366 protein-coding genes, 1 tRNA gene and 2 pseudogenes (2 of these 369 running past the window's edge) are annotated in these 461373 nt (G+C 52.9%); 155 read left to right on the forward strand and 214 right to left on the reverse strand.

The annotated features are described in order from the left end of the window. The 27 genes and pseudogenes from H144_RS0118800 to H144_RS0118935 all read right to left on the reverse strand — a co-directional run. A protein-coding gene (locus H144_RS0118800) for a FecR family protein (protein ID WP_019943649.1) crosses the window boundary here: on the reverse strand, positions 1–693 show its 5' portion. Its footprint begins 318 nt before the window's first position; 693 of the gene's 1011 nt are visible here — the first part of the coding sequence; the start codon lies at positions 691–693; its stop codon lies off the left edge, out of view. Positions 694–704: 11 nt separating this feature from the next. Next, complete coding sequence (locus tag H144_RS0118805; protein WP_019943650.1) at positions 705–1394, reverse strand: RNA polymerase sigma-70 factor; 690 nt, start codon at positions 1392–1394, stop codon at positions 705–707. A gap of 375 nt (positions 1395–1769) precedes the next feature. Further along, the gene (locus H144_RS0118810) at positions 1770–2555 is read right to left on the reverse strand and encodes a ThuA domain-containing protein (protein WP_019943651.1); all 786 of its coding nucleotides are present in this window, start codon (positions 2553–2555) and stop codon (positions 1770–1772) included. Between the two features lie 85 nt (positions 2556–2640). After that, positions 2641–3393, reverse strand: a complete 753-nt coding sequence (locus tag H144_RS0118815) for a heparinase II/III domain-containing protein (protein WP_026350813.1) — start codon at positions 3391–3393, stop codon at positions 2641–2643. A gap of 8 nt (positions 3394–3401) precedes the next feature. Further along, positions 3402–4229 carry a hypothetical protein gene (locus H144_RS0118820; protein WP_157504971.1) on the reverse strand — a complete coding sequence of 276 codons (828 nt, stop codon included), beginning with the start codon at positions 4227–4229 and terminating at the stop codon, positions 3402–3404. 16 nt (positions 4230–4245) lie between these two features. Further along, positions 4246–4980, reverse strand: a complete 735-nt coding sequence (locus H144_RS0118825) for a DUF4861 family protein (protein ID WP_026350815.1) — start codon at positions 4978–4980, stop codon at positions 4246–4248. Then, positions 4935–6215 carry a glycoside hydrolase family 88 protein gene (locus H144_RS32195; protein ID WP_019943652.1) on the reverse strand — a complete coding sequence of 427 codons (1281 nt, stop codon included), beginning with the start codon at positions 6213–6215 and terminating at the stop codon, positions 4935–4937. The genes H144_RS0118825 and H144_RS32195 overlap by 46 nt, the downstream gene beginning before the upstream one ends. Positions 6216–6271: 56 nt before the next feature. Continuing rightward, positions 6272–8443, reverse strand: coding sequence for a formylglycine-generating enzyme family protein (locus H144_RS34885; protein WP_019943653.1), 2172 nt, complete (start codon positions 8441–8443; stop codon positions 6272–6274). A gap of 11 nt (positions 8444–8454) precedes the next feature. Continuing rightward, positions 8455–9504: a glycoside hydrolase family 28 protein gene (locus tag H144_RS0118840; RefSeq protein WP_019943654.1), complete on the reverse strand. Its 1050-nt coding sequence runs from the start codon at positions 9502–9504 to the stop codon at positions 8455–8457. A gap of 9 nt (positions 9505–9513) precedes the next feature. Further along, positions 9514–10851, reverse strand: coding sequence for a right-handed parallel beta-helix repeat-containing protein (locus H144_RS0118845; RefSeq protein ID WP_019943655.1), 1338 nt, complete (start codon positions 10849–10851; stop codon positions 9514–9516). 33 nt (positions 10852–10884) lie between these two features. Next, a complete protein-coding gene (locus H144_RS32200; protein WP_169409410.1) occupies positions 10885–11946 on the reverse strand; it encodes an endo-1,4-beta-xylanase in 1062 nt (353 codons plus the stop codon). Positions 11947–11978: 32 nt separating this feature from the next. Beyond that, entirely contained in the window at positions 11979–13709 is a 1731-nt protein-coding gene (locus H144_RS0118855; RefSeq protein WP_026350816.1) for a RagB/SusD family nutrient uptake outer membrane protein, read from the reverse strand. Between the two features lie 21 nt (positions 13710–13730). After that, a complete protein-coding gene (locus tag H144_RS0118860; protein WP_026350817.1) occupies positions 13731–16625 on the reverse strand; it encodes a SusC/RagA family TonB-linked outer membrane protein in 2895 nt (964 codons plus the stop codon). A gap of 42 nt (positions 16626–16667) precedes the next feature. Then, positions 16668–18503, reverse strand: a complete 1836-nt coding sequence (locus tag H144_RS0118865) for a RagB/SusD family nutrient uptake outer membrane protein (RefSeq protein WP_019943659.1) — start codon at positions 18501–18503, stop codon at positions 16668–16670. A gap of 1 nt (position 18504) precedes the next feature. After that, on the reverse strand, positions 18505–21999 hold the full coding sequence (locus H144_RS0118870; RefSeq protein ID WP_026350819.1) for a SusC/RagA family TonB-linked outer membrane protein: 3495 nt from the start codon (positions 21997–21999) through the stop codon (positions 18505–18507). 116 nt (positions 22000–22115) lie between these two features. Continuing rightward, positions 22116–22964 carry a FecR family protein gene (locus tag H144_RS0118875; RefSeq protein WP_019943661.1) on the reverse strand — a complete coding sequence of 283 codons (849 nt, stop codon included), beginning with the start codon at positions 22962–22964 and terminating at the stop codon, positions 22116–22118. A gap of 95 nt (positions 22965–23059) precedes the next feature. After that, complete coding sequence (locus H144_RS0118880; protein ID WP_019943662.1) at positions 23060–23689, reverse strand: RNA polymerase sigma factor; 630 nt, start codon at positions 23687–23689, stop codon at positions 23060–23062. A 134-nt stretch (positions 23690–23823) separates the two neighbouring features. Beyond that, a pseudogene (locus H144_RS33020) lies at positions 23824–26156 on the reverse strand (FAD-binding and (Fe-S)-binding domain-containing protein). An 18-nt stretch (positions 26157–26174) separates the two neighbouring features. After that, the gene (locus tag H144_RS0118890; RefSeq protein WP_026350820.1) at positions 26175–27152 is read right to left on the reverse strand and encodes a mannonate dehydratase; all 978 of its coding nucleotides are present in this window, start codon (positions 27150–27152) and stop codon (positions 26175–26177) included. A gap of 131 nt (positions 27153–27283) precedes the next feature. Beyond that, complete coding sequence (locus H144_RS0118895) at positions 27284–28060, reverse strand: RraA family protein (RefSeq protein WP_019943664.1); 777 nt, start codon at positions 28058–28060, stop codon at positions 27284–27286. 36 nt (positions 28061–28096) lie between these two features. Then, entirely contained in the window at positions 28097–28930 is an 834-nt protein-coding gene (locus tag H144_RS0118900) for an SDR family NAD(P)-dependent oxidoreductase (RefSeq protein ID WP_026350822.1), read from the reverse strand. Positions 28931–28934: 4 nt separating this feature from the next. Beyond that, positions 28935–30314: a glucuronate isomerase gene (gene uxaC / locus H144_RS0118905; protein ID WP_019943666.1), complete on the reverse strand. Its 1380-nt coding sequence runs from the start codon at positions 30312–30314 to the stop codon at positions 28935–28937. A 5-nt stretch (positions 30315–30319) separates the two neighbouring features. Further along, entirely contained in the window at positions 30320–31810 is a 1491-nt protein-coding gene (locus H144_RS0118910) for a GH39 family glycosyl hydrolase (protein ID WP_157504973.1), read from the reverse strand. 27 nt (positions 31811–31837) lie between these two features. Continuing rightward, positions 31838–33499 carry a sodium:solute symporter family protein gene (locus tag H144_RS0118915; protein ID WP_019943668.1) on the reverse strand — a complete coding sequence of 554 codons (1662 nt, stop codon included), beginning with the start codon at positions 33497–33499 and terminating at the stop codon, positions 31838–31840. A gap of 61 nt (positions 33500–33560) precedes the next feature. Beyond that, positions 33561–36212, reverse strand: a complete 2652-nt coding sequence (locus H144_RS34890) for a GH39 family glycosyl hydrolase (protein ID WP_229207940.1) — start codon at positions 36210–36212, stop codon at positions 33561–33563. Position 36213: 1 nt separating this feature from the next. Beyond that, on the reverse strand, positions 36214–37656 hold the full coding sequence (locus H144_RS0118930) for a RagB/SusD family nutrient uptake outer membrane protein (protein ID WP_019943670.1): 1443 nt from the start codon (positions 37654–37656) through the stop codon (positions 36214–36216). A gap of 12 nt (positions 37657–37668) precedes the next feature. Further along, positions 37669–40770, reverse strand: a complete 3102-nt coding sequence (locus tag H144_RS0118935) for a SusC/RagA family TonB-linked outer membrane protein (protein WP_019943671.1) — start codon at positions 40768–40770, stop codon at positions 37669–37671. Positions 40771–41059: 289 nt separating this feature from the next. Here H144_RS0118935 and H144_RS0118940 point away from each other — a divergent pair, with 289 nt between their 5' ends. From H144_RS0118940 to H144_RS0118950, 3 genes are read left to right on the forward strand one after another with little or no spacing between them, the layout of a single operon-like run. Continuing rightward, positions 41060–41797: an IclR family transcriptional regulator gene (locus H144_RS0118940; protein ID WP_019943672.1), complete on the forward strand. Its 738-nt coding sequence runs from the start codon at positions 41060–41062 to the stop codon at positions 41795–41797. Between the two features lies 1 nt (position 41798). Further along, positions 41799–42362 carry a Crp/Fnr family transcriptional regulator gene (locus H144_RS0118945; protein WP_019943673.1) on the forward strand — a complete coding sequence of 188 codons (564 nt, stop codon included), beginning with the start codon at positions 41799–41801 and terminating at the stop codon, positions 42360–42362. Positions 42363–42407: 45 nt separating this feature from the next. Further along, positions 42408–42986, forward strand: a complete 579-nt coding sequence (locus H144_RS0118950; protein WP_019943674.1) for an NAD(P)H-dependent oxidoreductase — start codon at positions 42408–42410, stop codon at positions 42984–42986. Here the strand turns inward: H144_RS0118950 and H144_RS0118955 are convergent. Next, complete coding sequence (locus H144_RS0118955) at positions 42983–43828, reverse strand: AraC family transcriptional regulator (protein ID WP_019943675.1); 846 nt, start codon at positions 43826–43828, stop codon at positions 42983–42985. The two genes, H144_RS0118950 and H144_RS0118955, sit on opposite strands and share 4 nt — an antisense overlap. Positions 43829–43993: 165 nt before the next feature. Between H144_RS0118955 and H144_RS0118960 the strand changes: the two genes are divergently transcribed. From H144_RS0118960 to H144_RS0118980, 5 genes are read left to right on the forward strand one after another with little or no spacing between them, the layout of a single operon-like run. Further along, entirely contained in the window at positions 43994–44827 is an 834-nt protein-coding gene (locus H144_RS0118960) for a phytanoyl-CoA dioxygenase family protein (protein ID WP_019943676.1), read from the forward strand. Further along, positions 44824–45933, forward strand: coding sequence for a Gfo/Idh/MocA family protein (locus H144_RS0118965; protein ID WP_019943677.1), 1110 nt, complete (start codon positions 44824–44826; stop codon positions 45931–45933). Before H144_RS0118960 ends, H144_RS0118965 begins: the two co-directional genes overlap by 4 nt. A 13-nt stretch (positions 45934–45946) precedes the next feature. Continuing rightward, positions 45947–48661, forward strand: a complete 2715-nt coding sequence (locus H144_RS32220) for a PQQ-dependent sugar dehydrogenase (protein ID WP_019943678.1) — start codon at positions 45947–45949, stop codon at positions 48659–48661. Between the two features lie 13 nt (positions 48662–48674). Further along, positions 48675–49580: a sugar phosphate isomerase/epimerase family protein gene (locus H144_RS0118975; protein WP_019943679.1), complete on the forward strand. Its 906-nt coding sequence runs from the start codon at positions 48675–48677 to the stop codon at positions 49578–49580. A 22-nt stretch (positions 49581–49602) separates the two neighbouring features. Next, positions 49603–50508 (forward strand): sugar phosphate isomerase/epimerase family protein, encoded by a 906-nt coding sequence (locus H144_RS0118980; protein ID WP_019943680.1) that lies wholly within the window; start codon positions 49603–49605, stop codon positions 50506–50508. Between the two features lie 608 nt (positions 50509–51116). Here H144_RS0118980 and H144_RS32225 read toward each other — a convergent pair. From H144_RS32225 to H144_RS35125, 9 genes are all read right to left on the reverse strand, one after another. Next, positions 51117–53438 (reverse strand): RICIN domain-containing protein, encoded by a 2322-nt coding sequence (locus tag H144_RS32225; protein WP_019943681.1) that lies wholly within the window; start codon positions 53436–53438, stop codon positions 51117–51119. Between the two features lie 246 nt (positions 53439–53684). Further along, positions 53685–54875, reverse strand: coding sequence for a hypothetical protein (locus H144_RS0118990; protein ID WP_019943682.1), 1191 nt, complete (start codon positions 54873–54875; stop codon positions 53685–53687). Between the two features lie 12 nt (positions 54876–54887). Then, positions 54888–56471 (reverse strand): RagB/SusD family nutrient uptake outer membrane protein, encoded by a 1584-nt coding sequence (locus H144_RS0118995; protein WP_019943683.1) that lies wholly within the window; start codon positions 56469–56471, stop codon positions 54888–54890. A 50-nt stretch (positions 56472–56521) separates the two neighbouring features. After that, positions 56522–59626, reverse strand: a complete 3105-nt coding sequence (locus tag H144_RS0119000; RefSeq protein ID WP_211220699.1) for a SusC/RagA family TonB-linked outer membrane protein — start codon at positions 59624–59626, stop codon at positions 56522–56524. A gap of 267 nt (positions 59627–59893) precedes the next feature. After that, positions 59894–64042 carry a hybrid sensor histidine kinase/response regulator transcription factor gene (locus tag H144_RS0119005; protein WP_157504975.1) on the reverse strand — a complete coding sequence of 1383 codons (4149 nt, stop codon included), beginning with the start codon at positions 64040–64042 and terminating at the stop codon, positions 59894–59896. 260 nt (positions 64043–64302) lie between these two features. Then, on the reverse strand, positions 64303–66459 hold the full coding sequence (locus H144_RS0119010) for a molybdopterin cofactor-binding domain-containing protein (RefSeq protein WP_026350826.1): 2157 nt from the start codon (positions 66457–66459) through the stop codon (positions 64303–64305). 18 nt (positions 66460–66477) lie between these two features. Next, entirely contained in the window at positions 66478–67122 is a 645-nt protein-coding gene (locus tag H144_RS0119015; RefSeq protein ID WP_019943687.1) for a hypothetical protein, read from the reverse strand. A gap of 23 nt (positions 67123–67145) precedes the next feature. Beyond that, on the reverse strand, positions 67146–67622 hold the full coding sequence (locus H144_RS0119020) for a (2Fe-2S)-binding protein (protein WP_019943688.1): 477 nt from the start codon (positions 67620–67622) through the stop codon (positions 67146–67148). A 79-nt stretch (positions 67623–67701) separates the two neighbouring features. Further along, positions 67702–67866 carry a hypothetical protein gene (locus H144_RS35125; protein ID WP_510185778.1) on the reverse strand — a complete coding sequence of 55 codons (165 nt, stop codon included), beginning with the start codon at positions 67864–67866 and terminating at the stop codon, positions 67702–67704. 35 nt (positions 67867–67901) lie between these two features. On the opposite strand from H144_RS35125, the gene H144_RS35020 reads away from it, so the two are divergent. Further along, complete coding sequence (locus H144_RS35020) at positions 67902–68126, forward strand: hypothetical protein (RefSeq protein WP_019943690.1); 225 nt, start codon at positions 67902–67904, stop codon at positions 68124–68126. Between the two features lie 68 nt (positions 68127–68194). Here the strand turns inward: H144_RS35020 and H144_RS34385 are convergent, their stop codons facing one another. From H144_RS34385 to H144_RS0119055, 5 genes and pseudogenes are all read right to left on the reverse strand, one after another. After that, positions 68195–68368, reverse strand: a complete 174-nt coding sequence (locus H144_RS34385) for a molybdopterin cofactor-binding domain-containing protein (RefSeq protein WP_019943691.1) — start codon at positions 68366–68368, stop codon at positions 68195–68197. Then, positions 68368–68652: pseudogene (locus H144_RS0119040) on the reverse strand (xanthine dehydrogenase family protein molybdopterin-binding subunit); the annotation flags it as partial. The gene H144_RS34385 and the pseudogene H144_RS0119040, both read right to left, overlap by 1 nt. A gap of 111 nt (positions 68653–68763) precedes the next feature. After that, the gene (locus H144_RS0119045) at positions 68764–69789 is read right to left on the reverse strand and encodes a T9SS type A sorting domain-containing protein (RefSeq protein WP_033402984.1); all 1026 of its coding nucleotides are present in this window, start codon (positions 69787–69789) and stop codon (positions 68764–68766) included. A gap of 29 nt (positions 69790–69818) precedes the next feature. Next, complete coding sequence (locus H144_RS0119050) at positions 69819–76208, reverse strand: N,N-dimethylformamidase beta subunit family domain-containing protein (RefSeq protein WP_026350827.1); 6390 nt, start codon at positions 76206–76208, stop codon at positions 69819–69821. Between the two features lie 630 nt (positions 76209–76838). After that, positions 76839–77495, reverse strand: a complete 657-nt coding sequence (locus tag H144_RS0119055) for a LuxR C-terminal-related transcriptional regulator (protein WP_084599986.1) — start codon at positions 77493–77495, stop codon at positions 76839–76841. 225 nt (positions 77496–77720) lie between these two features. On the opposite strand from H144_RS0119055, the gene H144_RS0119060 reads away from it, so the two are divergent. From H144_RS0119060 to H144_RS0119070, 3 genes are all read left to right on the forward strand, one after another. Then, positions 77721–78830 carry a fatty acid desaturase family protein gene (locus tag H144_RS0119060; protein ID WP_019943696.1) on the forward strand — a complete coding sequence of 370 codons (1110 nt, stop codon included), beginning with the start codon at positions 77721–77723 and terminating at the stop codon, positions 78828–78830. A gap of 168 nt (positions 78831–78998) precedes the next feature. After that, positions 78999–79454, forward strand: coding sequence for a PA2169 family four-helix-bundle protein (locus tag H144_RS0119065; RefSeq protein WP_019943697.1), 456 nt, complete (start codon positions 78999–79001; stop codon positions 79452–79454). Between the two features lie 69 nt (positions 79455–79523). After that, positions 79524–79994 carry an ankyrin repeat domain-containing protein gene (locus H144_RS0119070; protein ID WP_019943698.1) on the forward strand — a complete coding sequence of 157 codons (471 nt, stop codon included), beginning with the start codon at positions 79524–79526 and terminating at the stop codon, positions 79992–79994. 61 nt (positions 79995–80055) lie between these two features. On the opposite strand, the gene H144_RS0119075 is transcribed toward H144_RS0119070, so the two are convergent. Further along, positions 80056–82242, reverse strand: coding sequence for a catalase (locus H144_RS0119075; protein ID WP_019943699.1), 2187 nt, complete (start codon positions 82240–82242; stop codon positions 80056–80058). Between the two features lie 25 nt (positions 82243–82267). After that, positions 82268–82819: a YciE/YciF ferroxidase family protein gene (locus H144_RS0119080; protein WP_019943700.1), complete on the reverse strand. Its 552-nt coding sequence runs from the start codon at positions 82817–82819 to the stop codon at positions 82268–82270. Positions 82820–82898: 79 nt separating this feature from the next. On the opposite strand from H144_RS0119080, the gene H144_RS0119085 reads away from it, so the two are divergent. Continuing rightward, positions 82899–84341 carry a glycoside hydrolase 5 family protein gene (locus tag H144_RS0119085; RefSeq protein WP_019943701.1) on the forward strand — a complete coding sequence of 481 codons (1443 nt, stop codon included), beginning with the start codon at positions 82899–82901 and terminating at the stop codon, positions 84339–84341. Here H144_RS0119085 and H144_RS0119090 read toward each other — a convergent pair. After that, the gene (locus H144_RS0119090; RefSeq protein WP_019943702.1) at positions 84330–85493 is read right to left on the reverse strand and encodes an acyl-CoA dehydrogenase family protein; all 1164 of its coding nucleotides are present in this window, start codon (positions 85491–85493) and stop codon (positions 84330–84332) included. The two genes, H144_RS0119085 and H144_RS0119090, sit on opposite strands and share 12 nt — an antisense overlap. Positions 85494–85615: 122 nt before the next feature. Here H144_RS0119090 and H144_RS32235 point away from each other — a divergent pair, with 122 nt between their 5' ends. Next, the gene (locus H144_RS32235; protein WP_019943703.1) at positions 85616–86812 is read left to right on the forward strand and encodes a glycosyltransferase family 2 protein; all 1197 of its coding nucleotides are present in this window, start codon (positions 85616–85618) and stop codon (positions 86810–86812) included. On the opposite strand, the gene H144_RS0119100 is transcribed toward H144_RS32235, so the two are convergent. The 5 genes from H144_RS0119100 to H144_RS0119120 form a co-directional block, all read right to left on the reverse strand. Continuing rightward, positions 86787–87392 carry an SAM-dependent methyltransferase gene (locus H144_RS0119100; protein WP_019943704.1) on the reverse strand — a complete coding sequence of 202 codons (606 nt, stop codon included), beginning with the start codon at positions 87390–87392 and terminating at the stop codon, positions 86787–86789. The genes H144_RS32235 and H144_RS0119100 overlap by 26 nt on opposite strands. Further along, positions 87385–88146, reverse strand: a complete 762-nt coding sequence (locus H144_RS0119105; RefSeq protein ID WP_019943705.1) for a PIG-L deacetylase family protein — start codon at positions 88144–88146, stop codon at positions 87385–87387. The genes H144_RS0119100 and H144_RS0119105 overlap by 8 nt, the downstream gene beginning before the upstream one ends. Before the next feature lie 273 nt (positions 88147–88419). Further along, positions 88420–88884 carry a hypothetical protein gene (locus tag H144_RS0119110; protein WP_019943706.1) on the reverse strand — a complete coding sequence of 155 codons (465 nt, stop codon included), beginning with the start codon at positions 88882–88884 and terminating at the stop codon, positions 88420–88422. Between the two features lie 49 nt (positions 88885–88933). Beyond that, positions 88934–89611 carry a BON domain-containing protein gene (locus tag H144_RS0119115; protein WP_019943707.1) on the reverse strand — a complete coding sequence of 226 codons (678 nt, stop codon included), beginning with the start codon at positions 89609–89611 and terminating at the stop codon, positions 88934–88936. A 550-nt stretch (positions 89612–90161) separates the two neighbouring features. Continuing rightward, a complete protein-coding gene (locus H144_RS0119120; RefSeq protein WP_157504979.1) occupies positions 90162–90722 on the reverse strand; it encodes a helix-turn-helix domain-containing protein in 561 nt (186 codons plus the stop codon). 203 nt (positions 90723–90925) lie between these two features. Here H144_RS0119120 and H144_RS0119130 point away from each other — a divergent pair, with 203 nt between their 5' ends. Then, entirely contained in the window at positions 90926–92509 is a 1584-nt protein-coding gene (locus H144_RS0119130) for a Na+/H+ antiporter (protein WP_026350829.1), read from the forward strand. Positions 92510–92700: 191 nt separating this feature from the next. Here the strand turns inward: H144_RS0119130 and H144_RS0119135 are convergent, their stop codons facing one another. Further along, on the reverse strand, positions 92701–94971 hold the full coding sequence (locus H144_RS0119135; protein WP_019943710.1) for a GH92 family glycosyl hydrolase: 2271 nt from the start codon (positions 94969–94971) through the stop codon (positions 92701–92703). Between the two features lie 169 nt (positions 94972–95140). Between H144_RS0119135 and H144_RS0119140 the strand changes: the two genes are divergently transcribed. The 9 genes from H144_RS0119140 (at position 95141) to H144_RS0119180 (ending at position 112227) form a co-directional block, all read left to right on the forward strand. Next, entirely contained in the window at positions 95141–96433 is a 1293-nt protein-coding gene (locus H144_RS0119140) for an MFS transporter (RefSeq protein ID WP_019943711.1), read from the forward strand. Positions 96434–96534: 101 nt separating this feature from the next. Further along, positions 96535–98031, forward strand: coding sequence for an L-fucose/L-arabinose isomerase family protein (locus H144_RS0119145; RefSeq protein WP_019943712.1), 1497 nt, complete (start codon positions 96535–96537; stop codon positions 98029–98031). Between the two features lie 38 nt (positions 98032–98069). Further along, a complete protein-coding gene (locus H144_RS0119150; protein WP_019943713.1) occupies positions 98070–101207 on the forward strand; it encodes a SusC/RagA family TonB-linked outer membrane protein in 3138 nt (1045 codons plus the stop codon). A 12-nt stretch (positions 101208–101219) separates the two neighbouring features. Continuing rightward, a complete protein-coding gene (locus H144_RS0119155) occupies positions 101220–102875 on the forward strand; it encodes a RagB/SusD family nutrient uptake outer membrane protein (RefSeq protein WP_019943714.1) in 1656 nt (551 codons plus the stop codon). Between the two features lie 23 nt (positions 102876–102898). Further along, on the forward strand, positions 102899–105724 hold the full coding sequence (locus H144_RS0119160) for a SusC/RagA family TonB-linked outer membrane protein (RefSeq protein WP_019943715.1): 2826 nt from the start codon (positions 102899–102901) through the stop codon (positions 105722–105724). 21 nt (positions 105725–105745) lie between these two features. After that, positions 105746–107368, forward strand: coding sequence for a RagB/SusD family nutrient uptake outer membrane protein (locus H144_RS0119165; RefSeq protein WP_019943716.1), 1623 nt, complete (start codon positions 105746–105748; stop codon positions 107366–107368). 55 nt (positions 107369–107423) lie between these two features. Beyond that, positions 107424–108926 (forward strand): glycoside hydrolase, encoded by a 1503-nt coding sequence (locus tag H144_RS0119170; protein WP_157504981.1) that lies wholly within the window; start codon positions 107424–107426, stop codon positions 108924–108926. Between the two features lie 19 nt (positions 108927–108945). After that, the gene (locus tag H144_RS0119175; protein ID WP_019943718.1) at positions 108946–111492 is read left to right on the forward strand and encodes a hypothetical protein; all 2547 of its coding nucleotides are present in this window, start codon (positions 108946–108948) and stop codon (positions 111490–111492) included. A gap of 27 nt (positions 111493–111519) precedes the next feature. Beyond that, entirely contained in the window at positions 111520–112227 is a 708-nt protein-coding gene (locus H144_RS0119180; RefSeq protein WP_019943719.1) for an SGNH/GDSL hydrolase family protein, read from the forward strand. A 47-nt stretch (positions 112228–112274) separates the two neighbouring features. Here H144_RS0119180 and H144_RS0119185 read toward each other — a convergent pair whose 3' ends face one another. After that, positions 112275–113024 carry a GntR family transcriptional regulator gene (locus H144_RS0119185; RefSeq protein ID WP_051100159.1) on the reverse strand — a complete coding sequence of 250 codons (750 nt, stop codon included), beginning with the start codon at positions 113022–113024 and terminating at the stop codon, positions 112275–112277. Positions 113025–113213: 189 nt separating this feature from the next. On the opposite strand from H144_RS0119185, the gene H144_RS32240 reads away from it, so the two are divergent. Then, on the forward strand, positions 113214–114806 hold the full coding sequence (locus H144_RS32240; RefSeq protein ID WP_019943721.1) for a tannase/feruloyl esterase family alpha/beta hydrolase: 1593 nt from the start codon (positions 113214–113216) through the stop codon (positions 114804–114806). Between the two features lie 75 nt (positions 114807–114881). Here the strand turns inward: H144_RS32240 and H144_RS0119195 are convergent, their stop codons facing one another. Then, entirely contained in the window at positions 114882–115259 is a 378-nt protein-coding gene (locus H144_RS0119195) for a RidA family protein (RefSeq protein WP_019943722.1), read from the reverse strand. Positions 115260–115356: 97 nt separating this feature from the next. After that, positions 115357–117609: a sensor histidine kinase gene (locus H144_RS0119200; RefSeq protein ID WP_169409412.1), complete on the reverse strand. Its 2253-nt coding sequence runs from the start codon at positions 117607–117609 to the stop codon at positions 115357–115359. Between the two features lie 116 nt (positions 117610–117725). Between H144_RS0119200 and H144_RS0119205 the strand changes: the two genes are divergently transcribed. The 5 genes from H144_RS0119205 to H144_RS0119225 all read left to right on the forward strand — a co-directional run bounded on the left by H144_RS0119205 (position 117726) and on the right by H144_RS0119225 (position 121677). Then, positions 117726–118475, forward strand: coding sequence for a tetratricopeptide repeat protein (locus H144_RS0119205; protein WP_019943724.1), 750 nt, complete (start codon positions 117726–117728; stop codon positions 118473–118475). Between the two features lie 103 nt (positions 118476–118578). Then, positions 118579–118950 (forward strand): VOC family protein, encoded by a 372-nt coding sequence (locus tag H144_RS0119210; protein WP_026350832.1) that lies wholly within the window; start codon positions 118579–118581, stop codon positions 118948–118950. Between the two features lie 63 nt (positions 118951–119013). Then, complete coding sequence (locus tag H144_RS34390) at positions 119014–119172, forward strand: hypothetical protein (RefSeq protein WP_019943726.1); 159 nt, start codon at positions 119014–119016, stop codon at positions 119170–119172. A gap of 87 nt (positions 119173–119259) precedes the next feature. Beyond that, positions 119260–120999: a tetratricopeptide repeat protein gene (locus H144_RS0119220; RefSeq protein ID WP_019943727.1), complete on the forward strand. Its 1740-nt coding sequence runs from the start codon at positions 119260–119262 to the stop codon at positions 120997–120999. A 141-nt stretch (positions 121000–121140) separates the two neighbouring features. After that, a complete protein-coding gene (locus H144_RS0119225; protein WP_019943728.1) occupies positions 121141–121677 on the forward strand; it encodes a carboxymuconolactone decarboxylase family protein in 537 nt (178 codons plus the stop codon). Here the strand turns inward: H144_RS0119225 and H144_RS0119230 are convergent. The 15 genes from H144_RS0119230 to H144_RS0119300 form a co-directional block, all read right to left on the reverse strand. Beyond that, positions 121674–122408 (reverse strand): helix-turn-helix domain-containing protein, encoded by a 735-nt coding sequence (locus H144_RS0119230; protein WP_229207941.1) that lies wholly within the window; start codon positions 122406–122408, stop codon positions 121674–121676. The two genes, H144_RS0119225 and H144_RS0119230, sit on opposite strands and share 4 nt — an antisense overlap. A gap of 113 nt (positions 122409–122521) precedes the next feature. Continuing rightward, a complete protein-coding gene (locus H144_RS0119235; RefSeq protein ID WP_019943730.1) occupies positions 122522–123493 on the reverse strand; it encodes an aldo/keto reductase in 972 nt (323 codons plus the stop codon). 90 nt (positions 123494–123583) lie between these two features. Then, positions 123584–124831, reverse strand: a complete 1248-nt coding sequence (gene soxC, locus H144_RS0119240; protein ID WP_051100147.1) for a sulfite dehydrogenase — start codon at positions 124829–124831, stop codon at positions 123584–123586. A gap of 1 nt (position 124832) precedes the next feature. Continuing rightward, positions 124833–125429, reverse strand: a complete 597-nt coding sequence (locus tag H144_RS0119245) for a c-type cytochrome (protein ID WP_019943732.1) — start codon at positions 125427–125429, stop codon at positions 124833–124835. Continuing rightward, entirely contained in the window at positions 125410–127095 is a 1686-nt protein-coding gene (locus H144_RS0119250; protein WP_019943733.1) for a hypothetical protein, read from the reverse strand. Before H144_RS0119250 ends, H144_RS0119245 begins: the two co-directional genes overlap by 20 nt. 40 nt (positions 127096–127135) lie before the next feature. Next, positions 127136–128551, reverse strand: a complete 1416-nt coding sequence (locus H144_RS0119255; protein WP_019943734.1) for a hypothetical protein — start codon at positions 128549–128551, stop codon at positions 127136–127138. An 11-nt stretch (positions 128552–128562) separates the two neighbouring features. Then, the gene (locus H144_RS0119260; RefSeq protein WP_229207942.1) at positions 128563–129897 is read right to left on the reverse strand and encodes a RagB/SusD family nutrient uptake outer membrane protein; all 1335 of its coding nucleotides are present in this window, start codon (positions 129895–129897) and stop codon (positions 128563–128565) included. A gap of 11 nt (positions 129898–129908) precedes the next feature. After that, entirely contained in the window at positions 129909–132884 is a 2976-nt protein-coding gene (locus H144_RS0119265; RefSeq protein WP_229207943.1) for a SusC/RagA family TonB-linked outer membrane protein, read from the reverse strand. Between the two features lie 92 nt (positions 132885–132976). Further along, entirely contained in the window at positions 132977–133912 is a 936-nt protein-coding gene (locus H144_RS0119270; RefSeq protein ID WP_019943737.1) for a cyanophycinase, read from the reverse strand. Positions 133913–133937: 25 nt separating this feature from the next. After that, complete coding sequence (locus H144_RS0119275; protein ID WP_019943738.1) at positions 133938–135269, reverse strand: RagB/SusD family nutrient uptake outer membrane protein; 1332 nt, start codon at positions 135267–135269, stop codon at positions 133938–133940. Between the two features lie 11 nt (positions 135270–135280). Next, positions 135281–138643 carry a TonB-dependent receptor gene (locus H144_RS0119280; protein WP_019943739.1) on the reverse strand — a complete coding sequence of 1121 codons (3363 nt, stop codon included), beginning with the start codon at positions 138641–138643 and terminating at the stop codon, positions 135281–135283. Between the two features lie 17 nt (positions 138644–138660). Beyond that, on the reverse strand, positions 138661–139632 hold the full coding sequence (locus H144_RS0119285; protein ID WP_033403090.1) for a FecR family protein: 972 nt from the start codon (positions 139630–139632) through the stop codon (positions 138661–138663). A gap of 66 nt (positions 139633–139698) precedes the next feature. After that, the gene (locus H144_RS0119290) at positions 139699–140277 is read right to left on the reverse strand and encodes an RNA polymerase sigma factor (protein ID WP_033402986.1); all 579 of its coding nucleotides are present in this window, start codon (positions 140275–140277) and stop codon (positions 139699–139701) included. A gap of 266 nt (positions 140278–140543) precedes the next feature. Beyond that, positions 140544–141206: a hypothetical protein gene (locus H144_RS0119295; RefSeq protein WP_169409413.1), complete on the reverse strand. Its 663-nt coding sequence runs from the start codon at positions 141204–141206 to the stop codon at positions 140544–140546. Next, the gene (locus tag H144_RS0119300) at positions 141127–141771 is read right to left on the reverse strand and encodes a hypothetical protein (protein ID WP_157504983.1); all 645 of its coding nucleotides are present in this window, start codon (positions 141769–141771) and stop codon (positions 141127–141129) included. The genes H144_RS0119295 and H144_RS0119300 overlap by 80 nt, the downstream gene beginning before the upstream one ends. 139 nt (positions 141772–141910) lie before the next feature. On the opposite strand from H144_RS0119300, the gene metN reads away from it, so the two are divergent. Genes metN through metQ form a run of 3 tightly spaced genes read left to right on the forward strand, consistent with a single transcriptional unit; the run spans position 141911 to position 144466 of the window. After that, on the forward strand, positions 141911–142960 hold the full coding sequence (gene metN, locus H144_RS0119305) for a methionine ABC transporter ATP-binding protein MetN (protein ID WP_308425718.1): 1050 nt from the start codon (positions 141911–141913) through the stop codon (positions 142958–142960). Further along, the gene (metI, locus tag H144_RS0119310) at positions 142953–143606 is read left to right on the forward strand and encodes a methionine ABC transporter permease MetI (RefSeq protein WP_019943745.1); all 654 of its coding nucleotides are present in this window, start codon (positions 142953–142955) and stop codon (positions 143604–143606) included. Before metN ends, metI begins: the two co-directional genes overlap by 8 nt. A 41-nt stretch (positions 143607–143647) precedes the next feature. Beyond that, positions 143648–144466, forward strand: a complete 819-nt coding sequence (gene metQ / locus H144_RS0119315; protein WP_019943746.1) for a methionine ABC transporter substrate-binding lipoprotein MetQ — start codon at positions 143648–143650, stop codon at positions 144464–144466. 179 nt (positions 144467–144645) lie between these two features. Here the strand turns inward: metQ and H144_RS0119320 are convergent, their stop codons facing one another. The 4 genes from H144_RS0119320 to H144_RS0119335 all read right to left on the reverse strand — a co-directional run bounded on the left by H144_RS0119320 (position 144646) and on the right by H144_RS0119335 (position 147820). Beyond that, the gene (locus tag H144_RS0119320) at positions 144646–145059 is read right to left on the reverse strand and encodes a rhodanese-like domain-containing protein (RefSeq protein WP_019943747.1); all 414 of its coding nucleotides are present in this window, start codon (positions 145057–145059) and stop codon (positions 144646–144648) included. Between the two features lie 158 nt (positions 145060–145217). Beyond that, on the reverse strand, positions 145218–145829 hold the full coding sequence (locus H144_RS0119325) for a DUF6134 family protein (RefSeq protein WP_019943748.1): 612 nt from the start codon (positions 145827–145829) through the stop codon (positions 145218–145220). Then, on the reverse strand, positions 145826–146656 hold the full coding sequence (locus H144_RS32245; protein WP_019943749.1) for a sterol desaturase family protein: 831 nt from the start codon (positions 146654–146656) through the stop codon (positions 145826–145828). Before H144_RS32245 ends, H144_RS0119325 begins: the two co-directional genes overlap by 4 nt. 309 nt (positions 146657–146965) lie before the next feature. Beyond that, a complete protein-coding gene (locus H144_RS0119335; protein ID WP_019943750.1) occupies positions 146966–147820 on the reverse strand; it encodes an SDR family NAD(P)-dependent oxidoreductase in 855 nt (284 codons plus the stop codon). A gap of 266 nt (positions 147821–148086) precedes the next feature. Between H144_RS0119335 and H144_RS0119340 the strand changes: the two genes are divergently transcribed. Beyond that, positions 148087–148884 (forward strand): SDR family NAD(P)-dependent oxidoreductase, encoded by a 798-nt coding sequence (locus H144_RS0119340; RefSeq protein WP_019943751.1) that lies wholly within the window; start codon positions 148087–148089, stop codon positions 148882–148884. Here H144_RS0119340 and H144_RS0119345 read toward each other — a convergent pair. Both H144_RS0119345 and H144_RS0119350 read right to left on the reverse strand, forming a co-directional pair. Then, entirely contained in the window at positions 148871–151417 is a 2547-nt protein-coding gene (locus tag H144_RS0119345) for a phosphoenolpyruvate synthase (protein WP_019943752.1), read from the reverse strand. The genes H144_RS0119340 and H144_RS0119345 overlap by 14 nt on opposite strands. A gap of 2 nt (positions 151418–151419) precedes the next feature. Beyond that, a complete protein-coding gene (locus H144_RS0119350; protein ID WP_019943753.1) occupies positions 151420–151875 on the reverse strand; it encodes a MarR family winged helix-turn-helix transcriptional regulator in 456 nt (151 codons plus the stop codon). Positions 151876–152086: 211 nt separating this feature from the next. Here H144_RS0119350 and H144_RS0119355 point away from each other — a divergent pair, with 211 nt between their 5' ends. Then, positions 152087–153010: a DUF3078 domain-containing protein gene (locus H144_RS0119355; RefSeq protein WP_019943754.1), complete on the forward strand. Its 924-nt coding sequence runs from the start codon at positions 152087–152089 to the stop codon at positions 153008–153010. A gap of 14 nt (positions 153011–153024) precedes the next feature. Here H144_RS0119355 and H144_RS0119360 read toward each other — a convergent pair whose 3' ends face one another. Continuing rightward, positions 153025–154458 carry an MFS transporter gene (locus H144_RS0119360; RefSeq protein WP_063826410.1) on the reverse strand — a complete coding sequence of 478 codons (1434 nt, stop codon included), beginning with the start codon at positions 154456–154458 and terminating at the stop codon, positions 153025–153027. A 177-nt stretch (positions 154459–154635) separates the two neighbouring features. On the opposite strand from H144_RS0119360, the gene H144_RS0119365 reads away from it, so the two are divergent. After that, positions 154636–154935: a winged helix-turn-helix transcriptional regulator gene (locus H144_RS0119365; RefSeq protein WP_211220700.1), complete on the forward strand. Its 300-nt coding sequence runs from the start codon at positions 154636–154638 to the stop codon at positions 154933–154935. A gap of 68 nt (positions 154936–155003) precedes the next feature. Here H144_RS0119365 and H144_RS0119370 read toward each other — a convergent pair whose 3' ends face one another. From H144_RS0119370 to H144_RS0119425, 12 genes are all read right to left on the reverse strand, one after another. Further along, positions 155004–156674 (reverse strand): PepSY-associated TM helix domain-containing protein, encoded by a 1671-nt coding sequence (locus H144_RS0119370; RefSeq protein ID WP_019943757.1) that lies wholly within the window; start codon positions 156672–156674, stop codon positions 155004–155006. Beyond that, the gene (locus H144_RS0119375) at positions 156664–156984 is read right to left on the reverse strand and encodes a hypothetical protein (RefSeq protein WP_229207944.1); all 321 of its coding nucleotides are present in this window, start codon (positions 156982–156984) and stop codon (positions 156664–156666) included. The genes H144_RS0119370 and H144_RS0119375 overlap by 11 nt, the downstream gene beginning before the upstream one ends. After that, positions 156971–157303 carry a hypothetical protein gene (locus H144_RS0119380; protein WP_033402990.1) on the reverse strand — a complete coding sequence of 111 codons (333 nt, stop codon included), beginning with the start codon at positions 157301–157303 and terminating at the stop codon, positions 156971–156973. Before H144_RS0119380 ends, H144_RS0119375 begins: the two co-directional genes overlap by 14 nt. 236 nt (positions 157304–157539) lie before the next feature. Then, complete coding sequence (locus tag H144_RS0119385) at positions 157540–158106, reverse strand: DUF4256 domain-containing protein (protein ID WP_019943760.1); 567 nt, start codon at positions 158104–158106, stop codon at positions 157540–157542. Between the two features lie 53 nt (positions 158107–158159). Beyond that, positions 158160–158732: a YdeI/OmpD-associated family protein gene (locus H144_RS0119390; RefSeq protein ID WP_019943761.1), complete on the reverse strand. Its 573-nt coding sequence runs from the start codon at positions 158730–158732 to the stop codon at positions 158160–158162. An 11-nt stretch (positions 158733–158743) separates the two neighbouring features. After that, positions 158744–159127, reverse strand: coding sequence for a DoxX family protein (locus H144_RS0119395; protein ID WP_019943762.1), 384 nt, complete (start codon positions 159125–159127; stop codon positions 158744–158746). A gap of 6 nt (positions 159128–159133) precedes the next feature. Beyond that, complete coding sequence (locus H144_RS0119400; RefSeq protein WP_019943763.1) at positions 159134–159601, reverse strand: SRPBCC domain-containing protein; 468 nt, start codon at positions 159599–159601, stop codon at positions 159134–159136. A 1-nt stretch (position 159602) separates the two neighbouring features. Further along, complete coding sequence (locus H144_RS0119405) at positions 159603–159929, reverse strand: ArsR/SmtB family transcription factor (RefSeq protein ID WP_019943764.1); 327 nt, start codon at positions 159927–159929, stop codon at positions 159603–159605. Positions 159930–160069: 140 nt separating this feature from the next. Further along, positions 160070–161557: a sulfatase family protein gene (locus H144_RS0119410; RefSeq protein WP_157504985.1), complete on the reverse strand. Its 1488-nt coding sequence runs from the start codon at positions 161555–161557 to the stop codon at positions 160070–160072. Between the two features lie 87 nt (positions 161558–161644). Then, positions 161645–162793, reverse strand: coding sequence for a serine hydrolase domain-containing protein (locus H144_RS0119415; protein WP_019943766.1), 1149 nt, complete (start codon positions 162791–162793; stop codon positions 161645–161647). Next, the gene (locus tag H144_RS0119420; protein ID WP_019943767.1) at positions 162790–163998 is read right to left on the reverse strand and encodes an acyltransferase family protein; all 1209 of its coding nucleotides are present in this window, start codon (positions 163996–163998) and stop codon (positions 162790–162792) included. The genes H144_RS0119415 and H144_RS0119420 overlap by 4 nt, the downstream gene beginning before the upstream one ends. 257 nt (positions 163999–164255) lie before the next feature. After that, positions 164256–164927, reverse strand: a complete 672-nt coding sequence (locus H144_RS0119425; protein ID WP_019943768.1) for a CAP domain-containing protein — start codon at positions 164925–164927, stop codon at positions 164256–164258. 164 nt (positions 164928–165091) lie between these two features. Here H144_RS0119425 and H144_RS0119430 point away from each other — a divergent pair, with 164 nt between their 5' ends. After that, positions 165092–167026 carry a pectinesterase family protein gene (locus H144_RS0119430; protein ID WP_019943769.1) on the forward strand — a complete coding sequence of 645 codons (1935 nt, stop codon included), beginning with the start codon at positions 165092–165094 and terminating at the stop codon, positions 167024–167026. A 5-nt stretch (positions 167027–167031) separates the two neighbouring features. Here the strand turns inward: H144_RS0119430 and H144_RS0119435 are convergent, their stop codons facing one another. Further along, a complete protein-coding gene (locus H144_RS0119435; RefSeq protein WP_019943770.1) occupies positions 167032–168207 on the reverse strand; it encodes a PQQ-dependent sugar dehydrogenase in 1176 nt (391 codons plus the stop codon). 181 nt (positions 168208–168388) lie between these two features. On the opposite strand from H144_RS0119435, the gene H144_RS0119440 reads away from it, so the two are divergent. Further along, positions 168389–168994 (forward strand): hypothetical protein, encoded by a 606-nt coding sequence (locus H144_RS0119440; RefSeq protein WP_019943771.1) that lies wholly within the window; start codon positions 168389–168391, stop codon positions 168992–168994. 20 nt (positions 168995–169014) lie between these two features. On the opposite strand, the gene H144_RS0119445 is transcribed toward H144_RS0119440, so the two are convergent. Beyond that, positions 169015–170199, reverse strand: a complete 1185-nt coding sequence (locus H144_RS0119445) for a DUF3095 domain-containing protein (protein WP_211220701.1) — start codon at positions 170197–170199, stop codon at positions 169015–169017. 200 nt (positions 170200–170399) lie between these two features. On the opposite strand from H144_RS0119445, the gene H144_RS0119450 reads away from it, so the two are divergent. Beyond that, complete coding sequence (locus H144_RS0119450; protein ID WP_019943773.1) at positions 170400–171737, forward strand: WG repeat-containing protein; 1338 nt, start codon at positions 170400–170402, stop codon at positions 171735–171737. Between the two features lie 318 nt (positions 171738–172055). Here the strand turns inward: H144_RS0119450 and H144_RS34395 are convergent, their stop codons facing one another. Continuing rightward, a complete protein-coding gene (locus H144_RS34395; protein ID WP_019943774.1) occupies positions 172056–172316 on the reverse strand; it encodes a hypothetical protein in 261 nt (86 codons plus the stop codon). 489 nt (positions 172317–172805) lie between these two features. After that, positions 172806–174545 carry a T9SS type B sorting domain-containing protein gene (locus H144_RS0119465; protein WP_169409414.1) on the reverse strand — a complete coding sequence of 580 codons (1740 nt, stop codon included), beginning with the start codon at positions 174543–174545 and terminating at the stop codon, positions 172806–172808. Between the two features lie 326 nt (positions 174546–174871). Between H144_RS0119465 and H144_RS32250 the strand changes: the two genes are divergently transcribed. The 9 genes from H144_RS32250 to H144_RS0119520 all read left to right on the forward strand — a co-directional run bounded on the left by H144_RS32250 (position 174872) and on the right by H144_RS0119520 (position 186981). After that, positions 174872–175471: an RNA polymerase sigma factor gene (locus H144_RS32250; RefSeq protein ID WP_019943778.1), complete on the forward strand. Its 600-nt coding sequence runs from the start codon at positions 174872–174874 to the stop codon at positions 175469–175471. A 108-nt stretch (positions 175472–175579) separates the two neighbouring features. Beyond that, complete coding sequence (locus tag H144_RS0119480) at positions 175580–176809, forward strand: FecR family protein (protein ID WP_019943779.1); 1230 nt, start codon at positions 175580–175582, stop codon at positions 176807–176809. A gap of 359 nt (positions 176810–177168) precedes the next feature. Then, entirely contained in the window at positions 177169–180624 is a 3456-nt protein-coding gene (locus H144_RS0119485) for a SusC/RagA family TonB-linked outer membrane protein (RefSeq protein ID WP_019943780.1), read from the forward strand. Positions 180625–180642: 18 nt separating this feature from the next. After that, positions 180643–182217: a SusD/RagB family nutrient-binding outer membrane lipoprotein gene (locus tag H144_RS0119490; RefSeq protein WP_019943781.1), complete on the forward strand. Its 1575-nt coding sequence runs from the start codon at positions 180643–180645 to the stop codon at positions 182215–182217. A gap of 112 nt (positions 182218–182329) precedes the next feature. Further along, positions 182330–183667, forward strand: a complete 1338-nt coding sequence (locus H144_RS32255; protein WP_019943782.1) for an amidohydrolase/deacetylase family metallohydrolase — start codon at positions 182330–182332, stop codon at positions 183665–183667. A gap of 154 nt (positions 183668–183821) precedes the next feature. Then, entirely contained in the window at positions 183822–185498 is a 1677-nt protein-coding gene (locus H144_RS0119500) for a PLP-dependent transferase (RefSeq protein WP_019943783.1), read from the forward strand. A 295-nt stretch (positions 185499–185793) separates the two neighbouring features. After that, a tRNA-Leu gene (locus H144_RS0119510) sits at positions 185794–185877 on the forward strand. 231 nt (positions 185878–186108) lie between these two features. Further along, positions 186109–186414, forward strand: a complete 306-nt coding sequence (locus tag H144_RS0119515; protein WP_019943785.1) for a helix-turn-helix domain-containing protein — start codon at positions 186109–186111, stop codon at positions 186412–186414. Between the two features lie 102 nt (positions 186415–186516). After that, positions 186517–186981 (forward strand): hypothetical protein, encoded by a 465-nt coding sequence (locus tag H144_RS0119520; RefSeq protein WP_019943786.1) that lies wholly within the window; start codon positions 186517–186519, stop codon positions 186979–186981. 9 nt (positions 186982–186990) lie between these two features. Here H144_RS0119520 and H144_RS0119525 read toward each other — a convergent pair whose 3' ends face one another. Continuing rightward, complete coding sequence (locus H144_RS0119525) at positions 186991–187605, reverse strand: deoxynucleoside kinase (protein WP_019943787.1); 615 nt, start codon at positions 187603–187605, stop codon at positions 186991–186993. A 153-nt stretch (positions 187606–187758) separates the two neighbouring features. Here H144_RS0119525 and trhO point away from each other — a divergent pair, with 153 nt between their 5' ends. Next, complete coding sequence (gene trhO, locus H144_RS0119530; RefSeq protein ID WP_019943788.1) at positions 187759–188745, forward strand: oxygen-dependent tRNA uridine(34) hydroxylase TrhO; 987 nt, start codon at positions 187759–187761, stop codon at positions 188743–188745. Positions 188746–188750: 5 nt separating this feature from the next. Here the strand turns inward: trhO and H144_RS0119535 are convergent, their stop codons facing one another. After that, a complete protein-coding gene (locus H144_RS0119535) occupies positions 188751–189245 on the reverse strand; it encodes a GNAT family N-acetyltransferase (protein WP_019943789.1) in 495 nt (164 codons plus the stop codon). Positions 189246–189363: 118 nt separating this feature from the next. Here H144_RS0119535 and surE (H144_RS0119540) point away from each other — a divergent pair, with 118 nt between their 5' ends. Both surE (H144_RS0119540) and H144_RS0119545 read left to right on the forward strand, forming a co-directional pair. After that, positions 189364–190131, forward strand: coding sequence for a 5'/3'-nucleotidase SurE (gene surE / locus H144_RS0119540; RefSeq protein WP_026350840.1), 768 nt, complete (start codon positions 189364–189366; stop codon positions 190129–190131). A 13-nt stretch (positions 190132–190144) separates the two neighbouring features. After that, entirely contained in the window at positions 190145–191713 is a 1569-nt protein-coding gene (locus H144_RS0119545; RefSeq protein WP_019943791.1) for a GH3 family acyl-acid amido synthetase, read from the forward strand. A gap of 2 nt (positions 191714–191715) precedes the next feature. On the opposite strand, the gene H144_RS0119550 is transcribed toward H144_RS0119545, so the two are convergent. Beyond that, positions 191716–192330, reverse strand: a complete 615-nt coding sequence (locus tag H144_RS0119550; protein ID WP_019943792.1) for a LysE family translocator — start codon at positions 192328–192330, stop codon at positions 191716–191718. A gap of 1 nt (position 192331) precedes the next feature. Beyond that, a complete protein-coding gene (locus tag H144_RS0119555) occupies positions 192332–192886 on the reverse strand; it encodes an NUDIX domain-containing protein (protein ID WP_019943793.1) in 555 nt (184 codons plus the stop codon). A gap of 38 nt (positions 192887–192924) precedes the next feature. On the opposite strand from H144_RS0119555, the gene H144_RS0119560 reads away from it, so the two are divergent. Then, complete coding sequence (locus tag H144_RS0119560) at positions 192925–193941, forward strand: cation diffusion facilitator family transporter (RefSeq protein ID WP_019943794.1); 1017 nt, start codon at positions 192925–192927, stop codon at positions 193939–193941. A 23-nt stretch (positions 193942–193964) separates the two neighbouring features. Continuing rightward, positions 193965–194888: a sugar phosphate isomerase/epimerase family protein gene (locus tag H144_RS0119565; RefSeq protein ID WP_019943795.1), complete on the forward strand. Its 924-nt coding sequence runs from the start codon at positions 193965–193967 to the stop codon at positions 194886–194888. A gap of 109 nt (positions 194889–194997) precedes the next feature. Here H144_RS0119565 and folE read toward each other — a convergent pair whose 3' ends face one another. Beyond that, entirely contained in the window at positions 194998–195687 is a 690-nt protein-coding gene (gene folE, locus H144_RS0119570; protein WP_026350841.1) for a GTP cyclohydrolase I FolE, read from the reverse strand. Next, positions 195647–196063 (reverse strand): 6-pyruvoyl trahydropterin synthase family protein, encoded by a 417-nt coding sequence (locus H144_RS0119575; protein WP_019943797.1) that lies wholly within the window; start codon positions 196061–196063, stop codon positions 195647–195649. The genes folE and H144_RS0119575 overlap by 41 nt, the downstream gene beginning before the upstream one ends. A 454-nt stretch (positions 196064–196517) precedes the next feature. Here H144_RS0119575 and H144_RS0119580 point away from each other — a divergent pair, with 454 nt between their 5' ends. Beyond that, positions 196518–197744, forward strand: a complete 1227-nt coding sequence (locus H144_RS0119580) for a sugar MFS transporter (protein WP_019943798.1) — start codon at positions 196518–196520, stop codon at positions 197742–197744. A gap of 7 nt (positions 197745–197751) precedes the next feature. Next, complete coding sequence (locus H144_RS0119585; RefSeq protein WP_019943799.1) at positions 197752–198834, forward strand: GHMP family kinase ATP-binding protein; 1083 nt, start codon at positions 197752–197754, stop codon at positions 198832–198834. Between the two features lie 38 nt (positions 198835–198872). Here the strand turns inward: H144_RS0119585 and H144_RS0119590 are convergent, their stop codons facing one another. From H144_RS0119590 to H144_RS33405, 4 genes are all read right to left on the reverse strand, one after another. Next, positions 198873–199244: a hypothetical protein gene (locus tag H144_RS0119590; protein ID WP_019943800.1), complete on the reverse strand. Its 372-nt coding sequence runs from the start codon at positions 199242–199244 to the stop codon at positions 198873–198875. A gap of 83 nt (positions 199245–199327) precedes the next feature. Beyond that, on the reverse strand, positions 199328–200413 hold the full coding sequence (locus H144_RS0119595) for a T9SS type A sorting domain-containing protein (protein WP_019943801.1): 1086 nt from the start codon (positions 200411–200413) through the stop codon (positions 199328–199330). Positions 200414–200417: 4 nt separating this feature from the next. Further along, the gene (locus H144_RS0119600; RefSeq protein ID WP_019943802.1) at positions 200418–200822 is read right to left on the reverse strand and encodes a hypothetical protein; all 405 of its coding nucleotides are present in this window, start codon (positions 200820–200822) and stop codon (positions 200418–200420) included. Between the two features lie 22 nt (positions 200823–200844). Next, positions 200845–201573, reverse strand: a complete 729-nt coding sequence (locus H144_RS33405) for a hypothetical protein (RefSeq protein WP_019943803.1) — start codon at positions 201571–201573, stop codon at positions 200845–200847. A 317-nt stretch (positions 201574–201890) separates the two neighbouring features. Between H144_RS33405 and ispG the strand changes: the two genes are divergently transcribed. From ispG to H144_RS0119620, 3 genes are read left to right on the forward strand one after another with little or no spacing between them, the layout of a single operon-like run. Continuing rightward, entirely contained in the window at positions 201891–203894 is a 2004-nt protein-coding gene (gene ispG, locus H144_RS0119610; protein ID WP_019943804.1) for a (E)-4-hydroxy-3-methylbut-2-enyl-diphosphate synthase, read from the forward strand. 9 nt (positions 203895–203903) lie between these two features. Next, positions 203904–204083 carry a DUF6728 family protein gene (locus H144_RS0119615; RefSeq protein WP_019943805.1) on the forward strand — a complete coding sequence of 60 codons (180 nt, stop codon included), beginning with the start codon at positions 203904–203906 and terminating at the stop codon, positions 204081–204083. Continuing rightward, positions 204080–204436 (forward strand): MmcQ/YjbR family DNA-binding protein, encoded by a 357-nt coding sequence (locus tag H144_RS0119620; protein WP_019943806.1) that lies wholly within the window; start codon positions 204080–204082, stop codon positions 204434–204436. The genes H144_RS0119615 and H144_RS0119620 overlap by 4 nt, the downstream gene beginning before the upstream one ends. A 93-nt stretch (positions 204437–204529) precedes the next feature. On the opposite strand, the gene gldC is transcribed toward H144_RS0119620, so the two are convergent. Beyond that, positions 204530–204871 (reverse strand): gliding motility protein GldC, encoded by a 342-nt coding sequence (gene gldC, locus H144_RS0119625; protein ID WP_019943807.1) that lies wholly within the window; start codon positions 204869–204871, stop codon positions 204530–204532. Positions 204872–204907: 36 nt separating this feature from the next. Continuing rightward, positions 204908–205633, reverse strand: a complete 726-nt coding sequence (locus tag H144_RS0119630) for a DUF4197 domain-containing protein (protein WP_019943808.1) — start codon at positions 205631–205633, stop codon at positions 204908–204910. A gap of 107 nt (positions 205634–205740) precedes the next feature. Between H144_RS0119630 and H144_RS0119635 the strand changes: the two genes are divergently transcribed. The 5 genes from H144_RS0119635 to H144_RS0119655 all read left to right on the forward strand — a co-directional run bounded on the left by H144_RS0119635 (position 205741) and on the right by H144_RS0119655 (position 210970). Further along, entirely contained in the window at positions 205741–207012 is a 1272-nt protein-coding gene (locus H144_RS0119635) for a competence/damage-inducible protein A (RefSeq protein WP_019943809.1), read from the forward strand. Positions 207013–207075: 63 nt separating this feature from the next. Beyond that, positions 207076–208377 (forward strand): dihydrolipoamide acetyltransferase family protein, encoded by a 1302-nt coding sequence (locus H144_RS0119640; RefSeq protein WP_026350844.1) that lies wholly within the window; start codon positions 207076–207078, stop codon positions 208375–208377. Further along, positions 208377–208910, forward strand: coding sequence for a 5' nucleotidase, NT5C type (locus H144_RS0119645; protein WP_026350845.1), 534 nt, complete (start codon positions 208377–208379; stop codon positions 208908–208910). Before H144_RS0119640 ends, H144_RS0119645 begins: the two co-directional genes overlap by 1 nt. After that, a complete protein-coding gene (locus H144_RS0119650; RefSeq protein ID WP_019943812.1) occupies positions 208907–209584 on the forward strand; it encodes a response regulator in 678 nt (225 codons plus the stop codon). Before H144_RS0119645 ends, H144_RS0119650 begins: the two co-directional genes overlap by 4 nt. A gap of 3 nt (positions 209585–209587) precedes the next feature. Continuing rightward, complete coding sequence (locus H144_RS0119655; RefSeq protein ID WP_019943813.1) at positions 209588–210970, forward strand: sensor histidine kinase; 1383 nt, start codon at positions 209588–209590, stop codon at positions 210968–210970. Between the two features lie 346 nt (positions 210971–211316). On the opposite strand, the gene H144_RS0119660 is transcribed toward H144_RS0119655, so the two are convergent. The 3 genes from H144_RS0119660 to H144_RS0119670 form a co-directional block, all read right to left on the reverse strand. Next, positions 211317–212063, reverse strand: coding sequence for an acyl-CoA desaturase (locus H144_RS0119660; RefSeq protein WP_026350846.1), 747 nt, complete (start codon positions 212061–212063; stop codon positions 211317–211319). A gap of 130 nt (positions 212064–212193) precedes the next feature. Continuing rightward, positions 212194–212853, reverse strand: coding sequence for a DUF4159 domain-containing protein (locus H144_RS0119665; protein ID WP_019943815.1), 660 nt, complete (start codon positions 212851–212853; stop codon positions 212194–212196). A 127-nt stretch (positions 212854–212980) separates the two neighbouring features. Beyond that, a complete protein-coding gene (locus tag H144_RS0119670; protein ID WP_019943816.1) occupies positions 212981–213688 on the reverse strand; it encodes an RsmE family RNA methyltransferase in 708 nt (235 codons plus the stop codon). Positions 213689–214082: 394 nt separating this feature from the next. Between H144_RS0119670 and H144_RS0119675 the strand changes: the two genes are divergently transcribed. Next, positions 214083–215096: a glutamine synthetase beta-grasp domain-containing protein gene (locus tag H144_RS0119675; protein WP_019943817.1), complete on the forward strand. Its 1014-nt coding sequence runs from the start codon at positions 214083–214085 to the stop codon at positions 215094–215096. A 138-nt stretch (positions 215097–215234) separates the two neighbouring features. Here the strand turns inward: H144_RS0119675 and H144_RS0119680 are convergent, their stop codons facing one another. Together H144_RS0119680 and H144_RS0119685 are read right to left on the reverse strand one after the other, a co-directional pair. Next, positions 215235–215786 (reverse strand): hypothetical protein, encoded by a 552-nt coding sequence (locus H144_RS0119680; protein ID WP_019943818.1) that lies wholly within the window; start codon positions 215784–215786, stop codon positions 215235–215237. A gap of 29 nt (positions 215787–215815) precedes the next feature. Next, positions 215816–218002, reverse strand: coding sequence for a glutamine synthetase III family protein (locus H144_RS0119685; RefSeq protein WP_019943819.1), 2187 nt, complete (start codon positions 218000–218002; stop codon positions 215816–215818). Positions 218003–218150: 148 nt separating this feature from the next. Between H144_RS0119685 and H144_RS0119690 the strand changes: the two genes are divergently transcribed. Then, positions 218151–219986: an LTA synthase family protein gene (locus H144_RS0119690; RefSeq protein ID WP_051100149.1), complete on the forward strand. Its 1836-nt coding sequence runs from the start codon at positions 218151–218153 to the stop codon at positions 219984–219986. A gap of 36 nt (positions 219987–220022) precedes the next feature. Continuing rightward, positions 220023–221351: a tRNA (N(6)-L-threonylcarbamoyladenosine(37)-C(2))-methylthiotransferase MtaB gene (mtaB, locus tag H144_RS0119695; RefSeq protein WP_019943821.1), complete on the forward strand. Its 1329-nt coding sequence runs from the start codon at positions 220023–220025 to the stop codon at positions 221349–221351. 114 nt (positions 221352–221465) lie between these two features. Here the strand turns inward: mtaB and H144_RS0119700 are convergent, their stop codons facing one another. From H144_RS0119700 to H144_RS33975, 3 genes are all read right to left on the reverse strand, one after another. Next, positions 221466–222785: an ammonium transporter gene (locus H144_RS0119700; RefSeq protein WP_019943822.1), complete on the reverse strand. Its 1320-nt coding sequence runs from the start codon at positions 222783–222785 to the stop codon at positions 221466–221468. Between the two features lie 59 nt (positions 222786–222844). Continuing rightward, on the reverse strand, positions 222845–224041 hold the full coding sequence (locus tag H144_RS0119705; RefSeq protein ID WP_026350847.1) for a porin: 1197 nt from the start codon (positions 224039–224041) through the stop codon (positions 222845–222847). 346 nt (positions 224042–224387) lie between these two features. Then, positions 224388–224735, reverse strand: a complete 348-nt coding sequence (locus tag H144_RS33975) for a 4Fe-4S binding protein (protein WP_083769031.1) — start codon at positions 224733–224735, stop codon at positions 224388–224390. Between the two features lie 129 nt (positions 224736–224864). On the opposite strand from H144_RS33975, the gene H144_RS0119725 reads away from it, so the two are divergent. After that, entirely contained in the window at positions 224865–225890 is a 1026-nt protein-coding gene (locus H144_RS0119725) for an acyl-CoA reductase (protein ID WP_019943826.1), read from the forward strand. Here H144_RS0119725 and H144_RS0119730 read toward each other — a convergent pair. After that, positions 225887–226675 (reverse strand): alpha/beta hydrolase, encoded by a 789-nt coding sequence (locus tag H144_RS0119730; RefSeq protein ID WP_019943827.1) that lies wholly within the window; start codon positions 226673–226675, stop codon positions 225887–225889. The genes H144_RS0119725 and H144_RS0119730 overlap by 4 nt on opposite strands. Positions 226676–226807: 132 nt before the next feature. Between H144_RS0119730 and H144_RS0119735 the strand changes: the two genes are divergently transcribed. The 9 genes from H144_RS0119735 to H144_RS0119775 all read left to right on the forward strand — a co-directional run bounded on the left by H144_RS0119735 (position 226808) and on the right by H144_RS0119775 (position 235601). Further along, positions 226808–227521 carry an esterase family protein gene (locus H144_RS0119735; RefSeq protein WP_019943828.1) on the forward strand — a complete coding sequence of 238 codons (714 nt, stop codon included), beginning with the start codon at positions 226808–226810 and terminating at the stop codon, positions 227519–227521. A gap of 26 nt (positions 227522–227547) precedes the next feature. Further along, on the forward strand, positions 227548–228867 hold the full coding sequence (locus H144_RS32265; protein WP_019943829.1) for an ATP-grasp domain-containing protein: 1320 nt from the start codon (positions 227548–227550) through the stop codon (positions 228865–228867). Positions 228868–228899: 32 nt separating this feature from the next. Next, a complete protein-coding gene (locus H144_RS0119745) occupies positions 228900–229997 on the forward strand; it encodes a carboxylate-amine ligase (protein WP_019943830.1) in 1098 nt (365 codons plus the stop codon). A 125-nt stretch (positions 229998–230122) separates the two neighbouring features. Beyond that, a complete protein-coding gene (locus H144_RS0119750; RefSeq protein WP_019943831.1) occupies positions 230123–230965 on the forward strand; it encodes a type 1 glutamine amidotransferase in 843 nt (280 codons plus the stop codon). After that, positions 230958–232154 (forward strand): ATP-grasp domain-containing protein, encoded by a 1197-nt coding sequence (locus H144_RS0119755; RefSeq protein ID WP_019943832.1) that lies wholly within the window; start codon positions 230958–230960, stop codon positions 232152–232154. Before H144_RS0119750 ends, H144_RS0119755 begins: the two co-directional genes overlap by 8 nt. After that, complete coding sequence (locus H144_RS0119760) at positions 232154–233365, forward strand: aspartate aminotransferase family protein (protein ID WP_019943833.1); 1212 nt, start codon at positions 232154–232156, stop codon at positions 233363–233365. The genes H144_RS0119755 and H144_RS0119760 overlap by 1 nt, the downstream gene beginning before the upstream one ends. A gap of 5 nt (positions 233366–233370) precedes the next feature. Further along, complete coding sequence (locus H144_RS0119765) at positions 233371–234249, forward strand: aldose 1-epimerase family protein (RefSeq protein ID WP_019943834.1); 879 nt, start codon at positions 233371–233373, stop codon at positions 234247–234249. Then, positions 234242–234838: a Crp/Fnr family transcriptional regulator gene (locus tag H144_RS0119770; RefSeq protein ID WP_019943835.1), complete on the forward strand. Its 597-nt coding sequence runs from the start codon at positions 234242–234244 to the stop codon at positions 234836–234838. The genes H144_RS0119765 and H144_RS0119770 overlap by 8 nt, the downstream gene beginning before the upstream one ends. Positions 234839–235016: 178 nt before the next feature. Continuing rightward, a complete protein-coding gene (locus tag H144_RS0119775) occupies positions 235017–235601 on the forward strand; it encodes a DUF8737 domain-containing protein (protein ID WP_229207946.1) in 585 nt (194 codons plus the stop codon). Here the strand turns inward: H144_RS0119775 and H144_RS0119780 are convergent. From H144_RS0119780 to H144_RS0119795, 5 genes are all read right to left on the reverse strand, one after another. Continuing rightward, complete coding sequence (locus tag H144_RS0119780) at positions 235588–235983, reverse strand: hypothetical protein (RefSeq protein WP_019943837.1); 396 nt, start codon at positions 235981–235983, stop codon at positions 235588–235590. The genes H144_RS0119775 and H144_RS0119780 overlap by 14 nt on opposite strands. A 21-nt stretch (positions 235984–236004) precedes the next feature. Beyond that, positions 236005–236172 (reverse strand): type II toxin-antitoxin system HicA family toxin, encoded by a 168-nt coding sequence (locus H144_RS35130; RefSeq protein ID WP_188982588.1) that lies wholly within the window; start codon positions 236170–236172, stop codon positions 236005–236007. Positions 236173–236281: 109 nt separating this feature from the next. After that, the gene (gene trxA / locus H144_RS0119785) at positions 236282–236614 is read right to left on the reverse strand and encodes a thioredoxin (RefSeq protein ID WP_019943838.1); all 333 of its coding nucleotides are present in this window, start codon (positions 236612–236614) and stop codon (positions 236282–236284) included. 85 nt (positions 236615–236699) lie between these two features. Further along, on the reverse strand, positions 236700–240350 hold the full coding sequence (gene dnaE / locus H144_RS0119790) for a DNA polymerase III subunit alpha (protein ID WP_026350849.1): 3651 nt from the start codon (positions 240348–240350) through the stop codon (positions 236700–236702). Between the two features lie 50 nt (positions 240351–240400). Beyond that, positions 240401–241072, reverse strand: a complete 672-nt coding sequence (locus H144_RS0119795) for a DUF2461 domain-containing protein (RefSeq protein ID WP_019943840.1) — start codon at positions 241070–241072, stop codon at positions 240401–240403. Positions 241073–241167: 95 nt separating this feature from the next. On the opposite strand from H144_RS0119795, the gene trpS reads away from it, so the two are divergent. The 4 genes from trpS to H144_RS0119815 are packed head-to-tail and all read left to right on the forward strand — an operon-like array spanning position 241168 to position 244305. Next, positions 241168–242145 (forward strand): tryptophan--tRNA ligase, encoded by a 978-nt coding sequence (trpS, locus tag H144_RS0119800; RefSeq protein ID WP_019943841.1) that lies wholly within the window; start codon positions 241168–241170, stop codon positions 242143–242145. Continuing rightward, positions 242142–242720 (forward strand): phosphatase PAP2 family protein, encoded by a 579-nt coding sequence (locus H144_RS0119805; RefSeq protein ID WP_019943842.1) that lies wholly within the window; start codon positions 242142–242144, stop codon positions 242718–242720. Before trpS ends, H144_RS0119805 begins: the two co-directional genes overlap by 4 nt. A gap of 38 nt (positions 242721–242758) precedes the next feature. Then, positions 242759–243703 (forward strand): ribose-phosphate pyrophosphokinase, encoded by a 945-nt coding sequence (locus tag H144_RS0119810; RefSeq protein WP_019943843.1) that lies wholly within the window; start codon positions 242759–242761, stop codon positions 243701–243703. Between the two features lie 35 nt (positions 243704–243738). Next, the gene (locus H144_RS0119815) at positions 243739–244305 is read left to right on the forward strand and encodes a 50S ribosomal protein L25/general stress protein Ctc (RefSeq protein ID WP_019943844.1); all 567 of its coding nucleotides are present in this window, start codon (positions 243739–243741) and stop codon (positions 244303–244305) included. A 60-nt stretch (positions 244306–244365) separates the two neighbouring features. Here the strand turns inward: H144_RS0119815 and H144_RS0119820 are convergent, their stop codons facing one another. Next, entirely contained in the window at positions 244366–245379 is a 1014-nt protein-coding gene (locus H144_RS0119820) for a 2-hydroxyacid dehydrogenase (RefSeq protein ID WP_019943845.1), read from the reverse strand. A gap of 8 nt (positions 245380–245387) precedes the next feature. Here H144_RS0119820 and pdxA point away from each other — a divergent pair, with 8 nt between their 5' ends. From pdxA to H144_RS0119855, 7 genes are all read left to right on the forward strand, one after another. After that, complete coding sequence (pdxA, locus tag H144_RS0119825; protein WP_019943846.1) at positions 245388–246494, forward strand: 4-hydroxythreonine-4-phosphate dehydrogenase PdxA; 1107 nt, start codon at positions 245388–245390, stop codon at positions 246492–246494. 261 nt (positions 246495–246755) lie between these two features. Next, positions 246756–247643, forward strand: a complete 888-nt coding sequence (locus tag H144_RS0119830; protein ID WP_019943847.1) for a YicC/YloC family endoribonuclease — start codon at positions 246756–246758, stop codon at positions 247641–247643. Continuing rightward, complete coding sequence (locus H144_RS0119835) at positions 247643–248266, forward strand: DNA-3-methyladenine glycosylase (RefSeq protein WP_019943848.1); 624 nt, start codon at positions 247643–247645, stop codon at positions 248264–248266. The genes H144_RS0119830 and H144_RS0119835 overlap by 1 nt, the downstream gene beginning before the upstream one ends. A gap of 73 nt (positions 248267–248339) precedes the next feature. After that, complete coding sequence (locus tag H144_RS0119840) at positions 248340–250139, forward strand: tetratricopeptide repeat-containing sensor histidine kinase (protein WP_019943849.1); 1800 nt, start codon at positions 248340–248342, stop codon at positions 250137–250139. 71 nt (positions 250140–250210) lie between these two features. Then, complete coding sequence (locus H144_RS0119845) at positions 250211–251395, forward strand: class I SAM-dependent methyltransferase (protein ID WP_019943850.1); 1185 nt, start codon at positions 250211–250213, stop codon at positions 251393–251395. Positions 251396–251467: 72 nt separating this feature from the next. After that, positions 251468–253789, forward strand: a complete 2322-nt coding sequence (locus H144_RS0119850; RefSeq protein WP_019943851.1) for an efflux RND transporter permease subunit — start codon at positions 251468–251470, stop codon at positions 253787–253789. Between the two features lie 108 nt (positions 253790–253897). After that, positions 253898–255280: a M28 family peptidase gene (locus tag H144_RS0119855; protein WP_019943852.1), complete on the forward strand. Its 1383-nt coding sequence runs from the start codon at positions 253898–253900 to the stop codon at positions 255278–255280. 93 nt (positions 255281–255373) lie between these two features. Here the strand turns inward: H144_RS0119855 and H144_RS0119860 are convergent, their stop codons facing one another. Further along, positions 255374–256096, reverse strand: coding sequence for a proteasome-type protease (locus H144_RS0119860; RefSeq protein WP_019943853.1), 723 nt, complete (start codon positions 256094–256096; stop codon positions 255374–255376). Between the two features lie 107 nt (positions 256097–256203). On the opposite strand from H144_RS0119860, the gene H144_RS0119865 reads away from it, so the two are divergent. Both H144_RS0119865 and H144_RS0119870 read left to right on the forward strand, forming a co-directional pair. Then, on the forward strand, positions 256204–257025 hold the full coding sequence (locus H144_RS0119865) for a maleylpyruvate isomerase N-terminal domain-containing protein (protein WP_019943854.1): 822 nt from the start codon (positions 256204–256206) through the stop codon (positions 257023–257025). Between the two features lie 53 nt (positions 257026–257078). Further along, entirely contained in the window at positions 257079–257771 is a 693-nt protein-coding gene (locus H144_RS0119870; protein ID WP_033402996.1) for an SGNH/GDSL hydrolase family protein, read from the forward strand. A 71-nt stretch (positions 257772–257842) separates the two neighbouring features. Here H144_RS0119870 and H144_RS0119875 read toward each other — a convergent pair whose 3' ends face one another. From H144_RS0119875 to H144_RS0119885, 3 genes are all read right to left on the reverse strand, one after another. After that, on the reverse strand, positions 257843–258166 hold the full coding sequence (locus H144_RS0119875) for a 2Fe-2S iron-sulfur cluster-binding protein (protein WP_019943856.1): 324 nt from the start codon (positions 258164–258166) through the stop codon (positions 257843–257845). A gap of 2 nt (positions 258167–258168) precedes the next feature. Further along, positions 258169–259173, reverse strand: coding sequence for an NAD(P)/FAD-dependent oxidoreductase (locus H144_RS0119880; protein WP_019943857.1), 1005 nt, complete (start codon positions 259171–259173; stop codon positions 258169–258171). Positions 259174–259284: 111 nt separating this feature from the next. After that, positions 259285–260187: a diacylglycerol/lipid kinase family protein gene (locus tag H144_RS0119885; RefSeq protein ID WP_026350852.1), complete on the reverse strand. Its 903-nt coding sequence runs from the start codon at positions 260185–260187 to the stop codon at positions 259285–259287. A gap of 84 nt (positions 260188–260271) precedes the next feature. Between H144_RS0119885 and surE (H144_RS0119890) the strand changes: the two genes are divergently transcribed. From surE (H144_RS0119890) to H144_RS34400, 6 genes are all read left to right on the forward strand, one after another. After that, positions 260272–261006, forward strand: coding sequence for a 5'/3'-nucleotidase SurE (gene surE, locus H144_RS0119890; protein ID WP_019943859.1), 735 nt, complete (start codon positions 260272–260274; stop codon positions 261004–261006). A gap of 227 nt (positions 261007–261233) precedes the next feature. Next, complete coding sequence (locus H144_RS0119895; protein WP_019943860.1) at positions 261234–262532, forward strand: MFS transporter; 1299 nt, start codon at positions 261234–261236, stop codon at positions 262530–262532. 55 nt (positions 262533–262587) lie between these two features. Beyond that, complete coding sequence (locus tag H144_RS0119900) at positions 262588–264909, forward strand: DUF7133 domain-containing protein (protein WP_026350853.1); 2322 nt, start codon at positions 262588–262590, stop codon at positions 264907–264909. A gap of 160 nt (positions 264910–265069) precedes the next feature. Continuing rightward, positions 265070–265978 (forward strand): NAD(P)/FAD-dependent oxidoreductase, encoded by a 909-nt coding sequence (locus H144_RS0119910; protein WP_019943863.1) that lies wholly within the window; start codon positions 265070–265072, stop codon positions 265976–265978. A 100-nt stretch (positions 265979–266078) separates the two neighbouring features. Continuing rightward, positions 266079–267242, forward strand: coding sequence for a THUMP domain-containing class I SAM-dependent RNA methyltransferase (locus H144_RS0119915; protein WP_019943864.1), 1164 nt, complete (start codon positions 266079–266081; stop codon positions 267240–267242). A 103-nt stretch (positions 267243–267345) separates the two neighbouring features. Further along, on the forward strand, positions 267346–267513 hold the full coding sequence (locus H144_RS34400; protein WP_019943865.1) for a hypothetical protein: 168 nt from the start codon (positions 267346–267348) through the stop codon (positions 267511–267513). A 127-nt stretch (positions 267514–267640) separates the two neighbouring features. Here H144_RS34400 and H144_RS0119925 read toward each other — a convergent pair whose 3' ends face one another. Next, on the reverse strand, positions 267641–269080 hold the full coding sequence (locus H144_RS0119925) for an arabinose isomerase (protein ID WP_019943866.1): 1440 nt from the start codon (positions 269078–269080) through the stop codon (positions 267641–267643). Between the two features lie 219 nt (positions 269081–269299). Here H144_RS0119925 and H144_RS0119930 point away from each other — a divergent pair, with 219 nt between their 5' ends. Further along, positions 269300–269872: a hypothetical protein gene (locus H144_RS0119930; RefSeq protein WP_019943867.1), complete on the forward strand. Its 573-nt coding sequence runs from the start codon at positions 269300–269302 to the stop codon at positions 269870–269872. Here the strand turns inward: H144_RS0119930 and treZ are convergent. Both treZ and glgX read right to left on the reverse strand, forming a co-directional pair. Beyond that, positions 269859–271706 carry a malto-oligosyltrehalose trehalohydrolase gene (treZ, locus tag H144_RS0119935; protein WP_019943868.1) on the reverse strand — a complete coding sequence of 616 codons (1848 nt, stop codon included), beginning with the start codon at positions 271704–271706 and terminating at the stop codon, positions 269859–269861. The two genes, H144_RS0119930 and treZ, sit on opposite strands and share 14 nt — an antisense overlap. Further along, entirely contained in the window at positions 271703–273883 is a 2181-nt protein-coding gene (glgX, locus tag H144_RS0119940) for a glycogen debranching protein GlgX (protein WP_019943869.1), read from the reverse strand. The genes treZ and glgX overlap by 4 nt, the downstream gene beginning before the upstream one ends. Positions 273884–274079: 196 nt before the next feature. Between glgX and H144_RS0119945 the strand changes: the two genes are divergently transcribed. The 7 genes from H144_RS0119945 to H144_RS0119975 all read left to right on the forward strand — a co-directional run bounded on the left by H144_RS0119945 (position 274080) and on the right by H144_RS0119975 (position 281988). Continuing rightward, positions 274080–274340 carry a hypothetical protein gene (locus H144_RS0119945; protein ID WP_019943870.1) on the forward strand — a complete coding sequence of 87 codons (261 nt, stop codon included), beginning with the start codon at positions 274080–274082 and terminating at the stop codon, positions 274338–274340. A gap of 198 nt (positions 274341–274538) precedes the next feature. After that, complete coding sequence (locus H144_RS32270; protein WP_019943871.1) at positions 274539–276134, forward strand: hybrid sensor histidine kinase/response regulator; 1596 nt, start codon at positions 274539–274541, stop codon at positions 276132–276134. 12 nt (positions 276135–276146) lie between these two features. Then, positions 276147–279749 carry a response regulator gene (locus H144_RS0119955; RefSeq protein WP_019943872.1) on the forward strand — a complete coding sequence of 1201 codons (3603 nt, stop codon included), beginning with the start codon at positions 276147–276149 and terminating at the stop codon, positions 279747–279749. Positions 279750–279758: 9 nt separating this feature from the next. Beyond that, complete coding sequence (locus H144_RS0119960) at positions 279759–280124, forward strand: response regulator (protein WP_019943873.1); 366 nt, start codon at positions 279759–279761, stop codon at positions 280122–280124. A 4-nt stretch (positions 280125–280128) separates the two neighbouring features. Next, positions 280129–280938 carry a CheR family methyltransferase gene (locus tag H144_RS0119965; protein WP_019943874.1) on the forward strand — a complete coding sequence of 270 codons (810 nt, stop codon included), beginning with the start codon at positions 280129–280131 and terminating at the stop codon, positions 280936–280938. Then, entirely contained in the window at positions 280920–281501 is a 582-nt protein-coding gene (locus H144_RS0119970; protein ID WP_026350854.1) for a chemotaxis protein CheB, read from the forward strand. The genes H144_RS0119965 and H144_RS0119970 overlap by 19 nt, the downstream gene beginning before the upstream one ends. 103 nt (positions 281502–281604) lie before the next feature. Beyond that, complete coding sequence (locus tag H144_RS0119975) at positions 281605–281988, forward strand: DUF983 domain-containing protein (RefSeq protein WP_019943876.1); 384 nt, start codon at positions 281605–281607, stop codon at positions 281986–281988. Positions 281989–281995: 7 nt separating this feature from the next. Here the strand turns inward: H144_RS0119975 and H144_RS0119980 are convergent, their stop codons facing one another. Continuing rightward, on the reverse strand, positions 281996–282868 hold the full coding sequence (locus H144_RS0119980; protein WP_019943877.1) for an AraC family transcriptional regulator: 873 nt from the start codon (positions 282866–282868) through the stop codon (positions 281996–281998). A 114-nt stretch (positions 282869–282982) separates the two neighbouring features. On the opposite strand from H144_RS0119980, the gene H144_RS32275 reads away from it, so the two are divergent. Both H144_RS32275 and H144_RS32280 read left to right on the forward strand, forming a co-directional pair. Further along, a complete protein-coding gene (locus H144_RS32275; protein ID WP_229207947.1) occupies positions 282983–284767 on the forward strand; it encodes a cytochrome-c peroxidase in 1785 nt (594 codons plus the stop codon). Continuing rightward, complete coding sequence (locus tag H144_RS32280) at positions 284764–286869, forward strand: metallophosphoesterase (RefSeq protein ID WP_019943879.1); 2106 nt, start codon at positions 284764–284766, stop codon at positions 286867–286869. Before H144_RS32275 ends, H144_RS32280 begins: the two co-directional genes overlap by 4 nt. Positions 286870–286874: 5 nt before the next feature. Here H144_RS32280 and H144_RS0119995 read toward each other — a convergent pair whose 3' ends face one another. From H144_RS0119995 to H144_RS0120010, 4 genes are all read right to left on the reverse strand, one after another. Further along, entirely contained in the window at positions 286875–289238 is a 2364-nt protein-coding gene (locus tag H144_RS0119995) for a T9SS type A sorting domain-containing protein (RefSeq protein WP_019943880.1), read from the reverse strand. Between the two features lie 108 nt (positions 289239–289346). Continuing rightward, positions 289347–289880, reverse strand: a complete 534-nt coding sequence (locus tag H144_RS0120000; protein WP_019943881.1) for a DUF4199 domain-containing protein — start codon at positions 289878–289880, stop codon at positions 289347–289349. A gap of 196 nt (positions 289881–290076) precedes the next feature. Next, a complete protein-coding gene (locus H144_RS0120005) occupies positions 290077–290589 on the reverse strand; it encodes a response regulator transcription factor (RefSeq protein WP_229207948.1) in 513 nt (170 codons plus the stop codon). 52 nt (positions 290590–290641) lie between these two features. Continuing rightward, on the reverse strand, positions 290642–291007 hold the full coding sequence (locus H144_RS0120010; RefSeq protein ID WP_019943883.1) for a hypothetical protein: 366 nt from the start codon (positions 291005–291007) through the stop codon (positions 290642–290644). 164 nt (positions 291008–291171) lie between these two features. Between H144_RS0120010 and H144_RS0120015 the strand changes: the two genes are divergently transcribed. Beyond that, a complete protein-coding gene (locus tag H144_RS0120015; RefSeq protein WP_229207949.1) occupies positions 291172–293103 on the forward strand; it encodes a CocE/NonD family hydrolase in 1932 nt (643 codons plus the stop codon). A 3-nt stretch (positions 293104–293106) separates the two neighbouring features. Here H144_RS0120015 and H144_RS0120020 read toward each other — a convergent pair whose 3' ends face one another. From H144_RS0120020 to H144_RS0120035, 4 genes are all read right to left on the reverse strand, one after another. After that, positions 293107–294840 (reverse strand): HAMP domain-containing sensor histidine kinase, encoded by a 1734-nt coding sequence (locus tag H144_RS0120020; RefSeq protein WP_019943885.1) that lies wholly within the window; start codon positions 294838–294840, stop codon positions 293107–293109. A 102-nt stretch (positions 294841–294942) separates the two neighbouring features. Next, positions 294943–295308 (reverse strand): DUF7674 family protein, encoded by a 366-nt coding sequence (locus tag H144_RS0120025; protein WP_019943886.1) that lies wholly within the window; start codon positions 295306–295308, stop codon positions 294943–294945. Positions 295309–295487: 179 nt separating this feature from the next. Continuing rightward, positions 295488–296831 carry a sigma-54-dependent transcriptional regulator gene (locus H144_RS0120030; RefSeq protein ID WP_019943887.1) on the reverse strand — a complete coding sequence of 448 codons (1344 nt, stop codon included), beginning with the start codon at positions 296829–296831 and terminating at the stop codon, positions 295488–295490. Positions 296832–296944: 113 nt separating this feature from the next. Continuing rightward, a complete protein-coding gene (locus H144_RS0120035; protein WP_026350855.1) occupies positions 296945–297370 on the reverse strand; it encodes a response regulator in 426 nt (141 codons plus the stop codon). Between the two features lie 209 nt (positions 297371–297579). Here H144_RS0120035 and H144_RS0120040 point away from each other — a divergent pair, with 209 nt between their 5' ends. Continuing rightward, the gene (locus H144_RS0120040; protein WP_229207950.1) at positions 297580–298200 is read left to right on the forward strand and encodes a YceI family protein; all 621 of its coding nucleotides are present in this window, start codon (positions 297580–297582) and stop codon (positions 298198–298200) included. Between the two features lie 56 nt (positions 298201–298256). Here the strand turns inward: H144_RS0120040 and H144_RS0120045 are convergent, their stop codons facing one another. From H144_RS0120045 to H144_RS0120070, 6 genes are all read right to left on the reverse strand, one after another. Continuing rightward, complete coding sequence (locus tag H144_RS0120045) at positions 298257–299015, reverse strand: SDR family NAD(P)-dependent oxidoreductase (RefSeq protein ID WP_019943890.1); 759 nt, start codon at positions 299013–299015, stop codon at positions 298257–298259. Positions 299016–299108: 93 nt separating this feature from the next. Then, positions 299109–300017: a helix-turn-helix domain-containing protein gene (locus H144_RS0120050; protein WP_019943891.1), complete on the reverse strand. Its 909-nt coding sequence runs from the start codon at positions 300015–300017 to the stop codon at positions 299109–299111. A 22-nt stretch (positions 300018–300039) separates the two neighbouring features. Continuing rightward, the gene (locus tag H144_RS0120055) at positions 300040–300309 is read right to left on the reverse strand and encodes a UBP-type zinc finger domain-containing protein (RefSeq protein WP_019943892.1); all 270 of its coding nucleotides are present in this window, start codon (positions 300307–300309) and stop codon (positions 300040–300042) included. Continuing rightward, on the reverse strand, positions 300309–301970 hold the full coding sequence (locus H144_RS0120060; RefSeq protein WP_019943893.1) for a response regulator: 1662 nt from the start codon (positions 301968–301970) through the stop codon (positions 300309–300311). The genes H144_RS0120055 and H144_RS0120060 overlap by 1 nt, the downstream gene beginning before the upstream one ends. 30 nt (positions 301971–302000) lie before the next feature. After that, positions 302001–303401 carry an ATP-binding protein gene (locus H144_RS0120065; protein WP_019943894.1) on the reverse strand — a complete coding sequence of 467 codons (1401 nt, stop codon included), beginning with the start codon at positions 303399–303401 and terminating at the stop codon, positions 302001–302003. A 111-nt stretch (positions 303402–303512) separates the two neighbouring features. Then, positions 303513–303887, reverse strand: coding sequence for a hypothetical protein (locus tag H144_RS0120070; RefSeq protein ID WP_019943895.1), 375 nt, complete (start codon positions 303885–303887; stop codon positions 303513–303515). Between the two features lie 116 nt (positions 303888–304003). Here H144_RS0120070 and H144_RS0120075 point away from each other — a divergent pair, with 116 nt between their 5' ends. The 4 genes from H144_RS0120075 to H144_RS0120090 all read left to right on the forward strand — a co-directional run bounded on the left by H144_RS0120075 (position 304004) and on the right by H144_RS0120090 (position 312491). Beyond that, positions 304004–304765, forward strand: coding sequence for a DUF72 domain-containing protein (locus H144_RS0120075; RefSeq protein WP_033403109.1), 762 nt, complete (start codon positions 304004–304006; stop codon positions 304763–304765). A 74-nt stretch (positions 304766–304839) separates the two neighbouring features. Then, complete coding sequence (ligD, locus tag H144_RS0120080; protein ID WP_019943897.1) at positions 304840–307581, forward strand: DNA ligase D; 2742 nt, start codon at positions 304840–304842, stop codon at positions 307579–307581. A gap of 251 nt (positions 307582–307832) precedes the next feature. Next, on the forward strand, positions 307833–310943 hold the full coding sequence (locus H144_RS0120085) for a SusC/RagA family TonB-linked outer membrane protein (protein ID WP_033402999.1): 3111 nt from the start codon (positions 307833–307835) through the stop codon (positions 310941–310943). 18 nt (positions 310944–310961) lie between these two features. Further along, complete coding sequence (locus H144_RS0120090) at positions 310962–312491, forward strand: RagB/SusD family nutrient uptake outer membrane protein (RefSeq protein WP_019943899.1); 1530 nt, start codon at positions 310962–310964, stop codon at positions 312489–312491. Between the two features lie 40 nt (positions 312492–312531). On the opposite strand, the gene H144_RS32285 is transcribed toward H144_RS0120090, so the two are convergent. Further along, entirely contained in the window at positions 312532–315471 is a 2940-nt protein-coding gene (locus H144_RS32285; RefSeq protein ID WP_019943900.1) for a ligand-binding sensor domain-containing protein, read from the reverse strand. A 218-nt stretch (positions 315472–315689) separates the two neighbouring features. Here H144_RS32285 and H144_RS0120100 point away from each other — a divergent pair, with 218 nt between their 5' ends. Continuing rightward, positions 315690–317114: a glycoside hydrolase family 30 protein gene (locus H144_RS0120100; RefSeq protein ID WP_026350858.1), complete on the forward strand. Its 1425-nt coding sequence runs from the start codon at positions 315690–315692 to the stop codon at positions 317112–317114. Positions 317115–317154: 40 nt separating this feature from the next. Here H144_RS0120100 and H144_RS0120105 read toward each other — a convergent pair whose 3' ends face one another. The 7 genes from H144_RS0120105 to H144_RS0120140 all read right to left on the reverse strand — a co-directional run bounded on the left by H144_RS0120105 (position 317155) and on the right by H144_RS0120140 (position 328627). Then, positions 317155–320670, reverse strand: a complete 3516-nt coding sequence (locus tag H144_RS0120105) for a VCBS repeat-containing protein (protein WP_019943902.1) — start codon at positions 320668–320670, stop codon at positions 317155–317157. A gap of 13 nt (positions 320671–320683) precedes the next feature. Next, positions 320684–321100 carry a hypothetical protein gene (locus H144_RS0120110; protein ID WP_019943903.1) on the reverse strand — a complete coding sequence of 139 codons (417 nt, stop codon included), beginning with the start codon at positions 321098–321100 and terminating at the stop codon, positions 320684–320686. A gap of 13 nt (positions 321101–321113) precedes the next feature. Continuing rightward, complete coding sequence (locus H144_RS0120115) at positions 321114–322556, reverse strand: RagB/SusD family nutrient uptake outer membrane protein (protein WP_019943904.1); 1443 nt, start codon at positions 322554–322556, stop codon at positions 321114–321116. A 48-nt stretch (positions 322557–322604) separates the two neighbouring features. Further along, complete coding sequence (locus H144_RS0120120) at positions 322605–326042, reverse strand: TonB-dependent receptor (protein WP_019943905.1); 3438 nt, start codon at positions 326040–326042, stop codon at positions 322605–322607. 128 nt (positions 326043–326170) lie between these two features. After that, complete coding sequence (locus H144_RS32290) at positions 326171–327166, reverse strand: FecR family protein (protein WP_019943906.1); 996 nt, start codon at positions 327164–327166, stop codon at positions 326171–326173. Between the two features lie 21 nt (positions 327167–327187). Next, on the reverse strand, positions 327188–327742 hold the full coding sequence (locus H144_RS0120130) for an RNA polymerase sigma factor (protein WP_019943907.1): 555 nt from the start codon (positions 327740–327742) through the stop codon (positions 327188–327190). Positions 327743–328255: 513 nt separating this feature from the next. Further along, complete coding sequence (locus H144_RS0120140) at positions 328256–328627, reverse strand: hypothetical protein (RefSeq protein ID WP_019943909.1); 372 nt, start codon at positions 328625–328627, stop codon at positions 328256–328258. Between the two features lie 292 nt (positions 328628–328919). On the opposite strand from H144_RS0120140, the gene H144_RS0120150 reads away from it, so the two are divergent. Both H144_RS0120150 and H144_RS0120155 read left to right on the forward strand, forming a co-directional pair. Further along, entirely contained in the window at positions 328920–329318 is a 399-nt protein-coding gene (locus tag H144_RS0120150) for a cupin domain-containing protein (protein WP_229207951.1), read from the forward strand. 52 nt (positions 329319–329370) lie between these two features. Then, positions 329371–329874: a CinA family protein gene (locus H144_RS0120155; RefSeq protein WP_019943912.1), complete on the forward strand. Its 504-nt coding sequence runs from the start codon at positions 329371–329373 to the stop codon at positions 329872–329874. Positions 329875–330002: 128 nt separating this feature from the next. Here H144_RS0120155 and H144_RS0120160 read toward each other — a convergent pair whose 3' ends face one another. The 7 genes from H144_RS0120160 to H144_RS0120190 form a co-directional block, all read right to left on the reverse strand. After that, on the reverse strand, positions 330003–330467 hold the full coding sequence (locus tag H144_RS0120160; RefSeq protein WP_026350859.1) for a PA2169 family four-helix-bundle protein: 465 nt from the start codon (positions 330465–330467) through the stop codon (positions 330003–330005). A 145-nt stretch (positions 330468–330612) separates the two neighbouring features. After that, entirely contained in the window at positions 330613–331191 is a 579-nt protein-coding gene (locus tag H144_RS0120165) for a Crp/Fnr family transcriptional regulator (RefSeq protein WP_019943914.1), read from the reverse strand. A gap of 85 nt (positions 331192–331276) precedes the next feature. Next, positions 331277–331582, reverse strand: a complete 306-nt coding sequence (locus tag H144_RS0120170) for a response regulator (RefSeq protein ID WP_157504993.1) — start codon at positions 331580–331582, stop codon at positions 331277–331279. Positions 331583–331634: 52 nt separating this feature from the next. Then, positions 331635–332351, reverse strand: a complete 717-nt coding sequence (locus H144_RS0120175; RefSeq protein ID WP_019943916.1) for a pirin family protein — start codon at positions 332349–332351, stop codon at positions 331635–331637. Next, the gene (locus tag H144_RS0120180; protein WP_019943917.1) at positions 332348–332977 is read right to left on the reverse strand and encodes an alpha/beta hydrolase; all 630 of its coding nucleotides are present in this window, start codon (positions 332975–332977) and stop codon (positions 332348–332350) included. Before H144_RS0120180 ends, H144_RS0120175 begins: the two co-directional genes overlap by 4 nt. 78 nt (positions 332978–333055) lie before the next feature. After that, positions 333056–333994, reverse strand: coding sequence for a ring-cleaving dioxygenase (locus tag H144_RS0120185; RefSeq protein WP_019943918.1), 939 nt, complete (start codon positions 333992–333994; stop codon positions 333056–333058). A gap of 105 nt (positions 333995–334099) precedes the next feature. Continuing rightward, complete coding sequence (locus tag H144_RS0120190; RefSeq protein WP_019943919.1) at positions 334100–334486, reverse strand: DUF2958 domain-containing protein; 387 nt, start codon at positions 334484–334486, stop codon at positions 334100–334102. A gap of 225 nt (positions 334487–334711) precedes the next feature. On the opposite strand from H144_RS0120190, the gene H144_RS0120195 reads away from it, so the two are divergent. Both H144_RS0120195 and H144_RS0120200 read left to right on the forward strand, forming a co-directional pair. Beyond that, positions 334712–336706 (forward strand): T9SS type A sorting domain-containing protein, encoded by a 1995-nt coding sequence (locus tag H144_RS0120195; RefSeq protein ID WP_019943920.1) that lies wholly within the window; start codon positions 334712–334714, stop codon positions 336704–336706. 120 nt (positions 336707–336826) lie between these two features. Then, positions 336827–337750 carry a S1C family serine protease gene (locus H144_RS0120200; protein WP_157505071.1) on the forward strand — a complete coding sequence of 308 codons (924 nt, stop codon included), beginning with the start codon at positions 336827–336829 and terminating at the stop codon, positions 337748–337750. A 320-nt stretch (positions 337751–338070) separates the two neighbouring features. On the opposite strand, the gene H144_RS0120205 is transcribed toward H144_RS0120200, so the two are convergent. Continuing rightward, positions 338071–339261, reverse strand: a complete 1191-nt coding sequence (locus H144_RS0120205) for a pyridoxal phosphate-dependent aminotransferase (RefSeq protein WP_019943922.1) — start codon at positions 339259–339261, stop codon at positions 338071–338073. A gap of 349 nt (positions 339262–339610) precedes the next feature. Here H144_RS0120205 and ytxJ point away from each other — a divergent pair, with 349 nt between their 5' ends. Both ytxJ and H144_RS0120215 read left to right on the forward strand, forming a co-directional pair. Continuing rightward, entirely contained in the window at positions 339611–339943 is a 333-nt protein-coding gene (gene ytxJ / locus H144_RS0120210; RefSeq protein WP_026350861.1) for a bacillithiol system redox-active protein YtxJ, read from the forward strand. A gap of 119 nt (positions 339944–340062) precedes the next feature. Then, positions 340063–340260, forward strand: coding sequence for a hypothetical protein (locus tag H144_RS0120215; protein ID WP_019943924.1), 198 nt, complete (start codon positions 340063–340065; stop codon positions 340258–340260). A gap of 82 nt (positions 340261–340342) precedes the next feature. Here H144_RS0120215 and H144_RS0120220 read toward each other — a convergent pair whose 3' ends face one another. Both H144_RS0120220 and H144_RS33410 read right to left on the reverse strand, forming a co-directional pair. Beyond that, positions 340343–341950, reverse strand: a complete 1608-nt coding sequence (locus H144_RS0120220; RefSeq protein ID WP_019943925.1) for an aminotransferase class V-fold PLP-dependent enzyme — start codon at positions 341948–341950, stop codon at positions 340343–340345. Between the two features lie 153 nt (positions 341951–342103). Further along, positions 342104–345868, reverse strand: coding sequence for a hybrid sensor histidine kinase/response regulator (locus H144_RS33410; protein WP_019943926.1), 3765 nt, complete (start codon positions 345866–345868; stop codon positions 342104–342106). Positions 345869–345970: 102 nt separating this feature from the next. Here H144_RS33410 and H144_RS0120230 point away from each other — a divergent pair, with 102 nt between their 5' ends. Next, a complete protein-coding gene (locus tag H144_RS0120230) occupies positions 345971–348388 on the forward strand; it encodes a TonB-dependent receptor domain-containing protein (RefSeq protein ID WP_026350862.1) in 2418 nt (805 codons plus the stop codon). A 255-nt stretch (positions 348389–348643) separates the two neighbouring features. Further along, positions 348644–349843, forward strand: coding sequence for a sensor histidine kinase (locus H144_RS0120235; protein ID WP_229207952.1), 1200 nt, complete (start codon positions 348644–348646; stop codon positions 349841–349843). Here the strand turns inward: H144_RS0120235 and H144_RS0120240 are convergent, their stop codons facing one another. Further along, positions 349844–350209 carry an NUDIX hydrolase gene (locus H144_RS0120240; RefSeq protein ID WP_033403000.1) on the reverse strand — a complete coding sequence of 122 codons (366 nt, stop codon included), beginning with the start codon at positions 350207–350209 and terminating at the stop codon, positions 349844–349846. A gap of 120 nt (positions 350210–350329) precedes the next feature. On the opposite strand from H144_RS0120240, the gene H144_RS0120245 reads away from it, so the two are divergent. Continuing rightward, complete coding sequence (locus H144_RS0120245) at positions 350330–351082, forward strand: DeoR/GlpR family DNA-binding transcription regulator (protein ID WP_019943930.1); 753 nt, start codon at positions 350330–350332, stop codon at positions 351080–351082. 17 nt (positions 351083–351099) lie between these two features. Here the strand turns inward: H144_RS0120245 and H144_RS0120250 are convergent, their stop codons facing one another. Continuing rightward, the gene (locus H144_RS0120250) at positions 351100–351972 is read right to left on the reverse strand and encodes a hypothetical protein (protein WP_019943931.1); all 873 of its coding nucleotides are present in this window, start codon (positions 351970–351972) and stop codon (positions 351100–351102) included. A 405-nt stretch (positions 351973–352377) separates the two neighbouring features. Here H144_RS0120250 and H144_RS0120255 point away from each other — a divergent pair, with 405 nt between their 5' ends. Continuing rightward, positions 352378–353418: an NAD(P)-dependent alcohol dehydrogenase gene (locus H144_RS0120255; RefSeq protein ID WP_019943932.1), complete on the forward strand. Its 1041-nt coding sequence runs from the start codon at positions 352378–352380 to the stop codon at positions 353416–353418. Positions 353419–353565: 147 nt separating this feature from the next. Here the strand turns inward: H144_RS0120255 and H144_RS0120260 are convergent, their stop codons facing one another. The 5 genes from H144_RS0120260 to H144_RS0120280 form a co-directional block, all read right to left on the reverse strand. Then, a complete protein-coding gene (locus H144_RS0120260) occupies positions 353566–354516 on the reverse strand; it encodes an alpha/beta fold hydrolase (protein ID WP_019943933.1) in 951 nt (316 codons plus the stop codon). Positions 354517–354956: 440 nt separating this feature from the next. Beyond that, positions 354957–356201: a ComEC/Rec2 family competence protein gene (locus H144_RS0120265; protein ID WP_229207953.1), complete on the reverse strand. Its 1245-nt coding sequence runs from the start codon at positions 356199–356201 to the stop codon at positions 354957–354959. A gap of 36 nt (positions 356202–356237) precedes the next feature. Then, positions 356238–356540: a hypothetical protein gene (locus tag H144_RS0120270; RefSeq protein WP_019943935.1), complete on the reverse strand. Its 303-nt coding sequence runs from the start codon at positions 356538–356540 to the stop codon at positions 356238–356240. Between the two features lie 104 nt (positions 356541–356644). Then, positions 356645–357961: a sensor histidine kinase gene (locus tag H144_RS0120275; protein ID WP_019943936.1), complete on the reverse strand. Its 1317-nt coding sequence runs from the start codon at positions 357959–357961 to the stop codon at positions 356645–356647. A 46-nt stretch (positions 357962–358007) separates the two neighbouring features. Further along, entirely contained in the window at positions 358008–358388 is a 381-nt protein-coding gene (locus H144_RS0120280; RefSeq protein ID WP_019943937.1) for a response regulator, read from the reverse strand. Between the two features lie 133 nt (positions 358389–358521). On the opposite strand from H144_RS0120280, the gene H144_RS0120285 reads away from it, so the two are divergent. After that, on the forward strand, positions 358522–358752 hold the full coding sequence (locus H144_RS0120285) for a DUF4287 domain-containing protein (RefSeq protein WP_019943938.1): 231 nt from the start codon (positions 358522–358524) through the stop codon (positions 358750–358752). Between the two features lie 91 nt (positions 358753–358843). Here the strand turns inward: H144_RS0120285 and ypfJ are convergent, their stop codons facing one another. Further along, the gene (gene ypfJ, locus H144_RS0120290) at positions 358844–359689 is read right to left on the reverse strand and encodes a KPN_02809 family neutral zinc metallopeptidase (protein WP_026350863.1); all 846 of its coding nucleotides are present in this window, start codon (positions 359687–359689) and stop codon (positions 358844–358846) included. Between the two features lie 305 nt (positions 359690–359994). On the opposite strand from ypfJ, the gene H144_RS0120295 reads away from it, so the two are divergent. The 3 genes from H144_RS0120295 (at position 359995) to H144_RS0120305 (ending at position 365115) form a co-directional block, all read left to right on the forward strand. Beyond that, a complete protein-coding gene (locus tag H144_RS0120295) occupies positions 359995–360219 on the forward strand; it encodes a hypothetical protein (RefSeq protein ID WP_019943940.1) in 225 nt (74 codons plus the stop codon). Between the two features lie 151 nt (positions 360220–360370). Beyond that, a complete protein-coding gene (locus tag H144_RS0120300) occupies positions 360371–363595 on the forward strand; it encodes a DUF1553 domain-containing protein (protein ID WP_019943941.1) in 3225 nt (1074 codons plus the stop codon). Between the two features lie 2 nt (positions 363596–363597). Next, positions 363598–365115 carry a DUF1501 domain-containing protein gene (locus tag H144_RS0120305; protein ID WP_019943942.1) on the forward strand — a complete coding sequence of 506 codons (1518 nt, stop codon included), beginning with the start codon at positions 363598–363600 and terminating at the stop codon, positions 365113–365115. A gap of 6 nt (positions 365116–365121) precedes the next feature. Here H144_RS0120305 and H144_RS0120310 read toward each other — a convergent pair whose 3' ends face one another. Together H144_RS0120310 and H144_RS0120315 are read right to left on the reverse strand one after the other, a co-directional pair. Further along, positions 365122–366981, reverse strand: a complete 1860-nt coding sequence (locus H144_RS0120310) for an alpha/beta hydrolase (RefSeq protein ID WP_019943943.1) — start codon at positions 366979–366981, stop codon at positions 365122–365124. A 10-nt stretch (positions 366982–366991) separates the two neighbouring features. Then, the gene (locus H144_RS0120315) at positions 366992–369190 is read right to left on the reverse strand and encodes an alpha-amylase family protein (protein WP_019943944.1); all 2199 of its coding nucleotides are present in this window, start codon (positions 369188–369190) and stop codon (positions 366992–366994) included. Positions 369191–369326: 136 nt separating this feature from the next. Between H144_RS0120315 and H144_RS0120320 the strand changes: the two genes are divergently transcribed. Next, complete coding sequence (locus H144_RS0120320; protein ID WP_019943945.1) at positions 369327–370328, forward strand: LacI family DNA-binding transcriptional regulator; 1002 nt, start codon at positions 369327–369329, stop codon at positions 370326–370328. 2 nt (positions 370329–370330) lie between these two features. Here the strand turns inward: H144_RS0120320 and H144_RS0120325 are convergent, their stop codons facing one another. After that, the gene (locus H144_RS0120325; RefSeq protein WP_157504995.1) at positions 370331–371044 is read right to left on the reverse strand and encodes a hypothetical protein; all 714 of its coding nucleotides are present in this window, start codon (positions 371042–371044) and stop codon (positions 370331–370333) included. Positions 371045–371196: 152 nt separating this feature from the next. Continuing rightward, the gene (locus tag H144_RS0120335; RefSeq protein WP_019943948.1) at positions 371197–372216 is read right to left on the reverse strand and encodes a S8 family serine peptidase; all 1020 of its coding nucleotides are present in this window, start codon (positions 372214–372216) and stop codon (positions 371197–371199) included. A gap of 245 nt (positions 372217–372461) precedes the next feature. On the opposite strand from H144_RS0120335, the gene H144_RS0120340 reads away from it, so the two are divergent. Both H144_RS0120340 and H144_RS0120345 read left to right on the forward strand, forming a co-directional pair. Next, positions 372462–373643, forward strand: a complete 1182-nt coding sequence (locus H144_RS0120340; protein WP_033403123.1) for an alpha/beta hydrolase — start codon at positions 372462–372464, stop codon at positions 373641–373643. Positions 373644–373716: 73 nt separating this feature from the next. Further along, positions 373717–375429, forward strand: coding sequence for a GMC oxidoreductase (locus H144_RS0120345; RefSeq protein WP_019943950.1), 1713 nt, complete (start codon positions 373717–373719; stop codon positions 375427–375429). Positions 375430–375752: 323 nt separating this feature from the next. On the opposite strand, the gene H144_RS0120355 is transcribed toward H144_RS0120345, so the two are convergent. Together H144_RS0120355 and H144_RS0120360 are read right to left on the reverse strand one after the other, a co-directional pair. Next, entirely contained in the window at positions 375753–375953 is a 201-nt protein-coding gene (locus H144_RS0120355) for a KTSC domain-containing protein (RefSeq protein ID WP_019943952.1), read from the reverse strand. Positions 375954–375964: 11 nt separating this feature from the next. Continuing rightward, on the reverse strand, positions 375965–376642 hold the full coding sequence (locus H144_RS0120360) for a lipid-binding SYLF domain-containing protein (protein WP_019943953.1): 678 nt from the start codon (positions 376640–376642) through the stop codon (positions 375965–375967). A gap of 212 nt (positions 376643–376854) precedes the next feature. Here H144_RS0120360 and H144_RS0120365 point away from each other — a divergent pair, with 212 nt between their 5' ends. The 3 genes from H144_RS0120365 to H144_RS0120375 all read left to right on the forward strand — a co-directional run bounded on the left by H144_RS0120365 (position 376855) and on the right by H144_RS0120375 (position 380407). Continuing rightward, positions 376855–377334 carry a Dps family protein gene (locus tag H144_RS0120365; protein WP_026350864.1) on the forward strand — a complete coding sequence of 160 codons (480 nt, stop codon included), beginning with the start codon at positions 376855–376857 and terminating at the stop codon, positions 377332–377334. A 106-nt stretch (positions 377335–377440) separates the two neighbouring features. Further along, a complete protein-coding gene (locus H144_RS0120370; protein WP_019943955.1) occupies positions 377441–378766 on the forward strand; it encodes a cytochrome P450 in 1326 nt (441 codons plus the stop codon). A 27-nt stretch (positions 378767–378793) separates the two neighbouring features. Continuing rightward, complete coding sequence (locus tag H144_RS0120375; RefSeq protein ID WP_019943956.1) at positions 378794–380407, forward strand: Na+/H+ antiporter; 1614 nt, start codon at positions 378794–378796, stop codon at positions 380405–380407. A gap of 6 nt (positions 380408–380413) precedes the next feature. On the opposite strand, the gene H144_RS0120380 is transcribed toward H144_RS0120375, so the two are convergent. From H144_RS0120380 to H144_RS0120395, 4 genes are read right to left on the reverse strand one after another with little or no spacing between them, the layout of a single operon-like run. Beyond that, positions 380414–381355 carry a metallophosphoesterase gene (locus tag H144_RS0120380; protein WP_026350865.1) on the reverse strand — a complete coding sequence of 314 codons (942 nt, stop codon included), beginning with the start codon at positions 381353–381355 and terminating at the stop codon, positions 380414–380416. After that, positions 381330–382082, reverse strand: a complete 753-nt coding sequence (locus H144_RS0120385) for a 5'-nucleotidase C-terminal domain-containing protein (RefSeq protein WP_019943958.1) — start codon at positions 382080–382082, stop codon at positions 381330–381332. Before H144_RS0120385 ends, H144_RS0120380 begins: the two co-directional genes overlap by 26 nt. A gap of 49 nt (positions 382083–382131) precedes the next feature. Further along, positions 382132–383721 (reverse strand): RagB/SusD family nutrient uptake outer membrane protein, encoded by a 1590-nt coding sequence (locus H144_RS0120390; protein WP_019943959.1) that lies wholly within the window; start codon positions 383719–383721, stop codon positions 382132–382134. 21 nt (positions 383722–383742) lie between these two features. Further along, a complete protein-coding gene (locus H144_RS0120395; RefSeq protein ID WP_019943960.1) occupies positions 383743–387360 on the reverse strand; it encodes a SusC/RagA family TonB-linked outer membrane protein in 3618 nt (1205 codons plus the stop codon). Between the two features lie 365 nt (positions 387361–387725). Between H144_RS0120395 and H144_RS0120400 the strand changes: the two genes are divergently transcribed. After that, on the forward strand, positions 387726–388121 hold the full coding sequence (locus H144_RS0120400; RefSeq protein ID WP_019943961.1) for a hypothetical protein: 396 nt from the start codon (positions 387726–387728) through the stop codon (positions 388119–388121). A 272-nt stretch (positions 388122–388393) separates the two neighbouring features. On the opposite strand, the gene H144_RS0120405 is transcribed toward H144_RS0120400, so the two are convergent. Further along, a complete protein-coding gene (locus tag H144_RS0120405; RefSeq protein ID WP_033403004.1) occupies positions 388394–390535 on the reverse strand; it encodes a M43 family zinc metalloprotease in 2142 nt (713 codons plus the stop codon). Between the two features lie 169 nt (positions 390536–390704). Between H144_RS0120405 and dinB the strand changes: the two genes are divergently transcribed. Beyond that, the gene (gene dinB / locus H144_RS0120410; protein WP_019943963.1) at positions 390705–391823 is read left to right on the forward strand and encodes a DNA polymerase IV; all 1119 of its coding nucleotides are present in this window, start codon (positions 390705–390707) and stop codon (positions 391821–391823) included. Here the strand turns inward: dinB and H144_RS0120415 are convergent. Together H144_RS0120415 and H144_RS0120420 are read right to left on the reverse strand one after the other, a co-directional pair. Next, complete coding sequence (locus H144_RS0120415; RefSeq protein WP_019943964.1) at positions 391818–393002, reverse strand: putative sensor domain DACNV-containing protein; 1185 nt, start codon at positions 393000–393002, stop codon at positions 391818–391820. The genes dinB and H144_RS0120415 overlap by 6 nt on opposite strands. Then, positions 392999–393241 (reverse strand): hypothetical protein, encoded by a 243-nt coding sequence (locus tag H144_RS0120420; RefSeq protein WP_019943965.1) that lies wholly within the window; start codon positions 393239–393241, stop codon positions 392999–393001. Before H144_RS0120420 ends, H144_RS0120415 begins: the two co-directional genes overlap by 4 nt. Positions 393242–393266: 25 nt before the next feature. On the opposite strand from H144_RS0120420, the gene H144_RS0120425 reads away from it, so the two are divergent. Genes H144_RS0120425 through H144_RS0120435 form a run of 3 tightly spaced genes read left to right on the forward strand, consistent with a single transcriptional unit; the run spans position 393267 to position 397069 of the window. Then, positions 393267–395090 carry an ABC transporter ATP-binding protein gene (locus H144_RS0120425; protein ID WP_026350866.1) on the forward strand — a complete coding sequence of 608 codons (1824 nt, stop codon included), beginning with the start codon at positions 393267–393269 and terminating at the stop codon, positions 395088–395090. Then, positions 395091–396026 (forward strand): glycosyltransferase family 2 protein, encoded by a 936-nt coding sequence (locus H144_RS0120430; protein ID WP_019943967.1) that lies wholly within the window; start codon positions 395091–395093, stop codon positions 396024–396026. It abuts the gene before it with no gap. Beyond that, positions 396023–397069, forward strand: a complete 1047-nt coding sequence (locus H144_RS0120435) for a glycosyltransferase family 2 protein (RefSeq protein WP_019943968.1) — start codon at positions 396023–396025, stop codon at positions 397067–397069. The genes H144_RS0120430 and H144_RS0120435 overlap by 4 nt, the downstream gene beginning before the upstream one ends. On the opposite strand, the gene H144_RS0120440 is transcribed toward H144_RS0120435, so the two are convergent. Next, positions 396999–397913: a glycosyltransferase gene (locus H144_RS0120440; RefSeq protein WP_019943969.1), complete on the reverse strand. Its 915-nt coding sequence runs from the start codon at positions 397911–397913 to the stop codon at positions 396999–397001. The genes H144_RS0120435 and H144_RS0120440 overlap by 71 nt on opposite strands. A 124-nt stretch (positions 397914–398037) precedes the next feature. Between H144_RS0120440 and H144_RS0120445 the strand changes: the two genes are divergently transcribed. Both H144_RS0120445 and H144_RS0120450 read left to right on the forward strand, forming a co-directional pair. Then, entirely contained in the window at positions 398038–399993 is a 1956-nt protein-coding gene (locus H144_RS0120445) for a sialate O-acetylesterase (protein ID WP_019943970.1), read from the forward strand. A gap of 29 nt (positions 399994–400022) precedes the next feature. Then, positions 400023–402167, forward strand: coding sequence for an outer membrane protein assembly factor BamB family protein (locus tag H144_RS0120450; RefSeq protein ID WP_019943971.1), 2145 nt, complete (start codon positions 400023–400025; stop codon positions 402165–402167). 2 nt (positions 402168–402169) lie between these two features. Here H144_RS0120450 and H144_RS0120455 read toward each other — a convergent pair whose 3' ends face one another. Both H144_RS0120455 and H144_RS0120460 read right to left on the reverse strand, forming a co-directional pair. Next, positions 402170–403102, reverse strand: a complete 933-nt coding sequence (locus tag H144_RS0120455) for an aldo/keto reductase (RefSeq protein ID WP_019943972.1) — start codon at positions 403100–403102, stop codon at positions 402170–402172. A 137-nt stretch (positions 403103–403239) separates the two neighbouring features. Next, positions 403240–403665 carry a hypothetical protein gene (locus tag H144_RS0120460; RefSeq protein ID WP_019943973.1) on the reverse strand — a complete coding sequence of 142 codons (426 nt, stop codon included), beginning with the start codon at positions 403663–403665 and terminating at the stop codon, positions 403240–403242. A 232-nt stretch (positions 403666–403897) separates the two neighbouring features. On the opposite strand from H144_RS0120460, the gene H144_RS0120465 reads away from it, so the two are divergent. Both H144_RS0120465 and H144_RS0120470 read left to right on the forward strand, forming a co-directional pair. Continuing rightward, complete coding sequence (locus tag H144_RS0120465; RefSeq protein ID WP_026350867.1) at positions 403898–404515, forward strand: GDSL-type esterase/lipase family protein; 618 nt, start codon at positions 403898–403900, stop codon at positions 404513–404515. A gap of 16 nt (positions 404516–404531) precedes the next feature. Continuing rightward, positions 404532–405257 (forward strand): esterase family protein, encoded by a 726-nt coding sequence (locus H144_RS0120470; protein WP_026350868.1) that lies wholly within the window; start codon positions 404532–404534, stop codon positions 405255–405257. 3 nt (positions 405258–405260) lie between these two features. Here H144_RS0120470 and H144_RS0120475 read toward each other — a convergent pair whose 3' ends face one another. The 11 genes from H144_RS0120475 to H144_RS0120525 all read right to left on the reverse strand — a co-directional run bounded on the left by H144_RS0120475 (position 405261) and on the right by H144_RS0120525 (position 419191). Beyond that, positions 405261–406187 carry a lactonase family protein gene (locus H144_RS0120475; RefSeq protein WP_019943976.1) on the reverse strand — a complete coding sequence of 309 codons (927 nt, stop codon included), beginning with the start codon at positions 406185–406187 and terminating at the stop codon, positions 405261–405263. Positions 406188–406197: 10 nt separating this feature from the next. After that, entirely contained in the window at positions 406198–406902 is a 705-nt protein-coding gene (locus tag H144_RS0120480; protein WP_019943977.1) for a hypothetical protein, read from the reverse strand. A gap of 32 nt (positions 406903–406934) precedes the next feature. After that, positions 406935–407297: a hypothetical protein gene (locus tag H144_RS0120485; RefSeq protein WP_019943978.1), complete on the reverse strand. Its 363-nt coding sequence runs from the start codon at positions 407295–407297 to the stop codon at positions 406935–406937. 119 nt (positions 407298–407416) lie between these two features. Continuing rightward, a complete protein-coding gene (locus H144_RS0120490) occupies positions 407417–408043 on the reverse strand; it encodes a hypothetical protein (protein WP_019943979.1) in 627 nt (208 codons plus the stop codon). Positions 408044–408052: 9 nt separating this feature from the next. Next, on the reverse strand, positions 408053–409768 hold the full coding sequence (locus H144_RS0120495; RefSeq protein ID WP_019943980.1) for a PQQ-dependent sugar dehydrogenase: 1716 nt from the start codon (positions 409766–409768) through the stop codon (positions 408053–408055). A 116-nt stretch (positions 409769–409884) separates the two neighbouring features. Then, positions 409885–410217: a hypothetical protein gene (locus H144_RS0120500; RefSeq protein WP_019943981.1), complete on the reverse strand. Its 333-nt coding sequence runs from the start codon at positions 410215–410217 to the stop codon at positions 409885–409887. A gap of 247 nt (positions 410218–410464) precedes the next feature. Then, positions 410465–412345: a RagB/SusD family nutrient uptake outer membrane protein gene (locus H144_RS0120505; protein WP_019943982.1), complete on the reverse strand. Its 1881-nt coding sequence runs from the start codon at positions 412343–412345 to the stop codon at positions 410465–410467. A 10-nt stretch (positions 412346–412355) separates the two neighbouring features. Then, entirely contained in the window at positions 412356–415511 is a 3156-nt protein-coding gene (locus tag H144_RS0120510) for a SusC/RagA family TonB-linked outer membrane protein (RefSeq protein WP_019943983.1), read from the reverse strand. Between the two features lie 651 nt (positions 415512–416162). Further along, positions 416163–416948, reverse strand: a complete 786-nt coding sequence (locus H144_RS0120515; RefSeq protein ID WP_019943984.1) for an SDR family NAD(P)-dependent oxidoreductase — start codon at positions 416946–416948, stop codon at positions 416163–416165. A gap of 3 nt (positions 416949–416951) precedes the next feature. Beyond that, positions 416952–417812 carry an alpha/beta hydrolase gene (locus H144_RS0120520; protein ID WP_026350869.1) on the reverse strand — a complete coding sequence of 287 codons (861 nt, stop codon included), beginning with the start codon at positions 417810–417812 and terminating at the stop codon, positions 416952–416954. After that, positions 417812–419191: a Gfo/Idh/MocA family protein gene (locus tag H144_RS0120525; protein WP_019943986.1), complete on the reverse strand. Its 1380-nt coding sequence runs from the start codon at positions 419189–419191 to the stop codon at positions 417812–417814. The genes H144_RS0120520 and H144_RS0120525 overlap by 1 nt, the downstream gene beginning before the upstream one ends. Positions 419192–419321: 130 nt before the next feature. Between H144_RS0120525 and H144_RS0120530 the strand changes: the two genes are divergently transcribed. Further along, positions 419322–419804 carry a DinB family protein gene (locus tag H144_RS0120530; protein WP_019943987.1) on the forward strand — a complete coding sequence of 161 codons (483 nt, stop codon included), beginning with the start codon at positions 419322–419324 and terminating at the stop codon, positions 419802–419804. A gap of 62 nt (positions 419805–419866) precedes the next feature. Here H144_RS0120530 and H144_RS0120535 read toward each other — a convergent pair whose 3' ends face one another. Then, positions 419867–420508 carry a 3-keto-disaccharide hydrolase gene (locus H144_RS0120535; RefSeq protein ID WP_019943988.1) on the reverse strand — a complete coding sequence of 214 codons (642 nt, stop codon included), beginning with the start codon at positions 420506–420508 and terminating at the stop codon, positions 419867–419869. 226 nt (positions 420509–420734) lie between these two features. Between H144_RS0120535 and H144_RS0120540 the strand changes: the two genes are divergently transcribed. After that, on the forward strand, positions 420735–423134 hold the full coding sequence (locus H144_RS0120540; protein WP_019943989.1) for a PAS domain-containing sensor histidine kinase: 2400 nt from the start codon (positions 420735–420737) through the stop codon (positions 423132–423134). A gap of 10 nt (positions 423135–423144) precedes the next feature. On the opposite strand, the gene H144_RS0120545 is transcribed toward H144_RS0120540, so the two are convergent. Beyond that, on the reverse strand, positions 423145–423435 hold the full coding sequence (locus H144_RS0120545) for a GNAT family N-acetyltransferase (protein ID WP_019943990.1): 291 nt from the start codon (positions 423433–423435) through the stop codon (positions 423145–423147). 71 nt (positions 423436–423506) lie between these two features. On the opposite strand from H144_RS0120545, the gene H144_RS0120550 reads away from it, so the two are divergent. Continuing rightward, positions 423507–424508, forward strand: a complete 1002-nt coding sequence (locus H144_RS0120550) for a phosphotransferase (RefSeq protein WP_019943991.1) — start codon at positions 423507–423509, stop codon at positions 424506–424508. A 34-nt stretch (positions 424509–424542) separates the two neighbouring features. Here the strand turns inward: H144_RS0120550 and H144_RS0120555 are convergent, their stop codons facing one another. Then, positions 424543–425460, reverse strand: coding sequence for a sugar phosphate isomerase/epimerase family protein (locus H144_RS0120555; RefSeq protein ID WP_019943992.1), 918 nt, complete (start codon positions 425458–425460; stop codon positions 424543–424545). 113 nt (positions 425461–425573) lie between these two features. Here H144_RS0120555 and H144_RS0120560 point away from each other — a divergent pair, with 113 nt between their 5' ends. Further along, positions 425574–426071, forward strand: a complete 498-nt coding sequence (locus tag H144_RS0120560) for a VOC family protein (RefSeq protein WP_019943993.1) — start codon at positions 425574–425576, stop codon at positions 426069–426071. 1 nt (position 426072) lies between these two features. Here the strand turns inward: H144_RS0120560 and H144_RS0120565 are convergent, their stop codons facing one another. From H144_RS0120565 to H144_RS0120575, 3 genes are read right to left on the reverse strand one after another with little or no spacing between them, the layout of a single operon-like run. After that, entirely contained in the window at positions 426073–427254 is a 1182-nt protein-coding gene (locus H144_RS0120565; protein WP_019943994.1) for a glycoside hydrolase family 5 protein, read from the reverse strand. 60 nt (positions 427255–427314) lie between these two features. Beyond that, positions 427315–429345, reverse strand: a complete 2031-nt coding sequence (locus tag H144_RS0120570; RefSeq protein ID WP_019943995.1) for a M56 family metallopeptidase — start codon at positions 429343–429345, stop codon at positions 427315–427317. A gap of 26 nt (positions 429346–429371) precedes the next feature. Continuing rightward, the gene (locus H144_RS0120575; protein WP_157505001.1) at positions 429372–429737 is read right to left on the reverse strand and encodes a BlaI/MecI/CopY family transcriptional regulator; all 366 of its coding nucleotides are present in this window, start codon (positions 429735–429737) and stop codon (positions 429372–429374) included. A gap of 102 nt (positions 429738–429839) precedes the next feature. Between H144_RS0120575 and H144_RS0120580 the strand changes: the two genes are divergently transcribed. From H144_RS0120580 to H144_RS0120590, 3 genes are all read left to right on the forward strand, one after another. After that, positions 429840–430061 carry a hypothetical protein gene (locus tag H144_RS0120580; RefSeq protein WP_019943997.1) on the forward strand — a complete coding sequence of 74 codons (222 nt, stop codon included), beginning with the start codon at positions 429840–429842 and terminating at the stop codon, positions 430059–430061. Between the two features lie 231 nt (positions 430062–430292). Further along, complete coding sequence (locus H144_RS0120585) at positions 430293–431153, forward strand: oxidoreductase (RefSeq protein ID WP_019943998.1); 861 nt, start codon at positions 430293–430295, stop codon at positions 431151–431153. 76 nt (positions 431154–431229) lie between these two features. Continuing rightward, the gene (locus H144_RS0120590) at positions 431230–432174 is read left to right on the forward strand and encodes an AraC family transcriptional regulator (protein ID WP_019943999.1); all 945 of its coding nucleotides are present in this window, start codon (positions 431230–431232) and stop codon (positions 432172–432174) included. Between the two features lie 31 nt (positions 432175–432205). On the opposite strand, the gene H144_RS0120595 is transcribed toward H144_RS0120590, so the two are convergent. From H144_RS0120595 to H144_RS0120625, 6 genes are all read right to left on the reverse strand, one after another. Beyond that, on the reverse strand, positions 432206–433213 hold the full coding sequence (locus H144_RS0120595; RefSeq protein ID WP_019944000.1) for a sugar phosphate isomerase/epimerase family protein: 1008 nt from the start codon (positions 433211–433213) through the stop codon (positions 432206–432208). A 29-nt stretch (positions 433214–433242) separates the two neighbouring features. After that, complete coding sequence (locus tag H144_RS0120600) at positions 433243–434367, reverse strand: redoxin domain-containing protein (protein ID WP_019944001.1); 1125 nt, start codon at positions 434365–434367, stop codon at positions 433243–433245. 251 nt (positions 434368–434618) lie between these two features. Further along, positions 434619–436202 (reverse strand): SusD/RagB family nutrient-binding outer membrane lipoprotein, encoded by a 1584-nt coding sequence (locus H144_RS0120610; RefSeq protein ID WP_019944003.1) that lies wholly within the window; start codon positions 436200–436202, stop codon positions 434619–434621. Between the two features lie 46 nt (positions 436203–436248). After that, complete coding sequence (locus H144_RS0120615; protein ID WP_229207954.1) at positions 436249–439626, reverse strand: SusC/RagA family TonB-linked outer membrane protein; 3378 nt, start codon at positions 439624–439626, stop codon at positions 436249–436251. 336 nt (positions 439627–439962) lie between these two features. Further along, entirely contained in the window at positions 439963–440994 is a 1032-nt protein-coding gene (locus H144_RS33415; RefSeq protein WP_019944005.1) for a FecR family protein, read from the reverse strand. A gap of 18 nt (positions 440995–441012) precedes the next feature. After that, a complete protein-coding gene (locus H144_RS0120625) occupies positions 441013–441567 on the reverse strand; it encodes an RNA polymerase sigma-70 factor (protein ID WP_026350871.1) in 555 nt (184 codons plus the stop codon). A 283-nt stretch (positions 441568–441850) separates the two neighbouring features. On the opposite strand from H144_RS0120625, the gene H144_RS0120635 reads away from it, so the two are divergent. Together H144_RS0120635 and H144_RS0120640 are read left to right on the forward strand one after the other, a co-directional pair. Next, positions 441851–442189, forward strand: a complete 339-nt coding sequence (locus tag H144_RS0120635) for a hypothetical protein (RefSeq protein ID WP_229207955.1) — start codon at positions 441851–441853, stop codon at positions 442187–442189. Positions 442190–442338: 149 nt separating this feature from the next. After that, positions 442339–442722: a type II toxin-antitoxin system HicB family antitoxin gene (locus H144_RS0120640; protein ID WP_019944009.1), complete on the forward strand. Its 384-nt coding sequence runs from the start codon at positions 442339–442341 to the stop codon at positions 442720–442722. Here the strand turns inward: H144_RS0120640 and H144_RS0120645 are convergent, their stop codons facing one another. Further along, positions 442723–446565 carry a PVC-type heme-binding CxxCH protein gene (locus tag H144_RS0120645; RefSeq protein WP_019944010.1) on the reverse strand — a complete coding sequence of 1281 codons (3843 nt, stop codon included), beginning with the start codon at positions 446563–446565 and terminating at the stop codon, positions 442723–442725. Positions 446566–446746: 181 nt separating this feature from the next. Here H144_RS0120645 and H144_RS0120650 point away from each other — a divergent pair, with 181 nt between their 5' ends. Then, positions 446747–447631, forward strand: coding sequence for a hypothetical protein (locus tag H144_RS0120650; protein ID WP_157505003.1), 885 nt, complete (start codon positions 446747–446749; stop codon positions 447629–447631). A gap of 36 nt (positions 447632–447667) precedes the next feature. Here the strand turns inward: H144_RS0120650 and H144_RS0120655 are convergent, their stop codons facing one another. The 4 genes from H144_RS0120655 to H144_RS0120670 all read right to left on the reverse strand — a co-directional run bounded on the left by H144_RS0120655 (position 447668) and on the right by H144_RS0120670 (position 451280). Further along, positions 447668–448576, reverse strand: coding sequence for a bestrophin family protein (locus tag H144_RS0120655; protein ID WP_019944012.1), 909 nt, complete (start codon positions 448574–448576; stop codon positions 447668–447670). Positions 448577–448624: 48 nt separating this feature from the next. Beyond that, positions 448625–449086, reverse strand: a complete 462-nt coding sequence (locus H144_RS0120660) for a hypothetical protein (protein ID WP_019944013.1) — start codon at positions 449084–449086, stop codon at positions 448625–448627. 141 nt (positions 449087–449227) lie between these two features. Then, the gene (locus tag H144_RS0120665) at positions 449228–450598 is read right to left on the reverse strand and encodes a HAMP domain-containing sensor histidine kinase (protein WP_019944014.1); all 1371 of its coding nucleotides are present in this window, start codon (positions 450596–450598) and stop codon (positions 449228–449230) included. Next, the gene (locus H144_RS0120670) at positions 450582–451280 is read right to left on the reverse strand and encodes a response regulator transcription factor (protein ID WP_026350872.1); all 699 of its coding nucleotides are present in this window, start codon (positions 451278–451280) and stop codon (positions 450582–450584) included. Before H144_RS0120670 ends, H144_RS0120665 begins: the two co-directional genes overlap by 17 nt. A gap of 162 nt (positions 451281–451442) precedes the next feature. On the opposite strand from H144_RS0120670, the gene H144_RS0120675 reads away from it, so the two are divergent. Beyond that, complete coding sequence (locus H144_RS0120675; protein WP_229207956.1) at positions 451443–455126, forward strand: BamA/TamA family outer membrane protein; 3684 nt, start codon at positions 451443–451445, stop codon at positions 455124–455126. 122 nt (positions 455127–455248) lie between these two features. On the opposite strand, the gene H144_RS0120680 is transcribed toward H144_RS0120675, so the two are convergent. Continuing rightward, entirely contained in the window at positions 455249–455542 is a 294-nt protein-coding gene (locus H144_RS0120680; protein ID WP_019944017.1) for a hypothetical protein, read from the reverse strand. 559 nt (positions 455543–456101) lie between these two features. Between H144_RS0120680 and H144_RS0120695 the strand changes: the two genes are divergently transcribed. Beyond that, the gene (locus H144_RS0120695; RefSeq protein ID WP_026350873.1) at positions 456102–458228 is read left to right on the forward strand and encodes a type IA DNA topoisomerase; all 2127 of its coding nucleotides are present in this window, start codon (positions 456102–456104) and stop codon (positions 458226–458228) included. 2 nt (positions 458229–458230) lie between these two features. Here H144_RS0120695 and H144_RS0120700 read toward each other — a convergent pair whose 3' ends face one another. Then, a complete protein-coding gene (locus H144_RS0120700; protein WP_019944021.1) occupies positions 458231–458473 on the reverse strand; it encodes a transcriptional regulator in 243 nt (80 codons plus the stop codon). Between the two features lie 186 nt (positions 458474–458659). Between H144_RS0120700 and H144_RS0120705 the strand changes: the two genes are divergently transcribed. Next, complete coding sequence (locus H144_RS0120705; RefSeq protein ID WP_019944022.1) at positions 458660–459505, forward strand: aldo/keto reductase; 846 nt, start codon at positions 458660–458662, stop codon at positions 459503–459505. An 18-nt stretch (positions 459506–459523) separates the two neighbouring features. After that, positions 459524–460273: an SDR family NAD(P)-dependent oxidoreductase gene (locus tag H144_RS0120710; protein WP_019944023.1), complete on the forward strand. Its 750-nt coding sequence runs from the start codon at positions 459524–459526 to the stop codon at positions 460271–460273. On the opposite strand, the gene H144_RS0120715 is transcribed toward H144_RS0120710, so the two are convergent. After that, positions 460274–461373: the 3' portion of an amidohydrolase family protein gene (locus H144_RS0120715; protein WP_019944024.1), read on the reverse strand. 259 nt of this gene lie beyond the right edge of the window; the window shows 1100 of its 1359 coding nt (coding positions 260–1359); the start codon falls outside the window, past its right edge; it ends in the stop codon at positions 460274–460276. It abuts the gene before it with no gap.

Here is a 461373-nt window from a genome sequence, read left to right on the forward strand (position 1 = left end):
GGGCCGCATCGTGATGGTTTTTGGCGCGGGGCCCTGATCGTACCGTAGCTGCACTTTGCCGCGATTTAACACCACCCTCCCCGACTTGCCGCGGTTGTAGACGGAAAACTCCGTCCCGAGCACTTCAATGTCAAAATTTTGTCCGGTTCTGACGACAAACCGGCTGTGGTTTTGCGTGTGTTTTACCGAGAACAGGGCCTCGCCTTCCAACCCGATCGCTCTTTCCGAGTCACCAAAACCGAACCTGGGCACGGTAATAGCCGAGTTGGCATTCAGCGTGACCGTGCTGCCATCCGGCAGGTTAATCTGGCGGACTTCCCCGTAATGCGTCGTGTAGGTTCTGTTCAGGATCGGCTTTCGAAACTGCCAGCAAAGCAGCGCGGCAACTAAGATCGATGCGGCTACTTTAATAGCCCCCCGTTTGCGGATCCAGCCATCGAGAGGACGTGCCGGACGCATCCAATCGGGCCTTTTTACGGCTTTACTCACCATACGTGCCGTGTGCCCGGCCATCGCCTTGTCCAAGTCCACAATATATTGCGGATGTTGGCTTTCCCAGGCATGCAGGCTCTGGTAAAATAGCTCGCGATGATCCGCGTCTTTGGCCCACTCATCCACCAATTGCTTCTGGATCGGCGAGACCCGTCCCGAAAAGTAGTCGAACAGTAACTGCTGTGTAATTTGCGGCTTCATAATTTGTTGATTTAAAAGAAAATGGCAGCCCACACATGGCCGACCAGAAACAGGATCATCAGCAGCCATTTATCCTTCACCCACTCTCTTACGTGGTGTATGGCCCGGTACATATGCACTTCCACCGTCCGGGTCGACAGGTTCAGATTGGCGGCGATCTCCGCATACTTTTTCCCTTCAAAACGGTGCATCAGGTAAACCTGCCGACGTTTCACAGGCATCGCGTGAATGGCCCTTTCCACGTCCTGATAAAGCTCCTCGTATTGGGTAATGGTATCCGGTTGCTGGTCGGCCCGAACGGGCAGCCATTCCGCACGATCGAGCGAGGTAGTCCTTCTCATTTCCTGCCGGACGTAATCAAAGGCGCGGTTTCGGACCGCGGTATATAAAAAGGCGCGGTAGGAAACCTCGATCGAATGAAACAGCTCCCGAGAATGAAACTCGTAAAAAATGTCAGAGACGATGTCCTCCGCTATTTCGCGGGACGACACATACCTGACGGCATGGCTACAAAGCGGTTGGTAGTATTGTTGAAACAGGATGGACATCCCCACAGCGGGATCGCCGGCAAATGCCCGCCGGATGAACAGCTCGTTATCTGCGCCAACCTTTGAAGGTTCCCGGGGTACGCTCCCCTCCGGAGCCGGGTCCGAAAGCGACGCGCTATCTGCCTGGGAAAACAACCGTCTGACCTGCCCCATACATGTGTATCCAGTGAGAATGATTAACCAGTTTTACTGAGCCATTTAGACAGAGACGTTTGGCCAAAACAAAACACTTACGCTTTTTCAGCATTATTTTTCTGGCCCTGGCAAGCTGTCTCCGGTCTGGAATCCGCTCATTTTGTGGTAAACAGGATGGTGGGGCAAGTTTCCCGGTTGGCGGCGGATTTTTCTTGGGGGAAAAGTTTATTAGAACAAAATATTGAAGGTGCTTTTCACATGGAGTACTGCGTAAGTTGCAGTTGAGGTGCAGTAGAGGAGCAGTTAGGCAGGATTGCCAGCGTAATCCCGTCCTCGAGAAGGAGGAACCGGTACTGTTAAATCCATACACCTTGGCATCTCGTGAAATTGTTATTACAGTTTATCTTTCGCTGATGCAGGAGTTGTGAAAACAATCATATTCGTCACGATCCGGGCGTAGTTGGCGTTTTCAAAATCACTAACAGCGTGGCCGGGTTGGCTGTAAAAGACCCAACCTTTACCGGAGGGCATATACCAGGCCGACCGGCTTTGCATCCACTCCTTTCCGGCTTTGTCCCGCATTTTCATGCCCATTAATATCTTCCTGGATGGGTTGACGTGCAGGTTATGGTTCAAAAATGCTTCAGTATTTTTCAGCATGAATCCCTTTCTGTTTACCTGCTTGTTTTTGTTTTCCCGTGTAAATGCGAAACTGGTGTCATAATGCATTTTGTTGGTCATGATGAAATGTCGCGGGGCAAGGTTCAACACGCCCAAATCAATATTACCGACGAATTTGTAGCCACCAGCTTCCACGTCTCCCGGGGGCAAATCCAGGTCTAGAAATGTAAACCAGGACGCATTCTTTCTTTTCTTGGAGCTGATCGAGTGGTGCAGACAAATAAGCCGGCCGCCATTTCGGGTGTATTCAATAAATGCTTTCTCGGGATCGGGGTCAAGATCTTGATGAATGTAAACGACAACGGCTCGAAAATCAGTCAGAGAAGCCGGCATCTGGGATTGTGTTACAATTTTAGCGTCCAGGTTTTCATTTTTCTTCAGCGCATTGGCCAGGACCTGCATGGCGGGAATTTCGTCAGCAACAATCAATACCTCTTGACTGTATACGCGGGCGTAAAACATATTCACTACCAACAGAACAAAAAATATCTTTCTCATTGATCACCGATTTCTCAGGGCATCTCGCTCAAAAAGCGCTATTTACTTTAAAGCATGGCAACGGCGTCTTTTACCCGATACCGTTTTACTGAACAGGGATATCCGAAGCATCGAAAAACGTGGGCCATTTGAACACATTTAAAAAGGTAAAGTTGCCGGAGTTTACTTCTTTGTAACACTCCCCGGAATTGCTGTAAGTATGAGTTTTCCATTGCTGTTGGCTGGCGTGTTTGTCCTGATTAAAATCCGGCGCTTTGGTGAGCCACTGAAATGTAACTTGTGTAGCCTGCCCATTTGTCCGCCATTCGTCCTTGAACGTTACCGACCGGTCGGGATTTAGCAGCACTGTCCGGTAAACCTGGCTTGCAAAATTCGAATATAAAGTGCTTAAATCTGCACGATTACCCGTAATTCCATTGACTTCCGGCAGTTCTGTCACTTCGGCTTTCCCATTTATCAGTTGATACTGGCCGTTGAACCTTAAAATATTGTGTCCTTCCGGGCCAACTCTGAAGGTTGTCCACCTGTTGCTGCTTTGGGAGTAGTTCCACAAGTCAAGTTTAGCGGCTCGCATTTTGCCGTAGTTCTCGGTGCCCAGGTCAAGGGCCCATCTGACACCATCTGCTTCAAGTATAAAGCTTCCGGCGTCCATGTGCCCGTGGGAGTTATTGGGTGTTCCTCCTTTTATGGCAACATAGGTTGCCTTTGGGTCATTCCACGCACTGCGCATTACACCCATAGACAGCTGGCCCCTGGCCGACCAGTGTAACGGTGCCTTGCCAACGGATGCGTCGGCGAGCAACGAGGGGTCCCACCACAAAATTTCCAGTGTCGTCATTCTTCCGATTACAACACTGCGATCAGATAAAAGCTTGTTCCATAGGCCCAGTAACTAGGTCCTTCCGGGAATGCGCCATCTAAGGAATATGCCTCTGCTGCATACGGCAAGTTTTCAATGGCACGCTCCGTATTTTTTTTTGCCAATTCAGGTTGTGATTCTGCAATCGCAAGCGCGGCAACCATCACACCGCCGTTGCATACCGGATTCCAATTAAAGTTGCCCTTTACCCAACTGTCGCCACCTTCCTTTACCGCCAACGCTGGAAGGATAGCTAAATTCGTGATAGCCGTCGCGACCTGTTGCCGTTGCTCTGATGAAAGCCCGTCATAAAGCCAATCAAATCCCACGCCGGCAGCGAATGCCGCCTCTCCCACATCTAAAAAATGCCCTGTGCCCCAATTTTTTAACTCACAGAGCTCAATTAATTCAGCTCGCGCTCTTGCCAGGCTTTCAGAATTTCCTGTAAGCCGGTAATGCAATGCAAGAGACAAAATTCTCCCTTGTACATTTCTGGCAGTGACCATATTGTTAATACCATCCGGGTACACTATGGGTGCAGCCCGAAGATGTTGGGCTGCCTGATGCTGGAGAATGTACTTTAACTGTAATGATACGCTATCGTTTTGTTGTGTAATCTTATCGATTAATTGGTCGCTTACAAACAGTCGGGGGTGGGCCGGCAATTTATGCCAGTCTTCTGCACTGAGGCAAGAAGTTTGCTGAAGGGCCGCGTTTTGTGCAAAAGCGCAAATAAACCCTGGGTACAGAAATAACAGGAAGGCAGATAGCCGTGTAATCATCTTTTGAGCATTAACATGTGAACGAGAAGGCAATCGAACGCAGATTGGGCTAGAATCGCAAATTACCTATTTGATTATGGACGTAGTCGACCCATTCCTTTTGGCTTTTGAAATCAGGGCTCTTAGTCCAGCCTGCGCCGACAAAATAGGTTATTGGGGTCCCCGGCTGCACATTGATCAGCATGAACTCTTGCTTTTCAAAGGATTTGAATCCCGTGATATGGGAAGGTTTCGTCAGTACCACAGTTCCGAGCTCGCCATTATCCGGCAAATAGGATTCCCAAATAGCGAGCATCCCTCTCTTCTTATCAGCTGCTATTTGCGGCTTGCTGGCGTATGCAATCCCCAGCCCAACCGTCAAAGGGCGTTTTTTATCTGCATAAAACGTGCTTGTGACTTTAAAGAAATTGGAGCCCATCGCCATACTAATCACTTTCTTTTCAGATACCCAGTAACCATCAACGTTCCATGGCTCGAATAAAAGTTCGAATACGACCTCTGATTCCGTATTTTTTAAAATCCTGTAAGCTGCATAAGGCTGGGAAATGTATGGCTTTCCTTTGTCCCAAATCGCCGTTCCGCCCGCGCCTCTTGTAAATCCGACATGAAAAAAGTCGCAACCTTCACCACGGTCGGAATGATATGGTTGTCCTTGATTATTCAGATCATACCACTTGTCGACAACCGGATATTTGACTGATTTGGTCCAAATGTCGATGCCGCTGCTTACCCGGTCTTTTACCGGCGGGCCGTAGACTCTAAACCAATCCGGTCGTTTTCCCAATGGATATTGCCGTTGGCTTCGGGCATATACCGGACGTATGCCTGTGGCGGCATGGCTTTTCCATAATCACTCACGTAACAACCCATAGCCTTAGCAGGAAAAATTTCCTTAATCCCCATTTTAGCAGCCTGGGCAAACGCCAGGACGGCAGGCCCATAAGCGTGAATGTCATCTCGCCTCCAGGGGTGTTTGATGTAGTCTGCTTTCAATCCCAAACCCGGGCAGAGACAGCCGGTCGTCACGTTGCTAATTGACCCCTCCGGCGTAATGTAGGATGTGTAGCCGCTTAGTCCTTTGATAAAATGAGGTAAAAATGTCTTGTCAATGATATTTTTTTCAATGCAAACACCAATACCAAAAAGCATCAATCCACTTCCGGACGTTTCAACGTAGGAGGTGTGTTCAGTCATTTCCTGGTTCCAAAGCCCTTGTTGATTCTGATATTTAAGAATTGCCGTGAAAAATTGTCTTGCAAGCTCGTTAACCTCTCTCTTTCTCGGATGAGAATCGGGCAAATCCCGCACTAAAATTGCAAGGGCAAATGCGGCCCACCCATTTCCCCGGCTCCAATTATCTTCTGAAACGGAATGAAGCCCGGCAAAGCCCCTGCCCTGGTGAACCAGCCCGTTCGGGTCTTTGAGAACTTGAAAAAGCTGCAATGTTTCATAAATTGCCAGTTCTACATATTCAGGCTTACTCATCGCCAAACCACTATATAACATAAATGGAGTCACGGCAAAAGCGCAGTCAATCATAATCTGGTCAAGGCTGTCATTCAGCCACGGCGCAGTCATCATGCCGTCAGCGGTGCGCTTTTGATGTCGATACATTTTATCGGCGAATTCGGCCACCTGCGGACCAAGTTCGCCGGATTGTTTTAAATAATTCAGATAAGCAATCCCGCTCCCGCCTGCCTCGTAACTGATAAAGCTACCCCTGCCTCTGATTTCTTTTGTCTTGAACTTACCGAACAACTCAACTGCGTGGTCAAGCATTTTCGGGTCCTGTTGGATAACAGCCAACTCACTCATCGCATGCATTAGCAGGGTTCCGCCATAAATGCCTAAATCAATTTCTTTCAAACCCCTGTCCAGTGCAAGTTTGGCTATCGCTTTGGTACTTATTGGCTTGCTGTCATTATCCGCCTTTGCTACCTGGCCTTGATAGATATGATTAAACTGCGCATTCGCACCGAGATCTAACAAGAGAAGGAGTAAAATCAGCTGCTTTTTCATAGAATGTTCTTCAAGTAACCCCGCTCACTTTAACCCCGCGTATGTTATTTATAATGTCATTCTATATCGGCAACGCATCTGAAACCAACCGTCGCACAGCGATCCAAACCTGGCCAGGTCAGCAAATACTTCGCTCCGAAACCAGTTTTCTGGGCACCCTGATCCGCATACCATTCCGACGCCCGGTTGATATACCAGCCGCCCCCACGCAAAATGCAGTAGTTGTTATAGCCATCGGTGCGCTCGCTCTCGGTTAGTTGCCAGACGTTTCCACTCATATCAAACAATCCGGCTTTGGTCTTGCCGCCACTAAACTTTTCAACCGGTGTCGTCCCGGACCATTGCCCGGTATTGACTACCGTTGAATCCATTTGATTTCCCCAGGGGAAGGCGGTTGCAGCATCCCCGTTTTGCGCGGCCCATTGCCATTCGGCCTCCGTCGGCAGGCGCTTTCCGGCCCATTTCGCGTAAGCGCGCGCGTCGTTGAGATCAATGTACACGACGGGGTGATTTTCCAAACCCTTCGGCGGTTTTCCAGCTATCCAATGTTTGAGAAAATTGTTTTCATGGGCAGGCTGATAGCCTGAGGATTTTAGAAACACGGCGAATTGTTGATTGGTAACCAACGTCCGGTCCATTGCGAATGCATTCAGTTTGACGGCTATGTTTGCCTGGGTGATTTCATTCCGCGTTTGGCTAAATGAATAGTCCACGAAGTTGCCCACAGGGTAAAAGCCGCACTCACGCTGGCGGAACATAAAAACCATCCTGGCCGAGTCCGATGGAACGGCAATCGGCACCATGCCTTTGGGTAATATCCGGGAAGTATATTTCCGGGTCGGGATGACTGCCTTGAGCAAATGCTCGGGAAGGCGGACATCGGTCGTCCATTTAGCCTTTTCAAAAGCCTCAGCCTGCTTTTTGAGAAATGTATAAAATGCTGGCGTGCAATCGTCTTCGGGTACTGCGAGGATTCCTGAAATGGCTTTGGGCCCGTAATCTGCGTAAATGCTGACCTCTTTGTTTTTTACGTCGGTTTTCATCTCCCGGCCTGTTATCAGATCGAAATACCGCGTTCCCGCCCGATGGCTTTGCTCCAAAAGCTTTCCTACCGCCCGTTGGTCCTGCCTGTTGACAACCGTCCAGAGTGTCTTCTTTCCCAGTCGCCATTCCGACGCATAGACGCGGTTCAGTTTGACGGGAAAAAGGGGCGTCCACTCACCTTCTGTAAAAAAAGTACTGTACTCCCTCAAAACGGGCAGCATTGCACCGTAGTAATATCTGTCGCGCGGGTTCAACGGATTCACAGTCCCGAATACATTCTCCCAAATCACCAGGCCGCAACCATTCACCCAAGCATTTTGCAGCAGCGTCGATTGTTCATGGCTGAACCTGGACAGGCGGTAGATCAAATGCTTTTGTTGCAGCCACCGGTTCCGGACCAGATGGGGAACTTCGCCAAATTCGAGGTTTTTATACTTTTCATTCCACCCTACTTCCAGCCAGGATTGATGCACCAGGTTCAGCGCCCCGGCATTAATCGGTATTTCAGATTGCAGTATGGCACCTTTCCGGCTTTTTTGCAGTTCGTTGAAAAAGCCGTCTACATTCGAGATTGTATCCAGGTACACCCCGTCTGCCCCGATTTCAGACACCATTTTCAACAGTTCGTCTTCGTCGCGGGTCCCCTGCTTGCGGCCAATGTCATCCCATGGATTGTAGGCGATCATCAGCTTTTTGCCCATCGCATGCAGGTCGCTGGCGAGCTTTTTCAGCCCCGCCATTCCGCCGGGAAGATTCCGGTAAAAATCGAACTGTGTACGTTGGTCGAAGCCCAACTGAGGATAGGTAGGCCAAAGCACCACCACATCTACACCGCCGTACTCCTGCTCGTATTTTTGAATGCAGGCTGTGATGTCAAAGTTGCCCTGGTGATCGTAAAGCGATTTTTCGTTGGCCATCAAAAAGAAGGTCGAATAGGCAGCCGACGCCCATTTGAACTGCTCCTTCCGATAATTTTCTTCCGTATACCCGGCATGCCACCTCACCGAATCCCGCAGTTGACGCATCTGCTCCCGCCAGCGGTCCCATTTTTCAGGCGCTGATGGAGCTTCAATTAACTGGTAGTAGCTGTCGGCAGGGTTGGGCGTTTTCCTTTCCTGCGCCGTCAGACGCTCCCGTGTGACCAGCAGCGTTGCCAACGCCAGAATTGCTATTTTATAGTACATGTAAGACTTCGTTAATTTACCGATATATCCGTGCTGGCTATTTCTCTGATCATTCCCTTTTTATTTCTGCGCCTTTCGCCATTGAGTCTAATATCCTTTAAATCAATGCGCTCCGCATCATCCATTACAAATGCCGGACGGGCCTCTTCTACCGGGAAATTCAGGGAAATATCCGCCAATGTGACTCCTTTGGCATGCCGGATGTGGAATCCACTCGCCGGCAGCCTCGTACCAAAAGTGAGACGGTTTTCCGGATAGCCTTTTACATTTTCCGCCGGTGAAACAGGAAACGTCTTAGCCATTTCGACGCTGACACCGATCGGAACGGTGATATTCTCGCAGAGTTTGCCCAGGTATTCGCTTTTAAAACATAGCGCATCGTCTTCAGCGTCGATCATGCAGTTGGAAATCGTCGCATCCCGCGCATCCACGTCGATACCGTCGCAATTCCAGTTGGTCATACTTCTCAGGTAGATGCCATCGATATTCACCCGTTCGCAGCCAGAAATGGAGATGGTGATCTGCGCGGAGTTCAATACCTGGACACCTTTGAGCAAAACATCGGTACATCCGATGAAAAACAGGTTTTTAGGCCGCCCATCTTTGTTAATCCCTAGCTGGAAAGCCTTTCCGTCCCCTGCGCCACGTATGGTGCCCGCGCCCGTGATGCCTGTGCGGATCGCCTTATCTGCGATGACGAGCGCCTTCATGCTTTCCACATACAAGCCATTATGGGTAATGGTGCCAAACTTTTGCGCGTCCCGGATCGTGTAGTCGGCGTAATCCTCCGGAGCATAGCTCCCCTGCAAAACCGCGCCCGGCAGCAGGTTCAGGTATACGTTGGATTTAAGCAAAATGGTCCCAGTAAAATAGCGACCAGCCGGCACGATCACTTCCCCGCCGCCTTTGGCATGGCATTGATCGATCGCCGCCTGGATCGCCCTCGTATTCAGGAATGTAGTGTCGGTTTTAGCTCCAAAATCTAGGATATTGTATTGCTGCGCGCTTACATGGGCATACGCGAAAAGACATAAAACGCAAAAAAGAAAGAGGCTTCTCATATTGGTCCATTAAAGGCAGGTAGTACATTCATACGCGCCGCGATCAGGCGCGGCTCCCCTCGGCCTGGCAATTCCCAGGATGTCCTTTGCACTGAAACCGCCCGCTTTTTTGTTCCCCTGATTGACGGCCGGGCTAGTGCTTTTCAGTTGGAAGTCGGCCGACCCGCGATCCGTCGACGGTTTGATAAATTGAGGATCAGCCTCGATATCACCTTCGCCCATATAACCCACCTGTCCATTGAAATACACGTTAAAAGCGTAAGTCTCGGTCGGGTTTTTCGGCTTCGAATTGCACTGGCCGCCATCGCGGGCGTACATGATATTGTTGATGATACTCACATCGTTGCATTGGTTGGTAAAAATATCCGGGTAGTTCATCACCGTTCCGTTGTGGTAGGCGGTGTTATTAATGATATCGACGTGATCGGCCTTGAATGAATGGATACCCGAGCCGCCATTGTTAAAACTCACATTGTTTTCGACTAACGTGCGGCCGGTATACGCTTCATCCGCGCTGGGCGCGGCCGCATCCTGATGATGGTAGGCGTGCTGGTTTACGTCGATGATAATTCCGTTGCCGTCGCTAAGTCGTTTGAGCTGAATCCAGGGCACGGTCGTTTTGTTGCCGCTCACGACGTTGTTGCGAATGAAATTCTTGTAGCCGGTCTGCCGGTCACTGTTAAATGGCGTGAGAATGCTGATCCCGCTGCCCGCGTACATCATATACCACGCATTGTTATAGACAACATTGTCTTCGATAGTCACATAGTCGGCCTGGATTGCGTTGATGCCTCCACCGGGAAAATCATGCACGCGGCAATTGCGTACCGCTACATGATGCGGAAATTTCGACTCCGCTTTCGGCCCGCCGATGGTAATGGCATTGGTGTTGAATGCTGCATAACTGACATAATCCTTTCCCCCGGACAGATGATGGTTATAAGCTGCCATGGCACCTTCGTAGGTAAGGTTAGCATTGTTGCCGGCTAGCTCGATCCCATCCAGGACAACGTACGAGCCATTGATCGAAACGGCATTCCAGACATTCCCCGATGCGGTAAATCTGGGCTTGTGTCCCGGCAATGCCTTGATGGTAATATAGGCATCGGCGGTGCCCGAATTCTGAATATTCAGCAGCACGCCGGATTTGCTGTCATAAGTCCCGCTCAGTATAAAGACCGTATCTCCGGGTCCGGCTACGTCGGCCCCTTTCTGGACGGTTTTAAATGCTCTTGCTTCCGATTTGCCGTCGTTACTGTCCTTCCCTGCGGGTGACACATAGTATTTTTCCGCCCGCAATTCCCCCAAAGAGAGAATTGCGAGCAAGCTGAGTATGCTCAGTTTCATGATATGGATTGAATTAAAATCTGAAAAACTTCCTTACAGCCCCTCTACAAAGCCGGTCAATGCTTTTTTGGGTTGATAGCCCTGGTCGAAGAGCAGCGGGTAATCCTCGCAGCTACAAAATCCGGGAATCCAGCTGTCGGCGTCGGCTATGCCCCAAGTAGTGATACCAAACTGCTGCGCTTTGGGTACCAGCCGCTTATAAGCATCGGCCACAAATCGGTATTTACGGTACTGGGCTTCCAGTTGCTCGGCAGTAGGCTTAAACGGTTTAGTCTTGGCCGTGTTCATCGAAATGTCCAGCTCCGAAATGTGTACCATCAGGCCCGTCTCCGACGACTTTCTCAATGCGTGTTCAATTCCCGCGTCCGGCGTGTCGATATTGATATGCATTTGCAAGCCGAGACCATGAATGGGAATACCCCGCTTCTTAAAATCTGCTACCATACCGATGACCGCATCTAGCTTGGCTGGGTTGGTTTCCTGGCCATACTCGTTATAAAACAGCAGCGCGCCGGGATCGGCCTGATGAGCATACTGAAACATCCTGGCCACATAATCCTTTCCGAGAATGCGCCCCAGGTTCAGGTTCGTTTTCCCGTTATGGCCGATGCTGTCGGTTCGGATTGCGCCGGTCTTATTATCGAATGCTTCATTGACGACGTCCCACGAAGCTACTTTGCCTTTGAAATGTGAGCCTACTGTTCGAATATAGCCATTCAAGACATTTTCCAGCTGGGTCGAATCGCGGATCTGCTTCATCCACGCGGGGGCAGTATCGATATACCAAACCAGCGTATGGCCGTGGACGCGCTTGCCGTTCGCCTGCGCGAAAGCGATGAGCTCGTCGGCCTCCGCAAAGTCGAAGGTTCCTTTTTGCCTGCTGATACGGCTGGGCTTCATGCAGTTGGTGGCCGTGATCCCGTCGGCATGTTCCAGTACCGTGCGACGGAATAAGTCGTTGGTCCTCACGCGCACGGGGTCAATAGCGAATGCGACCGGGAAAGCAGCGGCATCTTTCAGTTTAGGCATAACCGTCTGCTGCGCGTTCACCTGAATAAATGCAGCCAAACCCGACAAAATGATTGTGTTTTTCAAAAACATATATTTGCTTTTAATAAGAGCCACTACTACCACATTGGGTTCTGTATCAATGCATTAGAAATACTGATTTCACCTTGCGGGATTGGATAGAGGTACATCCTGGAAGTAAAGACGCGGTCTTCCACTTTGACTGCCTTGTAGGTAAACGTGCTGTCGTTCACCCTGTTCACGGTGACGCCGCGCAGTGGCTGAGCCAACACATTTTCAGCAATCATCCAGCGGCGTACATCCCAGAAGCGGTGGTCTTCGAAGGCGAATTCTACGCGCCGTTCATTGCGGATACGCTCCCGCATTTCAGTTTGCGATAAACCGGCTGGAAGCGGCGGCATAGCCACGCCCGTTCTGGCACGCACCATATCGACATACTTTTTAATTTCGGCATTCCCCGGCTCCGATTCATTGAGCGCCTCGGCATAGTTCAGGTAAATTTCAGGATACCGGATGATGATCCAGCTGTGTACACCCGTGTTCCCGTTGAGCAGGTTCAGGCTTTCGATCTGGTATTTGCGTAAATAGTAACCCGTCCGGGAAGCGTTGACGATTGGTCTTGCATCGAGCCCGCCCGTCCATAGCTGGACTTTTCGTTGCGGGGTGCCGAATGTGCTGTTGTTGGTTACGATCGACATGCCCAGTCGAGGGTCGCGGTTGGCATAGGGGTTGGCTGCCATGGCCGGGTCGCTCCAGTTGAACTTCACGGCTGTGGCAGCATCTACTTTCACTTCATAAGCATCCACCAGGTCCTGCGACGGCGTATTCCCGCTAAGCCCGAGGTTAAACCCGATTGGCGAATTATTTTTCTCGAACTGGTTACTGGCCCCATTGCGGCGCGTAAAGATGATCTCGTTGTTATTAAAGGTATTGAAAAGCGACTTGTAGTTGCCTAGGTTTGGTAACGCGTCCGCATCGATAACCGCCTTCGCCGCATCGGCCGCCGCTTTCCAGCGGGCTTTACGATCTCCTGCCGGCAATGCGATCAATTCGGGTTTGGAATAACCACCCGCCCATCCCGGGGTATTGAACAAATCACTGGCAGCGTAGAGCAAAACCCTGCTTTTCAGGGCCAGCGCAGCAACTTTGGTAACCCTTCCCAAGTCCGTTCCGGCAACATATGGGGCTGTCGAACCATTCAATGGAAGCTGGCTGGCTGCCGAATCGCATTCCGAGGCGATAAAGCGGATACATTCGTCGAGCGAATTCCTGCTCACTTTCGTGTAGTCGTCCTCGAGCGTAAACACGTTGTTGATCAGCGGCACACCTCCATAGCGTTTGACGAGCTCGAAGTAAAAGAACGCGCGGAGAAAACGGGCTTCATATTTCCAGCGATTAATGGCCGCCAGGTTTGTTTTGTACACTGCCTGCGCGGAGGGTGAAGGGTCCAGTTTCCACGGGTCCAGGTTAATGTCGCCCGTCGATAGTAAAAACTGGTTCACCTTGCGGATACCGCGGTAATAGGTTCCCCAAACCGGGTCGGGGTTATTGATCGCATTCCAGCTTCCGCTGTTGAAAGCCTGCACGGCGTTATTTTCGGTAGTAAATTCTGATTCGTCCGAGGCTGAGGCCATCATGGCCGCGCCCCCGATGTACACCGTTCCGTCGGGAAGGTCAGCGTAAATGGAAGTGAGCATGGCCTGGACATTGGTAAACGATTGCTCGATCTCGTTTTTACCGATAGAGGTCACAAACTCCCTGTCAAGGTCCTGGCAGGCGGTGGTGATGACGAGCATAACGGCCGTTAGTATTTGAATATATCTTTTCATTCGCTGTCTGATTTGAAAAACTTACAACTGGATTCTGAAACCTGCCGTGATTGTGCGCGTGACCGGGTAGCCCGCCAAGGATTCGGGATCGCCGTAGGGCACCTTGTCCCATGAAAACAGGTTTGTCCCGTTCACAAAAAACCGGATGGTTTCCAGCCGCAGCTTATCCGAGACAGGAGTCGGCAGCGTGTAACCGATCTCCGCACTGCGCAGTTTCACAAAGCTGCCGTTACGCTGCCAAAACGAAGAGAACTGGTAGTTGTTCAGGTTATCCTTGGAAGATAATCGCGGATAGGTAGCCGACGAGGCCGTTTGCTCTGTCCAGCGTCCCTCAGCAATCGCAGCAACTTGCCCATTGGCCTGGAATGCGTGAAAGTAATTGCCACCCAGGTAAACCGTGTTACCGCTTACACCCTGAAACACCAGGTCCAGATCGAAACCTTTGTAGCGAAGCCCGCCATGAAGCCCGGCGGTAAAATTGGGCAGGCCTGGCTTTCCGATCGCGACTCTGTCGTTACCGTCGATAATGCCGTCAGGCTTACCGTCGGCGCCGCCCACATCCTCATATTTGATGTCGCCCGCGCGGATCACTTCGGTGAGCACACCGGGCACACTCTTCGGATCAGCAAGGCGCTTTTCAATGTCCTGCTGGCTGTAAAAACCGATGGCTTTCAGACCCAGCGGCTGGCCGATCTGCCTGCCGGTCGCGTACAACTCCTTATTGAACTGTAATGCCTCCGCATTAAATACGATCTTGTTTTTGAAGTAAGACACATTCCCTTCCAGAAAGTACCCGAGTGCGGCATCCTTCCTGCTGTTGAAGCGCAATGCAAGTTCAAAACCGGCCGAGCGGGTTTTACCCTGGTTGAGGTTCGGGGTGGGAATGCCGGTAAACTGCGGCATGGTAGCGTTGGAGGCTACCAGAATGTCGTAGCGGTCCCTTTTGAAATAATCGAACGCAATATCCAACCGCTTGAAAATTGTTGCATCCATGCCCAGGTTCAGCATTTTCTCCTTCTCCCAGGTCAGGTTCGGGTTGGCGATATTGATTTCGGCATATCCTCCCGCACCATTGTTTCCCGTTCCGAAAAAGTAGCCCGCACCGCCGTAGGTCGGCATATAAGCGTATCGTCCCGAAAGGCCGAGTCCGGCGATGAGGTCATTCCCGGTCAACCCATACGAGCCGCGGAGTTTCAGGAAGTCGATGGCTTTCACTTGCTTCATAAAACCTTCGTTTGAAGCGATCCAGCCCAATGAACCCGCCGGGAAAAACCCGTAGCGCTTGCCCTCAGGAAAGCTCTCGCTGCCCATATACGAGGCCGAGAAACCCGCGATGTACTTGTTGTTGTAAACGTAGGAAAGTCTTCCGGAAGCCGCATTGTGCTTATAGGGGTCGGTGGAGTTGGCCGAAGGCGTGCCCGGCTCGGCGCTCGATCCGAAGAGCGTGACGTTATCGGAGCTGAACAGCAACATACCAGACAGATCACTTTTTCCGAATGACCGCTTGTAGTCGAGCGAACCCTGGAAAATGAGGTTGCGGTACTGGTCAAGTGTTATTTCACTGCCTACCAGGGAGGTCAGCTGGCCGATCGCCGGACCGTAAACCGTTTCGCCCGCATCGTTTTTTGAAATAGCAAAACGGGGATATTGCTTGCTTTTCTGCGAGCCCGATTCGAAGTAATTGTTGATGGAAACCGCGGCAGAAACGCTCAAACCCGGCGTGAGCATATCGAGCTGCTCGGTGAGTTTCAACGAAGAAAGGATCGTGCGCGAGTTGTTCTTGTAAAAACCCGTCGCAAGCATATTGCCTACCGGGTTGGCATACAATGAACTCCCGCCAAAACTGCCGTCGGGATTGTAAACAGGGAATGCATTGGGGGGCAACGAGGCCAGCAGGCTGAATGTGCCCCCGGTCGTGTAATTATTCGGATTCATCGTCTGCTCCAAAGCCCCCGCGATCTTGAACTGCGCCGAAAGCCGGGTGGTCAGGTTGATATCCAGATTAGTGCGGAAATTGTAGCGGGAATATTTCGAGTTGGAACTCTCCTCGTTCTGATCACCGAATTTTTTGAACAACCCCTGACTGTTGAGCGCATTGAGCATCACATAATACCGCACATAATTATCCCCTCCACTGAAATTGAGATTGTAGGAAGATGCCGGGGCGATTTTTCGCAAAACCTGGTCGTACCAGTTCACATTCGGATGAAAGTAAGGGTCGGCGCCTGTCCGGTATGCGTCCAGGTCGGCCTGGCTATACCTTTCTGCAAGCCCGTCGTTGCGCAATGCTTCATTAAAGAGCGAAGCGTATTGGTAAGAATCCAGGAATTTGGGGAGATACTGCGCCTGGTTGAATCCTTGCTTGGTGGTAAAGGATACTTTCAAAGGGCCGCTCCGGCCTGCTTTGGTTGTGATCAGCACCACGCCATTGGCCGCTCGGGCACCGTAGATCGCCGTCGCGGACGCATCTTTCAGGACCGAAACGGATTCAATCTCCTCCGGCATCAGCTGCATTAGCGCATTGGAAGGGCCGCTACCGTTGCTGATAAAGCCGTCGATCACATACAGGGGCGCAGTAGCCGCTCCGCCGATCGTGTTGACCCCTCTCACAAAAAGTCCCGGCGTGGAAGCTCCCGGCTCAGACCCGCCCTGACTGACGGTCAGCCCGGGTAACCTGCCGTACAAGGTATTACCCAGGTTTAGGGTAAAATTCTTTTCCAGGCTCGTACCCTGCACCGTCGAGATGGCGCTGGTAATGTGTTGCGCGGGTTGTGTGCCGTAACCGATCTGAACGGCAGCAGATTCAGGATCAACGACCACCGTATCGGCTTTTTCCGCACGTTGCGCGAGCAGCGGCAGGCATAGCACCTGCGGCACGAGCACCAGGCACGTTTTAAATATAAAAGCTATTTTCATAAGTTGTTTGCTGTTTGTAGGGTAACTGATCATGCAGGTGGCTTACCAACCGGGATTCTGGGTGAGATTTCCTTTCATTACCTCAGCCTGCGGAAATGGATGCAGGTACATCTTTTTGTGAAAAGTGCGGGTTTCGAAAGTATAGGGCTTCCAGCCGAACTTGTAGTTGCCCGCTTCGCCCGACCGTGTGATCTGCAAACCCTGGAATGCGCCCGTCATCACCCCTTCCTGATCGGCGATCAGCCATCGTTTCACATCCCAAAAGCGGTGGTCGTCGTTCACCAGTTCCACTGCGATCTCGTTGCGTACGCGCTCTCGGAATTGCTCTTTGGTCAGCCCTGCCGGCAGGTCGGGCATGCCCGAGCGGTTTCGGATCGCATTGACCGCGGCATAGGCCTCCTTCACCGGACCGGAGGCTTCGTTTAATGCCTCGGCATAATTCAGATACAGCTCATTAACTCTGAAAAGAACATCGTTCATCACGAAATTGCCGCTTGTCGCATTTCTGGGGATGTACTTGCGCAGCCAAATCCCTCCCTTGCAATTCACATAGTCCTTCCCGCCACTGTAAATCTGTGCGATCGGATCCCTTGCCGTATAGTAGCCATTGGTGTAGGACATCGTCTGCTTGAAGCGCGGATCCAGCTGGGCGTATTTGGCAATCAGATCCGTTCCTCCGGCTGCATCCCAGGACTGGGGCGTCCCATCTATCTTTTCATATTTTTTGATAAAATTCAATGGTACCGAGATCCCGCTCCAAAACGATCCAAAACACGACGGGTTCCAGAACGTCATCGGGGCATTGCCTATGTTGGTGATTCCCCCGGCAGCCGCAGCACCTCCCTGGTACATCAGGATCAGCTCTTTGTTATTGGTCGTTTCCCAGGAGGCCCGGTAGTTACCAAGCGGCCCCGGTGTTCCGTTATCCTGTTCGGCGGGGTTACGGTTGGCCACCTCGTCGATCAGCCCGTACCCATTGGCCAGCGCCAGGTCCAATGCTTGTTTGGCAGCGTCTGCGGCGAGTTTCCAGCGACCAGCATCGAAATTACCGTAGCAGATCAACTTGTTATCTGCTGCATTGCCCATCGCCACTACGGGTGTTGCTGTGTTAAACTGCGGGCTGGCTGCATACAGCAGTACTTCTGATTTCAATGCCAATGCAGCCACCGAAGTTACCCGACCGGTCTGGGATGCCGAATAGCTGCCCGGCAGATTTGGGAACGCATCCTCAATATCCTTCAAAATAAATGTAACACAGGCTTCAAAAGTAGACCTGGGCACCTCGATCTTTTCGCCGGGCTGAAAAACCTGGTCGACAATGGGCACACCGCCATATCGTTTGAGCATTTCCATGTAATTCAGCGCCCTGATCAACTTTACTTCCGCAACGATCTGCTTTTTGTAAGTCTCATCCGCATCGGGCACCTCATTGATCCGCTTGATTACCAGGTTGATCTGCCGCAATGCGATCCAGCGGATGAAATACCGGTAGTCTTCCAGGTTAACAATGTTATTGGGCAACACCATTCCTTCATTCCATCGGTTCGAATGCACGAAAGAGGCTTCGGACGCGTCTCCTTCATCGCTGATGCTCGAACTCGGATGAATGACGTCTGTCGAATTTACCTGGGAAAATGGCGTGTACGCATTGGGCTGCCCTGAAACCACTGTTTCACCTTGCAACCGGTAGCGGAAATTGGAATGCATGCCATATCTGTAAATCGTAGCCATGAAAATTTCAAGACTGGCCTTATCGCGAAATGCATTGTCTTCCGTCAAATCGACGCCGGGCGCCTTGTCGAGAAATTCATGTTGGCAGGACGCCGCACAAATGCAGCACGCTATGGCAAAAAGCAGATATATCTTTTTCATCATCATGTCAGAAATTGAGGTTAAGGCCCGCATTGATCGTCCTGACCAATGGGTAGGGTTCCGTGTTGGTGTCGCCTGTGGCGGTATTTTCCGGGTCGATGCCCTGGTACATTTTCTTCCAGGTTAATAGGTTGTTCGCATTGACGTAGATCCGGCAGGAACTGATGCCCAGCTTTCTCAGAATGCCCTCTTCAAACCGGTAGCCGATTTCAGCATTTTTCAGGCGCATGTAACTCGCATCGGCCAACCAGTAGGACGAACCAACTTCGTTCGGGTTGGCATTCACAGAAAACCGGGGGAATTTGATGGGTAACCCGGCTGCATAGCGCTCGGCGGTCCAGCTTTCGTTCATATAGCTGGCCGATCCCTCAGGCGGCGCCTGGCCGTAGCCCGTACCGCGTTGAAAACGCGTGTAATAATGCGAGACATTACCTACGCCCTGGAAAAGCACCGATACGTCAAAACCCTTGTAATTCAATCCGAATGATGCACCGAAAGTCTTTTCAGGAAGGTTTGAGAATCCGATAGGCACTGCGTCGAAATCGTTGATCACACCATCCCCATTGTAATCTTTGTAGCGGATATCCCCTGGCTGTATTTTGTTGTTGGAATACGAGTATACCGGTCGGGATGGGTCATTAACCTCGTCCCAGGTATTGTAAAGCCCCTGGGCGATCAGACCGAAGTTCTGCCCCAGCCGCTGGCCCGTGCGGTTCTGGTAAGCATAGGCATTGGGTACTTCATCGCGGAAAAGCACCTTGTTGCGTGCAAAGCTGTAATTGGCCCCCACCCGGTAACCTAACTGACCGATATTGCCGGAATACGAGATATCTGCTTCGAAACCCTTGTTCTGCATTTTCCCAAGATTGCTTGCGGGCTGCGACAATCCGGATATGGATGATATCGACTGACGGGCGGCGAGAATGTCGCTCCGCTCTTCACTGAAAAGATCAGCCGTGAATTTGATCCTGTCTTTCCAGAAGAAAGCCTCGATACCGATGTTCTGCTTCACGGCACGCTCCCAGGTTACATCCGGATTGCCGGTCGCATCCTCGCGGATGCCCGTGTAGCCGGTATAGGTTGAACCCACATTTCCAAAATAGTAAATATTCTGAACACTGGAATAGCTTGTGGGACGGTAGAGAAAGCGGGTACCACCGATATTGTCATTCCCTACCTCGCCATAGGAACCCCTGATTTTCAGAAAAGTCACCACCTCGTTCTTCGGGAAGAACGACTCCTGGCTCGCTACCCATCCCAGCGAATAGGCCGGAAAAAAGCCGAATCGCTTTCCGGGCGCAAAGTTCTCGGTGCCGTTGTAGCCCACGTTCACTTCGGCCAGATACCTGCCTCCGTAGTCGTAAGTTATCCGGCCGACAAAGCTCTGATAGCCTTTGGGGACAAGAAATGCCAATGTCGGATCGAAGGTCTTTTGCTGATTGTAAAGCGCCAGCGCAGTAATGCTATGCTTTCCGAAGCTCTTCTTATAATCTATACCAAATTCAGCCGTGATTCTACGATTGTAACGTCCGGTTTGCGAAAAACCGAATTGCGCATCGGTCGTCGATGGTACATAGTTGATCGTACCGTCGGGCAGGCGTGTGGCCAGGTATGTAATGAGTGTCTTGGTATTGGTGATCTGTTGGTCGTTGTAGGTCTGGACCGCCACATTACCATGCGTTGATAGCCCATCCAGCAGAAAACCGAGATCGTAGTCAAGTCGGAAATTCCCGTTCAGGTAGTTTCGGTAAGACCGTTTCAAACCTCCTGCCGCGTTCGGATACAATAGCGAAACATATGGATTATTGCGAGAGCCAGTGAAAATATTGACCACCTTCCCGTCAACGATGCCCGGCGTCTCCAGTGGACTGGCCCGAAATACGTCACCTACCACTCGTTCAGTATTGGTACCGTTATTACCGCTGCGCGTTTCGGTCTGCGAGGAAAGGTCCAGCGACATTTTCAGCCGTTTAGTCAGGTCAAAATTGAAATTGGAGCGGATATTATATCTTCTGAAAACGGATTGAGGGGAGAACGCATCTGTAATTCCTTTGGTGTCCTTGAATAAACCTTCCTGATTAAAAAGTCCCGCAGAGACGAAATAGCGAACCTTTTGGGTCCCCCCACTGATACTTACATTGTGCTGGGATTGCAGGGAAGTCTTCTTAAACATGACATCCGGCCAGTTGACATTCGGGTGAAACACGGGGTCCTGGCCATTGCGGTAAAGTTCGATATCCTCGGAAGTATACTTAGGTGTATATACGTTACCCGTTACATACGAGTCCGCTTGCAAAGCCTCGTTGAAATGCGTGGCGTAATCCGCACTGTTCATCATCTCCCGCATACCGGTAAATGAGTTGAAACCCTGGTTGAAGGTATAGCTGATTTTTGGTGGTCCGACCTTTCCCCTTTTAGTCGTAATGATCAGCACACCATTTGCGCCACGGATACCATAAACAGCTGTCGAGGAAGCATCTTTTAGAATTGTTACTGATTCGATCTCGTTAGGATCAATGTTATTGTAGTTGTCGACCTGTATACCGTCCACGAGCGTCAGCGGGTCTGTATTGCCCGAAAACGTTCCCACGCCGCGGATGCGGATTTTGGAACCGTCGTTTCCGGGCTCACCGCCAGATTGCGTAGCGAAAAGCCCGGGCATGCGACCAACAAGCGAGTTACTGATATTAGCCACCGGTGATTGGACCAAGTCTTTGGTTCCGATTGTGGCGATAGCCCCGGTTGCATTGATCTTTTTCTGTGTACCAAATCCCACCACGATCACTTCGTCGAGCGACTTGTTGTCGGACACCATTGTAATTTTGATTTCAGACAGGTCCTTCAAAGCTACCTCCTGCTTTTCGTAACCTACAAAGCTGAAAATCAACACCGAACCCTCAACGGGCACCTGGATCGAAAACTTTCCGTCCACATCGGTGGTCGTTCCTTTCTGGGTTCCTTTCAACACGATATTCACCCCGGGCAGGCCTTCCCCGGTAATCTGGTCGGTCACCTTGCCGCGAACCGTCTCTTCCGTTAGTACACGCGGACTGGCTACCGGGCTCTGCGAGGTCGCCGGGCGCGGCAGCATCATCAGATTGCTGTTTTCACGAAAAGCCGATTTGCTATCAGAAACCTCTTCCGCGTTACTTCTCGGGTTTTTACTGCGCAGGATGGTGTAGCCTCCCCCTTTCAGTTTTTTGTATTTTAAATTCAGCGGCGGCAGGATGCGTTTAAGAATGTTCTCGACATCGCCATGCTCGTCGATGGGGAATGGCAAATTCTTACCTTCGATCAGCTCCCTTTGATAAACGAAATTTACGTTATGAATGGATTCAAGCTTATTCAGGAAAACGATCACGCTATTGGCGCCTTCCTCGTCCTGAACCGGCACGTCATACTCGAACACTGCCGCGATCGCCTGCCGGGGCGGCGCCCCGGCCAAATCCCCGATGCCAAGGGATAGTATGGATATAGAGAAGCACTGGAAAAGTCTTTTCATAGTCAAAAACAATGATTGGGTGATTTTGTATCGCATGCAACTGTCAAACAGGCGACCCTCCCGCTTTTCCCGCTTTTTCTATGACTTTTTTCTGATTTATTTTAATTTAAATCCTTTCACCTGAAAACGTAGTCTTTTCCGCGCTTTTCTATTTCCAGGTCAAGAATAGTCGCCAGGTTGGTAATGAAATCGTCGGTCGATTGCAGGCTCAGTTTTCCATCCAGCTTTTTGCTCAGAAAGTTCGTATCGGCGAACGTCACACTTATTCCGTAGTTGTCCAGCAGCATCTGTGTGATCTCCACTACCGGCTTACCGTCGAGTACGACCATCGATTCTTTCCAGGAATCGTACAGCTCCGGCCTCACCGACTGCAGCCGAATGGGCTCTTTGCGTTCGGTGACGGTTGCCATATCTCCGGGTTTCATCACGACAGCCGGTGCATTTGCCGCATGTAGTTTTACCTTGCCTTCGTGCAAGACCACTTTCGTGTTTTGCCTTCGGGCCATGACATTGAACTCGGTGCCGAGTACTTCCACCTGCGCTTCGGGCGTGTGTACGATGAACTTCGCACCGTTACGTTTGGCGATGTCGAAATAGGCTTCTCCTTCCAGCCACACCTCCCGCACGGCGCTTTCGGCCAGGTTGTTCGCTACCCGAATGTCTGAATTGGCATTCAGGGTCACCACAGATCCGTCTTCCAGCGTAATCTTGCGGATCTGGCCATATGCGGTATGAAAATGCGCTGGGCTCATCGCCCACCAGGCTATTGATGCCGATACTACCAGCAACGACAACGAGGCGGCGATCGCGTAATAGGGCCGGTTCCACCAGGATTTCGTGGGTGTGCTTTCCCGGATATCGTTCCAGATCCGCCCTCTGAGCCGGGCCAGATCCGCCTGCGAGGGTGAGGTTTCTTTGAAGTGAATGCCTTTGATGTAATCCTGTGGTTGATCCTGCTCTTCCATATCCTGGTTTTAGTTTTCAAATACGTGTAAATCAGTTACCTGAGTGTGAAACGTATCTGTCTGTCATTTTTCCTATTCAAAACAAAAATTTCGTGTCAGCTCGTCAGAAGACTGATCAGCACGGCGACAGTAACAACGATGGATATTCCTTCACGGGCCAGGCGCTGTGCAACAAAAGAGCGCAGCGTGGAGAGCGCCGTATTTACTGTGTTATAAACGGTGCTCATGGCGATGTTCATCACATCACCCGCCTCGGCATAGCTAAGCCCTTTCATGTATACCAGGTAGAGAATTTCGCGCTGACGCTTCGGCAACCGGTTTAATTCGGCAATAATTATTTGCTTCTGACGATCGAGCGTTTGCTCTTCCACGAGCTCGGTTTCATAGGATTCGACCAAAAATTCAGCCCCTTCAAAAATGTAATCGTCCGAATCGAACTTGTTCAACCTGGCAAGCGAGTCGGTAAGCCGGCGCCGGAGCGAGCGATACAGGTAGTATAGAATGTTGTCTGTTGGCCCGATCCGTTGACGGGTATTGTAAATGTGCACGAAAAGCTCGTGCAGGCAGTCTTCGACAAGTTGTTTATTGCGCACCAGATTGTACCCGTAACGGTACAGGTCAGCCGAAAACAATTCGTAAATACGAGAAAATGCGTCGGGATTACCGGCACGAAATTCGTCCCACAAAGATTGGTTCTCTTGTGAAGTCAGTCTGTCACGGATCATTGGGCGAAATGATTAGCCTTGGTAATTGACTCGTACTACTTTTATTTAGGAATATTTTACTAAGACTGGGTATTCAATCTTTTACCCTTAGCACTTTAAAATAATACTTGTCAATTTTACAGTTAAGGTCTAAATCACGCCAACGCGTCGTATAAAATCTCGACCGGGTGCATGGCTTTGCGCCCGGTACCATCCTTGATCTGATGGCGACAACTCGTCCCGGCGGCCGCGATGATCACATCCTCGGGTTGCTGCCGGACAGTTGGAAACAACACCAGCTCCCCGATCTGCATCGACACTTCGAAATGCTCCCACTCATACCCAAACGATCCCGCCATTCCGCAGCAACCCGACGGGATCAGCTGAACATGGTAATTCTCAGGCAATTGCAACGCCTTTTTAGAAGCCGTTAATGTCGAAAGCGCCTTTTGGTGGCAATGCCCATGTAGCTTGATCAATTGATTTCTACCGACAAATGTGCTTTTCTGAATGCGTTTTGCATCGATTTCACGCGCGATGAACTCCTCGAACAGCATTGCATTCTCGGCGATTTTCCGCGCATTAGGCCGGTCGCTTTCGCCTACCAAATCCACATACTCGTCGCGATTTCCTGGCTGGTATTAGCAGCAGTTTCCGGTGTGAGGTACTGCCGCAGAATGTTCGCTCGGGCCCGCGTGGTGTCGCGCTCGCTGCGCGTGGCCATGTAGCTGGGGCACATGGTGCCGCCTGTAAGTTCCGTTTTACGGCAATCGCCTGAGCCGCTGCACTTTTCGGCCAGGCGGAGAATGCCTTCCTGCCTCGAAAAGTCGAATACGGTGTCGATCTGCGGACTAGGTTTATCCTGTCCATAGCGCAGAAACTCGTTCATCGGCGGCGTATCCACGATTTTGTTGGCATTGAAAACGCCATCCGGGTCCCAGATGCGCTTCACCTGCCTGAACATTTCGTAGACTTCCTCTCCCATCATAAATGGAATGAATTCTCCACGGAGCCGGCCGTCGCCATGCTCGCCCGATAATGCGCCGTTGTATTTCTTCACCAAAACAGCCGTATCGGTCAGTACATCGCGGAATTGCTGTTTCCCCTCGCTCGTTTTGAGGTTGATCATCGGCTCCACGTGCAGCTCGCCCGCTCCCGCGTGCGCGTAGTAGGACGCGTGTAACCCATGTTTTTCCAATAAAACTTCCAATTCTTCAATATATGCGGGCAAATCCTCGACGGCCACGGCGCAATCTTCGATCAGGTTAACCGGCTGCGTGTCACCCGGAAGGTTACGGATCAACCCGAGACCTGCTTTACGAATATCCCAGGCCTTATTGGCATCATCCCCAAACAACAGCGGGTAGGCATATCCGAGGTTTTTAGCTTTTAGTTGTTCAATTAATGCAGCCGCTTTTTGCTCAACTTCCTCTTTGGCAATGCCCCAAAACTCCACCATCAGCATCGCCGCGGGGTCGCCCTGCATGAAAAACCGGTTTTGGGAATACACATTATGTTTTTTAGTGAAATCCATAATGTATTTGTCGACCAGCTCAGAAGCCTTAGGATCGTAGCCCATCGCCACGCGGTTGGCGTGCAGCGCCTCCGCGAGCGAGTTCGTATGCACGCACACGACGCCCACAGCCGCGGGCGGGCCATCTACCAATGCGATTTTAGCCTCGGTCACAAAGCATAATGTGCCCTCGGAACCGGCTATGAGATTACACAGGTTGATATTTCCTTTTTCAAAATTCCTCACCAATGCATCCAGTGCATAACCCGAGTTCCGGCGGGTGACGGTCGGTTTGGGAAACTGCTTTTTAATTAAATCCTGGTCAATAGGATTGGATATGAGCCCGAACATGCCCGCGAGAATGGATTGCAGGCGCTGGCCTTTGATCTGCTTTTCGCGGATTTCTTTCGTAAAATCAGCGATGGTCTGCTCGCTGAAAACGGCCTCCGAGCCATCGGAAAGCAGTACTTTCACTTCCAGCAAATGATCGCGCGTGGCGCCCCAGGTGATCGAATGCAGCCCGCACGAATTGTTCCCGATCATCCCGCCGATCATCGCGCGGCTGGCTGTCGAAGTTTCAGGGCCGAAAAGCAATCCGTAGGGAGCGAGATGTTTGTTCAGATCGTCGCGGATCACGCCCGGTTGCACGCGTACCCACTTCTGCTCTGCATTCACTTCGATGATTTTGCGGAAATGCTTCGAAATATCGACTACAATGCCCTTCCCTACCACCTGCCCGGCCAGCGACGTCCCCGCGGCGCGGGGGATCAATGTCACGCTGTTGGCTTTGGCAAAATCGATCAGGGCGCGGATATCCTCCACGGTTTTCGGCAATGCTACCGCGACGGGCATTTCCTGGTAAACGGATGCGTCGGTGGCGTAAACTGCCCGCTGAGCGGTATGGAGCGTAGAATCGTCGAAATACAACTCACCTTCGAACGCTGAACGTAATCTGGAAAAGTCTAGCAAGGCCATTTGCTTTTTAAAAAACCATCAAAAGTTCTCTATCGAAACCGCGGCGTCCATCAATCCCTTGATATACCCGATCCCAAACAGGTTTCCCTTCATTTCATAACCAAAATGCGCATTGCTTTCACCCGCCATCGTAGGAACGTGATCCGACCGTAGCGGACCGTTAAAACCAACTTGACGATATGCTCGGATCATCTTGAACATATCTGTCGGGCCGTTATCATGGAATGTCTCGCGAAAGTTTTCGGGTGTGCCGGTCACATCACGGATGTGTACGAAATGTATTTTTTGCTGCCTTCCAAATTCGTGGATAAGCTCATGAACGTTCTCATTCATGGTGGTGTAAGTACCCTGGCAAAACGTCAAGCCGTGTGAAGCGCTATCTGAAAACGACAATGCCTTCCTGATCGCATCGGCGGAGGTCAGGATCCGGCTAATCCCGTGCAATGGAGATACCGGCGGATCGTCAGGGTGCAAGGCCATTTTCACACCATTTGCCTGAGCGACCGGCATTACCTGCTCGATAAACCAGTGATAATTATCCCAAATCTGATCCTCGCTGAATGTCCCCAATTTTGAAACAGGCTCGGTCCTGGCCTTTTCAAGTGAAAAGCCGCTCACTACCGCACCGCCCCTTTCAGGCAGGTTAATATCGGTGCGGTACCAGCCAGTGGCCATGAAGTTGTAACATAGCAGTCCGACACCAAGCCTGCCCATGTTTTCCAGCATCCGTTGATATCGCTCGACGTCTCTTTCCCGCCCGGCAAGTCCGAGTTTGATCCGCGTCATGTCGAACTGGTCGCCTTCCAGCCCGATGAGCTTAAAGCCGTTGGATTCAAAGATTGCCTTCGAACGGGCGAAAGACTCGTAATCGTCGATCGCAGGATCGCCCGTGAGTTCAGGCGCCAGCTTCGCGATAGCATCGGTAATGCCCATTTGCCGGCAAAGCTGCCATTTCTCATCCGGCTTATTTCCAAAAAATAAAAACGAAAGGATCATAAGGCTGTCGGCTATTGGCTATCGGCTGTCGGCCGTTAGCTTTTAACCTTTGAAATTGTCAATTAGAAAACATCAAACAGAAAATAATCATGAAGCACGCCGATCGCCGACGGCCGAAAACCGACGGCCCCTCAAAAATATCCCCCGCGTTCGGTAATGGTGTGGATTGACTCGCCACTATGAACCCAGCCGAAAATCTGTTTCTCATTTTGCCGGATTTCCTCGGCCCGCAAAAGCACCTGGTAGGCGATATCGCGAGGCACGATCAGCACGCCGTCGATGTCGCCGAGCACCACATCCCCCGGTTTGATAGTAACGTCGTCGATCTGGATCACCGTTTGAAAATGGGTGATCAGGCAACGCCCCAGGCTTCCATTTGAAAGGCGGTATTTGTAAAAAACAGGAAAATCTGCTTCCAGGATCTGGTGGGTATCCCGTATGCCTCCGTCCAGACAGGCAGCTTTAATGCCCTTTCCCTTGGCAGTCGCGGTCATGACCCCTCCCCACATCGTCGCCTGCTCGTCCTTGCTGGAATCCCATATCACGAAAGCATTCTCGTGCATGGCATCCAGCATCTGGGTGCGGAATTCCATTTCACCGGTAATCTTCGCATTGGGGGCGCTTTTCACCGTGAATGCGAGGCCAGCGACAGTGCGGTACTCGCGTAGCGGCACAATCCTGTTGGGAAGCGCCTGATGCAGCAGGCAAAACTCCCGCAAAACATCATTGACAGCCCCTGTGTACAATTGCTCAAAGCGCGACAACAATTCGTTGTCAGGTATCGGAAAGGGCTTATCGGAGATTGTTTCCCGTTCGGCGATAAACCGTTCCAGGTTCATCATGCCCACCTCTTTGCGGTATTGGTCGGTACCGGATTGGCTTCCGTTTGTGTGTTTCTCAGTACTCATAATAGTTATCCTCGTTTAGATTTTTTAATTATTTTATCAAACACCGGCATTAGATAAAAAACCGCCGTCGACGGGCACGATAATACCCGTTACAAACCCGGCCGCCTCCTCATTAATCAGCCAGTTCATACAGCCCAGCAACTCGGCAGCTTCCCCGAAACGCCTCTGCGGCGTATGGCTCAGCACATTTTCTGCCCGCGCGGTCTTGGCTCCATCCTGGTCGAACATGATTTTCCTGCTTCGGTCGTTCAGGAAAAAACCCGGCGCAATCGCATTCACGCGGATCCCGGCCGGCGCCAGATAAGCCGCCAGCCATTGGGTAAAATTCGCAATCCCCGCCTTGGCGATTCCATAGGCCCCTACCTTGGTCAGCGGGCGGAAGCTGTTCATGGAGGCGATATTGATGATCACGCCTTGTTTTTGCCGGGCCATCCCACGTCCGAAAACAAAGCTGGGTATCACTGTTCCCATCGTGTTCACGTCGATCACGCTTTGGAATACAGCCATATTCAGGTTAAAAAACCCTTTGACAGAACCATCGTCGAGCAGCTCCCTTTCGTCGAATTCGGTGGTGTTAGTCAATGCGTCCATCTGGTTACCGCCCGCGCCGTTGATCAGCACCGAGCAAATGCCCAGCTCTCGCTCAACGACGTCCCCGGCGGCGCGGACAGATTCTTCATTGGAGACATCTGTGCTGACCGAAATTGCGATCCCGCCCGCATCAACGATCTGCTTTTCAACTATTTGAAGTTTATCCAGGCTTCGCCCCAGCAATGCAACCCGGTAACCGCTGCGCGCCAGGTCACGGGCCATTTCGGAGCAAAGCGTACCTCCCGCCCCGGTCACTACCGCTATTTTTTGACTTTCCATTTCGTTATTTTTTGATCCAGGTTTTGATGTTGTTATAGCTGATGTCGGCTGCCAGTTGCCCGAGAAATTCCAGGTCGTCGGGCAGCTTGCCGTCTTCTGCCCAAGTGCCAATCAGGTTACAGAGAATGCGCCGATAGTATTCATGCCGGCTGAATGAAAGAATGCTGCGCGAGTCGGTCGTAAAACCGATGCTGGTACTGAGCAAACCATAAGAGCTGAGCGTGACCAGTTGCTCCGCGATGCCTTCGTAATGATCGTTGTACCACCATGCCGGTCCAAATTGAACTTTCCCCCGCACACCATCTTCGGAAAACGAGCCGGTAAGCGAGGCAAAAACCGCATTATCGGCTGGATTCAGGGTATAAAGGATAGTTTTGGGCAAATTGTCTTGAATGTCCAGATCATCTAGCAACCGGCTAACCGAATGCACATCTACTGTGTTTCCAATGCTGGCATAGCCTCCTGCCGCGCCGAGCCTTCTGCGCAGGTTGCTACTTGTAAAACGGTTTGCACCAATATGGAGCTGCATTTTCCAGCGCCTGTTCGCATATTGCTGGCCGAGAAAATGGAGCAAATGCGATTGTAAGCTTATCAATTGCTCCGGGCCCAGGCTTTGACCACGCAGGACTTTGACAAAAAGCGCGCTGGCCTCCGGTTCCTGCGTGGTAACATATTTGAACCCGGAATCGAGCGAGTGATCCGAGAGCAGACAGCCAGCAAGATCAAAGAAATCAAGCCGCTTGATGATCGCATTTTTGTAAGATTCCAGGTTGGTTATTTCAACTTCGCAAATGGCTTGCAGCCTGGCAATCCAGTCCGGCTGGAACGTTAGGATGCTGTCGCCTCGCAGCGATGGCAGGCAGCTGACCTCCGATTGCTGATCTTTAAGCAGCGCATGGTGCGCCAGCTCATCCAGCAAATCATCCGAAGTGCAAAGCATTTCCACGTTGAACCGTTTCAGGATATCCAGTGCACCGAACCCGTCGGTGGCAAGTAGTGCGTTCGCCATTTCCCAGATCTGCCGTGCATTCGACGGTTTGAGCAGCGCGCTGATCCCGAATACCCGCTGCAACTCCATGCACGACCAGTGAAAAAGCGGGTTTCCCGCGGTATGCATCATACACTGCGCCCAGGCGGTAAATTTCTCGTAATCGGAAGTCTGAGTCCCGGTAATGAGCTCCTCAGGCAGGCCATAAATGCGCATAGCCCGGTGCTTGTAGGGATCATTCTGTACCCATAGCTGGTAGATATTCTCAAAGCGCATATTGACCGAAAGCGGTTTGGGATCAATATGATTATGAAAATCAATGATCGGAAGCGCAGCAACCCTTTCAAAAAGCGCCTTCGCGGTATCGTTGGTCAACAGAAAATCTGGCGTGATCATAGGAATTATTTCAAGTTTAAAAGCGACTTGTCCGCAATCAGAACAGGCGCATCATAAACAGGTACATCGTTAAAAATCATTTTATTACCAACCCTTTTCCACATCGCTTGCGGGATTTCGAAGACTCCCCCAGTGATTATATCCACCCATACGGGCTGATCCAATTGCGCATTCAGGAAGGTAAAATTCACGCTCCTGATCTCATTGGTATTAGCCGGGATAGCCTCGTCAGACCAGATCGCAAAAAGCTGCTTGCCCGTTTTGAAATGCCGGTAGCCATACACGGAAATGCTCCGATCGGTGCTTTTGGAAAATTTGATTTCTCCCGCTTCGGTTTTCGCATTGCTATTAAAAGTCGGCGTCAGGTTTTCGATCCGTACCAGGGAATTGTCGAATACAGACGTCACATGCTGCATCGTCGAATAGGCCAGCTTGGGCCTGATCGCCCTTTTGGACGAATCCGACTGAATGAGGCCTTTCACATTCAGCTTTTTGATCGGTCCTGCGGTTACGGCATAGTTCATGTCGATAATCCCGAGAATGCTGCTCATCATGTCGTGTCCCAGATCGCCAAGCATCCTGCGGGTATTCCATTTGGCCTGCGAAAGTTCGGTCCAATCGTAGTCGCCCAGCGCGCCGCGCCCTCCGCCTGAGAAGGATGGAGAGCCGTTTTCACCCTGGCGCAGCTTTACCTCCGGCGCGAAACGATCAAGCAGTTCGCGCAGTTTTCGCACATGATCATAGTTGGAATCGGGATTATAGACATAGTCATGGTAGGTCATATTATCGAACAGGCCCATCTTGCCTCTGTCATGAATGTATTTAAAAAAGGTCTCCGCATATTTCAGGTCAATATGGCCCATGGCCAGACCCGAAATCCGTGCGTCGGGCTGAATGCGCTTGATGATAGCGGCTGTCCGAATGTTCAGATCGGCCACTTGCTCGGCGGTGTTGATGTCGTTATCCCCGAAATTGGGCTCATTCCAAACCTCCCAATCCCGCACTTTGCCTTTATAACGTGTCACCAGGGCCGCCACCCATTTGTCCCAGGCTTCGAGCGCCTCTTTAGAGCTGGGAATGCCCGCACTCAGGTTCACACCGCCGCCGCCGGGGTAAATGGGATTGCCGTAGGAGGTTTCAAGCCATGGCTGAAAGCCGCGTGAAGTGGCATCGTCGATGATCTTGTCTAGCCATGCCCAGTCGTACCGGCCTTTTACTTTTTCAGTTTTGGCCCAGCCCGCCTGCATGCGGAGCATTTTAATACCGAGCGGTGCAATGTACTGTTTGTACTGCTCGTAGTCGGTCATATCCCTGTCCAGGGTTTCGCAACCCAGTATCCAGTTGGATGCGCTAATTTCATCGGTACTTTTGGGTTTGAGTTGACCGATCTTGTGCAGCGGGATAGCGGGCGTCGCGGGCGCGTCCTGCGCACACAATGGCAGTGCGTATGTACACGCGAAGGAAAAGAATGCGATATAGCATTTTAGCAATCTCATAAACAATACATTTTATAAACCGTTATCTCAAACCTCCCCGGCCCCCGTGCCCCTGCCACGCCAGTAAAATATCCCTGCTGCGAGAATGCATATGACTCCCGAGCCAATGGCAAGCTGCCCGCTCATGTTGGAAGCGGAAGGGAACCCCATTAAAATGAATAGGGTACCCGTTACCAGGAAAGCAAATGCATAGAGCATCATCAGGCCGGTTAACACACCGGAGTCGCCGCCATCGACCACTGCCGGCGCCGGGCTCGCCAGCTTTTTGAAGAAGCGTCCTACTCTTGCCAGGTACTCCTCGTCTTTCGACAAAAACAAACCTGACCCAAGGAAGACGGCGATGCACACGATGATTTCAATAAAGGTAGCCATCTCCCAGCTGATCTGCGGGTTGAGGTTCAATGCGATACCTGTTGCAATACCGATGACCAAAGTAGCGATGGCGCCCCACGGCTGCGGCCGCCAGAAAACGATGCCCATGATCACGGGAATAATCATTGGAATAGAGAAAATACCCGTCAAATACTGGTTGGCTTTAAATGCCCCGCCGAAGCGGCCTACATACAGCGCTCCGACTGTAACGACCAGCCCAACGGCCAGGGTCATAATGCGGGCCACCCAAAGTATTTCTTTCGGGCTGGAATCTGAGCGGAACAGGCGCTGATAAATGTCGCGCGTCAGCACGCTGGCGGTTACATTGTATTCGGCGCTGAGCACGGACATCGTAGCGGCAAACATCGCCGAGAGCATCAGCCCCATAATACCCTGCGGCAGCAGTTTCAGGCAAAGGGCCACGTAAGCCATTTCTGGGTTTTCCAGCTCGGGAAGGATCACCCGCGCGGCCACAGCCGGAAAGAGGAATATGACCGGGAATATCAAAAACAGCCCCGCAGAAAGCCAACCGATTTTCTTTCCGTCCTCTTCGGTTTTGGCGCTATAAAAACGCTGAATGAATGTCCAGTTACCGTTGTATTTGATGATAATCAAAATGTAGTAGACAAAAACAAAGAACGGCGTCCCCTTTTTACCATTCAGGAATTGCATATTATCGGGTATAACGTCTTGCATATGCGCTATCCCGCCCGCTGCGTGATACGCGAGCGGAACCAGAATCAATGTCGAGAAAAAAAGGATCACAAATTGCACTACGTCGGTCACGATCACAGCCCAAAAACCTCCTATCACCGTGTAAACGGCTACGACCAAACCGCAGAAAATCACCGCGGTTTCAAAAGGTATCCCCGAGGCTGCGGTCACAAATATGCCTATTGAATACAGTTTGAGCATATCATCCAGCACTTTCAGCAGCACCCCGCTCCATGAGAACAGCTGGCGAATCGGCGCGTTGAAACGTGTTTCCAGGTATTCGACCGGACTGATAATCCCGGCTCGCTTCCAGAGTTTGGCATAGACAAATACGGCCAGAACGGAGGGAAATATCGTGCTCCAAATCAGCGTAATCGCCACCAGGCCATCCGAATAGGCAATCCCGGCATAAGCGACGAAAACAAACGAGCTGAATTTGGTCATGAAATTGCTGATACCTCCGGCCAGCCACGAAATACCACTCCCGCCTTTGAAATAATCACCGATATTTTTGATGTACCGTCCCAGAAAAATGCCTATCCCCGACATTAAGACCATGTATACGATAATGGTGATGTAGTCCAGGGTATGGAGTTTGTTCATTTTCAATTTTCGTTTAAATGCGGGTTACTTTGATTAAAGCCGGTCCAAATCATCACTATACTTACTCCTTGATTTCAAGCAGGCTCCGGTCGGCGATAACGACCGGGTAATCAGGGACTGGAACGTTGCTAAAAATGGTTTCTTCTCCCCTTTTAACACCGTTCTCTTTGGGAATTGCGTAGACCGTTCCAGTCACCAAATCGACGAGAACCGGGTCACGAAAGTCGCCATCTGCCGTGATCGTGACAGGCCTGGAAACATAACTGTCTATCGGCTTGGCTTCTCCCGACCAAACTGTAAGCAACCTGCCTGCTTTGCGATGTTTGTAGCTGAATGCATAAAGATTTTGCTGACCGGCTTGCGGTATTTGTCTCAACACCAGCAGCTGATCATCAAACAGTGAGAAAACACGTTGGGCTGCGGAAAACGCCATTTTGGGGCGATCTACTGTTTTGTCGGGATTGGTTTTGAGAATGCCCTTCGTGTTGATCCCCACCATATGGTCGCCTGGTGCGTAATGAATGTCGCTGATGGTAAATAGATTGGTCGCAATACCCCGCCCGTGATCGCCGAGCATCCTGCGCAGGTCCCACTTGGCTTGTGTGAGCTCGGTCCAGTCCTGGTCCCGCAAAGCGCCGATGGTTACCTCCTTGGGTGTGGAGGGCGCTCCGTTCTCCCCCTGCATGAAAACAACCGAAGGTTTATAGCTCCACACCAGTTGCCGCAGCTTTTCTATTTTCGGGTAAGATTCGTCGGGATTATATGCGTAACCATGGTAGGTAAGCATATCTATGTAGGTAAGCCCATTGTTTTCCTTGAGATAGTCCATGAAATCTTTCACAAAGTCCAGGCGGGTAACGCTGGCCATTCCTAATGCGATCAGCCTTGCATTCGGCTGAACAGACTTGACGATTTTTGCCGTGCGAAGATAAAACTCGCCAATTTCGCGACCGGTATGCTTTGCGTTCAGGTCGGGCTCGTTCCAGATTTCCCATTCCGGCACCTGCGACTTGTAGCGCGTCACGATGGCCCTGACCCAATTGTCCCATGCCTGCAAAGCCTGAGGGGATGTCGGGATATGCCCGGCTAATTTTGCCTCGCCCCCACCCTCGTAGATCGGGTTACCGTAGGAAAGCTCTACCCACGGGGCTACGCCTCGTGACGCCGCATCGGGAATGACCGCATCCAGCCATTGGAAATCATACACTCCTTTCACTTTTTCGCATTTGGCCCAACCGCCTTGCAAACGCACGCGCTTGGCACCCAACGGGCCCAGGTATGTTTTGTAGGACTGATAGTCTGTATAATCGCGGTCAAGCGTTTCAGCCCCGATCGACCAGCTGCTTTGCGCTATGTCCCTGGCATCCCGGGTTTTCAGTTGTCCTAAAACCTTCCACGGAAACAGTGGCTGCGACCCACTTTCAGGCAGCGACACCATAAAAACACTTCGGGTACCATCCGACAAGCCGTTGAAGACGACATACCGCCCCGAATTGTCCCAGGCAGGATGCGCATCGATCCGGAATTCGCCTTCCGCTTTGGAAAGGAAAATGCTGGCCAGCCTTTGCTCGACGCCGGTCTGGGTATTCAATAGCCGGATCGGCACAGTCCCGTCGCCCGAGGTCACCATTTCGCCCGGGTAGGCGTCGGTGACGATCAGCGGCAGGGCTTTGGGATGATACGAAGGATGGCCGGAGCCTGGCTGGAACACCGTTTGCAAATCAGTACCGTCAAAGCGGGCCGTAATTAGCTCCAACCCCGGTTTTCCGCCCAGTTCGAGGTTCATCGAAATGTGTTCGCCGTCGGGCAGCCAGTTTACATGATGCCCGCCTTTGGCCCATTGCTCTGGCGTGATGGCCGTTTTTAGGTTCGAGCCATCTGCATTCATCGTAATCACCGCTCTTTTTCTTGCGCCACCACCTACCGGCGCCCATTGGACGGTCGTCAAAAGGCGTGTCCCTTGCGGGTTCCATTTTACCTGGAAACAATAATATTCAAAGTCGTGCGGATTGGGGACCGCAATGGATGGCAAAGATTTTTCATAGATATCCTTGATCGAAACAAGCAACTTGGACTTACCCGACCCGGTGTCGGTAATGAAAACACCGTCATCGTCCGGAACGCCCACATTGCGGATTGCCAGCTCTTTGGGAATAATAACGCCGTAGCCGATCTGCGCATACCTGGATTTGACCAGATTATGACTTGCCAGTTTTTTCCCATCCCTGGAAACCATAAACACGGTTCCACCCAACCGCCGGGACGCACCCGTGAGCGGATTCAGCTGAACCGCGAATGCCTGCCAGCTGCTCGTGTCGACATCATTGAAATACAATTCCCGGTCACTCGCGCCCCATTGCACCTGCGCACCCAGCTGCATTTCCCAGCCGCGCGACCGCGCGACAACACGCTCGGTGCGCGACGCAATGTCAACCAGCACGACCTCTCCCGCATCACCGGGCGCAGGGGTATGATCTTCATAAGGCATCCTGAACAAAGCCATGTACTTGCCGGATGGGCTAATGGGCGAAGTATCGAAAAAACGATGAATGACCCTGCCGGAAGCGACCTTAACCATTGCAGGGTCAACCGGAAGTGACTGAGCATTACTGTCACCGATTTTCGCCATACCCGATGTGATCGCCATGGTCAAAGCCAGGTTAGTAAGGAAACCGCGCATAGGGCGCGCCGAACGCTTTGTGAGTCTTTCCATTCTAATAGCCGGTGTTCTGGGTAAGGTTTTTGTTCAGTTCAATCTCCCGCAACGGGATCGGATACAGGTTTTGGAATGCTTTCGCCGGATAACCCTTGGCCGACATCACGGGTACGAAACGGTCGGTCCGTTTCAGATCGAACCAGCGCTGGCTTTCAAATGCAAACTCGACCCGGCGTTCCTTTTCCAACGCCAGTCTCACATCGGCCTGGGTGCTCACCGTCAGCTCGGACAATCCTGCGCGCTTACGAACCTGATTGATCAATGGCAAAGAGGCTGCCGGCTGGTTTTGTTCATTGAGTGCTTCCGCGTACATGAGCAGCACGTCTGCATACCGAAGAATCGGATAATCTACGTCGGATTCTCCCCGAATAATGCCTGTCTGGAGAAATTTGACAGGGTACGGTTCATTGATCACCATACCGCTGGCATTGGTGTAAGACGTCGCCACGGACGTGACTTTCCTCAAATCGCCAGCCTCATATGCTCCGATCAGATCGGCCGTAGGCTTATTGACGCCGTCGCCCGGTCCGCCCGAGATGCCGAAATCTGGTGAGATCGCCCCAAAGGGAGTCCAAAGGCTATAAAAGCCTCCTCCCTGCCCGATTTGCCCGCCTTTATTTTGTACTGCTAAAATAACCTCCTTATTGTTGGCAAACGAAGTCGATGCTGCAAATACATCCGAATAATTGGGCATGAGCTTGTATGCATTGGCATCGATCACTTCTTTCAGAACCACGGCCGCGGGCGCGTATTTTTTCTGTGCGAGGTAAACCTTGGCCAGCAAAGTCTTGGCGGCCCATTTGGAGGCCCGACCGGCATTGGCCGCGGTGATGGTCGCAGGTAGTTTCTCCGAGGCTGTCGCCAGATCGGCTTCTATTAAAGCATACACTTCCGACGCCGGTGAACGGAGAATGCCGGCGGTGGCGTACGGGTCGTTGATCTCGGTTTTAACCAACTGCACATCCCCAAAAAGCTGAACCAGATTGAAATAAAACATCGCGCGTAAAAACCGCGCTTCGCCTTCATACTGTGCTTTCAGGGCGGCGTCAATTTCCGCGCCTGCTATGCGGTCCAGAATCGCGTTTGCCCGGCCGATACCCTGGTAATGCCCCTGCCACGCGTCACGGAAATAGGTATTGGAAAGGGAGTAATTCAGGTCTTCGATTTCAAAACCAATAGCGCTAACCGGTGTGCGGGTGTATCCGTATTCGGTATTGTCGGTAGAAACTTCGCCGAGCCAGATCAGCGAACCGCCGCCGGTCCCGTACAGTCCGGCATGTTTAAAAGTAGCGTATGTGCCCACCACAGCCGTGTTGTAATCGGCGGCAGTTTTGTAAAAATTCTCCACGGTACGTTCAGTTTCAGGCAGTACCGAAAGAAAATCGCTGCACGCACTCACCGACAAGGCGAGGATGGCTAAACTAATATGTTTGAATTTCATGATGATCGATTGTCAGAATGAAAGGTTAATGCCGATTGTGAAAGACCTTGCAATTGGATAATTACCAAAGTCGGAGCGCGAAGCGAGCAAATTATCATTAGAAACACTCACCTCCGGATCATAGCCGCGATACCCGGTGAAGGTAAACAGGTTAGTGCCGGTAGCGTATATACGCACATTCTGCAGCCCCACGCGTTGGGTCAGGGTTTGCGGAAGTGAATAGGCAAGCGTCACGTTCCGGATGCGCAGGTAAGATCCATTGAACAGATACTGCGAGCTGTAAACCGTGTTGGTATTTTTCCCGCCACGGATCGTCCGGCCGAAGCGGCCATCTCCCGGCTGCTCGGGTGAAATCCATCGATGGTCGTATACGTACTTGGTATTGTTCTGCACACCTGCATTGTTGATCATGAATGTGCCGTCGTAAATCTGGTAGCCCACCATACCGTTCGTAGCGATGTCCAAACTCAGGTTTTTGTAGGAAAATGTATTGTTAAACCCGAAAAAATATTTGGCATGCGGGCTGCCGATCACCTCGCGGTCGTTATCATTGATCACCCCGTTTCCGTCGATATCTTTCCATTTCACATCGCCTGGCTTTGCCAGGGGCTGCGCTTTATATTCAGCGATTTCCTGCTCGGTTTGGAAAATACCCAGCTGACGGCGACCAAAGAACACTCCAATCGGGCTTCCTACCTGTGTAACGTGCGTATTGGCAACCTGCCCGTTGGCACTGCTGAAAATTCTTTCGGCATCCGTTGACATGGCTAACACCTTATTGCGGTTGAAAGTAATGTTTGCATTGGTTGTCCATTTAAAGACGCCGGTCGTATTGCGCGTCATTAAAGCCAATTCCAGGCCTTTGTTCTGCACCTCACCCAGGTTTACCACCGCATTCGAAAGCCCTGTTGCACCCGGCGTGGATATATTGAAGAGCATATCGGTATTTCGCTTCTCGTATAGATCCGCCGTCAGGTTCACCCTATTATCAAGCACCGACAGGTCCAAGCCCAAATCGAGCTGTTTCATGGATTCCCAACCTAGCTGTCCGTTCGAAAAAGAGCTGCGGGCAAGGCCGGGCGTGAGCGCATCGCCGATCACGTAATTAGCGTTTGTAAGCTGCCCGATAGCGCGGTAATTGCCGATCGCATTGTTACCGGTGAGCCCGTAACTCGCGCGGAGTTTAAGGTCGTTGATAAAATGCTGGGTTTTCATAAACGCTTCCTCTGAGACCCGCCAGCCTACGGATGCGGAAGGAAACGTTCCCCAACGGTTGTTCTCACCGAAACGTGACGAGCCGTCGCGGCGCAGCGTCGCAGTGATTAGATACCGGTCGTTGAATATATAGTTAGCCCTGGCCAATAACGAGAGAATCGTGTAATCCTGAATACCTTCCGTTCCGCTGTTAACGGTTCCACCATTGATGTTAGGGATCAGGTTATCGGGAAAGTTGACCGCATTCGCTGTGATCACATCGCCCCGCTCGCGTTGAGCCGTGAAGCCACCTACGAGGTCAACCGTATGTTTACCAAAGGTCTTTTTATAACTTAATGTGTTTTCATTGAGCCAGTTGATATTCTCGGACCTGGTAGCCGTAGCCGACGCGATACCTACCGGTGCCGAGGTACTCAGTGTGGACGGTATCCAGATCTGATTTTTAGCATAGTTCAAATCCGCTCCAAACGTTGTCCGAAATTTAAGGCTGCCAGAGATTGCGAACTCGGCATAAGTGTTACCCAGCAAGCGAAACTGCGACGAAGGGTTTTTATACTCGTTGGCAATTTTGACCGGGCTTTGAAAACCGGCAGAACCTTCGGGCGCAGGGATTTCATTGCCATAAGATCCGTCAGGCCGGTAAACCGGTACATGCGGCGAGATCCCCATGGCAGTCTGTATGATACCAAACCCACCGTAATGTCCCGAAAATGGTAAATTGTCCTGGGAGGTGAAGCTCGGCAGCAGGCTCACGCCCACAGTAAGGCGTTTTGAAACCTTCGCGTCGGCATTGGCGCGGAAGCTGTACCGTTTCAGCCCGGTGTTGATAATAATGCCCTGCTGATTGAAATATCCTGCTGATATCGCGTAACGCACGTTTTCATTTCCACCGGAAGCGGCCACCTGTATGTTGCGGATGGAGGCATTGCGGAAGATCGCGTCCTGCCAGTCGGTACCTTCGCCCAGTGCCGCAGGGTTCTGCAAATCGGCCGGAATACGAAATGTGGCTGGCCGCATGCTGTTGGGATCTGTGATCTTGCCGGTAGGAACATTGTCAAGGTACCCATTGTTGCGCCCGTCAATGGTGAACCGGGCAAATTCCTCGGCGTTCATCATCTGGATTTTGTGACCTATCTGCTGAATCCCCGCGTAGGCGTCCACCTGGATCTGCGCCTTACCCGATTTGCCGCGCTTGGTGGTCACGATAATTACCCCATTGGACCCGCGGGATCCGTAGATCGCCGTGGCCGAGGCGTCCTTCAACACATCTATGCTCTCGATATCATTCGGACTGATTGTGTTTAAAGGATTACCTACCCCTGCACCCGAAACAGGGAAACCGTCGATCACAAAAAGTGGCTCGTTACCACCCGAAATCGAGCCTATTCCACGGATCAGAATATTCGTATTTCCACCCGGAGCACCTGACGAGCTCGATATCTGTAATCCCGCAACTTGTCCCTGCAAAGCCTGATCGAAACCCGATACGGGTGTCTTGACAATGTCTTTTGCCGCAATCGAAGAGATCGCCCCGGTAAGATCCTTCTTTTCCTGGGTTCCGTAACCGACCACCACCACTTCGTGCAGTGATTTATTGTCCTCAGCCAGCGTCACATTAATTTCAGTGCGGTCGCCCACCTGAATTTCCTGGCTCACATACCCTACATAGGAAAATACGAGCGTAGAAGTCGGTCCGGATACAGCCAATGAATATGCGCCATCTGCATTCGAAGAAGTTCCTTTCTGCGTGCCTTTAAGCACCACACTAACTCCCGGTAGTTTCCCACCACCCGCGTCAGAAATGCTGCCCGTGATGGTTTGCGCGAAAACAGGGGTCGTCAGGAGCAGCATGCAAATACCAAGCCACCAAACCGGCTTGCCCGTAAAGAGTGTTTCCATAGGGTTATAAGATTATACTTCAACAATGATAAATAATACTTCAACAATTCAATATTAATAAACAAATAAGCTCGGTCAATATTTTTTGTATAATAAATTTATTTTGCTGAAAAATTTCAAGAGAACGAGGGAGTAAAAGATCTTAAAGAAATATCTTAAAATACTAATAATCAAATGATTAAATAGATACAAAAACTAGTGAATGGCACCTATACCGAAAAGAAAAACATTTTACATACTTTGGTTTAACTGGCGCAATCAGTTAGATTTACTATCATCATGTTAAAGTATGGTACAGGTAATCATTAAAGCGTTTGATATTCTCGAACTGGTCGCGCAGCGCGACGGTCAGGCCGTGACATTGACGGAAATATCCAATGAGCTGCAGCTCAACCAGGCCACCGCCTCGAACATCATCAATACCATGATCGGCAAGGGGTATCTCGAACACGTCGGTAAAAAAAAGGGCTACCGGCTGGGCCTGGCGGCCTACCGGCTTACCAATGAAGTGAACTACGAGCAGGATCTGGTAATGGCGGCGCGGGAACCGATGGCACAACTCACGACATTGCTCAACGAATCCTGCCTGCTGGGCGCATTGCGAAACCAGAAGCGGTATATCCTGCATGCGGTGCATTCAACCCAGGATATTCAGGTGCAAATCCGTTCGGAACGGAATGTGTACGAAACAGCCAGCGGACGGCTATTGCTCGCCTACCTTTCCGAGAAAGAACTGGAACGTTTCATACTGCACAATGGACTCCCCGATGCCGGGTTGTGGGAGGAGGCGGGTTCTCGGATGTCGCTCATGGAAGCTTTGATCCATATCCGCAATGAAGGCATTTGCATGACGCATCTGAAAAACACGCATGTACGCGGTTTTGCCGTACCGGTATGGGCCAAGGATAAAGTAGTTGCCGGACTGAGCATATTTCTGCCGGACTACCGGTGCTCGGCCTCGCGGCAAAAGGAAATTGTGACAGCATTGCGCGAAGCGGCCACGCAGATCAGCCAGAAACTGCAATGAGATGGAAGAGTATCTGAGATCATTCAATATCCTGACCGAGCAGGAAATCACGCTGGCCGTTGATGCAGGCAGTTACCGGACCGTTAAAAAGAACGAGTATTTTATCAGGGAAGGACAAGTATGCCGGCAGGTAGCGTTTGTGCGCTCTGGAATTTTCCGTTCATTTTATTACAACACGCAAGGGGAAGAGATCACCTATTGCTTCACTTTTGACGGCACCTTTGTCACAGCATATTCTTCCTTTATTACCCAGCAAGAAACTGTCGAAAATATCTGCGCGATAACTGATGCCGAGATATTTGTTATCCCAAAATCCGCCATCGAACAGTTTGAGAAAACCAGCATCAATTGGTTGCGACTGACTAAAATGATTGCCGAACAGGAGTTTTTAAAGATGGAGCAGCGCGTGTTTACCCTGCTGAAAGAAAGCGCCGAAAACCGATACGCCGAGCTGATGGAAAAACATCCGGACTATTTGATGCTCATCCCGCTAAATCAATTAGCGTCCTATTTGGGCATCACACAACGGCATCTGAGCAGGATTCGGCGCGCTTACGCTTTTTAGACAAATGTCCTTCCGGCTACCGGACACGTTGTGTTGCTTTGCAACATGAAAAAAATACTGATTATCAACGGGCACCCGGACCCGGCAAGCTACAACTACGCGCTCGCAAACGCCTATTACGAAGGCCTCGTTAAAACCGACGCAGAAATCCTGCGAATCAACATTGCTGAACTGCAATTCAATCCTAATCTTGAATTCGGTTATCGACGGCGGACTGAACTCGAACCCGACCTGTTGGATGCGATACAAAAGATCAAAGCTGCGGATCACCTGGTTTGGGTATTCCCAATGTGGTGGTACGGATACCCTGCCATCATGAAAGGGTTTATCGACCGGACCTTTCTCCCAGGCATCACATTTCAACCCGTAGAAGGCAGCGCCTTCCCAAAAAAACTGCTTAAAGGAAAAACCGCAAGGATCATTGTTACTTCCGACACGCCCCGGTGGTATGATTGGCTTTTCATGAAAAGCCCCACACTGAACCAATTCAAAAAAGGCACGCTCGAATTTTGCGGAATCAGCCCGGTAAAGATTACCTACCTGGCCGTCGTCAAAGACGCAAGCGAGTTGATTCGGCAACAATGGCTCCGCAAGGTAGAACGACTGGGTGAGCGGGGAATCTAGTCCTTGTGGCGTTGCCGGTATTTGAGCGGCGACAAGGTTACGTGCTTCACAAAGTGGGCGCTGAAATTGGACCAGTTTTGAAAACCGCTCTCGTAACATATCTCAGTCACCGACAGATCCGTGGACGCAAGCAGCTTGCATGCGTGCGCAATGCGTATCTCCGTAAGGAAGCCGATATAACTTTTTTTGGTGCTCTTTTTGAAATAGTGGCAAAACGCCGAAACGCTTTGGTTGGTCAGGGCCGCAACTTCCTCAATCCGGATTTTTCGCTGAAAATGCTGCATCGAATATTCGAAGACCTGGTGAATGCGGTCCTGATCCCGTTGAGAAAAGCTGGTGATTGGCGAATTGGTAAGCAGCCTTGTTTCCTCGGAAATGCTGATCTGGTGCAAACAGTCCAGCAATGCAGCCATTTGCGGAAAGCCTGCAAGTGTCTCGATGTCGCGCAGGCACCTGCCAATCCGCTGCCGCAAGCTCCCGGTCAGCAAAATCCCGTGTGAAGCGGTTTTAAGAAGCATTTGAATGCGCTGCATTTCCGGCAGGTTGAGAAAATTCCCCATAAAAATTTCCTCTCTGAACTGGGTCACAATGGCGCTGCTGATCATTTCCGCATCCTTCTTTCGAAACCAATGCGGCAGGTTTTTACCCAACAAGAATACATCTCCCTCCCCATATTCCCCTATATAATCACCCACGAACGCCGTGCCATGGCCAAGGTTTTCCAGCACGAGCTCGAATTCCACGTGCTGATGCCATGGCGTTTCGAAATGCGGCGAGGTGTAGGTCCGTGCCACAAATGACGAGCTACTATCGACGGGAAGCTTCTGAACTAGCGGTTTCATCCGGAATGTTTAACAGTTTTTCCTACGAATTGCGATAAGAATTCAAAATACCAGATAAATCTACGAAAATAGCGATAGAAACCCCGTTGAAGGCCGGCTTACTTTGCATTATACTTTTTAACGAAAGTTTTATCTAAAACTCAGTAACCTTAAACACAGGATGCTATGCAAACCGTAATTAACACTACCGAACAAGCCAATTTTTACGAAGACGGCTATATCATCAAACGTAACTTTTTCAGCCAGGAAGAGATCGATCTGCTTTACCGAATGGCCACCGACGAAAGTGTTACCAGCCATGCATTCGATCTGAAAGATACCCACGGAAACCGGACAAAACTGACGCTTTGGTTTACACCGGGAGATGATTCTTTCGGGTTGATGTCGCGTTCGGAGAGAATGGTGTCCGCCGTGGAATCGCTGCTCGGCAGTGAAGGTGAAGTTTGCCATTTCCATTCGAAAGTAATGCAAAAAGAACCGCAAAAAGGCGGAGCGTGGGAATGGCATCAGGATTACGGCTATTGGTATAAAAATGGCTTCCTCTACCCCGAAGCAATGATCTCTGTCATGGTGGCGCTTACCGACGCTACGATCGAAAACGGCTGTCTTCAGGTACTGAAAGGTACACATAAAATGCAGCGACTGGAACACAATTTCGTAGGCGAACAGCAGGGTGCCGACCCTGATTTTGTCGCTGAAGCTGAAAAATCCTGCGAACTGGTGTACGTGGAATTGAAAGCGGGCGACACGCTATTTTTTCACAGCAATATCCTTCACCGCTCCGATGCCAACCTGTCGGACAAGCCCCGCTGGTCGGTCATTTCTGCTTACAATTTATCGTACAACAAGCCTTTCAGGGAAAAACATATGTCTTGCATCGAGCCGGTAAAGGTGGTTCCCGACTCCGCATTGCTCGAAAGTGGAAAACAGGCGGTGGCCCACTCCGACTTTCTGAGCAAAGAAGCTGAAATCACTTTGCAGGACCTGAAACGCCCATGATAGCAGCCGACCTATCACTCGACTACCTGCCGGTACTACCCGATGACAAATCACCCGGGATCGGCTGCGTCGGCGCCGGCTTTATTATGAGCGACTGCCAGCTGGTTGCCTATCGGAATGCGGGCTTCAACCCCGTAGCGATCACCTCTCGAATCCGCGAAGTAAGCGAGAGTGTGGCCAAGCGGCACAGTATCGGCAAGGTTTATGATTCCTGCCAGGAAATGTTCGCCGACCCCGAGGTTACGGTGGCCGACATCGCCGTGCCGCCCGACCAGCAACTGGAAGTGATCCGCCAGGCGGTAAAACATCCCAACATCAAAGCCATACTAGCCCAAAAGCCGATGGGGATGAACTACGCCGAAGCACTCGAAATCGTGCGCCTGTGCGAAGATGCGGGCGTGATGCTGGGTGTTAATCAGAATATGCGGTATGATCAGTCTGTCAGGGCATGCAAAGACCTGCTCAACAAAGGCATTCTCGGCAAACCGGTGCTCGCCACGATCGATATGCGTGCCATCCCGCACTGGACTGCCTGGCAGTCGGACATGGGTTGGCTCACGCTCCGGGTGATGAGTATCCACCATCTGGACACGTTCCGTTACTGGTTGGGCGATCCCAGGCGGGTTTATTGCAGCGTAACCCAAGACCCCAGGACGATCTCCAAATTCCCGCATGAAGACGGGATAGCGATGTATATCCTCGAATATGAAAACGGCATGCGCGCTTCCGCATGGGACGACGTATGGACTGGACCGGTAAAACCGGGCGTAGCGCAGGACATTGGCATCAACTGGCGGGTGGAAGGCCTTGACGGACTGGCAAAAGGCACGATCGGCTGGCCTTCCTACCCCGAGCACGTGCCCAGTACGCTCATATATACGTCCACGCATACGCCCGGAGGCTGGCACCAACCGGAATGGACTGAGGCATGGTTTCCCGACGCATTCGCCGGTCCGATGGCCCAGCTACTGGTGGCATTGGAACGAAATACGGGACCCGAGATCAGCGGCCGCGACAACCTGAAAACGATGGCACTGGTAGATGCCTGCTACCTATCTGCCAGAGAGCATCGGGCTGTTGAGATTGAGGAGATTTTAAGATCATAATTTAACCCAACCCATGAACGCATTTACATTGACGCTCAAAGCCGGACTTCTGGCTGTGGGTACCACATTGTTTTTCCGTCCCGGATCTGGCGCGGAGAAACGGAATACACCGGAGGTTGCTGACAAACCTGATGAAAGCCGGTTTTCTAAGGTAGTACTGGCCGAAAACCTGAACGAGCCGATGGAGCTGGCTGTGCTTCCCGAAGGCGGCGTACTGATCGCCGAGCGGAACGGCGGGCTGCTACTGTACGATCCGGCAAGCTCCAAAACCGAGAAAATTGTGCAGATGCCGGTTTTCAGCAAAATAGAGGACGGGTTGCTGGGCATTGCGCTCGATCCGAAGTTCAAAGAAAACCGGTGGATTTACCTGTTTTATTCGCCCGTTGGCGGCACGCCTCAGCAATACGTTTCCCGGTTTGTATTCGATGGTAAAAAGCTGGATTTAGCCTCCGAAAAAATCCTGATCAAAATACCAACCCAACGCGACGAGTGCTGCCATTCGGGCGGCTCCATTGCATTCGGCAAGGGGGGCGACCTTTTCATAGCAACGGGCGATAATACCAGTCCCTTCGGCTCGAACTATTATGCGCCGCTCGACGAGCGCACTGGTAGGACCGCATGGGATGCCCAGCGAACAGCAGGCAATACCAACGACCTCCGGGGGAAAATCCTGCGCATTCATCCCGAGGCCGACGGTTCTTACAGCATTCCCAAAGGAAACCTGTTCCCGGAAGGCACCCCGCTCACGCGTCCCGAGATTTACGTGATGGGATGCCGTAACCCGATCCGCATTTCGGCCGATCTTAAAAGCGGCTATTTGTATTGGGGCGATGTGGGGCAAAACGGAGAGAAAGACAGCGAGCGCGGCCCCAGAAGCTGGGACGAGTGGAACCAGGCCAAGCAGGCGGGAAACTTTGGCTGGCCCTATTTCGCAGGCGACAACCGCCCCTATGCTGAATACGACTTCGCGCAGGAAAAAGCGGGAAAATTTTTCGATCCGCAAGCGCCGGTCAACAATTCGGTGAATAATACGGGATTGAAAAAGCTGCCGCCAGCCCAGCCTGCATTTATCTGGTACAATTACGTCGAGTCCGATTTGTTCCCGCATTTGGGTACGGGCGGTAAAAGCCCTATGACCGGCCCGGTATTTTATTCGGACGCGCATCAAAAATCGGAGAGGGCATTTCCGGATTACTACAACGGCAAGCTTTTCATTTTCGAATGGATGCGCGACTGGATCAATGTCGTGAGCTTGAAGCCGGACGGCCGCTACGACCATATCGAGCCTTTCATGCCCAAAACGCAGTTCGATCATCCGATCGACATGGAGTTCGGGCCGGATGGCACGATGTACCTGCTCGAATACGGCACCTACTGGTTTGCACAAAATGCCAACTCCCGGCTCGTCAGGATCGACTACGCGGAAGGCAACCGGCCTCCCGTGGCCAAAGTGAGCGCTGACCGTACCGTAGGGGCAGCCCCTCTAACCGTGCAATTCTCCGCGAAAGGCACAATGGATTTCGATGCGGGCGACCAGCTCTCCTATGAATGGACATCCAAATCTTCGCTCAATGCAATAGTACAACGCTCCAATTTACAACAGCCCGCATTTACCTTTACCAAGCCGGGTATTTACCAGGTTACGCTCACCGTTACCGACCAGGGCGGGAAGTCTTCTTCGAAAACCATGGAGATTAAAGTGGGTAACGAGCCGCCCAAAATTGCTATCGAATGGCAGTCTAACCAATACTTTTACTGGCCGGGACAAACCATTCAGTACCGTACCTCCGTTACCGACAAAGAGGACAAGCTCAAAGGCGGCATTAATCCTGCCAGGGCGGTGGTTACATTTGAGCACATTCCATTTGGCGAAGACATTACCCTTGCGGCACAGAACTATGAGTCGGCCGTGAGCACGAGCCGGTTGAGCGCGGGCGAGAAGCTGATCAGCCAGAGCGATTGCAAGGCCTGCCATGGGCTTGACAAGAAATCCATCGGGCCGGCTTATAAGGAAATTGCAAAACGTTACAAAAACGATCCCCAGGCCTTGAACAAACTGGCCGAGAAAGTGCTGCGTGGCGGGAATGGCAACTGGGGCGAAAATGCAATGTCCGCGCACCCGCAGCTAACATTGGCCCAAACCACTGAAATGGTCGGGTATATTCTTTCGCTGGCGCAGGACCCTGTGAAAGTCAAATCGCTCCCACTCTCGGGTATGGTCACGGCCAGCGCCGGTGATCCGAAAGAAAGTCTGGGCAAATACCTGTTCACGGTCTCCTATGCGGATAAGGGAGCAAATGGCTTGCCGCCGCTCACCACCCGGCGCGAAATACTGCTCCGTCCGCCTGTATTAGCCGCTATCTCATGCGACACCTCCTATAAAACCGCGCTGAATGGCGCCAGCCAAAACGAGCCGGGCAAAGTGCGGTTTACGGAAAACAAGGCATTCATCGCATTCCGGGCCCTCGATCTTACGGGCATTGGCAAAGTCGGCATTCAGGTGCTATCCTCGGGTGTCGAAGGCGTTGTGACCTTACGTTCGGGATCGCCGGACGGGCCGGTTTTAGGTCGGCTCAATATCAAAAGAGCCAATGCCGCCATGAAACTGGAAACGCCGCTGAGCAAAGTTTCCGGCACCCGAAATCTCTATTTTGTTTACAGTGATGCCAAAAATGAGACCGGCATGTTCAACGGCCCTTTGATTACCAATATTCTTTTCGAAAAATAATACCGAAACTCATATGATACAGGTGGGCATTTTCACCGGCTATTTCCCTTATTCCCTGGAAGATACGGCAAGGCGCATCAGGGCGCTGGATTTCAACACAGTCCAACTGGATGTGTCCTTCAAAGACATGGATTTGTCTGTAAAAGGCATTAATTCCCAGAACGCCAAGAAGATCAGGGACACTTTCCGCAGGCACAACTTACCCATATCTTGCGTGTCGGGTTACACCAACCTGGTACACCCCGACCGCGAGATCAGGAAGGCCAATCTCGAACGTTTGTTTCAAATCGTACGCTATGCCAATGAGTTGGGATCGCCCTACGTGATCAGCGAAACCGGCACCTATAACCCAGCAAGCGACTGGGTACATCATCCGAACAACAAGACCGAGGGGGGCTACAACGAATGCCGCGATATTATCGGTAACCTGGTGCAGTTCAGCAAGCAGTATGGCGTAACATTTTGTATTGAAACCTATGTCAACAACGTAATAGGTTCCGTAGAAGAGACTTTGAAGTTATTCGGCGACATTGATGATCGACATTTGGGCTTACTGATGGACCCGACCAACTATTTCGAAGAGCATAACATCGGCGCGATGGATCAGACCATCCACCACATTTTCGACAAGCTGGCAGGCAATATCAAAATCGCCCATGCGAAGGATGTGAAGCTGGCCGACGCCGCATTCGGGGTGGCCATGGCCGATATCGATGCCGACGAAGCCCACGCCTTAAGAGGCGTAGGAAGGATCGAGCTGCCCGCGCCCGGGCTGGGATCCCTCAACTACGATCTCTATCTGAAAAGGTTAAGCCAGCATTACCCCAACATCCCGATCATCATCGAACACCTCGACGAGCCGGACATCCCCCGCGCCAAGGAATTTATCGACGGCCGCCTGCTGGCCAACGGCCTTTAACCTTTATTCAAAAACGACCATCATGAACATCCGTCAAAATCGCCGCGATTTCCTGAAATCGGGGCTCATATTGGCCTGCGCGCCATTCACCGGCGCATTGGCGCACCCGAAGCCATTCCTAAAAGCGAAGCCTGTCCTCAGCGCGCATCTGTGGGTATATGCCAGCAAATACCCGCCCGATTGGAACTGTGCCCCGATTCTAGATCAGGTTTTTACCGAAATAAAAGCCGCGGGCTATGATGGCCTGGAACTGATGAACATCCTGCTCGAAGCGGACGATTCGGTAGACCGGATTTCTGCTCTGATCAAAAAGCACAAACTGCCGGTTACCGGCTGCTCATACAGCGCAGATATGTGGAAAAAAGACAAGCATGACCAAATCCTGGCCAACGCGACCAAAATTATCGACCGGCTGCATCAGCTCGGCGGAAAGAATTTCGGGGTTTCGGTCGGAGACGCCAGACGAATAAAAACCTCCGAAGAGCTTGATGCACAGGCCGCGTTGTTGAAAAAACTGATCCCCTATTGCGCTTCAAAAGGCATTTTGCTTAATATGCACAATCACACTTATGAGGTTGTCAATGAGCTGCACGACCTGAAAGGGACATTAGAGCGGGTACCCGAACTGAAACTGGGTCCGGATCTCAACTGGCTCATCCGCGGCGGTATCGATCCGGTAGGGTTTATCAAAACCTATCACAGGCAAATCGTTTACATGCATTTGCGGGACCAAAAAGCCAGCGGCAAGTGGGCCGAGGCCCTTGGCGAAGGGATTACCGACTTCAAGTCTATCGCCGCCACATTGAAACAGCTCGGCTACCGGGGCGACGCCGCAGTGGAACTCGCATTCGATGAACCAGCGACACGGCCGGTTGCGCAAAGCTGGAAGTTAAGTAGAACGTACGTAGCCAGGGTTTTTGGTTGGTAGATTTAATCATGTAATGAACGCGGAGGTAGAGGTCGCTGGTTATCTCGAAATCCAGGTGCGAACCCCGGCTGTTTAAGGTTCTAATCCCTTTCAAGGAGATGCACCTGACCGGTGCCTTCACAGCGTCCGATCGCCCTGGGGATGCGGCACCACGGTCGCCAGGGAAAACCCGACGGAAGGTTCGGTCTCAACCGCAGCCAGCTCGCATGGGAAATCTGCATGACGGGCTCTTATCAAACCACCGGTGAAACCGCGGAATTCGGTACGGGTGCAGGGGACGGACACAGGAGGCGGATGGATCAACGGTAGGGGCAACAACCGGATGACAATGCTGGCCTTGTCAGCTCTTTGACTACATCAGCAAAACCGAGTTTAGCCTCCGCGATTGCTTCGCCAGTCTTTCGGTTTGCAGTCCCATTTGTAACGTCAGCGGCAGACCGATTTACAGCGCCAAAAGAAATAGAGCCCCTGAACGAAATTGGCCGAAGTAAATCCTTCGGCCAAAGTTAACTACTACATCTAGAATGAACCTCGAATAAAATCGAGGCTTCCGGGTTAATGCGAGGCGACGAGTTTGTCGTGAAAGCTTTTTTCCTTCTGTGAACCATTTACTTCTTAAACACTTTGATCGATTTTGACCAGGTTGTGCCTTTTACCTGAACTACATATAAGCCCGGTTTAAGAGTAGCCCCCAGGGTCAATGTTTTGGTACTGCCCGACGGCTTAATTGTTTCGACGGCGTTACCTGCCGCGTCGAAAAATACAATTTCAACCGGCTCGCCCGAATGCGGCACATCGAGTTTGAAATTAGAGACGAATGGGTTGGGATAGGCATTCAATTTCACGGCGCCAGCTTCTCTCGCCGAGCTATTTTCATCGCCCAGGCCAAGGCGCGCGCCATTCTGGGTAACCGTTGCGATCGACCACTGCTGGTTGGAACTGCTGCTGGTCTGCCATTGGCCCAGGTCCGCGCCGTCCGTCGACTGCCCCATACCGTCGATATAGAGCCCTGTCGCCCGGTTCTTCAATTTGACATAGCTGCCTGCGGTTTCCTGCGACCATTGCTGGCTGAAATTGGTACTACCCGCTTTTTGAACGACTCCCGCGCCATTGACGGAGCTTCCGTTTCCATCCAGAAACAAGCCCGAAGCCCGGTTTTTGATCTTCACATAACTTCCTGCCGCTTCAACCATCCATTGCTGCGCCGTGCTGCCGCTGGATTGCCACTGCCCGGCGAGTGAACCATCTGCGAAACGATACATACCGTCCAAAAACATACCGGTAGCCCGGTTGACCAGGGTTACATAGGAAGCGGCAGGAGTTTTCAGGAGAATAGCCGTGGTAGATAGCGCCGGAACCGTGATCGTAAGCGAGTTTGCATTCACCGCGATGGTGCCTTGTTGCAAGGCATTTTGCGTATGCGAGACGAACGATTCCGTTGCCGGTAGGGAGGCCAGTCGCAGCGTTTGGTAATTTCCATTGGCAACATTGAAGTTGCTGAGATTGATCGTAACCGTCCGGGAGCCGCTCATGTCGCGGTTTACCAGCATCACGGTTAGCGAGTCGGCATTTTCGTTTACCGAGGAATAGGCTGAAACCGTATTTTCAAGCGAAGATGTGCTGGATACGCTGTATTTTTTTGCATTGCGGCTGAACAAGTGCAGCGTTTCCCACATGCCGACAGACCAGTTCCAGGGCGAAAACAGTTCGACCCCCTGGTTCGCGAATGTTCCCAAATGCGATGCATAAATCACCGATTCCAGGCTTGGGTTGCTGCTCGACATGGTGCCCCATTCGCTCAAACCGGCGGAGATACCGTGGTTCGCACCGAAATGCTCGGTTAGCCAGCCATCGATGCGCCTGAATATATATTGCTTTGTAAGGGAAGTGTCCCATCCGCCGGTACTGCTTTTGATACCGTTTGAACCCGGATAGTCGTAGGTTTCATCATAATAGATCCGGTGGCCCTGCAACGCCTCTGCGTCATTGTTATAAAATGGGTAGTTGTGAATGTCCAGCACATCTACCAGTTTAATGCCGGTCGCTTTATATTCATCGCCGAGACGTTTGATGAAATACTCGATCCAGGGATAATACCTGCCGTTGAGGTATATACTTTCATTAGACCATTTGTACCATTGCCATTCAGAAGTTGTGACCGGTCCGCAAAGTTTGATACCCGGATAAATTGCTTTCGCCTTTTTTGCCAGTTCAATATATCGGTCCACGAAGGCAGCGGCTGATAGCTGCGTAGGCATGGCCCAGTCGTGCGTGCCGTTCCATATGTCCACCTCATTATCCATATTCCAATACACAAACTTGTTACGGTTGAAACCTTTGCCATTAGTTCCAAACCAATGATTCAGGATGCCCACCGACGAATCGGCCGGCCAGGGCTTAGAGAATAAATCCTTGTTTCCATCTACCAGCGCGGCGCCGGAGGCATTGGGATTGGGTGTTCCTCCGCCCGCTAAATTTTGATGATAACCATTCCAACCGGGATGCGCCTGCATGTAATCCCAGTCGGGGAAATTATTCTGCCCGGAGGATGCCACTCTTCCCAGTAACTGAAAAGCAAACATGCCCTGAACGTTGGAAAAGTTGTTATTGATCTTCTGCGCAGCAGCATCCCAGTCGGCACCATACACGTTATTGAACCAGTCGGGATGAACCGCCAGCTTCGCGCGCCAGTTGTACGCGGATGCATTATTCCCCCCGTTCATGCGCGCGAAGCGCAGGCCAGCATCTTTGTAGAATTGCACCGACTGGTCCAGGAAATCATTCTTCCCGTAAATGTTGGGAGAAATCAGGCGTTTGTTCTGCGTTGCATTCACCGAAATGGTGACATTCTGCGCGGAGCCCGTGAGCGTTGCGCATAACAACGCCCATCCCAGGCACAATTGGGCCAGGTAAAGTACTCGTTTTTCCATCTTGAATTTCGTTTAATTGGTTTGCTTTCTCTTCCTCTTTGAATTTTGGGAGGGTATGCATTCACCAGGATTCCGCTGGCCGGAGGGGTGGCCAGCGGATGGAATTACGTTTTTAACTGCCAGCGTAACCTTAGCTGCTGGTTATTCTATTTTTACTTTAAATGGATAGGACCCGAGTGAGATCAGGTACAGCCCCGGCCAGGCATCTTTTTTGCCAGGCAAAGTAGTGAGTTTCTCATTTTGACATTACCTTCGGATGTAGTTGTAGATTGCCATTTCTGATTTGACCGGGTCCCGGAAGCCAAGCTGCATCCTGTCCTCTTTGAGGCTGATCACATATGCCTTGGAATAAACCTGGTCCCTTCCCATATTAAGCGGCACTACATTGATGAACGACATGGTTTTTGTCTTAACATCAAAAAAGTAGCTGCCTGAGAATGTCCCGCTTTTGCTTATTCCTTTCTGGCCCACCTTCACCACGGGCTCGGCTGTTTCGCTCTTTAAGCCCAGCGTCATGGTACCGTAATCCTGCGCCGCGCCCATCCAGCTTTCATAATTCGGATCGTACAGCCAGCAATCCCCTCCTGCTTTGCTGCATTGATTATCCCAGCCATAATCCACGCCCGAGAAGTACAACGGACCTTTGAATTTGGTTGAAACACCTTTCGCATCCAGGTCAAGTACCCAGGTTTTTTCTTTACCAATTCCACCGGTGAGCAGTTTGAACACGGGATCTTTGTAATATTCCAGAATGGCAGGATCGAAAATCCGGATGGAATATTCAGTGGTGTCGACTGCCGTGCCATAAGTGATTTTGTTCGCCAGCAAAGGATCGGCTCCGGTAAAACTGCCGGGGACTTTCACGATCACACTCGAATCGGTGTAGATAACTCCCGCCAAACTGGCGTCCACACCCTGGAATGCTATTTTGGTCGCTTTTTTGAGGTTATATCCAACAATATTGATCGTTTGGCCCGGAACAATGGTGTTGACCACCGTATCCTTCGGCGCGGCGGCGTAGTTCCTCACGCGCGAGATCATCGGCGCCCCCGTAATGTTGATGGTAAACGAAGCCGAGCCGCTGCCGTTTACCACTGTAACGATGTTGACCTTATCTCTGGCGACAGAATCGAACGGAATCGAGGGCACTTGCACCACAATGCTACCGTCAGTCAGCAGCGTATGGTTGATCGTCGCCGGAATGCTGCCGAAATAGACCTGTGAAACATCTCCCAGGTTTTGTCCAAGCACAACCACCCATTGCGCGGCCTGCAATGTTTGAACAAGGGTATCAGCCGGAGATGCCGCATAATTGCGTATTTCAGTGATAACAGGTGGAGACAGCTCATCCTTTTCACAAGCAGACAGCAGCAGCGAAACCGTCGCCATGCAGTAAAACAGCGTCAAACATATTTTCGTATATAAAGTCTTTTTCATTTCTCTAAGTTTTTAAAACGGGTAAGGCACCGGAGCTTCCAGCAGTTTGGGGTTAGCCGTCACTTCCGGCGAAGGGATCGGGAATTTGAATGTGGTCGTGTTGGCCGGTGTAATGGCTGCTAGCGCATCACCTTTCGTCACCACACCCTTGTCATCGTAGGTAAACAGGATCCGCTCCTGTTCGTTGAGCTTTTTGATGGCCTTGGGTTCGTTGTAATAGGAAAGCCTGACCAAGTCTTCCCAAAAATGCCCTTCGGCCGCTAATTCAACCCTTCTTTCTCTGAACAAGGTTTCTGCGTCAAGAGATGTCACCGGGGCAAGGCCTGCTCTTGTGCGCACTTTGTTGAAGTAAAGCAGCGCGTCGGCATTGGTCGTCGACGTATTGTTGCCCATCACGGCTTCCGCGTAAATCAGGTACACCTCCGCGAGTCTTAGCAATGCGTTATGCTCGGTAGACGAGGTCAACGACATCGTCGGGGCGCTATTATCTACCCTTGTGCCAATGATGTGTTTTTTCAAGCCGGTGTTGCCGTTAAATTTGTAACCCCCTCCTGCCGCATTCAGCTCGGGATAGTAGTCGCCTTTGAGCATAAAAGTGGCCTTCCGTCTCAGTGAGTCGCCTCCCTGGTATTGCTTATACAAATCGTAAGTGGGCGATATGGCAAACCAACCGGCCTGTCCCGCGGCTGAAATCTCAGCGCCTCCCGGTGAGTAGATTTGGAGCATATTTCCTTCCAGCCATCCGGCACCGGCGGCCCATTGCAAGGCAAATAAGGATTCCTGGTTATCATTGAACTGTGTTTTGAAAATGTCCGCATAGTTGGGCAGCAGCGATAGGCCGCTTTGCTTGCAGACATTGCCCGCGTGTAATTTGGCACTATCCAGCAGCGCCTGGTTTCGAGGGCCGTTGCCCTTTGCATCCAGCCCCGCCCAGGTCAGGTACACTTTGGCCAGCATGCCTTGTGCGGACCAGGTCGATACCCTTCCGGCATCTTTCGCAGGGAGATGTTTTGCAGCAAAAAGCAGATCATTTGCTGCAAACCGATAAACATCCTCCACATTATTGCGGTACACCAATGGAGAATTGATCAGCTTGGTATTGTCTTCTATAATGGGGACGTCCCTCCATTGCAGGGCCAGTTTGTAGTAGGCATATGCACGTAAAAATTTTGCCTCGGCAATGGCCGCATTCCGGTCTTTTTCAGGAATGGAAGCAGGTGCTTTTTCCTGAATGGCTTTGATGGTAACATTGCAATGTGCAATGATCTTGTACATCGATTTCCAGCTCGCAATCATAATTTCGTTGCTCCCGCTGACGGAAAAAGTATGTAATTGCACCGCATCCCCCCAGTAGTTGACGGCCATGTTGCCGCTCAAAACTTCGCCGATCGGCAGGTAGCAGGTATAATTCCACTCCGCCCATGGTTTACCTCCGTAAAGGGCAGCCGTCGCCAGCCGGAGGTCATTGGTTGTTTGATAAAAGTTATCGGCACTGATCTGCGACAAAGGCGGACGGTCCAGAAAGCTTTCACTGCATCCGGCCATGCAGGCGCCGGCGAAAAGCAACGCTGCCGCCAGTTTATTCTTTATTTTCATTGCTTCATTTTTTAAGATTCACGTCATTAAGAAGAATTGGCACAGAGGCACTATTTGGTCAGCTGTAAGCTTGCGCCTACGGTGAACACGCGCGGCTGGGGATAGAAACCACTGTCATATCCTGCATTGAGCGGGTTCCAGGAGCCAATTTCCGGGTCCATTCCCTTGTACTTGGTGATCAGGAAGGCATTCGACACGTTTACATAAACCCGCAGCGCGTGAATGTGCGCCTTTTCCAGCAGCCGGTCGGGAAGCGTATAACCCAGTGAGATCGTCTTGAACCTTATGAACGACCCGTCCTCGACGTATTTGTCGGAAGCCCTGTTGTTGCCGTTCGTATTGTCATTTCTAATGCCGGGAATGTCCGTATCTGGGTTACTCACGTAAACATTATTGATATCGGTCGCGGGTTTGTCGGGATCGATCAACGCAAGCCGGGCGTAATTGTTCAGCGCTTTGAGGTAGCCGAAACTGGTTCCGGGATATTCACCGGTCATGCGCATTTGGTTGAACACCTTGTTGCCATAGTTACCGGTCAGGAAGATGTTCAGGTCAAACTTCTTATAGGAGATCGAGTTGTTAAGTCCGAATTGCAGTTTCGGGATCGGCGATCCGAGGTAGGTCTGGTCGCGCTCATCGATCGCTCCGTCGCCATTAATGTCCTTGAATTTAAGGTCGCCATACCAGATACTACCTCCGGCCGAGCCGACGGGCAGGGGAGCTCCGTTCTTGGTGGGAAGCGCGTGAGTCTCGAAATCCTCCTTTTTGGCAAAAACGCCGTCTGCCTTGTACCCGTAGAACTCGCCAATCGAGTTGCCGACGATGGTCTGGCTGTACGGCCATCCCACGAGCGAGGCGCCATCGGTATTCAGTTTTAATACCTTATTGATGTTCCGCGATACGGTCAGGTCAGTTTTCCACGTAAGCTCCTTTCCCTGAATGTTGGTAGAGCTGATTTTAAAATCGAAACCCTTGTTACTGATCGTTCCTACGTTCACGTACGGCGCGTCGAGTGCCCCGGGCGACCATCCGACAGCGGTCCCGGAGTAGAACGGCAATGGAATTTGCATGAGCAGACCATCGGTTTTCCGGTTGTATAAATCGACGGAGAAGTTGAGCCGCCACGATAGCAATGCGGCGTCAAGACCGACATTGGCATATTTCGTTTTTTCCCATTCCACATATGGGTTCCCGATGTTCTCGGTGAGCTGGGATATTCCCGACAAACCGGTGGCGACAGTCGCTAACGTAGATGTATATGCGAAGTCTCTCACGTTCTGGTTATTGGTCAAACCATAGCCTACCCGGAGCTTCAATTCATTGATATCTTTGAAATTTTTCAAAAAGCCCTCGTTCTGTATTTTCCAGGCCAATGCACCCGAATACGTGGTTACCCAGCGGTTCCCGGCGGCAAATCTCGAAGAGCCGTCGGCACGAACGTTACCGGTGATCAGGTATTTGTCAAACAATCCGAAATTCAACCGGCCGAAATATGACTCCTGCGCATTCTGCGTTTTCGAACCCGAATTCGTGGCCGAAGTAGGGTCACCGCTGTTGATGACCTGCACATTGTTGGACGGAAAATTGTTACGGCCCGCGCCCACGTTTTCGCCTTTGCTCAACTGCGCCTCGTGTCCCACCATGATATTGGTATTATACCGATCGTCGAACGTATGCGAATAAGTGAGGTAGTTTCTGACAGTTGTATAAACGCTCTGGCTGTAATTGTAGGAAGCGCTGTTGCTGTTGTTCTTCACAAGCCCCATGGTGTAGCTTGGGTTAAATTTGTCCTCCGTTGCCATAGAGAAACTTCCCGTAACCTCGTTTCGCAGCGTAAGCGATTTGCTGAAAGCGATCTCAGCGTAGGCATTCCCAAACAGCTGGTTACGGTTTACCAGGTCTTTGTTGATGCTGGCGATGGCATAGGGGTTAATGGTGCTGTTCACCCAACCGTTAGGGTTATACGCACCACCCCAGCTGCCGTCGGCATTGGTGACGGGAATGTCGGGCGTTTGGCTTAGTGCCGAATTGATGACGTTCGAACTGGTCGTATTAACGTTCTCCTTGATATTGGCCAATTGCAGGCTTGTGCCTATTTTCAGCCAGTTGGTCGTCTTGTTGTCCAGATTCAATCTGACGGATATCCTTCTGAAATTCGATCCCAAAGCGATACCATCCTGCTTGAAATACGAGCCAGACAGCAGGTACTGTGTTTTAACATCGCCTCCGTTGACGGTAATGGTATGGTTGGTCATCGGCGCGTTCCGGAACAGCTCCTTTTGCCAGTCGGTACCATTGCCCAGGTATTGGGGATTGGCAAATTCGGGCCGGGTATCGAATCCCCAGCCCAAACCGGAATTTCGTTCGTTGATGAAGGTGGCGTATTCCCGCAAATTCATCGTTGGAATACGCCTGGGCAATTGTTGAAAACCTGTGTAGACATCGTACGAGATGCGTGGAGGTGCGACTACCCCTCGTTTTGTCGTGACGATCACCACCCCATTCGTCGCTTGCGAGCCATAGATTGCCGTAGCGGACGCATCTTTCAGTACGTCCACAGACTCGATTTCCGACGGATTGATCGCGGCCAGCGGATTGGTACCCGCGCCCATAGAAGCGGTAGAGCCTATAATTACGCCATCTATCACATACAACGGGCCTCCGGATCCGAACGATGATATACCCCTGATCTGCACCGAAACGCCTCCGCCGGGCTGGCCGGATGTTTGCTGTACGACCATTCCCGCCACTTTGCCCTGTAATGCCTGATCAAAGGTTACCGGGTTCGTTTTGCGGATTTCAGCCCCGGTGACAGAGGATATTGAGCCGGTAACATCTTTTCGTTTGGATTCACCGTAGCCGATCACCACTACTTCCGAAAGTGTGGCAATATCGGGTTGGATGGTAATGTCGAAATAGGTCTTGTTTCCCACAGGGATTTGCTCGGACAGGTAGCCGATAAAGGAAATTTTAAGCACGTCCTCCGGCATTGCCTGGATGGCAAACTTCCCGTCCGTATCTGTCGATACACCCATCGTCGTTCCTTTCAGCAACACCGTCACGCCCGGCATAGGGCTACCAGTTTCACTTTTTACGATTCCCGACACCTGCCTTCGCTGCGCCTGGGCCACCACACACGAGAACAAAATAAGCACAGTAATACATAAGCATCTGTAAATTTTCCCCATCATTCGATTAGCCTTAAGGAGTTACACCATATGATTTACAATAGACACCTACCGGCACAGTCCGAAGCGCCCGGGCACGCAACGCACAACTGTAACAATAGAATGAATTATTTGCACCAAAGGTAGAATACCGCCTAAGTACTAAAGGGTATCGATTAGTCCGAATAAAGGGTATAAAAAGTCCAGAATGCTATGAAAAGACCAAAAAACAGGGGAATAATTCAAATTTCCGGACTAGTTGCTGCCCGGTTCCCGTTTGCCGCACGAATACTCGGAAGGCAATACATGGTATACGTCCTTGAAATAACGGGCGAAATACTTGGGGTTGTTGAACCCGACCTGATAGGCAATTTCGGAAATGGAAAGCTGGCTCTTTTCCAGCAGCTGGGCAGCGTGTTGCAACCTGATCTCGCGGATTACTTCCAAAGGCGATTTGCCGGTAACCGTCTGCACTCTTTTAAACAATTGCGAACGGCTCACGCCCAGTTCCCGGGCAAGGTCGACCACCGTAAATTCCGGATTGGAAATATGTCGCTCGATTGCCTGGATCATTTCATGAAGAAATTGCTGGTCCGGCGGCGTTACCTTGATTTCGCTTGCCTTGATACCATTGCGGGTTACAAAAAGGCTGCGGAGTTTTTCCCGCGACGAAATCAGGTTCCGGATCCTTGATTCCAGCACCTGGAAATTGAATGGTTTGGCAATATAATCGTCCGCGCCGGCCTGGAACCCTTCAAGAAATTGTTCATCGTCTGACCGGGCCGTGAGCAGAATTACCGGAGTTTGCGAAACCTGCTCGTCGGATTTGACCATTCTGCAAAGGTCGAGCCCATTCAGGTCGGGCATCATAATATCCGAAACAATCAGGGCCGGGCGATATTCCAGCACTTTATCCCAACCTTCCCGGCCTGTGGAAGCCTCTATGACGGAATAAAATTGCTTTAAATTGTCTTTGAGATAAAAACGAAAATCTTCGTTGTCCTCCACGATCAGGATGCGCGGTTTACCCTCCGCATCCTGTTTTCCCAGGTCTCTTTCGGCGCGCACGGCAACCTCGCCCGGTGTGTCAGGCAACCCGGCTGCGATTACTTCGGTACGCCTCTTCAAAGGCAGTTTTACCACAAAACAACTCCCCTCTCCGACTTCGCTCTCCACCGCCACAGACCCGCCATGAATGCGGACGAACTCCCGCGTAATGGCCAGCCCGATACCGCTTCCCTGGTTGATGATCGAATTGGGTAAGTCGCTCTGAAAGTACCGTTCAAAAATCAGATCATGTTTTTCGCGTGGTATTCCTATGCCGGTGTCTTTCACTTTGATTTCCACGAAATAATCGCCATCCGCATCCCGGACATCGACGTTCACGGATACCTCACCGGGGCCCAAAGTAAATTTAATAGCGTTCGAGAGCAGGTTGAACAGAATCTTTTCGAGCTTATCATGATCGAACGACGTTTCCAGCCCGGAGACATTGGAAGAAAACAGGAGCCGGATGTCCTTTTTCTCCGAAAGATCGGAGAAGGAATAGACGGTGTTCTTGACAAACCTGATGATGTCCCCCTCGGTAGGGTGAAACCGGATTTCATTCACTTCCAGCTTTCTGAAATCCAGTAGCTGATTAACCATGTTCAGCAGTCGCCGTGCATTTCGCTGGATCAGGTCCAGCTGTTTGCGGTCCTGACTGTCCACGGCCCTCTCGGTGAGCTTTTCAGCCGGGGCAAGTATCAGCGAAAGCGGGGTACGCAGCTCGTGGCTTACATTGGTAAAGAACTTGGTCTTCAGCATATCCAGCTCCTGCGAGCGCCTTGCCTCCTCGCGCGTCTGCACGATCGCAAATTTCATGCGTTCCCTTTCCTGTATCAGCTTTAATGCTGCGAGCAGCAGTAAGGCAATCGCTATCGCATACAAGGCATAGGCAATCGGCGACCGCCAGAATGGAGGCAGCACTTTAATCGGGAGCGATATTCCCTCCTGATTCCAGAGCCCGTCGTTATTGGAAGCGATCACACGGAAAACGTAGTCGCCCGCGTCGAGGTTCGTGAAGGTAACTTTCCTGTTGCCGGCATCTGTAACGAGCCAGTTGTCGTTAAAACCTTCCAATTTATACTTGTATTGGCTCCCACCCGGCTGGATGAAGTTTAATGCGGCAAATTCGATAGAGAAAACATTGTCGCTCGCCTGCAATACAACAGAAGGATTTGTCGTGATCGAGGAAGATAGTACAGGCTTTCCCCCAGCCCGGGACCCGGGGCGGACACTGCGGTTGAACAGCTGAAAATCGGTAAACACCAACCTGGGCACCATCTTATTCTCCCGCAAATCGCCCGGCCTGAATATATTGAACCCGTTGGCTCCGCCGAAAATCAATTCTCCGGCACGCGTCCTGAGTGCAGCGTCTTCCGTAAATTGCCTCCCTTGCAGCCCGTCCAATTCCGAGTAGTTCCGGAAGCTTACCTGCAAACGCCCCCTACCGGAAGCAAAGGTCGCACACGACAGGCCACTGGGCGTACCCAGCCAGAGCCGGCCGTTTTCGTCCTCGGCCATCGACAGGATCGCATTATGCGGAAGTCCGTGCTTTTCGCCGTAGTTCACGAAAGTGTCGGAGCCCGGCACCCACATACTGAGCCCTCCCCGGGAGCCAACCCAAATCCGCCCTTTGGTATCTTCCAGTATCCCAAAGATATCGTTACTGGCAATAGAAGCCGGATCTCCCTTTTTTGTTTCAAAATGCACCAATGCACCCGACGTTTTTTTCAATACGTCGATCCCCGTCGAAGTCCCGAACCACATATTTCCTTTGGAATCCTCGAAAATGGTGGGAACGTAGGTAGAGTAAAGCGCACGTTGGTCTGGATGCCGATAGCGGGTAAAGTTTTTGCTTTCCTGGTCAAACAAGCACAGGCCGCCGTCGAGGGTGCCGACCCAAAGCCGTTGCTGTGAGTCTTCGAATATCTCCCATACGCTCCTCCCCGGAAGGCTCTCAGCCTTGGCGGGATCGTGCTGGAAGCGAGTAAATTGGCGCCCGTCAAAGCTGTTTAACCCACCCAGAAAAGTGCCTATCCACAGCTGATTTTTATGATCCAGGCACAAACTCACGATCGCGTCGCTGCTCAATGATCTCGGATTACCCGGATCATGACGGTAAGTCGTGAATTTCCCCGTTTTTCTTTCAAAATAGATCAATCCTCCACCATTGGTCCCCAACCAGAGATTGCCTTTACGATCTTCGACAAACGCATTGACATCCTCAAAAGGCAGGCCGTAAGGCTTTGTGCGCCGGTTGACGAGCGGAAACAGACGGATATTTTCATGAAAATAATCCACCCCGGCTTTATAGGTTCCCGCCCAGATCAGCCCGTCGGCATCTTTCAGCATCGTGGTAATTGCATTATGGCTTAGTCCATTCGCATTTTCCGATGCATACCGCATGTTGGTGATCGATCGCGTCTTTTTGTCCAGCACATCGATGCCGTTTTGTCCATTGGCGATCCAGATATTACCCCTGTCGTCCTCTACCACACCGGTAATCAAATCCGAACTCAGCCGGGGATTTCCGAAGGTCTTGCCCAGATAATTTACTTTTCCGAGGCGCTTGTCCAGATAGGCTATACCCAAATCGAAGTTGGTGGGAAAAACCCACACGTCCCCGTCGCGGTCCGTGGTGAGAAGGCAGTGCAACTTATCGCTTTTGTTTCTCCTGCGATCGTAAAAGAAATTATGCCTTTTGATAACCCGGACGGCCCGCTTTTCCAGGACGATATTTTCAACGATCCCATTCGAATGCGCCAGCCAGTAAGTGTTATCACTTTGCTGAGCAATGGCTGTGACATCGTTGCTGGCAATGGAATTGGTATCACGGCCTGAATGCTTGATCGAAAAGGCCTTTTTACTTTGCTCATTATAACAAATGAGTCCCTCATCCTGCATGAGAAACCAGTAATTACCCTTGTTGTCGGGCACGACGGTTTTCAGATTAGCTGGTTTGCGAACCGAATAAGGCTGAAAACCTTGCAGGGGCCGCGAAAAAGTTTCCGTTGCCGGGTCGTAGACGCAGGGCCCAAGGCTGGTGATAACGCCCATTTTGCCAGACGGCATTGCAAATAATGCCGCAATATCATCGTCAAATAGTGAAGCAGGGGCGGAAGCATCATTCCGAAAGACCTTGATCGCATATCCGTCGAACCGGTTAAGTCCTGATTCTGTGCCAATCCACAGGAAACCGCTTTTGTCACGGTAGATTGCCTTGACATGAGCATGGGAGAGCCCCTGGCGGGCATCGATATGAACAAACCGGCGCTGCTGCCCGAATAATTGAAATGAGGCATGAATAAGCAGAAGCGCCATCACCAACACGCTGATCTTCCATGTACGTTGTCGTTTCACCACCAAAATTCAGATTAAGGTTCGTCATTCAAGTCCCTGAGGCGGTTTCAGGTGTTTAATACCTAAATAAACGAAATTGGCCAAAGAGAATCCTTCGGTCAAAGTTAACTACCACATCTAAAAGAACCCAATGCATAATCGGGTTCCCGGGTTATCTTAACGCGCGGTCCAGCATATAGGTAAATCTTATTTGAACAAGAGCTGGGCGAACCCAAACAGATTGTGCCTCCATACCGGCCAGGTGTGTCCGCCGGGATTCATTAAACAGCCGCCAAACTAAATGGCAGCCTCCTGATCCTCTTCCCGGTCAGATCGAAAATTGCATTGGTCAATGCAGGCGCGAATGCCGGTAAGCCGGGTTCGCCTACGCCGCCTGCATCCGCGTCGTTTTCCATAATGTGTATTTCAATGGGCGGGATGTCGGTAATGCGGGGCATTTGGTAGGTGCTGAAATTGCTATCCACCGCCATGCCGTCCTTGAATTTCACTTCATGAATAGTGGCTGCGCCCAGTCCCATAACAACCGATCCTTCGACTTGGGCGCGTACCGTATCCGGATTGACATACCAGCCGCAATCCATCACCACCCATACCTGGTCAATTTTTACGCCGCCATTCGTTGCTTTTGACACTTTTACCACATGACCCACCGTGCTCGCGAAACATTCCGTAATCGCCGTACCAAAACCTTCGCCTTTCCTCCGTTCTCTCCATCCGGATACTTCTTCCATTTTGTCGATCAGCTTGTGCAACCGCTCGTCTTTTAAATGCGCCCGCCTGAATTCCAGCGGATCTTTGCCGGCTTCCAAAGCCAGTTCGTCGAGGAAACTCTCGTAAGCGAAACCATTCGTGGAGGCGTAAACCGATCGCCACCACATCGTCGGGATAGGCGTTTCAAATGGAATATCCATGATCGCCAGGTTCTTGATCGAATCCATATAGGGTTTCAAAAAACCTTCGGAGGTGCTGCGGTTGGGCGTATCTTTCTTCCCACCCCGCCAATGGTCGTTATTCTGCCCGGCCATTTTTACTTTCAATGCATCAATTGCCCCATTACTGACAACCCCCTCGCAGCGATAGGTGATGCCCGGACGAAATGGCCCCTGCGTCGCATCATCCTCCCGCGTCCATACTACCTGAACGGGCGCCTTAATTTCCTTCGAAATCACGGAAGCTTCGTGCGGATAGTCCATGAAAGCCTTCCGGCCAAAGCCGCCGCCCAGAAAGGTCATATTCACAATCACCTTTTCCTTGGGAATCGACATCTCCTTGCTGATGTAGTCCTGCACCCATTCCGGCGCCTGGATTGGCCCCCAGATTTCCAGCTTGTCGTCCTGGTAATGGGCAACGCAATTCAGCGGCTCCATCGCAGCGTGGTACTGGTAGGGCGTCTCGTAGGTAACATCTATTTTCTTAGCAGCTTTCGCAATGATCTCCGAGGGCTCGCCTTGCTTTTTAAATGCCAATCCCTCCTGCGTTTGCAGTGCTTCGCGCTGGCGTTTGTAAATTTCTTCGGTATCCAAATGCTCAAAGCCGGTATCGTCCCATTCTACTTTCAATGCTTTTTTACCTTGAATAGCTGCCCAGGTTGACTCCGCTACGACGGCCACCCCTTCCCGATAGGTATTAAAAACACCCATTTTTACTTTAAAGACATGCTTTACGCCCGGTATTTGTCTGGTTTTCGTGTCGTCGAAGCTTTTCACTTTTCCGCGTAGCCGGGGATTCCTTTCTACCGCGGCATACATCATACCCGGTATTTGTTTATCCAATCCAAAAACCGCGGAACCATTGGTTTTCAACGGCGTATCCAACCGGCGCAGCGGCTTGCCGATCAGCTTGTATTCGGAGCGTTTTTTCAGAACTACCTCTTTGGGCGCTTCCAGCCTGGACGCCGCTTCCACCAGCTCGCCATAATGAAACCGTTTACCGGATGGTTTGTGAATCACATGCCCACCCTCGGCATAGCATTCCGCCTTATCGACGCCCCATTTCGTAGCCGCTGCCTGGATCAGCATTTCACGGGCTGTGGCACTCAGTTTTAACAGGTTTTTATACGAACCCCGCACCGTGGAGCTGCCCCCTGTAACCTGGTTACCGTATTTCTTATTGTCGCCCGGCGCGAACACGACATTGATTTCGTTCAAATTCACTTCCAGTTCTTCCGCCACGATCTGCGGAACAGCCTGGTAGGAACCCTGGCCCATTTCTGCCCGGTGGTCGAAAATGGTCACTTTTCCTGACGTGTCGATATGCACCCAGGAATTCATTTCCACCCCAAAGTTTTTGGCTTCGGCGGCATGGACGATCTTCGCTGATTTGGCATTGCCTGGCCAGTAAAAACCCAGCGAGAGCACGGCGCCGGTCATACCGGATGTTTTCAGAAAATTTCTTCTGGATAATGTCTGGTTCTCCATGGTGGATTCAGTTTGAGATTATTTCTTCGGAGCATATGCACCTTTGTTGAGCCAGGTCAGCCAGGCCTTTTTAAATTCGGCATGACTTACCGGCGGCAGCGTCCGTCCTTCTCCCGGGTTCCAGCCAGCAAGCACCAATCCGTCGTCGGCGTGCTCGATCAGCTTTTTAATATCCTTATTCCCGTTCTTTTTCTTGTCGACCAGCTGTTTGGCAAGCTCATGGGCGCTTTTCCCCTGAAATACCATTTTCATATCCGCCGGCGGCAAATGCCAGTCGGGATTCCCCGGAGGCGTATGCAGGCCTGGCGTATTGGTTTCCTGATGACAGTTAGAACATTTCATCGCAAACACGCCCTTGCCATCATGGCCGCGTTTGGGAGCCATCGTGTGCAAATGACTGTCGTCACCCTGCAACGGCACGTCGCCCGCCGGATGGCAGTTCATACAGCGCGGGCTCATGAGTACTTTGTAAACCGTAGCAAACGCCTTGACAGACTCGATGCTGTCACGGTCGGCGGCGCTCCATTTAACTTCTTTCACCGGCGCATCGTCCTTGCGGAATGCCGATGCTCCTACGGCCATAATGAATACCAGTATCGACAGAATAGTGGCCGTCTTGACCGAAAAGAGATCCCCCTTCCCGTTTTTTGAATATCGTTTCATAGCGTGAGATTAAGGTGAGCGAATTATCCCTGTGAAGTCTTCTTCTGCATTTCGGCAGCCAGATGTATTGCTTTGCGAATGCGCAGGTAGGTCCCGCACCGGCAAATGTTTCCGGCCATGGCATCGTCGATATCCTGGTCGGTCGGATCCGGCTTCTCGCGCAGCAACACAGCAGCGGACATGATCTGCCCGGAATGACAATACCCACATTGGGGTACGTCGATTTCCTGCCATGCCTTTTGGACCGGATGGCTGTTTGTTTCGGACAAACCTTCGATGGTCACCACCTTCTTGCCGACTGCCCGGCTCACTTTGGTCACGCAGGAGCGCACAGCTTCCCCGTCCAAATGCACCACGCAAGCCCCGCACTGGGCCACGCCGCAACCATACTTGGTACCTTTCAGCCCGGCCAGATCGCGGATCGCCCATAAAAGCGGCATCTGCGGATCAGCTTCAAGGGGATAATCCTTTTTGTTGATGTTTAATGTGATTTTCGCCATGGTGAATGATTCAGTTGATGGTGAGATTATAGCTCAAGACTTGGCCTACAAAAATTTAGAATAAAACTGGGCCAGCGTGTCAACAGAGCTCGCGCGCGCTGCTGAATGTCAGCGCCAGCAGCTTCCAATCGCTGGCCTGTTTGGTATATACCTCCGTAACCGTGAATTCCGTATTGGCTTCGCTGCCGCGTACCATTGCATACAAAGTGATCCGGCTCCAAACAATCGCGGTGTTTCCAACGATTTCAACGGCAACATCATGCTCTGGGAAGCTATTTTATGTCGGAGAAACCCAAAACCGTCGGTCTGCCCACGGTGGCCTACTGCGCCGGTGAGCTTAACCTGACCCCCAAATACTTTGGCGACCTGATCAAAAAGGAAACCGGCGCTGCGAGCCTGGAACTGACGGCGCAAGATGTTGCCACGATTGCCGAAGCGGCCAATGACTTACAAGTAATGGGCGATCGGTATATTGAGCGCATGGAGAAGACCACGGGACTGTGATGGGTTTCACCGGGCGCCACTATCCAATCCCAGCTCAAACGGCTGATCATCCGGTATTGACTGAAATTTTACTTATCCGGCACGCCATTCTTGAATGTCATATTGCCGAAAAGCGCCGTTCCGATACCGTCGACGATGGCCCCTTCGGTCATGTTAATGGCTGCATCCGGGTTGATGACGATGCCGCAATCTACGGCGCACGTAACCTTGTTTACGACGGGTTTACCATTTTTGATCTCCAAAGCTTCATTCCGAATGCAGGCGGATGCACGATCATCGCAATCAGCATTCCCGGGGCCGACTGATCGATACCGAATAACGGGGCGCCTTTGATGATGTTGCCAAGCTCGACATTCTTCTGCGAATGGCCGATGATCTTAAAGTCCTTCACGTTTTTCAGGGAAACGTCTTTCGGAACAGGGGTCTTCGCCGCTGCCGAAGCCATTTCCCCATACTTAGCTGATTTACCGCTTTTTTTTTTGTGATATAAAACACCGGCCTCAGTGGTAATCTCCTCAACCGGCACTTTTCATTGATCGGCGGCGGCTGTCCGGAATTTTGTCGCCCTTATTTTTCATCCTATAAATATACCAAATGTTATAGCCGAATCGAGGGTGCCCTGCGCTGCACACTGATCCTATTGAATGACTGCGATTTTTAGCGCTTTGACCTTGCCGGATTGATCCAAAATCTCCACCACATATGAGCCGCTGCCGAACGCGCTGATGTCGATGGTTTTTGAAATACCTTTTCCATTGGCTGAATATACCGCTTTACCGCTGAGGTCATAAATCCGGACATAAGTCAGGGATCGAATATCCTTTACCCCGAGGTGGATCCTTTCGGATGCCGGGTTGGGGAATACGATATTCTGACCTTGAATCCCATCAAACGTCACACTTTGTATGCTGCTGTATGCAAAAGTTTTATCCTGGTCGACCATTTTCAGGCGATACAGGTTTTCGCCGTTGACCGGCCCGGTATGGACAAACGAATAGTGCAGCAATACAGCACTTTCGCCGTTCGCCTCCACGCTTCCTACGGCATTCCAATTCAGGCCATTCAGGCTGTGTTCGATCTGAAACTTTTCGCTGTTGGTTTCCTCCGTCGTCGTCCATTTCAGTAGAGCGGTAGTCCCCTCACGGGCTGCTGCAAAACTGGTGAGTGTTACGGGAAGCGCCACGTCATCGACGGTGATCGCCACGCGGGTGAGCGGTGCGGAGATCGTCCAGTCGCCGTCCAGTTGTTGTATCTGGCTGGTGACGGCCAGGCTTTGGTCGCTGCGCCCCCTTACTGACGTTACCGGAATATTCCATTCCGGGTTCTGCTCTGACGCATTTGTCCAATCCTCGGTTAGGGTAAAACGGATGTTCGTCGGCGTCGAATTGGAGGCTAGTGTCCAGCCGACAGGCGTGATGATCGGCCTGCCATCCCAGGGGACTTCGGGCACCATTGTAAATATCACCTGTGCAGTCCCGGCAGGTACCGTTCCGCTCGTCTTTCCGAATGTTGCCAGAAATGTGCCTTTCCGGGGATACCCGTCGAATGCTTCGGGGGTAAATTCTGCCAGCGCCGCATTCACTTCCTGCGCATGAAGCCGGCTCCCGAAAAGAAGTATCATAGCGATAAAGCATGACAATGTAATATTTGGTCTGATTTTCATAGGTCTGGTTTTTAATGCGTTGGAATATTTTATTGTTTCGACACCCCGATAATTACATTGTTGTTCGTGTAACCCGCCGGGACCTCCCCTCCCGAATTGTCCTTTATGAATGTCCGGAAATTGTAAGCGCCTTTACTCGGGCTTGCCGGTATGGTGAGCGAGGCAGTTATATTGTAACCTCCCGTCGATGAATACGGTATGTCCACATCGGTGTAGAATTCGTAGAAGCTGATGTTCACGCTCGACTGCACCCAGTCGGCAGCTGACTGTCCCGTCAGGGTTATGACCGATGCACTGGTGGGTTTAAAAATCTGCAAATAGATCCGGGCGGTCGCATTGGTATTGATCTTTGTATTTCTGATCCTGATAACCAGGGGATTTGTGGTCACGGCCGTTGTGAATTCCACATTATCCATCACCATATAAGGCCGCAGATCGCTCGGGCCGGAACAGTCGACTGACGTCGTGGTTACTACTGCCGAAGAATTGTCGGTATTGAAACAGGCATTGGCGCCGTCAAAATAGAAGGCGTAATACACCCCTGGAACGGGGGCAACCGATGGGTCGGCAACCAGTGTGCCCTCCTGGTGACCGGCCGTTGTGTAGAACACAACCGTCGTTCCCGCAGGCGCGGCGCTGGTTACCAGGGCGCCCAGGTTAACAGTCGTGACCGGGCACATATTGGACGCCGTAGCCTCAGAAAGAACTACCTGGTCGGTCCCCGCATTGCAGATTACGACCACATCGCCGCAGGCGATCGCCATTTTCTGCAACACCGGTGTTACGGCCGTATTCGAAGTGGCGAGGTCGGCGCGGTATTGGATGTAGCGCGACGAGCCCCCGACATCGCTACCGCTGCTCGGGATCGGTGCAAATGCAGTCCAGGAAGCATCCGGAACGGCTACATTACCCTGTCGCTGGAACAGTTGCAGACTTGCACCGTCCGGTACGCCCGCCGACCAGGTGGCGGCCCCCCAGGTTTTTGGCATACCACCGTCAAAAACCCTTGACGTAAATGTTCCCGACGGCTGATAGGGCGTGACACGCAGCCAGTCAACGCTCACGCCCGGAGCACTTTCCGAGAAATCACTGATTCCCACACGCATGGGCGTCGCCAGGGCCGTGTTGCTGGTATGGACCAATGCTCCGTCAATGTAAAACAGGATGTTGGCAGGATTCCAGTCGATTCGGTAAAGGTGCGGGGTTCCGTTAAAATTTCCGGGGAGGTTTACGTTTTCTGCCGCTCCATTCAGGTTCACGCGGGCTTGCAGCACGTTGGTACTGCTACCGGTGCTAAACATGATCCAGGTGGCTGTATTGTTGTACATATCCACATTATTACCGGCCCCGAACCCGATATGCTGGAACGATGAAGCGCCGAAAGTGCCCACAAATTCGAGAGAAGTGCCGGGCGACAAGGTAGCTCCTTCCGGCTGGGTGTTGAAGCGGGCACCATTCACTACCAACTGGCCGCTTGTGATAACCGAGCTCCCGCCCCCGCTCCATGGAAAGCTTTGCCACTGGTCTGTCGGAGGCAGGATCGAAAATTCTTCGCTCAGTGCCGGTTTCAGGGTAACACCCGCATTTGTAACGGCTGAGCCGCTTCCGGTTTCTCCGGAATTGAAATTTTCGAAGGTCAGATCTTCAAAACAGGCGGGTTCCGGCTCGGCGGCAGTCGCAAAGCTCAAAGGTGCATCCGGCGATGCAGGCGAAGTTGAACTGGCCGACAGGGCGTCAGCGGAACTCACCCGGAAATAATACGTGCTACCAGCAGCAAGGCCTGTAATCGTAACGGAATGGCTGGTAACCAACCCTCCCTCACCGGCAGCACTTTGGTTAAGCTGATCGGCACCAGTACCGTAATACACCAGTGTGCTGGCGGGCTCGTCGGTAGACCATGTGAACGTCGCCGATCCGGGCGCCGGTTGCGTCACAATCAGATTGGTGATCTGCGGCGCCTGGTTGGCTACGGCTTCGTAGGTAGCGATGTAGCTGCCATTATTCGCTGGGAAAAAGGCATAGGAAATGCCTTTGATCGTCTGGGTTGTGTAAGCCACTGCATTGCCGTTCGCTGTGATGCCTGTCAGCTGGCCGCTTTGGGCGGCCGACGGCACCATGGCCTGCATATTGTTGGAACCGGCGGCCGCAGCAATGTCGAATTGCAGGGCATTGGCCGTCCAGCTCACCGCACCGAACGAAGAGTTATTCCGTCCGTCGAGCCAGGTAAGCATTTGCCGGGCGGCAATGACGGGAATTTGTCGGGCCTGCGCCGCGCTGATGATCGCGTCGGATCCCGCCGAACTGGCGGCATCGGTATGCATATTGGCCGTGAAAACGCCATAGTAACCTTTGCTGCCCGTCGCATTGTCGAGCAGGTAGGCAATGTGCGCCGGATAATCTATCCCCGACTCGTCGGTGAGCTGCGTTGTGGCCTGGTAAACGTCGATCAGCGAGCCGTCCCGGTCTGCAAACCGCATGGGGATACCCGAGCCTGTGAACATTCCGGGGCGGTTGCCTACCCATTGTCCAGGCCAGTAGTAGTAGTTGACATCCAGCCGTATCCCGTTTTCCAGTTCCAGCTTGGGCATGGTGGCCCAGTCACTCCAGGCAATGCAATGCGTCCTGTGGGTGATGGTGGGCGAAAGGCCGGGAAATGCGGCCGACATCTGGGCCAGCTGATCGCTGAAAAACCCTCTCAGCGAATTCTCGTCAAAATTATTGCAGCCGGTAGACAAATGAAGCCCTATTTCGAAACCCTGCGCCTGGAATGCCGCTGCCTGAGCAGCGGTGATCGGTGTTCCGGGATAAATGTACGATGTTCCCCGCACGGCCGTCCAGTTGTCGACTGCCTGCTGGTCATTGGCCGTACTTTTGGTAACATACTCTTCGAATCTTGCGCTCGTACCACCATTTCCGTGGTCGTCCCCGGTCATGATCACAGCGGCTTTCAATCCGCGGGGCAGGTACCAGAAGCGCGGCAGCGGCTTTTTATGCAAGTTGCCTTGCAGGATGATGTTAGCCAAAAGGCGCTGTTGCTCGTCGGCCTGCGGGATGCCTACTTTGTTGAAGTCAATCCAATCCGGGTAAAACAGGTCATCCGAACGGATCGGTCCCTCCTGCCCGTCGCGCTTTTGTCCGCTCCACGCGGGGTTACCCTGGCGCGTGTAAACGACAGAACGGGCCAGATCATAAGTGAATGCGACTGCCTGGCCCCCGTTTGCCCCCACTTTGTTGAGCGTTACCGCCGGATGAAGCGTGGCTGTTCCGGCATCGGAAAAGAGGGTTGCGATGCTGGTAGCACCATTCAGTGTGTACAGATCGGCGGTTCCGTGAAATTGAATGCTTTCGTCGACAATGCCTGCCCCGGGACCGGTCGCTGTCTGAACTTTCAAATATTTGTCGGTGAGGGTCCCTCCCGCAGGCGTGATGCCGAACAGGGGCGCGAGGCCCGCCGCAGGTTTGAAGGCGATCAGCGTCCCACCGGCATTAACCCAGTTGGTGAGAACGGTAATATTGTCCCCCGATAACCCGATTTCTCCCAAAACAATCACATCGTAGCTGTTCAGCAGGCCCGGATCGGCGCTGATTTCGGCAATATCCTTTGCAGCAAATTCATTTAAACCCTCCGCTCTCAAAATCTCGACCGGGTAGCGGCTGAATGGATTTGACACCGAGCTGATCACCAGGATCGGCCCGCCCGGCCCGTCATTCGGCGAAGGTCCGGGTGCCGGCTGCGTCGTGAATGAGAAAGATAGATCGGCCGCCAGTGCGTTCCCCGCGATGTCTTTAATCCGGGCCGCCGCAGCACCGCCTTTTACCAACACATTGTAGGTAGTAGCATAGCCCAATGCCGTGGCGGGATCGATGGTGACCATCAGGTTTCCGGCGTCGTACGCAATACTTGCGGCAACCTCCTGGCCCGCATTGCTGAATACAATGCTGGCGTTTGAAACAGTGGCAGGGTCAATGGCTTCGCTGAATCTGACAGTAATATTGCTGCTGATATTGATGCCGGCAGCATTTGCACCGGGAACCGTGGCTATCACCGTTGGCGGAGTTACATCCGGGCGATCCTCAGTTTCAAATACCACATCCACGAAATAATTGCTCGACTGATAGTTGTCTGTCGGGAATGCAGGCGCCGGCGAATATTTATACACCCCATTTTTGCCGTCCTCGTCATTGGCGAGTCCTTTCAGCGGCCCATTGATCCTGGCTGCATCGAAATAAGGATTCGCGGCTGAGTAGAAGGCCGACCCGCTATGGTAGGAAATGATGTAAGTAGTGTTTGCCAAAATAGCAACAGGCTGGCTGAACATGACCTGCTGCCACCCGGAAGCCGTTTCGTTGATGAAAGTGGCCTGAGCGAGCAGGTCTCCCGCCCTGCTGTAAAGCTGTCCGATATGCGTGCCGATATTACCCGGGTGTTTGTAAAAACGTGCACCGGTCACAAAGCCGTCGATCGAGGAGCGGAACTTCATCCCCAGCTGGATCGCCTGGTTGCCATCCTGGTTCAGGGTTTGATCGGGCACATCGGTAGCCCGGAACACCGTACAGGGGCAAGGAAGTATGCCGGGCTCCGTCACATCCACGTTGGTGGCGGCGATCGTACTGATATTACCCGAATCGTCAAAAGAACGCGCCCGGACCGTCGCTGCGCCCTGGCTTGCCGGTACCCACGCATATGTCCAGCTGTTGGTGCCGGTGGCCCGGTGCCAGGTGATGCCGCCATTCACGGAGACCTCCACCCCAGCCACGATGTTCGCATCCGCCGCCGTGCCGCTAATGACCACCTCCGAGCCCGCCGCAACGCTCCCCGCCTCTGCCGGAGCCGTTATCTGGACCGTTGGCGCCTGCAAGTCGCCAGACTCGGTAGCAATCGTAAGTTCCTCCTGAATGGTCTGGGGCTGCACGCCCATGTCGGCAAAAAGGTTGATGGTTGCCTGTTGCATGGCCAAACTCACGGGATCGCTACCGCGGTCGTGCTGGTCGTCCAGCCCCCAGGCCCATTGCACCGTGCCTGCACCGAACACCAGTGCACCGCCCGAATGCCTGTAAAGGCTCAGGTGGTGTGTCTTTCCAGCCACGACGGTGCGCGAAAGGATGATCCGTCCCGCCGGGTACGAGCTGCGATAGCTTTCCTGCTCGGGATTCCATTCGTAACCCAGCGTGTTTTCCGCCAGCGTGGCGGAAGTGCCGTCGTTTATCGAAGCCACAGTGGTATTACGCCAGAAACGCAGGCTCTTGTAGTCGCTGGGGACTTGAATCGTACCGGTGGTGCCTTCCCAGCTGATCTGCCCGGTCAATTCATTTTCGGGGTTACAGCCATCGGCAGCCGCAAACTCGCAACCGCTCCGCCACAGGCCCGTCCATTCGTCGGTACTCGTGTCGCATTTGCCATTACACTGGTTTTCTCCGTCGGCACCTTCCTTGTAGCAGACCAGCGTACGGTAGGGCGTACCGGCCACATCCACGCTGTTTTCCCACCGTGTTTTCCAGTAAATTTCGTTGCCGCTGAAAAACGCCAGGTGGGTACGGCTGTCCCGGGCGGCGGTCACATGCTGCCGCATGCCTTTGGACCAATATTCATCATGTCCCACCGACATAAAAACCTGATGGTTCGCGATGAGTGCACCCCTTCTGTCGGTATCGACATTGGTGGTATAGGTTACATCAAATCCGTTCTTTTCAAGAAAGCGGATCATCGGATACTCTGAATTGAACAGAAAATCCTCATAAGCTCCCCCACCTCCGCCGCCGCTTCGCGTAAGAAAAGGCCGGTTGTAGCTTACCTTCGACGCCTTGCCTCCTGCACCCGTATACAGGCTCCTTCCGTTGCCGTTATCTCCATATACATTGTAGGCTTGCCAGGTGGCGTCCGAGGTCTGAAACATCAGCGCGGCACTACTCCCATCGTCGCGGACGACGAAGGTGATATGACTGGCCCCCTGGTTATCCCCGCGGACCAGTTTGGCAATGTAAATACCCGAAACGGCATCGCCGGGGATCTGCCACGAAGCCGACTGGGCCCAGTTACCGCAATCTACCAGACCAGTAGCAGGATCCGTGAGGCAGGTGGGCTGCGTTTGGGGCAATACCGCCGAAATCTGGGCCGTGCCCTTCAGACGCGCGCCAGTCCCACCGTAGTAACCCAGACGGTAGATCGTGACCGTATAGGCTGCTGCATCGGTCTTGATTTTAAAAACAGCGGTTTCTCCTTTATTGTAGCTGATGTCGGTAGCGAAGCCCTGGATCGTTAAGTCCCCGGCATCTCCCACATCCCACACCGACGGCAGGCTGCCCTCCAAACCGTTCTCAGTCACGATCTGGTTCTGGGCAGCTGTCTGTGTGCTGAGCAAACCGATCATGGAGACACATACGATGAAAGAGGAGATTGATTTAAGTAGTTTTCGTAGCATAAGTTTGTTGATTTTGAGGAAAACAAAAGGACATACTTCTCCCACCCTCACCATTGGTGAAGTTCTTGCCGATCCAGCACCGGCAGTCAGGATTTCTGGCAGCCGGAGATCGTAATATGGGCAGGTAATCGCGTTGGCCGCCAGTGCCGGTTACTGATCTGCAAACGAATGAAGATCAATGCTGCTTTTTAGCCGGACGCATGGGAACAGATTGGTGGGAGAATGTCTCTCATAGAAGGGTTAAATTGGGTTAACAAAATGAAAGGAATTGCTTCAAAAACGAAAGGCAGGAGGGCAAGGCAGTTTTTAATTTCAGTTATATTAAAACTCCTTTTCAATGCATAAAAATAGGATTGAACAAGATGTCTATAATATATTTTAAAACATAGCAAATTCTGAGATATTTCGCATTTAACTATCTAATTATAAAATAGTTACTATTCGAAATCAAATAAACATTTTGTCACTGCAAACTATCTGAGGAAGTCATTTGAAAAAGGAGAAATAAACTCGGTAACGGTCGAACAATACGTACGGAACGCGCATGATTGTTTATTCGACGACTGAGTTTCCTTTGTCTACGTGGGGTGTTATAATAGCGCGGCAATTGATTGAGAAAGTCCCGTTTATTCAGATTTCTTTCATTCCCAGAATTTCTTTTAGCGCAAGAACATTATCGATGCCCAGTTTCGCAAAAATGGCGGCTTTGAATGTGCTGATCGTAGAGAGGTGAAGTCCTGTTTTTTCAGCGATCGAAGAGGTCGACATTCCCTGTACGAGGTAGTCGGCCACTTCTTTTTGCCTTCGCGTGAGCAGGTCGGATCTTTTTTGCGGGGTATGGCTGGCGATCAGGTATTCGAATATGAATGCCATATGCTCAACGCTCAAATATCGCTTCCCGCCCATGACAGACCTGATGCAAATCAGCATTTCCGACATATCCGCATATTTGGATAAATAGCCGTTGACCCCCTTCTTAAAATAATCGATAATTACCTCGGGCTGCATTTCCGGCCCATAAACGATGACCCGCGAACCGGAATATTTCTGCCTGATTTCTGAAATGGATGGGTATCCCTCCTCTTCAAAATCGGCATGCAATACATAAATCACCAGATCAGGCTCCGGTCTCCCTGCATTCTGATCATAATCACGCATATCCTTTGATTCTACGACCTCTGCTTCCTCAAAATTTTCTCTGAGAAGAATTGCCAGGCCCGTGCGCATTACGGGGTGAGTATCAAAAATTGCAAACGTCGGACGGCTAAGTGCCAGGTGGATATTCATAGATAAAGGTAGCTGCAATAAGCATAGCAATCACCCTTTCATAAGCTTATTAAAATGTTTTTCAAATCTCCAAAACCATGGATATTATTCTCCAATTTCTTTGAGAATTTTCTACAACAAATATTGATTTTCAGCGTTTTATATCAAACGGCCTATGCCAGAGCAGATTTAGCATCCCTGTATCTTCCAAAGTCATTTTACTACACCGACTTAAACTGGAAGGCCATGAATGCAGAGAGCAAAATCAAGTTTGTCGCTATCGACAAAACCCTTTTTTTCCCCACGCTTAAAAAAAGGGTTGAACAATATTTCAAAGAAAATCACAAATCAAAGTATGCCGACAAGAGGATGGTTTTAAAAACGATCGTCTTGCTGACTTCCTATGCGCTGCCATTTCTGGCAATACTATTGCTGGCGCCTGATTTCTGGATCAGTATGGTACTGTGGCTGGTGATGGGTGCCGCCATTTCGGGAATCGGGATGAGTGTGATGCACGATGCCAATCATGGTGCTTTCTCCAAAAATCCAACGGTAAATAAATGGGTAGGTTTTACGATCTGCCTCGCCGGTGCAGGGGTATCGAACTGGAAATGGCAGCATAACATCTTGCACCATACCTACACCAACGTCGCCAACCTGGACGAGGACATCAAAGACCGGGGCGTGATCAAGCTGTCGCCTCACGAAACGGTAAAGCCCTTTCACCGTTTCCAGTGGGTGTATGCGTTCTTTTTTTACGGAATCCTGACCTTGTACTGGGTGTTGCTGAAAGATTTTATCCAGTATGCCCATTTCATCAAATCCGGGTTGAACCGCCAGACAAAACGCGAAAACCGGGGAATGCTTGCCGGGCTGATCGTGATGAAACTGGTCTATTTCGGCATATTTCTCGTACTGCCCACGGTCGTTTTTCACATTCCCTTCGGCTTTATCCTGGCCGGCTTTTTACTCATGCATTTCTTTGCGGGCCTGATGCTGACGGTAATCTTTCAACTCGCCCATTCGGTGGAAGGAACCCAGTACCCGTTGCCCAATCCGGAGGGTGTCATCGAGAAAGACTGGGCTGTGCACCAAATGGAAACCACGGTTAACTTTTCACCCGGGAACAAATGGCTGAGCTGGTACATCGGCGGATTGAACTTTCAGATCGAACACCACCTTTTTCCCAAAATATGTCATATCCATTATCCGGGAATTGCACCTATCGTCAGAAAAACGGCAAAGGAGTTCGGATTGAATTATATGGAACATCAAACTTTCGGCATGGCCTTCAGGTCTCATATCGCCGCGCTTAAAAAATTCGGCATGCCCGGTATGAATGATGGAATTGTTTAACACGGCTAAATCTCATATGGGGGTATTAGGTCTACAAAAGCATTACGTGTGTTTGTGTAAAATCAGTCCCTGGTCTATTCAGTTGAATGCTCTGCCCGTTTCGATACGCCGGCATTTGTCGTGGCATAACATTCGCTAGTGAGGGCTGAAAACAAACTAAAAATCAAAATGTCAACTAGCGAAAAAACAACCGGCATCATCGAAGATCTGATTGAAATCAATAACGACCGCGTAGCCGGTTTCGAAAAGGCAATTGAAGATATCAATGATGAGAATATTGATTTGAAAACATTATTTGAAGGTTACGCTCAGCAAAGCCGTAAAAATGTACAGGAATTGGCTGCGATTGCAGGATCGGCACCACATCTTGAAGATGACAAAAGTGTGAGCGGCGCATTGCACCGCGTGTGGATCGATGTCAAGTCACTTTTCGGCGGAAGCGACCGTGCCAGTATTTTGTCTGAGGCCGAACGCGGCGAGGATGCTATCAAAAAAGCGTATCATGACGCATTGGCGGACAATCAGCTTCCGTTCGATGCGGTTGAAATCGTAAATCGCCAGTCACAGGATATCAATGCGGCCCATGATCGCATCAAAGCGCTGCGAGACACTGCGAAAGCGTAATCAAAATTCATTCAATGATAAAGGCTGCCTGAAAAGGCGGCTTTTATTTTGCGCTCTCAATTAAATCTCATGGAAATAACGATCGACATTATAATACATGCGGCCCGTCTCGGCGAGGTGCCCGTTCTTGAGGAAATCATCCGTCAGGGCGCGGATATCAACATGCACGACGCAAAGGGCTTTACGCCACTGATCGTGGCCTGCTACAATAATCAGTTTGAAGCAGCCAGATTACTGCTTGCATCCGGCGCAGACGTCAATGCCGTCGACCTGGGTGGGAACACCGCCCTGATGGGCGTTTCGTTCAAAGGCTACCGGGATATTGCCGAGCTGTTGATTGCGCATGGCGCTGATCTGAACATGCAGCACGGTAACGGAGGAACGGCGCTGATGTTTGCGGCGATGTTTGGCCGCAACGACCTGGTCGAATTGCTGTTGGCAAATGGAGCGGATAAGTCGATTCTGGACAGCAGGGGATTTTCAGTGATCGATCATGCCACGCAGCAGGGAAACCAAAAGGCGCTGGAATTCCTTTCGTAGCTATTTTTGAATGCTGTATAAAATTAGAGCCGTAGTTTTGTAAACTACGGCTCTGCTATTTTTATGAAGGGACTTTCCGGGCTTTTTCCCTATCCCAAAACCTGTGCTGGGAAATCGCCAGGACAAATTTGTCGGCCAACTCTCCGGGATCGTCCGTGACGACAATTCCTTCTTTCACGACCGTCTCATCCGAGAAGTCCGTCGGGATTTTTTTAACAAAATATGTGGCTTCCAGAACCTGTATCGCCGAAGCGTCGGCGGCAACCGCCTTGCAATGCCTGAACGCTTCATTCAAAAAATGTATCGCATCGGCATCTGCCTCCACCGAAGCCACGCTATTCGTCCCGCCCGGCACGTAAACCGCGTCAAAAAGAACGGAAGCGGCGGTGAGGAAGCTGTGCTGAACGGGAATCTGCGTGTCGCCGTCCGATAGTATATAACTCTGGCGGGGCGCGATGATTTCCACTACCGCACCTTGCGATTCCAGGGCATCCTTAACCGTCATCAGCGATTTTTCGTCTACGCCGTCTGCTGCCAGAAAAGCGATCTTGCGCGTGGCAATGCTGTCTTTGGGCGTACCTGCCATGCTCAGTGCTGCCGATTTGCTCAGCGAACCCTCCACCATCAGCGAATCATAGTCGGCCGGATCGCCATCGGCGGGAATGCTGTGATTGACCGGCAATTCCGGGTCCTGCGGAACGGGCATACGCAGTGCAAATGCAACGCCCGCTGCCAGGTTCTGGTCGATGAGCGACAGAATGCCGAGCATCCGCTCGCGAATAGCCGCTTCTTTCACTTTACCCAGCTCAAAGCTCAGGGCGTCCACGATATGGTCTTTTTCAGGGTCCGACTGGCTGTTGAAAAACAGTTTGGCCTGACTGAAATGGTCGAAGAAACTTTTGCTCCGCGCCCGCACTTTACGGGCATCGATACGTTCGGGGTAGGATGTAAAGCCACCTTCGGATGCCTTGGCCTGCTGTGGAAAATTATCGCCTATTTTATTGGGACCGTAGCTTGCCTTCCCTTTGTTGATGGTCTGGCGCATATGGCCGTCGCGCTGGTTGTTAAATACCGGCACGATCGGCCTGTTGATCGGGATTTCCTGGAAATTGGGTCCGCCTAGTCTCGATAGCTGGGTATCTGTGTAGGAGAACAATCTTCCCTGCAACAGGGGGTCGTTTGAAAAATCGATCCCGGGCACAACATGTCCCAGGTGAAATGCGACCTGTTCTGTTTCTGCAAAAAAGTTATCAGGATTGCGGTTCAACGTCATTTTGCCGATTCGCTGAACCGGCACCAGCTCCTCGGGGATCAGCTTGGTCGGATCGAGCAAGTCAAATTCGAACTTGAACTCATCCTCCTCGGGCACGATCTGTACGCCCAGCTCCCATTCCGGGAAATTTCCGCTTTCTATCGCATCCCAAAGGTCGCGGCGGTGAAAATCCGGATCTTTTCCGGAAATCTTCTGTGCTTCATCCCAGGCAACCGAATGGACGCCCAGCAGCGGTTTCCAGTGGAATTTGACAAAACTGGAAACACCCTCCGCATTTACAAAACGGAATGTATGTACGCCAAAGCCTTCCATCATCCGGTAGCTACGAGGCAATGCCCGGTCGCTCATCGCCCACATAACCATATGGGCAGACTCAGGCATCAATGAAATAAAATCCCAGAAAGTATCGTGTGCCGAAGCAGCCTGCGGAATCTCATTATCGGGTTCCGGCTTCACGGCGTGGATGAGATCCGGGAACTTGATTGCATCCTGGATGAAAAATACGGGCATATTATTGCCCACCAGATCGAAATTGCCTTCCTGTGTGTAAAATTTCACGGCGAATCCCCGAACATCACGGGCAAGGTCCGAAGAACCCCGCGATCCTGCTACCGTCGAAAACCGGACGAAGACCGGCGTTTCCAGGGATGGGTCGTTTAAGAACCCGGCTTTTGTCAGCTCGGCCAGCGGCTTATAAACTTTGAAAACACCGTGCGCTCCCGAACCTCTCGCATGAACGATCCGCTCCGGAATGCGCTCATGGTCGAAATGGGTCATCTTTTCGCGGAAAATGAAGTCTTCCAGCAATGTAGCGCCACGCTCTCCCGCTTTCAGGGAATTCTGGTCGTCGTTGATGCGCAAACCCGTGTTTGTATTCATCAACTCGCCGGTTGCGTCGGCGGTGTGCGGTGCCAGGTTCTCCGTCTTATCGTTGGCGGGCTGTTCCTGAACTAATATATCTTTCTTTTTTGCCATGGTGATGTTTGTTGATAAATAATGCTTAGGCTTCTTCTGCTGCCTGATAGTTGACTTCGTTTTCCGCTACCTCTGTGAGCAGTTCGTCGGCGAGCTTCTCCTCCGCCAGCGTCTGGGCAAGAATCTCTGCCACCTCATCGAGTCCAAGCGTTTTGGCCAGTTGAGTAAGTCCGCCGTACGTAGCGATTTCGTAATGTTCTACCTTTTGCGATGCCAGTATGATACCCACGTCCCGGGTGGCGGTGCCCTCGTCGGTACCCTCGACGATCCCTTCGCCTTCTTTGGCCAGGCCTTCCATCGCGTCACATTTTTTGGCGACTGCCACTTGTCCAAGCATATCAAAAATCACTTCCAGACGACTGACGTGCTCTTTTGTCTCGGCAAGATGGTTTTCAAGGGCTTCCACCAGTTTCGCCGAGGTAGCGGCCTGGCTCATTTTTGGGAGCACTTTTACCAAATGGTTTTCTGCCCAGTAAATGTCGCGGAGGCTGTCGAGGAACAGTTCGTTTAATGCTGGCTCGGCTTTGGGAGATGTTTTGGTTTTAAATTTTGGCTCTGAGCCGGATTCGGTGTTCATAGTTGCAGATGATTAAGTTTGCCGTGCTACTACAAAAGGCGTTCCCTGCGCCGACACTTTTACCATATTGGTCTATAAAATGAATTTTCAATTTTCGAACAAAGACAGGCCGCCTGCCTCGGCTCCGCTCCCCTGGATCCTGGTCAACCAAAACAGCGCCTATTTTCAGGATGAAAATGGTGAAAACTGGCACCCGATCGGGCAGAACGATGCGATTACCTGGCCCGATTTCCAGGGCTTGTTCCAGCGCAGCAATGTGGGCGAAGTGGAAGGCCATATGGCCTGGCTCGCTTCGCACGGCGTCACGTGCATCCGGATGATGATGGAGTATTGCCAGACAGAGCACCGCTATCTCGAGAAACCCGTTGGCCGGTTCCAGCCTAATATGGTACAATTCTGGGACGACCTTTTTGCGCTTTGCGAAAAATACAAAATCCGGCTCCTGCTGACGCCATTCGATACTTTCTGGATGGCCAGGCGCTGGAAATTTCATCCTTATAGCCAGCTTTCCGGCGGCCCCTGCAAAAGCAAACGGCAGTGGCTGAGCTGCCCGGAAATGCTTAATGCGGTCAAGAAAAGGTTTACGTTTTTTATTGAGCGGTGGGGCGGGAGCGGCGCTTTGTTTGGCTGGGATCTGTGGAACGAGATCAGCCCGCTGCACGCGGGCGGGAACATGGAGGAACTAACGCGGTATATAGCAGAAATCAGCGCCCATATCCGGAAAAAAGAAGTGCAGCTCTACCGGAAATCCCATCCTCAAACCGTGTCTGTTTTTGCCCCCATATTAAACCGGCACGATATGAATGCGCTGGTATTCCAGCATCCGCTGCTTGACTTTGCATCTACGCATTTCTACCACGCCGGGACGATCGACTATCCAAAAAATACATCCTCAGCAGCTTTGATAACGGCACGGATGGTCCGGGAGGCGTTGGAACTAGTTCCGCCAGGCCGACCCTTTTTCGACAGCGAGCACGGCCCGATCGCCTATTTCCGAAGAAACAAAAGAGGGCTGCCCGAAGCTTTCGACGATGCGTACTTCCTGCATATGCAATGGGCGCATTTTGCGTCCGGGGCCGCGGGCGGCGGCATGCGGTGGCCCTACCGCTATCCGCATGTGCTTACGCACGGTATGCGACGGGCGCAACGAAACCTTTCAGAATTTACAGCGTTCATCGATTGGGGAAATTTTAAGAGAGTGAATTTAAATGAAGAGATTTTGTGCGACCCGCCCGCTGCGAACGTATTTGGCTGCGGCGATGCAAATCAGGCGATCGTCTGGATACTTTTAACAGAAAACAAAAAGGCCCGGAAGAAACCGCAGAAGCAGTACGTAAACATAGCTATACCACGGCTCGGAAACGGAATTTACCAGGCGCTCTTCTGGGATACGGAAACGGGCGCTTTACGCAGGGAAAATTTCGTAAAATCCGGTGATCACTTACATATTGAATGCGCGATGGCGAAAGGGAATATAGCCATCGCGGTGGGTCGTTGCCCGGCCGCAGAACTACTGCCATAGTGACGATACTGTCTGTTGTTCCAAAATATAGTTTCCGGCGGAAGTGAGTGCTGCGTCCGGGCCTGGCTGTTTGAGATACGTGGTAAGGTCGCGGTGGATCATTTCCAGCGGGTGTGGCTGCATCAGCGCACGTAGCCCCACGGAGCGCTCCGACAATGCCAGTGTTTTGAGACAGATTTCATTCATGACCGTTCGGGTGAGGTTCATGTAGGCTACCAATTTGTCGTTCTGCTCGGGCGACCATTTCCAGGTGTCGGTCATGGCGGCCGCGCGTTTGATCCAGAGGTTTCCGGTTTCTACCAGACAAGCTATTTCTGCGGTCCTCGCTTTTTGAAAAGGATCATCTGCCCTGTCATTTTCCCTTAAAAACTGATGCGTTTCTTCCTGCACCGCCTGGGCGGCACCCAGCTGTACGGCTGCAAAACGCACCGCTCCGGCCGAAAAATAAGGTTGCCGGTAGTAGGCATCCGGCGGGCCGATCAGGTCGGTTTGGTCAAGGACGATTCCCGAAAAATCCATTTTGTAGCTTACCGAGGCACGCATACCCAATGGCCGCCAAAGCGTACCGTCGGTGCGTACCGCTTTCATCTTTTCTGCGGGTACTACACACATCTGCCAGCCGGGCTTCCAACCGGGCTTCCAGCCGGACTTCCAGCCGGACTCCCTGTTTTCTGTACCTTTCTGCAATAACTCCCCCGTGATAATCGGACAAGCAACGGCCCCGGCGCCCGAACAAAAGTTCTTCGAACCTTCGAGCTGGTATTGTCCATTGCCCAGCTCTTTTATCTTCACCCCGTCCCGATCCTGGGTATTCCATACCCCGAATAGCGATTGGGATTCGAAAACCTGGCTGAAATAAAAATCTTTCTGGGCTTGGCTGGCAAACAGGTCGATCAGTTGTAATGCATTGACGTGACCTTCAAAAATACGTCCCGCCGGTAAACTGGCCGATCCTATCATTTTCAGCGTGTCGAGCAGCCCGGCGGTCTGCCCTGGCCTGAACCGCAGCGGGTGTTTTTCCAGGAACATGTGCAGCAGGCCTGCATTTCTTAAAAGCTTGAATTCCATTTCCGGAAACACTCCCTCCTGGTCGCTAATGGCAGCAAAGTGTTTAAGCTGATTCAGAATCGGCCGCAGAGCGTCATTGGTCATGGGTGGCGTGGATCGGTGAGTGCTCCTATCCTAACATTATCATACCTGCTACAAACGAATCCGCCCGATTTCCGGCATGGCATGGATTTTACTTGAATAAACGGTAAATGTAGATCATTGAAATGACAGACGACTGCCCTACAGACCCAGAAACCGGATTCGCATTCCTTCCGGAAGTTTTTAAAAATCAAGAAGTTAATCCAGCACTAAAGATTTCAGTCATACTGCCGGTCCGTAATGAAGAGGAAAACCTGGCCAGGACGCTGGAAGCGCTTCGCATGCAATCCGAGCAGGACGGACAGCGTGTAGCTGATAGTCATTATGAGGTATTATTGCTGGCTAATAATTGTACGGACGGTTCGGTCGGGATCGCGCGGGCTTACCAAACAAGTTACCCCGATTTTAACCTGCATATCGAAAACATAGAATTACCTGCCCCGGTAGCCCACATCGGCACGGTACGGCGGATGCTCATGGATGCGGCGTACGAAAGATTTATCAGCATCGGAAAACCGTCGGGTGTGATCGCGAGCACGGACAGCGACTCCGAGGTGGACCGGTACTGGATTTATCAGACCTTAAAAGAAATCGGCAATGGGAATGATGTGGTCGGTGGGCGCATTTTCACCAGACCGGCAAAAAGTATTTCCAGGCTGTATTATCTGCGGGATATAACGTATAAGCATCTGGTTTCGCGACTGGAAGATTTGGTTGACCCGATTGTCAACGATCGCTGGCCAAGGCATTTTCAGTGTTTCGGGGCGAGTTTTGCCGTGACCTGCGGCATTTACGACCGCTCCGGCCGACTGCCGGTGGTCCCATTTTTAGAAGACATGGCATTTCACAAATCCCTGATCCGTATCGACGCCAAAATCCGACTTAGTCCGTATGTGCAGGTTTTTACTTCCGACAGAATCGTGGGCCGGGTGGATTTTGGGTTGTCGATCCAGCTTAAACAATGGGGAGAAATGAACGCCAGCCAACACGCGCTGATGGTCGAGCCGGTGGGTTCGCTGCTGATTAAACTCAGGGCCAGAAAGTTACTTCGCGAAATCTGGAACAGTCAGGCGAATGCCGAAAAATTGCTGGAAAAAGTATCGACGCTGTTGGATTTCGACCCCGGCTGGATGCTGCACCAGTTGCAGAATGCAACCTATTTCGGCAGACTTTGGGAGGACTTTGAAGAGCAGCTCAGCCTAGCAGGCTGGTCGGCGAGATGGCCGCAGGTCGACATAGTAGAAGCTATTTCAGGTTTGAAAAAGGAAATTCACGGGATCAGCTGCGGGATTTCCGCTAAGCAGGAACCGGCTTTCTCTTGAACAGGTCCATCCGGTACTCGGGTTCCTTTCTATTTTTCAGGTGATCCAAAGGACCTGACTCATCCGATTCTTCGATAAAAAATTCATGCACCTGATCGCCCGTCAGCGGGAACTCCTCCACTACCGGCGTCCAGTGTACCATCAGTAAATGTCCGCCCGGCAGTAATGCCGCGATCAACTTATCGCGCAATGCAAGCAGTTCTTCCGCTACCATGAAGTACCCTACCTCCGACAGCAGGATCAGGTTAAATTTCAGCGCCGGAAATTCCCTCGGAACTTCCATCTCTACGACGATTACATGGTGATATTTTTCCAGTCTTTTTTTGGCATTTTCCACAGCCACTCTACTGGAATCTACCGCCAGGAGCCTCTGGCTTCGGTTTTGCAGCATTTCGGTGAGCACGCCATTCGAGCAGCCGATCTCGAAAACGCGTGCGTACACATCGTCCGGGATCATCAGCATTGTTTGCGCATATTTGTTTTTTTCATAGTCGCTTCCCTCAAAATTCCAGGGGTCCTGGTTGTTGCCGTAAAGCGCATTGAAATAAGATGCGTCGAGCGTTTTTTTATGGTTATTCATTGACCTGGTCATGTAGATTTTGAAAAAATATTTCCCTGCCGTGGTTGAAATGGGCGATCATCCGGTCCGACAACCGGAAGCCGCGAGGATCATCGTCGATCAGGTTTGTTACCTGCGATTCGTGCGCTTTCAACGCGGCGAGTTTAACGGGCAAAGTCGCGCTGATATCCACGGCGCAAACCTGCATTTTACCAATCATCGCGACGTCTTCCTGGTTTCCCATTTCCCAAAACCAGACCGGATACTGCATCAGGGAAGGTCGTGTTGTCAAGCTCGAAACTGCCGCAGTGACGATCTGAAAGGTGGCCCGATGGTCGGGATGCGGGTCATTCTCCCATGGAATGAATATGGTTTTGGGCTTCTTTATTGTCAAAATGCTGTACAGATAGCGTACAGCGGCTTCGAAATAAATGCTTTCACGCGCGGGCACATTCCGGTCGGGAAAGGCACAAAAAGTAGTATCGTCTTCGTTTCCGCCCAATATTTTTACCGCACGAAGGGCCTCCTGTTCACGTAACGCCCTCAGCCGGGCAGCCGGATATTTGATCGAGCCGGGATGCGATAATGTACCGTCGCTGACAAAGACAAAATCCACGTGTATACCGCATTTGAGCATGATAGCCGCAGTGCCGCCGCAACCCAATGTTTCATCATCAGGATGGGGCGCCACCACCATGCTATCGCCAAAAGACTGTGGATTCACAGTTTTGATCGCTGGGATATTTCGCTCGAAATCGCTTACAGAATTGCCCATTGTTTTCTTTAAGTAGTGCGTTGGTCGTTTCGAAACCGGGCATCCAGAACGACTTTAAATACTTTTTGATATTTCCCTTTCAAAAAAAGCGTATTCCTTATCTGAACCATCTACTGCCCGGCAATAGTAGATTCTCTTGTAATACCGCCTGATAATCAGCTTCTCGCCGGGGTTCACATTAGCATAGACACACTGTCCATCAAAATATTTGTTATCAACTATGGGCTCGTTCATCTTATTGGGTTGATGTAGGTTGTGCAACCTTCGGTTTCATTACATCGGTTCTGGATGTACGGCAGGCTGCATATCGGTCAGTTTCTTTTCATCCTCCTGAATACTCGCTTTCAGAGAGTTAATATCGTTGTCGAGTTTTTCCAGACTATACCCGGCCTTCCGGGCTTTCTTGGCATCCGACTTCGCTGAACCAGCGCTATTGTTCGCCCTGCGGGCCAGTTTGCGGTCCTGGGACTCCTCCCCGAGTTTGTCTGCGGCCTGCTTGTTAGCATCTGCCGCTTTCTGTGCGTTCTCGGATGTTTGCGACACCGCCGCTACCTTTCCTTCCCGCTCATTTTCGAGCTTGGCCAGCTCCGTCTTGTTTTCGTTTAACCTTTTGCCGATTTCCAGCATCTGCCTTTGCTCTTTCAGGGTTGCAAGGGAGTCTTTTGAGACTACCTGCGCGGTTAAGGGGAAGGCGAGCAGGATTAAGCTCAGGCCAGCTATTATTTTGTTGGTTTTCATGATTGTATCTCGTGTGAAATGGATATTTTCTACCGCTGGGAACAGACTGTCAGCTGTCCGCAGTCACAGGATGTTGTTCAACTATTAATTCATTATAAACGATTTCGACCCCGGGGGCTTTCCAGGCCTGCCGCGCAGCTTCATCTTTTTCGTAACAGGAGCTTACCGTGCCTGTGAGGATAACTTTACTTTTGACCACTCTTACACGAATGCCTTCCTGGGTGATGGAACTGCTTCGGGTAAAAGCGCTTTCTATCGCCGCCTTGTCAATTTCAGACGTCGGTTCGTATTTGATTCTGATATTGTTGGACATGCCCTTTACTCCTGGAAGCTCCCCGATCAACCGCTCCGCTGCATCGCGCTGATAGTTCCATTGCAGATCTCCTTCCAGGGTTATCCAGCCATTCTCCACTTTGACTGTAACTCGATCCGAAGGTATTTCCTGTGTCCATTGATAGGCGTTCAGTATTTCGTTGGCCAGATCGGTATCATCGCGGATAGTCGTTTCGTCTTTTGGTTTAACACTTAGCTGCCCTGTCACCATCTTAACGCCTTCCACGCGCCTGGCAGCCTCTTCCGCCTCCGATTTCTTGCCATAGGTATCCACAGTGCCAGTAAGGCTTATCACACCGTCTCTCGCGGTGACGCCAATATCTGTTTCTCGCAACAATGGCTCCCATCTGATTGCATCGCAAACATCCCTTTGCAAATCTTCATTCGTTTTCATGTTATTCCATTAAGTGTGATTATTTGAATGCTTGTCCTCTTGCCGGCTTTACGCCCGGGCTCTGCTTATATTACCACGTGGTTTTGCCGGAAGGTCTGCGACCATTTTATCGACTTGACGCTTGAAATTTGTCACTCTGTTCAGTGTATCCACTGCACCTCGGGGCACTCGCCTGTTCAGCCGAACGCTTTGCCATATACGACATCTTTTGCCGGACGTAAGCCACAGCCCCAAACACAGGCCCAGGGAAGTGATCAGCGCCAGTCTGAACGATGCTTTTTGCGTTTTCATAGTAATCAGTTTAGTAGGCAGCAGCGGGTGCAGCGCTTATGCGGGAACATGCTATGCTTTGACGGTGGGAATGACCCGGAACATGCTGCCCCGGATAGTGCCTGACAGACCAGCCACATATCGAACCCCTTTCGAATCATATGGTACAAAGGTCGGCACCGGCGAGCCAGTAACTGTTACACAACTGAATAGAAAACTTACATTGATCACTGATTATCGCTTACGGAAAATCTACTTTCTCCGCGACGACCAACCAGCCTCATATGTTCTCCAGGTTACTGTCGCGCTTTCTCCGAAGTTTTTTATAGTAGGTGGGAGAAAGGCCTGTAACCTTTTTGAATTGATTGGACAAGTGCGCTACGCTGCTGTAATGCATCTTGTAAGAAATTTCCGTGAGGTTCAAGTCCTCATAGAGCAACAGCTCTTTCACTTTCTCAATCTTGTGATGGATAATAAATTGCTGAATATTGATGCCCTTCACCTCTGAAAACATGTTGGAAAGATAAGTGTAGTCGTACCCCAGTTTTTCCGCGATGTAATCCGAATAGTTGGTTTTAGGAAGTTCATCCTGGTAATGTATCATTTCCACGATGACATTTTTGATTTTCTCAATCAGAATACTCCTTTTATCGTCCAGCAGTTCCAGGCCCGATTTGAGCAGATTCCTTTTGAGTGCTTCGCGCTGCCCGAACGTGATATCTTCGAGCACCTCGACACTTCCCAGGTCCACAACCACATAATGCAAGCCCAGATTTTTCAGTTCTTGCTCCACCATCATTTTACACCTCAGGCTAACCATGTATTTGATATACAATATCATAATCGATAAACTCAGTTACTACACCGGCAATGAATCCAAAGCCAACCTGTTACAATATAACTGATACCAACGGGTTTACAGCAGTCTTCGGGTCGATTTTGCGGGGAATGGGTGCCTGTTGATTTTCATCATTACTTCCCATTTTCAGCGTCCGCGATTTCATTGTGATGACCATGTTGATTTTGATATGTGTACCTTTAAAGATGGTCCATCAAAATCTGCTACTGGTACTGATCCTGTTCTTCTTTATAGCCCTGTTATATCTATGGAGCGAAAGGTTGAAAATTTCTTACCCTATCCTGCTCGTACTGGGAGGATTGATTATCTCCCTGATTCCCGCTGTCCCCAACATCAGCATAGACCCGGATATTATTTTCCTGATATTTCTGCCGCCGCTGCTTTTTGAAGCCGCGTGGACTACGTCATGGAAAGATTTCTGGGCAAGAAAAGAGTCGATTTTCTCGATGGGCTTCGGACTTGTTTTCTCCACGTCGCTGGTCATCGCCTATTTATCGGTAGCCATCATTCCCGGCTTTACGCTGGCCCTGGGCTTCTTGCTTGGAGGGATTATCTCACCACCCGATGCGGTTGCAGCAAGCTCCGTTCTGAAAGGCCTTGAGATGCCCCGGCGCGGAATGACGATTCTGGAAGGCGAGAGCCTCGTCAATGACGCTGCGTCATTAACCGTTTTCCGATTTGCCACTATTGCCGTGCTGACAGGCCATTTCACGCTCAAAGAGGCCGTCGTCGAGTTTGCAGTCCTGGCATTTATGGGAACGGCCATTGGCCTTGTCGTAGGCCATCTCATATACCTGGTACTTCGTTATTGGGCAAGATCATCGCGCATTACCGCCCCGATCATTCTGATGGCTCCCTATCTGATGTATGTCACTGCTGAAAAGTTTCATTGGTCGGGGGTGCTGGCGGTGGTGAGCGGAGGCCTTTACCTGTCTTTCCACGCAAAGGATTTTCTCAACTATCAGACAAGGCTACAAAACCGGGAAATATGGCTCATGCTCGTTTTCCTGCTGAATGCGTTTGTATTTATCCTGATCGGCCTGGAACTGCCGACGATCGTGGACGGCCTGGATACTTATTCACTCCGGGAAGCGATTGGCTACGGACTTGTTATTAGCATTACCGCCATTATGGTCAGGATTATTCTGGTATACCTGACAACCTTCCTTCCACGTATGCTGAGCCGGAATGTGAGAAACAGGGAAAATAGTCCGGGGTGGGGGCTCACTTTTGTGATGGGGTGGGCTGGAATGCGCGGGGTGGTGTCACTTGCGGCGGCACTGACCATCCCCCTAAGTACGCAGCAGGGCAGCGCTTTCCCGCACCGCAATCTGATCCTGTTCATTACCTTCATCGTAATACTGGTCACACTCGTTTTTCAGGGACTAACGTTACCCATTGTCCTCCGGCTTTTCCAGGTACGCGAAGTCGAAGAGGACCTGTCCGTTGAACAGCAAATGGAAATGATACGACTGCACCTGGCGAGGCGGTCGGTGGACTACATGAAAGAACACTACCACTCCGAAATCCGTAACTACGGATCGGTGAAACGCATGATGGAGCAACTTCAAAGAACGATCGCCTTCGCAGATCCGGCGCAGGATGACCGCGACTCGGCCAGAGCGCTAAAAAAGAAAATCATGATTGAACTCGTTGCCATGCAGAGAGCATGCCTGCATGCCATCGATGATGAAAACAAATTCGATGAAGATGTGATACGAGATGCTGAACATAATCTGGACCTGGAAGAATCCAGGCTTAAAAAGTAGCGCTCTACGCTAGCCCCTTTTTCCTAACCATCAGCAAAGGCGTCATCGGCCAGTGGACCTATATTACCACCAGTACCGATGCCAGGCATTTTGAAAAATAATCCAATCCGCTTTACCGCAACATAGAAAAAGCCTGCAATCTGATGATTTGCAGGCCCTTCGATTATTATTAGCTATACAAAAAACCAATTTCACGGCCGGCTTGCCGCACTCACGCCATACGTCTTTCCGGGCGTAGCACCCATATAAAACACCAGCTCCCCGCCCGCCATTACGTCGGAATGACGAATGTAGGTAAAAGGATAGGGCTTGCCGTTGAATTCGACCTTCTGGATGTACCTGTTCTGCGCGCTGTTATCCTTCGACCTGATCGTGAATGTCTTGCCGTTTTCCAGTTTAAGTGCAGCCGAGTCGAACAAGGGAGAGCCGAAAACGTATTTCCCTTCCATCGGGTTTACCGAATACATGCCCAATGCGCTGAACGCGTACCAGGCGCTCATCTGGCCCACATCCTCGTTGCCGCTGAGGCCGTTGGGCGTAGGCTTGTAGAACTTCTGCATTACCTCGCGCACCAGATCGGCCGTTTTCCACGGCTCTCCCAGGTAGTTGTAGAGGTAGGTAATATGATGGCTCGGCTCGTTGCCGTGCGCATACTGCCCGATCAGGCCCGAAATGTCCGGCGCGGTACCTTCGCGCAGCTCCGAAGAAACGGTAAAGAGGCTGTCGAGCCGCGATTTGAATGTTTTTTCGCCACCCAGCAATCCGATCAGCCCGTGCACGTCCTGGGGTACCAGGAACAGGTATTGCCACGCATTGCCCTCGGTATAGTCGGAAGTCACAGGCACCGAATAGAATGGATCGAACGGGCGGCGGGACTGGCCATTTTCGAAACGACCGTTGAAAAAGCCCGTCTGCTTGTCGTAATACAGCTTGTAGAGCTGGCTTCTTTTCGTGAAATAAGCCGCGTCGGCTTTCTTGCCCAATGTCGCGGCTACCTTCGCGATGCCGGCATCGGCGATGGCATATTCCATGGCCCAGGCTACGGATTCGTGCATTTTATCGGCCGGAATGTAGCTGAGCTTGTTCAGGTATTGCAGGCCCATCGAGTCGCGCTGCGCGGTGTGTTTCATCGCCTCGTAAACCTGCTCGCGCTGGCCGGCGGGAATGAGCCCCTTCCCGAACGCGTCCGCGAGGATGATAATCGCAGGACTGCCCACCATACAATCCGTTTCGCTGCCCACGAGCGGCCAAACGGGCAAGCGTCCCTGCTGCTGGTGAATGGCCAGCATCGATCCCGCAATGTCCTTCACCAGGCCCGGCTTCACGATCGACATGAATGGTCCCCAACCCCGGTAAATGTCCCAGAGCGACATCGTCGTGAGGTTTTTAAATGGCGCACTCTTGTAAACCTGCTTGTCCGTGCCGCGGTAGTCGTTGTTGGCGTCGTTGAAGAGCGTCGGGCCGAGAAACATATGATAAAGCGCCGTGTAAAACAGCTGCTTATCCGTATCGTTCCGGCCTTCTACCTGAATGGCGCCCAATGATTTCTCCCAAACCTGATCGGCCTTGATGCGATAGGCCTCGAAATTACCCGACGGCGCCTCGGCAGCCATATTGGCCAATGCATTCTCCTCGCTCACCGGCGATAATGCCACTTTCAGCGTCATGTCCGGGTTACGCCCGGCATCGAAAAACAGGGCGGCGCTGGCGCGTTTGCTTTCTACTTTCCGGCCGTTTTGCAAAACGCTGTCGCTGTAAAATTCGGCTTTCAGGATGGGCTGCGACGTACGGATAGCGAAGTACAAACGCTGATCTTTCGACCAACCGGTCGAAAAACGGTAACCCGTGAAAGTGGAGTCGTTCACCTGTTGGATAAATGTCCTCACCGGGCTGTCCCAGTTCATCGCAAAGCCCAGGTCCACGAGGATATGCGCATTGTCGGTCTTCTTGTAATGGTATTGGTGAATGCCCACGCGCTCGGTGGCCGTCAGCTTCGCATCCACATCGTATTTGTCGAGGTGTACCTGGTAAAAACCCGGGTGGCATTGCTCCGATTGCTTGGAAAAAAGCGATCCATAGCCCGTTTCGGGCTTTTCAAATTGCATTGGGCGCAGTTGCAACGGCCCGTTCGCAGGTACGATCATCAGGTCGTTGAGATCGCCGATACCCGTGCCGCTCAAATGTGTATGCGTAAAACCAAGGATTTCCCGGCTGATATAATTGTAACCCGAGCACCAGTCCCACCCCTTAAATTCATCCCAGCTCCGCCCGATCTGCGTCGGCCCCAGCTGCACCGCTCCAAAAGGCACATTAGCGCCCACAAAAACATGCCCGTGTTCCTCGGAGCCGATAAACGGGTTAACATAGCTGGTCAGAGCGTGGGTTTGCGCATCCGCGTGGCTAGCCGAAAGGGTCATAAAGCCCGCCGCCAGGCAATTCTTTACTATTTTCGATATATTCATAAAGTATTTAAAGAAATCACATCCATTTCGAATGATTTTTTAAAAATACGCCAAATCGCGGAGTTTGGCACTATCCTGAAAAGATTCCCACATTTTTTTCACTGCATATTGCTTTTTGTACTTTCCTATTTTATTTTTGACAGAAATTAAGTTAGTGCGTTAAGTTATCATGAAGAAAAACTACGTCCGCTGGTGGGTTGTTTTCCTCGTCTTCATCGCGACCGGTCTGAGCTTTCTCGACCGGCAGGTGTTGTCCATCGCAGTGATCCGCATTCAGCAGGAATTCGGGTTCAGCGATGTGGAGTATGGCTGGGTAAATACAAGTTTTCTAATGAGTTACGCATTGATGTTCACCGTTGGCGGATGGCTCATTGATCGCATCGGGGCGCGGAAAGGGCTGGGTATCGCGGTGGGGTTATGGTCGGTGGCGAATGCGCTGCACGGCCTGATGACGAGCCTGCCGCAGCTGCTCACCTTCCGCTTTTTCCTGGGCATGGGCGAAGGCGCGTGCTTTCCGGGCGCGGCGAAAACGGTGCATGAATGGTTTGATAAAAAAGAAAGGGCCTTTGCCAACGGCATCGCCATCGGCGGCTCGGCAATCGGGGCTGTGGTTGCACCGCCCCTGACAATCTGGCTTTCCAACAGTTACGGCTGGCGCTCGGGATTCGTCGTGCCGGGAATCATCGGGTGCATATGGGTGATTGTATGGCTGCTTTTGCCGTGGAAACGGTCTGCTCCGGGAACCAATGAAGACGGCATCATGCAGAACGATGCCAGTCCCAGAAATACATCTCAATTCAACCACAATCTGAAGGTACCCTTTTCAACGATTTTAAAACAACGCGAAACCTGGGTATTCATACTAATGCGTTTCCTGCTCGACCCGGTGATGTATTTCATGATGTTCTGGATTCCGAAATACCTGAGCGACGTGCGCCACGTGCCGTTCGACCGCATTGGACAGCTGTTTTGGATACCGTTCCTGTCGCTGGGCATTTCCAATATCCTCGGCGGATTTTTCTCGGACCAGTTAGTTAAAAATGAGATCGATACCGGTCGCGCTCGGAAGATCGTCATGGGTTGTGCGGCGGCGCTGACATTAGCAGTACCGCTTACGGAATTTACCTCGTCGGTCGGCATCGCGGTGGCTTGCATGGCGCTGTATATGTTCGCGCACGGCTGCTGGATCACCAATTACATCACGGCCATTTCGGACGTTTTCGGGCCGGGGGCGACGTCTACCGTCGTGGGTTTGTCGGGCACGGCGGGCGCATTATCCAGCCTCATTCTGAACCCGATGATCGGAAAAATCGTGGAGGACTATTCATACAAGCCGCTCTGGATCGCTTCGGGACTGCTGTACCCTATCGCGTTCATCGCATTTATCGTACTGATTCCCAGGCTCCGGCCACTTTTTGAACAGCCCGCGGCCATTGCAGCACCTGCGGAAATCACCGATTAGTATTTTTTATTTTTAAGCAAAACCCGAAAAGGGAAAAACTGTTGCCCGAATAACTTAGTGCGTTAAGATTAAAACTTTAAAAAACAATATTTCAGTCACTCATGGAAAATCCATTACCGAACGAAAATCACGTTGCCGAAGAAGCCATTATCCGGAAACGCCAGCCTACCAAACCGCGCATCGGCGTGTTTGGGGTCGGGTATTTCAAATATTGGAGCCAGTTCGATGGCCTGCTCGACGATATGCTCCGTAAACAGGCCGTTTTCATCGAAAAAATCGAAACCGTAGGTCACGCCGAGCTCGTCGATTTCGGGCTGATCGATACGGTACAGAAAGCTTACGAGCTCGTTCCGAAACTCAATGCGGCCAACCTCGACCTGATTTTCTGCGATATGCTTACCTACGCGACCTCCAACACGTTCGGTGCCATTATCCGCAACCTGAATGTCCCCATCGTACTCGTGGCCTTGCAGCCCGACCAGGCGATGGATTACAGCAGGGCGTCCACCTACATGCAGCTGTACAACGACGACATCTGCTCCCTGCCCGAGTTTGCGGGCGTGGCCGCGCGTATGGGCAAGCCCGTGCCCGAGATTATCATCGGCACGCTGTACGACGACCCGCAGGCCGACGCCGAGATCGAAGAATACTGCCGCATTGCCGCCGTCCTGCACGATTTGCGCACTTCCCGCATCGGCCACATCGGTCATCCCATCGAGGCCATGCTGGATATGCATTCGGATTCGACGATGTTTACCGCCCATTTCGGCGCGCACATCGTGCAATGCGAGGCGCACGAGATCGTGACGCAGTACCAGCAGACGGAGCGGGCCGACATTGAAAGCATGAAGGAGCGCATTCTCGACTTTTTCGATACGCCCGACCCCGTTTCGGATCCCATTTCCGAAAAACTCCGCGATACCGACCTCGAAACCGCCGCCCGCGTGACGGTCGCATTGGAAAAATTCGTGGAAGCCAAACAGCTCGATGGCCTCGCCTACTATTACGAAGGTCCCGAAAACAGCGAAACGCGGCTCGTGATGTCCAACCTCATCGTCGGCAACTCGCTGCTCACCGGCGCGGGCTTCCCGATGTGCGGGGAGTCGGATCTGAAAACCTGCTTCGCCATGCTCATCATGGAACGTTTAGGCATAGGCGGTAGCTTTGCGGAGTTTCACCCGGTGGATTTCAAAGAGGGTTTTGTACTCGTAGGCCACGACGGCCCCCATAATGTCGCGATTGCCAACGGAAAACCTGTTTTACGCAGCCTTACCAAGTACCACGGCAAGCCCGGTTTCGGCGCGGGCGTGGAGTTCAAGATCAAGGAAGGACCTATTACGATGCTGAGTATCAACTCTACCTTCGACGGCAAGTTCAAGTTCATTATCGCTGAGGGACAGTCGGTTGAGGGCCCCATCCCGCCCACCGGCAATACCAATACGCGTGGCTTTTTCAAGCCCGACGTGCGCACGTTTTTGAAAAAATGGATGAAAGAAGGCCCTACCCATCATTTCGCACTGGGCGTAGGGCACCACGCGGCCGCCATTGCCAAAATCGCCGGTTACCTTGGCCTGGAAGCCGTCGTGATCGACCAGTAAGCCATACCCTTTTAATCAAAAAGTAAATCCGAACCTTTATGAAACACTTTTTATGCAAAAAGCTGCCGCCTTGTGCGCGGTGGGCTGTGCTGTGTTTGCTCTTTTTGCCCTGCCGGCAGCTGTTCGCGCAGTCGGGCGGGCGGGTCACGGTCACGGGCCAGGTGCTTTCCGGCACCGACAATACGCCGCTCATCGGCGCGACCATCGCGGAAAAAGGCACGACCAACGGCACCAGCACGGACGGTAACGGTATGTACAAAATCACCATTTCGGCCACAAGCGACCTCGTGATCAGCTTCATCGGCTACATGGCCGAGGAGGTGAAGCCGGGCAGCCGCTCGGTGATCGACGTGACGCTCAAAGCGGATATGCAGCAACTGCAGGATGTGGTGGTCGTCGGCTATGGTACCCAAAAGAAATCGACGCTGACGGGCTCGGTGGCTTCGGTGAAGTCGGACGAGATCCTGAAAGCGCCTACCGCCAACGCTACCAACAGCCTCACCGGCCGGATGCCGGGGGTGTTCGTCGTGCAGCGCAGCGGCAAACCGGGTGATAACCAGGCCGATATATTCATCCGCGGCCGGGCCACAACCGGCGACAGCGCCCCGCTCATCATCGTGGACGGGGCCGAGCGCCAGAGTTTCGGCGACATCGACCCCAACGAGATTGAAACGGTGTCTGTCCTCAAAGACGCCTCGGCGACGGCCCTTTTCGGGATCAAGGGCGGTAACGGGGTCATTCTGGTGACGACCAAAGTGGGTAAGGAAGGCAAGCCGCGCATCAGCTATTCGGGCAACGTGGCATTACAAACCTATACGAGTTTACCCAAAACATTGAATGCATTCACGGCCGCCAGCCTGCTCAACGAAGCCAATGCAAACGTAGGCAAGGCCCCGGCATTCACCGACGTGGAATTGCAGAAATTCCAGGACCATTCGGATCCGTACAAATACCCGGATTTCAACTGGTTCGACTACATTACCCGCAAATTTTATCCCCAAACCCAGCATAACGTCAATGTATCGGGCGGGACCAGCGTGGCGCGGTATTTCGTTTCGGCAGGCTATCTGTTCGAGGATGGTTTTCTGAAAAAATTCGACAATCCCTACGGCTATTCCACCTCGCCGAATTACAGCCGCTACAATTTCCGCTCGAACCTGGACCTGACATTGAGCAAGGACCTGACTGTGTCCGTAAAACTCGGTGGCCGCCTCGAAGAGCGCTACGCCCCCGCCGGCGATCCTTTTTATGCCAATGCCGAGATTGAATACCTGCTTTCCCGTGTGAACGGTATCCCGGCCTATGCCTACCAGCCGTTCCTGCCCGACGGCCGCTTCATGGAAAATCCCAATGCGGGTGTGAACCTCACCAATCCGCTCGGCTGGATCTCGCGCCGCGGCTACTATATCCAGCAGAACAATTCCATCGAAAGCACGCTCGCATTGAACTACGACCTGCACAAGCTCGTGAAAGGCCTGTCGTTCCGCACACAGTATGCCTACGACGCCTATTTCATCGCCACACGCCGCCAGCAGGGTACTTTTACCTCCTATTATATTAACAAACAGACCGACCAGATCGTGAAAGGCAACAGCTCGTTCAGCGACGCGGATACGCCGTTGGGGGCGGTAGTGGCTACTTATGACGGTACCATTGCCTACAACCTGCAATCGAGCCTGAACTACAACAACACTTTCGGCAACCACACCGTAACAGGCCTCGCATTGTTCCAGCGGCAGGCGCGGCGGGTGATCGGCGCGCAGCCCGCATATGCCTCGCAGGGGCTCGTGGCGCGGGTGACGTACAGTTTTATGGATAAATATTTCGCGGAGTTCAACGGGGCTTACAATGGTTCGGAAAATTTCGCCTCAGGCAAGCGTTACGGCTTTTTCCCGGCGGTGTCGGCAGGCTGGACGGTAAGCAAGGAGGATTTTATGAAAAATGTTACCTGGCTCAGTTACCTGAAAATCAGGGGTAGCGCGGGCAAGATCGGCTTTGATAAAATCGGCGGCAACCGCTTTTTGTACCTCGACGAATATACCCGCAATTCCACGGTGTATGGCGGCGGCGCCAACCTCGGACTAGCCGTGAAGCCTAACACCGCGGCACAATTCGGCCTGCCAACAGCCATTAACACCTATCCGGTGATCACGCATTCGCGCATCGGCAACCCGAACATTACCTGGGAAACGTCTACCAAACGAAACATCGGTTTCGAGAGTAGCTTTTTCAACGATATGTTCTCCCTGAACTTCGATATTTTTAATGAAACGAGAAAAAACATCCTGCTCAACCGCCAATCCGGCCTCACGACCTATGGCGAGGCTTACCCGAGCCTGAACTACGGCGAGGTGCATAACCACGGCTACGAGATCGAGCTCCGGCATTTGCGGCGGGTGGGCAACATCGGCTATGGCATCACGGCACAGGCCAGTTTTGCCAGAAACAAGGTCATTAACCTCGACGAACCCGCCGGAAAACCGGCTTACCAGAAGTCCGCAGGCTACCAGATCGGCCAGTACCGGGGCTACGTGACCGACGGCTTTTACCAGTCGCAGGACGATATCAACAGCTACCTGCCCAACCTGCTCGGCAAGCCCATTCCCGGCGACCTCAAATACAGGGATATCAATGGCGACGGCGTCATCTCGACCGACGACATCACGCCCATCGGCTATTCCAACGTGCCGGAGTACACGTACAGCGTAGAACCGACATTCAGTTTCAAAGGCCTTTCCTTCTCCGTCATGCTGCAAGGCGTGGCCCACGTGAGTTCGGATATCCAGTTCGACCAGCGAAACCTGAGCAGCAACCAGATGTATGAAAACATGCTCGGACGGTGGACGCCCGCCACGGCCCAAACGGCCACCTGGCCCGCATTGCAGCCGGCTGTCGGCGGTAACTTCATGAGCTACGCCACGAACGATTTCCTGCTTACCAATGCCCGTTTTCTCAAAATCCGCAATGCGCAGCTCGCCTACCAGCTGCCTTCTGCAATGGTGAAAAAAGTAGGGGTAAAAGGGATTCGCGTCTCGGTATCGGGCCAAAACCTCTATACCTGGACAAAAGTACTCTACCGTGATCCCGAAAACTTCCAGCGCCGCGCGCCGCAGGGACCCTACAACGTGTACCCGACCTCCCGGCTTGTCAACCTGGGCCTCAACATCGAGTTCTGAACCATCTTTTTTATGATGATGAAAAAACATTTCCTTTCCCTGCTTGTCGCCGCGCTGGCCGTGCTGTCGGGCTGTGACGACAAGTTCCTGAACGTGGCCCCCGATGTGGCGCTGGACGAGGCGAAAGTCTTCGCCGACCCGGTGATGGCGGCCCAGTACGCCGACAACGCGTACAGCTTCCTGCCCGACGATTACCTTCGTTTCAATGAAGGCAACGGCGTGGCGCAGGCATCCGACGAAGCGGTGGGCATTGATGTGACCAACCCGATGCTCTACAGCCTTTCCAAGGGCCTCTACCACGACCACACGGCGTTCACCTCCCTGGCGATCAACGACATCGGCGGCCAATACGACCGCCTGTACGCCGGCATCCGCATTGTCAATAAAATGCTTTCCAAGATCGACGAGGTGAAATGGACGGCCGACCAGAACCCGCAGCGCATCAAGGGCGAAATGTACTACCTGCGCGCATTCATGTATTTCGAACTCATCAAACGCTTCGGCGGCGTGGTGCTCATCGACAAGGCTTATGCGGCCACCGAGGATATCGACCTGCCCCGGAACAGCTACGACGAATGCGTAAAATTCATCCAGGCAGACATTGCCCAGGCTGTTTCGCTGCTGCCCACCGAGCATGACGAGGCGAATTACGGTCGGCCGACGATCGGTGCAGCGCGGGCACTCAAAAGCCGCCTGCTGCTGTACGCGGCCAGCCCATTGCACAATGCTTCGGGCGACCCGGCCAAATGGCAGGCAGCGGCGGATGCGGCCAAGGAGGTGATGGATATGAACAAATACAAGCTGCACCCGCGCTACGAGGAGCTGCTTTCGCCAGCCGGCAATGGTACGACCGACGAGTACATTCTCATCAAAATCAAAAGACCGCGGACCTGGGACTGGGCCATCCTGTCGGTAGTGTCGCCGGGCTCGGGCGGGCGTATCGGCACTTACAATCCTACCCAAAACCATGTGGATCTGTATGAAATGAAAAATGGCTTGCCTATTACCGATCCGACCTCCGGCTACGATCCGAAGAACCCCTATGCCAACCGTGATCCGCGTTTTTATGCCAACATCCTCTACAACGACGCGCCCTGGCAGGAGCGGAAAATGCAAATGTGGGATGGCGGCGCGGATTACAGTTCCAGCAGTTCGTCGTACACCGCTACCCGGTATTATTCCAGAAAATTGTGGCCCGAAGTATACAAAACACCCGGCACGCAAACCGCTTTTGTAAACTTCATTTTCTTCCGCTACGGCGAGATCTTGCTCAACTATGCGGAGGCGAAAAACGAAGCCTCCGGCCCGGATGCGAGCGTGTACGGCGCCATTAACCAGCTCCGAAAGCGTGCAGGCATGCCCGATCTCCCCACCGGCCTCACCAAAGACCAGATGCGCGCCCGGATCTACAACGAACGCGCCGTGGAGCTGGCTTTCGAGGATAACCGCTGGTATGACATCATGCGATGGAAAAAAGGGAAAGAACTCGTGGCGCAGAAGATGTACGGGATGAATGTGGTGAAGAATGCCGACGGCACATTTACCTATTCCAAAGTGGAGCTGGCGGCGTCGTTCCAGCGGGTGTATGAAGACCATATGCACCTCTACCCCATCCCGCGCAGCGAAGTGCAGAAGAGCAAAAAGCTGGAACAGAACCCCGGCTGGTAACCCACCTCAACCTTAGGCTAACTATGAAAATAAATAAGACGATCCGCGGGCTGATGGTGACGCTCGCGGTGCTTTCGGGCCGGGCAATGGCCCAGGATACCGTGCCGGCAGCCGGCACGGCGACCGATACGGTCCAGGTGACCGTGGCGGACACGGACGACAAGGTATTCATTCCGTTCGGGGTGCGTAAAAACCGGGAAATCAACGGATCGGTATCGACGCTGAAAGCCAATGTATTGCCGCAGATTCCCGCCAGCTCGCTGACCAACCTTTTCGCAGGGCAATTACCCGGACTGAATGTGTGGCAAACCGGTACCCAGCCCGGTCGCGACGAGACCACCATCGTGATCCGCAACCGCACGTCCTTCGCAGGCGCAAACGTACCCCTGGTACTCGTGGACGGGGTCGCGCGGGATTTTTCAGACATGGACCTGAGCGAGATCGAGTCCATTACCGCATTGAAAGACGCGGCTTCGCTGGCCTGGTATGGCAACCGCGCCGCTAATGGTGTGCTGCTCATTACCACCCGCCGAGGCATTGCGGACAAAACGCGGTTTTCCTACGATATGCAAATGGGCGCACAGCAACCGACCAGGCTCATGAAGCCGCTGGATTCCTACAACTTCGCCAACCTGTACAACCAGGCCCTGAAAAACGACGGGTTTGGGCCGCTCTACACCCAGGAACAGCTCGATGGCTACCGCAATGGTACCGACGCGTACAAATACCCCAATAACAATTTCGTGAACGAGTTCCTGAAATCCAGCGCATTCGTGCAGCGGCACGTGCTCACGGCTTCGGGCGGTTCCAAAGCCGTGCGGTATTTCACCAACCTCAGCTTTTTCGACCAGCGCGGCCTGTACGACCATGCCGACGCGCCAATGTTCAATTCCAACGTGGGCTATCGCCGTTACAACCTCCGTACCAACCTGGATATTCAGGTAACGCCATTGCTGAGCGTGCAGCTCGATATGGGCGGGCGGATCGAGGACCGGCGCGAACCGGGCGGTACCAGCGCAACCTTTCTCAGCACCATTTTCAACACACCGGCCAATGCATTCCCGTTGCTCAACGAGAACGGCTCCTACGGCGGCAGCAACCTCTTCCGCGCCAACCCGCTCGCGCAATTGCGTGCGCAGGGCAACCGCAGCGAGGTGACCCGCGTGCTGCTCGGCACATTGAATGCGACCCATCAACTGGATTTCTGGCTGCCGGGCCTGAGCGCGAATGTGTTTTATACGTTCGACATTTCGGGCCGGTACCTGAGCGGCCGCAGCCAGGAATACGAGGTCTACGAAAGAGGCGCCAGCGGGACGCTCACCCGCTTCGGCACGTCTACGCCCCTGGGCTACCTGGCCGCCACCTTCGCCGACAATGTCCGCACCAACGAACTCTGGACGGGCTTCGACTATGATCGCACATTCGGCCGGCACGACCTCAAAGCGACGGTGCGCTACCAGCAGGCCGTGACCTTCAACCCTACCCGCCTGCAAGACAAGCGCCAGGGTTTTTCGGGCCGCATTTCGTATGGTTTCAACAACCGCTATTATGCCGACGTCGTGGCCAGCTATACCGGGGCCGACAACTATATGCCAGGCAAGCAGTTCGGCTTCTTTCCGGCGGTGGCAGCGGGCTGGGTGATTTCGGAAGAATCGTTTTTGAAAAACGCCAAATCCATTAATTACCTCAAACTGCGGGCTTCTTACGGGAAGGCGGGCAACAATGCGACGGGCGAGGCGGGCAAGTTTCCGTATGCCTATCTGTTCAGTCCGGCCAATGGCAGCTATGCATTCGGGACGAGCTTCGCGGCCCAGGCGGGGGCTTCGGAAAATATATTGCCTAACCCGGACATTACCTGGGAATCGGCTTACAAGACGGATATCGGGCTGGATGCCACGCTGTTTAAAAACACCGTCACTTTGTATGCCAATTATTTCAATGAGTTAAGAAAAAACATCCTGACCGCGCCCATTAACCCGTCGATCCTCGGGCTGACGACCTACCGCATTAACGACGGCGAAACCCGTTTGAGGGGTTTTGAAGGCTCCATTGATTTCACCAGAACATTCGGCGAGGTAACCTTATCATTGGGGGGCAACTACACTTTTGCCAAAAACAAGATCCTGCGCATCAACGAATCGGCGGGCTTGCTTGACTACCAGAAACAGGCGGGCCACAACATTGCCGGTGTGACCGATTACGGCAAGCTGATGCTCATTTCGGACGGCATTTTCCAGTCGCAGGCAGAGATCGATCAAAGCCCCGTACAGCGCTTCGCAGGAAAGCTCCAACCCGGCGACATCAAGTACAGGGATGTGAACGGCGACAAGGTAATCGACAACTACGACCGCGTGATGACCGATTTCAATGACACGCCCAATGCCTATTACGGCTTCCACATCGGCGCACGCTACCGCGCATTCGATTTCAATGTAATTGGCCAGGGCGTTACCGGCCGTACGATCCAGGTCCGTTCGCTCGTCATGGCGGGGTCAAACAATACGGGGTATATCAACCAGTTCAGCCCTCAGGCACGGACGCAGGACAATCCCGCAGCACCCTACCCGAGGCTCGGCATTTCCGACCGGGGCAATAATACGGCCGATTCGGATTTCTGGCTGCGGTCGGGCGATTACCTACGGGTCAAATCCGTGGAGCTGGGATATACCATTCCCCAGGGCATTACAGACAAGCTGCGGATCAGGAGTCTGCGGGTGTATGCCAATGGGTTTAACCTGTTTAATTTCAATAAAACCCACATGGATATCGACCCTGAAATGCCTTTCGCGGGCTATAACGCCTATCCCTACCTGCGGACGATCACGGCGGGCATTAACCTCAAATTCTGACCATTCATCCTGATGATAACCATGAAAAGGTACCAAGCCATTATCCCATTGATCCTCGCCCTGCTCGTGAGCGCATGCAAGGAATCACGGTTCCTGGAATTTCCCTACTACGACGGCCCGGTGACCGAAGACCAGTTCTGGAACCTCAATGCATCGGCCCGTGGACAGCTCAACCGCGGCTACAATTTCCTGCAAGAGGGCTACAACCGGTACAGCGGCGCCATGCTCGCGGCCGGTTCCGACGAGGCCGTGAACTCAAACCTCAATTCGGACATCAACATTTTCAACAACGGCACGTGGAGCTCACTGCGGACGCTGGACGACAGCTATGCCACGAATTACAATGGCCTCCGGCAGGTGAACCTGTTCCTCGAAAACGCCCACCGCGCCAACATTATCCCGCTCACCGACATTCCCCGGCTCCGCGCCGAGGCGTTTTTCCTCCGCGCATTCTTCCATTTCGAACTCTGGAAACGCTACGGCGGCATCATCATCGCCGACCATGTTTTTAACCAGAACGACAACCTCGACCTGCCCCGCAACACGCCGGAAGAAACCCTGGCCCAGATCCTGAAAGACTGCGACTCGGCTGCCGTGAAGCTACCGCTCTCGCCCGCGCAATACGGCGCTGGCGACAAAGGCCGCGCTACCAAAGCCGCGGCGCTGGCGTTGAAATCCAGGGCATTGCTCTATGCCGCCAGCCCGCTCAGTAATGCCAGCGGCGACATCGCATTATGGCAAAAAGCAGCAGCCGCGTCGAAAGAGCTGATAGATACAAAAGCGCACAGCCTACTGCCGAAGTATACCGACATTTTCAATTTCTCGACGGCCGCCTACAACGCAGAAGTGATTTTCGCCACTGCCGCTAACCTGCGCAACGACATTGAAACCAACAATGCGCCGATCAGCTACAACGGCGCATTAGGCCTCACCAATCCCACGCAGGAGCTGGTGGATGCCTACGAAATGAAAAACGGCCTGCCCGTTACCGATCCGCAGTCGGGCTACAATGCGGCTGACCCTTACAAGGACCGTGACCCGCGCCTGGGCTGGTCGGTGATTTACAATGGCTCCACTTTCAAAGGCACGCAGGTGAATACGATGGCGGGCGGCAAGGACGGCCTGGGCGTGAGCGTGAATGCGACCAAGACCGGCTATTACATGCGCAAATTCCTCAGCGAGGCCGCGAGCTGGAACCAGACCACCAATGCGACCGTGCGCCGGCCCTGGGTGATATTCAGGTACGCCGAAATCCTGCTCAACTACGCCGAAGCCCAGAACGAAGCCGCCGGACCCGACGCAACCGTGTACGACGCGGTAAACCAAATACGCCAGCGCGCAGGCATGCCCGTGCTCCCGCAAGGGCTGTCCAAAGACCAGATGCGTAGCCGCATCCGCAACGAGCGGCGCGTGGAGCTGGCTTTCGAGGAACACCGGTTTTTTGATGTAAGGAGATGGAAAACGGGGGAAAAAGACTTCGCTGCGCCGGTATCGGGGATGCGGATATCCACTAGTGGCACCGGCGCGGTCTACGAGCGCTTCATAGTAGCCCAGCGGGTGTTCAGCGACCGGATGTACCGCTACCCGATACCGCAAGGCGAGATCAATAATACGACGAAGCTGGTACAGAACCCGGGATATTGAGCCGCGGAAATGCTTTTGAACACGTCGCGTCTGAACAATGGTAAACAATGCATTTATGAACAAGCCGGTAAGAGGCGTATTACTTTGGATATGGGGCATACTGGGCGCGGTGGTGTATAGCAGCTTCACCGCGCCGCCATTACCCGAAGCGAGGCTGGAAGTGTACAACGATTCAGTTCAAATTCCTGATTTCAAAGGCGTGAATGCGGTGTACCACGGGTTTTCATTCATGGAAGACCCCGGTGTAAAACCGATGACCGAGGCCGACCGCAAAGCCGAATTTGCCCGGGTGAAGGCGATGGACCTGAAAATAGCCCGCACCTGGTACCGCCCCGACTGGGCCTGCGGCGACAATTTGTACAACGATTTCAACTGGCAAACCCCGCGTATGCAGGCATTCTACGCCTGGCTCGACCAAATGAAGGCCCTGCATGTGGATGTGGCGTTGCAAGCGGGCTGGTGGTTTACCCGCGACACTTACCATAACACCCGCATCCCCGCCGACCAGGCCCAACCCGACCCGGAAAAGGACCCAGCGCGGTTTGCGGAATGGGTGAATGCATCGCTGCATCAGCTCATTATAGTAAAAGGGTATACCCATATCAAATACCTCGTCCTGTTCACAGAGCCGCTCAACTACCGCTCGGGCAACCAGCCGGAGGGTATGAGTTCGCCGGAATATTATGATGTCGTCGGCACGGCCATTCACCGCCGTTTACAGCAATCGGGACTGCGGAAGGCCGTGCAGCTGGTGGGCCCCAACAGCGGGAGCACCGATACCGCGGCATTTGTAGGTTGGAGCGCGGGCAAAATGAACGACATCATCGACATTTACAGCTGGCACAGCTACAATGGCAGGCAGTCGGGCACCAACCCGCCGCTGGAATACGAGGGCTGGAAGCAGATTGCATTGGCCGGGAAGGTTAAAATTGCCCATACCGGCAAACCTTTCTGGATCGACGAATATGGCGCAAGCAAGCCTACGGAGGAAGTGCGTTTCCGGCCCGATTACGGCAATTACCTCGCGCAATGCGTAGCCGCATTCACCCACGCAGGCGCGCAAAGTTCGCTGCTCTGGATTCTTTTTGACCAGAAATATCCTGCTTCCAAAGTCACGAATAAGGACAGTTTTTACAACGGCGTCCACCGCTGGGGCCTCGTGCGGTCGCCGCAGGACGACCTTCCCGACGCCGGCACGCCCTACCCGGCCTGGTATGCATTCAGCATGATGAGCCGTTACCTGGGCGGGCGGGATACTACGCCGGCATTCAAAACCCGGTCGGCGGATAGCCTTTATGTGGTCGCGACGAGTCCTTCCGGTAAGGGCACTTCCGTGATGGTCGTCAATGCGTCGCATGCCGCGCGGAAGTTTACCGTGGGTTTTTCGAAACCCGTACGCACCCGTATGGGCCGGTGCCTGTACGATCCCGCGCAGATACCCGGAGCAGGCGCGCCAGCCATTTTGCCTTTTGATAAACAATTTAAATCTGTAACAAACAGCATAACGGACGAGCTGCCACCGAGAGGCGTAGCCATTTATACTACCCTCAAACAGTAGCCGACCTGACCTTTTTACCATGAAATTAAAACTCGCATTATCCTGCCTGAGCCTGCTTGCCAGCGTTTCGCTTTCTGCCCAAAACAAGCTGGGAACTTTGAAAGGGAAGAATTTCAATAATATTACCCTGGAAGTTTCGCTGAAACCATTCAAAAAGAACGACAAGGCCTACATCCGCGAGGTGGCCAGGGAAATGTTCATGCAATGGTCGTCGATGCTGCGGCATGCGGACACGGTATCGGTAATGCTCTGGACGAGCGACGGCTCCGAAATCCTCGACTACAAGGGCACACCCACCCAGCCGCTCGAATGGGCGAAATACATGGGTAACCCCAATACCGAACATGCCGTGAATTCGGGGCCGAAGGAGCTGTCCATTCACGAACGGGCCTATCTCTACCTCGATAACCCGCCCGCATTTACCTACGGCGACCTGAAATTCATTGTGCAAACTTTGAAGGAAGAAGGCCGCAAAGCGACCGGCAAGCCCGTGCTGGTCGGCGAGACATTCGATCCCGGTCCTGAATTCGCGAAGTCGGATTTTAAATACAAAAAACACCGGGAGATCCTCGGCGGCAGCGCGATGGGGCATAATACCATGGTGAGCTGCTATTCCGTGCTCAATGCCGACAGCGAGGCTTATGCGGGTTTTCCCAAAGGCATCCCGGCTAATACACGGTTTGGGACGTTCCTGGGCAGGCAGAGCAGGCATTTTTTAAAGGATATGGGGTTTGATTTCCTGTGGCTGAGCAATGGCTTCGGCTATGGCGTGGAAGGCTGGTCGTCGACCGGCGCGATCTTCGACGGCAAGGGTTTCGACCAAGCCAAACTGGCGGATACGAAGGACAAGATCGCCGGCTTCTGGAAATATTTCCGGGCCGAAAACCCTGATGTGCAGATCCAGACCCGCGGCACCAATCTTTCCACCGGCACCGACCTCGCCCGCGACGGCGTGAACCTGGAAGCCATTTACCGCGACAAAAACATGCTGCCGCCGCCTAACTCGCCCTGGGCCGCCCTGGACGGCGATTTCGGGCTTGAAATGGTGGGGTACATGTCGCGTATGGCCGAGCTACCCGACGAGCGCTTCCTCTTCCGCTTTTACACGCACGACCCGTGGTGGCTCAACAGCCCCTGGCTCGACCGCTACGGCCGCGAGGCGCATGATATTTACCTGCCGATGTCCGTCAGCCGCATTAATGCGAAGGGCGAGGTCAAAATCCCTTCGCACCTGAGCTTCCTCAGCATCGACGACACCCACGGCGATATGCCCACGCAGGTACCCGACGAGGTGACGCCACACATCCTCAAAGCCCGCTACGACGCTCCTACTGCGCCGGGGCCGCTGGTGTGGGTGTACCCATTTGAGGAATACCACCGCTGGGCGTTTGCTTACAAGGACCGCCTCCCCGAAATCTATTACGGCGACTGGCTTATCCGGCAGGCGATCAACAATGGTTTGCCGCTCAATACGGTCGTTTCTACCAACGCATTTCAAAGTGTGCTGAAAAGCAAGCCGGGCTTTTTCAAGGAATCCATCCTCGTCAGCGTGGTACCGGATGCGGATTCCCCATTGGAAAGGGCACTGATTGGTTTTGTCAAAAATGGGGGAAAATTAATGGTATACGGCCCCGCCGGTCACGCCGGAAAGGCGTTTTTGGAATTACTAAACCTGAAAAACGGCACACCGCTGGAAGGGGAATTCAAGATTTCTGGCCAATATGAAGGCGACCGGCTTAACACGGCTTACCCGAATGTGGTACGGCATGAAGCATTGTTTTCGGGCGGCGGCATCGCCACGAACCTGGCAAACCCGAATGACCCCAATACCCGCCTTATGGCAACCGTGACACCAGCTGGCCAGGTGCCCGCCGGCCAGGTGCCCGCCGGCCAGGCGCGGGATGTGGCGTGGGTACGCACGGGGAACGACTGGAACGGCGGCAAAGTGGTGTATATCCGGGGCACCAATTCCAGCAAATTCAATGGCGGCAAGCTGCTGAACCCCGACGACCCCTCGAAATTCTTCACCGGCCCGCTGCTGATGCGCTATGCGTTGGCCGCATTCGATATGCATTGTGTGATCGAAAAGGAAAACCCCGCCGTGAAAAGCCCCGTGCTGACGATCGCGCGGAGCCATAACGCGTTCATTTTCTCGGGTTATCATCCCAACAGCACCATCACCGACCGCTTCAAGTTCCCGCAGGGCGCGCCTTTGCTGCTGGGACTGGAAACCAAGCTGGATGCCGGGCATTCGGTGTACAACCTGCCGACAGCCTGGAACCGCGAATGCCGCATTTTCGTGACGCAAAACGAGGGTATCGTTTCTTACAAGGAGCTGCATTCGGGCGTGAAGGACATCGACAAACGGTTCCAAGTAAGCGGCTTGGAGGGTGCTACCGTGCGGGTTTACGCGCCGGAGCACATTAGTTTGGAAAAGTTCGAAGCTTATATCAATGCGGCCTATCCCTGGAAAACGGGCCGGATCAAAGTCAGCGAAGGCGATCCGAAGCTGGGCAGGCATTTCGTAGCCGAGCACGTCACCGGCACGTTGACGGTAGCGTGGTAATGCTTTTTATTTGAAATAATACTGAACATGAGATACTTAAAAATTTACAGCATCGCATTGCTGGCCCTTTTTGTAAACACTAAAACCCGTGCACAGGTCGCCGACAGCAGCCAGTATTTGCAAAAACTAAAACAGGAATTGCAGACCGAATGGCCGAAAAGCCATACGATCAATGTCGTTTTTCACGGGCATTCCGTCCCGGCGGGGTATTGGGAAAACCATGAGGTGCATACGCTGGAATCGTACCCCAACCTCTTCCTGAAAGCATTGAAGGCGAAGTATCCTTACGCCGTCGTGAATGTGATCGTGACGGCCATTGGCGGCGAGAATGCGATCAGCGGGCAGGCGCGGTTTGAAAAAGACGTGCTGCCCCACAAACCGGAGCTGCTTTTCATCGACTACGCATTGAACGACCGCTTTTCGCCTTTGGACAAAGTCAAAGAATCCTGGGCCAAAATGATCGAAACCGCGCAGGCCAAAGGCATTCCGGTGATCCTGCTCACCCCCTCCCCCGATCAGCGTATCAACATCGCCGACCCCGCCAACCCGCTCGACCCGTACGTGGTACAGATCCGCGAACTGGCTAAGCAGTACAAAACCGGCCTGGCCGATCCGTATGTCGTATTTCAGCAATTGGTCAGAGACGGGAAACTGAAAGAAGTAATGGCCTCCGTGAACCACCCGAACGAAACCGGGCATATGGTGATCGTGAACCGCATTATGCCGTATTTCTGAGTGTTTGAGTTTAGATAAATAGCTGGTGGAATGGTCGGAGCGACTGTTCAGGCATCGTGGTAATCGGGATTGGCGCTGATGGCGAACTTGTATTTATCGCCCCGGTAAAACGACCGCTCGATTTCCACCACCTGTCCGTCCTTGCAGATCACGGCGCTGTCGAGAATAAACATCGCCGTAGCCGCGGAGAGCTCGAAATTGTCTATTTCCGATCCGGGCTGGACGATTTCGGTGCTCAATGTCTGCTTCACTTCGTCGATGCGCAGGTGGTAGGTCGTTTCGTAGGTTTTGAAATAGGAAATTTCCGTGGGCATGCGGTTGATCTTCGGGCAGAGCGAGAGGGAAATGTACCGGATCTCGTCCTTGATGATCTCGTTGTCAGCATAGCGCAGCTGGTGCACTTTCAGCACAGGCCCGCCGATGATGAAATGCTTGCCTCCTATTTCGGATGAAATGCCGTCGTCGAGCACCGTTTTTTCCAGCACGACATTATGCGGCTCGAAGCCCTCGGCGATGAGGCTTTCGTGAAAGCCGCGGCGGGTGGCATTAATGGAGCCTAATGTGCGGATGAGATGGTGCCCTACCGTGCGGTTCAGCACGAATGTACCCTTGCCCTTGATCCGCCTCGCCCAACCCTGATTTTCGATTTCCAGCAGGCTTTTACGCGCCGTGGTGTTGCTGATCCGGTAAGTTTTGATCAAATCGTTTTCCGAAGGGACCTTGTCGCCGGGCTGCAATTCCCCGGTTTTGATCCTATCGATAATCTCCTCACTGATACTGACAAACTTCGGTTTCATCGGCGCACTGGACAATAGGTAAAAGGGCAAATTTACCGGAAGCAAATTCATGTGCAATAGGAAAAACGCACATTCCCGTGTTCGTATGCCTTCGGAGCCCAATTACGGCATTTTTGACGAGTATGGTTAGTGCGTTAAGAGACTTTTTGCGTAAAAGCCCGTTCTACCCGGGCCATTTTATTTTTTGTCATGATTAAAATCGCTGCATTCTCGCTGGCGGCGGCATTCAGTATGCTGTCGGCATTATCCATCGCCCAGTCCGCAACAAGTACCGGCTGTCCGTGCGCGCAGCTCGCGAAGGCGCGCATCCCGCAGGCAACGATCACGGCCGCCGAATGCGTCCCCGCAGGAACTTTCTCCCCGCCCGGTAGCACGCAGCCAGTCACCGGACTGCCAGCATTTTGCCGCGTGGCCGCCGTGCTGAAACCTACACCCGATTCGCATATCCGCATTGAATTGTGGCTGCCCGAAACAGGCTGGAACGAACGGTTTCTCGGCACAGGCACGGGGGGCGGGGCCGGCTACATCAATTACGGCTCGCTCGCGATGGGACTTCGGAAAGGTTTCGCCACCGTCAATACCGACATGGGCACGTCGCCCGGCGCGAACGAACAGACCGGTCACCCCGAAAAATGGGCCGATTTCGGTCATCGCGCCACGCACGAAATGACCGTCGCCGGCAAGGCCATTACCGAAGCATACTATCAAAAAGCTGCCCGAACGGCCTATTTCTCAGGCTGCTCCACCGGCGGCCAGCAGGCGTTGATGGAGTCGCAGCGGTATCCCGACGATTACGACGGCATCCTCGCAGGCGCCCCGGCCAATAACCGCACGCATTTGCATACCGGATTCGTATGGATTCTCCGCGCCACCAACGACATCCCCGGCGGCGCATTACCCAAGGCCAAACTCGACCTCGTCACCCGCGCCGTGCTGAGCGCCTGCGCGGGCAAGGACGGCGGCGCACCCGGTGACCGTTTCCTCACCAACCCTGCGGCCTGCCGGTTCGATCCCGAAACGCTGCCCGTTTGTCCAGACGGCACCGACGACAGTACCTGCCTCACAAAAACCCAACTGGCCGCATTGAAAAAGATCTGGCAAGGCCCCGTGAACCCGCGTACGGGCGAGCGGATTTACACGCCGATTCCGCTCGGAAGCGAAAGCGTGGCCGCGGGCATCGATATGCAGCAAAACCCGGCCCAGGCGCCCCATGCACTGTTTTACCAATACAAATGGGCTTTTGGCAAAGATTTCGACTACAAAACCTTTGATTTCGACCGGAACCAGGACCAGCTCGACGCCCTGCTCGGCCCCGTCCTGAACGCGAACAGCACCGACCTGTCCGCATTCAAAAACAAAGGTTCCAAACTTCTGATGTACACCGGCACCGCCGATCCGCTCGTACCTTACCAGGACGCATTGAGCTATTACGAACGCGTGATGGGTGTCCAGGGCGGCCTCCGGCAAACGCAGGATTTTTTCCGCCTCTACCTCATCCCCGGCATGGGCCATTGCAGCGGCGGCCCAGGCCTGAACGACGGCGGCGACATGCTCACCGCATTGATCGAATGGAAAGAAAAAGGCACCGCCCCCAGGCAGCTCGTCGGCACGGCCTACGAAAGCGGCGACGCAAAAAAGGGCATCCGTTTCCGCCGGCCCGTGTACCCCTACCCGCTGCTGCCTGCCTACAAAAGCGGGGACGAAACGAACCCCGAAAGCTACGAAGGCGTCGCACAGCCGGATGTGAAGGTGAAGGAGCCTGCGGGGCGGTATTTGAAGTAGGGAATATTCATTGTTCCGAGCACGGTGAATTTCATTTCGAGAGTTAAGAATATTCCTTACTGAGCCTGCCGGTCCCTAGCTGTTTTGTAGCTCCAAACTGGCCATGGTCGTCAATTCAACACGCGCTTGTTTCGGCAAACCGGCCACGGCGATGCAGGTGCGGGTCGGGAAGCGGCCCGTGAAATAGGTTTGGTATACCTCGTTCAGCTCGTCGAAATAGCGCATGTCGGTCAGGTATACCGTCACGCTTACGATATGGCTGAAAGTGAGGTTGTGCTCATTCAATATGGCTTCAATATTGGCAAAAACCTGTTTCACTTCGTCCTGGAAAGAGGTGGTCACCAACTGCCCGCCCGCCGAGCCGATCTGCCCCGAAATAAACAGGAACCCGTTAGAAACCAATGCTTTTGAAATCGGCACCGCCGGTGCAGCCGCCTTTTCGATAGTACTCATGTTGTTAATTTTAATTGATCTATATTTCCAATTTACCTAATACTGAGCTTTCGCCGAGGGTGCAATATACCGCAAATAGGTTTTATGTGCTACCCGATCACCCGTCCGAAGCACTCGTTTCAACAACTTCTTCCCGCCTGGCTGCCGATACAAAATCGAACCGGATGCTGATTTCCGTGCCATTGGTATTGCTCAGATGCAGCTCCCCGCCGAGCTCGCCCGTCAGGCCTCGCATGAGTATAATGCCCAGCGATCCCGATTTTCCCTTCACATATTGATCCGGCAGGCCGACGCCGTCGTCTTTCATGGACAACACAATACCGGAACCGGCCGGTTGTATTTGCAGCACGATGTCTATCGCCCCGCTCGCCCGATTCGGAAATGCATATTTAAGGGAATTGGTAATGGCCTCGTTCAGGATCAGGCCGATGGGGATCGCCTGCGATACGTCCAGGTCGACCGGCGCGATGTCGGTGCGGAGCTGAATGCCGCGGGCGTCGAAACTGTCGCGGAGGTATTCCACGAGATCGCTCACGTAATCGGGCATATTCACGACCGCCAGCTTATCGGCCAGATACAGTTTCTGATGGATCAGCGACATGGCCTGGACGCGGTGCTGACTTTCCTTCATCGCATTGAGCGCGTCGCCTTTCAGGAAAACGGATTGTGATTCGAGCAGGCTGATCACCGTCTGAAGATTGTTTTTCACCCTGTGGTGCAGCTCGCGAATAAGCCATTCGCGCTCCTTCACCATTTTTTGGAGCACACGATTGTTCTCCGCCGTGGCCAGGGTGATCTGTTGCTTCGTTTTATACCGGTTATAGAGCAGGATGATAAAAAGTACCGAAAGGATCAGAAATGCCGCCGTAATGTTCCGGTTTCGTTTCGTTTCCGTCAGTATCTGATTTTGCAACGTGGCGCGCCGCTGGAGCTGACTGATATCCCGCGCTTTCATTTTCAATTCATTATCCTTTTGTTCCGTATCAAACCGGATATTCAGCATCGCGATCTGGTCTTCCTTGGCCTTGCTTTGCAGGGAATCCCGAAGCACTTTGTGCAATTGGTAATTCTGAATGGCCGACAGGTACTTGCCATTGAGGGAATCCAGCTTAAAACTCCACAGATAACTGTACATCAGCTGATATTTCAAATTGCCTTCCAGCGACTGGCGGCGATGCTCCAACAGGTATTTATGGGCCAGATCGAGCTGCCGGGTAGCCAGAAAATGCTGCACGGCCGTGTTGGAAACGTTTAGCCAGGCATTGCTCAGCAGCTTGTTCGTGTTTGCCAATGCGAGCATTTCGTCGAAATAGCGCTGCGCCAATGCGTGCTTTCCGAGGTTGTCGCAGGCCTTTACGACAATCGCGTAAAGTCCTATTTTAGAGCCCGGTGCCATAGCCGGGTACCTGTCGATCGTGGACAGCGCGTAATCGATTGCGGCCTGGTAATGGGGATATTTGTCCAGGTTCTGACGGTTTGCGAAATTGGTCGCTATCATTGCGATACTGGGGCTATCTTTATGGCGCACTGCCACATCCATCGCCAACCGGTCATATTCGAACGACTTTTTAAAGTCATTGGATATGAAATAGCCGTAGGACAGCCTATTGTAAATCGTACACAGCTGCATCGACGAATCCTTTTGCGCAATTGCCACTTTTTCCGCCAGCCTCCCGTACCGGACGGCCTCATCGATGATCCCCATTTTCGCATACACGTAACCGATCAGGTCGTAAACACCCTGGACATTCCTGTAACGGGCTGCCTCGTACAACGCGAGCGACCGCTTCAATTCCGACAGCGCCGCGAAGGGTTCCTTGCCGATAATCTGCAACAAGTCGCCCATTTCACGCCGCGCATCCGCTTCCTCTTTCTTTGCTCCGGCCTTGCCGTATGCCGCCGTCGCCTGCCTGACGACCTCTACACGCTGATTGATATTGTTGGCAAAATCGGAGTACCGGAAGCGTTTTTCCATGAGCGCATTCCCCTCTCCCAGAAAATTGCCGATGCTGCGGTAAATGCCGAGCGACTTTTCCAGCAAGGCTGCCGCCTCTTCGGGCCGCCTGCTTTCCTTCGTGATCATGGAGGATAAAAGGTACGCATCCGCCTCCCGGGATTTGTCCTTCCATTCAAGACTGAGGTCCAGCGCCTTTTTGGCATAACCCGCCGCCATTTGCATATCGCTTTTCGCCTCCCCCGGCTTCAAAAGATACTGGTAGCCAGCTTCCAGGAGCGACGCAAAGCGTACCGAATCCGGATCTGACAAAGGGCCGCCGGCCCCCTCGGCAGGCAAGGCATCAGCAGCAGTAAAGCAAATAGTGCAAAGAAAAATGGTCAGGACGGCTTTCATATGAAGGCGGAATACCTTTAAGTAACAATACAGCAAAACAAACAATAAATACTTGGTTTTGAGACACATTAAGGGTAACTTATACAATTGTCACCCCATTAAACCCCCTCAATTATATGAAAACGATATTCCTGATTGCGCTTCTGTTAGGAAGCGCTGCCGTCGCACCTGCCCAGGATCATTACCTGCCGGTATCATCTACCTCCCAAACGGCCATTACCTCGCTGCATCGCGCGGCCGATCTGTATTCGAACATTCATTTCAAAGAAGGCAAAGCGGAGCTCGACAAGGCAATGGCCGAAGACCCCAGTTTCTTCATGGCTTATGTCTACGCCATTCAATATGCGCCCAAAGCGGAAAAAGCACCATTGATCGAAAAAGCGCTGGCGATCGACCAGGCAAAGTTCAACAAGGCGGAGCAAATCATGCGCGGCTTCGTCGAAAAGTGGAGCAAGGACACCGCAGCGAAGGCCGGCGAAACGATGAAAGCGCTGGTAGCGGCCTACCCCAAAACGCCCCAGGCGCTGGAATGGGCATCGCTGCATTCATTTTACACGGATAAAGACACGGATGCGGCGGTGGAGTATGCCCAAAAGCTCGCCACACTGAGCCCGACATATGCACCCAACTATAATATCCTGGGTTATCTGTATCTGGAAAAAAAGGAACCGGAGAAAGCCAGGGGAGCCTTCGAAAAATACCTGAGCCTGGCCCCGAATGAGCCCAACGCCTACGATAGCATGGCCGAATATTATCTGATCGGCAAAGAATACGCCAAATCCGCCGAACTCTATGACAAGGCCGCTGCCATGGGTCTCCCCGACGCCAAAGAGCGCGCAGACAAGGCCAGGGCCATGATCAAGTGAATGCGAGCCGACCTCGCGCACGCAGGAGACCGTTTCTTGATGTCGATCAAGATGGCCGGTCGCAATAATGCGCTATTTTTGGCAAAAACACATCAGCGTCGCAATGAACCATCGAGCATTATCCATCCGCCCATTTATCGGAGCAGCCGATTTTGACACTTCCCGGGCATTCTACCTCGATCTGGGCTTCGAGGAATCGGTGCTCTCACCGTCCATGTCCCGTTTCAGAACGGGGGATTTCAGTTTTTACCTTCAAAATGCATTCGTGAAAGACTGGATCGACAACACCATGGTGTTTCTCGAAGTCGAGGATACGCAGCGGTTCTGGGAGGACCTGGTAAAACTGGACCTTCCCGCGAAATACCAAAATGTGCGCCTCACCCCGATCCGCACCGAACCCTGGGGACGCGAATGCTTCCTGCACGATCCATCGGGCATACTCTGGCATTTCGGAGAGTTCTTCCAACACAAATGATCGCCGCATGATGAACTTCAGCAAACTCGTTCCCAACATATTTACGTCGATATCCGCGACGCCATGCCGCTGTTCGTCGACTGCCTCGGCTTCACGATCACGCACGACGAGCTGCACTCCCACCAGCCGTTCTGCATGATCGAGAAGGACGGCCTGCGCTTGAATCTCTTCCAAAACGAGCATCTCGCCAGGGAGCATAACCGCAGGTTTTTCACCGGCTAGCACAATGCGGCCGGGATCGTTACACGTGCCGTGAGATACAGAACCTGTATTTGAGCACATAAGTCTGTCATTCAACCATTTACCACGATGAAGCCAGGCAACACCTTACTCATAATTACCATATCGGTCCTTTGGGGCTGTTTCAAAAAACAGGAAAAAAAGGAAGAAAGCCAATCGCCCGACAGCACGACACGGATCACCGTTTGCTACAATCCTCAAACGACCGATATGGATTGGTATAGTTCGAAAAAAAAGGCGCCCCTGCTCGAAGGGCTGCAAGGCATTAATTTTAACATAACCACCTCTAAACCGGCAGCTCAGGCGTATTTCAACCAGGGTATGATGCTCGCTTACGGTTTCAACCATGCCGAGGCCGCACGGTCGTTCCATGAGGCCATCCGGCTCGATTCTGCGTGTGCCATGGCGCAATGGGGCTTCGCGTACGTGCTCGGCCCGAACTACAATGCGGGTATGGAAGAAGATAACTTTCAACGTGCCTGGAAAGCCGTTCAAAAAGCACAGCAACTTTCCGCCGGTTGCACGCCGAAGGAAAAAGCGCTCATAGTGGCACTCGCCGCACGTTATGCGGAGGTCCCGCCGGCAAACAGAATGCCGCTGGATATCGCTTATGCCCGTGCAATGGAAAAAGTGTACCGCCGGTTCCCGTCCGACCCGGACATCGGAGCGATTTACGCCGAGTCGATCATGGACCTGCATCCCTGGGATTTATACGAGAAAAAAACCAAAGCGCCGAAATCGTGGACGCCGCAGTTGCTGGCCGTATTGGAAAATCTCCTGAAAAAGAACCCGGAACATCCCGGCGCGCACCACCTGTACATACATGCGCTGGAAGCTTCGGCAACCCCGGAAAAAGCACTCGCCTCGGCCGCCCTGCTCGACACCCTCGTGCCCGGCGCCGGCCATCTGCTCCATATGCCGTCGCACATTTATATCAACACGGGCGATTACCACCAGGGCTCGTTCTCCAATATCCGGGCCGTCGGGGCCGACAGCTCCTACATCACCGCCTGCCACGCTCAGGGTGCCTACCCCCTCGCCTATTTTCCTCATAATTACCATTTTCTGGCGGCCACCGCCACACTCGAAGGCAACGCCGGCCTCGCCTGGACGGCCGCGGAAAAGGTACAGCAGTACACCGCCAAAGCGGTTATGCGGACGCCCGGTTGGGGTACGTTGCAGCATTACTACACGATCCCCTATTACATTGCCGTCAAGTTTTCGATGTGGGACCGCGTGCTGTCGCTTCCCGGCCCGGCCAAAGACCTCGTGTACCCGCGCGCGGTATGGCATTATGCGCGCGGAATGGCGTTTTTGGGTAAGCGAGACCTCTCCCGCGCGCAGGAAGAAATGAGCAGCCTCGCCCGGCTGGCAAAAGACACCACCCTGAACGCCATCACCGTCTGGAACATTAATACGGGCAGTGATCTGGTGAAAATAGCCTCCAAAGTGTTGGCCGCCGGCCTGGCCGCCCGGCAAAACCAGCTCGATAAATCGGCCGCGCTGCTACGGGAGGCCGTTTTGATCGAAGATAACCTCAATTACAACGAGCCGCCGGACTGGTTCTTCTCCGTTCGCCACCACCTCGGCGCGGTGCTGCTCAAAGCCGGCAGAAATGCCGAAGCCGAGCGCGTTTACCGGGAAGACCTGCTCACCTGGAAGAAAAACGGTTGGGCATTGATAGGCCTTTACAACGCTTTAATGCAACAAAAGAACACGGGTGAAGCGCAATCCGTGAAGTCGGCATTTGACCAGTCGTGGAAGTATGCCAATGTAAAAATCAGCAGCTCATCGACGATCGCCGACTAGAATCGCACATTTACAGGAGATGCCGGAAACGAATACAACCATTCCCCGCGCTGCTACATTTCCCCCATGCATTCCGCCAGTTAAATTCGCATCCATTTTTTTACTATTTTCCCCCAAAACCACCACTACAACCCCAAAACCATGAAAACCATTTCCGTTCCTGCCCGCGAGCAGGTGAACCCGCAGTCACAGGAACTGTTCGACGCATTGACCAAGCGGCTCGGCCGGGTACCTAATCTGTATGCGACGATCGGATATTCGCATGCGGCATTGAAAATGATGCTTGACGCCGAGGAAACGCTCGGCCACGGGAAGTTCAGTGCAAAAGAGCGGGAGGCCGTTTACCTCGTGGTGTCGCAGGTGAACCAATGCGAGTATTGCCTCGCAGCCCACACTATTCTGGCTACCAAAAGGGGCTATTCACAGGAGGAGACGATACTTTTTCGTAAAGGTTTCGCATCCGATCCGAAGCTGCAAACGGCGATACAGCTCGCCAAATCGATCGCCGAGAACAAGGGCGACGCGGACGAAACGTTGAAGGAGGCATTCTTTGATGCCGGATACGATGAGGCGGCGCTGATGGACCTGATCGGCCTGGTAACCATTCGCACATTTACGAATTATGTTTTCGTCATGAGCAAAATCCCCGTCGATTTTCCGGCGGCGGAAAAAATCTAGTCGTTCAGCAGGTCGGACGGCGCTTTGCCGAATTTCTTTTTGAATGCGTGGGAAAAATGTGAAAGGCTTTCGAAACCGAGATCGAGGTAGAATGCGGAGGGTTTCCGGTTCCTTTTCTCGATCAGGTGCCGGGCTTCGAGCAGGCGGCGTTCCAGCAGCCAATGCCGGGGAGGCATACCGAATGTTTTCTGGAAATCGCGTTTGAAAGCCGCCAGGCTACGTCCGGTCAGCTGCGCAAACTTTTCGACCGGCACATTGAAGTGAAAATTATGGAGCATAAACCGTTCGAGATCGATCTTGTGCGGCTCCGAAAAATCGAACAAAAAACGGCTGAGGCCAGGCATGGCGTGCAGCAGCAGCTGCACGCCTTCCTTCACCTTCAATAAGCCCATCGTGCTCGTCAGCTGGGCCTGCGGGTTGCGCACGTAGGGCACGATGGACTTGAAATAACCTTCCAGAAAATCGTTAGCGGGGATCAGGATGTTGGGCGGCCCCACGTATTTCTGCCCTACCGGGATGCTCTCTTCCAACGCAATTTGCCGCAAAAGATCTTCCTGAAGTGAGATCACGATCGTCTCGTAATCCTCGTCCGGCAGCGGCGTTTTAGTGATTTGGCCCAACTGGTTCTTCCCGACCAGCAGCATTTCGCCCCGTCGCATCGACACCTTTTCCGTGGCCGTTTCGAGCGTAAACTGCCCTGCGACCTGCAAAACGAGGGTATTATGTTTCATAAAAGCTACCTTATCCTTCCGTTTGGTAGAAAGGTAAGAGTAGAAAATTACGCCCGGGAGTATTTCAGCTGGATTCGTCACCGTGTAAAGATATTAAAAGCGACGCTACGCGGCTAACGTTGGAGGTAAGTGTTTCCGAGAATCGCGCCCGGCGCGAAGTGGGCATTGAGCAGCTGCATTTCCTCCGGTGTGAACCCGATAGTCATCGCCTCCAAATTCTCGGGCAGGCGGCTCCTGCGGCTCATGCTCACGAGCGGCATGATATGCCCGCCCTGCGCATTCACCCACGCAATGGCCAGCTGTGTCGGCGTGTAGCCTTTGTCGGCGGCCATTTGTTTCAAAACCTGCACTTTTTCCAGGTTTTGAACGAGGTTATCCCCCTGAAAACGTGGGAAATGACTTTGGTAAGAGCCCTCGGGCAATGGCGCCGTCAACTGACCCGTAAGCAGGCCTTCGGCTGTATTGGCAAATGCGACCACGCCAATGCCCAGCTCGGCCGCCGCAGGCAACAGATCGCTTTCGATCTGCCTGTCGGCCAGGGAGTAACCTATTTCCAATGCGGTCACCGGATGTACGGCGTGGGCTTTCCGCAGTTGGTCGGCGCTGATCTCCGACACGCCCAGGTACCGCACTTTTCCTTCCTGAATCAAATCGCCGACAGTACCGATCACGTCTTCCAAAGGTACGCTGTTGTCGAGCCGGCAGGGTTGGTAGAGGTCGATCGTATCGATGCCGAGGCGTACGAGCGAGTAGTTGATGAAGTTTTTAATGGCGATCGGGCGCAGGTCGAGGCCCAGCCATTGGTTGCCATAAAAAATCGCCCCGAATTTCACGCTGATTAATGCCTCGTCGCGGCGGCCTTTGATCGCCTTCCCGACCAGCAGCTCGTTATGGCCGGCGCCATAGAAATCGCCGGTATTCAAAAAATTAATGCCGCTGTCGAGCGCCTGGTGAATGGTTGCGATCGCTTCGTTTTCGTCTTTGGCCTCGCTGCCCCACACGGGCGACATGCGCATACAGCCCAATCCCAGTTTCGATACCAGCGGGCCATTGTTGCCCAGGTTTATTTTTCCAATTGTTGTCATCGTTTTCCGTGTTAAGTTTAACGATACAAAGTTGGCTGTAATCGGGCGCAGCGCATTTCGCGTACGGCTCAATTTACTTGTCTGCACGGATCACGTCGCCTTGAACAGCACCTGGCCGTCCTTCTGCAAATACCAGGCCGTAACCGGGTTGAAGTGGTACCCCATATTGCCGCCGCGTGCAGCCATGAGTTGTTTTAGAAATGGCTGTACATACCCGGTTTCGTCCACCGTGCGGCTCATGATCTCGGTAGGGTTGCCGTCCCAGTTCCAGAGGTATCGGAATGCCGCAATGGCTTTGTCAAGCACCGGTTCCTGCAATGCGGCATGCTGCCAGGTCTTTCCGGCATCGGTACTCACTTCCACGCGCGCCACTTTGCCGCGCCCACTCCACGCAATGCCCCGTATTTCAATCCAGCCCTTTTCCACCCTGGCGGGATAGGAAGGGAAAGTGATGACTGAACGGGCATCCATCGTGAAGCTGAACTGCCTGATCTTGCCGCCGCCCACGGCTTCGGTGTATTTGGAAGTTTCCTCGCGGGTCATAAACGGCGCGTCGGAGAGCTCGATGCGCCGGAGCCATTTCACATTGGCATTCCCCTCCCAGCCGGGCAGGAAAAGCCGTATCGGGTAGCCCTGTTCGGGCCGGATAGCCTCGCCGTTCTGGCCGTAGGCGATGATCGCGTCGTCCCAGCCCTTGTGCACGGGCACGCTGCGCGTCATCACGGCCGCGTCCCCGCCCTCGGCCAGGAACCAGCTCGCTTTCGGGTTCACGCCCACTTCCCGGAACAATGTCGATAGTTTCACGCCCGTCCATTCGCTCTGGCTCGTGAGCCCGCAAATTTCCTGCGGACGGATCTTGCCATCGTTCGCGCCGCGGTAATTGCCCGAGCATTCGAGAAATGCAATGCGGGACACGGACGGAAACCGTTTGAGATCGGCCAATGTGAACACCATCGGCTTGTCGACCATACCGTGTATTACCAGCTCGTGCTTGGCAGGATCGATGGCCGGGACGCCGCCGTGGTGCCGCTCGTAATGCAGGTCGGAAGGCGTGATCATGCCCTGCAAATCCTGCAATGGCGTACGGGAAGACGTATCGGAATATATTTTCGCCAATTTTTCGAACGGTGAGCGGGTACCGAGCGTGCCGGGTGGAACGCCGGGGACTTTGGTAGGGTCTTCGGGACCGCGCTCCGAGGCCGTCAGCGCGGCCTGGAATGCCTTTCCGCTGGCCGTTTGCACGAGTACCACCGATGCGGCGGCCGCGCCCGCCAGCAGGTTGCGCCGGCTGATCCTGCCGCCGGTAATGGATTTATCCTGATCGTCGCGTTGCTGCATATTATCTGATTTCGGGGCCATCCACGCGGTCGTCGGGGACGAACTTGTCGCGGGCCGGCATTTTGATTTGCGGAAGGGTTTTGGCATTCAGTTTCGCATTCTCCGCCAGCAGGCCATTGGCATGGAGGAGGAAGGCCGTCAGGCTGTATACCTCCTGGTCGGTGAGCGAGCCGGGCTGGTTGAACGGCATCGCCCTGCGAATGTAGTCGAATACCGTGGTGGCATATGGCCAGTAGTTGCCGATTGCCCTGATGCGCCGCGCCCGGGTGGTATCGCCGGCCACCAGGCGGTCGTTGGGGCCTTCGGTACCGGTGGCACCGTGGCAGCCCGCGCATTTCAGCCCGTAAATGGCCCTGCCTTCCGTGGCACTGCCCTCGCCTTTGGGCAGGCCTTTACCGTCGGGCCGGACGTCGATGTCCAATGCCGCGATTTCCGCCGCCGTAGCCACCCGGCCGAAGCCGAACTGCGCCGGGTGTGAAAGGGTGTCAGCCGACAACACACCTGGGTGCTGCCGGCTGATTTTGAGGCTGGTACCCGTGAACGCCACCGTCACGAGCACCAGCGCGGTGCCGATATACTTAATCGTACTTCCCTGCATTGAGCGTGCTTTTAGCCAGAACATAAGGTCTCTCCACCCGGTCCAGCACTACATAAATCGAATCTTTCTTCTCGTTGATCCCTTGCAGGACCACCCGCGACCCGTCGGTTGTAGCATACCTCAGGACCATGCGGTTGCGTTTGTCGCGGCGGGGCTTCTCGGCAAACTCGCGGTCGCGGCGGGCCGACCAGCCCCGCGGGTCTATCAGCTTGTTCTCGTCCCCGATCCTGTCGAGCGCGTCTTGGGGAATCCAGTTGCGGTCCTGGCCATCCTTTTTGTCTGGGCCATTGCCCCGCTCGTTGCCGCGGCGTCCTTCGCGTGGTGCATTGCTGTCACCGCCTTGTTTCTGCCGGGCCTCGCGCTGTTGCAGCTGCCCTACCCCGTCGCGCAGGCCTCCTTTGGCATATTTATCCTGCAAATACAAGGTGTGCTCCAACGTATCGGCCAGGTAATGGAACACCCGCTGGCCGCCTCCCGTACCCGTGAGCTCGAACGTGCGCCCGACGTCACGCATGGGTGCGCCGCCGCCATTGGAGAGGTCCAGCGGCGTCGGTTTGTTTACTTTGAATGTCAGCGTCGTCCAGTTTTCGAATGTCGCCCATTGCCACCTCAGCGTGTCCGTCGGTGAGTATGGGATGGTTTTGTTATTGATTTTAAACTCCGTGACCTGATAGTTGCCCCGCAGGGTCCTGATGCCCGCCGTCGAAGGCTGTTTGTACGGGTCGAATTTGAAATTGACATACTGCAGATAAAACAAGTATACGAGGAACAGCCCGAAAACGCCGGCTTTCAGGCCGTAGCGTACATATTGCTGCCATTTCGGGGAAAATGCGGGATAAAATTTCTGAGGTACGGTAAAGCGTTCAAGGACAATCAGGTTCCAGACTTTTGGAATATCCCTGATCAGCAAAAACGCCGCCAGCAGCACAAAATAGGAGCTGTACACATGCACGCCGCCGTCATAGGCGAAATTGACATATACAATATCCCCCAACGCGCCCAGGAGCAGAATGGCCCCCAGCGTGGTAGTGCCCCTGAAAAACAGCAATATGCCCGCCGCCAGCTCCACCACCCCGGCAAATACCTGGTACCAGGGCACGATGCCCACGGAAAGCCAGTAAATTTTTTGCAGGGTAAAATCACCGAAATTCGTGTTCAGCAGGCCGTACGACGGGTAAGGCATCTGCGTCGGCATCAGTTTGGTAAACCCAAAACCGATGATCCCGATGCCCGCCCGGTAGCGTACCACCACGCGGATCCAGTAATAGAGCAGGTTATACTCTTTCGGCTCTCGTTTGGCGACCTTCACAACGGCCGTCCAGATGAGCCCCACCACGATGGCCGCCAGCAAGGTTATGATCCAGGTCGCGTAGCCTTCGAGCGGCGAGCCGAAGATGGTGCGACCGAAAATGTCGAGCCCGGAGCCGAACCGTGCGATGTCGTATACGTCGCGGTAATGCAGGCGCGTCCAGTCGAAGGTCACGAGGTCGGTGTACCAGCTGGGGCTGTTGGGAATCGACATGGCGAGAAAAAACACGAATGCGATCCGGAAAAGGACCTTCTGCCATTCGGGCCAGCGGCTCGCGGCGGTACGGCCGGTGCCGCCGCCTTCCGCTTTTTCGGTGAGCGCCACGTCTTCGTCTGCGCTTGTTCTGATCGTTGACATATGGGTAATATTTTGATTGACAGTTAAATGTGCCTTGCGCTTACAACTTAAACTCGCCCCTGCGACCGACCTTCTTCACTTCTTCGAAGAGGTATTTTTTATTGATTTTCTTCAAAAGCACCTGCAACGAGTCGCGGCCGCCGCTTACGCCGGAAAGGTGGATGGTAGCGCTGTCGGGACGGCTGTAATGCAGCACGAGCTGGTCTGCCGCATTCACTTTATTGGTCAGTTTCAAGGTTTTGGAAGCGTCGTCGAAGTCATAGCCGTAGTAATGGCGACCGCCAGAGCCTGCAAATTCGTAGTCTCTTTTGGCATCGTCGAAATGGATCTGCTCCACATTGGTGGAATCGATCACCTTCGGCGGGGCGGAACGAATGCTGAGCGTGGCCCATTTTTCGAATACCACATCTTTCCAACGAACCGAATCCAATGCCGAATAGGCCAGCGTATCGCCATTGACGATAAATTGCTCCACATTATAAAGGCCCGCGGCCCCGGCAATGCCCGGCTTGGTCGGGTAGTGATATGGGCCCGAATGGTAGCCCGCGTAGGTTTTTGAACCGTACACCACGACGAAAAAAAGGATGAATGCGGCCTTCAACGCCACCCGCCCGAAGCGCAGCTTCGAATTGCCGAGATCGGGTTTGAAGAGGTTCGGGACCGTCGGCTTTTCGAGTGCCAGCAACCGGTAGAGCCGGTTGGCATCGAATGCGAACAGGAACAATGCGAGCACGATCAGGTAGAAGCTGTACACATATTCACCGCCCTCATAGGCGAGGTTGGAGAAGAACACATTACCGATAAATGGAATGATAATGAGCGTAGCGATGGTGGTAGTTTTCCGGTGGAGCAACAACAGGCCGCCCACCAGCTCCACCAATCCGAGGAACGACTCGTAATTAGGTACCACGCCCAGGCTCATCGCGAACAGCTTCCATGCGCTGAAATCGCCGTAGGGCGTATTCAGGTTGCTGATTGACGGCAGCGGCGCCTGTAACGGATAGAACTTAATAAAACCATAGGCGATCAGCCCCGCCGCCAGCCGGTAACGGACGATCACCCGCAGCCAGTAATATGCCTGGTTGTAATCGCGGCGGTCCTTATCGCGCATACCCCAGTAAATAGCGCCGCCAACGGCGATCACCAGCACGACGAGCCAGTTCAGGAAAGTATCCTGTTCGCCGAAAAAGCGCGGCTGGTAGCGTGCCAGGTCAAAAATGTCGCCGTAGGTGAGGTTCAGCCAGTTAATCTGGAACACGCGCCGGTAATATTTCCAGTCCAGCGGAACGCTCTGGATCGTAAAATAAATGAATGCGACGCGAAATAGCGCCTTTTCGAGCGGGCTCCACGCGCCCGGTGTTGCCAAATCCGGTGTGGTGCGGCCGTTGCCGGGAGCGGCATATCCGGCCTGCAATGCAACCGTAGAAGGATGCTGGTAAATCGGTTTCTGTGCCATTGGGTCAGGGATTAGTAGCCGGGATTTTGTTTCAATGCCTTGTCGATCAGCAGCTGCTCGGCCGGGATGGGCAATACCAGCCGGTTGGCGTCCGTCACGCTGAGTACCGCCGCGGCGCGGCCTGTGCGCACGAGGTCGAACCAGCGGTGCGGTTCCAATGCGAACTCGACCCGGCGCTCGTTCTCGATCGCCAGCAGGAGCTGTTCGGAAGTGGCCGCGGTGCTTTTGGCAATGCCGGCGCGTTCGCGGATCGCATTCAGGTCGGCGAGGGCGCCGGTAAGGTTGTTGGTGTTCGCGCGGGCTTCGGCGCGGATGAGGTACAGCTCGGCAATGCGGATCACGAATGTCGGGTCGGTGGCCGGGCTCCGGTAGTACATGTTGCCGTACCAGCGGCCCTGGTTGTCCTTGGCTACGAGCGTACTGCGGTTTCCGCCGATCTCCGGATTGTTCACAAGCGCCACGAATGCGTCGTTTGGTGCCCACTGGCGCGTACCGCCTTTTTCCTGCGGCTGCCACTGCCCCCGATGACCGTTCGTTTCGTTAACACTGTAAAATATCTCGAAAACAGACTCGGTAGTCCCTCTCGCATCGTTCGCGAAGAAAGCATTATAGGGTTTCACGAGCTGGTAGCTGGCCGCGTCGGCGATGATCTTCGTGGCGTATTCCTCCGCCTTCGCGTAATCTTTTTGATACAAATAATACCGCGCCTTCAATGCCCACACCGTCTTCTGCGTAGCACGGAAACGATCGGTCGTCGCGGGCAGCAGCGGCTCGGCGGTGTTCAGATCGGCCAGCACCTGGGCGTACACCTGCTCCTGCGTGGCACGCTCGATCCCCCGGTTGTCGGATGGTGAGCCGGTCGGTTTGGTGACGATCGGCACGCCGCCCCAAATGCGCGCCAGATCGAAGTAGGCCAATGCGCGCAGGAAATGGGCCTCGCCCACGATCTTGTTTTTCAACGCGTCCGTTAGCAGCGCATCCTGCACGGCGGGTACTTTTTCAATCACGTGGTTGATCCGGTTGAGCGAACTGTAAATGCCGCTCCAAACCGAAGCCACCGTCGAGTTTTCCGCATTGACGCGGTGGTTAATAAATTCCTGGATCTGCGATTGCGAGCCCGTCCATTGAATATTATCGCCCGACAAATAGCCGATCGACTGAAAATCAACGCTATAATAGCTGCGGAAGGAGTCGTACACGCCATTGATCGCCGTTTCGGCCGATGCCTTGTCCACGATCGTCTGCGCATCGGAAATCGACGAGCGCGGCTGCACATCAAGGAAGCTGTCGCAGGAGCCGAGGCCGATGATCAGCGAAAGCGGCAGGATGAATTTAAATGCTTTCATATACGCAATCATTAGAATGTCAGGTTAAAGCCCAATTGAAAACTGCGGGGCTGCGGCGGGGTACCGAGGTCGATACCTTGCTCGTTTTGCGCGCTCGAAGCGCTGGATTCGGGATCGAGGCCGGTGTACTTGGTGATGGTGAACAGGTTGCTGGCCGTGGCGTAAATGCGCAGCGAGCTGATGTGGCGCACGGGCACGGTGTAACCCAATGTCAGGTTACGCAGGCGCGCGAACGAGCCGTCTTCGAGCCAGCGGCTGCCGCCGTCTCGGTAGTTGTTCACATTCACGCCGTCGGGGCGCGGCACGTCGGTTACGTCGCCCGGCTTCTGCCAGCGGGCATTGTTGCTGGCGAAAATCACGCGCGCCGCGTCGCGGGCACCACCGCCTTCGCCGAAGAACTTGTTGTGGTTATACACCTTGTTACCGTAGCTGAATGCGAGGAATGCATGGAGGTCGAATCCTTTGTAGGTGACCGTATTCGTGAGCCCGCCGAAGAATTTGGGCCAGATGCTGCCGTCGATCTGCCGGTCGGCGACCGTGATTTTGCCGTCCTTATTCACGTCCTCATACACGGTGTTGCCCGTTTGCGGGTCCACGTAAAGCTGTTTGTAGACCCAGAACGAGTAGAGCGGATGCCCTTCCTGCAAGAGGATGAGGCTGCGGCTGCCGTATTCGAGCGGGTTTTGCAGTTTTTCAATCTTATTGACATTGCGCGCCACATTGAATGCCGTCGTCCACGAGAATGTGCCATTCTGGACATTCACGGAGCGGATTGCCAGCTCGAAACCCTTGTTGCTGATCTCGGCCGTGTTGCTGCGGTAGCTGCCGAAACCGGTCGTCGCGGGCAGCGAAAGCGACAGCAAACCATTGCTCGTGTATTTGCGGTATACGTTGAGCTCGATGCCCAGCCGGTCGCCGAAGAACGAAATGTCGGCACCCGCATTCAGCTGGTTGGTACGTTCCCATTGCAAATCGGGATTGGCCAGCTGCTGGGGTGCTATGCCGGGGTTGCCCTGGTATGACGACCCGCCGCTCCAAAGGCCCAGCGCCGCGAAACTGCCCAGGCCGTTCTGGTTACCGGTTACCCCATAGCTCGCGCGGATTTTGAGGTCGCTGATCACCGCCACGTTTTTGAGGAAATCCTCCTGCTTCACCCGCCACGCACCGCCGATCGACGGGAAATAGCCCCATTTACGATCGGCCCCGAAGCTCGACGAACCGTCGGCACGGATGCTGAAATCGACGAGGTATTTGCCGCCATAGTTGTAATCGATCCGCGAGAAGAACGACGCCAGGTTTTTCTTCGACCAGCTGCTCGACCCGGTCGTAGTAGCCGCGGAGGAAATCAGTTTGAAGGAGTTATTGGCAAAACCGCGTCCCGTGGCAATGGTGCCGGTGTTCACGTCGCTTTGAATGGTGTTGCCAAGCAGGACGCCCAGTGTATGCCTGGCGCCCAATTTCTGCCGGTAGGAAAGCGTCTGTTCGTTGATCCACGTTGTGGCCTGGCCGTTGTTTGCCGTGGCGAGGCCGTTCGGGCTGCCGGAAATGAGGAACGTGTTCCAGTATTCGTTTTCGTCGTAATTATTGTAATCCAGCCCCCAGCTTGTGCGGAATTTAAGGTTAGGCAAAATATCGGCCTCGGCGTACAGGTTTCCGATGTAGCGCAAGCTCGTCGAGTTTACGTCGTAGTTATCCAACAGCAAAGTCACATTGTCGAAGCCGGCGCGGCCTACCAGCACGCCGCTCTCGTTCACGGGCGAGAGGTATGTAGGCGTGTGCAGGGCCGCCTGCAAGAGCCCGCCCGCGGGGCCGTCGCCGGCGCGGGCCTGGTTACGGTACGTACGCGCAAAGCTGTTGCTTACGCCCACCTGCACCTTGTCCGAAATCTTCTGGTCGAGATTGACTTTGAAACTTGCCCGGTTGAATGCGATCGGTTTCAGGATCGATTCCTGGTTGGTATAGCCGCCGCCGATGTAATATTTGGTCGTAGCGGTACCGCCGGCCACGGAGAGATCGTAGTTCTGCAATGGGGCCGTCTGGAAAATCTCGCCGAGGCGGTCGTAGGTTTGCTGCTCCTCGGGCAGGCCGCGGCCGCCTTCCGAAACGGGGCGGAACGGGCGGTTGGCCTCGGTGCGGTTCAGCGACGGTGTGTCCTTTCCGGTGTTGATCCACCATTCGTTCACGAGTTGCGCGTGCTCGGGGCCGGTGGTGAGGTCCCAGAGCTTCGCCGCTTTGGCCCAGCCATAGGAGGCATTGAGGCTCACTTTGGCTTTCTGGTTGTACTTGCCTCTTTTGGTTGTGATGATAATGACCCCATTGGCACCGCGCGAGCCGTACAATGCCGTCGCTTCCGCGTCTTTGAGCACTTCGAGGCTCTCAATGTCGTTGGGGTTAATGTCGGCGATGGGAGAAGTAGCTTTACCGCCCGTGCCGATCGTCTGCATACTGTTACTGTTCATGAACACGCCGTCGATCACATAGAGCGGGTCGTTATCGGCGTTGATCGAAGTTGCGCCCCGCACACGCACGGTCACCGCCTCGCCGGGCACGCCGGTGTTGGAGGTAATCTGCACGCCGGGGACTTTACCTTGCAGCTGGGCATCGAAACTGCCCACAGGAATGCTTTTCACATCGGTAGGATCGACCTTGGCAATGGAACCGATCACGTTCTTCCGCTCCTGTGTGCCATAGCCGACCACGACCACTTCATTGAGCTGCCGCTGATCACTTTCCAGGCGCACGTTGAGCGAGCTCTGCCGGCCCGGCCGCACCTGCTGGCTCACATACCCGATGAACGACACGACGAGCTCCTGCCCTTCGGCCACATCAATGCGAAAATTGCCGTCGGCGTCGGTCACGGTGCCCTGGTTGGTGCCCTTGATCTGGATATTCACCCCCGGCAGCACCGCGCCGTCCTTGTCGGTAACCTTCCCGGTCAGCTCAATAGCTGCCGCAAAAGCCCATGCATTCAAAAGCCCCGTTAGCATGATCAGCAATAGCGCTGGCCTCCACATTGAAGACCATCTCAATACCAATCTCGTATTAGAAAAATACATAATGTCAGATTTTAATTTGCTTCCTATTTTCCCCTGTTACCCGACAACTCCTCCCCTTTCCGGGGCGCCTCGATCACCTTCCGCTCTTTCAGGTCATACTTTTGGCCTTCATACAAAAAGAAGAATGGTCCGTTGGTGGCCGTCGACACTTCGCGGCTTCCCTGCACATGCTTCGCACCGCTGCCGATAATGGTATTGTAATCGTAAATGGAGGCATAGGAGCGTCCCACCACTTCCAGCGTATCTTTCTGAACCACAACGGACGTAGCTTCATCCAGCCCGATGCCGATCAGTTCGGGCGCATTTTTGACGAATTCCACCAAATCGAACTGGCGGTTGCGGCGAAACAAATGCTGGTCTATCACCGAGTTTTTCAGGAAGCCCAGCCCCTGCGTGTGATCGCCGACGAGAATGTGCGCGCCTTTGGTATCGCCCCGCCACAGGAACGAGCCCTGGATGCTGGCACCGGCCGACGTGCCGGAAATGACGCCGCCGCGGTCGAGCAGTTCCTGGAATGCCTGGTGGGTCAATGTGTTCAGGTAGGAATCGGCAATGCGCCACTGGCGGCCGCCGACAATGTACACGCCCGTTGCGGCGCGGATCGGCGCGACGAATTTCTCGCTGTTGGCTTCTTTCAAATCATTGGTATGCAGCAAAGTGACGTTGGCTATGCCGGTTTCCTTTTTTACGAGCTCTACCGATTTTTTGTCAAATGCCGCCGAATCGCCGCCCGCAGCGGTGATTACGACGATTTTGGCCCTGTCCTTGCCGCCGGCGAGCTGCGTAAACCGCTGCCAGATCGCCGGCGTGGCGCCGCCCCCGCCGATGATGATCAGCGCGCCTTTTTCGGGACCGTGGCGGGTGGTCGGATTCTTTTTGACGGTTACCGGCGTTTGCGCCAGCGAGGCGGTAACCGCGGCCGTCGCCAGCAGGCAGGTGTAGATGAGTCTGGATTTCATAGGTATTTCGTTCAGGGGAATGGTGTTAATAGCCGGGATTTTGGTTAAGATCTGCGTCGGTCTGGATGGCTGTCAGCGGAATAGGCAGGATGTGGAATTGCGTGTTCTTCCTGTTTGGATTAATAGCCCCGAAAATCGCAGCCGCATGGCCTGTGCGCACCACATCCACAAACCGATGGCCTTCAAAAGGCAGTTCCAGACGACGTTCTTCGAGAATGGCGAGGTTTACCTGTTCCACGGTTGCCGACGGCGTGAGTGCCGAGGCAGGCACATCCGAGCGGGCGCGGACCGCATTCAGGTCCGCGAGTGCGCCTGCGAGATCGGGCGAGGCTTTGCTGGCCCGGGCCTCGGCGCGGATCAGGTATTGCTCGGCGATGCGCAGGATAAACACCGAGCTCGAACCGTCGGATTTACCGTATTGAATGAGGTCCCACGAACCTTCCGCGGTTTGTTTCAGCAGACTTTTGCGCGTACCGCCTTTGGCCGGATCGAGCAACTGGCTTACGAATTCGCGGGCCGGAATGTAGTCGTGGCGGCCGCCATCGGCAGGCGACAGCCAGTTGGTATAGAACGAGTTACGGTCGGAAGTACTGTAAACCAGTTCGAATACCGATTCCTCCGAGGTTTTGGTCGTGAAGAATACCGAGTAAGGCTTCACCAGTTTGAAACCCGAATGGGCAATTACTTTCGAGGCATACGTCTCCGCCTGTGCCCAGTTTTTGATATAGGTAAAATACCTGGCTTTCAATGCATATACCGAAAACCGGTTGGCACGCGTGCGGTTCACGGTCTCTTTCAAAAGCTGTTCGGCCTGGTCGAGGTCCGCCCCAATTTGCGCGTATGTTTCATCTGCTGTACTTCGTTTGGTACCCTTGTGCGTATCCGGGCCGGTGGCGGGCGTGAGCACGAGCTGGACGCCGCCGTAGGTTTTCACGAGGTCGAGGTAGCCCAATGCGCGGAGAAAATAGGCTTCGCCCAGCACCTGGTTTCGCTCTTCCTGGGTAAAAAAGCCGTCCTGCACGCCGGGAACGAGGTGAATAATGAAGTTCGCCTGGTTGATCATCTTGTAGATCGCCGAGAAGCCGCCGCCCGCATTGTTGGGTGTGAGGTCGGGCACAAGGTTATTCTGGTTGTTGTAGTTCACCACATTGTCCGAGGCGAGGTCTACACCGATGATATTGGACGTGGCGTAGCCTTGCAGGGCGTCGTACACCCCTACCAGGGCCGTGTTGGCCGATTTTTCATCCACAATCACCGCCTCGTCGGAAATGTTCTGCTCCGGTTCCGTATCGAGCAGGTCGGAGCAGGATGTCAGCCAGAGACCCGCAAGGATGAGCGCTATATTCAGTTTTTTCATTGTCAATGCATTTAAAATGTCAGATTCACCCCGAGTACCACCGATTTCGGCTGCGGCGGCGTGCCGAAATCCAGGCCTTGCACGAGACCGTTACGGCTGTCGGCGGCCACATTCACCTCGGGATCGGGACCGGTATAGTTGGTGATGGTAAACAGGTTGGAGGCCGTCACGTACAGGCGCGTGCCGGATGCGCGGATCGCCCGCGACACCCCTTTCGGCAGGTTGTAGCTCAATGTCACGTCGCGCAGGCGCAGGTAGGAGGCGTCTTCCAGGTAGCGGCTGCTGCCCGTGCGGAAGTAGTTGAGGCTGCCGTCGGGGTTGGTCAGGTTGGTCGGGCGGGGTAATACGCCGGTGTCGCCGGGTTTCTGCCAGTAGTTCAGCGAGCTTTTCTGGATCGAGCGCGTTACGCCGCGGGTACCGGCCGTTTCGAGGAAATAGGCGGTATAATTGTACGCCGAGCTGCCGTATTTATAGTAGAAATTCAGATTTAAATCCAACCCTTTAAATGACAGGCTGTTGCGAAATGCGCCTTCAAACTTCGGCCACACATTCCCGATGATCCGCTGATCGTCCACGGTGATCTTGCCGTCCTTGTTCACGTCCTCGTAAACCATATTGCCATTCTCCGCATTCAATCCGATTTCATTGTAAGCATATACCGAGTACAGCGGCTGCCCTTGTACCACGCGGAACATGTCGTAGCTGGCCGTAATGGGCGTCAGCAACTTCTGCACGCGGTTGACATTGCGCGAAACGGTGAGCACGGTTTTCCATTCGAGGTCCTTCGTGCGGACGTTCACCGAGCTCAGCAAAAGCTCCACGCCCCTGTTGCTGATCTCGCCCACATTGCGCACGACGGACGAGAAACCGGTATTCGGCGCTACGGGCTGGTCGAGCAGCAGGTCGTAGGTAAATTTGTCGTAATAGTTGAATTCAAAATTGAGCCGCTGTTTCAATAATGCACCCGACAACCCGAAGTTGTACTGGCGCGTCGTTTCCCATTTCAGATCGGGGTTGGCCAACTGGCTGGGCGCTATGCCTGGCTGGTCGCCGTAGTTGGTCCCTCCGGCCCAGAGCCCGCGCGAGGCGAAATCGTCAATATCCTGGTTGCCCGTCAGCCCCAGACTGGCCTTGAAACGCAGGTCGGTAATGGTGTTATTTTCAGGAAAAAACGCCTCTTTTGAAATATTCCAGCCCAGGCCCACAGACGGGAAGTAACCCCACCGATGGTCGGCGCCGAATCGCGAGGAAGCATCGGCACGGATGTTCCCGTCAATGCTGTAACGGTTGTCGAAATTATAATTGAAGCCTGTAAAAAACGAAAGCAAACCATAGGAAGAACCTGTGGATGAGGCCGTTTGAACCGCCGCCGAGGCAATGCGCTTGAACTGGTTGCTCGGAAAGCCGGTGCCCGTCAATGTAGCGCGCTCGGTGGTGGTTTTTTGAATGGTATTCCCTACAAAAAAGGAGAATTCGCTTTTGGAAGAAGAGAGATTGTAGTTTAAAAGCTGCTCGGCGATGAGCGACTGTTTGATCGTCGTCACATCATTGGCCTCGCCCGCAGGCTGGCCGTACACCAGGTTGGTGTTATAGTAGGCCTTTTCGTGGTAGTTGTTATAATCATTGCTCCATGAGGATTTGAATGAAAGGTTCGGCAGGATATTCCAGATCGCGTATACATTATTAATGCTCCGTAAGCTTACCGAATGGTTGTCCGAGTTTTCGAGAATGGCGAGGTGGCTGTCGAAAACAGTCGGTTTGGCATAGCTGCCGTCCTCATTGTAAAATGGATAGAAGGTAGGCGTGTGCAATGCCGCCTGGAACAAGCCCGCCGGACCGTCCCCTACCCGCACCAGCGTGCGCGGAACGCTTGAAAGCGTGTTGCTGGTCCCGATTTTGAGGTTAGGCAAAATCGAATGGTCGATATTGAAGCGGAAGGAATAACGTTTGAAATCCTGTGTTTTCAGGGTGGATTGCTGGCTTTGGTACTCACCGCCGAGGTAAAAATTCGTGCGCGAATCGCCGCCGGACACCGAGAGCGTGTATTTACTCAGCGAGGCCGTGCGAAAAATGTCGCTCACGCGGTCGTAAGTCCCCTGCTCTTCCGGGCTGCCGAATGCCGGAAAACCCGGAATAGCCTCCGCAACGGGACGGAAAGGGCGCGTGGCGTAGGTTTTACCGTCGTTGATATGCACCAGGTTCACCAGTTCGGCGTGCTCCGGGCCGGTCACAAGCTGCCAGAGATTGCTTGCTTTCGCAAAACCCTGTTCTACATTGATGTTCACCTTCGTACGCGAATTGCGCGCGCCGCGCTTGGTCGTAATCAGTATCACGCCATTGGCGCCCCGGGCCCCATACAGTGCCGTCGCATTGGCATCTTTCAGCACCGATACCGACTCGATATCGTCCGGGTTGAGGTCCGACAGCGGGTTGGGCGTCTGCCCGCCCATGCCGCGGGAGAGGCCCTGCAAGTTTTCATTGTTGATAAAAACGCCGTCCACAACATACAGCGGGTCGTTACCGGCTTTGATGGACGTGGCCCCTCGCAGGCGCACCAGCACCGATGTGCCCGGTACGCCCGAATTGCTCGAAATCTGCAATCCCGGCACCTGGCCCTGCAATTTTTCGATCACGCTGTTATAGGAAACCTGCGAAAAATCCTTGGAATCGATGGTCGTCACCGCGCCGGTCTGGGCGCTGCGTTTGGTTTGGGTATACCCCGTCACGATCACCTCGCTCAGCTGGCTTTCGTCGGGTTGCAATGCCACCTCGAAGCTGGCAGAATTGCCGACAGGCTGCTCCTGGGTCACGTAGCCGATATAGGAAAAGATCAGCACATCGTTCGCGCCCGCCGAAATGGCGAATACCCCATTGGCATCCGACAGCGTGCCTTTGTTGCTTCCTTTCACCCGAATGGTCACCCCCGGCAGGCCGTCGCCCTTTTCATCCTTCACCACACCGTTGACCGACTGGTCCGCCGGCGATTCCGAATCCGCAGCCTCGCCCGTCTCCCGGAGGGCCTCGCGGATGATCACCTTCTCTTTCTGCTGCTCGTAATCGAGGTTTCGCTGGCGTAACAGCTTGTTCAGCAGCTGCGCGACAGGTTCATTATGAGCTTCAATAGTTAGGTTAGTATATGGATTTACTAGTCTATCCTGGTAAATAAAAACGAACCCGCTTTTGTCTTCAATTTGTCTTAAAATAGCCTTTAATGACTGCTTTTCAGCCCTTAGCGTCACTTTTACATTGCTGACCGACTTCTCGCTGTCGGCGCGCAATGGGCCTGCGAGCGCAAGCAGCAGCAAAATTAGCCAGTATGGCCGGTAGCGGAGGGCGGCAATGCCTTCCTTTCGTAGGATAAGTCCCGTCATCATGTCTTTGTTTTAAATGCTCATTTCATCGAGATGAATACCTGCCCGGCGTCGTGCCGGTACTTAAAATTGCCCGCGAAGGACAGCGTACCCAGAATGTCGTCCAGTGTTTCATCGGCCCGGAACCGTGCGGTGAGCCGCTGCATTTCCAGCTGGCGGCCATCTACCCGGACGGGCACGTTAAATTTCTTTTCCAGCAGCAATGCGATCGTTTTCAGCTCGTCGTTGTTGAAATCCAGCGCCCCTTTGATCCACCCGGCCAGCGAACGTGCATTGACGTGGTCTTTCCGGTAGCTCCCGTTCTGGTTGTCGACCACCAGTTCTTCGTCGGGCAGCAGAAAAGCCGTTTCCACCGATGGATAGCCGTCGCTGTTTCGTACGCCCACTTTTCCGCTGCTAACCACCACGCGGATGTCACCCAGCCGCTGGTAGGCGCGCACCGAAAATACCGTCCCGAGCACCTGCGTCAGTGTGCGGCCCGCTTCCACGATAAATGGGCGCGAGGCATCATGGCGCACATCAAAATAGGCCTCTCCGTCGCTGATTGTCACCTTACGTATTTCAAAATCATGCGGATAGCGCAGGGAAGTACCGCCGTTGAGCGTCACGTGCGAGCTGTCGGGTAGTGTGTAGGTTTTGATTTCACCGGGTCGTGTGTGAACGATCACCATTTGCCCGGCGCGGTTACCGGGTGTCAGGAGCTCATTGTACAGCCAGAAAAAACCGAGGCAAATCGCTGCGGCCACCGCTGCTGCCACGTAAAATGCCCTGAGCGGCCTTATCCGCGCTTCGAAAGCTTCCTCCGGCTGTAAGGTGGCCAGGATTTTTCTCCACGAATGCTGCCCGGCCGCCTGCAAATCGGTATGTATTGGATCTTTCGAACGCCGGCGGGCGGTTTCGGCATACCATCTTTCGATGAGCGCCTTTTCCTCCGCGGTACATCGTCCGAGCCGGTATTTTTCCAGTAAAGCCCTCGCCTGCTGCTGATGCATATTGTTGTTGTTGAATTGCAATTCACGAGTATGACAGGCGGAAATGCATTTGGTAGTAGAAATATTTTAAAAAAATAATATAACCAGCTGCGATCGCCATTGCATTAGCCTGGATCTCAATATTTTAATCGCATTACTGATCTGTTTTTTCACGGTCTTATCAGAAAGCGAAAGCCTGTCGCCAATTTCCGAATAGGACATTTCACCTTGCCTGCGGAGCTCGAAAACCGCTTTCATTTTACCTGGTAGCCGCTCGATTTCCGCTTCAAAAATGGCGAAAAGCAATTCCTGATCGGCCCCGGCCGTCGATGCTGCGGGCGACTCGTCGATATAGGCGGCGAGCGCATCCAAATGGGATTGATAAGTTTTCCGGTGCTCGATCAGGTTGAGCACGCGGTTACGCACGGCCGTATACAGGTACGCCGCGAGCGCGGTGTGAATTTGTAAACTCGATGATTTGGCCCAAAGATTGATGAATACCTCCTGCACGACATCCTGCGCATCATCCTCATTACCAAGCATTTTGACCGCATGCGCATACAGCCGGAGGAAATAGCGGTTGTGGATTTCCTCAAACGCCTGTACGGAACCTTCCTGAAAAGCATTCAGCAACTGCTGGTCCGATAAATCACCTGATACACGCACTTTTCGAGATATTTCTTGACAAACCTCGTTTGCCTGGTTAATAAGAAATTGTTTTGCATTGTCTGCAAAGTACCGATGCCCGCAAGCAGGCAGCCGATCGACCGAAAAACGCTTATTGGTGGTTAATAAGACTATTACTCTACAAAACTGATAGACAAATAAAGATCAAATTACCATCCGACGCAAGTTTCCGTTTGAAAAAGTTGCGTTCTAATTTTTTTCAAAGATTAACGAACATAGCTATACGCAGCACCGGTTGCTTGGCATTACCGGCGGGCGGGAATTGCTAATTCGAGGTAATTTACCCAAACCGCCTGCCGGTCCGCCTCCCGGCGATAGTTAGCGAGCGTAAATGCCTTATCCATTGTCGCGCGTCCGCGAAATACATTCTGCCCATTGATCACCACGGTCAGTTCCCGGCCGAAATCGACCATTTCGGGAGAAAGATAGAGCCTGACCTTCCCAACCCGCGATGTGGTGAGCTCAAACCGGTTCGCGGCGTAGGTCGCCCGTACCGCGCCCGATCGGCGGGGAAAATCGAATGCGTTAGATATACTGTCCGTTACCACGGCCGGCGTGAATGCGTTGCGCCAGCCTTTTACCGGGACATTCACAGGCGTTTGCCAGGATTGGGCACCGGCCAAGGTGTCGAGCGCAGCAATTTCGAGCCAGTCGCAGCGGCCATTTTCGACATCATCGCATTCCCAATACAAATGCTGCCGGAATGGGTCGCGTTTTTGAGAAGCCAGGTATGCAAATAGCTCGTGGTACACCAGTTTTGCAGTGCTATCCCGGCTTTTGATCAGGTAAGGATGCTGCCGTTCGCCCCGGACCTCCCGGTTAGTCCAGTTAATTAGTGCCGTCGAAACCCGGAGGCAGCTGTACGAGGTAGGGAAATTCGAGCGTGTCGGCCAGTTTGGCCCACGCATATACAAAATGCCGGCCTTTCGGATATTGATGTACGGGCCTCCCCTGCCGTATTTTCCGGTAAAGGTCCTGTGCCGAGCGGGCCTCGGCGAGCGATGCCATAAATGCGGCAGTTTCTGCTTCCCGCATTTTTTGCTCATCCCGGAATACAAGGCTGGCTTTGATCTTCGCCTGCCGGGCGGCCTCCCTGATGCCGGCGACCTTATGCATGAGTTGCTGCCATGCGGGATCGTCCTGCAACCACGCGAACGACGGGCCGAATCGGGCATTAGCGGCAATATCCGAATCTACGACCAGCGCCGCATATCGGATCGCTGCCTCCCTGTTCCCGTCCCGGCTCGCGAAATCGGCGGCATTCAGATACCGCCAGTACTTTTCGGCGGGATCGGCTTCCGCGGCCTTCAATGCCCAATGCATTGCCGCCTTCCAGTCCTGCCGGCCGATATTGATACCCATGCTGTCTAATGCCACATTTCGCCGCTGGGCATGACTGGCGAATGCACCGATACATAACAGGCTGATTGACAACAGGCAGCAGCGAAGCAGGTTCGCAGATCGATCGGTCATATTGATGGTATTGGCGGTACAACTATTTCAAATTGCGTTTTTGCAAGAGACGCACGAATGTCGAAGGCGTTGCAGCCAGACACTAAATTTTAAAAAAATCCATTAATCCATAGACTTTGTAGATTACATTGCAGTTCATGTGAAGTGCATTCCTGCGATGATCGAGTTAAAAAACGTTACCAAGCTATTTAAACAAAAAGACCGGGAAGTGACGGCCCTCGCGGGGGTATCGCTGAAAGTGGAGCAGGGAAAGATTTATGGGGTGATCGGGACATCGGGCGCGGGCAAGAGCACGCTCATACGCTGCGTGAACCTGCTCGAAAGGCCTACCAGCGGCGATGTGATCGTGGATGGAAAGAATCTGACCGGACTGTCTTCCAGAGAACTGGCCGTGGCGAGGCGCCAGATCGGCATGATTTTTCAGCATTTCAACCTGCTGTCCTCACGAACGGTATTTGAAAACGTCGCATTCCCCCTTGAACTCGACAGCCGGCCAAAGCAGGAAATCCGAGAACGGGTTACCGAACTTCTCCGGCTCGTAGGCTTGCAGGACAAGGCCGGCGACTATCCTGCCAGCCTTTCCGGCGGACAAAAACAGCGCGTCGCCATCGCCCGTACGCTCGCCAGTAACCCGAAAGTGCTCCTGTGCGACGAAGCCACCAGCGCCCTCGACCCCGGCACGACAGCCTCCATTCTCGCCTTGCTCAAAGACATTAATAGGCGGCTCAACATCACGATTCTGCTCATTACCCATGAAATGCATGTCGTAAAATCGATTTGTCACGATGTGGCGGTGATTAGTCATGGCAAGCTCGTAGAGAAAGGGCCGGTGAATACCGTGTTTTCCAATCCCAAAACGGAACTCGCCCGGTCGTTTATCAGCGCGTCGCTGCATGTCGAAGTGCCTGAGCATTACCGGCAGCGGGTTACTGCGATCAACGAAGGCGGCATGTCGCCCCTGCTCCGGCTACGGCTCAACGGCGATACGGCCGACCAGCCGCTGCTGTCGCAGGCCGCGCGGCTATTCGAAATCGATACGAAGATCATCAGCGCGCAAATGGACCATATCGGCGACAAGCACTTCGGCGTGATCCTCGCGGCGCTGTCGGGTCGGCAGGAGAATTACCAGAAGGCGATTGACTTTTTTATATACCATCAAATCAAAGTGGAACTACTCGGCTATGTCTGACCCCGTCGTAACACTCCTGCTCGCAGGCCTGGGTGAAACCATCTTCATGACCATCGTTTCGGGCATATTCGGCTTCCTGCTCGGGCTTCCCACCGGCATTATCCTATTCCTGACACGCCCCGGGCAGGTGCTTGAAAACCGCGCGCTGAACCGCATCATTTCATTGGTTATCAATATTTTTCGGGCTATACCATTCATTATCCTCATCGTATGGATGATCCCGTTCACACGCGTGGTGGTGGGCACCTCGATCGGCGTGAGCGCCGCATTGGTACCATTAAGCGTAGGGGCGGCACCATTTATCGCCCGGCTGGTCGAAAACAGCCTCATCGAAGTCCCCGGAGGACTCGTTGAAGCAGCCCGTGCGATGGGGGCCACGCCATTACAGATCGTATACAAGGTGCTACTGCCCGAAGCATTGCCCTCGCTCGTGAATGTGGCCACCATTACGCTCATTACCCTCGTGGGCTACTCGGCCATGGGTGGTGCCGTGGGTGCAGGTGGTTTAGGTCAAATCGGTTATCAGTATGGCTACATCGGCTACGACGCCATCATCATGAACATTGTGCTTGTGCTGCTGATCGGGCTCGTATTCATCATCCAGTTCCTTGGCGATCGGCTGTCCAGGCACGTGGACCACCGTTAGCGAAAACATTTCTCTTATCTCGATATCAAACACTTACAACCATGACAAACGGCAAAATCTTCCTCCTTTCCCTGGGCCTCATTACAGCTATAACCACGGGATGCGGCAAGAAAGCGGAACAAAACGATGATCCGAATCATATTAAAGTAGGCATTGCGGTCGGTCCCGAACTGGAAGTAGCGCAAGCTGCCCAGAAGGTAGCCAAAGAAAAGTACAACCTGGACGTGGAGCTGATCACGTTCAACGACTACGTGGTGCCCAACGAGGCATTGAGCCACGGCGATGTGGACGTGAATGCATTCCAGCACAAGCCTTACCTGGACGAGCAGGTGAAACAGCGCGGCTACAAGCTCGCCATCGTGGGCAATACCTTTGTATACCCGATTGCCGGCTATTCCAAAAAAATCAAGGACCTCCAAGCCCTGAAACCCGGTGACACCGTCGTAATACCGAACGACCCCACCAACGGCGGCCGCTCGCTGCTATTGCTCCAAAAATACGGCCTTATCAAACTCAAAGACGGCGTAGGCCTCCTGCCAAAAGTAATCGACATCGTCGAAAACCCGAAAAACCTCAAAATCCTGGAACTGGAAGCTCCCCAGCTTCCCCGCACCCTCGACGACGCCAACGTGACGCTCGCCATCATCAACAACAATTTCGCCGGAAAAGCCGGCCTCATCTCCACCCGCGACGGCCTGTTGATCGAAGACAAAGATTCACCTTACGTAAACCTGATCGTGGCCCGCGAGGACAATAAAGATGAAGAGAAGGTAAAGAAATATGTGCAGGCGTACCAGTCGAAAGAAGTGGAAGAGGCGGCCGCAAGGGTGTTTCAGGGCGGAGCGGTGAAGGGGTGGTGAGGGAAATTTCGCTCGCACGTAAATTCCATGCAAAAACCTCATAAAATTTGCAAAAACTAAGCTTACCGAAACCATTCCCGACGATCCCTCCGATAGCCATAGGTGCTTTCATCATTGTCGCATCTACCAGGCTTGGTAATATTGATCGAAGGTCATTTTTTCAAATCATGATCTGCCGGTCATTTCCGCGAGGCGCTCGTTTGAATTTGCCCGGCGGGGAAACCGTCCGCTTTCAGTTGTTCGAAGCCGCCTATGTTGTAATAGGAATGGAAACCAAGTGTTTTCAATGTATCAGCGGCCTTCCCGCTGCGGTTGCCCGAACGGCAATAGAGGTATACCGGCTTGTGCTTGTCGAGCTTCGCGATCTGCGCCTTGAAATCCGGGCTGTTGAAATTGATATTGGTAGCATATTGCAAATGCCCGCCATCGAACTCCTCAGGCGTGCGCACGTCCACGAGGTACGCCTTACCGGCCTTGATTTTAGCCAATGCCTGGTCGTCGGCTTTCACGATATTTTTCGGTGCGGGCTGCTGCGCCCGGACGGTCAATGTCGTCGCAAATAACAGGAGAATGAGGAAGGAAAGCTTTTTCATCAGGTGTTGCTTGTCGAAAATGATTTTACTCTATATTTCTTATAGGTTTTATATACAAAATTAGGCAAAGAAGCGGCTATCCCGTGCATTTTCACGCACTCAGGCTCGGGAAATCGGATATTATACCACAGAATCTGCGTTAGAGCCGTTCTATTGCACTAACGAAGGTTATTATACGCAACCCTGACGATGCTTAGCCGCACGCCCGCGAGCTCCGTCACGATGCGCACGCAGCGGCCATCTTCGTAGCTGTAAATGCTCTCCTTGCCGTTTGGCAGCTGCACGCCGTAGCTGCCCTCGCCGAGCTTGCGTATCTTGCACATGGCGCCGTATTTTTCGGAATATACGGCCTGAATTTCCGTAGGCTCCTGGTAATAAAGGCCCGTGATCGTGTGGGCGATAGGCACTGGTAGTTCCCATTTGCGGTTGGGCTCGCTTTTCTCGGTGTGGTCTACACGGTAATGCTGCGGGGCGATGCGGGTCGTAAGCGTATGTTCGCGACGTTTGCCATTCACGATCTGCTCCGTGGAAGAGCTATGCAAAGCGCCGTTCACGAAACGGTTTTCACTGACAAAACTCCCCGAATAAAACGGTACCCGGAACTCCGCTTCGATCCGCTTCCGCATCGACTCCCCTGCCCCATCCTGCCGCAAAACCCGCACTGAGCCAATGCTATGCCCGGCCATCATGACTTCGAACGTAGCCAGTTGGGCGCGCAGCTCCATGGTGAGGAGCCCGAAGATGATTGTCAGCAGGAGTTTCGTCATCATTGTGACAATTCGCTTCGCTCATCCTTCGACTTAAACAGCGGATACCCGAGTTGTACGTACCAGGGTTCTTCGTGGTAGTCTTCGAGGCCGATGTGTTCGGAAAATTCACGGGTGATCTTGGCGGTCCCGAAAAGCATATCCCAGATAAAGAACATGTTCCCGTAATTCCCGTTGATAACGCCAATACCGTCGGCGTCGGTGGCTGCGTGGTGTGCATGGTGCGTGGCAGGGGTGGAAATCGTGCGTTCCAGAAGCCACATCAGCGGATGCAGCCATTTGATCGCGTACAGCGGCTTGTCCCAGCGTACGCTCGAATGCGCGGAAATGCCGATCAATGCCTTGAAAAAATAGCCGATCAGGAATGCTTGTCCGAAACCGACGAAGATCAGGATCGTGGAGACGATGCGCGGCGGGAACAGCAGCAGGTAAACCCATGAGTTGCGGCCGGTGAGGAAGACGCTCATTTCCGGCGCGCTATGATGCACACGGTGCCCTTTCCAAAGCCAGGTATAGGTGTGCGCGGCTCGGTGCCACCAGTATTGCGTGAAATCTTCGAGCAGCGCGGTAATGAGCACCCCGGCCCACAGCGGCACGTCCTCGAATACATTGTAATAGTCGGCGAAGAAATAGTTCAGCACGTAGGCCGACAGCAGGAAGCTCAGGGGCCGGGTGATGACGCTCGACAGGAAGAGTCCTGCAAAATTGATATACCATTCATTCTTCGACCATTTCTCGCTTTTGTAAAGGCCCGTCGCCGCCTCTGCAATGCTGATCACGGCGAAAAGAATAAGGATTTCGTAATAAATATGGCTGTCTGTGAATTTCATGTTGCAAAGAAGTCCTGGGCCGCTCCGGCATACGGGGCGGCAGTTTTTAAACTGAAATGGATTAGTTACCCGCGCGGGTCAGTAGAAAGACTTGACTAGCAACAACAGCAATTAGCTACTTTGGCGGTAAGCAGCAGGAGGCCCGGGCGGGCGGAGAATGGTTTTGAATGTGTCTGGATCGAACGCATATCCGATTTCGTTAGGTATTGGAAATTGCTTCGGGTGGTTCTCGGCTCGATGTATAATAAGGCAAAGTTAATGCATGAAATAGTTAACTTCCAAGCATTCGCACAAAAAAGTATTTAAAGTCTATGGATTTAATAGATTTTGCTCCGATGTCGCCTCGTTCAGCGTTTCCGAAAATGTCCATAACTCTCTCGCCAATGCCCTGCTCCTGGCCTTTCCCGACGTGCGGGCCGGCTTCGCATTCACGAAATAGCGACCCGTCACATCGTCCAGTTCGGGCGCGGTAGCCACGTGTATAATGTCCGCTGCGGCGCGCTCCGGCGTGCGCAGAACTGCCCTGAAAGCCTTCATGAACCAGGCCGTAGCACCGTGGCCGTCGCCCGCAAAGCCGCTGGCTACCGTGCCCGGGTGCACCGCATTGGAAGTAACGCCGTACAATGCCATGCGTTCGGATAGTTCGTTGGAGAAAAGGATATTGGCCAGCTTGGTTCGTCCGTAAATCACGAGGTCTTGGTAATGCGGCGGATTGGCGAGCTTGGCGGTTTGGTATCGGAAAGCGAAATAATGTGCCGCGGAAGCCAGGTTAATCACCCTTGCCGAACCAGCGGCTTTCAGCAGATCCGCCAGCCCGGTCGTCAGTACAAAAGGCCCCAGGTGATTAGTAGCGAATGTAAGCTCGATCCCCTCCCCGGTGGTCTGCCTGTGCTGTACAATGAGCCCGGCATTGTTCACGAGCAGGTCGATCTGCCCGTAGGAGCTCTTGATCTCCCCCACCGCGCGCCGCACCGACTCCATGCTGGAAAGGTCGCACAGAACGAACGTCGTTTCGACCAGGTCGCCGATTTCCTTTTGCAGCTCCCGCGTTTTGGCTTCGTTGCGGGCAACCAGGATCAAATCGAAACCCATGCGGGCGAGGCCCAGTGCGGTATGGCGGCCAATGCCCGATGTAGGGCCGGTAATCAGTGCTGTTTTACGCATTCAAATCAGTAGAAAGTGGGTTAAGGCGTTATTGAAATGCCCGGCCGGTTGTAATAGCGTGCCTTGGAAGACGCTTCCAATATAGCGGAACACGCGGCAGATGCAATGTTTTAAACGCAAAAAAATCGGGCATTTTACCGCCACAACGATTTTTACTCCCCCCCATTGAGCTCCTCAGCAAAGCAACTTGAACTGCTCACCAAAGTACGAACAGTTCCTGCACCCGAATTTTGTATTGTCTGAAATCTTTTAAAAACAATACGAAAATGGATGTTCAAATAAGTGGAAAACGCGCGCTGGTGACCGGTTCCAGCTCGGGATTGGGTGAAGCGATTGCCAGATTGCTGGCAGCCGAGGGCGCTTCGGTGATCATACATGGCCGGAATGCGGAGCGTGCCAATGACATCGCACAGGGCATCCGCGCGGCGGGTGGGGACGCTACCACGGCTACCGGCGACCTCGCCACCGATGAAGGCGCCGACACCGTGGCTGCCGAAGCATTAGCCGGCGGCCCTATCGATATTTTGGTCAATAATGCCGGCATTACCAGCCACGCGTCGTGGTCGGATGCGACGGCGGACGACTGGCTGCACATTTACAATGCCAACGTGGTTTCCTATACCCGCATGATCCGGCGGATCGTGCCGCAGATGAAGGCGCTCGGCTGGGGGCGCGTGATCCACATCGGCGGCGGGCTCGGTATCCAGCCCATGAAGGAACAGCCGCATTACAACGCCACGCTGGCGGCGCGGCATAACCTGTCGGCGTCGCTGGCGCGGGAGCTGAAAGAGACGGGCATTACGTCCAATGTGGTTTCACCGGGTGCCATTATCAACCCGATGGTGGAAGAATGGCTCGTCAATGCCGCACCGAAATTCGGCTGGGGTACCGAGCTCGAAGCCATTAAATACCGCGCCGTACAGGACCTGATACCGAACGATACCGGCCGTTTCGGCCTGCCCGAAGAGGTGGCCGGAGCCGTGCTGTACCTCACCAGCCGTTTCGCCGACTACGTGAGCGGGGCCGTGCTCCGTGTGGACGGCGGCACGATCAGGTGTTTGTAGGAACCACCTCCACATACCCCTCCGTCCCGTTCACCCGGATCCGCTGCCCGTCCCGGATAAGCGTCGTCACGTCATCGATCCCCACTACGGCCGGCAGCCCGTACTCGCGGGCGATCACGGCGCCGTGCGTCATCAGCCCGCCTACCTGCGTCACGAGGCCCTTGATGGACACGAACAGCGGCGTCCAGCTCGGGTCGGTGAACGTGGTGACGAGGATGTCGCCTTCTTCCAGGTCGGCTTCGGCCATGTTCAGGATCACGCGTGCGCGGCCTTCCACGATGCCCGTCGAAACCGGTAGCCCGACAATGGCGCCTTGGGGCAGGCCGTCGCGCCGGAAGCGGCCGTTAAGCACCTCGCCGTCGGAGGTGAGCACGCGCGGAGGGGTTAGCCTTTCAAACCCATTGAATGCTTCTTTCCGCTGGTTGATCAATGCATGATCTGTTTTACCCGTGCGGCCGGCCTCGCCTGTTTCTTCCAGTGTGAGGTAATACAAATCTTCTTTTTCGCTAAGTATGCCCGCATTCACCAGCCTTTGCGCTTCTCGGAGCAGTGCTTGTTTGTAAATAAAATAATGGCTGACCATATCGTATTTCGGATATTCGCGGTAGCCGGCATAATGCCGCACGAGCCGGGCCATTCGTTGCAGTTCCGCTGCTTTTGCGTGGCCGTCGGGAAGCTGCAATAATCTGTCTGTCAACTCTTTTTCCTTACTCACTGCCTGCCGCATGCCTTCTTCGAATTTGGCTTTTCCAGCGCCCGGCGGAAAATTCCTGACATTGCCGAGGATCAGCGGCACGAGCATGGCCGGCTTCTCGGCCCAACGCGTTTTGGTAATGTCAATTTCCCCGGCACACCGCATACCGTACCGGTCGAGAAAATCCTCGATGGCCTGCTTCGCCGCCGCACCGCCGGGCAACCCTGCCAGGTCGTTCGGCGAGAATCCTTCATCTGTATTTTGTAAAAAACTGACTACCTGCGGATTATCTCTTACAACATCGGCTACATCGAGCAATGCAAGGCCCATTTCGGAAGTCACATTGCCTGGCACCGATTGCGCCAGCGTGTCCGCCGCGTTGGTTTCGCCCAGCCATTCTTTCATGTTGTCGTTGATCCACGCGGCCGCATTGATCCCCGTCATGAGCACGCCGAAACTCCGCGAGCCGGCCATTTCCTGCCGGTGGCTACGGCTGTGACTGGTGATAAAATCGATCAACTCCTGGCCGGATAGCCCTTGTATTTGCTGCTTTAAGTTCGCAATAGAGGCCTGGCTGCGCGCGATGAGGTCAGGGACAATGCCGGGGTCGTACCCGAGCATCGCCTGGTAATTGTGCGGCGCAGGAGCCTTGACCGGCGCAGGCGACTCTTCTTCGGGAGGAGTTTGAACGACATCGCCGCGTTCCAGCAGCGTCGTGAGCGCGTCTTTTACGAGCGGATCTGATTTTCCGGCCAGGTTCATCAGCATTTCGCGCCGGATCGGCGAGGCCAGCTCGTCGGTCACGTCCACGAATAATCTTCCCCCCGCCGTATACATCGGGCGCAGGGCGGTCATTTGCCAAACGGAAATGCCCAAAGGTTTTATCGCGTCCGTCATCATTTGCTGGTGCCCTACCGATAAATAGACCCGGTAGCCGGCATCTTCGGTTTCCGGAATGGGGAACAATGTCGTGATCGGCCGGCTTTGAACAATGTAAAATTGCCCTTGCGCGAGGCACCATTCAATATCCTGCGGCATGCCGAAATGTTGTTCGATCTCTCTTCCTGTCTGTGCCAGCTCCGCGATCTGCGCGTCCGTAAGCACCTGTACCTCTCCATGCGTGCGGATGACCTCATCGCCACGCACCTTATAATGCTCCGCATTCACCAAACCACCCACAAGGGCTTCACCAAGGCCGGCAACGGCGTCCACCGCTACCACTTTCCGGTTTCCGCTTACCGGGTCTGCCGTGAACATCACGCCCGACGCTTCCGCCAGGACCATTTTCTGGACCACCACCGCCAAATGGACCTTTCGGTGGTCAAAGCCATGCCGGATACGGTAGGAAATGGCCCGATCGGTGAACAGCGACGCCCAGCACTTGCGCACATGAGCGAGAATGGCGTCTGGGCCGGTCACGTTCAGAAAACTATCCTGCTGGCCTGCAAACGAGGCGCCCGGCAAATCCTCGGCCGTAGCGCTCGAACGGACGGCATAGGCATCCTCCTCGCCTAATGCTGCCAGCGAAAGGATAATTTCGTCCACGATATCGCCAGCAATAGCCGTCTCTTCTATCAAATAGCGGATTTCGGCACCAAGCCGGGCTATTTCAGCGAGGTCATGTACCGTCAGAGCGGCCAGTTGCTCCAACAATGCCGAGAGCTGCGCCGACTGCCCTGCCACGCGCTGAAATGCCCGGGTGGTAATGCAAAACCCGTCCGGCACATGTATGCCGGGCATTTCCGACAACGCTCCGAGATTTGCGCCTTTTCCGCCCGCCAAGGCCGGCTTGGCCCGGTCCGCATCCCGCAGGCCGATCACATATTCCATTGCTTTCATGGTTAGGGGTTGTTGAGTGTTTCGGTAGTTTGATTCATGAGGTCAATCGCCTTCGAGAAGTAGGTTTCGATTACCTGCCGGTCGGCTTCCGAAAACGAGGCGATCAGCGCCTCGGAGCGGGCCCGGAAATCGCGGTAGAGCGGTTCGAGCAATGCCATGATCTGGTCTGTTACCGGCTCGACGAATACTTTCCGGCGATCGTTATCGGCGAACCTGCGGCGGACGAGGCCTTTTTTCTCAAAACGGTCGATCAGGCCGGTTACCGCGCCAGTGGTGAGACCGGTGAGTGCCGACAGTTCGCCGGCAGTCATTTGGCCCTTTTGCATGAGAAAACCCAGGTATTTGTGATCGGTACCCGAAAGCCCGGCCTTCCGCCCGACGGTTTCATGCATTTGAATGGAGGTGTAGGCATACATCTGGCTCAGCCTGCGCAGCCTTACGATGGACTCTTCGCTCATATTTTATCTTATAAACTAAATATCTTAGCTGCAAAGATATTTATATTTACCTGAATGTCAAATACTAGGTTAAAAAGTGGTGGATCGATGCCCGGACGTCGAGAAAAATCGACACGTATTTTTATACCGTGAGGCCCCAAAAATTGGTTAAAAAAGGATCGTGGAAATATATTCGCGCATATTTTGACAATCATTACAGTACAGTAAGCGTATGTGGAAGGCGATTCCAACCGGAGTTTTCTCTATTATCTTATCCATCTCGACGGCATTTTCCCAAAACAAAGTTGACCTCTCCAATGCCATTAATGCAGGCCGCCTGAAAACCGCCAAGGACACGACCTGGCGTAAAATCGAGTTCGGTGCGAACCTGAACCAGGGCTCTTTCAGCTCCAACTGGACGGGCGGCGGTGTCAATTCGGTGGCGCTCGGCGTCTTTTTCAATGCGTTGAACGAAACGAAACGCGGCAAGGATTCATGGCGAAACGATTTCCAATCGCAATACGGGATTCTCCGCAACAAGGGCCAGCAGAGCCGCAAGAGCGTCGACCGGGTGTTTTTCGATACAAAATACAACCGGGAGCTATCGGCGAAATGGAGCATTTTCGCCAACCTCAACTTCCTGTCGCAGTTTGCCGCGGGTTATGAATACAACAGCAACCCTGATTCGCTGACTTTCAAAAAGAAGGTTTCGGGCCTGCTTTCTCCCGCATACGTCACCGAAGCGATCGGTATCGAGTACCGTCCGGCACCGTATTTCTTCGTCGATTTTGCACCGGGCGCGCTCCGGCAGACGATCGTTGTCGACCGCGACCTGTATGTGAACACGCCCGACCAGAAAAATTACGGCGTCCCCATCGGCGAGCGCGTGCGGACGGAAGCCGCATTGATCCAGCTCGTGGCCAACTTCGATAAGGACATTGCCAAGGATGTGAACCTGAAATTCAGGTACCTCATGTTTTCGACATTCCGCGACCCGCTCGAAATCGATAACCGCCTCGACGCACAGCTGACAGCAAAAATCAATAAATATGTAAATGTGAACCTTGGCGCGATTGTCGTGTACGATAAGGACCAGAGCAGCCGCATCCAGATCGCGCAGGCGCTGAGTGTCGGTTTTTTGTTTGCATTGCAATAAAAGGCAAAATGCATTCAGGCAGCGGCGCAGCATGCCTTGCTATCTGGATGCACCTCGTTTTCAGCAGGCAAAAGCCAGAGGAAGAAGCCGACAAGACCGAGCAGGGACATGTTCACGGCCGTGGCAATGCGATAAGCCGAAACGAAAGCGGACAGGTCCGGTTCCGGGCCCAATTTTGAAAAGAATATCCCGCCTACCACCCCTATACCAAGCGCGATCGCCGTTTGCTGGAAAGTAGAGAACGTGCCCGAAGCTGCCCCGGCCAGGTCTGCGGGAATGCTCCGAAGCGCCATGCCGAGCAGCGACGGCAATACCGACCCGCAGCCCGTCCCATAGGCGAAAAGGACGGGGTACAACATCGCCCTGTCCACCGCTGGATCATCGAGGAGGTACATATGCACAGCCAATGTACCCATCATAATGAGTACGCCTGCCTGCAACACTTTTTTACCCGCTAACGGAATGAGCCGCAGCGATACCAGCGACGCCGCCACGTAACCAATTCCCTGGCACACAAACAGCAGTCCCGTTTCGGCGGAAGTGAACCCAAGTCCGTTTTCCAGCATCATGACATTGACCAGGAAGTACGAATCCTGCACCATAAAATAGCACAGCACGACCACCATACCGATATTGAAATCGCGAATGCGGAACAGCCGGACGTCCAGCAGCGGCTCTCTCCCGCCGGCGAGCTTTTGTTTTTGGTTTGAAATAAAAACGACCAGTAACAATGCCCCAAAACCCAGCATTGCCACGCTCCACCACGGCCAATGCAGCTCGCGCCCGGCGATGAGCGGGTATATCACGCATACGAGCGTACCCGTGAGCAGCAGCACGCCTGCGAGGTCAAACCGGCCGGCAGCCCGGCGCGGTTCGTCTGGTAAATAGCAGATGGCCAGGGGTATGACGGCCAGTCCGATCGGTACGTTGATCAGGAATATGAGCCGCCAGCCTTCCATGTAAAAATCGAGTTCGGGGAGTACACCGCCCAGGAACTGGCCGATCACCGATGCACTGCCAGCGACACTGCCGTAAATACCCAGCGCCCGCGTGCGCTCCTGGCCGGCCGCAAACAACACCTGAATGTAAGTAATGCCTTGCGGGATCATCCAGGCGGCACTCACACCCTGGAAAAACCTGGCCGCATTAAGCTGCCATGCGTTCTGCGCAAAACCGCACGCCGCCGAAGCTGCAATAAACGCCAGCATGCCCCCGACGAAAACCTTCTTTTTACCGAAATAATCCCCCGCGCGGCCTCCCGTGACCAGGAATGCCGCATACCCCAGCAAATAAAGCGCGATCACGAGCTGAATGTCGGCATCGGTGCCGTGAATACCCGTTTGAATGGCCGGAATGGCCACATTGACGATGAAAATATCCATCACGGACAGGAACACTGAGGCGGAAATAATGGCGAGTAAGAGCCATTTTGAAATTTGTATGTTCATTGCGTTGTTTGATGATCAGGCACGGCTTTACGTGCATTTCCGGCCAAAAATCAAGCAGGCAATGCTGCTAATCAAGTAGTTTACAAGACGATACCAGGTATGGCGAACGATACTATTGAAGTGAATCAATCGATTACAAATGCAGATTCTGATGCATTTTCAGAAAAAAATACCCGCATGAACATCGCCCTCGACATGATCGGCGGCAAATGGAAGCTTATGCTCCTGAACCGTATCCGGGAAGAATGCCCGATGCGCTTCGGGGTACTCCGCCGAAAACTCCCGCACATTACCCAAGCCACGCTCACTGCCCAGCTCAAACAGCTCGAACGCGACGGCATATTGCTCCGCCAAGCCTACGCAGAGTCGCCACCGCGGGTGGAATACAAGCTTACGGAAATCGGTAAGAGCCTTATTCCCATCATGGACGCGCTTTGTGCCTGGGGTGAGGACTATCAGCGGCAAACGGGACATTAGGGTATTGTCCCAAACAACAAAGAGAGGCTTTCCAGCCTCTCTTTCGCTATTCTGTATGTTGGTTCAATTTACGCTTCCACTTTTGCGCGGCCTTTTTCTTTCGTCCGGCCGAGGATTTTGAAGGGCTTCGCTTCCGCATTTACCTTCGTGTAGGCGAAGGCGCACGAGCCTGCCAGGATCACGAACAGGGCATCGATGAAGAAAATGTCGAATGCGCCCCGGGTCCAGCTGGTCCACATCCATAAGCCAGTGGAAACGCCGTTGGCGATTGGCACGCCGAGGCACAAAACGGCCGACAGCAGCAAGGTATGGCGGTTCATCAGCGGCAGGTTGCGGAGTGCCATCAGGTAGACGCCCAGCACGAGCCAGCTGTAAAAATACGTCCGGTAAATGACGCCCTGATCGATATGCGGCAGCGTTTTGAGCATAATGAACGTGAATGCCGTTACGGGCAGCATACTCAAACAAGCCGCCAGGAAGAAGTTGCTTGCCCAGAAGTTGAACTGGCGCTTGCGGAGTTCGGTAGCGACCTTGTCCCGCGCCACGAGCCAGATCATGATGCCGGAAATGATCACGGCACAGCCCATCAGGCCCAGCAGGAAGAACACGATTTTAAGTGGTTTACCCCCGAAATCACCGAAATGCAGGTGGTACACAAGGCTTTTGACGGAATCGATGTAGTTACCGCCCGAGTTCGGCGATTTCAGTTCGACCACTTTTCCCGTGGCGATATCGACGGTCACATTTCCTGAACCCGCGAAATTGGCCGTCGGGCCGGGCTTCGCTTCGAGGCTTACCTGCATGCTTTCGTCCATATAATTACGGATATAAATGCGGGAAACCTGGCTGCCTTTCCATTCATTCTGCCATTTGCCTACGAATGCGTCCATGTCGAACTTACCTTCCATCGGCTTGTAGGTATAATCCACTTTTACGGTTTTGTTGTATTGCAGGCTCTCGTAAAGCTTGTCCGTATCACCGTTATAAAGCAGGTTGGCAAATGGCGCGAGCAATACGTAGTTGACGATCAGCACGACGCCCGTCACCGCGAATACCAGCTGGAACGGGAAGCCGATCACCCCGAGCACGGTGTGCATGTCCGTCCAGACCGTCTTCCATTTGCTCATCGGCCTGAACAGGAAGAAGTTCGATCTGATTTTATCCCAATGCAGCATTAGTCCGGTAATTAATGCAAACAGGAACAAAAACGCCACAATACCCGCCACCAGGTAACCGAACGGCGTTCCGATGTCTATGCCGACCTGGTTGAGCTGCGCCAGGAAATGCAGCCGGTACAGGAACTCGGCCATGTCGTAGCTGTCGGAATAGTCGCCCGCTTTCCGATCGGCGAAGGAGTAGCGGAAGTAGGCGGCGTCGCCGTCGTCCCTTCTGCCCCTTCCCCGCCTTTTGCCCTCCACTTTCGGCTTGGGTTTCGGCTTGCTGATGGTCGTGTCCTGCGAGGCGGTCATGTCCACATACGTGCCCTGGCCCTGGCGTTGCAGGTAGAAATTGAAGTTACGGCCGCGGAGGTTGTAATGCTGCGAAAGCGAATCGAGCAGGTGGTTGTACGGCGGCGCGAAGTTCTGCGTTACCTCCGAGCGCCCCTTCTGCCAGGCTGCGATATCGTCTTTGAAAAAGGAAAAGGACCCGGCGAAGAATATGACATACAACAACGCCGCGATGATGATCCCGCTGATCGTATGGGTGTGAAAATAGATGTTGTATTTCCTATGATCCATGATTGAGGTTGAATTTCAGTAAGTAAGGCAAGGCAAACACGACGGTAAGCACAATGTAAAGTCCCCACACGCGCCACACGTTCTGCGCGATGAACGCGTACAGCAGCAGGCACGCCCACAGGATATAACCCGTGAAATAGGCGGTGATGATCACGTTTTCCTTCGGCAGGAAGGTTGTGAAAAACAAATGCAGGCTTATGGTAACGGCATATCCGCCGACACTTCCTGCGAGGATCTTGCTCAATCGCAGCCAGGGCGAGGTGGTCAGGTATTTCTTGTTGGCAGGCATGGTAATATCAATGGGCGACAAGTTCGAGGGTTACTGCACATGCATATAGTATCGCAACTGCCACGGGACCGAAGTAGCGAAACGGAAAAAACAGCACGGCTGCCGACCCGGCCGTCATCAGGATCACGACGGCCGCGAACAAGCCGCTACCCACCCCAAGCGTAGCCACGCAAAGGACCGTAGCAAGGAAAAACAACGCGCCGGCGGCCGCTCTGCTGTACAGCGGATTGGCGGCCAGCGAGGCCATAACACGGTTTTTATCGGACCAGGAAATACGGGTAGAGGTGTTCATCCAGAACATGAACCCGACGAGAAACAGGAGACAAATGGTGCTGAACATAGGGCAAAACCGGAAGCGCACCGGCGGAGACGCGCCTCAGGAGATTGGTTGTAAATGGTTTGAGAATAACTATTTATAATTAGTTTAAATAAATCTGCGCAAATATAGGATGAACTGTGCAAACTGGCTGCATAAAATTGTGCGATTGCGAAAAAATGTACAGGAGGTTACAAAAAGCAGCAGCCCGCGCCGATGAACGGCGCGGGCTGCTGCTTGGAAAAATAAGATCTTCAATATCAAACCCTTAATATACCCCGGAAGCCACGCGCGGCATAGTAAGATTCGGCGCCGTTGTGGTAATAAAATACCGTGTCGTAGCGGCGGTCGCAGAACACCGCGCCGCCCAGTTTGCGGATATTTGCCGGTGTTTTGATCCAGCTGGACGTTTTCAGGTCGAATTTTCCCAGGGTTTGCAAATGCCGGTACCCTTCTTCGTCCAGGATTTCGATTCCGATTTCAGCGGCGACGTCCAGTGCCGTGTTTTCCGGCTTGTTTTCCTTCCGGAAGTTCCAGGCGTCGCGGTCGTAGCACAGGCTGCGGCGGCCTTTGGGGCTCTCGGGCGCGCAGTCGCAGAAAATATATGCTCCGGTTTTGCTATCCACACCGATCACGTCGGGTTCGCCTTCGGTCAGTTCCATCTGGTCGAGCGTCCACAATTTAGCGCTTTTTCCTTCGAGGCGGGCCAGCACATCGGCCCATTGGATACCCTCGTGGCGGGCTTTGTTCTTTTCAAATCGGTTTTTCAGTGTTTCCAGCAGCTGGTCGCGGCCTTCCGGTGAGAGCTGTTTCTGATCGGTTTTCATAGCGTTTCCTTTTAATGGTGTTTAACTACATGTATTGTTCAATGAGCGTGCGGCTAGTCGTTCATGCCTTTGCCATGCAGGATACGCTGCACGCATTTTTCGATCCGCTGTATGCGCGTGGCCGGCTGTTTGGCGCCCGAAAAGTAAATGAGGTAGGCACGCTGCCGGCCGGGCGTCAATGCATTGAATGCCTTGCCGAGCGCGGGCATTTCGTCGAGTTTATCGAGCAATTCCTGCGGTACCGGCCGCATTTTATCGATTTCCACTTTCAATCCCGACTTTTCCGCAGCAATCGCCTCCCGGATGTAGGCTTTCAGGATCGGTTCCAGCGCAACTACGTCATCCGCAGTTTCAAACCGCATTTGCCTGCCTACCTTGGTATTCTCGCCCGTTTTTAACAGCACATTTTCCGGGTCGCTCAGCAGGTAACCTTTCATAAAGAGCAGCGCGCAATAGGCTTTGAAACCCTGAATCACAACTATATTGGTACCTTCGAACGCGTAGCAGGGCTTGCCCCACTTGAATTCCTCGTCCAGCCCGCAATCCAACGCGACCGTCCTGAGCTGTTCGATCACCTCGCGCCATTTGCCCGATTGCGCCACATATGCATCGACCTTCGTATTCATGCGATTTTATGTTAAATCTGAACGGGAATGAGACGTCTGCCCGCCGGCCTGAAATACCAGGAAATGCCCGTCAGTACGAGCAGCAGCAGCGGCGGCGCTACCTGCCCGATGGGATCGCCCAGGGCCAGATGCGACACGATCGCGCCGGACATGCAAAAGAAGAAACCGGCATACGTCCATTCTTTCAGAAGCGGAAATCCCGGGATAAGTACTGCTATCACGCCGAGAATTTTCCAGACGCCGATGATCGTCAGCAGGTAATCAGGATAGCCCAGGTGCGCGAACATAGCCACTTCCTCCTTCATTTTCATGATTTGCACAATACCCGTCGAAGTCATCCCCAGCGCGAGCCAGGCGGTAAAAATCCAGTAAATGATTCTGTTTCTCTTTTCCATGGTCGTTTATTTCAGTGTATTCAAAACTTCCTGCAAACGGTTGTGCGCCATATTGATACCCTGCGCGAAAGGCAATTTCAGCATCGCGTCGCGGTCGGCAATGGACTTGTAGACGATCTGCATGGTGAGCTTGCTCGTCTCGCCGGTAAGCTTTTCGAACACCAGGAATTCCAGCTGCACGGGGAACGGCGTATTCTCCATCTGGAACGTGCGGGTAATTTTCTGTTCCGGCACAAATTCGTGGATCACGCCATTGGTCCTGAGCACCACATTTCCCTGCTTGTCCGACGTTTCGTACTGCCAGCTGCCGTGCGGTTTGCATTCGAGCTTCACCACGCGTGTGCCCATCCATTGCTCCACGATCTCCGGGATCACGTAAGCTTTGAAAAGCAGTTCCAGCGGCAAGTCAAACTCCCGTGTGATCACCAGGTCCTGCTTTCCCTCCCGGGCATCGATTTTCGTTTTGCGTTCCATATCAGCTTTTTTTAGCTTGGTAGTTTTTCATAATGGCTTCGAGCTTGTTGAACCGGTCGTCCCACATTTCGCGGAAAGGCTCGATAAAATCGGCGATTTCTTTCATTTTGACGGGATTTAGATGGTAGTAAATCTCCCGGCCGGTTTGTTCCTGTTGCAGCAGTTCGCACTCGGTGAGTATCGACAGATGCTTGGAAACGGTCGGCCTGGCCGTATCGAAATTCGAGGCAATCGCGCCCGCGGTGAGCGATTGCGATGCGAGCAGCAGCAGAATGGCCCGTCGTGTCGGGTCTGCGATGGCTTGGAAAACGTCTCGTCTCAGGTTCATTGCGTAGTTATTTGGCTACGAATTTATATGTAGTCACTTAACTACGCAAATTTTTAGTGATTTTTCTTTGAGATATTGGCAGGTAAGTGGCTTTTTGTGAGCGTATTGGGCATTTAAACTGAACTTCCCACCTCGCTAGCCTACTTCCGATAGTACCGCTCCTGCGTGTATTTCGGCTGGAACTTATCCATTGTCCGCTCGAATTTCGTGGGGTCGTATTGCATCGGCAGGATTGTTCTGGCCGTGTAAGCGACCGTATCCCCTGTCTCTTGCTGCCATTGGATCAGGCGCTTTTTCAGGCTTTCTTCTTTGCCGCGGTAGGCCGCTTTGCCCGAGAGGTTTTCCAGTTCCAGCGGGTCTTTTTTGAGGTTAAAAAGCTGGGTATAGTCGCGGTTCGGGTAGCGGATGAGCTTCCACTCTTCGTCCCGCACGGCCCTGATCAGGTTCCGGTACGCGGTAAAACTACTTTCACGGACGCCTTTCGATTTGCCGCGGATCACCCCCGCGAGGCTTTTGCCGTCCGCAGCTTCGGGTTGAGGCAGACCGGCGACATTGGTCAATGTCGGGAAAATGTCGTAGAGGTAAACGAGCGCATCGGAGACCTTGCCCTTTGGAATACCCGGACCGGCGATGATAAACGGCACCTTCATACTGTGCTCGTACAGGCTTTGCTTGCCCAGCAACCCGTGGCTGCCGATCGCCAGACCGTTGTCTGCGGCGTACACGATGATCGTATTTTCATAAAGTCCTTTCTCCTTCAAAGAGTTGATCATGTCCCCCACGCGGGCATCCAAATGGGTAATCAGCCCATAATAGTCTGATAATGTAGATTTTATAATTTCCGGCGTGCGGGGCCAGGGGGCCAGATTTTCGTCGCGGACCTGCGCTTCGCCGTAGTCGAACGGGTGCATGGGTTTGAAATTCCCCGGCAGTGGAATGTCTTTTTCGGGGTATTTGCCGATGTAATCTTCGCGCGGTGAACGCGGGTCGTGGGGGGCAGTGTAGGCGATATAGCAGAAAAACGGGTTCGTCTTTTTACCCTTCGCGTACTCGTCGAGGTATGAAAGCGCGGCTTCGGTGAAAATGTCGGTCGAGAAGCTTTTCGTCACCGGTTCGCCGAGCTTGCCGTCGTGCAGGTCCCGCACAGGTACCTGGAAATGATCGCTCATGCCGCCGAGCATGACCGCCTTGCCCTTTTGAAACGATGCTTCAAAAGTCTGGGCACCATTATGCCATTTGCCGGTACCGAACGTTTCGTAACCGCTTTCCGCGAAATGCTGCGGCATGGTATGCACGCCGTCGAGCACGTCGTACACATGAAAAAGGCTTTTGCCGCTCATGAGCATCGCGCGACTGGGTGCGCAAATGGCCCCGTGATGCCCGCCCATGACGTAGCAGTTCGCAAACCGCGTCCCCGACCGGGCCAACTGGTCGATATTCGGCGTTTTTACGATGGTATTACCCGCTATCCCCAGCGCATCGGCACGCTGGTCGTCGGCAAAAATGAAAAGTATATTGGGTTTCGAAGGAGATTTTTCGACTGCCTTTTTTTCAGGAATGTAGTGAAAGAACAATGGTGCAGCCAGCAAAACAAGCCACAACCGGCGCAGTTGTATAAAGTTGCTCAAAGCGGAATACGGTTTTAATGTATCAAAAAAAGCGGACCGCGTAAATTAAATACTTATCCCAGAGTATTGATAGGTTTTGATACAATTTTACATTTTCCGCCTGACCAGGTCCCGGAATGCCAGATTGGTCAGGATCGTCTTCTCGAAACCCGCTTGGGTAAATATCAGGCCATAATAGTTTTTCGAACGGTTCACCCACGCGTGCACACCCCGTGCGCTCAGGCACGCCACTTCCGTAGAAACGCCGTTCTGTATCTCGTACCGGAAGAGCCCGAGGCCGTATGTCGGGTCTACTTTGTTGGTGTTGTCCTGCTCCATGATCGCAATCGACTCCTCTTTCAACACTCGCACGCCGTTGTAAGTGCCTTTATTATAGATCATTGTGAGAAATCGCAGGTATTCATTCATCGAGCAAACGATCCCGTAACCCGGCTCGGGGTTGAGCGGGTGATCGGGACTGTAAACGACATCTTTCAGCCCGCATTTCGAGCCAATGCGCTCCTGGAAAATTTGCGCCCAGGTTTTCTTTTCAACCACTTCGGCCACACGGGCGGCAACGCCGTAGCTCACGCTCCCGTACAACGCCTGCTTGCCGGGCGTGAAAAGCAGTTGCGTCCGGAGCGCAATGCTATCGATATTCTGCCCGAGGGTGAGATCGCTGCGGCTGTCAAAACGCGATTCGACCACGATACCCGACGTGTGTGACATCAACTGCCGCACTGTAATATCTTTTTTTTCATTTCCGAAAGAGGGAATGTATTTGCTCACTTTATCGTCCAGCCCCAGCTTTCCCGATTCCACAATGCTCATGAGCACCGCCGCAGTCACCGCCTTCGAAGCCGACATGATCGGCAGGCGTGTATCCGCATTGTATTGGCCCTGCCGGAAACAGAATTCGGTGGTATCGCGACGGCCGACGTATACCATCAGATTATTATCGTAATCACCGGCGTGTGAGCGCAGGAAATTATAGAAATCCAGCCTGTTACGGTATTTGTAGGGCGAAAGCGAAGGCAGGTTTCCGGCCTCGCCGTCTTTGAAAAAGATGCTGCGAATGTCGCGGTCGGCGATGGGAACGGGGATCGAATCTAACTCCGTAAGGCCCGCGCCCAGGCAGGTTTTACAACCGGTATCAACGCCGTCGTTCGGATCGTCAGGTAATGGCTGTGGCGCATTTTTCTGGCCGCAGGAAAGTATTGTAACAAGAAAAAAGAGTAAAGTAAAAGTTTGCTTCATGACCTGCTGATGTGCACGGGATTCGGAAATAACTTTTTTCTGTAATTCATAAAGGGCAATTCTATGAATTTGTACATGAAAAAAGCGATTAAGTAAATAAAAAAATAACTTCCTAAAAACACGGGCCATTGCCAGCCGGAAAGTTCTGCCTCGTTGCGCTCGTACCATTTCACGGCGAAGTCCAGGACGAGGAAATGCATGAGATAAAACGAGTAGGATGTCAGGCTGACATGCGTCACGATTTTGACCCAAAACTGGCCCGGCCGCGGACAGGAAACGGCAAAAGGCAGCATCAGTGCGAACGTCACACAAAACATCGGGAGTAGCAATACATCGACGAAAAAATTGATTTTACTCCCTGCCACCGTATGCTCGATTACCTGGAAACAGAGCAACAGCAGTACCCCGCCCAGGCCCAGGAGCCACACCCGCGTTTTGTACGACAAATTATATCGTTCGAGCGCATACGCGACCAGGCATCCGTAAGCAATGGCGTCGATGCGGAACATCACCATTTTACGCATGCTGTCCCAGTCGCCCGACGGCGGCACAAAGGTTTTCCAGCTGGGCATCAGGATATTTTCGTACAGCAAATACGTAAACATATCGTGGTGGTACATCCAGTGGTACACCGATTTCGTCGCCAGCCCCAGCGCGACAAATAACATAATACCCCTTAAATAGATACGGCGATGACCGCCGCGGTTGCCTGCGAGAGCCGAAATACCCAGCAATGCGACCGGGAATGTGATGTAAAACCATTCCTCTACGGCCAGGCTCCACGAATGCGGGAAGAAACCCTGTGCGGGCGTGAAGATATTCTGCGCAAAAAACACGTAGTAAATGATATTGCGCATATCGGAATAGAAGTAGTAATAGCTGGCCAATGCGACAAAATAGGCCGGTAAAGTCCGCAGCCAGCGGTTTACCCAAAAAACCTTCACGGTTTCCAAACTGATACCCGGCTGCAACACGGTGCGAAGGATAATGCGCCCGATGAGAAAGCCGCTCAGGACAAAAAAAGCTTCTACCCCCAGACCGAGCCAGCCAAAAGGAAAGTATCGGTCGAGTGGGTTGAGCGGCATGGAATGCGCAAGGAAAACCATCAGGATGGAACCGGCCCGCATCAGGTCGAGACCGAAAATGCGTTCCGTCTTCTCTGGAACCTTGGCTTTTTTCCGGGGTAATGTAAAATTTTCAATCATTGAGCAGAGGAAGGTTGATATTTTAATTCATTAGTACAATCGTAAATAAATAGAGAAATTATGAAAAGCATAAAAGAAACATCAAATGATGTGACCGAAGGACACATAAAAATTCCAACACATGATTACCTTATTCATATAACCATAGTAATGAATGAGATAGTCAACACGAATGCATGTATCCGGTAGACACCGTTTTATCTAGCGGTGTTGCATTTATAAAAGACGAAGAGGAATAATTGGATTGAAAGGAATGACTAACGCTCCCCGCCGAAGTTTTGAACGAGGCTAGCGTAGGGTGCTTTCTTGTGTTTGAATGGCTCGGGCGACAGCCTGGCGGCGCAGCCCAGATAGGTGTACGTGGAGTCCAGCAGGTTTTTGCGATGCGGCGGTGATGCCATCCATTGCGCTACGACAAAGCGCGCATAGGCGGCGTAGGTGTACGGAATGCAGGGTTCGTTGTCGCTTTCGTTGAAGAATTCGAATTGATTTTCGACTTTTTCCCAACGTGCGACCATATATTCACCGCTAACGAGGGTTTGGTATTTCCCTATATTCTCGCCGATCCTCTTAAATCGCTTTGTAAATAATTCCACGCGGCGCTGGGCCGTGCGCTCGTAGGGGCTGAATGGATTGGTATGGTTAAAAAAAGTGCGGTAAACCATCGAGGTAGCATGCCCCGCCGATGCCAAATATAAACCGGGGTCATATTCAAATGCCGGCAGTCCATATTGCCTTCGCATTTCATTACTCGCATGAAAAATAGCGGCATCCAGAAAGAGCGTGTCGGGATGCTGCAACGAAATCAATTCCTGTGATTTCGGCAATGCAAAAAAGCGATGGTCCGGCACCTGGTAATATTGCCGGTTGTGCAGGTCCAATCCTAATTGCGAAAATAAATAGAGAACGAAAACGATCAGGGTTTCCATGGCATTGCTAAATGACTTCCAATCATTCTTATAACAATATGTATGAAAAATAATAATAAAGTAATAATTCTAAAAATTTTGTCACTTCCGGACAAATGCAAAATTCTTTTGCGGTGCTACCGCCCTTTCGCTGACTGTATTTTTAAAAGAAAATCCCATTGATTATGTCAAAGAAGATCGGCCTGTTATTTGCTTTGTTGATCCTGGCCGTGCACAGCCGCGCTCAGGTACAGGCAATTGAGCAGCAATTCACCGTTGCGCAGGACGGCAGCGGCGATTTTAAAACCATCCAGGAAGCCGTGAACGCCGTGCGCGACCATTCACAGATCCGCGCGACGATCCGCGTCAAAAACGGCACTTACCGTGAAAAAGTCGTCATCCCGGCCTGGAAAAAGAACATTACCCTCATCGGCGAGAGCGCCGAGCGTACCATTATCACCCACAACGACTATTCCGGTAAGGATTTTCCGCAGCGCGACTTTACGGGTAATGCGAAATTCAGCACCTATACTTCCTATACGCTGCTGGTGCAGGCCAATGATTGCACGCTGCAAAACCTGACGATCGAAAACACGGCCGGGCGGGTCGGGCAGGCCGTGGCGCTCGCTACCGAAGGTGACCGGATCGAAGTGTATAATTGCCGCATTCTCGGCAACCAGGACACTTTATATACCTCAAAAAACGGCCGGAACTTTTATAAGGACTGCTTCATAAACGGCACAACCGACTTCATTTTCGGCGAAGCGACGGCCGTTTTCGAGCATTGCACCATCCAGAGTCTTACCAATTCGTACATTACGGCCGCCTCGACGACCCGCGAGCAGGATTTCGGTTATGTTTTTTTCAATTGCAGGCTCATCGCCAACGACGAAGCTACTAAAGTGTTCCTCGGAAGGCCCTGGCGGCCATTTGCCAAGACGGTCTTTATCGATACCGAAATGGGTGCGCACATTGCAAAAGAAGGATGGGACCCGTGGAAAGGCGACAATATGTTCCCCGAAAAGGAGAAAACCGCATTCTACGCCGAATACAACAGCACCGGCCCGGGCGCAGGACGCGAAGGCCGGGTAGCGTGGTCGAAACAGCTGACTGCCGGCGAAAGGGAGAAATATACCCTCGAAAACATCTTTACGGGTTGGTTGCCGGGCAAAAAGTCGCGGCTGGAACCGACGGGCGGCCGCGATACGAGCTTTTCCGTGCGAGGCTCGTACCGTCATGAAATAGCGCACCACCCGAATATCCGCATTGCCGACGCCGCATTACCCTCCGCGGTGCAGGTGATCCGCAATCTGGAGTACCGCGTGTCTGCTGCGGGAAAGCCGCTTGCATTGGACATTTACAAACCCAAAAAGAAAGCGAAAGCACCCTGCCCGGCGGTGCTGATGATCCACGGCGGCGGCTGGCGCTCGGGCGACCGCACGCACAACGCCACGTTGGCACGCAAGCTCGCGGCGAACGGATATATTTGTATCACAGCCGATTACAGCCTTTCCACACAGGCACTCTACCCGGCGGCCGTGTACGATATCAAGGCTGCATTGCGCTGGATACGGACACAAAGCAGGGTTTACGGCATCGACACCACGCGCGTGGCCGTGCTGGGCTTCTCGGCAGGCGGCGAGCTGGCGGCATTTATCGGCGCTACCAACGGAAATGTAAAATTTGAAGGCAATACCACGGAAAAAGGTCCATCGAGCGATGTGCAGGCGGTGATCGATATCGACGGCATTCTCGCGTTCATCCACCCCGAATCGGGTGAAGGCAACGATTCCAAATCTATTTCTGCGGCCACGTATTGGTTTGGGTACCCCAAAAATGAACGACCCGATCTCTGGAATGACGCTTCCCCGCTTACGCACGTCAGCGCGAAAACGCCGCCGTACCTGTTCGTCAACAGCTCCGTGGACCGCATGCACGCGGGGCGGGAAGATTTTATCCAAAAACTGAATGCATTCGGCCAGTACAGCGAGGTGAAAACATTTGCCGATGCCCCGCATACGTTTATGTTCTTCGACCCGTGGTTCGAACCGACATTGGCGACGATTTCCGGTTTTTTGAAAAAGGTATTTGCTACTCCGGCCGTCGTTTCAGGTAAATAATGAATTTACCTGGCGAGTTTCATGATCTTGCCGGTTGTGTAATTGCAGAAATACAGCTCATGGGCGGCATCGGTCCCAAAAGCCGATATTTGCCCTGCCCCCTCGGCGATAATGCTGTTTTTCAACGCCTTACCGTTGCTGGTTTCGAGTGCAAACAGGCGTCCGCTGACATAGTCGCCGAATACATATTTGCCTTCCAGCGCCGGCACGGCCTTGCCCCGGTACACTAACCCGCCCGTAATGGAATGTTCGCCATTCGCCTGCGGCAGGTCCAGCACCGGCTCGATGAGCCCGGCGGTTTCGCAATCGCGTTTGGGATTGTAGCAGTCGATGCTTTCTTTCAACCGCCACCCGTAATTGCCACCCTTCACGATGATATCGATTTCTTCCCGCATGTTCTGGCCCACGTCTCCGGCCCAGAGGGTATTCGTGGCGTCGTCGAAGCTGATCCGCCACGGGTTGCGGAGGCCGTAGGCGTAGATTTCATCCCGGAATTCTTCCGTATTTCCAGCAAAAGGATTATCCGTTGGAATGCCGTAGTTACCTTTCGCCGTGCTGTTCACGTCCACACGCAGGATTTTGCCCAGCCAGGCGCTTTTGTTCTGACCATTATTGCTGGGATCGCCCCAGCTTCCGCCGTCGCCCGTCGAGATATACAGGTACCCGTCCTTCCCGAACTTGACCGCGCCGCCATTGTGGTTATCATAAGGCTGAACAAAGGTAAAAAGCACCGTCGAACTCGCGGGATCGGCCTGGTCGGGGTCACTAGCGCTCACTTTGTAACGGACAATGGCCGTTTCGAGCTTACCGGAAACTTTGGTCGTATAATTCAGAAAAAAATAACCATTATTCTGATAATCAGGATGGAATGCAAGACCGAGCAATCCTGCCTCGCCGCCATAGCTAACCAGTTTTTTGATATTCAAAAACTCTTTGGAAGATGCCGTCGCGGCTGCATTGGCAAAAACGCGGATCACCCCCTCCTGCTCGATCACAAATAAGCGATTGGTACCATCGTTGGAATGCGTAAGGTCCACAGGATAATCGAAATGCAGCTTTGGAAAAGCTTCAACTACCTTCACCTGCTCTGCGGCGTGCGGCCAGCGCTCCACCGGTTTGGAAGCGTTGCAAATGGTAAGCAAAGCGACGCCCGCAAGCGTATTGTGGAAGAACCGTCTCATGGCAAATAAGGTTGGTGAGAGATATGGCGCCGACCATGGCAGGCCGCCGGCATTACAAGCCAAATGCCCGTCCGATTTACTTAAAAATCCCCCACCGACCGGAAACTCAATTTCAGCTTTCCGTATGATCAATTCGCATATGGCGGGTCTATATTTGCCTGTCACCCAAAACCTTACAGCTATGCCCGTCGCACTCCCCGCCAACAAACCCCGGCTGTCGTTCAGCCGCATTATGGAGCTCATCCAGGATTTCAGCCTGGATACCAGCGCTTCCCCGCTTTTCATTGTAGGTATCCGCGGCTACTACCGCGATAATCTCGGCAAAGTGGGCGCCAACGATCGAGGTATTTACGACGATGCGCTTTTCGTCATGTCGCCCGGCGCGACGGCCACCTTCAACGCCAACACCGATCCATCAATATTCCGCCCGAAAACACCGGCTAAAAAAGGCATCGCCCGGCTCAAACCCGGCATTTACTACGCCCACCGGTTCGATGTCCACGGCGGCAAATCATCGAGCTACCCGGCCATTTGCCAGCGCGCCGCCCCCGTCACCGTCATCCGCGACGGCAACCCCGATTACGAGGAAACGGGCATGTTCGGCATCAATATCCACCGCGGGGGCTACAACACCACGTCCAGCGAAGGCTGCCAGACCATCCACCCCACTCAATGGGACAGCTTCTACCAGCTCGCCAAAGACCACTCCCGCAGGCTGTATGGCGATAAATGGAACAAGAAAGTGGTCCCTTATATATTGATCGAGAATGCGGGGCAGATTTGGTAGTTGCTATTGACAATGCCTGGCTATCCCTGACCAAGGCTATCGCGCAGCTTCCGTTTCAGCATGCCGGCGGCTTTGGTATAGCCTCCCTCGGCACCGTCGACGAAATGAATATGGCCGTCTTTAAGATCATGGACATAACACGACATCACCGATTCGTTGCTCACGTGCAGGCCGTAGTGGATTTCCCGGGCTTCCTCCATTTCGTCGAGGGCCTTTTGCAGCTCCGCGCGCTGCCCCGGCGTGCCGGTAATGACGGTGTTGATTTTCCCGTCGATCACGAGCGTGTCGGACATCTCGACCAGGCTGTTCAGGTAATTCCGGCCTTGTGACGTCCTGAAATATACGTAGCCTGTCAGCCAGGCGATCCAAGAGGCAACCATGCCCAGCATATTGGCATACCCTTTCCTGACCACCATTTCCATCTCCATTTTCTTGAAAGTCGTTTTCCAGATCAACCGCGGGACGGAAATGGGCTGGCGGCGCGTGTAGGGACCGTAAATGCCGTCGATCTGCTCCATTACCTTTGCGAAGTATGCCGCCTGCTTCCGTCCCGCAGGAACGCATACGAGAAGCGTCACCACTTCCTGGTCGTTTTCGGGCGGGCCTATGCGGTCCCAGCGGCATTGCATTCCCGTGAGGTCGAGCTCGTCATCGGCGGCCGGTTCGTAATTGAAGTAATACCTTTCGCTTTTGATTATTTTTTCCGCATAATAAAGGCCCTCCCCGAGCACGACCGGGATAGAGAATGTGCCTGAAACACGTAATTTGCTCAGTTTCAGATCAAAATCATTTGCATAAATCTCGCTGACGGGAATGGTACCAATGCGCAGGTCGAGCCCGAAACTCTCCCTGGTATTCCTGCGAAAAACAGCCAGCGCACGCATAGCGGGGTCGACTATGGAAGGCGGCAGGATGAATGTGGCGCCGTCGCCGCCAAAAAAGAACGGCATTGTAATGCCCGCTTTGAATGCGATGTTGAGCACGCTCACAATACTGCCCGTCGCGATCAGGTTCACGGTTTCGTGCAAACCCGACGCAACGGCATTGGTAGAGTTGCGGATATCGGTGATCACCACATGCCATGACGCCGGCACCTCGTAGAAAAGGTGCTCCTCGGTCAGGAGTTCGCCCAGGGAGATATGGTTGGCGGGCAAACGCGAGTAAAACTGTTCGTTCCGGTCCGACGACATGGTTTTTACAAACAAATTACGGGTTCAATACTGGCGCCCGGCGGGCATTACAGCATGGAATTTAAACCTATTTTCTCAAATAATTACGCGCCCGGAAATGGGTAATGCTGCCAAGTTTTCGTTTTTTGCAGGTTGGAAACAAATGCCTGTCCCGTCCCTGCCTTCCGGAAAGAACTTCCGCAGTGGCCCGGATTCACCAGAAACCCGTGTTTTGAATGCCTTTTCGTAACCTCGCACTCCTGTTCCTGCTACTGCAACCGGCCTGGGCAATGGCCCAAACGAAACCCGCTACCGGCAAAACGTGGCTGAAAGAATACAACGATTACCGCGAATATGACGATGTGTACGTCGTCAAGAAAGTGAATGTCCCCTGCCGCTCCTACGAAACATTTATTACGGACAAAGGCGGCCGGAAACTCACGCCTGCCTACCGCGACATCGGCGATTTTGCCGATGGACTGGCGGAATTCGTACCGATGGAACTCGGCCCGGACGGGCACGGGCTGCATGGTTTTCTGGACAAAAAAGGAAAGGTGGTGATCGAGCCGAAATATACCTCTACCGACCGTTTCAGAAATGGCAAAACCTGGGTCATTTACCCCGCCGGAAAGCAATACGGGCTTTCCTACATTGATAGGACCGGCAAGGAAATTTACAGAATCCCTATTCACCATTACGACAAATCTTACCTGATCAAAGATTCGGACATCGCATTCCTCTGCAACCAGGATACGAAAGAAGACGTGCTTTGGTGGATCCAGAGGCCGATGGATTTCCATATCCTGAACTTCAATTTCAGCCGGTTTATCGAAAAGGAAATCAAGGCCGCCAAGTTCATTTACCATTTCAATTACAAAGGCAAATACGGCATTATCGACAAGGATATGGTACTGAAAGTGCCTGTGGCCCTGGACGATATCGACCCCGAATACAAATACTCCGGCCAGGGCATGGAGCGGGTACAGTACGGCGATAAGTTCGGATATATCAGTCCTTTCACCGGCGACCTCATCGTTCCATTCGACTACACCGACACCCGGAAGCCGACCAACGGGTTGTTTTGGGTAAAAAAAGACGGCAAATGGGGCTGTATCGATAAGACCGGCAAGCTGCGCATCCGGCATTTGTACGACGAGGCGACGGGCTTCACCGCCGAAAACCGCGCCGCCGTGGCCATTAACGGCAAATTCGGGCATATCGATAAGTCCGGCAAGGTCCGCACGCCCCTGAAATACGATTTCGCCTCCTACTTCAACCACGGCATTTCGATGATCCGTATCAACGACAAATACGGCTATATGGACACAACTGGCCACTTCATCACCCCGATCATCTACGACGAAGCCCTGCCGTTCGATAATCCAACCACCTCCGTTGAACGTTTATGGCTACGTTTTGAGCTCTCGCTGGACGGCAAGGAAAAGTTCATCGGGTTTTCGTATAAACTGAATGCGGTATTTATCGTCATCGGCGTTTTGCTCTTCATCTGGCTGAACAACCTGCTCTACCAGCGCGTGTTGAAGAAGCGGCTCTTCCGGAAAACGCAGAAATAGCATGACGGCGCCAAAAATGAGCCCGGTTTCAGACAAATGCGCAGAGCACAGAGCCTGAAAACCAGGCTTATCAAGTTAAAATCCGCCAACAATCGCCAAAGCGGTCAGCGGTCAGCATTCGGCCAACAGCGATCAGCGATCAGCGGTCGGCGGTCGGCCATCAGCCGCCAGCAATCGGCCAACAGGTCAGCAGTCAGCCGTCAGCATTCGGCCAACAGCGATCAGCCGTCAGCCGTCAGCCGTCAGCGGTCATCGGTCGGCGGTCAGCATTCGGCGGTCGGCGGTCAGCAATCGGCCGTCAGCCGTCAGCCCCCCCCCTCACGGGCACTGATACCGCGCAAGCGTCACCTCGTCACCGGACCAGATGGCGCGTTTCCCAGCGGCGAACAAAACCACTTTGTCCTCCTGGTAGGATTCGATACTGTCTGCGATAAACTGAACATTTTGGGGTGCATCACCATTAGTGACGGTGACGACCCATTTGCCGCAATCGGGCGAAAGAACGGTTGTTGAGGTACTTTTCGCGCGGCCGCATGAAAGCGTGGCCACGCCTGCAAAGGCGAGTAGTAATCTGTTCATCAGAGGAGTTATGTTGAGTAATACGGCCAGGACGGCCTTGCAAACGCAGGCACGCCCAACTAGTTGGTAAATTATACAATAACGTGCGATAATGCTAAGCAGCGTAAAAAATCAAGGAAAGATGCTATATTTTAGAGAAAATGTTTAGTACTAATCACTGGTTGATTCGTAACGACACAAACAGTGTCGTTAATCTATTAACACACTATTGCCATGCAGGAATTTCACCTACGAATGCAGCAGCTGCGCTTCGGCAGTACCTTCGCGATCGGTCTGAGTTCATGACGCAGGAAGAAATTGACAATGTCCTGGATTTGATCGCTAAAATTCTGGAAGCATTAAATGAAGACAAACAATAACACACATTTTAATAAAAAACATGACCACAGAAACGAACCAATCCGAACTGGAAAAGCTGCTGGCGGACAGTGAGGAGGCTTTGAAAAACTATTGCGAGTACAAGGGCATTCAATATCCGATTTGTAGCAGCTACCGAAGCAAATTCACAACGCCCTTATAACTCAAAAACGTCCCGTTATTTAACTCTACGCGGATTTTGTAGGGATATAGGCCAGGGGCGGTTGGTTGGCCGTGGTAGGTACCGTCCCAGCCTGAAGCAGGATCGGAAGCGGCGAAGTCGGATTTCCGATAAATGACCTCGCCCCAACGGTTGTAGATGAACATGTCACGCACCTGCTTCACGCACGTATTGCCGTACACGTAAAAGATTTCGTTCAACTGGTCATTATTGGGCGAGAATGCGTCCGGGATTTCGATGCCGCAGGGCTTCACATACACTTGCACCCGCGCCTGCCGCGTGCAAACTTTGTCGGGGTCCGACACTTCCAATTGGTACAAAGTCGATTGCTGCGGCGCCGCCCACGGATCGGGGCAATCGGCGCAGGAGAGGCCGGGCTGGTCCCAATGGTAAGCATAACTCCCCGAAGGCTCAATGAGCGGCTCCACATGCACACTATCACCCTGTGTGATCGAGAGCGTCGGCGTCACGGCGAGGTCTATTCGGACGACATCCAGGATGGTCGTCACCACACTGTCGCACCCTGTCGGTTGCGGGATATTCTGAACGTATGTGCCGGCGACGGTATAAATGCTGTCCCCTACCGACACGCTTTCGCCTTCGCAGATCCGCAGATTCTGGGTGAATTTGCCCACGGGGTTCACCGTCAGTGTGAGTGTCACCGTGCTGTCGCACACATTGCTTTTGCTCACATTCCGCACATAAATGCCGCTCGTTTTCAGCAGGGTGTCGCCCAGCGGGAACACCTCGCCCTCACAAATGGCCTGTACCAGCGTGGCCGTTTTCTTTTTAAAATCAACGGTAAAATCAAGGCCCAGCGCACATGACTCATCCAGGCTCCCGCGGGGCACCATATCGACGTGGAATTTGTCGCCCACATTTGCCTTCACGCGGATTTGCTGCGACGTCTCGCCATTGTTCCAGGTATATTTACCAAAACCTTCCGGAGCGGCAAGTGTCAGGAAGCCATCGGCGTCCGGGCAGTCGGAAACCTGCTTGATCTCCGATTTAAGGCATTCCGCATCGAAATAGGCGTAGCCGAAATGCCGCATGCGCGTGCACCCGTGGGCAGTCACGACGATGGTGATCGTTTTTCCGATAAAATTCCGCAGGTCTATCGCCCCGATCGTCCAGTTTCGGTACTGAATGTCGCCCGATGCCTGGAAACCTTCGACGGTATTGGCGCCTTCGAGCTGGATGTCGTAGCTGCTGCAAGGCAGTTCCTCGCCCTTGCTGTCGAATATGAGTACATTGAAACCCGGTTTCTGGTAAGGCTCGTGGTTAGCGCGGCCGTCGGCGCCGGTATTCTGCAGAATCACGGCAAATTTGTATTGAAACAGGGTATTGTCGGCCGAAACGGTATAGTTGGTATGGATGCGGCTGTAATGCCCGCCCTCGTTGACATTGCCGATGCGGATGGAATGCGTACTCCCCGGCGCCACCATCGGGATCGACGGTATTCTCGGATCGTTGCCGTCGGAAATGCTCGTTACGTAATGTTCGTTGTTCTGCGTGCCGTTGAACTCGCTTTGATACACCGTTTGCTGGCTGGCATCGGTAACGGCGCCGTACGTAAGCACCCAGCCATTGGAATTACCTTGCTCGAAACCGATATTGGCACAGTCCACCTGCGCGCGGGCGGCGCTAAAAGACAGGCAGAAAAGGATTGTCAACCGTAGAAAGTGCTTCATAAGGGTCCGAGGTTCGTTGCAACATTTTACGCTGAATGCCACCTCGCCGTTGCGCCGCGAAGCCGATCTTTTTAAGGCATACATGAAATACCAGAAAAAGTCACTTTTGAGTTACTTTATTTCGCATTTACACCATTTTCATCATCATAATTTCTTCATTATCAAAATTTAAGAAATAAATGATTTAAACAAACGGGAATGTGTTGTACTTTAACCGGAAATCGGCCCCGCTGCGAATATTCAGGTAGGTAAAAAATAATATTTTCCTAACTTTATAAAGCTGGTAATGCCGGTATCAGCCCCTAACTATTTTAAAGAACCCTGTCGTGCCTCTGAAAGTAACCTACAACGAACCGGAGTTACTCGATCAAGTAGCGCAAGGAGATTCGCAAGCATTCTCCCGGCTTTTCCATGCGTATCACCAGGAGCTCGCGGATTATGTGCTGCGCATCACGAAGTCGCTGCCGATGACGGAAGAAATCGTCCAGGACGTATTTATCAAGATCTGGACCCGCCGCGAGCAGCTCGGCGGGGTGAACAATTTCCGCGCCTATCTGTTCATCTCCTCGCGCAACCATACGTTCAACATCATGCGCGAGGAAGCGCGCAAGGCGCTGCTTTACCAGCAATGGGCCGCCGACATTCCGTTTTCGGAAGATCCAGAGCACGCACCCGACCGCGAGCGGTATTACCTGATCATCGAAGACGCGGTTTCGCTGCTCGCCCCGCAGCAGCAGAAAGTATGGCGCATGAGCCGGGAAGAGGGTCTCAAACACGAGGAAATAGCCCAACGGATGCAGCTTTCGCGGGAAACGGTCAAAAGGCACGTGAGCCTCGCGCTGGCAGCGATTTCGAAGTACGTCAAATGCCACGCGCGCAACGTCATGGGCATTTTGCTGGGACTGACGCAGGTATTGCCCAACTAATACCGAAGGAAAATCCTCACTTTTAAAATATTTCAAAAATTTATTTCAGCACATTGACCCTGCGCCTAATATTCGGTGTCTTATCGGTAGAATTAAAAAATTTATTGAATGGACAGCAGCCGCAGGACGTATCTTTTTTACCGCCATTTCGACGGCACTGCCACGCCCGACGAACGGCTCGAACTTGCCGCATTGCTGCAAGGCATCGAGAACGAGAAGATCATCCAGCAACTCATGGCCGAGGCATGGGATACATTTTCCGGCCAGCGTGATATTTTTCCGGAAGAACAAAGCGAACGGATGCTGCAGAATGTTCTCGCGCAGCGGCCGGAACCTTCCGTAGACTGGGAAGAACATGCGCATTCGTCGCCGGAACCGGTTTTCCTATGGCGACGTATATCCATAGCAGTAAGTGCGCTGCTGGCATTGGGGATCGGTTTATATTATTACAAACAGCAGTCCATTACCGTGACCGAAAAGGCGGTAGCCTCGGTGATCATCAACAACGACATCCAGCCCGGCGGCAACAAAGCATTGCTGACGCTTTCGGATGGCAAAACCATTGAACTCGATCACGTTTCGAAAGGCGTACTGACGCGCCAGGGTGACGTTTCTGTCATTAAAACAGGGGACGGACAGCTGGCCTACCGTGTAAGCAAGGAAGCGAAATCGGCCCGTATTGGCTACAATATCTTGAAAACGCCGCGCGGCGGGCAATACCATCTCGTACTCCCCGACGGCAGCAAGGTATGGCTCAATGCAGCCTCTTCGATCCGCTATCCGACGGCGTTCGACGATGTGGCCCGGCGCGTGGAAATCAACGGGGAGGCGTATTTCGAGATCAACAAGGTTACCGACAAAAGCACTGCCGCGCCGCGCAGAGTGCCGTTTATCGTGAAAGTGAACGACGTGGAAGTGGAAGTGCTGGGCACGCATTTCAACATCAATGCCTACGGAGACGCGGGTGGCATCAAAACCACCCTGCTCGAAGGCTCGGTTCGGATACGGAAAGGCAACCGGAAAAGCCTCCTGAGACCAGGCCAGCAAGCCAACGTCGCCCGCCAATCGGCTGCCATTCAGGTGAAAGAAGTGGACGTGCGGCAGTCGGTGGCGTGGAAAGAAGGCTATTTCAGGTTTGAAAAGGCCGGTCTGGCCGAGATTATGGGTGAGCTGACCAAATGGTACGACGTGGAAGTGCATTACGAAGGCAAGCTGCCCGACCGCAAGTTCAGCGGGGAAATCCCGCGGAGCGCCACGCTGTCGCAGGTGCTGGAAATACTGGAAATCAGCAAAGTACACCTCGATATTGCCGAAAAGCAGGTGCTTTTGAAGCCTTGAATCCGATGGAATGTTATTGAACCGATACCTTTTTTAAACCACCTAACCCCTCTTGCGCATGAAAATATCATTACCTCCTTAATGACCGATCCCAAATTGTAATGTAAACGGGCACAAATAAAAAATCAGGAGCGTTGGCCCGCCCCTGATTAGCCTCCCAATGTTGGTTGGGGATGTGTCCGGGTTCTGTTTTTCCCGCCGGAAACCGGCCGGGAGTGTTACGCCTTTTGCGAAAAATTCGATAACAACTTACCCAAACATTTCAAATGTACAGAAAACTACGCTCTTACGAAAAGGGCTATGGAAGGTCTTGCGAAAACTTTAATATCGGTAGGATAGTGAAACTTTCTTTACTCCTCATGACTATCGCCTGTCTGCACGTCCATGCGGCCAGTTACTCCCAGAAAGTGACGCTTTCGGGCAGTAACCTGGCGCTGGAAAAGGTTTTTGACATACTCAAAAAACAGTCGGGCTATACCTTTTTTTATGACGACGCATTGCTGAAACAGACGACGGCAGTGAATATCAGCGTGCGCAATACGACATTGGAAAAAGCCCTCGACCAATGCCTGGCCGGGCAGTCGCTCACGTACGCGATCGTGGGGAAAACGGTGGTGATCAAAGCCGCGAAAACCCGCCGGCAGGCCGACGAGCCGACCAGCATGGCCGAAGAAACGATGCGGCCATTGGTAGCCGGCACCTTAACGTCGATCAGCATGCCCGTCGTGCGCCCATTGCCGCCGAAAGACCTTACTGGCAAGGTAACCGACGAGAAGAAAGAACCGCTGCCCGGCGTAAGCGTGGTGGTGAAGGGCACCTCGACCGGCACGGTGACCGACGCTACCGGTGCATTCAAAATTACGCTTCCCGGCGAAACAGGCACCTTGATTTTCAGTTTCGTAGGGTATGAAAGCCAGGAAGTACCGGTCAACAACCAGAGCGTGATCGACCTGCAACTGAAACCTTCCGCACAGGCGCTCAACGAGGTGGTGGTAACGGCATTAGGTATTGCCAAAGAGAAAAAAGCCCTCGCCTACGCGGTGGCGGAAGTACGCGGGGAAGAGTTCACCCAGGCGCGCGACAACAACATTGCCAGCGCATTGACCGGCAAAGTGGCGGGCGTGGACGCGACACAGATCAACGCCGGGCCGGGCGGTTCCAGCCGGGTCATTATCCGCGGTAACAACTCGCTCAGCAGCTCCAATCCCAACCAGCAGCCATTGTACGTAGTAAACGGCCTCCCTATCAACAACAGCAACAGTGGCGCGAGCCAGAACACCACCGGCCTCAATATCGACCGCGGCGACGGTATTTCGATGATCAATCCCGACGATATCGAAAGCATTTCGGTGCTGAAAGGCGGCGCGGCGGCGGCATTGTACGGAAGCCAGGCAGCGAACGGTGTAATATTGATCACCACCAAATCGGGCCGGGCGCAGAAGGGCGTGGGCGTCGAGTTCAATTCCGTGGCGACGATGGGTACGCCGAGCGAATTCCCCCATTTTCAGACACAATACGGCCAGGGACAGAATGGCAACATTCCGAAAACAGTCGCGGAAGCGCAGGCTTCGGGCCGCTTATCATATGGCGCCAAAGTCGATCCTTCCATCGAATACATGCAGGTAGACGGCAAGATGCATCCGTATGCGGCCGTGGGTGTGAAGGAGAATATCAAGAATTTTTACCGCAACAGCACCGATATTACCAATACCATCGCATTCAATGCCGGTACCGAAGCATTCAACGGCCGCCTGTCGCTCTCGGACCTCCGTTCGCGGAGCATGCAGCCCAATTCGAGCTACGGACGGCAGACGGCCAACCTCTCGCTGATGACCAAGCTGGGCAAGAACGACCTGTTTATCGTAAAATCGGACGTGCAGTACAATATTGTGAATGGTAAAAACCGACCGACCGTCGGTTATGCCGAAATGAATGCGGCCTGGCCAGTATACCTGGTCGCCAACACCGTCGACATCCGCAACCTGTCGCCGGGCTACAATCCCGAAACCGGCCGCGAGCTGGCGTGGAACCCCGCTCCCGAAGCGCCGAACCCGTATTTTATCGTGAACAAAATGGGTAACCAGGACAAAACGAAGCGGTATATCGCATCGGGGAGCATTCAAATGAACCTGTCACCCAAACTCTTCCTCCTGGGAAAGGCGCAGCGCGACTTCCAGTATTTCGAGCGCTCCGACTTTGTACCCATTGGCAAGAACTCGCAGCCGTTCGGCGCACTGAACACGAGCAATGGCAACCAATCGATCACCAACGTGCAGGCTACCATCAACTATAACTCCACATTCCTGAAAGATTTCAGCGTGAGTGCGATGGCCGGCGGCAACCAGGAACGTTCGACGTTCATTACCAACAATTTAAATGGTATCAACTTCGTAATCCCCAATTTTATCAGCCTCACCAACCTGAGCACGATCACGACCACGGCTACCAGCGACCCCAACCCGCTGCACGTCGAGCGCCGGACGGGCACCAACTCACTTTTCGCATCGGCGGATTTCGATTATGCCCGGATGATATTCCTCTCATTCACCGGCCGCCAGGACTGGTTCTCGACGCTCAACCCCGGCAGCAATTCGATCTTTTACCCATCGGTAGGCGGCTCGGCCATCCTGTCCGACCTCATTGACCTGCCGACCAAGATCAGCTTTCTGAAACTGCGCGGCTCGTGGGCCAAAGTGGGTAGCGCCACAGTGAATGCCGGCCAGGTAAACCAGACTTACACCATTTCCACCACCAACGGCTACAACCTGCCGACGCAGAACGTATCCTCGAACCTGCCGACGCCTAACCTTCGTCCATTGACCGTCACGACGACCGAGGGAGGCTTCGAAGCCAAGTTTTTCCGCAATCGCCTGGGACTCGATTTTACCTATTACAGTAAGGTGACCACCAACGACATTGTAAGCGTAAATATCTCCCAGGCGAGCGGGTTTAATGGCGGTAACGTCAATATCGGGAAAGTAACCAACCGTGGCGTGGAAGTATTGCTTACTGCCAACCCGTTGAAAACGAATGATTTCCGATGGGACATTACTTTAAATTATGCTTACAACAGAAGCAAGATCGTGGAACTGGCGCCGACCGTGGCGGAGATTTCGCTCGGCAATGGTATCCAGGGCGCACGGATCGTGAACCGCCCGGGGCTGCCCTACGGCACGGTAATGGTGATCAAGCCCAAGACAATGCCCGACGGCACGCCGGTGTATAACTCGATCAGCCATTATCCGGAAGCAGAGGAAATTGCCTATGGGGTGGGCAACCCGCCGCACACGATCGGCTTGACGAACACTTTCCGGTATAAAAACTTCTCGCTCAATGTGTTGCTCGACGGGAAATTCGGCGCAGTGGGATATAACAACCTGATGTTCTACGCAACCCGTTTCGGGCTCGCTCCGCTTACGCTCGAAGGCCGCGATAATGGTTTGCAGCTCAATGGCGTGGACCAGAACGGCGATTCGTTCAGCTACCTCTGGACGCCGGCCAATATCCAGGCATATTACAACCAGCTCGGTCGCGGGTACTCTGCCCTTTTTACCTACAAAACGGACTTCGTGAAGGCCCGCCGCGTGGTGCTGAACTACAATATTCCCGCCGCCATTTTGCGCACGCTGCGCCTGCAATCGGCTTCCATCGCGCTTGTAGCCAGCAACCTGTTCATCCTTTACCGCGACAAACGCGTGAAAGACGCCGGTCTCGACCCCGAATTCCAGGAATCGGTGACCAATGCGCAGGGAACGGGCGGCGTGAACATGCCGCGCACGCGTAATTTCGGTTTCAACCTTATGTTGAAGTTTTAACATTTGAAAAGCGACACAATGAAGATGAGATTTATCAAAACAGCATATAAGGCAGCGGTCGCAACCCTGATCGGGACAATGGTATCCTGCAACAGCGACGTGCTTACCAACCTGAACAACGACCCGAACAAGATCGACTACGTGATACCGAGCTACCTGTTCACGCAAATCGAGCTGGGCATGCCGCAAACCCGCGGCCAGCTGCACCAGGGCATGCAATATGTGGCCACCTATAAGGACGTGCCCGATATCGGAGGCAAGCAGTTCGACTACATTCCAGGCTTCGGGTTCACCATTTATTCGACGCAGTTCAATGCGATCAAACAATGCATGGACGCCCTGAAAATGCCCGAGGACGTAAACAAGATCGCCCTTTGCCGGATTGTGCGCGTATATGGGTACCATACGCTTACGGACGCGACGGGCGACGTGCCCTATTTCGAAGCGTCGCTGGCGCTGAACGATGTATTGAAACCCAAGTACGACACCCAGCAAGCCATTTATATGGATATGCTCAAAGAGCTCGACGAAGCAGCCGCGTCGTTGAACCCGGCGATGCCGACATTTGCGGGTGCCGATGTGTTTTATGCGGGTGATATTCCAAAATGGAAAAAATTCGCCTACACGCTTATGCTCCGGCTCGCGATGCGGCTATCGGAAAAAGACCCTGAAACGGCGAAAAAATATGCGTTGATCGCCATCAACGGCGGGGTGATGTCCGAAACCGGCGACATTGCCTACCTCAAATACAGCGCCACGGCCACCAACCCCCGTGCCCCGTACACGGAATATCAGGCCACGCAGGACCCTGATAATGCACAAGGCCAGAAGCTGTCGAGCACGCTGATCAACCAGTTCAAAACGACACGCGACCCGCGCATTTATGTGCTTTCCGTGGTGTGGACCAAAGTAGGCTCGGCCTACGTGCCCGACACGACGATGGCGAGCCAGAAAGGCATGGTACCCGGCTCGATACTGGGCTACCCAGCAGATTTTCCTACGTACTCGGAATACTCGCCGATCTGGTGGAACCGCGAAACTTCGCCGCTGATCATCCTCAGCCCGGCCGAGGCCCAGCTGCTGGTGGCCGAAGCGGTACTGAAAGGCTGGTACACAGGCACATCGGAAAAAGCCGCCTACGACCTGGCCGTGACCCGCGCCATGCAGCAATGGGCGCTCTGGCCGAATGTACCATCGCTTTCGCCCAACAGCAGCACTATTCCGGCTGGCGCCATTGCGGCTTACCTCGCTACCGGCTATCCGTATAAAACGAATGGTACCGTGGCTGAGCGGCAAGAGCAGATTTCCACCCAGAAATGGCTGAGCCTGCTGGGCGACGATCATGAGGTATGGTCGAACTGGCGGCGGACGGGTTTTCCGAAATTCAATTTCAAAAACTGGGAAGGCAGCAAGCCCTACCCGGGCTCCGTGACGGGTGGCGAAATGTTCCGGCGCCTGCCCTACCCCGACGAACGCGCCACCAACAACGACAACCAGCAGGAGGCATTGAAACGCCAGGGATTCCCGCTCGATCCGAGCGTAAAAGCCCAGAGCGATGCCCTCCTGGGACGCGTTTGGTGGGATAAAAAATAATTGTCGGGATATGATGGGGGTTCGGCATTTAAATGGCTGTCCTCATCATATGCAGCCTGATCACAAAAGCATTGTACAGAAGCATTTAACTATCCTAAACCCTTTACCCATTATGAGAGTTTTCAGCTTTGCAGCCTGCCTGTTGCTGGGTTTGTTATGCCATCCGGCGTGGTCTCAGACGAAGAAGTACAGCATTGTCATCAAGGGCGGACACGTGATCGACCCGAAAAACAACATCGACGCAGTGATGGACGTGGCCGTAGAGGGCACGCCGGGCGGCGAAGACGGTAAGATCGCACTCGTGGCCAAAAACATCGACCCCGCGCTCGCCGTGCAGGTGGTGGATGCCAAAGGCCTCTACGTCACGCCCGGGATTATCGACATTCACGTGCATTTCTTCTGGGGTACCGACCTGAAAGGGACTTACCGGAATGGCCCCAACGGCTTGCAAGCGGACGGTTTTACTTTCCGTTCGGGCGTGACCACCGTCGTGGACGCGGGCAGCTCGGGCTGGAAAACTTTCGAAACTTTCAAAAAGCAGACCATCGACCTCTCCAAAACGCGTGTTCTGGCGATGCTGAACATCGTTGGGGAGGGCATGGCCGGCGGCAAATTCGAGAACAGCCTCGATGAAATGGACGCCAAGGCCACTGCTGAAATGGCCAAAAAGTATCCCAATGACATTGTAGGCGTAAAACTGGCGCATTATGTAGGCCACGACTGGACGCCTACCGACCGCGCGCTGGAAGCGGGCACGCTGGCCAACATTCCCATTATGGTCGATTTCGGCAGCGCCAATCCCGTGTTGCCATTGGAAGAATTATACCTGAAAAAATTCCGGAAAGGCGACATTTATACGCATTGCTTCGGCGGTAACAGCAACAACAGCGGCCGCGGCCGTGAGTCGATCGTGGACGTTACTACCAATAAGGTGAAGCCCTACACCATCGAAGCGCAGAAGCGCGGGGTGATCTTCGATGTAGGCTTCGGCGGGTCGAGCTTCCTGCTCGCACAGGGCCAGCCAGCCATTAAACAGGGTTTTTACCCCAACTCCATCAGCACTGACCTGCATACGAGCAGTATGAACAATGCGATGAAGGATATGAACAACATCATGTCGATGTTCCTGGCAATGGGTATGGATTTCAAAAGTGTGATCAAAGCCAGCACCTGGAACCCGGCGCAGGAAATCCACCACGAAGAGCTTGGTAACCTCTCGCCCGGTTCTCCCGCAGACATCGCGATCCTGAACCTGCGTGACGGCAATTTCGGCTTCTACGCCCGCGACGGCAAGATTACCGGTAAAAAACGCATTGAAACCGAGGCGACCATCCGTGCCGGCAACATCGTGTACACGCTCAATGCCCGCGTGGACCCGATTAACCTCCCACGCCCCGAACGCCCTCCCGGCGGCCAGGGACAGCAGGGCCAGGGAGCAGGCCCGAGATAATCAAAAAGGAAGATATTTATCTCGGAAAAAGGGTATTCCAAACAAAATCAGGCATCCTTAAACAACACCTGACCACACTTGACAATACCTGACAATACCTGACCAATTCCCACCAAGCCCTTTAACCATTCAAAACCCCCATACCTTAACACCAATGAAACGCAGAGAACTTCTCAAAGACCTTTCGATGATCCCGCTTGCAGGAGGCGTTCTGAGCACGTCGGCGGCATTTGCCGAGAGCAGCAAACCGAAATGGTTCCAGAAAGCCGCCGCAGCAGTATCAGCACCAGGACCATTGAAGGCCGGACCGCAAATCTACCAGTCGATCGGCGTGGAACCGATCATCAACTGCCGGGGGACATTCACCATTATCGGCGCATCCATCGAGCTGCCCGAAGTGCGCCAGGCAATGGAATATGCCTGCCAATACAATGTGCAGATCGATGAGCTTGCATTCGGCGTAGGCCAACGCCTGGCTGAAATCGTCGGCTCGGAATGGGGCATGGTGTCGTCGGGCTGCGCGGCAGGTATGAACGAGGTTACAGCGGGCATTGTCGCCGGCGGCAACCCCGAAAAGCTGATCCGCATTCCAAATCTCGAAGGTTTTGAAAAAACAGAGGTGATTATCCCCCGCTCCTCGCGCAACGTGTATGACCACGCGATTCGCAACGTGGGCGTCAAGATCATCACGGTAGAAACCATCGAAGAACTCAAAAAAGCCATTACGCCGCGCACGGCGATGATTTACATGATGCCCGGCGACGAGCCGTGGACGGTAAAAGCCGTAGCGGACATCGCCAAACCCGCCGGCGTACCTCTGCTCGTAGACGCCGCCGCGGAACGTTTGACGATCCCGAATATCCACTTGCAAGCCGGCGCCTCGGTGGTGGCTTACAGTGGTGGTAAAGTAATCCGCGGGCCGCAATGTGCTGGCCTCATGCTGGGCAGCAAGGACGTCCTGATGTCGGCATGGCAGGCCAGCGCACCGCATCACGGGCCTTGCCGCAACAATAAGGTGGGGCGCGAGGAGGTAATAGGCATGCTGGCCGCCGTGGAAGCATGGGCCACCCGCGACCACAAGGCCGAAATGAAAATGTGGGTTTCGTGGCTCGATACCATTTCAAAAAAGCTGAACAGCGTACCCAGTGCCAAACTGGAAATCAAGGAGCCGAAAGAAGGCGCCCTGGACAACGCGACGCCGACACTGACGATCACCTGGGACCCTACCAAGCTCAATATCACCGGCCAGGAAGTGGCCGACGAGCTCCAAACGACCAAACCGCGCGTGGCAGTCGGTACCGGCTTCCGCAGAGGACAGGCAGCGGCCCAATCAGGCCCGCCTACCACGTCCATTACCGTGGCTGCCTATATGATGGGCCCCGGCAATGACAAGATCGTCGCCGACCGCATTTTCGAAATCCTGACCCGTAAGCGCAGCGCCCCGAAAGCGGAAGCTACCATGAAAGCGCCGTCGGCCGAAATTGCGGGCCGCTGGGATGTGGACATCGAATTTTACACCAGCAATAGCAAGCACACGTTCATCATCGAGCGCCAGGACGGTAACTACCTCTACGGTACGCACAAGGGCGAATTCGCGACACGTGAGCTATACGGCAACATCGATGGCGACGAAGTACGCTTCCAGAGCCGTTTCAGCGTGCCGGGCGACAACCTGACGATGACATTCTACGGGAAGCTGTCGGGCGACACCATTACCGGCGAAATCGATATGGTAGAATATGTGAATGCGAAATTCACCGCCAGGCGCGCTACGTTCCCGAACAACCGCCAGCGGATCAACATCCCTGCCGGCCGCCCGCTCTCGACCTAGCAGACAGGCATCATGGATTTGACATATCGGTAATTAACATAAAAAGCCTTGGATCATGCCAGGGCTTTTATGCTAATTACTAAATCTAAAAATTTTCAATATTGCGAAGCCCGTCGCGCATGCGGGCCGAACCGTCTGATCTTCCGCGCCGTAGGCGCATTTTGAGCCACGAAACTACGATCAAATCGGTCAAAACCGAAGGTTTTTTTGCCTAAAAGCCGATTTTTCAACAAAAAAATACGCATCCAAATGTTGCGTCGTATCATTTAAATACTACTTTTGCATCACGATTGACGGCCAGGTGGTGGAATTGGTAGACACGCTACTTTGAGGGGGTAGTGCCCGTTCGGGTATAGGAGTTCGACTCTCCTTCTGGTCACGATTAAGTTAAAGTGCGTTCGGGAAACCGGACGCACTTTTTTTGTGCCCACACGCTTTTCGCCACACCCCTTACCTATTTGGCCTGACTTTTGTTATATTTACATAAAGCGCTTAACCTGGACAAATTGTACATATAACATTCCATTTGGATTCCTTTTAAATCCAATCGAATGTTTTGTTCATAACCGAACTATTGGCAATGATAGAAGTGGCAAGAATAGCGGCACTCATGAAAGCACACCACTTGAACACCAGCGAACTGGCTGAGATCGTGCACCTATCCCCATCCAAAATCTCCAAAGTGCTCTCGGGAGACCAGAAATTCACCTCCGATGCACTGGGCATCCTTATCAAAGAGCTCGGCATTCACCCCAACTGGCTCTTCGGCCACGAAGGCGACCCGCAAACCGTCTTGTACATGAAAGACCTCGTCCACAAAAGCGAAGTCGAGAAGCTGGAAACACGTATCAGGGAGCTGAAAGACGAGCTTGGGGAAGTGTATAAGCAGCTGGCGGAGGAACGGAGAGTAAAGTAACCATTTCCCGATTCGCTATTGCATTCTACAAATGAGGCGATTATCTTTACAAACGTTTGAATAACCCCGAAAATCAAGAAAGTTTTGAATTACGCCCTCTGCATGAAATTTACTTTCCTGCTTGGTGTGATGGGCCTGCTGGCAGTGAGCGAGAATACGTGTATGGCTCAATGCAAGGAAACTGTCAGCCCGTCCAATCACAAGAAAGTACATTATCACAAAATCCAGCTTGCCGACAAAATGGAGTACCTGACGCTCTCGCGCACAGGTGATGAAATCGTTTTAAGCTATCACAACGAACGCATCGGACTGGTATTCTACTCCCAAATGTTTACCGAAATACGCTTCTGGACGCCTCAGGGGCAGTTTTCGCTCTATTCCACGGCTAATGACCGCAGTAACTGGCAGCCCATTTTCATCCTCGCCTCGCCCGTGACGCGCAAAGAACTCGAAAAAATGAAGGCCACGACGAAAATCGAAGTGCTGCTCACGGAGGATACCAAAGTTTTCAACGTCGATGCGCAAAAAAACGTCATGCTGAATAAGGCGATCGCCTGCATGCACTAATGCAGTGCCCTACACATAGAACAATTCCTTGTTGAGCAGCGACACGATGTGATTGAAGTCATCGGGATTGGATGCGAAATCCATGTTATTGACGTCGATTTCGAGGATTTTGCCGTCCTCGTAGTTCTGCACGAAATCTTCGTAGTAATGGTTGAGATTTTGCAGGTAGTCGATCGAAATGTCGGCTTCGAAGTCGCGGCCGCGCTTTTTGATCTGTGAAACGAGCTTGGGAATGTCTGCTTTAAGATAAATGAGAATGTCCGGCTGCGAAACGGTACGGATGATCGATTCGAAAAGTAACAGGTAGGTTTTGTAATCCCGCTCGACGAGCACGCCGGATTCGTACAGGTTTCTGGCAAAAATGTAGGCATCCTCGTAAATGGTCCGGTCCTGGACGATCGTCGAATAGGTCGTCTCGCGGATCTTCTGCACCTGCGCGAAGCGGCTGTTGAGAAAATACACTTGCAGATTGAACGCCCACCGGTCCATATCCTGATAAAAATCAGCCAGGTACGGGTTTCCTTCTACCGCCTCGTACATCACTTCCCATTTGAAATAGTCGCCCAGCATCTGGGTCAGTGTCGTTTTGCCGGCGCCGATATTGCCGATGATCGCGATGTGCATAGAGAATCTGGATGAGTTGAGTAAGAGAATGAGTGCTTGCAAAAATATGTATTTCAGTGAATAACCGGTCAGTTGCAAAACTGATTTTCGGCATTTTCTTAGAACTTGCATTATTCGTATATTTGCGGCTGATTTGGAGAAAAGAAATGAATTATGAAACCTTACCGGGTTATCCTATATTACTATTACACGCCCATCGCCAATCCCGACGCTTACCGCGATGAGCATCACCTGTTTTGCGTGGAAAACGGCCTGCTGGGCCGCATTATCGTCGCGCCGGAAGGACTGAATGGCACCGTATCCGGCACGCCGGAGCAATGCGAGGCATATATGGATTATGTGCGCTCCGACGCCCGTTTCGCCGGCGTCCAGTTTAAAGTCGAGGAGCACGACAACGTGGCGTTCCAGAAGCTGCACGTGCGTGTGAAGGACGAGATCGTGAATTCCGATCTTCCCGTTAATCCATTAGAACGTACCGGCAAACATCTCGAACCAGCCGATTTCAAAGCGATGCTGAACGACCCGGACGTTGTGCTGGTCGACATGCGCTCCGACTACGAGCACGAGGTCGGCAAGTTCAAAGGCGCCATCACGTTCGATATGCACAACCTGCGCGAGCTGCCCGACCACGTGCACGAAATATCCCATTTGAAAGATAAAAAGGTGATCACCTATTGCACGGGCGGTATCAAATGCGAAAAAGCGAGCGCCTACCTGCTGGACCAGGGTTTTAAGGATGTGTACCAGCTGCACGGTGGTATTATACGTTACGGACTGGAAGAAGGCGGCGAGAATTTCGACGGCAAATGCTACGTGTTCGACAACCGCATCACCGTGGACGTCAACAAGGTTAACCCGACGGTGATCTCCAAATGCCACATCTGCGAAGAGCCCTGCGACCGCATGGTGAACTGCGCCAATGCCGAATGCAACAACCACTTACCTATCTGCGAAAAATGCGGCTGGGAGATGGAAGGTGCGTGCTCGGCGGAATGCAAATCGCACCCCGGCAAGCGCGTTTATGACGGTACCGGCTATTATGTGGTCAACAGCAACCATTACCAACCGCTGCAAGGCCTGAAAAGTCAGCAGAAGAATATCAAGAAAATGAAACTCGCGTTGAAAACTGAATCGGCTTAGCCGGTTCAGTTCAATGGCTTTTCGAGGATGTAATCGTTCATCCAGTAAGGCCCGATGGGAATGTCCTGCTCATCCACGACACTAAACCCCATTTTTTCATAAAAACTCCGGGCCTTGTTATAACGGTTCACATTCAGCGACAGCACCGTTCCTCCCCCAGCCTTCACGTAACTTTCAGTCTCGTGCAAAAGGTATTTACCCGCCCCCGTGCCTTGCGTCGCGGGGAGGACATATATTTTATGTAATTTAAACTTCCCCGGCCTCTCTTCCGAAACCGCCGAGAAGCCGACCGGGTCGCCGTCGCTGGTCAGGAGGAGGAAATGCTGGCCTGAATGCATTTGTTCGGTCAGGGATTCGGGCGAATATATTTTTTCAAACATATAATCGATCTGTTCCTGGCTAAGAATGTCACGGTAAGTGGGTTCCCAGGTTTTTTCCTGAATTGTAATAATAGTTGGTATGTCCTCAACGGAGGCGTGCAGTGTTGCGAATGAAGGCATATTGCTTAAATTTGGCAGCTTGAAAAGCGCAAGTAAATATTTATTCACCTAAAAACCTTGTTACTTCATCGGCAGAACGACGGCATGAAAGCAGAAAGCACCCGATAAGTAGAAATATATGAAACCCCTCATTTTAGTTACAAATGACGACGGAATAACGTCAAAAGGAATCCGAACACTGGTTGAAATCATGCAGACGCTGGGCGAAGTGATCGTTGTCGCACCGAACAGCCCGCAATCCGGCATGGGCCACGCCATTACGATCGGTGAACCGCTCCGGCTGTATTCCACCCATATTTTCGACGACGTTACAGAATACGAATGCTCGGGCACACCGGCCGACTGCGTAAAACTGGCCAAAAACTACGTGTTGCAGGACCGCAAGCCCGACCTTGTGGTAAGCGGTATCAACCACGGGAGCAACAGTTCGATCAGCGTGCTGTACTCCGGCACAATGTCGGCGGCCATTGAAGCGGCGATCGAGGGCATTCCCGCCATCGGCTTTTCGCTTTGCGATTTCAGGGAGGATGCGGATTTCAGCCACGCCGTTCCCTATATCAGGTCCATTACCGAGGAAGCATTGAAGAATGGTATTCCAAACGGCATTGCATTGAATGTGAACATTCCTGCGAAAACTGATCTGGCATTAAAAGGCGTGAAAGTTTGCCGCCAGGCTCATGCCAAATGGCAGGAGAAATTCGACTACCGCGTGGACCCTAACGGTCGCGGCTACCTCTGGATGGCCGGCGAGTTTGTGAATTTCGATACGGAAAAAGAAGATACCGATGTCTGGGCACTGGATAACAATTATATTTCGGTGGTGCCATGTCAATATGATCTGACAGAGTATGAAGCGTTGAAAAAGCTATCGACCTGGGATTTGTAATTTAACAACAGCTATGGCATTAGTAGGCAGTTTATTAAAGAAAGGCATCCATTTCAGCAACATCGTTGCCAACCGCCGCAAGGCAAGTTTACATCAGCAGCAAAAGAAAACCCTGGCCAAATTGCTGGCCAAGGCCAGATATACCGAGTTCGGCGAAAAATATAATTTCGACGAGCTGCTTTCCACCATCCTGTTTGCCGAAAAAGGCGCATTCTATGAGCTCTACAAGCGCACGGTGCCCATTTACGACTACAACAAGATCTTCAACGAATGGTGGCATAAGTCGCTCGAAGGCGAGAAGGACGTGTGCTGGCCGGGTACGATCAAATATTATGCATTGAGTTCGGGCACATCAGAAGCCGCTTCCAAGCAGATTCCCGTCACGAAAGCGATGACGAAGGCCATTCAAAAGACCAGTATCCGTCAGATTTTGTCGTTGGGGCATTATAAGGACCTCCCGCCGGATTTGTACGAAAAGGGTTTCCTCATGCTCAGCGGCAGTACCAACCTGAACCCGCACGATACGGGCAGCCTTGCAGGCGATTTGAGTGGTATCCAGATCCAGCAGATTCCGCGCTGGTTCCGGCCATACTATAAGCCCGGACAGAAAATCGCCGCCCAGCGCGACTGGGGCCTGAAACTGGAAGAAATTACGAAGGTAGCCAGCGAATGGGACATCGGGTTCGTGGTGGGCGTGCCTGCGTGGATTCAACTGCTTTTTGAAAAGATCATCGCGCATTACCAGGTTAAAAACATCCACGAAATCTGGCCTAATTTGCAGGTTTTCGCGCACGGCGGCGTTTCTTTCGAACCTTACAGAAAAGGTTTCGAAAAGTTGCTCGGCAAGCCGATGCATTACATTAACACGTACCTCGCTTCGGAAGGCTTCATCGCCTACCAGACGCGCCCCGGCGCAGAGGGAATGGAACTGGTGTGCGACAATGGCATTTTCTTCGAATTCATCCCTTTTACCCCTAAAAACTTCGATTCCGACGGTACCATGCTCGATAATGCGGAAACGCTGATGATCGATGAGGTGGAGGAAGGCAAGGAATATGCATTACTGCTCTCGACCTGCTCGGGCGCGTGGCGCTACCTGATCGGCGATACCCTGAAATTCGTGGACAAGGCGCGGGGCGAAATCGTGATCACGGGCCGGACGAAGCATTACCTCAGCCTTTGCGGGGAGCACCTTTCGGTGGACAATATGAACAAGGCGATCGACCTCGTGTCGCGCGAGATGGGTATTTCGGTGAAAGAATTTACCGTTTGCGGCATTGAGCACGGCACCATGTTTGCGCACGACTGGTACGTGGGCGTGGAAGAATCGAATGTGGATGCGGAAGTTTTGAAACAAAAACTCGACGCCAAACTCGCCGAACTGAACGACGACTACGCCGTAGAGCGTCGTCACGCATTGAAGGAAGTGTTTGTAACGGTATTACCCAACCAGGCATTCTACGACTGGATGGAATCCAAAGGCAAGCTCGGCGGCCAGAACAAATTCCCGCGCGTCTTCAAGAAAGACCTGATCGGGGACTGGAAAAACTTCCTGAAAACGGAAGGCTACATTAAAGAATAACCTTACTTTAAAAAATTGGTATAAGCAATCTGACAGGCGATGAGAATAAAAACCACGCCTGTCACTTTGTTAAATATCGTGACCACTTTCGGCGTGAACAGCTTTTTGAGCCTGTGCGCGAAAACGGCAATGGCGCTTTCCACCAAAAACACGGCAATGACGCTCGCTGCGAAAAACAATATCACCTGATTGAGATTGAAATGCAGGTTGGTGCGAATGTAGGAAGCGATCGTCACCCAACTGATGAAATTCACCGGGTTAAGCCCGTTCAGCAAAAAGCCAGTCGTGAAATAGTACAGGAAATTGCCGAAGCGCGTTTGCGGCTCGGCGATCTGCGGCTGGCCTTTGATGATATTGCTCAAACCCAACGCGACAAGGAAAATGACACCTGCCCCGGCCATCCATTTCTGGAAATTGGGAATGTCGGGCAGCAATGCGGTCCCGAAAATCGCGAAGAAAACGAAAATGATGTCGCAGATAAAGACGCCGAAAGCGATTTTGATACCCGTGCGGTACCCATTGTCTACGCTGTTTTGGACCAATGAAAAAAAGACGGTCCCGAAAGTAAGGCACAAAGCGACGCCTGTGAGCGTGCCGTAAAATAAAGCTTCGAGCATATCAGATACCTTTCAGTCTGGCAGTCATTAAAATGCCGGCTACCGAAAGTGAATCGGTGATTTCGGACCGCATGACCATTTCCACCGCTTCCGTCAAGGGCAATTTCCATACCTGCAACTCCTCCGTTTCTTCGGGCTCGGCTTCGGCCTGCGTAAGGTCTTCGGCAATGAACAGGAAACCCTCCTCGTTCGTGGCGGAATTGGAAGTATGGATGCGGGCGAGTTTGGTCCATTTGTTGGCCAACAGGCCGGTTTCCTCTTTCAGTTCGCGCTTGGCGGCATCCAGCGGATCGGCATCGAGCGCACCGCCGCCTTCCGGGATTTCCCAGGAATATTCGTCGATCGCGTACCGGTACTGGCCTACGAGGTAAATATTGTCGTCTTTGTCCACCGGGATCACGCCTATCGCCTGGTTTTTGAATTTAACCAAACCGTAAATGCCTTTGTTGCCCGCCGGGTTAATGACGTCACGGTGACTGAGTTCCAGCCAGGCATTCTCATAAACGGTTTCAGTCGATAGTGTTTTCCAGTTATTTTCAGTGGATATAACCCGCATTTTCTTAGTATTTTTGACCACTCATTGACAAATCTCAGATGCAAATAAACCAAAATAAGCTTAAACAACGTCTCATCATGCTGTCTTTTGTGGCCAGCATCCTGCTGACAGGATTGAAGTTTTTTGCATTCTACATTACCTCTTCCAACGCCATCCTGAGCGATGCGCTGGAATCGATAATCAATGTAATCGCCAGCGGCTTTGCGTTTTACAGCATCTATTTGTCGTCGCAGCCCAAAGACCGGAACCACCCTTACGGGCACGGTAAAGTCGAGTTTTTTTCGGCCGGTTTCGAAGGCGCATTGATCATCATCGCCTCCATATTCATCGTGGTTGAGGCGGTGAAAAGGCTGATGGACCCCGCCCCGATTGAAAACCTGGCGCAGGGCTCCCTCTTTATCGTTTTCACCATATTCGTGAATACCGCCATTGGCTACAAGCTGCTCACGGAAGGCCGCCGGGCCAACTCCCTCGCATTGGTCGCCGATGGCAAGCATTTAATGTCCGACAGCATCAGCAGCGTCGTACTTATATTGAGTGTCGGGTTAATCCTGCTGACGGGCTATGCCTGGATCGACAGCGTCGCTTCCCTTCTGTTCGGGCTGTTCCTGGCTTACAGCGGTTCGCAGCTCGTCAGCAAATCGGTAGCCGGACTGATGGACGCCAGCGACGAGCTGCTGTTAGACAAGGTAATACAGGTTTTGAATGAAAATAAGAAGGACGAATGGATCGACGTGCACAACCTGCGTGCCCAGCAATACGGCTCCGACCTGCATATCGACTGCCATTTGACATTACCTTACTATTGGGAGCTGCAAAAAGTGCACGAAACGATCCACGACTTCGAGAACATTCTCAAAAGCTCACAGCCGGGCGAAACGGAAATTTTCGTGCATGCCGATCCGTGCGTATACCAATGTTGCTACTTTTGCAGGATCGACAAATGTCCCGTTCGCCAGCATGCATTCGTGCAGGACATCGAATGGGACGCAGCCAAGCTCACCAAAAACGAGAAGCTGTACCGCGAAGCCAGAATAAATATTCAGGAACAATAATCATATCTAAATTCTAACCAATCATGGACTTTTCTCGTCGCGATTTCCTTAAAAAGGCCGGTGCAACCGCATTGGCTGCCACTGCATTCACAGACCTGTTCGCCGATCCGGCGGCCAAAAAACTCTGGTTCGACATTTCACTGGCTGAATGGTCGCTGCATAAGGCTCTTTTCGCGAAAAAACTGACTAACCTCGATTTCCCGGAACTCGCTAAGAAAGAGTTCGGTATTTCGATCGTAGAATATGTAAACCAGTTCTTCAAAGACAAAGCGGAAGACAAAACTTACCTCGCCGAACTCCTGAAAAGAGCGAAAGACAACGGCGTAAGCAATCACCTGATCATGATCGACGGTGAAGGCGGCCTGGGCGAACTCGACGCCGCGGTACGCAACAAAGCCGTTGAAAACCACTACAAATGGGTAGAAGCCGCTAAATACCTCGGTTGCAAAACTATCCGCGTGAATGCATTCGGTAAAGGTTCGGACGAAGAAATTGCGAAAGCGGCAGTGGACGGCCTGGGTAAACTCGGCGAATTCGCTGCGAAAACCGGCATCAACGTGATCGTTGAAAACCACGGCGGTTCTTCTTCAAACGGCAAATGGCTGTCGGGTGTAATGAAGCAGGTTAATATGAAAAACGTAGGTACGCTGCCCGATTTCGGTAATTTCTGTATCAAACGCGCGGCCAGCGGCTGCGAAGAATCTTATGACCGTTACCTGGGAACGTCGGAGCTGATGCCGTTCGCCAAAGGTGTGAGCGCGAAAACTTACGATTTCGACGAAAAAGGCAACTGTATCGAAACAGACTATGCCAAAATCCTGAAAGTGGTGAAAGCGGCAGGTTTCAAAGGCATCGCCGGTATCGAATATGAAGGAAGCAAATTGTCGGAATATGACGGTATTAAGGCTACAAAAGCATTGTTGGAGCGCGTAGGACCGACGGTTTAGTCGCATTCAATCCGCAACAACAAGTGACTACACTTGACTATAAATGACAACACCTGACAAATAGCTGTCAGGTGTTGTCATTTATAATCAGATGTGGTCACTCGTAGTCCTACATTCCGAGGTAACTCAGAAATTCCTTTTTGGTCATTTCCTCTTCGAACTTACCACCATAGAAGGCGGTCACCGTCGAGCTACCGGAGTCGCGTATCCCGCGTGACTGTACACACATGTGCTGCGCGTCGATCACGACGGCCACGTCCTCGGTTTGCAGCGCCTGCTTCAACTCGTTGGCAATCTGCACAGTAAGCCGCTCCTGCACCTGCGGGCGTTTCGAATAGTATTCCACAATGCGGTTCAGTTTCGACAGGCCGATCACTTTTCCGCTGGAAATATACGCCACATGCGCCTTGCCGTAAATAGGCACGAAGTGGTGCTCGCAATTGGAGAACACGGAAATGTCCTTCTCTACGAGCATTTGGTTGTATTTGTATTTATTGTCAAAAAGGGCGATCGCGGGCTTATTCTTAGGGTCCAGGCCGCTGAAAACCTCCTTGATGTACATTTTCGCCACACGCTTCGGGGTACCTTTCAGGCTGTCGTCCGTCATATCCAGGCCCATTATCTCCATGATATGGCGGAAATGCTTCTCGATAAGCTCCATTTTGGTTTCGTCCTCCATCGCAAAAGCGTCCTTGCGAAGCGGGGTTTCAATACCCGTAAACAAATGATCGTCCCCTACCAGGTCAGTGTCCAAAGCTTCACTGGACTGGATACTCGACAAAATTCCGTTCTGTTTCATACAATCTGATTTTCAGGTCAAGCCCTGAGTCAATTTGGGGTCTTAAAATTGAGTAAATGACGATCGCGATGTTTTCTGCGGTCGGATTAAGGGTTTTGAATTCTTCAACATCGAGATTCAGGTTCCGGTGGTCGAACCGGTCGATAACTGATTCCTTCAATACGGCGCTCAGGACTTTCATATCCATTACATAGCCTGTCTGGGGATCCAGCGGGCCTGTAACCTGAACGATCAGCTCGTAATTATGTCCGTGAAAGCTGGGATTGTTACACTTTCCAAAAACCTCCACGTTCCTTTCATCCGACCATTCCGGATTATGAAGACGATGGGCCGCATTAAAGTGCTCTTTCCGGAACACCGCCACCTTTTGCACCATATGTTTAAACCACTTAAAATTTCAGTTTGCCTTAGATGTCGTAACAAAGTCTGTGTCCAACACATCTAAGGGTTCGAGCATGCTGTGAGTCGCTCTCAGAAGTCTCTTGCTTTGGGTAAACGCTGTAAGCTAGCAAATTGTTCACGTGGTTCCTACTTTCATGTTGCACACTAGTGTGCTTGGTGTCAATTTTTAATTAATAAAAAAATTTAAAAATCTGGCATTTGCGTGTAAATTGCAGCCCCGGAGCTGGTAAGACCAAATAATCTACTTCCATCTGCCGCGGTGAGTTTCAACAGATTTTGAAAAGTATCAGCGCTGATTTCCTTCGGAAACCGAAGGATTTAGCGAACGGGCCCGGGCACTTCTGGCCCGAATGAAGAATATTGCGTATTATAACAAACCAAATACAACCATAGCAAATAACCCGACAACCTAATCCAATACGACTTAAATGAGCAAAAAGAACAGTTACCTGGGTCCCCTCTTCATTATCGGCATTCTTTTCTTTGTGATGGGTTTCGTCACATGGGTGAACGGAACACTGATCACCTTCTTCAAAAAAGCATTTTCACTCGATAACACCAGTTCCTACCTGGTTACATTCGCATTTTTCATTTCCTATACCGTCATGGCCATCCCCTGTTCGATCGTTTTGAAGAAAACGGGGTTCAAAAACGGGATGTCGCTCGCGCTGCTCGTGATGGGGATCGGTACGCTGATTTTCATTCCAGCTGCCGAAATGGCCTCCTACCCGCTGTTTCTCGTCGGTTTGTTCACGATCGGTATCGGTTTGACGGTGCTCCAAACAGCTTCCAATCCCTACGCCACCATCCTGGGCCCGCGCGAAAGTGCCGCCCAACGGATCAGTATCATGGGTATCGCCAACAAAACGGCGGGGATTTTCAGCCAGATCATATTTGGTAAATTGTTGCTCGCAGGTGCTTCCAGCGCCGATCCCAAGTCGGAGCTCGACAAGGTGGCTATGCCTTACCTGGTGCTTACCGTGGTACTCGTAGCATTGGCGATTATCATCAGAATGTCGAAGGGCCTCGTGGAAGTGAGCGAGGAAGAAGACGACGATACGCCGATTGCGGCGCAGCAGGTGGCCGTTCAGAAAACGAGCGTTTTGCAATTTCCTAACCTCGTGCTGGGTGTGCTCGCCTTGTTCTGCTACGTGGGCGCGGAAGTAATCGCCGGCGATACGATCATCAGCTACGGGGTGTCCCTCGGCTTCCCCGAAGAAGAGGCCCGTCTTTTCGGAACCTATACATTATATGGTATGATGTTCGGCTATGTATTGGGTATTGTATTGATTCCCAAATATGTATCACAGCAAGCATACCTTAAATTCTCTGCGATCCTCGGTCTGATCGTGACGGTGATCGCCATTAACTCTACCGGTTTCACGTCCGTGATATGCATTGCGATCCTGGGTTTTGCCAATGCGGTGATCTGGCCTGCATTGTGGCCGTTGGCATTGAGCGGCTTGGGTAAGTTCACAAAAATCGCATCCGCATTGCTCGTCATGGGTATTTCCGGCGGCGCGGTATTACCTTTGGTGTACGGAAGCATCGCCGACTCGATCGGCAGTACGCAGAAAGCTTACTGGATTTTGGTTCCACTTTACATTTATATGCTGTATTTCGGCTTAGTAGGCCACAAAAAGAAAAGCTGGTAGTTTAACAATGAGGATTTCAACTCCCGGCCGCATCTGCCTTTTCGGGGAACACCAGGATTACCTGGGGCTCCCCGTGATCGCGGCGGCCATATCGCGAAGAATCAGCGTCGACGGTGGTTATCGCGATGATCAAAAAATCATATTGCATTTGCCCGATTTGGGCACGCAGGAAGAATTCTCCCTCGACACGACCTTCCCGTATGTCAAGCCGCGCGACTATTTTCGCAGCACGATTAATGTTGTAAAAAGGAAGGGACTCACATTCTCGAAAGGTTTCGAAGCCACTGTTCACGGCAATATCCCCATCAATTCAGGTACTTCCAGCTCCTCGGCGCTGATCGTTTCCTGGGCAAATTTCCTAGACAAGTTGAGCGATAATCCGCTCAATTTCTCCAAAAAGGAATTGGGAGAAATCGCTAATGCAGCCGAAGTACTGGAATTTGGCGAGCCGGGGGGGATGATGGACAACTATTCTACGGCCATCGGTAACGTCATTTACCTCGAATCGACGCCTGTCATTAAAGTGGAAGTATTGACACCCAAGTTAGGCACATTCGTCCTCGGCGATTCGCTGGAACCGAAAGACACGCTCGGTATTATTGCCCGCTGTCGGTACGGAATGGAAGACGTAATCAAAATCGTGACCGATTACGACCCGTCATTCTCCATTTTCACGACACCGATCGAAAAGTTGGTAGATTACAAATCAGTGCTATCCAACGACCAGCTAGGCCTTTTGAATGCCAATATTGAAGACCGGGACATTCTGGTGGAAGGCAAAGCACTCCTGATCGACAGCGCCGAAAACCACGCCAGCCAGCATTTCGACAAACATTTCGGAAGCCTGCTCTATAAACACTACCAAAACCTCCGCGACCACAAGCGTACCTCCACCCCGAAAATCGAACGCATGATGAACGCGGCATTGAACGCCGGTGCATTGGGCGGCAAGATCAACGGCTCGGGCGGAGGCGGCTGCATGTTCGCCTATGCGCCTACGCACGCAGAAGAAGTAGCCGAAGCCATCGAACGCGAAGGCGGAAAAAGTTATATCATTACAGTCGACGAAGGCACCCGGATTGAAGGATAACCTTCGATCTAGGGCGCTTGGTCGCTGGCAACCCTCCATCACTTCGGCCCGGTCAAAACCGCAGCTAGCTTCATGTTTTTCTGAAAATCGATATAATCGATTTTCAATGAATCCAACGGCACTCCCGCGCAACTGAAAACGTGGCCAAGCGGTGTGCACCCAAATGGGGTAGTTATCGCTAAAAACTGCTGGTCATGATAAATGTAGACCGAGGCATTGTAGCCTCCACCATTTGGCAAAGTATACTTATTCAAATGGTCAACTATCCACGGAACTGTTTCTAATGATTCTTTCGTAAAACATGGTTGATCTATATTTTCGAACCGATCATTTTCTACGCACGCCACTCCCGCGAGCAACGTACATATTAGTATGATGGCAATGTTCATGCGGACTTTGACTTTGTTCATGGCTGGTAGGTTTTGAGTAAAACATTCATCAGCTTTTTCCACGCCGATGTGAAAGTGAATAACTTAATGGATTGGACCTTCTTTCATTTCCCGATCAAAACCCGTTTCGTTTGTACCGTGCCATCCTCGAAAGTTGCCTTTAAGAAGTATGTCCCTTTCAACCCTGCATTCAATTTGACCGTCGTCAGATTTCCCTCCACATTTGGTAAATAGTTCTGTAGAACCCGCTGGCGATCGTCCAGCAGGCTAATTTTTATTATCCCATTTACCTTATTATCCAGATTCACCGCTTGAATATCCTCGAGGGATTCCGATGATATGGTAATGACTTCTTCGTCCTGAGCCGGATTAGGATAAACCTGCATTTTCGAACCGCTCGGTTTGAAAAATGTAAACGAATGCCTCGGCGCTCCGCAGAATGCAATCGAAAGACCGCCATTGTTGGAAGGGCCATTGAAAGTAAAATTCACGGTGCCTGAGTTTTGATTATTAATGATGGTGCTACCTGCCGTTGAACTGAATGTCGGGCCCGTGTCCGGGTCGAGACCCCAGAATATCTGCATGTTGTGTGCGCCCCAGGTGGTGTTTTGGAAACTTCCGGAAATGAGATTGCCGTCGAGGTAAACGCTTGTTAAGGGCGGAGCGTATTTGCAGGTCCAATAACTGGATGGCACGCCATAACCAGGCATAACATCGTTTGAATTATGCTTGACTAACGGCCCTGCACCCCATTTTGAAATATATTTACCTGCATCATAAGTTGTTACGGCCGAATGGTCTCCCGAATATCGAACGCGCAGTTTACCCTGAGTTCCATTATAAATGGTCTGAGTATAGCTCGGGTTCACACCAGATACATAGGGGGTAACTCCTCCATGTGTTACCTGATCGATACCGATTTTGTTTCCGCCTGTCGAAACATGCCATGCGTAACCATGGCAATTGTACTGCCGCGTGTAGTCATTCAATACAACACAACTTGGTCCATAAAATCCGTTTTTAATATCATTTTGGAACGATTGCAGCTGAGCATTCGTGTTTGGCCAAGCATCGAGGTATGCGAATAATGCGCTGGGCGGCACTTGCACACCATTGGGAGTATTAACTTGTCCCAGGGTTTCTGTCGAGATGATCCCAAGAAGCAAAACATATGCAGTAAAGTATTTCATTTGATCAATATTTAGCTTCCAATAACACCGACATCAATTCATTCTGCCCATAGAATTCGTTGTAGTGAATGTTCACTTCACCAATCGTCTTTCCATCACAGTTAAAAATGTAAGACATTGGCGACGAAAGCGACGGGTTTTCAAAAGCTAGATAATATTGATCTCGATACTGATATACCGCGACCCGTAGTGGCCCCTGCTTAGGAACCTGAAAAAAGTTTAGCTGATCTTTTACCCATGACACTGTTTCAAGTGATTCTTTTGTAAAGCACGATTCTTCTATTTCGTATTCCTTAATTTCAGTTTCCGTACAAGATCCGCCAATCAGTAGAAATCCGATTACAATCAAGGAAACAAGTTTAGCTGCAAGCACATTATGCCACGCATTCAATGATGTAAGTGTTTTCATGACTTTTGATTTTTAGTACAACTCAATGATTTTTAACATACTCGGTAAACTTGTCCAGCAATAGCTCAATCAGGTACTGATCTCGCATAACTAGTCTCTCTCGAAACGCCCCGATACGTTCCGTCTCAAAATGGCTTTCCAGCATTTCCATTCCCATCGAATGCATCACCTTATCAAAGATGTAAGCGCTAACCGCATCCGAAATTCCTCCAAACACATCCCGGTACCGCTGTTTAATAAGCAACTGTGCATGCAAACGTTTCAAAAAGTCAGCCTTTTCATGTGAGGACATTTGACTCAACAGTTGCTCATCACTCATAATAATCTCCAAACCAATCCATTTCAGAGAATACGCTCCCATTTCCGCACTGTCTGCCAATCTCTCAATTCGATTGAAATTCTCCTTGAAATAGACATTGCAGGCAGACTTCATCGCATCAGGACGTTTTTTGAATTCATCGAATCCATTAAACCCTTCTAATGCAAACCCCAGCCCTTCCAAGGGGCTATCATGCGCCACATAACTCCGGAAAAACGGGTGCTCCATCGTAATCAGCAGCAATTCCTCCGTACTCAGCGTCTTCAAATCAATTCCTGTGATCTGGCAGGCATTCTGTCGTTCGGCGACAGATGTAAGAGCATTCCAGCATTCGGTGCCTGGCTTGCAGGGGTAATTCCAACGCAGTAGGGATTGAGCCGAAGCGACGGACGACAGTAACATGGCAATCAAAAACAGTTCGGCTTTTCTCATAGAACTACGGTTTACATGATGAATAGAACATGCACTTTGCCGCGAACGCGGATGATCGTATCAGGATATTGATCTTGTAATTTGCCGTAGACTGGCGGTGACGGACGTAGTAAATATTTAACTTTTCCAATACAAAACATAACCATTCCGATCACAGATGATTGTGTGGCTGGAATTAATATACGAACGGTAACTTTATAGGAGAGACTACAAATCCCGTGGCAGGGTGACCCCGCACCAAGCGGCTACGGAAAAATGCACCATTGGCATTCCAATTGTGTTTTAGTTTTAAGACCTTTGTCGATATTACCCATTCAATGACCGTGATCACAGCTTCTGAACAAAAAACCAATATTTACTGCCCGTCGCTGACGGCCTACGAACGGCGCCGTACGATCACCATCAACATCGGTGACATTCCCATGGGCTCCGACTACCCCATTCGCGTGCAGTCCATGACGACCGTCGATACGATGGACACGCAGGGGTCGATCGACGAGGTGGTGCGGATGGTCGAGTCGGGGTGCGAGTATGTGCGCATTACCGCGCCGAGCGTAAAAGAGGCTCAGAACCTGGAAAATATCCGCAATGGGTTGCGTAAAATGGGCATTCATGTGCCGCTGATCGCCGATATCCATTTCACGCCGAACGCGGCCGAGCTGGCGGCGAGGATCGTGGAAAAAGTGCGTATTAATCCCGGTAACTATGCCGACCGTAAGCGTTTCGAGGTGATCGATTATACCGATGCTTCCTATGCCGCCGAGCTGGAAAGGATCAGGGAGAAGTTCATCCCGCTCGTCAGAATCTGTAAGGAATATGGCACTGCCATGCGCATTGGCACAAATCACGGCTCGCTTTCCGACCGCATCCTAAGCCGCTATGGTGATACACCGCTGGGTATGGTCGAGTCGGCGCTGGAATTTCTGCGCATTTGTGAAGAGTTCAACTACTATAACATCGCGTTGTCGATGAAATCCAGCAATACGCAGGTGATGGTGGAAGCCTATCGCCTGCTTGTGCAACGGCTGGACGAGGAAGGTTTAAAGCCCTACCCGCTGCATTTGGGCGTTACAGAAGCCGGCGAAGCCGAGGACGGCCGCATTAAGTCGGCCGTCGGGATCGGCACCTTACTGGAAGACGGGCTGGGTGATACCGTGCGGGTATCTCTGACCGAAGCCCCGGAAAAAGAGGCCCCGGTGGCCCGTGCGCTGATCGAACGGTATACTAACCGTGCCCCGCATGCGCCGATCGAGCCGATCGACCACTGTCCTATCAACCCATTCCAGTATACCCGCCGCGACACGCAGGAAGTTTACAATATCGGCCATTTGAATGTGCCGCGCGTAATCGCCGACTACTCGAATATCCCCGTTCAGCAGCTCGAAGACCTGAAAAGTATCGGTCATTTCTTCCTGCCCGTACCCGACAAATGGGCCATGAACGACCAGGGTGCCGATTTTATTTATACAGGACAACAGCCGGTGCCTTTCATGCTGCCGAACGGCCTGCGCGAAATCCTGGATTATGCGACCTGGCAATCCCACCCTGAAAAGCATATTAAATTCCCGCTTTTCGACACAGCGGAATGGAATGCGGCTACCGAAGTTTCCGCCGACATGAATTTCGTAAAAGGCGATATCCATGCATTTGATGAGGCATTTCTGAATAATATTTCAGGTAAAACGAACGTCGTGCTCGTGCTGCACACGCAGAATGCACATGCGATGCCCGAAATGCGCCGCTTTTTTTACAAAGTCACTGAAATGAAAAACCGGCTGCCCGTAATTATCCAGCGGAGCTACGCGACCGACCTGGGCGACAGCCTTACATTATATTCCGCAACGGACATCGGCGGTTTGCTGGTGGATGGTTTCGGTGACGGAACGCTGCTTTCACCTGAATTTGCGGAAGGCACCGTGCACCCGGAGAAATTGAAAGCCGCCGCTTCCTATAACAGCATTGCATTCGGGATTTTGCAGGCGGCGCGCACACGGATGTCGAAAACGGAGTACATTTCCTGCCCTTCCTGCGGCCGCACGCTGTTTGATTTGCAGGAAACCACTGCGATGATCCGCAAGCATACCGAGCATTTGAAAGGGGTGAAAATCGGCATTATGGGCTGCATTGTGAACGGGCCCGGCGAAATGGCGGATGCCGACTATGGTTACGTGGGTATGGGCAAGGATAAAATTGCGCTGTATCGCGGACAGGAAGTGATCAAACGGTCGGTGCATTCGTCGAAAGCGGTGGAGGAACTGATCGAACTGATCCGGGAAGACGGCCGGTGGATTGAGCCGGAAGAGCGTGAAATTTTGGTATAAACAAATACAATGAAAAGATATTTTCAACTGGGAGAAGTGTTTTCCTACTTCATCCGCGTTTTCAAAAAACGCGACCCGAATAATCCCGATTCTTTCAATTTGCGCATGATGCACGGAATCAACCGCATTTCGATCATTATGTTCCTCATTTGCGTCATTGTCATGATCGTAAGAGCCTTAACACGATGAACCTCGAAACGCTGCGCGATTACTGTTTGAAATTACCTGGTGTCACGGAAGAATTACCTTTCGGTCCCGACACGCTGGTTTTTAAAGTGATGGGAAAAGTATTCTTGCTCACGCCGCTGGATACGCCGCACCATTCGTTCAATGCGAAATGCGACCCCGAAAAAGCGGAAGAGCTGAGAGAAAAATATCCCGACGTGAAGCCGGGATATCATATGAATAAAAAACATTGGAATACCGTATACGTAACGGGCAGCATTCCGAGCGAAGAGTTATTCGGCTGGGTGAAAGATTCTTACGACCTCGTCGTGGCGAGCTTGCCGAAGAAATCACAGCAGGAATTAAAGAATAACTAGATGTCATCCTGAGCGTACAGGGCCGCCCGGCGGTCGAAGGACGAACGCGATAATGCCCTACATGCGCTTCGACTTCGCTCAGCGTGACATATGCTATTTCGCCGCTTTCATTTCCTCGTCCAGTCGCTTGCTCAACGTGTCGCAAACGCCCTCGATCAGATCGGCCATGCTGCGGTCGTTGGTGGCAGTCAGCAAGGTATCCGCGATGCCGCTCATCAGCTCGATGTAGAAGCGCTTCATTTCAAAAACCTCCATATCCTTCGTCCAAAGGTCGATTTTCAACGTGCCGCGATGGTAATGGTCCCACACGCCGATGGCAATGGCACGCGTGTCGTTGATGCCCTCGTTCGGGTTGTCGGTCGCATCCCAGAAGATTTTTTCCGGTATATTTTTTTCGTCTAGTTCAACGGTGAAATGGATCTCTGACTTTTTCATTATTGAGGTGTTGATTTTTACAAAAGTAAGGAAAACTTACTTCCCTGCCTGACTGAACACTTTTTTCAGCAAATCGGTCACCCGGGCGCCCGGATTTTCACGAATTTTCTTTTCCTCCTGCGCAATGAGCACGTACAAGCCATCGATCGTTTTCTGGGTCGCGTACTCTTTCAGGTTCGGGTTCACCTTCTTGACCAGCGGGATCTGGTTGTAGGTGTTCACGATGTCGGCATAATACTGTGTGGCCTTGTTCAGCGCCAGCGTGCTGTCCACGACCGGGAAAAATGTTTTGAACAGATCGTCGTTGGTCGATTTTTTCAAATATTGCGTTGCCGCGTCGTCCTGGCCTTTCAGAATGCCCAATGCGTCGGGAACGGTCATGGATGTGATGGCTTTCACGAAGATCGGCTTCGACTTTTTGGCGGCGTCCTCCGCGGCGCGGTTGAGGGATAATGTAAATTTATCGACCTCCGCCCCCAGTCCCATTTTTCGCAATGTCTCGGCCACCTTCTGCGCTTCCGGCGGCACGGCGATCCTGATCAGCTCATTCTTGAAAAAACCGTCGACTTTGGAAGCCGATTCGGAACCGTTGCTGATACCTACGTTCAAGGCCTCTTTCAGTCCCAGAACGATCTCATTTTCACTGAGTCCACCACTTTTTCCGCCCGCTTTTTTCAACAGCTTTCCCAGGTCGAACTGGGCATAGGAAGCGTGTCCCAAAATCAGCCAAAACAGCGTAAACGAAAGGATTTTGTATTTCATTACAATAGAGTTTGTTAATATTTCACTACGCTTCAAACGTACTCAATAACGATTAATTTTACTTATTTTTGGGAAAATAACGGTCCCACTTAACCTGCTTCGAACCTATGATTTCCTCTGCCAGGGCTGAAATAATCACGATCGGTGACGAGATCCTTTTTGGTCAGATCATCGATACGAACACCCAATGGATTGGTACCCAACTCACTGATATAGGGGTCCGTCCGGCGAGGAAAACGTCCGTAGGCGACAACAAACAGGACATTCTCGATGCCTTCACCCAGGCCAGCAAGCGCGTGAACGTCGTGATCGTGACGGGCGGGCTCGGGCCCACGCGTGACGATATTACGAAACACACTTTCTGCGAATACTTCGGTACCGAGCTGGAAATCAATCAGGACGCGCTGGCGCTTATCACCGAATTTTTCGCGAAACGCGGCCGCGCCATGACCGAGCTGAACATCCAGCAGGCGGCTCTTCCCAAAAATTGTACCTACATCCCGAACCTATGGGGCACGGCGCCCGGCATGTGGTTCGAACAGGATGAGGTGATTTATGTTTCGCTGCCCGGCGTGCCTTATGAAATGAAAAACCTGATGGAGTTCGAAATACTGCCGCGGCTTAAAGCCCGGTTTTCGACACATATCATCCAGCATAAATCCATCCGTACCATTGGCATCGGCGAGTCGTTTCTGGCTGAAAAAATCGCTGCCTGGGAAGATGCATTGCCGGAACATATCAAACTGGCCTATCTGCCTCATTTCGGCCAGGTAAGGCTACGGCTGACCGGCACCGGCACGGACCAGGCGCTTTTAGAAAAAGAACTGAATGAGCAGGTCACATTGGTGCTGCCGCTCATCGGGGAGCATGTTTTCGGCTACGACTCGGATGAACTGGAAACGGTCATCGGCTCGTTGTTAATGCAAAACAATGCAACCGTAGGCACTGCCGAGAGCTGTACGGGAGGCTATGTAGCCAACCAGATCACGAGCATTCCGGGCTCCTCGCGGTATTATGAAGGCTCTGTGGTGAGTTACAGCAATGCGATCAAAACGAGCGTATTAGGCGTGTCGCCCGAAACGCTGGAAACTTACGGGGCCGTAAGCGAGCAAACCGCCCGTGAAATGGCGGAAGGTGCCCGCCGCGTGCTGAATACGACATTCGCCATTTCCACCACCGGCATCGCCGGGCCCGATGGCGGTACGCCGGAAAAGCCCGTAGGCACGGTGTGGATCGCCTGCGCTACGCCCGAGGAGACATTTACCCAATTGCTTACATTAAGGAACAACAGAAAAATCAATATAGAACTTACCTGCTCCTACGCCCTTAACCTGCTGAGAAAAACCATTTTAAAAACATCACTCGCAGTAAAAGGCTGAGCCGGGAACAGAATCAACGGGTAACGGAAGCTTGTTTTCCTTACCTTCGAAAAAACACCATTTATGAAAATAGTTGAAATGGTTATGCCTCCGATGGGGGAAAGCATCATGGAATGCACTGTACTTCACCTGCTTGCAGAAGAAGGCAGCAAGGTGCAGATCGATGACTCCATCCTGGAAGTTGCCACCGATAAAGTCGATACCGAAGTCCCCTGCGCTTACGAAGGAACGCTGACCAAATGGCTCGTAAAAGTCGACGACGTAGTGCCGATCGGCAGCGCCGTGGCGCAGATCGAAGTGGCCGACGACGTGGTGGCCCTTGAAGCCGAAACACCGCCGCTCGTGGCAGTGGAGGCAGAGGTAGCCGAATCCGTTGCAGCCCTTGAAAAAGATTTTCAGACGGCCGTGAGCAGAATGCCAGAGCCGGCCTACGAATATGCACCGGCCAATGCGGCCGTCAACTCGTTTTACTCGCCGCTCGTGCTCAGCATTGCGCGTCAAGAGCAGATTCCCGTCGAAGAGCTGAAAGTGATTAAAGGAAGCGGCATCGAAAACCGGGTGACGAAGGACGACATTCTCACATATGTAGAACACCGGCGGAAAAAAGGACCGGCCGTCGCCCCGGCAGCTGTTCCCGCGACGTCGCTGAACGGCAGCAACGAGATCATCGAAATGGACCGTATGCGGAAGATGATTTCGCAGCGGATGGTGGATTCGAAACGGATCTCGGCGCACGTGACCTCGTTCATTGAAACGGATATGACGCCTGTTGTGAACTGGCGCGAACACGTGAAAGCGGAATACCGCAAGAAAACCGGCGACAGCATTACGTTCACCCCCATCCTGATCGAAGCCGTAGCGAAGGCCATCAAGGACTACCCGCTGATCAACATTTCCGTGGAGGGCGACAAGATCATTAAAAAGAAAGACATCAATATAGGAATGGCGGTAGCATTGCCGGACGGTAACCTGATCGTGCCGGTCATTCACAATGCCGACCGCTACGATCTGCCCGGCCTGGCGCGCAAGGTAAACGACCTCGCCAAACGTGCGCGTGAAAACCGATTGAAAGCCGATGATCTCGCTGGCGGCACGTACACTGTTTCCAACATCGGTGCATTTGCCAACCTCATGGGCACGCCCATTATCGTGCAGCCGCAAGTGGCCATTATGGCATTCGGGGCGATCAAAAAGAAACCGGCGGTGATCGAAACACCGCAGGGCGACCTGCTCGGTATCCGCAGCATGATGTTCGTATCGCATTCGTACGACCACCGGGTGGTAGACGGCTCGCTGGGCGGGCTGTTCCTGAAACGCGTGAACGATTACCTCGAAAACTTCGACACTCACCGAACCATTATCTGATGCTGAGACTAACCCTGGACATGGACGATGTGCTGGCGAATACCCATGAAAAGCTCGTCGAAATTGTCCTCGCCGACTTTTCGACCACATTGAACCGCGAGGATTTCCAGCAAAAGGGACTGAGGGAACTACTGCACCCGAAGCAGCTCTCCAAGCTGCACAAAATCATGGATTCACCGGGGTTCTTCGCGGATATTGCCGTGAAAGAAGGGGCCATCGAAACCGTGCACAAGCTTTCCAGATATTATGAGCTGTTTGTCGCAACGGCTTGCATGGAATTTCCCAACTCATTCCGTGACAAGTTCGACTGGTTGAAAAAGCATTTTCCGTTTATCCCGTGGACGAATGTAGTTTTCTGCGGGTATAAAAGCATCATCCAGTCGGATTACCTGATCGACGACCACGTCAGGAACCTGGTCGCATTCCAGGGTAAAGGCATTCTTTTTTCAGCCCCGCACAACCTGCGCGAGACCGCCTACAAGCGCGTATCCAGCTGGAAAGAAGTGTCGGAACTATTTTTGCACAGCATATGAAACTGTTACTGATCGAGGACGAACCGAAAACATTGCAATCCATCCGCCAGGGACTGGAAGAGAATGGATATGAAGTGGATATTGCGTACGACGGACTGATCGGCAAGCAGCTGGCGCGTAGCAATGTGTACCAATTGATTATCAGCGACATCATCATTCCGGGCATCAATGGTATCGAACTCTGCCGGGAAATCCGCAGCTGGGGCGACGAAACGCCGATACTAATGCTCACCGCCTTAGGCACGACCGACGATAAAGTGACGGGCCTCGACGCCGGTGCCGACGATTACCTCGTCAAACCATTTGAATTCAAAGAGCTTCTCGCACGCGTACGCGCGCTCACGAAGCGCGGCTCCACAGTTTCGCACACGGCGCAGGTATTGAAATTTGCCGACCTGGAAGTTTCGCTGGATGCCAAAACCGTCTATCGTTCGGGAAACAAGATTAATCTGACGGCGCGGGAGTTCAATCTGCTCGTGTACCTGATCCGCAACCAGGGACGGGTTATTTCAAAAGTCGAGATTGCCGAGCAGGTTTGGGACATCGGTTTCGACACGGGTACCAATGTCATTGAAGTATATGTAAATTACCTGCGTAAAAAGATCGACAAAGATTATCCGGTCAAGCTCATTCACACGCAATTCGGAATGGGTTATGTGCTTAAAGTAGAATAGGTTATGCAAATCCGCACCCGACTTACGGTTCAGTTCTCCCTGCTGGTAAGCGGTATTTTGCTGATCACCTTCCTGGCCGTCTACTTTTTTACCTATTATAATGTAACGGAGGATTTTTACGACCGGCTGCGCTCGAAAGCGAAGTCGCAGGCCGAACTGTTGCTGAAAGTGCAGGTACCGCTCATCAATGCGGAGGTATTGAAAGCATTGGACGAAACCAACCGTGACCTCATTTACGACGAAAACATTTTCATTTTCGACGAGAAGAACCGCCTCATTTACAGCAACTCCACTACCCCGCAGCTTAAAGCGCTCCACGTGTCGAACTTCTGGCTGGACGAGATCCGCAAAGCCGGCCAGATCCGCTACGACGATGGGGATTACAAAGTGGTCGGTTTATACTACAAATACCCTTTTAACAAAGCCGTCGTCATGCTCGGCGCGAAGGATTTGTACGGGCAGGCGAACCTTTCCAACCTGAAAACGCTCCTGACCGTGCTCTACCTGATCGTGACATTTGTCGTCGCGATTGTGGGCTGGATATTCTCCAAACGTGCATTAAGGCCCATTTCGAAAGTCATGAACGCGGTGGAAGGCATTTTGCCCCAAAAGCTGGATACGCGACTGAATGTGCCGAACCAGAAGGACGAGATCGGGCGGCTTACCGTTACATTCAACAAGCTGCTCGACCGGATTGAAACGGCTTTTCAAATGCAGAAAATTTTCGTCGCCAACGTGTCGCACGAGCTGAAAAACCCGCTGACGAAGATCAAATCGCAACTCGAAGTGAGTATGCTCAAAGAGAGGAACGCGTACGAATACCAGATGACCATCCGTTCGGTGCTGGAAGACATTCAGGAACTGGGCCAGCTTTCCAATACACTGCTGGAACTCGCCAAAGTGAGCGAAGACCAGCGCGACCTGCTTACAGAGCTCGTTCGCGTGGACGACCTCCTGCTCGACTGCCGTATGAACCTCGCCCAAGCCAACCCGGCTTACAACATTCAGCTGAACTTCGACGAACTGCCCGAAGACGACACGTGGCTGGAAATTACCGGTAACTCCACGCTGCTGAAAACGGCATTTCTGAACCTGATGGACAATGCCTGCAAATTCTCCGACGACAATTCGGTGAACGTTTGCCTGCATCCCTCGCGCGGGCAGCTGGGCCTGAGTTTTTCGGATAATGGGAAGGGCATTCCCGAGAAGGACAAGAGCCTCGTTTTCCAGCCGTTTTACCGGAGCGACAATACGGCGAACATCAAGGGGTACGGCATCGGCCTGTCGCTCGTGGAGCGGATCGTGAAGCTGCATAACGGCAGTATCAGCATTCAATCCAACGTACCGAAAGGGACTACTTTCCGGATAACTTTTTTGCGCCTTTAAGCAAATTCTAACTTTTTATTAACGCCTTTCTAAGTATTGTTGATCTTATTTGTATTGTCGACAGGGCGAGACTACTTCGCTAGCCGGCAAATACAAAGGATTTCATTTTTTGTGGTGTTAATAAGCAGATTGGCAGGCGTCTCTCACGTCTGCCAATTTTTTTGTCATTTGTGGTCAAATGTAGTCAGGTATGGTCATTGGTAGTCAGGTGTGGTCACGTGTGTTGATTGATATAAAAAAGAGAGGAGAAACTGGACAGCTGACCAAATTCTCCTCCCATTCTATCAATGACAATACCTGACAACTCATGACGCCACCCGACGACAAACGATCAGAACATCATGCACTAGTGCTTCTTTCGGATCTCGATGATCTTCAACCTGCTCAGCAGCTTGATCACCGGGTAAGTCGGGTCGATTTCGAACCACTTGGAGCCGAAGTTGATGGAGTTCGGGCGTTTGTGGTGGTTATTCTGGAACAATTCGCCCATCATCAGGAAATCGAAAATCAGGGAGTTTTTGGATTTGTCGTCGTTGTCGAAATTCTGGTAACCATACTTGTGTCCGCTCCAATTGACGATCGCGCCGTGGATCGGGCCCATCAGGAAGTGGATCGGCAGCAGGAAGAAGAATGCCCAGTGCATGTCCAGGTAAATGTAGGCCAGCACGTAAAACGACAGGTACAACAATCCCCAGCCTACGCGCGAGATCCAGGAATCACCCAGTTTCTCGATCAGTCTCCATTCCGGGTAGTTACGTTCAAAGCGGTTTTCGATAGCGCGTTTGCGGTTCAAAACGGCATTATAAATATTCTTGGTTTCCCACATCATCGTGAAGACGTTTTTGGTATGATGCGGAGAATGCGGGTCTTTATCGGTGTCGCTGAATGCGTGGTGCATGCGGTGCAGGATCGCATACGCACGTGGGCTCAGGTAGGAAGATCCTTGTGACAAATAGGTAAGCAAATAGAAGAACCGTTCCCAAGGCTTGCTCATAATGAACATTTTATGAGCGGAGTAGCGGTGCAGGAAAAAGGTTTGACAGAATAGTGACAAATACCAATGTACAACAAATACAATCAGGACTATATACATGGAACGGCGGAAAATTTTAATATGCTGAACTTTGTACAAAAGTAAGTGCCAAAGGTTAGAAAACCGAAATTTCCAAAACTAAATTTGGAATAAAACGATAACCCTTACAACCGGCACCTATCCTGCGGATTTACTGGATCATGAACGCGTAGCTTAGCAGATTGGCGCCCATTTGCAGCGCTTTCCGGCGCATTTCCTCGGGGTCGTTGTACACGCTCTGGTCCTCCCAGCCATTACCCAGGTCGGTTTCGTAGCTGTAATAGCAAATAAGCCGGCCCTGCCAGATCAGTCCGAAGCCTTGCGGCTGTTTGCCGTCGTGCTCGTGTACTTTCGGGAGGCCATCGGGGAAGTTATATTTGATACGGTAAATCTGATGGTCGTACGGCAATTCCACGAACGATAATTCGGGAAACACCTTCTTCATTTCACGGCGGATAAACTGGTCGAGGCCGTAATTGTCATCGACATGCAAAAACCCGCCCGATAGCAGGTAATTGCGCAGGTTCAGCGCTTCGGCATCGGAAAACACCACATTGCCGTGGCCGGTCATGTGTACGAACGGGTACGAGAAAATATCGGGGCTACCCACTTCCACCACGTCCTCGGCCGGGTTAATATTCATTTTCAGCTCCGTATTGCAGAATTTGATCAGGTTCGGAAGCGATGTTTTATTCGCATACCAGTCCCCGCCGCCGCCATATTTCAACTTGGCGATTTTCAACGAAGATTGCCCGAACGAGGAAGCCACGGTGGAGAGCAGGAGGATCAGAAGGACGAGGCGGGTTTTCATAAATTTTGAACGACTGAATGTTGAATGACCGAATGAAGAAGTCAGGTTTAGTCAAGGATTGTCAGGTATTGTTTAACTATTGCGGGCAACTTCATAACCACTTCTGACTCACTGACTATTTACCCTGTTACAAAATCTGCGCCAAATTCACCGCGTGGCACCCCGCTACGGCCGCTGTTTCGGTCCGTAACCGCGTCGGCCCGAGCGAAACCGTCTGGAAACCGTTTTCCAAAGCGAACTCCACTTCTTTCGGACTGAAATCGCCTTCGGGCCCAATCAGCAGCGTGGTGTCGGCACCTGCCTTTATTTTGCTAACAACGTGCTCCACCGTATTTTGTTCCGGCACGTAGGCGATCAGACGGACCTCGTCGCCTACATTTTTAATAAACGGCTCGTATTTGTTATTTACTGTAATTACAGGCATATAATATTGCTGCGACTGCTTCATGGCGGCGGCGGCAATACGGTTCAGGCGGGTCAGGTTCACGACGCGGTTCAGGGTTTCGGGGTTGGTGTGCTCCGTCACGACGAAATCGATGCGCTCTACGCCAATTTCCGTCATTTTTTCCACCATCCACTCATTGCGCTCGGCCTTCCGCGTGGGCGCGATAGCCATATGCACGGCGAAGCCGCGCCTGCCGACCGTCGTCGTCTCGATCACCTCGTACCCTACCCTGCGGCCCTGGATATTCAGCCGGCATTTTTGCAGCAGTCCTTTGCCGTCGGTAACGTGGATCATGTCGCCGGAACCAAGCCGCAACACCTTCGAACTATGCCTTGCTTCCTCCTCGTCGAGTTCAAAAACGTGAGGGTCAGGCTGGTAAAACAAATGCATTTTTCCAATATTCAACTAATGTAACAAAATGCCCCGGGGGCGATCAAAAATATACAAAATATCGGCAAAGCCACAAAATTTACGATCCCCGCAGAATTCTATCCGGCACAAGTAACCGCGATCGTCATTTTTTGGACATTAAGACTATTTTTTAGATTCAAAGGCATATTTTACACCTATTTTCAGCATTTTAGCAGAAATTTTCCGCCAAACCCCGGTTTTTACATCCCGCCCGTTTTATTGGAATAGTACATTTTTTACTGACAATACTACCACGAACGCAATATTATTTTGCGGAAGGTTAATTTTTCCTAACATTTATTTTTTGTAAATACATTTTTGCATTAATATTGTGCCGTTATAATTATTCGTCACCACTTTATCTAGTACTATTATGTCAAAGTCCAAGCTGGAATATATTTGGTTGGATGGCTACAAGCCGACCCAAAGTTTACGCAGCAAAACCAAAATTGAAAACGATTTTAGTGGAAAACTGGAAGATTGCGCAATGTGGTCGTTTGATGGCTCGTCAACTGAGCAGGCTCCCGGCGGTTCTTCCGACTGTTTGCTGAAACCGGTTTACATTATTCCTGATCCACAGCGTAAAAATGGCTACCTGGTAATGTGCGAGGTATTGAACGCTGACGGAACTGCTCACGAATCGAACGGACGTGCCACTATCGAAGACGACGATAACGACTTCTGGTTCGGATTTGAGCAAGAATACTTCCTTTGGGATAACGAAACCAACAAACCGCTTGGCTTCCCGGCTAACGGCTACCCGGCTCCGCAAGGACCATACTACTGCTCAGTAGGCGCAGCCAATGCATTCGGTCGTGAGATCATCGAAGAGCACCTGGATGTTTGCCTTGACGCAGGTTTGAATGTAGAAGGTATCAACGCAGAAGTTGCTGCCGGTCAATGGGAATTCCAGATCTTCGCAAAAGGTGCGAAAGAAGCTGGCGACCAGATCTGGCTCGGCCGTTACCTCCTCGAAAGAATCGGCGAGAAATATGGTGTATCTATCAACTGGCACTGCAAGCCGCTGGGCGCGCTTGACTGGAACGGCTCAGGTATGCACGCTAACTTCTCAAACGGTACTTTGAGAACTGCCGGAAGCAAAGATACTTTCGACAAAATCTGCGAAGCATTCCGTCCGGTAGTGAAAGAGCACATCGAAGTTTACGGTGCTGACAACCACCTCCGCCTGACCGGAAAGCACGAAACTGCTTCTATCCACGATTTCAGCTACGGTGTTTCTGACCGCGGCGCTTCTATCCGTATCCCTGTTATCGTTCCTGCAAAAGGATGGAGCGGATACCTGGAAGACCGTCGTCCAAACTCGGCTGCTGATCCTTACAAAGTGGCAGCTCGTATCATCAAGACTGTTAAATCTGCTGTTATCTAATTCGCAGAAAAACATATTTTGCAGAACGGCCACCTTTCGGGTGGCCGTTTTTGTTTATCAGGGATAACGGATGAAGTTAGGAATGCATAAAAAAAGCGCCTTCGGTTAAAAGGCGCTCTCTATCAAGTTGCACGCGGATCAATCTTCGTCTTCGCTGCCGGTGAACGAGTAAAGCGTCGGGTCGAGCTCCACAGTTCCTGCGTTAAATGCTTTGACAAAGTCGGCGATAATCTTGTCGTTGATCTCCGTTTTGTTCAGGCCCACTTCCAGCCCTACACCGTATTCAAACTGGTCGTCGACTTCGACATGCTCGCGAACGGTGATCTCCTCTCCTTCTTCGATTTCCTCGATAAATTCGGTCAGCAATAGTTCCGCCTCATCCTCCTGTTCGTCGCTGATCTTATAGTTCGCCGGGCGCTCGTCAGGGGAAATATAGTTCGGCATCTCCTTCTTGAGCCTTTCCAGCGCTTCGTCATACACGAGCGTGGAGTGGTGCAGGCGCAAGGTAAAGATCAATGCGTCATAGATCACCTCCTGGTCTTTGTATGTTCCAACAAATTGGATGTGAGCATGTTCGTTGTTATCGTCGTCGTCTTCGAACTCGTCCTCTACATAGATAAAGTTCGAATTTTCGGCCTCACATTCGGCTTTGAGTTGCGCGATTTCTTCTGGATCAAATCCGGGATTCATAATCTGTGTTGTTGGTTTCAATTGCAAAACTACTCCAAAAATAGCATTTCACGGTACTTTGCCAGCGGCCAGTCTTCGTCGTCGATCAACAATTCGAGCTTATCGACATGGTAACGGATCTCGTCAAAAAAGCCTTTCACTTCTGAACCATAGCATTTAGCCCGTTCGAACAGGTCTTCGATATTGTTGGCCTTCTTGCGGCTTTCGGTCATTTCATGCACGAGTTTCTTGATCACCACCACGTGCGAGGAAATATCGCGGATAATCTCCTTGATCGGCTCGGCCTCGGCGAGCATTTCGAGGTCGGTGAGCGAGCGGGCGGTCTGCGCGAGTTTGAACTGGTATTTCACCACTGTGGACACAATGTGGTTCAATGCCAGATCGCCGATCACCCGAGATTCGATCTGCAATTTCTTCACATAATTTTCCAGCTCGATCTCGTAGCGCGCATGCAGCTCGCGTGAGCTCAGCACGCCCGTGCGTTCGAAAACGGCAACCGTTTTGTCGGTTTTGTAGGCATATAATGCATCGAAAGTCTCGCGGATATTGCTCAAACCCCGGCTTGCGGCTTCGGCGATCCATTCTTCCGAATAACCGTTTCCTTCAAATAATATGTTTTTGGATTCGAGGAAATAGCGTTTCAGGATTTCCACCGTCGCTACTTTCTTCTCTTCGCCCGCCGCCAGGCGCTCGTCCATTTCACGTTTGAAATCCAGCAGTTGATTGGCGACGATCGTATTGAGAATGATCATCGGCGAAGCGCTGTTCTGCGAGCTTCCCACGGCGCGGTATTCGAATTTATTTCCCGTAAAACAGAACGGCGACGTGCGGTTACGGTCGGTATTGTCGCGTTGAAGGTTCGGAATGCGGGTAATGCCGAGTTTGTAATAGAAGTTCTCCCCTTTTTCAAGTGTAATCTCTCCCTTGTTAACGAGTTCTTCCAGCATAGAAGTAAGCTCGCCGCCGAGAAACACCGAAACGATCGAGGGAGGAGCCTCGTTCGCACCCAGGCGGTGCTCGTTACCGGCCGACGAAATGGACGCACGCAGCAAATCGGCATGATCGTGCACGGCCTTCACGACATTCATCAGGAACGTGAGGAAGCGCAGGTTTTCCTTCGGTTTCGAGGTCGGCGCGAGCAGGTTAATGCCCGTATCGGTCGAAAGCGACCAGTTATTATGCTTGCCGCTGCCGTTAATGCCGGCAAAGGGCTTCTCGTGGAAGAGTACCTGGAAATTGTGCTTGTCACCCATCTTTTGCATAAGGTCCATCAGCAATGCATTATGGTCGATGGCGAGGTTCACCTCTTCAAAAGTAGGCGCGCATTCGAACTGACCCGGCGCCACTTCATTATGCCGCGTCCGCACGGGAATACCGAGTTTCAATGCTTCAAATTCGAAATCCACCATAAATGCGTTCACACGGGGCGAAATCGAACCGAAATAATGGTCGTCGAGCTGCTGTCCGCGGGCGGGATTATGCCCGAAAACGGTCCGGCCGGCCATGAGCAAATCGGGACGGGCGTAGTACAATGCCTTATCGACCAAAAAGTACTCCTGCTCGATACCGAGCGTGGGCGTAACTTTGGAGACGTCGCGGTTGAAAAACTGGCAGACGCCCGTCGCGGCCTTGTCGAGCATCACGAGCGAGCGCAACAGCGGCGCCTTGTAATCCAGCGCCTCGCCATTGTAGGAAATGAATACCGAAGGGATACACAGGGTCTTTCCGCCTGCGCCATTGTCCATCAGGAACGCCGGCGAGCTCGGGTCCCAGCCCGTATAGCCCCGCGCCTCGAAGGTCGCCCGCAGGCCTCCGCTCGGGAATGAAGATGCATCCGGCTCCTGCTGTACCAACGCGCTGCCCTTGAACTTCTCGACAGCCTTGCCGTCGATCGTCAGGTCGAAGAAAGAATCATGCTTTTCAGCGGTGGTACCCGTCAGCGGCTGGAACCAGTGCGTGTAGTGGGTCGCACCTTTGGAAATGGCCCAGGACTTCATCGCGGCCGCCACTTCTTCTGCCACCTCCCGGTCGATCGTCGAGCCGGAGCGGATGGCGTTGGAAATCTTGCTGTATGCCTCTGCGGAAAGCAGGGTCTTCATCACATCATCACTGAATGTATTGCTGCCGTAAAGGTCGGCTACTTTTTCTGTGGGAGGGGTCAAAACAGGAGAGACACGGCCCTGCGCGATCTCAAAAGCTTTGGAACGAAACGTCATGTATTTATTGATTTATATTAATTCTCCCCAAAATTATTTATTTACCGATAGGAACCACAAATCGCGCGTACATTTTCACATTAGCTGCCCATCGGTTACCACAGGTTAGCGCATTTTTCAGAACTTTGCAAATTGTTTACAGACACCAATGCGTAAGAGACTTGAATTTATAGCCTTGTACGGGCTTGCCTGGGTCGTTATCTTCCAGTTTTTCCGTATCATTTTCCTGGCATATCATTATAAAAAAGCGCTGGAACTCCCTCCTTCCCTGTGGGTTGCGAGCGCCGGCCACGGCCTGGCGATGGACATTTCCTTCGCGGCGTATATCCTGGGCGTTCCTACCTTGTTAATGATGTTCACCGGCCAGCGGTGGGACTGGTACCGCAAAACGCTTACCATTTACTCCGCGATCGTCGCCGGCCTGATCACATTGCTGACGGTCATCGACCTCGAACTGTTCCGCGCGTGGGGTTTCCGCATCGACGCCACCTCGCTGCATTACCTCGAAACGCCCGCCGAAGCATTCGCTTCCATGGGCGCGGCGCCGGTGTTTCCATTACTGCTGCTGCTTTTCGCCCTGATTTTCCTCGTTAACCGCATTTTGCAGACTATTGTCCGGCGTACCATCGGTGCATTCCGGCGGTCGCCGCATTGGTACACCATTCCTACCTTTCTGCTGATCGCCGGCAGCCTCATCATCCCCATTCGCGGCGGGTTCCAGCTGGCGCCGATGAACGAGAGTGCGGTGTTTTTCAGTGATAAAAGTTTTGCCAATTACGCAGCCGTGAATGTACCGTGGAACTACATGCGCTCGCTTTTGAATCAAAGTTATTCTGATGAAAACCCGTTCAAATACGCCGAAGATGCGGAAGCGCAGCAAACTGTCGCAAACCTTTACAAACGCGCCGGTGCAACCGAACAGGTCGTCGACACGACGGGCAAAAAGAACGTACTGGTGATCATTTGGGAAAGCTTCACGGCCAAGGCCGTCGGATCGCTAGGCGGACTAAAAGGCATTACCCCGCAATTTGACCAGATCTCCAAGCAAGGGCTGCTATTTACCAATATGTACGCCAGCGGCAACCGCAGCGACAAGGGTATGGTCGCGATCCTGAGCGGCTATCCGGCGCAACCTACCACGTCCATTATTAAAATACCCAAAAAAACAGCGTCATTGCCCTCGTTGCCGACCATTTTCCGTGAGCGCGGCTGGACAACCTCCTTTTATTATGGTGGTGAAACGGAATTCGCGAATATGAAATCGTATTTCCTGCAACAGGGTTTCGACCGCATTGTGGATATCAATGATTTCGATTCGAAGGATATGAATTCCAAATGGGGCGCACATGACCATGTCGTGTTCAACCGGCTCCTGAATGACCTGGATAAGGAAAAGGAGCCGTTTTTCTCGACCATGTTCACGCTTAGCAGCCACGAGCCGTTCGAAGTGCCAGTGAAAACGGTAGTTCCTGGCAACGACCCGGAGCATTTATTCCTGAACGCATTACATTATACCGACGAATCGCTCGGCGCATTTCTCCGTGACGCCCAGGCGAAACCCTGGTGGAAAAATACGCTCGTTGTCATTATTGCCGACCACGGCCACCCGATGCCCGAAACGCGGAAAGACAAGCCTTCGGAGTTCCATATCCCGATGCTCTGGCTCGGCGGCGCATTGCAGGCAGCCCCTGCGCGGGTGGATACGCTCGCGTCGCAAACCGACCTGGCAGCCACGCTTTTGAACCAAATGCGCCTCCCGTCCGGAACTTTTGCGTGGAGTAACGACATTTTCAAAGCAGGCCGCAGCGATTTCGCCTATTTCGCATTCAATAACGGCCTCGGCTGGATGCGCCCAGGCGGGTTTATCGTCCGGGACAACATCGGAGGCAATATCACGGAAAAAAACGGCGCTTTACCCGGGCAGGAAGAAAAGCTCGGCAAGGCTTACCTGCAATCTTCTTTCGGAGATTATTTAAAGCGTTGATAATAAAGGTGTAATTTTGCAGGATATTTAATAACAATGAAAAAAGTCGCTTTTTATACATTAGGGTGCAAGCTGAATTACTCTGAAAGCTCTTCGATCGGACGGATGTTCGAGGATAAGGGTTATACCAAGGTAGAGTTCAACGAAAACCCGGATATTTTTATCATCAACACCTGCTCGGTGACCGAGAACGCGGACAAGAAATGCCGCAAAATCGTGCGCGAGGCCCAGAAGATCAATGCGGACGGTTACGTCGCCATTATCGGCTGCTATGCCCAGTTGAAACCCAAAGAAATTTCGGAAATCCCCGGTGTGGACGCCGTGTTGGGCGCCGCCGAGAAATTCCGGTTGGTGGAACTCATCGATACCTTCGAAAAAGCGCCGTCCGGGCAGCCGGCGCAGGTAATCGCTTCTACCATCGACAATGCCGTCGAATACCATACCTCCTACTCGCTCAACGACCGCACGCGCACGTTCCTGAAAGTGCAGGACGGGTGCGACTACCCGTGCGCGTACTGCACGATCCCGCTCGCACGCGGGAAGAGCCGGTCGGATAGTATCGAAAACATCGTGAAAGCCGCCCGTGACATTGCGGCGCGGGACGTGAAGGAAATCGTGCTGACAGGCGTCAATATCGGTGATTTCGGGTTGCGCAACGGCGTGCGCGAAGAAACATTTCTCGACCTCGTGAAAGCATTGGACGAAGTCGAGGGCATCGAACGTTTCCGCATTTCTTCCATCGAGCCCAACCTGCTCACCGACGAGATCATCGAATTCGTGGCGCAGTCCAAACGCTTCGCCCCGCATTTCCATATTCCGCTGCAATCGGGTTCCAATAAAGTCCTGGGCCTGATGAAGCGCCGCTACAAACGTGAATTGTACACAGAACGCGTCGCGAAGATCAAATCGCTCATGCCGGACTGCTGCATTGGTGTGGACGTGATCGTGGGCCACCCCGGCGAGACGAAGGAGCTGTTTGAAGAAACTTACCGCTTCCTTAACGAGCTGGATATTTCTTACCTGCACGTATTCACCTATTCGGAACGCGAAAATACGGCTGCATTGGCCATTCGTCCGATCGTCAACAAAGGAGAACGCGCCGAACGCTCCAAAATGCTGCACATACTTTCTGACAAAAAGAAAAGGTTCTTCTACCAAAGCCAGATCGGCAAGGAAGGGAAGGTATTATTTGAAGACGAGGTGCAGAACGGACAGATGCTCGGCTTTACCGGCAACTACGTGCGCGTGGCTGTGAAATATGATCCGCTGCTGATCAATGAGACCAAGGAGGTGCGGTATGATCACATCAATCCCGAGAATCTCATGGAAGTTACCGAGATCCAGGAAGAAATTTTGATCCACTAGATTCAATTTTAATCTATTACAGTCGACTTAACTCGACGGCTAGAAGGACTAGCGCCTAAAAAAAAGAAGCCCGGCCAATATGGCCGGGCTTCTTTTTTATTCTTCTAGTTTAGATTAAGCCTCTACAAGGAATTCATCGTGCTGGCTGATATCCAGACCTGCTTTCTCATCCGATTCAGATACGCGGAGTGGAAGAATGAGGTCAGTGATTTTCAGCAATGCGAACGAACCAGCGAATGCGAATACTGATACGCCTACGAGTGCGATTACGTGGTTGATGAACAGCTTAGTTTCGCCGAATGCCAGACCTTGGTCTACTACCAGTGAGTTAACACCGCTGGTTGCGAAGATACCGGTCATGAGCATACCTACCATACCACCTACGCCGTGGCAAGGGAATACATCGAGTGTATCGTCCAATGTCGAACGTGTACGCAGGTGAGCGATGTAGTTAGATGTGATCGCAGCCACAGTACCGATGAAAAGAGATGCAGGAACCGTTACGAAACCGGCAGCAGGTGTGATAGCCACGAGACCCACTACGGCACCGATACAGAAACCAAGCGCAGATACCTTCTTACCTCTTGCGGCGTCGAAAAGAACCCAGGCCAAACCAGCAGCACCTGCTGCGGTGTTGGTAGTAGCGAAGGCTGAAACCGCCAATGGAGAAGCTGTCAGGGCAGAACCGGCGTTGAAACCGAACCATCCGAACCACAGCAAACCTGTTCCCAACAATACGAATGGGATGTTTGCAGGAGGAAGTACGTGGTCTTCGAGGAGCGATTTGCGACGTTTCAGGTACAATGCACCTGCAAATGCAGCCCAACCAGCAGACATGTGAACAACAGTACCGCCAGCAAAGTCAAGCACACCCATTTTGAAAAGGATGCCATCTGCATGCCAGGTCATGTGAGCCAATGGCGAGTAGATGAAAACACAGAACAGGATAATGAAAAGAACGTAAGAGCGGAAGTTGATACGCTCAGCCATCGAGCCAGTTACGAGCGCAGGAGTGATTACCGCGAACTTCAACTGGAACATTGCAAACAATGCGAAAGGAATAGTGCCCCAAACCGGACCGTCCAATACGCCTTTGAACATGAAGTGCGTAGTAGGGTTACCGACGAAGCCGCCAATATCCTCACCAAATGCAAGGCTGAAACCGAAAACTACCCACACCACACTGATTACTCCCATCGCGATGAAGCTCTGGAGCATTGTGGAAATGACGTTTTTGGTGTTGACCATTCCCCCGTAGAAGTAAGCCAGACCAGGAGTCATGAGCAATACCAGCGCGGCTGATACGAGCATCCACGCAGTGTCGCCCGAATTGATGCCCTCCGTCACGATCTGTGTCGGAACATTGGGGACGAAGGCACCGAGGATGCTGATTACCAGGAGAATAATCAGTGGGATAAAATTACGTTTTTCCATTGTAGTAAATTATTGTTTGTATTAGATTAAGAAGGTATTCGTGTGAATTGCACTGATTGTCAGAATTTGTAAATGAATGCCAGGCCGAATGTGGTTTGGCTGCTTTTGGTCCATTTGCCGTCCGAATCCTCGAATTGCTGCGCTTCACCGCCGCTTTGCTTAGGATATGCGTCCAGGCGGAACTCAGGTTTTACGAGGATGTGACCGTCGGCGAGGTTGATGTTACCAGTCAATGTAACCGAGTTTACTTTGGTACCTGTACCTGCGGGCGTCAGCAAACCGCGTACTCCTTTATCATTGTTGAAATATTCGTAACGCGCTCCGATTCCGAAGTTGTCAGTAATAGCGGTGTTGGCATACACGGCAAAGCCACCCCACGATTCGCTGTCAACAGGGCCACCTGCGCCCTGGTAATCCCCTTTTTGTGATCCGTACGCGGCGTTCAGACCCAACAGGAATTTCTCGGTCACCTGGAAGCTGGTGGTAAGGTCGAATACCTGGTAGAAACCGTCCGGCTGCTTACCCAGTGAATCCGTATTTGCCTCGTTGCTTCCGATGTAGTTCAGGTAAACGTTCCAGTTTTCTACCGGCTTGAAATACAACTGGCTGATAATGCCTTTCGCGCGGTTGTTGTCACCCAGTCCATCCACATTGTTCACCACACCTACCATTAACGACGCCTTGTCGGAGAATGCGTAGGTCGCTTTCAGACCGGCGTGGTAGAATGGTCCGTTGTTGAACAGGTTGGAGAGCGAGTAGTTGAAGTTGGCCGGTGCGTCGATCACTTCGTACCCGATATGCGTACCGAATTGTCCCGCTGTCATCGAGAACTTGTCGGTAAACTTGTATGTAAAGTATGCTTGCTTGATCGCCAGCGCAGTGCTGAACAGTGCGTTACCGTAGTTACCCATGTTGGCGTTAGGACCGAATGTAAGGTCCACGACCGCTTCCGATTTCGCGTTGGTATAGGCTACTTTCGCTTGTACGAGACCGAGCGAAAACTGCCCCGACTTCTGGTCGAACACGCGTGCGTTGGTGGCACCCATGTTCGAGCGCGATGCGGGTTTGTTGAAATTAGCCATGTAATAGGAATCCAGGTAGCCCGAGAATGCGAATGCTCCTTTTGCCTCCTCCTCGTCCTTAGCTTCCGTTACCACCGCAGTATCCGCCTTCACCGCCTTTTTATCTTCTTCCGACTTCGCAAAACCCAAAAAAGGAACCATCAAAGATAATACTGTGCAATAGACTTTTTTCATAATTATATTCTGTTTAAGTTAATATTACTCTCCGGCTGCATTACTGGATCAAATATTGTACTTAAATTATATTTATCAAATAATCTAAGTGAAATTTATATCAAAAAATCCAATTTTCTGATTTTTATCATGTTTTTTATCGTTTTTGAAACACAAAAACATCCAAAATGCATTTTTTACGGAAAATCGAATATTCTGCATAACCTTCACAAAACAGAATTTTCTTTAAAAGCAAGCATTGCAATTATTAAGAAATTTTATTATTATAATGACATTTCCAGAACCGAAAGGGCACAAAAAAAGCCTGCTGTTGAGCAGGCTTCGCGTTTTTTATGTTCAGCAGGTTTTATTCACCATGCATCCATGCTTTTTTAGCAAGCAAAGTTTCTTCTTCTTCCTCGTTGTCGGGATCAGGCACACAGCAATCGACCGGACAAACCGCAGCACACTGTGGCTCTTCATGGAAGCCAACGCACTCGGTACATTTATCTGTAACTATATAGTAAAATTCGTCTGAAACGGGGGACTGCTTTTCTTTGCCGCTTACGATCGTGCCGTCACCGAAGTCCACCTCATCTAAACTAGTTCCATCTCCCCAAGTCCATTCTACACCTCCCTCATAAATTGCTGTATTCGGGCATTCTGGCTCACACGCCCCACAATTTATGCATTCATCGGTTATCATTATAGCCATAGTCGCCGGATTGTTTATATTTGTTGCTATTCTTCTGTATTGGGTAACAAATATAACTATTTATAGTTTCCCAACAATCAGAAAAATAAAAACGGCACTTGCCATTAAACTTTTTAGAGTCAGAGTAGAATGATATCAAGAATTCGGAGGATAAATGCATTCGTCCGTCTGGGCCGGTTCATCGGCGACGCGGCAAACGAGGAAACGATCGCGGAATGGGTAGCTGGCGCCAAAAGCAGGAACAACTGGTTTACACCCGCCAACGTGCGCCTGTCGCTGAACGCCATCTCCGAACAATACTTAAATGAAGAAAAGCTCACAGCCTGGGCCGAAAGCTATCCCGAACCGGCCCATTCGCGCAAAATAGGCGTGGTAATGGCCGGCAACATCCCGGCGGTGGGTTTCCATGACGCGCTTTGCGTGCTCATCAGCGGCCACACGCTGCTCGCCAAACCCAGCTCCGACGACCCCCTGCTCATCCGCGCGCTATTAACACAGCTTACCGAGATCGAGCCGGAGTTTAAGGAATACATACAGTTCGTCGAGAGATTGAACGATTCCGATGCCTACATTGCTACCGGGAGCGACAATACGGCGCGGTATTTCCATTACTATTTTGCCAAAAAGCCTAACATTATACGCAGGAACCGAACATCGGTAGCGGCGCTCACGGGCACAGAAACGCACGAGGAACTCAGGGCGTTAGGCAACGACATCCTTCAATATTTCGGGCTCGGCTGCCGGAACGTATCGAAAATATTCGTACCGGCGGGATATGATTTTACCGGGTTTTACGAGTCGGTCGAGGAAATGTCTCCCGATTACCTGAACCACCACAAGTATTTCAACAATTACGAGTACAATAAATCCATTTACCTCGTCAACCGCGTGGCGCATTCGGACAACGGCTTCCTGCTGGCGACCGAAAGCGAGGCGCTCGTGTCGCCGATCAGCGTGCTGCATTACCAGCATTACGAGTCGGTCGAACAATTGAAAGCTTTGTTGGGGGATTCGGCGGAAAAGATCCAGTGCATCGTAGCAAAACCCGAAATGCACATCGCAGGCGCATTGCCTTTGGGCGGTGCACAAGTCCCCGGCCTCTCCGATTACGCCGACGGGATCGATACGATGGAGTTCCTTTCGAATATCGCTTAGCCTTTCCGCATTCTTCCCGATGCCCATTCCAGGAAATCGGGAAGGATTTTAGCCCAGGTTTCGGGGTTATGCATGCCCTCTTCCACTTCCACATACCGGATTTCCCGGCCCCAGCGATATCCTTTTCTTTCCAGCTCCGCAACGCATTCGAGCGTGTCCTGAATGGAATCGATCACCCCGTCGCCGTCGCGGTCGTCGTATTCGTCCCAGGTACCGCATTGAAACCAGAACCGCAAATCCGGATTGCCCTCCGATTCCCGTATCCTGCGATGCATAATGCGGTCCGATTCGTCATACCCTGCGTCCAGCGCCTTTTGCCGCCACCACAACGAGCCCGAGAAAACGCCCGCCTGCGAAAACACCCCGGGATGGTGCCAAACCGCGTCCAGCGCCATCAGCCCGCCGAGCGAGCAACCGGCGTAGGTAATGCCTTTGGAGCGTGTGTGATAATGGTTTGATAAATAAGGGATCAATTCTCTCAATACGAAGTCGGTAGTAAGGCCCGCCTTGTCTCCCCTGCCCGCGTAGTCGGGCTGATGGGCGGTCCCGTACTCTTGTACACGCCTGCCATCCGCGTGGATGCCCGCGATCACGCAAGGCACCAGTTTCCCCGATTGCTGCAATGCGGCCGCGGTAGCAGTCATTTGCAGTGCTTCGAAATCCTGTCCATCATTGAAAAGAACCAATGGATAAGTATTAGAATGCGCGAAACCGGCCGGCAGCAACACGGTCACGGTCACTTCCCTGCTCAGAAAAGCGGAATAGAGGACGATATTTTCGGGCATTACTTTGAAGAAGGAAGCGGCTGAACTCACTGCAAATGACGACTACGGATGGAAATAAAACCCGAAAGTTAATAATTTGCTTCCTATGATTTGTTTTGTATATTTCATTTATCAACTATAAACCGTCTTTGTTTGGAAGAGAAGCATATTAAATACTATTCTCATCATCTCGACAAGGAAGTGGAGATGCTTGTGTTCGGCAACTGGGGCTACCCTATCCTGCTTTTCCCCACCACGCTGGGCCACTACTACCAGGCCAAGGATATGGGACTGATCGAATCCGTGCGCTGGCTGGTGGAGTCGGGCAAATACAAGATCTACTGCGTGGATACCATCGACGCCGACTCCTGGTACGGAAAGCATCTCAATCCCGAATACCGCGTGCTGAACCACATTCAGTACGACAAATTCCTGAACAACGAGCTCGTACCATATATAAAAAATGAATGCCATGTAGGCAAGATCGGCGTGGCCGGTTGCAGCTTCGGCGGCTTTCACGCAGCGAACTTTGCATTCCGCCACCCCGACCAGGTCGCATACCTGCTCAGCATGAGCGGCGCATTCGATATCCGCGGGTTTCTGAGCGGCTACTACGACGATTCGGTATATTTCAATAACCCCGTCGACTTCATGCCCAACGAACAGGGTTGGCGCTACGGGCACATGAAAATCGTCCTCGGCACTTCCGACTGGGACATATGCCTGGACAGTAACCTGCGCATGTCGGGCATCCTGAACAATAACGGCATCGAACACTGGCTCGACATCCGCGGCTGGGAGAAGCACGACTGGCCGCTCTGGAAGAAAATGTTCCCCGACTACCTCTCGCGCCTTGTTTTGCAATAACCACGAACACAACTCAAAACCTGAATATGAAAAAGATTGGAATCCTGTTCGGAATGGAAAATACCTTCCCGAACGCGTTTATCGAAAGAGTCAACAGCAAAGGTGAGGACGGCATTATCGCAGAGGCCGTCACCATCGATAAAGTCATACAAGCCGCGCCCAGCGAATACGCCGTGATCATCGACCGCATTTCGCAGGATGTGCCGTTTTATCGCTCCTACCTCAAAAATGCCGCATTGGCCGGCACGGCAGTGATCAACAACCCGTTCTGGTGGAGTGCCGACGAGAAGTTTTTCAATAACGCATTGGCTGAGCAAATAGGCGTACCGGTACCAAAAACGGTATTGCTGCCGTCCAAACAACGTCCCGAAAACACGACGGAAACCTCGTTCCGTAACCTGGCATTCCCGATGGCCTGGGAAGAGATATTTCAATATGTGGGCTTCCCCGCCTACATGAAGCCGCACGACGGCGGCGGCTGGAAGAGCGTGTACCGCGTTGTGAACCCCCAGGATATGTGGATCAAACATGAGGAAACAGGCCAGCTGGTGATGATGTTGCAGGAAGAAATCGTGTTTGACGACTATGTGCGCTGCTACTGCATCGGCCAGAAAGACGTACTGGTAATGCCTTACGAACCCCGTAACCCGCACCATTTGCGCTATGCAGCCGATCTGAAAGCGCAGGGCGAAGAGCGCGAAAAGCTGCTGGAAACGATTAAGGACTATACATTAAAACTGAATGTCGCGCTGGGCTACGACTTCAATACCGTGGAGTTTGCCGTACGCGACGGCATACCTTACGCGATCGATTTCTGCAACCCGGCTCCGGACGCCGATATTTACTCGGTAGGCCGGGATAATTTCGAATGGGTGGTGGAAGCGGCGGCGAATATGGCCATTGAACGGGCCAAAAAGCAGGTCGCAGGGCAGATTAACCTTACCTGGGGCACATTTGTGAGCCAGGCAGTGAACGGCATATCGGCACCCGCCGCCTCACCGGCGATCCCTTCGGCAGAACCGGCAGCCGCGCCCGCGCCCGAAAAAGCCCCGAAAGCAGCCAAGCCGGCCGCTTCAAAACCAGCGCCAGCGAAAGCAGCGGCCGGAAAAGCGGCCAAACCCACCAAGACCGAAACGCCCGCGAAGCCCGCCAAAACTGCCGACACCACGCCTTCCGCAACGGAAGTGAAAGTCAAAGCGTCGGTTCCGAAAAAGCCGGCGAAATCGCTCGGTGCAATCGCGACCGAACCGATCCCAGTGGCTGAACCTGCGGAGCCCAAAGTACCCACTACCAAGGCTGCGGCAACGAAAGCGCCGGCCAAAAACTCCAAATTGAAGAAATCCTGACCAACTAACTAAAATTCAGCCGCCTTTGCATTATGGCAACATTCACCCTGGGAATTGAAGAAGAGTTTCAGACCATCGACCCCGTTACACGAAACCTGCGGTCGCATATGTCAAAGCTGGTTGAAGACGGCAAGATTACATTGAAAGAGCGCGTGAAGGCGGAAATGCACCAGGCGGTGGTGGAAGTGGGCACGAATATCTGCCACAATATCCGGGAAGCGCGGGAGGAAGTAACCTACCTGCGCCGCATGATCCTCGATCTGGCAGAAAAACAGGACCTGCAAGTGGCGGCAGCCGGCACGCACCCCTTCGCCGACTGGGTAGATCAGCTCATCACCGACGACCCGCGCTACGACCAGATTATCGACGAAATGCGGGACGTCGCGCGCGGCAACCTCATTTTCGGGCTGCATGTGCACGTGGGCATCGAGAGCCGGAACGAAGGCATCCAGATCATGAATGCGGTGCGGTACTTCCTGCCGCACATTTATGCATTGTCGACCAACTCGCCGTTCTGGTGCGGGCGCAATACGGGCTTCAAATCGTACCGTTCCAAGGTATTCGACAAGTTCCCGCGCACCGGTATTCCCGATTTCTTTTCGAGCGCCGCGGAATACGACGAGTACGTGGCGCTTTTGGTCAAAACGAATTGCATCGATAACGGGAAGAAAATCTGGTGGGACATTCGCGTGCACCCGTTTTTCAATACGATCGAGTTCCGCATGTGCGACGTGCCCATGCGTACGGACGAGACCATATGCCTGGCCGCGATCATGCAGGCACTCGTGGCCAAGATCCATAAATTGCACAGCCAAAACCTGAGCTTCCGCCCCTACCGCCGCATGCTCATCAATGAAAACAAATGGCGCGCGGCGCGCTACGGGATCAGCAGCAAGCTCATCGACTTCGGGAAGCAGGAGGAAGTGGAATACAAAATCCTCATCCACGAGCTGCTCGAATTCATCGACGACGTCGTGGACGAGCTGGACAGCCGGAAGGAGATCGAATACATTCACCAGATCCTTGAAATGGGCACGGGTGCCGACCGCCAGCTGGCTGTTTTCGAGGAAACGGGCAGTTTGAATGCTGTGGTAGATTATATCGTTTCGGAGACCAAAATAGGGCTTTGATTAGAATTAAATCAAACTATTGACCCAAAAACCGAACTAATCAGGAAGGTATTTGTTTCCAATAGGTTACCCGATTCTATAACTTAAAGGTTGGTTTCACTGACACGGACCGGCCACCCACTGAAATGACTACGAATGAAAAACATTTCCGGATCGCGGTCCTGGATATGTACGACGGGCACCCGAACGAGGGGATGCGGTGCATTAAAAAGATTATCGCCGCATTTGGAGAGCAGGAAAATGTCCCTGTTGAAGTTACCGTTTTTAATGTAAGACAACAGCTCGAAGTGCCGGGAATGGACTTTGACGCCTATATTTCTACGGGCGGGCCCGGCAATCCGGCGCCGGTAGGAGAAGCCTGGGAAAAGAAATTCTTCGGATTTCTGGATAAAATACTGGCCTACAATGCCCAACGCCAGAACCGCATTAAGAAGCACCTGTTCCTGATCTGCCATTCGTTTCAAATGGCCTGCATTCATTGGGAATTGGCGGCGGTGAGCAAACGGCGGAAGACTTCATTTGGCACATTTCCGGTGCATAAAACATCGGCCGGGCGCAAAGATCCGCTCCTGAATGGATTGAGCGACCCGTTCTGGATCGTCGATTCGCGGGATTTTCAGGTAACGCAGCCCAACCGGGCCGCTTTCGACGCATTGGGTGCGAAGCTGCTCTGCCTCGAAAAAATACGTCCGCACGTGCCGCTGGAACGTGCCGTCATGGCAATCCGCTTCTCGAACGAGGTCGTCGGCACGCAGTTTCACCCTGAGGCCGACGCGGAAGGCATGCTGCGCTATTTTTTGAATGAAGATAAGAAAGAAGCCATTATCAAGGCGCACGGCGAGCAGAAGTATGGCGATATGATCGAACATTTGAACGATCCCGACAAAATTTCGATGACCGAAGCCGTCATCATCCCGGCATTTTTAAAAAACGCATTCAACAAAACTTTCCAGCCAGCCTATGCATAAGCAAGCCCGGGAAGCGTTCAACAACTCCTTCACGGAGAAAGGATACGAGGAATTCGTGGAATCACTGGGTTCGGCGTTTCCCGGTCAGCTGGATTTCAGGGTCGCGGAGACGCCCGTTTTCGTCCCCAAAGAGCTCACGGAAAAGATCACGCGGGCGTCCGGGGAAATCATAAGCACATTAGTTTCACCTGATTTTCGGGACCAGACCGACCGCGCTGTGCCTTCGAACCAATATGTGCCCGGCGAAAATGCGCATACATCTTTTTTGGCCATCGATTACGCCATTTGCCGGAATGCCGCCGGAGAGCTTGTCCCGCAGCTCATTGAATTACAGGGCTTTCCGTCGATTTTCGGGTATCAGGCGTTTTTGTCCGAATCGTTCAAAAGGTATTTTGATGTAAATGAAAACTTCAAATACCTCTTTGGCTCGGATAGCTATGATGAATATGTATCTCAACTGAAAGTATTGATCCTCGGAAGCGAGCAGCCCGAAAATGTGATTTTGCTTGAAATCTTTCCCGAAAAGCAGAAGACGCGCATCGACTTTGCTGTAACCGAACAAATGCTGGGCATCAAAGCCGTTTGCTATACCAAACTAATCCGCGAAGGCAGGCTGTTATTTTACGAAAAGGACGGACGAAAAATACAGGTCAAACGCATTTATAACCGTCTCATTTTCGACGACCTCTTCACCTACCCCGACCTGCAAACCAGCTACCATTTCACCGACGACGTGGACGTGCAATGGGTGGGCCATCCCAACTGGTTTTTTCGCATCAGCAAATTCGCTATGCCGCTGTTAAATGGAGAATTCGTGCCGGAAACGCGATTTTTGAGTGATTACGGTGGTATTTTCCCCGATGACCTTCAAAACTTTGTACTGAAACCGCTGTTTTCCTTTGCCGGCGCCGGCGTACAATTGCACCTCACAAAAGCCGACCTGGAAGCTATTCCAGACCCGGAAAATTATATCTTGCAGCGAAAAGTCGCCTATGAACCCGTGATCCAGGCACCCGACGGGCTCGTGAAATGCGAAATCCGCATGATGTACGGGTGGCCCGACCATGCCGAAAAGCCCGAACTGCTGATCAGCCTCAGCAGGTTAAGCCGCGGCGAAATGATCGGCGTCCGGTTCAACAAGGATTTCACCTGGGTAGGCGGCAGTGCCAGTTTTTTTGAACAATCGTAATGCATATCTCACATCGCCAGCACTTTTTCGACCATCTGGCGCAGACTTCCGACTTTCCGCTTGCCCTTGAAATCGAAAAGGCAGAGGGCGTTTATATGTACGGTCCCGACGGCAAGTCGTATATGGACCTGATTTCCGGCATCGGCGTGAGCAACGTCGGTCACCGGCACCCGAAAGTGCTGGAAGCCATTCACGCGCAGCTGGACAAGCACATGCACCTCCTCGTGTACGGAGAGTATGTGCAAAGCGCCCAGGTGCAACTTGCTAAGGCATTGGCCGATACGCTTCGTATCGATGCTCCGAACCCTTCACCTTTCGGTCTGATCGACAATGTATATTTCACCAACTCAGGTACCGAGGCGGTGGAAGGTGCGATGAAATTGGCGAAGCGGTTTACCAAACGACGCGAATTTATTTCCTGCTATAATGCCTATCACGGCGCCACACAGGGTGCATTGAGCCTTGCCGGCGCAGAGTTTTTCAAAAGAAACTTCCGTCCGTTGTTGCCGGGCGTTAAGCATATTCAACATAATTATCTAACTGATTTAGAAAAGATTACAGACCAGACAGCCGCTGTGATCATCGAAGTGATCGGCGGCGAATCGGGTGTGCGTGTACCAGGCGCAGATTATCTGGTCGCATTGCGCCGGAAATGTACCGAAACAGGCACTTTGCTCATTCTCGATGAGATACAGACCGGGTTTGGCCGAACGGGAAGTTTCTGGGCATTCGAGCAATACGGCATTTACCCGGATATACTGCTTAGTGCCAAAGGCATGGGCGGCGGTATGCCGATTGGTGCATTCATGGCTTCGCAGAGGGTCATGAAAGTACTGAAAAACAACCCGATATTAGGCCACATCACTACTTTCGGAGGCCATCCTGTCAGCTGTGCGGCGTCGCTCGCGGCCTTGCGCGTGACCATCGACGAGCAACTCCCCAAAGCGGCGATCGCCAAAGGAGCGTTGTTTAAATCGCTGTTAATTCATCCCGAAATCAAGGAAATACGGGGAAAAGGCCTTATGCTTGCGGCAGAAATGGCGTCGTTCGATAAACTGAAAGATACCATTGATCAATGCATTGCATTGGGCGTCGTCACGGACTGGTTCCTGTTCTGCGACAATTCGATGCGCATTGCCCCGCCACTGACCATCACCGAAGAGCAAATCCGCGAGGCATGCTCCGTTATCCTTAAAGTCCTGAATTCCTGAACGATATGAACTATACCATTCAAAATGATCATTTAAAAATCGCGGTGCAGGAAACCGGCGCCGAGCTTTGCCAGATTCAGTCAACCGTAACCGGCAAAGATTTTCTCTGGAATGCCGATCCGGCAGTTTGGGCCAGTTACGCGCCTGTACTGTTTCCCGTCATCGGGGCTATTAAAAATGGCTTTGTAAAATATAAAGGAGACGAATACGCCGTGCCCCGCCACGGTATGGTGCGCAACAACGCGAATGTGAAGCTGACGGATCAAACTACTGATAGTCTTACATTTACATTGAAATACAGCGAAGAAACGCTGGCTATTTACCCGTTTCAATTTGAATTTCAGATTACCTACAAGCTCGACGGCAAAAGGATCATCGTTGACCATAAAGTGATCAATCACGGCGATGAAGAAATGCGTTTCTCGCTTGGCGGCCATCCGGCATTCAAATGTCCGCTGCACGAAGACGAGGTTTACGAGGACTATTACCTCGAATTTGAAGCCATCGAAAACGATTCGACCTGGGTTCTGGAAAAAAACGGGCTCGTCGGCAACACCACTAAGCCGGTTCTCGAACATACCAACGTGCTGCATTTAAACCAGCACCTTTTCGACAACGACGCATTGATTTTCAAGCATTTGATTTCAAAGCAAGTCAGTCTGAGAAGTACGAAATCGGGGCAGGTAATCACGGTATACTACAAAGATTTCCCTTACCTGGGCATTTGGGCGAAGCCGGGTGGCCATTTCGTTTGCATCGAGCCATGGCTGGGTATTGCCGATAGTGCCGATTCGGACCAGAATTTTGAAACTAAGGAAGGAATTTTGAAGCTGGAAGCGGGCGGTACGTTTGAGGCCGGTTTCGCCATTGAAATCAATGAGTAGCCTGTCGCCCGAGCGTTCGCTGCTCGTCGACTTTATTACGGAGGCATATCCGATGTCGGTAAGCCTGGCGTCGGATATCGCCGGACGTTTTTACCCTGTGCGTTTATCCAAAGGCGCATTTTTCCTCAAAGAAGGCACCATCTGCAACGAGTATCTTTTCCTGACCGACGGGTTTATGCGGTCTTACGCCTTTGATCCCGACGGCAACGACATTACTACCGGCTTTCATCGCCGTAAGCAAGTCGTTTTCGAGGTTTCATCGTTCTTCCATCGCATACCCTCGCGCGAAAATATCCACGCAATTACCGCTTGCACAGGCATTGCGATCACTTACACGACGCTCAACGAGCTGTTTCACACATTACCGGAATTCCGTGAATTTGGGCGAAGTATCCTCGTCGGTGGATTTACAAATCTCAAATCACGCATGCTTTCGACCATAACAGAAACCGCCGAAACCCGTTACCTTCAATTACTTAAAACAAATCCTGACATTTTCCAGCATGCCCCGCTCCGCACCATCGCCTCCTACCTCGGCATCACCGATACCTCACTAAGCCGGATTCGAAAGGAAATTTCAGGAAAATAGCCTTGCAGCCAATTTGTTGCCAATTGGCAAGATTCTTCGCAGGGCGATTGGTTTAATTCGCATCGACAAACCAATCATTGCCATGAATAACAATCACTTACTACCCTCCGCATTATTTGTCGCAACCCTTATCGCGACATGCATTATGCTTTACAAAGCCACAAACGCATCAAAATCGATGTGGCTTTTAGCCTTGACCTGGATGCCGTTGCAAATACTCCTGAGTACCAACGGCTTTTACCTCGACACCACCAGCATGCCACCGCATTTCGCCCTGGCGATCGGGCCACCATTGATTTTCATTGTATACCTGGCACTTTTCCAGCGCCGGATGCTGATTACGACCAGCTCATTGAAAAATCTCACATTGCTTCACACCGTTCGCATTGCAGTGGAACTGGTATTATTCCTCCTCTTCCAAATGGGAGAGATTCCGCAGCTTATGACCTTCGAGGGCAGCAATCCGGATATTTTGTCCGGCATTACCGCTCCATTGGTTTGGCTTGCTTATCGAAAGGGGCTTGTAGGGAACCGTGGTTTGCTCGTGTGGAATATCATTTGCCTCGGGTTGCTGCTCAACATTGTCGTTCGCGCGATTCTCTCCGCGCCAACGCCTTTCCAGCAATTTGCATTCGATCAGCCTAATACAGGGTTGTTCAAGGCGCCATATGTTTTGCTACCGGCATTCATTGTTCCGGCGGTACTGTTTTCGCACGTTGCGGCTATTTTGAAATTATCCAGCGGGGTTGTTACAACTCGATAGCCAAAAGTTCACCGCCCAGCTTATGCAATGCGTTTTCAATCTTCTTCGCCTGCGCGGGACGAGGTTTTTTAAGGCCCGAGGCATAATGATTGAGTTGCTTCTCGTTGATCCCGGTCAACCGGGCAATGCCGGTTTGGTTGAAAATGCCCTTGTAATATTCCAAAAGGCTTTCCACATCGAATTTCCAAATGATTTCATATTCACCTTTCAGTGCAGCCGGAATGTTCTTGTCATCAAATGATTTGACTATTTCAATGCATTCCAGAACGTTCTTTTTGACATCCTGCACCGTATCCCCTATCCCGTAAATTTTCCTGACATTCTCGGCGTAAGCGCTGTAACCGTCTTTCCCTCTTTCAATCAATACCCTGATTCTTTTCATATTCCTATTGATTAGTCAGTTTCATTTCCTTAATAATTGTTTTCTCAGACCTTCATTCATTTCCTTTGACGAATGATACGGCACACAATACGTTACCCCGTTTTTGATGTACATATAGTGACTGCCTCGTGTGCGGGCGAGAACCCATCCGTTACGCCGGACGATACGATGAAATTCTGAGTATTTCATAGCGTGAATATAGTGATTAAGAGTAGATAATTATATACCTTTTATAACAGTATACAAACAAAAAAGCCCCGTCACCGGGGCTTTTAACTCTTTCACAAATCAGCGATTATCAAACGGTCGCTTCGATCTGCGCATTCAATTTATCTTCCAGGGTTGTTTTAGGAACAACGCCTACTACTTTATCTACCAGTTGGCCGCCTTTGAAAATCATCAGCGTAGGGATACTACGGATACCGAATTTTGCAGGTACCGAAGAGTTCATATCCACATCCATTTTACCAATAACCGCCTTGCCGTCGTACTCTCCTGCGAGCTGCTCAACAACCGGTCCGATCATTTTACAAGGCCCGCACCACTCTGCCCAGAAGTCAACAAGTACAGGTTTATCACCTTTGATCAGATCTTCGAAGGTGCTATCGGTAATTTCAAGTGCTTTTCCCATGTTTTAAGTGTCTAAATGTTATTTATCAATCTGGGTTAATAAGGAATATTCATATCTAAAAGTTCCTTATCCAGATCAATCCAAATCAGTTTAATGAGAATTTCACCCCATGAAAGCCCCGAAGCACCTTAAACAGCTCATTACTAGGCGCTACACGGTAACCGCGCGACAACATTTCGACTTCCAGATGCGTCTCGGGGTCCTTCACGGTCATGCTCACCTGGCATCCGCCGGGGTGACTTCCGAAGGTTTCATTGAGCACATGAATGAACTGGGCGTCGATCTGATCCAGCGTAAGGTTGATCTTGATCTTCCGGCACATTTTCTCCATGATCTCCGGCAATAGCTGGATTTGCGAGATCTTGAATTCAAACTGATCTTCCTGCTTCCAGCGGTTCTGCACCTTCCCTTTGATATACAGAAACTGCCCCACCTGCAGGTAGTTTTTAAAACGAATATAGTCCTCCCCGCCGATCAGCATTTCCATCGCACCCTGGTAATCCTCGATTTTAAAGATCATAAACAAGCTGCCATTCTTGGACATTCTTTCCTGTGCGCTCGTCACGATACCGGCCACATTAATGTCCTTGCCATAATACCTCGGCGCACGCTCGCCTTCCTGGATTTCCAGCACCTTATCGACCGTACAGGAGCAGAAATTATCCAGCTCGGTCCGGAACGTGTCGAGCGGGTGGCCTGAAATGTAGAAACCAACCACTTCCTGCTCGTACCGGAGCTTTGCAAGGTCGTCCCATTCGCCTATCTCCGCGGCCTTGGGTTTTGCGAGCGTAGAGCCGCTATCGCCCAGCATACCGAACAGCGACGCTTGCGCCGACGATTTCTCCGCATGGTAATTATTGGCGTAGCGAATCAGCTTTTCAATAAATGTGCCCGTTTCGCCCGTTTCCACAGCAAAATACTGGGCGCGGTGATATTCGGGAAAGCAGTCAAATGCACCTGCGTAGGCAAGGCTTTCCAGTGTCTTTTTATTGACCGTTCGCAGGTTCACCCTCGTCATGAAATCGAACACGTCCTTGAACGGACCGTTGTTGGTCCGTTCTTCGATGATCGACTCAACGGCCGCATCCCCGCTTCCTTTCACACCCGCAAGCCCGAAACGGATTTCCTTTTTCTTATTCACACCAAACTGGCGTTCCGATTCATTGATATCAGGGCCCAATACAGTAATGCCCAGGTTCTTACACTCTTCCAAAAAGAATGTAATCTTGTCGATACTGCCCAGCGAGCTCGTCAATACCGCCGCCATGTATTCCGACTGGTAATGCGCTTTCAGATAAGCCGTTTGATAAGCAACGAAAGCATAACAGGTCGAGTGCGATTTGTTGAATGCATAGGATGCAAATGCCTCCCAGTCCGTCCATATTTTTTCCAGCTTCTTCGCATCGAGGCCCTTTTCGGTACCGCCTTTCATGAAGTCGCCTTTCAATTTGTTCAGCGTTTCGATCTGCTTCTTACCCATCGCTTTCCGCAAGGTATCCGCCTGGCCTTTCGTAAAGCCCGCCAGCTTCTGCGACAAGAGCATCACCTGCTCCTGGTACACGGTAATACCGTAAGTGTCAGCCAGATACTCTTCCAGTTCGGGTAAATCGTAGGTAACTTCTTCCTGCCCGTTTTTACGCCGGATAAAGTTAGGAATGTATGCGATCGGGCCCGGACGGTACAATGCGTTCATGGCGATCAGGTGCTCAAAACGGTCGGGGATGAGGTCGCGCATGTACTTCTTCATCCCATCGGATTCGAACTGGAATATGGCGTTGGTTTCCCCGCGTTGGAACAGTTCAAACACTTTCGGGTCGTCTAGCGGCACATCGTCGATCACGATGTCGTGGCCATAGTTGTTCTTGATCATCCTGAGGGCTTCCTTAATGATCGAAAGGTTTCGAAGCCCCAAAAAGTCCATCTTGATTACACCGGCGTCCTCGATGATTTTCCCCTGGTATTGGGTGATCAGGAAGTCGGAGTCTTTGGACGTACTTACGGGAATAATTTCGGTCAAATCGCTGGGCGCGATGATGATACCGGCCGCGTGGATACCCGTGTTCCGTACCGTCCCTTCCAACCTGCGCGCTTCCTGCAACACACTGGCCTGCAAGTCATTGCCCAATGCAATGGCACGCATGCGCTTCACGTTTTCCAACTCATCGGGCGAAATACCTTCCTTTTTCATGAGGCTGCCCTCCCCTTCCAACGGCGCCGTGAAAATGCGGTTCAGCGTCATATTATAGGTCGGCTTGTCGGGAACAAGCTTCGCGAGCATGTTCGCGTCGGGAAGCGGCAGGTCCATTACCCGTGCCACATCCTTAATCGCCGATTTGGCGGCCATCGTACCGTAAGTTACGATTTGCGCCACCTGGTTGTAGCCGTATTTTTTCACTACATAATCGATCACCTTCTGACGGCCGTCGTCGTCGAAGTCTGTATCGATATCGGGCATGGAGATACGGTCGGGATTGAGGAAACGCTCAAAAAGGAGGTCGTACTTAACCGGGTCGATGTTTGTGATCCCGATTGCATAGGCTACTGCCGAACCTGCCGCAGAGCCGCGGCCCGGACCGATAAAGACGCCCATTTTGCGCCCTGCGTCGATAAAGTCTGCTACGATAAGGAAGTAACCGGGAAAACCCATGTTACGGATCGTTTGCAGCTCAAAGTTGAGCCGTTCCTCTATTTCCGGCGTTACCACTTCATATTTCTTACGCGCTCCTTCGAATGTCAGGTGTCGCAGGTATTCCCATTGGTTCAAAACATCGGCGGTAAGCTCCTTTTTTCCTACCATTTCAGACAAGGTATGCGTCTTGAATTCATCCGGGATCGGGAAGTTGGGGAGCAGAATGTCTTTGCGGAGATCGAGCGTCTTAATCTTGTCGACGATCTCGTTGGTATTGTCCAACGACTCGGGCAGGTCGTTGAACAGTTGCAGCATTTCGCTGGTTTTTTTGAAATAAAACTGGTCGTTGTAGAATGCGAAGCGGGAGCCTTTCGGGATGCCTTTTTCATCGTCGAAGTCCTTCGCCGACGGCGTACTTTGCTTATCACCGGTATTGATACACAGCAGGATATCGTGCGCATTCCAATCATCACGGTCGACATAATGCGAGTCGTTCGAGCAGATGATTTTCACATTATATTTCCGGGCAAACTTTATAAGCACTTCATTCACAATGTATTGATCGCGAATGTCGTGCCGCTGCAATTCCACGTAGAAATCATCGCCGAACAAGTCCAGCCACCAGCGGAACTCCTTTTCCGCCGCCTCTTCGCCCTGGCGGATAATCGTCTTCGGGATCATCGCACCGATACAGCACGTTGTCGCGATCAATCCCTGGTGATATTTGACGATCAGCTCCTTATCGATCCGCGGGTATTTGCCATACATCCCCTCCATGAAGCCCAGCGAACACATTTTTACGAGGTTTTTGTAGCCTATTTCATCTTTGGCAAGCAAAAGCTGGTGAAAACGGACGTCCTTTTTGTCCTTGGTAAACTGCCGCACGTGCCGGTCTTCCACCACATAAAACTCGCACCCGACGATCGGCTTGATGCCCTGCTTGTTGCCTTCGGCCACAAACTCGAACACGCCGAACATATTGCCATGGTCGGTGATGGCCACGGCGGGCATATTGTCCTCCTTGGCCTTTTTGAAGAGCTTTTTGATATCGGCAGCACCATCGAGCAGCGAGAACTGGGTATGACAGTGCAAATGTGAAAATTGCATATTATTGAGATTGGAATGGGTATTGCAGGCAGATTCGGCTTCAATGCGGCTCAATGCTCCTCCGCTTCTTCGTACAATACATAATTCATATAATCGGTAAAGGGTTTCAGGAGTTGAATTCCTTTTAAAACCAGGTTACCGAAGTCTTTGGAAGCCACCTCTTTATCGGTGTAGCGGTGCATAAAAAACAGTTGCTTACGTTTCAGCAGCTCGATTTCCGGGTGTTCCTTGGAATAGCCTTTCGGTACCGTTTTCAAACTTTCTCCATGAATTTCAGGAAAATAGCTATGAAATTCCTTTTCGTGAATGATTGTTTTCAGCTCGTCGGCATTATAGTCGATCTCCTGACGGAAACGCGCCAGCTGCTCGGTGGTCACTTCCCACATACCGCCGCCGAGGAATGTCTGATCGCCCGGCTGCACTTGCAAATAATAGTCGATTTTCCCAGAGCTCTTGCCGCCCGGCCCGATGCCTGCGGCGAGATTTTTCTTGTAAGGGTCTTTGTTTTTGGAAAAACGAACATCCCGGTAAATGCGCAGCATACAATCCTTAACTTGTACATTTCCGAGGTCTTCAAACTTCCCTACCTCAGTGATCAGGTAACCGACGAGCTTTTCCATATCAGCCTTCGCGGCCTCGTACTGCTTCTTATTTTCCTGAAACCACTCCCTGTTATTGTTTTCCGCTAATTGACTGAGAAAGTGCAGCGTTTTAGAATCCATGTCTCGTTGGTGAAGGTATAAAATTCAAATTTACTACGTTTTCTGGTTCAATTTAACGAATTTTGAAGCCTTAGCATCAAATTTAAAGACGATTAATGGCCAGAATCCTAACAGGCATTCAAAGCAGCGGGCGACCTCACCTGGGTAACATCCTGGGAGCCATCAAACCTGCGATCGAACTCTCTAAAAATCCGCAGAACGAATCTTTTTTCTTCATCGCCGACCTCCATTCGCTCACGACGTTGAAAAGCGGGACCGAACGTGGCGAATATGTCCGCGCCATCGCCGCTACCTGGCTCGCATTCGGATTCGATTACAAAAAGAATGTTTTCTGGCGCCAGTCGAGGGTGCAGGAGCATACCGAGCTCGCATGGTATCTGAACTGCTTCACGCCGTTCCCGATGCTGGCGAATGCGACGTCCTTTAAAGACAAATCGGAGAAATTGTCAGATGTGAATGCCGGACTTTTCACCTACCCCGTTTTGCAAGCGGCTGATATCCTGCTTTATAATGCCAATATCATCCCGGTCGGTAAAGACCAGAAGCAGCATCTGGAAATGTCCAAAGACATTGCCAACCGTTTCAACATCCTGGCAGGCGAAGAAATCCTGGTACTGCCCGAGCCGCAGATCGACGAGCGCATTATGACGATCCCCGGCCTCGACGGTCAGAAAATGAGCAAGTCGTACCATAATTATATCGACATTTTCCTGCCCGAAAACGAGCTGAAAAAGATCACCAAAAAGATTCTTTCGGACTCCAAACCGCTGGAAGAGCCCAAAGACCCGGATGCCGACATTACCTTCCAGCTATACAGCCTGGTAGCCAGCGAGGCCGACGTTGAAACCATGCGCCGGAATTACATCAATGGCGGTTACGGCTACGGCCACGCCAAGCAGGCACTTTTTGAATGCTTTATGGAGGTTTTCGCTGAGCCACGACGCATTTTCAATTATTATATGGAGAACAACGAAGAGCTCGAAGGCATCCTGGTAGCAGGCGAAGCCAAGGCACGGGATATTGCGCAGGAGACCATCGGCAAGGTTCGTAAAGTACTCGGTTTCAGTTCATGACGGACGCAGTACATAGCATCGTCCGCATCGACCAGGAGCTGTTTTTATGGCTCAACGGCCTGCACACGCCGTGGCTCGACACGCTCATGTACTGGATTACCTATAAATACACCTGGGTTCCGCTTTACATGGTCCTGATCGCATTGACGGTCCGGGCGGAAGGGTGGAAAAAAGGCGGAATCATCGTCGTCGCGGTCGTACTGGCCGTGGTGGTGGCCGATAAAATTACCTCCGGGTTTATGAAACCCTATTTCGTGCGGCTAAGGCCATGCCACGACCCAACGATCACGACCGCCATGCACCACGTCACCGATTGCGGCGGGCTGTACGGCTTCGCGTCGTCGCATTCGTCTACCAGTTTTGCGCTGGCGATCACGTGGTTCAGCCTGCTCCGCACAAAAGTGCCGCAACTGGCATTTTTGTTCCTCTGGGCGCTGGTTTACGCATATAGCCGCATCTACGTGGGCGTGCATTACCCGCTCGATATCCTCGTCGGAGGGCTCGTGGGACTGCTTACCGGGTACTGCGTCGTGCAGCTTTATTATATTTTTTTAAAAAGATACTATCTTAATTAACTGGTTTTATTTAATTTTGCGCAAATTTTAGTTTGGCCATGGGCTCATTCAATACAGTAAAAATATTTTCGGGGAGTCAGTCCGAATATTTGGCCAAAGACATTGCCAGGTATTATGGTAAGGAGCTGGGTGGTTACACGTTGCGCAAGTTCAGCGACGGTGAATTATCGCCAAGTTTCGAGGAGTCGATCAGGGGTTGTGACGTATTTTTGATCCAATCTACCTTCCCTCCTGCCGATAACCTGATGGAGTTGCTGCTCATGGTGGATGCGGCCCGTCGTGCTTCGGCACATTATGTAACGGTAGTAATCCCCTATTTCGGCTACGCCAGACAAGACAGAAAGGACAAGCCGCGGGTGGCGATCGCAGCGAAAGTAGTAGCCAACCTCCTCACGGCAGTGGGCGTGGACCGCGTGATGACCATCGATTTACATGCCGGACAGATCCAGGGTTTCCTCGATCTGCCAGTTGACCACCTGGAAGGAACCTCGATTTTTGTTCCTTATATCAAATCCCTGAACCTTAAAAACCTCCTGATTGCCTCTCCCGATGTAGGCGGCGCCGCACGTGCACGGAATTTTGCTAAATTCCTGAACGCGGACATGATCCTTTGCGACAAGCACCGGAAACGCGCCAACGAAATCGCCAGCATGCAGGTAATCGGGGATGTGGAAGGGATGGACGTGGTATTGGTAGATGACCTGATCGACACGGGCGGAACACTTTGCAAAGCCGCCGAGATCATTCTCGACAAAGGTGCCACATCCGTACGGGCCATCAGCACGCACGCGATTATGTCGGGCAAGGCCCACGAAAACATTGCCAATTCGGTGCTCGAAGAGTTGATCGTAACAGATACAATCCCACTGAAGCAACATAACGAAAAAATCCGCGTACTGTCCGTTGCAGAAATATTTGCAAAGGCAATAGGCAGGATTCGCGATCACGAATCTATTAGTTCATTGTTTATAAATTCTCAGTAAATTTTCTTTTATTTAACTTTCTTATAAAATTTCTTATGAAAAGTCTTGAGATTGTAGGGTTTAAAAGAGCGAATCTCGGCAAGGTGGAATCACAAAACTTGCGCGCTCAGGGTTATGTTCCATCTGTGCTGTACGGAGGAAACGAACAAGTGCATTTCTATGCACCTACGATGTTGTTCCGTGAATTGCTTTTCACACCCGATATTTTTAACGTTACCCTGAACATCGAAGGTACAGAGTACAATGCGATTCTTCAGGAAACACAGTTCCACCCGGTAAATGATTCGTTGATCCACGCGGATTTTCTTGAAATCATTCCTGGCAAGGAAATAAAAGTTGAAGTTCCTGTTAAATTGACAGGTACATCCGCCGGCGTTATGAAAGGTGGTAAAATGAACCAAAAATTGCGTAAATTGCGCGTACAGGGTCTTGCGGAGAACATCCCTGACTATGTAAATGTTGATGTAACTGAACTGGATTTAGGAAAATCTGTGAAGGTTGGTGCACTGAAAGCTGAAAATTTTGTTATATTGACAGCGGCAAGTAACCCGATCGCATCAGTTGAAATCCCACGTGCGCTTCGCGGTACACTTGGCAAGTAAGTATTTTATTTTTCATGGCTAATAGATGCAAACGTGCCGACCATTGGTCGGCATATTTGTTTATAGCCAGTTCCGGATTTGTTCTACCAATACTTCATTGATCCGGACGTAACTTTCATGCGTCCAGCCGCCTATGTGCGGCGTCAATACAACGCGATCGGAAGCGCGCAAATAATCAAATACCTCCTGCTGTTCCGGCGTCAGTTTCCCGATCTTTTCATTTTCAAGCACATCCAGGCAGGCACCTTTGATTTTGCCGCTTTCCAAAGCTTCTGTGATTGCCTTTAATTTCACCACCTCGCCTCTGGATAAATTCAACAGGTAAAATGGTTTGGCGAAACCGTCGATAAACTCCTCATTAACAAGGTAACGCGTAATGTCCGTCAACGGAATATGCAGGCTCAGCACATCGGCCTCGCGCTGGATTTCCCCGATACTCGATTCCGTCGCGAAAGCGTCGCCGTAGTTGTCACGGTACTTGTCATACGCAAGTACCTTGCAGCCAAACCCGCTGAGCCGTCTCGCCGTAGCGGAGCCGTTGTTGCCATAGCCGATCAACCCGACGGTCTTGCCCATCAGCTCCACGCCCCGGTTGCCCTCGCGGTCCCAGATGCCGTTGCGCACCTGCCGGTCGGCACGCAGGATGTTGTTAAACAATGCGAGCAGCATGCCCAGAGCATGTTCCGCCACAGCGTCGCGGTTGCCCGTACCAGCGTGAAAGACTTCAATATTCAGTTCTTTCGCCACGGCGAGGTCGATGAGGTCGAGGCCGGCGCCGGCGCGTGCGATGAAGCGCAGATTGGCGGCATTTCCGAGCATTTCACGGTCGAGGAAAGTTTTGCTGCGGATCATCAGCCCGTCATAAGCGGGCAATGCAAGCCTGATATCTTCTCTTTTGTATTCTGGATGGTAATCGTAGTCCCATTTTTGCGCTTCCAACATCCCGAATAGTGAGGGATGCATGGAGTCTGCGATCAGGATTTTCATAGTAGCACGGGATTTTTTGTAACTTGCCGGTTGAACCGTCCGGCAAAAGTAATACAGAATTACGCAGCGGAACACATACCACAGCATTTACCTACATGAACGAACAACACAGTGATAAACCGGTAATCGGGATCACCATCGGCGATTATAACGGCATTGGCCCGGAAGTAATCCTTAAAGCATTCGAAGGAAACCAGTTAGCGAAATTGTGCACACCAATCATCTACGGCTCCCTGCGGGTATTGAACCAGTACAGGAATCTTTTTGAAATGAAGGACTGGGCCCTGCACGGCATTCAGAAAGCCGAGCAGGCCAACCACAAGCTCACGAACGTCATCACCTGCTGGCACGACCATCAGACAGAAATACAACCCGGAAAGATTACCGCGGAAGCAGGTCAGGGCTCATTTGCCTCCCTGAAACGCGCCGTTGAGGATCTGAAGGAAGGAAAAATCCAGGCGCTCGTTACCGGCCCGATCAATAAGGACAATATCCAGAACGAGGATTTCAAATTCCCCGGCCATACCGAATTTCTGGCCGAATCATTCGGCAAGGACGATGCATTGATGTTCATGGTCGCGGGCGACCTGCGCGTGGGCGTGCTCACGGGCCATATGCCCCTGCAAAACGTACGCGAACACATTACAGCCGAGAAGCTGAGCGCGAAAATCGAGCAGATCCTGCAATCGCTGAAGGGCGATTTTGGTATTAAAAAGCCCAAACTGGCCGTGCTCGGCCTGAACCCGCACGCCGGTGAAAACGGCCTGCTCGGCACCGAGGAAATCGAGATCATCCAGCCGGTGATCAAGCAATTCAAGGAGCGGGGCAACCTCGTGGTGGGCCCGTTCCCGGCCGACGGCTTCTTTGCCGCCGGTACCTACCGCCAGTACGACGCCGTGCTGGCCATGTACCACGACCAGGGCCTGATCCCTTTCAAAACACTCGCATTCAACGAAGGCGTGAACTTTACGGCCGGGCTCCCGGCTGTGCGCACCTCGCCCGACCACGGCACGGCTTACAATATTGCCGGAAAGAACCTGGCAGAACCCGGCTCTTTGCTCCAAGCATTGTACCTGGCCTGCGACGTATCGCGGTTCCGCATTTTCAATGCCGAAATGGACAAGAATGCATTAATATCGAAGCCGCAACCATCTGAAAGCCAGCACCCTGCCAAATCGGGGGGAAAGCAGCGGTTTAATTAATAAGTGACCGCCGACTGCTGACGGCCGACCGCCGGTTGCTGAAAGGTAATTCCCATCAGCGGTCAAAAAATCAGCGGTCAGCCGTCGTCCGTCAGCGGTCATAAAAATCGGCGGTCAGCGGTCAGCCGTCAGCCGTCAGCAATCATAAATCGGCGGTCAGCCGTCGTCCGTCAGCGGTCAAAAAATCGCCGGTCAGCCGTCGTCCGTCAGCGGTCAAAACAAGCATTAACCGTTCCACAACAGGAACCAACGTACATCCTTATGTTAAAATCAATGACCGGATACGGTGTATCCAACATCGAATCCGAATCAATCAACGTCACGGTAGAAATCAAGACATTGAATTCCAAGTTTTTGGATATTTATTGCCGCATCCCGCGTAACTATTCCGAAAGGGAAATTGAAATACGGAACCTGATCACCCAGTCGCTAGAACGTGGTAAGGTGGAATTTACATTGACCGTCCAGCCGATCGGTAAAACCGTGGCGTCGACCTCCGTGAACCGCGCATTGGTGAATGCCTATTACCAGGATTTGTCGGATACGGCCACGGGCCTGGGCTTCTCGCCGGACAACACCGAGCTGCTGCGCATTGCCCTGCAACTGCCCAATGCATACAACAATGAAACGGTGGACGACACCAGCAAGGAAGACGATTGGGCGCAGATCAAGGTGGCGGTCATGGAAGCATTGCGCAAATGTTCCGTTTTTCGCGAACAGGAAGGCCGCATGACGGCCGAAAAGTTCTCCGAATACATCAATACCATCCAGACCTTGCTCGACCAGGTAGCCGAACAGGACAAAACCCGTATCCCGGCCGTCCGCGAGCGCCTCGAAAAACAGGTACGCGACTACCTGTCCGACGACAATTTCGACCCGAACCGGTTCGAGCAGGAGCTGATCTATTATGTCGAGAAATTCGATATTTCGGAAGAAAAGATCCGTCTGGCCAATCACCTTACCTATTTCCTCGAAACGATGAAGGCTTCCGAAAGCAATGGGAAGAAGCTCAACTTCATCGCGCAGGAGATCGGCCGGGAGATCAACACCATTGGTTCAAAGGCTAATGACGCCACGATCCAGCACCTGGTGGTCCGGATGAAGGACGAGCTCGAAAAGATCAAGGAGCAAACGATGAACATTATCTGATGCCGGAAGACAGGCTTCCTCTTTCGTTCTACTCGGCCTACGATACCCGCACGCTTGCGCAAAAGCTGCTGGGCTGCGAGCTGGTACACGAATCCGAAGATGGCGTCACAAGCGGCATTATCGTGGAAACGGAGGCCTATTTGCAGGACGATCCGGCCTGTCACGCAGCATTCAACCGCCGTACCGCACGCACCGAGCCGATGTTCGGGGTAGCCGGTACGGTGTATGTGTACCTGATTTACGGTATGTACCAATGCTTCAACGTCGTCAGTAATGCCCAGGGCGTGGGTGAAGCGGTGCTGGTACGCGCATTGCAGCCGACGACCGGCATGGGGCTCATGGAATTGCGCAGGCAGCTCCGGCCGGGCAAAATACCGACGCTTTCCACGGCCAACATCGCAATGAAAGAACTCTGCCGCGGCCCGGGCAAACTCGTGCGCGCCATGGGTATCGAGCGGGAAACACACAATGGCACCCTGCTCTCAGAAGGAAATCTGTATATACGGGCCGCCTCATTCACTCCTTCCGACATTATTGCAGGCCCGCGCATCGGCATCAATGTCGGGGGCGAATTTCCTTACAGATATTACATAAAAGACAATATTTTTGTAAGTAAAGGTTAATTAAGCGAGCCTTATAAAGCCAGCCCCCGATAACCCCCTAATGCGCACCTAACTGGCAAGGTATCAATAATATATGAATGAATTCTACAAACTAGTTCTCTTATTTTCATTAGGATGCCTGCTATCCGCCGCACAATGCACCTCTATCGGGCAGAACGGTGAGAAGAAAGCACCGGAAGTGGTGGAAGCCAAGCCGCAGGAAAATTTTGCCGAGGATACCGCGCTTGTCCATCAATATTACAAGCTCGGCTCTGAATACCTTTTTCAGGACGCCGAGAAATCGATGTTTTATGCCAAACATGTATTGCGGCTTTCCCAGAAACATCAATGGGGAAGGGGAAAGCTGCTCGCCTACAACCTGCTGAGCACCTATTACCTGCTCGACGGCAGCTACGATGTGCTCCGGGAGCTTTCCAATGAGACGATCACCCTCTCCCGCCAGCTCAACCTCCCCGAATTTACCGCTCACGGCAAGCGTTTTCTCGGTGAAAGCTACTCGGAATACCGGCAGTGGGATTCGTCGCGGATCAATTACGAGCACGCCGTGCAGATGTTTACCCGCCTGAAAGCCGACAGTTCCCTCGCATTGAGCATCGAAAACCTGGGCAACTGCTACCGCGAAAAAAGCATGTACGATACGGCCGTGAAGCTGTACGACCAGGCTTACAAGATGTTTGATAAAATCAATTCCGACTGGGGCCGCGCTACCGTGCTGCAAAGCATCGGCTACATGCATGTGCGCCTTTCGAACTATGCCGAGTCGGAGAAATACTTCCTGCAAAGCATCGCATTGTTCCGCAAGATCGATAACCGGTACGGCCAGCTCAACTGCCTCAACGACCTCGGCAATACCTACTATTATCAGAAAAAATACGACCAGTCGATCGACGTCGGGTTAAAAGCATTCGCCTATTCCAAAATTTACCATTCTACCCAGCAAACGAACTGGGCACTCGTGACGCTCTCACGCGCATACAAGGGCAAGGGCATGTACGCGGAAGCGCTGGAATACAGCCAGGCAGTTAATTTCGTGCGCCGCATGGTCCACGACGAGACGATCAAGCGGCAATACACCATGTACCAGCTCATGTTTGATAATAAGCTGATGGACAGCGAAATACAGCAAAAAATCATTAACGAGCAGCGCGTATTGCAGCAGATATTGATCGGCATCACGTGCATCGTGATCCTGTCGGCAGTATTCCTTTGGTTTAACAACAAAAAGCTCCGCGCGAAGAATGCAGAGATCCAGGCAGCACTAATCGAAGGGCAAACTATTGAAAGAAAGCGCGTTGCCGCGGAGCTCCACGATCACCTGGGCGGCACCCTGGCTTCATTGAACTGGTATTTGTACGGGATCGATAAAAAGGTTCTGTCACAAGAAGAACAAAAGATTTACGACAGCGTACACCAGATGGTCGGGGCGGCTTACAAGGAAGTCCGCAGCCTTTCGCACAACCTCATGCCCGCCGAGCTGGAAGAGCACGGGCTCACGATGGCATTACACCGCCTCATCAACAAGCTGAACGAGAACAAGAATATCGCATTCACGTTCAATCTCAAAGGCATGAACAACCGGCTCAACAACAAGATCGAGTTTGAGCTGTACAGCATCGTCCTGGAACTGACCAACAACATTATCAAGCATTCCGGCGCCACCGAAGCCACCGTGGACCTCACCGAAAACGTGAAAACGATCTCGCTCATCGTGAGCGACAATGGCACGGGGATGATCGACCCGAACCGCCAGGGCGTCGGCCTGCGCAACATCAAAAGCCGTGTGGAAAGCCTGCACGGGAAAATCCAGATCCACAGCGAGGAAAAGAACGGGATCCGCGTCGATATCGAGATCCCGAAAGTCATCATCAAGTGATTATTCCCGCATAGCAAGACTGTAACGCCGCATTTGCTCGTTACTTTTAACAGACAAGTTGAAGCACCCTCATGAATGTTACTGAAAAAGCGCAGGAACTGATCGCCGGTTTTACCGAAAGTTTCGAAAACGATACGTTTGTCAAACTCTCGCTCGGAAATTACCGCGGACCGGACGCCAGCCTGAAAAACATCTACGTCAAGAAAGTCCTCATTAAAAAAGAGCCCCGGCTGAGCCTCACCTATCGCCACAAAACGCGCGATATTACCAAGAACCACACAGCGGAAGAATTCACCGGAATGCTCACCCAATGGCTGAATGCCGATTTTCGGGTTGCTACCCTGCAAACGCTGACGAGCGATATTCGTTTCGAAGTACATCCCAGCGGCAAAGCCACGTTGAAGAAAGAGGCCGTCAGGCAGCGGGAAATGCCCTCCGACAGCCACGACAAGTCCAAAAACCGCCTTATCTCGCCTAAAAACAAGCCTTACCTGTTCGACCTGAAAATTACCGACCAGCAAGGCAATGTATATCACAATGCGCAGGACAAGTTCAGGCAGATCAACCATTATATCGATATCCTGAGCAGCCTGATCAAGGAAGTCGCGCCTTCCGGACGCGTCACGGTTGCCGATATGGGTTCCGGCAAAGGGTACCTCACATTTGCCCTTTACGATTACCTCAAAAACGTACTGCAACTCGACCCGCACGTAACGGGCGTCGAGTTTCGCGACGATCTCGTGGCCTTGTGCAACCAGATCTCCCGCAATGCAGGATTTGCAGGCCTACACTTCGAGGAAGGTACCATCGAACAATACGATGCGGCAGGAACGAATATCCTGATCGCCCTGCATGCCTGCGATACCGCTACGGACGACGCCATTTTCAAAGGCATCCAGGCCGGCTCGGACCTCATCGTGGTGGCACCCTGCTGTCACAAGCAGATCCGCCGCGAAATCGAAAAACACAAAGTCGAAAACGACGTGAGCTTTCTCACCCGGCACGGTATTTTCCTGGAAAGACAGGCGGAAATGGTCACCGACGGGATACGTGCATTGGTACTGGAATACTTCGGCTACAAGACGAAAGTGTTCGAATTTATTTCGGATGCCCATACGCCCAAGAACGTGCTGATTGTCGGTACCAAAGGCCATCAAACCGAAAAAGCACAGGCGGCGGCGCTTCAAAAAATCCGGGATGCCAAACAGTTTTTTGGCATTGAGTACCATCACCTTGAAAGATTGGCAGGCATTTGAAACGTTCAAAATAACCCATTTTCCCTTTCCCGTGGCTATATTTGCAACTTTTTGTGAACTCAATAATCGATTATGTGGAATAAAATAGCAACTTACATTATCCGCTACCGGCTGCTGTGGGTTGCATTAGTGTTAGTATCGACGGTCTTCATGGCCTATGAAGCCAGCAAAATTGAACTCTCCTACAATTTCGCCCGAATCCTCCCATCCAACGACCCCGTAGAAAAGGAATACCAGGACTTCCGCAAGCTTTTCGGCGAGGACGGCAGCGTGATGGTAATTGGTTGGCAGGACCCGCAGCTGTTCGAAATCAACAAATTCCGCGACTGGTGCAAACTTTCCCAGCAGATCCGCGAAACCGAAGGGATCAAAAATGTGCTTTCGCTCGCCAACGTTTACAAAATAGCGCGTAACGACAGCCTCACCCGTTTCGATTTCGCCCCGGTGATCCGCGACATTCCCTCTACACAAGCCGAGGCCGACAGTATCAAAAAAGAAATCGCGAACCTGCCCATTTACGAAGGGCTCGTGATCAACAGCAAAACCAACGCGACGCTCATTGTAATCACCTTCAACGACAAGGAGCTCAATTCCAAGCGCCGCCTGACGATCGTCGACGACATCGAGAAAATGGCGGAAACCTTCGCCGTCAAATACAATACCGACCTGCATTATTCCGGGATGCCCTACATCCGCACGGTGAACATGAAGAAGATCTCCGGTGAAATGGAGCTGTTCATGGGACTGGCCGTACTGGTTACTTTATTTATCCTCTGGGCATTTTTCCGGTCTTTCCGGCTCACGTTGCTATCCATTGTAGTCGTGCTGATCGGCGTGGTGTTCTCGGTAGGGATATTGCATTTATTTAACTACAAAATCACCGCCCTAACCGGCCTTATACCTCCCCTGCTGATCGTGATCGGCGTGCCCAACTGCGTGTTCCTGATCAACAAGTACCAGGCGGAGCTCGTATCGCATAGCAACAAGGACGAGGCATTGCGCGAAATGATCCGGCAAATCGGCCTTTCGACATTCCTCGCGAATATGACCACGGCCATCGGTTTCGGGGTGTTTTATTTTACAAACAGTATTTTGCTCGTCGAATTCGGCGTCGTGGCGGCCATCAGCGTAATGGTTACGTATGTTCTGTGCCTCGTGCTGCTGCCCATTACCCTGCATTATATGAGCACGCCGAAGCCCCGCCATTTGAAGCACCTCGACGGCAAATGGGCGTCCGGCTTCCTGCGTATGGTCGACGGCCTCGTCCACAATCACCGCAAGGCCATTTACATGGTGATGGTCGTGATGATCATCGTTTCCGCCTACGGTATGACGAAAATCAAAACGATCGGCTACGTGGTGGACGACCTGCCGAAGAAGGATGTCGTTTACACGGACCTGCGCTTTTTCGAGAAGAATTTCAATGGGGTATTGCCTTTCGAGGTGATGATCAATACCAAACAGCCGAACGGGGTATTTGCCGATCAGGCGAAGACGCTCTATAAAATCAAGGCTTTCCAGAACGAAATGGCTAAGTTTCCCGAGTTCTCGAAGCCGGTTTCGATCGTGGAAGCGTCCAAGTTCCTCTACCAGGGTTACCGGGGCGGCGACGGCAAGTATTACGCATTGCCCGGCGTGTTGGAACTGAACAAAATGGCGCCCTACCTGCAAAACCAGCAGGGCGCGGCCAAGCAACTGACCAATTTCCTGAACGAGGACAAAAGCATTACCCGCGTGAGCTTTCAAATGGCCGACGTCGGCTCGGAGCGTATTAAGGAGCTCATGAACCGCATTCGCCCGAAAGTAGATTCGATTTTCAATGCTGACCAATACAAGGTAAGCCTCACGGGGCACAGCCTGGTGTTCCTCAAAAGCAACGATTACCTGCTGAGCAACCTTTACGAAAGCTTGTTGATAGCCATCGTCCTGATCGCCATTGTAGGTATGGTGCTTTTCCGCTCCATTCCCATTATCCTGCTTTCCAAGCTTCCCTGCCTCATCCCGCTCGCATTGACGGCCGGTATCATGGGGTATTTCGATATTTATTTCAAGCCGACGACCATCCTCATTTTCAGCATTACGTTCGGGATTGCCTCGGATGGGACGGTATACTTCCTGACACGCTATCGCGAGGAATTGTACAAAAACGGCCTCACGCCTTCCAAAGCCGTGACAGCCTCGATTTTCGGGACCGGTTTGAGTATGATCTACACGGCCGTCATCCTTTTCTGCGGCTTCTCTATTTTCTCGGCATCGAGCTTCGGCGGAACGGCGGCGATGGGCGTGATGGTGTCCATTACATTGCTCGTGGCGATGTGTACCAACCTCATCCTGCTACCGGCATTATTGCTCTCTATTGCGAAGCGGCAGGGAAAAAATGTAAAACCGACCTAAATGGCGGTAGGAGTTCAAAGTTTAATGGTCTATGAGTCCAAAGTTTATTTATGTTTACTTTAAACTCACGAACTCTGAATTTGCAACTCCAAAACTCCCGTTACTTCAATGAAAAAATTCTATGCAGCGCTATCCCTCTCCATGTTAGGGATAGCGCTTCCTGTTTCGGCCCAAACGGATTTCCAGGCGGACTCTGTTTTTATCCGAAAAATTTACAACACCGCCCTATCGGAAGGTAAATCCTACGAATGGCTACGCCACCTCACCCAGCAGATCGGGCCGAGGCTGAGCGGTTCGGAAGGTGCCGCTAAGGCCGTGGTGTATACCAAATCGGTCATGGAGGGCGAGCATTTCGACCAGGTTTTCCTGCAAAATGTGATGGTACCGCATTGGGTGCGCGGCGCGAAGGAAAAAGCGCAGATCGTCAGCGGCAAGCAGAAAACGGAAGTGCCCATTGCCGCACTGGGCGGCTCCATTGCCACACCGAAAGGCGGCATTAAGGCCAAAGTCATCGAGGTGAAAACCTTCCAGCAACTCCGCGAACTGGGCACCGAGAAGGTCAAAGGCAAGATCGTATTCTTTAACCGGCCGATGGACCCGACCAAAATCAATACCTTCGAAGCCTATGCTGGCGCGGTGGAGCAGCGCGGCGCAGGTGCGAGCGAGGCCGCCAAACTCGGCGCCATCGGCTCCATTACCCGCTCCATGACCACCCGCCTCGACGATTTCCCGCATACAGGCAGCATGCGCTACGCAGCCGGCGCGCACATGATCCCCGCCGCCGCCATCAGTACCAATGGCGCCGAGTTGCTCAGCAAGGCATTGAAAGACAATCCCGACACCGAATTGTATTTCGAACAAAACTGCGAAACCTTGCCCGATGCACCTTCACACAACGTCGTGGGGGAGCTGAAAGGCAAAACCAATCCCGCACAGTACATCGCCGTCGGCGGCCACCTCGACTCCTGGGATTTCGCACAGGGCGCGCATGACGACGGTTCCGGCTGCGTGCAGTCCATTGAGGCCGTCCGCATTCTGAAAGCAATGGGTTACCAGCCGAACAACACGCTGCGGGCCGTCATGTTTATGAATGAGGAAAACGGCATGCGGGGCGGCATTACCTATGCGGATTCGGCCAAATCTAAAAAGGAGACGCATATCGCGGCCATCGAATCGGATCATGGCGGGTTTTCGCCGCGCGGGTTTGGTATCGTAGGTACGGCCGCACAGAAGGCCAAAATACAGCAATGGACGAAGTTATTTGCCGCCTATGGCATTCATGAGCTGGGACCGGGCGGCGGCGGGGCGGACATCGGGCCACTGGCGCAGCAAGGGACTGTGCTGCTGGGCCTGATGCCCGATACGCAGCGGTATTTCGATTACCACCATGCGGCCAGTGACAGGTTTGAGGCCGTTAGCAGGCGCGAGCTGGAACTGGGCGCCGCTGCCATGGCTTCGATGCTGTATCTGATTGACAAATATGGCTTCTGACGCTGCCCTTGTTCGCTGGCATTGAAATCCTTGGCCAAATATGGGCGGGCCGCTGGCCCTTCAATAATGGGGGAGACAAAAAGTCTCCCCCATTCAATTGATTTTATCGAACGTTTTATCCATCCATTCTTCGGGGATGTCGTCCAGGGCTTCTTTGAGCTTGTCGGCCCAGATACGCGAGATTTCTTCCATATCCCGTTGCTCGTAGCGGTGCTCTACGATGGAGAAACTGTCTTTTTTATACAAAATCACATCTATTGGGAAATCGACGTCGTTGTTGCTCACCCTTGTGGAATCGAACGAGAGGAAACCGGCCTTTAATGCCTGCTTCATCGTCGACTCTTCGTTGAGCACGCGGTTCAGGATCGCTTTGCCCTGGCCCGAGTTACCGATAATCACGTACGGCGAACCTTCGTCGAGCTCCACCCAGTTGCCTTCCGAATACAGCAGGAACAGCTTGTGGCCTTCGTCGTCCTTCATTTGCCCACCTACAATGGAGTTCAGGTTAAATTTGAAGCCCGACCGTTCCAGCGTCGCTTTATCCTCTTCCGCCACCCGCTTGATCTGCTCGCCGAATGCATTCACGGCCTTGTACATTTTGTTGTAAGTAACCCCCTCGTTGATGAGTTCTTCAAAATAATGCACGGCCTTGTCACGCACAGAACGCAGCCCGCTCGTCATGATGAACATCGAATAATTGTCCCGCTGCGTGATGTAAACCTTCTTTTTGGTGGTGGTATTGGTACCTGCGGTAATCCGCGTGTCGGCGAGCGCAACCAGCCCTTCCTTTACTTTAATTCCTAAGCAATAAGTCATTGTACTACACTTTAAATCAGCCCAAAAATACCAAATCGCATCCTGAACTTCACAACAAATCCCTTTTTCCTCGATATTTAAGGGCAAACAACCACCACACCACGGCCATGATCCACACCGTTCACCTGTTCGCCGAGCTCGACGAGCTGCTCATCGACCTCCTGAAATCGCTCACGCCCGAAGAATGGGAAAAACCGACCGTAGCGAGGCTCTGGAAGGTACGCGACGTAGCTGCGCACTTGCTCGACGGCAATATCCGCGTCATTTCCATGTACCGCGACGGCCACATGCCCCCGCCCGACCGCGCCATGAACAGCTACGATGATCTCGTCGCATTCCTGAACCAGCTGAATGCCGATTTCGTGAAAGCGTCTCAAAGAATGAGCCCCGCATTGCTTACCGACCTGCTGGAAAGCACTGGAAAGCAATACACGGACATCATGCAGGGGCAGGACCCCGATGCCGACGCCGTTTTCGCGGTATCCTGGGCCGGGGAGACGGTTTCCAAGAACTGGTTTCACATTGCCCGAGAATACACGGAAAAATGGCACCACCAGCAGCAGATCCGCGACGCAGTGGGTAAAACTGGTATCATGACGCCCCGGCTGTTCCGCCCGCTCATCGAAACCTTCCTGCGCGGGCTCCCGCATACGTACCGGCACACGCAGGCGCCCGAGGGCACGGCTGTGCGCATAGGCATCGCGTCGGACGAGGTGTTTGAATGGTTTTTAATTAAAACAGCAGACGGCTGGGTCCTCAGCGAAACATCCGCAAATGCCCCGGAAGCCTCGGTACAGCTCGACGCCGACACCGCCTGGAAACTTTTCACCAAGGCCATTAAACCGGACGAAGCGCTGACACGATCGCAATTAACCGGGAATAAGGAACTTGCGGGTGTCACGTTAAACCTGATTGCGGTGATGGCCTAGGTCAATTTTGGCCCGGTTCAATCCAAAATGCCGAAATAAACGGTATATCCGATATGAGACTATACCAAATGGCCATATTGCTCTGCATGCTGTCGTGCGGCGGCATGCAGGGGCCCGCACCTTCCGTTCCCATTAAGCCGGACGAAAGCGGCAAGTTGCAATATCTCGCCCTGGGCGACTCCTATACCATCGGACAAAGCGTGCCGGCGGACGATCGCTGGCCGGTGATATTGGCCGGGGAACTAGGTAAGGCAGGAAAAGCGACCGCCACGCCGCAGATCGTTGCCCGGACGGGCTGGACCACCCGCAACCTCCTGGATGCGCTCGAACAAAACCCGCCCACGGGCACGTTCGACGCCGTATCGCTCCTGATCGGCGTGAACAATCAGTATCAGGGACGAAATATGGAGGAATACCGGGTAGAATTCAGCCAGCTGCTCTCGAAAGCGATGGGTTATGCCGGCGGCGAGGCTGGGAATGTGTTCGTGCTCTCGATCCCGGATTGGGGCGTCACCCCGGCGGGCGAAGGCAACCGCGACCACATTGCCGGCGAAATCGACCGCTTCAATGCCATCGCGCAGGAGGAGTGTGTGAAGAAAAAGGTGCTTTTTATCGACATCACCGGCATTTCCAGAAAGGCACTCGGCGACCCTTCGCTCATTGCCAGCGACCGTTTGCATTTTTCAGGCAAGATGTACCGGTTATGGGTGGATGAAGTGTTTCCCAAAGTGAAACCGCTCTTTTGAAAACTAAAAACCTCCACTGGCCATTCAGCGGAGGTTTATGTACTATTATTCCAAAATTCTAATAACCTTAACTAAGCTTCCTGTAATGCTTTCAGGCGGAACACGAGGCCGTCCATCTCGTCGGAAGGTCGTAACTGGCACGAGAGGCGGCTGTTAGCGTCTGCATTGGGTAATGTGTCGAGCGTGTCCAGTTCCTGGTCGTTGGATGCCGGAAGCCTGTCCTTTCCTTCCAGCACTTCAATATGGCAGGTCGCACAAAGCGCCATTCCGCCGCAGGTGGCCTGGATGTCGTATTCGTATGCTCTGAGGATTTCCATCAGGTTGAAGCCCATATCTGTGGGCACTTCCAGCGCCTGGCGCTCTCCCAAGTCGTTCTCTATGAATATATTGATCATGGCTAAAATGGATTCACACCATTTACCGTGGTGTATTTGAAACTTAATTTCTGATCGGGGTAAACATATTTGAATGCGCTCTGCATCATGATAGCCGCCTCGTGGAAGCCGCACAAAATGAGTTTCAGCTTGCCCGGATACGTATTGATATCGCCGATGGCGTAAATGCGTTCGACGTTCGTCGCGTAATCGAAAGTGTCGACGATCACGGCCGATTTTTCCACGCCCAGGTTCCAGTCTGCAATAGGGCCGAGCTTCGGGCTGAGGCCGAAAAGCGGGATGAAATCATCGGTAGGAATGCTGGTAACAGATTTGTCGTTCCCGAGCACGGATACTTCCTTCAACACCCCATTACCGCCCAGCTTGTTCACCTGCGCCTGTAAAATGAGATCTATTTTGCCCTTACCGGCCAGGTCGTAAACTTTCTCGGCGGAATCGGGCGCGCCGCGGAACGTGTCGCCCCGGTGCACGAGCGTCACGCGCTCAGCCACGTCGGCGAGGAAAATGGTCCAGTCCAGTGCCGAATCGCCGCCGCCGGCCAGTACCACCCGCCGGCCCCTGAACTGCTCGGGCTTTTTGACCATATAATGCACGCCCTTACCTTCGAAATATTCCAGCTGCTCCACCGCCGGCTTACGCGGTTCGAAGCTGCCCAGCCCGGCGGCGATCACCACCACCTGGCAATGCACTTCGGTGCCTTCGTTGGTACGAACGATGTAGCTGCCGTCGTCCTGCTTGTCGAGCGCATCCACGCGCTCACCCAATGTGAAGCCGGGCTTGAACTCCCCGATCTGCGTCATGAGGTTCTTCACCAGGTCTTCGGCGATGATGGCCGGAGCTCCGGGAATGTCGTAAATAGGTTTCTGAGGATATATTTCGGCGAGCTGGCCGCCTACCACCGGCAGGGCGTCGATGAGGTGGCAACGCATTTTCAATAGCCCGGCTTCGAAAACCGCGAACAGGCCGACAGGCCCCGCGCCGATAATGCAAATGTCTGTGTGAATCATAATCCGATGTGAATGAGAATTTTGGAAAACTTTTAATGTTCCAAAAGTAGCGCTCATTCACACCGGAAGCCAATCACAATAGGTTATGCACTATAACCAAAAGTTATGGGATCAATTTCGGCTGATCATAAATTGCAGCATATCGGGCAACACTTCGATCTCCACATCCACGGGTTTTTCCAGTTTCAGCCGCTCGTCGTCGGCATGGACATCCTTACCATCCCAGGAAATCTTCACTTTCTTTGCCCGGATCGTCGAAAAGCTGAACTCCTTCTCTTCGTCATTGATGCGGCTCAGGAGGAACGACTCGAATTTGCCCCGGCTCGCCTCCGACACCATCACGACATCCAGGTAACCGTCGCCGGGATCTGCTTCGCCGGCCAGCACCAGGTTCGGGCCGATGGAGCGGATATTCATGATTTCTACCATAATGTAGTTGCCAGCATGTTCCACGCCGTCGGCCACGATCGTGCAGGGCCGCGCTTCGTAGCTCTGGACGATTTCCAGCAGCACGGCCCGGGCCGCTTTCAGCTTTTCTTCGGCCGTGTCGCCGATATCCCCCTCGATTTTGTCCATGTCCTTCATTAACCGGGGGAAAATGCCGTAGCCGAATGCTTCGAGGAAAAACAGGTCGTCGCCCAGCCCGTGCACGCGGCCGATATCGAATGGCTGCAACTGGGCGTGGTGCCATTGCGGGCTAATGTCTTTCGGGTGGCCGTCGATTTTCAAGGCGGTGGCGATGTTGTTGGCCGTGCCATGGGGCAGCAGCGCGAGGGGAAATTGCTTGTCGAGACGCTTGCGTTTCATGAGCGCTTTCGCGGCGCGCCGCACGGTGCCGTCCCCGCCTGCGATGATCAGGAAGTCGGTTTCCTCGTCGAATTCGTCCCAGCCCTCCTCCTTCACAGAAGCGTACTGGCATTCAAAACCTTCTTTTTTGATCAGTTTGACCAGCTCTTTCCTGGAAAACTCGTTATCCCCGGCTTTGGGGTTGTGCAAAAGGATTGTTTTTTTCATATCCGGATGTATAGCATACCCCTTTTTCATCAAAACCATACCAGGCATAATTTTATTAATACCCACCTGAAAACGCTATACGTTATGAAAATCCTGGTAACGAACGACGACGGAATATACAGCCCGGGCATTGCGGCACTTGCCAAAATCGCCTCGCGCTTCGGAGAGGTCAAAATCGTGGCCCCCGATGTGGAACAATCATCTATGGGTCACGCCATTACGGCATCGCGCCCCCTTTCCTATAAAAAATCACCCATTGAATTCGATGGCATCGACGCCTATCGTGTGAACGGTACGCCGGCCGACTGCGTGGCGCTGGGCCAGCACCTGTGGGACAAACCCGACGTGGTGCTTTCGGGTATCAATATGGGGCCGAACCTGGGGAATGCCATGTGGCATTCGGGCACACTCGCCGCTGCCAAACAAGCCGTCCTGTTCGGCATCAAAGGCATTGCATTGAGCACGCCCACCGATGTGGAACCGGACTTCGAGAAGCTCGATCCGTTTGTCGAAAAGGCGCTGCAACTGCTCTTCGAAAACCCGCACCTGAACCTGGTGAATGTGAATTTCCCCCACGACCCGAAAGGCGTGCGCTGGACGCGGCAATCGGTGCGGCTGTACGACAATAATATCGTCCCCGGCCTCGACCCGATGGGTCGGAAGCACTACTGGTTTACCGTGGTGCCCCTCGAACCCGCCGAAGAAGGCACCGACCGTTGGGCGATCGAAAACGGGTTCGTATCCGTCACCCCGCTACGGCTGGACCTCACCAACGAAGCCGAACTCGTGAAAGCGCAGCTGGCCTATCCCATTACCTGAGTAGATGCGTAAGCCCCTTGGCTTATATGGGTGTCATAGTTGTGTTAAGTGTATACGAAACGTTCCCTATTATACCTCCGATCCCGCACCTTCACCGGCTGCGGGATTTTTTTTGTTAAAGTCTTTTGAAAAAGCATTAAGGGGTAGAATGGGCAAAATGCAGTCTTATCACGAAACAGACGTATTTTTATTCATTCCTGAATCCAAGAAATCAGTTATTCCCCACCATGAAACAAACCAATACTGGTAACTATCGCTGGGTTATTTGCGCGTTACTCTTCTTTGCAACTACCATCAACTACATCGACAGACAGATTCTTGGATTACTGAAACCCACCCTTGAAACAGAGTTCAACTGGACCGAAAGCGACTATGCCAACATTGTGATGGTGTTCGCGGGATGTTACGCCGCAGGTTATATCGTCTTCGGGAATATCATCGACAAGATCGGTTCGAAACTCGGCTATGCCGTTTCGATCATTATATGGAGTGTCGCGGCAGTGGCGCATGCATTTGTCAAAAGCACCTTCGGGTTTGGTGCCGTAAGGGCGGTGCTGGGGCTGGGCGAGGCAGGTAACTTCCCGGCGGCGGTAAAAGCCACGGCCGAGTGGTTCCCCAAGCGCGAACGCGCGCTGGCGACGGGTATTTTCAACTCCGGCACGAGTATCGGTGCCGTGGCCGCCCCTATCCTCGTACCGTGGCTGCTGAGCACTTACGGCTGGCAGGGCGCGTTCCTCATTACCGGGGCATTGGGTTTCATGTGGCTGATATTCTGGTGGCTGATGTACGAAATACCGTCGCGGCACAAGAAGCTGGGCGCCGAAGAATATGCATTCATCCACAGCGACAACGAGGCCGGAGACGGTGAAAATCAGCAGCCTATCCACTGGACCAAGCTGGTTACCCTTCCGCAGACCTGGGTTTTTATCGTTGGTAAATTCCTGACAGACCCTGTGTGGTGGTTCTTCCTTTTCTGGCTGCCTTCCTACTTTGCTACCACCTTCGCGCTCGACCTGAAAAAGCCGAGCCTGCATCTGGCCATCGTTTACACGGCTACCACGTTCGGCAGCATTGGCGGCGGGTATTTGTCGTCCTACCTGATCAAAAAAGGATGGGCGCCGCTCAAAGCGCGTAAAACGACCTTGCTCGTCGTGGCATTCGCCGTGATGCCGATCATCCTCGCGCAATTCGCGACCGACATCTGGACCGTCGTGGCGATCATCGCCATCGCCACAGCCGCACACCAGGCATGGAGCGCCAATATTTTCACCATCGTCTCCGACATTTTTCCAAAACGGGCCGTGAGCTCCGTGGTAGGGATCGGCGGGATGGCCGGCTCGCTGGGCTCGACGTTTTTCCCGCTGCTCGTGGGCGCATTGCTGGATTATTACAAAGCAGCAGGCAGCATCGGCGCGGGCTATAATATCCTGTTCATTATCTGCGGATTGGCCTACATTATTGCCTGGCTGATCATCCATTTCCTGACCAAAAACATGAAACCGGTCGAAGAATCGTTAAAGAACTGATCCGGGCTTCCCGAAAACTAACCCAAGCTACTAATTTTGCGAGCAAAGCATGCCGATGAAGAAGTATCAATATCCCCTCTTGTGCCTGGCGATTTCATCACTATTGGTATATTGTAAATCCAATAAACAAACCAGCCAGCAAAGCACGGCCACCACGGCGACGACCGTCGCAAAAGAAGAAAAGCCGGCCGAAACGCGCGGAAAATCGCCATTTATCCCCGCCGGCGAAACCATCGCCAAAATGGTGATCGAAGACGGTTTCGAAGTAAAACTGGTTGCCTCCGAGCCGCTGGTGAGCGCCCCCGTGGCCATGCAGTTCGACGACAATGCCCGCCTGTGGGTGGTAGAAATGGTGGGCTACATGCCCGACACCGTCGGAACCGGCGAGGATATCCCGAACGGCAACATCGTGATCCTCGCTGACAAGAACAAGGACGGCGTGTACGACGACCGCAAGGTGGTGATCGACTCGCTCGTGCTCCCGCGCGCGATCTGCCTCATCGAAAACGGCATTCTCGTCGCTGAACCGACCAACCTCTGGTTTTACGAATTAAAAAACGACCAGGTGGTGAAAAAGACGCTTGTCGATCCGAAATATACCGAAGGCGGAAACGTGGAGCACCAGCCCAACGGCCTGCTGCGCGCAATGGATAACTGGATTTACAATGCCAAATCCGACAAACGTTACCGGCACATCGGCGGCAAATGGGTGATCGAACATACCCATTTCCGGGGCCAGTGGGGCATTTGCCAGGACAATTATGGCCGGCTTTATTACAACAACAATTCCCAAAACCTGCTTGGCGACTACTTCCCGGCCGGCTTCGGCGCCTGGAACAAAAACCAGAAAGGCGTAGCCGGCTATAACGAGAAATCGGTGGCGAACAACAAAGTGTACCCGCTTCACCCAACCCCTGGCGTGAACCGCGGCTACATGAAAAACGTCCTCGACGACAGCCTGCGCCTGAACGACTTTACAGCCGCAGCCGGTCCGGTAATCTACCGCGGCGATTTGTTCGGAAAAGCTTTCGATTTCAATGCATTCGTGCCCGAACCCTCGGCGAACCTCATCAAACGCGACTTTCTGAACGAGAATGGTTATATCGTAAAAGGCGATATCGCTTACAAAGGCAAAGAATTCCTCGCCAGCACTGACGAGCGCTTCCGCCCCGTGAGCCTCTACAATGCGCCCGACGGCAGCATGTTCGTGCTCGATATGTACCGCGGCATTATCCAGCACAAAACCTACCTGACGCCCTACCTGAAAGACCAGATCGGCAAGCGCGACCTCACGCAGCCCCTTTCGGCCGGGCGCATTTACAAGATTGTTCCAAAAGGTGCAAAACCAAAACCCGTCATCATACCGGACGGCGCCGCGGAACTAGTGCAGCTGCTCGGCCACGCCAACGGCTGGGTACGCGACCGCGCCCAGCAGAAACTCGTCGATGGCAAATACAACCAGACCGTACCTGCATTGCGCGAGGCGATCAGGCAAACGGCCAACCCGCTGCTCGCGATCCACGCATTGTGGACTTTGGAAGGCCTCAATTCCCTGAAACCGGAAGAAGCATTGAGCTGGACACGCCAGCCTTCGTGGACATTCCGCGCCCAGGGCCTGTACGCATCCGCGGCGGTGATCACGCCGACCTCCTACCCGCAATTTGTCACGGCCTTCAACACGATTGTCGATTCGGGCGACTCGCTGGCGGCACCTTATGTGGCGTTTTTGTCCAAAAGCATCGAAAAATTCGACCAGAATGCGGCCCGCGGCCTGGTGAACAAGCTCGCGATCAAATATCCGAACAGCCGCTACGTGTCCGACGCGGTGATCAGTACCTTGCAGGATCAGGAGGAAGTTTTCCAAACGGCCATTTCCGCTTCCATCAGCGATCAGAATGCAACGATTAACAAGCAGCTCACCCGCGTGGTGACGGGCGTCCGCAATGCGATGGGCAACCGCAATCCCGAAATGCTGAAAAAGGAATTCCCGAAAGGCGAAGCATTATTTACCTCGGTATGCCAAACCTGCCACGGTGCCGACGGCGGCGGCGTCAAATCGCTCGCACCGCCATTGAACCAGTCGGAATGGGTGACGGGGAATAAAGATAAATTGATTTCCATCGTCCTGTTCGGCCTCACGGGTCCCGTAAAAGTGAACGGTCACGTGTACCAGACGCCCGAAGTGAGCGGCGACATGCCCGGCATCGGCTACGACAAGGATATGCCCAACGAAGATATTGCACAGCTCCTGAGCTTCATCCGCCGCTCGTGGCGCAACAATGCCGACAAGGTCAGCACCGATGAGGTAACCAAAGTCCGCACGAAACTCACCGGCCGCGAAAAAGCGTTCACCGAGGCCGAGCTAAACGGCATTTGATGGTATGTTGTTGATTCTAAATGTGTAGGACGCCTCGAAAGGGGCGTCTTTTTTTTGCTTAAAAACAAAAATGCCGCAGCGGTGAAAAAATATCGGGCTTTCTTGAAACATGTATTAATGCAACAATGTTGCACATAAACCAACCAACCCGTTTCACCAAATGCAAAACCCATACAAATACGACGTTGCCATCATCGGCGGCAGCTATGCCGGGCTCTCGGCAGCGATGACACTGGGCCGGGCCCGCCGTAAAGTTGTGATCATCGACAACGGGAAACCCTGTAACCGCCAGACGCCGCATTCGCATAACCTGATCACCCACGACGGGAAAACGCCCGCCGAAATTTCCGCCCTCGCACGCGGGCAGGTACTCGCCTACCCGACCGTGAGCCTGCACGCGGGAATCGTCACCAGCGCGTCCGGCAGCGACGGCGCATTCATGATCGGTACCGGCGACGGGCAGGAATTTGAGGCCAAAAAACTCATTTTCGCGACGGGTATCCGCGACCTGCTGCCCGAAATCCCGGGTTTTGCCGAAAGCTGGGGCATCAGCGCGATCCATTGCCCCTATTGCCACGGCTACGAATACAGCGACGCCACGACCGGCGTGCTCTTCAACGGCGACATGGCGTTCGAATACCTCCGCATGATCCGCAACTGGACCGCCGACCTGACGCTTTATACCAACGGCCCGGCGACTTTCGACGACGCTACCCGCGAGCGAATGCGGGCATTCGGCGCGGAAATCATCGAGACGCCCGTTACGTCGCTGGACCATGAAAACGGTTATCTCAAAACCCTTCACCTCGCCGACGGATCGGCCCGTGCCATTGCGGCATTGTACCACCGGCCGGCATTCGTGCAGCATTCACTATTGCCCGAAGCATTGGGCTGCGCGCTGAATGCGCAAGGCTTTATCCAGGTCGACGAGGCGCAGAAAACCACCGTCGCGGGCATCTATGCGGCCGGCGATAATAGCGGTGCATTCAGGGGATTAACGGGCGCAATGGCTTCCGGCACGACGGCCGGGGCAAGGCTTAATCACGAATTAATCGGCGAAGAGTACTGATTGGCGTGTTGCAATATGGTAGTTTTGCGTACCGCTATAAGCCGTAAGCCACAGGCTTTAAGCTTATGGCCTATCGCTTACAGCTTACAGCCTAAAAACAATGTCCTTATTCAACACCACCGCCCCCATTACCATTACCTGTTACAAACGCCTCGCCCCTTTTCTGGAAAAGGAAGTGACGGAAATGGGTTACCGGGTGGAAGAAAGTTTCGCGTCGGGCGTACGCCTGCGGGGAACGATGAACGATTGTATTCGACTCAATCTCAATCTGTACTGCGCCAGCCAGGTACTTTACAGCCTCGGCACGTTCACTGCGCGGCACCCCGACGATGTGTACCGTTTTCTTTCCACAATGCAATGGGAGAATATCCTGGCCGAGGATGCCTATTTCTCGGTCACCAGCAATGTCATGACCGATACGGTGAATAACTCGATGTTCGCCAACCTGCGTGTAAAAGATGCGATTGTGGACCGGCTGCGGGATAAAAAGGGCATCCGGCCCTCGACCGGCTCGGAACTGAAAGGCGCCGTCGTGCATTTGTTCTGGAAGGACGACCGGGCGGAGATCTTCATCGACACCTCCGGCGAAACGGTGGCCCGGCATGGTTACCGCAAAATTCCCGGGGCGGCGCCCATGCTCGAAGCACTGGCATCCGCCACGGTCCTTGCCAGCCGCTGGGACTGGAACTCCGCATTCATCAACCCGATGTGCGGCTCCGGCACGCTCGCCATCGAGGCCGCGCTGATCGCCACCAACAGCCGTCCGGGGCTTTTCAGGGACAATTATTCCTTTATGCATTTGCTCGGATATGATCAGGAAGTGTATTATGCTGAACAGGATAAACTGGAAGCGCAGATCATCGAAGCACCCAAACTACGCATTATCGCGACCGATCATGATTTGAATGCGATCGCCAATGCGAGAAAGAATGCGATAGCCGCCGGCGTAGCGAACATGATCGAATTTGACGTTTGCGATTTTGCCGATACCGAAGTACCGCAGGAAGATAAGGGTGTGTTTTTCGTAAACCCCGAGTATGGCGAGCGCCTGGGCGAGATCGGCGAACTTGAAGAAACTTATGGACGGATTGGTGATTTTATGAAACAGAAGTGTGGAGGATATTACGGATATGTTTTCACCGGAAACCTCGATCTGGCCAAACGTATCGGACTCAAAGCCAAGCGGAGAGTTGAGTTTTATTCAGGTAAAATCGATTGCAGACTGCTGGAATACGAACTTTACGAGGGTTCGAGGAGAGTTTAATGCCGGACGATGCGGGTGTTTAAGTGAAATTTTTCTGGCATGGCGCACCCGCTTTGGCACAATATTTAGATAATATTAGACATAACCATTTAGAAAAATTGTCATGAAACAAGCACAAAGTTCAGGAACCATACCGAAAGGTCAGGTCCAGAACCGGCCTGAAAACAAGGACAATCTGGACAGCAGACGTCGTGAAGAAGAAATGGTGAAAGGTAATCATATTACCAGCAACCAGAAAGAACATCACAGTCTGGGAAAACAGAAAAGGTAGCATCAATATAGCACCTTATTAGATGGTTCCTAAGTTGAGAACGAAGTCCGCATGAAACGATCATCCGGACTTCGTTTTTTTATGCCTAAATCTATACAATTCACTCATAAAGAGACAGTTATCCGGATCAGCAAACGACAATCGTCCCGATCCCGAGCAATTTCCCCAGCTTCCCGATCTTCGAAGCAATGTGTCCCACGCCTACGGCACAATGGTGCGCCGGGCCGTGGCTGTTCCATTCTTCCGCAAACCTTTTCGCACCGATAGCAAACCGGTAGCGGCTGTTGGTATTCCCGATTTCGAGGATCGGTCCCGGCACGGATTCCCCCTCGGCTACGAGCAGGATCACCTTCCCCTCCACCGTCTCCACCACGGACAGCAGCGTCACCGGCCCATGCGCCACGCTCATTTCCACCGACAGGCCGTTGCCTACCTTGCCGTGGTATACGTAGAGCGGTTTCACCTTGGTTTTACCCTCCGCAATGGCAATGTGCCCGGGGCCATCGTGCCCCATCAGCACGACATCATCTCTGAAGTCCATCGCGTAATATTCTGTAAATGACCCACCGGCACCGAAACTGTCCATGATTTTCATCGCCTGCGCATTCTTCACCTCGTATTCGCCCGCCACCGGTATGCCCCGGGCCGTAAGCAGCGAATTTCCGAGGATCACCGAGCTCATCGTATCTCCATTTTGCAGGTTACCGGTCCCTTTGTGGTAATAGGCCATCGAACCGAGCTGGTGTATTTCCACGAGCTTTTCCAAGGCGGCGGCCGTCCGTGCCGCGCGCCGGAGCTCATGTTCGGAGCAATCCGATTGAATATCGAATGTATCTGCGAAGGTTTGTAACATCGCTTCCGTCTCCGATTCCGTCACCGTTTCGCGCAGGGCCGAAAGTTCATCCACCTCGATGATCTCGATGTGCCCTCCGAATGTGGCGCATTGCAAGGTAAGGTCGGAGTAAATGTCAAGCATCCCGCCGTAGTAGCTACCCATTACGCCCAGGCGGTTGTGATATAACGTATGGGCTACGCTGGCTGCTTCGATCCATTCTCGCACTTCCTGCCAGGCTTCGGGGTCATCGTGCAGCGTGCCGGTAACCTGGTAAAACGGAATGCGCGACCGGCGGAACACATTGGCGATTTCGGGTACGGGGCAGGCCGAGCAAAAGGCCAGCCATTCGCCCGTCATGCGCGTGCGGTCGCCCAATGCATTGAACGTACCGTAATCGATCGCGGCTTCCGGCGAGAGGTTCAGCACGATCACCGGCACCTTGGCACGGGCCACGACGGGCAGCACCGTCGACGACAATGCGTAGGTGGTTACGTACAGAAAAATCAGGTCCACATCCTCCTGCCGGAAGCGGTGCCCCGCTTCCAATGCCTTTTCGGGGGTGTCGATCAAGCCGAGATTCACGATATCGGCGCCATATTCGCCCAGCCTTCCGGCTACCACATCGACATATCCTTTCAACCTTTCCTCCAACCCTTCGAATTGCGCCCAGTAAGCTTCCAGCCCAATGCCGAACAATCCGACGCGGAGGTGGTATTCACGCTGTTTTTTCATATCACATTCAAATAGTTATATGCTAAAAAGCGCTGATCCGGTAGTCTTACTCATGGAATGTGTAAACCTGACACCATCTGTTTAACCCAACAAACATCCGCACGCACGATCCAATTTTCAGCCAGATTTAGCGTTCCTATGCTGAATTTCTGCCAGTCCTCGGTCGGCCGCCGGCGGTCAGCGATCGGCGATCGACATTTAAACCAAAAACCAGAACCAATGAAACGATACCTGATGGCGCTACTGTTGCTGGCGAGCGCCATATCCTGCGAGTGGATCGGCAATGCGCCGAGTTTTGGGGATGATTTTATCACTTATACCATCCGGGCCGGTAACCACGAGGTGGACCGTAACCTGAATACCCCGTTCACCGCGTCGTCGATGCGGTTCCAGGCCATTTTCGACAGCAGCTGCGTCTACAAAAACGCGGTGCCGGAAAACCAGAACGATATCAACAAACTTTACGGCTTCTCGGATTGCAGCTCGCAGCACCAGAACAATAGCGCCCGTTTCGGCTGGAACTGGCGCGAGGGCGCGCTGCGCATTTACGCATACATATATGTGAATGGCGTGCGCCAGGAGCGCGAACTCGGTACCGCCGAGCTCAACGAGCTCACCAGCTTCCGCATCGACATTCGCGAAAACACCTACGTATTTACCTACCGCGGCATCGAAACCGTGATGCCGCGGCATTGCTCCGGCGGTGTGGGCATTGCGTACAAGCTCCTGCCCTACTTCGGCGGCGACGAAGCCGCACCGCAGGATATCCGTATCAAAATCAGGAACTTATAGCATTCACATAAACCGTTATGGACTCTGCTGGAACGGTCAACGTACCTGCATCGGCCTGCTCAGGCATATCCTGGGGTCCATTCCAGGCCACGTCCGAGGAGGCAATCAGCTTCCGCCAGGTAAGATGCCCGAAGGGTAGCGCGGCATCCTGCACGGTTTTGGAAAAATTTAGAAAAGCAACCAAATGCTGCCCGCCCCAAACCCGCTGGATGACGATCATTTCTTTCTCTTCGAAGGCCTCTGCCGACAGCCCATTCCGGTCGCATTCGTGCAGCACCTGCTGACTTTTCCGCAACGCGATCCATTTTCGGTAATAGCTGAGCATGGTCCGGTGCGGCTCTTGGGTAACCAGGTGCCATTGCGGTTTGGAGTTTTCAAATGTGTCGACAGCTACGGGGTCTGGCGCTTCGCCGTCGAGGTGGAATGCGGCAAATTCCCTTTTCCGGCCTTTCCGCACGGCTTCGGCCAGTTCGGCGTCGGTGTGGCTTACGAAATATTGAAACGGATTGGGCTCGGCCCATTCCTCGCCCATGAATAGCAGTGGTACAAAAGGACTGACGAAAACCACGCCCGCGAGCAGTTTTTGCATTTCAAAACTGACCAACCGGCTCGTCCGTTCGCCGAGCATGCGGTTGCCGATGTGGTCGTGGTTTTGGGAAAAAACAATGAACTGGTGGCCGGGAATGCCGTCTGCCTTCATTCCGAATGTCCTTTTCCGATGCTCCGAGTAAAGGCCGTCGAATACATAGGCATCCCGGAACGACTTCGCCAGCGATGCAACACCGTCAAAATCCGAATAATACCCGCTCCGCTCCTGCCCCGAGCTCACGCGCAATGCGTGGTGGAACTCGTCGATCCACTGCGCGTCCATGCCATAGCCGCCCGCGTCGGCAGGCTTCACGTACCGCGTGTCGTTCAGGTCCATTTCTACGATCAGGTAATGCGCTCGCCCGGTTTCGCGGGATAGCGCATCCACTTCCTGCCTGATTTCCTGCAAGATATGCCTCGGACTGAGGTCTTTGATCGCGTGCACGGCATCCAGCCGGAGCCCATCAATATGGAAGTCGCGGAACCACATCAACGCATTTTGTACAAAATAATGCCGCACGGCATCCGACCACGCATCGTCGAAATTGATTGCGTCGCCCCAGGGCGTGTTGTATTTATCGGTAAAATAATGTCCGAACGCGCCGAGAATGTTACCCTCCGGGCCTAGGTGGTTGTACACCAGGTCCAGCACCACAGCAATGCCTTTTTCGTGACAGGCATTCACGAGCCGCTGCAATGCGCCGGGACCGCCGTACGAATGCTGCACGCTGTACGGAAACACGCCGTCATAACCCCAGTTGCGATCGCCGGCAAACTGCGATAAAGGCATGATTTCGATCGCATTCACGCCCAGCTGCAAGAGGTAATCGAGCTTCGTTTCGATCGCAGCGAATGAACCCTCGGACGTAAACGTTCCCGCATGGAGTTCGTATATGATGTAATCTTTCAAATGCGGGTTCTGCCACGCCTTATCCGTCCACGTAAATCTCTGTAAATCAAAAGCCTCGGATAGCCCGTGAACACCGTCCGGCTGGTGCAAGGTCGCCGGATCGGCGTAAGGGCCTTCGCCGTCGAGCAGGAAGCCGTAACGGTCGCCGGGCCATAAGGCGCGGGTATGCAGCACCCAAAAACCATACGGATGCTTTTCCAGGGCCAGCGGCTGCTGCGATTTACCAAATACCAATTGTACCGTTTCGGCCTTCGGCGCCCACACGAGCACCTGTGCCTCGCCCTCGGCATTGAACGTAACGCCCGGGCGAAGCTTCAACAAATCTGCGTAACTCATATTTTTTGTTCTTCCAATGCATGCCTGAATACCACTATCGAACGGCTCTCCACCGCAAAACTTTCACCCGGAGGTATCACCTGGCCGTCGTCGCTCACGCAGGCGGCGGCCGTGTCAATCACCTTTCGCCATTCGCTGCCGTACTTTTCAGGCGGCAATGTATATTGCACGGGTTCGTAATGCGCATTGAAGATCATGTAAAAGCTGTCGTCGTAGATAGGATTACCTTTCGGGTCCATGTGCCGGATACCCTTTCCGTTCAGGAATATGCCGAGCGATTTAGCATAGTCGTGGTTCCAGTTTTCCTCCGGCATTTCCTGGCCGTTCGGCAAAAACCAGGCGATATCCTCCAACCCGATGCCTTTGATAGGCATGCCGCGAAACCAGTGCTTGCGCCGGAATGACGGGTGCGCCTTACAAAACGCGATCAGCTTTTGAGTGAATGCAAGTAAGCCATTGTCCATCTGGTCCCAGTTCAGCCACGAAATCTCGTTATCCTGGCAATAGGCATTGTTGTTACCATGCTGCGAACGGCCCCATTCGTCGCCGGCCACGAGCATGGGTACGCCTTGCGAAAGGAAGAGCGTCGTCAGGAAATTGCGTTTCTGCTTGTTGCGGAGCTCAATCACTTCTTCACTGGTCGTAGGACCTTCCTCGCCGCAGTTCCAGGAGCGGTTATGGCTCTCGCCGTCGCGGTTTTCCTCCCCGTTTTCGTCATTACGCTTATCATTATACGACACCAGATCGTTCAGCGTGAACCCGTCGTGCGCCGTGATGAAGTTAATGCTTGCGGTAGGCCGCCTGTCCTCGCCTTTGTACAAATCGGAACTGCCCGTAAATCGCTCGGCGAATTCGGCCAGCATACTGTCCGCGCCGCGCCAGTAATCGCGCATACAATCGCGGTAGCGGCCATTCCATTCCGCCCAGCCGATCGGGAATTTCCCTACCTGGTAGCCATCGAACCCGATGTCCCACGGCTCGGCGATGAGCTTGACCTGCGAAATCACGGGGTCCTGATGGATAATATCGAAAAATGCGCTCAGTCGATCGACCTCGTGCAGCTCACGGGCGAGTGTAGACGCGAGGTCGAAACGGAAGCCATCTACATGCATTTCGGTGATCCAGTAGCGCAGACTGTCCATGATCAGCCGGAGCACACTGGGTAGTCTGGCGTTCAACGTATTGCCTGTACCGGTATAGTCCATATAATAGCGGCCGTCCATCAGGCGGTAGTAGGCCATATTGTCGATTCCGCGGAATGAGAGCGTCGGTCCGAGGTGGTTCCCCTCCCCGGTATGGTTGTACACCACATCGAGGATCACCTCGATACCGGCCTTGTGCAGCTCTTTCACCATACACTTGAATTCCTTCACCTGTTCGCCATGCGTACCGCCGCTGCTGTAACGGACATCGGGTGCGAAAAACCCGATGGAATTGTAGCCCCAGTAGTTGGAAAGCCCTTTTTCCTGCAAATGCCGGTCCGAAATGAAGTGGTGCACGGGCATCAGTTCCACGGCATTGATACCCAGCTTTTTGAGGTAGGCAATGCTGCTGGGATGCGCCAGGCCCGCATAAGTACCGCGGATTTCTTCGGGAATGTCGGGGTGGAGATGGGTAAATCCCTTCACATGCAGTTCATAAATGATGGTGTCGTGGTAGGGAATTTCCGGGGCTGCTACGCCCTCCCAGTCGAACATATGGTCGGCCACGACGGATTTGGGAATGTACGGCGCACTGTCGGCTTCGCTGAAACTGAGGTCTTCCTCCGGGTCGCCGATATTGTATCCGAACAGCGCATCGTGCCAGCGGACGGTGCCTGAAATCGCTTTGGCGTAAGGGTCTATCAGCAGCTTGTTGGCATTAAAGCGCAGCCCGACCGTAGGTTCGTAGGGCCCGTGAACCCGGTATCCGTACAGCTGGCCCGGTTTCAGGCCAGGCACATACGCGTGCCACACATGGTGCGAAACTTCCCTGATCTGTATCTTGACATGCTCCGATTGGGCATCCGGACTATCGAACAGGCACAGTTCCACACCTGTGGCATTCTCGGAATACAGCGCAAAATTCACCCCTTTTCCGTCCCAGGTAGCACCCAGCGGGTATGGTTCTCCCGGGTACACCTTCACATTGCTTTCATGGGATTGATCTACTACTTTTTTATTGGCAATCTTCTTCATATACAGTCTGTTTAAGTCTTGACACGCCGTTTACGACCTCCTTCCGCAGAACGCGGATTGCAGTTTCGGTGGTGGCAGCCGGGTAACAGGAATGACGTTAGTACGGCTTTTGATACAAAATTATGCCAATGCGGCCCCGCCAGGGCCGGGAAGAATTTCCCCACCGGCCGCACGGATACACTGATTTTACGATCTTATGGACACCATCCAGCTGCTTGACACATTCCGCTTTCTCGAAAAGGTCTCGGACTTTAACGAAGACACCGAATACGATCCGGCCGACCAGCCGCATATCGACCGGCTGATAACCCTTTCGAAAGAAAAGGACCAAAAAGCTATCGTCGAGGACTTTAACAAGCCATTCCTGCACTCGATGGTGACCATTCAGCAGCACGTGGAGGAACTGAAAGAACTCGTCGCGCGGGAGCTTGCCGCGAGGCAACCCGAAATCGAATAATTTTTTCGGCAAAAGCGGCTTTCTTCTCACCTTTTGGTACAATTTTTTACAGCGCATGTCTGTATACACACACGGCTACACTGGTACACACACTTATCTTTTTTTGTGCGAGAATGAGGTATCCGTATATACACCCCGTTGTACCGACACCCCAAGCTGCGATGCTTACCCGATGAGTGCCCAATTTTACCCGAAACCATGATCCTTATTGTCGACGACAGGCCGGAAAACATTTTACCGCTCAAAAAAATCCTTGAACTTCACAACTTCAAGACCGATACAGCGGAATCCGGTGAAGAGGCGTTGAAAAAAGTGCTGAACACGACGTACTCCGTGATCATTCTGGATGTCCAGATGCCGGGTATGGACGGTTTCGAAGTGGCGGAAGCCATTGCAGGCTTCGGCAAGGCGCGCGACACCCCGATTATCTTCCTTTCGGCGGTGAATACCGAAAAAAAATTCATCACAAAAGGCTACACGTCAGGCGGTATCGACTACCTGACCAAACCCGTCGATCCCGACATTCTGTTGCTGAAAGTAAAGACGTTCTACCGCCTTTTCGAACAGCAACAGGAACTGAAAGCGATACAGGAATCGCTGCGACAGGAAATCGATACGCGCAAGCATGCGCAGGAGGAACTGGCCATGCGCATGGACGAACTGCGGTTTATCCTCGAATCGCTGCCGCAGATCGCGTTTACCATCCGCACCGACGGCCGGATCGAATATGTGAACGAGCATTGGTTCCAGTATTCGGCAGACGCCCACGTATTCCCCGACATTCACCCTGACGACCAGGTTTTCGACCAATGGCAGGAGCATTTTGAAAATGGTCTTGAATTCTCGGGTGAAATACGTTTGAAACACCTCGAAACGGGCGATTATAAATATTTTCTGCTCAAAATCATCCCTGTGCTGCAAGGCGGCGCCATTGTGCGCTGGGTAGGCACTTTCACGGACATTCACCAGCAGAAAATGGCCAACGAGGTACTGGAACACAAGGTAGAGTTGCGCACGAAGGAGCTGACGGACAAAAACCAGGAGCTGGAAACGACCAACCACGAGTTGCAGCAGTTTGCCTGGGTAGTATCGCACGATTTGAAGGAACCGCTACGCAAAATACAGACATTCAGCCATTTGATTAAAGACAAATACCTCACCGGCAACGATGAGGCGATTTCCTATCTCAACCGGTCGATCAGTTCTTCGGCGAGGATGTCGAGGCTGATCAGCGACCTGCTCGACTACTCGCGGCTCTCGGTAACAGCCTATTTTCAGCCAACCGACCTGGATGCGTTGGTGGAGGAGCTGCTGGCCGATTTCGACGAGACGATTCGTGAAAAGAAGGCCACCATCCGCAAAGATCGCCTTCCGATCGTGGAGACGATTCCCAGCCAGATCCGTCAGGTATTCCAGAACCTGATCAGCAATGCGCTGAAATTCTCTCGACCGGAAGTACCGCCGGCGATCGATATCCGCTACGAAATCACCGATCGGAAGGACTTTGAAGGCCAGGCATCGCCCAATGGCCAGTTTTGCCGGATTACCATCGCCGACAACGGCATCGGATTCGACGAGAAGTTCCTCGACCGGATTTTCGTCATTTTTCAACGGCTCAACAACCTGAACGCCTATGAGGGAACCGGCATCGGGTTGGCCATTGCCAAGAAGATCATGGATAAGCACAACGGCCTGATATCCGCCCGCAGCACCGAAAACGCGGGCTCGGAGTTTATTCTCGTCCTGCCGCTTGTGCAGGAACACTTCCTGGCGCCCATTAAAACAGACCATTAGTAGCCCTTACCTATGAAGAAAGTTTCCAATTCCATTATCCAGCAGTTACAGATCGTTTTTTCGTTTTCCATCCTGCTCCTGTTTTTCAGTCTTCTGGCGTCGTATTACAGCACGCAAAAGCTGATCAACAATTCGGAGCTCGTCAACCACACCAATGAGGTGCTGATAGAGGCGGAAGCGATCATTTCCCACATGAAAGACGCCGAAACAGGGCAGCGCGGCTTTCTGATCACGGCCGAATCGCAGTTTCTGGAACCTTACGAGGGCGCTTACGAAAAAACGACCGATAGCTACAACAACCTGCTGGAACTGACAGCCGACAACCCGATCCAGCAGAAAAACCTGCGGGAAGTAAAAGCTTTGTACGAGGCGAAATTCGGGCAAATGCAGAATATCATCGATATGGCGAAGAAGAATGCCAACTTCGTGAGCGATACCGAGAGCCGGCTGCGCGAAATGGTCCGCGGTAAGAAGATCATGGACGATCTGCGCATGGCGACCGAGCGCATTAAGCAAGAGGAAACCAAGATGCTGAACGATCGGCTGGAACAACAGCAGATCTACATTAAATACACGCCTATCCTGCTCGTAGCAGCAGCGCTGATTTCGATCCTGATCACCATTTCATCCTATCTGCGCATTCGCGCAGACATGAGCAAGCGCATAGCGCAGCAGCTCCTCGATGAAGAGAAATATGCCGATACCAACCGCCGCATCGGCCACATCGAGCAGGTGACCCAGCGGGTGTCCGCCGGCGATTACACGGCCCGCAGCGGGGACAATACCGACGACGAACTGGGCCGCATTTCCACGGCATTGAACTCCATGGCGGGCTCGCTCGAACAGACATTCAGCGACCTGAGCATTCAGAACTGGCTGCAAGCCGGCGAAGTACAGATCAACGACGCCATCCGGGGAGAGCGTGTGCTGAAAAAGCTCGCTTCGAACCTGATCAATACGCTTACCGCCTATTCCGGCGCGCACCTGGGCACCATTTACATCCTCGATACCGACTGGAATTTCACATTAACAGGCAGCTTTGCCGCGGAAGGGGCACCTTCCGAGATTACCGCCGGGCAAGGGCTTTCAGGCCAGGTGATCGATACGAAAAAGCCATTGCTCGTGCGCGATGTGCCCCAGAATTATCTCAAAGTAAAATCCAGCCTGGGCGAGGCAAGCCCGGCGGCGCTGGCGATCCTGCCGCTGGTATATTCCTACGAATGCATTGGCGTGATCGAGCTGGGCTTCCTGAAAACGCCGGAGGAACTGACCATGCGCTTCCTGGAAGACAACCTGGAAACCATGGCGAGTGGCGTCAACTCGGCATTGGATTATGTGAAACTGCAGAACTTCCTGGAAGAAACGCAGGCCCAGGCCGAGGAACTCCAGACCCAGCATAACGAACTGGAAAACCTGAATGCCGAACTCGAAGCGCAGTCGCAGAAATTGCAGGCGTCGGAGGAAGAGTTGCGGGTGCAGCAGGAAGAATTGCAGCAGACCAATGAGGAATTAGAGGAAAGAAGCGGCCTGCTGGAAGAAAAGAACATTGAAATACAAAAGAAAGCCGAAGAACTGGAACTGACCACGCGGTACAAATCCGAGTTCCTCGCCAATATGTCGCACGAGCTGCGGACGCCGCTGAACTCGATCCTCCTCCTGAGCCGACTATTGTCCGAAAACGACGATGATAACCTGACCTCCGAGCAAATCGAATACGCTACGGTGATCCAATCGTCGGGGAACGGGCTGCTGGGGCTGATCGACGAAATCCTCGATCTTTCGAAAATCGAAGCGGGGAAAATGGAGCTCGACTACGTGACGGTTTCCGTGAAGGAGATTTGCGACGACCTGAAAGGCCTCTTCGCGCCCATTGCCCGCGAAAAGGGCTTGGATTTCTCGGTGACGATCGCCGACGGTACACCGCCGATCCTCGAAACCGACAAAATGCGGATGGAGCAGATTTTGAAAAACCTCGTTTCCAATGCATTGAAATTCACCTCGCACGGCTCAGTGGACATTGCCGTAAAAGTGCACGAGGGCAATGAGAAAATGTTGTGTTTTTCCGTCCGCGACACGGGCATTGGCGTAGCGCCTGAAAAACAGCAGCACATTTTCGAGGCATTCCAGCAGGCCGATGGTTCAACCAAGCGCAAGTACGGTGGTACCGGGCTCGGGCTGTCCATCAGCCGCGAACTGGCGAAGCTGCTGGGGGGAGAAATATCACTGACAAGCATTGTGAACCAAGGGAGCGAGTTTACCCTTTTTGTGCCGATCAGGCCGCTATATGGCATTACCGACACCGAAACGACCAGTATTTTCGGCAACCACCAGGAGGAATCACTCCCGAAAACGGCAGCCAAGCCGGAAAGCCGGTTTATCAGCACCATAATCCCGGAAGCCATCCCGGACGACCGGCTGACGGTCAGCGCGAACGACAAGTCGATCCTGATCGTCGAGGATGATACGTTTTTTGCCAAATCACTATTGGATTATACCCGCAAACAGGGTTACAAAGGCATCGTGGCCGTCCGTGGCGACGAGGGCCTCGAACTGGCGCGGACGTTCAGGCCGATGGGTATCCTGCTAGACATCCAGCTGCCGATCGTAAGCGGCTGGGAGGTGATGGACCAGCTGAAAAACGATCCCGAAACACGGCATATCCCGGTGCATATCATGTCGTCGCACCGGATGAAAACCGAGAGCCTGCAAAAAGGCGCGATCGATTTCATCGACAAACCGGTGGCGGTAGAAAAGATGGACGAAATTTTCAGGAAGATCGAATATGTGATCAGTAAAAAGTCTAAAAAGGTACTGATCGTCGAGGATAATTCGATGCATGCCAAGGCATTGGCCTACTTCCTGGGCACATTTGAAATCCATTCGGAGCTGAAAAGCGATATCAACGAAGGCATCAGCGCGTTGTCGAACAACGAGGTCGACTGTGTGATCCTCGACATGGGCATTCCCGACAAGAAGGCCTATGATATGCTGGAAGAAGCGAAGAAAAACCCTGGTTTCGAGCACATTCCGATCATTATTTTCACAGGAAAAAGCCTTTCGATGACCGAAGAATTGCGCATCAAACAGTATGCGGATTCGATCATCGTGAAAACCGCGCATTCTTACCAGCGCATGCTCGACGAGGTATCCCTGTTCCTGCACGTGGTGGAAGAGAACAAGAAAAATGCCCGCCAAACCTCCGATGCGCGCAAGCTGGGCGGCCTGGGCGAGATCCTGAATAACAAAACAGTACTCATTGCCGACGACGACGTCCGGAATATTTTCTCACTTTCCAAATCATTGGAAAACTATAAAATGAACGTCATTACGGCGCTGGACGGCAAGGAGGCGCTACAAAAATTACAGGAAAACCCCGGCGTGGATGTGGTGCTGCTGGACATGATGATGCCGCAAATGGATGGGTACGAAACCGCCAAGCGCATCCGCGAAAACCCGCAATGGCGCAACCTGCCGGTAATCGCCGTGACCGCCAAGGCCATGACCGGCGACCGCGAGAAATGCATCAATGCGGGCGCATCCGACTACATTACCAAACCGGTTGATATTGATCAGCTGATGTCGCTCCTGCGCGTCTGGCTTTACGAAAAATCCTGACCCTTCACGATGGAAAAGAAAAAGATCATGATCGTCGACGACGATGCCCGCAACATCTTCGCGCTCAAAGCGACCCTGAAATCCAAGGGTTTCGACTGCATTTCCTGCGGCGGCGCTGCCGAAGCGCTGGAAATTCTGTCTACACCTCAGGCGGTGGACGCCGTGCTGATTGATATGATGATGCCGGAAATGGATGGTTACGAGGCCATTCCCCGCATTAAAATTCTCGAAAACCGCCAATCGGTGCCCGTCATCGCGGTGACGGCGCAGGCGATGGTGGGCGACCGGGAAAAATGTTTCGAGGCCGGGGCCGACGATTACATTTCCAAACCGATCGATGTCGACAAGCTATTGAGAATACTTAGCGCTATCTGAATCCATGATAGAAGAGGATGACATCGATCTTTTGCTGAACGACCTGTTCGATCTTTATGGATACGATTTTACGCGGTATTCAAGGGCTTCCCTGAAACGCCGCGTGGTGCGGCTGTGCTCGCTCGACAAATTCCCGAGCTTCGCCGAGCTCCGGTACCGCGTCCGCAACGATCCCGCCTACCTCAAAAGGTTCGTCGAGGAAATCACGGTGAATGTGACGGAAATGTTCCGCGATCCGGCATTTTACAAGTCATTGCGCGAAGATGTGCTGCCCGTACTGGGCACCAAACCCTTCATACGCGTATGGCACGCGGGCTGCTCCACGGGCGAGGAGGTGTATTCGATGGCGATCCTGCTCAAAGAAGCGAACCTGCTGCGGCGGTCGCTCCTGTACGCTACCGACCTCAACCCCAGCGTATTGGAAAAGGTCAGAAAAGGCATATTCCCGCTTAATTCGATGAAGCAGTACTCCGAAAGCTACATTGCTTCGGGCGGTACCCATGATTTTTCGGGTTATTACACGGCGCAATATGGCCAGGCGAAGTTTGATACCGAGCTTTCCGAGAAGATCATCATTTCGACGCATAACCTCGTGTCCGACAGTTCGTTCAACGAATTTGACCTGATCCTGTGCCGAAATGTGCTTATTTACTTTGATAAAGATTTGCAGGACAGGGTTTTGCAGCTTTTTGACGCAAGCCTGGGAACATTGGGATATCTGGCGCTGGGTACGAAGGAAACGTTGAAATTTTCGGTTGTACAAAACAAGTACAAGCAACTGAACAGGGAAAAAATATGGAAGAAAATCTCCTGACCGCTACCTGTGAACTCATGCTGATCGGCGGCTCGGCCGGCAGTCTGGAAGTACTTTTCAAACTGCTTCCGCTTCTGCGCACCGACCTGCCTTTCCCACTGGCATTGATCCTGCACCGCCGCAGTTCGGGCGATTCGTCGCTTTCCGACCTGCTGGGTTCCAAGACGCTGAACCCTACGCACGAGGTCGAGGACAAGGAGCCCATTGTGCCGGGCACCATTTACCTTGCCCCTGCCGATTACCATCTGCTCATTGAACACGACCGCACGTTCTCGCTCGACTATTCGGAAAAAGTACATTTCAGCAGGCCAAGCATCGACGTTACCTTCGAGTCGGCGGCGGAGGTGTATGGCCGCGGGTTGGTCGGTATCCTGCTTTCCGGCGCCAACGAGGACGGTACCGAGGGTTTGGCCGCCATTAAAAATGCCGGTGGCACGGCTGTTGTGCAGGATCCCGACACGGCGCAGATGCCTTTCATGCCACACTATGCCATGACGCATTTGCGGACAGACCACGTGCTGAACACCATCCAAATGGCCGCATTCATCAATAGTCTGGGCTAGGTTTCGGAAGCAATCGTTGATTTATACCATAAAAGCAGGATTCAGTCTTTCTTTTTAAACTGGTTTGTGAGGAAATTTGTAGTGCGTTTAAAACAGTAAGATCATGGCAAAGCCCAACAAAATATACAGCGTTTTATTCAACAAATGCCCCCGATGCGGCCAGGGTGATTTTTTCATCACCAAAAGCGCCTATAACCTCCGGAATTTCGACAAAATGAACCGCTACTGCTCGCACTGCGGTGCCGATTTCGTGCCGGAGCCGGGTTTCTATCAGGGAGCATTGTACATCAGCTACGCATTTTACGTGGCGTTTATGGTGATCTTCTTCCTGATTTTTGTTAACCTTTTCCGAGAATATCTCGACTATTTCCTCGTAAGCATCATCCCGATCCTCGTCATCCTGACCCCGCTTTTCTACCGCATGGCGCGCAGAACGTGGCTCGCATTGTTTATCAAGCCGATCCCGTCGGAGGAACAATCGTCCTAGGGAGCGGTCATATAGCCGGGCTCTTCCGGAAATCTTCCGGCGTCATGCCGGTCTCTTTCCGGAAGAACTTGGTGAAATAAGAATTGTCATTGAAATTCAGCCTATAAGCGATTTCCGAAACGGTCAGATCCAGATTGATCAGTAACCGTTTCGCTTCCAGCACGATCCGGTTGCGGATCAGTTCGCCGGCCTGCATCCCCATGTGTTCCTTGCACAATGCATTGAGGTGGTTGGGCGTCACGTTGAGCATGTCGGCATACTGGCCGGGCAGCCGCACCTTATCGTAATGCTTGTCGATGAGGCGGATGAAATTCCTAACCGTCGCATTCTTCCCTTTCGCCGCGCTTTTCCTGCGATCTACCGCATCGCTTTGTTCGATAATCAGAAAAATTTGCAGGAGCAGAACCCGCACCATATCATCCCGCCAATGGGTAGCACGCGCATTCTGCGCGAGCAGTTCTTCAAAAAGCTGCCCAATACGCTCCCTTACATTCTCACTGATTTTGAGCACATTATTACTGCTATCCTGGTCGAAAAACGAGAAGGTATCGAGGTATTCGGGTTGTAGCAGGAACGATGTAAAGAACGAATCCGAAAAATTGACGACATAACCTTCCATACCCGCTTCAAAATCCCAGGTATGTACCTGACCGGGGATCATAAAGTAAATCTGATCGGGCTCGGCTTGAAAATGGTGAAAATCAATGGTATGCCTCCCGCTGCCTTCGGTGAAAAGTACCAGGTGGTAGAAGCTGTGGCGGTGCGGAAAAACCAGGCTCTGGTGTTCGTGAACATAGTCCGAAAAACGCGCGATCATAAAATGGTCTTCGCGGTATTCGGAAAGCGGGCCAATGTCGAGCCGGGGAAATGAACCGTGCATGCGTAATCCGGGAATGGGTCAGAGGCGGCAATTTAAGTTTTATTCGCGACAGTTGCCCGTACCGGTTTCAAAGCCGTTTCGTATCTTGCGTCGTTTCCCAAACCCTTTTCCCCGATGCGGAAAGTCCTTGCATTGTGTATGGCGCTGCTACTGCTTGCCGCCGCATCGGAAGAGCGGTCGATCGGCGTGGACAATTGCACCGAACTTTTCCGCACAGACGCCCGGGCGTTCGCCGCGCGCACGAAGGAAATGCGCATGGCTGTGGAGCTAATCGATTCTACCGATGCCCGTAGCATTGAAAACGCGAAGGAAAAGCTGAAAGATGCACGTGTGGCCTACAAGCGCATTGCCTTCTTTTTGGAATACTTCTTTTTTACCTCTTCCCGCATTTACAACCGCCCGCCGAAGAACGAAATCGAGGAACCACACCTCGAATATGCCGCACCGACCGGCCTGCAATACATCGAAGCGCTGCTGTTCGACGACCCCGCCACGCATCAGGCGGAGCTCCTGCAACAATGCCGCTTCCTGGAAACATCGGCGGAGGATTTGCCCGCATTGCTCTACCATTTCAAAGCCACCGACGCGCAGGTGCTGGAAAGCGTGCGCCTGGAACTGATCAGGGTTATAACGCTCAGTATTACCGGTTTCGACGCGCCGCTGCTGAAAAGCGGGCTGGAAGAAGGGCGAGAGTCGCTGATGGTGATCGACGCCGTGCTGAAACCTTACATGGCGCATGCCAAGGATGACATCGTATGGAAGTTTCTGGCAAGCTGCCAGGTTTTGTTAGCCAAAAACAACAATTTCGACACATTCGACCGGTTGTACTTTCTGACCCGATATGCATTGCCCTTGCAGGAACACCTCGGCCGGATGATCAGCCGAATGGGTCTGGAAATCAATGAAAAAGGTGTTTTGAATTATCGGGCCAAAAACATTTTCAGTCCCGATGCATTCACGCCGGCCGCTTTTGCCCAACATAAAACCGGGGATTCTGCATGGGCGAAACTGGGAGAAATGCTGTTTTTTGAAACGCGCCTATCCGCCAACGGCACCCGCAGCTGCGCCTCCTGCCATAACCCGGCCCTGCATTTTACCGACGGCCTGCCCAAAAGCATCGGCATTCACCCCGGCCAGGCGGTACGCCGTAATGCGCCTTCCCTGTTGTATAGTGCATTCCAGCACGCGCAGTTCTGGGACGGGCGCTCCAAAAGCCTGGAAGACCAGGTCCGTACCGTGATCCACGACAGCCTTGAAATGAACGGCCGACCCGCCGAGTTGATCCGGAAAATGGCCAGAAAACAGCCCTATCGCCGTCTGATCCGCGAGGTGGCGCCACATCGCAGGACCTTGAACGATACCGTGATCTACAAAGCCATTGCCGCCTACGTGCGCACGTTGCACCCCTTCCGCTCCGATTTCGACCGCTACCTGGCAGGGGATAAAAACGCGCTGAACGGCCGGCAGGTGAATGGTTTCAACCTGTTTATGGGCAAGGCGCAATGCGGTACGTGCCATTTCGCGCCGCTTTTCAATGGCCTCATTCCGCCCACGTACACGCTCACGGAGTTTGAGATCCTGGGTACCACCCTAACGGAAGATCTGGTGAACCCCAAACCAGACACCGATCAGGGGCGCTTCGAAACCCGGCCTACCCCCTACTACCGCGGCGCATTCAAAACACCCACCGTCCGGAATGCCGCCGTAACCGCTCCCTATATGCATAACGGTTCGTTTGGAAGTCTGGAAAAGGTGATGGAGTTTTACGACAAAGGCGGCGGCGCGGGCCTCGGCCTCGATATTCCCGACCAGACATTGCCCGCTGCACCGTTGAATCTTTCGGACGAGGAAAAATCCGACATCATTGCCTTTTTACATTCGCTCACCGACCGTCTATGAAAACATATTTACTCGCCTTCCTCCTTTTCCTGACATCGATCGCCGCCCACGGCCAGGGCACCCTCCTGCGCGGCCCGTACCTGCAAGTGGCCACGCCCACGAGCATCGTCATCCGCTGGCGTACCGATAAGCCGTCGGACTCCGTCGTCAAAATCGGGAGCAATTCACAGTCGCTCGGGCAGACATTTACCGACAATACCCCGAAGACCGAGCACGAGGTGAAAATCACGGGTCTGCAAGCCGAGACGCGCTATTACTATTCCATTGGTTCGCAAAGCGGAACATTGCAGTCCGGCGACGACAACTATTTCCAAACCGCCGCCGTGGCGGGCAAGCCCGGCAAATACCGCTTCGGCCTGTTGGGCGACTGCGGCACCAATTCCGTGATCCAGGACGAGGTGAGGGCGAGAATGATGGGCTATCTCGGCTCCAATTACATGAATGCGTGGCTGTTGCTGGGCGATAACGCCTATTCCTTCGGCCGTGATGCCGAGTACCAGTCCAATTTTTTTAACCGCTACAAGGATAACCTGCTCAAACATTACCCGCTCTTCCCCTCTCCCGGCAACCACGATTACGACAACGACAATCCCGCACGCCAGGACGACCACCAGGTACCGTATTATGACGTTTTCACCATGCCGACCAAAGGCGAAGCAGGCGGCGAGCCTTCGGGCACGGAATCGTTCTATTCGTTCGATTATGGAAATGTGCATTTTCTTTCCCTCGATTCGTACGGCCGGGAGGATAATTCGACGCGGCTTTACGATACGCTCGGCCGGCAGGTGCAATGGATCAAAAAGGATCTCGCGGCCAATAAAAACAAGGATTGGGTAGTCGCGTACTGGCACCATCCGCCCTATTCGAAAGGCTCGCGCGAATCGGACGGCGACCCGGAAATGACGGCCATCCGCCAGAACTTCATCCGCATTCTCGAACGCCTGGGCGTAGACCTGATCATCTGCGGGCACAGCCACGTGTACGAGCGCTCGCGCCTGATGGGCGGGCATTACGGGTACAGCAGCACATTCGACGCCTCCAAACACGTCATCGATGCCTCTTCCGCCCGGTATGATGGTTCCGACAAATCGTGCCCTTACATTAAAAACAGCCCGCAAAGCCCCGGGACGGTATATGTGGTGGCCGGTTCGGGCGGGCAGCTGGGCAATCCCAAGCCCGACTTCCCGCACAAGGCTATGTACCATTCCGACGCCGAGCACGGCGGGGCGCTGATGCTCGAAGTAGAAGCCAACCGGCTGGATTTGAAGTGGATTGCCGCCGACGGTATCATCCGCGACCAGTTTACAATGGAAAAGGGCGTGAACAGGGAAACTACACACGAGCTCGTCCGGGACCAGTCCATCGAGCTGAAAGCTTCATTTATAGGGGATTATGTCTGGAATAATGGTTCTAAAACGCGCTCTATTACCGTAACGCCGGCCAAATCAGCGGACTATATCGTGAAGGATGCGAAGAATTGCATTCAGGATGTATTCCATGTCAAAGTGCCCCTGGCCGATCCTGCGAAATTAGTCAGCCTCACGGCGGAGGTGGGTGCACAAAATGTAGTTACCGTGAAATGGTCCTCGGAGACCGAAACGGATCTGGCGCATTATGCCGTCCAGCGCTCCAATGACGGGCAAAACTTCACCGAAATAGGCAAAGTCACCGGCCTTACCAACTCGCAGGTCCTGCGGAATTACGCATTTTCCGACGACCAGGCGCAAACACTTCCGGCCGGCCCGACATACTACTACCGGCTCGCGCTCGTGGCACTGGATGGCCGCGCGATTTACTCACGGATAGTTTCGGTAAGGCTGAACGACCCGATCCTCGCCGCCGAGCCGGACATTTCGCTGCAAATCGAAATCATTCCCAATCCGTCGTCGGCCGGACAGATGCAGATCCGCACGACCGGGCAGACGATGCAGACAGCCGAACTGACGCTCACCGACGTGTCGGGCAGGACGCTGGATACGCGGAAAATGACGATCAGCCAGACGCCCGCCACATTCCTGCCCAGCCAGCTCGGAGCGGGCATTTATTTGTTAAAAGTGAACGTAAACGGCCGGAACGCGGTGAAAAAGCTGGCGATCCATTAACCTGCTTACTTCTTGACAAACCTGCCCGTATGCACGGCCCCGTCCGCGTACGCGACTTTGGCCACATATAGCCCGCCCGGCAAATGGCTCGTATCGATCGTTGCAGGTTGCCGTGACGACACCGTATTCAGCGATCGCACGACCACGCATTTGCCGGCCGCATTGTACAATGCAACTTCCCGGATGATGCCGTTCACAGGCCGGACGATCAGGCTGGCGGCTACCGGATTGGGGTATATTTCCAAAACCGGAATCTCATCGAAACGTACCGATTGAATACTGCTCAATGCGAATGCACCCGCATTGCCGCCTGATGCCTGGTCCACCATTTTAAGCCGGTACAGGTTAATGCCGTTCAGTGGATTTGAATGGATAAAAGAGTAGGCTTTTACGACGGCACTTTCTCCGGCAGCTGCCGTTTTACCTACTGCCACCCACGACTTGCCGCTGTTATTGCTTCGTTGAATTTCAAAGTAATCGCTATTGGTTTCCTCGCTCGTGGACCATTCCAGTCTCGCCGTTCGTCCTTCCTTTTTTACCGAGAAAGAAATCAATGTGACCGGTAGCTGGATACAAGCGAGGTCTACCATTTCTCGCGTCCCGCAGTTGCCCAGGTTGTTTTCGATCAGGACATCTTCGAATGCTTTTGTTTTCAGGATGTAGCAAAACTTCGTCGTCGCGCAGGTTTCCAATACCGCATTGTCCACGATCGTGATCGTCCCGCCGATCGAGTTCAGGCTGCTCAGGCCGGCAAGCGATGTCAGCAGCGAATCCTCGGTCATCAGCAACCCGCCGCCAATGCTTTGCAATGCAGCCAGGCCATCCAGGTTGGCGAGGCTGTCGTTATAAGAAATCGACAAAGAATCGGTGATCGAAATGAGGTTATCCAGGCCCGACAGGGATTTTAGGCTGGGATTCATTTCCACGAAAAGCTGGTACACGGTCGTGAGGCCGGCTAGCCCCTGAAGATCGGGCAGGGAGTCGTTTGCTACGACGACCAGCGCGCCCCCGGTCCCCAGCGATTGGAGATTACCCAGCCCGGAAATGCTCGACAGCGCAAAGTTGTACAATATCATCAAATCGCCGTCGATCGCATTCAGAGAGGACAATCCGTCCAGGTTTTTTAATGAAAAATTGAAAACGATCTGCGCACCGAGATCGCCGATGGAAGTCAAGCCGTCCAATCCATCCAGGCTTTCTAGCGAAGGGTTGAATGTGATCACCATTTCATTGCCGAACGACGGCACATTCTGCATCCCGTCCAGCGACTTAAGCACCAGGTTACCAAACAAATAAAATCCGCCTCCGACCGACGACAGGTTAGCAAGCGCCGAAAGGTCCGTCAGTGAATCGGTATCGGCAATGGTGAGATGGCTGCCGATCGAAGCCAGCTGTTCCAGACCGCTCAGGCTTTCCAGCATCAGGTCATATTCCAGGAAAAGCTCCCCGCCAATGGACGTCAGCTGATTGAGGCCTTGCAGGTTCACGAGGCTGTCGTTGAAATCGACGTAAGCATTCCCCTCGACGGAAACCAGCCCCTCCAACCCAGTTAAGCTTTTGATAACAAGGTTATTGGTAATTTCCAGGTCCCCATTGATCTGTGTGATATTTTCCAGCCCGGCCAGCGAAGCAAGCTGATTATTATACCCGATGCGCAAGGCATTTCCCACCGTCACGATACCAAGATCGGTCATGGACCTCAGCGAATCGGTGGTGCCGATGATCAGCGAGCCGCCGACGGAGCTGATATTCGCGATGCCGGCCAGGTCTTGCAGGATGAGATTGCCGTCAACGATGAGGTCGCCGGGCACCGCGGTAAGGCTTTCGAGCCCCGCCAGACTTTCCAATGCCGGGTTATTATAAATCTCAACGACCGAGCCCACCGAAGCGATTGTGAGGTCGCCGATCGATTTCAGCGAATCGCTCATGGCAATCACAAGCGAATCGGCCACGGAAACGACATTCCTGATTCCCGCCACGTTTTTCAGCACGGCATTCGTATCGATCACGAGACTGCCCGTCACTGCCGTGAGGCTTTGCAGCCCGTCGAGGTTTTCGAGTAACGGATTACTATATATTTTCACCGAAGAACCAGCCGAAACGATATTCCCAAGGCCGGTAAGCGTAGTAAGCAGCGCATTGTTGCGGACGGTGATACTCCCGCCGACGCTCGTGAGCGTGCTTAGGGCACCAATATCCACAATATCAGCCCCTTCAATAACCAGATTACCCGGCAAATTGACGCAGCCGGGATTGTTCGTGACGAAATTGTCGAGCGTAGCCTGATCGTTGATGACGAGATCGGTGGGGCATTGCGCCCAGCTGGCAAGCGGCAGCAATGCTACTAGCAGGAGGTAGATTTTTTTCACAAAGTGGAAGGGTTTGTGTTACTTAAAGATTTTCAGGCGATTATAGCTAAAAACCTTCGAAACACAAACCCTTTTTCGTAGTATTAGTTTTAAACTGATCAATCTCCGCTAAGCCGGCCGCGCGTCTGCCCCTGGCTTTTTAAGGATCAATGCGGAAATGAGCGTGACCACCAGCCCTACCGGCAGGATTTCGGCGTACGTCCAGAGGATCACCATCACCGGGCTTTGGTACATTTCCTTATACCCGGCCAGCTCGGTCACCTTGGCATCGAGCTCGGCAGCCGTCGGGCCCTTGGCCTGGAACTCTTTCAGCAAATGCGCCGTGTATTTGTCCATAAAGTCGGGGATGAAAAAGTAGTAGTCGATCAGCCAGACGATCACATACACCGTCGAGGCAACCAATGTAATGTACAGCCCGATCTTAAATGCCTTTCCGAAAGACACCGAGCCGCCGCTGTACTTGTCGCGGTAGTTTTTGATCCCCACAAAAACCAGGGAAAACGACAGCAGCATGGCGGCGTAGCCCAGCAGCATATTGCCTTCGAAACTCTCCTTCTGGTAGCAAACCGCCATGGACGCGACCATGAAAGTCGATACCACCACACCCGAAATCAATCCGCAGATAACGATAATCCTGTTCATATCAATTTGATTAGTTGTCCGATAATACTGCGAAATTGAAGTGCGATGGCCGTTTTCGCGTCATACTTTCGGGTGATTTAGCGTTTTGGGGTCTTGAAGATATCTACCTTTTATCTCCGGAGTAGTCATTAAGTCAAGTGGTGTCATACAGCAATTCCTACCAACACCCGACAATACCTGACATCTTCCCCTGCTTTCAGGCGATGAGCCGCAGCCGCCTTGCACGTTCCACGGCCTGGGTACGGCTGCGTACTTCCAGCTTTTCGAATATCCGTGACGAATGCGTTTTCACAGTATTCAGCGACACAAACAGCCGCTCGGCCACTTCCTGGTTGCTCAGGCCCTGGGCCACAAGCTGCAATACTTCGAGCTCGCGCTGGCTGATTCCGAGCCGCATCCGCTCCCCTTCGTTGACGGTAAACTCCCCTCCCGCCGTCACAAAAACCTCGCGCTCCACGATCCGCGTTTCGACTTTGGGCGTAGTGAGCTTGTGCGCCAGCCAGATGCCCAGCCCGGTAAAGAGCAGGGCAATGGCGCCGACGTAGATTTCGATGATATGGTCGAGGATCAGGAACCGCAATTCCAGCCATCTGAGCAGGAACAACAACAAAGCAAGCGATACCCCGTAGAGGATCTCCTGCCTGTGTTTGTGGTAAAAACCGCTGAATGCGTTCGAAGTCATTTGTAACCAGTCCGATGGATAAGCCAAAAATAGAAATTTTTGGACATAGGTCCTCGGTCGCCCGATGGCATTCTTGCGGCTATTTTCCCCCGATAATCTCCTTGATCCCCTCACACATATTCTTCACCCGGTGGTAGGAGGCGGGCCCGTTCTCGTCCTTTTTGAGAAAAACCATCACTTCCCCCGGCGACGTCTCCACGGTGAGCTTCGTCTGATCGCTGAGTACCGTGATGACTTTGGAATCAATTTCCGGGTTGATATGAATCGGCGACACCTCCTCGCTGATGAACTTCCCGATCCGCGGCGACAAATCCTCATTGAAGGCGGCCGAAAAACGGTAATAATCGTCCGTGTCCTTCACTTTAATGTAAGTTTCGCCTGAATGGCGGCAGGATGTGAGCAATGCGGCAATGGCCAATGCGCTTAAAAGGTACTTCATTTTCATGGCTAAAAATTGTTTTACAAGGTACTATGCAATATACAGTACTGGTTTGCAAAATGCAACGATCTTGTGATGAATGGCTATGCCAATTGCCATTAATACGCGTCCGAAGGCCATATTTGAAGGTTTTTATATTAAATTGGCTAAAAACTAATCCTGCAACCGTCTTGAAAAACACATTACTTCACTCCTTGAAAGAGGCATCGGGCTGGCTGGCGGCCGTCCTGCTGCTGGTCCTAATCTGCGGAAACGCCTCCGCGCAAACCGCTCCGAAAGAAGATTCCCTCTACATCCGCACGCATTACACGAAGATGGAACGGCAGGTGCCGATGCGCGACGGCGTCAAGCTGTTTACCTCCATTTATGTCCCCAAAGACATTTCCGCCGGTAAAACCTACCCGATCCTGCTCAACCGTACGCCGTATAGTGTTGTGCCCTATGGAGAGGATTTGTATAAAACACAGCTCGGGCCAAGCATGCTCTTCGCGCGTGACGGCTACATTATCGTGTACCAGGATGTGCGCGGGAAATATATGTCCGAAGGCGATTTCGAGGCCTACCGCCCATTCATCCCATCAAAAAAGAGTAAATCCGACATCGACGAGAGCTCGGACACGTACGATACCATTGAGTGGCTCATCAAAAACATCAAAGGAAATAATGGCAAAGTAGGCACCTGGGGCATTTCGGCACCGGGCTACTACGCAACGATGACGGCCGTGGAAGCGCACCCCGCTTTGAAAATCGCCTCGCCGCAAGCGCCTGTGACCGATTGGTTTATGGGCGACGACCGCCACCATAACGGCGCGTTTTTCCTGATGGGCACATTTGCATTCCTGTCGTCGTATGGTGCGCCGCGGCCAGCGCCTACGCCGAAGGGTACGCCGCAGTATTCCGCTTACGGCACGCCGGATTCGTATGAGTTTTACAAGAAAATGGGGCCGTTGAAGAATTTCGACGCGCAGATTTTCAAAGGCCAGAACCGCATCTGGAATCAGATGATGGAAAATGAAACCTACAACGATTTCTGGAAAGCGCGTACCCCGGTGCCGCATTTGAAGAACGTGAAACCGGCGGTGATGGTCGTGGGAGGCTGGTTCGACCAGGAAGATCTATACGGACCGCTCAAAACCTACCAGGCCGTTTCCACGCAAAATACGCAAACGCCCAACTGGCTCATTATGGGCCCTTGGATTCACGGGGGCTGGGCGCGCGGTACGGGCGAGTCTCTCGGAAATATCCGTTTCGGGGCCAAAACGAGTAATTTTTACCAACAAGAGATCGAGTTGCCTGTGTTTAACCATTACCTGAAAGACCAGCCCGATCCGAAACTGCCCAAAGCATACATTTTCGAAACCGGCGCGAACGAGTGGCGCAAATACGACCAATGGCCGCCCAAAAACACGGTAGAAAAGAAGCTGTACCTGCACCCTGACGGCACATTGTCGTTCTCGCCGACGATGACGACCATGCAAATGGGCGGCAAACCGGCATTCCACGAATACCTCAGCGATCCCGACAAACCGGTGCCGTACACCTCCGAGATCCGCATTATCCGCGGCAGCGATTTTATGTATGAAGACCAGCGCTTCACCGCCTCACGCCCGGATGTACTCGTGTACGAGTCGGAGGTTCTGAAAGAAGATGTGACGATTTCCGGCAACGTGTTCGCAGACCTGTTCGTATCGACTACCGGCACCGACGCCGACTTTGTCGTAAAACTGATCGACGTGTACCCCGGCGACGCACCGAACGATAGCCCCATTAACCCAAACATGAAAATGGGTGGCTTCCAGCTCCTGGTACGGGGCGAAGTGATGCGTTCTAAGTTCCGCAAAAGCTTCTCCAAACCTGAGCCGATGGCGCCGGGTAAGGTCGAAAACGTGAAATTCGATATGCAGGACGCCGCGCACCGCTTCAAGAAAGGGCACAAGATCATGGTACAGGTGCAAAGCTCGTGGTTTCCGCTCGTCGACCGCAGCCCCCAGAAATTTGTCAACATTTACAAAGCAACGGAAGCGGATTTCCAAAAGGCGACGCACCGGGTTTACCTCTCGGGCGACGCGTCCTCATACGTAGGCGTGCGGGTGATCGAGTAACGCCTACACGGCCTTTTTAAGCCCGATCGTAAACGTACTCCCCGCCCCCAACTCGCTTTCCACCGTAAGCGTACCGTCCTGGGCCTCCATAAATTCCCGGCTGATCGCCAGGCCCAGGCCGGTACCTTCCCGCGACGATCCGGGAACACGGAAATACCGGTCGAAAATCTTCTCTTTATATTCCTGCGAAATACCCTGGCCGCTGTCCGTCACAGCAATGCGCACTCCCTGTTCATGCTCTTCGAGCGAAATGCGGATAATGGAATGGTCGTAGGAGTAGCGTATCGCATTGGAAATGAGATTTGTAAGCACCCATGCCGTCTTTTCCGAATCGGCGAGCACGGGGGTATGGATCTCGTTTTCCTCCACCTGCAAGCGGATATCGCGGCTTTCGGCCTGCATTTCGTTGGCGGCGATGGCATACTGCACGATTTCGCGCGGCGAGGTGCCGGCGATATTGAGCTGTATTTTTCCGCTTTCTACCTGGGTGATATTCAGCAGTTCGCCGGTAATTTTCAGCAGGCGGTCGGCGTCCTCGCGAATGCTGTCGAGCAGGCCGCGTTGTTCCTCGTTCGTATCGCCGACGCGCTCGTTGCGCAGGAGGTCCAATGTAATCTTAATGGAAGAAATAGGCGTTTTCAGCTCGTGCGAAACATTGGCGATGAAATTGGTTTTGGCGAAATCCAGCTCTTTGTAGGGCGTCACATTCCGCAGAATGATCACGTGACCGATCGAGCTTGGCTGCATTTCTCCCGTGGGCACGATCGCAATGTCCACATATTCCTGCTCGAAATAGCTTTCCTTACCGTCGGCATAGATCTTCACCGGTGCCGTTGGTACATTGCTTTTGGCCCTTGGATCAAAAATATCCTTCACTAAGGAACGTACGAGGTCGTTGTGCAAAGCCACGTCGGTCGCATTCCTTCCAACCAGCTCGGCGGCTGACAGGCCGGTCACTTTCCGTGCTTCTTCGTTGGCGAAGATCACTTTCCGGTTCTCGTCCAGCCCGATGACGGGATCATGCATATTGTCGATCAGCGTTTCCACGCGCTTTTTCTCCATCATCAGCTTCGCGAGGTTGCTGCTGTTGTACTCTTCCAGCTTCTCGGCCATGGTATTGAAGCTCTGCGCCAGCTGCCCGTACTCGTCGCGCGAGCCGAAATGCACGCGCTCGTTGTAGTTCTCATTGGCTATCTGCCGGATACTTTCAGTGAGCTCGCGGATGGGGTTGGCAATGTTGCCCGGCAGGTTTACAAACAGCGTGAACGCCACGATAAAGCACAATGTGCCCGTAATACCGATCCACACCATCGAACTTTTCGCAGTTTGGTCCGCGACCTGGCTTTTGCGCTGGATGGCGTCGAGGTTGACGCTCATAATTTCGAGGACATCGTTACGGATTTGTGCGATCGTTTCTTTGTCGCGCACATTCGTGCGGAGCCTTTCGAAATGGCTCGTCAGCTGGGCCGTCAGTTCCTTTTCACCGATCTCCGTGACGTTCTTTTGCTGTGCTTCCAGATTTTTTTTGAACACATCGAGCGCACCGGCGTGCACTTCCAGCTCGTCGAGCGCGTGGAGCATTTTGCGGCTGTAATCCAGCGAGTTATGGTTTGCAACGACGATATTGCGGGAATCGGCCGACAGCAGGCTTACCTGCCTGATGCCCACCGCGGCAAGCACGGTGATCATCGCGAAAAGCAGGCCGATGCTTAGCCTCAGTTTGGTTTTGATCTTCATTTCAGGAAAGAATTACGGGGTCAATGTCGGAAGAAGGCCCGTCATTTAAAAGCCGCTGCGCGGCCGTCGGCGCAGATTTCGGCGTTGCAGCACACATCGGGTTCAGCAGCCGCTGTCGTTGAGTTGTTTCATATGAATTTTGTACAGAACATCGGGCACTATATCGGCCGGCATCGGTGATACGGCATTGCGGGCGCGCGTCCACACATTGGCATATACGAACACATTTTCGATGAGCAACTTCACCATGGCGTCCCCTTCCCGGTACACTTTTTCGGCGAGGGCGAAGCATTTTCTTGCCGCCGGGAAGTGCCGGTGTTCCACGGTGTTCTTTGTGCAAGCCGACAGGTAATGGATTGATGAATGGATAGAATTGAAAGTATGCGATGATACTGCCGCGCAATCCGCACCGGCCAGGACAGGAAGCTCATTTTTAAGCAGGTTAATGATTTGTAGTTGGGTAAACATGGCTGAAATAGCTTGATCTGTTTCTAAAATATGCATAGCCATTACCACCTTCATACCTGTATGTCTCGGAGCTCTTAATTGACTACTTTTCAACGCCTTATAAACTCCAAACGGAAGTACCCACAAAAAAAGCCTATCAAAACGATAAGCTGCTTTCTCAAAATGAAATGCCGGACTTGTCAGAGCTTGTACTCGTCGATCTTCCGGTACAACGTAGCAATCCCGATTTCCAGCAGGCGCGCGGCTTCGGCTTTGTTGCCATTGGTGTAGTTGAGCACTTTTTGTAAATGCAGCTTTTCGGCGCTGGCCAGGGAGAATGCCGACATATTTTTGCCGCTGCCGCTTTCCTGGCGCGGGTTCTGCATTTCAAACGGAAGACTTTCGATGCCGAGTACCGGGCCGTCGGTGAGGATGACGCTCCGTTCGATCACATTTTTGAGCTCGCGGATGTTCCCGTTCCAGGGGCTTTTTTCCAACGCATTGATGAAATCGGGTGAAAGCGTCGTGATTTTTTTATTGGTTTTCAGTGCAAACCGCGCCGCGAAGCTGCTTGCAAGCGCGCCGATGTCCGACGCCCGCTCCCGCAATGCGGGAAGTGTGATCTGGAACACCGAAAGCCGGTAATAGAGGTCACTGCGAAATTCTCCGGCTTCAATTTGCTTAGGCAGGTCGCGGTGGGTGGCGGCGATCACGCGGACGTTCACCTTCGTCGGATGCGTCTCGCCGATTTTGATAAATTCGCCCGATTCCAGCACGCGCAGCAGCTTCGCCTGCAACTCCGGCGCCAGCTCCCCGATTTCGTCCAGGAATATCGTACCGTTGCTGGCTTCTTCAAAAAGGCCTTTTTTATCCCGTGTAGCACCCGTAAATGCACCCGCCTTGTGCCCGAACATCTCGCTTTCGAGCAAATCTTTGCCGAATGCCGAGCAGTTAATGGCCACAAACGATTTTTTGGCCCGGCTGCTCGCCTGGTGTATCGACTGGGCGAAAACTTCCTTGCCGGTGCCTGTCTCGCCGAGGAGCAGCACGGTCGTGTCCGTGGGCGCCACGCGGCGTGCGAGGTCGATGCAGGCCTGCAATTTTTTGGATTTACCGATAATGGCGTCAAATGAAAGCTTCTCGCCGAGCTGCTTTTCCAGGTTTACCACCCGGCGGTTCAGCTCCGTTTTTTCCACTGCCTTGTAGAGAAGCGGAATAATCTTGCTGTTATCGTCGCCCTTGGTAATGTAGTCGAACGCGCCGTTTTTGATCGCCTGCACACCGTCGGGGATGTTGCCGTAGGCCGTCAGCAGGATCACTTCGATGGTCGGGTATTTCTCTTTCAAAGCCCCCGAAAACTCGACCCCATTGCCATCCGGAAGCTTCACATCGCAAAGTACGACGTCTATGTCCGATTGATCCAGCTTTTTCCAGGCAGTTTTCACATCGCCCGCTTCGATCACCTCAAAGCCTTCCAGCTTGATCACGCGGCTCATGAGGCCTCTCAGTTTTTCCTCGTCGTCGATTATCAGTATTCGTTTCATGGCATCGCCCGCGGGTTGAAACCCGCGGTTAAAGTAATGGTTAGCCTCCGGCTTAACCGGAGATCAAAAAATATCATCCAGCAAATCCCTGGCCCCGGGTTTTAACCCGGGGATCAATGATATTGGTTTGGATGCAGGCAATAGAACCAGTAGTCATATATCACCCTGATCCTGCTTTTGAGATCTTCGAAGCTATTTTCTTTCTTGAAAAAGCCCTGAATGGTGGAATCATAGGCGGTTTCGATCACATGCGGATTGTCGGCTGTGCTGAGAAATACGAACGGGATCGACTTTTTCCGAAGGTACTCGTTCCGATCGATGCGTTCGCGCAGTTCCAGGCCGTTCATCACCGGCATGTTAATGTCGCAAATGATCAGGAACGGCTGCTCGCGCGTCGTCTCGAGGTAAAGCAGCGCATCCACGCCATTGCTGAAAAACAACAGGTCATTCGGTATGTCGAGCTCCTCTACCACGCTCTTGATCAGGAATTGATCGTCGACGTCGTCCTCTATTGAAATAATCGGTCCTCTCATTGACATTGCCCAGGCGGAATTAGTGGCTGAAATCAGGTTGCAAATAAACAGAATTATTGATCCTATATCAATCCCGCTGTAATGCCGCATCGTCGTGTACCCGTTGTGAAAATCCGTTCCGCGTAGGTTTTCATCCGGATCGCGTAGGCACCACCAGGCCAGCGACGGCTAGTTTTGCATCGAAAACATTATTAGCCATGCAAAAACATCCGACCATGAAAAAGCAATTTCTATCACTGTTAACACTTGCCACACTATTTACCGCCTGCACCGACCACGACGTCCCTTCCAGCCAGAACTACCACCTCGACGAAACTTCGGTGGCGGAATGGAAAGGTTATCTCAAAACCGGCTATTTCAATGAGGGTTCGCTGGAAGTGGAAAGCAACAGCCTGGTGATCGAAGGCGGAAAAGTAAAAAGCGGCTCCTTCACCCTGCCGCTTGCCTCAATCGTGAATTTCAACCTGCCGACAGATGAATTGAAGCACCAGCTCGTGCACCATTTGCAAAGCGGTGATTTCTTCAACATGGCGCTCCACCCGAACGTTACCTTCGAAATCATGAGCGTTTCGCCCTATTCGGGCAGCGAGCCCGGGGTGATTTCAGGGGCAAATTACCAGGTGACAGGCCATTTAACACTGTTAGGCAAGAGTAATCCCGTCACTTTCCCGGCCCGGATCGAGGTGACCGGCGATTCGTTCAAATTGGAGGCATTGACCCAGTTCGACCGCACATTATGGGGTATGAACTATGCCACGGAACCCGGCCTGCCGGACGAAGCGTCCATCAAACCGGGTATCGATGTGCATTTGAAATTATCAGGGAAGAAAATATAATCCCTGCGTGATCAGGCGGTACGAATCCGCTGTCGGTAGCCGGCAGCGGATTTTTTTTACAGGAACATGCCGCCTGAAACTTCGATCCGTTGCGCGGTAATCCAGCGCGCATCGGCCGAGCAGAGAAATGCCACCACCCCTCCGATGTCCTCCGGCTCGCCCACGCGGCCAAGCGCCGTGACACCCGCAAGAAAGTCGGCCACGCCCGGGTGGTTATCGAACGACGTGAAATCGGTATTGATCGCGCCGGGGGCCACCGAGTTGACGGTGATGCCGCGGCTACCAAGTTCCTTAGCCATGTAGCGCGTCAGCGTTTCGACCGCGCCTTTCATGGACGCGTACGCGGCATAACCAGGCGTGCTGAAACGCGCCAGGCCTGTCGACAGGTTGACAATGCGGCCACCGTTCGCAATTAGTGGCAAAGCGGCTTGTGAAAGGAAATACACGCCTTTGAAATGTACGTTCATCAGCTCGTCGAAATCCTGCTCGCTGGTCTGACCGAATGCCGAAGGCCGGTTGATCCCCGCGTTATTGATCAGGAAATCGAAAGAAGAGCGGTTCCATTTGTCCTGCAAAATACCCCTTAGCTGCTCGAAAAACGCGTCGAATGTGCCTACGTGCGCCGTATCCAGCTGAACAGCGACCGCCTGCTGCCCCAGTGCTTCGATGGCCGAAACGACCTCGTTCGCTTCCTGCACCTGGCTGCGGTACACGACGATCACGTCGTTCCCCTTTTCGGCCAGACGCAAGGCCATATTTTTTCCTAAACCACGGCTAGCGCCGGTAACCAATGCTATTTTACTTACGGATTCCATCTCTTTCTGTTGTTTAAAATTGATGGAACAAAGGTACCGTACGCAATGCCGCCGCATTTGCACGTATCAAACCGAAACTTACGAAATTCAAATCTAGGTCCGGAATGCACGCGGGCTGAGCGTCGTATGCTTTTTGAAAAGGTTATTGAAATGCGAAGCTTCTTCGAAACCGAGGCTGTAAGCGATCTCGGACACATTCCAGTCGGTATGCTTCAAAAGGATTTTGGATTCCTTGATAATGCGCTCGGTAATGAGCTCGGTGGTGGTCTTGCCGGTGATTTCCTTTAAAACCTTATTGAGGTAATTGACGTGGATCGAAAGCTGGTCGGCATAGTCTTTGGCGGAGCGCAGGGAGAGCTTCTGATGCGGCGGCTCCACCGGGAACTGCCTTTCCAGCAGTTCGATAAAGAGCGAGGAAACGCGTTTGTAGGCATTGGGCTCCGTAAATAGCGACGTCGCGGGCTGCAACTTCTGCCCGAAATGGATGAGCTCGATCACATAGTTGCGCAGTAAATCGTATTTATAAGCGTAATCCGACTCTATTTCCCGGAACATCTTCCTGAAAATATATTGAATATCCTCGATCTGCCCGTCGGTCAGGAAAAAAATAGGATTACCGCCCGGCCTGAACACCGGCAGCTCGCGCAGGCGAACGCCGCTGTTGTCCTGCGTGAGGAAATCCTCGGAGAAGATACAGAAGAAGCCCGACTGGTTATCGTCCTGCGGCACATAGTTGTAAGGAATGAGCGGCGTCGCGAAAAGCAATGCATTATGCGCTATATCAATGACTTTATCCGCATATTCTGCCCGGTTCCGCCCGATAATGAGGCTGATCTTATAGTAAGCCCGCCGGTTGTAGGGCATGGCCCGGCTTTTCGCCGCCGACCGGTACAATTCATCCGTTTTGAAAATATTAAAGTGCCCTACCTCCTTCTGAACCGGCTCCGGGATCAGCTGGGCGGTATCCTTGTAGAATTGTTCGATGCTGTCGGATTTCATCATGCGGTAAAGTTACGAAATTCAACTATTCATACTCTACAAACGATTCATCCGCATAGCACCAAAGCCACTTCTCACCCGGCTCGGCGGAGGACGCTACGGGATGGCCCGTATGGTGGTAATGCTTCGTCATGTGTTTGGCGGGGGAGCTGTCGCAGCATAAGGTGGCGCCGCAGGTCTGGCAGGTACGCAAATGCACCCACCAGCCGTCGACCTTCTTGCATTCCTCGCATACGAGCTCGTCCGCGACTTTGATTTCCGCAATATCGGCAATGTGCTTACAAACCTGGTCCATTATACCTCGCTTAAATATTGGTGAACAAAACTGATGGACATCGATCCCTCGCCCACCGCCGACGTCACGCGGTTCATTGCGCCCGCACGCACGTCACCCGCGGCGAAGATGCCCGGCGAGCTCGTTTCGAGTAGGTAAGGGTCGCGATTGACCTTCCATATTTCTTTGAAATTGTCGTAATTCTTCATTTCACGGCCCGTTTCGATGAAGCCCTTCTTATTTTTGATGATTTCCAGGCCCACCCACTCCGTGAACGGCTTCGCACCGATGAAGATGAACAATGCATCCGCCGGCACCGTGCGTTCCTCGCTGGTGTTCAGGTCCACCAGTTTCAGGTGTTCGAGATGATCTCCGCCCTGCGCTTCCAGGATCTCCGTGCAGCCCATTACCGCAATGTTCTCGGTACCGGCGATCTGGTCGATCAGGTAGGACGACATCGATGACGTCAGGTCGTTCCGGCGGATCAAAATGTACACATTCCGCGCGAATTTGGACAAATACATGGCCGCCTGCCCCGCTGAATTGCCTCCGCCCAGCACATACACATCCTTATTACCGCACGAGCTCGCTTCGGTACTAGCCGCGCCGTAGTAGATGCCTTTTCCGGCAAACTCCTCAATACCAGCAGTTTCCAGCTTCCGGTAATCCACGCCGGTCGTGATCACCACGGCCTTCGCATTCACTTCGCTGCCGTCCCCGAGCACGACGGTCTTATATTTGTCCTTCAATTTAATCTCCTTCACAAACTGCGGCGAAAGGAATTCCGTACCGAACCGCGTGGCCTGCGTGATGGCCCGGCGCGTGAGTTCCGAGCCGCTGAGGCCTGTCGGGAAGCCGAGGTAGTTCTCAATGCGCGAGCTCGTACCCGCCTGACCACCAGGCGCTTTGCGCTCGATCAATAAAGTACTTAAACCTTCCGACGCACCATATACCGATGCCGCAAGCCCCGCGGGGCCCGCACCGATGATCACGACGTCGTAAATCTGCTGCTTCGTCTTGGGGTTCAGCCCGATACGCTCCGCGATGTCGATCAGTGACGGTGTTTTCAGCAACGAGCCGTCTTCGAATATCACCACCGGAAAGTCCACCGGGCAGAGGTTGTTGTTCTCCGAAATCTGCCTTCCGGTTTCGTTCGACTCCGCATCGAACCACAGGTAAGGCACCAGATTCCCCGCCAGGAAGTCCTTGATTTCGTGCGCCTTGGGCGAGAATTGATAACCTATTACTTTAATGCCTTTGAACTCCGGACGGTAGTTGCCCTGCCAGTCGCGGAGCAGCTCGTCGATCGGGGGATACAATTTTTCCTCCGGCGGGTCCCAGGGTTTCATTAAGTAGTAGTCCAGCTGCACATCGTTGATCGCCTTGATGGCCGCCTCGGTATCCGAATAAGCCGTCAGCAGCACCCGTTTTGCGAACGGGAACATTTTCATCGCTTTTTGCAAAAAATCGACGCCCTGCATTTCGGGCATGCGCTGGTCGGAAATAAAAATAGCCACCTCTTCGCCGCGGTTCTGCAATTCGAGAAGGCTTTCCATGGCTTCGGCCACGGAAGTAGTGCTTAGTATCCGGTATTTGTCACGGTAATGGGATTTCAGGTCGCGACTGATCGCCCGAAGTACCTGCGGATCGTCGTCAATCGAAAAGATTATGGGCAAAGCCATAGCAGCTTTTTGTTAAGTGTTGAATTAAAATTATCCATTAAACGGGAAACATACCACAAATTCCGTCCGGCCGGGGCTGGAATGCAGCGTTACGGTACCATGGTGCTGCCGCACGATCCGGCTTACTACGTCCAGTCCGAGGCCCGTCCCTTTCCCGACCGATTTCGTCGTAAAAAACGGGTCGAAAATTTTCGAACGGATGTCCGCCGGAATGCCGGGGCCATTGTCGCAGATCGTCACTTTCACAAACTCCTTGTCCCGGCGCGTGATGATGGTGATCTCAGGGTCTGGCTGGTTTTCGAGCGCGTCCACGGCATTGTCGATCAGGTTCGTCCACACCTGGTTAAGCTCCCCTACCATCGCTTTCACGGCCGGCAATGTGAGGTCGAAATCTTCGGTAACCTTGATATTCCCCTTTTTCAGCTTGTAATTGAGGATAATGAGCGTGTTGCGGATGCCGATATGAATATCCACCAGCTCGCGCTCGCCCCCGCGGTCCATATGCGTGAACGACTTCACCGAACCCACCAGCTGCGCAATGCGCTTGGATGCTTCCCCGATGTCGGCCACCATGCGCTCGGTCGTAAGGCTGTTATTGATCCACGTCAGCACGGGCGACAGGTCTTTGTGGTTGATCCTGCTTTTCAGCTCGTCGAGGTCGCTCTCGCCAACCCCGAATTCCACGAGGTTATCGGCAATATCCTCACAGCCAATGATATTGTTCATATCCAGCCAGTCGAGAATTGCGTCCTCCTTTTCCGACCGTTTCATCATCGACAGTACAGGCCGTTCCGCTTTGGCGAGCAAACTCACCATTTTGTCGTTGATCAGGTCGATCTCCTCGTGCGACAAATGGATCGACAGCAGCGATTTGAATGCGTCCGGCTGCATGAGCAAATGCTCTTTCAGCGAAGCCGAACTGCGGACAATGGCCGCCGCCGGGTTGTTGAGCTCATGCGCGAGCCCGGCCGACAGCTTGCCGAGCGCCATCATCTTCTCATTCTGCTGTTCGAGCTCTGTAAACTCCCGCACCCGCGACGTCATCACGATCACGAGCGCCTGCGTCAGCTCATAATGCAAAGTGACAAGCTCCCGCAACAGTTCTTTTGGGAACGTCATCAGCTGCGCCGTTTCGAGGCATACCCCGTACGCAATGGCAATTTTCCCCCGCGAAAACGGCAGGATACCCGTCACCGTACCCGGCGGCAGATCTGCGATGATCTGCTTCGTATTGTTCTGGACCCGGTACAATTCAATGCGCCCCGAGAAGATCACGTGCGTGCCCACGAGCGGTTCGCCCGGCCGGATCATCATGTCGCCCTCCTGCAATTCATAATGCGAACTGCGGTCGATCATCCATTGCAGCTGGTTTTCAGGGACATCCTTAAAAACCTCAACAGCCAGCAGATCTTTGACGGTGATATCCTTCATGGGGGCAAATGGGAATGGTGTGAGTCGAAACGCCCAATTTCGAAATAAATCGGCATTTGCGCGGGCTTTTTTTGCGGCAAGCTTCCGAAAGAACAACAAGTTCCCTGCTTTTTACACAATACCGCCCGTCACCACGCGGCTGTAAATCCGGTACTCCGGCAGCCCGCTGATGCTTTCGGCAATGCTCACCTCTACCCAATCACGGTTGGCGGGGTGCACAAATGCCCCGTTACAGGCCGGAAAGAGCTGTTTCAGCCTCTCGAACGAGGCCGTTTCGAGGTTGATTTCCTCATGACCGAGCTCCGTAGACAAGTAGTGCCCGGTACATAGCCCAAGCGAAGTTTCGAACTCGATTTTCACCATGCTGCCCACAATTTCCTGCTGCATAATGTCGAGCACGACCTCTTCCCGCAGGTCGTCGGCAGTGCCCAAAGTTTCCTCCTGGTCGCCCAGGGTGTCGACCCCGGGAATATCGATAATTGCCATCAGTTTCCGTTTTGTTTCGGATCAAAAAATCAAAAATCGTTCCCATTACCACCCGGGCGCCACTGATTATCCTTCGGTATGATTATTGCTTCTTTTCAGTCCGCAACGAACTGAAAATGAAAGTGGAGCAAAACATACACATCGGCACCTCTGGGTGGAGCTACAAACATTGGAAAGGGATTTTTTACCCGGCCGACGTGAAACCTGCGGAATACCTGACATTTTATGCCCGACATTTCCCCGTTTCGGAGATCAACAATAGCTTTTACAAACTCCCTACGAGCGAAACCGTTGCCAAGTGGGTAGGGTCGGTACCGGACGGCTTTTTGTTTTGTCCCAAAATGAGCCGCTACCTGAGCCATTTGAAAAAACTCCATGACCCACAGGAGCCGTTGGAGCGGTTTTTCGGTGTTTTCGGGGAATTCAAAAAGCATCTCGGCCCCGTTCTCGTACAATTGCCTGCCACTTCGCGTTTCAATGCAGATGTGGCTGTGCCGTTCTATGAAGAGGCCAACCTGTACCGCGGCGTCCGGTTTGCGCTTGAAGTCCGGCACCCTTCCTGGTTCTCCGAAGAAAGCGTCGGGCTGATGAGAAAGCATGGTTTTACGCTGGTATTTACCCACGCCGAAAACTTTCCTTACCACGAGGAAGTCACCACCCAAGACATTTACCTGCGCTTTCACGGGCCCACGTCATTGTACAGTTCGCCCTATCCCGACGACATACTCGACGATTACGCAGAAAAGTTCACCGCCTGGGCCGATGCCGGGCACCATATCTGGGCTTTTTTCAATAACGACGCGGGAGGCCACGCACTAGCCAATGCCAGGAGATTGCAGGAACTCGTCGATATGAAAATCCAGGAAGCCGTTAGCTGAAATAATTTTGAATAAGTGATTATTTCTCAGCCCCATTCAACCATTCGATCATCCAGACATTCAATCATTCAATCATGAGCCTTAGCAAATACAACGAAAAACGGAAGTTTGATAAAACACCGGAACCTAAGGGCGGCAAAGCCGCGAAAGATCAGCTCATTTTTGTGATCCAGAAGCACGACGCAAGCCGCCTGCATTACGATTTCAGGCTGGAAGTGGATGGCGTGCTTAAAAGCTGGGCCGTCCCCAAAGGCCCGTCTACGGACCCATCGGTAAAGCGGCTGGCGATGATGGTCGAGGACCACCCGTACGATTACAAGGATTTCGAAGGCACTATTCCCGAAGGAAACTACGGGGCCGGGACGGTAATGGTATGGGATTTCGGCACGTACGAGCCGCTGGAAGAGGTGGATGGAAAATTAAAGGAGGTTAAGGGTAAAAAAGCGCAGGAGAAACTGCTGCAAAAGGAGCTGCGTGCAGGATCGGTTAAAGTGCGGCTCAACGGTAAAAAAGTAAAGGGCGAATATGCGTTGGTCAAAACCAGCGGCATGGCAGAAAATGCCTGGCTGCTCATCAAGCACCGCGACAAATTCGCGTCGGAGGACGACATTACGGAAAAAGACCGGTCGGCAGTCTCGCGCCGGACGCTGGCAGGTATCGAAAAGGACGGTGATGCGGTCTGGGAAAGCAATCACGAAGAAAAGAAACCTTCGAAAAGCAGCGGTACCAAAGCTGCCGCTAAACCGAAAGCATCCGAAACCGAAGCCAAAGATCCGGCGGAGGACGCAGCGGCTGAAAAAAAAAGCCCGGACGTAAACGTACCGGCAATTCTGAAAAAAGCGAAAAAGCAAAAGTTCCCCGATGACCTTCAACCCATGCTCGCCACGCTCGTAGACGGCCCTTTCGACGATCCGGGGTGGGAATACGAGGTTAAATGGGACGGTTACAGGGCATTGGCTTACCTGAACAAGGGCGAAGTGAGCCTGCAATCGCGGAACCGGAAGTCGTTCAACGACAAATTTTACCCCATTTACCAGCAACTGACCGACTGGAAAATCAACGCGGTGATCGATGGAGAGATCGTCGTGATCAACGACAAGGGTCTTTCGGATTTCAATGCGTTGCAGAACTGGCGCAGCGAGGCCGATGGCGAGCTGGTATACTATGCATTCGACATACTATGGTTCGAAGGCAAAAGCCTCATCCACTTACCATTAACCGAGCGAAAAGCCATTCTGCAAAGCATTGTCGACGAAAAAAGTCCCGTACAGCTGGGTTACAGCGTCGAGGCGGACGGCCATGCATTCTTTGAAGCAGCCCAGAAAATGGGGCTCGAAGGCATTATCGCCAAAAAGTCCGACAGCGAATACTATCCCGGCCTGCGCACGCGCGATTGGCTGAAAGTCAAGATCAACAAACGGCAGGAAGTCATTATTGCTGGTTATACCTTGAACGAGGGCTCTTCCAAGCTGTTCAGTGCATTGCTATTGGCGGCTTACGAAAACGGCGAACTTCGTTACGCAGGCAAGGTTGGGACCGGTTTTAAAGAAAAGCAGCAAAAGGAAATGCTCGCGCTCTTCAAGCCCCTGATTACGAAAAACAGCCCGTTCAAAGAGACGCCTGATTACAACAAACCCTCGCGCTTCCGCCCGAACCCGCCCCACGCGAATGCAACCTGGCTGAAACCGAAGCTGGTATGCGAGATCAGTTTTACCGAAATCACGGCCGATGGCGTGTTCAGGCACCCGTCGTTCGAAGGAATGCGGGAGGACAAATCGGCGAAAGACGTGGTACGAGAACTGGAAAAGCCGGCGGAAGAGGTCGTCGATGAAGCGAACGACGATTCACAGACAATCATTAAAAAACCCGGCAAGGCCAAACGAAAAACGCTACTGAACCCGAAAGAAGAGACGCAGGTGCGGAAAATCAACGGGCACGAGGTCAAGTTTTCGAACCTGGGCAAGCTCTACTGGCCCGACGACAAGATTCAGAAACGCGAGCTGATCAACTACTATTACCAGGTAGCCCCATTCATTTTACCTTACCTCGAAAACCGGCCGCTGTCGCTCAACCGCTTCCCCAACGGCATTAAAGGCAAGAGCTTTTACCAGAAAGACGTCACCGGCAAAGTCCCCGGCTGGATCGAAACGACGCCCTACACCTCCGAAGGCGAACTTAAAAACTTCATGCTGTGCAACGACGAGGCCGCATTGCTTTACATGGCCAACCTCGGCGCCATCGATGTGAACCCCTGGAACAGCCGCATCGAAACACCCGACAATCCGGACTGGTGCCTGCTGGACCTCGACCCCGACACGACCAACACTTTCGAACAAGTGATCGAAACCGCCCGGGCCATTAAAAGCCTGCTCGATTCGCTGGCCGTACCCGCCTATTGCAAAACTTCCGGCTCCACCGGCCTGCACATTTACATTCCGCTCGGCGCGAAATACAGCTACGACCAATGCCAGCTCTTTGCCGAATGGGTGGCCGGGCAGGTACAACACCAGCTCCCCGATTTCACCAGCGTGGAGCGTATGACTAAAAACCGTAAGGGCAAGCTCTACATCGATTACCTGCAAAACCGCCCGAAAGCCACCCTGGCCGCGCCTTACTCCGTTCGCCCGAAGCCCGGCGCGACGGTATCGATGCCCCTGCACTGGGACGAGGTCAGGAAGGGACTTCAGCTGAAAGATTTCACGATTTACAATGCGATCGAGCGGATACAACGCGAGGGCGACCTCTTCAAACCCGTTTTGGGCAAAGGTATCGACCTCGAAGAAGTAATTGCCAAAATGGAAATTCCAGCAGGATAAAAAGTCAAAATCCTCCTACTTTTTGTCAATAAACAACCACCTACCCCTGCATTGTAGTAGTAATGTAGGGGTGATTTTTCCGTGAAAACATTTCACTTGTGCAATATGAGGTAGTAATGTAGTAATGCATTGCTACCTCCCGGCCCTATTGTGCCCATACCTTTGTCGGCAGTACACAAGTATTACTTTTTCAATAATTAATTGGGCAAAGGTCATTTGCCGGATCTACTAATTTTTAATACCAAACCTATATGAGCAAAAAACTTGTACTATTATGTAGTGTGCTAATGCTATGTGGCCTCGTACAGACCGCCCTCGCCCAAAGCCGTGTCGTGAAAGGCAGGGTGACGGTCAAAACGAGGGGCGAAGAGCTGGTGGGCGCTACCGTGGTAGTCGAAGGCACCAATTTTGCGACCATTACCGATGCCAGCGGTAACTACTCGATTGAGGTGCAGCCCAACTCCGTCCTCGTAGCGAGTTTCATCGGGATGATCACCCAGAAATTCCCCGTCGGTAACCAGTCCGAAATCAATTTTGAATTAGAGGAATCGACCGACAACCTGAACGAGGTGGTCGTGGTAGGTTACGGCGCGCAGAAAAAAAGCGTCGTGACGGGCGCCATTTCGAGCGTGAAGGCCTCCGACCTGCAATCGATGCCTATCAACCGCCTGGAAGAAGCATTGCAGGGCCGCACCTCCGGTCTGACGATCGCGGCCAACTCCGGCCAGCCAGGTTCCGCCGCTACCGTGCGGGTGCGCGGGGTCACTACCCTCAACAACAACGACCCTTTGTATGTAGTTGACGGCGTGGTAGTTGACAACGGAGGCATCGGTTACCTCAACCAGTCGGACATTGAATCCATTGAAGTACTGAAAGATGCCGCTTCCCAGGCGATTTACGGTGCGCGTGCCGCCGCGGGGGTTATTTTGGTTACCACAAAAAAAGGCAAAGCGGGCGGTATCCGTGTGAATTACAATGGCTACGTGGGCGTACAAGCGCCGGCACGCAAGCTCGACCTGCTCGACGCCACCCAGTATGCGACCATTCGTAATGAAGCGGCTGTAAATGCCGGACAAACAGCGCCTTACGCCAATCCGGCCGCATTCGGGAAAGGCACCGACTGGCAATCGCTGATTTTCAACAACAGTGCCAAACGCCAGAACCACGAGCTGAGCATCAGTGGTGGCTCGGAAAAGTCAACCTTCTATCTTTCATTTGGTTACCTCGACCAGGAAGGTATTGTGGCAACCGACATTTCGAAATACAAAAGAACGAGCATCCGTCTGAACTCGGAACACAAACTGGCCAAATGGCTCACATTCGGCCAAAACCTGGGTTATGCGCACGACAAGTCGGTAGGGCTCGGCAATACCAACAGCGAATTCGGCGGTCCGCTGAGTTCGGCGATCAACCTCGACCCTATTACCCCGGCGGTAATCACCGATCCCGCGGTGGCAAGCGCGGCGCCTTACACCAACAAAGGCATCCGCCGCGACGCGAACGGCAACCCTTACGGCATTTCGCAGGCGGTGGGCCAGGAAATGAGCAACCCGCTGGCGTATATACAGAACCGTCTCGGCAATTACGGCTGGTCAGACAACATCGTGGGCAATGCCTACCTGATGGCGGAGCCGATCAAAGGCCTGCAATTGAAATCGACCCTCGGCAGCAAGCTGGCATTCTGGGGCTCAGAGAGCTTCACCCCTATTTCCTGGCTGAACGCGGCTTCCGTGACTTCGCAAACGAGCTTCAACCGTACCAACAACCGCCGGCTGGACTACAATTTGGAAAACACCATTTCCTACACCCGCGGGTTCGGGCTGCATAATGTGAATGTGCTGCTCGGCCAGGGCGCTTACCTGGATAATAACACGAGAATGACGAGCGTGACGTTCTTCAACGTACCGGTCGACAACTTCGACGACGCTTCGCTGAACTTCAAAGTGCCGGCCGACCAGCGCAATTCCGATGGCTCCGAAGGCGCCAGACATACCGTGAGCTCGCTTTTCGCCCGTTTGAACTACGATTTCGACGAAAAATACCTGGTACAGGCACTAGTCCGCCGCGACGGTTCTTCCCGCTTCGGCTCCAACCACAAGTACGGCATCTTCCCGTCGTTCTCGCTCGGCTGGGTACTCTCGCGCGAGGCATTTTTCCCGACCAGCAATGCGGTCAACTTCCTGAAATTCCGCGGCGGCTATGGCGTGGTGGGTAACGACGGTATCGGCGACTTTGCGTACCTGTCGACGATCGGCAGCGGCCGTAACTACACCATCGGAACATCCGGCAGCTATATTATCGGGTACAGCCCCAATGCGCCAGCGAACCCGGATTTGAAATGGGAACAAACCAGCCAGACGAACATCGGTTTCGACGCGACGATTTTCAACAATGTGAATGTGACATTCGAATGGTTTAAGAAAGCGACAAAGGACATTCTGCAAAACCCGCGCATCCCGGGTTATGTGGGGGCTATTTCAAACCCTGCGGCGAACATTGCCGACATGGAAAATACCGGTGTGGAACTCGAACTCGGCTTCCGCAAGCGCCTCGGCCAGGTTGACTTCTCCGTGAACGGAAACGTTTCCTACATTAAAAACGAAGTGACCAACCTCGGAAACGGCGTGCAATACCTTTCGGGCGGCGCGAGCTTCCAGGGCGCTCCACCGATCACGCGTACGCAGGTAGGCCAGCCGATCGGCTCGTTCTTCGGATATGTCAACGAAGGTATTTTCCAGACGCAGGAAGAAGTGGATTCGCATGTCTCATCCAGCGGTAAGAAAATCCAGCCGAATGCGAAGCCGGGCGATTTCAAATGGCAGGACCTGAATGGCGACGGTGTGATCACTGAAACCGACCGCACGTTCATCGGCAACCCTACCCCGAAATGGAACTACGGCTTGACTTTGAATGCAGGCTACAAAGGATTCGACATCGTGGTATTCGGCCAGGGCGTGGCGGGTAACCAGATCTTCCAGGGCCTCCGCCGCCTCGATATCGCCAATGCAAACTGGCAAACCGACGCCCTCGACCACTGGACAGGCCCGGGCACTTCCACCACCTTCCCCCGCATCGTGAACGGCGACCCGAACAAAAACTTCCAGAACCCGTCGAGCTTCTACCTGGAAAAGGGCGACTTCTTCCGGTTGAAAACCCTTCAAATCGGTTACTCGCTTCCGAACTCGGTCATCAGCAAAGTGGCCATGAAGAAGGCGCGGGTGTATGTCATGAGCCAGAACCTGTTCACGATCACCAAATACACGGGCTACGACCCGGAAATCGGCGGCAGCGTGCTGAGCATCGACAAGGGCATTTACCCGCAGGCGCGCAGCTTCATGGTAGGGTTGAACATTGGTTTTTAATTGATTAATACGACTAATATGAAATTGAGATATAACAAAATCGTGACTGCGCTGGCCTTTACCGCCGGTTTGCAACTCATGTCCTGCTCCGACAGCTTCCTGGAAGTAAAACCCAGGGGGCTGAACCTCGAAGCGAACTATTACCGTAACCAGGAAGAGGCGTTCAACGGACTCGTGGCGGCCTACGACGTGGTAGGCTGGCAGGGTAACGGATACGTTTCCACCATTGCCACCATGAACGCGGCTTCCGACGACCATTATGCGGGCGGCGGCGGTCCGAGCGACATCATGGATTTTCAGGTCATTTCCAACTATACCCTAAACCCGACCACCGGACCACAGGGGGAATTATGGAGAAAGGGCTTCTCGGGCGTATTCCGCACGAATGCCATTCTCGAAAAACTCCCTGCGGTGCCGATGGATGAAACCCTGAAAAAACGGTATACGGCGGAAGCGAAATTCCTCCGCGGCTACTTCTATTTCGAGCTCGTGCGGTTGTTCAAAAACGTGCCGCTTTTTACCCGCACCATTTCCACGCAGGAAATGTACGACGTGGTACAGGCTGCTCCGGCCGAGGTTTATGCGCAAATCGAGAAGGATCTATCGGAGTCGGTCGCTGATTTACCGGTTACTATCAATGTTGCAACGGAAGGCGGACGCGTAGGCCAGGGCGCGGCGCACGCGATTTTGGGTAAGGTTTATTTATACCAGAACAAGTTCGCGCAGGCGGCGCAGGAGCTGGCAAAAGTGAATGGTACGCCGGGCGGCACCAACACTTACGGCTACAAGCTGCTGGCTAATTTCGGCGACCTGTTCAAGACGAAGAACAAGTTCAACAGCGAGTCGATTTTCGAATTGTCGTATACCAATACTTCCGCCGGCGGATGGAACTGCGTGTCGTGTACGGAAGGTAATGTGATGAACATCATTACCGGTCCGCGCGGCTACAACCGCAAGTCGGACGCGGCGCCGGACTACGTTTCGGGTTGGAGCTTCCTGCCGGTGACGCCATCGCTGTTCGAAGCGATCCACAACGACCCGCGCTACAAACCGACGATCGCGAACCTGGACAGCCTGGAAAAAGCGGGCGCGGCGAGCTACGAAAAAGGTTACATGAACACCGGCTATTTCCTCGAAAAATTCGCAGGCCGCCAATCCGACCGCTGGACGGGCGCCGGCGCCCCGGAGCTGAATTTCCCGCAAAATATGTATGATACCCGCCTGGCCGACACCTATTTGCTGGAAGCCGAAGCCCTCGTACGCGGCTCAGGCGACCTGACCCGTGCGGCCGCGCTCCTGAATGCCGTGCGCGCACGTGTGGGCCTGAAACCGGTAGCGGCCACATTCGAAAACATCAAAAAAGAACGTCGTCTCGAACTCGCGGGCGAAGGCCACCGATGGATGGACCTTGTACGCTGGGGCGATGCGCCGGCCGTGCTCGGACCGAAAGGGTTTGTAGCCGGTAAGCATGAAATTCTTCCGATCCCATTGCTGGAACTGGAAAACACGAAAATCGAGCAGAGTAAAGAATGGGGCGGGACCAGGTAGCGTGTTCCGTACCCAGATCAGAAAGGCTTGGAGCATTGCTCTAAGCCTTTTCTTTTGACTCGTCGAAATGGAAGCCGAGGAAGAAATTGAACATATTCACCTCGGTAGGCAGCTGCAACTTCTTCCGCAGGCGGTACCGGCTCACCTCCACCCCTCTCAGCGAAATGTTCATAAGCTGGGCAATTTCCTTACTGGACAAATTCATCCGCAAATAAGCGCTCATTTTCAGCTCATTGGCCGTCAGGTTAGGGTATTTCTCCTTCAAGGCGATGAGGAAGTTGCTGTGCACGCTGTCGAAATGTCTGGAAAACTGCCCCCAATCCTTATCGACCTTGTTTTCGTCGGCCACGACCTTGATCATCTTTTTAAGGTCGTCGTTGATCTTGTCGTCCTCCGCGCTCCTGGTGATTTTCACAAGGTCGCTTTTGAGTTTCGAAAGGAGCTCCGCTTTTTGTACCAAATGCATGGCGGAGGTAGCCAGGTCGGTATTTTTGTGCAGGATTTCAGCTTCCAGCTTCTCGTTTTTCAACTTGATAATCTCTTTTTCGCTCTTCTCCAATTCGAGCTGGTGGAGGTATTGCAGGCGTTTTTGTTCTTGCAAATGCTGCTCCTGCTGACGTAGGAAGCGTTTTTCCTGCCATTTATAAAACAACCAGGCCATCCCGAGCACCAGCACGCCATAGCCGAGGTAGGCCCAGATCGTCTGGTACCACGGCGGAAGGATCACAAACGAATACCCCGCTACCTCCGACTCGCTCCCGAAATTGTTCCGCGCCTTCACTTTGAAGGTATATTGCCCCGGTGGCAAGTGCGTGTATTCCTTCGAGCTCCGTGCCGACCAGTTGGACCAGTTGTTATCAAACCCTTCCAGGAAATACGCATATTCGATGCTCGACTGTTGACTAAAAAGTGTCGACGAAAACTCGAAACTGACCGAATTCAGGCGGTTGGCGACGTGCGGCACCTGCTCTTCGGATTGCTTCTTCACATCGTTTACCTCCCCGAAATAGCCGCCGAAAAGCAGCGTATCGGCTTTGCCGGTCGAGCGCATGGCACGTACCTGTACATCGATATGGCTCTTGTGCTGCTTGTATTTTTTGTAATTGATATGGTAAATGCCCTTTTCACCGCCTATGAGGATATTTTCTTCGTTCAAAGGGTGAATGTATTCGAAGCCTGAAACCATTTTGTGATTGATTTCGGGCAGGAAAATAATTTTCGGACTGCCGCTGGTCATATCTACAACGCCCAGTTCTTTTCCACGCACAAACCACACATTACCCGTCTGGTCCTCTTTGAGGTAGCGCACTCCAAGGCCTTTGAAGATGCCATTGTAATAAACAGAAGACTGAAAGCGGTCGGTGCCGGCATTGTATTCATAAATGCCCTTCTCCGTTGCGACGAGGATCTTGTTTTTGACCTTGTAAATGTAATTGTGGTTCAATGAAAGCGGCAGGCCGTCCTTATGCGTGTACAGGCGCGACTGCGATTGTCCGTTATCCGCCAGCGTGAGCTTGTAAACCCCGCGGTAGGGATGCGACGTCCAGATCACATTTTCCTCGCGCACATCGGTACACAGGAAGCGCGAGGCTACATCAAACCCCTGCACCGAACCTGTCGGCTTGAATGCCTGGCCATCGTATTCGAGAAAATTCACGCCATTGTAATTGCCTACCGCCACTTTTCTGACCGGGTAAATGCGAGAAAGCGGCAAAAAGCCCCAGAAGCCGTTTCGCTTCACGACCTGCCTTGCCGCGTTACCTTCCACCTCGAAAATACCCTCGTGATGCGCCATCAGCAGCTTTCCGTTGATCTCCGCGAGGCCCCACACCTGCCCCCGCGAATGCGCCACGGCAGTGAACGTGCCTTTCACATAGCTGAGATCCCCGAATTGCCCCACCGGTACGGCATAGAGGCCATTGGAAGTACCAACGTACAACCTGCCCTGATGGATCACCGATGCGTAGCCAGCCTCGTCCTTGGCCGCTGCGGGGTACATGGTTTTGATTGCATTGTCGTAGGCAATGAAGTCGATGCCGTTGTCGAGGCCGAGCCAGAGGTTTTTGTCACGATCTCGGAAGACGCTGAGCACGTTGTTGTTCTGCAAGCCGTCGGGACGGGCGAAACGGTGGACGAATTTGCCTTCATTCGTCACAATATAGCAGCCGCCAAGGCTTGTAGCGAGGGCAATCAGCTCGTCGTTCACCCGCGTGGCAGCGTAAATACGCTCCGTTCTGACCTGGTCGATGAATGCGGATTGCAGGCGCGTTGCCCGCTCGCCCGCGAGGCGGAAAATGCCGGCGTCCATTGTGACGAGCAGGGCCGCTTCCTTATCGACAGGAAGTAATGCCGTGGTAAGATATTCGGCCGGCAGGTCGCCCCCGGTGATCCAGGGCATCCAGCGGCCATTGTCGTACCGGAGAAGGCCGCTTACGGCGTCCTGAGCCACTGCCATGCTATTTGCCACCCCGAGGAACCGCCAGTGCGAACCGCCGCTGAACACCGTGATGGCATTGTCTTCATACACGAAAATACGGTTGGATGCCCTGAAAAACACAGCGCCGTTCAGTACGGCCACGTTCCAGATGTCGGCGAAACCGCGGTCGCGCTCGTGCACGAGGCTGCGCAGTGAGACGTAATGCAATGCGCCCCGCTCGTCGGGTGTGAAGTAGCCGAACTCGTTTTCACCGCCGATGTAGATGCGGTTATCCGGCCCTATTTCCAGCGAGCGCACTTTCGTTTTATTCGGCAGCGGATAGGTGCGCCAGTAGATACCGTCGAAGGTGAGGAGCCCTTCGTTATTGGCAAAATACATGACGCCGGTGCGCCCCTGGCGGATGGCCCAGTTCTGCGTTCCGGCGTGGTAGAGCTGCTTGGAATAGTTGACGACTTCGGGCAAACCGATCGTATTCTGCGCGTGCAGGCAGGGAATAAATAGAGTCACGAGCAGCAGAAATGCCGCGCATGTCCTGTTACGCATATGCAGTACACCGATGAGGGAATTGACGTAGTAAACAACCGCGTCAGGGCAATTATTTCGCAATTTTGTCAGGTTGTTGTAGTAATGTAGTAGCCCCTGATGCACAAAGTTGTGCAGGTTGCCCTACATTTGAACTCGCAATATATTACATTATTTTCAGTGTATTTCAACATTACAGGTTCATGAGCCGGCAGGTCGTGAACACTAACCATTACCGCATGAAAATTTCAATTCCTAAATCCGCATTCCTACTGGTCATCTGCCTGTTCGCTTCCCAGCTCGCAACGGCTCAAAAAGGGAAGGTCGCGTTCTGGCTCACGAATACGGACAAATCGGTGCTGTTCCGGCAACAGCCTGCCTTGACGCTGCAAAAAGCGACGGCTTCCGAAGCGACCGTGATCCATATCGATGCGAAAAAGAAGTTTCAGGAAATCGACGGATTCGGATTCACGCTAACGGGCGGCAGCGCCGGGCACTTGCTGGGCATGTCCAAAGCGGCCCGTACCGCATTGCTGAAAGAACTTTTCTCAACGGCAGGAAACGGTATCGGTATGGCCTACCTGCGTGTGAGTATCGGCGCGTCCGATTTAAATGAAAAGGTCTTTTCCTACGATGACATCCCCCAGGGCCAGACCGACCCGGACTTGCAGCATTTCGACCTCGGCCCCGACCGCAAGGATGTGATACCGGTGCTGAAAGAGATCCTCGCCATTAATCCTGAACTGAAAATCCTCGGCTCGCCCTGGTCGCCGCCGGTATGGATGAAGGACAATGGCGACACCCGCGGCGGGAGCCTCAAACCGGAGTGGTACGATGCTTACGCCAAATACCTCGTGCGCTATGTGCAGGACATGAAGAAAGAGGGCATTCGCATCGATGCCATTACCGTACAAAACGAGCCGCTGCATCCGGGCAACAACCCCAGCCTGCTGATGGTGGCAAAAGACCAGGCTGTTTTTGTCAAAAACCACCTGGGCCCCGCATTTGAAAAGGCCGGAACCGGTACTAAAATCATTGTGTACGACCATAATGCGGACAAACCCGAATACCCGATCTCGATCCTCGACGACCCGGAGGCGAAAAAGTATGTCAATGGCTCCGCATTCCATCTTTACGGCGGTACGATCGACGCGTTATCCAAAGTTCACGACGCCCATCCCGACCGGGCTCTTTATTTCACCGAGCAATGGATGGGCGCGCCAGGCAAATTCGAGCGCGATTTCCCCGATCACATTAAGAAACTGACCATCGGCGCGACGCGCAACTGGGCCCGCACCGTGCTCGAATGGAACCTAACGAGCAACCCGCAAAACCGTCCTTTCACCGACCGCGGCGGCTGCGACCGCTGCCTGGGCGGCGTGACAGTCAACGGCGACAAAGTCACGCGCAACGCAGCATATTACGTGGTCGCGCACGCGTCCAGGTTTGTACGACCGGGATCGGTGCGGATCGAATCGGGCGCATTGATTGGAACAAATGCCGATGAAAAATTACCAAACGTCGCGTTCGCTACGCCGGACGGCAAGAAGGTTTTGATTGTATTGAACGATTCGGATGCCGAGAAGAAGTTTTCGATCCGGGATGGAGGCAAGGCGATGAGTGTCAGCCTGAAAGCCGGGTCGGTTGGGACGTTTGTCTGGTAGGGACTATGTTGGTTTTGGATGTCGTTACACGTAGCGGCATCTAAAACCCTACCGCTCGCGAACGCCCGCGGAAGTCCCTGATCTCTACCTTCGTCAACCCCACGCGCGGCAATGCCACACTCCTGCCCGATTGCGACAAATAGCCCGAACCATAAGCCAGTTCAAAACGCTTCGAACGGCCGTCCGCATAACTGGCAATGAATGTCAAATCCTGCGCCATTGGTTTGATATGCACCGTTTCCGGAGACGCAGCCCCGGTAAATGCCAGCAATGGCCCGTTGTTCTGCGCGGCCAGAACCATAGAACCACCACTAACGAGCTCCAACCGCGCCATTCCTTTGGCATCGCCCGGTATCAGAATGCCGCTCGTGGCTGGATCGAGCGGCTTGAACCCGCCTTTGCCATTCCCGGACAGTAACAACCCATTCAAACCATCCAGCCGCCCGCTGATCGACTCGGTAGCGTGACTGTTGCCCGATAGCAGCAGATCCAGATGGCCATCGTGGTTGAAATCCTGGGCTAACAGGCCGTAGACAGGGCCCATTTGGGCGGCAGACGGAAGGAATTTCAATGCAAACTTTCCATTACCCTTGTTTTCGAGCATCACCGAGTGCATTGTTTCGCATATCAGCTTGCGGGCGTCTTTCAGTTCTTCGGGTTTGAAAACGTCCGTGATTTTGGCTTTGGAATAATCGGCGTAGTAGACGAAGCGCTTTTTTAAGAAATTCATCTGGCTGGTCATTTCGTCGCGGGGATGTGTGGGGTATAGATCGTTGCCGATGTAGCGGGCGATCACTGGGTCCATCGTGCCGCTGTGGTCGAAATCCTTTGCGAGCAGCGTGAGCGGTTTGTCTTTCGAGGGTTTGCCTTCCGCATTCAAGCCTACGTTTCCGAGAACGTAATCTATGTCGCCGTCCTCGTCAAAATCGCCGGAAACAATGCTATTCCACCAACCCGTCGTGTTTTTCAAGCCTGTTTGCGCGCCGACGTTAACGAGTTTGCCTTTATTATTTTTGAAAAACACAATGGGCATCCATTCTCCGGCCACGATGAGGTCTACCCAACCATCCTGGTCGAAATCCGTCCATAATGCACTGGTTACCATACCTATCTGCCCTATTCCGGCGCAAACCTGCGGCGTGACGTTAGTGAACCGGCCGCCATCATTACGCAGAATATAACTCTCGCCGGGCATCGGATAAGCGCCGGGCGCAAGACGGCCGCCTACGAAAAGATCCAGGTCGCCATCGCGGTCGTAATCGGCCGCGTTGACCGTCGAGCCGCTGGCGGTTAGTGGCGGCAATGCATTGGTATTCAGCTTAAAATTCCCTTTTCCGTCATTCGTATACAGCCGGTCCTGGTAGTACGGCGAACCGGCTTCGAACTCGTTGCTGCCACTCACGACATACAGATCGGGATCGCCGTCCCCGTCCGCATCGAAGAAGAGCGAGCCCATATCCTCTTCGTATTTCTGCCCGCTTACCAATGCTTTAGAACTGAAATGCTGCTGATTGTCCTGGACAAAAACGCGGCCCGGCTGGTTGAAGGCCCCGCCGACGTAAAAATCGTCCATACCATCGCCATTCACATCGCCCACGGACACGCCCGGCCCGTTTTGGGAAAGCAAATGCGGAAGTAACGGCTGTATTTTAAAATCAATGTAAAGATCGTCTTGGTGCTGAAAATCAATGCCTTTGAAAGTCTCAAACAGCGGCATTGGTGAAACGCCGGCATGGCGGTTCGGAACGGCCGACCCGGCATAATCCAGCTCAATGGGCTGTCCTGCTTGTACATTTTTCAAAACCTGCACCCGTGCATCCGGCCACACGATTTCCAGGCTATCCGCGCGCGCAGCATTACCCAGGCCAAAATGCAGGCGGCGGGTTTCCGTTGTCGATTGGTAACCACGGTACGGCGAATGCTCGGCATACTGAATGCCCTGTGGCGTCCAGATGCGGATTTTAGCACCAAAACCATCGCGGTTCAATGGCGGACCTTTCAGTTTGACCATCAGCGAATGCATTTCCGGCTTGCGTTCCGAATGATTGGCATACACAAATGCCTCTGTGTCGATATTATTTATGACCACGTCCAGATCGCCGTCGTTATCAAGGTCGGCGTACACCGCGCCGTTGGAGAATGAGGGAATATCAAAACCCCAATCGGCTGATTTGTTAGTGAAGGTGAGGTCGTGATTGTTGGAAAAAAGGTAGTTGGGCACGTGAGCACCTTCCACTTTTTTCAATGCTTCCACCAGTCGGCGGTTGTTGCCTGTGCGCATCTGCATTTCGTGCTCGGCCATGCGGTAAATCACAAAATCGCGGTTGGTAATGTCTTTCGGGTAGCCGTTGGTGATCATCAGGTCGCGGAAGCCGTCGTTATCATAATCGGCAAACAATGCGCCCCAGCTCCAATCGGTGGCCTCCACGCCTGCATACCGGCCTATCTCGCTGAAAACGGGCTGTTGCGTTCCCGGTGCATTGCCGGCATTGTGCTGCAACGTATTTCGCATGAACTGCGGCTCGTAGCCCATCCGCAGCTCCGACAAATGCCGGTCGTAATTCATCAGCCCGAACATATTTTTCCGCCGCACGGGGTCTTCGGGCAGCATATCCACGGTGACGAAATCCACCAGGCCGTCGTTGTCGATATCGGCCGCGTCGTTACCCATTGCCGAGTAACTTTGGTGTTTGAAATAAGATGCTATTTGGTTTTTAAAGGTACCGTTCTGCTGATTAATGTAGAGCAGGTCGTTCGACACGTAATCATTGGAAATGTACACATCCAGCCAGCCGTCGTTGTTGACGTCCGTCACGGCAATGCCCAGCCCGTAACCTTCTTCGAGGATACCCGATTCGCGCGATACGTCCGTGAAAGTACCATTGCCGTTGTTTCGGAAAAGGCGGTCGGCGTTGGGCGAAGAGCCGTCGCTGACTTTCTGGCGGATGTTGTTCGGGCCGCGCATGTTCATCACATTCGTAACCAGGTAAGCGTCCAGATCGCCGTCGTGGTCGTAATCGAAGAAAGCCGCCTGCGTGGTATTGCCCGCGTAGTCGAGGCCGTAGGCTTTCGCTTCTTCTTTAAATGTATTATTCTTTTGATTGATAAACAGCAGGTTAGGTAGCGCCCCCGCATTTGCCGGGCCTGCCCGGCAAATGTAAATGTCGAGGTAACCATCCGCATTGATATCCACCATCGCCACGCCGCGCGCCCATCCATCGGGCACCTGAATGCCGGAACTTACGGTAATATCCTCGAAATGAATGAATTGATCTTTGGTCTGGTTCAAATACAACCGGCTGTCGGTCATATTACCGGTGAAGATCAGGTCCGTGAGGCCGTCGTTATTGATGTCGCCCGCACCTACCCCGCCGCCATTGTAGAAATATTCGTAGGTAAGGATATTCAGCTGGTCGCTCTCATGCAGGCGATTATTGAAATGAATGCCCGTATCGTCCCCGGAGAGCAGTTCGAACAATTTCTGATCCTTTTTATCGGATCGGCACGCGCCTAGCAACAGCGTAATGCACAACAACAGGGCTATCGGGCGGGTCATACGGCAAATGCGGCTATTTCTCCGCAGGGAGTTTGGTAAAGAACCGGACTTCGTACAACTCCTGATTCTTGCCCGGAAGGTACGGTTTCTGTGCTTTTTTCAATATCAAATGCTCGTCCGACAGTTTCACGATCTGAAACCCGCTCAGCCGCTGGCCGGTGGAATCGGTGTAAACGAGCGAGTCGGAGCTCGGCAGCTGATACCGGTAGGTCTTGAATTTCTCCTTTTTCCGCTCGGTCATCACCCCATCGGCCCCATACTCGAACGTCGACCAGTGCTCGTCAAACGTATTATTGGTAAAACTAAACCCATTCACAAAATTGCTGATCGAATCCGTACGCCACACGCCTTGCAACTCCTGCTCACGGGTGCGGCAGGAAAAGACGCTGCTGAACAGCAAGACGATGAGCAGGGGGCGGAGGTTGGTCATGGGGTTTCAATCATTAATAATTCGCATTCTGCTTCAAAGTCCCATTGCTCAAATCCACCTCGCGCTGCGGGAGCGGGAAGTAATAATGCTTGGGTTTGATGAAGTTACGGCTTGGTTTGAAGGGACCTCTGGCGATTTTGTAATGGGCCGAAATGTCGATCAGGCCAGCCTTATCCCAACGCATAAGGTCCTGGTGGCGTTCGTTTTCTCCGGCCAGCTCCACACGGCGCTCGTGCATGATGTCCGTCATTTTAGCGCCGGATTTGGCGGCCAGGCCTGCGCGTTTACGCACCGCATTCAGCTCCGTGTCTCCGCTTTGCGAGGAACGGATTTTCGCTTCCGCTACCAGCAGGTACACGTCCGCCGTCCGCAGGAACGGTGCATTCAGGCTTTGGCTCATGTCTCCGCCGTCGGTAAAGCTCGTGTATTTGCGGAAAGAGTAGCCGGTTACGCGGGTCATATCGGCAGTAAATGTGGTACTTCCGGCGCTGCCGCGTTCCACCTTGTCGCCCGGACTATAAATGGAATACGCGCGGCGCGGGTCGCCTTTCTCAAATTCCTTCACGAGGTCGTCGATCGGCTCGTGGAAGCCCCAGCCGCCGAATACTTGCGGCGTATGGTAGAATGTCGGTGAATTGTCTGTCGTCCAGCCGGTTTCGTATTGGAGCGAGAACAGGATTTCGGGGTTGTTTTCGGTCGTCAGCTGAAAATTGTCGTCGTAATTGCCAGCCAGCTTGTAGGCGGCGTTGCCGATCACCTTTTGTCCCGCTTCGATCGCCTTGGCCCAGTTTTCCTGGTACACATATAGTTTAGCCAGAAAACCATTGGCCGAACCCTGCGTGACGCGTCCCGCCTCGCCGGCGTCGTAGCTGACCGGCAGCAGGCTGGCTGCTTTGGTAAAATCGGCTTCCGCCTGCGCGCGCACCTCCGCAAGGGTCGATTTGGCTTTGTTATAATTGTTGTTCAATGCGTCGGCTTCGAGGATAATGGGCACTTCGCCGTAAATCAGCGACAAGCGCCAGTACACGAACCCGCGAAGGAAATAAGCCTCGCCCATGCTGCGGTTGCGCAATGCATCGTCCATCGTCACCTTCGGCGCGTTGATCAGCACCGCATTGGCACGCGAAATCACCTCGTACTTCGTCGACCATGTAGCCAGGATATGCGAGTTGGCTGCGTCGAACGTGAACATTTCCAGCGAGGTTTCGTCGGAGTGGTCGCCTGCGCGGTTCATGTCGTCGGAGCAGTTATCGAAAGTATATTCGGTGTGCGCGAAGCCGTCCTCGTTCAGGAGCGGGGCGTAAATGGCGTTGGTGGCAGCCACCACGTCGTCGCCGTTGCGCCAGAACTGCTGCGAAGTGACCTGTCCGTAAGGCGTGCTTTCGAGCAGGTCGTCGTTACAACTCGTTGCGGCCATCAGGAAGAGCCATCCGGCCATTACATATATCTTTTTCATATTGGTTATCGGTAGTTGAAAATCAGAGCGGGCGATGCCCGTTCGGGTTTAGAATGACAAAGTTGCGCCGATGGTCCACGTGCGTGCCTGCGGGTATTGCGCGTAATCCACGTTCAGCTGGTTGTACAGGCCGGCCGCCTTATCGCCGCCTACATAACCCAGCTCGGGATTCAGGCCCGTGTATTTGGTCAATGTGAACACATTCTGGCCGGTAATGTAAATCCGCGCCTGCGACAGTTTCACCTTTTCGATCACCGTTTTCGGAATGGTGTAACCTAATGTGAAATTTTTCAAACGAAAGAAATCACCTTTCTCGATAAACAGGTCCGACGGGCGGAAGTTGCGGTTCGGGTTGTCGATGCTCAGCCTTGGAACGGTGTTGCTGGTACCTTCACCATGCCAGCGCTCGTTGGCCTCCTGATAGAGGTTAAAGGAATAGCTCGCGTCGAGGCCCTGCATTCTGTCGGCATTGAAAATCGACACGCCGCCCACACCTACGAAGAACAGGTTCAGGTCGAAACCTTTGTAGTTCAGGCCTGCATTCAAACCGTAATTGATTTTCGGCTGGGGGCTACCGATGATCGTACGGTCTTTGTCGTCCACCACGCCGTCGCCGGTCAGGTCCATGAAACGGACATCGCCGGGATGGATCTGGCCGTTGGTTTTACGTGAATCGTTGGCAATGTTCGGATCGGAGTCGATCTCGCCCTGATTTTGGTACAAGCCATTGGTTTTATAGCCGTAGAACGTTCCGTAAGGATTGTTCTCGTACGTGCGTACGATCTCCTGCTGCCCGCGGCCGTACAGCTGCGAAGCCAGGAAACCGCCCGGCGTCGCGAGCTGGGTAATGCGGTTTTTGATCAAAGTCGCATTCGCGCTTACATTGAATGTCAGGTCGCCGAACGAATGGCGGTACGATGCCTCGATCTCCACGCCCTTGTTGCGCAGCTGGCCGATGTTCTGGTCGGGAATGATGGACGTGCCGATGGTTCCCACCGAAGGCGGGGCGAGCAGCATTTTTTTCGTGTCTTTGATAAAATAGTTAACCGACAGGTACAGCGCATTCTTCCAAAGGCCTGCCTCCACACCGAAATTGGTCATCTCAGCCGTTTCCCAGCCGATTTGCAGGTTCGCCAGGCGGCTTTGCGCAGCACCTGAGATCTGGCTTTGCGTGCCGCCTGCGCCCAATGCGTAGCGGTAAGACGAGTTGATCAATGCGAGGTATTGCAGCGAGTTCACGTTCTGGTTACCCAGCTGTCCCCAGCCGCCCGTCAGCTTGAAGTTGCTGAACACCGACAATGCATTTTTGAAAAAATCCTCTTCCGAAAGTCGCCAGCCCAGCGAGAATGCGGGGAAATAACCCCAGCGGTTGTCCGGCGCGAATTTCGACGAACCGTCGGCACGGAATGTGGCTGTGAGCAGGTAACGGTCCATGAACGAGTAGTTGGCCCGGCCGAACCACGATGCCAGGGCGTCGTAGCTGCGGTTACCGTTCTCGCCGGCCACCGACACGATCGTTCCGGCATATTGCAGGTAACGCAGAGACGGGTCTTCGCTCGCAAAATCGCGGCCGCGCTGACGTGCCGAAATGCTGTTGAACGTCTGCGAAGTATAGCCGCCCACGAGGCTCAGGTTGTGCGCCCCGAATCTTTTGTCGTACGAAAGGAAATATTCCTGTAAAAACGACCAGTATTTGCCGTGTGTGAGGTCTAGCTGGTTGTAGGAATTGGTACGGAACTGGTCGTTGATTTTCACTTCGAAATTGGTGCTTTCCGAGAAAGTAGCGTCCATCGCGAGGTTAGCGCGCAGTTTCAGGCCTTTGAGAATTTCCAGTTCACCCGTCAGGCTGCCAAGGAAACGGTTGCGGATATTGTTCTGGTCCTGCGTATCGACCGTAAAAATGGGGTTGTTGATGTCGCCGAATGCCCCGATGCCTTTGGTGGTGCTGTAAGAACCGTCGGCATTGCGGATCGGAAGGCCCGGGTGGAAACGGATCGCGCTCCACAGCAAGCCGGTTTGTGACGAGGTCGTGTTCGGGGCCGTGTTATGGGTGTTGGTAAATTGCAGGTTCTGCCCGATTTTCAGCCTCGAACCGATCTTGTGGTCGGAATTGACACGGAACGTATATCTTTTGTAATACGACTTTCCGATGATCCCCTTTTCATCATAATATCCTCCCGAAATGGAGAACGACGAATACTTGCCCCCGCCGCGGATGGCCGCGTCGTAGTTTTGGGTAACGCCCTGTTTCAGCAAGGCCTCCTGCCAGTTGGTCTGCTGGGTCTGGTACTGCGCATCCTGCCAGATCGGCGGAACAGGCAGGCCGTCGTTGGTATATGCCTCTCTTTTCAATGCGGCCAGGTCGGGCGCTTCCAGCATGTCGAGGATCTTGATGCGGTTGCTGGTACCGACATAGCCATTCAATGTAACGGCGATCGGGTTGTCGAACGTACCTCGTTTGGTCGTGATGATCACGACTCCGTTCGCTGCACGCGTTCCGTAAATAGCTGATGCCGAAGCATCTTTCAGGATTTCAATGGATTCGATGTCGTTCGGGTTCACATCGTTCATCGAGCCGGCCGGCACGCCGTCGATCACGACGAGCGGATCTGCATTGTTGACGGTACCGAACCCGCGGATCTGGATCGTGCCCGCATCGCCCGGCGCACCGCCGTTACGGATCACGTTCACACCCGCCGCGCGACCTTGCAGTGCCTGCTGCGCACCTCCCGATGGAAGGTTCTGAAAATCAGACCCTTTCACGGACGATACCGCGCCGGTCACGTCTTTTTTCTCCTGTGTTCCATAACCTACAACCACCACTTCCTTCAATGCACTTACATCGGGCACGAGCGAAATGTTGATCGCCGAGCTGTTGCCTACCACGGCATCCTGGCTCACGTAGCCGATAAACGAGAAGCGGAGGGTAACGTTGCCATCCGGCACGGAGAGCTGAAACTGGCCTGTCTGGTCGGATGTGGTGCCTTGCTGGCTGCCGACGATCAGGATATTCACGCCGGGCAGCCCGTCGCCTTTCTCATCCACGACCTTCCCGGAGACGGTCCGGTCGGCCGCAATACCCGCTGTCAAAGCGCCTGACGGGGCTGCGCTTTGCGGGTCACTCTTTTTTCGCAACAGGATCCGGGAGTTGCCTACTACCTCGTAAGAAACGTTCAGGGGCGTGAGCAACTGGTCGAGCACGCGGCTCAGGGAACCTTGCAGCTGCCTGGCAGCCACGGTGCTCCTGCCCTGAATGCTACCTGAGCTGTATACAAATTTAACGTCGGCCTGCTTCTCGATCTGCCGCAAAACCTGCCTTATTTCGAGCGCTTCCACTTTGAGCGAAATCTCCTTGTTAAGCAACTCCTGGCTATAAACGCCGTGTGCCATCGTGATCCCGCAGCATATCAATGCAAGCAAAAGTTGTTTAGCCGTAGCAGTCATGACTTTGTAAACAACCCTTTTGTAGGGTATTTTTTTATGCATAATTTTAATGGTTTTTGTGAATTGAGCAACTCAAAAACAATCGGTATCCTTCGCCAGTAAGGATATTCGGAACGGCCGGACATGTTAGCGCATGGCCGGCGTTTTATTTACGGATCTATTTGTTTCAACTAATCAGCACAACCTTCCCCTGAAATGAAAAGCGAAGCGCCGCGCCTTTCGTAAGCGACATTCACAGCCTTACAAATCAGGTCCAGCTGATCGAACATCGGCAGGTCGTTCAGGTCGCCGGTAAAGAGGCAGTTCCTGAGCACATCACCTTCCACGACAATGTCGATGCCATACGTTTTTTCCAGCATCGCCAGCACATCGGCCGCCGGTATTTCGGCAAATTCAAACCGTTTTCCTGCCTCTATCGGCTTTACTACCGCCGGGTTTTTCACGATTCCCAGCTCCATTTTGCGTGAATCCCTGTCAAAAACAACTTTCTGGTTCGGTGTCAGGATGAACCCGTTCTTGCTGGAACTGTGGATATCCGAAGTTTCATACACCGATACCCGCCCGGTTGCCACCTGCACCTCAACGGAACGTGCGCCATCATATGATCTTACATTAAAACTCGTCCCCAATACCTGTGTAGCCAGATTTCCGGTAGATACGATAAACGGCTTTGTCACGTCCCGTTTTACCTGGAAAAACGCCTCGCCGTGGAGGTACACCATTCTTTTACGCTCCCCGAAATGCTCCGGGTAGCTAATGCGGCTGTTCGGTTGGAGGATCACCACGCTGCCGTCTTCCAGCGTAAGGCGCTGCGGCTTATGGGACGTGTTGCTCACCGCGAAGCCCTCGTCGGCACTTTCCCAAATGGCGCTGAATGCCGGCAGGTAAATGCTCTCTTTCGGTAATTCATGCAAAAACACCCCGGCGAGCAGCGCCACGGACGCCGCTACCGCGGCCCACCAGCCTATTTTTAATGGTTTGCGCGTCGTATTGGCCAAAAGTTTCAGCCGGATACGCTGCCCGATTTCCTCTTTTTCGGATAACAGCACTTCCGAATCGTCCGCCGGATTGTCGCGGAGGTATTGCTCCATCCATTGGTCCTCATCGGCCGAGGTCTCGCCCGCTATGTATTTTTCGATCAGTTTGTCGTAGCTGTATGGTGTCATCGGCGGAGGCGTGTGTAGATCTTAGTTGCTGGAATAGTACATCCAGAGGTTTTCCTTTAAAGCTTTCAATGATTTGGTAATGTGGTATTCCACGGCTTTTTCCGAGATATTCAGTTCCTCGGCAATGTCCTTGACGGGCCTGTTCTCGAAGCGGCTCAGCTGAAAGACCCGGCTCGTCTTTTCGGGCAACTTCCGCATCACCTCGTCCACCGCCCGCGACAGATCCGAAAACTGCACGATTTCGTCCGTCGAATAGGTTTCCTGGATTTTGTTGAGGATCAGGTACTCCTGATACCGCCGCCAGGTAATCTGCGATTTAATAAAATTGGTCACCCGGTACTTCATCGCGATCGCCAGGTACGTGCCCAGGTTGCGGATCTCCGTTTCGAGCCGCTTGTTCCACAGGCTTTCGAATATGTCGTGCACGAGCTCTTCCGACTCCTCCCGCGACCCTACCTGGTGGTAGGAAATGCAGAACAGCTTGTACCAGTAACGGTTGTAAATCTCCTCGAAAGCACGCTTGTTGCTTTCCCGGAGCTGCGTTACCAGCTGTTCGTCGGTGAGAAGTTTAGTCATGAGGGTGCTCCTTTGCTCGGATCTGTATGTATAGTCAAACAACTTTCGGAAACCCCTAAAACGGTTACCTGCTTTTTCGAAACTATTTTTGAAGAAACGGCCGGAACTCGGAATCGATCTGGAATTCCGTCGCCCCGAATGCCCGCATACGCGCGCAATCCTTTTGCGCATCGCCCATCTATAAGCCGGAATTTAGTGCCACTTTTACCGATAGTTAACCGATTGCTGCCTGTCATTCAAAAACTTTGGGAAACATGAAATTACGCCGTTTGTTTGCAACAACCATAGTGAGACGGAGCGGATACACACACTATACTTTTTGCCTCCGCTACATTTTAATTTAGTACCATTATCCTGATTAAATCATCACTGTCCAAGTCCACTATACACACGCTATTTTGTCCGGCATTTCAAATACAGTCCCAGGCAAAAAAAAATGAAACAAGGGATTTGAATCCGCCTTGTTTCATTCAAAAGGGCCTTTCGGCCGAGAGTACCAATTTTGGTAGAAGTCTATGCCAGTGTTTCCGCCATTTGTAAAAAGATTGCTCTCTTGTAATATTCCGGGTCATATTTGATCAGTACCTGGGTACCAGTCCGCATCGAATCATACTTGGCGTAAGGGAGCACTTCCCGCATTTCCGTTACAAAATCATTACCCGCTTTGGGTTTCACCTGAACCTGTACCTGAAATTCAGGCAGATTGTTGAGGTATTCGCCGGTTGGCTTAATCGCCAGAACGGTAGCGTTTGCCTGAACGCCTTGTTTCAAAATCTTCTTCTTTCTCTCCTCTGCAATCCGCTTGCGAATGGACGATAAAGTCCAAAAAGCTACCATGCATGCCAGGATAAGTGTAGCGCCGATTTCCCTGTTATTAAATTCCACAGCTAAATTTTAGTTAAGAGTGTGATGCCCAAAAATAATGGATTAACTCTAAAAAAAGTACTATTTCATTTATCAAACGGTCGTTCTTGTGATCAAATGGTAAAAGTCATTCGTTTGAGCCAAGAATTTCATGGCAAAAAGCAATTTACAAAACCGGAATGCCGCGAACGGTTACAACTACAAAAGTTGCATTCACAGGATTTTTTCCTAAATTTTATTGAAATAATGATTCGCACGCCAATGGCATGATTTTCTCAACCGCGTAAAAAGTATCGATTAACCCTTATTCACCATGACAATGGAAATCAAATCCAACCACTCGACCGGAAACCGACCTGAGGGAGACCGTATCCTCGACGCTCCATATGTTTTCACCGATATACCGATGTATCTCGAACAGCTGAGATCGGAAAAATCCTGGACTAAGAATGACCGGAATGCGATCACGGTCCACAAATCCGGCAAAGTCACGATCGTCATCGCTATCCTGAAATCGGGAGCGGTACTGAATGACCATTCGATCGACGAATGTCTGACGTTCCAGGTGCTGTCGGGAGAGTTGAAAGTCGAGACGGAAGGCCGTGTATTTTACACCACAACCGGCCAGATGATGTCCTTTCACGCACGCGTTGCGCATTCCGTGAAGGCAATGGCCGATTCCGAAATCCTGATTACCACCTACAAGGAATAGCATGAGCAGCTGGCAAAGTTTTTGAGCATTTGGCACAAAAACAGCATTCCATATGCCATCAGATATCGTAATACAATGCGGCAAGGCACTTTCGGAGCGACAACTTACGGTCGCGTTCGTCGAAAGCGCCACGGCCGGGCGCCTGTCCGCCGAATTTTCCATGTGCCCCGAATCAGGCAGCATATTGAAGGGCGGTCTCGTTTGTTACGACGCCGCCTTAAAGGAAAGCGTCCTGCACGTACCGAAGGATATGCTCCGGCATTTCACGCCCGAAAGCGCCGAGGTGACCCGCGAGCTTGCCGAGCGGCTTCAAACGTTTATCCCTGCCGACCTGCACATTGCGGTAACCGGCCTTACCTGCCCCGGCGGCAGCGAAACACCCGAAAAACCGGTCGGGACGATGTTCGTCCATTTGTTCACAAAAGGTAAATCCGTGGCGGTACGGGAAGTTTTCAGCGGCGGGCCGGAAGATATCGTACTTCAATGCATCGACCGGACGGCAGAGTTGATCCTTGCGGAGATACCAGCCGTAAACCCGCCTGTGGATACACCGTAGTAAGTTAAGAAGGCCCGGAGATAGCTCGTCCCGGGTTTAACAATATCTGAATTTCATCAGCCACCATAACGAAAACAGGCCGGTAATGTGCCGGCCTGTTTCAGTTTGTTGACGAAATGTAAATTTTATCAGTGATAAGCTTTCGCCGCGTCGCGGAGTCGCTTGATCGTATCGTGGCCGCTTCTCAATGTCGCTTTCTGGCGTGTTACGAGTGCGCGGAGCTCGGGCGTCAATTCATCTGATTCCAATGCGCTTTCATATGCCTTTTGCGCGGCATCTTCGCCGAATTCCGAATTTTCCAGTGATGTTTTGCGGCCATCGCTGCTAAACGCGGCCCGCACGTCCATCCACACGCGGTACAACTTGCCCGACACCATCGTGCCGGTTGCAGGCTCCCCACCCAGGGCAGTCACTTCGCCACTCAGTTCCAGTACGTTATCACGGCTGTGATTGGCAAGGCTGTTGTAGAGCGAGCGGAGGTCGCTGTCGCTGGCTTCGGTTTCGTCATAAGCCTTTTCGTAACCGGCTACACGGTCGTTATTAATCAGTATCAGGTCATTCAGTGTTTCTATGATTGCTGCATTTTGTGCCATGACTGTTTCATGTTTGGTGATGCGGCCCTTAGAAAAATACTGTTCCAACGCGTCTCCGGCACAGGAAGAAGGCTCTTGTGCAAAATTTGTGGAGGTTTTTGCGCCGTATATGCAGGCAATGAACCGCTTACGCTCGGACAGTCCATTATTTTTCGCTCAACTTGCGCCGTACTTTACTGAGAAATTCAGGAGAAAAGCCCAGATAGGAAGCAATGTAATGCTGCGCAACGCGCTGAGGGATAGCCGGGTAGCGGGCCAGAAAATCGAGATACTTTTCGACGGCACTCGTGGAGATCGTGCGGAAGAGCCGCTCCTGCGTCTGCGCGAGGTTCCGCTGCACCATCAGGCGGAACATACGCTCGAAGCCCGGCACATTGGAAAGCAGCTTTTCCTTCGTTTCGGGCGTGAGGATCAGTACCTCGCAGTCTTCCAGGGTTTCGATGTACACGTGGCTGGGCGTCTGGTTATGGAAGCTGGTAATGTCGCTCACCCACCAATCCTCCACAGCAAACTGCAATGTAACTTCCGCGCCGGCGCTATCGATATAGTAGGTACGGATGCAGCCTTTGAGAATGTAGCCCTCGAACTGGCACACTTCGCCCTGCTGCAAGAGGAATGTCTTTTTTGGATATGTTTTGAATTGAAGTAACGAATCGAAATAATCGAGGTCTTGCTGGGTGAAGGGCAGGCACCTCAGTGCATAGCTGTTAATCTTTTCAAACATAGTCAGGTAAATGGGTTAGCCACGGGCGGTTAGCCACCGGCGGTTAGCCACGGGCGGTTAGCCACCGGCGGTTAGCCACCGGCGGTCAGCCACCGGCCAATGCGTGCCGGATCTCGGAATAAAGTAATCCGCTGCCGCCGCCGAAATGGCGCAGGCAAGCGATGCGCGGGTCGATGGATTGGCAGAGCGAAACAATGCGCTCGCCCGTTTCCTCATCGACGCCAACGCCCAAAAGTACTAAATCGATCGAATTTAAACGAAGCGCCTCTTCCGCTTCCGCTATCGAACCGGCCGGAATGCCGTTCCAGGCGTCCTGCTGATTGATCAGCCGGACGATCGTTTCGAGAATCTCGGGATGGTTGGCAATCGCCAGAATATTGACTTTTGACATAAGCTGCAACATTACGCCGGCGATTGGCATCAATCACCGGCTATTTAAGATATTACCATTTTTCAGGAACCTCGATCACCAGCAGCGCGCTTTCCGCCAATGCTTTCACAGCAACTGCCGGTTCCGGCCAGAAGCCATAACCGTCGCGGGCTGCCAGAACCTGCCCATTTACCTCGATACTCCCTTCGATTACAAATACATATACCCCGTTATCATTGTTTTTCAAATGATATTCCGCTTCAAAACCTTCGTCTAAATCGGCCAGGTGAAACCAGGCATTTTGATGAATCCACACCCCTTCATCATCAGGATCGGGTGATAGGATCTGCTGGAAACGGTTATGCCGGTCGCCCGACGCATACTCCATCTGATCATAGCGCGGGGCCACATTCAGTTTGTTGGGATAAAGCCATATTTGCAAAAAAGTAACCGGCTCGTCCGCGTCCTTGTTGAATTCGGTGTGGTAAATACCTGTCCCGGCACTCATTACCTGAATTTCTCCGGGGTTGATCACCGCTACATTACCCATACTGTCCTGGTGCTCCAAGGTACCTTCCAGCGGAATGGAAATGATCTCCATATTGTCGTGTGGATGGCGCCCGAACCCCTTTCCGCCGTTGACGGTATCGTCGTTCAATACCCGCAAGGCACCAAACTGAATGCGCTGCGGGTCGTAATTTCCGTGAAAACTGAATGTCTGGGCGCTTTTAAGCCAGCCGTGGTCCGCATGAAAGCGGGAAGCTGCCGGATGCAAAACCGAGTTTTTCATGATCTTTTCAATATCGTGTTGTTCACCAATTGAATTTCGTCGCCGGAGATCGTGTGCGGCCGGCCCGGATAAATGACCTGGTTCACGATCGCATTCATATCTTCCAGGATCGTCACGCTCTCCTGCACGCGTGAAACGGGTACGTGAGGATCAGGGTTACCGGTCGAAATAAATACGGGAGTTTGCTTGAAATCACCTTTATAATTGACAACGGCCAGCTCCTGCCCTACCAGTCCGCCGGTAAATGCCATGATCCCGCCGTATTTGCGCGCATTGCGTGTGGTATATTCCAAAGTAAGACAAGCTCCCTGCGAAAAACCGACGAAATAAATCTGGTCTGCCGGAATACCGCCCGACTCGATTTCTTTCACCACATCGTCGACGAGCGCCAGCGCCGAATCGAGTGCCGGCTCGTTCTGTTGCACCGGTGCCATAAAACTGTAAGGATACCAGCTGTTATTGGTTGCCTGAGGTGCAAAAATGGCCATTTCATCCAGTTTGAGCACTTTTTGAAGAGAAATAATATCGGCGGCAGTCCCGCCACGGCCATGCAGCATGACAACCGCTTTTTTGGCCTGCTGAACCGGTAATCCGCTTGTGATGAATTGTTTGCTATGGGTGTACATGGGAATGTTCAAGTTTAATTTTGAATGACCGAATGACCGAATAAATCTTCATTCATTCAGTCATTCAGTCATTCGACATTAATTAAGTACCGGCAACACTTTCACAATCTGCTCTCTGCGGGGCTCGTATTGAGGAGGGAGCATTAGGCCGGAACCGAGTTGCTCAACGGTTTCGTCGGTGGCGAAGCCGGGATTATCACTCGCGATTTCGAACAGTACGCCTCCCGGTTCGCGGAAATAGAGCGAATAGAAGTAGTTACGGTCGATTTTATCGGTGATCTGCAAACCAGCGTCCAATACTTTTTTGCGGAACTCCATCAGGATATCGTCGTTCGCCACGCGGAATGCGATGTGGTGAACCGATCCTTTGGCTACATGGCCCGCTCTTTCACCGGGAGCTTCCACCAGGTCCACAATATTAGCATTGTCGACGGCGTCGGTCACGAAGCGAAAACGGTTCACATGCTGCTCCGCCAGTTTGTAGCCGAATATATCGGTCAACACTTTCGCGGTCGCTTCGATCTCGTTGGTCGTGATGGTCACATTATGGAAACCGCGGGTAGCATATTCGGCTGCCACTTCGGGTGTGGTCCAGGGAATGCGGTTGTCGGTGATTTTAGGCACGGTCAACTCGAATTTCAGACCATCGGGATCAAGAAATGTCAGGTATTGCTCCCCGAATTTCTCGGCAGGTTTGTTATACGTGATTTTGTTGGCCTCCAATCTTTTCAACCAGAAATCGAGACTACCCTCAGGCACGGAATAACCGATTTCGGTAGCCTGGCGGGTACCGCGGCGGCCGGCTGGGATCTGGTTACCCCATGGGAAGAAGGTCAGGATCGAACCGGGCGTACCGTTTTCGTCACCATAGTAAAAGTGATAGGTGTTAGGATCGTCAAAATTGACGGTTTTTTTCACCATTCTCAGGCCTAATACCCTTGTATAAAAATCGTAGTTCGTTCTGGCGTCACCAGCGATGGCTGTAATATGGTGGATGCCGTTGATTGTATTTTCCATTGTCTTGTTCAGTTAAGATGTCTCTTTGTTTTTGATGATACAAAGGTATATCCCCGGGCATGGGCAGGGCATTGAACTAGGACAAGAAAAACAGAATGTGGAAAATTATTCGAGCGGGCTGATCAGGCTCAGCACGGCATCTTCCTCCACCACCCTTCCGGCGGCTTTCGCGGCTTTAAGGTATACGCTCATCGGATATTTCCCGTCAAATGCGGGGTCTGTTTCCACCATCGGCACTTTCAGGCGGGCATGTTTGAGGCTCGCAAGGTCGCTCAGCGACACGTAGCTCAATTCCGGTGCACCCTGGCCCAGATCGCACAGGCCGAAGGCAATGTTGTTGACCGGATCGAGCTCGGAGAGCAGCCAAATGGCCTTGCCGTACCTGGAATGCAGTTTCACCACAGGCGCATGGTCTTTGGCAAGCTGGCTCTGCACCTCCTGCGCATTATGGACCATGATTTCAATGAGATTTTGGGGGATCATTTTTGACATAATGGCAAAGTTAGAATTTTTACAACCGGCACCACAAAATAAAATACGCCTTCCGCGTCGGGTTTTACAGCACACATTATCTAACTTTCGGCCCTAAAACTTCCTTCCACTACTTAACGAAAAACAGCGTATGCACGCTCTCAGGGCTGTATCTCAGGCCCTTTTGTCCTTTTTGAAACCCATTAAAGCGAATTAACTCTATCCATTCTACATATCACATACTCTATGAGTCTAAATTTATCACTCCTTACTTCCCTGTTTGTTCTATTTACCGCGCTTAAAACATTCTCACAAGTTGTAGTAACATTCCCGACAGAGCGTGCCGTATTCCAGCGAAACCAATCCAATGAGGCCGACGTATACATAGGCGGGTATGTTACCCAACCTTTTCAAAAGATAGAAGTCCGCTTCACGCCCCGCGTAGCAGGTGAAGGCCAGGCAGTTCCGTCCGGCGGGGGCTGGGTTACCATCGACGATCAGCTTTCGGTGGGCCAATTTTTGGGTTCGGTCAAACTCACGGGCGGCTGGTACCAGCTGGAAATACGCGGCGTGAATGGCGGTAACACTTCGGCCATCTCGACCGTCGCTCGCGTAGGTGTGGGTGAAGTATTCGTAGTAGCCGGCCAGTCCAATGCCACCGGCGGCGATTCGAACCCGAATGGTCCCGGAGCGGCGCACGACCAGGTGAATAGCGTCAATTTTCAGAATTTCGATGCGTCTACGCTGACTGTCTCACCCTATTCCAGCGTCCAGCTCCCCTGCCCCGAGTTCGTCCACCTCGATGCCAATGTCAAAACAGCCCCATTTGGCAACTATGCCTGGTGCTGGGGTTCTTTCGGGGATAAAATTTATGAAAAACTGCATGTGCCGGTGATGATCTTCAACGGCGGCTGGTCAAGCACCGGTGTCGACAACTGGAAGCAAACCACCGACCCAAATGCCGTTACCACAAGCGCATTCGGCTACACATTCCCGGCCGGTCTGCCATTCGGGCATTTGCGTCTCGCATTGAACAATTATATCGCTCAGCTGGGCGTAAGGGCGGTCTTATGGCACCAGGGCGAAACCGACAACTTCCTCGAACAGCCGGGCGACAATACCTATAACCGCTATTTGTCGGCTTTGTGGGACGTCGTGAATGCAACGCGGAATTATTCGGGCAAACCCAATCTCGCGTGGTTGGTGGCGCGCGCTTCGCGGTTTACCGTCAATGGGGCTACCAGGGTTTCGGCCAACGTGGTAAATGCCCAAAACGAGCTGATCAACAACGACGGCGCCTATCCGCACATTTATCCGGGTCCCGAAACCGACCCCTATTACACCATCGAATACCGCCACGACGAAATCCACTTCCGCGGCGACGGCGTGACGCCCGCACCGGACGGCAACGTCTATTCCGGCCTGATCCACCTCGCCACATTCTGGGCCGACAAGATCACGCCGGATTTCATCAGCCAATCGAACCCATACGCCGCCACACCGCCCCCAGCCGTCACCGGCGCCTACGCGACGGGCTCACAGGTCACATTTACCGGCCCGTCCATTCCCGGCAGCTCTCAGTACAATTGGCTCGCGGGCGGCAACTGCAACGAGGTGCAAAGCACCGCACAGCAATGGACCGTCGGACCGGGATTGTATAAGTTAAAAATCGTCGATTCGAACAGTAACACCGTATTTTCTCCGGCGCTCAATGTGCTTTCCTCGCCGCTGCCCGTCACGTGGCAGTCGTTCAGCGCGCGCATGGGCGGTAACGGCCGCGTGATGCTCAACTGGGCCACTGCATCAGAGACTAACGCCTCGCATTTCGAGGTCCAGCGCAGCACAGACTCCCGCGACTTCGTCACCGTTAAATCCGTAACTGCCACCGGAAATTCACGCACAAGCTCCTTTTACAGCTACGAGGACGAATTTCTACCTAAGGGCATTTACTATTACCGCATCAAAGAAGTGGACGAAGACGGTCAATCGGACCTGACGCGCATTGTGAATGTGCGGGTGGAAGGCACGGAAACCGTCCGCATTTTCCCGAACCCTGCAGCAGACGTAATCCAAATCGAATCCGCGCAGCCACTGAACCGCATTGCGATTTTCAACAGCGCCGGCAAGCTGGTGCAAAGTGCCGCAACCGAAGGGAAAAAGCTGGAATTGAATGTCGCCGCTCTGCCGAAGGGATTATACATTATTTCGGTTGACGGACGGGAGTTGAAGATTGTGAAGTGATTGACTTGAAATCATCATGTCCTTTTGGCGTACCGCAGAGATGCGGTGCGCCACTTTGGCATTTATAGCGAACTGGTTAGCTTTTTGAATGTGCATTCCAAAAATAACAGCCAGCAAGCTATGGATACCTTTTCAAGCATGATCATCGGCGCGGTTGATCGGATCAAAAACGCCGTTGTAAAGATCGATATATTCAAAACAGTGAATGGAAAAATGCGGCCGGCAGGGTCCGGTTCGGGTTTTATCTTTTCATCCGACGGTCTCGTTTTCACCAACAGCCATGTGGTGGACGGCGCGGAAAAAATCATGGTGAGCCTGCTGAACGAGAACGAAATCGAGGCGACGCTAATCGGCAAAGACCCGGATACAGATCTGGCGATCCTTAAAATATATGCCCAGGGCTATTCTGTGGCCAGATTGGGCGACTCCAATGCGTTGCAAATCGGCCAGTTTGTAATCGCGATCGGTAACCCCTACGGCTACCAGCATACGGTTACGACCGGTGTAGTCAGCGCACTTGGCCGGACATTACAGACGCAGTCGGGGCATTTCGTGGATAATGTAATTCAGTCGGATGCGGCGCTGAACCCGGGTAACTCCGGCGGGCCGATGATCAACACGGACGGGGAGGTGATCGGCGTGAACACGGCGGTGATCCAGGGCGCACAGGGCCTGAGCTTCTCGGTGGATATCAACACTGCCAAGGAGATCGCGAAGCAGCTCATCCGCGACGGAAGGGTTTTCAAAGCATATTTGGGATTGCAGTTACAGGATGTGCCGCTCAACGAACGCGTCCGGCAGCATCACAAGCTCCCGAACCATCACGGCATCTTCATCACGCGCATTGAACAAGACACGCCCGCGTCGCGCTCGCAGCTCATGGAAGGCGACATTATCGTCTCATTCAACGGCAAGCCGGTCCGCAATTCGAACGAACTTTTCAAAGCGCTCACCACCCGCGATATTCTCACCATTACCGACATTTCCGTGATCCGGCACACCGAGCTGCTCAATTTCATCATTGTACCGGTTGAGAAGCGGTAGCCTCCCGAATGTCGCGCGCGCACGGCTGTAAGGTGTTTCATGCTCCTTAAAAATTGCCTGAGATACGTCGCATTCCCCCAAAGCCGGAATATCCGCAGGAACTCGTGCTCCTGCTCGCCATCAAACTTTACCGAATACAGGCTATCCGGTACCACTTCGAATGTAGCGCATATTTTCATGTAAATAAACTTATAGGTTTACTATCTCACCCTACATCTATTTACGTTTACGGTATTAAGCGCATTTGGTAACGAATTTCAATCAACAAAAAAGCGAGCGCCCCGGGCCGCTCGCTTTTTTAGTGATATGTGGATTTTGCGCTAACTAATCTCCTGCAAAGCGCTCACAAACAGCCTCATTTCCTCCTTTGTACCAATGCTGACGCGGCACCAGGGCTTGTCTTGAATGTCCATCGCTTTCACGATGATGCCCTTATCGACCATCTTTTTCAGAAATTCCTTACCAGGCATGTTGATCGGAAAGATCACGAAGTTGGTGTACGACGGTACGTATTTATAGCCCATCGTTTTCAGGTTTTCATACAAATACGTCTTTGCTTCGGTGTTAAGCTTGCGCGTATTGTTTTGAAATTCAATGTCTTCCATAGCGCCGATCGCCGCGGTGACCGAGGTGACCGCAATGCCGCCGCCCCCGCCTTTCGCTGTTTTGCGGATCGTGTTGAGGGTGGCAGGCTGCGCGGCAATATATCCTACGCGCAAACCGGCCATACCCATAATTTTGGAGAATGTGCGGGCGATGATCACGTTTTTGTTTTGCTTCAACAAACCCACCATACTCGTATTGTCTGCGCCTTCTACAAGCTCGATATAGGCCTCGTCGATAAAAATGGGCACTCTTTCCGACACGCGGCTGCAAAAATCGGTGAGCGCTTTCGTGGACGTAACGGCACCGATGGGGTTGTTGGGATTACAGATATACACCAGCTTCGTGTCCTTATCGATCGCCTTTTCCATCGCGTCGAGGTCGTGCGACCAGTCCGATTTGCAGGGAACGGCCTTCCACGTCGCGCCGATGGACTCTGCCACGCGGATGAGCGACATATACGTAGGATCGGCCGAAACGATATTGCCGCCGTCTTTGAACAATGCGAGCGCCGTTTTTTCCAGCAAATCACCCGAGCCGTTGCCCATCATGATGTAATCCGGCGAAACGCCTTCCTTCAAGGCAATCTTGTCCGTCAGCGTTTTGAGCTCCTGCCGGCCATAGCGGTTACCTTTTTCAATCGCTTCCGAAATGGCCTTTCGCGCCATCGGCGGCGGTCCGTACGGATTTTCGTTCGAGCCGATCCGTGCCACCATTTTGTTCATATCCGGCTGAACGTCAAGATAATGCCCCCGCACCATGGGGCTGTAAAAAATCCGGCTGGAATTGTCGAGGCGGAGCGGTGTACCGGCAAATGCGCCTTCCGCGACAAACGGGGCCGCGGCCAATGCACCAATGGATGCGAAACCGGATTTCAGCAAGCTGCGACGGTTGATTTTCTGTACCATAGAAAAACGAGTTTAGTAATGGAGTGATTGGACACAGGATTGACTCCCGGCCGGGAAAGTCCGGACAGGTGTGTCGGTAGTGCGGCTACCGGAAAAAATGTGCGGCGGGAATCGCGATCAATCGGTTGACGGACAGCGATTACTAAATATAGTTATTCTAGAAAATTATCCAAAAATCGTCTGTACAGTAAATGCCCGGCTTGGGCCACTATATTTAAAAATTGATATTATTAATTCAAATAACACCTGTTTCAAAATTTAAAGGCGGTTTTTCAAGGACGATGGAATGAAAAAAGCCTATTTAGGTGTTATGCTAACTGTTGCGAATAATTTGACAAAATACTGGCATATGAACTGGCTCACCATTAATAGTGAAGAAGAAGTCGATCAAATCTATCAATCCGCTGACTACGCTATAATTTATAAGCATAGCCCGCGCTGCATGACGAGCCTGATGGCTTACCGGCAACTCAAATCGGACGTGAATGCCGCCAGCGATGTGCAAATTCCCATTTATTATGTAGATGTGATCCAGAACCGGAAAGAATCGATGGCGATCGCGAACAATTTCGGTATTGTGCATCAATCTCCTCAGATCCTGGTTGTGAAAAACGGCGAGTGCCTTTACGACGCGTCACACGAAGACGTTTCCCTGCGCGATTCCCTCGCTTCCCTGAACTAAGATTCGTATCCGATAAGACAACCAGAGCCTGGTTTGGCGCTGTCAAAAATATTTTTCTGGAATATTTCCATTTGTATGGATTTATTCCATTATATTTGTCTCATCAACAAACGGAAACTATGACAGGCCTGCATTATTCGATCGTCTCCGAGAAAATGGTATGGATTTGGTACTATGATGAGTTCGGAGGTAAGCACCTCAAAGAGTTGCTGGCGGATGATGCAGCTGCCTTTGTCAAACGGGCCAATGCGCCGGAAGATCCGGGAGCCGTTACTCTTGGAACGGATTTTTTAAGTCAATACAAAACATCGAACTGAAACCAAGGCTTTATTAACACTTCATCATATAACAGACGCAAAGAGCAGCCCGAAAAGCTGCTCTTTTGCATTGTAAGATTTCCTAGGTAGCCAATGGCGGCCCCGAAGGAATGAATACCTTCTCGCGCTTGTATTTGAACTGGTAGCGTTTCGCGGTGAACTTGGCCGTCATGTATTCGCCCATATAGATCGAGCCCGTCATGACGTCATCTTTGACCGTGCCTGAAAACAGGAACGTGATCGCGTCGGCGATCTGGCGGTCGGTGCTGCGCATTTTGAATTCGTTCCCTTCAACCGTTCCCTGCATTTCACGCACGCTGAATTCGCCCTTGTGGGAGCCGTTAAGCCAGTTACCATCCTGCTCGATGATGAGCGTATGCTTGCTTTTGCCTGAAAAGAATTCGATTTCAGCCTCCCAATGCCCTTTCAGCGATACCGTCGCCGCGGCCATATCCGTTTTAGGCGCCGCCCGTTTCTGCGACAATGTCTCCACCAGCCTGTCGGCTACTACCTTCTCATCACCCGGCTGCATTTGCCCCGTCGTGATCGAAACGAAGGTTTGCCCGTCGCGGCTGCCTCCGCCGAGGGCGATGCGCGGCTTGGTACGGCCGAAAAGTTCAGCTACTTCCTCGCCGGTCATGTTCAGTTTGGCAGGGTCCCATGATATTTGCAATTGCGGTGTGCGGTTCGATAGCTCTTTGGGCTCGATTACCGTCGTTTTTACCGTTTCAATGCCCGATACCCTCTTTGAAATACTATCCAGCCAGGTGAGCCAGCGTTTCCATTCGCCGGGATGGTCGCGTTTTGTCCAGGCTTCCACGGCCGCTACCATACCCATCGTTTCCTCGCGGCCTACCTTATTGTCGCGGCCGGGGCCGTGGTGTGGCGCACTCGCCTGCCAGGCCGACATCAGAATATCCTTTCTACCCAGCACCAGGCCGGCACATTGCGGCCCGCAAAGCGCTTTCCCGCCGCTGTAAACCACCACATCCGCACCCATTTTTAAATGCACATTCGGGATGGTCAGGTCTTCCGCAGCCGCGTCGACCATCACGGGCACATTATTCTTTTTCGCAATTTTCGCGATCACTTCCAGCGACATCGGCCCGCTCATCGACTGCCGGCCTGCCATGAGATAGATCATCGCCGTGCGCGAACTGATCGCATTCGTCAGCTCCTCGATCGAATCGACGGTGATGAGCGTCACGCCGATGTTCCGCAGGGCATGGTCGTACACGTTGCGCGAGTACGCGGGCACGATGACCTCCGTTTTTTCAAAACCCGACAAGTCGGGGATGCGGATCAGCTTCTCGGGATTGCCCCCGGTCACGCAGGCCGCGGTAACGTGTTTCATTCCCGCCGCACAACCTGCCGACACCATTCCCCATTCCGCGCCCGTTAGTTCGGCGAGGCGTTTGCCCGCCGCCAGGGCCAGCTCGTCGTATTGCACAAAAACCTGCGCCGCCGCATCCATCGCCGCACGCACTTCCGGCCGCTCGATTGATCCTCCGATAATCGTGAAAGTCCCCCGGCAGTTGATGATCGGCTCCACACCCATCGCCTGGTAAATCGCCTTTCCGGCTGCCGCGTCGGGTTGCGACGTGGGCAGCGCATTTTTCCTTGCAGGGATCACCGCGCTTCCTGCCAAAGGAAGCAGCGACAAATCCTTGATCGCATCTCTACGTTTCATTACTTGTTGGATAAGAGTTCGAGGAATATTTGGTAATTAAAAGTATAATATTTTGCACAAACCGAACAACCCGGATTATTATTCCGGGTTTCACAGAATCAGCGAAGCGAGTTTAATACAAAATGCAGTCCGAACCAAATACTGGAAAGGGATTCAGGAGAGATCCGAGGCCCGTGTTTCCAGTCGGGAAGCCCATTTTTCAAGCAAGGCCACGAGTTCTTCGAGGATCACCGGTTTGCTGAGGTAATCGTCCATTCCGGCTTCAAAACACTTGTCCTTGTCCTGCTGCAAAGCATTGGCCGTCATGGCGATGATGAAAGGATTGGCCATATTCCGGGCCTTGATACGGCGGGTAGCTTCCAGGCCGTCCATCTGTGGCATTTGCATGTCCATCAGGATCACATCATAGCTCGTCTGTTCGACCTTATCCAGTACTTCCAGGCCATTTTGGGCCAAATCGGCCTGGTAACCCAGCTTGCGGAGGGTATTCATGATCACGATCTGGTTTACTTTGTTGTCCTCGGCCACGAGGATTGTCATCGGGTAGCGCCCTGCGAAGTCGGCATGCAGTTTCTTTTGGGTGTCGTCAATGACTCGCGCCGGCCCGATGGCTTCGGGCATGTCCGGCGCAGCTTGCGCCTGAATGGAAAAACGGAAGGTACTCCCCTCTCCCGGCCGGCTGGTTACAACAATAGTGCCGCCCATCAGCGTCGTCAGTTTCTCGCAAATCACCAGCCCCAGGCCGGTACCGCCATATTTGCGTGTCGTAGAAGAATCGACCTGCGAGAATGGCTTGAACAGCTTGTCGAGCTTATCTTCCGCGATACCGATCCCCGTATCCGTCACCTCAAAACCCAGTTTCACGGCCGCCCCCTCCTGCGCGATGACGTACGCATGCACGCGTACCTCTCCCCCGGGCGTGAATTTCACGGCATTACCGACCAGGTTCGTCACTACCTGCCCGAGCCGCAGCCTGTCGCCGATGATGCGGGATGGCACATTGTCGTCGATATTCAAGGTGAGCGTCAGATGCTGCGAAGCAGTTTTAGCCCTGAAAAGGTCCATTACCTCCGCGATGCAGGTTTTCAGGGCAAACTCCTTCTCTTCCAGCTCCATATTGCCCGACTCTATTTTGGAAATATCCAGAATGTCGTTGATCACATTCAGCAAATCTTCGCCGGATGTTTGGATAGATTTGGTAAAATTGCGCTGCTCTTCTGTCAGCTCGGTTTCCGCCAGCAGCGACGCCAGGCCTATCACTCCGTTCATCGGTGTGCGGATTTCGTGGCTCATCGTGGCCAGAAATGCACTTTTAGCACGGTTAGCGAGCTCTGCTTTCTCTACCAGCCCCTGCTGCTCACCGATCGCCCGCTCCAACTGGACGGTCCGCTCCTGTATCTGCCGCTCCAAAACCCGCTTCTGCTTGCGGATCGTATAAGTCCTGATCTGGTAAATGGCGATGATGAGCCCTGCCAGCAGCACCACGCAAATCATCCTGAACCACCAGGTAAGCCAGAACGGCGGCGTGATGATCAGCTTCACCGCTACACCCTTTTCATTCCACAAACCGTCGTTGTTGGACGCCTTCACCCTAAAAGTATAAGTTCCGGGATCGAGGTTGGTGTAGGTGGCGGAACGCTTGTTGCCGATATAATTCCAATGCGCGTCGAACCCTTCCAGCATGTAGGCATACTGGTTCTTTTCGGGGACGGTGTAGCTCAATGCGGCAAATTCGAAGGTGATCACCGACTGATCGTACCGTAAGGTGATCGATTTTACCTCGCTCACCTGCTGTTCAAAAATCCGCTCCGTTCCGCTGGCCGCTACGTCGCGATTGAATACCTGAAAGCCGGTGATGTACACGGGTGGAATGAAATCGTTGTACCGCAGGCTGTCGGGGTAAAAGCTTATGAAACCGTTGATACCGCCGAAATACAGCTGCCCGTCGGCGGTTTCGAAGCGCGAGTTATCTCGGAATTCGTTGCCCGGCAGTCCGTCGGAGATCCCGAAATTCCGGAAGGTTTTGGTTTTAGGATCAAATTTGGAAATGCCCTTGTTAGTACTGATCCAAAGCAAGCCGCTCCGGTCGCGCTGGATCGCGAAGACGACATTGCTGGCGAGGCCGTCCTTTTCGCTGTAAGAATGGAAAACCTTCCGCTTCCGGTCGAAAAAGCAGAGCCCGCCACCGACCGTCCCGATCCAGAGATCGCCATTGTCCGCCTCCATGATCGACTGCACCTTGTTATGCGAAATGCTGTTACGGTTTTTCGGGTCATTCCTGAAATGTATGAAACCGCGCTTGTCGGGCATAAGCAAATCGAGGCCGTTGAAAGTCCCTACCCAGATATTGCCGCTTTTGTCCTGATAAATAGTCGTTACAATATCGTCGCTCAGGCTGGCGGGATTCTCGCTGTCGTGCCGGTAATGCGTGTATTTTTTTGTCTTAACATGATAGAAGTTAAGCCCTCCCTTCCAGGTGCCTAGCCAGAGGTTACCATCGCGGTCGCGGGTCATGTTGTTGATGTCGGAGATCGAAAGACTGTTCGGGTTGTTCTTTTCCGAAAGATGATGCTCTATTTCCCCTGTTTTCACATTGAGAAAATCGAACCCTCCATTGTGGAAGCCCAGGCCCAGCACGTCGCGCGCCATCCACACGACCGACATGACGTAATCGTTCGAAATCGACTTCGGATCGCCCGGCCGGTGCCGGTAAAATGTAAACCGCTTCGTCTTCCGGTCGAAGCGGTTTAATCCGCCGCCGTCCGTCCCGATCCAGATATCGTTGCCCGTGCTGTCACCGCAAATCGCCAGCACGGTATTGTTGCTCAAACTATTGGCTGAATTCGGCTTCTGCCGGTAAGCATCGAATTTGGGCCCGAACCGGGGCAAAAAGCAAACTCCGCCAGCGTAGGTTCCCAGCCAGACGTTCTCCGCATTATCCCGGTAAATGCAATACACGGAGTTGTTACTGAGCGAGTAACGGTCGTCCGGATCGTTACGCACCGTTGTGAAGCGCTGCATACCCGGGTCGTAAATGCTCACACCTCCATTTTCCGTCCCTATCCAGATTTTCCCTGCCTTGTCCTCCATGATAGACAGGATGTCATCGTGGGCAATGCTCCACGGATTAGCACGATCATGCACAAAATGCCGGATAATGTTCCCCGACGGGTCGAGCAGGGTAATACCGCCGCCATGCGTACCGACCCACAAATTGCCCTTCCGGTCGAAATGCAGGGCCTTGATCCAGGTGGATTTCAGGCCGACGGCCGTATGCGCGCCCTGCCAGTATGCCGTCAGGTTTCCCGATTTGACATCCAGTTTAAACAGGCCGCTTTCCGTGCCGACCCACAGCACGTAATCCTTTCCTTCGGCAATGCTCGTCACATATTCGCTTTCCGTGCGCACATCCCGGCCCGGGTAACGGTAGAGCTGGTACGTACCGCGCTCCCTGTCAAAAAGATAGAGACCGCGATTGGTGCCAAGCCACATCCGGTTGCGGGAATCGCGGAAGATCGTATGGATGGCCAGGTCGTACCGGGGGTGCGGAAAATGGTAAAATGCATCGGTGTCGCGGTCGTAGCGGTCGAGCCCGCTGGAGGTACCGACCCACATTTGGCCTTTTTCGTCATCCAGAAGCGATAATACAAAGCTGTCGTTGATGGAGCGCGGATCGGCAGGGTCATGCTTGTAATGCGTGTATTTGTACCCGTCGAAACGGTTGAGGCCGTCTTCGGTGGCAAACCACATAAATCCCCGCTGCCCTTTCAGGATCGCGCTCACGTGGCTTTGCGATAATCCCTGATCGGTAGTCAGCCGCCGGAACCGCGGCGTAAACTCCTGCGCGTAAACGGCGTGAAAGCATAATAGGAGCACCAACACCGCCCCATAGCACACCGCTTTCATGAAGCTCTTCATTCAGTCGTAGATAGAAACGTCAATTAAAAGTAGAAAAATTATGACCTAATGCAACATAAAATGTAATTCTTGCTCCTTGCCGTATACGAATATTAGCCATACATGAAAAAAACACTACTAAGCCTACTAATCTGTGGACTTTCCCTCACCGGTTTTGCCCAATCGTTTACTGTAAACGGCTTGATCAAAAATCAGCAAAATGAACCCGTCGGCTTCGCGGCGGTATCCGTGAACCGCTCCCAAGACTCCACCCTGGTGAAAGCCGACGTCGCCGACGAGCGGGGCGCGTTCAACATCGCCGGCATCCCCGACGGTCGCTATTTCCTCCGCGCTTCCGCTGTGGGGCAGCAAATGTACAACTCCGAAGCTTTTGACGTAGCCGGAAAAGACCTGACTTTGCCCTCTATTACCATGGCCGCCGAGGCCAGACAATTGAACGAAGTGAAGGTGTCAGGCACCAAGCCGCTGATCGAGGTTAAAAACGACCGGATGGTATTCAACGTCGAAGCGAGCATCAATGCAACCGGTTCCAATGCGCTCGATCTGCTCCAACGCTCACCCGGCGTGCAGGTGGACCGCGACGAAAACATCCTCGTGCGGGGCAAAACCGGCGTCCGCATTTACATCGACGGCCGCCCGTCGCCGCTGGCCGGGAAAGACCTCGCCTCGACGCTCAAAAGCATGAATTCGGCGGACATCGAAGCCATTGACATCATCACCAACCCCTCCGCCAAATTCGACGCCGCCGGCGATCTGGGCATTATCAATATCCGTCTGAAAAAAAATGCCAAACTGGGCACCAATGGCAACCTGAGCCTCGGAGGCATGTTTGGCATAACCCCTAAATACAATGCGTCGCTGAACCTGAACCACCGCGACAAGAAGCTGAATGTATTCGGCAATTACGGCTTCAACCAGGGCGCGTGGCACAATACGACCTACGACGACCAGATTCTGAACAATGTGGCCTACAACAAAGTATGGCACGGCATCTGGCGCGACACGACGCACAGCGCCAAAATTGGAGCGGACTATTTTATCGATTCCAGAAACACGATCGGTTTCAGTGCCAACGGGCGTATCAGCAACCACAATGGCGGCGGCGAAAGCGAAACTTTTATCAGCAAACGCAACAACCTTACGGCTGATTCGCTGATCCTGTCGTCGCGGACTTCCAACCCGGAAAAGAATAAAAACCTGAACCTGAACGTCAATTACCGCTATGTCGATACCACCGGCCACGAGCTGAACATCGATGCCGACTATGGCATTTTCGGCTCGCGGGGGATCAGTTACCAGCCCAACCAGTACCATTTCCAGACGACGAGCGACGCGCCGATCGAGCGTAACTATGTTAGCAAAACGCCGGTTGACATTACCATTAAGTCAATAAAGGTAGACTACGAGCAGCCGTTCAGGAAGGGGAAGCTGGGCTACGGGGCCAAAATGTCGGATGTAAACTCGGATAACACTTTCAATTTTTACAATGTCCTGCAAAATGTGGAGGTGATCGATACCAACCGCAGCAACCGCTTCAAATACCTCGAACGCGTGTATGCGGCTTACATCAATTACAATGTCACATGGGGCAAAAAATGGGACCTGCAAGCGGGCCTCCGTGCCGAGCGCACGAAATCCCTCGGCGACCTGACGAGCTACAAGCATAACGACCTCGACAAAGTCGACACGACCTACCTGAACTTCTTCCCAAGCGGCGCCATTTCCTTCCGCGCTTCGAAAAACCACACCTGGAACCTCAATTACAGCCGACGCATCAACCGCCCGAGCTACCAGAACCTGAACCCGTTCGAATACCGGGTCGACGAGCTGGTATATTCCAAAGGCAACCCTTTCCTGAAACCCGAATATGCCAACAGTTTCAAGCTGTCGCATGTGTACAAGGGCATGATCACGACCTCCCTCGGGTATCGCAGAACGAAGTTTCCCGTGGTCGGCCTGCGCATTCCGTACGACAGCAGCCGTACATATTTCATCACCCAAAACCTCGACTATTCGCAAGGTTACAGCCTGGATATCAGCATTACAAAGCCCATTACCAAATGGTGGGAGCTGAATTTCAACATCAGTGCCTATCATAACCTTTGGAAAGCTGCGCTCGACAACGGGATCATTGTCAATAACCGCACTACCGCATTCAATTTGAACGGACAGAACACCTTCAAGCTGAAAAACAGCTGGACGTTAGAACTATCGGGCTGGTACAACTCGCCCTACCGCCGCATTGACTACAACTGGCAAATGGGTATGGTGGACATTGGCGTCCAGAAGAAGTTCTGGAAAGAGAACGCAAGCCTGAAAATGACGTTCAGCGATGTTTTCCATACAGCACGCGGGGGTTATACGTCGGCTTACGCAGGCATCGAAACGCGGCTGCGGTTCCGGTTCGAGGGGCAAATGCTGCGGGTGAGTTTCAACTACCGCTTTGGCAGCAAGGAGATCAAGGCCGCGCGGAGCCGTAGAGCCGGGTCGGAAGATGAGCTGAACCGGATCAAAGGTTGAAGAAATCTCCACACTACAATTAATATTAATTCTACTTGTGTATAATGAAAATGTGTACATTATATTTGCAGCAACGAAACCCTGCACATCTTGCCACTCAACGATTCGATATACCGAACCTGGATTAAACTGTCCGGTGACGCATCAGTATTTCCACTGAATGCGCGGATATTCCACTCGGTCTGCCTGATTTCGATCTTCGCACTTTTATATAATGTACCATTTAACTATGCGATAGGACTGCCCAAAATTGCTTTGGCCAGTCTTATCGTACTGGTGATCACCGCGGCGCTATATTACGCGTCGAGGTTCAAAAACCAGGTGATGGCAAGCACCCTGATCACCAACATCGTCGGACTTTCGCTCTTTATCGTCAACTATTTCCTCAATTCGGGCCTGCACGGGCCTACCGACCTGTTCTTCCTGCTTTTCCTGCTGCTCAGCATCGCCATCAGCCCGACCGACCAGTACAAGGTCTGGATTCCGGTGAATGTTACGATCCTGGTCATTCTCAACCTCATCGAATTCTACTACCCGCATCTCGTACCCGACACCTATACTACGCGCTCGAACCGGTTTGTAGATCATATGTCGGCCTACGCGGTGGTGGCGGCTATCACCTATTTTTGCATCCACTATATCCGTGGCAGTTATGAGCGGGAGAAAGCATCGACACTCGAAAAGTCGAAGGCGATCGAGCTGCAAAACCAGCAGATTGTGAAGCAAAACGAAGAGCTGGAAAAGTTGAATGCGGAAAAGAACAAGCTGATGTCCATCGTTGCCCACGACCTGCGTTCGCCCCTGGGAAGCATTCAGAACTTCCTGGAACTGCTCACGCAGCACGACCTCAATGAAGAGCAGAAACTGGATATTGAAAACGACCTGCTCAATTCGACGAAGAACACGCTGGCAATGCTTTCGAAGCTGCTCGACTGGTCGAAATCGCAGCTGCATGGCGTGTCGGCCCATATGGAGCAACTGAATGTGCAGGCACTCTTTGAATCGACGATCAACCTGGAACGCAACATCGCGGCCCGTAAAAACATCAGCCTCGACTACTATTTCGACCCCTCCGCCAGCATTTACGCCGACAGCGACATGATGCAGCTTATCCTGCGTAACATCATCGGCAACGCGATCAAATTCACGCGCATGGACGGGCACATTATGGTCAAGGCGGAGGCGCAGGACAAAAACTGCCTCATTTCGGTGCAGGACGACGGCATCGGGATGTCCGTCGAAAAGCAGGAATCGATCTTCTCGCTCAATGTCGAATCCACATTCGGGACGAACAACGAAAAAGGGGTCGGGCTGGGCCTGATGCTTTGTATGGAGTTTATCAAAGCCCAGAACGGTAAAATCTGGCTCGAAAGCAATCCCGGCAAAGGCACCTGCTTTTATATTTCGGTGCCGATGTTCGACAAAACCAAGGTGCGCCAGCCCAACCTGCTCTGATTACGCGCAGCCCGGAACGTCTTTGAGGTTATAAAAAATCTGCAAGCCCCGCGCCTGCCCTATTCTCACATCCTCGTCTGCCCCTTTGGATTCTCCTTCCAACCGAAGGATCGCGTCGCATTTCTGCAACAGCCGACCGGCCACCGGGTACAGGATTTCGTCGTATGGGCCGTCGCCAGGCGCTTTCGACCCGGCCAGTTTCAGCAGCGGCAACGCCACCCATTCGCCGATCACCGGCAAATGCCCGGCACGGAAAAGCTGTAACGTCACCGATTCGAGCTTGTCGAGGTTTTGGCGCATCAACGCAGGGTCGTCGTTCGTACCCGACCGGTATGGGCCGGCCACGAGGATCATTAGTCCGCTCATTGTTTGAAATAATTTTATTAAAAATGATCAGATATGCTACTTTTGGCGAGCATCGAAACCATTCATCGCTAATACTTTTGATCAATATTGATTAATTTTGATCAAAAGTAATCAATTATTATGAATTTCCAGGAACGAAAGAAAAAAATACTGGCCGCGCTGGACAAGGCGGAGAGCCTGAGCGTGTTCGAATTGGCCGAAATACTGGTGGCATCGCCGGCCACGATCCGCCGCGACCTGGGCGATATTGCGGAAGAGGGCTTGCTCCTCCGTACGCACGGGGGCGCGATGAAAATGGAAAACCCGGTCCTGACCGGGTTTCTTGAAAAATCGGGCGTGAATAACCCCGTAAAAGAGCGCATTGCCGAACGTGCGGCTTCCTATGTGCAGGATGGCGACATTATATTCCTGGATTGCGGCAGCACTGTGTTTCAAATGTGCCGCTATCTCAAAAAGAAGAGCATCCGCGTCATTACCAACTCGTTACCAATCTTGTCAGAGCTGGTAGACACGCCCTCGATCCAGATTAACCTCATCGGCGGCGAGTTGAACAAGGCCCGGAAAGCCGTTCATGGCGACAAAGCCGTCCAGCATATTCACGGTTACCACGCGCACAAGGCGTTCATTGGTGTGGACGGCCTTTCTGCCGAGAACGGCCTCACCGCCCATAGTGAACACGAATCGACCATTACGACGGCCTTTATCCGCAATGCCGGCGAAACGATGCTGCTTTGTGACGCATCGAAGATCGGGAAGGACAGTTATGTCAAATTCGCAGAGCTTTCGGCCATCCATACTTTGATTACCGACTCCGCAGCCGAACCTAAGGCGGATGCACTGCGGCAGCAGGGCCTGCGCGTAGAGATAGTGTAGCTACAAAATGTAATCTCTTACTTCTTGCGCCGGAAACTAGGCGGCTGAATGTAGAACTCGACGGTCGCGGCAAGCCCGGAAGTACGTACCGGTACGGCGTCGTGCACCATTTTATTGGACAAATTCTTGCGATAACCGCCAAACAGCTCTACCCCACCGAACTTCCCGAACCGGCGGTTGTAGGAAATCCCCATATCGACGTCGATCCGGCGGCAGACGTCAGGCGTCCCCTCGGCGACACGGTTGAGATAATACGTCCGGGTAACGGCCTCTGCTTTGAAATACAAAAGATCGTTGGGTGAGAGGTTGTGCCGCCAGGCCACTTTCTTGGGCAGCATGATTTCGATCCCCTCTTTTTCGGAGAGATTGTAGTTAAAGAGGAACACCGGCAGGAAAGTCAGCTTATAGCTTTTATTAAAGATAATGCCCGCACCGATTTCTTTTCTGGGCGAAACCCTTTTCAGATAGGAGGCTGAAACGGTATAATTCAGCGGAATTTCCTTCGCCGAAAGCATGGCAAAATTGCCCGTTTTATTGATATGCGAGGTTAAAAGCAGCCAGGAAGTGCTGTCGAGCCGTACGAACGAGTTGACATCGAGCGCGAACGTGCGAAGGTTCCAGCCTTCGAATTTCTTGGCCGGGTTTTCGCCGCTGCTCTTGAATTCGAGCTGTTCGGCCCGGTAATTCGGGCCAATCACCATCCCGAAATTCTTTTTATTCAGCACGGGCAGCCAGGCACGCACGAACATTTCTTCATTCGTAAAAGTCTTGTTGCCGCCGTTGGCAAAGCGGTATACCTTACCCGGTGCGTGGGTAGTCCTGAAAGTGATCCACTTCGAAGGAGCCGAGCCGGTGAGACCGGGTTTTTGGGCACAACAAACCATGGTCATACCCCATAAGGATAAGAAAAGTGCAAACGCCTCCGGCTTCCGAAACTGCATACTTTGCCTGTAAATGGTTGAAATCGTTCTAACCTGCAATAAAATACTCGTTATGAGGGCGTAACGCAATGCGCCGTCCATTAAGTTCCGGACTTGTTTCGAGGAATCAGAACGATGGAGGATTATACGTCGGGCCATTATGGTTAAATAAACGACAGCCCTTCTGTTTTCGGATAGCCCGGCTGGTATTTTTTTCTGTAAATGCCTGCTTGCCGGCACTCACAAAAAAGATAGCCGGAAAATGGCGCGCGGGAAAAGGTAATGTTTGAAAACTATAAACTTTGTTTTGAATCTATTAATATCCGTAGACAATGTGCTGCTAATTTTGCACCCTACATTAAACCCATTTTCGAGATGATACAAGCAAAAGCATACGCTGCCCAAACGCCAGAGACCGACCTCGCTCCCTGGGATTTTGAAAGACGGGACGTCGGACCGCACGATGTTCAAATCGAAATCCAGTACTGCGGCGTCTGCCATTCCGATCTTCACCAGATCAGAGACGAATGGTTTCCAGGCGTTTTCCCGATGGTACCGGGACATGAAATCGTGGGCAAAGTCGTGCAGACGGGCGCACACGTGAAAAAATTCAAAGCCGGCGATCTGGCCGGTGTGGGCTGCATGGTCGATTCCTGCCAGGTTTGCGAAAACTGCCAGGAGGGCCTGGAACAATACTGCCTAGAAGGCAATACCCAAACCTACAACAATCTCGACCGCAGCGGCGTACCGACCTACGGCGGCTATTCCAACACGATCGTCGTGCGGGAAGAGTTTGTCCTGCATGTTTCGGAAAAGCTGTCGCTGGCCGCCACCGCTCCGCTGCTTTGCGCGGGCATTACCACCTACTCGCCCCTGCGCCATTGGAAAGTGGGCAAAGGCCATAAGCTGGCCGTACTCGGCCTGGGTGGTCTCGGCCACATGGCTGTAAAGTTTGGCGTCGCATTCGGCGCCGATGTTACGGTACTGAGCACTTCCGCTTCCAAGGAGCAAGCGGCCAAAGACCTCGGCGCCCACCATTTCGTGGTCACCTCCGACGCCGCACAGGTGGATGCGGTGAAAGGCAGCTTCGACTTCATCCTGGACACCGTTTCGGCCGTGCATGACATGGATTTGTACCTGTCACTCCTCCGCACGAACGGAACGCTCATCAATGTAGGTGTACCAACCGAGCCCTATTCCGTGCGGCCATTCTCCTTGCTCACCGGCCGCCGCAGCATGGCAGGTTCAGGCATCGGAGGCATTGCTGAAACACAGGAAATGCTCGATTTCTGCGCCGAGCACAATATCGTATCCGACATCGAGCTGATCGACATCAAGGACATCACGGCCTCCTACGAGCGCATGCTGAAAGGAGACGTTCGCTACCGGTTTGTGATCGATATGGCTACGCTGTAATGTTAAATGCCCCGGTGCGGGGAACGCGCCGGGGCATTTACTTCCAAAGAACCAACATTTCCTGGTCCAGACCTTCTCTGTGGAATCGATTAAATGCGCCGCCCGGATTGCTTTCCGAACGGCGCATGGTGCAACAATTAACCTGAACTACTCGCTCAAAAAGGCATTCGCTTCCTGCACAAACTCGGTTGCATACTGGCAGAATGCGGCATGCCCCGCGTCCGGGTAGATGACCAGCCGTGCATTCGGGATGCTTTCGGATGCATTCACCGCGTTGCCGACCGGTACCGGCACATCATTCTTTCCCTGCGCGAAAAGTACAGGCTGCTGCACGGCTTTGAGTTCCTGCAATGCATTCGGGTAAGGCTGCGCCCAGGCAAGTACCGCTGTAAGCTGAGCGCCGCCAGCTTGCTGGCTCAATGCCGCGTCACGGTTGGTCTGGCGTTTCTGAATGCGTTCGTAAGATGCTCTACCGGCTTTCAGGCTCGCTTCGGATTTTGTAAATCCGAACGTCAGGAAGGTTTCTTCGGGCGTCAGATTGGCCGTCAATGCGATGATTTTCGGCAGATCGGACAGGCCTGCGCTGCCCTTCGGGCCGGTTCCGGTGAGAATTACCCTGTTCACCAGCCCCGGCTCGGTGAGCAGGACTTGCTGCGTTATGAAGCCGCCCATCGAGAAACCCATCAGGTTTACTTTACTGTAACCCAATGCTTTGATGAACGTAACCGCATCTGCGGCCATTCCGGTGATGGTGGCTGGCGTTTCGCCCGTCGAGCTGCCTACACCCTTGTTATCGAACAGGATCACCTGTTGCTGCGCGGCGAGCCCGTTGGTAATGGCCGGGTCCCAGTCGTCCATGGCGCTGCCGAGCGACGACAGCATTACAAGCGGAATGCCCGGCTTGTCACCCAGTACGCGGTAGGCATATCGCGTGCCGCCTGCTTCTACGAATTGCGTTGGGGCCGTCTGGTGGTAGTCTGCCGCTACCGGTACCGGCTCGTTGCCGGATGCGTCGTGGTCGCAGGAAAATAGTCCGCATGCCAGCAGAAAAGAAAAGCAGAGTGTTTTTAAGGCGGGACCTGTGTGGTTAGTTTTCATCTTTCGTGAATGTTGGATTTGTGAATGATTGACGGTTCAAAACTATCATCACAAATCCGCGGCAGGAATTGAAAACGGGGCGAAATGGACATATTGCCGCCCGGGCCGGACGGCGGGGCTGCCGATCTATACCATTGGTGACATTTTATCACCAGAGCCTTGCATGGAAGCAGGTAGGAGATTAAATTGGCATTGAAGAACACACAGGCTGATCACCTAGGAAACTAATTTGATTCATCGAATAGAATAATCTCTATTTTGATTAACAAATCGATATAAAAGTATTTCGCATTTATAAAGTTTTGCTACCTTGCCGACTAATGAATTTTAGTTCATTAATTATAGAAGGTATTCCATTAAAGCCGGGTGGTTCGCTCCGGCTTTCTTTTTGATCGCTGCACAAAAAGCCTCCGTCCGGGATTGTTTTTGTGCAAACCGCTTTATCGTGCCTGGTAAGGGCCGTGAATGGCTTTTATACGAAGATTTTCATCCTGATCATCCAGGATAATCACGCGATAAGTGTCGCCGCCTTTCCCGACACGCACGACAATGTGGCCCTGATCGCTTTTCAAACGGTTCAGCATTTCGCCGATCACCAGCTTGTTCGCTTCGAGCATTCCTGTGGCAAAAACGTCACGCTCTCCCTGGTAAATGCGTTGCGAATAAATGCGGTCGAGCACATCGTGGCCCGGATGGTCCGACGACCAGACGGGGATCACCAGCACGCGGGGGCGCAGCGCGCCGAGCAGGAAGTCGTTTTGCGAATCGCGATTGCCATGGTGGTCGAGAATCTGCACATCCACCGGCCCTACCGCTTTCGCTACGGGCGTTTCCACATCGTGCCACGCGGGTACGCCGGGTTGTAACACGCCGGGCGTATCGCCGCCGGTGTAATAATCAAACTTACCATAACTGATCCGTGTGGCAATGCTGCACATATTCTCGCTCGGATATTGGTCCGGGCGAAGGTCTTTCAGCTCCGGAAAATGCTTGCGGGTGGCGTTGCCTATTCCGGTCCATATCTCGCCATTGGCTGAGATATTACGGATTTCGAACTGGTTCTTATATTGCTCCGGGTTGTTCAGCAGCACGATCTGGTCATTGCGGCCCGGAACGCTGGTCTCTACACGTAACCCATTATTTTTCACCTGCCATTCCAGGAAGCTGCGGTAGTTCAACATCATGCTGTCGTTCACCGGGCGCGGGTAGGCATATTCCGGCCAGCCACGATCGATGATTTTCTTCACGGGGACAAACTCGGCCACCTCGGTAATGCCTGCCAATACATATTTCCCTTGCCGCGATTTTTTGGAAATCGAGGTAGGTGTGCCCATATGATCGTCGTGGAAATGCGTCACGAGTGCGTAGTTCACCACGGGCGTGGGCGCCACTTTGCGGATATACCGCGCGATCCACTCGCCGGGCTGCCTTTCTGGGCCTGGCATCGCACGGGTATTCCGCGGGCTTTGCGTGCGCGCCTCCGTGGGATCGAGCGCGCCGGCGTCCACGAGCAGCGTAGTGCCGTCGGGCAGGATCAGGAATGTCGCATTGCCCATTCCGGTATTGATATGGTGAATATCCATCGTACCTTCCTGCCATGACGGGAGCGCCTGGCCTACCGCCTGGGCAGCGGCATAGTGCATTTGCAGGCTCGCGCAGATTACCGCGAGGCCTGCTTTTATCATAGTGGTGTATTTCATATGCTGAATGCTAAAAAAGGGTTAGTCCTGAACTTCCAACGCATGCAATTTATCAAATTCCCGGATGGTCTTTCGGATGTGTTTGCGGTGTACGCCGCTGTACTGTATCTGTAATTGGCTCGCTTTGTCGGCGTCGAGGTTTTTCAATTTCCAGTATTTGGGGTGGGCCAATCCGATAGGCGGCTTAAACTCTTCATCCTTAGGGTCTTTTATCAACACATCCACCTGGATGCTTACTTTGGAAAGATCATCGGCCAAAACGCCTTCCACCATTACTTTCACGGCTCTGCCGGTTTCTAAAACAAATATTTTTTCGTGCGTCATCTCACATCCTGTAACTTAATTCGGCGCCAAAGGTAGCGAGCCGAATTAAAACACAAGTGACTTTAACAATATCTTAATTCAGGATGTGGGCTTGAAGAACGGCGTCAGTGCGATGCCGGCTCCTCGAAACTGGATTGATTTTCAGGCAGGATCACGTGGAAAGTAGCCCCCTGGCCTTCCTCCGAAGTGGCGAAAATATGCCCGTGATGATTTTGCAGGATTTTCTTGCACATCGCCAGCCCGATACCCGTCCCTTCGAATTCCTTCTTGCCGTGCAGCCGTTGAAAAATTTCAAAAATCTGGTCCGCATAGAGCTGGTCGAAGCCGATGCCATTATCTGAAACACGCAAGTGGTGGTACGAACACCGGTTATCGAGCATCGGAAATTCCGTCAATGCCGGCCTGTCGAGCAGTTTTACCGAAATCGATATCACAGGATCTGCCTCTTCCCGACTGAATTTCAATGCATTGGAAATGAGATTACCGAAAAGCTGCGCCATTTGCAGCGGAACGGCTTCCAGCACGGGCAGGCCTTCGTAATGCACCCGCGCACGTTTCTCGTCGATGAGTAATTCCAGGTCGTCGACTACATTGTCGATCACCAGGTTAAGGTCGGTGATGCGTACGAGGTCGGTATCGCGGGATAGCTGGGAAAACGTGAGCACGTCCCGGATGAGCAACAGCATACGCGCCGACGCATTTTTGATTTTACCTATATAATGCTGCTGGCGCTCGCTCGTGGTGCCTAATGCCGTTTCAAGCATTTGCGTGAACGTAGCCACCTTGCGGATGGGTTCCTGTAAGTCATGGGAAGCGATGTAGGCAAATTGCGCCAGCTCCGCGTTAGAGCGTTGCAGACTGTGGTTGGCGGTAGCCAGCTCGCGCGTACGCTCGGCCACGATCTCGTCGGTCCGCATTCGGTTCAGCACGGCATCGGTCACTTCGGTGCAGGTCACAAAAACCCCGCTGATATCGCCGTGGTCATCATACACTGGGCTGTAACTGAACGTCCAGTAGATATCCTCGATACGCCCGTTGCGGAAAAACGGCACCAGCTGATCTTCATACCACACGGGCTCGCCGGTAGTCATCACCTGCCGCAGCAGCGGCTCTACGAAATCCCATATTTCACTCCAGACCTCGTTGCCTTTCTTCCCCAGCGCAGGATGCTTGCCGTCGACACCGAGGCTGGGCCGGAACGCATCGTTATAAAAGCAGATCAGGTGCTCGCCCCAGAAAAGGAACATGGGGAAAGCCGAATGCAGTACAATGCCCAGGCTTGTACGCAGGCTTTGCTGCCACTGGTCCGGCGTGCCGATCGGCGAAAGGGACCAGTCGAACGAGCGCGTAAGCGCGCCCATTTCGCCGCCGCCCCGGATAAAATGGAATGTTTCGTCGTTTGTGGGTTTGCGCAAATGCATAGTGGCCAATGAATTGTACAAACCACCATACTATAATCGCGCCAGCCTATTCCAGCACGTCGTTGAGAATCGCCACGAGGTCTTCGAAACGGCCGGGTTTGGTGAAAAAGCGACCTGCGCCCAGCTCCGCCACCTGAGCGATGGTGGCCGAATTGGAAGAGGTAGAGAGGATCACCACGGGGATTTCGCGGAGCTTTACATCCTTTTTGATCTCCGTCAAAAATTGCTGCCCGTTCATCAGGGGCATGTTCAGGTCGAGAAAAATGAGGTCTGTTTCAATTTCTCCCTTCACGATCTTGGTCAAAGCCTTCCGCGCACTGTCCAGCACCGTGCATTGTACGGGCTTTCCGGTACTTTCCAGGGCAGTGAGAAAAATCTCCTGATCGTCTTCGTCATCATCGATAAGGAGAATATTCTGATAGAGCATCAATTACAGAGGGGTATTAAAAGTTTTGTATGCAAATTATACTACAATGCTTCTTAAATCAAGTATTTTTTTGTTGCAAAATTGAATATACCCTATATTTTACGGTCTAAATTCAAAAACAGCCATCACCCCTATGTCATTCCAGGGATACCTCAAAACCATTCTGTCCAAAACCGGTAAAGGGCCCGACGATTTCCGCGCGCTGGCCGAGGAAAAAGGCTTTACCGCTAACGGTCAGCTCAAAGCCGCCACCAAGGCCGGCGATATTGTACAGTGGCTCAAAACCGATTTCGACCTCGGCCAGGGACACGCCATGGCCATTTACGCACTTCTTAAAGGTATCAAGGACGAAAACAGCGATTAGGCACTTCCGCCCGGAGCCGGTCGCCGGCGTCCCCGACTGGGCGTCCCCGACTCGGCGTCCCCGACCGGGCGTCCCCGACCGGAAATCCGGGCTAGCGGATATCCTGGTAGCGGCCCTGGCTCAGATCGCCCGTTTCGTACCCTTTTTTGAACCAGTACATCCGCTGCTGCGACGTCCCATGCGTGAATGCGTCCGGCACCACGTAGCCCTGCGACTCTTTTTGCAGTTTGTCGTCGCCGATGGCATTGGCAGCCGTCAATGCCGCTTCGAGGTCGCCCGGTTCGAGGATCTTGCTCATCTGGTTGGCGTGGTTGGCCCACACACCGGCCAGAAAATCGGCCTGCAATTCGAGCTTTACCGACAGTTTATTGTATTCGGCCTCGCTGAGGTTGCGGCGCTGCTCCTGGACCTGCTGTGAAATGCCCATCAAATTCTGCACATGGTGCCCCACCTCGTGCGCCACCACGTACGCGACGGCAAATTCACCCGGCGCATTGAACCGTTCGCGGAGCTCGTCGCAGAACGTCAGATCGATATAAACCTTGTGATCCGCCGGGCAGTAGAACGGCCCCATCGCTGAGGAAGCCCCGCCGCAGGCACTTTGCGTCGCATTGGAGAACATTTGCAACACCGGCTTCTCGTACTCGCTGCCGTTTTGCTGGTAAATCTGTGACCACACGTCCTCCGTGCTGCCCAGTACTGCCGACACGAAATCGGCCGTCTTGTCGTCCGGGCGTGGGCCTGCGGGCCGGGTTTCGGCCTGTTCGGTTTGAGTACCCTGTATATTGGAGAGAATTTCCTGCGGGTCCTGCCCTGTGAGCAGCCCGATAGCGACCACGATAATCACGCCGATACCCCCGAGGGCCACCTTTCCTCCGCCGGACATTCCACGGCGGTCTTCGACGTTACTACTCCTGCGTAAATCCTGCCAACGCATGTTGTTGATGTATTTAGGTTAAAAATAAATTGCGTACCGGCCGCTTTTCGAAGCCTTTCGTTTCAAATATAGAAATAATGCCAGCCAACGAATACGTGTGAGCGCGATAATTTTCGGAGCCCCGCTGCGTGTACAAATCAGGCCGTGCAAGTCTACATTTTGTAATAATCATCAAGCACTATCTCCATACAATAAGTTTTGAAACCGTTAAATAAGTAATTCCGAAACATTACTCAATAAATTCCTCGCCTAGCATCCATGTAACTAAATTTAGGCAACTGAAGTTAATCTAATTAAATCAGCCTATGCCTTTCACTAAACCTTATTTTACAGGATTCGACTACCAATCCAATGAGGTCTGCAAGTTTCTGCAGACGTACAGCACCTTCACCCTGATGCTGCGAAACGGATCGATCATTCATTACCAGCCGGAGCATGTTACCGATTTCCAGCGCTGGCTCAGTCACCATCAAATCGAGGACATCCGGGTGTCCATCCGAAAAAATCAAGTACCGGCGCAGCAGCAGTAACGCCACTGCTGCTATGTTTCCTACTCAACGTTCTCTCTATTCTTCCGATTTTCAAGTTTAATACCGCCGGGCCCTCGGCTTTCCCGCCTTTTTGCATTATTTTTAATTATTATAAAATTATATTTTCAAGTGGGCGGGCTTTACGGGTGGTATGAAACAAGTTCAAGTTTTCTTTCTGTGGATGTTGCTGGCCGGGCATTTCTTATCCTGTTCCCCCGAATTGCCCGAGGATGTGGAAGTTGCCATGAAGGAGCTGCCCGACAAGCTGGACTACAACCAGCATGTCAAACCCGTGCTATCCGATAAATGCTTTGCCTGCCACGGGCCCGACAAGGCGAAGCAAAAAGGTGGTCTCCGGCTCGACATGGCTGAATCGGCATGGCACAAGGTTTCTAAAAACTCAGGCCGGACGGCGATCGAACCCGGCGATCTGGCCGACAGCGAGTTTTTTCACCGCATCATATCCGCCGACCCGGATTTCGTCATGCCCACGCCTGAGTCGCACCTGAGCCTCTCTGCCCGCGAGAAAGCTATTTTGATCCGTTGGATAGATGAAGGCGCGGAGTACAAGCCGCATTGGGCATTTGTAAAGCCTGAAATGCCGGAAGTGCCCGACACGCGCCACGAAAACCTGGCCGTGAACCCGATCGACCATTTTGTATTTAAAAAACTCGAAGAGGAAAAGCTGCAACCATCCGCTCAGGCCGATAAGGAGCTATTGCTGCGCCGTGTGTCCCTCGACCTCACCGGCCTCCCGCCTACCCTGGCCGAAACAGACGCTTTTTTAAGGGATAATGCACCCAATGCCTACGAAAAACAGGTCGACAGGCTGCTGGCTTCACCGCATTACGGTGAAAAAATGGCCGTTGACTGGCTGGACCTCGCCCGCTTCGCCGACTCGCACGGCTATACCGTCGACAGGCTCCGAGACATGTCGCCCTACCGCGACTGGGTTATCGGCGCGTTCAACAAAAACATGCGTTACGACCAGTTCGTCCACTGGCAGCTCGCCGGCGACCTGATGCCCCACCCGACCAGAGAAATGCGCATTGCCACGGCATTCAACCGCAACCACCAGCAGAATATGGAAGGCGGTATTATCGAAGAAGAATTCCAGACCGAATACGTGGTGGACCGTACCAATACTTTCGGCGACGCGTTCCTGGGCCTATCGGTGGGCTGCGCCAAATGCCACGATCACAAATACGACCCCGTTTCGCAAAAGAACTATTATGAACTGTTCAGCTTCTTCAATAATGTGAAAGAAGCGGGGCAGATATCGTGGGACGACGCCCTACCGACGCCTACCATGCTGCTGCCTACTGCTGCGCAGGAGCAGACACTGCGGTTTATCCAGGCTAAAATTAAAACCGAAGAACAGCAGGTCGCCGCCAGCCAGCGCAATGCGGAGGCCGGTTTCAGGCAGTGGCTCGATGCCGGCGCTTACCGGAACCTGGCCAAAGAAGCACTCCCCAAAGCCGGCTTGCAGGCACATTATACATTCGATAACAGCACATTACGCAACGCGGCCAATGCGAAGGAAGCCGGTGTAATGAAACGGGAATCCGGCCAGCCGGGCGGTGAGCCGGTATTCACGGAACAAGCCGGCCGAAAAGCACTCGCACTGGATGGCGACGTGTTCCTCGACCTGGGCCGGAATGGCGTTTTCCGCAAATCGGAGCCATTCAGCGTAGGGATCTGGGTCAATATCCCCAAAGAACTGAAAGAAGGCGTGATCCTGCACAAGAGCCAGGCCGAGCGGCTGTACAATTTCCGCGGCTATCATTTATACCTCAAAAACGACCGTCTCGAACTGAATATGGCCCACACCGCGCCGTCGGACGCCCTGACGCGCATCAGCAGGCAGCCGATCCCGAAAGACCAGTGGGTACAGCTCACCATGACTTACGACGGCTCTTCCCAAGCGGCTGGTTTCCGGTTGTATGTCAATGGGCGTGAGGCTGAAATGGAGACGACCATGGATCAGCTTACGAAGGATATTCTGTTCAAATCGGCTGTGCAGCCGGGCTTGCAGATCGGCGCCTGGTGGCGGGGATTCGGCTTGAAAAATGCGAAAGTGGACGACATTGTCGTGTACAACCGCGAACTGACGGCGTTTGAAACCGGCATACTCGCCCGGAAATCATCGTGGGCAGCGTTGGGCACGAAAACGGCCGCCCAGCTGACCTCCGCAGAATCTGCCGCATTGAAGAGCTATTACATATCCGCCATCGATGCGCCGACAGCCCAGGCGAGGCATACCCTGCAAATAGCCCGGACGCAGCTCGCCGACTCCACTGCCGATATCCGCGAACTGATGGTAATGCAGGAAATGCCCCGGCCCAAACAGGCACACCTGCTCATCCGCGGCAACTACGACGCGCCCGGTGAAAAGGTATACCCATCGACACCCGCATCGATTTTAGCATTTCCTAAAAATTTGCCCAAAAACCGCTACGGCCTCGCACAATGGCTCACACACGCGGATAACCCGCTCACCGCGCGCGTGGCCGTGAACCGCTACTGGCAGAATTTCTTCGGCACCGGACTGGTGAAAACGACGGAGGATTTCGGTAACCAGGGCGAGCTGCCCACCCACCCGGAGCTGCTCGACTGGCTGGCCGTTACCTTCCGCGAATCGGGCTGGGATGTGAAGAAACTGAATAAATTGATCGTCATGTCGGCCACCTATCGCCAGGATTCGCGCACGAGCCGGGAGGTACGCGAGCGCGACCCGGAGAACCGCCTGTACGCACGCGGGCCGGCAAACCGCATGTCGGCCGAAATGATCCGCGACAATGCACTAACCGCCAGCGGGCTGATCAATCCGAAAATCGGCGGAGGGAGCGTAAAACCTTATCAACCGGAGGGATTATGGTCGATAAACAGCAGCAACTACACGCCCGATTCCGGCAATGCCGTGTACCGGCGGAGCTTGTACGTGATCGTGAAACGCTCGGTCCCTAACCCGACACTCTCGACATTCGACGCCACTTCGCGGAGCTTTTGCGTGGTGCGCCGCCAGAAAACCAATACGCCTTTGCAGGCGCTCGTAACGCTCAACGACCCGACGTTCGTAGAAGCGGTGCGGGTCCTCGGCGAACAAATGACCCGCATTCCCGATCCGCGCCAGTCTGTCACGACCGCCTACCGCAAGCTAACGGGCCGCAAGCCGCCTGTGAAAGAAGTGGAATTGCTCCTTGAATTGCGAAAAGTGGAAGAGGACAAATTTCGTAAAGACCCGAAAAAGACCGCCGGGTGGCTGCATACCGGCCAGCATCGCCCCGACCCGGCGCTTGATCCCGCATTGCTCGCCGCCAACAGCGTGGTGGCCAGCACCATTCTCAATTCCGACGCCAGCATAACCAAACGATAACCATGCAGCACCATCACGACGAAGAATTTCGCCTGCATACGCCCGAGTTCAACGACCTGCACCGGAAGCTCGACCGGCGGCGTTTCCTGACCCAGACCTCGCTCGGGATGGGCGCATTGGCCGTGGGGTCGCTTTTTGGGCTGGATAAATTGTACGGATCGGCATCGCGGCATTCCGGCGCAGCTCCTGCCGGGGACCTGGAAGCGGAGATATTGAAAGCATTGCCGCACATTGCCCCGAAAGCCAAGCGTGTCGTGTACCTCTTCATGGCCGGCGGGCCGTCGCAGTTCGAGACATTCGATTACAAGCCCAAGCTGGTGAATATGGCCGGCCAGAACCTGCCCGACTCGGTGCGGAAAGGCCAGCGGCTCACGGGTATGAGCGCTAGCCAGAGTGTGCTGCCGATGGCGCCATCGATCTACGGGTTCAACCAGCATGGCAAGACCAAAACCTGGGTAAGCGAGCTCCTGCCGTACACGGCCAAAGTGGTGGACGACCTTTGCATTGTCAAATCCATTTACTCCGAGGCCATTAACCACGATCCCGCCATTACCTTTTTCCAGACGGGTAACCAGCTTCCCGGCAGGCCGTCCATCGGTTCCTGGGTGAGCTACGGGCTTGGTTCGGACAATAATAACCTGCCGACGTTCATTGTACTGGTTTCCAAAAATGCCCCGAAAGACCAGCCGCTTTACGCGCGTTTGTGGGGAAATGGCTTCCTCGAATCGCGGCACCAGGGCGTACAGTTCCGCTCGGGCAAGGACCCTGTACTGTTCCTGAACAATCCGGAAGGTTACGACGGCCACGACCGCAAGGAAATGCTCGATTACCTGTCGAAACTCAACCAGCTCCAGAACGACGCATATAGCGACCCGGAAATCAATAACCGCATTGCACAGTACGAAATGGCTTTCCGGATGCAGACCTCCGTGCCCGACGTGATGGACACCTCCGCCGAGCCCGACGACGTGTTCGAGCTTTACGGCCCTGAAAGTCGCGACCCGGGCACGTACGCCGCCAACTGCCTGCTGGCAAGGAAACTACTGGAAAAGGACGTCAAATTCGTGCAGCTTTACCACCAGGGCTGGGACCAGCATGGCGGCCTGCCCAAAGCCATTGCCCAGCAATGCAAAGCCACCGATCAGGCTACCGGCGCACTTATCATGGACCTCAAACGCCGCGGCCTGCTCGACGACACGCTCGTGATATGGGGCGGCGAATTCGGGCGGACGGTGTATTCGCAGGGGAAACTTTCCGCCACAGACTACGGCCGGGACCATCACCCACGCTGCTTCACGATGTGGATGGCCGGCGCGGGCGTTAAATCGGGTTTCAGCTATGGCGAAACGGACGATTTTAGCTATAATATTATCAAAGACCCGGTACACGTGCACGATTTCCATGCGACGCTCCTGCATTTGATGGGCGTCGACCACGAGCGGCTTACCTACAAATTCCAGGGCAGGCGCTTCCGGCTGACGGACGTTCACGGTAACCTTGTGAAGGATATCCTGGCCTGATCGCCCCTATTTCCCTACTTTCAGCCTTACCCGGCCCCAGGTTACTTTGCGTTCGATGGGGTTGAAAGTCTTGGTTTCGTAGCTCGCGAGGCATTCAATTTCTGTTGCATCAAGAGAGATGCGGATAATGGATTGCTGCGTAAACCCATCCGGCCAGCGTGCAGGGATCATTTCGTCGGTAAATTGTTCTTTCGACGCGTCGATGCCCGTATTGCTGATATTGATTTTCAACCGCTTATCGCCTTCATATAACACGATATCCTCGCCGGCATCGGGTTTCCCGTCAGCATTACCTTTGCCCAAAGCCACCTGCCGGACCAGTTTGCCATCGTCGATGTTCAGATTGGTAAATTCGGGCACGTCGAAATCGACCGGTACGTTGATGACCGTGCTGCGCACCGCATTGCCGTCATGCACGGCTATTTTCAGGCGCACATCCGCCGGTTCGGCATGCAGCGGCGGCTTTTGATTACAAATTATTTCAAAATCAGGCCCTTGCGCGATACGTCCGCCCGCACGGATGGTTTTCACCGAATCCCGCACCACAGCATCCTTGTCCAGCGACGTTACGACGATCCTCACCGCTCCCGCAGCCTCATTGCCACGGTTAAACAACCTCATTTTAAATACATTACCGTTATTTTTCAACCATTGTTTCCCATTAATCCGATAATCCAGAAAACCCCAGCCCCCATGGCCGCCCGGCTTATAAATCCCCGTTTCATTTCCCTCCGCATCAAATTCCAGCGCAATACTGCCGGAAGCATCCGCCCGGACGTCGGAAACCATCACCTGTTGACTTTTAAATGAATAATTGACCCGTTTGTAAATTGCATTCGGCTGGTAAACCGGCGCGGTTTTTACCTGGATAGTTCCCATCGGCAATGCCGGGCCGTGCGGCAGCCATTTTTGGGTATACACACCAAAACCCTCCGGCGTCACGTCTTTCAGATAAATAAAACCGGGCTGATTTTTATCACTTTTCACCTCGTATCCCCAAAGACCGAAGTCGCCATACAAGTCATAATGCGACCATTTTGCAGGCACCGGATGTTTTTTCCCGAACTCTCGGGCCACAAAGGCCATCGCTTTTTCGAACCGCCTCGTCTGGCCGGGATCGTCCACCATATGCCCGCCGGGAAATTCCTCCATTTCAATGGGCTTCCCCTCCCAAGCGGCGCCCGCCTTCACCTCCTGGTTCAGAAAGTACAGAATGTCTGTCGGGCTCGTGTGAATCCGCATTTTCACATCCTGCAAATTCCCGAACGTGTAGCGCACCGGGTATAACGTATGATTTTCGCTCGTCCCCACGAAAAACTCCGGGCTACCCATGATACTCACACCCGCGCAAACCATATCCGGGTATTTGCCCGACAAAAACAGCGACATAAACCCGCCCATACTGAACCCGATTATGCCCCGGTTGTCGCGATCGGCTAACGTCCTGTAAAACTGATCGATGTGACGCACGAGTTCGGGAAAATAGTCCTTCATCTGCACCTGAAATTTCACGTCTTCATGATTGCCGACATTGTACGGGCGCGGCTCCTTTTCTTCGATATTCCCGTCCCACATCACCATAATGACCTGGTACTGGTCCACCAGCTTTTGGAGCATGGCGTATTCCAGCTTCGCATTATCGTCCATGAAATGCCGCCCGCCCCAGCCATGAAAAAAGTAGATCACCGGGTACCGCTTCCCTGATGTCGCATAGTTTTCAGGCAAATACAGCCGGAAATACTTTTGGTGCCCGAAAATCCGGCTGTCGTGCGTCAGGTCCTGGTAAGGTGCTTGTGCATGCACGCACGTCATGTATGCGAAGCAAATGAGGATTTTGAAAAATCGTGTCAGGTTTGGTGCGTTCATGGGTGAGGTATTATTGTTTAACCAAAAAACCGGCAGTATTCCTGAATTCTTCTTCGCTGACGGCGATTGAGAGCCTCCCGTCACGCCATTCCCAGCGGTCGGCAGGTGCCTCGCCGGCGATCCCGCGCCGCAGGATTTGTTTGGGTTTATTTTGAATGGGAAAACTGATTTGTCCCGCCGCGAACGGGATCACCGCCACGGCATTGGGATTCGAAATGGAGGCGTTATCCTGGGAAATCAATGCCCATTTGCCCGTCCAGGTGATGTTTTCGATGGTTTGACCGGCATACTCCGGCTCCCGGAGCACCAATGCGGTGAGGGCACCCTCTTCGGTTCTCCCCCAGCATCTGAGCTGCGGCGGGCCCTGCATATTGCCGGTATGGCTGTTATACCAGCGTGGTTCCCATTTGGCCGTGCGGCGGTGCCAGAGGTTCACGGCAAGCCTCCGGTTGAGCCATTGCGGCGGTACCCGCTCCTGAGCGCTGATTTCGCTTGGCAGCACGGCACCCGGCGAGCCCAGGATCACCGAATTGAGCAAAATACCGTCGTCCAGCGCCCAGTCGTAGCACGACGACCCGCTGATCGCCACACCGTAACCTGCCAGCAGCGACGCCCACACGCTCCATTCCTGGTGCCCGCGGTGCAGGTCGAACCACAGATCGCCCTGATCGTCGAGCGAAACGAGGTCGGTGAGCGGTACCCACAGTGGACTGATGCCGTAGCCCATGATCACTACGTCGGGATCGACGCTTTTGGCCGCTTTTACAATATGCTGCATCAATGCGAACGTGTGCCGCTCGCCGCGCCATGCGGGGTCGCGCGGCGAACCCATGTCGGGGCTGGGCAGCCCGTACCCGAAATCCAGCTTAATCACCTGCGGCCGGATGTCTTTCATTATGCGTACCGTCCGGTCCCAGAGGAACTTACGAGTGCGCTCCGAGCTGAAATCCATGCAGTAATAGGCGTCGCCCTGCGGGTCGAAGTTCCAGTTGGCCATGCACGGCTTGCCGTTTTTATCGAGTATCAAATCCCTCTTTCCCAAACCGCACACGGCCGTATCCTTGATCCACCCGATCGTTTCCCAAACGCCCACCTCGACGCCCTTTTCGCGTATATAGGAAATGTCATTGTAAAAATCGGGGAAACGCTTCAAATCGGGTACGCCGGAGCCCTGCGACGATTCCCAGGGATCGTCGAGCACCATTACTTCGTTGTGCATTTGCTCCATGAAATCGGCAATGGGGCGGATCGGGTACTTTTTCAAACGCCACATGCCCCAGGTATTCCAGATCGACACCGTTTGCCTTCGCAATGCCCCGCCGGAAGCATTTTTTGCTACCTCGGGAAACGACGCATAATATTGTGCAAAGCTCCCACGCGCCGTCGTATCAATCGAAAACCGGGCCAAATCCTTCCAGAGGCGCGTCTTACCGTTCGGCGCGCGCCACAAATCCTCGCGGTACAAAAACTGTAAACATCCCCGCGTCGACTGGATTTTGAGCGACATGGCTCCCTCCGGGACGCTGCCCGCACCGACGGTCAGCCAGCCGTCGTCCGAGCCCATTCCCGCGAACAGGACGGGCCGGGGAAACGCCGCCCCGTAAGGCGTGCCCATCGACGGCCCGAAATTGCCCAGCGCAATGGTGGTATGCCCGAAATCCCAGCTTCGGAAGTAGCTCTGCACCGTCCCCGCCTTGGCGCCCGGCACACAGTAACCGAATGATTGCCAGTCGGGCAAGAACGGCCGGTCCCAGGTCGGCTGTACGTTCGCGCCGTTGACGACCATCGAAGCGCCGAGGTACATCTCAATGATTTTGGGGATAAATGCGGCCCATTCGGCCGTGAGCTCGCTAAACCGCCAGCCGGTAGCGGTATTTTCTACACGGAGCCGCCCCTTCCCCAGCCCCGGCCATTGCAGCTGGACGGTCAGCTTTTCACCGTCAGCCGCAGCGGATTGCACCACCGCTTTGGAATACTTTTTCTGCTTTTTCGCATTCTCATACCAAAACGACGGCAGCAGGCTCCCCTGCCACATTACCGAGCCTTTCGTACGATGGGATAATGCGGCCTTGTCTGTTGCCAGGTCCCATTTCAGCACGAGGTCGCCCCGGGTGTGCGTCCAGGCGGGAAAGGTACCGGTCGCCCGGGCATCTTTTGAAATACCATTTAATACAAATAGCAAAAGGAATGTCTGGCAAATGCGGGTCATAAAAGGGAAAATGGTCGGCGGTTACTTTTTTTGTGTCAGGAAAACACTATCTTTCGGCAAGGAAGAAATTTCCGCAAGTGCCTGCAAACAAAAGACTTAAATAATTTTCGCAAACCTTTCCGCAAACCTTTGCAGTATGGAGGACATCACACTGAAAACCATCGCCACGAAACTGGGCATTTCCATTTCCACTGTTTCGCGGGCATTGAAAAACCACCCGGACATCAAGGAAACGACCCGGCAGGCCGTGTATGAGCTCGCCGAGCAGCTCGACTACGAGCCCAATCAGCTCGCATTCCAGCTGCTCAACCGGCGGAGCAATACCATCGGCGTGGTGGTGCCGAAAATCAGTTATGCCCTGTACCTGCAAGCCATTCCCGGCATGGCGGAAGTGGCCGAGCGGCACGGCTATCAGCTGCTGATCTGCCAGACGGACGACAATTACGAAAAGGAAGTGCGCCAGATCCAGGGCTTGCTGAGCTCGCGTACGTCCGGCGTGGTGCTGTCCATGTCCGCCAACACGACCAACTACGACCATTTGCTGAAAATCCAGCGCAAGAATGTGCCGCTGGTACTTTTTAACCGTGATTGTGAAGAGATTACATGCTCCAAAGTCCTGATCGACAACCACCAGGCCGCCTACGAAGCCACCGCCGTTCTTTTGGGCCAGGGCCGGAAGAAGATCGCGTTCTTCCGCGGGCCGCAGCATCTGCAAATCAGCCAAAAACGCTTCGAAGGCTACTCCCAGGCCCTGGCCGACCACGGTATCGTGCCGGACCCGGGCATTATTAAAGTTGCCGAACAGGAAAAGGACTCAATGATCACCGCCATCAACGAGCTGTTCGACTCCGGCGCGGATTTCGACGCGATCCTCGCATACAGCGACCAGATCGCGCAATGGGCGCTGGTACTCGCCCGGCAGCGCGGCATTCGCATCCCGCAGGACCTGGCCATCATCGGCTTTTACAACGAACCCACCAACGAACTCCTCGACCCACCCCTGAGCTCTGTTTCCCAGCCCGCCTACGAAATGGGCGTCAAAGCAATGGAACTCGTTTTCAAGGAACTCAACAGCGCCCGCTTCGCATTCGAGCGGGTGGTACTGGAAAGTTCGCTGGTTTTGCGGGGGTCGAGTTAGAGTTATTTGAATTTAAATAGGGTGAACGAGGTTTTGACGAAGAGGCCTCTGCCGAAAAAGCCGGTTTTAATCGGATAAAACACGCTATCGTACGTTCCCGGGTTGCGCACCATCGTTCGGGAGAGATTGGTCATGCCGCCGACATCAAGCGAAAGCCTCTTCCATTTCATGCCCAAAGAGAATATACCGCCGGGAGCGAAACGCTTATATCCATAGGAATCCCAGTGCATTTTATGGAAAACCTGACTTTCAGAAAGTATGTATCCCGTTTGCCGGACACCAATTAGCCAATCTAAACTGACGCTCCCTTCAAAAAAAAACAGCACCTTCGAAATTGGATTGACATAATACCTTATTCCGGCATCGACTGCTCCGCGATAGACTTTTTCATCATTATCCGGGCTATCGGAAATGCTGTTGCATGCGCAAAACATGTTGTCTGGAACACCCTCTTCCGTATATCGCAGTTCCGCCAAAGCTGCAAAATGGGGCGAAAGATGTTTTTCAGCGCGCATTCCTACGGACCATAAGTAGTCCGATTTGAAATTCGTTTCCCATCCCGGAGCCAGTCGAGGCTGGTCGAAGTACTTTTTGTTGTAATAATTCCGGCCCGTAAGTGCGGATATGGCTAGCTCCCATTGCTCGACATTTTGCGCATGGCCTGATTGCCGAACCAACATAGTACAGGCAAAAAGAATGGTAATCAATGCTTTCATTTCCATCGGAATTGAATTATTCAAGAATGAATTTCAGTTTTCCCACAACTTCCTTCGACTGGTCTGGTCGCCAGACATGCAGGTAATATGTCCCGCGCGGCAAACCGGAAACATCCAAATCCAGCTTATTTCCTTCTCTCAATCCTTGAACATCATTCACGTCCCTGATAACAACCAAATGAATCGGCTTGGCTGACTTCTCGTGATATAGCTCTACCCTGGCCGGCATAACGGCAAGCGTCGCCGGATTCTCGAATTCCAGCGTGATCTTGTCTGAAAACAAAATCCTCCGCGTAATTACCGCATGCGTTAGTACCAGTGAGTTTTACCTGCCGAAAACCGTCTGTCGAGTTCGAGTAAATATACATCTGAGTAGTTGGGTTGTTGGGTGTGTACAGATCGATTGTCATATTACCCGATCCTGCATAATTGCTGTAATTAAATGTCGTTCCGGGACTACTGGATGACGCTGCAAGATTGTAACTGCCTCCTGCTGTCACCGAAGTTGTGCCCAAAACGACCCCGTCGACAGTTTTCGTCAAGTTTGGCTTCCCCACCCAAATGGTTCTTTTGACCGGAATAGCCGCGCAGGCATTTGGAACCGTAAGCGTTGCGGTTATGGTGCCGGCTCCGCTGTATCCGTTTTGTCGGGTAGCAAGGTTACCATTCATGGAAAGACCTGCCGACGCGGACCAGACGGCCGAAGACCCCGCGCAGAACGTCCCATGCATTTCCTCACCAGCTACATGGCCGCCATTGGTCCCGCTGTTAGTCGCATCGAAACCTGGTAACAAATTCCCGACCAGATCGGGATGATTCAGCTGCACGCCGTCGTCGATAATGGCGATTTTGATACTTGCGCAACCGGTGGTCATGTCCCAGGCTGCCGGGAGGTTCATTTTGGCCAGGCCCCAGTTTGCTGCATATAATGGGTCGTTTGGCGTACCGGCGGTTGCTACGAATCGGAGGCAGTTCGGCTGGGTGTATTCGAAAAACCCCGTTTTGTTAAGGGTTTCACAAACCGCCAACGGGTCTGTCAATACGCCGGGCCCGGTCAGGTAGATATTCGGATCAAGCTCGGTTTGCGCAGGACGGGGTTCCAGACCATAGGCGCGGAAAACAGCGGCGAGAGCGGCTTCCGAAGCACTTGTTTTGGGTTTTGCAATAATCAAATCTGTAAAACCGGCGGATTCTTCGCCTTCCTCGACTGACGATTACCAGTTTTTTCATACGTGCATTATTTATAGGATGAACCCGGGCCGTTTGGCCTTTGCACTTACTAAGTCACCGGTTAGTCCGGATCACCTCAATAAACTGTCCGAACTACCAGTATGAATAAACTAACGGTAAATTCGTTGCCTTTCCGGTAGAGTATCCCACCCATTTCCTCGTCTTTGTTCTCGAAATGCATATCCTGATGAAACCCTTGAAACATTCCCTTTTCACTTCCGCCCTGCTGGCGTTTCCCCTGCTATCCCCCGCCCAGCAGGCTAACGTCAACCTCGACTGGGCACCGCAGAAGAACACCCGGCAGCTGGTACCGTACGGCGGCAATGTCATTTCGCCGGAAGTGAAAGACGACCACACGATCACCTTTCGCGTGAAGGCGCCGGCCGCCCAGCAGGTGGAACTCACGGGCGGGCCTATTTTGCTGGCATTGAAAAGCAAAGGCAATATCGCATTTATCAAAGATGCGGAAGGGCTGTGGACGTTGACGGTCGGGCCGGTGAAGCCGAATATTTACGTGTACCGCCTGCTGATCGACGGCGTGGCGGTGGCCGACCCGAACAACACGCTCACGGGCGTTTCGAACCAGCCGGGGTATAGCAATGTGGTGGTGCACGACAGCCAACCAGCCTACTATGATGCAAAGAATGTCCCTCACGGCAGCATTACCCGCCATATTTACCATTCCGATGTGCTGAACGGCGAGCGGGAAATGCTCGTTTACACCCCGCCGGGCTACGATTCTAAAAAGAAATATCCGGTGCTGTACCTGCTCGGAGGGAGCGGCGAGCTGGCTGCCGGTTGGACGGTCGACGGGCGCGCCAATTTCATTGCCGATAACCTGCTGGCCGAGGGTAAAATGGCACCGATGATCATCGCCATGCCCAACAACCAGGTGATCCACCGCAACGACCCCGACCATTTGCAGAAAACGTACAAACTATTCGAAGAAGAACTCCGCAAGCAGATCGTGCCCTTCGTGGATGCGCATTACAGCACCGTAAAAGACCGTAAAGGCCGCGCTATTTCGGGGCTGTCGATGGGTGGCAGGCATACCGAAGCCGTAGGTTTCAACGCGATCGATTTGTTCAGTTCGTTCGGGATAATGAGCGCGGGCGACCTGGAACCGGAGAAGCTGAACCCCGCATTTTTCAACGATCCCAAAATCAAGGATAAAGTCGATTACCTGCTGGTAGGCCTCGGCGGCAACGAAGCCCAGGAAGCCATCGGCAAAAGATCAGCCGCCATACATGCCGCGCTGGAAAAAATCGGCGTCAAACACGATTACTTTATCGGCGGCGAAGGCGCCCACGACTGGGGCACCTGGCGGTTGCTGCTGCACGATTCGTTACTTCCGAAGCTTTTTAAATGATGGGATAGCCGGGTATTGTCATTCCTGACCAGACCTGACCAATCCTGACTATTAACCGATTACTGTAACATTCATGACCTACTTCAATATTGACGCCGAAAAGGCACAGACATTCGATGCGATCGTCGTGGGGACGGGCATCAGCGGGGGCTGGGCGGCAAAGGAGCTGACCGAAAAAGGCCTCAAAACACTCGTGCTCGAACGCGGGCGCGACGTGAAGCATATTGTCGATTACCCCACGACCAACATGATGCCGTGGGAATTCGAACACCGCGGACTGCCGCCGCTGGCCGTGCGCGAGGCGAGCCCGATGGCCAGCAAGCACTACATTTTCAGGGAAGATGCGATGCATTTCGTCGTGAAAGATTACGAGCATCCTTATGTGCAGGACCAGCCATTCAGCTGGATGCGCGGCTACCAGGTGGGCGGGCGCTCGCTGTTATGGGCGCGGCAAACGCAACGGTGGTCGGATTACGATTTCGAAGGCCCGGCGCGCGACGGTTTCGCTACCGACTGGCCCATTCGGTACAAGGACATTGCGCCCTGGTACAGCTACGTGGAGAAGTTTGCGGGCATTTCGGGAAATAAGGACGGCCTGCCGCAGCTGCCCGACGGCGAGTTTCTGCCTCCACACGAAATGAGCTGCGTTGAAAAGCATTTCAGCGACCAGACAGCCAAAAACTACAAAGGCACTCGACCGGTCATCATCGGCCGGGCAGCGCACATTACCGATCCGCAGCCGATCCACACCCAGCAGGGCCGCGCCAAATGCCAGCACCGCAATATGTGCCAGCGCGGCTGTCCTTTCGGTGGGTATTTCAGTACCAACGCGGCCACATTGCCCTGGGCCGAAAAGACGGGAAACCTCACTTTACGGCCGCATTCGGTGGTGCATTCAGTGATTTATGACGAAAAGAAAAAGCGGGCCACGGGCGTGCGCGTCGTGGATGCGCTCACGAAGCAGATGACGGAATATTATGCCAAAATCATATTCATCAATGCTTCAGCAATCAATTCTAACCTGATTTTGCTCAATTCTAAGTCCAGCCGCTTCCCGAACGGCCTGGGCAACGACAGCGGCGTGCTCGGCAAATTCATCGGCTTCCACAACTACCGCGGCCGGGTAAGCGCCGATTTCGACGGCTTCCACGACCGTACCACCGACGGCCGACGGCCCAATGGCGCCTACATTCCACGTTTCCGTAATGTTTTCAAGCAGGAAACCGATTTCCTGCGCGGTTATGCCACTTCGTTCACCGCTTCCAAGGCCGGCAATGCGAACGATGGCCTCGGCGAATCGCTGAAAGCGGGCCTTTTCGCGCCCGACGAAAGCGGCTGGTCGCTCGGCGCGCAGATGATGGGGGAAGTGCTGACCAAAGAAACCAACTTCATATCGCTCCACGAAAGCCTGAAAGACGACTGGGGCATTCCGCAGCTGCGCATGAACGTGTCGTTCGACGACAACGACATGAAAATGGTGAAGGATTTTTACACCGAACTCAGCGAAATGCTCGACCGGGCCGGTTTCAAAAACATCAAAACCGGCGACACTCAACGCAATCCCGGCAGCGAAAACCACGAAATGGGCGGTGCAAGAATGGGCAAAGACGCCAAAACCTCCATCCTCAACAAATGGAACCAAATGCACCACGTTCCCAACGTGTTCGTCACCGATGGCGCATGCATGACCTCGACAGCCACCCAAAACCCGTCGCTCACCTACATGGCACTGACCGCCCGGGCGGTGGATTATGCGGTTGGGGAGGTGCGTAAGGGGAACATTTAAGTTGAATTTTTAAAAGCCAGCGTAACGTAATACATCCCCCCAACCGACGGGCGGCCGAGGAATGAGACGTAGTACTTGTTAAGCAAATTGCTGGCTCCGACTTTGATCTGGCTTTTTAACATCGGTACGCGGTAGGTTAATTGGGCGTCGAGGCTGCTGTATGACGGGACGCTGCCAAATGTGGCGTTGGCGCCGAAAATCCATTGTTTTTGCACCTGATAATTCAATCCGATGCTGAAACCGTAGTTGTTGATGATCGAGAGGTGTGATGTATGGAGTAGCTCACTTTTTGTAGAGATCCAATGAGTGAATGACCGAATCATTCACTCATTGACCTTCTCAAACTCAAAATTCCCCTTGATATGCTCATTCAAAAACGTCCCCTTGGAGCCTGAGGCCTTCATGGCCTGGTAGACTTCCCAGGGGACGTTTTTGTAGACATATACCATTCCCGAAACAAACACGATCCGCAATGTTTGCTTTTCTTCGTTGTAGATCATCTTGTCGACGACGGTGGATGGCATAGGCGTTTTTTTTAGTTGAAATCATCCAGCTTGTCGCGCAGGTCGTCGACAGCCTTGGATGAAATATTGGAGTCATTGAAAATCGTCCGGACTGTCGCTTTGCTGCCGTAAAGGCCGGTATTGGCCCGCACGTCCACATCCAGAATAGCGCCATTCACGGTTACGCCCGCGAAGAGGCCTTTGGCGCGGGAGTAGGAATATACTTCGGCTTCCAGCTTGTAATCGGTGGTGACGGAAGCGTTTTTGCTCACCGGTCCGGCTGCCACGGAAAGGTCGCTGCCGAGGGTGTAGTCGCCCTTTTCGATATTCATCAGGGACTTATCGCTTTTGAACAACAACACCAGGTCCACCGCCTGCACGCCGATCTGCGCGCCTACGCTGCCGCCCGTGATGGTTACGAACACCGGGTCGCTCCATTTACCGTCTTCGCGTTTCACCATCGCGAGGCCGCGTCCGTGCTTGCCGCCGACGATGAGCCCGCCGTTGATCATGCGGGGAATGATGATAATGCCTTTGGCGGCCTGAACGAGCGGCGAGGGGATTTGTATGCCGTTAAAATCGCTGAGCACCGAGGTAGCGGCGTTGATTTTATCTTCTTCTTTATTCTGTGCGAAAGAAGGGGCCGAAAATGCCAGTCCGAGCATGAGAATGGCCTGCATTTTCATCGATTTCAAATTGTTGAGGAACATAGGATTATGGATTAATGGGTATAAAAAATTACTTCAAGGATCGTGCCTGTCCGGTGTACAAAAAGGCATTCCTACAACAGAATCCCTCATTTCCACATCGTAAAGCCCCAATCCGCACCTTTTAACGCAGGACTATGTCATTTCTGATTTCTTGGTATGATTTTGATGACAGAATTACCGGAAACAATGTCAACCCCCAATCAAATTATACTATGGATGCCAAAGCCATCAGTCTGAGCGAAACCGACGTAAAACCTGTTGTGGACCTGCTCAACGACTACCTAGCCAACTACCACATTCATTACCAGAAACTGAGAGGCTGCCACTGGAACATCAAGGGGCAAAACTTTTTTACGCTGCACATCAAATTCGAGGAGCTGTACACCAATGCACAGGAAACGATCGACGAGATCGCCGAGCGCGTGCTCACGCTGGGCAAGCCGCCGCACAGCCGCTTTGCCGATTATATCAATGAATCGGAGATCAAGGAAATCAACACCATCGGCATGAAGGACCTCGACATGGTGGACGCCGTGCTCGACGATTTCAGCAAGCTCATCAGCCTCGAACGCGGGCTGCTGGAAGCCACCGAGGAAGCCGGAGACGACGGTACCAATGACATGGTGAACCGTTTCATGCAGTTCAAGGAAAAAAACACCTGGATGCTGCGTTCGTTCGCCGGTAAGAAATAAAAAGAAAAGCTATGCACACCGTGGCCGCGCCCTGTTCAAAGGGTGCGGCTTTTTTATTGTTGCGCCGGATTAGCTTACTTGCATGGATTCCCTTCCATGAACCGTTATGCCAGTCATTCCTGAATTTAAAATCAGCTCGATTCCCCTCGTGGGCCCGATCCGTTTTGCCCGCGATCCGCTGCGTTTTTTGCGGCGGGGGTTCGACGAATGCGGGGATACATTTAAGATCAGGCTATTCCGCGAATTCGTCGTCACGCGTGACCCGGCGTTTTTCCGGCACGTGCTCCAACAGCACCATAAGAATTTCAAGAAAGGCAACTCCGTCAAAATGCTGCGGCCGGTGCTCGGTAACGGGCTCGTGATCAGCGACGGGGATTTTTGGTTAAGACAAAGACGGCTCGTACAACCGGCATTCCACCGGGAGCGCCTGCACGACCTCTTCATCACCATGGGCGAGCTCACGGCCACTTTCCTCGGCGAGCTCGAAGCATTCCGCGGCAAAGCGGCCATCGATGTGGATGCCAAAATGATGGGCATTACCTCGGACATCGCCCTGAAAACGCTTTTCGGGAATATGAATACCGAGGATAAGGAACAGATTTACCAGCAGGTAAGCCGCACGCAAACCTACCTCGTCACGCGTGTACGCAAGCCGTACCGACTGCCCCTGATGGCGATCAACGGGGAAGACCGCCGCTTCCAATCCGACCTGGCGTATTTCAACAGCCTCGTATACGACTTCATCCGTAAACGCCGCCTGTCCGGCGAGACGCCGAACGACCTGCTCCAACTCCTGCTCGACAGCAAAGACGAAGATACGGGCGAGCAAATGAACGACGAACAGATCCGCGACGAAGCCATTACCATGTTCGCGGCCGGTCATGAAACCTCGGCCACAGGCCTTAGCTGGCTGTTGTGGGAGCTTTCGGCACAGCCGGAAGTCGTGGCGCGCATTCGTGCGGAAAGTGCCGTTTTTGACACCGTTCCCGGTTTCGAACAGCTCATGCAAATGCCCTACACGCGCCAGGTGGTGGAAGAAGGCTTACGCCTGTACCCGCCCGCGTGGACGATGACGCGCGAGAGCACCGTCGACCAGGAAATCGAGGGATATGCCATTTCGAAAGGCACTTCGGTATTCATGTCGATTTTTGAACTGCACCGGAACCCGAACCTCTGGAACAATCCTTCGGCTTTCGAGCCGGAGAATTTTCAGGCGGAAACGGTGAAGAACCGGGCAAAATTCAACTACCTGCCGTTTGGTGCCGGGCCGCGGATCTGTATCGGGCAGCAGTTTGCATTGATGGAAATGCAGCTCGTGCTCGCCGCGATCGTGAAGCGATTCGATTTCGTCCGCGAGCCGGGTTACAGCGTCGGAATGCACCCGCAGATTGTTCTAAAATCCACTAACGGTATTAAATTAAAGGTCGTATAACGCTCCACGAGCTATTGAACCCATTCTATGCACGAATCCATTATCCTGTACCTCGCGCTGATCATGATCATCATGTTCCTTGTCATGCTGGCGCAAAAGGTCAAAATCGCCTACCCGATCGTGCTCGTGCTGGGCGGGCTGGCATTAAGCCTGGTGCCTGGCCTGCCGTCCGTCGAGATCGATCCGGAACTGATTTTCCTGATATTCCTGCCACCCCTGCTGTATGAAGCGGCCTGGCAGACCTCCTGGAAAGATTTCTGGAAATGGCGGCGGGTGATCGGCTCGTTTGCATTCATTATCGTGATATTCACCTCCTGCGTGATCGCATACGTGTCGCAGGCGGTTATTCCGGGCTTCACGCTCGCGCTGGGCTTCCTGCTGGGCGGCATTATCTCCCCGCCCGACGCCGTGGCGACGACGTCCATTCTTAAGAACGTCAACGTCCCCAAACGCCTCATTACGATTGCCGAAGGCGAAAGCTTGCTGAACGACGCTTCCTCGCTGATCGTCTTCCGGTTTGCGCTCGTGGCCGTATCTTCCGGGCATTTCGTGCTCGGCGAGGCCGTGGGTAGCTTTTTTCTCGTGATCGTGATGGGTTTTGCGGTCGGTATCGGCGTAGCGCTGGTATTCTACGCCATTCACCGCTGGCTTCCTACCACACCGAGTATCGATACCATCCTCACGTTCGTGGCACCTTACGCGATGTACATCACGGCGGAAGAGTTCCATTACTCCGGTGTCATCGCAGTCGTTTCCGGCGGGCTCTTCCTGTCGCGCAACCAGCACAGCATTCTCAGCCATTTGAGCCGCATTCAGGGTATTAATGTCTGGTCAACCGTCGGGTTTGTGTTGAATGGCATCGTGTTCATGCTCATCGGCCTCGAACTGCCGGTGATCGTGCAAGGCTTCGGCGAGTCGTCGCTATGGGACGCGATCAAATACGGCCTCATTATCTCGCTCGTCGTGATCGTCACGCGTATTGCCAGCACATTGGGCGCTTCCATTTTCACGGTATTCATCAGTCGCTATATCAAAACGGCCGACAGCAGCCCCGGTTTCCGCATGCCGCTGATTTTCGGCTGGGCCGGTATGCGCGGGGTGGTATCGCTGGCCTCGGCCCTATCCATCCCGATCCTGCTCAAAAACGGGGAGCCGTTCCCGGAGCGCAACATGATCCTCTTCATTACATTCATCGTGATATTGGTAACCCTTGTTTTCCAGGGCCTTACCTTACCCGCGGTAGCGCGATGGGCGCACGCCGAGGACCGGGACTACGACTTGCCGGCGCATGAACAGGACGTGATCATCAGCCGCAAGCTCGCCAAAGCCTCGCTGGACCTCATCAATGAAAAATACGCCAGGGAAATCGACAGCCACGAACTGCTGCGCAGCCTGAAATTCAAGCTGGAACGCGACATCGGTTTCCTCGACCACGTAAGAGAATGCGAAGCCGACGAAGCCAGCCACGCGTACATTGCACGTTACCAGCACATTAGCAAGGAACTGTTGGAACACAAGCGCCGCATCCTGCACCAATTCAACAAAAAGGAAACCTACGAAGAAGAAATCATCCGCCAGCACCTGGCGCAGTTGGATTTGGAAGAGGAGAAGGTGCGGCAGCAGTTTTTGCATATGGAGTGAGGGGCATCATCCCAGCGCTTCCCCTACCCGCACCACGCCCGATACCATCTTCCTTTCCCCGTTCCCGCGGTCGAAGAAGTAATCCAGCCGACCGAGGTTGATGCCGGCAAAACCCACCTGGTTAATGGTCGTCGGCTTGCCGTCGAGGTTCAGGACCGTTTCCGGTTCCTTCATAAAGGTGTGCGTGTGGCCGCCGATGATGAGGTCGATGTGGCGGGTGGATTTGGCCAGGATCTGGTCGGAGACTTTGTTTTCCTTGTATTTGTAGCCCAAATGCGAGAGGCAGATTACGAAATCGCAATGGTGGTCGTTTTTGAGTATAGCGGCCGTTTCGTTGGCTTTCGCGATCGGGTCGAGGTATACCGTTTCGAGGTAGTTCTTTTTATTGACCAGCCCTTCCAGCTCAATGCAAACCCCGAAGACGCCGATCCTAACGCCCTGTTTTTTGAAGATTTTGAATGGCTGCGTCTTGCCTTTCAGTTCGGTGTTGCTGAAATCGTAATTGCTGACCAGAAACGGAAAGTTTGCGTGCGGGAGCTGTTTGACGAATCCGGCGATGCTATTGTCGAAATCGTGGTTGCCCATTGTGGCCGCGTCGTAGCCCATCTGGCTCATCATGGTCATTTCCAGCTCGCCGCCGTAGAGATTGAAATAGGGAGTACCCTGGAAAATGTCGCCGGCATCGAGCAACAGCACGTTCGGCTGTTCCGCGCGGATCTGTTTCACCAATGCCGCGCGCCGCGCCACCCCGCCCAGGCCCTGGTTCCGCGAGCCGTCCATCGGGAACGGATCGATCCGGCTGTGGACGTCGTTGGTATGCAGGATCGTCAGCCGCACCACCGAATCGCGTTTGGCGAATGCGGAAACAGGCGCCATACCCATCGCCACGGCCGCCAGGCCGCTTTTTTTGAGAAAATCCCTTCTAGTTATCTGAAACAATTCTTCCATCGAGTTGCGCGGTTATTTTTTTGCCCTGGCGGGTCAGGTCATTGATATTTTCAAATAATGCTTCCCTCACGCGCTGGTTGATCTCCCGGCGTTCGATCGGGTGGCGAAGGCATTCGAGCTCGTCGCCACCGTCGGCGAGGTAGTCGTACGTCAGCAGGTTGTAGGTTTTGGTTATATCAAACGGCTGGCCCCCGATCGTGACGTCGTAAGCCTTGTTATCCTTGATCTTCATGCGGATACCGGCCACGGGCTCGCCGTCCTTCCGGGCGATGAAGTCGATCACCTGCTGTACGTTCTCACCGGACAATTTGAGCACAACCAGCTCATTTTCAAACGGCATGAGCTCAAAAACATGTGAAACGGTGATGTTGCCTTTCGGGAATGTGGTACGCAGGCCGCCTTTGGTCGCGAGCGTAAACTGGATGGTGGGATCTTTCTTCAGGCCCTCTTTGAGGATTGCGTCGGAGAAGAAGTTACCCATGAGCGTTTCGGGATCGGAAGGCTTGGTGAGCGCCTCTTCGGTCTGGCCCACCACGCGGTTCATTTCAGCCTGCATTTTCTCTTTATATGGCTGATAGTACCGGATAATAGCAGAATCGGCACCGACCTGCTGGTCGATGCCGTATTGCTTGTATTCGCTTTTGGAAACGGTGAGGTGCTTCTGGCAGGAGGCCATCAGGCCCGCGAGCAGTAGTGCACCGTAAACCGGTCTGAAAGGAGTTTTCATAAGGCAATTTTAGAAACCCAAAATTACATCCGAAACTCCGGATTTCCTGCTACCAGCCGTCATTCTGCCGCAGATTCGGGTTCGCGTCGATCTGCGATTGCGGTATCGGGTACAGTTCCAGGCGGGGGGTGTAAGGGATCAGCACGTTGTCGACGATCTGGTCGGCGGACATCGCTGCGATCTCTTCCTGCAAGGTGCCCCACCGCCGGATATCGAACACGGTATTGAACTCTCCGCTCAATTCCAGCCGCCTTTCCGTGCGGATAGCGGCGCGCATGGCGGGTACACCGGCCGCCTTCGAAGGCGTGGCCTTGGCACGGGCACGTACGCGGTTGAGCAGCGGCAATGCCTCGGCAGGCTTACCGGTTTCTACCAATGCCTCCGCCAGCAGGAGCAGCACGTCGGAGAAGCGCAGTTCCACCAGGTCGGAGCTGTAACCCTGTACGGGCGCCCCGGCCGGCCGCGCCTCGCGGGCGAGCTTACCGAATGCGATGCCGTATTTAAAATCGTCGTGGGCAAATGGCTCCTTCGTACGCTTGTTCAGGTAGTGGGCCGTGGCAGGATCATACAGAATGCTGTCACCCGGCTCCGCACCCGCGCGGGCCCCGCCTGTGAATGCATAGCGCGATACGAGCGTGAAATCGCGGCGCGTATCCGTTTTTTCAAACAGTTTGTAAAAATCATAGGTCAAACCGTAGTTGGTCTGCTCATCACCGTTTACCAACCCCGACGGGAATAAATGAAAAGGCAGGATATTGCCATTCTGGTTCGAAGAATTGACGAAATAACCGAACGACAGCACAATCTCCCGGTTGCGCTCATTGGCCAATGCAAATACATCGGCGAAGTTGGGCAGCAATTCCATGTCATACTTTTCCTCGTTGGCAGCCCCCACCAGCTCGGTGAGCTTTTCCACTGCCTTCTGGTAGTTTTCAGTGCGGTTCAAAGGCTTACCGGCCATCGTCAGGTATACTTTACCCATCAATGCCTTCACCGTACCGGCCGAAACACGGCCAAGCTCGGCCCCGCCCCGCGAGTCGGGCAGGATGGTTTCGGCGAATGCGAGGTCGGCCAGGATTGCGTCGTACACTTCGGCCTCGGTGGCACGGGGCGCGAAAATCAGGTCTTTTTGTTCGAAAGATTTGATTTCCTGCAAAATCAAAGGCACGCCGCCGAACAGCCGCACGAGGTTGAAATACGCATAGGCCCGCAGTACCCGCGCCTCGGCAATGTACGGATCGGCTTCCTCTTCCTCACCCGGCACGGCCAGCTTCGCATTGTCGATAACGGTATTGGCGCGGTAAATAATTTTGTAAAACCTCGCCCATACCGACTCGAATGCCCCCGAAACCGAAGTGTGCGCGAAACGGTAATAGGGGTCGGCACCGGAGCCGAGAATGCCCGCCGTCGCATACCGGTGGCCCGATTCGGCCAGGATGAAGCGGTTGTAAATGTCGGCAGCGTCGGTGGTGGTCCACGCCTGGTATATCCCGATCGTCGCCTGGTTGAGGCCGTCTTCGTCTTGAAACGCCACATCCTTGCCCAGCGACGAGTAGGGCGATTCTTCGAGATTATCCTTGCAGGAAGTAATGGCCAGCGCCGCCAGCAGCATTACGGAAAGCTTGATATGTATTTTCATATTTACATGCATTGGTCAACACTAGAAATTGCAGGAAAACCCGATCGTGTAGGAACGCTGCGCCGGGTATGCACCATAATCGATGCCCTGTTGCAGCAGCGACTGCCCGTAGGAGCTCACTTCCGGGTCGAAACCCGAATAGTTGGTCAGGGTCCAGAGGTTGGTACCCGTCACAAACAGCCGCGGGTTCTGGACCGGGCCGAGTTTCGGGAACGTGTACGAGAGCGTCAGCATTTTCAGGCGGGCAAAACTGCCGTCTTCCAGCATCACTGAGTTGATATCGCCCGACGCGATGCCGCGCTGTACACCCGGATATTTGACATTATTATGTGGATTTGCCTCGGTATAGCGGTGCTGGAACCAGTCTTCCGACTGGTTGAACCCTACCCCGCCGTAATCCACCACGCCATTGGTAATGTAAAAGCGCGTAAGGTTGAGCACGTCATTGCCGACCGAACCGGTGAACAATGCATTGACGGAGAAGTTCTTCCAGGTAATGTCATGGCTCCAACCGAAGGTAAAATCAGGTGTGGACTTGCCGAGCACCACCCGGTCGTCGGCGGTGATGATACCGTCGCCATTGACATCCGCATATTTCCAGGCGCCGTATAGCGGCGTTCCTTTCGAGCCCGCAGGCCGCGGACCTTCGAATGTCGGGAAGGTGGGGTTACCATTGGCATCGAAATCGGTTTTCTGGCTCAGCCCGTCGACGCGGTAGCCGTAGAACTGCCCTACTTCCTGACCAGGGATGAGGATACCGGACACCCCGCCGAGCAGGTTACCGTTAATGCTCACAAAGTCGGGCTGGGTACGATCGCCGAGGTCTACCAATGTGTTCAGGTTGCGCGACACATTGAGGCGTGTGGAGTAAGTCACATTCTTTTTCTGCACGATATTCCCCTGAATGCTCACCTCGATTCCCCGGTTACGCATCGTTCCGTAGTTGTCGATGATCGTCGCTACCCCCGCCTGCGTAGGCACCTTGCGCGGTTGCAGCAGGTCGGAAGTCACTTTGTTGTAATAGTCGAAACTCAATACAATCCGGTCTTTGGCCGTATTGAAATCCACACCGACGTTGAATTGCTTCGTGCGCTCCCACGAGAGGTTCGGGTTGGCGATCGTATTCGGGAACACGCCCGTATTGATCACGGCGCCGTCGCCGCCGGGGCCCATTTCGTAGAAACCGGAGCTATACAGCGACAGCGACGAGTATGGCGCAATGGCCTGGCTGCCCGTTTCGCCATAGGAAGCGCGGAACTTCGTATTCGTAATGGCCGTCACGCCTTTCATAAACTCTTCCTGATCGAGGTTCCACGCCACGGCGACTGCCGGGAAAACCCCGTATTTTTTGTTAGCCGCAAATGCTGAGGCGCCATCCGCGCGAATCGATGCATTCAGCACGTACCGGCCTTTGAAAGAGTAATTCGCACGGAGAAAACCCGATTGCAGAATGCGTTTTTCCTTGAACGACCCGATCACCTGCGACTGCGCGCTGCCAATGTTATCCACCCCGAAAAACGGCACATCGAAGCCGGAAGAGTTGGTGCTGAGGAATTCAACAGTCTGGTCGTTATATTCCACACCTGCCGTCGTATTGAGGTAATGGTTTTTACGGAAGGTTTTTTCATACTGCAAATACGCATTGAAGTTGTAGCTATACGTATTGGCCGTATTGTTACTGCCTTTTCCCTTCACCTGGTTACCCTCGGCGGTGGACGGCGGCAGAAATACTTTGCGGCGCGTGAGGTTCTGATTACCGGCCAGGCTTACGACGAGCTGCAATCCGTTCGCGATTTTGAAATAGTTTTCAATATTTAAAATCGAATAGTCGCTCTGCGTCACGTCGGTTTTCGCGCTCAGCTCATTGTAGGGGTTCGAGAAATAGTAGCCCTGGTAATTCGGGATGCCAAGGCTGTTGTTGCCCAGGTAATCGATTTCGAGCGTAGGCGCGGCACGTAGGCCGTCCATCAGCCCGCCCGAGCTGGGCCATGCGCGCGATGCCGTCACGGCGCGGTTGGTCTTCTGGCGGGTAAAAGAAATTTGTCCCTTCACGGTATACCAGTCGTTGATCTCATTGTTCAGGTTAACCCTGAGGCTAGCCCGGTCGTTGTCCGAATTGATGATCGTCCCTTTGTCTTTGAGATAATTCCCGGAAATGTAGTACGACGATTTGGGACTGCCTCCCGAAAGGCTCAGCGTAATGTCCTGCCGGAAACTGGGCTGCGTAATGGCGTCCACCCAGTCGGTATTCGTCATGGCGCTGTCCAGGTTTTCAAACGGCGGGTTGCGGTCGGTGACGCGGAAGCTTTCGTTGATCACCTCGGCATATTGCCGCGAGTTCATCATGCGGATCGGGTTCGCGACCTGGCCGAAGGAAGTCTTGTTCACAAGCTCTACGCGACCCTCGCCCCGCTTACCCGATTTCGTCGTAATCAGGATGACCCCGTTAGCACCACGTGAACCGTAAATGGCCGTAGCGGAAGCGTCTTTAAGGATTTCCATACTTTCGATATCGTTCGGATTGATCCCGTAAAGGCCATTCTGCGTGCTGGAACCGTAGAAATTGGTACCGGCCTCGCGGTAAGGCGGCATCGGGAAACCATCAACCACGTACAATGGCTCGTTGTTGCCGCTCAGAGAGTTGTTACCCCTGATCCGCACGACGGCCGCGGCGCCCGGCTCGCCCGAGGCTTCCGTTACCTGCACGCCGGTGGCCCGGCCCTGAATGGCCTGATCGATCGTATTGATCACGGCCGACTTGTACTCCTGCGATGCTACCCGCGAAGTGGAACTAGCCAGGTCGCGCTTGCTCTGCGCACCATAGCCTACCACGACCACTTCCTTCAATGCCTTGGCTTCCGGCGTCAGCTGCGTATCGTAGTTGGTCATGCCGGTAATAGGCACTTCCTTCGTCGTGAAGCCAACGAAACTATACACGAGAATACCGCCTTTGGCCGGTACTTTCATTTGGAAAGAGCCGTCGGGTTCGGTAATGGACTGTATTTGCGTTCCTTTTACCAACACGGCCACGCCGGGCATTCCTACACCTTTTTCGTCTTTCACAATGCCTTTGATAGCACGTCCGTCGGGCCCTGCCTCGGTCGGACCGGCCGGCGCGGGCTTCTGTGCCGTGGCCGAATCCGGCGTTTGGGCGGCATTCTGTGCAGGCTGGGCGATGTTCGCGTTACCCGGCTGCGCGGGAGTGGCAGTACTATCGGGTTTGGCGGCCGGTTGTGCGGCCTGGTTGCCTGCCGGGGTGCCTGCGTTGTTCGGGGCACCGGCCTTGCCTGGTGTGCCTGCTTTATTCAATGTATCGTCCTGGGTAGCTGGCTTCACCAGCGGGTCGAAATTCTGCGAGGGTTTCACCAGCGGTGAATTGGAGGATTTGGAAGCAGAATCGGTGGTATTTTGAGGCTTGGGGAGGGTATCGGAGGCCGGTCGGGGCGATGCTGGATCTGGTTTGACGGCCGGGGTTGTCAGTGTGTCGGGTTTGGTCTTTCGGGTGGAATCCGGCCCGACCTGCTGCGCGGAACTGCGCGATATAGGGCCTGAAAACAGCAGCAGAAAGAAACCGACCCTCAGGAAAATGAGTGGGACCGAACAGGGGCCGGACTCATTGACTCGTTGAGTTTTTCTCATATCTATCTTGGCTAAGTGACGGGACGACGTCCCGGAAAAAAAAATGTTATTTAGCCGAAACAGACAAAAACCATACCGCTTTGTTTCCTGCGGTGATTAAACGCATCCAACGGACTTCGACAAGAGTGGAATCCACATTGCGAATTATGTTGACACAACTAACCTATACAACTATATGAACAGTAGTTTGCCGGAATGCCAAAACAGGGCAAATAACCGGTGGGTCGTAATTTTTCAAATATCTGGGAAACGGATCCTATTATTTTTGGAAACATCAGGCTTACGATTACATTTGTCAAAACGCCCACACAAGCCGGGTTTGAATATTGCTAAGTTTTAAGGAGTGTAAAAAACCAACTTCGACCATGCGCCAGGAACAACTGCTAACCGCCGACTACATTGAGTCTCAGATCGGAAACGTAATCGAATACTACATCCATTGGGAATTTGATGAGGACCCTTTTTACGGGAAAGCCCGGATCAAAGGGTTGGTGGACGACGAGTCGGGCGGGTTGAAGATCATTTGCGATGTCATCGAGGGAAGCGACCTCGAATCGGTTTTCGAGCAGGAAGAAGTTTTCATGTATTCCGAACATCACCCTATCTACACTGGCCACCTACCCGAAATTTACTCGGCCAACTGGGTCAACACAGACGGTAAAAAGAAACGACAGATTTTTATCGCCCCCGTCAACGAAAACGCCCGGGACTTTGCCATTTCGCAAACGAACAGCAAGGTGGTTGTAAAAAGGATATACTAGTGATTTGAATTTTGGTCATTTGTGGTCAGGGGTGGTCATTTATTGTCAGGTGTAGTCATTTGTGGTCAGGGGTGGTCATTTATTGTCAGATGTAGTCATTTATTGTCAGGTGTAGTCATTTATTGCATTACAATGATTTGACTACACCGCCAAACCTGACCACACCTGACTACACCTGACCACACCTTACCACACCTGACCACACCTGACCACATCTGACTTCCCCTGACCACACCTGACAATGCCCCGGCATTCCGTCATTGAAACTCCCCTCAGTTCCGAACAATCTTCTTCGTCAATACCCGGTCTTCGAATTCTGCCCGCACTACGTACAAACCAGGCGGGAATGTCGTGAGGTCGAAGTTATAGACATTGGTGGCAACTTCGCCGGTGATCACCGTTTCAAGCACTTTCTGGCCGCTTACATTGTAAATAGAGACCGATTTTAACTTTTCGGGATGCGGATAGAACTGCACCGCTATCTGCCCGTTCGTCGGGTTTGGCGTCACGAGGAAGCCCGCTTCTTTCAGGTTCGGATTGATGGTGACGGTCCGGATATTGATATCGTCGAGGTAAATGTCGTTCTCGTTGCCGTTCGTATTCAGGAAAGCCACAAGGATTTCCCCCTGACCGATAAACCGGCCGATATTGATTTCCTCGCGCCGCCATTCGTTCACGCCGGGGGTAAATGCCGTACGCGTAGCCGCACTGCGGGTAATCAGGCTCGATCCCCATTTTTTGTAGACACTTGTGTAAGTCTGTCCGCAATCTGTACTAATAAGCACCTGTAAGGTATCCCACACGTTGCCCTGCGTGCTGCTGTTCGTGTAAGTCGCCGCGGCCACCTGGAACGTCACAAAAGCGGAGTCGGCACTGGCGATGGTGACCGTCGGCGAGCGCAGGTAATCGCGCTGGCCCACCACCTGGTTACCAAAGTTCCCTATCTTGACGGACGCGCTGCCCGTTTTAGCGGCGGTCGTCGTTTTTTCCCAGGTCGAGCCGCCGTCCTCATTTACAATATCCCAGCCCTGAGGCGGGAACAATCCTTCGAACCCTTCACGTACCGGTGCGGCGACTGGTTCGTAATAGATGAAGTCGAGGCTCAATGCGTCGTTGGAAGTATCTTCGTCGGCCGCGCCGTTCGGGTTCGAGGTGGTAATGCTCAGTACGTGGTTCCCTTCGGTGGTGCTCATCACGGGCAATGTAACGGTTGCTTCGGCATAAGTAGCCAGCGAGCCCGTCCAGTTGAAGCGCTGCACCGTTCCGTTATCAATACCCACCTGAATCGTCAGTGAAGTAAGCGTTTCGCTGCCGCGGTTTACGAGCGTAATCTGCGGCGTGAGGGTATTGGCACAAATGCGCTGGGCCGGCTGGCGGATCGCTTTGAGGGATGCATCCTTTTTCTTCACATCCACCGGCGTACAGCCATTGGACATTGCCAGCAGCGAACGGTAGGTATTAAATGCCGCCTCCATCCGCGCCACCTGCAATTTGGTAAACATAAACAGGCAGGCATCCGGCGTGTAATCCATGTAGTTCTGGTACATAATGCCCGGCGAAGTGGTGGTGCAGCGGTCGGTGACGATACCCGTCTGGCAGCTGGTGGTACTGTTACTTTGGTTGGGCGTGTCGTCCACCTGATCGGTGCCGGTGCAGGCGCCGTTATCGTCACCCCAGATGTGGTATAGATTGAAATAATGCCCTATTTCGTGTGTCAACGTCTTTCCCTGGTTAAAACCGGTGGCTGTTCCACCCGGCAGCGACGCATAGTCGACCGCCACGCCCTGTTCGTCCTTCACGCCGTCGTCCGGGAAAGTAGCATAGCCCAATGTACTGCCCGACAAGTCGCAAATCCAGATATTGAGATATTTATCCGTATCCCAGGCATCGGCCCCGCCCGATTCGGCGTGTTTGACCTGGTTGGTGGTGTAATCGAATGCGTTACGTGTAGTCGTGTAGCGCACGATGCCCGTCGAGGGCGCGTCGTTGGGCGTGCGCTGCGCGAGGCAGAACTGAATGCCCGACTGGCCGAAAAGCGACTGGAAATGCGAAGGGATTTTGGCGGCACCTGCATTGGTACCGGCATAATCCTTATTAATCGTGTCCAGCTGGGCCATGATCTGCGCGTCGGTCACCATCGACTGGCGGCTGAGCACAACGTGAAATACGACCGGAATGGTCACCAAACCCGTCGTACGGAAAGTTTTGCCCGCCGCGACGCGCTCGCTGATGATCTGTTTCAGCCTCGCCTCGCGCTGATCGAACATCAGTTTGAGGGACGGTTTTTCAATAAAACGTTTTTGTAAAAGCTCCATCGAGGCGCAGCGGTCCTGCGCGTAGGCGGGCGCGAAGGCGAGAAGGATAAAGTATAATATGACAGAAAGTAATCTGGCTGATGGTATAGTATGTCGCATCGAAATAATTCAGAGGAACTGAGTGAAATGATTTGACCGCTAGTTACAGAGGGCAAGCGGATTTATTCATCTACTACGAAAAAAAAGTGCCGTGTGATGCGAATGCAATATCATTTAATTTGTTTTTAATTGGCAGGAGCCGGGAGGAGCCGGTAAAATCTCATTTTTCATGCAGGAAACGCAAAATTCGAAGTCCGTACGCAAGATTATCCATATCGATATGGATGCGTTTTACGCGTCGGTGGAGCAGCGCGATTTCCCTGAATACCGGGGCAAACCGCTGGCCGTGGGGGGCTCCCCTACCGGCCGCGGCGTGGTGGCGACGGCGAGCTACGAAGCAAGGAAATTCGGCGTCCGGTCGGCGATGCCTTCCCGCCAGGCAATCCAGCTTTGCCCGCAGATCATTTTCGTGCACCCTCGTTTTGAGGTATATAAAAATGTGTCGAGAAGCATTCGCGAGATTTTTTCCCGCTACACCGACCTCATCGAACCGCTGTCGCTGGACGAGGCTTACCTGGACGTCACCGAGGATAAAATGGGCATTGGTTCGGCGATGGAAATCGCAAAGCGGATCAAGCAGTCGATCAGGGACGAGCTGCATCTGACTGCCTCGGCGGGGGTTTCGATCAATAAATTTGTAGCCAAAATCGCGTCGGACATTAACAAGCCGAACGGACTGACTTTCATAGGGCCTTCCAAAATAGAGGCGTTCATGGACCAGCTGCCTGTCGAGAAATTTCACGGCGTGGGCAAGGTAACGGCCGACAAAATGAAGGGAATGCAGCTTTTCAACGGCGGGGACCTGAAAAAACTGACGGAAGACGAGCTCGTAAGCCACTTCGGCAAGACAGGCCATTTCTTTTACCGGATCGTGCGCGGCATCGATGACCGGGAGGTACAAACGCACCGCGAAACGAAGTCGCTTGGTGCCGAGGATACTTTTACTTACGACCTCACCACGCCGGAGGAAATGAACAAGGAGCTGGACCGGATCGGCGTAATCGTCGCGGGCCGCCTCGAAAAGAACCAGCTGAAAGGCCGGACGGTCACATTGAAAGTCAAATTCAGCGATTTTACCCAGATTACCCGCAACCATTCGTTCGCACACCCCGTGGGCGACCTCGATACCATCACGGAAACGGCGAAGCAATTACTGGAAAAGCTGGATTTGCAGGAAAAACCCGTCCGGCTGCTCGGCATTTCGCTCTCTAATTTCCACGAACCGGAGATCAAATCCCGCAAATACAAAGATCCCGAACAGCTCGAACTGTTTCCGTTCGGGTCATAGCAGCAATGCGTCCACGCGGTGCGCCTGCACGATATTCTCGCATTTCGACCAGGAGAATATCGTAAACCGCCCGTCCTGCGAAGCTACCAGGGCAATGGAATCGCGCTGATCGTACACGAATTGCGCCGCCGACAAATGCCGCGTGCCGCCGTTCTGTACCGGGTGTACCACCTGGGCGGCATTGCCGATAACTGGTTCGGTGATCAGGATTTCTTCCACGGGCTTGCCATCGGCCGCGCGGCCGATCTTCGCGCCGAAAGCGAGCAATTCGTAACGGTCGTTAATGATCGTGGCACCGTCCACGGCCGTGAGCCCTGCCATATTGTGCACGGCCGAACTGAACTGGTTCTGCCAGGTGATCGGGTTCGGGTCTTCTACATATTTACGGTGCAGGTCGGCCAGCTCGGAGAAAGGCGGCTGCACGTCGTAGGTGATCGGGTGGATGATCGAGTTTCGCCAGCGCTCCTTGCCTTTGGGTACCACCAGCAGAATGCCCCCGCGCTCATGGCTGCGCATGGATGCGGCCAGCTGCACGAGCAGGTTCGGGTAATCGCTCCAGAGCGTGGTGGAAGAGAACCCCATCAGGGAGTTGATCAGCGACGGGCAGTCCTTCACTTTCCGGCTTTCTTCGTTCACAATCTTCACCTGGTCGCCTTTCAGCACGGCCACATTCACGAATTTACCAAAGCCTTCCACCCGGCGGTGCTTCACGACGAGCATCCCCGGCTCGATCACTTCCAGCACGAAGCAAAGCCCCGGAATGACGCGCGTGGTGCCCCAAATGCGCAGTTCGCCATCCTCCACCCATACGCCCAGGTGTATACCCGAGCGTTCGACGGCGGGTGCGAGCTTTGTGAGCGTGTTCGCGGAGAGGTCCAGTTTTTCGGCAAAAATCAGCGGGTGTTCGGCGGCTTCCGGCGGCAGGTAGGCGATCGATACCTTGGGCGACCGGCCTTCTTCCCGGCGCAGACTGGCCCAGAATGTCGTATCGATGATCGTTTCGATCGTGCGCACATCCGGGCGAGGCGCGAGTTCCTGCTCGTAATATTTCGAAACCGCCTCGTGATGACGGGTAAAATGCGCGGCGACGAGCGGCGCCACGGAGCGGGCTGCCTTATAGGTAGTTACAGGCACGGTATTTCCTGCGTCAAAAGGGAGTATATCGGGATTCGTGATCATTTCGTGGCGGTTTCTTTTTGAACAACGGCGGCTTTTAAAAAGTTGGGTTTTGTGCCCGTTGTCCGATTTTTTCCTGTTTCTGCTATGCCGCTTCCAACCATTGCTGCTGTAAGGGCATCGTATTCAGCAGGCCCCTGCCGGGAATTAATTGAACTTACGGGCAGTTGTTTCACCAGATAAGCATTAATTTGCGCGTTAATCCTAAAAATCCGGGTTCCGGCTTTTTTACCTTCCGGCATATGGTGAGTATGCCATCAATATAGAATGAAAACGTACCTCAGATTATTATCTTTTGCCCAACCGATTGCCCGTTTTGCCGTCCCATACATTATATGTACCCTGCTGGGAGTCGTATTCAACACGTTGAACCTGGCGCTGCTGGCGCCGCTCCTGAATACGCTGTTCCTTAACCAGGGCGGACAGGCGGACCCCAGGCCGGAGAACGGCTGGCTCGATCCCACGGGCATGCTCAATTACTACGCGCAGCAGGCCAACATTACTTTCGGGCCGCATGGCGCATTGCAGGTGGTATGCGCGGTCATCGTTGTCTCCGTACTGCTGTCGAATATCTTCAAGTACTTCTCGCAACGGATCATGGAAAACCTCCGCATTCACACATTGCTGAACCTGCGCAAGCAAGTATTCGATAATGTGATGAACCTGCACGTGGGCTATTTCAGCAACCAGCGCAAGGGGGATATTATTTCAAAGATCGCATCCGACGTCGGCGTCGTGCAATTCTCGGTTACCAGTACTTTGCAGGTGGTTTTCAAGGAGCCGATGCAGCTGCTGGCTTATGTGTTCATGCTTTTCGCCACATCGGCCAGGCTGACATTTTTTGCGATCCTGGTCATCCCGGTTTCCGCATTCCTTATTTCAAAGATTGTCAAAAGGCTGAAAGCGCAGGCTGCATTGGCGCAGCATTATTTCGGGCTGATGATCAGCTACCTCGACGAGGCGCTGACCGGCATCAAAATCATCAAGGCGTTCAACGCGACGGACGCGATTAAAGATAAATTCCATTCAGAGAACATCCGCTACTCCGACCTCGGCCGTAAAATGGCCAAGCGCCAGCAGCTGAGCTCGCCCGTTTCCGAATTTTTGGGCGTAACGATGGTGGCGATCATCGTGCTCTACGGAGGATCGCTCATTATCGATAACAACTCGGATCTCGATGTGTCCAAATTTGTCGCCTATATCGGTATTTTCTCACAGGTAATGCGTCCTGCAAAAGCGCTGACCGACTCGTTCAGCACTATCCACGCGGGTATCGCGGCGGGCGAGCGCGTGCTGGAACTGATCGACGAGAAACCAGAAATCCAGGATGCGCCCGACGCGGTCGACATGAAGGATTTCAAGGAATCCATCCGGTTGGACAATGTATCGTTCTCCTACCCTTCCCGGCCCGTGTTGAAAGGCATTAACGTGACTATTCCAAAAGGAAAAACGGTGGCGCTCGTGGGGCCGTCGGGTGGCGGCAAGTCGACGATGATGGATTTGCTGCCGAGGTTCATCGATGCCGAAAACGGCCGGGTGATGATCGACGGCGTGGATGTGAAGAAGATCAAGCAGGAATCGCTTTGGTCGATGTTCGGGCTCGTGAACCAGGAATCGATGCTTTTCAACGACTCCATTTACCAGAACATCGCATTCGGCAGCCCCGACGCGACGATGGAGCAGGTGGAAGCGGCGGCACGCATTGCCAATGCGCACGAGTTTATCATGGAAACCGAAGAAGGCTATCTCAGCAATATCGGCGACCGCGGCATGAAGCTTTCCGGCGGCCAGAAGCAGCGCATCTGCATTGCCCGTGCGGTATTGAAAAACCCGCCGATCATGCTCCTCGACGAAGCGACTTCGGCCCTCGATACGGAATCGGAAAAGCTGGTGCAGGAAGCACTGAACAACCTGATGAAGAACCGCACGTCGCTCGTGATCGCCCACCGGCTGAGCACGATCCAGAGCGCCGATACGATATTGGTTCTGGAAGAAGGCAGGGTTATCGAGCAGGGCAACCACGCCGAGCTCATCGCGCACGACGGGCTGTACAAGCGGCTCATCGATATGCAGCAATTTACCGACGTTTAAATGGAAAACAGGCCGCTGATATCCATTGCCCTTTGTACCTACAACGGCGGCGCTTTCCTCCGTGAGCAGCTCGATTCCATCCTGGCGCAGCATTATACCGAATGGGAGCTGGTAATCGTGGATGATGGCTCCACGGACGGTACGCGCAGCATTTTGGAACAATACGCGGCCCGGGACAAGCGCATTACCCTGCATTACAACGAAGCGAATCTGGGATATAACAGGAATTTCGAAAAGGCATTGCGCCTATGCCGGGCCAGCCTGATCGCCATTTGTGATCAGGACGATATCTGGCATCCCGAAAAATTGGAAAAACAGGCGGCATTGATCGATAGGCACACATTGGTATACCACGATTCCGAATTCGTCGACGCCGCAGGCAACAGCATGCACCGCCGCATTTCGGATAAACTGAATTTTTACCAGGGCCACGCGCCGGAAGTGTTTTTGTATCTCAATTGCGTTTCGGGGCATAGCATTCTCATGAAAAGGGAAGTTTTGGAAAAATCGCTGCCGTTCCCGCCGGATTTCCATTACGACCAATGGCTCGCTTTCAATGCCACCTGCCTCGGCTCCATTGACTTCGTGCCAGATGCTCTGGTACGGTACCGCCAGCACGGCGGCAACAGCACCGACATCCTGGCATTCAAAAAGGCAGGCCGCAACGCCGCGCAAAAAGTGCTTGAAATGGAGCGGGAAAGCGGTTGGCTGGGGTTATGCGCAAGCCAGTGCACCGGGCAAGCGCAGCAATTGATTACCAGCCTGCACCGGCAAAGTATCCGGCGCAACAACAGCCTTTTCAACGTGGCTTACGGCGTGCTGATCTGGCAAAACCGCGGCACTTTGCTGCGGATTTTGAAGAAATCGGCCACCAGCCAGTTTTTTTACACGCTCCGGAAAATATGGGGCGCGAAAGTTAAAATGATAGGACAGTGAACAAGCAACCCGACTCTTCCAGTCAACATACCGGTTACCCGCTCGTATCGATCGCCATGTGCGTTTACAATGGCGAAAAATACCTCGCGGAGCAGCTCGATACCCTCGTCAACCAGACTTACGCGAACATCGAAATCGTGGTTGTGGACGACGGCAGCAAGGACCGCTCCCGCGAGATCCTGCGGGAATATGCGGCGCAATACCCGGCCCTCAGGGTGTACGAAAACGACGTGAACCTGGGCTATGTACGGAATTTTGAAAAGGCCATTACCCTTTGCGAGGGCGAGTACATTGCATTGTGCGACCAGGACGATATCTGGGACCTCGGCAAGATCGCCAAACAGGTGGCGGGCATCGGCGACAGCCTGCTCATTTACCACGACTCCGCATTCATGGACGAGCAAGGCCGGCAAATGACCTGGAAACGCAAAATGTCGGACATTATCCACCTGTACAGCGGCAGCGAACCTAAGATTTTTTTGTATTTCAATTGTGTCTCAGGGCATAGCATTCTCTTTAAGCGTGAGTTGCGCGACGAGTTCCTCCCGTTCAATCCCGAGCATTTCCACGACCATTGGATCGCCTATGTGGCAGCGAACCTGGGTTCTATCAAAGTGATCCCCGAAACGCTCGTGCGCTATCGCCAGCATACCAGCACGTCCACCGACATTCTCAACAAGCGCAAGAAGGTCCGGAAGAACTACCACGAAAACCGGGATATCAAGAAGTTGGAGCGCGACCTGAAATGGGTGCAGCAGTGCGCGTCGTTTAAAAAGAACCGCGACCAGCCATTCCTCGACCGGCTCCGGACGCTTTTCGAACACCGGCTCGATTCATTTTTCTCGTTCGAATACGCCGGCCTCGTCCGCGACAATTACGAAATGCTGTACTACATTCCCGTTTACAAAAAGTCGGGCAAATTCAGCTTCGTTTACCGGCAGATCTGGGGCCTACGCGCCAAACTGCTTTGGGCTAGATTCTTTGCCCGTCCGGAATGGGAAGAATATGTAGACGTAGTTTCAGAAGGTGAAGAAAAGCCTTAAAAATCACTTTTCGGCGCATCTGCTTCGTTTTGGCGCTGTGCCAGAGCATCGTTTGTATTTGCAGATAGCTGTATTTCCAGCGGATCATTTGCTCGATGAGTATTTTGAATGACCGCTTTTCGATGTCGTACATTTCGTTTCCCCGCATCACGGAAGTCGTCAGCGGTAATGCGTAGCTCCATTTCCGGTGGAGTTTCAGGATATTATCGAGCCATTGTTTGTTGAAATTCCCTTCCGAGTCATGCTTCATGAGCACGTCGTAAGTAACCATGATTTTGTAATGCGGGAATACGCTGAGGCAGAAATCGAGGTCGTAGCCGTGAAAACCCGTGAGCACCTGGCCATCGAACGGAAACCGCAGCGCTATTTCCCGGCGCGTACAGATCCACAGGCCGTCCACGCAAACAACCCGGCTCAGGGCTTCGTTGCGCGGGTTGTGATAGGCGTGGATTTCCTCCTTTTCATTGTACTTATAGCCTTGCAGCACATTCTGGTACGACCGTTCCTCCGAGTGAAATTCCAGCTGGTACCAGCCTGACGGTGACAGCGATTTATACCCGCCGCCCGCTACCCCTACAACGCCGATTTCAGGGTCGCGCCCGAAAATACCGGCCACAACATTTCCCCAGTCTGCCGTCCTGATCTCGATGTCCTCGTGCATGAAGCATACGAGGTCGAAACGGGCGCGCTTTGCCCCTTCATTATATACATCACAAATCCCGCGGCGTGCCGTGCGGTTGTCGATCGCGATGATTTCGTGAGGGATACCGACGGTGCGGCGGATGTTTTCGGAGACGCTGGACAAATCGGCCTGGTCGGCCGAACAAATGACGATGGAGATCATGGCTATTCGGTAATTCGGTCAAAAATAACGCCAAAATGACGAATCCTGACGCCTTCGCCGCTATTTCCAGTAGAATATGACCGGTTGTGACATTTATAGGTATCCAAAAATCAATCCCGCATTCATGAAACGCATACTCATCCTGCTCTTCGTCGCCTGCGCCGCGCCCGCGTTCGCGCAGGTCAAATTTGCCCGGCTGTTTTCCGACCACGTCGTGCTGCAACGCCAGAAACCGATCCCGGTATGGGGTTGGGCGAAGCCGTCCGAAAAAGTCAAAGTGGTGCTGGCAGGGCAGTCGATGGAGGTGAAAGCGGATGCGGCGGGTAAATGGAAGGTGAGTTTCAAACCGTTGGAGGCGGGTGGGCCGCATACGTTGCAGTTAACGGCCAAATCGGGCAGTGCGGTCGTGAACGACGTGCTGATCGGCGAGGTATGGCTTTGCTCCGGACAATCCAATATGGAATGGCCGGTATCGGCGGCGAAAAATTACGAAGAAGAGCGCAAAAACGCCGATTACCCGCAAATCCGGCATTTCCGCGTCGACCATGTGGTAGAACTGGAACCCCAGCAGGATCTGAAAGCCGGTGAGTGGAAGATCGCCAACGAAGAGACGGTAGGCGGTTTTACGGCAGTGGGATTCTTTTTTGCCCGTGAAATTTACCAGAAACTGAAAGTACCGATCGGCATCCTGCATTCGTCATGGGGCGGCTCGCAGATCGAAGGCTGGATCAGCAAGGAAGCCATGCTGGGGAATGACGAGCTGCGTTCCTATGCGCAGAATATGCCCAAAACCTGGGAAGAGGCGGATCTGATCATGGATAAGAAACTTAAAAAGCAGCTTTTCAAAAATGCATCGTACGACCCAACCTGGGAAGACGAGAAGAAATACCTTTCGCCGGAAGTTGACCTTACTTCCTGGCAAAAAACCGCCGATCCGATCGGACAATGGGATTGGAAAGGGCTCATGGGCTTCCGCGGAAAGGGTTATATGGCCAAAGAAGTGAATTTCCCGGCTGACCTCGTTTCAAAACCGACGACCCTCTCACTCGCCGAAAACGACGGGCCAGTGGAAGTGTACGTGAATGGCAAACACGTGTACCAAGGCGCCGCCAAAGGCCCCCGCAAAATTGAAATACCGGCTAACACCTGGAAGGACGGCAAAAATGTACTCGTCGTCAAAACCGGCAATATGGTCGGCGCTCCCTGGTTCGGGCCCGGCCTGATGGGCTCCGCAAGCGACCTGTTCATTGCTGATGACAACCGTAAAATCAGCCTGGCCAAAGACTGGTACCTGATGCCCGCATTCGCAGAAAAGCATGAATACGCGCATTTGATGAACAATGTGGGTACGACCATTTACAATGCGATGATCGTTCCGTTGCTGCCTTTCGCCGTGCGCGGCATGCTCTGGTACCAGGGCGAAAGCAATGCGAGCCGCGCCTACCAGTACCGTCAGTCGTTCCCGCTCATGATCAACGACTGGCGTAAGTTGTGGAACGACGAGTTTTCATTCTATTGGGTACAGCTATCGAGCTACGGCACCGATCGCGACAGCAATAAAGGCAGCAACTGGGCGGAGCTTCGCGAAGCACAAAACCTTACATTGAGCCTGCCCAAAACCGGTATGGCGGTGTCCACAGACGTGGGTAACCCCAACGACATCCACCCGACCAACAAGCAGGATGTAGCACATCGCCTCGCTACCCATGCGTTGAAAAACGACTACGGCCAGAATATCCCCTATGCCTCGCCGCTCTACGACCAGATGCAGGTGGACGGTGCAAAAGCAGTTATTTCGTTCAAAAATGCAGAAAACGGCCTGACAATCAAGGACCGCTACGGCTACCTGAAAGGCTTCGAGATCGCGGGCGACGACAAGGTGTTCCATTATGCCAAAGCGGAAATCCAGGGCAATAAGGTGATCGTATCGAGCCCGAATGTAAGCAAACCTGCGGCTGTGCGTTACGCATGGTCGGATGCGCCGGAGGATGCGAACCTGTACAGTACCGACGGTTTCCCCGCCAGTGCATTCCGCACCGATTCCTGGCCCGGCATGACCGTAAATGCCCGTTTTGAATAAATTCCTTTGTCTATCGAGTTCAGATTTTTATGTTAAAGACCCTATCGTGGTGTATCGGCAGTGCCGCATTGCTGCTCGCCGGCGCGCAGACTGTTTCCGACCAAAAAGATAACCAGCAAGCCGGCCCCGGCAGCGAATGGCGGGAATACCTCGGCGGCCCCGACCGCAATCATTACTCTCCGCTGACCCAGATCAACAAGGAGAATGTCAAAAACCTGAAAGTGGCCTGGACGTGGTCGATGCCGGATTCGGGGCAAACGCAGGTAAACCCCATTGTCGTGAATGGCGTGCTGTACGGCGTCACGGCTACGGTGCAGGCATTTGCACTGGACGCGGCTACGGGTAAACAGCTTTGGATATTCGGGGATAAATCCAAAAACGGGTCGAATACGAGCCGTGGGCTTACCTACTGGGAAGATGGCGACGACAAGCGCATCCTACACGCGATGGCCGCCCACCTGTACGCGCTCGATGCGCGCACGGGAAAGGTGATCGAGCGCTTTGGCGATAATGGCCGCATCGACCTCCACACGGGCCTTCCCGACATCGCGAAAAACAAGTACATGGTGTCCAACACACCAGGGACGATCTTCGAAGACCTGATCATCATGCCGCTGCGGCTCTCGGAGGATTCGGACGCAGCGCCGGGCGACCTGCGGGCATTCAACGTGCGGACGGGCAAACTGGTGTGGACGTTTCACACGATCCCTTACCCCGGCGAATTCGGCTACGAAACCTTCCCGCCCGATGCGTACCAGAACACATACACCGGCGCCGCCAACAACTGGGCCGGCACGGCCATCGACCGCAAACGGGGCATTCTGTACGTACCTACCGGTTCTGCGGGTTATGATTTTTACGGAGGCAAACGTAAGGGGACAAACTTGTTCTCGAACTGCCTGCTCGCGCTCGACGCACGCACGGGCAAGCGGCTGTGGCATTACCAGACGATGCACCACGACATGTGGGACCGCGACCTGCCGGCGCCGCCGAACCTCATTACCGTGACGCAAAATGGCCCCGACGGCAAACCCCGCAAAATCGACGCCGTGGCGCAGGTGAGCAAGCAGGGCTATGTATTCATTTTCGACCGGGTGACGGGCAAGCCGCTCTTTCCCATCAAGGAAGTGCCTGTTCCAGCAGGCGCGTTGCCGGGGGAACATCCCTGGCCCACACAGCCCGTGCCTAGCAAACCGGCCCCTTATGCCCGCCAGGCCTACACATTAACTGAAAACGACATCAGCGTCCACGCGCCGGACCGGGATTCGTTAAAAATCAAATTCAAAGGTTATAAAAAAGCATTGTTTGCTGCGCCGAGCAAGGAAGGCACGGTGATCCTGCCCGGCTTCGACGGAGGTGCCGAATGGGGAGGCGCTGCCGCCGACCCCAACGAGGGCATTTTGTATGTCAACAGCAATGAAATGGCCTGGATACTGACGATGAAAGACACGCCGAAGGCGAGCGAACTTTCCAACCTGAGCCCGGGCGAAAAGGTGTACACGACTTACTGCGTAACCTGCCACGGCCCGCAACGGAAAGGCAATGCGAAAAGCGGCTACCCTTCGCTGGTCGATATCGGCACGCGCCGTGATAAATCATTTGTGAATCAACTGATTACTTCCGGAAAAGGCATGATGCCCGGCTTTACGATGCTGACCGCCGATGAAAAGCAGGCATTGGTTTCTTTCCTGTTTGGGGATGAGAAGGTGGAAGCGGTATCGGCAACGCCCGCTTCTAAAAAGGTATATTTACCTTACCAAAGCACGGGTTACAACAAATTCCTCGATGCGAACGGCTTGCCGGCCATTTCCCCGCCGTGGGGAACGCTCAATGCCATCGACCTGAATACCGGCCGCTTCCTATGGAAAATACCATTCGGGGAGGTGGAGTCTTTGAAAGCAAAGGGCGTACCGACCACCGGCACCGAAAACTACGGCGGGCCGGTCGTTACCGCGAGCGGCTTGCTTTTCATAGCGGCTACGAAGGATGGCAAATTCAGGGCATTCGATAAAAAAACCGGCAAATTGCTTTGGGAAACGCAATTGCCGGCTGCCGGATTTGCCACGCCTGCTACCTATGAGGCGAATGGCAAACAATATGTCGTGATCGCTTGCGGCGGTACGAAGCTGGGAACCAAAAAGGGCAACCAGTACGTCGCATTCGCATTGGAATAGGGCTAAACTCCCGCGATAAAGTCGCGCATTTTCTTCCGGCCGGCCTCATCGGGCAGTCGCCCTTCGCCGGCGCCGAGGTTGTCTACCAGGTGCTTCACGTCCGAAGTGCCTGGTATCACACAGGTGACGGCATCGTTGCTGATGATATATTTGAGGAAGAACTGCGCCCAGCTTTTGATATCATAATCTCTCGCCCAGGCCGGTAGTTCCTTGCCCTTCACGGCCCTGAACAACGCGCCCTGCTCGAACGGCTCATTGATAATCACGGCCACACCTTTATCTTTCGCTGCTTTGAGCAGGCTTTTCTCGGCATTCCGCGAACGGATCGAATAGTTGAACTGTACAAAATCGATCTGCTCCGATTTGACGATCTGTTCCAGGCGGGAATGGGCGGCGTCGGTGTAATGCGTGATGCCAATATGCCGCACTTTTCCTTCCGATTTCCAGTCTTTCAGCGTTTTGAGATGGGTTTCCCAATCCTGCAAATTATGCACCTGCATCAGATCGATTTTCTTCCGGTTCATTTTGCGCAGCGAAGCATTCATCTGGTCGATCCCCTCCTGCCTGCCGGTGGTCCACACTTTCGTAGCGAAGAAAAAACGGTCGTTCAGTTTCAGTTCCGTCGTCAGGTCGCCGATCACCTGCTCGGCGCGTCCGTACATAGGCGACGCGTCGATCAGCTTTCCGCCGAGCTCCTGCATTTTTTTCAAAACCTCCTTCAATGGTGTACGTTCAGCGGCACCCGTTCCGACGTCGAACTGCTGCCACGAACCCAGGCCTACAACGGGCATACGCTCGCCCGTAGACGGAATTTTTCTTTCCAGTATCATTTTGAGATCGCTTTGTGCCGAGGAAGAAAACGGGTCCAATGCCAAAGCAGCACTGGCAGCGGCCAGACCGGCCAATGCCTCCCGTCTTGAAAAAATATGCTTCATTGCCTGGTTAATGGGTTTTTAAAGCGATTAAGATACGAACAAAATGCGTTGCCGGGAGCCGGAATGCCCAAAAATGAGAAAAGGAGCCAGGATAGTCCTGACTCCTTTTGCTGCACTTCACACCAAATCTGAATCTATTACTTTCTTTCGATGGATACCCCGATCTTGTAATCTTCCAGCTTGGTGGTTACTGGAAGTTGCGGATAAGGAAGTACTTCGGTAACGCTCAGCACATATTCCACGTCGCCCAATTTGAACTCCTGCGCATTCCGCTGCGAAATCGCGCTGAACTCGAAATTCACATTCGCCGCGTTGGAAGCGTCGGAAATGGTGAGGACCAGCTTGGCGCTTCCCATGGAAATACAGTCTGCATTGATCGGGCAGCGGCTGTCGGTAATTTCCTTCAACTCTACTTTCAGGTCGGTACCGGAGGCGGAAACCTTGGTAGACTGGCGGTAAGGGACGCTGACGGTGCCGAGTTCCGGCTGTGGTGTGCTGTCATCCTTCTTGTCGCAGGCGATGGCTGCAATGCAGAGGAATGCGAGTAAAATCGTTTTTTTCATGCCAATAGTATTTTTAAATATAATGCAGAGAACCAGAAGAAAAGGCAATGGTTGTAACCGATTTACAAAAAATCACATTTATTGTGGAGATGCTGCAATTTAGACTATCAATGCGTTGAAAATCACCATTTATTATCATTCAAGTGACCGTAATTTAACGGTTTGTTAATTTGGCATACTTATTTTTACAGGTAATCACCTGCAAACAGCACGATCAGAAATCAGTAAACCCATGATTTGGTACGAAGAGGAAGTACAAAGAGTCGAAAAAGAACGGTCCCGATTACCTTATGAGCCCGAAACCGTCTTCTACGGAAGTTCGAGTTTTACGCTTTGGAGGGATTTGTATGAGGATTTTGCGGATTTGAGACCGGTAAACCTGGGTTTCGGCGGCTCTACGCTCGCGGCCTGCGTGTGGTTTTTCGAACGTATCATGGCTTCCGTGCGCGACCCGAAACGGTTTGTGATCTACGCCGGCGACAACGACCTCGGCGACGGTCGCCACCCGACGGAGGTGCTGCTGTTCTACCGCCAGCTCACCGGGCTTATCCGGGAACGGTTCGGGGACATTCCCTGCTTTTTCGTGTCGATCAAGCCAAGCTTGCAGCGGTGGGATATTATAGAATCGATCAGAACGGCCAACGAGCTGATCCGTGAGGAGGCTGAAAAAGACCCGCAGCAGCATTACATCGATATTTTTCCTTTGATGGTCAATTATCAGGGGTATCCCAGGAAATCGCTGTTCGAGGCCGACGGGCTGCATTTAAGCGCGGACGGCTACGCGATCTGGCGAAAGGCGATTAGTGAAAGTGTACACAATGTTTTGGAAACGGTTCAGAAAACCTCTTAAACAAAATTTGGTTGTCATGGAAAGGGCGTATCACAAGTGGTTTAGTCCGAGTTTGGGCAAGTACATGGAAATACTCGTATTTGGTCACGGCGGCACGCCGGTGATCTTTTTTCCAACCCGCTCGGCCCATTTCTATGATTTTGAAAACTGGCGGGTGATCGACGCCATGAAAGACAAGATCGAAGACGGCCACATCCAGGTGTACTGCGTCGATAGCGTCGACAGTGAAAGTTTTTACTCCGACGCCCCGCCGCCGCTGCGCATTGCCCGCCACATTCAGTATGAAAAATACATTCTTGAAGAAGTAATCCCGTTTATCCGCATTCAGAACAAGAAGCGGGAATTGATCGCCGCGGGTTGCAGCCTGGGTGGTTACCATGCAGTGAATATCGCGTTCAAACACCCGCAGCTATTTACGAAAGTGGTGGGTATGAGCGCACGCTACGACCTCACGCAGCCGCTCCCTTTTTTCGCGGACCTGTTCGACGGCTATTTCGACGAGAATATTTATTACAATATGCCCAATCATTTCGTCCCCGGCATTTCGGACCCGGAGCTGCTGGCGCTGCTGCGCGAGCAGGAAATTACGCTGGTAATCGGGCGGGAGGACACATTTCTGGACAATAACCGCCACCTGAGCGATTCCCTGAACCAGATCAGCGTGCCGCATGCATTCCATATCTGGGAAGAAGAGGCGCACCGGCCACGGTACTGGCGGGAAATGGTGAAGATCTATTTGTAACACTTAATGCATTTCGCAACGGATCAGGCCCAGATCCTGGGAGGAACCCGAAGTGACCAGCAGCATAGCGGCGGACGAGAGGTATTCCATTTTATCGATCGTAAACGGAACATCCAGCGAAGTGACGCGCGCCGGGTCCACAGCCACATTCAGAACATCTATCCCATGTATTCCCTTGTTTAAAACTAGGAAGTTGCCGGCAAGCGCAAACGACCGGGAGGCGGTCATAAGTGAAGCGCGCTGGGTGAATGCATTATTCTTAAACTCGAAAATCCGAAGATAACCCATCCCGCACACGAACAGGTTTCTGCCATCCGGGTCGAACGACATTTGGTAACAGGTATTCGGCAATTGATCAATTTTTACCGCTTTCTCGAAACCGCCGTCGCTGAAATCCTGCGCGTAAAGTTCGCCGTAATTGGTACCATAAATGACCAGGTTTTCCTGCGGATGCAATGTTGTGCTGATAGGCGCTTTTCCCTTGGTCTTGGCAATATCGGTCGTTGCCAGCTGCCCATTTTCCCACACCGACATAATGATCGACTTTTTTCCGAAGCTGATGATCAGGCCATCGTGCGCTTGCACGGGAAAGTTGTTATCAAAAAGACCGTACGATTTGGCGGCTTCGATGAGCAATGCGCCGCCGTTGAACTGCTCCCAGTTTTTATAATCACTCTTTGGCAGCAGCTGAAAACCGTTGATGCCTTTCTTTCGGATGTCCTCATAAATGCCGGCGGGCAGAGCGTCGTCAAGAATGCCGTCACTGTCCCCGGAGGACTGCCTTATAACGTCCATGGTTCCGTTGATGCCCAGCTCAGCCACCATTTTGTAGTTCGAAATGATAAACGATCGCCTCTTTTCGGCTACCCAGGTGGAGCAGTAAGGCAATATGACCGGTGATTCTACAATGCTGGATAATGTGAGTTTCATAGTTTGGATATTAAAAAACGCCGTTTTGATACATATCGCTTTCCTTTAACCGCCTCACCTCGGCCCGGAACGCGTCGGTGTTCTTCTCTCCATCGATTGTGATCAGGTAATCGTTCCCCTGAAAATCTTCGATTGCGACATCTTGGTATTGCATACACGGCTGCACTTCACGCACGTAGGTGTAGCCATTTCCCGATTGCTGCAGGCATTCATAAAACACGATGCGGATGAAGGCACTCTTGGCCGAAAGCAGCTGGGTGTCGTAATCGGAAAGAACGTGCTGGTCTACCGCAAGCGGTTTGGAGGTAAATTCCAGCGTTTTGTAGAGGGATTGCTCATCGCCGTCCGTTTTCCCGAACCAGCATTCGAGCTTGACATTCACGAGCGCGGAGGTGTTGTTGGCAATGTGCAGGGTGAGCGGCGTCGCACGTTGCGCGGGCAGCCATGCGTACAAGTCGCGCGCGCCGCTTTTGATTATGGGTATTACAATAAATAGTAGCGGAATGCAGAGGACTATCAGTCCGATGGTCTTGTTTCTCCAAAACAGCAGCGCGACCAGGATGACGCCCAGCAATGCCGTAAGGTAAAAAATCCCGATCGCCCACCCCACTGAGCTATCGCCCGACGGGGCGGGTTTCACGAGATAGTAGATGATCGCGATCAGAAAAATGAGGGAAAAGGTGCCCAGCAGGGCAAAGTAGGTGATCTTGATCATCGTTCAGGTGTGTGTTTATTTCCCGGGTAATATTAAACTTCAAATGGCAGCTCGTATTCACGGGTATTGGGCTTGGAGCTGCGGGTCTTTACGGTAATGCGTGCTTTGAGCGGACTGCCGAGAACGAGGAAATATTTGACATACTGATCGTCGTGAAACGTCCACGATTTGTCTTCGAGCAGGTATTCCCGGGCATCCTGTTTGCCGGCTTTATACGCCCATTGCTCCACGATGTTGGGTTCATAGGTCACAAACTGCCCCATGCACACGATCTGAACGCCGGGCTGGGCATTGTTCCCAAGCTCGGTGCAGCTTTCGACGAGTACGTTGATGCTGGAATTGTCTTCAAGGTCCTTTACCGACCACTGGTCGAGAACCGTTTTTACATTGGCCATAGCGATTGTTCTGATTTCGTTTTTGGCAAATGTATCAGAACGTTCTAACTACCCGTGGGCCATTGTTACTTTGCGGCCGACGACAATTATTTTGCGGCCAAACAGCCTTCCAACCATTTTTACCTGAGGTATTTCCCGACCGACAACGCGAAGGAAGTCAGGACATCGCCGTTCGTGTCCAGCTGAAATCCCCCCGAAATGCCTGCCGTAAAACTTTTAAAAATTCTTTGATTGAAGAATAGCTCAGGGCAAATACCTGCGGCAAACGTTCTTTGCGGGTTGACATTTGCAATGAACATCGCCGGGTAAGGTCCGATTTCTTTCGGATCGTAAATGATGTTCAGATAGTCATATAATGAAGACGACTGGTAACGCAGTACGGCCGCCAAACGAACCCCCAGTTCCGTATTTTTCGACCTCAAAGCACTGAACCCCGCCCCGCCTGTCAGCTGCATTGCACCCGCAGTATAGCGAAAGGAATGGTCGGTCACCTCCCCCGACGGCTGCGTGACAATCACCTGGTATTCTCCATCATGTAAATCCGCCCCCACCGATGCATACCAGAACAGCCTCTTTTTGAAATACTGCGTATACGTAACCCGCTGCATAATCCCCCTCATATCGCCGGTCCCATGCTTGCTCGGCCCGACCGATAGCGACAGATATTTACTCGGAGCAGCGTACTGATGCTCTTGCGCGAAAGCCGCATGCGTGCATACGAGCAGGATTATGGCTAGTTGTTTCATTGGATTAAGTTAATTGTTTGTGTACGCCCTACTCACCCGGCGGATCTTGCCGTCGCTTTTGGTCATGATGTAGAGCTCTTTTGTGAAGCGGTTGTATTCAATGCGGATGTCGACGCGCTTGGAGCCGGACATTTCCACCAGATTGGTTTCCTGGCCGTCGCGGACGATCATTAATTCGTAAATCTGCCCGTCGCTCAGTTTCGCGTCGACGTTGGCATAGAAAATCCGGCCGTTTACAATGTCGCCGAAAATGTATTTGTCCTTCAATGCGGCGATCGGCCCCTCGTAGACGTAGCCGCCGCTGATGGCGTTACCGTCCACGTGGTCATAGGCCAGGTAGGGCTTTTCGAATGGGGCGGCTTCCGTGGCCGGTACGGGGTACACGTTTTTGAGATCTTTCGAAGAGATCGCGTAATTTCCTTCCCGCACGTTCCAGCCGTAATCGCCGCCTTTTGTGATCACATTCACTTCTTCGAAATTCGATTCGCCTACCTCAGCGCTGAACAGGCGCCCATTGTGCCATGCGAGGCGGTGCGGGTTGCGGAAGCCGTAAGCATATATTTCACGGTAAACGCCGCCGGCTTCTTTCACAAACGGATTATCTGCCGGAATGCCGTAACGGCCGTTTTTACTGTTATTCCCCAAAGGATCGATGCGGATGATGGTGCCTAGCAGCGAATGCAGCGTGTGGCACAATTCCGGGTGCTTGCTGATGGTGGAGCCGCCGTCGCCGGTGCCGATATAGAGCATTCCGTAATCCTTATCCCCTTTGGCGGCATCGGGGTTGAAACCAATATCCTGGGTGCCGTGAACGACGTTAGGCACGTTAATGCGCAGCAGTTCGCGGCTTTTTCCTTTAAAAACTGCGCTTCTCACATCGTCCATTTTCCATTCCGACACAACCCATTGCAATGCGACCTTAATCGAATCATTGTAGGAATAATCGGCCGGCTTGCCCCTGGGTGCCTCCGTGTGGGTAATATAAATCAGCCCGTTTTGAAGGTAATCGGGATGAAATGCGAAGCTGCCGAGACCGGTGCCCAGGCCCGGCTCGTTCACAAAGTTTTCGACCTGGCCACGTAAATCGAGGAACGGGGTTATTTCTTTTCCATTGATTACGTAAATAATGCCGCGCTGGTCGCTCACATACAGCGTGCCGTCGTGCGACGGGTGCGGGCGCATGTTCGCGATGCGCGTACGAGGCATTTTGTCGCTCGAGGGCGGAATTGTGACAAAGTCTTCCAGTTCAATGCGCAGCCCCGTTTTGACAACCGGCGTGCCGAGCCTTGCCGTGGGTCCCTCCCTGTCGGGTTTCACTTCCAGCGGGGCGATGTTATGCAGTTTCGTTTCGGCAGCAATGTAGCCCAGGATAGCACGTATCTCTTCGTCTTTCAGGAAATCGAATGGCGGCATGATCATCTTGTAGCGTTTCGAAAGACTTACCGCCCGCACATTACCCGATTCGATGGCATGGTTCGGGTTCTTAACGAATGCGATCAGCTCTTTTTCGGACAGCAGACCTGTAATGCCGCCCAGCCGCGGACCGATTTCCTCCTGCTCCATCGCGTGGCAGGAAACGCAATGCGTCGTAAACAATTCTTTGCCGTCGGAAGCGGCACTTGCTACCTGGTTGGTGCCAGATGCAGGTTGTTTTTTACCTGCACAATTCAATAACAACAGCGATGCGGCTGCGAGGGTGTAAACAGAACGTAAAATAAGGGTCATTCAGATAACGGGTTAGGAATTTTCAAAAGAGACGTTAAAGTTAGCAACCCACCCGGAAACAAAAAAAGCCGGATCTCTCCGGCTTTTCATCACTGAATAATGAAGGAATACTATGGTTATCCTACATTTCTTCCGTCTTTATCAAGTTTCACACGGGCATTTTCTTTCCCGTTAGCAACCTGTAATTCGTAGTATTGCGTTTTGTCAGACTCTGTTACCAAAAACGCCTTCTTCACGGTCCAGCCGCTGAATTCTTCGCTTTTGATCGTCTTTTTGATGCCCTCGGGCAAATCTTCCGGTTTCACGGCTACCTTTTCTTCCGAGCTAGCGGCTTTCTGGGCCTGCTGGTGCTCTGCGTGCTTTTCTGTGGTTTGATTGGCCGTCTGGGCCTCGGCAGAAGCAAACGAAATAAGCGTCAGGGCCAATGCCGATACTATTAGCTTTTTCATAATCTTTGTTTTTTAGACAACTATTAATGTTTTGACCTTTCGTGCATTCGCACTGTTGTAGCTATTACAAACAGGATTATGCCAAAACACATAAAACATTGATTATTAAATACTTAACTATATTCTACCAATCTTATAGTGTTTACCTAAATCCCCGATTTGTAGGATTTTGTCTAAAAAATCCCTCATAAACGCAAACTGCCCGGACCATGCAGCCCGGGCAGTTTCGCATCGTGTTCAGCAACTGTTACTTGTCGTAACCAGGGTTCTGTATAAGCTTCGCGTTACGGTTCATTTCGTCGCGGCTGAATGGACGGAAATACATTTTGTCCACCCAGGTGCGGTTTTCGTGCGATTTGTCTTCGGTAGGCGTATAAGTGTAGTCGTAAACGGTCGGATCGTAGTGATACGGCTCTCTCATCGACTTGCCTGCCTTGAACTTACCGATCACCGTGATAAACTGCAACGAGCGGCCCAACGTCGTCGGCGCGATCATCCAGCGGCGTGCATCGTGGTAACGTTGCTCTTCGTAAGCCATTTCAATGCGTTTTTCCTGACGGAAAGCTTCTTTCAAAGCAGCACCTGACACTTTCAATGCAGGCATACCGGCACGGAAACGGATCTTGTTCAACAATTCCAGCGCTACCGCATCCTGGCCAAGCTCGATGCTCGCCTCGATGTAGTTGAATGCCGATTCTGTGACGCGAAGGAATGGCCAGGGAATATTTTGGCGGTCGGTGTTATCATACAATGCCGGGTTCGGGTCGATGAACTTGCGCATGTAGTAACCGGTGCGGCTACCGTTCCAGTCTTCGATAGAGCTGCTACGGGTATCAAGTCCCTTGCGGTTGATCAACGCGCCTTTGTCGTCGAGCAGGTCGTAAGCACCGGTCTGGATCTGGTTTGCAGGGTCTTTCGCATCGGAAGGACGTGGTTTCCAGGTAGCTCCATCGTACATCACCGTCGCGTAGAAACGCGGATCGCGGTTCACATACGGGTTCGCTTTATGGGTCGGATTTGTCCATGAGAATGCTGTGCCATCCATCATTTGGTAGTCATCCACGAGCAAACCGATCGGTGTGTTACCGGCCCAGTTGTGGTAACCGTTAGGACCGTTATTCAAACCTGTCTGGCGCGCACCGTCGGAAGTCTGGCTGGCGGTGAAGTAACGTCCGAAAACGATGTCGTCGCCACCGGTCGCGTCCAGCGTCTTGTCGGCGCTGTAACCGGCCATTGCCATCGAAATGTAGTTGATTTTGCCCTGCTCGCCGGTAACTGGTGCCGTGAGGTTCAGCTTGTAGCCCGCCTTGGCATTCAATGCAGCCTTGGCAGCCGCCTGTGCAGCCGTCCAGCGCGCCTTGCGGTCGCCGCCGGTGTAACCCAGGAATTCCGGGTTCGGATAGCCTGCGATCAATGCGGACTTCGCTTTGGCAGTAGGAATGTCGTGCAGGTCGCTCGCTGCATATACCAGCACACGTGCTTTCAATGCCAATGCAGCGGCTTCGGTAGCCCGGCCCTTCTGCTCTGCCTTGCCTTTCAGCAATGTCGTGGCGCTGTCGAGGTCGGCAACGATGAAGTTCACACATTCCTCAAAAGTGTTACGCGATACCGAATAGTCTTCATTCAGCGCATACACCTTCGTGATAATCGGTGCGGAACCGTAATAACGCACCAATTGATGGTAGTAATAAGCACGCAGGAAGTGCGCCTCGCCTTTCAGACGGTCCTTCAAAGTCTGGTCCGTGAAAGTTGATTTCGGCAGTTCCTGGATCGCCTGGTTTGTCGCGCGGATGCGGGTATACATCGGCCCCCAGCCGTAGGTATCGTCCACCCAACCGAGGTTGGAAGGGCTCAGACTACCTTCGTTCACCGTGTTGATGTTACGTCCTGTGTGGGTAAATACCGCCTCGTCGGTCAGCGACGCCAGCATTTGCTCGCTGAAACCGCCCTGCTGCAAGCCCTGGTAGATACCCGTTACGAAACCTTCGGCCAACGCGCCGTCCTTCCAGACCTCTTCGGTCGGGATTTCGATCGGGGGCGTTACGTCCAGAAAGTCTGTATCGCACGACACCAGGCCGGTTGTTGCCAGTGCCGCGAGAAAAATCCAATTTTTATAACTCAGTTTCATTTTTTTAATCTTAGAAAGTTACACGTACACCTGCATTAAGAACTCGCGACTGCGGATAGTATTGTCCGTTCGACGAAGTCGCTTCCGGGTCCCAGATCTTGATCTTATCGATCGTAAACAGGTTCAATCCATTCACATACACACGCAGGTTACCTACGCCGATCTTCGAGCCGATTTCCGAAGGCAGGTTATAGCCCAACTCGATGTTTTTCAAACGCAGGTAGTTATTGCTTTTCAGATAATAAGTGTTGGCACCTGCATTGTCGAAGTTGGTGTAGTAGGTGTTGTTACGGTTAGCCAGGCGCGGGTCGGTCGAGCTTGGGTTGTCGATCGTCCAGCGGTGGTCGTAAGCATATTTCAGGTAGTTACCGATATCACCTGATTCGGTTTGGCCGATGTATTGCAAGCCGCCCACCGTTCCCTGGAACAAGATAGCGAGGTCAAACTGCTTGTAACCAAGGTTGATGTTCATACCGCCGGTAAACTGCGGACGGTTGGTTTTCTCGGAGCGAACTTTATCATCAGCCGTGATTTTACCATCCTGGTTGATATCCTTGAATTTCATGTCACCCGGACGAAGTGTTCCTGTGATACCGCTGTAATCGAGCTTGTTAGCATCGATAGCGGCCTGGTCTGCGAAAACGCCGTCGTACTGGTAAGCCAGGAACGCATTGTAAGGCTTGCCGGTAGTGCGCTGGTACGAAGGAGCGCCCGGTGTTTCATCCCAATACTTGATCGTGTTTTTGGCATACCCACCATTCACACCCACCGAGTAAGTGAAATTGTCGACAGCGCCGTCGTAGCTAACCTTGAATTCCCATCCTTTGTTTTGCAGCTTACCCAGGTTTTGAGGAGGAAGCTTGCCGTCGATACCGGCCGAAGACGGAGTAGAACCTGTTTTCGGGATCAGGATTTTCGAACGGTTATTGATAAAGTAATCGAATTCAAATGCAATGCGGTCTTTCCACAATGTACCCTCGATACCGAAGTTCATGTTGTTGGCCACCTCCCAGGTAAATGTGTTGTTGGCCACACGGGTTTCGAGCAAAGTTTTCGCCACCTGATCGTTGATGATGTAGGTTCCGAAGCCCATTGTGTTCAAATACTGGTATTCAGCCAATGTTTCTGTACCCAGCAAGTAGGGCTCGGCACCCATCTGGCCCCATGAACCGCGGAGTTTCACGTTGTTTACAAAATGGATGCTGTTTTTCCAGAAATCCTCTTCCGAAATACGCCAGCCCGCCGATACCCCCGGGAAGAAACCGAAACGGCCGTCTTTCGGGAATACATACGAACCATCCGCACGCCACAGGAATTCGGCGAGGTACTTTTCCTTGTAGTTATAACCCACGCGGCCAAAGTAGCTCAAACGTGCGCGTTTGTACAAATCTCCGTTGTTCGTTCCCGAGTTGCCGATGTTCTGCTCAGGCGTACCACCCGCGAAAAGCTGGTCAACCACCGGAGAGATGAAGTAGCGACGGTAAGCGAAGAATCCGTCCGCATCCACCGTTTCGCGCTGGATACCTACCATTGCATTGAAATTATGCGCCCCGAATGTCTTTTCGTAAGAAGCCTGTCCGGTCAGCTGGATGGAGAGTTCCTGAGAAGAGGTTTCGGTCAAACGGGGATCGTTGAATGTCGAACGCACGGTTCCCGTCAGCAATGGAGAGGTTCCATCCGCTTCGTAGGTTTTCTTGTCCCAATAATAAAGCGTCCACGGCTTCTGGAACGACTTCTGACGGCGGATCTGCTTATCGATCGCCGCCATCGTGTTGATTTTCAATCCTGGTACGCCTGGTACGAGGATTTCCAGACCACCGTTCGTTTGAATGTAGTCGCGCTTGTCGTTGTTATAACCGGTTGTATTAGTTGTAATTACCGCCGGGTTCTGACCATTCTCGATGTCTGGTCCCGGGCGTCCGTCCGGCCAGATCGCGATTTCGGTTGGCTTACCGCGCATCAGCATACGGAAAATATCGCCGGCGCCGCCGCCGTTCGGGAAGCGACGGAATTCTTCGCGCAAAGTAAGGCCCAATGTAGCCGTTACATATTTGTTGATCTTCGTATCGAGGTTCACACGCATGTCATACTGCTTGTAGCCCGTCGCGGAGTTCACATAATTACCCTCCTGGTTGATATAACCCAATGAAGCGAGGTATTTTACATTGTCGCTGCCGCCTGTCAATTGCAGGTTATGGCGCTGCTGGGGCGACCATTTGCGGATCACCGAACCATACCAGTCGGTATTGGGGTGCACGAGTGGGTCGGAACCGTCGCGGAACTTCTGAAGGTCGTTCGGCGTGAATACTGCGCTCAGCACGTTTCCATTGTCCGTACGCGTATAGGCGCCGTTCGTATTGAAGCCCTGCAATGCGCCAGGCCACTGGTTTACAGGCAGGTTATCGTAGATCTGCAATTCATTGCGAATGGTCGCATATTCCGCTGCATTCGACATGGTCGGGGTGCGTGTAGGCTGGCCCATACCCACGTTCAGATCATACAAAAGTTGCGGTTTACCGGTTTTTCCACGCTTGGTGGTAATGAGGATAACCCCGTTACCCGCACGAGAGCCGTAAATCGCCGCTGCCGCATCTTTCAAAACCGAGATGCTTTCGATGTCGGCCGGATTGATACGGTCCAAACCACCAGAACGGTTGGGCACACCGTCCACGACGATGAGTGCATTGCTGTTACCCAGTGAGTTGGTACCGCGGATACGGATCGCCGAACCGTCATAACCCGGCTCACCGCTCGCCTGTACGGCTGAAACACCCGGCAGGCGGCCGCTCAATGTGTTGGAAAGGTTGGCAGCAGGCGCTTTCTGCAATTCGGCACCTTTCACGGCTGTTACCGAACCGGTCAGGGTTGCTTTCTTGGCGGTACCATAACCTACGACGACCACTTCATCCAGCGCTTTGGTATCCGACATGAGTTTCACATCGAGGCTCGTTTTGTTGCCGAGCGGAATCTCCTGCGTGATGTACCCGATAAAAGAAAACACGAGCGTTGCCGTACCTGGCGCATTCACGGTGTAGTTACCCTCGATGTCCGTTACCGTACCCGTAGACGTCCCTTTGACCAGGATGCTTACGCCGGGCAGTCCCTGCCCTTGCTCATCATTCACTTTTCCCTTCACCGTTACATCCTGAGCGTATGCACCGGTCATGACCAACAGGGTCAACAGAAGGGAGTAAAAATACCGTGTTAGGCTCCGGTACTTTTCCCGTTCAGAAATCCTCATAGATTAAGTATAGATAGATAGTAGATAGTTAAAAAAATTATAAAAAAATGAACAGATATTACAACTTGATTACATGCATAAGCCCTTGTTTTTCAACAAGTCAGAGAAGTGTCTACCATACACAATTTGTATTACTAAAAATCCTTTAAGTCCTATTTCAAAAATATCGCTCGTAACCGATGGGCGATTTTGTTATACTAAAAAGGGAGGCTAAACTAGAAAATGTTATATTTTGTAACCCGGCAATACCGAGGCTTGCGGTGCGAGTAACCGGATGTACAAAAAGATATGAAATTATTCACATAAACAAGCATTCCTGCTTTCTGACTATGTTTTCTTAGAAAATAACCAATAGTTACTAAACGTATAGCCCTAACCGGGCGCTATACGCGGCAACTAGTTGGACGGACAATAAAAAACCGCTTCCATTGCATGGAAACGGCTTTTTGATGGATAGTAATACCAATTTTGCAGAAACTAACCTGATTTTTGCAGTACCTTACTCGATCCGGATATCAATGTACGCGTGCAAACGTTTGAATCTTGTAAAAATTATATTCAGAGATTAAAAAACGATTAACGCGCCGTCCAGCCTCCGTCCACGGCCAGAATCGAGCCGACCATGTAGCTGGCGGCATCACTGGCCAGGAAAATCGCAGCGCCCTGGATTTCACGCAGATGCCCCCAGCGCCGCAGGGCCGTCGCACCGAGAATAATGTCGCGGGCATCGTCGCTCTCGGCAATGGGGATATTCATCTCCGTGAGGAACGGACCGGGGCATATGGCGTTCACCATGACGTCGAACGGTGCGAGCTCCAATGCCAGTGCTCGCGTCATTTGCACAATGGCACCCTTGCTTGCCGTATAGGGCGTACGGTTCGCGAGCCCTACCAGTCCCAGCGTACTCGCAAGGTTGATCATGCGGCCGCTCCGCTGTGCTTTCATATGCGGCGCCACCGCCCGGCAGGCGAGCCAGGTGCCGGTTACATTCACATCCATAACGTGCTTGAAATCGGCCGGAGAAAGCTCGTCGATCGGGCCGCGGATGTTGATCCCCGCACTGTTGATGAGAATATCGATCTTCCCGAAACTTTCCAGCGCGAATGCCACCATCGCATTCACCTGCTCCTCGCTCGTTATGTCGGCCGCGTACGAAAGCACGCGCGTGCCGAACGAAATGCACAGCTCGGCGGCACTCCGTTCGCCGTCCACCGCGCTTCTGTTTACAAGGAGCATATCGCAGCCTGCCGACGCCAGCCCGGCCGCCATCGCCAAACCCAGCCCTTTTGAGCCTCCGGTAACAACAGCCACTTTCCCGGTCAGGTCAAATTGCCTGATGCCCGGCAAAACATCCTGAACCATAGGTTAGTACTGGTGAAATGCCTTCGATACGAATTCGAGTACTTCCGGCAGCGACTCGCGCCAGTAGGTCCACGTGTGCCCGCCCTCGCGTACGCGGAACTCGTGCGGGATTTCTTTTTTCCGCAATGCAATGTGTACCAGGCTATTGCCTTCATACAGAAAATCATCGTCGCCGCAATCGATATACCAGCGCACGGCCTTTTTCTGATCGTCGGGCATGTTGTTGATCAATGCCAGCGCGCTGTGGCGGTTATAGTAGCGCTCCACCGTAGAATCGGCGATATTGGGATTGTTCCTGACCATGTTTTTTTTGGCATCGTCCAGGGTAATCGGCCCGGTGGAGGCACTTAGCGGGCAGGCCGACGAAAACAGTTCCGGGTGGTGCAATGCGTACATAAAGCTGCCGCCGCCGCCCATGGAAAGCCCCGCAATGGCCCGGAAGCGCTTTTCGCCCTTGATGCGGAATTTCTTTTCGACGTAAGGCATCAGCTCCGTGAAGAAGAAATCTTCGTAGGGCCAGTCGCCCTTCACATCATTGAAATACCCCCTCCTACCCGTGTTGGCATCGGGCATGACGATGATCATCGGGGTCGCTTTGCCCTCGCGGATCGCCTTGTCGGCAATGTGCAGCACCTCGCCGAACTGCACCCAGCCGGTATGGTCGTCACCGGCGCCGTGCAGCAGGTACATAACCGGATAGCTGCGCTCCGATGTCGCGTAGTCGGGCGGCAGGTAAATGGCGAATTTTCTTTCCGATTTCAGAAGTTTGGAGGGTACCGACAGGTTGTCGAGCACCTTGCCAGTCTGGGCAAGCGCCGGGATAGCCAGCATTGCGGCCAATGCGATGGTAGATATGATCTTCATTATTTCTTCTTCATTTTCATGGCTACCGGGTCCCAGTGGACGATTTTCTTGCTGAAATAGCTTTCATTACAAGCCAGCACCGGCGCCGCGGCCCGGAAACCGAATACGGGATCTTCCACGGTACCCAGGCTGCCCTTTTTCACATTCTCGAAAAAGTCGCGGAAGTGATTGGCGTGCGCGTCGTCCTCTTTCGGCGCTTCAAAACGGACTTCCTTCACCGGTTCGGCCTTGCGGGTGTCGTCCGGATATTGGGCGTCGTACTGCTTTTTAAACTCTTTCTGCTGCGCTTCCGAAAAGGTATTGAAGCTGTCGTAACCGCCCATGCCCGGCGCTTTCGGCAATTTCTTCTTGGTCAGTACGAGGTTATTTTCGGTAAATTCGATCTGCCCTTCCGTACCGATAATGCGGGTGTTGTTGGCTATGGCGCCTGCGTTGGCGAAGTTCACCCGCAGTACCATCTGGAAGTTGGCGTGAATGTCGGTTTTGGGGTAATCGAGGATGGAAACGAGCACGTCGGGCACGTCGCGACCGTCTTTCCAGTAACTCAGCTCGCCCGACGACATCACACGCTCCGGCCCAAGTGAATTGGTCACGAAATGCACGCCGGTAATAAGGTGTACAAAAAGGTCGCCGCCCACACCGGTGCCGTAATCCTGGTAATTTCTCCAACGAAAAAACCGCTTGGCATCGAACGCACGTTTAGGCGCGTCGCCGAGGTAGGTATCCCAGTCGACCGTGCTCGGTGAAGCATCCGTCGGAATGGAGTAGTTCCAGGCGCCGATAGAATTGAAACGGTCGTTATTGGATTCTACATAATTGATTTCCCCGATTTCGCCGGCCTGGAACAGGCGTTTCGCTTCCTTGAACGAAGCCGAGCTGATTCGCTGGCTGCCCACCTGCATCGTCTTGCCCGATTTCTTCCAGGCGTCGATCACGGAAAGGCCCTCGTTAATGTGGTGTACCATCGGTTTTTCGCAGTACACATTTTTTCCGGCCTGCAATGCGGCTTTGGTAATGTGGTCGTGCCAATGGTCGGGGGTTACCACAAGTACCGCGTCGATATCCTTTCGTTCGAGGATCTGGCGGTAGTCCCGGGTGGTAAAAATATCCTTTCCATACACTTCCTTCACGCGGGTGAGACGACCGTCGTACAAGTCTGCTGCGGCAACGAATTCCACATCCTGGGAACTGCGCAGGGCTGCCTTGGTGTCGCTGTGCCCCTGAATCCCCATGCCGATCGTCGCGAAACGGATCTTGTCGTTGGGACTGATTTTTTTGAGGTCTTTAATGATGTGAAAAGGTTTGGCAATACTTTCCGTGGCTAACAGAGCAGACGCGGCTGTTACATTTCTGAGAAAATTACGGCGGTTAGGATTCATTGAAGCTTTTCAAAAGGTTTGGATGATGACTCCCCTAATTTAAGCAATTCGGAATTTGTTGCGCCGGTAAATCAAAAATATGTACATTTTGTCGCCTTATTCCTCACTCTACTAATTAACTAATTTTCCGATGCACGCCGACCAGCGAAAAAAACTGATCAATGAATTGACTGCCCTGATCAAAGGGGGCAACGCCCACGTAACCCTTTCAGAAGCGCTCTCCGGCATTCCGGCCGACATGCGCACCACCATCCCCGACAACCTGCCGTACAGCATCTGGCAACTCCTGGAACACATCCGGATCGCGCAAAAGGATATTGTCGATTTTTCGATCTCCAAGGATTACAAAACGCTGGTATGGCCAGACGATTACTGGCCGCAGCCGACCGACTCGGTAACCGACGAGCAATGGGCAGACAGTATTGAAGAAATCGAGCGCGACCAGCAGCGTTTCTTCGCATTGCTATCCGACGAGGGCAAAGATCTTTTCAGTCCATTGGCGTGGGGTACCGGCCAGAATATCGTGCGGGAAGCCATGCTCATCGCCGACCATAATTCCTACCACATTGCCGAGATCATCGTAGCGCGGCGTTTGCTGGGAATCTGGAAATAGTGCAGAAAATCGAAAGCCGGTCCCGCAATGGGCCGGCTTTCGATTTTCTGGTCATTCCTTTACTATAATTCTTCGATCACAATATCCTTGTAAAATACCTTGGCTTTGCCTCCGCCGTGGATTTGCAGGCCAATGAGGCCCTTCTGTGGAATGGATTTGTCGGGCTCGGTGTAGTCCACTGTTTTGGTACCATTCAAAAACAGCTGAATGCGGCCGTTACGGCTGTGAACTTCGTAATCATTCCAGTCGTTCCGCTTCACAATTTTCTCCACCAATGCGGAATCCGCTGCGATCAGGGTTTTGTTTCGCCGCGATTCGTCGTACAGACTTGCCCAGTATTTATCGCCGAGATCGGCCTGGTAGCCGGTCATTTCGTAGGGCGGATTAGTGAGCCGGACGCTGTGAAACTGCACGCCGGTATTGATAAAACCATCCGTACCAGTGAGTTTGAATTTCACTTTCAACTTAAAATTACCGTACTGCTTCCGCGTACACAGGAATTCGTTATGCGGAACGGTTTCTTCCAACGAGCCGCCGGCAATGCTTCCGTTCTCGATCTTCCAGGTTTTGAGCGTATCGCCCTCCCAGCCATGGAATGTCTTGCCGTCGAACAGCGGCACGGGCTTTTGGGGGGCCTGTATCATAATGCAGCCGGCAAACACCCATGCAACGGCGCCGGATAAATAAAACCTGATTTTCCGCATGACAAGGTTGGTTAAATGCTAGTATACTTTTTTCAATGATGATAAAGGGAACCGGGAAAGAATTTTACTTTGCCCGCCCCGAATGAACCGATCCCAGCTGGCTTTTTGCTCTCACCTCCCACGGGGAAGTAACTAATCATTGCTTTTGAGCTAATATCCGTATTTTTACACCATGCGAGACGTCCCAGGACGTGCCGCATCATAACCCGATGACGAATCACTACCCATGACTGGTACCCTGAATGAGCCCCACGACGATCTGCTGCTCGCGATTGAAAGATTCAAACTTGTGGCGAAAGCTACCCATGACGTAATCTGGGACTGGGACCTGGAAAAAGGTACGGTATGGTGGAACGAAACGATGGAAGAAATTTTCGGGTACAAACCAAAGGAAATTGAAAGCGGCCCCAAATCGTGGTTCGACCGCATTCACCCGGACGACCAGGAGCGGGTCGTGAATAAGATTTACGGCGTCATCGAAAAAGGCGAAAGCAACTGGGCGGACAATTACCGTTTCAGACGATCCGACGGCTCTTACGCGCAGGTGCACGACCGCGGGTACACGATCCAACGCGAGGGCAAGCCCGTGCGGATGGTGGGTTCGATGATGGACATTTCTCCGCGGCTGCGTGCCGATAAGGCATTAAAAGAGAGTGAAGAAAACCTCAAATTCGCCATGCACGCAGCCCAGCTCGGCACCTGGAACCTGAATCCGGCCGACCGGTGGGCATTCTTCAACGATCGTTGTAAGGAGCTTTTCGGCAACCCCGACGATAAAGACATGCATTACGACACCCTGGCGCAGCTCATCCACCCGGACGACCGCGGACGCGTGTCGGATGCCATCACCCGTGCGCTCGACCCAGCCCAGCGAAGCACCTACAATGTGCGTTACCGCGTCATCGGCGCCAAAGACGGCATCATGCGCTGGCTGCATTGCACCGGACAGGCATATTTCGACCAGAGCGGTGTCCCCTACCGGTTTTCCGGCATTTCGAGGGAGATTACCAGCGAAATTACGAGCCAGGAAAAGATCGCCTGGGCCGACCAGCAGGCCGCTATGACCATTGAAGGTTCCGGTGCGGGCTCATTTATGGTTGCCCTGGGCACGAACGAAATTATCTACTCGCCTACTATGGCGCGCATCATTACCGGCAGCGAAAAGAGCAACATGACGCGCGAAATCCTGCTTGCCAGCCTTCACCCCGACGACGTTCCCATTCGGGACGAGGCGTACCGCGAGGCGGCAGATAATGGCGAACTACGGTATGAGGCCCGCTTTATCTGGAACAATGGATCGGTACACTGGGTCCGGGTGCTGGGGCGGTACCTCTACGACAGCCTGGGCAAAGCGGTGTCGCTCTCGGGAATCGTCATGGACATTACCGACCGGATCGAATCGGAGCAGCGCCTGAAAGTGAATGAGGAGCATCTGCGTACGCTCATCGCGCAGGCACCGGTCGCGACGGCCCTGTTTGTCGGAGAAGATATGGTGATCGACATTCCGAACGAGGCGATGCTGAAAGTGTGGGGCAAGGGCGACGCCGTGATCGGCAAACCGCTGCGGGTGGCCCTGCCGGAGCTGGAAGGCCAGCCGTTTCTTGACATTCTCGACCGCATTTACCGCACCGGCGAGGCCTATTCCGAGCAAGGCGCCCGCGCCGACCTCGTCGTGGGCGGCAAGTTGCAGACGTTCTATTACGATTATACTTACAAACCCCTTAAAAACGCAGCAGGAGAAGTGTACGCAATCCTCGACATGGCCGTTGACGTGACCGAGCAGGTCATTTCCCGGCAGGAGCTCGAACGAAGCGAGGAACGCTACCGCCAGCTCGCCAGCGAGCTCGAACAGCGCGTAACACAGCGCACCAATGAGCTGCACCAGGCGAATATTGAACTGGTTAATTCCAACAACAACCTGCAACAATTCGCCTATGCTGCGAGCCATGACATGCAGGAGCCACTGCGGAAAATCCAGTCTTTCAGCACGCGTTTGCAGTCAACCTATGCCGGTCAGTTCGATGACAATGGCAAATACATGCTTAATCGTATTCAGGATGCTTCGAAAAGGATGTCGGCGATGATCGACGACCTGCTCGCCTACTCGCGCCTCACGACGCGCGAGGGTGAGTTCAGCGCCGTAGCGCTTGGCGATATCGTCAGTTCGGTGCTGGCTGACCTTGAAATCTCTATTCAGGAACAGAATACGGAGATTACCGTACGGGAAATGCCGGTGGTGTGGGGCAATGGTCAACAGCTCACCCAACTCATGCAGAACCTGGTGAGCAATGCCATCAAGTACCGCCTGCCGGAGCAGGAATCGACCATTCAAATTGCCTACCGGAACGTGGAGGATGCGGAGAAAGCGACCTTGCCCAAATTACTGCCCGACCACCGGTACATTCGCCTGGAAGTGAGCGACAACGGCATCGGTTTCGATGAAACTTACCTTGACCGCATTTTCCAGATGTTCCAGCGCCTGCACGGGCGGAGCGAATATTCAGGCTCGGGTATCGGACTGGCATTGTGCAAAAAGGTCGTTCAGAACCACCACGGTTACATTACCGCCAAAAGCCGACCAGGCGAAGGCGCCACATTTATCGTATACCTGCCGCAGCCAGTGTGAGGCGGCAGGACTATTTCGCCCAGACGTCGGCGAAATCGTCGGGGTGGCGGCGAAACTGTCCGTGCACGTACTCGCACAGGGGCATTACCTGTAACTTGTGCTCACGCGCATAGGCGACCATCGCGTCCAGCATCTTGCGCGCCAGCCCACGTCCTTCCATTTCGGGATCGACTTCCGTGTGGTAGACGGTCAATGTCGTTTCGCTCAATCCGACCACCATCTCGCCCACCTGCTTGCCATCTTCCACCACATAAAAGGCGCCTCTGCGACGGTTATCGAGTTTGAAATTGATCTCAGCCATAAATTTTTGTTTAACTGCGTTACGTCCGGAGCAAATATATCATAATTTTGCCGCCCCAATCGCCTTTCGCCATGAACGTATTCCCCGTCTCGAACTCGACACTTTCACCTGCTCACCTGGGCCGGTTTGTTGAAAAACGATATTTCCCGGGCCAGCCGATCGAATGCCGGATACTGAAAACAGGTATCAGCGATACTTACCTGATCAGCACAGCTGCGGGCAGCTATATTTTCCGCGTGTATTCTTTCCAATGGAGAACATTCACCGAGATTTCGGAAGAATTACGTTTGCTGGCCCATTTGCAGGAAAACGGCATTGCTGTCTCCTATCCGATTGCAGATATTGAAAATACATTCATCCACGCCTTCGCAGCACCGGAAGGTGAGCGGTATGGCGTGTTGTTTTCTTTTGCAGAAGGTAAAAAAGTGCTCAATTTTGATACCGGGACCCACTACCAGGTCGGTTCGCTCATGGCGCGCATGCATTTGCAGACTGAAAATTTTGCATTGACCCGCATTACCTACACCGAAAAGGAACTTCTGGTCGATTCGCTGGCGCAGCTCGGCCGGTTCCTCCCCGCTGAAACCGACGAAATGCAGTACATGAAAACGGTACAGGCATATCTGCTCGACGAACTGAAAAACGCCGACCATGACCAGCTACGGAAAGGCGCCGTCCATCTCGATATCTGGTTCGACAATATGAATATCACCGACGACGGCCGCATTACCTTCTTCGATTTCGATTTCTGCGGAAACGGCTGGCTCTGCCTCGATATGGCCTATTACGTGCTCCAAATCCATTCAACGGAAAAGGACGAACCGGAGCAACTGCGCAAAACGGAGGCGTTTTACAAGGGTTATGAATCTGTGACCCGCATTTCCGAAGAAGAAAAGCGCCTGATCCCGATGTTGGGCGTCTGCATGTATTTCTTTTACCTGGGCATTCAGTCGCAGCGGTACGACAACTGGTCGAATGTTTTTTTAAATGAGATCTATCTAAAAAGGTTCATTAATCTTTTACTCAAAAAATACTTCGATTACCACCAGCTCGGGTCCAAAGCTGTGTCATAAAAAAGGCCGGTAATGACTACCGGCCCTGCCTATGTTAAACGGATGCTTCGACGATCTTCTTCATTTTGGCAAGGCTCGTCTTCGCGACCTGCAATGCGTCCTGTGCCCAATAGTCCTTATTGAAAACCTCGAATGAGAGAACAATAGGCTTATCCTGGTTTTTGAGGTCTTTCAAAACATCTTTCCACGGCGCAATGCCATCGCCTACATACACGCGATCGGCGTCGGTGATCGTCTCGCGGGGCGGCGTTTTCGGATAATCGTTCACGTGGAAAATCTCGATCAGCGGCTTGCCCACATCCTTAATGGCCTCCATTCCCGACCCACCCTTGTGCAAATGGTACACATCCATGAGCAAGCGGGCCGACGGGTGCCCCGATTCCACCGCCACGTACAATATTTCTCCTACCCGGCTCAGGTTTTTGGAAAATCCCCAGAGTTCGAGGTGCGGCACAACGCCGGTTTTATCTCCTAATTCCAGGATTGCGCGATAACGCTCAGCCACACGTGCGAGGTCCAGCGACGCGCCGGTGGTAGCACCCATCGGAGGAGCCGCCACGCGCGGGCAGCCGATAGCCGCCAGCTGTTCCATTTCACCTTTCAGCTGGTCCAATGCTTTGGTACGCGCCGCCTCGTCGTCCACGATCCACGTCGCAAAACCGATCGCGTCTTCTACTTTCAGCCCCAGGTCGCCGATAATGCGTTTGGCCTCCTGCAATGTACCTCCGCCTTTAAGGTAATCCTGCAAAGTGCTGATCCAGATCTCCACCGACCCATAACCGGCCTTGGCGGCCACTTCCAGCTCCTTGCGGAAGCCGAGCTTCTGGCCGCGCAGCGTGCTCATATTGAGGGAATAGATAAATGGCTGGTCTTTCGGCTTGGCGGCCTCGGCGGGAACGATGCCCGCTGCACTCACGGCAGCTAGCGAGGATAATGCTTCTCGGCGGTTCATCAATGCGTTCTGAATGGTTAACTGATTTACAGGTAAAGCCCCTTTCCGGAATTATTTACCGCAAATCAGTGTAAATTGATTGTTTCTAGACGACACTCAGCCTCCTGCCATTCATGGAACCAGACAACTATATCATACCCGCCCAGACCCGCATTGGTCATGTGCATTTGAAAGTGGCCGACCTCGACCGTGCCATTGATTTTTATTGCGGCCTGCTCGGTTTCGAGATCACGACGCGCTACGGCACCCAGGCCGTATTCATTTCGGCCGGCGGCTACCACCACCACATCGGCCTGAATACCTGGTACAGCAAAGGCGCCCCCGCGGCGTCACAGCACGGCGTCGGCCTGTTCCACACGGCCATCCTCTACCCTACACGCAAGGATCTCGCGGTGGCATTGAACCGGCTCATTAAAGCCGGCTACCCGCTCACCGGCGCTAGCGACCATGGCGTTTCCGAAGCCCTCTACCTCAACGACCCCGACGGCAATGGTGTAGAACTCTACTGGGACCGCCCGCAGGATCAATGGGAATACCTGCCCGACGGATCTATCGAGATGTATACGAAGAGTCTGAATATTCCGGGGTTGCTTTCTGAATTGAATAAATGAATCAATATTTCATCAGCAAGGTCAGCAACTTCCGATCCAATTTATGGCCGTGCCAATCTTCATAGGCTACGTCTTCCCTGCGGGAATCGAGGACTCCGAAATCGCCGGCGAATTCCCAGAGTGAGAAGCCGATGCCATTGGACGAGAGGATGTCGAGGACGTCGTTGAACCAGGCCAGGAATACGTCGTGCGGGGTTTTGTTCCAGCAGCCGCATTCGCCGCAATGCACACCCACGCCCTTTCCTACGAGCTCGATCCAGGGTTTATAGAACTTTTCGAGCATGGCGCGGCTGAGATACTGGTCGCCTACCTGTCCGGGCCATTTCGGTTCGGGCGCATTGTCGGGGTCCTTCATGGCCCAGGGTGCCTTGTAATGCGAGATAATGCCCGGATGGTAACCCCGGCAGCTTTGCGCAATATCGAGGTCGGCGAGCTCGGGGATGACCGACGTGCCTACGTCATTACCATCCGCGATGATCAGGTGGCCCGGGTTTTCCTTGCGGATCGCCTCCGAGGCTGCTATGGCCACTTTCCGGTACACGTCGCCGGGCACGGATGAGCGTTTGGAATGCTGATCGTTCATGTCGGCGCGCATGCTCGGCTCGTTGAGCAGGTCGAAGCTGATGCGTTTCGAGGTAATACCCTTGTATCTTTTCGCCCACATATTCCAGTGAAAACAGAAGGCGTCAAGCGCTTTCTGGTCCGTCCAAAGGTTGTACGGTTCGTTAAATCCCGCGTTCACGCAGTATCCCGGCGCACGGTGCAGGTTCAGGCTCACGTGGATCTTGTGCTTGTGCGCTGCCGTGACCAGTTTATCGATCCGGTCCACCGCCTGCTCATCGATCTGGTACACTTCCTCCGGCGTAATGTTCCGGCTTCGGTCGAATTTCACGTATGCGGGGTAAGCCATCGGAATGCGTACGAAGTCGAAACCCCAGTCGCTCATCCATTTGAATTGCTCTTCGGTCGTGGCTTTTCGGCCCTTCGCCGGGTCGGGCGAGAAGAAATCGAGCAAGTTGAAACCTTTCCATTTGGGAAGCTTGTTCTGTGCCACCTGGCCGGGAAAAGTCCTCACCGGATCGGCCTCGTCTGGATGAGTTTGGCCCGAAACAGCGAAACCGGGCACCATTGCGGCGCCGGCTGCTGCGATCGATGTATTTTTGATGAATATCCTGCGATGCATAGGTTCGGAAGTTGTCTTTTGTAACTCCTTATTAAACACATCGGGGTGGCGGTTTTACTGCTATTCTTCCCGCTGGTGGATCACGCCGGTCTTAAGGTGGCCGTTCTGGTTGCGGTAATTATACAGCAATTCAAACTGCTTGTCGCCCATGTCTTTGAGGTATTTTTCTTTCAATTTCTGGTGCAGGATAGCCGATTGCTTCGTGCCGTTCACGATCAGTTCTTCGTCCGATAACCGGTACGACAGGTTTTCCTTATCTTTCACCAACCCCTCTTTTGTGAGTTCGCCGATGATCCCTTCCTGAATTTTAATATAAGCCTCCCGCTGTTTCTCGGCCTCCTTGCGGTGCTCTTCGGCGATTTTCCGATGCACTTCCGCTTCCTCCCTGTGCTTTTCGGCTTGCTTGCGGTGAAGCTCGGCCACTACGCGCTGCTCGTCGGCCTGCTTGCGCAAATCTTCCGCCGCTTCGCGCTGCTTACCCGCTTCTTCCCGGTGCTTTTCCGCTTCCAGCCGCATAACGTGGGCTGCTTCGCGCTGCTTATCAGCTTCCCGGCGCTGCTCGTCGGCTAACTTGCGCATTTCCTCGGCCTTCTCGCGCTCCTTTTCGGCCCGCTCATGCTGTACCTTCACCTCCTCCATGATCTTGTCGACCTCCGGCTGGTATCTGGCATACTCGTTTTCAGGAATTTCCTGGTCGTCGATGAAGAGTGAGATCATCTTGCCGTTCCGCTGCACGATCTCATAGTGCCTGTTGTTACGTGTAAGGCTATACGTACTGATACCTTCCCGGGCCGAGCGCACGTTTGCCGAGTGGATCTGCGTCTCGGAGGTCCGCGTTTTCTTTTTGGGCAACGTATCCGACTCCCCGATCGATACCAGATTCATGGCCGACATCAGCAACTCGTCCGCTGTGGGGTGCTCTTCCGGCGTTGAATGCGCGTCTGTCGTCAGAAGCTCCACCGGCATCGGATGTGCCTGCGGCAAGTTCATTTTTTCAACCGGCTGGTTTTTCCGTACCGTCGGTAATAACTGTCTTTTCGCGGGTTTTTCAGGCGCCGTCGCTGCGGAAAGGGTAATGGCCGCCGCCAGACTGAATGTTACAAATAGTTTTTCCATGGCATCAAGTGGTTTATTATTGTTATTGACAATGCGTTTGATCCTGTCGAGCAAATGGTTGCGCTTTTTGGAAAAAGCCATTTCAAATGCGGGCCTCGACTGGTTATATTCCTGAAACGATACGAGTGCGTGAATGAAGGACGTTTTGTTTTGCATGACGCTGATCGCCAGGTCGTCGCAGCAATGCTCGCGTTCCTCGCGGATCAATTTGGAAATCCACAGCACCGCCGGGTTGAAAAAGAAGACGTTTTCGCAGAAAATTTGAAGCAGGTTCACCAGGTAATCGCGGCGGCGGATATGTGCCAGTTCGTGCAGCAAAATGGCTTCCACCTGCGCCGCCGGCAGGTTTGCCAGCATCCCCAGCGGCACCAGCACAACTGGTTTCAGAAACCCGATCACCATCGGAACGGTTACCTGCACCGATTCCCGCAATTCGATTTCCTGCCTGATCCGCATCCGCTCCGCCAGTTCGTAGAAACGGACTATCCAACGCATTTCCGGCGCTGAAACAGACCTCGTGATCCGGTTCAGGTAAAAAAGCCCACTGACCGCCTGCAAGGATTTGAATGCAAAAACGGCAAACCAGGCCGTCACGATCAACTGTGCGTGCCGGCTGAAAAACTGTACCATACGGGTGACCCAATCCGTTTCCGCGGTCATTTGCACGACAGTGTCGCCGTTTTGCAGCACCGCCCTAGCCACCCACTCTCCTGAAAACGGCTTTGCCGCGCCGGGAACCACACCGGATTTTTCTAGGGAGAAAAGGAATGTCAGCACCGTGCCGGCGATGAGCAACAGCATCACCGAAGCGAGGAGGTTGTAACGCAGCACAGGTTTACTTTTTTGGGTAAACAACAGGATACCGCCGGCCAGGATCGCGGCCACGAGCCCCTGCCAGAGTGAATGCATAAGCGTGAGGCACAATGCCTCAATCCATTGGTATGCTGCGGGCTGATCGATGATGTTCCAGGCCATGGCTAATTATTGTTACCTTTTGATAATTACTGATCCAGGTTTTTCAGAAAGTCCTTGATTTCACTGAGCTCTTCGGCGGATGTTTTCTTGTTCCCGAAAAGCTGCATCACCAGGCTCGACGCCGAGCCCTTATACATCGAGTCCACGAAACGTTCCAGCAGCGCCGATTTCGTCTTGTCCTCCGGCTCGGCAGGACTGTAAATATGCTTCATACTGCTCTCATCGCGCAGTACAATGCCTTTTTCGGCCATGATCTGCATGAGTTTCAACGTCGACGAATACTGCACGGCGCGCTTTTCTTCATTGAGTTTATCATTCACAAACCGCACGGTCGACGGGCCATGTTCCCATAGCACTTGCAGTATTTCCAATTCTGATTTTGTAGGTTCCATCCGGGTATTTTTCATTCAACTTTTCAAAGGTAGGAAAAATTTCGTACGAAAAAATATTTACCGGAAATTTTCTAGATTTGATTAAACAAAAACGCACTTGACATGGTAAGCAAAACCATCACTCCTGAAACAACATTGGTCACAATCGAGATACCTGCTGACTTTGTTGGAAAGAATATCCGCGTCACCGCATCCATTGAAAGAAGAGAAAAACCTCGCAAAGCAGCGTCTTTAGAGGAAATACACGAACGATACTCACGGTTTCCTCGCATCGATATGTCAAAATTTAAATTTGATCGAAACGAAGCCAATGACTTTGACTAATGCATTCGTAGGATTCCAACATCATTATTTATCTTATTGACACACACCAAGAAAAAAGTGTAATAGCCGAGAAGCTGGTCGTCGAGGGCAGCTCACGATTATCAATCCTTTTTGCCCCGCCGGCTGACCCATCTTTGACATTCATAAAAACCCCGTTAATCCGCCCAAGTCCCGGGCGGAGGCGGTGTGTCATCTTTGTATCATCCATTACGAACAAAAATGACAAGAAAAATGAATACTCCTAAAACATGGTTCATTACCGGGGCTTCGAGAGGTTTCGGTCTGGAAATTACCAAAGCGGTACTGGCTGCCGGCGATCAGGTGGTGGCTACCGTCAGAAGTAAAGCGGGCGAGCTGGCTGCGCAATTTGACCACAATCCAGGTCTTTTCGTCGTGACGCTCGACGTCACCAATGAGGCACAGGCCAAAGAAGCCGCGGAACAGGCCATCCAGCATTTTGGTAAAATAGATATCCTGCTCAACAATGCCGGCTACGGGCTGCTGAGCGCAGTGGAAGAGGCTACGGCACAGGAAGTCCGGAACAACTACGAGGCCAATGTGTTCGGCACCCTGAATGTTACCCGCGCCGTGCTGCCGTACATGCGGGTGAGACGCGCCGGGCACGTGATCAATATTTCGTCGGTAGGCGGACTGAGCGCCTATTTCGGCTGGGGCGTATATGGCTCCACGAAATTCGCGATCGAAGGTATTACCGAGGCGCTGGCGCTCGAACTTGCTCCGCTGGGCATTCATGCGACTGTGGTGGCGCCTGGCTTCTTCCGCACGGATTTCCTCGACCATTCGTCGCTTACCCGCACTTCCAACGAGATCGCCGATTACGCTGATACGGTCGGTGCCATGCGCGCATTCGCGACCGAAGTGAACAAAAAGCAACCTGGCGATCCGAAAAAACTGGCACAGGCGCTCATTAAACTTGGTAATGCCGAAAATCCACCCGTACATTTACCGTTAGGCAAAGACACCCTCGAACGTTTCCGCGCGAAAACGGCCGCATTTGAGCAAGAAATCGGGGAATGGTACGATGTGATCACCGGAACCGACCACGACGATGTCGCCGCTGAACCCGCGTGACCGCCTTGCGTGTTATGGGGGCGCATGGCTCGGGCAATGCGTCCCCTTATTCCTGAACTTTCAAAAACGTAATCCCATGTCGGAGAAAACACTGGATAGCAAAGCGATCGATATGCTGCGCGACCTGCCGGGCCTGATCCCGGTCCTGCGCGAAAGTTTTGAGGACTGGACCATCCGGACCTTCAACCGCGAGCAGCACGAATGCCGCAATTACCTCTCGCCCAACCGCCGCGATTTTTACAAAATACTCATGATCACCGGCGGCGCCGGTATTTTCTCGCTGGGCCTCAATACGTGGTACATCGACGAGCCTACCATCCTTTTCATCCATCCCAATGACATCATTTCCTGGAAAAACCTGTCGGCCGACGGACCGGATGATCTTTCTGCGGGCTATTATTGCCTTTTCAAACGGTCGTTTATCAATGCGCACCCGCCATTGAAGGCGACGATCGAGAAGTTCGGGCTTTTCACGGACAAGGGCAAAAGCGTGATCCGTCTCGCGCCTGCGGACGTGCCTGTACTCACGCGCTTCTTCGCACGGATGCAGGAGGAAGAGCTGGTCGGCGACGCGTTCAACCAGGAGGCGATGGAGGCTTATTTGCAGCTGATTATGGTCGAAAGCTCCCGCGTGGCGCATTTCCCGAAAGCCAACGACGTTTCGGACGAGTACCACCATATTCACCGGTTTTTCGACCTGCTGGAAAGTGAAACGGCGCAGATCAACAAGGAAACACCTATTCGCATTAAAACGGCCAAGGAGTTCGCAGACAGCCTGGGCATTCATCCCAACCATTTAAATGCATTGCTTAAAAAACACACGGGGCAAAATGTGAGCACGCATATCCGCAACAGGCTGCTCGAGGAAACCAAGGTACTGCTCGTGCAAACGGATTGGACATTGCAGGATATCAGTTACAGCATCGGCTTTGCCGATCAGCCCAATTTCAACCAGTTTTTCAAGAAAAACACCGGCCATACCCCCGCCGAATTTCGAAAAGGGTACAGGGCCGGTGCCTGATTTTTAGTGCAAAACAAAGAAGGCTAACGCACTACGCGCCCAAGGCTTTCCTTGCGAATTCCACGCATTTGGCTGTTTCCTTCAATGCATCGGAACCTGCCGGGATTTCATATTCCAGCTCGATGGTGGCCGGGAATTTGTATTTTTTTGCGCGCATCGTTTCCAGTACCGCTACGATAGGCGTATCGCCCTGGCCCCACACCACATTGGCCCCGCCGTGCTCCTTGTTTTTACGGTCCTTCACGTGCATGCTCACAATATGGTCGTGCTTGGCTTCTAGCAAAGGGAACGGGTCGAAGCCTGCCGCCACGTAATGGCCCATATCGAAGTTCATCGCATTGTATTTCGACTGGCTCAATGCGGTATCCCACCAGGTCGGAGTTTGCTGTGTATGGCCGTGGTAGCCGCAATACACCTTGTTTTTGGCTGCAATGTCGCCCAGGCGCTTCGTTTGCGCGGGGTCGTTGGGGAGTTCCACATTTGCCTGGTTGGCGCCGAGTGCCTTGGCGGCGCGGAATGCGTAGTCCACTTCCGCATCGGTACTGTTGGCGTTCAATGCATTGGGCTTGAAACCGTAAATGCTCACACCGGCTTCGTTGTACATCTTGCGCAGCTGCACGAATTTATCCATGGATACCTTTGCGCGCCATTCCGCCATTTTGGTGGCGTATTCTTTCTGGATGGCCTTCTGCTCGTCCGTCATTTCCGGGCGTTTGCCATCCGGGCCGGGCGCGAGGTTCGGGCGCGGCGGCGCTTCGGGCGCACCTGCAAACGATTCGCCGGTTGGTCCCATGAGTTCGATCGCGCTGATATTGGTTTCAATGCAATATTTCAAAATATCCTCCGCGCTGCCCGGCAGGCTCCGCCAAGAATAGGTAATAGCGCCTACCTGCACGCCGTTGAAGAGCGAGTTGGGCTTGCCGAGTTTCTTAATATACGCCGAAGCACCGAAAATCGGGGTGCGGGCCATTACGAAACCCGCCGCCGCAAGGGCCGAAGTGCCCAAAAACCGGCGTCTTGAAAAGTCTTGGTCTTCCATAAAGTCAGGTTGGTTGTTTGAATATGGGATTAGTAGTAGCGTCCGACATACTTGTTCTCGACGATCAGCTTCTTCATTTTCGCGGGGTCGATCGGCCCTTGCTGCGAATAGACGATCTTGCCGCCCGGTTCCACAAGTATGGTATACGGTAAAGCGCCCTGCCACTTCGGATCTACCGCTTCGATCAGCTTGTATTTGTCCTCCACATTGAAAATATAGTTCTTGTTGGAAGCGAATTTGCCTTGCAAAAACTTCAAAGCCTTGTCCTTCTTATCCGGGTTATCGGCGCTGATCGATATGAATTCGAAATCGCGGCGGCGGTACATGTGGTGCATCACCATGAAATCGGGAAACTCGGTCACGCACGGCCCGCACCAGGTAGCCCACACGTTGATGAGCCGCAGCTTGTCGGATTGATTCTGGATCAATTCTTTCAAACCCGCCTCGTCGATCGTTTCCAGGGTGACAGGCTCTTTTGCCCAGGCGGTTTGCTCTTTCTTGACATTATCCTCTTTGGCCGCCCATTTCATCGAGCATCCGAAAGTTTTGGTAGCAGGTACGGGCACCGGTTTTCCCGCCAGCATGGCTTCGATAGCGTTCCGCGCATCGATATTCTTCGGGGTGCCGGTCGGTTTTTCGACGTCGTCGATGCGACCGTTATATTGCAGTTTTCGGGCTTTGTCGAAAATGAAAATATGGGGTGTAGCTACCGGCCCGTATGCTAAGGCGATCTTCTGGTCGTCGCCGTCGTAGAGGTAAGGGAAATTATAGGCCATATCTTTCGCCCGGAGCTTCATTTCGGCGTAGGTGTCGCTCATGTCGGTGTAGCCGAGCTCGTCGAGCAGAATGGCTTTGGGGTCGTTGGAAGAAATGGCGATGACGGCCACTTTCTTCGCCTTGTAATCGGCAGTAAGCTTTTTAATGCGCTCCTCGTAAGCCTGTGCGGTGGGGCAATGGTTGCAGGTGAACACGATGGCGAGGATATCCGCGCCGGCGAAGCTTTTGAGCGAATACCGCTTGCCGTCCACGCCGAGTAAGTTGAAATCCGGCGCCTGGGCACCTATTTTCAACGTTTCGGGCTGATCGGCCGCAAAAGAACCGAATCCCGTGACGCACAAGGCAATAGCAAATAGCAATTTGGGAAATGCACGCATAGTCCTGGTTTTTGGTTGAATTATGAATTTAAACCAAAAGCCGCCCCGGTGCAACAAAATACTGGTTTTGTTCTATCTGATTTTGCTCATTAAAAAGGAAGGAGAGGGAGGAAGGGAAGAGATGGAGGAGAACGAGGATGGAGGAAGGGTGGCAAGGGAAAAATCGCATCGAACGTAGAAGACCCCGCGGGGGTCGCGTCCTGAATTAGACCATTCCTCCTTCCTCCATTCCTCCTTTCCTCCTTTGCCCCCTATTTATCCCACCAAATACGCGTCGTGAATAAATCCGGGCCTTGTTTGCTCACGGCGGCGCTGTATGCCTCGCGGTTGAGGCTTGCCTCGGACTCGGGGTAGCGCAGCCTTCTCGGGATGGTGCCGCCTGTTTCGTTTCCGGCGTAGTTGGTCGGCACGAGTATGGGGTAGCCGGTGCGGCGCCAGTTGGCGTACACTTCGATGTTGTTCATGAAATGCGAGGCCCAGAACTGGGTGTGGATCTGCTTCATGCCGGCGTCCAGCGTCGTCGCGTTGTACGGGTTCGCGGTCAGGTAGGCCTGTATTTGCGCGGGGGTGACCGTTACGTTGCCCGGGTACAGTGCCTGCGATTCCATCGAGGCTTTCACGGCATTGTCGTAATAGGTTTTCACATCGCCCGTCGTCCATTTGCGCAAAGCGGCTTCGGCGAGCAGGAGCGATACTTCGGAATAGGCCTGGAAAATCGTCGGAGCGGCCAGGGCGGCGATCGTGTTGATATTGATCTCCGAATATTCAGCCTGCATATTGTCCGTCCAGTTCGGGATCAGGTCTTTGATCGTCGTGTAATCGTAACCGCCCGGAAGGCCTTTCTGAACGTCGGGAGCGCTGGTTTGCGCCAGCTTGGCCGGGTCGGCATTGCCTTGCCACAGCGTCGAGTAGAACGGCAGGCGCGGGTCTTTCGTCGCTTTCAGGTGGTCGATAAAGGTTTTATTCAGTTTGGAATAACCCTTACCCTGTGCCGACGGCGGCACCCCTTCCCCACCCTGCAACAGGTAGCTGTTCACATTCCAGTTGTTGGCCGAGCCGCCTGTATGGTCCAGCTTGGCGATATCCGCATTGCTTTGCATCACACCGCCCGCAATGGCTTTCTTCACCCAGGTTTCGGCCATGCCTATATCGACTTTGGTCAGGCGCATTCCCAGCCGCAGCATGAGCGAATAGGCAAATTTCTTCCACTTCGCCGCATCGCCGCCATACAGGAAGTCTGCGCCGCCGAACGACGCCTTCGCCGCATCCAACGCCTGCGCGCTGGCTTCGAGCTCACCGAGCATGGCGGCGTAAACCTGGTCCTGCGAGTCATAGCCCGGCTTGTACACCGACTCGATGTAACCCAAACCAGCCTGCGAATAAGGAATGTCACCGTACATGTCCGTCACCCGATGCAGAATAAACACCCGCCAGATGCGCGCAATGTGGTACATGTTGCTCATATCCGGCTTGTCTTTCAGTAGCGAAATGAGCTGCGCCGTTTCTTTCAACTCGCTGCTGTATGCGGTTTCAAAAAGGCCCTTATTATAGTCCTGCTTGTACAGGTACTTGTCGCCCGTCCATTGCCAGGCGTTGAGCGAAGCAAAGTACTGCACGAAGCATCCCGACAGTTTATCATTGGCATACAGCGTATTATTGTCGCCGTCGCCAGCCGTTTTGATAATGCTGTACGAAAAAAGGCTACCGATCACCGGGTCGGTATAGGCATTCGGGTTGGTGTTCATTTCCTCGAAGCCATTGTCGCAGGCGGTCAGGCACATGGCGCCTGCGAGCAGGGCCGTGAAAGCTTTCAGGCTGATATTTTTATAGATCATATGTCAAGGTCAAAATTGGTAGTTCAAACACAAATTCCATTCACTGTCAGAACCTTACCATGAGGTTCAAACCAAAACTGCGGGTAGGCGGCACACCGAAATTCTCCAAACCCTGTGCATTGCCATTGCTGTAATTCGATTCCGGATCGACATTTTTAACCTGACTATAAATGAGCAGCAGGTTACGCGCAACGAACGAAAGGCTGGCTGACTGAAAAGGTGTTTTGGCCACGATGTTTTGCGGCAATGCGTAGCCGAAAGTCAGCTGGCGTAACTTCACAAACCCGGCATCCGACACAAACTGATCGGTCAGCGAAAATGCGATGCCCTGGTAGTAGTTCTGTGCGGGGATGATTTTGGTAAATGCAGCCCCTTCCTGGTCTACACCCGTCACGGTCACGCCGGTTTCGCGGACGTTATTCTCCACCGTGCGCTGGTGCAGGCCGTAATTCGTGGCATAAGCGTTCGTCGACACATACATTTTCGAACCAAACTTGCCGTCGAGCAGGAAGCCGAGCGAGAAAGTTTTGTAGCGGAAAGTGTTCGTCAGGCCGAGGGTTAATGGCGGCACACCGCGGCCCAGTGCCGTGAATGCGCTTTGCAAAGGCAGGCCGCTGTCGCGGTTGTAGACCACATTGCCATTCGCATCCGTTTTGGCGCGGTAACCCGAGATCATCCCGAACGGCTGGCCTTCGAAGTGGTACACAAATCCATTTTGCGTACGTGCGATCGCGCCCGGCAATGCGAGGCTGGTAAGTCCGTCCGCAATTTTGACCACCGTATTTTTATTATACGCCATGTTGAAGCTCACATCCCAGCCGAAACCATTCGCCGATTTCACCGGTGAGCCCGTCAGCAACAATTCGATCCCGCGGTTCCGGACCTTACCCACATTCAGCGACACATTGGTATAACTCGTTGAAAACGGGACCGTTGCATTGACAATGTCATTTGTGGTAGTACGGTCATAGACAGTTATATCCGCGCCGAGCTTGTTGCCAAACAGCTTGGTTTCGATACCGAACTCCGTAGTAGTCGAAGTGTACGGTTTCAGCTGCGCGTTCGGGATGGTGCCGCCATTGATATTCATCAGAGGCTGGCCCAAATGCGATTGTGCAGGCGCGGCATAGGCGAGCGAGAGGCCGTAGGGATCCGGCGCGCCGCCACCCACTTTGGCCCAAGAGGTACGCACCTTTCCGTAGTCCAGCCAGGAAGGTTTGGTTTTAAAACCATCGGAAAACACGTAACTCAAACCCACCGAGGGGTAAAACAGCGTGTTGTTGTCAGCAGAAAGCGTCGAAAACCAGTCCTGGCGGCCGGTAAGTGTCAGGTAAAGCAGGTTGTTGAAACCGATATCCGCCGACGCGAAGAGCGAGTTGATGCCGAATTCACGCGCCACTTCCGTGTAATTCTGGCTGCTGCCATTGGTAATGAAGTAATTAAAAGGCACATTCAACCTTCCGCTGGTCGCGGTAACACCATTGGTATTGTTGTACATTTTATTACCGCCAGCGATCGCATTCACGGAAAACCGGCCGAACTCTTTGTTGAAACCCAGAATGGCCTCGGCATTGGTTTCATAAGTGGTCACGCGGCGCGTCGACATTTCCCCCTGCGTATTGTAGGCCGTTCCCGTGGGCGTAATGTCCACGCCGCGGATCGAAAACTGGTCGATACCCAGTCGGCCGCGCACATACAGGTAGTCGGTAAAGTTATAACGTGTATTGAATGAGCCGATTACGCGACGCTTATCATCCTCGTTTTTTACTTTATTAACAGCGAAATAAGGGTTCATTACAAACACGTAATCGTTCCAAAGCTCCTCGTAGCCGCGATCATCGTAACCTGGCGAAAGCGTACGGATATCGAGGTTGGTAGCCGCTACCTGCACCGATGCATTCGGATTTTTGGTAAAATCGGCAACGAACGTCCTGTTTTTGACATGCTCGATATTGTACTGCACATTTCCCTCGAAGACCAGCTTTTTGGCCAAAGTGGATGAAGCGCTGAGATTGAATGTCTTACGATTGACGGACGAATTCGGCACGACGCCTTTGTTATCCATATTGGAAGCCGAAAACCGGAAATTGGTCGTCTCGTTGCCGCCATTGATCGCCAGCGTGTTGCTGAACGTGCTGCCTGTATCGTAGAAGTTTTTGATATTGTTTTTCTGGGCAGAATAGGGTCTTTCGACACCGTCGGGCTGCATGACCATCGAGCCGTCGAGCTTCGCACCCCATGAGGTGCGGCCGTAGGAAATAGCCTCCGCCTGCGAGGTAGGTGCCACGCCGCGCGAACCGGCGCCGTATTGATATTGCCAGTCCGAGAATGTCAGCGGGCGTTCGAATGTGAAGTTGGAATTAAACTCTACGCCCAGTCCTTTCTGCCCCTTACCGGACTTCGTCGTGATCAGAATAACGCCATTTGAAGCGCGCGAGCCGTAAAGCGCCGCCGCCGTGCCGCCTTTGAGGACGGAAATGCTTTCGATATCGTCGGGGTTGATGCTCAGCAAGCCGTCGCCGTTGTCGGTCCCGCCCCACGTGCCGGGCGAACCCTGATTAGCATTATTAATAGGAATTCCGTTCACGACGTACAGCGGCTGGTTATCCCCGCTGAGCGAACCGTTGCCGCGAATAATCACGCGGCTCGAACCTGCTGCGCCGTTGGCTGTGCTGGTGGCATTCACGCCCGCGATCTTACCGGATAATGCGTTGCCCAGATTGGCTTCGCGCGCCTGGGTGAACTCGCTGCCTTTCACCTCGGTCACCGCGTAGGTCAATGCCTTTTTGTCTTTGGCAATACCCAAAGCCGTCACCACCACCTCGTTGAGCGACTTCGCTTCGGGCGCCATTTTAATGCTGATCTCGCTCTGGCTGCCCACCGGTACTTCCTGCGCAATGTAGCCTACAAAGCTGAAAATCAGCACCGCATTGTCACTTATCACGTCCAGGGTGAACTTACCATCCGCATTGGTGGTGGTACCCGTTTGGGTGCCTTTCACGAGAATACTCACGCCGGGCAATGGGTCGCCTCTTTCGTCGGCCACCGAGCCGGTCAGCTTGCGGATCACCGATTTTATGTCGGGTGCCTGCACGGGTTCCGCTGGCTTGCGGTGCAGCAAAATGTGTGAATCCACGACCTCATAGCTCACGCTGAGGGGTGTCAGGAGCTCATCGAGCACCTTGGAAAGCCGGCTGTTCACGGCATTTACCGACACCCGCTGGCGCGCGTTGATGCTGTTGCCGCTGTAAATGAATTTGATGCTGGTTTGCTTTTCAAGCCGGGCAAGGACGGTTTTGACCTCCGCCGACTGCACCGTGAGCGACACTTCCTGCCGCAGGATTTCCTGCGCCCGCGTTTCAGCCGCAAACGATAACCCGCAGAAAATCACCGAACAAAGCAGCTGTACGACAGTTATTTGCATAGCACGAATCAATAACCGTTTGACGGATATGGTTTTTTGCATAATTTTAAAATGTTTTTGATTTGTAAGAGACTCAGAAACAAGAGCATCCGTTCCGGGATTGGCGTTTCGGGCGGATGTTGTCAGGCCAGTAATGTTCGCAGCATTATTGGCTTTTTTTGTAGATCAGGGTTTTGGCATAGGCGCTCGTTAGGGTCAGGTGTGGTCAGGTTTTGTCAGGTGTGGTCAGGTGTGGTCAGGGTTTGTCAGGTGTGGTCAGGTGTGGTCAGGTTTTGTCAGGTGTGGTCAGGTGTGGTCAGGGTTTGTCAGGTGTGGTCACGGGGGGTCAGGGTTTGGTTATTTCGGGCAGCCTTCGCCGTTTACGAAAAAGCTTGTTCCGCGGAGTTCGTAGTCCGCATTCACCGATTTACAAATGAAACGGAGCTGGGTATGCAGCGGCAGTCCGGTAATGTCGCCCGTAAATGTGCAGTTGTTCAGGGCCGGGTTCTCGACCACTATTTCAATATCGTATGCCTTTTGCAAAGCGTTTAGTACCGTTTGCAAAGGCGATTCCTCAAATGCCAGTTCCCGCTTCTGTACCGGCGGTTCCACCATCACCGGCGCAGGTACCAGTTCCGGGACCAGCTTTTTGGCTTCCTTATCGAATGTAACCTTCTGGTTAGGCCTGAGAACGACGCCATTGCGGCTTTGGGATGATTTTTCCTGGTTTTCATACACCGAAACCTTCCCGCTCAGCACCTGCACCTCGATCGTCCGCGCATTCCCGAACGACGTCACCTTGAAACTCGTCCCCAGCACCTGCGTTACCAGCTCGCCGGAATACACGAAAAATGGCCGGGAAGTATCGCGTTTAATATTGAAAACGGCCTCGCCTTCCAGCTCCACCTGTCTGTTTTTGGGGTCGAAATGCCTGGGGTAGCGCAGGGTACTTTCCTTTGCCAGCACGATTACCGACCCGTCTTCCAGCGTCAGCGAACGTTCAGAACCGCTCGTGTTTTTGACTATCAAAAAGCCGCTTTTAGCGGAGGTCACATCCTTTACCGGTATATTTTGGCTAGCCACCGGCTCAGTTGAGCTTCCGAAAATTCCCGGCCTGAACACATAAAGGGCCATTGTCAGCAGCACTGCCGCCGCAATCCCCATCCCCATCCGCACGACGGGCATGTCCCAGCGGCGTGCCGGCAAAGCATTCTGCCGGATTTTTTTCCAGATTTTTTGCTCCATGGCCCGTGCTTCCGTACCGGCGAGCGGTTCCGGAGCCAGCGAGTGCACCCGCTCCGACCATTCGAGCACCTGCCGCTCCTCCTCGGAGCTGCATGTTCCGGCCAGGTATTTTTGCAATAATATGTCGAACTCGTGTTGATTCATGTTGATGTGGTTTCCAGGCTAATGATCTGAATTATAAACCCTGAGCTGATCTTTCAGGACTTTTAGCGACTGCGTGATGTGGTATTCGACGCCCTTTTCGGACAAGCTCAGCCGCTCGGCAATGTCCTTCACCGACTGGTTTTCGAACCGGCTGAGCCGGAACACCTCGCACGTTTTTTCGGGTAGCTTTTTCATTACCTCATCCACGGCGCGGGAAAGGTCCTCGAAGCGGACAATCTCCTCGGTGCCATAAGACTGCCGTATCTCGTTCAGGATCAGATACTCCTGGTATTTTCGCTGGGTAATGCAGGACTTGATGTAGTTGGTAATGCGGTGTTTCATGGAAACCACCAGGTAGGCCTTCAAATGGCGGATGAGCGAATCCTCTCGTTTGTGCCAGAGGTTTTCGAACACATCCTGCACCAGTTCTTCGGCTTCTTCTCGCGTGCCGGTTTCCTGAAACGCGATACCGAACAGCCGGTACCAATACCGGGCATAGATCTCCTCGAATGCGCGGGCGTTGCTTTGTTGGAGCAGGTCCACGAGCTGTTCGTCGGTAAAGCGTTGGTACATAGGTTTAGGAATATCGTTGCGCATATATAGGCAACTAACCCCGTAAAAACCCTAGACGATTTTGTAAAAAATTTTGAGAAAATTTTTAATAGTAGAATTTTATTTTGCGTTTTGACTATTTAAAGAAGAATACTAGACCCTGATATGCGGATTTTTCAGAATTCCGTAATCTAGTGCAGAAATTTCTTCAAAAAGCCGGTCCATTTCTTCCCAATAAGCTTTTTTGTCCGTCGCCGGCACTTTCTGTTCGGAAACCCTATGAAGACTCATCCTGGAATGGATTTTGAACGCCATCTTTGAGACCCTCCTCGTGGCGGAAACTTTCCGGCGTATCGATACCGTTACAAACCATACTATCCGCATTTATTCGACGAAACAATCTGAAAATACCATGTCCGCCCCGCAACTCACCGGCTTGCAAAAACGCGCTTCGAAATACATTAACAAAGCCATCTCCTATCAACTCCGCCCCGGAGAAGTGATCGAGGGGTATTTCTCAGGCTTTGACCCCAATTCCATTGACCGGGCAGTGATCCAAATGTCCAACGCCGCCGACAAGACCACCCTACCGCTGATGACGGTGTTGAATTATTTTGAGGGGGTTGAGGAGGAAGAGGATTGAATCATAAAAATTTTGGAACGTCACAAGATTGCAAACATTTGGAAATTCGTTACGTTTGTAACTTAATATCAGTTACACACTATCGCCTCATCCTACTCCTATCGTGAAATCATATGTGATTGAACAGATCATTACAACGCTCAAAGACAATGGAAAAATCAAAAATGATTAACTCGCTAGCATACGAAGGTTATACAGCCAATATCCATTATAGCTCGGCCGATGAAGTGTTTTTCGGGAAGTTGATCGGAGTTAATGACCTTGTCACTTTTGAAGGGACTTCGGTGGAAGAACTTAAACAGGGGATGAAAGAGGCTGTTGACGATTACGTTGAAACCTGTAAAACGCTTGGAAAGGCGCCGGAGAAGTCTTACAAGGGCGTTTTTAACGTTCGGGTTTCTTCCGATCTGCATAAAAAGATTGCGTTGCTGGCTTCGCAATATGATGTTACCTTAAATGATTTTGTCAAATCGGTTTTACAATATGCTTCGGCGCATCAGGAATTGGGTGACGAGATGTTTGGGTTGCGTTAGTTACTTCGTCAACGGCACCTGTGCCGTCGTCCGCAAATACGCAATCAATTCCGTCACTTCTTTTTCCGAAAGATTATCCAGCAGCCCGGTCGGCATCATCGAGGAAGGGGTTACTTCCCTGGTTTGAATGTCTGATTTGTTGATATTGACTGCATCCTGCCCCACGATCCGTAATGTGAGCTGGCGGTCGGTTTCTTTGGCTACGTTGCCTACGTAGGTACGGCCGTCGCGGGTGGCGATGACGACCATCTTGTAGTCGTCCTGGATCTCGCCGCTGGGGTCTAGGATGTTGCCAAGCAGGTAATCGAGGTTGGCGCGATTGGATCCGGTGAGCTCAGGGCCGATGCTGCCGCCTTCACCGTACAATTTGTGACAAGGCGCGCAGGTGCGCTGGAATACAAGGCGGCCACGGGTTTTGCTGGCATCGGCTACGGCCTTGTCGGTGAGCAGGGTCCGGTATTTCTTGTAGGCTTTCTCGTCAAATGCGACGTGGTCTATCGGGCCCCATACCTCCACAAAGCCGCTGCCGACCACGCGGCGTAGCTGGCGGGCGACGTAGGTCGGGACGTCCTTTTTAGGGATCACATTCTTCGAAATGGCCTGTGTCAGGAGCCAGCCCGATTTTGGGCGCGAGGCCAGGGTTTGCACGGCTTCGGATTTTTCCTGCGCATTGAACTTCGGATAGGCATCGATGAGCTGCTTCGCCAACGGCTCGCTGTCGTAACCGGCCACCGCGCGGATCGCGTCGAGGCGTAACGCATTGTCGTTCAGCAATGCGGGCAACTCGGCAGCAAGTTCGGGGCGCTGCCGGGCGGCCAGGGATTGCAGGGCTTTTGTTCGCTCGGTTAATGCGGCGGATTTGTTTTTCAATGCCGCCAATGCGGTTTTCGCGGATTCGGTATCGCCGAAATGCCTGCCCAGGTCTGCGGCTAGCTGCGCGGTAGGTTTATCGGCCTGTTTGAGTTTGGCATAAACGGCATTCCAGTTTTCGGGGGTTTTAATGTCGGTACGACCTTCCAGGCCGTCGCGCATGCCGGTCAGAATGTCGACGCGGTTGGCCGTTGATTTCCCGAGGTTTGCGACAAGTATGTTAGTTTGATCCGCATCAACCAACCGGCGTGCGATGAACTGGGTCACCATCGGAATTTTGCTTCCTGCGGCCAATTCCAATGCTTTTGGAGCATTGTCTTTCATCAGCGGCTCTATACCGAACCAGATCATTTTAGGTAAATTATGGTCCCCCGCATCCTCCGCGTGCGCGAGCAGACCTTTTCCAATGCTCCATTTCGCATTGGCATCCAGTCGTTGCACGGCTGAAGCCAGGTACAGCCGCACCACGGGCGACGGGTCATTCATAGCCATTTGCGCAAACTGAATAATGACTTCCGCAGCAGGCTGCGCATCCTCGCACAGAAACTGGATCGCCCAGGCGCGTACGTGCGCATCCGCGTCCGACAATGCTTGCTTTAATGCCGCATTATCCAGATTATCCGTCACTTTCAGTGCCCACATCGCACGGAGGCGGTTGTCGGCATTGTCCTTGGCTTGATATAATGCATTCAATTTCGCGATAGCATCCTGGGAAATTTTGCCGTTCGCCGCCCTGCTTTGGAGGATTACCCGCGCGCGTCGGGCATGCCATTCGCTTTTGGTGGTTTGGAGTGCGGCCAGGTCGGCGTCGCTGAATTTGGTAAGATCATCATAACGTCCTTTCCAGTTTTCGGCGAGGGAGTTTTTGGGCATTACCCTGAAAATCCGGCCGGTTTCGGAATTGAGCACGTCGGAGCCGCAGATGTCGGCGTCGTGCCAGTCGAGGATATACATGCCTCCCTCCGGCCCTATTTCCATGCTGAAACCGACCCATTGGGCATTGTTGGCCATCAGGAAATCGTCGCTATGCTTGCCGGAGAAGCCGGAGCCTTTGGCAATCAGTTGGTCAGAAAGAATGCCGTGCTCGTGGATATTGGCCATGAATATTTTCCCACGCTCGGATGCCGGAAATGCATCGGAAAGGTAAATGCGCGCCCCGCCATGCGCCGAGCGGTGGCTGTGATCGGCGATGGTCTTAATATCATTATACACATACGGGTTGAAATGCTGGCCGCCCTGCCGGTGGTAAATGCCGCCGGGTACCACATGCCACAAATGCGGGATCACGCAGGCCGTGATGAACAGCTGGCCCTTGGCATCGTAGTCGACACCCCATGGATTGCTGAAACCGTGCGCCACCACTTCGAATTTGCGTTTGGTAGGATGGTACCGCCACACGCCGCCATTAATATCCACACCATCTTCCACTTCGATGTTCTCGGGAAATGTGTCGTTATGTTTGTACAATTTACCTTTTCCAACCGGCTTGCCTACTTTGGAGGGCGTCGCAAAACCCTGTAAACCGTATAACCAGCCGTCCGGCCCCCAATGGAAGCTGTTGAGCGTTTCGTGGCGGTCGCGGATACCCCAGCCCGTGAGCCGGACTTCGATATCGTCCATATCCGCCTTGTCGTCGCCGTTTTTATCGGGGACAAAAAGGAGGTTAGGCGGCGCGCCCACAAATACGCCCCCGAACCCCACCGCCAATGCAGCCGGGAACGCGATGCCTTCCATGAATACCTTCTTGCTATCGGCCACGCCGTCGTGGTCGGTATCTTCGAGGATGAGTATGCGACTGGTGCCGGCATTGGAAAAACCTTTTCCACGCGATTCGTAGTCCTTGTTCTCGGCGATCCACATCCGACCGCGGTCGTCCCAGCAGAAGGCCATCGGCTGCGTCATCATCGGTTCGGAGGCGAATGCATTCACTTGGTAGCCTTCCTTAACGGTCATCGCTGCCACCGCTTCTTGTGCGCTGAGGAATTTGGCCTCCCTACCCTCTTTTTGCGCCAATGCCCAAAGCGCTGTCGTATTATACTGACCGGTGTTACCGATAAACTCGCCGAATGTCTTATTCAATTCAACATCCTTAAAATCACCCGTATAAACCACCAGCTCATGCCTGATGATTTCCGTTTCGCCCTTTTTGATATGCCAGTCGCCCTTGCGTGCACGGGCGGGCCCGGCGCCCAGCTGCCCGTCGACGCGCCACGTCTGCGGGTAGCCCTTATTGGATGGGTGGTCCAGAATGGCAATGTGCGCCAGGTCGTTGCGGCCGGGTACCTGCATACCGATATCCACCCACATCGCAGCCTGGCCCTCCGCCTTTTCGTTCTTCTGGCGTGCCGCATTCACGACCTCGCCTTTAATGCCCTCTTTCCACGGCATGCGTACAAACAGGCCGCCGTAGTCATATTTGCCGATCGTCACGTCGGTTTTCGCCTCGCCGTTCCATTCCAGGTCGAGGAGGTATTTGCCATCCTTCACACGCATCGACCAGTTTTGTGTTTCGGTCAAAACAGCCGCCCCGGTGGAGTCCAGCAGGTGGTAGACGGTCTGCCATTTCACTTCCGCACCTTTCGCTTCGATCACGCTTGCGGATACTTTTTTCCAATAACCATCTGTCGGATGATGGAAATAGTCGCGTCCGTTCACACGGGTATAGCCCCAGTAAATGCCCGTCTGATGCTTGTGGTGGCCAGGGCTGTATTCGGTGAGGACACCTTTGCCGTCCGGCGCCACAATGGGGTGCAGATAGGGCCGGAAGTCCGCCTTGGCATTTTGAGTAAGAATCGGTTTCGTTTCATTACCCCGGAAAATGCTGATAGTCTGCTCTTTATCATTCTGCACAGCCCGCAAGGCAACTTCGGCCGGCGGCTCGGCAATATACCCCAGCCTATCGCTATCAGCAGGGCCGACGAATTGGAATAACACAAAAACAAATAGCAGCGGCAGCAACCTGAGCAAGTTCATAGGCAGTATTCCTGGGTTTTAGGATTAAATGCGGATGCGATATGATCATCCCGATACCCGGAAATAAGCAAAAAGAGGTCGATAATTACTCAATTTTTCAGGTAGCCTGTGGTTTACGCCATTTGTATTTAAACAGAATTATCTAACTTGAGGGTTAACAGAATGCATCAACAGCCGCGCCATGACATCCCTTAAACTATTCATCCTCTTTGTGATGATCACGATGATGCAGCATCACGGGATCATTTACCGCACCGGCTCGAAACGACCGGCCGGCCCTACGCGCGACGCCCTCGACGAACTCCGTAAGCCGAAACCGAAGCATATGCTGGGTACCTGGCGGATTTCAGGCGTGAGCACCACCGCCGACGGCGTCGTACAGCCCGACGGCCAGCCCGTGAGGCAGTACAATCCCGGCGAAAAGCATAACATGCTCATTTCCTTCTTCCCCGACAGCACTTTCACCCGCGTGGGTACCGACGGCGAGTATACTTCCGGCCAATGGGATTTCGACACCGCCGCGCATACCGTTTTTCTCACTTCCAACCGCAGGACAGAGGAAATAGGCGTGTTTTTTTCGTTTGCAGGCAATGGTTTGCGGCTGATCAATTTCGAGTTTTCTCCCAATGAAAGTGTTTCCCTCGTGGAGTACGGCAGCAAACTGCTGCGCTACCAGGACGATCCGTACTTTGGGGCCAACAACTGGTGGCGCGTCAAGCCCGCCAGCTCCGAAAACGAGGCGCAAATCCGTGCGCGGCTGCTGAACTACCTCGCGCACACGGCCCACATACTGAAAAGCGCGCAGATCCGCGAGCAGGACTACATTTCAATGGAATTTTCGCCGGGGATCGTGAAGCTGTACAATGTAGGGGTAGGTGTTGTAAAAAAAGACAAAATCCCTGCTACCTGGCTGGCGGCATTCTACTCTCCAGAGGAGGCGCATAAGGCGTATGACATGTTCGAGGATTACCTTTTTAAGGCTACACACAAGAAATACCAGAGTGGTAACTGGGTGCAGGACGACCATCATATCCTGGTCGATATCCAGAAAGGAATGAGGAAGTAAATGGCGCGAAACACTGGTTTCGCGCCATCGGAGGATTTACAAAATATAGAAGGTTTCCGGTTGAAATGCCTGGGGCACGTGCTTGTCCTTCATCATCTGTTTCAGGTCGCGCTCGATGTTCCGCGAGATCGACAGCACAGGCGTGTCGGTTGGCTTGTTTTCGAAAGGGTCCTGCAAATGGATCGCCATTTTTTCGATCAGGAAGAAGCAGGCAGTGATCACAATCAGCACCGGAACCATCAGAAAACCAAATAATTGCACCAAACCGAACGGCAGCAGCAGGATAAAGAAGTGCAATGCCAGATGAATGTACAGGCTGTAAGTAGCCGGGAAAACGGTGTTTTTGATCCGCTCGGATTTACCCATATGGTCGCACAGGCGCGTCAACGTCTGGTCTAGCTCCACCTGCTGGTACGGATTAACCCAGCCCTGTTTCAATGCATTGTTCAGGTCGCGGGCATGCAATTGAATGATACCCACGTGCTTGTTGTCGAAATCTTTGAGATACTCCACCTCGTCTTCCGACACAAACTTGCTGATCATCGGCATCGGATCGTCCCGGCGCAGGCCTTTGCCCAATGCATAACACCAGGCGATCTGCCGTTTGATCATCCGCTTTTTGAAACCGTCGATGCGCTCAGGTTCCAGCGGGTCTTCCATGAGCGACAAAATCTGCCGCGCAAACGTGCGCGAATCGTTCACAATGGCGCCCCAGATGATGCGGGCCTCCCACCAGCGGTCGTACGCCTGGTTGGAGCGAAAAGCGAGCAGCAGCGAGATGATCGTCCCGAGCACGCTGTGTACCGTCATCGGGATTGAAATGTTCGTGATGTGGTAATTTTGGTAGATCACCTCGATGGCGATGCCATAGATCGTCACGAACAGGATTTCATATTTGATCTTACCGAAAATATATCGGATCGGAATGTTCTTTTTGAGAAGCATATGGGGAGATCTTTACCTTTTTTCATAATTGGTGACAAGTGTGCCGGGTTACCGCAGACTGCCCATATCGGCCAGCGACGACACCCGGATCATATCGGCGTTGATCATCGTCACGCCTGTTTTTTTCAGCACCGGCAGCGCGTCCAGGCTGCTTTTGGTGAGTTTCGGGATACCGTATTGCTCCGAATAAGCAATGAAATCCGTTTCGTAGTAGTCGAGGAAGTTCCGCAGGAGCGCCAGTTTGTTTCCGTAAAAAAAGTCGATCTTAATGCTCGTCAGTTTGTCGGAATAGCTATCTTTCAGCATCCTGCATTCCTGCCAGAAGCTTTCCGAAACGAGTTCGTATTCCTTTTCGCGGTAGGTCGAAAAAAGCAGGTCCTGGATATCGTCGGCTACGTGGAACAGGTGTGTAAAAATAATCCGCACCTCATCCTGAACGTCCCTGACAATGGCCTCGGCGATCTGGATGCCCTCATTTGTAAAGTCCGTAGGTATCACCACTGTTCTCATATAATGCTGTCGTTTTAGTTAACAAAGCGTTGATAGTCAATTGACAATACAATGTTACAGCAACGATATTAGCCCTGAATAAGAGCTACATTATAATACGGTGAGAGACTTATTAAAACGGAATGAGAATATTAAAATGAATTAAGAAAACACGGAATACTTGAATGGCAGGAAGGTAATGAACTGCGTCCCTTCCTCCACGCGGCTGTGCACCTCCACCTTGCCCTGGTGCATGCGTATGATGTTGTGCGTGAGAGGCAAACCAATCCCGTAGCCCTTGTACCGCGCCGTGTTGGAGGCCCGGAAAAACGGCACGAAAATCTGCCCGATCTCGCGATCGGGGATACCGATACCCTGGTCGGCGACCTCCACGATCACGTATTTGGCGTCCGCGCTGATCCGCACGCGCACCGGCTTGTTGTCGGAGTATTTGCAGCTGTTGAGCACGATATTAGAAAAAGCCGCTTTCAGCAATGCGAGGTTACCCAGCACCACCAGTTTCGACTCATCGTCAGGCAGCTGGTCAAAATCGATTGTCACGTGGTTATCAGGCATAATGCGGTCTGCCGCTTCCTTCACGGACAAGATCAGCTCGTCGATCCGCACCTCTTCCCAGTTCTCTTTTTTACCATCGAATCCCGTTTGCGCGAGGCTGAGCATACTGGTAGTGAGGTGTTCCAGCTTTTCTACCTCCTTGTAGATATTGAGAAACGACTCTTTCGCCCCTTCCGGCAGCCCAGGCATGGTCATCCCGAGTTCTGCCTCCCCGCTCACGACAGTCAGCGGCGTCCGGAATTCGTGTGAGGCATTGCTCACAAAGTTGTTTTGCATTTCAAATGTCACTTCCAGGCGGTCGAGCATATCGTTGAAAGTCCTCGAAAGCGCCTCCACGTCGTCGTCGGTAGGTTCCACCACGAGCCGCTGGTGCAGGTTATGGGCGTTAATTCCCTTCACATTGCGGATAATGCGGCGGATCGGTTTGAAGATTTCATTGGAAAACAGCTTGCCCAATGTAAACACGAACACCATCGCGATAATAAAACCAATGATCAGCAGGTTTTTCAGGTTGGTCATTTCCTGCATGCCATATGTATCCAGCGCCGACGATACGACCATGATTTTGCGCTTGTCGCGCGCGATCCGCAACACCACATAGGAAGTGTCATGATTAAAAAACCGGGCAGGAATATCCCCCTGGGGCGCTTCGAAGAACGACGAAGGCAATGCCAGCCGCTTCCGCGTGGCCTCGTCGGTCGGGTCGGGCAGGATGCGGTGCTTCTCGTAAGGCAAACTGCCCAAATGCCGCTCCTTGATATCGTAATAAATGGAGGTCAGCGATTTGTTTTCCTGCAATCCCGCATGGCCTACAATGTCCGACCGGACTTCCAGGCGGTGGAAAAAGCCCGAGGAAATGCTTTCCGAGGCAAAAAAATACACGAAAATGCTCAGCGCCAGGATAATCCCCGCCGACAATGCCGTGAAAATAAGCGCGATCTTATTTTGTATCCTCATACGACTGACGGACCACATACCCCATTCCGAAAACAGTGTGTATCAGCTTGATATCGTAATTTTTATCGATCTTTTTGCGGAGATAGTTAATGTACACGTCCACCACGTTGGTACCCAGGTTGAAGTTGATATCCCACACATTTTCAAGGATTTCCATCCGGTTCAGCACGCGGTTGGTGTTGGATAGCAGGTATTCCAAAAGACGAAATTCGGTAGCCGTGAGCTCGATAGGCTGCCCCCCGCGTTTAACGGTCTTCGTAACTTTGTCGAGAATCAGGTCGCCGAGCGTAAGTACCTTATCGTTTTTCTCTTTTTCGGGCTCCTTGCCGCGGCGGATAAGCGACCGCAGCCGCGCCTCGAGTTCAGCGAGTTTGAAGGGCTTGGTCATGTAATCGTCCGCGCCCGCGTCGAGGCCGGAGACGATATTTTCCGTCGTGCCGAGGGCTGTAAGCATTAATATCGGCGTCGTCACCTGCGCATTCCGCGCGCGGCGGCAGACCTCCATCCCGTTGATGATCGGGATCATCAGGTCGAGGATAACCACGTCGAACTGGTGTTGCAAAACCATTTGCAAGCCCGACTGGCCGTCCATGGCGATCGTAATTTCGTGGCCGTTGGCGGCCAGGCTTCGCTGGATGAGGGATATGACATTCGGCTCATCTTCGATGAGCAGGATCTTCATGGGTAGCTTGGAAAATGGCATTGCAATCTCTTTTTGATCCTGTAAGGTATAAAAAAACCGGTTGGCAATATATTTTTCCAACATTTACGTTGGTTCCTCCATTCCAACGGGCGCGCATAACTGCTAAATTGTAAATGTTTTTACACGCAACGTCCCGAAACCTTGGATACACTTCTACCTGGTACCCCTAACGACCTCAAAATCCGCGTCCAACGCATTGTCGCATCGCTCATATTGCTGCTGACAGCCGCTTGCAGCATGTACGCCGCCGATTTCAAGGTCATCCTCACCGGCAACACGGCAGACCTCGAAAATGCGGCCGAAATTTTCCCCGTGATCGAAAACTACCTCGCCTCCAAACCCGGCCCGCTGCTCTGGGTTTTCAATGGTGACGCTTTTCCTGCGCATATGTCCGTTGAGCAAGTGGCCGACTGGAAAAGGAAAGCCAATGCATTGCTCGACCAAAATCCAGACCTGCACATGCTCATGAACCAGGGCGACCGCGAATGGCACGACTCGGGTAAGGATGGCTGGAAGCGCGTACTGGCTTTGGAGAAAGCATTGGAGCAGGAAAAACACCCGCGATTCCAGCTATTTTTCAGCCACGGCTGCCCCGGCCCGTGGACGGTTTCTTTCCCCATGCTGGAAGTTGTCGTGATCAACTCGCAATGGTGGAACCACCCTTATGATAAGCCTAAACCGTCGTCCGATGCCTGTACCATTGCCGATACGGACAATTTCATGGAAGAACTCGAAGGCATTCTCGACGAGACCACCGATAAAAACGTGCTGCTGCTCTCCCATTTCCCCATCGAATCACTTGGCAAGTATGGCGGCCGCTTCCCGGCAGGCGCTTACCTGGCCCCGCCGCTCGTGGGCAGCGCCATTGTCGGTTACCGGCAGAATATCGGTACCAGCCTCGACATTGTGAATGCCAATCTGGGGCTTTTCCGGTATAAACTGAATGGCGTTTTGCAAGATTACGGGTCGATGATCCTCGCCTCCGCCCACGAGCGCAACCAGTCGATCGTCCGCCGGGACAACAACTATTTCATCAACAGCGGCAGCATCGGCGGCGGCAGCTACGTCGCTCACAGCAAAAAAGCCTCATTAGCCTCATCATCAACGGGTTTAATTGAAATAACATACTCCCAAAACGGTGGGATCCGCTACCAGCAATGGGATGTTTCGGGAAAAGAACTTACCAAAACCAGGGCCGGCCAGCTGTTCGCATCCGCCTGCGAAACCGGGGCAGATGGGCTTACCAATGCGCTTTTCCAGCCCTGTAATCCGTCAGTCAAGCCGTCCGACAAGATGGAAACGCCCCACCCTGGCCTTGCCACCGTGGCGGCCGGAAGCGAGTATGCGAGCAAGCGGTTCAAGGAAACCTGGTTCGGAAAGCATTACCGCGACTCTTGGACCATACCCGTGAAAGTGCCTTACCTGAATTTGGACACTACATTCAACGGTCTCGTCATTGCCGGCAAAGGAGGCGGGCGGCAAACGACTTCGCTCAAACTCGTGGCGGGCAATGGCAAGGAATATGTGTTCCGTTCGGTGGACAAGGACCCATTCCGCGCGCTGGCGTACGAGCTGCGCGGGACGGTGGTTTCGCAGGTATTGAAAGACCAAACGTCTACACAGCAGCCGTACGGCGCCATGGCCGTAGCCCCGCTGCTCGACAAGATCGGCATTCTCCACGCCACGCCTGCGCTTTATGTTTTACCCAAAGACAATAAACTGGGCGCATTCCGGGACAAGTACGGTAACCTTTTCGGGATGCTCGAAGAACGCCCGACCGATAAACTGGAAAAGGGAAAGGTGTTCGCCGGCGCCAAAGACATCGAAAAAAGCTTCAAACTTTTTAACAAACTCTACCACGACCATGATAACCGGGTAGACAAGCCGGAATTCGCCCGCGCCCGGATGTTCGACCTCTGGATCGGCGATTGGAGCAAGCACGAAGACAACTGGAAATGGGCAGGCTTCAAAACCGGTGACGGCGAGGTGTACCGCCCCATCCCCCGCGACCGCGACCACGCATTCTCGCGCTGGGACGGCATTATCCCCTGGCTTGCCGACCGCGAATGGGGCGTACCCAACGGCGAAAACTTCGGGGAACGCATTCACGGCCTCCGTAGCCTCATGTGGCAGGCCCGCCACCTCGACCGGTTCGTAGGCAGCGAGCTCACCAAAGCCGACTGGGTGAAAGCCGCCAAAGAGATCCAGGATGCGGTGACCGAAAGCGATATTGCCGCGGCCGTGCACAATATGCCGCAGGAGATTTATGACAAAGACGGCCGGATCATCGAGCGGAAATTGAAAGCGCGTATCGGTGACCTGCAAAAATATGCCGCTGAATATTATATGCTGCTGGCAAAAGAAGTGGACGTCGTCGGCTCCAATAAAGCGGAGTATTTCAAAGTCACGCGGGGGCCGGACGGACGGGTGACAGTGGGAATATATAATGTATCCAAACAAAACCGCCAGCCCGATTCCTCCAAAATTTACTATCAGCGTACATTCGACCCCTCCGACACGAAGGAAATACGGCTGAATGGCCTTGGCGGCGACGATGTATTCGATATCCAGGGCAAGGCGGAGCGCTCCATTCTTGTGCGCATCATCAGCGGCGGTGGCAACGACCGTGTGACCGACGGCTCCGAAGTGGCCAAAGGCGGCAGGCAAACGCTCATCTACGAAAAAGACCCGAACCCCGACCACCAGCTCGGCACGGAAGCCCGGGAAGTGAAGCCACTCGACGAGCGTTTTTATGAATACGACCGCAATGCATTCAAATACAACACCTACCTGCCCATCGCGCTTTTCACCTACAACCCGTTTATCGGTTTTGCCGTGCACGGCGGCGTTTCGTTTACACGCCAGCATTTCGGTAAGCCCGATTTCTCTTCGAAGCATTCGCTCAGCGCATCGGTCAGTGTGAAGGGTAATTATGATTTCACCTATTCCAACCAGTTCAGACATCTGGTGGGCAGATGGGACGGCATCTCGAAAATCAGCCTCTCTCGGCCGCTTGAATACAATTTCTTCTTCGGTGTCGGTAATGACACGCCCAAAAACAACGAGCTGCCTTCTAACTATTACCGGACGCAATACAACTCATTCCTGGTCTCGGCCGGGCTGCTCCGCCAGTTCTGGAAGCAAAGCAAAATCGAGGTGACTGCCACTTACGAGCTCGACGAAGGCATTAAGCGAAACAACAGCTACCTTGCTGACCATCCCGATGTTTTCGGCGTGGAGCACCTGCACCTGATCTTCGCCAAAGGCATCCTCAACCTCGATTTCCGGGACCGCATCGCATTGCCTGAACGCGGCTTCCGCTTCCAGCTCACACAGCAGGTGGGCCACGTCTCGCAATCCCGCAACGACCTCGCCTCCATTTCGGAGCTCGACATCGAGCAATATCTCTCGACCCACAGCAAAAACCCGCTTACGCTGGGCCTGCGCCTGGGAGGCGGCATTGCCAAAGGACAATTACCATTTTATAAGCTCTTCTCGCTCGGCCAGCTCAACGACCTGCGCGGTTTCAAGCGCAACCGCTTCACCGGTGAATCCAAAGGTTTCCTGAATACCGAGCTGAGATGGCAGCTCACGCAAACCCAAAACACATTCGTCCCACTCAAAATGGGCGTTCGGGCATTTTACGACGTAGGAAGAGTGTGGGCCAAAAACGACCCCGACGGCGCCGGATACTGGCACCAGGGCTACGGCGGCGGGTTCTATATTACCCCATTCCGCGAACAATTCGCATTCAACATCAGCGCCGGCACCTCGAAGGAAGAGTCGCTGCTGCTAATGATTTCAATCGGAAGCTTTTTCAGGTAAGGTGGCGCGAAATAGCGCGGAGCTCCGATATTAAGCGATAACCCACAAAAAAAAGGGAGAAAAGCTTCTCCCTTTTTAAAACCATCAATCAATCTTAACCGAACCTATTCAGGTTCAATTACTTACTTCGTAGTTACACTTTTCAATTGGAGGTCCACGATGGCCGCTTTTTGAGCAGCGCTGTGTTTGTTGGTGTCAGTTGCCAGTTTCTCTTTTTGCGGAGCAGGTGTTTCCAATACAGGAGCCGATACCGGCAATGCGTTCGTTACAACCGCAACTTTGATTTTTTCTTCAACTGTATATGTAGAATTAACATTGGCATAAGCTGCGCTAGTCACGGCCACCAGGGCGAGAGCTAGCAGGTTTTTTGCATTTTTCATTGGTAATAGTGTTTTGTGTTTTTCTTTTGTTCTCATTCGTATTTCGAGTACAAATATACTACAATATTCTGAAAACAAACGTTCAATACATTTAATAACAAAACATTATAGAACTCGCAAACCCCTTAAATCTCTATTTCATACCCTTTCCAGTCGTGTAAATAATAGTACTATTCGAAGAACATAATTTTAAAAGTCACTGATTTTTCAAAAAAGTCGCCTCATAAGATTTCGTTGCGGAAGTTCGTAGTGTTACCTTATTGTTAAGTGATATTAAACACTTTAATTTTATTTCAAATCATCCTCGCAAATCCAAATAATATTTGGAGTGTATTATACCAATAGCCAAAATCACGGAAGAATCGATCCGTAAAAACCGAAAAGGCCGAAATTTTTTTGAAAAATTTTCTAAAAATTTTTTCACAGATTGATTATCCGGTCGGAATACGGCCGTTCCGGGACCGCTTGCGGACATTTTCCTTGCCGCTACCCAACCCCTGCGGGCAGCAATTCTGGGTAAAATTGCCCATCTTTGCAGCCCTCGAATCGGATTGAAACGGACAACGCGGCAACGCGGCGACCACCAGCGGAGATTATGAAAGTTTGCATTGCGGAAAAACCCAGCGTAGCCAAAGACATTGCGGCGGTGATCGGAGCCGGCCAGCGCCGGGACGGTTATTACGAAGGCAACGGCTATCAGGTTACCTGGACGTTCGGCCACTTCTGTACATTGAAAGAGCCGCACGACTACACCGATCGCTGGAAATCGTGGCGGCTGGAAGACCTGCCGATGATCCCGTCGAGCTTCGGGATCAAGCTCATCGACAATGCGGGCGCTTTAAAGCAATTTGGCGTGATCGAAACGCTCGTGCGCAATTGCGAAGAGGTGATCAACTGCGGCGATGCCGGCCAGGAGGGCGAGCTCATCCAGCGCTGGGTGCTGCTCAAAGCCAAATGCACCGTGCCCGTGAAGCGACTGTGGATTTCCTCCCTCACCGAACAGGCCATCCGCGAAGGTTTCGATAAACTCCGCGAGGCCGGGCAATACGACAATTTGTACGCCGCGGGCAGCGCGCGCGCCATCGGCGACTGGCTGCTGGGCATGAATGCGACCCGGCTATTCACGAAAAAATTCGGCGGCGGTAAGGCGGTACTTTCCATCGGGCGGGTACAAACCCCTACCCTCGCGCTCATCGTGCAGCGGCAGAAGGAGATCGATGCGTTCGTGTCGGAAGAATATTGGGAGCTTAGAACCGTTTACCGCGACACTGAGTTTACCGCTACGATCGACCGCATCCGGAATGTAGAAAAAGCCAACAAAGGCCTCGCGTACCTGCAACAGCACGATTTCGAAATAACCGCATTCGAAAAAAAGGAAGGCAAAGAGGGCAATCCGCGGCTTTTTGACCTCACTTCGCTGCAAGTGGAGGCCAACAAAAAGTACGGCTACTCGGCAGAGGATACTTTGAAACACATTCAAAATCTCTACGAAAAGAAATTTGTCACTTATCCGCGTGTCGATACCACTTATTTGTCGGAAGATTTACATCCGAAAGTAGAGGGTATTTTGCGTGAGCTCACCTATTATAGCCAATACACGGCGCCGCTGCTGGCCAACCTGCCTATCCCGAAATCCAAAAACGTTTTCGACGACAAAAAGGTAACCGACCACCATGCCATTATCCCGACGGGCGTACTGCCCGGGCATATCAGCCAGGACGAAAAGCGCATTTACGACCTGATCACCCGCCGATTCATCGCAGTTTTCTATCCGGAATGCAAGGTTTCGAATACGACTGTTCTTGGAGTGGTCGGACAAGTTGAGTTTAAAGCAACCGGCAAGCAAATCCTCGAACCCGGCTGGCGGGAATTGTACGTCAATGAAAAGGACGCCAAAAAGGAAGGAGAGGAAGAAAAGGTAATGCCGATTTTCGAGGTGGGCGAACGCGGCCCGCACGAGCCGCGCGTGCATCAGGGTAAGACCACGCCGCCGAAAGCTTACACCGAAGCCACATTGCTGCGGGCGATGGAAACGGCAGGCAAGCAGGTCGAGGACGAGGAAATGCGCGAGTTAATGAAGGACAACGGCATCGGCCGCCCTTCCACCCGCGCGAACATTATCGAAACGCTTTTCAAGCGGAAATACATCGAAAAGAAGAAAAAGAACGTCCACGCCACACAAACGGGCATAGACCTCATCGATACCATTCAGAACGAACTCCTGAAAAGTGCCGAGCTGACCGGCAACTGGGAGCGCAAGCTGCGCCTGATCGAAAAAGGCGAATACGCGATGGATACCTTCAAGCAGGAGCTGATCGAAATGGTGGTGCAGCTTACGCACGAGGTTAAAAACGAGCGCACGCGGTCTATTACGATCGCCGAGGAAGCGCCTGCTGTCCCGGAAAAAGAGGAAAAGCCCAAAAAGGAGCGCAAGCCGCGCGAGCCGAAGGAGGAAATTTCCATCGAGGCGCTGCATTGCCCTAAATGCAAAGACCAGCTCCTGAAAAAGGGGAAAACGGCCTACGGATGCAGCAATTTCCAGGTTTGCGGGTTTAAAATACCCTTCGAATTCCTGGGCAAAACACTGACTGAAAAGCACATTTTCGACCTACTCAGCAAAGGCAAGACGGCCAAAATCAAGGGCTTGCAAATCCCCGGCAGCCCCGACCCTATCGACGCGCGACTGGTGATGAACGGCGACTTCAATTTCGAAGTCGGCTGACGCTACATGGGCGTATTGGCGGTCTCTACGTAAGGTAAATGAAAGGTAATGCCCGAAATCTGGCATAACGCCAGGAATTCAGAGAGATTAGGCATTCCGCCCTGTCGAAGGATTTTTTCATAAGATTTCTTCTGAATACCCGCCTTTTCAAGTTCTTCTTCCAGGTTAAGGCCTTTAACCTTCACTATTTCCTTGATATCCTCGACCAATTCTTTGGCCCGGGTTTCAAATACTGTCGTTTCCATTTGTTGATGATGTATGGTTTGGCTTCAAAAAGAACAAAACCGTGCCAACTGCCGCCGCCCCATTCCCGCCCCCAAAGCTGGTGGCCTGACATTTGCTTCGCGAAAAGTGAGTACGGGCACGCCTATTTCAGTGAATGAAAAATGCCTTCCCAAAGTTTTATCCGAACAACCTTTAACGTCATTCCAATGAGCAACTATCATCAACACGACGGCACATTCAAAATCGGTGGCGACATCGAAATCAAACGGCTCGGCTACGGCGGCATGCAGCTGACCGGCCCCGGCGTATGGGGCGAAGCGCCCGATCGCGAGAATGCCAAAAATGTACTTCGTGCGGCACTCAAAGCGGGTGTCAACTTCATCGATACGGCCGACTCCTACGGTCCGCACACCAACGAAACGCTCATCGCCGACGCGCTCCATCCCTACCCGCTCGACCTGCTGATCGCGACCAAAGGCGGTTTCGAACGTACCGGACCGAATCAATGGCGTGTGAACGGCCATCCCGACCATATCCGGCAGGCTATCGACGGCAGTTTGAAAAGATTAAAAAAAGAAGTGATCGACCTGTGGCAGCTGCACCGTGTCGACTCTCGTTACCCGGTGGAGGAGACGCTGGGGCCAGTGGTGGATGCCGTAAAAGCGGGTAAAATCCGGTACGTGGGACTGTCGGAAGTGGATGTGGAGCAGGTCAAAAGGGCGGAGAAAACAGTCCCGATCGTGTCGGTGCAAAACCTGTACAACCTGGGCAACCGGCAATGGGAAAGCGTGCTCGACTATACGGCGGAGCGCGGGCTGGCCTTCATTCCGTGGTACCCGCTGGCATCCGGGCCGGATAAGTTGAAAAGCAAGATTTCGGGCATCGCGGAGAAACACCATGCCACCACTGCGCAAATTGCACTGGCCTGGCTGCTCAAACGGTCGCCGAATATCCTGCTCATACCCGGTACCAGTTCGCTCACCCACCTGGAAGAGAACATGCAGGGAGGCAATATCGCATTGTCCGACGAGGATTTCGCCGCATTATCCTGACCTAAAAACGAAGGCCTTATGCCCAAATACGACAACAAAGCCGTGATCGTCACCGGTGCCGGAAACGGCATCGGGCGCGTCGTGGCGAGCTACTATGCCCGCGAAGGCGCATTGGTGGCGCTTTGGGACCGCGATCCCAAAGGCTTAAAAAACATCCGGGATGCATTGGAACGGGAAGGTTTCAAAACCATCACGCGGACTATCGACCTCACCAACCCCGACGAAATCGTCACCGCATTCGAAGAGGACAGCAAGACGCTGGGACGCATGGATGTGCTGATCAACAATGCAGGGCTTGGACGCACAAAATCTCCCTACGAACTACCCGTCGACGACTGGGATTATGTACTGAATACCAACCTCCGCGGTTCGTTCCTGTGCGCACGCGAGGCTGCCAGGTACATGCGTACGCAAGGCAAGGGCGCTATCGTAAACATCGCGTCCACCCGCGCGCTGATGTCCGAACCAAATACCGAAGCCTACGCGGCATCGAAAGGAGGCATTCTCGCATTGACGCACGCATTGGCCATTTCCCTTGGCCCCGACCATATTACCGTCAATGCGATCAGTCCCGGATGGATCGAAACTGGCGATTACAGCCAGCTGAAAGCATCCGATCATGCCCAGCACCCGGCCGGCCGCGTTGGCAAGCCCGATGACATCGCACGCGCCTGCCTGTACCTGACCGACCCTGAGAATGATTTCATTACCGGCGCCAATTTCATCATCGACGGCGGTATGACGCGAAAGATGATTTACGAAGAATGATCAATGTTTCTCAATCTTCTTAAGCTCGGCATCGAGAAACGGTTTGGGAAGCCATCGGGTACCGATCATCACACCTTCAATGGTTTTGGTATTGCCGATATTTTCCAGCGGATTCGCCGTCAGCAGTACCAGGTCGGATACATTACCGGCTTTGATGGCGCCGGAATTGGGTTTATTCAAATAGCCGGCCACATTTACCGTGCCGGTTTTCAATGCCTCGTAGGGCGTCAGACCGGCGTCTACGAGGTATTTTAGTTCATGGTGCGTAGCGAAACCCGGTACATTGAGCACCTGCGGTGCATCGCAGCCGAGCATAAGCTGCACGCCGCCTTTCTGGCAGGCCAGGATCAGCTTGCGGCGAATGTTTACGAATGCCTCCGCGCGTTCTTTGCTGAACTTCGGGTTGTTGACATAACTGTTCTTTGCATTCAGCCAGTTCTTCTTCTCGTCCGCTTTCATATACTTCCATTCCGGGTCGTTTTCGTAAGCCGATGCCGGTAACGGCGACAGCCAGCGTTCTGCGATCGCCTGCGTCGGGACCACGCGGATGTTTTTGTCTTTCAAACCCCTGATAAGCTTCGGAATGCGGGTTGTATCGGCCGCATAGGCGATCCACGTGCCGAAAAGGCCGGTTTCCTGCTCGGCGAGCGTGTCGGTACCGGGCACGATCGCTTCCACGAAGCCGTCGAGGTGATCGATCGACGAGTAACCCGCGTCGATGGCCGCCCACACGCCCACGGCGAACGAAACGTGGCCAACCATGCCGATGCCAAGCTCTTTGGAAGTTTTGGCAATGCCCGGAAAAGTCTCCTTCGTAAGTCCGGGCAGTAATTTCAGGTAATCGTATCCGGCCGCTTTTTCCTCTTTCACCATTTCAATGCCCCGAGCGGCGGTCTTTACCGTCTGCCCGCTGAATGCCGGGCCGGTCGTGTAGAAATTCGGTCCCAGCACTTCGCCGCTGCGCACTTTTTCGCGGAGTTCGAGGTGCTTCGCATTGCCGAGCATGCCGCGGATCGTCGTGATTCCATTGGCCAGGTAGAGCGTCAGCACATCCTTCATCGGCCCGAAATCTTCGATAGCCGGCACATGCGCATGCATTT

Source organism: Dyadobacter beijingensis DSM 21582, assembly GCF_000382205.1.
GTDB classification, from domain to species: Bacteria; Bacteroidota; Bacteroidia; order Cytophagales; family Spirosomataceae; genus Dyadobacter; species Dyadobacter beijingensis.

Excerpts from the sequence above, each read along its gene's own strand:
- H144_RS0119220 (WP_019943727.1), top strand. The coding sequence starts at position 119,260 with ATGAAGCCAGGCAACACCTTACTCATAATTACCATATCGGTCCTTTGG.
- H144_RS0119355 (WP_019943754.1), top strand. The coding sequence starts at position 152,087 with ATGTGGAAGGCGATTCCAACCGGAGTTTTCTCTATTATCTTATCCATC.
- H144_RS0119620 (WP_019943806.1), top strand. The coding sequence starts at position 204,080 with ATGAACCTCGAAACGCTGCGCGATTACTGTTTGAAATTACCTGGTGTC.
- H144_RS0119730 (WP_019943827.1), bottom strand. The coding sequence starts at position 226,675 with ATGCCCGAAAATATCGTCCTCTATTCCGCTTTTCTGAGCAGGGAAGTG.
- H144_RS0118915 (WP_019943668.1), bottom strand. The coding sequence starts at position 33,499 with ATGAACAAACTCCATACCCTGGACTACATCACCATTATCGTATACATG.
- H144_RS0120305 (WP_019943942.1), top strand. The coding sequence starts at position 363,598 with ATGCAGCACCATCACGACGAAGAATTTCGCCTGCATACGCCCGAGTTC.
- H144_RS0119700 (WP_019943822.1), bottom strand. The coding sequence starts at position 222,785 with ATGGAAAAACGTAATTTTATCCCACTGATTATTCTCCTGGTAATCAGC.
- H144_RS0120325 (WP_157504995.1), bottom strand. The coding sequence starts at position 371,044 with ATGAAAGCATTGATTACCATTCTTTTTGCCTGTACTATGTTGGTTCGG.
- H144_RS0119275 (WP_019943738.1), bottom strand. The coding sequence starts at position 135,269 with ATGAAAAAACTGAATATAGCGCTCATCCTTGCGGGTCTCTGGCTGACA.
- H144_RS0119670 (WP_019943816.1), bottom strand. The coding sequence starts at position 213,688 with ATGCATTTGTTTTACCAGCCTGACCCTCACGTTTTTGAACTCGACGAG.
- H144_RS0119360 (WP_063826410.1), bottom strand. The coding sequence starts at position 154,458 with ATGAACATACAAATTTCAAAATGGCTCTTACTCGCCATTATTTCCGCC.
- H144_RS0120535 (WP_019943988.1), bottom strand. The coding sequence starts at position 420,508 with ATGCGGAAAATCAGGTTTTATTTATCCGGCGCCGTTGCATGGGTGTTT.
- H144_RS0119745 (WP_019943830.1), top strand. The coding sequence starts at position 228,900 with ATGGCAACATTCACCCTGGGAATTGAAGAAGAGTTTCAGACCATCGAC.
- H144_RS0120545 (WP_019943990.1), bottom strand. The coding sequence starts at position 423,435 with ATGGCTGAGATCAATTTCAAACTCGATAACCGTCGCAGAGGCGCCTTT.
- H144_RS0119895 (WP_019943860.1), top strand. The coding sequence starts at position 261,234 with ATGAAACAAACCAATACTGGTAACTATCGCTGGGTTATTTGCGCGTTA.
- H144_RS0119265 (WP_229207943.1), bottom strand. The coding sequence starts at position 132,884 with ATGCTAACGGGGCTTTTGAATGCATGGGCTTTTGCGGCAGCTATTGAG.
- H144_RS0118945 (WP_019943673.1), top strand. The coding sequence starts at position 41,799 with ATGGAAGAGTATCTGAGATCATTCAATATCCTGACCGAGCAGGAAATC.
- H144_RS0119945 (WP_019943870.1), top strand. The coding sequence starts at position 274,080 with ATGGACACCATCCAGCTGCTTGACACATTCCGCTTTCTCGAAAAGGTC.
- H144_RS0119120 (WP_157504979.1), bottom strand. The coding sequence starts at position 90,722 with ATGATATTGTATATCAAATACATGGTTAGCCTGAGGTGTAAAATGATG.
- H144_RS0119085 (WP_019943701.1), top strand. The coding sequence starts at position 82,899 with ATGAATTTTCAATTTTCGAACAAAGACAGGCCGCCTGCCTCGGCTCCG.
- H144_RS0119105 (WP_019943705.1), bottom strand. The coding sequence starts at position 88,146 with ATGGGCAATTCTGTAAGCGATTTCGAGCGAAATATCCCAGCGATCAAA.
- H144_RS0118870 (WP_026350819.1), bottom strand. The coding sequence starts at position 21,999 with ATGAAAAGACTTTTCCAGTGCTTCTCTATATCCATACTATCCCTTGGC.
- H144_RS0119960 (WP_019943873.1), top strand. The coding sequence starts at position 279,759 with ATGGAAAAGAAAAAGATCATGATCGTCGACGACGATGCCCGCAACATC.
- H144_RS0120625 (WP_026350871.1), bottom strand. The coding sequence starts at position 441,567 with ATGTACCAACGCTTTACCGACGAACAGCTCGTGGACCTGCTCCAACAA.
- H144_RS32245 (WP_019943749.1), bottom strand. The coding sequence starts at position 146,656 with ATGAAATTCACAGACAGCCATATTTATTACGAAATCCTTATTCTTTTC.
- H144_RS0119295 (WP_169409413.1), bottom strand. The coding sequence starts at position 141,206 with ATGCGTGGGCCAAACTGGCCGACACGCTCGAATTTCCCTACCTCGTAC.
- H144_RS0119320 (WP_019943747.1), bottom strand. The coding sequence starts at position 145,059 with ATGAAAAAGCTTTCCTTCCTCATTCTCCTGTTATTTGCGACGACATTG.
- soxC (WP_051100147.1), bottom strand. The coding sequence starts at position 124,831 with ATGCAGCAACGCGACGATCAGGATAAATCCATTACCGGCGGCAGGATC.
- H144_RS0120375 (WP_019943956.1), top strand. The coding sequence starts at position 378,794 with ATGCACGAATCCATTATCCTGTACCTCGCGCTGATCATGATCATCATG.
- H144_RS0119465 (WP_169409414.1), bottom strand. The coding sequence starts at position 174,545 with ATGAAGCACTTTCTACGGTTGACAATCCTTTTCTGCCTGTCTTTTAGC.
- H144_RS0120200 (WP_157505071.1), top strand. The coding sequence starts at position 336,827 with ATGGATACCTTTTCAAGCATGATCATCGGCGCGGTTGATCGGATCAAA.
- H144_RS0119705 (WP_026350847.1), bottom strand. The coding sequence starts at position 224,041 with ATGAAAAAAGTCTATTGCACAGTATTATCTTTGATGGTTCCTTTTTTG.
- H144_RS0120425 (WP_026350866.1), top strand. The coding sequence starts at position 393,267 with ATGAAAACGTACCTCAGATTATTATCTTTTGCCCAACCGATTGCCCGT.
- H144_RS0120085 (WP_033402999.1), top strand. The coding sequence starts at position 307,833 with ATGAGCAAAAAACTTGTACTATTATGTAGTGTGCTAATGCTATGTGGC.
- H144_RS0120160 (WP_026350859.1), bottom strand. The coding sequence starts at position 330,467 with ATGGCACAAAATGCAGCAATCATAGAAACACTGAATGACCTGATACTG.
- H144_RS0119070 (WP_019943698.1), top strand. The coding sequence starts at position 79,524 with ATGGAAATAACGATCGACATTATAATACATGCGGCCCGTCTCGGCGAG.
- H144_RS0120345 (WP_019943950.1), top strand. The coding sequence starts at position 373,717 with ATGACCTACTTCAATATTGACGCCGAAAAGGCACAGACATTCGATGCG.
- H144_RS0120310 (WP_019943943.1), bottom strand. The coding sequence starts at position 366,981 with ATGAACGCACCAAACCTGACACGATTTTTCAAAATCCTCATTTGCTTC.
- H144_RS0118845 (WP_019943655.1), bottom strand. The coding sequence starts at position 10,851 with ATGAAACTGAGCATACTCAGCTTGCTCGCAATTCTCTCTTTGGGGGAA.
- H144_RS0120460 (WP_019943973.1), bottom strand. The coding sequence starts at position 403,665 with ATGAAAAAAACGATTTTACTCGCATTCCTCTGCATTGCAGCCATCGCC.
- H144_RS0120230 (WP_026350862.1), top strand. The coding sequence starts at position 345,971 with ATGAAAAAAACACTACTAAGCCTACTAATCTGTGGACTTTCCCTCACC.
- H144_RS0119255 (WP_019943734.1), bottom strand. The coding sequence starts at position 128,551 with ATGGCACAGAAACCGATTTACCAGCATCCTTCTACGGTTGCATTGCAG.
- H144_RS0120405 (WP_033403004.1), bottom strand. The coding sequence starts at position 390,535 with ATGCGACATACTATACCATCAGCCAGATTACTTTCTGTCATATTATAC.
- H144_RS0119400 (WP_019943763.1), bottom strand. The coding sequence starts at position 159,601 with ATGGAACGCAAAACGAAAATCGATGCCCGGGAGGGAAAGCAGGACCTG.
- H144_RS0119780 (WP_019943837.1), bottom strand. The coding sequence starts at position 235,983 with ATGAAAAGAATCAGGGTATTGATTGAAAGAGGGAAAGACGGTTACAGC.
- H144_RS0119650 (WP_019943812.1), top strand. The coding sequence starts at position 208,907 with ATGAAACTGTTACTGATCGAGGACGAACCGAAAACATTGCAATCCATC.
- H144_RS0119100 (WP_019943704.1), bottom strand. The coding sequence starts at position 87,392 with ATGAATAACCATAAAAAAACGCTCGACGCATCTTATTTCAATGCGCTT.
- H144_RS0119655 (WP_019943813.1), top strand. The coding sequence starts at position 209,588 with ATGCAAATCCGCACCCGACTTACGGTTCAGTTCTCCCTGCTGGTAAGC.
- H144_RS0120220 (WP_019943925.1), bottom strand. The coding sequence starts at position 341,950 with ATGAAACGTAGAGATGCGATCAAGGATTTGTCGCTGCTTCCTTTGGCA.
- H144_RS0120455 (WP_019943972.1), bottom strand. The coding sequence starts at position 403,102 with ATGAAGCATATTTTTTCAAGACGGGAGGCATTGGCCGGTCTGGCCGCT.
- H144_RS0120185 (WP_019943918.1), bottom strand. The coding sequence starts at position 333,994 with ATGGAAAATACAATCAACGGCATCCACCATATTACAGCCATCGCTGGT.
- H144_RS0119975 (WP_019943876.1), top strand. The coding sequence starts at position 281,605 with ATGGCAAAGCCCAACAAAATATACAGCGTTTTATTCAACAAATGCCCC.
- H144_RS0119115 (WP_019943707.1), bottom strand. The coding sequence starts at position 89,611 with ATGAAAACGAATGAAGATTTGCAAAGGGATGTTTGCGATGCAATCAGA.
- trxA (WP_019943838.1), bottom strand. The coding sequence starts at position 236,614 with ATGGGAAAAGCACTTGAAATTACCGATAGCACCTTCGAAGATCTGATC.
- H144_RS0119535 (WP_019943789.1), bottom strand. The coding sequence starts at position 189,245 with ATGCCTTCATTCGCAACACTGCACGCCTCCGTTGAGGACATACCAACT.
- H144_RS0119770 (WP_019943835.1), top strand. The coding sequence starts at position 234,242 with ATGAGTAGCCTGTCGCCCGAGCGTTCGCTGCTCGTCGACTTTATTACG.
- H144_RS0119020 (WP_019943688.1), bottom strand. The coding sequence starts at position 67,622 with ATGGCGAAAATCACATTAAACATCAACAAAAAGGATTATCCCCTTGAA.
- H144_RS0119075 (WP_019943699.1), bottom strand. The coding sequence starts at position 82,242 with ATGGCAAAAAAGAAAGATATATTAGTTCAGGAACAGCCCGCCAACGAT.
- H144_RS0119545 (WP_019943791.1), top strand. The coding sequence starts at position 190,145 with ATGGCATTAGTAGGCAGTTTATTAAAGAAAGGCATCCATTTCAGCAAC.
- H144_RS32255 (WP_019943782.1), top strand. The coding sequence starts at position 182,330 with ATGAGAGTTTTCAGCTTTGCAGCCTGCCTGTTGCTGGGTTTGTTATGC.
- H144_RS0119755 (WP_019943832.1), top strand. The coding sequence starts at position 230,958 with ATGCATAAGCAAGCCCGGGAAGCGTTCAACAACTCCTTCACGGAGAAA.
- H144_RS0119585 (WP_019943799.1), top strand. The coding sequence starts at position 197,752 with ATGAGGATTTCAACTCCCGGCCGCATCTGCCTTTTCGGGGAACACCAG.
- H144_RS0120050 (WP_019943891.1), bottom strand. The coding sequence starts at position 300,017 with ATGATGAAATCCGACAGCATCGAACAATTCTACAAGGATACCGCCCAG.
- H144_RS0119250 (WP_019943733.1), bottom strand. The coding sequence starts at position 127,095 with ATGTCAACGATCAGAACAAGCGCAGACGAAGACGTGGCGCTCACCGAA.
- H144_RS0119675 (WP_019943817.1), top strand. The coding sequence starts at position 214,083 with ATGTCAAAGTCCAAGCTGGAATATATTTGGTTGGATGGCTACAAGCCG.
- H144_RS0119880 (WP_019943857.1), bottom strand. The coding sequence starts at position 259,173 with ATGATTCACACAGACATTTGCATTATCGGCGCGGGGCCTGTCGGCCTG.
- H144_RS0120530 (WP_019943987.1), top strand. The coding sequence starts at position 419,322 with ATGCACGCCGACCAGCGAAAAAAACTGATCAATGAATTGACTGCCCTG.
- H144_RS0118900 (WP_026350822.1), bottom strand. The coding sequence starts at position 28,930 with ATGGAAAGTCAAAAAATAGCGGTAGTGACCGGGGCGGGAGGTACGCTT.
- H144_RS32265 (WP_019943829.1), top strand. The coding sequence starts at position 227,548 with ATGAAAAAGATTGGAATCCTGTTCGGAATGGAAAATACCTTCCCGAAC.
- H144_RS0120595 (WP_019944000.1), bottom strand. The coding sequence starts at position 433,213 with ATGGAAGACCAAGACTTTTCAAGACGCCGGTTTTTGGGCACTTCGGCC.
- H144_RS0120215 (WP_019943924.1), top strand. The coding sequence starts at position 340,063 with ATGACAGGCCTGCATTATTCGATCGTCTCCGAGAAAATGGTATGGATT.
- H144_RS0120265 (WP_229207953.1), bottom strand. The coding sequence starts at position 356,201 with ATGATAAAAGCAGGCCTCGCGGTAATCTGCGCGAGCCTGCAAATGCAC.
- H144_RS0120110 (WP_019943903.1), bottom strand. The coding sequence starts at position 321,100 with ATGACCAACCTCCGCCCCCTGCTCATCGTCTTGCTGTTCAGCAGCGTC.
- H144_RS0120010 (WP_019943883.1), bottom strand. The coding sequence starts at position 291,007 with ATGAAAATGAAGTACCTTTTAAGCGCATTGGCCATTGCCGCATTGCTC.
- H144_RS0120470 (WP_026350868.1), top strand. The coding sequence starts at position 404,532 with ATGGAAAGGGCGTATCACAAGTGGTTTAGTCCGAGTTTGGGCAAGTAC.
- H144_RS0119665 (WP_019943815.1), bottom strand. The coding sequence starts at position 212,853 with ATGAAAACCCGCCTCGTCCTTCTGATCCTCCTGCTCTCCACCGTGGCT.
- H144_RS0118980 (WP_019943680.1), top strand. The coding sequence starts at position 49,603 with ATGAACATCCGTCAAAATCGCCGCGATTTCCTGAAATCGGGGCTCATA.
- H144_RS0118935 (WP_019943671.1), bottom strand. The coding sequence starts at position 40,770 with ATGGAAACACTCTTTACGGGCAAGCCGGTTTGGTGGCTTGGTATTTGC.
- H144_RS0119805 (WP_019943842.1), top strand. The coding sequence starts at position 242,142 with ATGACGGACGCAGTACATAGCATCGTCCGCATCGACCAGGAGCTGTTT.
- H144_RS0120025 (WP_019943886.1), bottom strand. The coding sequence starts at position 295,308 with ATGTTTACCCAACTACAAATCATTAACCTGCTTAAAAATGAGCTTCCT.
- surE (WP_026350840.1), top strand. The coding sequence starts at position 189,364 with ATGAAACCCCTCATTTTAGTTACAAATGACGACGGAATAACGTCAAAA.
- H144_RS0120680 (WP_019944017.1), bottom strand. The coding sequence starts at position 455,542 with ATGAGAACAAAAGAAAAACACAAAACACTATTACCAATGAAAAATGCA.
- H144_RS0119395 (WP_019943762.1), bottom strand. The coding sequence starts at position 159,127 with ATGGAAAAGAGAAACAGAATCATTTACTGGATTTTTACCGCCTGGCTC.
- H144_RS0119055 (WP_084599986.1), bottom strand. The coding sequence starts at position 77,495 with ATGAATATCCACCTGGCACTTAGCCGTCCGACGTTTGCAATTTTTGAT.
- H144_RS0120045 (WP_019943890.1), bottom strand. The coding sequence starts at position 299,015 with ATGGAATCCGTAAGTAAAATAGCATTGGTTACCGGCGCTAGCCGTGGT.
- H144_RS0119135 (WP_019943710.1), bottom strand. The coding sequence starts at position 94,971 with ATGAATATATCGAAAATAGTAAAGAATTGCCTGGCGGCGGGCTTTATG.
- H144_RS34390 (WP_019943726.1), top strand. The coding sequence starts at position 119,014 with ATGCCGCTGTTCGTCGACTGCCTCGGCTTCACGATCACGCACGACGAG.
- H144_RS0120300 (WP_019943941.1), top strand. The coding sequence starts at position 360,371 with ATGAAACAAGTTCAAGTTTTCTTTCTGTGGATGTTGCTGGCCGGGCAT.
- H144_RS0120020 (WP_019943885.1), bottom strand. The coding sequence starts at position 294,840 with ATGAAGATCAAAACCAAACTGAGGCTAAGCATCGGCCTGCTTTTCGCG.
- H144_RS0120550 (WP_019943991.1), top strand. The coding sequence starts at position 423,507 with ATGAACGTATTCCCCGTCTCGAACTCGACACTTTCACCTGCTCACCTG.
- H144_RS0119060 (WP_019943696.1), top strand. The coding sequence starts at position 77,721 with ATGAATGCAGAGAGCAAAATCAAGTTTGTCGCTATCGACAAAACCCTT.
- H144_RS0120510 (WP_019943983.1), bottom strand. The coding sequence starts at position 415,511 with ATGACCGGTGCATACGCTCAGGATGTAACGGTGAAGGGAAAAGTGAAT.
- H144_RS0118930 (WP_019943670.1), bottom strand. The coding sequence starts at position 37,656 with ATGAAATTCAAACATATTAGTTTAGCCATCCTCGCCTTGTCGGTGAGT.
- H144_RS0119875 (WP_019943856.1), bottom strand. The coding sequence starts at position 258,166 with ATGATCAATATATTCATAGAGAACGACTTGGGAGAGCGCCAGGCGCTG.
- H144_RS32270 (WP_019943871.1), top strand. The coding sequence starts at position 274,539 with ATGATCCTTATTGTCGACGACAGGCCGGAAAACATTTTACCGCTCAAA.
- H144_RS0119325 (WP_019943748.1), bottom strand. The coding sequence starts at position 145,829 with ATGATGACGAAACTCCTGCTGACAATCATCTTCGGGCTCCTCACCATG.
- H144_RS32285 (WP_019943900.1), bottom strand. The coding sequence starts at position 315,471 with ATGCGTAACAGGACATGCGCGGCATTTCTGCTGCTCGTGACTCTATTT.
- H144_RS0120320 (WP_019943945.1), top strand. The coding sequence starts at position 369,327 with ATGGAGGACATCACACTGAAAACCATCGCCACGAAACTGGGCATTTCC.
- H144_RS0119640 (WP_026350844.1), top strand. The coding sequence starts at position 207,076 with ATGAAAATAGTTGAAATGGTTATGCCTCCGATGGGGGAAAGCATCATG.
- H144_RS0120660 (WP_019944013.1), bottom strand. The coding sequence starts at position 449,086 with ATGAGAACAGTGGTGATACCTACGGACTTTACAAATGAGGGCATCCAG.
- H144_RS0119090 (WP_019943702.1), bottom strand. The coding sequence starts at position 85,493 with ATGACCAATGACGCTCTGCGGCCGATTCTGAATCAGCTTAAACACTTT.
- H144_RS32240 (WP_019943721.1), top strand. The coding sequence starts at position 113,214 with ATGATTAAAATCGCTGCATTCTCGCTGGCGGCGGCATTCAGTATGCTG.
- H144_RS0119580 (WP_019943798.1), top strand. The coding sequence starts at position 196,518 with ATGAGCAAAAAGAACAGTTACCTGGGTCCCCTCTTCATTATCGGCATT.
- H144_RS0120665 (WP_019944014.1), bottom strand. The coding sequence starts at position 450,598 with ATGAGGATACAAAATAAGATCGCGCTTATTTTCACGGCATTGTCGGCG.
- H144_RS0119185 (WP_051100159.1), bottom strand. The coding sequence starts at position 113,024 with ATGAAACCGAAGTTTGTCAGTATCAGTGAGGAGATTATCGATAGGATC.
- trhO (WP_019943788.1), top strand. The coding sequence starts at position 187,759 with ATGAAACCTTACCGGGTTATCCTATATTACTATTACACGCCCATCGCC.
- H144_RS0119815 (WP_019943844.1), top strand. The coding sequence starts at position 243,739 with ATGAAAAGTCTTGAGATTGTAGGGTTTAAAAGAGCGAATCTCGGCAAG.
- H144_RS0120040 (WP_229207950.1), top strand. The coding sequence starts at position 297,580 with ATGAAAAAGCAATTTCTATCACTGTTAACACTTGCCACACTATTTACC.
- H144_RS0120150 (WP_229207951.1), top strand. The coding sequence starts at position 328,920 with ATGACAATGGAAATCAAATCCAACCACTCGACCGGAAACCGACCTGAG.
- H144_RS0118875 (WP_019943661.1), bottom strand. The coding sequence starts at position 22,964 with ATGGAAGAGCAGGATCAACCACAGGATTACATCAAAGGCATTCACTTC.
- H144_RS34395 (WP_019943774.1), bottom strand. The coding sequence starts at position 172,316 with ATGAACAGATTACTACTCGCCTTTGCAGGCGTGGCCACGCTTTCATGC.
- ytxJ (WP_026350861.1), top strand. The coding sequence starts at position 339,611 with ATGAACTGGCTCACCATTAATAGTGAAGAAGAAGTCGATCAAATCTAT.
- H144_RS0119180 (WP_019943719.1), top strand. The coding sequence starts at position 111,520 with ATGAGATACTTAAAAATTTACAGCATCGCATTGCTGGCCCTTTTTGTA.
- H144_RS0118990 (WP_019943682.1), bottom strand. The coding sequence starts at position 54,875 with ATGAAAAAGACTTTATATACGAAAATATGTTTGACGCTGTTTTACTGC.
- H144_RS0120700 (WP_019944021.1), bottom strand. The coding sequence starts at position 458,473 with ATGGAAACGACAGTATTTGAAACCCGGGCCAAAGAATTGGTCGAGGAT.
- H144_RS34890 (WP_229207940.1), bottom strand. The coding sequence starts at position 36,212 with ATGGAAAGACTCACAAAGCGTTCGGCGCGCCCTATGCGCGGTTTCCTT.
- H144_RS0120315 (WP_019943944.1), bottom strand. The coding sequence starts at position 369,190 with ATGACCCGCATTTGCCAGACATTCCTTTTGCTATTTGTATTAAATGGT.
- H144_RS32195 (WP_019943652.1), bottom strand. The coding sequence starts at position 6,215 with ATGAAAAAGCAGCTGATTTTACTCCTTCTCTTGTTAGATCTCGGTGCG.
- H144_RS0119760 (WP_019943833.1), top strand. The coding sequence starts at position 232,154 with ATGCATATCTCACATCGCCAGCACTTTTTCGACCATCTGGCGCAGACT.
- H144_RS0119335 (WP_019943750.1), bottom strand. The coding sequence starts at position 147,820 with ATGCGTAAAACAGCACTGATTACCGGCCCTACATCGGGCATTGGCCGC.
- H144_RS32290 (WP_019943906.1), bottom strand. The coding sequence starts at position 327,166 with ATGACACCATACAGCTACGACAAACTGATCGAAAAATACATAGCGGGC.
- H144_RS0119405 (WP_019943764.1), bottom strand. The coding sequence starts at position 159,929 with ATGAACCTGAGACGAGACGTTTTCCAAGCCATCGCAGACCCGACACGA.
- H144_RS0120270 (WP_019943935.1), bottom strand. The coding sequence starts at position 356,540 with ATGACGCACGAAAAAATATTTGTTTTAGAAACCGGCAGAGCCGTGAAA.
- mtaB (WP_019943821.1), top strand. The coding sequence starts at position 220,023 with ATGAAAAAAGTCGCTTTTTATACATTAGGGTGCAAGCTGAATTACTCT.
- H144_RS0120695 (WP_026350873.1), top strand. The coding sequence starts at position 456,102 with ATGAAAGTTTGCATTGCGGAAAAACCCAGCGTAGCCAAAGACATTGCG.
- H144_RS0120390 (WP_019943959.1), bottom strand. The coding sequence starts at position 383,721 with ATGAAAATACATATCAAGCTTTCCGTAATGCTGCTGGCGGCGCTGGCC.
- H144_RS0120130 (WP_019943907.1), bottom strand. The coding sequence starts at position 327,742 with ATGACTAAACTTCTCACCGACGAACAGCTGGTAACGCAGCTCCGGGAA.
- H144_RS0118855 (WP_026350816.1), bottom strand. The coding sequence starts at position 13,709 with ATGAAAAGATATATTCAAATACTAACGGCCGTTATGCTCGTCATCACC.
- H144_RS0118880 (WP_019943662.1), bottom strand. The coding sequence starts at position 23,689 with ATGATCCGTGACAGACTGACTTCACAAGAGAACCAATCTTTGTGGGAC.
- H144_RS0119855 (WP_019943852.1), top strand. The coding sequence starts at position 253,898 with ATGAAAAAATTCTATGCAGCGCTATCCCTCTCCATGTTAGGGATAGCG.
- H144_RS0119980 (WP_019943877.1), bottom strand. The coding sequence starts at position 282,868 with ATGCACGGTTCATTTCCCCGGCTCGACATTGGCCCGCTTTCCGAATAC.
- H144_RS33975 (WP_083769031.1), bottom strand. The coding sequence starts at position 224,735 with ATGGCTATAATGATAACCGATGAATGCATAAATTGTGGGGCGTGTGAG.
- H144_RS0120540 (WP_019943989.1), top strand. The coding sequence starts at position 420,735 with ATGACTGGTACCCTGAATGAGCCCCACGACGATCTGCTGCTCGCGATT.
- H144_RS0118810 (WP_019943651.1), bottom strand. The coding sequence starts at position 2,555 with ATGAGAAAGATATTTTTTGTTCTGTTGGTAGTGAATATGTTTTACGCC.
- H144_RS0120360 (WP_019943953.1), bottom strand. The coding sequence starts at position 376,642 with ATGTTCCTCAACAATTTGAAATCGATGAAAATGCAGGCCATTCTCATG.
- H144_RS0119450 (WP_019943773.1), top strand. The coding sequence starts at position 170,400 with ATGCCTTTTCGTAACCTCGCACTCCTGTTCCTGCTACTGCAACCGGCC.
- H144_RS0119565 (WP_019943795.1), top strand. The coding sequence starts at position 193,965 with ATGGACTTTTCTCGTCGCGATTTCCTTAAAAAGGCCGGTGCAACCGCA.
- H144_RS0120585 (WP_019943998.1), top strand. The coding sequence starts at position 430,293 with ATGAATACTCCTAAAACATGGTTCATTACCGGGGCTTCGAGAGGTTTC.
- H144_RS0120395 (WP_019943960.1), bottom strand. The coding sequence starts at position 387,360 with ATGAGAAAAACTCAACGAGTCAATGAGTCCGGCCCCTGTTCGGTCCCA.
- H144_RS0119430 (WP_019943769.1), top strand. The coding sequence starts at position 165,092 with ATGTCAAAGAAGATCGGCCTGTTATTTGCTTTGTTGATCCTGGCCGTG.
- H144_RS0119590 (WP_019943800.1), bottom strand. The coding sequence starts at position 199,244 with ATGAACAAAGTCAAAGTCCGCATGAACATTGCCATCATACTAATATGT.
- H144_RS0120445 (WP_019943970.1), top strand. The coding sequence starts at position 398,038 with ATGAAACGCATACTCATCCTGCTCTTCGTCGCCTGCGCCGCGCCCGCG.
- H144_RS0119195 (WP_019943722.1), bottom strand. The coding sequence starts at position 115,259 with ATGAGTACTATCGAAAAGGCGGCTGCACCGGCGGTGCCGATTTCAAAA.
- H144_RS0119910 (WP_019943863.1), top strand. The coding sequence starts at position 265,070 with ATGCAAAACCCATACAAATACGACGTTGCCATCATCGGCGGCAGCTAT.
- H144_RS0120480 (WP_019943977.1), bottom strand. The coding sequence starts at position 406,902 with ATGATCAAGATCACCTACTTTGCCCTGCTGGGCACCTTTTCCCTCATT.
- pdxA (WP_019943846.1), top strand. The coding sequence starts at position 245,388 with ATGAACGAACAACACAGTGATAAACCGGTAATCGGGATCACCATCGGC.
- H144_RS0120175 (WP_019943916.1), bottom strand. The coding sequence starts at position 332,351 with ATGAAAAACTCGGTTTTGCATCCGGCAGCTTCCCGCTTTCATGCGGAC.
- H144_RS0118860 (WP_026350817.1), bottom strand. The coding sequence starts at position 16,625 with ATGAAAATAGCTTTTATATTTAAAACGTGCCTGGTGCTCGTGCCGCAG.
- H144_RS0119440 (WP_019943771.1), top strand. The coding sequence starts at position 168,389 with ATGCCCGTCGCACTCCCCGCCAACAAACCCCGGCTGTCGTTCAGCCGC.
- H144_RS0119380 (WP_033402990.1), bottom strand. The coding sequence starts at position 157,303 with ATGTTCAGCACCATTTGTCTCCTGTTTCTCGTCGGGTTCATGTTCTGG.
- ligD (WP_019943897.1), top strand. The coding sequence starts at position 304,840 with ATGAGCCTTAGCAAATACAACGAAAAACGGAAGTTTGATAAAACACCG.
- H144_RS0118960 (WP_019943676.1), top strand. The coding sequence starts at position 43,994 with ATGCAAACCGTAATTAACACTACCGAACAAGCCAATTTTTACGAAGAC.
- H144_RS0119280 (WP_019943739.1), bottom strand. The coding sequence starts at position 138,643 with ATGATGACGGGACTTATCCTACGAAAGGAAGGCATTGCCGCCCTCCGC.
- H144_RS0118995 (WP_019943683.1), bottom strand. The coding sequence starts at position 56,471 with ATGAAAATAAAGAATAAACTGGCGGCAGCGTTGCTTTTCGCCGGCGCC.
- H144_RS0120285 (WP_019943938.1), top strand. The coding sequence starts at position 358,522 with ATGTCATTCCAGGGATACCTCAAAACCATTCTGTCCAAAACCGGTAAA.
- H144_RS0119550 (WP_019943792.1), bottom strand. The coding sequence starts at position 192,330 with ATGCTCGAAGCTTTATTTTACGGCACGCTCACAGGCGTCGCTTTGTGC.
- H144_RS34400 (WP_019943865.1), top strand. The coding sequence starts at position 267,346 with ATGAAACAAGCACAAAGTTCAGGAACCATACCGAAAGGTCAGGTCCAG.
- H144_RS0120355 (WP_019943952.1), bottom strand. The coding sequence starts at position 375,953 with ATGCCATCCACCGTCGTCGACAAGATGATCTACAACGAAGAAAAGCAA.
- H144_RS0120415 (WP_019943964.1), bottom strand. The coding sequence starts at position 393,002 with ATGATCACGAATCCCGATATACTCCCTTTTGACGCAGGAAATACCGTG.
- H144_RS0120060 (WP_019943893.1), bottom strand. The coding sequence starts at position 301,970 with ATGGCTTTGCCCATAATCTTTTCGATTGACGACGATCCGCAGGTACTT.
- H144_RS0120075 (WP_033403109.1), top strand. The coding sequence starts at position 304,004 with ATGAAAGTGGAGCAAAACATACACATCGGCACCTCTGGGTGGAGCTAC.
- H144_RS0120105 (WP_019943902.1), bottom strand. The coding sequence starts at position 320,670 with ATGACCCGCCCGATAGCCCTGTTGTTGTGCATTACGCTGTTGCTAGGC.
- H144_RS0120420 (WP_019943965.1), bottom strand. The coding sequence starts at position 393,241 with ATGCCGGAAGGTAAAAAAGCCGGAACCCGGATTTTTAGGATTAACGCG.
- H144_RS0120400 (WP_019943961.1), top strand. The coding sequence starts at position 387,726 with ATGCGCCAGGAACAACTGCTAACCGCCGACTACATTGAGTCTCAGATC.
- H144_RS0119425 (WP_019943768.1), bottom strand. The coding sequence starts at position 164,927 with ATGGAAACCCTGATCGTTTTCGTTCTCTATTTATTTTCGCAATTAGGA.
- H144_RS0119285 (WP_033403090.1), bottom strand. The coding sequence starts at position 139,632 with ATGCATCAGCAGCAGGCGAGGGCTTTACTGGAAAAATACCGGCTCGGA.
- H144_RS0119965 (WP_019943874.1), top strand. The coding sequence starts at position 280,129 with ATGATAGAAGAGGATGACATCGATCTTTTGCTGAACGACCTGTTCGAT.
- H144_RS0119575 (WP_019943797.1), bottom strand. The coding sequence starts at position 196,063 with ATGGTGCAAAAGGTGGCGGTGTTCCGGAAAGAGCACTTTAATGCGGCC.
- H144_RS0119615 (WP_019943805.1), top strand. The coding sequence starts at position 203,904 with ATGAAAAGATATTTTCAACTGGGAGAAGTGTTTTCCTACTTCATCCGC.
- H144_RS0119435 (WP_019943770.1), bottom strand. The coding sequence starts at position 168,207 with ATGAGACGGTTCTTCCACAATACGCTTGCGGGCGTCGCTTTGCTTACC.
- H144_RS0119210 (WP_026350832.1), top strand. The coding sequence starts at position 118,579 with ATGAACCATCGAGCATTATCCATCCGCCCATTTATCGGAGCAGCCGAT.
- H144_RS0120500 (WP_019943981.1), bottom strand. The coding sequence starts at position 410,217 with ATGAAAAAGCTAATAGTATCGGCATTGGCCCTGACGCTTATTTCGTTT.
- H144_RS0119110 (WP_019943706.1), bottom strand. The coding sequence starts at position 88,884 with ATGAAAACCAACAAAATAATAGCTGGCCTGAGCTTAATCCTGCTCGCC.
- H144_RS0119820 (WP_019943845.1), bottom strand. The coding sequence starts at position 245,379 with ATGCTGTGGTATGTGTTCCGCTGCGTAATTCTGTATTACTTTTGCCGG.
- H144_RS0120165 (WP_019943914.1), bottom strand. The coding sequence starts at position 331,191 with ATGTTTGAAAAGATTAACAGCTATGCACTGAGGTGCCTGCCCTTCACC.
- H144_RS0118840 (WP_019943654.1), bottom strand. The coding sequence starts at position 9,504 with ATGAGAAGCCTCTTTCTTTTTTGCGTTTTATGTCTTTTCGCGTATGCC.
- surE (WP_019943859.1), top strand. The coding sequence starts at position 260,272 with ATGAAAATCCTGGTAACGAACGACGACGGAATATACAGCCCGGGCATT.
- H144_RS0120650 (WP_157505003.1), top strand. The coding sequence starts at position 446,747 with ATGACATCCCTTAAACTATTCATCCTCTTTGTGATGATCACGATGATG.
- H144_RS0119200 (WP_169409412.1), bottom strand. The coding sequence starts at position 117,609 with ATGAAAGCCGTCCTGACCATTTTTCTTTGCACTATTTGCTTTACTGCT.
- H144_RS0119915 (WP_019943864.1), top strand. The coding sequence starts at position 266,079 with ATGTCCTTATTCAACACCACCGCCCCCATTACCATTACCTGTTACAAA.
- H144_RS0119205 (WP_019943724.1), top strand. The coding sequence starts at position 117,726 with ATGAAAACGATATTCCTGATTGCGCTTCTGTTAGGAAGCGCTGCCGTC.
- H144_RS0119600 (WP_019943802.1), bottom strand. The coding sequence starts at position 200,822 with ATGAAAACACTTACATCATTGAATGCGTGGCATAATGTGCTTGCAGCT.
- H144_RS0120600 (WP_019944001.1), bottom strand. The coding sequence starts at position 434,367 with ATGCGTGCATTTCCCAAATTGCTATTTGCTATTGCCTTGTGCGTCACG.
- H144_RS0119865 (WP_019943854.1), top strand. The coding sequence starts at position 256,204 with ATGATCCACACCGTTCACCTGTTCGCCGAGCTCGACGAGCTGCTCATC.
- H144_RS0119420 (WP_019943767.1), bottom strand. The coding sequence starts at position 163,998 with ATGATTGAAAATTTTACATTACCCCGGAAAAAAGCCAAGGTTCCAGAG.
- H144_RS0118955 (WP_019943675.1), bottom strand. The coding sequence starts at position 43,828 with ATGAAACCGCTAGTTCAGAAGCTTCCCGTCGATAGTAGCTCGTCATTT.
- H144_RS0119555 (WP_019943793.1), bottom strand. The coding sequence starts at position 192,886 with ATGCGGGTTATATCCACTGAAAATAACTGGAAAACACTATCGACTGAA.
- H144_RS0119235 (WP_019943730.1), bottom strand. The coding sequence starts at position 123,493 with ATGACAACAATTGGAAAAATAAACCTGGGCAACAATGGCCCGCTGGTA.
- H144_RS0119830 (WP_019943847.1), top strand. The coding sequence starts at position 246,756 with ATGTTAAAATCAATGACCGGATACGGTGTATCCAACATCGAATCCGAA.
- H144_RS0119925 (WP_019943866.1), bottom strand. The coding sequence starts at position 269,080 with ATGAAAAAACAGCGTGAATACCACCTCCGCGTCGGATTGTTCGGCATT.
- H144_RS0119840 (WP_019943849.1), top strand. The coding sequence starts at position 248,340 with ATGAATGAATTCTACAAACTAGTTCTCTTATTTTCATTAGGATGCCTG.
- H144_RS0120205 (WP_019943922.1), bottom strand. The coding sequence starts at position 339,261 with ATGGTACAGAAAATCAACCGTCGCAGCTTGCTGAAATCCGGTTTCGCA.
- H144_RS0120170 (WP_157504993.1), bottom strand. The coding sequence starts at position 331,582 with ATGTCAAAAGTCAATATTCTGGCGATTGCCAACCATCCCGAGATTCTC.
- H144_RS0120580 (WP_019943997.1), top strand. The coding sequence starts at position 429,840 with ATGGTAAGCAAAACCATCACTCCTGAAACAACATTGGTCACAATCGAG.
- H144_RS0119170 (WP_157504981.1), top strand. The coding sequence starts at position 107,424 with ATGAACAAGCCGGTAAGAGGCGTATTACTTTGGATATGGGGCATACTG.
- H144_RS0119685 (WP_019943819.1), bottom strand. The coding sequence starts at position 218,002 with ATGACGTTTCGTTCCAAAGCTTTTGAGATCGCGCAGGGCCGTGTCTCT.
- H144_RS0119515 (WP_019943785.1), top strand. The coding sequence starts at position 186,109 with ATGAAAGCACACCACTTGAACACCAGCGAACTGGCTGAGATCGTGCAC.
- H144_RS0119850 (WP_019943851.1), top strand. The coding sequence starts at position 251,468 with ATGTGGAATAAAATAGCAACTTACATTATCCGCTACCGGCTGCTGTGG.
- H144_RS0120450 (WP_019943971.1), top strand. The coding sequence starts at position 400,023 with ATGTTAAAGACCCTATCGTGGTGTATCGGCAGTGCCGCATTGCTGCTC.
- treZ (WP_019943868.1), bottom strand. The coding sequence starts at position 271,706 with ATGAGTTACGCAGATTTGTTGAAGCTTCGCCCGGGCGTTACGTTCAAT.
- H144_RS0119415 (WP_019943766.1), bottom strand. The coding sequence starts at position 162,793 with ATGAAGCAAACTTTTACTTTACTCTTTTTTCTTGTTACAATACTTTCC.
- H144_RS0119500 (WP_019943783.1), top strand. The coding sequence starts at position 183,822 with ATGAAACGCAGAGAACTTCTCAAAGACCTTTCGATGATCCCGCTTGCA.
- H144_RS0119835 (WP_019943848.1), top strand. The coding sequence starts at position 247,643 with ATGCCGGAAGACAGGCTTCCTCTTTCGTTCTACTCGGCCTACGATACC.
- H144_RS0118975 (WP_019943679.1), top strand. The coding sequence starts at position 48,675 with ATGATACAGGTGGGCATTTTCACCGGCTATTTCCCTTATTCCCTGGAA.
- H144_RS0119015 (WP_019943687.1), bottom strand. The coding sequence starts at position 67,122 with ATGAAACGATATTCAAAAAACGGGAAGGGGGATCTCTTTTCGGTCAAG.
- H144_RS0120120 (WP_019943905.1), bottom strand. The coding sequence starts at position 326,042 with ATGCATAAAAAAATACCCTACAAAAGGGTTGTTTACAAAGTCATGACT.
- H144_RS32225 (WP_019943681.1), bottom strand. The coding sequence starts at position 53,438 with ATGGAAAAACGAGTACTTTACCTGGCCCAATTGTGCCTGGGATGGGCG.
- glgX (WP_019943869.1), bottom strand. The coding sequence starts at position 273,883 with ATGAAGAAGATTGCCAATAAAAAAGTAGTAGATCAATCCCATGAAAGC.
- H144_RS0119930 (WP_019943867.1), top strand. The coding sequence starts at position 269,300 with ATGAAACGATACCTGATGGCGCTACTGTTGCTGGCGAGCGCCATATCC.
- H144_RS0119270 (WP_019943737.1), bottom strand. The coding sequence starts at position 133,912 with ATGAAATCCAGACTCATCTACACCTGCCTGCTGGCGACGGCCGCGGTT.
- H144_RS0119365 (WP_211220700.1), top strand. The coding sequence starts at position 154,636 with ATGAACATCGCCCTCGACATGATCGGCGGCAAATGGAAGCTTATGCTC.
- H144_RS0120430 (WP_019943967.1), top strand. The coding sequence starts at position 395,091 with ATGGAAAACAGGCCGCTGATATCCATTGCCCTTTGTACCTACAACGGC.
- H144_RS0120055 (WP_019943892.1), bottom strand. The coding sequence starts at position 300,309 with ATGGACCAGGTTTGTAAGCACATTGCCGATATTGCGGAAATCAAAGTC.
- H144_RS0119845 (WP_019943850.1), top strand. The coding sequence starts at position 250,211 with ATGAATGTTACTGAAAAAGCGCAGGAACTGATCGCCGGTTTTACCGAA.
- H144_RS0119150 (WP_019943713.1), top strand. The coding sequence starts at position 98,070 with ATGAAACACTTTTTATGCAAAAAGCTGCCGCCTTGTGCGCGGTGGGCT.
- H144_RS0118940 (WP_019943672.1), top strand. The coding sequence starts at position 41,060 with ATGGTACAGGTAATCATTAAAGCGTTTGATATTCTCGAACTGGTCGCG.
- H144_RS0120035 (WP_026350855.1), bottom strand. The coding sequence starts at position 297,370 with ATGTCAATGAGAGGACCGATTATTTCAATAGAGGACGACGTCGACGAT.
- H144_RS0119645 (WP_026350845.1), top strand. The coding sequence starts at position 208,377 with ATGCTGAGACTAACCCTGGACATGGACGATGTGCTGGCGAATACCCAT.
- H144_RS0119660 (WP_026350846.1), bottom strand. The coding sequence starts at position 212,063 with ATGTATATAGTCCTGATTGTATTTGTTGTACATTGGTATTTGTCACTA.
- H144_RS0119390 (WP_019943761.1), bottom strand. The coding sequence starts at position 158,732 with ATGAATACGAAGGTCGATGCATATGTGGCGCAATCGGGCAAATGGCGC.
- H144_RS0120065 (WP_019943894.1), bottom strand. The coding sequence starts at position 303,401 with ATGAAGGATATCACCGTCAAAGATCTGCTGGCTGTTGAGGTTTTTAAG.
- H144_RS0119340 (WP_019943751.1), top strand. The coding sequence starts at position 148,087 with ATGGATGTTCAAATAAGTGGAAAACGCGCGCTGGTGACCGGTTCCAGC.
- ypfJ (WP_026350863.1), bottom strand. The coding sequence starts at position 359,689 with ATGCGTTGGCAGGATTTACGCAGGAGTAGTAACGTCGAAGACCGCCGT.
- H144_RS0120645 (WP_019944010.1), bottom strand. The coding sequence starts at position 446,565 with ATGAACTTGCTCAGGTTGCTGCCGCTGCTATTTGTTTTTGTGTTATTC.
- uxaC (WP_019943666.1), bottom strand. The coding sequence starts at position 30,314 with ATGATCACGCCAGATTTTCTGTTGACCAACGATACCGCGAAGGCGCTT.
- H144_RS0118910 (WP_157504973.1), bottom strand. The coding sequence starts at position 31,810 with ATGAGATTGCTAAAATGCTATATCGCATTCTTTTCCTTCGCGTGTACA.
- H144_RS0120475 (WP_019943976.1), bottom strand. The coding sequence starts at position 406,187 with ATGAAACTCACATTATCCAGCATTGTAGAATCACCGGTCATATTGCCT.
- H144_RS0119630 (WP_019943808.1), bottom strand. The coding sequence starts at position 205,633 with ATGAAATACAAAATCCTTTCGTTTACGCTGTTTTGGCTGATTTTGGGA.
- H144_RS0120555 (WP_019943992.1), bottom strand. The coding sequence starts at position 425,460 with ATGAACCGCCGAGAAGCATTATCCTCGCTAGCTGCCGTGAGTGCAGCG.
- H144_RS0119225 (WP_019943728.1), top strand. The coding sequence starts at position 121,141 with ATGAAAACCATTTCCGTTCCTGCCCGCGAGCAGGTGAACCCGCAGTCA.
- dinB (WP_019943963.1), top strand. The coding sequence starts at position 390,705 with ATGCAGGAAACGCAAAATTCGAAGTCCGTACGCAAGATTATCCATATC.
- H144_RS0120505 (WP_019943982.1), bottom strand. The coding sequence starts at position 412,345 with ATGAAACTGAGTTATAAAAATTGGATTTTTCTCGCGGCACTGGCAACA.
- H144_RS0119520 (WP_019943786.1), top strand. The coding sequence starts at position 186,517 with ATGAAATTTACTTTCCTGCTTGGTGTGATGGGCCTGCTGGCAGTGAGC.
- H144_RS0119130 (WP_026350829.1), top strand. The coding sequence starts at position 90,926 with ATGGTCCATCAAAATCTGCTACTGGTACTGATCCTGTTCTTCTTTATA.
- H144_RS0120575 (WP_157505001.1), bottom strand. The coding sequence starts at position 429,737 with ATGGAACCTACAAAATCAGAATTGGAAATACTGCAAGTGCTATGGGAA.
- H144_RS0120440 (WP_019943969.1), bottom strand. The coding sequence starts at position 397,913 with ATGATCTCCATCGTCATTTGTTCGGCCGACCAGGCCGATTTGTCCAGC.
- H144_RS0120465 (WP_026350867.1), top strand. The coding sequence starts at position 403,898 with ATGATTTGGTACGAAGAGGAAGTACAAAGAGTCGAAAAAGAACGGTCC.
- H144_RS0120655 (WP_019944012.1), bottom strand. The coding sequence starts at position 448,576 with ATGCTTCTCAAAAAGAACATTCCGATCCGATATATTTTCGGTAAGATC.
- H144_RS0120115 (WP_019943904.1), bottom strand. The coding sequence starts at position 322,556 with ATGAAAAAGATATATGTAATGGCCGGATGGCTCTTCCTGATGGCCGCA.
- H144_RS0120710 (WP_019944023.1), top strand. The coding sequence starts at position 459,524 with ATGCCCAAATACGACAACAAAGCCGTGATCGTCACCGGTGCCGGAAAC.
- H144_RS0120000 (WP_019943881.1), bottom strand. The coding sequence starts at position 289,880 with ATGAACAGGATTATCGTTATCTGCGGATTGATTTCGGGTGTGGTGGTA.
- H144_RS0120070 (WP_019943895.1), bottom strand. The coding sequence starts at position 303,887 with ATGGCAATTATCGATATTCCCGGGGTCGACACCCTGGGCGACCAGGAG.
- H144_RS0119680 (WP_019943818.1), bottom strand. The coding sequence starts at position 215,786 with ATGAATCCCGGATTTGATCCAGAAGAAATCGCGCAACTCAAAGCCGAA.
- H144_RS0120495 (WP_019943980.1), bottom strand. The coding sequence starts at position 409,768 with ATGACCCTTATTTTACGTTCTGTTTACACCCTCGCAGCCGCATCGCTG.
- H144_RS0119885 (WP_026350852.1), bottom strand. The coding sequence starts at position 260,187 with ATGAAAAAAACAATCCTTTTGCACAACCCCAAAGCCGGGGATAACGAG.
- H144_RS0119385 (WP_019943760.1), bottom strand. The coding sequence starts at position 158,106 with ATGAAAACCGATCAGAAACAGCTCTCACCGGAAGGCCGCGACCAGCTG.
- H144_RS0119970 (WP_026350854.1), top strand. The coding sequence starts at position 280,920 with ATGGAAGAAAATCTCCTGACCGCTACCTGTGAACTCATGCTGATCGGC.
- H144_RS0120155 (WP_019943912.1), top strand. The coding sequence starts at position 329,371 with ATGCCATCAGATATCGTAATACAATGCGGCAAGGCACTTTCGGAGCGA.
- H144_RS32220 (WP_019943678.1), top strand. The coding sequence starts at position 45,947 with ATGAACGCATTTACATTGACGCTCAAAGCCGGACTTCTGGCTGTGGGT.
- H144_RS0119595 (WP_019943801.1), bottom strand. The coding sequence starts at position 200,413 with ATGAAATACTTTACTGCATATGTTTTGCTTCTTGGGATCATCTCGACA.
- H144_RS0119725 (WP_019943826.1), top strand. The coding sequence starts at position 224,865 with ATGATATCAAGAATTCGGAGGATAAATGCATTCGTCCGTCTGGGCCGG.
- H144_RS0119900 (WP_026350853.1), top strand. The coding sequence starts at position 262,588 with ATGAAGAAGTATCAATATCCCCTCTTGTGCCTGGCGATTTCATCACTA.
- H144_RS0119260 (WP_229207942.1), bottom strand. The coding sequence starts at position 129,897 with ATGAAAGCATTTAAATTCATCCTGCCGCTTTCGCTGATCATCGGCCTC.
- H144_RS0120640 (WP_019944009.1), top strand. The coding sequence starts at position 442,339 with ATGGAAAAATCAAAAATGATTAACTCGCTAGCATACGAAGGTTATACA.
- H144_RS0120340 (WP_033403123.1), top strand. The coding sequence starts at position 372,462 with ATGAAACCCTTGAAACATTCCCTTTTCACTTCCGCCCTGCTGGCGTTT.
- H144_RS0120565 (WP_019943994.1), bottom strand. The coding sequence starts at position 427,254 with ATGCATCGCAGGATATTCATCAAAAATACATCGATCGCAGCAGCCGGC.
- gldC (WP_019943807.1), bottom strand. The coding sequence starts at position 204,871 with ATGAAAAAGTCAGAGATCCATTTCACCGTTGAACTAGACGAAAAAAAT.
- H144_RS0118950 (WP_019943674.1), top strand. The coding sequence starts at position 42,408 with ATGAAAAAAATACTGATTATCAACGGGCACCCGGACCCGGCAAGCTAC.
- H144_RS0118805 (WP_019943650.1), bottom strand. The coding sequence starts at position 1,394 with ATGGGGCAGGTCAGACGGTTGTTTTCCCAGGCAGATAGCGCGTCGCTT.
- H144_RS0119065 (WP_019943697.1), top strand. The coding sequence starts at position 78,999 with ATGTCAACTAGCGAAAAAACAACCGGCATCATCGAAGATCTGATTGAA.
- H144_RS0119525 (WP_019943787.1), bottom strand. The coding sequence starts at position 187,605 with ATGCACATCGCGATCATCGGCAATATCGGCGCCGGCAAAACGACACTG.
- metI (WP_019943745.1), top strand. The coding sequence starts at position 142,953 with ATGTCTGACCCCGTCGTAACACTCCTGCTCGCAGGCCTGGGTGAAACC.
- H144_RS0120610 (WP_019944003.1), bottom strand. The coding sequence starts at position 436,202 with ATGATCTATAAAAATATCAGCCTGAAAGCTTTCACGGCCCTGCTCGCA.
- H144_RS0119010 (WP_026350826.1), bottom strand. The coding sequence starts at position 66,459 with ATGGAGAACCAGACATTATCCAGAAGAAATTTTCTGAAAACATCCGGT.
- H144_RS33410 (WP_019943926.1), bottom strand. The coding sequence starts at position 345,868 with ATGAAGAGCTTCATGAAAGCGGTGTGCTATGGGGCGGTGTTGGTGCTC.
- H144_RS0120195 (WP_019943920.1), top strand. The coding sequence starts at position 334,712 with ATGAGTCTAAATTTATCACTCCTTACTTCCCTGTTTGTTCTATTTACC.
- H144_RS0119750 (WP_019943831.1), top strand. The coding sequence starts at position 230,123 with ATGACTACGAATGAAAAACATTTCCGGATCGCGGTCCTGGATATGTAC.
- H144_RS0119230 (WP_229207941.1), bottom strand. The coding sequence starts at position 122,408 with ATGAAACATAATACCCTCGTTTTGCAGGTCGCAGGGCAGTTTACGCTC.
- H144_RS0120190 (WP_019943919.1), bottom strand. The coding sequence starts at position 334,486 with ATGTCAAAAATGATCCCCCAAAATCTCATTGAAATCATGGTCCATAAT.
- H144_RS0120245 (WP_019943930.1), top strand. The coding sequence starts at position 350,330 with ATGAATTTCCAGGAACGAAAGAAAAAAATACTGGCCGCGCTGGACAAG.
- H144_RS0119810 (WP_019943843.1), top strand. The coding sequence starts at position 242,759 with ATGGGCTCATTCAATACAGTAAAAATATTTTCGGGGAGTCAGTCCGAA.
- H144_RS0119860 (WP_019943853.1), bottom strand. The coding sequence starts at position 256,096 with ATGACTTATTGCTTAGGAATTAAAGTAAAGGAAGGGCTGGTTGCGCTC.
- H144_RS0118965 (WP_019943677.1), top strand. The coding sequence starts at position 44,824 with ATGATAGCAGCCGACCTATCACTCGACTACCTGCCGGTACTACCCGAT.
- trpS (WP_019943841.1), top strand. The coding sequence starts at position 241,168 with ATGGCCAGAATCCTAACAGGCATTCAAAGCAGCGGGCGACCTCACCTG.
- H144_RS0118890 (WP_026350820.1), bottom strand. The coding sequence starts at position 27,152 with ATGATCCTTTCGTTTTTATTTTTTGGAAATAAGCCGGATGAGAAATGG.
- H144_RS0120250 (WP_019943931.1), bottom strand. The coding sequence starts at position 351,972 with ATGACCATGGTTTGTTGTGCCCAAAAACCCGGTCTCACCGGCTCGGCT.
- H144_RS0120490 (WP_019943979.1), bottom strand. The coding sequence starts at position 408,043 with ATGAAACAACTAGCCATAATCCTGCTCGTATGCACGCATGCGGCTTTC.
- H144_RS33415 (WP_019944005.1), bottom strand. The coding sequence starts at position 440,994 with ATGAATCAACACGAGTTCGACATATTATTGCAAAAATACCTGGCCGGA.
- H144_RS0120525 (WP_019943986.1), bottom strand. The coding sequence starts at position 419,191 with ATGAATCCTAACCGCCGTAATTTTCTCAGAAATGTAACAGCCGCGTCT.
- H144_RS0120705 (WP_019944022.1), top strand. The coding sequence starts at position 458,660 with ATGAGCAACTATCATCAACACGACGGCACATTCAAAATCGGTGGCGAC.
- H144_RS0119635 (WP_019943809.1), top strand. The coding sequence starts at position 205,741 with ATGATTTCCTCTGCCAGGGCTGAAATAATCACGATCGGTGACGAGATC.
- H144_RS0120515 (WP_019943984.1), bottom strand. The coding sequence starts at position 416,948 with ATGGTTCAGGATGTTTTGCCGGGCATCAGGCAATTTGACCTGACCGGG.
- H144_RS0120275 (WP_019943936.1), bottom strand. The coding sequence starts at position 357,961 with ATGCATTTGCGCAAACCCACAAACGACGAAACATTCCATTTTATCCGG.
- H144_RS0120485 (WP_019943978.1), bottom strand. The coding sequence starts at position 407,297 with ATGGCCAATGTAAAAACGGTTCTCGACCAGTGGTCGGTAAAGGACCTT.
- H144_RS0120560 (WP_019943993.1), top strand. The coding sequence starts at position 425,574 with ATGGAACCAGACAACTATATCATACCCGCCCAGACCCGCATTGGTCAT.
- H144_RS0119765 (WP_019943834.1), top strand. The coding sequence starts at position 233,371 with ATGAACTATACCATTCAAAATGATCATTTAAAAATCGCGGTGCAGGAA.
- H144_RS0120590 (WP_019943999.1), top strand. The coding sequence starts at position 431,230 with ATGTCGGAGAAAACACTGGATAGCAAAGCGATCGATATGCTGCGCGAC.
- H144_RS0119345 (WP_019943752.1), bottom strand. The coding sequence starts at position 151,417 with ATGAAAGCAATGGAATATGTGATCGGCCTGCGGGATGCGGACCGGGCC.
- H144_RS0119300 (WP_157504983.1), bottom strand. The coding sequence starts at position 141,771 with ATGACCGATCGATCTGCGAACCTGCTTCGCTGCTGCCTGTTGTCAATC.
- H144_RS0119155 (WP_019943714.1), top strand. The coding sequence starts at position 101,220 with ATGATGATGAAAAAACATTTCCTTTCCCTGCTTGTCGCCGCGCTGGCC.
- H144_RS0120670 (WP_026350872.1), bottom strand. The coding sequence starts at position 451,280 with ATGAAGATCCTGCTCATCGAAGATGAGCCGAATGTCATATCCCTCATC.
- H144_RS0118895 (WP_019943664.1), bottom strand. The coding sequence starts at position 28,060 with ATGAGTACTGAGAAACACACAAACGGAAGCCAATCCGGTACCGACCAA.
- H144_RS0120365 (WP_026350864.1), top strand. The coding sequence starts at position 376,855 with ATGGATGCCAAAGCCATCAGTCTGAGCGAAACCGACGTAAAACCTGTT.
- H144_RS0119370 (WP_019943757.1), bottom strand. The coding sequence starts at position 156,674 with ATGGATCATAGGAAATACAACATCTATTTTCACACCCATACGATCAGC.
- H144_RS0120370 (WP_019943955.1), top strand. The coding sequence starts at position 377,441 with ATGCCAGTCATTCCTGAATTTAAAATCAGCTCGATTCCCCTCGTGGGC.
- H144_RS0119485 (WP_019943780.1), top strand. The coding sequence starts at position 177,169 with ATGACTATCGCCTGTCTGCACGTCCATGCGGCCAGTTACTCCCAGAAA.
- H144_RS0120030 (WP_019943887.1), bottom strand. The coding sequence starts at position 296,831 with ATGAAACGAATACTGATAATCGACGACGAGGAAAAACTGAGAGGCCTC.
- H144_RS0120100 (WP_026350858.1), top strand. The coding sequence starts at position 315,690 with ATGAAAATTTCAATTCCTAAATCCGCATTCCTACTGGTCATCTGCCTG.
- H144_RS33405 (WP_019943803.1), bottom strand. The coding sequence starts at position 201,573 with ATGAGAAAAGCCGAACTGTTTTTGATTGCCATGTTACTGTCGTCCGTC.
- H144_RS0119045 (WP_033402984.1), bottom strand. The coding sequence starts at position 69,789 with ATGAAAATCAGACCAAATATTACATTGTCATGCTTTATCGCTATGATA.
- H144_RS0119560 (WP_019943794.1), top strand. The coding sequence starts at position 192,925 with ATGCAAATAAACCAAAATAAGCTTAAACAACGTCTCATCATGCTGTCT.
- H144_RS0120380 (WP_026350865.1), bottom strand. The coding sequence starts at position 381,355 with ATGGAAGAATTGTTTCAGATAACTAGAAGGGATTTTCTCAAAAAAAGC.
- H144_RS32275 (WP_229207947.1), top strand. The coding sequence starts at position 282,983 with ATGCGGAAAGTCCTTGCATTGTGTATGGCGCTGCTACTGCTTGCCGCC.
- H144_RS0120570 (WP_019943995.1), bottom strand. The coding sequence starts at position 429,345 with ATGGCCTGGAACATCATCGATCAGCCCGCAGCATACCAATGGATTGAG.
- H144_RS0118815 (WP_026350813.1), bottom strand. The coding sequence starts at position 3,393 with ATGACGACACTGGAAATTTTGTGGTGGGACCCCTCGTTGCTCGCCGAC.
- H144_RS0120615 (WP_229207954.1), bottom strand. The coding sequence starts at position 439,626 with ATGCAAATAACTGTCGTACAGCTGCTTTGTTCGGTGATTTTCTGCGGG.
- H144_RS0119080 (WP_019943700.1), bottom strand. The coding sequence starts at position 82,819 with ATGAACACCGAATCCGGCTCAGAGCCAAAATTTAAAACCAAAACATCT.
- H144_RS0119775 (WP_229207946.1), top strand. The coding sequence starts at position 235,017 with ATGTGGCTTTTAGCCTTGACCTGGATGCCGTTGCAAATACTCCTGAGT.
- H144_RS0119955 (WP_019943872.1), top strand. The coding sequence starts at position 276,147 with ATGAAGAAAGTTTCCAATTCCATTATCCAGCAGTTACAGATCGTTTTT.
- H144_RS0120240 (WP_033403000.1), bottom strand. The coding sequence starts at position 350,209 with ATGAGCGGACTAATGATCCTCGTGGCCGGCCCATACCGGTCGGGTACG.
- H144_RS0120295 (WP_019943940.1), top strand. The coding sequence starts at position 359,995 with ATGCCTTTCACTAAACCTTATTTTACAGGATTCGACTACCAATCCAAT.
- H144_RS0118865 (WP_019943659.1), bottom strand. The coding sequence starts at position 18,503 with ATGATGATGAAAAAGATATATCTGCTTTTTGCCATAGCGTGCTGCATT.
- H144_RS0120520 (WP_026350869.1), bottom strand. The coding sequence starts at position 417,812 with ATGAAGATCATATCTACCATCGCATTGGCCGCAATGCTGGCTATCCCG.
- H144_RS0119165 (WP_019943716.1), top strand. The coding sequence starts at position 105,746 with ATGAAAAGGTACCAAGCCATTATCCCATTGATCCTCGCCCTGCTCGTG.
- metQ (WP_019943746.1), top strand. The coding sequence starts at position 143,648 with ATGACAAACGGCAAAATCTTCCTCCTTTCCCTGGGCCTCATTACAGCT.
- H144_RS35130 (WP_188982588.1), bottom strand. The coding sequence starts at position 236,172 with ATGAAATACTCAGAATTTCATCGTATCGTCCGGCGTAACGGATGGGTT.
- H144_RS0120280 (WP_019943937.1), bottom strand. The coding sequence starts at position 358,388 with ATGCTCTATCAGAATATTCTCCTTATCGATGATGACGAAGACGATCAG.
- H144_RS34885 (WP_019943653.1), bottom strand. The coding sequence starts at position 8,443 with ATGTACTATAAAATAGCAATTCTGGCGTTGGCAACGCTGCTGGTCACA.
- H144_RS0119795 (WP_019943840.1), bottom strand. The coding sequence starts at position 241,072 with ATGGATTCTAAAACGCTGCACTTTCTCAGTCAATTAGCGGAAAACAAT.
- H144_RS0120260 (WP_019943933.1), bottom strand. The coding sequence starts at position 354,516 with ATGAAAACTAACCACACAGGTCCCGCCTTAAAAACACTCTGCTTTTCT.
- H144_RS0119140 (WP_019943711.1), top strand. The coding sequence starts at position 95,141 with ATGAAGAAAAACTACGTCCGCTGGTGGGTTGTTTTCCTCGTCTTCATC.
- H144_RS0119480 (WP_019943779.1), top strand. The coding sequence starts at position 175,580 with ATGGACAGCAGCCGCAGGACGTATCTTTTTTACCGCCATTTCGACGGC.
- H144_RS35020 (WP_019943690.1), top strand. The coding sequence starts at position 67,902 with ATGTCGGAGAAACCCAAAACCGTCGGTCTGCCCACGGTGGCCTACTGC.
- ispG (WP_019943804.1), top strand. The coding sequence starts at position 201,891 with ATGACCGTGATCACAGCTTCTGAACAAAAAACCAATATTTACTGCCCG.
- H144_RS0119490 (WP_019943781.1), top strand. The coding sequence starts at position 180,643 with ATGAAGATGAGATTTATCAAAACAGCATATAAGGCAGCGGTCGCAACC.
- H144_RS0119145 (WP_019943712.1), top strand. The coding sequence starts at position 96,535 with ATGGAAAATCCATTACCGAACGAAAATCACGTTGCCGAAGAAGCCATT.
- H144_RS0119870 (WP_033402996.1), top strand. The coding sequence starts at position 257,079 with ATGAGACTATACCAAATGGCCATATTGCTCTGCATGCTGTCGTGCGGC.
- H144_RS0119050 (WP_026350827.1), bottom strand. The coding sequence starts at position 76,208 with ATGCTACGAAAACTACTTAAATCAATCTCCTCTTTCATCGTATGTGTC.
- H144_RS32235 (WP_019943703.1), top strand. The coding sequence starts at position 85,616 with ATGACAGACGACTGCCCTACAGACCCAGAAACCGGATTCGCATTCCTT.
- H144_RS0120255 (WP_019943932.1), top strand. The coding sequence starts at position 352,378 with ATGATACAAGCAAAAGCATACGCTGCCCAAACGCCAGAGACCGACCTC.
- folE (WP_026350841.1), bottom strand. The coding sequence starts at position 195,687 with ATGAAACAGAACGGAATTTTGTCGAGTATCCAGTCCAGTGAAGCTTTG.
- H144_RS0119690 (WP_051100149.1), top strand. The coding sequence starts at position 218,151 with ATGCGTAAGAGACTTGAATTTATAGCCTTGTACGGGCTTGCCTGGGTC.
- H144_RS0119350 (WP_019943753.1), bottom strand. The coding sequence starts at position 151,875 with ATGAGCGAAGAGTCCATCGTAAGGCTGCGCAGGCTGAGCCAGATGTAT.
- dnaE (WP_026350849.1), bottom strand. The coding sequence starts at position 240,350 with ATGCAATTTTCACATTTGCACTGTCATACCCAGTTCTCGCTGCTCGAT.
- H144_RS0120090 (WP_019943899.1), top strand. The coding sequence starts at position 310,962 with ATGAAATTGAGATATAACAAAATCGTGACTGCGCTGGCCTTTACCGCC.
- H144_RS0119175 (WP_019943718.1), top strand. The coding sequence starts at position 108,946 with ATGAAATTAAAACTCGCATTATCCTGCCTGAGCCTGCTTGCCAGCGTT.
- H144_RS32280 (WP_019943879.1), top strand. The coding sequence starts at position 284,764 with ATGAAAACATATTTACTCGCCTTCCTCCTTTTCCTGACATCGATCGCC.
- H144_RS0120385 (WP_019943958.1), bottom strand. The coding sequence starts at position 382,082 with ATGAAAACTCCTTTCAGACCGGTTTACGGTGCACTACTGCTCGCGGGC.
- H144_RS0119245 (WP_019943732.1), bottom strand. The coding sequence starts at position 125,429 with ATGCAGGGAAGTACGATTAAGTATATCGGCACCGCGCTGGTGCTCGTG.
- H144_RS0119160 (WP_019943715.1), top strand. The coding sequence starts at position 102,899 with ATGAAAATAAATAAGACGATCCGCGGGCTGATGGTGACGCTCGCGGTG.
- H144_RS0120180 (WP_019943917.1), bottom strand. The coding sequence starts at position 332,977 with ATGTACACCCATAGCAAACAATTCATCACAAGCGGATTACCGGTTCAG.